A 393,365-nucleotide genomic window follows, 5' to 3' on the forward strand; every position below is an offset into this window, starting at 1 on the left:
CGAAACCTTCGCCTACGACGCCGCCGCCAACCTGCTGGACGGCCCGCAGGCAGGCGCCGGGCTGGTGGCCCACAACAAACTGCTGACCTACCAGGACAAACGCTACCGCTACGACGCCTTCGGCCGCCTGATCGAAAAACGCAGCGCCAAGCACGGCGTGCAACACTTCGCCTACGACACCGAAAGCCGCCTGATCGAAGTGCGCAATGAAAACGGCAGCGTTGTGCGCATGACCTACGACCCGCTGGGCCGACGCATCACCAAGACCGAGCACGACCCCAACGGCTACTCCCTGGGCGAAACCCGCTTCACCTGGGACGGCCTGCGCCTGTTGCAGGAACACCGCCACCAACAGACCAGCCTCTATCTGTACGAAGACCAAGGCTACGAACCCCTGGCCCGCGTCGACGGCAGCGGCGCGCTGCAAAAAGTGCGCTACTACCACAACGACCTCAACGGCCTGCCGGAACAACTCACCGAAGCCGATGGGCACAGCGTTTGGCGGGCGACGTACCGGGTGTGGGGCAACACGCTGCAAGAAGTGCGCGAGCCGTATTACATCGAGGAGCAGAACCTACGGTTCCAGGGGCAATACCTGGACCGGGAGACGGGGCTGCATTTCAATACGTTCAGGTTTTATGATCCGGATGTGGGGCGGTTTATTACGCCGGATCCGATTGGGTTGGCGGGGGGATTTAATCACTACGTCTATGCGCCGAACCCCGCCGGCTATGTTGATCCATTAGGATTAAGCTGCACATCAGCGAAAGGCTTCGCCAGGAAAAACACCATCGCTAAACGATGGGTTGGAAAATTGTCTGGCAAAAAACCCGCCGACGTCGACGGCTACCTGACGGCCCGAGGCTGGGCAAAAACCTATCCTCAGGCCGGCAGACCGGATGCAATCCAACACGTTCAATATGTGCGCACTACAAAATCCGGAGCCACCTACAAGCTTGACTACCATCCTGGGGGTAGCTCTACCCAGCCCAACATTCACGGCAATGATTATTGGAAAGTGTATAAAACCAACAAAGCCGGCGAGGATGTTGTATTTGGAAGAATCGGCCACGGCGACTTTAAAAATTATGACCTTATCAAAGACTCGCCAGTGTATGTGAACGGCACACTCATGAATGGATTATAAAATGATTGATTTTTCAGCAGAGATAAAATCAAAACACTCCGCCGCCAATATACTACTGGGCGAAAATATTTCGACCTATGTCAACGCCCTGTATACAGAACACAAGGTCGAAGTAAAGATTTACACCTTGCCGGATAACGAAACAAGGACCGCCTACGTGGTCGATAAAACTATCACCGTCTCGACACTTGCCGACGGAACAATTTTCTCTATAGGTTGCAACACGCGCTACAAAGGACGATACAAAGATACCCTTTCCACAGGTATGGCATTTGCTCAGATAAAAAAACTCACCGCACGCCAACGCATCTTCAACGGTTCACTGATCATTGACGAGGATTTTGGTTTTTCCTACGTACTCCCCTCTCCCTATGACGAAATTGCAGACAGCATTGAAGACATACCACCCGATTTGAAGCTTAATGAAATTTACATCGCAGACTTTTCTTCATGGATCAGTCCACGGACTAATATCAGATAAAAATGGACCTATCCGAGCATCTTTCCTACAAACTTGAAAACTTCTTGAACGCCCGCCCCTACCCCAAGGCGCTAGGCGCCATTTTTTACGAAGAGGACGAGCCCTTACTGCTTCGTGTCGTGGCTAGAAAGCATAACGGCTGCCCCTTCAGCGTGAGCCGCTGGCACGATCTTTTTTCCAACAGTGCCTTTGAAAGGATCATGGCAAAAAGCGGCTTCACGGAGTCGGATTGTTACGCCGTCATCCTGCTCCTGTCGCGTTTTGGCTACCTGCTTGAAATCGACAACCGTCAGCGAACCAACAAGGACTATTTCATTTTTTTCTATTTGGTCCAGTTGCTCAGCCTGAAGAACAGCCCGCTCGACGCAGATGCGCAACTGAGAAACCACATGCTCAGGTTCCTCCTCTTCGAATTGAGCATCGATGACGAGGCCTATCGTCGGTTCAGCATCGAAGACCATCAGTTGATGATGGCGACCGACGCGTTGGGGCCAGTGGATTTTCTGAGCGTTATAGACTTGATCTATACAGCGATCAGGGCCAACAGCAGGAAAGAAAAGGTGCTGCTGGCCACGCTGAAAGACTATCAAGAGAGCATCGTCAGGTTATTAGTCGAACCCGACAATACCCACCACCGTTTTCCGCTCAACGATCATCACAGTGAACTGATGTATCCCGACGTATTCCTGAACGCCTATGCCCAAGACAAGCGGCAGGTGCTCAACGCGTTGCTCGATACGATCAATCCGCTTCAGTCAACGGAGAACCTGTTTGTCTCGAAACGGGCCATGACCTGTCTTTGATAAAGGACGAACAGACCTCGTTCTACAACATTTTGTACAGCCTGTAACTGTACAACCAGACAACTCCGCTGGAATGGCCAAGGGGCTTGCTGTTCCCAACCACTTCGCCGAAATAAACATTATCAATATAACCTCGGCACTTTCTGGCCTCCGGAAGTGCCTCTCGATAAAGTCACCCCGGTAACACGACAACTCAGCCCCCTCAACTATTCATAGAAAAGGATTTCCATGAAGAACTCGATCCACCTGAGACTTTTATCAGCCTTATTACTTTGCTGCTGCGTACCGGTCACCCATTCGTTTGCTGCCGATGTTCCCCCCGAACACATCGTATTCGCCGCAAGCCCGAAGTACCCCTCCAGTGAAAAGTCCGAAAACGGCGAACCGGAATCCAGGGCGGACACAGAGTCCCGCTCCCGATGGCTGATCGAGGCCCAGTACGCCAGCATCGCAGAGTTTCGTGAGCAGTCGGGTGGGCCGGGTGCCGTCCCGGTCATGATTAACGGCAACCTGACTCGATCAGGCCACTCCAGCGAGCGTGGCTATATCAAGACAGTCCTGCAGAACAAACTGAACAATCTTTACGACTATGGCCTGGGTAATCATGACTACGACTTCAATGTCGAAAGTTGCGCCAGTTGCGCCGCCGCAAGCGTCGATGATCTGAAAACGCGATACTGGGGAAAAGTGCCGAACATGGACTTGTCGGCCAGGGCCTCGGGCCTGACGAAAACCTGGTACGGGAGCCTGGCCTATTCCAAGGATTTTGGCGATGTGCATCTGGTTCAGTTGCACAACCAACCGGTCTACTCGGTGAATTTCTCTACGCAGGCCGTCTTCAATACAACCGCCTATGAAATCACGTCGTCCCTCGACTGGTTGGAGCGTGATCTGCAAAAGGCTCGCTCAAAAGGGAAAATCATTCTGTTGAACCTGCATCAGCCATTCCACTGGCCCGTCAGAGAGACGGAGATCAATCGTTTCACCAAGCTGATCGATGACTACGGCGTCACTGCTGTGTTTTCCCACACCACGGACAAGAAGCACGGGCATTACCCGTCCAACTACATCTACGGCGACGTGCCGCTGTTCATGAGTGGCTCGGCCGCAAGCAAGGCCTGGCTATATGTAAAGATCGCTGACGACAGGAAACGACTGATCGTCAATGTCGTTGCCGACAACGACTGGCGCAACCCTGTCGCCCGCCACACCATCGACGTTCGATAAGACTCAATGCGACGTCGATGGAAATCCCATCGACGTCATCTGCTGCGGCGGGACAGCTATACTCGACAAGTCAATTGATCTGGATCATGACTTGTTACATCCGCTACACCATTCGCCCCTTGCGCCCAACGCGACCAAAGGTCGCACCCTTGAGCTAGAGCGACAGGCGTATCATTGCGCCACTGCAACATCCTTCTGACCGTGGTCGGCACGTACTGGCCTCGGCACTTTTCCACTGCCGTGGGATGCAATTGATGAGCAACCAGATTCCGGTACATGACGTTACCCCGCCTGCCAAAGATGCGAACAAAAGCATCGACCTGTACGCCTCTCGGGAAAAGATCTACACCCGCGCTTTCACCGGCCTGTTTCGCAACCTGCGGATGGTCGGCGGTGCGGTATTGTTCCTGCTGTATTTCGGTACGGTCTGGTTGAACTGGGGCGGCCACCAGGCCGTCTGGTGGAACCTGCCGGAACGCAAATTCTTTATTTTCGGCGCGACCTTCTGGCCCCAGGACTTCATCCTGCTGTCCGGATTGCTGATCATTGCGGCCTTCGGCCTGTTTTTCATTACGGTCTATGCCGGGCGCGTCTGGTGTGGCTACACCTGCCCGCAAAGCGTGTGGACCTGGATTTTCATGTGGTGCGAAAAAGTCACCGAAGGCGACCGCAACCAGCGCATCAAACTCGACAAGGCGCCCATGGGCGCCAACAAGTTTTTGCGCAAGCTGGCCAAGCACAGCCTGTGGCTGTTGATCGGCTTCGTCACCGGCATGACCTTCGTCGGTTACTTCACACCGATCCGCGAACTGGTGTTCGAGTTCTTCACCGGCCAGGCCGATGGCTGGTCGTATTTCTGGGTCGGTTTCTTCACCCTGGCTACGTATGGCAACGCCGGTTGGCTGCGTGAGCAAGTGTGCATCTACATGTGTCCGTACGCACGCTTCCAGAGCGTGATGTTCGACAAGGACACGCTGATCGTGTCTTACGACCCGCGCCGCGGAGAAAGCCGCGGCCCACGCAAGAAAGGCATTGACTACAAGGCCCTGGGCCTGGGCGATTGCATCGACTGCACCATGTGCGTCCAGGTCTGCCCGACCGGCATCGACATCCGCGACGGCCTGCAGATCGAATGCATCGGCTGCGCGGCCTGCATCGACGCCTGCGACAACATCATGGACAAGATGGATTACCCACGCGGCCTGATCAGCTACACCACCGAACACAACCTGTCGGGGCAGAAAACCCATAAACTGCGCCCGCGCCTGATCGGTTATGCCCTGGTCTTGCTGGCGATGATCAGCCTGCTGGTGGCGGCGTTCTTCATGCGTTCGCTGGTGGGTTTCGACGTCAGCAAGGACCGCGTGCTGTACCGCGAAAACGCCGAAGGCCGGATCGAGAACGTCTACAGCCTGAAGATCATGAACAAGGACCAGCGCGACCACACCTACATCCTGGAAGCCACCGGGCTGCCCGATCTCAAGCTGCAGGGCCGGCGAGAGATCAAGGTCGCGGCCGGCGAGATCTTCAGCCAGCCGGTAGAACTGTCCAGCGCGCCGGAACAATTGCCATCGAGCACCAACGAGGTGACCTTCATCCTCAAGGATGCCGATGACGAAAGCGTCCATGTCCAAGCCAAGAGCCGGTTCATCGGCCCACAGACCCGTTGAGAGAAATGCCCATGCCTGCAGCAACTGCCACCAGCCCTTGGTACAAGCACCTCTGGCCGTGGATCATCATCGGGATCCTGGCCTGCTCGGTCACCCTGAGCCTGACGATGGTGACCATTGCGGTGAAAAACCCGGACAACCTGGTCAACGACAACTACTACGAAGCCGGCAAGGGCATCAACCGTTCGCTGGAGCGTGAACTGCTGGCCCAGACCCTGCAACTGCATGCCAACGTGCAACTGGACGATGTCACCGGCGAGGTGAACCTGCGCCTGAGCGGCAACAGCCGGCCCCAGACCCTGGAACTGAGCCTGATCTCCCCGACCCAACCGGAGAAGGATCGCAAGATCGTCCTGACCCGCAACGACAGCGAGCCGGGGCGCTACGTGGGCCAACTGACGGACAAGATCGAAGGCCGGCGATTTGTCGAATTGCTGGGGGCGCAGAACGACAAGACCTGGCGTCTGTTCGAGGAAGAGCAGATCAATCATGATCAGGCCATCTTGCTCGGCGATGAACCGCTGCAAGGGGCCGAAGACCTGAAAAAGTAAACCGCTTCCCTGTGGCGAGGGAGCTTGCTCCCGCTGGGCCGCAAAGCGGCCCTGTTTTTGTCTTTCATCCATTGGCCGGACGACTGCTTCGCAGCCGAGCGGGAGCAAGCTCCCTCGCCACGGACAATGTTCACAAACAGCAAGCTCTTCAGCCACAAAGGCCTTCATGCGACACCCATGAACAGTCCCCTGCCCTGCTACCACTGCGCCCTGCCCGTCCCACCCGGCAGTCACTTCACCGCCGTTATCCTCGGTGAAACCCGTCAGCTGTGCTGCCCGGGCTGCCAGGCGGTGGCCGAGGCCATTGTCGCGGGCGGCCTGGAGAGTTACTACCAGCATCGCAGTGAAGCCTCGGCCAACCCTGAAACCCTGCCGATCCAGCTGACCGACGAACTGGCGCTGTACGATCGACCCGACGTGCAGCAATCGTTCGTGCGTCATGAAGGCGAGTTGGCCGAAACCACCCTGTTGATGGAAGGCATCAGTTGCGCCGCCTGCGGCTGGCTGATCGAAAAACAATTGCGCAGCCTGCCGGCCGTCGCCGAAGCACGCTTGAATCTGTCCAACCATCGGCTGCATGTGCGTTGGGCCGATGCGCAGTTGCCGCTGAGCACGCTGCTCGCCGAGCTGCGCCAGATCGGATACGTCGCCCACCCGTACCAGGCCGACCAGGCCAGCGAACAGCTCGCCGCGCAGAACCGCCTGGCCCTGCGCCAGTTGGGCGTGGCCGGGCTGCTGTGGTTCCAGGCGATGATGGCGACCATGGCCACCTGGCCGGAATTCAACATCGACCTGAGCCCGGAGATGCATACCATCCTGCGCTGGGTGGCCCTGTTTCTCACCACGCCCATCGTGTTCTATAGCTGCGCGCCGTTCTTCAAGGGCGCGATGCGTGATCTGCGTACGCGCCACCTGACCATGGACGTTTCGGTGTCCCTGGCAATCGGCAGCGCCTACATCGCCGGGATCTGGACCTCGATTACAGGCGCTGGCGAGCTGTATTTCGACGCTGTTGGCATGTTCGCCCTGTTCCTGTTGGCGGGCCGCTACCTGGAGCGCCGGGCCCGGGAACGTACCGCTGCCGCCACTGCGCAACTGGTCAACCTGCTGCCGGCCTCATGCCTGCGCCTGGAAGAAAACGGCCAGAGCGAACGCATCCTGCTGAGCGAGTTGCGCACCGGCGACCGCGTGCTGGTGCATCCGGGGGCCGTGCTGCCGGCCGATGGCAAGATCCTCGACGGTCAATCCAGCATCGACGAATCGTTGCTGACCGGCGAATACCTGCCCCAACCTCGCCGGGTGGGCGACGCGGTCACTGCCGGCACGCTCAATGTCGAAGGCGCCTTGACGGTCGAGGTGCTGGCGCTTGGGCAAGAAACCCGGTTGTCGGCCATCGTGCGCCTGCTCGAACGCGCCCAGGCCGAGAAGCCGCGACTGGCGGAAATCGCCGATCGCGCCGCCCAGTGGTTTCTGCTGTTCTCGCTGGCGGCCGCTGCAGCCATCGGTCTGTTGTGGTGGCAACTGGACGCCCCCCGCGCCTTCTGGATCGTCCTGGCGATGCTGGTCGCCACCTGCCCTTGCGCGCTGTCCCTCGCCACGCCGACCGCGCTCACCGCCGCCACCGGCACCTTGCACAAGCTCGGGTTGCTGCTGACGCGCGGTCATGTGCTGGAGGGCTTGAACCAGATCGACACGGTGATCTTCGACAAGACCGGCACCCTCACCGAAGGCCGCCTGGCACTGCGCGCCGTTCGACCGTTGGCGACCCTCGACAGCGATCAGTGCCTGGGATTGGCGGCGGCCCTGGAAAACCGCTCCGAACACCCTATCGCCCGCGCCTTCGGCCGTGCGCCGCTGGCCGCCGAACAGGTCCACAGCACGCCGGGGCTTGGGCTCGAAGGCCTGGTGGGCGAACAGCGCCTGCGCATCGGCCAGCCCGGCTTCGTCTGTCAGTTGAGTGGCGTCGCGCAACCTGTCATGCCCGACGAGCCTGGGCAATGGTTGTTGCTGGGCGATGAAATCGCTCCCCTGGCCTGGTTCGTCCTCGATGATCGCCTGCGCGCCGATGCCCCGGCGTTGTTGGCAGCCTGCAAGGCCCGGGGTTGGCATACGCTGCTGCTGTCAGGCGACAGCTCGCCGATGGTCGCCGGCGTCGCCGCCGAACTGGGCATCGACGAGGCCCGGGGCGGCTTGCGTCCGGACGATAAACTGGCGGTGCTGCAACAGCTGCACCAGCAAGGATGCAAGGTGTTGATGCTCGGTGACGGGGTGAATGATGTGCCAGTGCTCGCGGCTGCCGACATCAGCGTCGCCATGGGCTCGGCCACCGACCTTGCCAAGACCAGCGCCGACGCCGTGCTGCTGTCCAACCGCCTCGACGCCCTGGTCCATGCTTTCAGCCTGGCCCGACGCACCCGACGGGTAATCATCGAGAACCTGGTGTGGGCGGGCCTGTACAATGGCCTCATGTTGCCGTTCGCCGCCCTCGGCTGGATTACCCCAGTGTGGGCGGCGGTCGGCATGTCCATCAGTTCGTTGACCGTGGTGCTGAATGCGCTGAGGCTGACCCGTCAGCCCAAGGCAATAGTATTCGACGCCACGCCCGATACCCGCCCGCTGCCGGCCTGAGCCACGCGGGCCTGGAGTTCCGAGATGCCTGCTCTTTACGTGATGATCCCGGCGGCGCTGCTGATCGTCGCCATCGCCGTGTACATTTTCTTCTGGGCCGTGGACAGCGGACAGTACGATGATCTCGACGGTCCGGCCCATAGCATTCTGTTCGACGATCAGGACCCGAACCACAAGGCGGCGGTGGATGAAGCCGACGGCCAGCCCCGCGAACCGGACGACAAGGCCCCGCCCCATGCTTGATCTGGCGCCACTGCTGGTCTCGGCGATCATCCTCGGCCTGCTGGGCGGCGGGCATTGCCTGGGAATGTGTGGCGGGCTGATGGGTGCCCTGACCCTGGCGATTCCCAAGGAGCAGCGCAGCCGGCGCTTGCAGCTGTTGCTGGCGTACAACCTGGGGCGGATCCTCAGCTACGCCGGCGCCGGGTTGCTGATCGGCCTGGCCGGCTGGGCCGTCGCCAACAGCCCGGCGGCGATGTTCATGCGGGTGCTGGCCGGCGTGTTGTTGATTGTCATGGGCCTGTACCTGGCCGGTTGGTGGAGCGGCCTGACCCGCATCGAAAGCGTCGGTCGTGGCTTGTGGCGGCACATCCAGCCCATCGCCAACCGCTTGCTGCCGGTATCGAGCCTGCCCCGCGCATTGCTGCTCGGCGCGCTCTGGGGCTGGCTGCCGTGCGGCCTGGTCTACAGCACCCTGCTATGGGCCGCCAGCCAGGGTAATGCGCTGGACAGCGCGTTGCTGATGCTTGCCTTCGGCCTCGGCACCTGGCCGGTGCTGCTCGCCACGGGCCTTGCGGCCGAACGCGTCACCGCCCTGCTGCGTAAACGCAGCGTGCGCATGGCCGGTGGCTTGCTGGTGATCATATTCGGCGTCTGGACCCTGCCGGGGCCGCATCAGCATTGGCTGATGGGGCATTGACCGAGTCGCCTGCCATCGCGAGCAGGCTCGCTCCCACAGGGAATCGGTGGCGAACACCGAATTTGTGTCCACCCTGATCAATTGTGGGAGCGGGCTTGCCCGCGAAGGCGCCGGGCCAGCTTGCATCAATATCGAATGCCGGACCGCTTTCGCGAGCAAGCCCGCTCCCACAAGATATCTGCCCAGCCCCTGCCCCGTTGATGCAAATCAACACGCCATCACGCCGGTGCCCCTAGACTCGCGACCATGCCAGCCTATCCGGGGAATGCCCGCATGCTCGACGCCCTTCGTTGGGACTCTGACCTGATCCGCCGCTACGACCTGGCGGGACCACGCTATACCTCGTACCCGACCGCGGCGCAGTTCGGTAGCCAGGTCGGTACCTTCGACCTGCTTCATGCCCTGCGCGAGAGCCGCAAGGCCCAGCGCTCGCTGTCGCTGTACGTGCACGTGCCATTCTGCGCGAACATTTGTTACTACTGCGCTTGCAACAAAGTCATCACCAAGGACCGTGGTCGTGCCCACGCCTACCTGCAACGCCTGGAACAGGAGATCCAACTGATCGGCTGCCACCTGGACCCGGCCCAGCGCGTGGAGCAATTGCACCTGGGCGGCGGAACCCCGACCTTCCTCAGCCACGACGAACTGCGCCAGCTGATGGCAAAGCTGCGCCAGTATCTGAACCTGCTGGACGATGACTCCGGCGACTACGGCATCGAAATCGATCCTCGCGAGGCCGACTGGTCGACCATGGGCCTGTTGCGCGAACTGGGCTTCAATCGGGTCAGCATCGGCGTGCAAGACCTTGACCCGGCCGTGCAACGTGCGGTCAATCGCCTGCAAAGCCTGGACGAAACCCGCGCGGTCATCGAAGCTGCCCGAACGCTGCAATTTCGCTCGATCAACATCGACCTGATCTACGGCCTGCCCAAGCAAACCCCCGAAAACTTTGCCCGCACGGTTGAAGAGGTCATCAGCCTGCAACCGGATCGGCTCTCGGTCTTCAACTACGCGCACCTGCCGGAGCGTTTCATGCCCCAGCGGCGGATCAACAGCCAGGACCTGCCCAATCCAGTGCAGAAGCTGGCGATGTTGCAGGGCACCATCGAGCAGCTGACCGCCGCCGGTTACCGCTACATCGGCATGGACCACTTCGCCCTCCCCGATGACGACTTGGCGATTGCCCAGGAAGAAGGCACCCTGCAACGCAACTTCCAGGGCTACACCACCCACGGCCATTGCGACCTGATTGGCCTGGGGGTCTCGGCCATCAGCCAGATCGGCGATCTGTACTGCCAGAACAGCAGTGACCTGAGCCACTACCAGAACACCCTGGCCGATGGTCAGCTGGCGACCGCCCGCGGTTTGTTTTGCACGCCTGACGACCGATTGCGCCGTGCGGTGATCCAGCAGTTGATCTGCCACTTTCACCTGCCCTTCGCCGAGATCGAACGCCGTTTCAGCATTGATTTTTGCGAATACTTCGCCAGCCTGTGGCCGCAGTTGCAGGCCATGGCCGAGGATGGACTGATCGAGCTGGACCGCAGCCACATCACCGTATTGCCCGCCGGGCGACTGCTGGTGCGCTCGGTGTGCATGGCGTTCGACGCCTATCTGGAGCAGCATAATCGGCAGCGATTCTCCCGAGTCATCTGAGCGCGACAATTTGACGAGAACACCGCACTGGTCGGAGATCCTTTGCTGGGTTACCCTTACGGCTTATGTGTGTTTTTCCCACAAGGATTTAAGAAATGTCCGAGCCAGTCAAACAGCGCGCTCATAGCCAGGCCCATTGCAAGGACTGCAGTCTGGCCCCCCTCTGCCTGCCACTTTCTCTGAATCTAGAGGACATGGACGCGCTGGATGAAATCGTCAAACGGGGCCGTCCGTTGAAGAAAGGCGAGTTTCTGTTTCGCCAGGGCGACGCCTTTGATTCCGTCTATGCGGTACGCTCGGGCGCCTTGAAGACTTTCAACCTGAGCGACGGTGGCGAGGAGCAGCTCACCGGCTTCCACCTGCCCAGCGAGCTGGTGGGCCTGTCCGGCATGGACACCGAGACCCATCCGGTCTCGGCCCAGGCGCTGGAAACCACGTCGGTGTGCGAAATTCCCTTCGAACGTCTCGACGAGCTGGCGCTGCAACTGCCGCAGCTGCGCCGCCAGCTGATGCGCGTGATGAGCCGGGAAATCCGTGACGATCAGCAAATGATGCTGCTGCTTTCGAAGAAAACCGCCGACGAACGCATCGCCACCTTCCTGGTCAACCTCTCGGCACGCTTCCGCGCCCGCGGGTTCTCGGCCAACCAGTTCCGCCTGAGCATGTCCCGCAATGAAATCGGCAACTACCTGGGCCTGGCGGTGGAAACCGTGTCCCGGGTGTTTACCCGCTTCCAGCAGAATGAGTTGATCGCCGCCGAAGGCAAGGAAATCCATATCCTCGACCCGATCCAGCTCTGCGCCCTGGCCGGCGGTTCGCTCGACGGCTGATTCACCAGCGCGGCCGAAGGACACTGAGCGATCGTCCCGGCCGCGCTATACTGCCGCGTTTGTAGCACTGCCAGGACACCTGAACGATGGTCTTCGACTCCTTCGACATCAAATCCCTGATCCGCCCCGTGATTGACTTCCCCAAGCCGGGCGTGATCTTTCGCGACATTACCCCGCTGTTTCAATCCCCGACCGCCCTGCGGCTGGTGATGGACAGTTTCGCCCACCGTTATGTCGAGGCCGAATTCACCCACATCGGCGCGATGGATGCGCGGGGTTTCCTGATCGGCTCGATCCTGGCCTATCAACTGAACAAGCCGCTGGTGCTGTTCCGCAAGCAAGGCAAACTGCCGGCGGACGTGCTAGCCGAGGGTTACCAGACCGAGTACGGCGAAGCCTTCCTCGAAGTGCATGCCGACAGCCTGTGCGAGGGCGACTCGGTGGTGATGTTCGATGACCTGATTGCCACCGGTGGCACGCTGATCGCCGCTGCCAACCTGATCCGCCGCATGGGCGCCAAGGTCCACGAGGCGGCAGCGATCATTGACCTGCCGGAACTGCTGGGCTCGCAGCGCCTGGAAGACATGGGCATCCCGACGTTCTGCCTGACGCAGTTTTCGCTGAGCGAACGATAACCCGCCGATGACACCCACCCCTGTGGTAGCTCGCTCCCACAGGGATATTGGGTGTCTGTCAGAGAGTAATCGGCTTACGCCCGGCAAACGAGTGCGCCAGCGTCCCGCCGTCCACCAGCTCCAGCTCGCCCCCCAGCGGCACGCCATGGGCGATACGCGAAGCGACCAGCCCCTTGTTGCTCAGCAACTGGGCGATGTAGTGGGCCGTGGCTTCGCCTTCCACCGTAGGGTTGGTCGCCAGAATGACTTCAGTGAAAGTCCCTGCCTCTTCGATACGCGCCATCAGTTCCGGGATGCCAATGGCTTCCGGCCCAAGGCCATCCAAAGGCGACAAATGGCCCTTGAGCACGAAATAACGACCGCGGAAACCGGTCTGCTCCACTGCATACACGTCCATCGGCCCTTCGACGACGCATAGCAGGGTGTCGTCCCGCCGTGGATCGGCGCATTGCGGGCAGAGGTCGTCCTCGGTGAGGGTGCGGCATAAACGGCAGTGCCCCACACCCTCCATGGCCTGGCTCAACGCCTGGGCCAGACGCGAACCACCGCTGCGATCGCGCTCCAGCAACTGCAAGGCCATGCGCTGGGCAGTTTTCTGACCTACACCCGGCAAGGTTCGCAGGGCGTCGATCAGTTGGCGAATCAAAGGGCTGAAGCTCATGGAGGAAATGTCCGACATAACAACGAGACGCGGTTTATACCCGCGCCTCCGATTAGCGTCAAATACTCAATCCTGCGCCACCCGCACCACCAACTTACCGAAGTTGCGCCCTTCCAGCAGACCGATAAAGGCCTGTGGCGCATTCTCGAGGCCATCGACCACATCTTCACGGAACTTGACCTTGCCGTCGCGCACCCACGGTGCCATGGCGCTGATGAATTCCGGCTGACGGTCACCGTAGTCGTCGAACACGATGAAGCCCTGGATCCGCACGCGCTTGGTCAGCAAGGTGCGCTGTAAGGCCGGCAAGCGATCCGGGCCGCTCGGCGCCTGATGTTCGTTGTAGGACGCGATCAGGCCACACAGCGGGATCCGTGCCTTGGCGTTGAGCAACGGGACAACGGCATCGAAGACCTTGCCGCCGACGTTTTCATAATAGATATCGATGCCCTTGTCACAAGCCTGGGCCAGTTCTTCTGCAAAACGCTCGCTTTTGTGATCGATACAGGCGTCGAACCCCAGTTCGTCGACCACGTACTTGCATTTCTCGCTGCCACCCGCCACGCCGACCACCCGCAGCCCCTTGATCTTTGCCACCTGGCCGACCACCGAGCCCACGGCGCCTGAGGCCGCCGCGACCACCAGGGTTTCGCCGGCCTTGGGTTGACCGATGTCCATCAGTCCCATATACGCCGTCATGCCAGGCATGCCCAGCACGCCCAGGGCCATTGAAGGGCTCGGGAGCCCTGATGGAATCGGGATCACGTTGCGCCCGTCGCTGATGCTGTGGCTCTGCCAACCCGTGGCGCCCACCACCAGGTCACCTTCCTGGAATTTCGGGTGCATCGAACGCTCCACGCGACTGACAGCGCCACCGGTCATTACCTGGTCGATTTCTACCGGAGCGGCGTAGGACGGTGCGTCACTCATGCGACCACGCATGTACGGGTCCAAGGACAGGAACAGCGTCTTGAGCAGGATCTGTCCTTGCGCCAGGTCCGGCAGCGTCACCTGCTCCAGACGGAAATTGTCCGGGGTGGGTGCGCCTTTGGGGCGAGAGGCGAGGACGATGCGCTGGCTGGGGGTCGATGCCTGAGACATGGGGCGTTCTCCTTGATCGTTGGATGGGCTATAGGGAGCAGACCTTATTGGAGGGGCAGTGTTCGATGTTCTTGCCGTTGGGTGGTGGTGCCTTCATCGCGAGCAGACTCGCTCTCACAGGAAACTGTGGCGGACGCGGACATCAGGGCATTCGATCCATTGTGGGAGCGGGCCTGCTCGCGATGGCGATGTCACTGCCGCCACCTTATCTGGAGCAGAAACAAAAATGCCAGGCGCGATGCCTGGCATTGGGTGTAGCCCATCCCGACCGGGATGGCGAATCAGAACGGCAGTTTCATGCCCGGTGGCAGTTGCATGCCGGCGGTCATGCCGGACATCTTGTCCTGGCTGTTGGCTTCGATCTTGCGCACCGCATCGTTGACAGCGGCGGCGAACAAGGCTTCGAGCATCTCCTTGTCGTCTTCGCTCAGGCCTTCGACCACGCTCGGGTCGATGCTGACGCGCTTGATGTCATGACGACCGGTCATGACCACGGTCACCATGTCGCCGCCGGACTTGCCGGTGACTTCGGCGTTGGCCAGTTCTTCCTGCATCTTGGCCATTTTTTCCTGCATCTGCTGCGCCTGTTTCATCAGGCCGGCCATGCCACCTTTCATCATGGGAATCACCTCGAAAGTACGTGGATAAACACCGCGCCCGGCCCATATGGCCCGGCGCTTTCAGTTATGAGCCCTGGGTGACCGGGGCCTCGACAGGTTCGATAGTATCGTGGCGGACCACCGCACCGAACTGCTGCATCATCTGCTGGATGAACGGATCACTGTGGATCGACTCCTCGGCCTCGCGCTGGCGGTCGGCACGACGCCGGGAGGCCGCCTGGGCCGGGGTCTCCTGCTCAGGCTTGATCAACTCGATGCTCAGCGTCAGGGTGCGCTGATGGTACTGGTTCAGCGCGTCGTTGAGACGCCGCTGTTGGGTCGCGTTGAACAGCGCGCTGTGGGCCGGGTCCAGGTGCAACAGCCAATGGTCGCCTTCTACCGAGATCAGCGTGCAGTTGGCGGCAATGCTGCCGGTCATGCCGGTGATCGGCAGCTTCGGGAACAATTCCAGCCATTGCAGGGCCAACCCGGTGGCCGGCATCGCCGCCGGTTCCGGCTCGGGCTCCGGCGCTGGCTCGGCGGCGTGCTCACTGGCGAGGTCGTCGAGATAGCTGTACGCCGAATCCATGTCTGGCTCAATGTAGTCCTCGTCCAGCGGCGGCTCGTCGTCCAGGTCCATGCCCGGCGTGGCATGCTCGACCTCGGCCACCGTCGGCTCGGGCACGGGTGCGGCAACCCACTCCGGCGCATCGGGCACCACGCTGTCAGGCGTCGGCAGCGGCATCGGCGGCAACTCTGGCTGCTCGGCAATGGTTTCCAATACAGGCTCTACCGCCGGTTGCTGGATAACCTCGGGCTCGACCGGGTCGTTCCAGGGCAGATCGATGACCTCCGCCACGACAGGCTCGGATACTGTGTCAACGCAAGGCTCGGGCTCGGGCTCAAGGCCGGGCTCCGGCTCAGGCGCAACAACAGCCGCCGGCGCTACCGGGGCCGTAGCCACTGCCGGCGCAACCACGGGCGCGGCAGCCACTGGCCTGGCGGAATCAGCTGTGGCCTGGCTGATCCCCACTGGCTTTAGCGCCTGCCTCGGCGCGTCCGCCGTATCGGCCGGTCGGAACGCCAGCATGCGCAGCAGGACCATTTCGAAGCCGCCCCGCGGATCCGGAGCCAGCGGCAGGTCGCGACGGCCGATCAGGCCCATCTGGTAGTAGAATTGCACATCCTCGGCTGGCAGCGCCCGGGCCAGGGCCAATACCCGGTCGCGATCACCGTGGCCGTTGTCGACACCCTCCGGCAAGGCCTGGGCGATGGCGACCCGGTGCAGCACGTTGAGAATCTCCGAGAGCACGCCATTCCAGTCCGGGCCCTGTTCGGCCAGGTGCCGCACGGCTTCGAGCAACGCCTTGGCGTCGCCTTCGATCAGCGCGTGCAGGACGTCATAGACCTGGCCGTGGTCCAGGGTACCGAGCATCGCCCGTACATCAGCGGCCATGACCTTGCCTTCGCCGAAGGCAATGGCCTGGTCGGTCAGGCTCATGGCGTCGCGCATCGAACCATCGGCGGCGCGGCCCAGCAGCCACAGCGCGTCGTCTTCGAACGGGACATTCTCGACGCCCAGCACATGGGTCAAATGCTCGACGACCCGCTCCGGCGTCATGTTCTTCAGGGAGAATTGCAGGCAGCGCGACAAAATCGTTGCCGGAAGTTTCTGCGGATCGGTGGTCGCCAGGATGAACTTGACGTAGGGCGGCGGTTCTTCGAGGGTCTTGAGCAGCGCATTGAAGGAGTGGCTGGAAAGCATGTGCACTTCGTCGATCAGGTAGACCTTGAAGCGCCCACGGCTCGGCGCGTACTGCACGTTATCGAGCAATTCGCGGGTATCTTCGACCTTGGTGCGGCTGGCGGCGTCGATCTCGATCAGGTCGACGAAGCGCCCTTCATCGATTTCCCGGCAGACCGAACACTCACCGCACGGCGACGAAGTGATACCGGTTTCACAGTTCAGGCATTTGGCAATGATGCGCGCAATGGTGGTCTTGCCCACGCCACGAGTACCGGTGAACAAATACGCATGGTGCAGCCGCTGGCTGTCCAAGGCATTGATCAGAGCCTTGAGCACATGGGTCTGGCCGACCATTTCGCGGAACGAGCGCGGGCGCCATTTACGTGCAAGAACCTGATAACTCATCGAAAACCGTCGCCACTGGAAAGCAGAAGCGGCTAATGCTAGCGGAGCAGGGGCGAAATTGCATCCGGTGTGCTCGTCTAATCTGACTAAGATGGGTTCAGCAATTGGGTTGTCGACAGGGTTTTGCACAGTCAGGAGAGTGTATGCGTTCGGCGATGGGGGCATTGTTATTACTGGGGACAGGTTGTTTTGCCGAATGTTTTGCCGAAGAAATGCCGTTGCGAATCGCCGTGACCGATGGCTGGGCCATGCCCATGGTGCAGATCGAACGGGGCCGGCCGACCCAGGGCATCATTCCCGATCTCCTCGTCAGCCTGGCGACTCAGGTCGGGATGCCGGCCCAGTTCCATGTCCTGTCCCGCGCCCGGCTGGACGGGGCGATGAAACACGGGGAAGTCGACATGCGCTGCTATGTCAGCCCGGCCTGGGTGAGTGACCGGGATGATTATCTGTGGAGCGGCCCGCTGTTCTTCCAGCGCGACCTGCTGGTCGGCGCGCCAGGCACGCCGTCGAAAGTAGTGCCTGCGATGCTGGGGCAACAACCCATCGGCACCGTGCTCGGCTATAGCTACCCGACATTGCAGTCCCTGTTCGATAACGGCCAACTGCGTCGCGACGATGCCCGCAGCCAGGAGCAGGTGCTGGCAAAATTGCTGGCCGGCCGCTATCGCTATGGCGTGTCCAATCAATGGGCACTGGACTGGTTCAACCAACGGCATAGCGCCGACCAGCAACTGCATCCAGTGGCCGTTCTGCAAGAACAGGAGCTGAGCTGCTATATACGCAACGACCCGAACATTCCGGCGCAGCGCATATTGCAAACCTTGTCCGACATGAAGGCATCGGGGGAAATCGACGCGATCATCCAGCTCTACACCGGCCGCGATACCGAGTCCGGGGCTGGCGCCCGCTCGCCCTGAACAACAGCGCGTTGCTGCCATTGCGGCGGCGCAACGTACCCGGTGGCCCAACCAGGCACTTGCTCGGCAGGCATCGGGCGAGCGATGAAATAACCTTGGGCGATCTCGCATCCCAGGCGCAGCAGCAGTTGGCCATGCTCCAGGCTGTCCAGGCCCTCGGCTACCACTGCGCGGCCAAACGCCCGTGCCAGGCCAATGACAGCTTCGGTCAGGGCCAGGTCATCCTGATCCTTGAGAATATCGCGGACAAAGGTCTTGTCGATCTTGATGGTTTGCGTACGCAGGTGCTTGAGGTCATTGAGGGAACAGTGGCCGGTGCCGAAGCCACCCAGTGAAAATCCCACGCCCAAGGCCTGGCACGCTTGCAGGCAGGCGCTGACATGCGCGAGATTTTCCACGGCGACGGATTCGACGATCTGCAGATCCAGCATGCGCGGCGACACGCTCGGGTGGCGTTCCAGCACCTGCTGCAACCGCTCGACAAAGTCGGTGCGCTGAAAATGGCGGGCCGAAATGTTGATACTTACCGGCCAGCCCTGCCCCGCCTGTTGCCAGCGCTGCAACTGGGTCATGACCTGCTCCATGACCCACTCGCCGATCTCGACGATCAGGTCGGTCTGCTCCACCAACGGAAGGAATTCCCGTGGCGGTACCAGGCCACGCTGCGGATGACGCCAGCGCAGCAACGCCTCGAGACCGACCACGCTGCCGTTGCGCATATTCACCTTGGGCTGGAAATGCAGCCGCAACTCGTCATCGGCCAATGCCTGGCGGACCCGTTCGACGGACTGGTACGTGGCCCGCACCTCTTTGTCCCGAGACACATCGAACACATGGAAGCGGTTGCGACCACTCTGCTTGGCCACGTACATCGCCTGGTCGGCGTGACGCAACAGAGTCTCGGCATCCTCGTTGTCCCAGGGATGCAGCGTGACGCCGATGCTGGCGAAGACCTTGATGGTTTTACCGTCGATGGCATAGGGCATCGAGACAGCAATCAACACACGGTTCAACGCGCCGTGCAATTCCTCCTGCCCCCGCACATGGCGCAACACCAGCACGAACTCATCCCCCGCCAGCCGCGCCACCACATCCTCGCCTCGCACAATACTGCGCAGGCGCCGGGCGACTTCAATCAGCAGTCGATCACCGGTAGCGTGACCATGACTGTCGTTCACGGCTTTGAAACCGTCGAGGTCGAGCATGCACACCGCCAGGGGAAAGTTTTCCACCCGGGAAAACTCCAGGGCCTGATCCAGAAGCTCCGACAGATAAGTGCGATTTGGCAAGCCGGTCAGCATGTCGTGCCCGACCTGCCATTGCAGTGAATGCAGCAACCGGCGCTTTTCGCTGACATCGAAGCGAATCGCCAGGTAACGCTCGATGAGCCCGGTGACATCATCGATGACCGGTACCAATGTCGTATCGACCCAATGCAGCGTCCCGTCCTTGGCTCGATTGCAGATCTCGCCTTTCCAGATCTGTCCCAGGGTAATGGTGCGCCACATGGCGCTGAAGAACTCTGAAGGGTGCTGCCCTGAATTGAGCAGGCGATGGTTACCCCCCAGCAGCTCGTCGCGCCGGTAGCCGAAAAGCTGACAGAACTGGTCGTTGACGTAAGTGATCCGCCCGTCCAGGTCGGTTTCCGAGAAAATCGCGGCGGCGTCAACGGCTCTGCGGTACTTCTTATCCATCGAAGCGGTCATCCATGAGTCAGGCCCATTTGTCGCACGCGGTTGCTATCTCCCGAGAGAGACGAAATCAACAGGGCTCAGACACTTGAAACGTGTAAGACACGGATCCGACCGGTTTAATCAGCAGGCCAGGCTGGGGCCGGGTGTCTTTCATTCATGACAGACCCAACCTTTTCATCTTTCTGGCGTCTGAAATACGTCACCAAACACCCGTGCCAAAGGCCGATTCTACGAAACGCATCACATTTTGCAAAGCAAGGTGATGGAACATGCGGTTGCCTAATGCAAAAATCTATCGTTAAGTTCTTGATTCTAAATGGGAATTGAGCGATGCAAATTTCAAGCTTGGGTACAGCCATCAGACGCTACCGTAAAGTAGCCGGGCTGACTCAGGCTGAACTTGGCGAAAAAACCGGTTTTGACCCCAAAACCATCAGCCGCTTCGAAACCGGCGCCTACATCCCCAGCATCGAAGCCTTGTGCCTCCTTGCCAAGGTGCTGGATGTGCAGATGAAAGCCTTTTTCGCCGACATGAGCGATGAAGACGAACAGCGAGCGTACCTGTTCAACGTCATCCATAAAGCCATGCCGAAGGACCTGGGGAAGCTGATCGCGGCGGTAGACCAAGCACTTTCCAAGTCTTGAGATCGATAAAAGACCGGTGGAGCGAGCCTGCTCCGGGCGGCGATCCGACGATAGCGGCATGCCAACCGACGTGACTTCCAGCTGAAGTACTGCGACGCGGACAGTCAGCGCTCCCCTTTCGCCCGATCCACCGCAATCACCACCAGCGACACTACCACGAACCCCACCAGCACCATCAAGGCGTTGACCAGTACTTGCGAATAACCCAGCCCGTTCACGTCTATGAAAGGATAGGGATAGGAGTCGACCAGGTAACCGCGTACCAGCGCATAGATGAAATAAGCCAGCGGATAAAGCAACCACGGCCAGACATTACTCCAGCGCAGCCCCTTGGGCACGCAGAACCACCAATAAACGACGAACACGATGGGCATCACGTCGTGCAGCAACTCGTCGGCCAGCCACTGCAGGCCCTGGGGATCCCACACATCGCGCAACAGCAGGTTGTAGGCCAGCCCGACCAGGACGATGGCAGCGGCCACGCCGCCTTGGGTCGAGATCCGCAGGAAAAAGCGCCGCAACGCCGAATCCCCCGTCGTCGCTGCATAGGTCAGCACCACTGCCACCAGGATGTTGGTCAGCACCGTGAAGTAACTGAAAAAGATATCCAACCCGCCCAGCAGACTCTTCTCGCCGTGCCAGCGCGACATCAGGATCAGGTAGAGCTGGAGCAGCAAGGCAAACCAACCCAGCGCCGCCGCGATCTTTACAGCCGAGCCACCCCTGCCTTGCGTTAACACCATGTCGTCGCTCATCACGCTGCCCTCCGGCTACGTGGCAGCTGCGACTGCGAAGTGCCAAAGATTGGCACTCATGAAACAGGCTGCCTGTCGAGCAGACCGTAGGAGGGATCGATATTGAGATCTACTGTCAGAAATGACAGAGCCGATCAACGGTCGTGATCATGCGTTCCGACCGACAGGTTTCTATCGCTCGGGCTGACATTTCAAGAATTTTTTTGAGAGATACCCATCGAGGACCGATGAGTCAGCGTTATGGAGGCAACCCCACCAGCCACACCCCGGCACACAATGTTCCCGCTGTGGCTGCTTCCTTCCGGATCTGACCAGGTTCACGGGTAATCGTTGCGGGGGGACCGATGGGGTCACCATAACGACGCACGCCTGACGGCGAGCCGCGCCATTGTACCTATCTGACAAGAAGTTACAACCGTTCGCGGCGGATTAAAAAACCGAAGATGTTCAAGCACTTGTCATGGGAGCAGGACGAATCGAGCAGGGACGGGGCTAACCGCGCCCCTGCTCCCACAGCGAACAAAATGATGCGGCCCGGTTACGTCGCGAGCATTACCGACCCGTCAAGACGAAGTACTACAAACGACTACCGGACAGAACGGACCATAGGCGCCAGTGGTTGCCTGGGTCCGGACCTGGACATTGAAAGAAACCGGTCGAACGCTGCCACTGACGCTTATCTCATGGCGATACCAACCACGACTGTCCGGTCGCACCCTCGTTGCAGGGACAGATTGCACCTGCCCCGTCGCCACTGCCGATACCCGGAACGTGTGAGCGGCAACCTGGTCGGGCCGAACGTTATCCGGGATCTGCCAGGCCAATATGATTGTGTAACGAGTTTGTCCAGCCTGGGAAAGGCGGCGCGGGGCATTGGGAACTACTGACGTCTTATCAAGCTCTTCGTGTTTCATAACATCTTCCTTAATGAATTGGCCATCATCCATGGCGGCCTCATGGTAACGGAGAAGCTCAAACACGAAACGCCATCAAACAAACGGAATCAATTTTCACTGAGAAGCCAGTAGTGGGAACACCGACTACGGGACCGACGACTCAGACATTCTCCGCCGGAAAAATCACAACAACACCTCATCCGCCCGTCCCCCCTCTTCCTGAATCACCAAGTGAATGAAATGCAGCTTGGTAATCACCGCCGCCGGCAGGACAAAAGGATAAAAATCCGGCTGGCCCATGCTGCGGGACAGTTCGTTGAGCATGCCAGCCAGTTCGATCCAGGCGTTGACGAAGGACAGGAATGCAGCGCCGCCGACGTGTTCCGGGTCGAACAGGGTCTGGGGAGGAAACGGCTGGTAGTCGAAATCCAATTCCCGGGCGCTCATGCCAAAACCCAGGGCGGTATCCACCGCATCCATCATGTGCAGGTAGTGCGCCCAGGTTTCGGCCCAGTCTTCCCAAGGGTGCATGGTGGCGTAGGCGCTGACGTATCGGGTTTGCCAATCCTGCGGGGCGCCTTGCTGGTAGTGCCGCTGCAAGGCCTCGGAATAACTGGCGCGCTCGTCGCCGAACAAGCCGCGAAACGCGTCGAGCCAGTGGCTGTTGGCGATCAGCCGATCCCAATAATAGTGCCCAACCTCATGCCGAAAATGCCCGAGCAAGGTGCGATACGGCTCGCGCATCTGCTGGCGCACATGTTCGCGGTGGGCATCGTCGGCCTCCTGGATGTCCAGGGTAATCAGGCCGCTGGCATGGCCCGTGGTCGGCGGTTTGCCGTCGGGGTCGGCCCCGATGAAATCGAACGCCAGGCCGGTGTCTTCATCGACGGTTTTCGGAATGACCGGCAACCCCAGGGTAATCAATTGCGCCACCAGCCGGCGTTTGGCGGTTTCGACCTTGCGCCAGCGTTCAGGGTTTTCCGGGATCGACAGGTCGGGAATGGTGCGGTTCAGGCGACAGGCGATGCACAAGGTCTCGTGCTCGTTGGCCGGCAGCAGCCAGTTGCACGCCGCCGGCATGTCGAGGTTGGCGCAGCGGCGAAACAGCCCGGCCTCGGGGTCGACGTCCAATGTCCAGGTGCCAGGCTGGTTGCCCGGTTGCAGGGACGACAAGCGACTTTCCTGCGGCTGATAGCCCAGCATCGCCAGACAGGCCAGGCACTGGCTGTTGCGGAAGAACAGGGACTGACCGCAACGACACGGCCAGACCTTGCTGTTACGCGAACGATCCCCCAGGAAAGGGGCGGCAATGCGCGAACTCAGTTGTTCGAAGAACCGGTACATGGCGATCTCTCCCTGGAGTCTGCAAGACTAGATCGTTGCCACTTCTCGTTCGTTCCCAAAACCGGCACTGCAAACAACCGTGGCGAGGGAGCTTGCTCCCGCTCGGCGGCGCAGCCGTCGTAAAACCGGTTGGCGCGGTATGCCTGGATATATGTGCGGTCCCGATTGGGGCGGCTGCGCCGCCCAGCGGGAGCAAGCTCCCTCGCCACAAGAGGCCTGGGCAATGCCAGGGAATGTCCCGCGCCTAGACCGTTATGCCATGCCCGCCCAAAAACGCGACAAAGGCTTCTTCATCCAACACCTTGACGCCCAGCTCGTTAGCCTTGGTCAGCTTCGAGCCCGCGCCCGGCCCGGCCACCACGCAGTGGGTCTTCGCCGACACGGAACCGGCCACCTTGGCCCCGAGACTCTCCAGCTTGTCCTTGGCGACGTCGCGACTCATCAGTTCCAGCGAACCGGTCAGCACCCAGGTGTGCCCGGCCTCGGGCAGGCCTTCGACGACTTTCTTTTCGCTCTGCCAGTGCATGCCGAAATCGCGTAGCTGTTGCTCCGCGGCCTCGGCCTGCTGGCGATTGGCTTCGACGGCGAAGAACTCGCGAACAGCGTTGGCCTGTTTCTCCGGCAGCGCCTGACGCATGTCCAGCCAGTCAGCACTCATGACTGCTTCGAGTGAGCCGAACTTGTCCGCCAGCTTCTGCGCCCCACCCGGTCCGACCGAAGGAATATTCAGTTTGTCGAGGAAACCGCCCAGAGTGGTGCTGGCGGAGAACTCGGCGCCCAACTCGCCCTGGTCCTGGATCTCCAGGCCATGGCGCAGCAGGTCCTTGATCACCTGACGGTTATGCGGGTCCTCAAAGAAACTGTGGATCTCGTGAGCCACTTCCAGGCCGACGTCCGGCAAGTAGGTGAGCACTTGCGGCAACGCCGCCTGCACCCGTTCCAGCGACCCCAGGGAGCGAGCCAGGACCTTGGCGGTTTCCTCACCGACGTCCGGGATGCCCAGGGCGTAGATGAAGCGCGCCAGGCTCGGCTGCTTGCTGTCGACGATGGCCGCCAGCAGATTCCTGCTCGACAGTTCGGCAAACCCCTCCAGGTCTACCACCTGCTCGAAAGTCAGGGCGTACAAGTCGGCAGGCGAGCCCACCAGGCCCTCATCGACCAACTGCTCGACGCTCTTCTCGCCCAAACCTTCGATGTCCATGGCCCGGCGCGAGACGAAATGAATGATCGCCTGCTTGAGTTGCGCACCGCAGGCCAGGCGCCCGACGCAGCGGTACACCGCGCCTTCGCTGACCGTCTCGCGGCCCTTGCTGCGCTTGATCAACTGCGTGCGTTCCACATGGGAGCCACAGACCGGGCACTGCTGTGGCACGTGCACGACGCGAGCGTTTTGCGGACGGCGTTCGGTGACCACTTGTACCACTTGCGGGATCACATCCCCGGCACGGCGGATGATTACCGTGTCGCCGATCATCAGGCCCAGACGCGCCACTTCGTCCATGTTGTGCAGCGTGGCGTTAGCCACGGTCACCCCGGCGACTTTCACTGGCTTCAGGCGCGCCACGGGCGTGACCGCGCCGGTACGACCGACTTGGAACTCGACATCGAGCAATTCGGTGAGCTCTTCGCTGGCCGGGAATTTATGAGCGATCGCCCAGCGCGGCTCCCGGGCGCGGAAGCCCAGTTCGCGCTGGGAGGCGATGCTGTTGACCTTGAACACGACGCCATCGATTTCATAGGGCAGCGCGTTGCGCCGCTCGCCGATGTCGCGGTAATAATCCAGGCACTCATCGATGCCGTGGGCCAGCTTCAGTTCGCGGCTGATGGGCATGCCCCAGGCCTTGAGCTGCTTGAGGTTGCCGATGTGCGTATCGGCGATGTCCGCCGTGACCTGACCGATGCCGTAGCAGCAGAATTCCAACGGTCGGTTGGCGGTGATCCGCGAGTCCAGCTGGCGCAGGCTGCCGGCGGCCGCGTTGCGCGGGTTGGCGAAGGTCTTGCCGCCCGCCTCCAGCTGCGTGGCGTTGAGACGCTCGAAACCGGCCTTGGACATGTACACCTCGCCGCGCACCTCCAACAGCGGCGGCCAGCCGCTGCCCTGGAGCTTGAGGGGGATGTTGCGCACGGTGCGCACGTTGACACTGATGTCTTCGCCGGTGGTGCCGTCACCACGGGTCGCACCGCGCACCAGCAGACCGTCCTGGTACAACAGGCTCACCGCCAGGCCGTCGAGTTTCGGCTCGCAGCTGTACTCCACCGCCGCGCCACCGCCCAGCAAGTCGCCCAGCGGCAGGTCGAGGCCTTCGGTCACCCGGCGGTCGAATTCGCGCATCGTGGTTTCGTCGAAAGCGTTACCCAGGCTGAGCATCGGAATCTCATGGCGCACCTGACTGAACGCCGACAGTGCCATGCTACCGACCCGCTGGGTCGGCGAATCGCTGGTCACCAGTTCCGGATGCTGCTCTTCCAGCGCCTTGAGTTCGTGGAACAGGCGGTCGTACTCGGCGTCCGGGATACTCGGTTCGTCGAGAACGTGATAGCGGTAGTTGTGCTGATCCAGCTCGGTGCGCAGCTCTAGGATGCGGGTTTCGACGGCATTCATAGGTGTTCTCTCATAAAGCAAAAGAGCAGCCGAGGCTGCTCAATTTCTAATCTCATCGGCAAGTCGAACCTGGACCGGCCGAATGCAGAACCTGTGGCGAGGGAGCTTGCTCCCGCTGGGTCGCGGAGCGACCCTGATTCCGATCTCAACATCCGATCTCAACTATGGCATGAAACCGTCAGGGGCTGCTGCGCAGCCCAGCGGGAGCAAGCTCCCTCGCCACAAAAAAGCTCCTCGCCTGTTGGCAGCCTCAGCGCTTCTGGGTCAGTGCCCGGCGCTCGAACTCGACGATGCGCTGGCGATAATGCTCGATGGTCTGGGCGGTCAGAACGCTGCGCTGGTCATCCTTCAGTTCGCCGTTGAGCTCCTGGGACAGCTTGCGCGCCGCGGCCACCATCACGTCAAAGGCCTGCTTGGGATGACGCGGGCCAGGCAAACCGAGGAAGAAGCTCACCGCCGGAGTGCTGAAATGATCGATGTCGTCCAGGTCGAACACGCCAGGCTTGACCGCGTTGGCCATGGAAAACAGCACCTCGCCATTACCCGCCATGCTTTCGTGACGATGGAAAATATCCATCTCGCCGAAACGAAGGCCGCTTTCCAGGATGTTCTGCAGCAGCGCCGGGCCCTTGAAGCCGGCCGGATCGCGGCAGATCACGCTGATGACCAGCACTTCTTCAGCCTGGGCCTGGTCTCTGTCGGCGCTCGAAGTTTTATTCTCATCCGGGAAGTCGTCGCGACTGCTGAAGCTCGGGCCGCCGTCCAGGTCCAGGTTCAGGTTGAGGTCGCCCTGAGACGGCTCGCTGCCGCGCTTGCCGCGTTTGGAGCCGGACTCGCGCGGCTCGCGCACCGGCGCGCTCACCGACGGCAAGTCGTGCTCATCCAGCTGCGGCTCCTTGTGGGTTTCCAGCACGCGGGGCGGGCCCAGCAGTTCGGCATTGCCATCGTCATCGGGCAGGTTCGACAGGCTGCGATCCAGGCGAAACTTGAGTTTGCCCTTGCCGCCGCGCATGCGACGCCAGCCATCGAAAAGAATACCGGCAATGACAATGATGCCGATGACGATCAGCCACTCGCGCAGACCGATTTCCATGTAATCCCGTGCCTCTATAAAAATGCTGAAAAATAAGGGGTTTAGCTAATTGCAAACCGCTTTAAAACGTGGCGCCAACTCTATGTTCTGAATGGCCTTTTGCCCACGCACAGAAAAAAATTGTTCTTAAACTAGCATGACCGACAGCCACAAGCTACAAGCGGCAAGCCACCGGATCGAAACTAGGTCGCCTTGAAGTCGCCACCGGCGTCAGGCGTCCACCATCGCCATGGCCTCCTCCACATCCACCGCCACCAGTCGTGAGCAACCCGGTTCATGCATGGTCACGCCCATCAGCTGATCAGCCATTTCCATGGCAATCTTGTTGTGGGTGATATAGATGAATTGCACCGTTTCAGACATTTCCTTCACCAGCCGCGCGTAACGGCCTACGTTAGCGTCGTCCAAAGGTGCGTCGACTTCGTCGAGCATGCAGAACGGCGCCGGGTTCAGCTTGAAGATGGCGAACACCAGGGCCAGGGCCGTCAGTGCCTTCTCGCCACCGGAAAGCAAATGAATAGTGCTGTTTTTCTTTCCAGGAGGACGCGCCATGATTGTCACCCCTGTATCGAGTAGATCTTCGCCCGTCAGTTCCAAGTAAGCGCTACCACCTCCGAAAACTTTCGGGAAAAGTGCCTGCAAACCGCCGTTGATCTGATCAAAGGTATCCTTGAAGCGGTTGCGGGTTTCCTTGTCGATCTTGCGGATAACGTTTTCCAGAGTCTCCAGGGCCTCCACCAGATCGTCATTCTGGGCGTCCAGATAACGCTTGCGCTCGGATTGCTGCTGGTACTCATCGATGGCGGCCAGGTTGATGGCACCCAGGCGCTGAATGCGCTGGGCAATGCGTTCGAGCTCGTCCTCGGCGTCTTTTTCATTCGCTCCGGCCACCAAAGTAGCCAGCACGCCATTGAGGTCGTAGCCGTCTTCCTGTAACTGGTCCTGCAAGGCCTTGCGGCGTACCGTCAGTGCCTGCCATTCCATGCGTTGCTGTTCCATCTGGCCGCGAATCAGTTGCGATTGCTGCTCGGCCTGGCTGCGGCGCTTCTCGGCGTCGCGCAGTTCGCGATCAGCGTCTTCCAGGGCAATTTGCGCGGTCTTGAGTTCCTCATCGACGCTCATGCGTTTATCGAGCAGTTCTTCGAGCTTGAGGCGCAATTCCTCCAGCGGTGCCTCGCCCTCCTCCAGATTGAGGCTTAACTGTTCGCGCTTTTCGGTCAGGCGCTCGGACTGCATTTCCAGTCGTTCCAGCGCTTGGCGCGTGGAGTCGTACTGCGCCTTGAGCGAGCCCAGGCGCACCGCCAACTGGTGGGCATGATCCTTGTGTTGCCGGGCTTCCTGACGCACCCGGTCGAGGCGCTCACGCAGGCTGTCGCGCTGGGCCAGCAGCAGCTCACGCTGCTCGGTGTCCAGCGCCATCGCGTCGAGAGCTTCCTGCAATTGCAGGCGCGCCTCGCCGATCTGTTCGTGCTCCAGCGCCCGCTGTTCGCCCAACTCGGCGATTTCTTCATCGAGGCGCGTACGGCGCAGCGCCAGTTGTTCGACCTTGGCCTTGCCGGCCGATAACTGCGCCTTGAGTTCGCCTTGCTGGCGCGCTTCGTCCTGCAACAGCCGACGCAAATGCTCGCGACCATTCTCCTGTTGACGCTGTTGCGCCCGCAGGTTCTGCAATTCGGATTCGAGGGCTTCGACGCTGGCCTCGCGTTCTTCGCGTTCTTCGCCCAGGCGCTGGATCTCCTGACCACGGGCGAGCATGCCGCTCTCGGCCTCGCTGGCCCGGCGCACGCGCAGGAAATGCCGGCCGAGCCAATAACCGTCACGGCTGATCAGGCTTTCACCCACCGCCAGTTGCCCGCGCAAGGCCAGCGCCTGTTCGAGACTTTCCACTGGTTTGACCTGCCCCAGCCAGGGCGACAGATCGACCTGAGCCTCGACCTTGTCCAGCAGGCTGCCCGGCACTCGCACGCCGTCGCCCGCCGGACTGAGCAGACGCAGGTCGCCCTGGGTGAAACCCGACAGGTCGAAGCCCGCGAAATCGTCCACCAGCACCGCTTGCAGGTCGGCGCCCAGCACGGTTTCCACCGCCAGCTCCCAGCCGGCATCGACTTTCAGGCCTTCGGCCAGCCGCGGACGTTCGGCCAGATGCTGGTCCCGCAGCCATTCGGCAGTGCCAGTGCCGGGGTCCAGCGCCGCCTGTTGCAAGGCTTCCAGCGAAGCCAGACGCCCATTGAGCCGCTGCAACTCGCCCTGGGCCTGCTGCTGGTTGTGCAAAGCCGCTTGCAAGGCCTGGCGCAACTGCTCCAGGCGTTCGACCTGGGCGTCCTCACTGGCCTGCAAGTCTTCGAGCGTGGCCTCGCTCGCCGCCAATTGCTCACTCAAGTCCAGAATCGCCGCATCTTCCGGGTCCGCTGCCAGCAGCGCACGCTCCTCGGCCAGGCGACGCTGACGTTCGGCCAGGCGCTCCATGCTGGTTTCCAACTGCTGGATGCGTGACTGCTGGACTTCAGCCTGACGCCGCGGCTCGGCCGAGGTCAGGTTGAAACTGTCCCATTGCTCCTGCCAGCCGTGCATGGTCAGCTCGGCCTCTTCCAGGGCTGCGGCGGCCTCCTCGGCGGCGGCACTGGTGATTTCCTGTTCCGGCGTGAGCCGCTCCAGCTCTTCACCCAGGGTCAACAACAACGTGCGATCGTGGCCTAGGTGGGATTCGGTTTCCAGACGCGCCCGCTCGGCTTCCTTTAGATCATCCTGCAACTGGCGCAAGCGTTGTTGGCCGTGCTGGATGCTCTGCTCGACCCGGGCAATGTCGCCCCCCACCGAATAGAAGCGCCCCTGCACCAGATTGAAGCGTTCGGACAGGTCATGGTGCCCATCGCGCAGGCGCTCGATGGCGGCGTCCGCATTGCGCTGTTCGGCGACCAAGGCTTCGAAACTGACCTCCTGGTTGCCGATGATCGCCTCGCGCTGGCCGACCTGCTCGTTCAGCGCCTGCCAACGCAAGGCCGAGAGCTGGGCCTTGAGCTGGCGCTCCTCGGCCTTGTATTCCTGATACTTCTTCGCGGACTCAGCCTGGCGGTGCAGGCGCTCAAGCTGGCGCTCGAGTTCTTCGCGCAGGTCGGTCAGGCGCGCCAGGTTCTCGTGGGTGCGGCGGATACGGTTTTCCGTTTCCCGGCGCCGTTCCTTGTATTTGGAAATGCCCGCGGCTTCTTCGATGAAGTTGCGCAGGTCCTCGGGCTTGGCTTCGATCAGCTTGGAGATCATGCCCTGCTCGATAATCGAGTAGCTGCGTGGGCCGAGGCCGGTGCCGAGGAAAATATCGGTGATGTCGCGGCGCCGGCATTTGGCGCCGTTAAGGAAATAACTGTTCTGGCTGTCGCGGGTGACTTTACGACGGATGGAAATTTCCGCGTAGGCCGCGTATTCGCCGACCAGGGTGCTGTCGGAGTTATCGAACACCAGTTCGATGCTGGCCTGGCTCACCGGCTTGCGGCTGGTGGAACCGTTGAAGATGACGTCGGTCATCGACTCGCCGCGCAGGTTCTTCGCCGAACTCTCGCCCATGACCCAGCGCACGGCGTCGATGATGTTCGACTTGCCGCAACCGTTGGGCCCGACCACGGCCGCCATGTTACTGGGGAAGTTCACCGTCGTCGGGTCGACGAAGGACTTGAACCCCGCCAGCTTGATGCACTTGAGTCGCACGTCAGGCCTTCTTCAGGGCAGAAACCACCAGATCGCAACTGCGCTGGGCATAGGCCGTCAGCACGCTGCGGATCTGCGGAAAATCACGGGCCAGCACGGCGGCGAGCAGGCGCTGGAACAACTCCAGGTACTCGTTCATTTCCGCCTTGCGCTGCTCCAGGGCCAGGAAGTAAGCGCGGCTCATGGCCGGCTGCAGGTTCTCGACGGTCTCCTGCAAGTACGGGTTATTGGCAAACGGATAGGCGGCGCGCATCACGCTGAAGCTTTCATCGACGAAGGTACGGATGTCCTGGCGTGCGTAGGCGTCCTTGAGGCGCTGCTGGATCGCCACGAACGGCGCCATGTCGGCGGTATCGCGCCAGCCCTGGGCGACGGCGTTGCCCAACAGGATGTACAGCTCGCTCATCAGCGTGCACAGGCTGCGCACGTTGTGTTCGGTGAGTTCGGTGACGTGGGCGCCACGGCGCGGCAGGATCGCGATCAGGTGGCGTCGTTCCAGGATCAGCAGGGCCTCGCGGACCGAACCGCGGCTGACGTTGAGCGCCAGGGTGACCTTCTGCTCCTGGATGCGCTCGCCCGGCTTCATCTCGCCGCGAATGATGCGCTCGGCCAGGTAATGGGCGATTTGCTCGGCGAGGCTGTCCGGGGCCTTGAACGTCATGGATTTCCTTCAAACTCTTCGATTTGCACAAGCGGCGCAGTGTAGCGCACTCGATACGTCATGGCGCAGGGCCTGCACTGGGTTTTTGGCACGATATAAGCAAAAAAGCCCTCGTCCTGAACCGAAAACCTGTGGGAGCGAGCCTGCTCGCGATAGCGGTATGCCAGCCACCTCTGTATCGACAGACCGTCCGCTATCGCGAGCAGGCTCGCTCCCACAGAGAGTACATACTGACTAAATGAACACGCCAGTTGATCGACAAACCAAAATTTCCTGACCTTTAAGTCAGAAATTCATTGACCGAAAAGTCAGACCTGATAAATTCGGTCCACGTCGAACAACAATAATGAGTCTGCGAGGCCTTCCGTGATCCAGTTTTTACTTAACCAGGAACTCCGTAGCGAGCACGCCCTGGACCCGAACCTGACCGTACTCGATTATTTGCGCGAGCACGTGGGTAAATCCGGTACCAAAGAAGGTTGCGCCAGCGGCGACTGCGGTGCCTGCACGGTGGTGGTGGGTGAACTGCATGCCGACCATAATGGCCGCGAGAGGATCCGCTATCGCAGCCTCAATTCGTGTCTGACCTTCGTTTCGTCCCTGCACGGCAAGCAACTGATCACAGTCGAAGACCTCAGGCACCAGGGCCAGCTGCATAGCGTCCAGCAGGCGATGGTCGATTGCCACGGCTCGCAATGCGGCTTCTGCACACCCGGTTTTGTCATGTCGCTGTTCGCCCTGCAAAAGAACAGCGAGCACGCCGACGCCCACAAGGCCCACGAAGCCCTCGCCGGCAACCTGTGCCGCTGCACCGGCTACCGGCCGATCCTGGCCGCCGCCGAGCAGGCCTGCTGCGGCAAACAGCCCGACCAGTTCGACGCCCGCGAAGCCGAGACCATTGTCCGCCTCAAGGCCATCGCCCCGACCGAAACCGGTGAACTCAACAGCGGCGACAAACGCTGCCTGGTGCCGCTGACCGTGGCCGACCTGGCCGACCTCTACGACGCTTATCCGCAAGCGCGGCTACTGGCCGGCGGCACCGACCTGGCGCTGGAAGTCACTCAGTTGCACCGCACCCTGCCGGTGATGATCTATGTGGGCAATGTCGCCGAGCTCAAGCGCATCGAGCGTTTCGACGATCGCCTGGAAATCGGCGCCGCCACTGCGCTCTCCGATTGCTACGAAGCCCTGAAAGCCGAGTACCCGGACTTCGGCGAACTGTTGCAGCGCTTCGCTTCGTTGCAGATCCGCAACCAGGGCACCCTCGGCGGCAACATCGGCAACGCCTCGCCGATCGGCGACTCCCCGCCCCTGCTGATCGCCCTCGGCGCACAGATCGTGCTGTGCAAGGGCCAGACCCGGCGCATCCTCGCCCTGGAAGACTATTTCATCGACTACCGGATCACTGCCCGCCAGGAAAGCGAATTCATCGAGAAGATCATCGTGCCCCGGGCCAGCGCCGAGCAGGCGTTCCGCGCGTACAAGGTGTCCAAGCGCTTGGACGATGATATTTCTGCGGTGTGCGCGGCATTCAACTTGCGGATCGACAACGGCGTAGTCCGCGATGCCCGCGTGGCCTTTGGCGGCATGGCCGCGACGCCCAAGCGTGCCAAGCATTGTGAGGCGGTATTGATTGGCGCGCAGTGGAACGACAGCACGCTGGAACGCGCCTGCGTCGCACTGGCGGACGACTTCACCCCGCTGTCGGACTTTCGCGCCAGCAAGGAGTACCGCCTGCTCAGCGCCCGCAACCTGCTGCGCAAATACTTCATCGAACTGCAAACGCCGTACATCGAGACTCGGGTGACCGCTTATGTCTAACCATCACGCCGTAGAAAAGAGCCAAGCCGAACTGGCCGAGCTGTTCGCCCGCGACCTGACCACCGGCGTGGGCCGCAGCGTCAAGCATGACAGCGCCGCCAAGCATGTATCCGGCGAAGCGCAGTACATCGATGACCGCCTGGAATTTCCCAATCAGTTGCACGTCTATGCCCGGCTGTCGGACCGCGCCCATGCCCGGATCCTGCGCATCGATACCGCGCCGTGCTACGCCTTCGAAGGCGTGCGCATCGCCATTACTCATGAAGATATTCCAGGCCTCAAGGACATCGGGCCGTTGTTGCCGGGTGATCCATTGCTGGCAATCGATGATGTGCAGTTCGTCGGTCAACCGGTGCTGGCGGTCGCTGCCAAGGACCTGGAAACCGCACGCAAGGCGGCAATGGCGGCCATCGTCGAATATGAAGACCTGGAACCGGTGCTGGATGTGGTCGAAGCCCTGCGCAAGCGGCACTTCGTGCTCGACAGCCACACCCATCAACGCGGTGATTCGGCCGCAGCACTGGCAAGCGCCGAGCATCGAATCCAGGGCTCGCTGCACATCGGCGGCCAGGAGCATTTTTACCTGGAAACCCAGATTTCCTCGGTGATGCCCACCGAAGATGGCGGCATGCTGGTCTTTTGCTCGACCCAGAACCCCACCGAAGTGCAGAAGCTGGTGGCCGAGGTGCTGGGCGTATCCATGAACAAGGTCGTGGTGGACATGCGGCGCATGGGCGGCGGCTTCGGCGGCAAGGAAACCCAGGCCGCCAGCCCGGCGTGCCTGTGCGCGGTGATCGCGCACCTCACCGGCCAGCCGACCAAAATGCGCCTGCCCCGGGTCGAAGACATGCTGATGACCGGCAAGCGCCACCCGTTCTACATCGAGTACGACGTCGGTTTCGACAGCACCGGCCGCTTGCACGGCATCGCCCTGGAATTGGCCGGCAACTGTGGTTGTTCGCCGGACCTGTCGGCCTCGATCGTCGACCGGGCGATGTTCCACGCCGACAACGCTTATTACCTGGGCGACGCGACCATCAACGGTCACCGCTGCAAGACCAACACCGCGTCGAACACCGCCTACCGTGGTTTCGGCGGCCCCCAGGGCATGGTCGCCATCGAAGAGGTGATGGACGCCATCGCCCGGCACCTGGGGCTCGATCCACTGGCCGTGCGCAAAGCCAACTACTACGGCAAGACCGAGCGCAACGTCACCCATTACTACCAGACCGTCGAGCACAACATGCTCGAAGAGATGACCGCCGAACTGGAGGCCAGCAGCCAATACGCCGAGCGCCGCGAAGCGATTCGTCGCTACAACGCAGGCAGCCCGATCCTGAAAAAGGGCCTGGCCCTGACGCCGGTGAAGTTCGGCATTTCGTTCACCGCCAGCTTCCTGAATCAGGCCGGTGCGTTGATCCACATCTATACCGACGGCAGCATCCACCTGAACCACGGCGGCACCGAGATGGGCCAGGGCCTCAACACCAAGGTCGCGCAAGTGGTTGCCGAAGTGTTCCAAGTGGAAATGGATCGGGTGCAGATCACCGCGACCAACACCGACAAAGTGCCGAACACTTCGCCGACCGCGGCCTCCAGCGGCGCCGACCTGAATGGCAAGGCCGCGCAGAATGCTGCCGAAACCATCAAGCGGCGCCTGGTGGAATTCGCCGCTCGCCAGTACAAGGTCAGCGAAGAAGACGTGGAATTCCACAACGGCCATGTGCGGGTGCGCGATCACATTCTGACCTTCGAGGCGCTGGTGCAACAGGCGTATTTCGCCCAGGTCTCGCTGTCGAGCACCGGCTTCTACAAGACCCCGAAAATCTACTACGACCGCAGCCAGGCCCGTGGCCGGCCGTTCTACTACTACGCCTTTGGCGCCGCGTGCGCCGAGGTCATCGTCGACACCCTCACCGGCGAGTACAAGATGCTGCGCACCGACATCCTCCATGACGTCGGCGCCTCGCTGAACCCGGCCATCGACATCGGCCAGGTCGAAGGCGGCTTTATCCAGGGCATGGGCTGGCTGACCATGGAAGAGCTGGTGTGGAACGACAAGGGCAAGCTGATGACCAATGGCCCGGCCAGCTACAAGATCCCGGCCGTGGCCGACATGCCGCTGGACCTGCGGGTCCGGCTGGTGGAAAACCGCAAGAACCCGGAAGACACGGTGTTCCACTCCAAGGCCGTGGGCGAACCGCCGTTCATGCTCGGCATCGCCGCGTGGTGCGCCATCAAGGACGCCGTGGCGAGTCTGGGGGATTACCGACACCAGCCGAAGATCGATGCTCCGGCGACACCGGAGCGGGTGTTGTGGGGGTGTGAGCAGATGCGTGGGTTGAAGGCGGTCAAGGCTGAGGAAGCTGAAGTCGAAGTGACTTCGCTCTAGACCGCGGCGCGGCCGATCGCGAGCAAGCTCGCTCCCACAGGGTATTTGGAACACCGATCCAATGTGGGAGCGAGCCTGCTCGCGATGAGGCCGGAACAGACAAAAGAGATGTCGAGGTGAACATGTACAACTGGATCAGCGCCCTCGCCGACCTGCAAACCCGCGGCGAACCCTGCGTGCTGGTGACAATCATCGAAGAGCTCGGCTCCACCCCACGCAATGCCGGTTCGAAAATGGTCATCAGCGCCAGCCAGACCTTCGACACCATCGGTGGCGGACATCTGGAATACAAGGCCATGGAGATCGCCCGGCAAATGCTCGCCAGCGGCCAGCAGAACACCCATCTGGAGCGCTTCAGCCTCGGCGCCAGCCTGGGCCAGTGCTGCGGCGGCGTCACAGTGCTGCTGTTCGAACCGATGGGCCAGGTGCAAGCACAAATTGCCGTGTTTGGCGCCGGCCATGTCGGCCGGGCGCTGGTGCCACTGTTGGCGAGCCTGCCGTGTCGCGTGCGCTGGATCGACTCGCGGGAAAGCGAGTTTCCCGAACAGATGCCCCACGGCGTGCACAAGATCATCAGCGAAGAACCGCTGGATGAGGTCGATGAGTTGCCTGCGGGCAGTCACTGCATCGTCATGACCCACAACCATCAGCTGGACCTGGAACTGAGCGCGGCGATCCTCAAGCGCAACGATTTCGCCTACTTCGGCCTGATCGGTTCCAGGACCAAACGGGTCAAGTTCGAACACCGCCTGCGCGATCGTGGTTTCGACAGCGCCACCTTGCAACGCATGCGTTGCCCGATGGGCATCGGCGAAGTCAAAGGCAAGCTGCCTGTGGAAATCGCCATCTCTATCGCCGGCGAAATCATCGCCACCTATAACGCAGATTTCGGCCAGCACAGCTCACGCGCCGAACCCATTGCCAAGCTGCTGCCGGCTTCACGCCGCAGCCAGCGTTGACACTTCAATCGAGACAAGCTCATGCCCCTGACACGCAAAGCCTACCGCGCCGCCCTGCTCCACAGCCTCGCCGACCCGGCCGAGGTTGGCCTCGAAGCGTCCTATGAATATTTCGAGGACGGTTTGCTGGTGGTGGAAAACGGCCAGATCAGCGCCATTGGCCATGCCCAGGACCTGCTGCCGACCCTGGCGGCGGACATCGAAGTCGCTCATTACCCGGACGCGCTGATCACCCCCGGTTTCATCGACACGCACATTCACCTGCCCCAGACCGGCATGGTCGGCGCCTATGGCGAGCAATTGCTGGACTGGCTCGACACCTACACCTTCCCCTGCGAAAGCCAGTTCGCCGACCAGGCTCACGCCGACGCCGTGGCCGATATTTTCGTCAAGGAATTGCTGCGCAACGGCACCACCACCGCCCTGGTGTTCGGCAGCGTGCACCCGCAATCGGTGAACGCGTTTTTCGAGGTGGCCCGCAAGCTCGACCTGCGGATGATCGCCGGCAAAGTGATGATGGACCGCAACGCCCCGGACTACCTGACCGACACCGCGGAATCCAGCTACACCGAAAGCAAGGCGCTGATCGAGCGCTGGCACGGCAAGGGGCGTCTGCACTATGCCGTGACCCCGCGCTTCGCGCCAACCAGTACCCCCGAGCAACTGACCCTGGCCGGCCAGTTGTTGAATGAATACCCGGACCTGTACATGCAGACCCACATCAGTGAAAACCTGCAAGAAGTGCAGTGGGTCAAGGAATTGTTTCCCGAGCGCAAGGGCTATCTGGACGTCTACGACCATTACCGACTGCTGGGCGAACGCTCGGTGTTCGCCCATGGCGTGCACCTGTGTGACGAGGAATGCGCGCGCCTGGCCGAGACCGGCTCGGCCATCGCCTTCTGCCCGACCTCGAACTTTTTCCTCGGCAGCGGCCTGTTCAACCTGCCGATGGCCGAGAAGCACAAGGTAAACGTGGGTTTAGGCACCGACGTGGGCGGCGGCACCAGTTTTTCGCTGCTGCAGACCCTGAACGAAGCCTACAAGGTCATGCAACTGCAAGGCGCACGGCTAAGTCCGTTCAAGTCGCTGTACCTGGCGACTCTCGGCGGCGCCCGGGCCTTGCGCCTGGAGGACAGGATCGGCACCTTGCAACCGGGCACCGACGCGGATTTCCTGGTGCTGGACTACAACGCCACGCCGCTGCTGAGCTATCGCCTCAAGCAGGCACGGGACATTGCCGAGCGGTTGTTCGTGTTGATGACGCTGGGGGATGACCGGACGGTGGCGCAGACCTATGCGGCTGGGCGGTTGGTGCATCAGCGGTAGACTGTTGTTGCCGGGAAGATTGCTATCGCGAGCGGGCTCGCTCCCACAGGGGTTATGTAAACACCACAAACCCACTGTGGGAGCGAGCCTGCTCGCGATGAAGACAACACGGTCTCACTGATCCAATCAAAGCTTGGCCGTCGACCGCCCCGGCTTCTTGCTCTGCAACAAATGCGAGAACACCGCATGCAAATCATCCGACGCGCTTTCTTCGTCGAGGTTGAGCTTGCTGTCGATGTGGTCCATGTGATGCATCATCAGGTCCACGGCCAGCGTGGCGTCCCGGGCTTCGATGGCGTCGATCAGCTGGGTGTGTTCGTCGTAGGAGCAGTGCGAGCGGTTGCCGCTTTCGTACTGGGCGATGATCAGCGAGGTCTGGGACACCAGGCTGCGCTGGAAGCTGATCAGCGGTGCATTCTTCGCCGCTTCGGCCAGCTTGAGGTGGAATTCCCCCGACAAACGGATACCGGCGCCTCGGTCGCCACGGGAGAAGCTGTCGCGTTCGTCGTTGACCATCTGCCGCAGCTCGGCGAGCTGCTCGGCGGTGGCATGTTGCACCGCCAATTCCGTGATCGCCCGCTCCACCAGACGCCGGGCCATGAATACCTGGCGGGCCTCTTCGACGCTCGGGCTGGCGACGACGGCGCCGCGATTGGGCCGCAGCAATACCACGCCTTCGTGGGCCAGGCGTGACAGCGCACGGCGGATGATCGTGCGGCTGACTCCGAAAATCTCCCCCAGTGCCTCTTCGCTCAATTTTGTACCGGGCGCCAGGCGTTGTTCGAGAATGGCCTCGAAGATATGCGCGTAGACAATATCGTCCTGGGTTCCACTGCGGCCGGCTTTACCTGCGCGCGGTTGTTTCTTGAGGGGTTGCAACTGTTCGTTCATGGGCACTCGAGTCGGAAAACTGCGGCGAATTGACCGTGACTGTAATACGGCACAGCAGGTCGCTGGCAAGTATCGGGTAAAAAACACCTGGATTGTACACAACCTCTGATGGCAACACGACTGTACGGCTGTTTGCGGACATGGCTGTATCGCAATCGGGCAGTGGGTTGAGTTTAGGCTTAAACCGCAACTCTGTGGCGAGGGAGCTTGCTACGCTCGGCCGGGCTGGCGCTCCAGTGCTTAGCAGCCGCACGAGGGCCTGCTGCGCAGTCCAGCGGGAGCAAGCTCCCTCGCCACAGGGTTACCCCAGGCCTTACCAATTTATAACAAGGACCACCTCCCACCATGACCGAAGTCACGACCATGCCACTTCGCCCGCTCGCCGACACGTCGCCCTCGGCCATCGTCGCCGGGTTCATTGCGATGATGACCGGCTACACCAGCTCCCTGGTTTTGATGTTCCAGGCCGGGCAGGCGGCGGGGTTGAGCAACGGGCAGATTTCCTCGTGGATCTGGGCGATCTCCATCGGCATGGCGGTGTGCTCCATCGGCCTGTCATTGCGCTATCGCACGCCGATTACCATCGCCTGGTCGACACCCGGCGCGGCGCTGCTGATCACCAGCCTGGGAGGCGTGAGTTATGGCGAGGCGATTGGCGCCTATATCACCTGCGCGGTACTGGTGACCATTTGTGGCCTGACCGGCAGTTTCGAGCGCCTGGTCAAGCGTATCCCGGCCTCGTTGGCGGCGGCGTTGCTGGCTGGAATCCTGTTCAAGATCGGCAGCGAGATTTTTGTCGCAGCCCAGCATCGCACGGGCCTGGTGCTGGGAATGTTTTTCACGTACCTGATCGTCAAGCGCCTGTCACCGCGTTACGCAGTGCTGGCCGCGCTATTGGTGGGCACGGCGCTGTCGGGCCTGCTGGGGCTGCTGGACTTCAGCGGCTTTGCCCTGGAAGTCGCCACACCGGTCTGGACCACGCCACATTTCTCGCTGGCGGCGACCATCAGCATCGGCATCCCGCTGTTCGTGGTGGCGATGACGTCGCAAAACATGCCCGGTATCGCCGTGCTGCGGGCCGATGGCTACAACGTTCCAGCCTCACCGCTGATCACCAGCACCGGCATTGCTTCGCTGTTGCTGGCGCCGTTCGGCTCCCACGGGATCAACCTGGCGGCCATCAGCGCGGCGATCTGCACCGGGCCCCACGCCCATGAAGACCGCAACAAACGCTACACGGCGGCGCTCTGGTGTGGCGTTTTCTATGGGATCGCCGGGGTATTTGGCGCGACGCTGGCCGCGTTGTTCGCGGCGCTGCCCAAGGAGTTGGTGCTGTCCATCGCAGCACTGGCACTGTTCGGGTCGATCATCAACGGCTTGAGCATCGCCATGAGCGAAGCCCGGGAGCGGGAAGCGGCGCTGATCACCTTCATGGTCACGGCGTCGGGGCTGACGCTGTTTTCCATCGGGTCGGCGTTCTGGGGGATCGTGGCGGGGGTGCTGACCTTGCTGATCCTGAACTGGCGTAGCGCTTGAGAGCATCGCGAGCGGGCTCGCTACCACAGAGATTATGTGAATGCCATAAATCCCCTGTGGTAGCGAGCCTGCTCGCGATGACGACCTGGAGGACGACAGAAATCCGACAGCCAGACACAATAAAGCCGGCGCCCAGACGGGCCGCCGGCTCTGACCATCAAGCAATCACGCCTTGGCGTTGATCGGCTTTTCCGGATACCACACATCCATCAGCGGGCTGACTTCAACGCTGGTCAGCTCAGGTCGCGCCTTGAGCCAGGCTTCAACGGCAGCACGCTGCTCTTCGGTCACCGAGCCGCGCTTCTGCAGGCAGACCAGACCGTAGTCATCGCCGCCGACATAGCCCAGGCCATTGGCTTCCATGGCTTCTTTGAGGAAAGCGTCGAGGAAAGCGTCAATAGCCTCGTCGGCCAGATCTTCTTTGAAATCCAGGTTGAGTTCGAAACCCAGCTCTTGAAATTCATCCACGCACAGCTTTTTGCGCAGACGCCGGGAACGGTTAGTCGCCATTGAAACAATCCTCATAAGTAATAACGGCCGGCACTTTACCAGTTTGGCGCATCGATTGCCCGACTGATCGGGGGCTTGGGGCTACCGTCGGTAAAAAATAGCGCATGAACAGTCCCGGCACGGCCCAAGCCGTTGCAGCTTGGGGCATAATGCCGACACTTTCATGACCGTTGAGGACGTTCATTTTCATGTCCTCGTCTTTTCCCCCTCGCCCGTAGGGTTTTATTTCACATGATCAAATCTTTGCGTCCATTGCTTCTGGCCAGTCTTCTTCTTCCCCTGGCCCTGCCCATCTCCACCCACGCCGCCACGATCAATACCGCCCTGTCGCCCAATGTGCAAAAAGCCCTCAAGGCCAGCAAGCTGCAAGACAACGCCCTGTCCCTGGTGTTGGTGCCGCTCGACGGCCCCGGCACCCCGACACTGTACAACGCTGACGTCTCGGTAAACCCGGCGTCCACCATGAAACTGGTGACCACCTACGCGGCCCTGGAAATGCTCGGCCCCAATCACCAGTGGAAAACCGAGTTCTACACTGACGGCACCCTCAGCGGCGGGATACTCAACGGCAACCTGTACCTCAAGGGCGGCGGTGACCCCAAGCTGAACATGGAAAAACTCTGGCTGCTGATGCGGGACCTGCGCGCCAACGGCGTCCAGCAGATCACCGGCGACCTGGTGCTGGACCGTACCTTCTTCATCCAGCCGCAATTGCCCGAGTTCAATGACGACGGTAATGACGAGAACAAACCGTTCCTGGTCAAGCCCGATTCGCTGCTGGTCAACCTCAAGGCCCTGCGTTTCGTTGCCCGCAATGACGGCGGCCGGGTGCTGGTGTCGGTGGAGCCGCCGATTGCCAGTGTCCGCATCGACAACCAGGTCAAGGCGGTCAATTCCAAGCAATGCGCCGGCGGCGTGCGCTACAACCCGGTGCCCCAGGCGGACGGCAGCGTGACCGTGACGGTCGGTGGGCAACTGGGGGACGGTTGCAGCTCCCAGACCTATCTGTCGCTGCTGGACCATGCCACCTACACCGCCGGTGCGGTGCGGGCGATCTGGAAGGAATTGGGCGGCAGCATCCAGGGCAAGGACCGCCTCGCGCCGACCCCGAGCAACGCCAAGGTGCTGGCCCGGGCCTTTTCGCCGGACCTGGCGGAGATCATCCGCGACATCAACAAATACAGTAACAACACCATGGCCCAGCAGCTGTTCCTGAGCCTGGGCGCGCAGTTCCGCAACGAAGCCGACGGCGACGACGCCAAGGCCGCGCAACGGGTCGTGCGCCAATGGCTGGCCAAGAAAGGTATCACCGCACCGCACCTGGTGATGGAGAACGGTTCCGGCCTGTCTCGCGCCGAGCGGGTCAGCGCCCGGGAAATGGCCGCGATGCTGCAAGCCGCCTGGCGTAGCCCGTATGCCGCTGAGTACATCAGTTCAATGCCAATTGCCGGCACCGACGGCACCATGCGCAAACGCCTCAAGACCACCGCAATGGCCGGCGAAGCCCACATCAAGACCGGAACGCTGAACACCGTCCGCGCCATCGCCGGCTACAGCCGCGACATCAACGGCAACACGTGGGCAGTCGTGGCGATCCTTAACGATCCGAAACCTTGGGGCGCTTCATCAGTGCTGGACCAGGTGCTGCTGGACCTCTACCGCCAGCCGAAACTGCCGCAGACGGCTTCAGTGCTCTGACCCGACACAACGCCATGTGAGAGCCAGCCTGCTCGCGATAGCTTGAACACTCAGCCTCTTTGTAGACTGAACCACCGCTATCGCGAGCAAGCTCGCTCCCACAGGGTCAACTGCCAGCCGCAAGACCCGCATATATCCCACACTCTTTCGTACTACCCCAACTGCGTCTCGACCCGGTCCCGCCCGGCCTGCTTGGCGGCGTAGACCCCGGAGTCGGCCCTGAGCAGCAAGGCATCCGCGCCCTCCCCGGCACGCCAGCTGGCAATTCCGAAGCTCGCAGTGATCGTACCCACGCCTTCGATGGGCGTGGCCCGCAGGTTGGCCCATAGCCCCAGGGCCAGGGAGTAAGCACTGTCGCTGTCGGTGTCCGGGCATAGCACCACGAACTCTTCCCCGCCCAGTCGGCAAAAGACATCGGTACGGCGCAACCGCTGGATGACCCGCTGGCAGACCGCTTGCAACACCCGGTCGCCCACGGCATGACCGTGCTGGTCGTTGATGCGCTTGAAGTGATCGATATCGAGCATGATGACCGCCAGATCCCCTGGGCCACGCTCGATACGGGCCATCTCCGACGTCAGCCGTTCCTGGAAATAACGACGGTTACGGATTCCGGTCAACGCGTCGGTCACCGACAGGGCGCGCAGCTCTTCCTCCACGCGCTTGAGATCGGAAATATCCGAGATATAGCCGTGCCACAACACTCCACCGCCGGGCAGCTCCTCTGGCGTGGCCTCACCACGGACCCAGCGCAGGCCGCGTTGCGGCAGTTGTAAGCGATATTCCTCGCGCCAAGGGCTCAGGGTGTCTGCCGACGCGCGAATCGAGGAGCGCACCCTGGCAGCGTCCAGGCAATGAATACGCGAGAAAATCGCCTCGGCGTTGCGCACCAGTACTTCAGGTTCCAGCTCATAGATGTCGCGAATCCCGTCGCTGGCATAGATCACGCTGAAGCGGCCGTTGAAATCCATCTTGATCTGATAGATGCCGCCAGGCACATGGGCACTGAGTTTTTTCAGCAACAAGTCTCGGGCCGCCAGCGCTTCATGGACGCGCTTGCGCTCGGTGATGTCGATACAGATCGCCAGGTGCCCGATCCACAGGCCCTGATCGTCGAGCATCGGAGTGGCCAGCATATTCACGGTCAGATGACTGCCGTCGCGGCGCACCAGGGTCCATTCGCGGGCTTGTTGTCCTCCCTGCTCGCCGCCCTCGAGCAGCATCGCATGGCAAGTAGGGATGGGCTTGCCGAACCGTGCGCCGAGCTGGGCAGCCCGGGCCTGGAGTTCCCGTGGCACGTGCAGGCTTTCCAGCGTCATGCTTTGCAGGACTTCGCAGCTCTGATAGCCGAGCATCTGCTCGGCGCCGGCATTGAAGGTGGTAATAACCCCGCGCAGGTCGGTGGCGATGATCGCCACTTGAGTCGCGGCATCCAGCACGCCGCGCAGTTGACCATGGGTGCCGCGCAATTCCTGCTCCCGGGCACGCAGCTCATGGGTGCGTTGCTCCACCAGCTTCAACGCCCGCTGCCGCTGGCTGACCAGTACATAAAGCAAGGCGCTGAGCAGCACGCTGAGCAGACCGCCGAGCACCACCAGGCTCGACACGGAAGAATGATTGGTCGCCAGAAACATCCGGCTGGGGCGCAACTCGACCCGGTAATGGTGATCGGCCAGGCGCAACAGGCGAGTCGCCGCCAGCTCACTGTGGCCTGCCGGGGTGGGGGATTCGAACAACACTTCCTCACGGTCGCTGGTGGACAAATCCAGGACACGCATCGCCAGATTGTCATGACCGGCCGCCGGCAAGCCATCCCCTGCCAACTGGCGCATGCTAATCGCCGCCGCCACATAGCCGAACGGCTCTCTTGATGGCTCGCGGGTCACCGGGGCCACCAGCAGCACCCCACGGGTGTACGCCGGGTCGACGCCGACCAGGTCCAGCGGTTGCGAAACCGCCAGCCCGCCAAGCTGACGAGCTCGCTCAAGGGTCGCGCGGCGCAGGGGATCGGAAAGCAGGTCCAGTCCCAGTGGCGATCCGTAGGAAGCCTGGCTCTGGACATGGAGTAACGGTACGTATTCATCCCGTACGCCAGCCTGTCGAAGGCCACCGCTGCCGTCCGCTTCACGGATGATGAAATTGGCCGAACCTTCAGCCTGCACCTGCTGTTCGAACGCTTGCCGTTCGTCCCTTCGCACCCTGGGGGCCCAGGCGAGGGCCCGGGTGCGCCGCAACAACGCGCCGGCGTAGCCGCGAAACTCGCTGTTGGACACCCCCTCGGAGTTGGCAAAGAACCGCCTGAGGCCGTCCAGGCGTTGCTCCTGCTCCTGGAAGCGCTCCTCGATCCGGCTGAAACGTTCCTCGGCTTGCAGCTCGAAGCGCTGGCGCAGTTGCTGGTTGAACAGATTCAACATCGCCCAGGTCAGCAAACCGGTCATGAGCATACCGACCAGCAACACCAGCGAAGCCACCAGCCAGGCCGATACATCTTCGCTGATAAAGCCCAGGATCCTGGGACGCACCTGATGCAATGCCATAAACACGACTCAGAAAGGACCGGCACTGGAACAGCGCTGGCCACTGGCTAAGTTATAGCTATTAGCCATCATTTTGACCAGCCCCAAAACGAGGCTGGAGGCCTTGAATTACAAGGCCTGCGTGGATCCAATCAGCGCGCCATGATTTTCCAGGCACGGTGAATCTTGACGTTGCGGGCAAAATCCGGATCGATGGTCTTGGCCGTGATCTCTTCCACCGCGTAGCGCTCGGCGAGGTTGTCTTCGAGCTGGAACTTACGGAAGTTATTGGAGAAGTACAGCACGCCGCCCGGCGCCAACCGCGCCATGGCCAGGTCCAGTAACTGGACGTGGTCACGCTGCACGTCGAATACGCCTTCCATGCGCTTGGAATTGGAGAAAGTCGGTGGGTCGATGAAGATCAGGTCATACTCATCGCGACTGGTTTCGAGCCAAGCCATCACATCGCCCTGCTCCAGACGGTTCTTGTCTGAGAAGCCGTTGAGCGACAGGTTGCGCCGCGCCCAGTCCAGGTAGGTTTTCGACAGATCGACGCTGGTGGTACTGCGCGCCCCGCCCTTGGCGGCATGAACGCTGGCGGTGGCGGTGTAGCAGAACAAGTTGAGGAAGCGCTTGCCCGCCGCCTCTTTCTGGATCCGCAGTCGCATGGGCCGATGGTCGAGAAACAGCCCGGTGTCCAGGTAGTCGGTGAGGTTGACCAGCAACTTCACGCCACCTTCGTTGACCTCGGTGAACTTGCCCTGGGCGCTCTGGCGCTCGTACTGTCTGGTGCCGCTCTGGCGCTCGCGACGCTTGATCACCACGCGGCTCTTGTCGATGTTCAGTGCCTGGGGGATCGCTGCCAGCGCATCGAACAGCCGGGCCGAGGCTTTTTCCGGATCGATGGATTTGGGCGCGGCGTATTCCTGGACGTGGACCCAATCGTGGTACAGGTCGATGGCCATGGCGTATTCCGGCATGTCGGCATCGTAGACCCGGTAGCATTCCACGCCTTCGCGTTTGGCCCATTTACCCAACTGCTTGAGGTTCTTTTGCAGGCGATTGGCGAACATCTGCCCGCCTTCGCTCAACCGAGCCTGCTCGACCACGGGCGCCGGCGCCGGCGTTGGCTTGATCGGGTTACCATTCTTGTTGTACTTGCGCTCCTGTGGCGCTTGCTCTTGCGACTCCTCCAGGAGTGCCTGCTCACGCTCGACCTGGCGCTGCTCCGGGGTACGGCGTTCCCCCGTGACGAACTGGTCCGGCAGGACCTTGATCAGCAGCAGCTTGCACGGCAAGGCGCCGTTCCAGAACGAATACTGCTTGTGGCTGCGAATGCCCATGCGCTTGCCCAGGTCGGGCGCGCCGGTGAACACCGCCGCTTCCCAGTTCAGGCAGGCCTGGCGCAGACGCTCGCCGAGGTTCTGGTAGAGGTAAAGCAGGCTGGCTTCGTCGCCGAGGCGCTCGCCGTACGGCGGGTTGCAGATCACCAGGCCTTTCTGGTTCTGGTCCGGGCGCGGCTCGAAGGTCGCGACTTCGCCCTGATAGATCTTGATCCACTCGGTCAAGCCGGCGCGTTCGACGTTGTTGCGACCGGGCTGGATCAGCCGTGGATCGGCCTCATAGCCGCGAATCCACAGCGGCGGCTTGGCCAGACCGGCGGCGGCGCGTTCGCTGGCTTCCTGATGGAGTTTTTTCCACAGCGCCGGCACATGGCCGAGCCAGGCGGTGAAGCCCCACTGCTGGCGGCGCAGGTTCGGCGCCATGTCGGTGGCGATCATCCCGGCTTCTACCAGGAACGTACCGACGCCGCACATCGGGTCGGCCAGCGCCCCACCTTCAGCGGCAATGCGCGGCCAGCCGGCGCGGATCAGGATGGCGGCGGCGAGGTTTTCCTTCAACGGTGCGGCGCCCTGCTGCAAGCGGTAGCCGCGTTGATGCAGGCTATGGCCGGAAAGGTCCAGGGAGAGGATCGCTTCGCCACGGTCCAGGCGCAGATGAATGCGCAGGTCCGGGTTGAGCTTGTCGATGGACGGTCGCTCGCCCGACGGGGTGCGCAGTTTGTCGACGATGGCGTCCTTGACCTTCAAGGCGCCGAAATGGGTGTTGTCGATACCCGAGCCATGGCCGCTGAATTCTACCGCCAGGGTGCCGTCAGGCAACATGTGGTCTTGCCAGTCCACGTCCAGGACCCCCTGGTACAGGTCGTCGGCGTTCTTCATCGGGAAGCGCTTGAGCACCAGCAACACACGGTTTGCCAGGCGCGACCACAGGCACAGCCGGTAAGCCGTCTCCATGTCGGCGCTGCCGCGCACGGCCGAGGTATGCTCGCGCGCGTCTTCAAGGCCAAGCCCGACGGCTTCCTCGATCAGCAGGCCTTCGAGGCCCTTGGGGCAAGTGAGGAAGAGTTCGAAACGATCAGACATGGGATTTCCAGCGCCTTTGGCTAAGTGGCCCGGGCAACGCATTGCCGGACCGGGTTCAATCAGGTGCTTTTCTCAAGAGCACCCGCGTGGCACGAACGTGTGCCGTCCCGCCCCCGCTCAGGTCAAAAGAGCTTAGATGAGGGGGCAGGTAAAAAATTCTCTGCAACAAATTATGAAAACTCGCCCCTTTCGTCGAATAGTACCCGAGTGCAACAGGGGGACATTCTCATTCGAGCAGAGGCCGCGCCTTTCAGCGCAGGGCCGATCATACAGGGGTCTTGCTCAAAAGCGGTCAATGAACATCAAGTTACTTATCGCCCTAACAGCTTTATTGTGACGTGCTTATGACAAAACGATCATTCCATCCATGTGACGCTTTGGTTAGAACTCAACACAGGTTGACGCCAAGACGGCGCCAACACCTTGGCTCGTCACGCCGGCAACGAGCCACCAACGGCAGAATGATTCTGCCCCGGCCTCGCTAGAGGTCGACGCTAAGCAACAGTCAACAAGTGAGGGCAACACCCTATGAGAAGACTTAAGCGTGATCCGTTGGAAAGAGCATTTTTACGCGGTTACCAATATGGCGTTGGTGGTAAATCCCGTGAGCTTTGCCCCTTTACTCTACCGTCAGTGCGCCAAGCCTGGATCAATGGCTGGCGAGAAGGACGCGGCGACAACTGGGACGGTATGACCGGCACTGCGGGTATCCACAGACTCAACGAACTTCACGCCGTCGGCTGACACAGGGCTTATTACTCAACAAATCGACAATCTGATCCCACCATCGATTTAACCACGCGCGTCCCATCCGGACGGCGGGCTACGGCCCAGGGGGCTCCTTCGAGGAGCCCTTTTTAATGGGTTTGCTTTATGTAAGTGCCTGAGTTGCAAACACCGTTGTGGCGAGGGAGCTTGCTCCCGCTGGGCCGGTCCGACGCCTCGGGCGCAGCGGACCCAAGACCCATTGCACGGTGAACCAGGCAAATGGCATAAGCTGGTTTCAGGACTGCTGCGCAGTCCAGCGGGAGCAAGCTCCCTCGCCACAGGGGGGACTGCTCAGCCTTCAAGGCGCAGCGATCAACCCAACGCCGCAATGGCATCCACTGACTCACGGATCAACGCCGGCCCTTTATAGATAAAGCCCGAATAAATCTGCACCAGGCTCGCCCCGGCGGTGATTTTCTCGGCAGCATGGCGGCCTTCGGTGATCCCACCCGCGGCGATGATCGGCAAGCGCCCCGCCAGCTCGGCGGCCAGCACCGTCACGGTGTGGGTGCTCTTGTCCCGCACCGGCGCGCCCGACAAGCCGCCCGCCTCGTCGCCATGCTCCAGCCCCTCGACACCTTCACGACCCAACGTGGTATTGGTGGCGATCACCGCGTCCATACCGGTCTCGATCAGGGCCTGGGCGACCTGGCTGGTTTCCTCATCGCTCATGTCCGGGGCGATCTTGATCGCCAGCGGCACGTGCCGGCCATGGGTCAGTGCCAGTTCTGCGCGACGCCGCGCCAGGTCGGCCAGCAGTTGCTTGAGGGAATCACCGAATTGCAGGCTGCGCAGCCCCGGGGTGTTCGGCGAGCTGACGTTCACCGTGACGTAGCTGGCGTGGGCGTAGACCTTTTCCAGGCAGATCAGGTAATCGTCGACGGCACGCTCCACCGGCGTGTCGAAGTTCTTGCCGATGTTGATCCCCAGCACGCCCTGGTACTTGGCCGCCGCGACGCGGGCCAGCAGGTTGTCCACACCCAGGTTATTGAAGCCCATGCGGTTGATGATGGCCTCGGCTTGCGGCAGGCGAAACAGCCGTGGCTTGGGATTGCCCGGCTGCGGTCGCGGGGTGACGGTGCCGATTTCCACAAAGCCGAAACCCAACTGGGCGAACCCGTCGATGGCCGCGCCGTTCTTGTCCAGCCCTGCCGCCAGCCCCACGGGATTCGGGAATTGCAGCCCCATGACCGTCACCGGCAATTTCGCCGGGGCCTTGCACAGCATACCGTTGAGGCCCAAACGTCCGCCCGCGCCGATCAGGTCCAGGGACAGGTCGTGGGAAGTTTCCGGGGAAAGTTTGAACAGCAGCTCACGGGCCAGGGTGTACATGGGTGGGTGACTCTGGGCAATAAAAAGTGAGGCGGAGTATACCGGCCAGGACGGCTAGCGGCGAGAACCCTGACGATCGCGGGCTACATCTTGGCCTCGCTGCACCGCAATGCGTAAGAGAGCGTTATTTGATAGTGGCGGGCGCAAAAAGCCTTCAAAAGATCAATGCAACTGCGATTGCAGTTTTCAGCCACGCTCCACCACGCAGGATCAGAAAATGAAGATCGCCGACACAGCCCGACCGGCCACTCAATCCATTAACACTATTCACTCTCATGAACCGCACACGGTTATCGATATTGACTCACTTGAAGAAGCCCTGCGCAGGATCGATCAGGAGATCCCTACCGAACAAAGGGCACCACTTTCACCGCAAGACATGGAGTTTGCCTTGAGCAGTGTGGAGGGTGCGATCCGTATGATCATCGAAGAGCGAAACGACACTGAGCGCACCATTCCTCTTCTGGACCACATAGCGCTACTGATAGAGGACCCTGGCAGCTACGCACCGAATACCACGTCCGGGCTGGAAAGGGGCCTTCTGGCATGCCTCGAGGATTTGAAAGGCTCCCTGGAGCCCGACCGATTCCTATCCCGTGCTCAACAAGTCCTGGCCTACCTCAGCGAACAGTTGGGCAAACTGGCCCGTAACGAGTTCGAAGGCGATTTTGGACGCTGGGCCGGCAACGTGACGCACTCCGTCTTACGCACTGGTCTTGTCACCGCTATCCTCACGGTGGTCAGGCAACTGATCGGATTCGCCCTGGAAAAACTCCTCCAATCCAATGCTGCCTCCCCGCTGACGCGCAACGTCATTGGCTCGATCGTCCAGATGATCGGCCCACTGTTGAACGTCCTGGGCGCGGTCAGAGACGAATGCAATGGCACGGCAAACCGGGAAACGCGCCTGGCCCGTCTACTTACACTCGTCATATCGGGCTTAGCCTTCGCCGCTGCCGCAACCGTGCCATCGGCGCTGCCGGCCTTGGCTTCCTTCGGCTCGCAAATGGCCTTCTACACATTTGCCCAGGATCTGGTGAGCCTGTTCTGCCCTGCCGGCGACAACGCAAAAGCCAACCTCGGCGGTACGGCAGTCGCAGGCCTGATCAACGGTATACTCCAGTTCCTGTCGTTCACCGCAATGAACTACACCGCCCCCCGTTCCGGTCCCGGGTATGTCATGGGACAAGGTAACAAGCCTTCATCATCTGAAGGGGAAGGCCTGGCGTCTCAACTTATGGCCTGGATGGCACAACAGGAGGCAAACGCGTCTGATGTAGATCTGGCACCTGAGGCCCGCGTCAGCCAGATGCTTGAGTCCCTGGATCCACTGCTGCAACACGATTTGTCGCGAGGAGCCTATAACAGCGGCGCTGACGTCCTCGGCCAATTATTCATGGGCGAAGCGATGCATGCCCTCCAGGCAAATCCCTCTGAAAAGGGCTATCGGGTCAACCCCGTCACTGTTCGACTGCCCACTGCCGAGCAAATAGGTAATCAATTGCTGTCCACGAATGCGATACGAACCTCCGTAGGGCAAGTCATCATGGCCGTGGTCATCTCGGCTTCGCGGTACTTTTCGGAGCTGGTCGATAAACGTACGGCTGACCATATCGCCAATTTTCTCGTCGCCGCCGTGGTGTTCGCCTTACGTCCCAGCAGCACCTACATCAACGAGCGCAATCCCAAGACCGTATAAATGTTCTGAAGAGGTATGCGCCTTGTCTCGTTACCAAGGCGCCTCCTCACCACTCACTCTTCTCCCACGCCTCATCCCCCATCGGCTGAAAGACATCGCGCATCCACCCCGCGACAAAAACCTCCATCGCAAATGCCAGCCCATTAGCGCCGCTGACTTCCTTATAGAGCGACGACTTGTCGAGCCCTTCATCCTTCAACCGAAACAGGACCTGTAGCGTGATCGTCTTCAACGCGCTCGCGGTCGGGTACGCCGCTGCTTCCCCGTCAGCCCCGCGCAACCCGCGTAAAAAGTCATAAATGGCCTTCTCCCCCTGACCTTCCATCGCCAGCAGCAATTGATACAGATGCTCGAACTCAGGATCCGGGCGTTTGCCCTGGCTCGCCTCCTGACGGGCCGCCAACAGGCGCGCCTCCAGGGTCTGCACCGCTGGCACCGCGCTGCGATCGATAGAAATTGGAGCGGTCGTGGATTCAATCTTCATGGTCATGTATCGCGTCGGCTGCCTGCTCGGCGAAGCTTGAGCACAACGCTTCAAGCGCCCGAAGCGCACCTTGGTCCAGGGCGCGAACCGACGCCGGCAACTGCTCGATGCCGGCCAACAGCCGGGGCTCCAGCCGTTGTCGGGTGGCTTCAACGTCGAACTCCAGCAACTGATCGCCAAGTCGCAGCACGTAGCGGTTCTGGAGGTGGTACTGCACGAGCAGGTCTCCGGCCCAAAATGTACGCAGGCGCTCGCGCCACTCATCACCTCGTTCTCGGCAATGCGCTGGCAACAGCAATTGCAATACCGCACCCGTCTCGCCCGGTTGCGCAACCAGCCAACGCTGGAGCATTTCGTTCAGCCACTGGGGCTGCTCCAGGGCCTGGGCGAGCAAATCCCGAGCGGCCTCGGCCAGCGCGTTACGTAATTGCAGGCCTAGCGATTGCGACCTCGACAACCCCTCCGCCAGATGCCCGACCGCCCGCAGGACGCCCTCGGCATAGCCTTGCCTGAATGCCTCGGCATGCACCGCTTCGGCCTCGCGCCGTGCCTGTTCGACACATTCGCGGGCCCTGCGTTGGGCTTCCAGTTGCAGGCGTCGACGACGGCGGGCGGCGGCAATGTCTTCGCGGGCCAGGTGCGCGTCTTCGCCGTCGGGCAGGTCAGTCAGTGATCGGATCGAGTCGAGCATGTTGCACCGCCAGGAAGAAGAGCGTCGGGTCCGGCTCAGGGACCGGCCACTGCCGATGCAAGCCCACGACCGATTCGGAAAACTGTAAGGCCAGGCATTCCAGCAGCCACGGGGGAACCTGGCGGTGCCACCCCCACAGCGCATTGAGGCCGGCCGCTTCGACGTGCGCCATTGAAACCGGTAGTGCCTCGACGGGCAGGCCGCCGCGTGCGCCCAGGCGACAGCCGGCGAACCGCAGCACCGACGCCGGTAGGCCACGCCACGCCGCGCCCCGCGCCAACATAGGCAACAGCCGATTGGCGCCCATCAGCAACGCGACAGAGGGCAGTTGCCGCCAGTGACGAACCCACTGTTTCACCACGCCGCCCAGCGCTGTCGCAGGCAACGTCACAGGCAGCGCCAGCCCGTCGCGCAGCATGCCATTGAGCAGGCGACGCGCCTCGTCGCCCTCGAACGCAGGGGGAATCACCAGGCGCTGCGGGTGCAGGTAAGCCAACGGCTCGGCGAGAATGCGCCGCAGGCATTCAACGTCCGACATCACGTCGCCTCACCCCGGCAAAGTGATAGAGCCAGGCAGCCCCACCGGCCACCAGCAATCCGCTCATCACCCCCAGCAGCCACGGCCAGGGCGAATACCCCTGGGCCGCGAGCCGCGACGGCGCAACGTGCTGGGTCGGCGAACGCCGGGACAGCACCACCGAGATGTTCTCGTAGTCCACCGCAGCGAAACTGTTCTTGAGAAAACGCTTGATGTCGTTGATCAGCAATTGCCCCTCGACATCGCGTTCATGCAGTACCACCGCCGCAAGGTGGACAGGCGCAGCCTTGCGCCCGCCCTCGCCGGCGTCCAGGTCATAGCTGATGTGGACCCGCGCCGACACCACGCCTTCAAGCACACCCAGCGACTGCTCGACACGCTGTTCCAACGCCGAATACAACCGGGCCTTTTCCGCGCGGGGCGACGCCACCAGCGCGTCGGCGGGAAACATCTGGGCAACTTGCAGGCGCGGCCTGGAGGGCAACGCGTAGAGATTGAGCAGGTCGACGGCAGCGGCAAAATCCAGCGGATCGATCTTCACCGCGTAACCGGTCTTGCCCGTGTCGACCTTCACCGCAGCAATATTGTTGCGCTGCAGCACCGACAACACTTCGTTGGCCTGTTGCTGGTCCAGCCCCTCCAGCAGGCTCGGCTGGCGGCACCCCGCCAGGACCAGGCACAGCAACACGCAACAAAGGCCCGTTCTCATGACGCACGCAACAGGGTTTCTGCGGTGCCTACGGCCTTGCGCACCATCACGTTGAGCAAGTTGATGTCGACGTTGTACTGTCCGGTCAGCTCCTGCAGCCGGGCCAGCACGTCAGGGTCGGTGATGTCGGGGCGGCGCAGCAACTCGCCAATCGCAGTGACGTCCTGCCCGCTGTCCACGGCTGACCGGGCGTAGCTGTCGATCAGTCGCGACTCCAGCGAAACGATCGGCCCCTCCTGGGGGCCATGCAATTCAACGACGGCCAACGGCTCGATGGCCGACGGATAAAGACCTTGCAAAGGCATACGGTGCCCTCCTGAAAGGGCCATCGTCACGAGCGATGGCCAGCCGAAAGAGAAAGCGTCAGCGCGCTGCCTGGATGATCGCCATGTCGATGTCTTTGAAGCCCTTGATCGTGTTGGTCTGGGCGTTGCGAAAGACCGTGTACGAGGAAAATGCCGTCTGGTAGGCCGCCAGCAGACCGGGGTCGGACGCATCGTTTTTCAGCTTCTCCAGCGCTTCGTCCAAGGCTTCCTTGAGTTTCTTCGCACCCTCTTCGAATGCCGCGGCCTGCTCACCGAGAAAGTCATCGGGGAATGTGATGGGGAGTCCGATACCAGCCATGCGTCACCTACTCTGTCTGATTTAGAAAATGCCAGGACGAAGACCCCGTCTTGACGTAGCCCTGCGGGCCGGTTTGAAACGACTTGCCCTTGAGCGCGTCGTCTTTGAGCTCGACGGTGAAGTGCACGTAGCGATCCCCCCACTGCCGGTAAAAATCGTCGACGTACTGGCGCGCCGCAGCCAGCTCGGCATCCTGCAAGTTGCCCTGGACGGCAAACGTGACGCTGTCGCGATGCTCGACCCGGCTGAAGGCCAGCGAAAGGCGTTGCAGACCGCCCTGGGCCAGGTCGGCCAGAACCCGGTCATCCTGCATCTGCACCACGACATCGCGGGCATAAGGCGCCGCCGCGAGCAGCGCTTCGAGCAGCCGTGCCTGGCTGTCGGGCGTGAGCAGGTTGCGTTGTGCACTGAGCGACAGACGTGGCAGAGACGGGTCCTTGAGGTCCAGAACATGCCAGGCCAGTTGCGGGTCATAGTCAGTCAGCATCTGCTCCAGCCGACGTCGCTCCTGGTCCATCACCAGCACCGTGCCATTCAGGCCGGGATGGCGCGTCAGCACCTGACGGCTCCAGCCGGCATCGCGTTCGTTGGAGACAAGCACATACACCGCCTCGTCGCGCCCACCCAACACCTGTACCTGGGCACTGGCGCCGGCGATCAGGGCACGGACGGCGGTCTCAGGCGTCGGCCCCGGTCGCACTCCCACGCCGAGCGCAACCGCCAGCGTCGCCAGCACCAGGCCGCAGGCGACCCAAAGCGTGCGCGGGCTGCGCCACGCCAGGGGTGCGGCAGCGTGGCCGGGCGCAGCGGGTGCTCGATGGAAAAGCTCCGGCGCCCAGGCCTGCCCCTCTGGACGCAACGCGATATGCAAGCCACCGACCTGAACCCTGGCCTGGAACGCCGCGTGACGAACCTCGACCGATTCGCCAAGCACCCGCAATGGCACGCCTTGTGGCGTAGCCTGGTCGGCCAGCACCTCGAAGTTACTGCCACCGGTCTCCAGCGGAATAAAAATGGCCTCGGCAGGCACACTGGCTGAAAGCGCGCCCTCTCCCAACAGCTCCGCCGCGCCGACGACGAACACCGTGCTGCCTTCGCCAAGCGCGAACTCGCAACCCTGCAACGGACCATTGAGTATCCGCAAGACGCAGGGCTGTAGCGTGGAGGCCGTCGGGACTGTCACCAGCCAAACTCCAGAGCAGTCAAATGAGCCGCCATGGTAGAAAGCCCGAAGTCAGCCTTCCTGATCGAAATCTGCCGATAGTGCACAACGAACGATCAGAATCCCGAGCCGACCTTTTCATGACATGACATGGGCGTGCGACAGGCACCTCGTGGCGAGGGAGCTTGCTCCCGTCAGGCTGCGCAGCAGCCCCCTCCAAAAACTCGACAGGCTGTCAAACCGCGTCACCAGGTTCTTGGGCCGCTTCGCGCCCCAGCGGGAGCCAGCTCCCTCGCCACAGGATGCTATCCACCCCCTGCATCGGTCGCAGGTCGCCCTGGCTGGCCCTGGATAAGCACCTGATAACGCTGCCAGACCTTGCGCGCATAGCGCAGACGCGCAGCCTGGCGATGGGGTGAATTGCCGGCGTTGTAGGCGCCGACCGCCGTCCAGTTGTAGCCGTAACGGGCGATGAATCCGGCCAGCACCGATGCCCCGACTTCCACTGACAGGCACGGTTCCTCCAACAATCGCCGCTCGGTAATTCCTTGGCGCTTCAAGCGCGGCAGATGGCTGCTGTTGACCTGCATCAGGCCGATGTCGCGGGTGCCGTTGCGGTTGTGGTTGATGGCGCCCGGCTGCTGCCCCGATTCGACTTCGGCGATCGCTTGCAGCAACTCGGGCTCGATGCCATGCAACCGTCCGGCCTCGCTCCAGCACCAGGCATGGGCCTGCGTCACCCCCAGGCCCAGGCATAGGCATACCGGCCAGCACAGCCAGGCATTGCGTTGTCCCTTCATGCCAGGCGCCGCTCGCCGGCCCAGGTCAGTTGCTCGTCAATACGCACCTGCAGCAACTGGGCCCGGACACAGCCGGAATCGTGCGCCAAGCACTGTTCGATGATGCGCGCCGCCAGCGCATTACGGCGCCAGCACCAATGATGCCAGGCGTGAAAGTACAGCACGTCCGCCTGGTCGGCCGACAACAGGCAGCGTCGGAACAACACCTCGGCCGCCTGTTCGCAACCGCGCAGACTGGTGAGCAAGGCCAATCGCGTCAACGCCGGCAGGCTACCGGGATCCAGCGCCAAGGCATTGGAAACCGCCACATGGGCCTCTTCGATCGCCCGTTCCTGCTCCACTACCTCCAGCATCGCCTGTCCCAGCCAGACATCCGCCATGCCGCACCAGGGCGGCGCGTACCCGGCGTCGAGTTTCAAGCATTGCCTGAACAGCACCGCGGCATCGCGCAGACTCTGGGCGGTGTGTCGTTGCACGCTGCACAGCCCGTTGAGGTACGCCACCGCCACCGGGTAGGAACCACAACGATCTCCCACCGGGCGCAAGCCGGGCACGCGCTGTGCCACCAGACACGTCAACGCGCCCAACGCCTCGCCGGCATCGCTGGCGTCCAGCGTCTGCCCATGGAGCAACGACTGGTCGGCGCCACGCATCAGCTCGACCGACCAAAGCGGCGCCCCACCCGAACCGCTGAAACGTCCGCTCAGGCAGTAATCCACCGACAACCGCCCGACCCACGAGCGCACATCCTGCACGGCCCCACAGGCCGCGATCATGCCCGAGGGAATAACCCGCAACGCCTCGCCGAACGCCACGCTCAACTGACGGATCATTACATCCTGCAGATCCAGCGCCGCCGTCTCATCCAGATTGCGAAACGGCAGCACGGCCAACGAAGGCGCCGTAGCCCTCGCCTGGCTCGGCCCATCGAGCGCCACCACCGGGCAGGTGAATCTATACCCCTGGCCGTACACCGTCGCGATGAAATCCTTGTTGTCCTTGAGCAACTTACGCAGGGCATAGATACAGCGGGTCAACGACTCCTCGGCCGTGTCCGTGCGGGGCCAGACCTGGTCCAGCAGGTGGTCCTTGCCGACCACCGAACCTGCCGAACCCAGCAACAGGCGCAGCACGTGCAATTCTTTAGGGGGAACATGGACACCTTGTCCGTCTCGCATCAGCGTTCCATCGCTTTGCAATAGCCAGTGGTCAAAAACGAATGACTGGTCCGGCGTTTGATCAGTTGTACTGTCCATACTCTGAGACTTCTCTATAGAAAGTGACTGAAGCGCGATTGAGCCTGCCGGCAGGCAGGCTCAGGATGACGAGCTGCGTGACTATAGGAAGATGCGTGGGTGGATTCCGTAGGACTTTAACTTTATGGCAGTAAGAATTTACGACAAAAGCCGTAGGGTTTCTATCCTCAGGCCATACAACGAACTTAATGACCACCTTAAATTTCAAACATGTAAAGTCATGAGCTTTTTTTACAAGCAGATATCTCAAAGGAGATTTTATCGTAACCATTCCTTTCCCAAGTAACCAATACCCATGACCATTACAAGCATCGCTTCTAATTTTTCAGCTCGTCCTACAACAAGCGAAACCACCTCTACCACCGAGCCCAACAAATCGGCCTCCAACAATCAAGAAAAAGAAAAAACCTATCAAAAAGTATTCTCAATGATCAGCGATCGCTACGAACACTTTCGTCCAGAAACCGAGTCCGGCTTTCAACAAAGCCCTGGAGTAACCGCGGACATCGAGCCCATTTCAAAAAAGGACCTCATAGACATTCTGGAACATATCAAATCCAACGATGACTTATTAGCAAACTGCAAGCAGAACTCCGCTAAAGCGCCGTTCTTTAGTAAATTTTATTTAATGTCCAACCCCGAACAGGGTTGGAATCTGCGTCTCCATTCTTTCAACGTCAGAGGTAGCGGCTTGGGCGAAGAAGATAGCCCTCACTATCATCGCTGGACATTAGCATCAAAAGTTCTGGCGGGAGGATATATAAACGTTGAATACAAAGAAGGTCCAAAAACAGACTCAACCTCACAAAAAAATGCTTTTTCCAAATACGAGTTAGCCTCATCAAAATCCCAATCGAGCAATGAGGCACGTACGGCAAAATATATATCAGAGGCAGAAATGAAACCTACAGGGAGGACCTTGTACGCAGAAGGTGATTTGAATCACTTCCCTATAATTAAACCGCACAGCGTGGAAACGCATGCGGCCGTCATGGGTACGACGATGACCTTGGCCCATACAAGCAAGGCCGCCTCCGACATATCGATTTCCTTCAAAAAAAACAATGACATCAAAGCACTTCCAGAAATAAAAATAGAAAGCAAAGAAGCGTTCATCAGCATGCTTCAAGATCAGATAACTCACTTACAAGTGCTTGTCATTAGCGACAAGCTGAACACGTTGCTGCTCGCAAAATTCGAAGCTGGCGCCCCACTTACGATCGGCGAAGAAAAGCATATGACCGATTACAAGGAACCAAACTACATAGAAACCTCTTTTCTTCCGGCGCTTGCCGTTTATCAAATGGAAGCCCACAACGGAGTCGAGCATCGTGAATTCTCCGAGGACGTTGCAGCGCTCATCGATGACGAATTAATCGAAATAAATAGCGAAGCGCTAGAGAAACTGATCTCGAACAACCAACAAGATTTATTCGACAAACAGCTGACCATTGAAATCCATGATGAAGAGCTATCCAGCTTATTGAACGAACGCAAAAAAACAAACTAAATCAACTCTTGCAAGAAGAGACCACCTGTCGACGGTCTCTGTCTAAAACGTTTACAGAGAGGCAGTAAAAATATTTAACTGCCTCAACCCCGCCATCTCGACTGGCACAAACAACCCCCTTACTTAGCTTCTAGCTCATTCTTGAAGCGCCCTTCATAAAAACCAACAAGCCTAGCACCTTTTCAAAATTTTCGGACTATACAACTCTCCACCGAGCTGCATATCTCTCGCACCGTCCTCCACTCGGCAACCTCCCCCTCGAAAATCTCAATACCGAACCGTTCATTCAACTCCAATACCATCTCAATCAACACAATGGAGTCCACATACAAATCCTCGACCAACTGCGAATCAGGGCCTATCAACCGATCACTCTGCATAAGGCTCCCCGACAGTATTTCTATTATCTCCCGCTCAACTTCCATCCGTTCCAATGAACTCGCCATCGCATCCCTCCTCCAAAAAAAATCCGGCAAGCCAAATAATTCGCTGGCCGTACCGGATTAAAAAATAATGCTTTGAATTTTTTCAGAAATTCAACATTGCCTTTAACATATCCGCAAACTGATTCAAATGCGCCGACAGCGTCTTGTTGAAGTTGTCGTGATAGGCATTGGCATTCGAATACTTCTGGGTCAACGACTGCAGCAGGTTCTTCATACGTTCTTCCTGGGCGTTGAAGCCGGTCTGCCACTGGTTGTACTTGGCGGTGTCCCAGGTCACGGTGCCGCCGCTGGCAGGTAGGCCGCTCTTCATGAGGTTGAGCGGGTCGAGGTCGATGACCACGCACCAGGTGCCGTCACCGTTTGGCTTGAGACACCTGCCGGGCAGGCCCAGGGCCTTGAGCCATTTCTCGGCTTCGTCCTTGCTGGCGCCGCCTTCCCCGGGTTTCGGGAACAGCACGGAGGCCGGGTTGGGATGGCTGTATTTGTCGATCAGCCGGGTCAGGGCGGCGCGCAGGGCACCGGCATCGAGCTTGACGTCCTTGCCGTCGTTCGCGCCCTCGATCCAGTCCTTCATCTGCGCGGTGATCTCGGCGTTGAAGTCGGCGAAGAAGTCCGAATAGGCGGCGATGATGTGTTCGTAGCCAGCGAGATAGCCGTTCTTGATCAGGTCGATCAGCTCCAGCAGTTTCTCGAAGAAGTCATTGGAGGAATTGATCCCGACATCCAGGGCCTCCGCTATTTCGAGAGGTTTATCCCGCTCCAAGGCTTGCTTGAGGCTGCGCAGTATTTCGCCTTGTTCATCGTTGAGCTGACGCATTCGACTTTCGTCCAGAAGCGTGGACTTCATGCCGTGGCTCATCACCGCACAACACTGGTGGGCTCGCTGGGCCCACATTTGCGCCCGATCGCGCTTGGCGTGGATCTGCTCGAGAAGCTCCGGGATAAACCGTTGCGCCACGGACTCGGTGGTCATGCCTTCCAGCGACTTGGCGTTGAATGGGCTCTTGAGCATATTGGCGAGACTGCGATTCATTGCATTCATGGACCGATCAAGAAGTTGCGTCAGTGAGCTGACCGTTTGAATCTCAGCGGGTATTTCCGACAGCAACGGCGCATCGACCATAGCGTCTACGTTGGGCAGCAATACGACTGGCGTCGGTATGAATTTCGTGATTTCCATATTTCTCTCCTGCTCAAGCCGTCACAGCGCGAATAACGTCACTGCGCGATTGGAAAAGCTGCATCACCATGTCCATCAGCTTCTGCAACAACGCCGCTTCGGCCGCGTCTTTCTGCGCGACTTCATCGGCCAGGCTCTTCTGGCTGTTCTGCGCGCTCTGCTGCAGTACTTCCCGCTCCCGTGCGGCGTGCTCGGCGAGGCGCACCACGTTGGCCACCACTTGGCTTAAGTTCATCGACATGGCGCCGAGGGCGCGGCCGATTTCCAGTTTCTTCTCGATGCCTTTGCTGCCCATCTGGCTCAGCCAATCGGAGGTCTGGCCGACCTTCTGGGCCTTGAGGATTTCGCCCTCGAACCAGGCCTGTTCCTGGGCCGTCAGGGTGGCGCCCTTGGGTTTGAAATCGACGGTTGTCGGACGGGCGAAATCATCCAGGGTGTTGATCTTGTAGGTGGTCTTCGGGTCCCAGTCATCCCGGTGGCGCTGCAGTTTGAGGTCGCGTTCGAGGTTGCCGGCATCCAAGGCGTTGCGCCTGTGCAGGCCGATGTCGGCGTGTTTCAAGGCCTGCCCGTGAAGCGTCTTGACCATGGAAAAACCGGCGACGGCGCCGGACACCACGGCTGCGGTGATGGCACTGTGCAGCGCCGCCTGGCCGGATTCGACGATGGCCCTGCCCTGCGCCTTGGCCGCGTCGGATGCCATGACGGTGAAATGACCGCGCAATTGCGCATTGGCGACGCGTGCGATGTTCAGCGCGATGATCGCGGCCACCAGGACGTTGGCGTGTTTTTCCCAGGCGCCGGGGTCGAAGATCAGTTCGTTGCGCACTTCGTCGCTGAGCATCATCGAGGCCGCCAGGAAGTCTTGCCCATCCGCTTCGGTGAGCTGATAGGCGTTGATTCTGCGTTCGAGCTCAGTCGCCGCGATGAAGCTGTCGCGTTTGAGTACCTGACTGGCGGTGGCCGCGTCGAACACCGCGGAATCGGAGCGATAGGTTTTGGACGGGTGCTCTGGGTTGGCATCGACCCGTACAGGGGCGATCCCGGTCGTAGCGTAAGGATTGATCATCTCGGATACCTGGGGTCAGTGATTGATTTCAAACATGCCGAACCATGCTCAGGCTCACGGCATGGCTGCGTTGCAGGTCGGCGAAGACCTGTTCGATCTGTCGGGTTCTGTCGCGCATCGCTTGCCCGTAGTCCTCGACCACCTGGGTCAGGTACCGGCTGATTTCCTCGCTGATCGCCATGCGCACCCGCACGTCCGCCAGGTGCACGGCGGCCTGGGCCTGGTGCTTGCCGCTCTGGATCTGCAAACCGCCCTGCACTACCACGTTGCCGAATTCGGTCAGGGCCTGGGCGATCTCCAGGTTCGCGGCATAACGGGCCAGCGTCACCGGGTCGGCGCCGTGGGTGATGAACCCGCGGAGCTGGGTGAGCGCTTGCGTCAGGGTGTTACCGACGGACGACGCCATCTGCTTCATGGCCTGCATCGCGGCGGGCGCCGCCTGGGAGGCCACCGAGGCGAGTTTCGAGGCGACGGCATTCACCACTGGCCCGATCACCTGCACGCCGACAATGGCAACCAGGGCCAGCGCCGCCAGGGTCGAGATCACGCCTTGGATCATGCCGGCGATCTGCGCGATATCCCGGGCCTTCTCGGGATCGACGCCGAAATCGATCAAGAGTTGGGTGTAGAGCTCGGTGAAGCGCTTGATGGCTTCCTGCATCGCGTCGGTCAACGGTTTCATGGCCTCGGCCATGAACGACTTGCCGGTTTTTGCCTCTACCACCACATCGGCAAACATCACAACCATGCCAACCACCCCGACCACGATCAACGGCAAGTTGCCGGTCATGACCCCGGCAACGATAGTGACAGTGGCCACTATCGCCCCGACGATCTTGCCGATGCAGCCCATGGTTTTCTGCAGTGCCTCGGCCTTGCGGACTTCCTCCAGGTATCTATCCGACTCACGCTTCATGTGCTCCTGAAGCTTGACCTGCAATTCCTGGAACAGCTCCTGGCTGAGTTCCTCTTTGTTCTGCGCCGCCTCGCCCAGCAACTCGATGATCTTCAGGCGATTGAGCAATGCCAATGCACTGCTGCTGAGGGCTTTCTCATCGGTGTCCTGGGTGGCGGGGCCACTGATGCCGGACGCCACCACCCGGTTGACCACGCCGCTCAGGGCGTTGGCAAAGGCATTGGCGATCCCGATCAGTTTCAGATGGGCTTCGGTCGCCGCATTAAAAGCCTGGGTGTGGCCGGCCAGCTCGCCCTTGAGCTGGTCGCGACGGGCAAGCTCCAAGGCGTACTCGGCGGACTCAGGGTCCAACTGCGCCAGACGGGCTTCGCTTTCGGCCAGCAAGCCCTGCATAAGCACGACCCGCTCATGCAATTGCTCAAGGTGTTGCTGACTGCTGCCGACCTGTCCTTCGGCTGCCGCCCAGGCCTGCAGGGCTGCGGCGTAATCGGCCGACAGGTTTTCCAGCCCCTGCTGTCGGGCGCTGGCCATGCTCTGGAGCATCGCCAGGCGGTTCTTCAGTTTGTTGACGTCCACTTCACCGATCAGCTCACTGATCATCGCCATCAACAGCGTGAACAGGTCGCCATTGGTTTGGTGCTGGTTGCCATCGGCCCGTGGCGGCGGCGCGTGCAGCACCGGCCGGCCACTGCCGACGGGAGACGAACCGGCACGGCCTTCGTATTTCACTGACATCAAGTCCGCCAGGGCTTTGCGGCCGGCTTCCTGATAATCCGCGGTCCTGGCGGCCTTGCTGGCAGCAGGTCCGTATTTTTCAAAAGCCTCGGTGCGGCTCATTCCACCCGGGAACAGGGGGCTACGGGTAATGCCTATGTCAGTCATGTTCAGTCCTCCGAACAATGCGGTTCCATGTTGGCCAAGGTGTCGAGATACGCCTTGGCCTGCTCGCGCAGATCGTCTTGCGCGGCCTGTTCGAGCACGTATTCGAAACACAGCCGGGCCTTGCCGATCTTGCCCAGGGCCAGATGGCACTGGCCGGTGTAGAACATCGGCCGGTAGTCGTTCTTGCCTTGGGCAAACGCGATCGCATACAGGTCGATGGCCTTCTGGTGGTTCTGCTTGAGCTGGTGCACCGCCGCCAGTCCCATCCAGTAATGGCTGTTGTAGAAGTCGTAGATGCACAGGAAGTGGAAGAACTTCTCCGCATCGTCCAGCCGTCCCTGTTCGTAGAACTGAAAGGCGAAGGCATACAGGCCGTCCATGTGCTCATCACTGAGACCCTGCACGTCTTTCAACGCCGCGCCACCCAGCACGGCGTCCACGACCTCCAGTGCCACCTGCTCGTCTTGTTTGTTGTTGCGACTCATCGGCCACACTCCTGAAAAAACGCCAGCGTCGCTGACCTGTGCATTGAGCCAAGAATGCAGCCAGCCACGCTGCCAAATAGCGCTCATTCGCCTTGGCACCAGCCCACTGTCGAACACTGCTCCTGTGGCGAGGGAGCTTGCTCCCGCTGGGCTGCGCTGCAGCCCCTCTTGAGGCTCACTCGATCAACCTGCCCCACCGCGCCGCCAGCTTTCAGGGCCGCTGCGCGCCCCAGCGGGAGCAAGCTCCCTCGCCACGGGTCGGGGCAAGCTCCAGTTTGTGCTGTGCATTCTTCGGCCTCACGCCTGCTCCACCTGCTCCAACCAGATCAACAGACGCAGCACCTCTTCGATCTCCTGCACCTGAAGGAAGCTGTAGCGCTGGTGGGTCTTGAAGATGCGCCGGGCCAGGGCCACGTCGTTGACCACCGGCACCCCGACCTCCTTGGCATACGCCCGCACGGCCAGGGCGCGCTGGTTGGTTTCCATCAGAGAAATGAACGGCAGCAAAGTGATTTCCGGACGGAAATACACGCCGATGGCGATGTGGGTCGGGTTGGCGATGATCATGCGCGAGCTGCGCACGTCGGACTTGACCTGTTCCGACAACAGCTCCATGTGCAGGTCGCGGCGGCGACCCTTGATCTGCGGGTTGCCATCCTGCTCCTTGTGTTCACGCTTGACCGAGTCCTTGTCCATCATCTGGTCTTTCATGAACAACCAGTATTCGCTGAGCGCATCGAGCACGACGATCAGCAGGACACACGCGAGGAAGGCCAGCACCAACACCAGCAACAAATGCCCCCAGATCTGGAACAGCGCCGCGGGCTGGGCGAACAGTTGGCCGAACAGCAATTGCCGCTGGGTAACCCAGACGATCCACAGCGCCATGGCAAAACTGCCCAGGTACAACAACGCCTTGAACGTGTCCTTGACCGTGCGCAGGCTGAACAGCTTTTTGAAGCCGTTGATCGGGTTCAATGCGCCGAAATTCAGCTTCAACGCTTCGCTGGCCAATGCAAAACCGCTTTGCAACAGCGCCGGCAGCGCACTGGTCAAGACGCACACCAGCAGCAAAGGCAGCAACGCCTTGAGCCCGACCAGCACCAGCATCGCCGAGTAGGCTTGCAGGTCAGCGTCAAAATCGCTGGCGATGATCCGCCGGTAAACCTGCATGACGTCACCCAGCGAACTGTTGAACACCATGTAGCTGATGCCACACAGGGTCAGGCAGGTGATCACCAGGTCCTTGGCCTTGAACGTCTGGCCTTTGCGTGCGGCATCCCTGAGCCGCTTGGCGGTGGGCTTTTCAGTCTTCGAGGCGCTGGACGACATGCCCACCCTCCGCCCCGCTCAGATAATCTGCCAACGCCTTGGAGGTCGTGCCCATGCGCAGGACTTCATCCGGCAGGTGCACGCCGAAATACAGCATCAACACCACCAGCGCCACCAGGCTCTTGACCGTCAGCGACACCGAGAAGGCGTTCATCTGTGGCGCATAGCGCGAGAGCAGACCGAGCAAGGCTTCGCTGATCAGCAACGCAGCCACCACCGGTGCGCTGATTACCAGGGTCTTGCTCACCAGCCCATCGAGCGCCCCGTGCAGGGCGGACAAATGTAGCTCGCAGCCGTGGGCCGGCGAACAGACCTGGTAACTGCGGGCAACGGTTTCGAGCATCAACAGCATGCCGCCGCCTTCGAGATAAACCGCCGCCGCGAACAACTGGAGGAAGTTCGCCAGCTCCGAAGTGTCGACGCCGTTGGCCGGATCCACCGTACTGCTGAGCATGGCCCCGCGCTGGTTGTCGATCAGGTTGCCCATGGCATGCAACACCCAGAACGGCCAGCACAACAGCACCCCCAGCACCACGCCGATACTCGCCTCGCGCACGATGAGGCCGAGCAGACCCACGCTGTCGACTGCCAGGGACGGCCCATCGACGTAGGCCCAGAACCCCAGCGCGACCAACACCATCACCGCCTGGCGTGCGACACCGGTCAGCACGCTGCTGTTGAGGAACGGCAGCATGAAGAAGATCGGCGCCAGTCGCGCCACACCCAGCACGGCTGCGGCGAACCAGGCATACAGGTCGAAAAACAATGTCACCGACATCGCCTAGCCCAGCGCCAGGCGGATGACTTCACGACTGAAATCCAGCAGGGTTTCGCCGTACCAGCCCGAGAGCAAAAACAGGCACGCGGCCACCGCCACCAGCTTGAAACCAAACGGCAGCGTCTGTTCCTGCAACTGGGTCACGGTCTGGATCAACCCGACCACCAGGCCGACCACCGTGGCGACAATAATCGGCCACGCCACCATCAGCAAAATCAAATACAGGGTCTTGTTGCCGGCATAGACCAGTTCGTTCATCGCCTGCGCCTATGCCAGCAAGGTCAGGTATTGCTTGACCAGACCGGTGGACAACAGCGCCCAGCCATCCAGCGCGACAAACAGCACCAGCTTGATCGGCACCGAGATGATCACCGGACTCATCATCATCATGCCCAGCGCCAGCAGGATGCTGGAGATCACCAGATCGACGATTACAAAAGGCAGGTACAGGTAGAAACCGATCTTGAAGGCGCTCTTGATTTCACTTAAGGCATAAGCCGGCAGCAGCGCAAACAATGACGGCGACAGCTGTTCATCCTCGGGCAAGCCGACGTCGTCTTCGCCCTGGAGCGCCTGGGCCCGCTCGAAGAACAGCGCCAGCTCCGGGTCGGTGTACTTGCGCAAATAATCCTTGTAGCTGCCCAGGCCGTTCTCGGCGAAATCCACCACCGACTCGATATCGGTAAAGCTCACCGCCTCGGTCTTGTAGTAGTCATGGCCCTGCTTGACCACTGGCGTCATGACAAACACCGCGAGCATCAGTGCAATCGCATTGAGCGCCATGTTCGAAGGCACCTGTTGCAAGCCCAACGCATTGCGCACGATGACAAACACAATGGAAAACTTGAGGTAGCAAGTACCCGCCGCCACCAGGAACGGCAGCAGCGAAGCGAACGCCAGCAGCGCGATCAACGAGACGTCATTCATCGGTGCTGTTCCGATAGACCTTCAGCAACTCGACGCCCAGCTGTCCGTCCAGCTGCACCAGTTCGCCCTGGGCGACAGGCTTGCCATTGGCCCTGACTTCGATGTGTTGCGCCGCATCCTCCGCCAACGGGATCAACTGCCCGGCGATGATCTGCGCGAGGGTGGCGAGATCGACCTGATGAGTCGCAAGCACGAACTCCAGGCGCACCGGCAGCGTGCCCAGGTCGACATCGACCGTCGGCGGCTCCACCCCTTCAGGACTGGCATCGCTCGGTTGCATGTGTAGACCCTCATGAGTAAAGGTGAAGACGCCGAGGCATCGCTCGGCCAACAGACAGTGGCGGGTTTGCTGCTGGATACGCAGGACATCGCCCTCGGCCAAGCGCATCCGATCCGCACCGCTGAGCTGGCTGGTGCCCAGGGCCAGCACCAGGTGCATCGGCAGGCTGTTCAGCCACGGATCGAGTCGCAGGGGCGCCTGCGTCGCGTCCGGGATCGGTAACCGGGTCAGCCAGAGCCTGCCCTGGGGCGTTTCGAGCCAGGGCAACTGCCTGACCGGCAATTGCGCCGGGGCCACCGGCTCGATGTCCGACAGCCTGCTGTAACGCAACTCGTCCACGGGCAATGGCAACGGTCTTGCCACCGCGCGGAACAGCTCGACGATGCTTGGCAATGGGCATTCATGCAGCAGCAACGAACGCAGCGTCGGCAGCGACCGATGCAGCCAATCCCGAGCCATGACCAACCCATGCCAGCACCCGCTATCAACCTGGGCGCAAAACCGCAAGTAACCGGGTCGCACCGGCAGCGTTCCCATACCGGCGTCACTGCCGGCATGCCGCCAGCGCTGGATGGCCTGGGCATGCGTGTGGGCCAAAGGATCGACCCGTCGCAGCTGCAATCCACTCATGGGAAAGATCCGGCCTGTTCATCCAGGTCCTCATCCAGTGGCTGACGCTCGCCCTGGCGCGACTGCTCGCCGTCACGCTCCACCAGGCGCCAGGCGGACTCGCGGGCCTGGGCGAAAGGCTCCCTGAGTTGTTCCAGGACCTGGGCATTGCCGGGGCTGAGGGTCAGGTTCCGAATGGGCTCCTCGACGGCCCGACTGATCGTCACCTGGCCGCTGGCGACTCCATTGTTGAACGGTACTTGCAGCCATCCGCGCTCTGACGCGGGCAACGTCTCGGCCGTGGGTTCGAGCGGTTGCGCCGGTGACGCCACGGGGGACGTGGCAACTGTGGGTGCAACCGGCTGCGCAGAGCGCACGCCCGGAAAGTTCGCCAACGCTTGGGGTAAGAGCTCATCGACGCCGGGCCACAACCGCAACGGGGTATCGCTCGACAAATCCAACGGTGTTGGTTCAGACAGCACCGAAGATGGCGTTGTTTTTTCACCGATGGACAAGGCAAGGTCCAAGCGTTGCGGCACCAACGGATGCATCCGCTGATCGACCGGCAAGCGTGCTGACGGAACAGGGATAAGCTTCACGCCCCAAGCACTCGGTCGCGCCCCATCGGGCGCGGCGTTCTCCGTCCCCTGGGCACTGCGCGTCGAAGGCCAGGCGAGCGCAGAAGCGGTTTGCAGCGCGGCCCGATGCGGTCGAATCAGCGTAACCACCAAGTCCAATACGCCTTGTGGCAATTGATCCTCCTGCACCGGGACCAGCTTGTCGTGCAACTCATCCATCGGCTCATCACCGACCGGATCCAGGGCCTGGACCGGTCGAGCCGGCAGCAGGGACAACTCGTTCATCGCCACACACTCATCATCTCTTCCAATTCCCGTTCTTCCCGGCGAACCGCCTCGAGTCGTTGCAAGCGCAACGCCTGCCGGACAGCGTGCTCGTACTTGTCGTGTCTTCGCAGCAACCCGCGCAGTTGCTCGTGCAGCTGCTGCAAGTGTTGTTCTAGCACCCGATATTGCTGATCCACCCGATCACGTTCGACACGCAACAGGTCGATCCGCCGGCGAATGACCGCCTGGGTCCGCAGCAGCGTCAGCAACTGTCCGTGGTCCAGCACGCAATCGTTGGCCCGGTGGCTTGCCAGTAAACGTTGCAGCGCCGCGTCCTGCTCCTCCAAGCCACAGCGCTCCAGCAGCAGTGGCTGCAACTGCTGTCGGGCACGCAACACCGCCTGCTCGCCACGCTGGCGGCGCAATTGACTGAACGCCAACAGGCGCCGCCGCTCAGCCAACGAGTTCATGCAGCCTGCGCAAGGTTTCGTCCGGCTCACAACGTTCACCCGTGGGCTGGCGCAACCATTGCTCAAGCGCCTCTCGACGCTGCATCGCCTGGTCGTTGGCCGCGTCTACACCTGGGCTGTACTCGCCCATGTCGAGAAAAACCTGCAGCTGTTCCAGACGCGCCAATAGCGCTCGGGTCGACGCCGCCAGTTGCTGGACCTGGGGCGTGGTGACCTGCATTGCCACGCGGCTGACGCTGCGCAAGACATCGATGGCCGGGTAATGCCCCTTGGCCGCCAGGGCTCGACTGAGGTAGATGTGGCCGTCGAGAATCGAGCGGATCTCCTCGGCAATCGGATCCGGCTCATCGTCACTTTCCAACAGGACGGTGTACCAGGCCGTGATACTCCCTGAAGCCGTCACCCCAGGTCGCTCCAACAAGCGCGGCAAGGCATCGAACACCGAGGCCGGATAGCCACGCCGCGCCGGCGCTTCACCGGCCGCCAGGGCCAGGTCGCGGCGGGCGCGGGCGTAGCGGGTCAAAGAATCAAGGAGCAACACCACGCGCCGCCCCTGATCGCGAAAATATTCGGCGATGGTGGTGGCTTTCAGCGCCGCGTTGCAGCGATCCACCGAGGAAAAATCCGCAGTGGCGTACACCACCACGCAGCGCGCACGCTTGGGCGACTGACGCAGGTGTGCGATGAATTCGGTCACCTCACGCCCGCGCTCGCCGATCAGGCCGATCACGAACACCTCGGCGTCGGTGTGCTCGATCAGCATGTCGATCAAGGTGGTCTTGCCGGAACCGGCAGCGGCGAAAATGCCGATGCGCTGGCCAATGCCGCAGGTCAGCAAGCCGTCGATGACCCGGATGCCGGTGGGCAAAGCCTCGGCCACCGGGCGCCGCTGCTGGTACGACGGTGGATCGGCATCCACCGGACAGTCCCGCTGCGCGACCGCCGTCGACGGCGCCAGGCGCTCGACCACCCTGCCCTGAGGATCAACCACGCTGCCGAGCAAGGCATCGCTGCAAGTTAGCTGCAGGGTCGCGCCAGTGGGCACGATCATCGACTCCCGAGACAAGCCCTTGGCATCGCCCAGCAGGCTGAGCACGACCGACCCGGGCTTGAAACCGATCACCTGGGCCCTGGCTGTCACCTGGGGCGAACGCCAGTGGCGGCGTACTTCACAGACCTCACCGACCACCACCGCCTCCAGCGCCGCCTCGATCAACGGGCCGCTCAGGCGCAAGGGGTGCGCGGCGTGTCGTTCCAGGCGCAGGTTCATCGACGCAGGATTTCCAACAGGGTTTCAATGGCCAGCACGAAGGCGTCCAACGCTTGAGCAAAATGCCCGGCATCGCTCAGGGCAAAGTTATTGGCCATCAAGCGCAACTCCAACAGCCCTTCGACCTCGCACAAGTGCAATTGCCCGGTGCGGGAAAAAGCATTGCCTTCCAGCAAGAACTGCATCAGTTCAAAGGCGCTATAGTTGAACACCTGTGGGGTCGCGTCGGCGACTGCAGCCCAGATCCATACATCGCCATTCACCATCGCGACATTGATATCAGGCAGGTTTTTCATCTGCATTTCTATCGTGCTGTGGCTGTCGAAATGGCCGATCTGATTGTCCACGCAACCGCTGTGACACAGCGCCTGGCGTAACAGACCGGCAAGATTCGTCGAGATCATGTTCAGTTTTCCCTAAAGCGTCTTGATGACATTGACCGAAACCGTCTCGCTGATTTCGCCGAACGACATCACGTCCAGCTCGCGGAAACGGCCCTCGATCAGCTTCTTGATGTAGCGCCGCACGTCCACCGAACACAGCAGCACCAAGTCCTTGTGGGCGATGTGCACGCTGTCCAGGCCGACGCTGAGGCGGTCCATCAGTTCCTCCGATTCGGCCGGTTCCAGGTTGAGGAAGCTGCCGCCGGAGGTCTGGCGAATACCCCGGCGCACCACCTCTTCGAACTCCGGCGACAACAGCAGCACGCGCAGGTCGTTGCCTTGGGCGAACTTGTTGCTGATGTAGCGGGCCATGGCGCCGCGCACGTGCTCGACCAGTGCCAGCACGTCCTTTTCCCGGGAGGCCCAGTGGGCCAGCGATTCGAGGATGAGCTTCATGTTGCGCACGGAGATGCGCTCGCCGATCAGGCGCTGCAGTACTTCGGCGATCTTCTGCACCGTGACGTGGCGATACACTTCCTTGAGCAGGTCGGGGTAGCGGCTTTCCATTTCATCGAGCAATTGTTTGGTTTCCTGCACGCCGAAAAACTCGCGGATGTTGCGCGCCAGCAGCGTGACCAGGCAGCGATAGCACTCCTCGTCCGCCGGACGCAGGTGATAACCCAGTTGCTGCACCCGCTCACGGTCGGCCGCGCCAACCCAGACGCCGCCCTGGCGATTGCTGTCGGTGCCGCGCACCAGGGTGAACCCCAGGGGCTCAAGCTCGGGCGAATAGTCCAGCAGGCGCCAGTGGTCGAAGTGGATGTCGAACTGTTCGGCGCGCACTTCATTGATCAGCACCGCCACTTGATGCGCCGGCAGCGCCTCGCTGGCCCGCAACCGGGGTTCGGGAATGCGCAACCCGTAGTCGACGAAGAACTGGCTGCGAAAGCGCGCAGCCCAACGTTGTTTTTCCAGCGCCGGCAGGCGTGCCGCAGGCACCAGAAGCATCAGTGCGACGGTCTCCGTGGCGATGTTGTCGACGTCTTCGAGCAGGCCTGACTCGGCCTGCGGCGCGTCCTGGCCAGAGGGTTCGACGCGCTGTTCGGCCGAGCCCTGGCGCCAGGCGCTGCGCTGGCGCACGAACACCACCAGCCCGAGCACGCTGGCAATGGCCAGGAAGGTCAGCAATGGAAAGCCCGGCAACAGACCGACACCGACCGCCAGCAGCGCGGTAACGCCGAGGACGAACGGGTTGCCGAGCATCTGGCTGAGCATATTACGGCCCAGGTTGCTGTCGTCGCCGTTGACCCGGGTGACGATGAACCCGGCGCCGATGGCGATCAACAGCGCGGGAATCTGCGCCACCAGGCCATCGCCGATGGTCAACAGGGTGTAGGTCGACAAGGCCGTGGACATGTCCATGCCCAGTTGACCGACACCGATGGCCATGCCGCCGATGAAGTTGACGAAAATAATGATGATGCCGGCGATGGCGTCGCCCTTGATGAACTTCATCGCGCCGTCGAAGGAGCCGTACAACTGGCTTTCGCGCTCCAGCACGCTGCGTTTTTCCCGGGCCTGGGCCGCATCGATGGCGCCGGCCTTGAGGTCACCGTCGATGCTCATCTGCTTGCCCGGCATGCCGTCCAGGGAGAAGCGCGCGGCCACTTCGGCGACACGCTCGGAGCCCTTGGTGATGACGATGAACTGGACAATGGTGACGATGGAGAAAATCACGAAGCCCACCACCAGGCTTTCGCCGATCACGAAGTCACCGAACGAGGCGATGATTTCACCGGCGTCGGCCTGGCTCAGGATCAGCCGGCTGGTGCTGATCGACAATGCCAGGCGGAACAACGTCGTCAGCAACAGCAACGCCGGGAACGTCGAGTAGCTGAGGATGCGCTCGATGTAGAACGAGCCCATGAACACCAGCAGCGAAATGACGATGTTCAGACCGATCAGCGCGTCCACCAGTACCGTGGGCAAGGGGATGATCAGCATGGCGATGATCATCACCATCAGGCTCAGGATCAGCAGTTCCGGACGTGCGCTGACATTGCGCAAGAACCCATTGAACATTCAGGTCAGGCTCCGGGGTGGCATCACGGACAACCGCCGCCGCGGCGCTGCTCGATGCATTCATGGGCATAGGCGACATCGGCCAGGCGGGTGAACCGTTGCGCCAGGCGCTCCGGCGCGTCTTCATCGACGAACAACGCCGGCGGCAGGCGCAGGCTGAGCCGGCGCACGGTTTGTAACAGCGCCGAACGGTCACGGTGAGAACTGAGCAGCACCGGCTCGCCCAAGGCACCGAGCAGCCACTGGTCAAGGTCATCGGGGTAGGCCAGCACACCGAACAGAAACACCAGCCAGTCAGCCTCATCGGCGTTATGCCGGCAGACGAGCGCATCGCCCAGCAGCGTGTCGATGAACAACACATCGGCCGAGCGCAGGTGCTTGAGGTCGGTCAGCCGCCCCAGCAGTTGGCCGAACTCGGCGTGGGAGCAACTGGGGTCCTGGGCACTGATGTCGGTGAGCAACGCGGCTTCGATGAAGGCCAGCACGTTCATGCGCTGCGACGGCCCATACAGGGCGATCCAATCCTGGTAGGCATCGAGCGGGCCTTCGTCAGATTCGAGAAAGTCGCGGTAGGTCTCGCGCAACAAGCCGGCCCGCACCGCCATGCTCGCGCCGAACAACCGCGCCTTGAGCGCCGCGTTGATCCCGGCGTTCATGCGCTTGGGCGAGCCTTGGGCAACTACTGTCTGCAATAGTGTTTCGAGGCGCTGGCGGGTGAGGCTTTCCAGTTTGCGCCGGCGCAACAGCGCCCGCAGCACCAGGGCCAGGTCGCTGTCGTCGGGGAACAGCTGCCGCGCCATCTCCAGCAACCACGCCACTGGTTTGTCCGCCAGCCGCGCCAGGCTCAGCACCTGCCGCGCCTTGGGTACGGTGTCGTCCTCCAGCACGCGCTCGAAAGTATCGGCTGGCGTTTCGGACTTGAGCTCGAACAAGCGTCGGCCGCGGAACTGGGTGAGCGCTGCCGACAGCTCGTCGCTGATCTGCACGATACGCTGCGCGACCGCGGTCGTGGCGCTGTCCTCCTCGTTCGCCTGCGCGTCGATCTGCGGCTGTGGATGCTCAGCGGCCTTCTCGCTGTTCAGGCGGGCCTGGGCGGCGCGTCCACCCAGGGAAACCGGCGGCAGGATCATGGTGACGACAGCCGGAAATAAGAACGACGCAAGCGCTCATGCTGCTCCGGGGTCAGCAACGGGCCGCCCGGTTCGAACGTAGCGGGCTCAAGGGCCTGGCGAATTTCCTGGGGTTGAATCAGGAACACTCGCACGGTGTTGGCCGAGCGGCTCTGGCGATAGCTGAACAACCGGCCGACCCAGGGGATCGAGCCCAGCACCGGGACCCGGCCGATCTGCTCGCCCTGGTCGTCACGGGTAAACCCGCCGACCAACAGACTCTTGCCCTGGGGCACCCGCGCCACGGTGCTGATGCGGGTGCGGCCCACCGTCGGCAACGCGCCCTGGCGCTCGTCCTGGGCCGGGCGCTCGACTTCGTTGCCGTCCTCGATGTTGAGCGACATTTCGATCTCGTCCGCCTGGGCGAAGCGCGGCAGCACGCTGACCAGGGTGCCGTAGGTCACGTGCTGCAGGTCGACGCTGCGCTCGCCCACCAGCGGCGCATAGAAGGTGCGGTTATTGTCGAAGATCGCCGGCACGTTTTCCTGGGTCAGGATCACCGGACGCGACACGACATTGGCCCGCTGGGTGCGCTCCAGCGCCAGCACGCGGGTGACGAACGACGCACCGTCCAGGGTGGTCGCCGAACCGGCGTTGAGCGAGGCGCTGAACGTACCGCCGGACTTCACCGCGCCTTGCCAGTTGATGCCCAGCTGATTGAGTTCGTCCTTGTGCAGGTCGATGATCCACAGCGACAGTTCAACGTGGCGTTTGGGCGTGTCCAGCGCATTCACCAGGTTCTCGATAAAGCGCACCTGCTCCGGCAGGCCCTTGACCAGCAGGCTGTTGGTGTCCGGGTAGGCCACCACGCGGATATTGCCGGCGGCTACGTCGCGGGCGAGGATGCGCGGCGCAGTGGGGTCGTGTTCCGAGGCTGTGTTCGCCAGGCCTTCAAGGGGAAATATCGGCATCATCGTCCGTGGTTGCGACCCTGGCGCCTGAGCGACCGTGGGCTCGACCGGCTGCTGCTCGCCGCGCAGCAACGCCTCGATCACGCTGGCCAACCCCGGCAGCGTGACCTTGTCATCGCGCAACTCGTACTGCCGATCACTGACGAAGGTATTGCGCACCTGGATCACGCCGATCTGCTGCTTGCCTAGCAGCAGTTCCGAGCGTTGGTTGTCCATCAACTGGGCGGCCTGCAACACCAGGTCGACGTAGATCGGCGGCCCGGACACATGAAAGGTGCGCAGGCCGTCATTGCGCAATGGGTAGCGTGGGTCGTGCAGCCCGGATTGTTTGAGGAATGCCAGCAGCCTGACCACCGTCAACGTCTGCAACGCGGCCATCGAGCTTTTGATTTCCGAGCCGTCGTACAGGTAAATCGCCTGGCCGTCGCTGTACCAGATCAGGCCCATCTGCGCGCTGATGCGCTCGAACGTCTGCTGTGGCGTGCGCAAGTCAAAGGTGCCGCCGACCCGCTTGGCCGCCGCCACCTTACTGACGATGACGGGCTTGCCGAGCACGCCGGACAGCTCGCTGAAGAACGTTCGCGCACTCTGCTCGCGGGCCTCGAAGCTGTAGACATCGGCCCGGGCCGCGAGGGGTGCAAGCAGCAGGAGCAAGGACAGGGACAACACGCGACGGCTCATCGGCTCATTTGCCCGGCAGGTAGGTGATGTCGGCCAGGCTGCTGGGGGCGAACCCAACCAGCTCGCGCACTTCCTTGGAAAAATGCGAGGAAGAGGCAAAGCCGAACGCCAGGGCCACGTCGGTCAGCGAACCGTTACCCAGGCTCATGTCCAACAACGCCTGGGCCGTGCGCCATCCGCGCAGGGCCGGCTTGGCCGCGCTGCCCAGGGCTTGTCGGCAGAGCCGACGAAAATGCGAGACCGACACGCCGTAGCGTTGTGCGAGGGTGTTGAGCTTTTCGCTGCGGGTGCCTTGCTCCAACAGAAAACGCACCAAGCCGTAGCTCTCATGCTGGCGCAACAACGGAACAACGGCGCGATAGCCCGGGGTGCCGCCCAGCGCCTGTTCGATGAACCAGCGTTCGAGCCGCGCCTGGGTCCGCACGACGTCATCCGCCACCGGCAACAGGGCCCACGGCGCGGCCTCGGTTCTTTTCGTGGCAAAGGCATCGCTCATGTCGAAGAACGCCTGCAGTTTCACCAGCGGCGCCGGGCAAACGGGCATTACCTGCCACTCGCCGCCGGAACACCTCAACGCGTCGCCCAGCACCACCAGGCCCTGCCAACCGCTCGGCAGGGCCTGGCAATGACTGCTGCATGCGCTGTCCAGCGCTACCGTGCCCTGGACGACTCGCAGGTGCACCATCCGCTCGCGCAGTTCAGTCAGTGCCGTGGAGCGAAATGATGTGTCTTGCACCGGTGTCTCCTCTGCAACGTGGCCAATGGAAGGAGCGACAGGATGGAAGGCGCGGCGCCTGAAATCTTGATGGAAAGCTGATGAGCACTGGGCTGGCATATGCCTTGCACCTTTATCGCTCATCGGTGCCCGTGCCGTTGCCGGGACGGGCGCCATATGGATTCAAGGACAAGGGCGCCGTCATCCCGGTGGTTGGCGGCGCTTTTATGTGGAAGGTGATGCGCGATGAATGAAGTTCCAGCCAACCCCCTGGCCTGGGTCCACGGCAGCGATGCCCCGGAAAAGAGCGCGGTCAATCTGGGCTTCATGGCCCTGAGCGACTGCGCCCCGTTGGTGGTGGCCGCGACCCAGGGTTTTGCCCAGCCCTACGGCCTGACCCTGAACCTCATACGCCAGAGTTCCTGGGCCAACCTGCGGGACAAGCTGGTCAGCGGTGAAATCGATGCCGCCCACAGCCTGTACGGCCTGGTCTACGCCGTACACCTGGGCATCGGCGGCGTCGCACCGACCGAGATGGCGGTGCTGATGGGGCTGAACCAGAACGGCCAGAGCATCAACCTGTCCCACGGCTTGCAGGCCCAGGGTGTGACCAGTCCTGAGGCACTGGAACGGCACGTGCACCAAACTCGCTCGAAACTGACCTTCGCCCAGACCTTCCCCACCGGCACCCATGCCATGTGGCTTTATTACTGGCTGGCGGCCCAGGGCATCCATCCCTTGTCCGACGTCGACAGTGTGGTGGTGCCGCCACCGCAGATGATCGCGCACTTGCAGGCGGGTCGGATCGATGGCTTCTGCGTCGGCGAGCCGTGGTGCGCCAGCGCGGTCAAACAGAACCTCGGCTTTACCCTGGCGACCACCCAGACCATCTGGCCCGATCACCCGGAAAAAGTCCTGGGCTGCACCCGCGCTTTTGTCGAGCAGTACCCCAATACCGCCCGGGCGTTGGTGATGGCGATCCTCGAAGCCAGTCGTTTCATCGAACAGAGCACCGAGAACCGCCGCAGCACCGCGCAGCTGTTGAGTGCCCCCGAGTATCTCGATGCACCGTTGGACTGCATCGAACCGCGGTTGCTGGGGATTTACGCCGATGGCCTGGGCAACAGCTGGCACGATCCCCACGCCCTGCGCTTCCATGGCGGCGGCGAGGTGAACCTGCCATACCTGTCCGACGGCATGTGGTTCATGACCCAGTTCCGGCGCTGGGGCTTGCTGCGTGAAGATCCGGATTACCTGGCCGTGGCACGGGACGTCCAGCAGCTCAAGCTCTACCGCCAAGCGTGCGCGGCGCTGGACATCGCGTCGCCATCCAGGGACATGCGCAGCAGCCAGTTGATCGACGGCACCACCTGGGACGGCTCGGATCCGGCCGCTTACGCCAAGAGCTTCAAACTGCACGCCTTGAGCGATGCGCCCGCCCTTTGCGCCAGTCGCTGACAGGAGCCCGATCATGCTGCGTATCCTGCTGATCAACGACACCGCGAAGAAAGTCGGGCGACTGAAGGCGGCCCTGATCGAGGCCGGGTTCGAGGTCATCGATGAGTCCGGCCTGACCATCGACCTGCCGTCGCGCGTCGAAACCGTGCGTCCGGACGTGATCCTGATCGATACCGAGTCACCCGGGCGTGATGTGATGGAACAGGTGGTGCTGGTCAGCCGCGACCAGCCGCGACCGATCGTCATGTTTACCGATGAGCACGACCCGGGGGTGATGCGCCAGGCGATCAAGTCGGGCGTCAGCGCCTACATCGTCGAAGGCATCCATGCCGCACGCCTGCAACCGATCCTCGACGTCGCCATGGCCCGCTTCGAAAGCGACCAGGCCCTGCGTGCCCAACTGTTGGCCCGCGACCAGCAACTGGCCGAACGCAAACGCATCGAACTGGCTAAAGGCATGCTGATGAAAATGAAAGACTGCAATGAAGAACAGGCCTACACCCTGATGCGCCGCCAGGCCATGAGCCGCCAGCAGAAGCTGATCCAGGTGGCGGAGCAGATCATTGCCATGAATGAGCTGTTGGGCTGAAGGCCCCGCAGCGCCTGGGCTGGCGCCATCGCGAGCAAGCTCGCTCCCACAGAGGCCGGCGGTGACCGCAGCCCTTGTGTACACCACAAATCCACTGTGGGAGCGAGCCTGCTCGCGATAGGCATCACTCCGACTCCGCTGTTGGCACAAATCTCGCTTAATCACCCCCACAGGTAACCAACGGCGGTTGCCCCACCTACGACAAAGACGTCGCATACCCTTTTTGCCTGGCTTGGCGACTCGGGTTGCGGCGTTTTTTTGCTTTGGCCCCAACGTCCGGGGTCGGTGGGGTCGCCCGAGTGGCGCACCACTTCGAAGCACTGACTCATTTCTCGAGACTTTTACTGAGGTGCGCGATGAATTCAAGCTTTTGGAAATCCGGCCACACCCCGACTCTGTTCGCAGCCTTCCTCTATTTCGACCTGAGTTTCATGGTCTGGTACCTGCTTGGCCCGCTGGCGGTGCAGATCTCTGCCGACTTGCACCTGACCACCCAGCAACGCGGCCTGATGGTCGCCACGCCGATCCTCGCCGGTGCGGTGCTGCGCTTGTTCATGGGCCTATTGGCCGACCGGATTTCGCCCAAGACCGCCGGCTTGGTGGGACAGGTGATCGTGATCAGCGCGCTGTTCTGCGCCTGGAAACTGGGGATCCACAGCTACGAACAAGCCCTGCTGCTGGGCCTGTTTCTGGGTGTGGCCGGGGCTTCGTTCGCCGTGGCCCTGCCGTTGGCCTCACAGTGGTATCCGCCTCAGCACCAAGGCAAGGCGATGGGCATCGCCGGTGCCGGTAACTCGGGCACGGTGCTCGCCGCGTTGATCGCGCCGATCATGGCCGTGACGTTCGGTTGGACCAACGTGTTCGGTTTCGCCCTGATCCCACTGGTACTGACGTTGGTGCTCTTCGCCTGGCTGGCGAAGAACGCTCCCGAGCGGCCGAAAGCCAAATCCATGGCCGACTATCTCAAGGCCCTGGGCGACCGTGACAGCTGGTGGTTCATGTTCTTCTACAGCGTGACCTTCGGCGGCTTCATCGGCCTGGCGAGCGCCCTGCCCGGCTACTTCAACGACCAGTACGGCCTGAGTCCGGTCACCGCCGGCTACTACACCGCCGCCTGCGTCTTCGGCGGCAGCCTGATGCGCCCGTTGGGCGGCGCCCTGGCGGATCGCTTCGGCGGCATTCGCACCTTGCTGGCCATGTACACCGTCGCGGCCGTCTGCATCGCCGCCGTGGGCTTCAACCTGCCAAGCTCCTACGCAGCCCTGGCCCTGTTCGTCTGCACGATGCTCGGTTTAGGTGCGGGCAACGGCGCGGTGTTCCAATTGGTGCCACAACGCTTCCGCCGCGAGATCGGCGTGATGACCGGGTTGATCGGCATGGCCGGCGGCATCGGTGGCTTCGCCCTGGCGGCGGGCATGGGCGCGATCAAACAGAGCACCGGCAGCTATCAACTGGCGCTGTGGTTGTTCGCCAGCCTCGGTGTCCTGGCCTGGTTCGGCTTGTACGGTGTCAAGCGTCGCTGGAGAACCACCTGGGGTTCGGCTGCCGTCACCGCCGCCCGGGTATAAAGAGCGACCATGAGCCTGCAATTGAGTTTTGCCGAAGCCAGCGCCATCGGCCCACGGGAAGAAAACCAGGACGCGTTGCGCCTGGTCACCCCCGCCCCGGCCCTGGCCGCCAGCAAGGGCTACCTGTTCGCCATCGCCGACGGTGTGAGCCAGTGCGCCGATGGCGGGCTGGCCGCCCGTTCGACCTTACAGGCCTTGGCCCTTGACTACTATTCCACGCCACAGACCTGGGGCGTGGCCCAGGCACTGGACCGGCTGTTGCTGGCGCAGAACCGCTGGCTCCAGGCCAACGGTGGAGGGCAGCCCCTGCTCACCACCGTCAGCGCCCTGGTATTGCGCGGACGACGCTTCACCTTGGCCCACGTCGGCGATTGCCGGGTCTACCGCTGGCACGCCGATCAGCTGCAACGGGTCAGCGAAGACCACGTCTGGGAACAACCGGGCATGCAGCATGTGCTCAAGCGTGCCCTGGGGCTTGATCAACACCTGATCCTGGACTTCCTCGACGGCGAGCTGCGCGCCGACGAAACCTTCGTCCTGCTCAGCGACGGTGTTTGGGCGGTACTGGGGGACACCGCCATCGCCGGCATCCTGCGCGACCAACCGGACCTCAATATCGCGGCCCAGACCCTGGTCAACGCCGCCCACCTGGCCGGTAGCCAGGACAACGCCAGCGCGTTGCTGGTGCGGGTCGACGCCGTGGGCGAAGCGAGCATCGGGGATGCGCTGATCCAGCTACAGCAATGGCCCCTGCCGCCAACGCTCAAATCCGGTCAGCTGTTCGAAGGCTGGCAGATCGAAGGCATGCTCGGCCAGAGCCAGCAGTCGCTGCTCTATCGGGTGCGTGACAGCCAAGGCCAGCCCTGGCTGCTGAAAACCCTGCCAGGGCACCTGCGGGACGACACCCGGGCCGGGCAAGCGCTGCTGTCGGAAGAATGGTTTCTCAAGCGGGTCGCGGGCCGGCAGTTTCCCGAAATCCACGGTGTACCGCAGCGCCAGCATCTGTACTACGTGATGCGCGAATATTCGGGCCAGACCCTGGCTGAGCTGTTCGACCAAGGCGGCCCGCTGCCCCTGGCTCAATGGCTGGACCTGGCGCAACGGCTGGTGCGGGCCGTAGGCCTGTTGCATCGCCGGCAGATCTACCACCGCGACATCAAGCCGGAAAACCTGCACTTGGGGGACGACGGCGAACTGCGCCTGCTGGACTTCGGGCTGGCGTACTGCCCGGGGCTGTCGGAGGACCAGGCCAATGTCTTGCCGGGCACGCCCAGCTATATCGCCCCGGAAGCCTTCGCCGGAGATGCACCGACTGCACGACAGGACCTGTATGCCGTCGGCGTGACCTTGTATTTCCTACTGACCGGGCATTATCCCTACGGCGAGATCGAAGCCTTCCAACGCCCGCGCTTCGGCGTGCCGGTCAGCGCCAACCGCTATCGCCCGGACCTGGCCGAATGGCTCGGGCAAAGCCTGGAGCGCACGGTCGCGGCGGATCCGGCGCAGCGCTTTGAAACGGCCGAGGAATGGCTGTTGCTGCTGGAACAGGGCGAACGCCGCAGCTTGAGCGTACGGCCCCGGCCGCTGCTGGAGAGGGAACCGCTGAAGGTCTGGCGAGTATTGGCGCTGGTGTCGTTGGTGGGGAATCTGGTGCTGCTGTTTCTGGTGTTTCATAGCTGAGCCCCGGTCGCGCCCATCGCGAGCAGGCTCGCTCCCACAGGGTTCGGTGCGACCGCAACCCTTGTGTACACCGCAAATCCACTGTGGGAGCGAGCCTGCTCGCGATGGGGCCTGACGGCCATGCACGCTCCATTACCGGGCAACACGCTTTGATTCAGTGCAATAAATTCCCCTCCAGCGCATTCAGCCGCCGACATCCCCAATAAAACCGCATCCCAAAGCCACTTGGCACAACCGCTGCATAGTCTCTCTCACCATACATAAAGCAACGCCTCCAACGATGAAGGCGGTGCTTCCCGAGAGAACGGGACCAGGACAAAGGCGTCCTCGCTAGATCACTAGCGGGACGCCTTTTTTTGTTTTCGTAGAAATTGCCGAGCCAGTCCGATTCGCCGTGATGAAACGGGCCTGAGTTCGCGGAGAAGCCTGATGAAAAAACTCAAACTGGTGATGATCGGCAACGGCATGGCCGGCGTGCGGACCCTTGAAGAGTTGCTCAAGCTGAGTAACGAGCTGTACGACATCACGGTGTTCGGCGCCGAGCCCCATGCCAACTACAACCGCATCCTGCTCTCCCCCGTGCTGGCCGGTGAACAGACGTTCGAAGAGATCGTGCTTAATGATCTGAGCTGGTACCAGGACCACAACATCAACTTGCTGCTCAACCGCAAGGTGGTGCAGATCGACCGGGTCAAGCGCAGGGTCATTGCCGAAGACGGCAGCGAAGCCGAATACGATCGCCTGCTGATCGCCACCGGTTCGACGCCTTTCATCCTGCCGATTCCGGGCCACACCCTGGAAGGCGTGATCGGCTACCGCGATATCGCCGATACCCAGATGATGATCGACACCGCCAAGACCCACAAACACGCCGTGGTCATCGGTGGCGGCCTGCTGGGCCTGGAAGCGGCCAACGGCCTGAAGCTGCGGGGCATGGACGTGACCGTGGTGCACCTGGGCGAATGGCTGCTGGAGCGGCAACTGGACAAGACCAGCGGGCAACTGCTGCAAACCGCCCTGGAAAGTCGTGGCCTGAAATTCCGTCTGTGCGAACAGACCCAGGCCCTGCACGACGCCGGCGACGGCCGGGTCGGCTCGGTGCAGTTCAAGAACGGCGACATCATTCCCGCCGACCTGGTGGTGATGGCCGCCGGCATCCGGCCCAATACCGAACTCGCGGAAAAATCCGGCATCCCGTGCAGTCGCGGGATCCTGGTCAACGACACGATGCAGACCTATGACCCGCGCATCTACGCCATCGGAGAATGCGCCAGCCACCGTGGCACCGCCTATGGCCTGGTGGCCCCGTTATTCGAACAGGCCAAGGTCTGCGCCAACCACCTCGCGCAACTGGGCTTTGCAACCTACAAGGGTTCGGTGACCTCGACCAAACTCAAAGTCACCGGCATCGACCTGTTCTCCGCCGGCGACTTCATGGGCGGCGAAGGCACCGAGACCATCACCCTTTCCGACCCGATTGGCGGCGTCTACAAAAAACTGGTGATCAAGGATGACGTGCTGGTCGGCGCCTGCCTGTACGGCGATACCGCAGACGGCGGTTGGTATTTCCGGCAGATCCGTGAGAACGCCGCCATCGGCGAGATTCGCGACCACCTGATGTTCGGTGAAAACGCCCTGGGCGACGTCGGACACCAGGGCCAGGACAAAGCCATGAGCATGGCCGACAGCGCTGAAGTCTGTGGCTGCAACGGCGTGTGCAAGGGCACCATTGTCAAGGCCATCCAGGAGCATGGGCTGTTCAGCGTCGACGACGTGAAAAAACACACCAAGGCCGCCAGTTCCTGCGGCTCCTGCGCCGGCCTGGTGGAACAGATCCTGATCAATACCGTGGGCGGCGCGGCGGACGTCAAGCCGAAAAGCGAGAAAGCCATCTGTGGGTGCAGCGACCTGAATCACGGGCAGATCCGCCAGGCGATTCGTGACCAGCACCTGCTGACCATCGCCGGGACCATCAGCTACCTGAACTGGCGCACCCCGAACGGCTGCGCCACCTGCCGTCCGGCGCTGAACTATTACTTGATTTCCACCTGGCCCGGCGAAGCCCACGATGACCCGCAATCGCGCCTGATCAACGAGCGCGCCCACGCCAACATCCAGAAAGACGGCACCTACTCGGTGGTCCCGCGGATGTGGGGCGGGGTCACCACGCCTTCGGAGCTGCGGCGCATCGCCGATGTGGCCGACAAATACAGCGTGCCGATGGTCAAGGTCACGGGCGGGCAACGCATCGACTTGCTGGGCATCAGCAAACAGGACCTGCCCGGTGTCTGGAAAGACCTCGACATGCCCTCCGGCCACGCCTACGGCAAGTCCATCCGCACCGTGAAGACCTGCGTGGGCAGCGAGTTCTGCCGCTTCGGCACGCAGAACTCCACCCAGCTGGGCATCGAGCTGGAGCACGACCTGTTCAACATGTGGTCGCCCCACAAGGTCAAGCTGGCCGTCTCCGGCTGCCCGCGCAACTGCTCGGAGGCCGGCATCAAGGACGTCGGCATCATCGGCGTGGATTCCGGCTGGGAGATGTACATCGGCGGCAACGGCGGGATCAAGACCGAGGTCGCCGAGTTCTTCGTCAAGCTCAAGACCGCCGAAGAAGTGCGCGAATACAACGGCGCCTTCCTGCAGTTGTACCGCGAGGAAGCGTTCTACCTCGAACGCACCGTGCATTACATGCAGCGGGTCGGCATGGAGCACATCAAGAAGACCGTGCTCGAAGACCCGGCGCGGCGCAAAGCCCTGCATGAACGCCTGAAGCTTTCCCTGTCGCTGGAACAGGACCCGTGGAAGCAGCGCCTGGAACAACCCCAGCTCAGGAAAGAGTTTGAAGTCATCCCCGTGAAAAACCTGGAGGTGCCGGCATGAACTGGCTGGATATCTGTGCGCTGGAAGAAATCAACGCCCTGGGCTCGCGCATCATCAATGGGCCGAAAGGCGATATCGCGATTTTTCGCACCAGCGATGACGAGGTTTTCGCGCTGGATGACCGCTGCCCCCACAAGGGCGGCCCGTTGTCCCAGGGTCTGATCTACGGCAAGCGCGTGGCATGCCCGCTGCACAACTGGCAGATCGACCTGGAAACCGGCCAGGCCCAGGCCCCGGACGTAGGGTGCGCCCATCACCATTCGGCGCGGGTCGAGAACGGCCGGGTGCTGCTGGCCCTGCGGGAAGCAAGCTGATGAGCCGCCAGAGCACTGCCTCGACCTGTTGTTACTGCGGGGTCGGGTGTGGCGTGTTGATCGAGCATGACGAGGAGCGCATCCTCGGCGTCAGCGGCGATCCCACCCACCCGGCCAACTTCGGCAAACTGTGCAGCAAGGGCTCGACCCTGCACCTGACCGGCGATCTCGCCGCCCGCGCCCTGTACCCGGAACTGCGCCTGGGCAAGGGCCTGGCCCGGGCCCGCAGCGACTGGGACAGCGCCCTGGACCACGCCGCCAGTGTCTTCGCCGAGACCATCGCCGAGCACGGCCCGGACAGCGTGGCGTTCTACATCTCCGGCCAGTTGCTGACCGAGGATTACTACGCCTTTAACAAACTCGCCCGGGCGCTGGTGGGCACCAACAACATCGACAGTAATTCACGGCTCTGCATGTCCTCGGCGGTCGTGGGCTACAAACGCAGCCTCGGCGCCGATGCCCCGCCTTGCAGCTATGAAGACCTGGAACTGAGCGACTGCGTGATGATCGTCGGCAGCAACATGGCCTATGCCCACCCGATCCTGTTTCGCCGCCTCGAAGAAGCCAAAGCCCGCCGGCCACAGATGAAAATCATCGTCATCGACCCCCGGCGCACCGACACCTGCGACCTGGCGGACCTGCACCTGGCAATCCTGCCGGGCACCGATGTCGCCTTGTTCCATGGGATTTTGCACCTGCTGCTGTGGGAAGACTGGGTCGACCGCACGTTCATCAAGGCCCATACCGAAGGCCTGGCGGACCTGAAGAACCTGGTGCGCGACTACACGCCGGCCACGGTCGCCCAACTCTGCGGCATCAGCGTCGAGCAACTGCACCAGTGCGCGCAATGGGTCGGCACTTCGCCGAGTTTCCTGTCGCTGTGGTGCATGGGCCTGAACCAGTCCACCGCCGGCAGCGCGAAGAACAGCGCGCTGATCAACCTGCACCTGGCCACCGGGCAGATCGGCCGTCCGGGCGCGGGTCCGTTCTCGCTGACCGGCCAGCCCAACGCCATGGGCGGACGGGAGACCGGCAGCCTGTCGAACCTGCTGCCGGGCCACCGGGAGGCCGCGAACCCGGAGCATCGCGCTGAAGTTGCCCGCTACTGGGGCGTCGAACAGTTGCCCGCCAACGCAGGCCTGAGCGCCATCGAGCTGTTCGAGCAGGTTCGCAACGGCAAGATCAAGGCCTTGTGGATCGCCTGCACCAACCCGGCCCAATCGATGCCGGACCAGACCGCCGTGCGCGAGGCCCTGCAAGCCTGCCCATTCGTGGTATTGCAGGAAGCCTTCCACACCACCGAGACCGCCGCCTATGCCGACCTGCTGCTGCCGGCGGCCAGTTGGGGCGAGAAAGAAGGCTCGGTGACCAACTCCGAACGGCGCATTTCCCACGTGCGGCGGGCCATTGGCGCACCGGGCGAGGCGCGCCCGGACTGGGCCATCACTGTGGATTTCGCCCAACGCCTGGAGAAACGCCTGCGCCCGGGCCAGCCCAGCCTGTTCGCCTTCGAGACCCCGGCCCAATTGTTCGATGAGTATAAACAGCTGACCTGCGGCCGCGACCTGGACCTGTCGGGCATCAGCCATGCCTTGATCGACCGACTCGGCCCGCAGCAATGGCCCTTCCCGGCCGGCGCCACGGTCGGCACCGCACGCCTGTATATGGATGGGATCTTTCCTACCGATAGTGGCCGCGCACGGTTTATCGCCGACCCATATCGCGCCGCCCAGGAACTGCGTGACGCCCGCTACCCATTGACCCTGAACACTGGCCGCCTGCGCGACCAATGGCACGGCATGAGCCGTACCGGGACCGCTGCGCAGTTGTTCGGCCATGTGAACGAAGCCGTATTGAGCCTGCATCCCGATGAACTGGTGCGCCACCGTCTGCGAGCCGGCGACCTGGTCAGCCTCAGGAGTCGTCGTGGCGCGGTGATCGTGGCGGTGGACAGCGATGAGAGCGTCCGCCCCGGCCAGGCGTTCCTGCCCATGCACTGGGGCGACCGGTTCCTCAAGGGCGGCGTGAATACCCTGACCCAACCGGCATTCGACCCCTTGTCGAAACAGCCGGAGCTCAAGCACAGCGGCGTACGTCTGGAACCGGTGAACCTACCCTGGCAACTTTTCGCCTTGATCGAGGACGATGTCCAACAGCATTTGGAGACATTACGCCCGCTGTGCGAAGCATTTTCCTACGTCAGCCTGAGCCTCACCGGGCGTGAACGCCCGGCGTTGCTGATTCGCGCCGCCAGCGCTGGCGCGCCCGAACCACAGGTACTTCAGGCGATCGACGAACAACTGGGGCTGGTGGACGGACCGGTGCTGGCCTATGACGATCCGCGCCGTGCCATCGGTAAACGGGTGCGGATCGTAAACGGCCGCATCACCGCGATTCGCCTGGCCGGTGAAACCCTGGCTCGGCACTGGTTGCAGAACCTTTGGTCGGAAGGTCGCGCCGATGAGCAACTGCGCCGTTGGTTGCTGGCACCGTTGAGCGCACCACCGGGCAACGTCGGCGCCCCCCTGGGCGCCGGCAAGACCCTGTGCAACTGCATGAACGTCAGCCAGCGTGCGGTCTGCGCCGGCATCGAGCGTGGCCTGGATTTGCAGGGGCTGAAACAGGAACTGGGCTGCGGCACGCAATGCGGTTCCTGTGTACCGGAAATCAAACGCTTGCTGGTTGCCACCGCGCAACCGGCGGCCGCTGTCTCGTGAGGAAAACACTATGAACGCAAAAGTCTGGCTGGTGGGCGCAGGTCCCGGTGACCCTGAATTACTGACCCTCAAAGCCGTGCGCGCCTTGGGCGAGGCGGACGTGGTGCTGATCGACGACCTGGTCAACGACGCCGTGCTGGAGCATTGCCCCGGCGCCCGCATCATTGCCGTGGGCAAGCGCGGCGGCTGCCGCTCCACGCCACAGGCGTTCATTCATCGGTTGATGCTGCGTTATGCCCGCCAGGGCAAATGCGTGGTACGCCTCAAGGGCGGTGACCCGTGCATCTTTGGCCGTGGCGGTGAAGAGGCACATTGGCTGCGCGAGCATGGGGTCGAGGTGGAGTTGGTCAATGGCATCACCGCCGGTCTTGCGGGAGCGACGCAATGCGATATTCCGCTGACCCTACGCGGGATCGCCCGGGGCGTGACGCTGGTCACGGCGCACACCCAGGACGGCAGCAGCCTGAACTGGCAGGCCCTGGCTCAGGGCGGGACCACCCTGGTGGTGTACATGGGCGTGGCGAAACTGAGCGAGATCCGTGAGCAACTGCTGGCCGGCGGCCTAGCGGCGGACACACCGGTCGCCATGATCGAAAACGCCTCCCTGCCCCATCAGCGCGATTGCCGCAGCGACCTGGCCTCGATGGAAGCCGATGCCGGCGCGTTCGGGCTCAAGAGCCCGGCGATCCTGGTGATTGGTGCGGTGGCAGCGAGCGCACCAATTGCCCAGACCCAGCGGGCCTGGGTCCAAGCGCAAGGGCTGTAACCTACAAGCGCTCCCACACTTGATCACTGGTGCTTTAAAAAATTGAAGTCTTTATATAAATCCCAGGCAAAGAAAAGCCCGGCCTAGGCCGGGCTTTTCCAAAGCTGTGGGCTAATTACTTAGCTTGGGCTTCAACCTGCGCTTCTACGCGACGGTTAACTGCACGACCAGCGTCAGTAGCGTTGTCGGCAACTGGGCGGGATTCGCCGTAGCCAACAGAGTTAACGCGGGACGATTCAACACCGTACTGGTTGGTCAGAACTTGCTTGACGGCGTTTGCACGACGCTCGGACAGTTTCTGGTTGTAAGCGTCAGGACCGACGGAGTCAGTGTGACCTTCAACAGTAGTGGTGGTGGATGGGTACTGCTTCATGAAGTCAGCCAGGTTCTTGATGTCGCCGTAGCTGTTGTCTTTAACGACCGACTTGTCGAAGTCGAACTTCACGTCCAGCTCAACACGTACGACTTCAGCGACAGCTGGGCAGCCGTCAGCGTCAACAGTGACGTTGGCTGGGGTGTCAGGGCACTTGTCGACGTTGTCGCACACGCCATCGTTGTCGCTGTCGGAGCAGACTTCAGCCGGAGCTGGAACTGGAGCAGCGGCAGGCTTGGAACCGCCACCGAAGTTCACACCGATACCAACGCTAGGCGCCCACTCGGTGTCGCCCTGGTCGATGTTGTACTGAGCTTCAACGCCGGCACGGGCGTAGAAGTTTTCGGTGAAGTACAGCTTGGCGCCGCCGCCTACGTTGGCGAAGGTAGAACGGTTACGACCGTTGCTGCCATTCTGGTCGATGCTCTGGTCGGAGAAACCGGCCGAGACGTAAGGACGCAGCATGTCGCCTGGGTTGTTGAAGTGGTACAGGGCGTCCAGAGCGGTGTTGGCACCCTTAACGTTCTTGCCGTCGTCGGCACGTACGTTGTGCACTTCGTCGTAGGCCAGACGCAGTTCAACGTCGTCGGTCAGGAAGTAACCAATCGAACCGCCGAACAGGTTGCCGTTGTTCTTGAAGTTACGAGCGCTGTCGAATTGTTCTTTCTTGGCGAAGCCTTCGATTTCAACTGCGCCTTGGCCTTGTGCCAGAGCGCCGAACGAAGTGGCAGCAATCAAAGAACCAATGGCAAAGCCCAAGGTGTTTTTCAGTTTCATCCGTTAAATCCCCATCTGGTGATTGTGAAGCAGTCCCGCAAACCGGGGGACAACTCGGCGGCAAGTCTATCAGAACTTGCCTACACGTAAGAGATATTTGCGCCGAACTAAGTTTCGGCAATGCCTGCAAATTTCTCACGCAATTTGTCAAGAGCACGCTTGTAACGCATTTTTGTCGCGCTCAAACCCATGTGCATGATGTCTGCGATCTCCTGGAACTCCAGCTCTGCGACAAATCGTAGCACCAGAATTTCCCGATCGATCGGGTTTACATAAACCAGCCAGCGATCAAGCCCGCCCTTCTCCTCAGGTTTAGGCGCCTTTTCGTCAGACGCTTCTTCAAGAGGGTCAAGGCTCAGCGCGTCCATCAAGCGACGCTTTCGCCGTTCCTTGCGGTACTGCGTGATGCATTCGTTGTAGGTGATGCTATAGAGCCATGTCTTGAACTTCGATTTCCCCTCGAAGTTCTTCAGGCCATACAGCACCTTCAACATCACCTCCTGACAGACATCGTCAGCATCCCGATCGTTCCCGAGATATCGCGCACAAACGTTAAATAATGTCCTCTGGTAACGGCGCATCAACTCTTCGTAAGCACGGGTGACGTGGAACAGCTCCGTATGTGCGCGCGCGACCAACTCCTCATCGGAGAGATCACGGGGGTCATAGCGCGTGGATGGCGATTGGGGTTTGTTCAAAACAAGTCGGGCCGACAGTCTAGGTCAATGTGCGCCGCAGCCTGGGGCTACCCGGCATTTTGCGGCGGCATACATTAGCAGGGTTTGCCGGGTTAGCGGCTACTCACATGCTGTTCCAGCAGGATCCGATTGGAGAGCGACACCAATTCCCCCTCATCGGTCAGCAATGTGGTTTTCACCGTGCCGATCTCCTCGATCTGGCCTTCGACCTCGCCAACACGCACTTGTTGCCCAACCTCGTACAACTCACGCACATAGATTCCCGCAAGAATCTGACCGGCAATTTCCCGGCTTCCCAATCCCATGGCCAGCGCGACGGCCAGACCAACGGTAATCAGAACGATTACGATCACATGGTTGAGCAGGTCAGTCTTGACCTCCAACTGGCTGATCGCAACCGAAATACTGATGATGATTACCAGGCCCTGGGCAATTCGCCCGACGCCTGCGGCGTAATCCAGCCCCACGCCCTCGGCCGCGCCGCGCACCAGCCCGTTGGCCAGTTGCGCCAGGAGCACGCCGACCAGCAGCACCAGCGCTGCACCAAAAACCTTCGGCAAATACAACGCGAGCATGTCCAGCGTAGCTGAAACTCGCTCAAGGCCAAGGGACTCAGCGGCAGAAACCAGGAAAATCAGCAACACGAACCAATAGACGATCTTGCCGACCAGGGTCGAGATCGGCACCTGGATGCCGCCTCGTGACAGCAATTTGGTCAGGCCGGTGCCGCCCATCAGGCGGTCGAGACCGAGCTTGGCGAGCAGTTTGGACAGCAGCGTATCCAACAGCTTGGCCACTACGAAGCCGAGCAACAGCACCACCAGCGCGCCGAAGAGGTTCGGGATGAAGTTAGCCACCTTGGTCCACAACGCGGTCATCGCCGTGACGAGGCTCTGGGTCCAGAGATCAAGTTCCATATTCAATCAGCCTTATCAGCGGTGCGAGTAACAGGTTTACGACGGGAAACCGGCGAAACGTGGGCCGACCCGTTATTCACGGCGATCATCAGCGCGGGCAACCAGCGGCCCAGCAGGCTGAACAGATCGCCGGCGCCGACCTGGCGGTTGGCGGTTTTCAGTACACGTCCCAGGCATGCGTCGTCGTCCCGGCTGGACGGCGAAGCCTTGAGCATGTCGCGCAAAGACTGTTCGAACGGATCGTGCATACGCACCTCTCGTGATGTCTGTGGAAGACGCGATCAAATTTCGTCGGGTCACATGAAGCCTCATCAGACCCAGCGCAAACGGCGGAACAACCACCATTGCCCCAGCGCCACGCAGACCATCAGCAGGCAGGCGACCATGAAACCGTAGGGGCTGTCGGACAATGGAATGCCGCCGACGTTGATGCCCAGAAGGCCGGTGAGGAAACTCATCGGCAGGAAGATGCCGGTAATGATGCCGAAGCGGTACATGGTGCGGTTCATGCGCACCGACAAACGCCGGTCCTCGGCCTCCAGCACAAGCCCCACGCGCTCTCGGGTCAATTCCAGCTCTTCGAGGTAACGGGTCAGGCTGTTGTTCAATTCGTTCCAGTAGTCACCGTCATCCTCGACGAACCACGGCAACTTGAGCCGGCTCATCTGTCCGAAGATGTCCCGCTGTGGCGCCAGGAAGCGCTTCAGCCCGGCCGCCCGGCGACGGATATGTAAAATGGCGTCGTGCTCGGGGGTGTACCGTTCGTCGGTATCGAGTTGTTCTTCTTCGGTGTCGACGATTTCCGACAGGCAGGTCACCAGGTCCTGCACCTTGTTGGTCAGGTACTGCGCCATATAGAGGATGAGCTCCGAGGCGGTCTTGGGTCCCTTGCCTTCGGCCAGTTGCACCAGCAGCTCATCGGTGGCGCGCAACGGCCGCAGGCGCAGGGAGATGACTCGCTGGGCAGACGCAAAGATGCGTACCGAGACCATGTCTTCCGGCTCGGCGCCCGGATTGAGGTTGATCCCCCTGAGGAACAGCAGCAGCTCGGCGTTGGGCAAGGGCAACAGCCGCGGGCGGGTGTTCTCTTCCAGCAGCAGGTCGCAATTGAATTCACTCAGGCCGCTGGATTTGCGCAGCCAGGTGTGGGTCTGAGGATGGCTTCGATCCCAGTGCAGCCACAGGCTTTCGTGGCCTTGCAACTGCAAATCGTCGAGTTCGGTCCTGGCGATGGAACGTGCGCCGCCTTTACCGTCCAGCACCAGGGCATGCACCAGTCCCCACTGGGCGTTTTCTTCCTCGAACATCCTCATCCCTTATGGCGGTGGCGTGTCATTCAGGCATTTTCAGCGGACTTGGCGAGACGATCACGCCGTTGTTATCCGCATAGACATACTCGCCCGGACGGAACGTCACGCCGGCAAAGGTCACCGGCACGTTGAGGTCACCGATGCCGCGCTTATCGGTTTTCATCGGGTGACTGGCCAGGGCCTGGACACCGAGGTCGGTCTGGGCGATGACATCGACGTCGCGGATGCAACCGTAGATCACCAGCCCTTCCCAGCCATTCTTCGCGGCCTTTTCCGCCAGCATGTCACCCAGCAGCGCCCGGCGCAGAGAGCCGCCACCGTCCACCACTAACACCTTGCCAGCGCCCGGCTGCTCGACCTGCTCCTTGACCAGCGAGTTGTCTTCGAAGCATTTGATGGTCACGATTTCGCCACCGAACGAATCGCGGCCGCCGAAATTGCTGAACATCGGCTCCAGCACCTGGACCAGGTCCGGGTAGGCATCGCACAGGTCAGGCGTGAGGTAATGGTTCATCGAATAACTCCTGTAAGGCTGGGACTTCAGACTGAATGAGCAACCGTTTGTGACCGAAACCGCGTGAAGCGTCATATCTTAGCCGCAAGCCGACCAGAGCGAAATGCCCTTGTCAGAGCCTTCGCCTCAGACCGCCTCGGCCAGACGGGGCGTCTCCCCCTGCAATGGCGCAGCCTGATCGTCCAGCCAACGCGCGACCAGCGGCCAGACTTCAACCTGCGCGGCTTTGCTGACCAGCATCTCGACATGGCCGAAATCATCGTTGAAACCCTGCTCGCGGCCCAGGCACACGAACCGCTTGTGCTCGGAGCCGATCTGCTCGAACAGCTTGCGGCAAGCCCAGGTGGGGTCCTGCTGATCGCCCACTGCGCTCACTGCCAGCACCGGTACGCAGACATCGGCCAGGCCGGCCCACCAATTTTTCTCGGCATCGCCGAAGCGTCCGAACAATCCGTACCAGCGCATGCTCTCCAGGGCCAGGCCGATGGGCTCGTCCTCGGGACCGCGCTTGAGCCGTGAGCCGGACAATTGGGCAAAACGCTTGAGGATAAAGCGGCCGCTCCATTCCACAGGCGGAATTTTCAGCGGCCAGTAGGTGCGGCTGACCTGGGTGCCGAAAAAAGCTGCCGAGGCCACGGCAGGCTCGCCCAGGTAATGCCCGCCCAGCGCCGCCGCCAGGGTGATGCCGCCCAGGGAATGGCCGATCCAGTGCGGCACCTGAGCGCTCTGCTCGCGCACGAAGGCACCGATGGCCGGCAAGTCGTAGCGGGCGTAGTCGGCCACGCGGTTGTTGCGGTAATCCTGGTTACGCTGGGACAGGCCATGGCCGCGCATTTCGGGAATCCAGACATCGAAGCCCAGGCGAGCCAGATGCGCCCCCAGCCCGAGGCCCTTGGGGGAATACCAGAAACGCCTGTTGGAGAAACTACCATGCAACAGGATCACGGGGACGCCCCGGGTCGGGCCGGCATCGGCCATGCCCAGCCGGGTTACGGCCAGTTCGACGCTGTAGTCCGGGCTGTTGCCGGGTTTCAAACGATAGACGTCTTCGCTCAGATCACCGCGCCGCTCGGCGCTGATCAGAGCGACAGGAAATAGGTCGCTGCTGCTTTGCATAATGCTCTTGCACAAAAAAGGGCGGCATCCCTCAGGAGCCCGCCCTGTTTCAATCAAAAGGGACCGTTCGAGCACAGCACTGCTCAATTCAGACAGGTGAAATACCGTGGCGAGGGAGCTTGCTCCCGCTGGGCTGCGCAGCAGACCCATTTTTTTGAGTGCTTCGCACTCAAGCGGGAGCAAGCTCCCTCGCCACAATGAACTCCTGCCTTAAAACAGCGATGCCATGATCGGCCCCTTACTCAATCAGACCGCGCCCTGCCCCTCAGCCAGGAAGAACCAGGTCTCCAGCACCGAGTCCGGGTTCAGCGAAACGCTTTCAATACCCTGTTCCATCAGCCATTTGGCCAGGTCCGGGTGGTCCGAAGGGCCTTGGCCGCAGATACCGATGTATTTGCCGGCCTTGTTGCAGGCAGCGATGGCGTTGGCCAGCAGCTTCTTGACCGCCGGGTTCCGCTCGTCGAACAGGTGCGCGATGATCCCGGAGTCACGGTCCAGGCCCAGGGTCAGCTGGGTCAGGTCGTTGGAGCCGATGGAGAAACCGTCGAAGAATTCGAGGAACTCTTCGGCCAGGATCGCGTTGGACGGCAACTCGCACATCATGATGACGCGCAGGCCGTTGTCGCCGCGTGCCAGACCGTTTTCCGCCAGCAGGTCGACCACCTGGCTCGCTTCGCCGAGGGTACGCACGAACGGCACCATGATCTCGACGTTGGTAAGGCCCATGTCGTTGCGCACGCGCTTGAGGGCGCGGCACTCGAGCTCGAAGCAGTCGCGGAACGATTCGCTGATGTAGCGCGAGGCGCCGCGGAAGCCCAGCATCGGGTTTTCTTCTTCAGGCTCGTAGAGCTTGCCGCCGATCAGGTTGGCGTACTCGTTGGACTTGAAGTCCGACAGGCGCACGATGACCTTTTTCGGGTAGAAGGCGGCAGCCAGGGTGCTGATGCCTTCCACCAGTTTCTCGACGTAGAAACCGACCGGATCGTCGTAGCCGGCGATGCGCTTGTCGACGCTGTCCTTGATCTCGGGCGGCAGGCCGTCATAGTTCAGCAGCGCCTTGGGGTGCACGCCGATCATGCGATTGATGATGAACTCCAGGCGGGCCAGGCCCACGCCGGCGTTCGGCAACTGCGCGAAGTCAAAGGCGCGGTCCGGGTTGCCGACGTTCATCATGATCTTGAACGGCAGCTCCGGCATGGCGTCCACGGAGTTCTTCTTGATATCGAAGCCCAGCTCGCCTTCGAAGATGTAGCCGGTATCACCCTCGGCGCAGGATACGGTCACGCCCTGGCCATCCTTGAGCAGTTGTGTGGCGTTGCCGCAACCGACCACCGCCGGGATGCCCAGCTCACGGGCGATGATCGCCGCGTGGCAGGTCCGCCCGCCGCGGTTGGTGACGATGGCGCTGGCGCGCTTCATCACCGGTTCCCAGTCCGGGTCGGTCATGTCGGACACCAGCACGTCGCCGGCCTGGACCTTGTCCATCTCCGAGACGTCGTTGATGATCCGCACCTTGCCGGCGCCGATACGCTGGCCGATGGCGCGGCCTTCCACCAGTACGGTGCCGGTTTCCTTGAGCAGGTAGCGCTCCATGACGTTGGCCTGGGTGCGGCTCTTCACGGTTTCCGGACGGGCCTGCACGATGTACAGCTTGCCGTCGTCACCGTCCTTGGCCCACTCGATGTCCATCGGGCACTTGTAGTGTTTCTCGATGATCATCGCCTGCTTCGCCAGCTCGCTGACTTCCGCATCGGTCAGGCAGAAACGAGCGCGCTCGGCCTTGTCCACATCGACGGTTTTCACCGAACGACCGGCCTTGGCTTCGTCGCCGTAGATCATCTTGATGGCCTTGCTGCCCAGGTTACGCCGCAGGATCGCCGGGCGGCCGGCCTGGAGCGTGCCTTTATGGACATAGAACTCATCCGGGTTCACCGCGCCCTGCACGACGGTTTCACCCAGGCCGTAGGCGCCGGTGATGAACACCACGTCACGGAAGCCCGACTCGGTGTCGAGGGTGAACATCACGCCGGCGGTACCGGTTTCGGAGCGGACCATGCGCTGCACACCTGCCGACAGGGCCACCAGCTTGTGGTCGAAGCCCTGGTGTACGCGGTAGGAAATGGCACGGTCGTTGAAAAGGGAGGCGAAGACTTCCTTGGCGGCGCGGATGACGTTGTCCACGCCGCGGATGTTCAGGAAGGTTTCCTGCTGGCCGGCAAAGGAAGCGTCCGGCAGGTCTTCGGCGGTGGCCGAAGAGCGTACGGCGACGGCAATGTCGGGATTGCCTTCGGACAGCTTGGCGAAGGCGGTGCGGATCTCGGCGTTCAGTCGCTCGGGGAACTCGGCTTCCATGATCCACTGGCGGATCTGGGCACCGGTCTTGGCCAGGGCATTGACGTCATCCACGTCCAGGGCGTCGAGCGCTTCATGGATCTGTTGGTTCAGGCCACTCAGTTCCAGGAAATCACGATAAGCCTGAGCGGTCGTGGCGAAGCCACCTGGTACCGATACGCCGGCACCGGCGAGGTTACTGATCATCTCGCCCAGGGATGCGTTCTTGCCCCCCACATGCTCCACATCATGGACGCCGAGCTTATCGAGGGAAACTACGTACTCTACCAAGGTGATCTCTCCACTAACTGTGTTGGAAAAGCTCAAGGCACCGGACAGCTCCAGGGGAGCGAATGCCGGCGATATGGCCTGGACCTGGAAAATAAGTGAGAATGCGGGCCATTGGCGGCCGGCAAATCGCGCCTATCATATCCAAGAATCGTCACTAGCTCACTAGGGCCCAAGGCGCAAATGAAACGATCTGCTTTCTTTATCTCCGACGGCACCGGCATCACGGCCGAAACGCTAGGTCAAAGCCTGTTGGCGCAATTCGAAAACATTACCTTCACCAAGTTGACACGCCCCTACATCGACAGCGTCGACAAGGCGCGGGCGATGGTACAGCAAATCAATAAAGCCGCCGAAACCGACGGTTTTCGCCCGATCATCTTCGACACCATCGTCAATCAGGACATCCGTGAGATTCTCGCAACGTCCAATGGTTTCATGATCGACATTTTTTCCACCTTCCTCGCGCCCCTGGAGCAGGAACTGAGCGAGCACTCCTCGTACTCGGTCGGCAAGTCCCATTCCATCGGGCACAACTCCAACTACATGGAGCGGATCGAGGCGGTCAACTTCGCGCTGGACAACGATGACGGCGCACGCACGCATTATTACGACAAGGCCGACCTGATCCTAGTGGGTGTGTCGCGCTGTGGTAAGACGCCGACGTGCCTGTACATGGCGATGCAGTTCGGCATCCGCGCGGCCAACTACCCGCTGACCGAAGAGGACATGGAGCGCCTGCAACTGCCCAGCGCCCTGCGCGCCCACCAGCACAAGCTGTTCGGCCTGACCATCGACCCGGACCGCCTTACCGCGATCCGCAACGAGCGCAAGCCCAACAGCCGTTATTCGAGCTACGCCCAGTGCGAATTCGAAGTGCGCGAGGTGGAGAACCTGTTCCGGCGGGAGAACATTCCCCATATCAATTCCACGCATTTTTCGGTGGAAGAGATATCGGCGAAGATCCTGGTGGAGAAAGGGGTGGAGCGGCGGTTCAAATAAACCCGCACCAACACAAGACCTTGTGGGAGCGAGCTCGCTCGCGGTTGCGGAGTGTCAGCCAGCACAAATTCTGCTGACCCACCGCTATCGTCGGATCGCCGCCCGGAGCAGGCTCGCTCCCACAAGGGGATCAGGGCTTACTCTGAGTTCAGTGACTCAACCGCCCAACCAACTCCTGCCCCACCGCCAGCGCCGAGGCCGGATTCTGGCCGGTGATCAATTCCCGATCCTTCACCACATGGGCGGTCCACGGCGCGGTGTTACTGCTGTACTGCCCGCCAGCCTGCTGCAACGCGGTCTGTGGGTAGAATTTCATACTTCCACCGCCCAGCAGCCCCTTGGCCAGTTCCTCTTCCTGATTGCTGATCACGGTCATTTTGTACCCGGCGTAGATCCAGTCCGACGGGGCCGAGGCCTGGCCTTTGGCGGCCAGCTGGCCGACGAAGCCCTGGGCGCCGGGCAATGTCGACAGCAGGGCAATCGGCCCGTGGCAGACCAGCGCGGTGGTTTTGCCCTTGTCATGAAAATGCGTCAGCACCCGGCCCAAAGGCGCACTGGTGAGCAAATCCTGCATGGGCGCGTGGCCGCCCGGAATGTACAAGGCATCGAAACGGTCCAGGCCCTGCTGTTCGACGCGGGCCAGGCTGACCACGGGCGACTCTGCGGCCGAGGTGATTTTCAGTTGGGCCAGCAGCGCCCGGTAGCGCTCCAGCTCCGCCGCATCGTTGTTGAAGTACATTTTGTCCACTGACGAACGATCGAGGGTCGGAGCCTTGCCTTCGGGGGTGGCAAAGGTCACCTGATGGCCGGCGTCCAGCAACAGCTTGACCGGTTGCAGCAGTTCGTTGAGGTAGAAACCGGTGGAAAAGACCTTACCATCGCGCAGATCCAGGTGATCGGCATCCGACAGGACCACCAGCACGTTATCGGCATGGGCCGCGACGCTGGAGGCCGCCAACGCGGCGGCGATTGCCAGGGGGGTGAGCTTTTTCATGATGACTCCAGAAGGCTTGGGAGGAAGGTGTACCCACTGTATTGATGCCCCGACCGGCGATAAACTCGGCGACGCGAACATCACTTGGCCCCTGGAGGCAATAATGGCCCGTCGATTCGATCACCTGGCCGACGTGGAAGCCTTCGTCACGGTCGTGGAAAAAGGCACCCTCAGCGCCGGCGCCGTGGCTCTGGGCACCACGCCCTCCGTGCTGAGCCGGGCCATCTCGCGCCTCGAAGCGCGACTGGGGGTGCAATTGTTGCGGCGCACCACCCGACGGCTGAACCTGACCGATGCCGGTGCCCTGTATCTGGAGCAGTCACGCTCCGCCTTTGCTTTGATCGACGATGCCGAACGGCGGATCCAGGGCCAGGACGGGGTCTTGACCGGTCGCGTGCGCCTGAGCGTGCCAACCACCTATGGCCATTACCGCCTGCCGTCGCTGCTGGCGCGCTTCGCCATGGCCTGTCCGCAGGTGCGGGTCGAGCTGAGCATCACCAACCGCAATGTCGACCTGGTGGCCGAAGGGTATGACCTGGCGATCCGCCTTGGGCAGTTGCCAGACAGCGCACTGGTCGGACGTAAACTCGAAGACGCCCGCCTGTGCCTGGTGGCCGCCCCGCAATACCTGGTGCGTGCCGGTACGCCCCAGCACATAGACGATTTAGCTGCCCACGCTTGCCTGCCTTTCGTGATGCCTAGCAGCGGGCGCGTCGCGCCGTGGCTGTTTCGCCAGCGTCAGGAGGACCGGGAATGGTTGCCGGTGGGGCATGTGCAGGTGACCGACGATGTGCTGGGCAGCGTGTCCCTGGCCTTGGCAGGAATGGGGATTTGCCAGACCTATGACTTCATCGTCCGCGAGCGCATCGAGCGCGGTGAACTGGTGGAAGTACTGAAAGCATTTGCCGGGCGCAGCCGGCCGTTCTCGGTGATCTACCCGCCCCACCGGCAACTCCCGGCGGCGGCACGGGCATTGATTGAGTTTCTGGTGGCGGAGGGCTGAACCACAAACCTGTGGGAGCGAGCTTGCTCGCGAAAGCAGTGTGTCAGTCGACGCATCAGGTGGATGACATACCGCATTCGCGAGCAAGCCCGCTCTCACAAAAAGCAGCGGCGCCGCCTTGAATCAATGCACCGCAGCCGCCTGCTCTTCCATTTTCTTGCGCAGGCTCAAGGGGCGCATGTCGGTCCAGACCTCTTCGATGTAGGCCAGGCACTCTTTCTTGAACCCGCTTTTGCCGACGGTACGCCAGCCTTCAGGGATGGCCTTGTAGTCGGGCCAGATCGAATATTGCTCTTCGTGGTTGACCACGACCTGAAAGACGATGTCCTCGCGGTCGAATACTGAAGTCATGGGTGTTTCTCCATCTTTGCTCGAGGTTCGCTGCGGCGCATGCGCAGCCGGGATATGTAAGGAACGTACCAGGCCGGTGGAAAATTAGGTATCGGCAACCGCGGCCTTCAACGCCCGGCCGAAAATTTCCGCGACCCGGTCGATTTCCGCCGCCGTGATGATCAACGGCGGCAGGAAACGCACCACGGCGCCTTGACGACCGCCCAGCTCCAGGATGAGCCCGCGCTTGAGGCATTCGCGCTGCAGCCGCGGCGCCAGGCGGGCATCTACCGGTGGATGGCCGAGGGCGTCCGGCTTACCCTGTGGGTCCACCAGTTCGACGCCGAGCATCAGTCCGCGACCACGAATGTCCCCCAGTTGCGGGAATTCACGCTGCAGGATCCGCAGATGCTCGCTCAAGCGCTCGCCCATGGCGGCGGCATGGGCCGGCAGGTTGTGTTCCACCAGGTAACGCATCACGGCGGAACCGGCGGCCATGGCCATCTGGTTGCCACGGAAGGTCCCGGCATGGGCGCCCGGCAACCAGGTGTCGAGCCAGTCGCGATACACCACCACCGCCAGCGGCAGGCTGCCGCCGATGGCCTTGGACAGCACCACCACGTCGGGGATGATCCCGGCGTGCTCGAAGGCGAACATTTTGCCGGTGCGGCCGAAACCGCTCTGGATTTCGTCGACGATCAGCGCCACGCCCGCCTGTTCGGTGATTCGCCGCAAGCCGCGCAACCAATCGAGGTCGGCGGGAATCACCCCGCCCTCGCCCTGCACCACCTCGACAATCACCGCCGCCGGCAACTGCACCCCGGCCTCGGGATCGTTCAGCAGGTTTTCCAGATAATGCAGATTGGCCCTGACGCCTTCGTTGCCACCCAGCCCGAACGGGCAACGGTAGTCGTAGGGGAACGGCATGAACTGCACGCCATTGCCAAGCAAGGCGCCCAGGGGTTTCTTCGGCCCCAGGCTGCCCATCAGGCTCAACGCCCCCTGGCTCATGCCGTGATAACCGCCCTGGAACGACAGCACCGTAGAGCGTGCGGTGGCGGTGCGCACCAGTTTCAACGCGGCTTCCACTGCGTCGGTGCCTGTGGGGCCGCAGAACTGGATCTTCGCCTCGCCAGCCAGCGCCGGCGGCAACAGGCCGAACAGGTCCTGGACGAAGCGGTCTTTGACCGGGGTGGTCAGGTCCAGGGTGTGCAGCGGTAGTTCGTCGTCCAGCGCCTGCCGGATCGCCTCGATCACCACCGGATGGTTGTGCCCCAAGGCCAGAGTCCCGGCACCAGCCAGGCAATCGATGAAAGTACGCCCTTCAACGTCCTCGACATGTATCCCCCGGGCCCGCTTGAGCGCCAACGGGATACGCCGAGGATAACTGCGGGCGTTGGACTCCTGGCGACTCTGGCGGGCCAGCAGCGGCGTTTCGTTGAACTGGTACAGCGTCTCGGCCGGCGCAGGGTTGACCCGCGCCGGCTGTGCTTCGATAAGGCTGTTGGCGACTGACATTTCTCGACCTCGCTGGGCACACATGTGCAGGTTTCCTGTTGGGGAAACGCACCAGCGAAGAAGGGATTTACCCCAGGATCGAACTTTGCCGGGCATGGCTTCTCAAGGTGCAGGGCACCCGCTCCGGATAGGAACACGGAGCATATATCGGCATTACCCGGATCCCGTGGCGAGGGAGCTTGCTCCCGCTGGACCGCGCAGCGGGCCCAAACCAGCGACCCCGATGGGTCAGACCTACCGTGCTCCCTGGCAGGGGGCCGCTGCGCAGCCCAGCGGGAGCAAGCTCCCTCGCCACCTTTGATCGCTGCCAATCGGGACTCCGGTATTAGCCGGGCAGCGACTGCACCGGCACCGTCAACTCCACTCGCAAACCATCCGGGCGGCTGTCGAAATGCAGCCCGCAACCGCAACGCTGGACGATGGCCTGGACAATGGCCAACCCCAGTCCGCAACCGGTGCTCTGGCCGCTGCGCCAGAAGCGCTGGGTCAGGTGCTGGAGATCGTCGGCGGCGATGCCCGGCCCATGGTCGCGAACCTGGAAACGCACACGCTGGCCGATCATTTCCAGGCTCAACTGCACCTCGGTATCGCCGGGGGTGTGGCGCAGGGCGTTATCCAGCAGGTTACGCACCGCGGCGATGGCGAGCACCGCCGGCATCTGCACCGGTGCGTCGGACAATCCTGGCGACACATGCAAGCTGATCCGCCGCGAATCGCCGCTGGCCGCGTCCTGGACCGCCAACCGCGCGACCTGCTCGGCGTTGCACTGCACGCCATCGTCGAACGACAGGCTGCCTTCGACTCGCGCCAACAACAGCAACTGCTCAAGGGTACGGTGCAGACGGTCGGCGCCCTCCTCGGCCCGGGCCAGGGACTGGTCGCGGGCGGCGCCCTCGGTCATGCGCGCCACCTGCAGGTGCGTCTTGATCGCCGTCAACGGGCTGCGCAGTTCGTGGGCGGCATCACCGGTCAGGCGCCGTTCGCGTTCGATGGTCTTGCCTATGCGTTGGAACAACTGATTCTGGGTTTCCAGCAACGGCCGCAATTCACTGGGCAGCGGATGAATCTGCAAAGGTTCGAGAGAGTCGGCATTGCGCCGCATCAATGCATCGCGCATCCGATTGAGCGGCGCCAGGCCCTGACCGATGCCCAGCCACAACAGACAAAGGCAGCCCAGCAGTGCCACGCCCACCGGCACCGAAGCCGCCAGCAGCACTGAGAGGTTCAAGGCTTCGCGCTCGATCTGCCGGTCGGCAGTGGTAATGCGCAAATCGCCCCGGACCAGGGTGAAACTGCGCCAGGGCGCGCCATCGATCATCTGGTCACGAAAGCCGATTTTCTCGGCTTCCAGCGGTTGCTCCGGGGTGCCATGGCTGCGGGCGAGGATTTCGCCACGCAAGGAACTGACCTGGCAGGCCATGCCGCCGGGAATACTCAGCTGTTCAGCGCTGAAGTGCGTGCCATCGCCCTTGCTCGGCAGTGGCGGCATTTGCTCAAGCAGCCCGGCGACCATCCGCGCCGAAGCCACCAGACGCTGGTCGAGGGAAAACATCATCTGGTTGCGCAGGTCGCTGAGCATCCACGCCGCGGCCAGGGCCCAGATCAGGGCGAAGGCCGCGCCGAGCGTCAGGCTCAGGCGCAGTCGCAGGCTCATCACTTGGACGATTCCCCACCGTCGGCCGGCCCCAGGCGATAACCCAGGCCACGCACGGTCTCGACAATGCCATTGCCCAGCTTGCGCCGCAGATGATGGATGTGCACGTTCAGGGCGTTGCTTTCCAGTTCATCGTTGAACCCGTAGACGCTGTCTTTGAGCTGTTCGGTAGACAGTACCCGACCGCGGCTGTGTAACAAGGCCTGTAACAGCGACTGTTCGCGTCGGGACAGGTCCACCGGCTGGCCGTCCAGGGTGGTTTCGCGGCTGCTGGGGTCGTAGGTCAGGCGACCGTGCTCGATCAGATTGACGCTGCGCCCGGCCACACGCCGCAGCAAGGTGTGCAGGCGTGCCGCCAGTTCCCGCAGGTCGAAGGGCTTGAGCAGATAGTCGTCGGCGCCGGCCTGCAAGCCGTCGACCCGGTCGGTCACTGAATCCCTGGCGGTGAGGATCAATACGGGGATCTCCAGGCCTTGCTGGCGCAGTTGCCGGAGCAGCTTGAGGCCGTCTTCGTCGGGCAGGCCCAGGTCCAGGACCATGACGTCGAACTCGGCCACGCCGACCATGGCCCGCGCCGCCGAGGCCGTGGCGACGTGCTCGACGGTCAGGCCCTGGGCCGTCAGCCCGGCGACGATCCCGCTGGCAATCAACTCATCGTCTTCGCAGACCAGTACACGCATGGTAAGCCCCGTGGAAAAAGGTACATTAGGCCGCCGGCCGATTAAGCCGACATTATGCGACGAGTACGGCCAATAGGGGCGATCATTGCTGCCTTGGCGGTTGCCGCCGGGGTCAACCGGCGGTTAATCGACGGTTAATCGCCAGCCGCCATCGTGCGTTCCACTTGCTTCGTTCTAAGGCTTTATCCATGCGTCGATTGTTTTTGCTGTGGCTGCTGTTGCTGTCGGGCCTGGCCCAGGCTGCGAATCCCTTCGAGACCAAACCCGAATTCCTGCCGGTGGAAAAGGCTTTCGTGTTCACCTCCGAACGCCTGAACTCCGGCGAAACCCAGTTGTTCTGGCAGATTGCCGATGGTTACTACCTGTATCAGCAGCGACTCAAGTTCGACGGCCTCGCCGATGGGCAGAAACCGATGTTGCCGGAGGGTGAGGCCCACAGCGACGAGTTTTTCGGCGACCAGCAAGTCTATCGCCAGGCCCTGGAGTTGAAGATTCCCGCCGGTGCGACCGGCAAGATCAAGGTCGGCTTCCAGGGCTGTGCCGACGCTGGCCTGTGTTATCCGCCCCAGACCCAAGTGGTCGACCTCGGTGGAAATGCGCCAGTCGTTGCCGACGGCGAAGCGCCGGACCAGGCCCTGGCCAGCGGTCTGCAACAACGGGCCCTGGGTTGGAGCCTGCTGGTGTTCTTCGGCCTCGGCCTGCTGCTGGCGTTCACCCCCTGCTCCCTGCCCATGCTGCCGATCCTGGCCGGGTTGGTGGTGGGCAGCGGCGCCGGGCCCCGGCGGGGCCTGGCGCTGGCCGGCAGCTACGTGATCAGCATGGCCTTGGTGTATGCCGCCCTGGGCGTACTTGCCGCGCTGCTGGGGGCCAACTTGCAGGCGCTGCTGCAACAACCCTGGCTGCTGGGCGCGTTCGCAGCAGTGTTCGTGGTGTTGGCCCTGCCCATGTTCGGTTTCTTCGAATTGCAATTGCCGGCCGCCCTTCGCGACCGCCTGGAGAACGCCGGTCGCCAGCGGCGCGGCGGCAGTCTGTTGGGCGCGGGGATTCTCGGCGCGCTGTCCGGGCTGTTGGTAGGCCCGTGCATGACCGCGCCGCTGGCCGGCGCGCTGTTGTACATCGCCCAGAGCGGCAACGCGCTGCATGGCGGGCTGATCCTGTTTGCCATGGGCGTCGGCATCGGCCTGCCGCTGTTGCTGCTGGTCACCGTGGGCAACCGTTTCCTGCCCAAGCCCGGCGCCTGGATGGACCTGGTCAAGGGCGTGTTCGGCTTTTTGTTCCTGGGCACCGCACTGTTGATGATTCGCCCGGTGATCGACGGCTCGCTGTGGGTCGGGCTGTGGGGCGTGCTGTTGCTGATTGCTGCCTACAGCGCCTGGCGCCAGACCGAAGGATTCGGGCGCATGGCCTATGCCTGCGGCAGTGCGTCACTGCTGTTCGGCCTGTGGGGCAGCGTGCTGGTAGTGGGCGCCGCCGGTGGCAGTGACGATCTGTTCCAACCGCTGAAGGTCTACACCGGCGGCCCGGGCAACGCGACCGTCAGCGTGCACGACGCCTTCGTCACGATCAGCGAGCCCGCCGCGCTGCAACGGGAACTGGACGCGGCCAAGGCCCAGGGCCAGTGGGTGCTGGTGGATTACTACGCCGACTGGTGCGTGTCCTGCAAAATCATGGAGAAACAGGTATTCGGTCGCGCCGACGTGCTGGACGCCCTCAAAGGCGTGCGCCTGCTGCGCCTGGACGTGACCGCCGACAACCCCGCCAGCCGTGAATTGCTCAGCCGCTACCAGGTGCCCGGGCCGCCCAGCCTGTTATGGATCGGTGCCGACGGCCAGGAGCGTCGCAATCAGCGGATCACCGGCGAGATCAACGCCGGGGATTTTCTTGAACGCTGGAATCGCACCCGGGACGCGCGCTGATGCTGACCCTGACCCTGGGCACTTTTGCCATCGCGCTTAACCATTTGCTGCTGATCAGCGCCCTGGCGCTGGCGACCCTGGTTGGCTGGCGGGTGGCCAGGCGCGGTGGCGAAAATCCCGAGTCGGTGCTGTTCGTGCTGTTCCTGTTGGGGCTCCTGGCCGCGCGAGTCGGGTTTGTCGCGGCCTACTGGCGGCATTACCAGGACGACCTGTGGCAGATCGTCGATCTGCGCGATGGCGGCTTCCTCGCCTGGCCGGGCATCGTTGTGCTGGTGCTTGCGGCGTTGCTGTGGGCCCGACGCCGGCCAGCCCTGCGCCGGCCAATGGGTTTCGGGGTCGGCAGCGGCTTGCTGTTCTGGCTGCTGGCGACGCTGTCGTTGACGATCTACGAGCAAGGCACGCGGCTACCGGAGATCAACCTGCGCAACGCCGACGGCGCGACGGTGAAACTCACCGATTATCAAGGCGGGCCCCTGGTGATCAATCTCTGGGCCACCTGGTGCCCACCCTGCCGGCGGGAAATGCCGGTGCTGGAAGCCGCGCAACAGCAACGGCCGGACCTGACGTTCCTGTTCGTCAACCAGGCCGAAAGCATGCAAAGCGTCAGTACCTTCCTGGCCACCCAAGGCTTGAGCCTGACCAACGTGCTGTTCGACGGCAGCGGTCGCCTCGGCCAGGCGGTCGGTTCCATGGCCTTGCCGACCACCCTGTTCTATAGCGCCGATGGCCGCCTGCTGGGCAGCCACCTGGGCGAACTGTCAGAGGCGAGCCTGGCCCGCGCCCTGGAAAACTTCGACACGCCGGGTTCGACCACGGCACCCCACTCCACCATAAGGAAATCCCCATGCCCCGCCTCCGCCACCTGCTGACCCTGGCCGTTATCGCCGCACTGGCGCAGGCTCCGCTGCTCCAGGCCGAAGAGCTGCCCGCGGCCATCAAGAAGATCGAAGCCAAGGGCGCGAAAATCATTGGCAGTTTCGAGGCACCGGGCGGCTTGCGCGGTTATGCGGCGCAGTACCAGAACCGTGGCATGACCCTGTACCTGACGGCGGACGGGCAACACGTCCTGCTGGGCAATCTGTACGACGCCGACGGCAAGGACTTGAGCGCCGAGCCACTGCAAAAACTGGTGTATGCCCCGATGGCGAAGGAAATCTGGGCGAAGATGGAGCGCAGCAACTGGATCGCCGATGGCAACAAGGACGCACCACGCACGGTGTACCTGTTCAGTGATCCGAACTGCCCCTACTGCAATATGTTCTGGGAACAGGCACGGCCCTGGGTCAAGGCCGGCAAGGTCCAGCTGCGGCACATCATGGTGGGCATCATCCGCGAAGACAGCCCGGGCAAATCTGCCGCGTTGCTTGCGGCAAAAGAGCCGGAGAAAGCCCTGGAAACCCATGAAAAGGCCGGCAAGGGCAGCGCCTTGAAACCGCTCAAGGACATCCCGCCGGCGATCCAGGCGAAACTCGATGCCAACCAACAGTTGATGGACGAACTGGAACTGTCCGCCACCCCGGCGATTTTCTACCTGGATGACAAAGGTGAACTGCAGCAACAGCAAGGCGCGCCGTCGCCGGACAAACTGGTGAAGATTCTCGGGCCGAAGTAACACTGAGCTTGCTCGCGAATACGGCGGCACATCCAAAATCTATCCAGACTGATCCACCGCTTTCGCGAGCAAGCCCGCTCCCACAGGTAATGCTGTTCACTAAAGATTTATCACCTGTCGTGGCGAGGGAGCTTGCTCCCGCTGGAGCGCGCAGCGGTCCCAAGCTTTTGGGGCTGCTACGCAGCCCAGCGGGAGCAAGCTCCCTCGCCACGGGGCGGTGACGTCCTTAAGTGACCGGTATTGCGCTCCCACAGGGGATTTGCGGCCCCCCCCGAAACCTGAGCCACAGGTGTAAATGTGGGAGCGAGCCTGCTCCGGGCGGCGATCCGACGATGCGGTGGGTCAGCTACGCAAAACCTTCAGCAATGCCTCGGTCACGAACTCCGGATTCTCCAGGTTGGAAATATGCCCCGCGTCCGGGACCAGCACATGCAAACAGCCAATCATTTCGGCCATTTCCAGCGCCTCGGACGGCGGTCGGGGTTTGTCCTGGTCGCCGCACATCACCAGGGTACGCTGGGCGTTGAGCTCATGCAGGCGCATCCGCATGTCGTCGCGGCCGAAAATGATCCGCCCCAGCGGCACGACGCTGTTGATCAGGCGATCCGCCGGCAGCGCGGCCAGGGTGGCGCGGAACTGCTGGTACAGCGCCGACTGTGGATCGATGCCTGGCCGGAAGAAGATCGGCACGATAATGTCCAGCAGTGGCTCAGGGATGCTGCCATTGGCTTCGATTTTTTCGAACAGCGAAAAGTAGTACTGACGGGTCTGCTCCGGCTCGACACCCACGTAAGTGTCCATCAGCACCAGCGACTGGATCCGCGTAGGCGCCGCCAGCGCCAGCCGCGTGCCCCACATCCCGCCGACCGAAAGCCCTACCAGGTGAAAGCGGTCGATGCTCAGATAATCCAGCAGCTCCATCATCTGGCGGGCCAGGTCGTTCAGCGAACTCATGCCCTCAGGCATCGGCCCGGACTGGCCGTGGCCCCATAGGTCCGGAGCGATCACCCGATACTCCCTGGACAGCACCTCGATCTGCGGCGCCCACATGGTGTGGTCCCACAGATAGCTTCCGCCCAGCAACACCACCGGGCCCTGGCCTTGGTCCAGGTAATTAAGGGGTTGTCCGTCAATCATCGCGATGGGCATCAGAGACCTCCTTGTTTGAGAGTAGAAAAAACCCTGGGGAGACTGAGCCGTGCCGGGCCAGACGTCAACCTTGGGCTTTTCAGTGCCTGGGCTGATGCCATCGCGAGCGGGCTCGCTCCACACAGGGCTTGCGTCACCGACCAGTCCCCTGTGGGAGCGAGCCTGCTCGCGATGAGGTCCTTATAGGCACAGTAAAACTACAACCCCTCCAACTCCGCCATCAGATCATTCAACCGATCCACCTTCTCCTCAGTGATTTCACCGGCTGCCAACCCCTCTATGTAGGCCGCCAGTTCCTGCACCGTACTGCACTCGAACATCGCCCGCAGCGGCACGTTGCGTTGCAACACCTTTTGCACCCGTGAGGCGATCTGCGTCGCCAGCAGCGAATGGCCGCCCAGTTCAAAGAAGTTGTCCCGCACGCCCACCCGTTCGACACTCAGCACCTGGGCCCAGATGTCGGCCAGGGTCTGCTCCAGGGCATTGCCGGGGGCCTGGTAGTCCTGGTTTTGCAACTGGCCGATCTCCAGGGCCGGCAGAGCCTTGCGGTCGAGCTTGCCGTTGGCGTTGAGCGGCAAGCGCTCGAGCCACAGCCAATGCAGCGGCACCATGTACTCCGGCAACTCGGCACGCAGGCGTTGCTTGATGCGCTCCAGGCGTTCGGCCGGGCTCAGCGCCGAGTCGGCGGCAACCAGGTAGCCCACCAGATACTTGCCATTGGCGCCCTCCTGTACGCCGACCGCGCCATCGCGCACCTCCGGCTGTTCATGCAACCGCGCTTCGATTTCGCCCAGCTCGATGCGATAGCCGCGAATCTTCACCTGATGGTCGATGCGCCCGACGTATTCCAGCACACCGTCGCGGCGCCGCCGCGCCAGGTCGCCGGTGCGATACAGCCGCTCGCCCGCAGCGCCAAAAGGATTGGGCACGAACACCGGTGCAGTACGCAGCGGATCGCCGACATAACCGCGCCCCACCCCGGTGCCTGCCACGCACAGCTCACCAACGGCGCCCAGCGGCACCAGGTCCAGTGCGTCGTCGAGCAGGTACAAGCGGTTGTTGTCGGTCGGTGTGCCGATCGGCAGATAAGTGCCATGGGTCGAGGCCATGTCGACGCGGAAGAACGCCACGTCATCGGAACATTCGGCCGGGCCGTAGGCGTTCACCAGACCGATATCCGGATAACGCAGCAACCATTGACGCGCCAGTTCCGGCGGCATCGCTTCACCGGTGGGCAGCATCCAGCGCAGGCCATCGAGGCCGATGCGCGCCTGGGCCAGCATGCCCTGGATCAGCGACGGCACGCTTTCCAGCACCGTGATGCCCTGGCGCTGGACGTGTTCGAGCAGCCCTTGCGGGTCGTGCGCGATGGCGTTGGGCACGATGTCCACCCGGGCACCGAACAACGGCGCGGCGAGGAACTGCCACACGGAAATATCAAAACTCTGGGACGCGGTCTGGGCAATCACATCGGCCTCGCTCAGCGCCAGGTACGGCACTTTGCTCAACTGGTTGTTGAGCATGCCACGCTGCTGCACCATCACACCCTTGGGCAGACCCGTGGAGCCGGAGGTATAGATCACGTAGGCCAGATGGTCCGGCCCGCTGTAGATGCCGGGGTTTTGCGACGAAACGTCACTGGCCTGGACGTCTTCCCATACCAACAATCTCGGCCGCCCGGCACAGGCGAATTCATCGAGCAGGGCCAACGCCTGGGCGTGACAGGCCCGGGTGCAGACCAGCAACGGCGTGCGGCTCAACTCGATGATACGGCTCAGGCGCTGAGCTGGCAGGCCCGGGTCCAGCGGCAGGTAGCCGGCACCGGCCTTGAAACTGCCGATGATCATGCCCGGCAACTGCGCATCCCGTTCGGCCAGCAACGCCACCGGTTGATCCAGGCCTACCCCCAGCTCGACCAGGGCGTGGCCGAGGCGGTTGCTGCATTCGTTCAATTGCGCGTAGCTGTAGCTGACGTCCAGGCAGGTGACGGCGGTGCGCTGCGGATAGGCCGTGACATTGGCCTCGAACAGCTCGACGTAGCTGCGATCGAGGGCATAGGCCTGCTCGCTCTGGTTGCAGCCGTCGACGAGGAAGTCCCGCTCCTCGGCACCAATCAACGGCAGCTCGGCCATGTCGCCGTGCAGACCGTCCATCAACGCCAGTAGCAGACGCTTGAACTGCGCCAACAGTCCCTGGACCGTTGGTTCATCGAAGTAACGCTGGTCATAGGAAAGGTGCAGCCCCAGGTCATCCCCCGGATAGCAGACCGCTGTCAACGGGAAGTTGGTGTGGGTGCGCCCTGAGTCAGAGGTCGCGTTGAGACGTTGGGCACGGTCCAGTACCGAAACCTCCACCGGGGCGTTCTCGAACACGAACAGGCTGTCGAACAGCGGCTGGCCCTTGGGTAGCTCGCTGGCCTCCTGGATGTTCACCAGCGGCAGGTACTCGTACTCACGCAACTGCATGTTGCTGTCCAGCAAGCCGCTAAGCCACTGCCGCACGCTGCAAGGCTGATGAGCCTCGGGCATCTGCACCCGCAACGCGACGCTGTTGATGAACAGGCCCACGGTCCGTTGCATCTGCGGAAGTTCCACCGGTCGCCCGGCCACGGTGACGCCGAACAATACGTCCCGATCACCGCTGACCCGGCGCAGCACCAGGGCCCACGCGGCCTGGGCGAAAGTGTTGACCGTCAGTTGATGGGCCTGGGCCAGTTCCCGCAGACGCACACCGTCCCGGGCGTCGAGGCGGGTGTAGCAATCACCGACGATCATGCCACCGCTGTCACCGGCATGTTCGCGCAGGAACGGACGGTCGCTGGGGATCGGCGTGGTCCGCTCGAAACCTTGCAGGTTGCGCTTCCACCATTGCCGGGCCTCGGTCAGGCTCTGGTGTTGCAGCCAGCCGATGTAGTCGCGATAGCGCGGCGGCACGGCCAGTTGCGGCTCACGCTGCTCACCCAGGGCGCTGTAGATCTCGAAGAAGTCATCCATCAGCAGCGAACGGCACCAGGCATCGATGAGAATGTGGTGGTTGCTCATCATGAACCAGTAGCGCGCCGCGCCGACCCGGATCAGTCGCAGGTGGAACGGCGCCTGGTTCAACAGATCGAAGCCGGCTTCGCGCTCGCCCTTGAGCAAGGCTTGCAGGCGGGTTTCCTGCTGGTCTTCGGGCACTTGGCGCCAATCGAGATAATCCAGCGCGGTGCTACCCGGTTTATGGATGATTTGCAGCATGTCTTCGCCAACGTTCCAGCAGAACGAGGCGCGCAGGGCCTCGTGGCGAGCGATGACGGCCTGCCACGCCTGGGCGAAACGCTGCGGGTCCAGTTCGCTGTTGATGCGGTAGCGGTCCTGCATGTAGTACAGGCCGGTGCCCGGTTCCAGCAGGGTGTGCAACAACATGCCCTCCTGCATCGGCGTCAATGGGTAGACGTCTTCGATCTGCCCGGCCGGCACCGGCAGGCTGTCGAGCTGGCCCTGGGTCAGATTCGCCAGGGGGAAGTCCGACGGTGTGAGACCGCCCGCCTCGTCCGTCAGGCAATGGGCGATCAACCGTTGCAATTCTTCGAGGTAAGTGTCGGCGAGGGTCTCGATGGTGTTCCTGGCATGGCGTTCGCGGCTGAAGGTCCAGCGCAGCACCAACTCGCCACCGCTGACCTGACTGTCGACGCTCAGCTCGTTGGGCAGCGGCGCATCGGGGTCATGGATCGCGCCCAGCGGCTCGTTCAATGGCTGGAACAACGCCTCCCGGCCCAGGGTCTGGTCGAGCTGGCCCAGGTAGTTGAACGTGATCGCAGCCTGCGGCAACCCGGCCATGGCGGCGCGCGTCGGCGCGTCACTGAGATAACGCAGCACGCCATAACCCAGGCCTTTGTGCGGCACGGCGCGCAGTTGTTCCTTGATGGCTTTGATCGAGGCGCCAACGTCTTCATCCGCCGGACTCAGACGCACCGGATACGCGCTGGTGAACCAGCCCACGGTGCGGGTCAGGTCGATGTCGTCGAACAGCGCTTCGCGACCATGGCCTTCGAGCTGGACCAGTGCCGAGGCATGCCCGCTCCAGCGGCACACCACGCGGGCCAGTGCAGTCAGCAGCAGGTCGTCGACCTGGGTGCGATAGGCGCTCGGCGCCTGTTGCAGCAGTTGCCGGGTACGCTCGGCGTCCAGGCGCACGCTGACGGTTTCAGCGTGCCGCTCTGCCATGGCGCCGTCAGGTCGCGCACAAGGCAACGCGACCTGCGGGCCGCTCAACTGAGCCTGCCACCAACCCAGTTCCTCGCGCAGGGACTCGCTTGCGGCATAGGCTTGCAAGCGTGCCGCCCAGTCCCGCGACGGGCTGGTCTTGGCCGGTAGTTCGGGCGCTTGGCCGGCGCCGATCTGCCGGTAAACGGTTTGCAAGTCGTCCATCAGCACCCGCCACGACACACCGTCTACCACCAGGTGATGAATGACGATCAGCAACCGTTGCCGGCCATCGGGCAACTGCGCCAGCACGGCTCGCAGCAGCGGCCCGTCGGGCAGATCCAGGCTGCGCTGGGCCTCGGCGAAGCTGCTTTCGCAAGCCTCAGCGGCGTCTGCGCTCAGCTGCTGCAACAGGGTGGCGTCGGTCAACGGCCGGTACTCGGCGCGCCAGTGCCCGGCGACTTCGGCAAAGCCCAGGCGCAAGGCGTCGTGATGCTGGAAGACCGCACGCAGGGCCTGTTCCAGCGCTTGCGGTTCCAGGACACTGGCCGGTTCCAGCAACAGCGCCTGGTTCCAGTGATGCCGATTGGCAATCGGCTGGTCGAAGAACCAATGCTGGATCGGCGTCAGCGCAGACTCACCCGTCAGCAGCCCCTGCTCGGCGCTCACTTGCGGGCTGTGGCTGGCGATGGCAGCCAACGTCTGCACGGTCTGGTGCTGGAACAGATCGCGCGGCGTGAAATGGATGCCCTGCTGCCGCGCACGGCTGACGACCTGGATCGACAGAATCGAATCGCCGCCCAGCTCGAAAAAATTGTCATTGAGGCCGATCTGGCCGACGTTCAGCACTTCGCACCAGATGCTCGCCAGGGTCTGCTCAAGGGCATTGCTGGGCGCCACGTAGTGTTGGCGACTGAGTTCAGGGTCCGGCAACGGCAGCGCCCGGCGGTCGAGTTTGCCGTTGGCGGTCAGTGGCATGCTCGCCAACAGGATCAGGTGGGCCGGCACCATGTAATCCGGTAGCTGTGCCTTGAGGTGCTGTTTCAAGGCTTCGCGCAACATCGCTTGCTGCTCGGTGTCCTGACCAACCTCGGCCACCAGATAGCCGACCAACTGCTTGCCGGTCGGCGTGTCGAGGGCCACCACCACAGCCTCGCGCACCGTGGCGTGCTCCAGCAGGCGGGTTTCGATTTCCCCCAGTTCGATGCGGAAACCACGGATCTTCACTTGATGGTCGATTCGTCCCAGATACTCCACCAGGCCATCGGTGCGCTGGCGCACCAGGTCGCCGGTGCGGTACAGCCGTCCGCCGTCGGCGGCAAACGGGTCGGCGACGAAGCGCTCCGCAGTCAGGCCCGGACGCTGGTGGTAACCCTGGGCCAGGCCCGCTCCGCCGACGTACAGCTCACCGGGCGCGCCCTGGGGCACCACGGCCAGCTCGGCGTCGAGAATATAGGCCCGCCGTGCGCCGATCACGCTGCCGATCGGCACACTGCCCGCGCCCTCCTCCAACTGCTCCGGTGCCAGGCTCGCCAACGGCATGACTACAGTCTCGGTGGGGCCGTAGGCATTGAAGAACAGGCTCGGCGTGAACGCGGCGCGAATCCGCTGCAAGTGTTCGCCAGTCAGCGCTTCACCGCCGGTAATGCACATGCGCACCGGCAGGGTTTGCCCCTGGGTCGCCAGCCACTGCGCCAACTGGCTGCCGTAGCTGGGGGTGAAACCGAGGATGTTGATCCGGTGCTGGCGGATCAACCCGCAGATTTGCTCGGCATCCCACTGCCCCTGGGCCCGCAGCACGACCTGGGCGCCACTGAGCAGCGGCACCAGCAGGCGCTCGGTGGCCGCGTCGAAATTGATGGAATAGAAATGCAGTTCGCAGTCGTGCGGACGCATGCCGAAACGCTGGATCACCGCCCGGCAGTGCATGGCGATTTCACCGTGGGACACCACTACGCCCTTGGGCTTGCCGGTTGAGCCGGACGTGTAGATCAGGTAGGCCTGGTGTTGCGGCAGGTTACCCGGAGCCGGGGCCTGGTCCGGGTATTGCGCCAAGGCCTCGCCATCGTCTTCCAGGCACCAGCGCCCGACGCTGTCCGGCAGCGCTCCCAAGGCCTGGAACATCGCCCGGTCGCTGAGCAACAGACCGATCCCGCTGTCCTCGATCATGTAGTGCAAGCGGTCCAGCGGGTATTCCGGATCCAGTGGCACGTACGCACCACCGGCCTTGAGGATCGCCAGCAGACCGATGACCATTTCCAACGAGCGCTCCAGGGCCAGCCCCACCCGCACCTGCGGCCCGACGCCACGCTCGCGCAGCATCCAGGCCAGGCGATTGGCGCGACGCTCCAGCTCGCCGTAGCTCAGGGTCTGCCCGGCAAAGGTCAGGGCCGGTGCATCCGGCCGGGCCTGCGCCTGCTCGCTGAACAACTCGTGCAGGCACTGATCCAGACGCTGCTCGCCGGGTTCTGCCGCGAGGCTGTCGAGCATCTGCTGCTGTTCGTCGGCCTCCAGCATCGGCAACTCGCTGAGCCGGCGAGCCGGATCGGCCAGCAACGCTTCAAGCAGGTTACGCCAGTGCGCGGCCATGCGAGCGATGCGTGGTTCGTCGAACAGATCGGTGCTGTAGGTCAGGCAGCAGCCCAGGCGTTGGTCCAGTTCGGTGACTTCCAGGTTGAGGTCGAACTTGGTGGCCCGGGCATCGTTGACCAGGTAGTCGACGGTCATGCCGGCCAGCGTGCGGCTCTGCTGGAACTCCCAGCGCTGGACGTTGCACATCACCTGGAACAACGGGTTGTAGGCTGCGCTGCGTGGCGGTTGCAGGGCTTCCACCAGATGGTCGAAGGGCAAGTCCTGATGGGATTGGCCGTCGATCACGGTGTGGCGTACCTGCTCGAACAACTCGCCCACCGACATCTGTCCGTCGAGCTGACAGCGCAGCACCTGGGTGTTGAGGAACGCACCGATCAACCCTTCGCTTTCCGGACGGATACGGTTGGCGACCGGCGCGCCGATGCGCAGGTCAGTCTGGCCGCTGTAGCGATAGAGCAGCACGGCCAGGGCGGCGGTCATGGTCATGAACAGGGTCAGGCCCCGTTGCGCATTGAAAGCCCGCACTCGGGCCGCCAGATCATCACTGAGGTCAAAGCGGAACAGTTCGCCGCGATGGCTTTGTACCGGCGGACGCGGACGGTCGGCCGGCAATTCCAGCAGTGGATGCTCGCGGCCCAGTTGCGCGGTCCAGTAATCGAGTTGGCGCTGGCGCTCACCGGATTCCAGCCACTGGCGCTGCCAGACGCTGTAGTCCAGATACTGCACCGGCAGGGGCTCCAGGGGCGATTCGCGATCATCGATAAAGGCTTCGTACAGCGCGCTCAGCTCCCGGGCAAAAATATCCATCGCCCAGCCCTCGGTGACGATGTGGTGCAAGGTCAGCACCAGGTAGTGCTCGTGTTCGCCAGTCTTGACCAGACAGACGCGCAACAGCGGCCCGGTTTCCAGGTTGAACGGCCGATGGGCTTCGCTGTCGGCCAGCGCCTTTACCCGTTGTTCGCGAACCTCGGCGGCCAGCCTGGAAAAATCCTTCCAGTCCATGCGCAGCCCCGTCTCGGCGTGCACCTGTTGCCGGGCGACGCCGTCGACGCTCGGGAACGTGGTGCGCAGGGTTTCGTGGCGCAGGATCAACGCCTGCAACGCCGCCTCGAAACGCCCGACATCCAATACTCCGCGCAGGCGTGCCATGCCGCCGACGTTGTAGGCCGGGCTGTCCGGTTCCATCTGCCAGAGGAACCACATGCGCTGTTGCGAGTACGACAACGGCACCGGTTGGCTGCGGTCGACTTTCTCGATCGGCGGCTGCCGGTTGGTCTGGCCGCTGGCCTGGATCGAGCGCACGTGCTCGGCAAAGGCGCCCAGTTCACTGGTCTCGAACAGCGCCCGCAAGGGCAGCTCGACGTCGCAGGCCTGGCGGGTGCGAGAGATGATCTGCGTCGCCAGCAACGAATGGCCGCCCAGGGCAAAGAAATCGTCCCGCAGGCCGACACGCGCAAGCCCCAGCACGTCGCGCCAGATGGCGGCGAGCTGCTGCTCCAGGGCGCTGACCGGTTCGACGTGTTCGCGCACTTGCCATTGCGGTTCGGGCAAGGCCCGCCGGTCGAGTTTGCCGCTCGGCCCCAGAGGCATGGCGTCCAGGCGCAGCAACTGCGCGGGCACCATGTAGTCCGGCAGTTGGGCGGCCAACGCCGCCCTGAGCCGGCTGTTCAGCTCGTCGGCGTCTTGCGTGCAATCCGGGGCGGTGTAGTAGCCGATCAGTTGCGGGCCGGCTGCGGTGTCGCGCAACAGGACCGCCGCCTGGGCCACGTCGCCCTGCGCCAGCAGCTGCGCTTCGACCTCCTGCGGCTCGACCCGGAAGCCGCGCAGCTTGAGCTGCTGATCGAGGCGGCCGAGGTATTCGATCACCCCGTCGGCGGTCCAGACCGCCCGGTCGCCGGTCCGGTACAACCGCGCACCGGCCGGACCCAGCGGGTCGGCGACGAAACGCTCGGCGCTCAGGCCTGGCCGACCGATGTAACCCCGGGCCAGGCCCAGGCCACCGATGCACAGCTCGCCCGGCACGCCAGCCGGAACCGGATTGAAGTCGTCGTCGAGGATGTAGCACCGCACGTTGCCCAGCGGCCGACCAATAGGCGAGCGCTCGCCATCGGCCTCGGTGCAGTGCCAGTGGGTGACGTTGATCGCGGTTTCGGTGGGGCCGTAGCGGTTGTGCAGTTGCGTCCCCGGCAGTTGCGCCAGCACGCGGTTGCGCAACTCGGCGGGCAAGGCTTCGCCGCCGGAAAACACCCGGCGCAGACTGGTGCATCGAGCACTCAAGGGTTCGTCGACAAACAGCCTGAGCAGCGGCGGCACAAAGTGCAGCGTGGTCACGCCGAACAGCTCGACCAGTTGGGCGATGCGTTGCGGATCCCGGTGTTCGCCGGGGCCGGCCAGGACCAACTGGCTGCCGGTGATCAGTGGCCAGAAACATTCCCACACCGACACGTCGAAACTGATCGGGGCCTTCTGCATCAGCACGTCGGTTTCATCCAGGCCGTAGGTGGCCTGCATCCATTGCAGACGCTCGGCCAGCGCGCCATGGGTGTTGCCGACGCCTTTGGGCTGGCCGGTGGAGCCGGAAGTGTAAATCACGTAGGCCAGGTGTTCGGCATGCAAGTGCAGGCCCGGCGGGTTGCTCGGCCATTGCTCCAGGTGCAGGGCATCCAGGGCTATCACGGTTACCCCCTCGCAGGCAGGCAAACGCCCGAGCAACTCGGTTTGTGTCAGCAGCAGATCGACGCCGCTGTCACCGAGCATGAAGGCCAGGCGTTCGGCCGGGTAATCGGCATCCAGGGGCACGTAGGCGCCGCCGGCCTTGATGATCGCCAGCACGCCAATGATCAGTTGCGGCGAACGTTCGGCGGCAATCGCCACCCGCACATCCGGACCAACCCCTTTGTCACGCAGGTAATGGGCCAGTCGGTTGGCCTGGGCGTGCAGCTCGGCATACTCCAGGCGACCGCCGTCCCACAGCAGCGCGGTCCGTTGCGGCGTGCGTCGGGCCTGTTCGTTCAACAGTTCCGGCAGCCATTGGCTGGCCGGTGCACAGGGTGACTCGCACCAGTGTTGCTGCTGGACTTGCTCTTGCGCGGTCAGTAACGGCAGATCACCGATGGCTTGCTGCGGATCGGCACACACCGCCCGCAACAGGTTGCAGTAATGCTCGGCCAAGCGGGCGATGGTCGCCGCCTCGAACAATTCATCGGCGTAGTCGAACGACAGGGTCAGCCGACCGTTGCGATCCTCTTCACTGTGTAATTGCAGGTCGAACTTGGCTTCGCGGCTGTGCCACGGCAGCTCATCGGCCAGCAGCCCCGGCAGGCGCCGCAAGGCGCTCAGGTCACGCTGCTGGTGGTTGAACATCACCTGGAACAGGCCCTGCTCCCGCGCCTGGGGAAAGGCTTCGAGCAATTGTTCGAATGGCAGGTCCTGATGAGCCTGGGCTCCGAGCGTCGCTTCCCGGGCCTGGGCCAGCAGAGCGGCGAATGACTGCCGGGCTTCGACCTGCCCGCGCAACACCTGGGTGTTGATGAAAAAGCCGATCAGCCCCTGGATTTCCAGACGCGGGCGGTTGGCGTTGGGCACGCCGATGCGCAGGTCCGACTGACCGGTGTAGCGTTGCAGCAAGGCCTGGAATGCTGCTAATAACAACATGAACGGCGTCGCGTCATGGGCCTGGGCCAGTGCCCGCAACGCGTCACCGAGACCTTTGTCCAGACGCAGGCTGTGACGGCTGGCGCTGCGATGATGCTGTGCGCTGCGCGGATGATCGGTACGCAGCGCCAACGTCGGATGCTCGTCGCCCAATTGTTGCTTCCAGTAGCTCAGCTGACGCTCGGCTTCGCCCTGGGCAAGCCACTGACGTTGCCAACTGCCGTAGTCGGCATAGTGCAACGGCAACGGCGCCAGCTCGGCGCGCTGGCCTTGGCAGGCGGCGGCGTAGAGCCGGGCGAACTCTTCCACCAGCACGTTCATCGACCAGCCGTCGGCGATGATGTGGTGCATCGTCACCCACAACTGATGATCGTCGTCATCGAGGCGCAACAGGGTGACGCGCAGCAGCGGGCCGTTTTCCAGATCGAACGGTTTGCCCGCTTCTTCATCGCGTAGCTGGCGTGCCCGGGCCTGGCGCTGGTCGGTCGGCACGTCGTTGAGTTCGATCACCTGCAAGGTGAATTCGCCGGCCGGGTCGACCTGCTGCAACGCCACCCCGTCGCGCTCCAAAAAGCGTGTGCGCAGGGATTCGTGGCGCTCGATCAATTGCTGGAAACTGCCGCGCAGTGCGTCTTCATCCAATTCGCCGCGCAACTGCAAGGCGCCGGGGATGTTGTAGGCGCAGCTGTCAGGCTCGAGCTGCCAGGTGATCCACAAACGGTTCTGGGCCAGGGATTGCGGCAAGGCTGTGTGGCGTGGCAAGGCGTTGATCGGACCCTGGGCCTGGCTGCCGTCCTGTTGCTGGGCGCCCACCGCCGTCGCAAAAGCTGCCAGCGTCGGGGCTTCGAACAACAGGCGCAGGTTCAGCGTCCGTCCCAGGGTTTCGCCCAATCGCGCAATCACCTGGGTCGCGGCGATGGAATTGCCGCCCAACAGAAAGAAATGATCGTCGGCCTGGACCTGTGGGATCTGCAACACTTCACACCAGACCTGGCCGATCAACGTTTGCAGCGCTGACGACGGGCCGCTCTCACGGACTTGCTCGACCTCGACCGAGGGAAACAGTGCATAACTGTCGAGGCTGCCGTCCGCCAGTCGGGTCCGGCAGGCCGAGCGTTGCAACTTGCCGCTGGAGGTCTTGGGCAAGGCACCGGGGTTGAGCAGCACGACCACGCGCGGAGCTTGCTGGCAGGCTTCGGCGACGACTTCGCGAATGGTCTTGATCAAGGCTTGCGGCGGCAGGATCTTCTGTACGCTGCGACTGATTTCCGCGGCAATGCCGATGCCTTCCTCGCCATCGTCATCGACGGCGAACGCCGCCACCCGGCCCTTGCGCACCACCTCGACTTCGCGCTCGATGGTCTGCTCGATGTCCTGGGGATAGAGGTTGTGGCCGCGCACGATCAACAGGTCCTTCAGGCGTCCGGTGATGAACAGTTCGCCGTCACGCATAAAGCCCAGGTCGCCGGTGCGCAGCCAGGTCAGGCCGTCGCGTTGGACAAAGCTCTTCGCGCTGGCCTCGGGGTTGCGCCAGTAGCCATGGGCGATGCTCGGCCCGCAGGCCCAGACTTCGCCAACCCGGTTGTCAGCCAGCGTCTGTAACGTGTTGGGCTCGACAATCAGCACCGCGTGTCCAGGCTGACTGACACCACAACTCATCACCGCGCTGCCCTGCCCCGGCTCGATGCGATTCTGTGCCAGCGCCCCGTCGTCCACCCGCAGCGAAGGAATGCCCTGGCGCCGCGGCGTGCCGGCGACGAACAAGGTGGCCTCGGCCAGCCCATAGGACGCCATGAAGTTGTCCGGGGTGAAGCCGCACGGGGCGAATTTTTCGGTGAAGCGTTCCACGGTGTCCAGGCGGATCGGCTCGGAGCCCGAATAGGCCACGCGCCAACGACTCAGGTCGAGCCGCTGCAAGGCCGAGTCGCTGACCCGCTCGCTGCACAAGCGATAGGCGAAGTCCGGCCCGCCACTGATGGTGCCGCCGTACTCGCTGATCGCTTCCAGCCAGCGCAGGGGCCGTGCGAGGAAATACGCCGGAGACATCAATACGCAAGGAACACCGCTGAATACCGGCTGCAACAAGCCGCCGATCAGACCCATGTCGTGATACAGCGGCAACCAGCTGACAATCACGTCATCGGGATTGAGGTCGATGCCGAAACCGTGGCGGATCAAGACCTCGTTGGCGACCAGATTGCCGTGGCTGACCTGCACGCCCTTGGGCAAGGCCGTGGAACCGGAGGTGTATTGCAAGAACGCGATGGCATCGTCTCGCAGGCTCGGCGCCAACCATCGTTCGGCGAGTGTCGGGTCAAGGCTGTCGACGCACAGCACCGGTGGCGCCGATTCGATGGCTTGCAACGGCTCACGCAGATCGCTGCTGGTGAGCAGCAGGAGCGGTTCGGCGTCGGCAATGATCGACAACAGCCGCTCCTGGTGATGACGACGAGTGGATTCCGGTGGGTAGGCCGGCACCGCGATGACCCCGGCGTAGAGGCAGCCGAAGAACGCCGCGACGTAGTCCGGACCGCTGGGAAACAGCAGCACCGCACGCTCGCCCACCGCCGCTTCGGCCTGCAAGGCGGCGGCGATGGTCCGGGCGCGCAGGTCCAGATCGCGATAACTCAACACCACGCCCAGCTCCGGGGTGTCGGCAAGGAAGCGCAAAGCCACCCGGTCCGGCGTCAACGCGGCGCGGCGCTGGAGGGCATGAGCCAGGGTGCTGGGGAGTTCGAACGCGTCGGTCATGGGGATTCCTGCCTGAAATTCGGCTTGCAAGTAGTCACCCATGGGAACGGATAACAGCGCCGGATAATTAGTCTGCAAGCCCCTGGACCCGCCCGTGGGCGGTACGGTGCCGCGGCAATGGGTCGCGGACCTCACGCTGGACTTTTACCAGATCAATAATTCTTTTTCTCAATTGACAATAATTATCATTAAGAATAATTTGGCGCTCGATGTGTAGGACGGCTCTGACATCCCCGGTCCTGCTAACTATTTGCAGCAAGGTGAATTCCATGACGGAACAAGTATCCACAAGCAGGTGCAACTCACCGTTACTCCAGGCCTTCGTTGATAACCGGCTGATCCTGGTCAAGATTGCCGCACGCATCACCGGTTGCCGGTCGCGTGCGGAAGATGTGGTGCAGGACGCGTTTTTCCGGCTGCAATCGGCGCCGCAGATCACCTCCTCGTTCAAGGCCCAGCTCAGCTACCTGTTCCAGATCGTGCGCAACCTGGCGATCGACCACTACCGCAAGCAGGCGCTGGAACAGCGATATTCGGGTCCGGAAGAGGAAGGGTTGAACGTGGTGATCCAGGGTGCTTCGCCGGAAACCTCCCACATCAACTTTTCCACCCTGGAGCACATTGCCGACGCGCTGACCGAATTGCCCAGCCGCACTCGCTACGCCTTCGAGATGTACCGCCTGCACGGCGTGCCGCAAAAGGACATCGCCAAGGAACTGGGTGTCTCGCCGACCCTGGTGAACTTCATGATCCGCGACGCGCTGGTACATTGCCGCAAGGTGTCGGGGGTTCGGGGGGATACCTTCGCCCGGCGGTAACTTGCGGTGGTTTTACCGGCTTTATCGCGAGCAGGCTCGCTCCCACAGAGGTCTTCAGCGACCACGAAAACTGTGGGGAGCGAGCTTGCTCCGGGCGGCGATCCGACGATGAGGCCCTAAGACCCTGCCCCCCTCACACCAACCCACACCGATCAAAAAACCGCTCACGCCCCAAAATCATCAGCGCCGCGCGTTTGTGGGGGAAGTCGAATTCCTTTTCACAGTGGAAACACTGATTGTGCAGGTGCCCGATCATCCGGGCGTTGTCGGCCCGGGGCTCGGCCACGATACGCTGGGTGCGCGGGTCATCGAGGAACAGGTAATGCACCAGCGCTGACAGCCAGCTCGCCACTTTATGCGGCCCGCGGTGCTGCTCTTCGCCCACCAGCATGTGAATGCCGCGGTCGTAGTCCCGGGCTTCATAGAACGGCGCGATTCGATCTTCCTTGGCCCAGTAGGCTTCGAAATAGCCAAACGGCTGGTCATCGAAGCAGCCGATCAGGGTCAGGACCCGAGGATCGTGCTGCAGCTTGTTCAAATACTCGCGGTGCTGCTCCAGGCTGCCCTCCTCCTGCCAGAAGGCCGCGACCCGCGGGCTGTTCTGCCAGCGGTTGAATCGCACCAGGTCCTGCTCGATTTCCAGGGTGCGCAAGGACACCCAGGCCCCCAGCCGGGCGTCGAAACGCCGATACACTTCACCGCGCGGTTTCATGGGCCGACGCGGGTGGCGCCGGCCGTCACTGATGATCATCTGCTGCGGGTAGCTGCCGCTGAACGATTCCCCCAGCCAGGGCTGCGGCAGTTGCCAGAACATGGTGCGTTCGCAGACGTATTCGCCGGGACGCCCGGTGGCCGTCAGCAATCCGCTGAGCAAGGCTTCCCCGGGACGCTCGTTGAGGTGCCATAGCAGCCGCTGGCAGTCCGGATCACGGGCAAACAGCCAGTAACAGGCCGCCCACAGCGCCGGGCCCACCGGTCGATCATTGAGTTCCTGCAAATGCAGCCGCAACTCCGGGTCGCGCTCCAGGCGCAACCGGATCAGCGGCGCCCCTTCGAGCATCAGGCTCAGGTGACGTTCGGTTTCATCGGCGCCGAGACGGCGACCGCCCGGCAGCGGTAGCGCCGCCGGATGATTGAGGTTGGACATGGAAGGAGCTCGCGTATTCGTCGGTAGTCAACGTGGGACGTGAGCCAGGATGGGAAATTTAGTCTCAGGTCGAATGGTTGTGCGTGGGTACCAGTTCGATCTGGTAGGGCTTGAAAATCTTCAGCAACTGACCGTTGTCCCGCAATTTCTGCAGCAGCTGTCCGAACGCTTCGCTGGTAATGGGCGCCTGCGGCCGGATCAACGCGTAATGGTGATACAGCTGGTCAATCCGTTCGGACACCAGCAACTGGGGGCCGACTTCAGGGTTGCGCAACACGTAGTCGTTCAGGTACGAACGGGTCACCAGGGCGATGTCCGCACGTCCGCGCAGCACCATCAGCAGGTTGCTGTCGTGGGAGTACGTCAAGGTGGCGTTGAACTGGCCGGCGAGGTACTTGGGGTCGGCGTTGAATTCGGCAAAGGCGTAGTGGTAGCCACTGAACAGGGCAAGGCGCTTGCCTCGCAAGTCGGAAAAGTAGCTTTGCTGGCGATCCGGGTGGCGCTGGGTGACGAAGATTTCCGCATCCTCCAGCCCCATGTCCACGGCGGTATGAGGCACGTCCTGCCAGCCCCAGTCCGGGTTCTCGAAAATCGCCATATCGACCCGACCCTGTTTGAAGTCATTGAAACGGCGCGGAATCGAGGTCGGGACCAGGACGAATTGATAGTCGGTCTGCAACCGGTTCAGATTTTCCACCAACTGGGGAAGCAGACCGGTATCGGCGCCGTTTTCAGGACGCACGGTATAAGGCGGAAAATGTGCCGCGCCGATCCGTACCAGTTGCGCCGCCTGGACCTGCAAGGCCAGGAAGGCGACCAGCGCGGCCAGCAGCACACGCGAGGTCATCCCCATCGGTGAAAACGTCAAGATAACCACTCCCCAAGAGTACCCATCAATACAATCAAGCTAGGCGATCTGCGCCGCTTAGCCACCGTGCGGCCCATTTAGTGCACCGCTTTTTTATTGTTTTTCTTCAAGCACAAGGACCAGCGCCTGCTCGGCCAGCTCATCGAGGCTCAGGTTGCCCTCGGCGCGAAACCAGGTGGTGGTCCAGGACAACGCCCCCGTGAGGAAACGCCGGGTGATGAACACATCGCCGCGAATATACCCGGCCTGCTTGGCCTGGCCCAATACCTCCAGCCACAAGTCTTCATAGATATCGCGCAGAGCCAGCACGTGTTTCTGTCCTTGCTGGGACAGCGAACGCCACTCATAGACCAGCACTGCCATCGCCTCGCCGGTGCCGCCCATGATCGACTGCAATTCGCAACGGATCAGCGCCAGCACCCGTTCACGCACTGTGCCCGCCTCGGCCAGCGCGGCGCGCATCAACGCAGTGTTGTAGCGGATGGTTTCTTCCATCACCGCCCGCAGGATTTCGTCCTTGCTCTTGAAATGATGAAAGATGCTGCCCGACTGGATGCCCACGGCACTTGCCAGGTCGCGCACGGTGGTGCGTTCGAAGCCTTTGTTGCGAAACAGGTGGGCGGCGGTCTGGAGCAGCTTGCCGCGAGCGCTGTCCGGGTCGGTCAGTTGTCCGCTGTCGACCAGCTCGCGCATCACCCTCAAGGCTTTTTGCTCGTCCACCCGTTATCTCCTACAGTCGATCAACCCATGCGCGGCCATTGCCTCTGTGCAGCTGCCTCTGTACAGCAAGGTGGCGCGGGCAATTTAAGCTGAGCGACGCGACCAAGCAAGCGCTCGGCCAGAAGACGGAATCGATGTTTGCGAACCAAGCGCTTGCTTGGTAGTCTCGAGCGACGTTTGTCGGAGGGTGCTCCATGCCAAGAACGATCCGTATCGGTTGCGCCAGCGCCTTCTGGGGCGACACCTGCACCGCAGCGGCGCAGCTGGTCGAAGGCGGGGAACTGGATTACCTGGTGTTCGACTATCTGGCCGAAGTCACGATGTCGATCATGGCCGGGGCCCGTTTGAAGGACCCTCGGGCTGGCTACGCGAGAGACTTCATCGACGTCCTCACGCCCCTGCTCCAGCGCCTGCATGCAGATCGGATCCGCGTGATCAGCAACGCCGGCGGCGTCAATCCCCAGGCTTGCGCCGCAGCGCTGCAAGCGGCTTGCGATACGGCCGGCGTACCGTTGAAGATCGCCGTGCTGCTGGGCGATGACCTGCAACCCCGGCTTCAACAGCTCGCCGGCCAGGACATTCGCGACCTGTCCAGCGGCGAACCACTGCCTTCCACCTGTATTTCCACTAATGCCTACCTCGGTGCCCCCGGCATTGTCGAAGCCTTGCGCCTGGGGGCCGACATCGTGATCACTGGTCGCGTCGTCGACAGCGCGGTGGTCAGCGCCGCCCTGGTGCATGAGTTCGGCTGGGCCTGGCACGACTACGACAAACTGGCCCAGGCCGCCCTGGCCGGACATCTGATCGAATGCGGCGCGCAGTGCACCGGGGGCAACTTCACCGACTGGCGGGACGTCCCGGATTACGAGCACATCGGATTTCCCATCGTCGAGGTCAGCGCCGACGGCCAGTTCATCGTCACCAAGGCCCCAGGCACCGGCGGGTTGGTGACGCCGCTGACCGTCGGTGAGCAGTTGCTCTATGAGATCGGCGACCCGCAAGGCTACCTGCTACCGGACGTGATCTGCGACTTCAGCCAGGTCAGGCTGATCCAGCAAGGCAAGCATGCGGTGCGTGTCCACGGTGCCCGAGGCCTGCCGCCCACTGGTCAATACAAGGTCTGCGCCACCTGGCCGGATGGTTTTCGCTGCACCGCCATGTGCCTGATCGCCGGCATCGACGCGGTGGCGAAGGCCGAACGCGTCAGCCAGGCAATCATCGCCCGAACTTCGCAAATGTTCAGCCAGCGCGGCTGGGAGCCTTTCAGCGAGGTGAGCGCCGAGCTGCTCGGCAGCGAAGCGACCTACGGCCATCACGGCCAACGCCAGGACAGCCGCGAAGTGCTGATCAAGCTGGCGGTACGCCATCCGGACCAACAGGCGCTGGTATTGTTTTCAAAGGAAATAGCCCACGCCGCAACCGGCATGGCGCCGGGCCTGACCGGTCTGGTGGGCGGCCGTCCCACGGTGTCACCGCTGATTCGCCTGTTTTCATGCCTCGTCGATAAGTCCGCCTGTCGGCTGGAAATCGAACTCGACGGCCAGCGCCATCCTTGTCCCCTGCCGGTCCTTGAACCGCTGGCGATCGCCGACCTGCCGATCGCCCCGGACCTGCCCAAGCCTCAGGGTCGGGCCGACGCCAGCGTTGCGCTGGTCAAACTGGCGGTGGCGCGCTCGGGCGACAAGGGTAACCACAGCAACATCGGCGTCATCGCCCGCGAGCCGGACTACCTGCCATGGATCGCCGAGGCGTTGACCCCGGAGGTGATGGTCGACTGGATGAGTCACGTGCTCGACCCGCTGCTGGGCCGTGTCGAGCGCTGGTACCTGCCGGGCACCCACAGTCTGAATTTCCTGCTGGAGCACGCCCTCGGTGGCGGTGGCGCCGCAAGCCTGCGCATCGATCCGCAGGGCAAGGCGTTCGCCCAGCAGTTGCTGGAAATCCAGATACCGGTGCCGCAGAGCATCGTCGACCAACTCGACTGAACGACGGCCATTGAAGAGGCAACCCTCGATGCCAGTGATCGAATCGCAGCTTGACCCGCACAGCGCCGAATTCGTCCGTAATCACGCTGCAATGCTGGCCGGGGTCGAGCAGTTGCAGCGGCTCGAACAGGCTGTGCAGGAGAAAGCCGCCCAGGCCCAGGGCAAGTTCGAGCAGCGCGGGCAACTGTTACCGCGCCAGCGCGTGAACCTGCTGCTGGACCCCGGTGCACCGTTTCTCGAACTGGCGAGCCTGGCCGGCTACAAGCTGCATGACGACAAGGATGGCAGCGGAGCCGGCGCTGGGTTGATTGCCGGGATCGGCTATGTCAGTGGCGTGCGGGTGCTGGTGGTGGCGAACGACAGCGCAATCAAGGGCGGGACCATTTCCCCCAGCGGCCTGCACAAGACCTTGCGCCTGCAACGGATCGCCATGGAAAACCGACTGCCGGTGGTCACCCTTGCCGAAAGCGGCGGTGCCAACCTCAATTATGCCGCACAGATTTTCGTCGAAGGTGCGCGCAGCTTTGCCAACCAGGCGCGGATGTCGGCCATGGGCCTGCCACAGATCACGGTGGTGCATGGCTCGGCCACGGCGGGCGGCGCTTATCAGCCAGGACTGTCGGATTATGTGGTGGTGGTGCGCGACAAGGCGCGGCTGTTCCTCGCCGGGCCTCCGTTGCTCAAGGCTGCCACGGGCGAAATCGCCACCGAAGAAGAACTGGGCGGCGCGCTGATGCACGCCCAGGTGGCCGGCACCGCCGAATACCTGGCCGAAAACGACGCCGACGGCATACGCCTGGCCCGGGAGATTCTCAGCCTGCTGCCATGGGATGCGCACCTGCCGCCAGCGCCCGAGCGGACCTGGACGGAACCGCGCTACCCCGCCGATGAGTTACTGGGGTTGGTGCCGGATGATCCGAGGAAACCCTACGACGTGCGAGAAATCATCGCGCGCATCGCCGACGGTTCGAGTTTCCTGGAATTCAAGAGCGAGTTTGACCCCCAGACGATCTGCGGCCACCTGCACATCCGTGGCCATGCCGTGGGCATGATCGGCAACAACGGACCGATCACGCCCAAGGGCGCCAGCAAGGCCGCGCAGTTCATTCAACTATGTGACCAGAGTCGTACACCGCTGCTGTTCCTGCACAACACCACCGGGTTCATGGTCGGCACCGAAGCCGAACGCCAGGGCGTCATCAAGCACGGCGCCAAGATGATCCAGGCCGTGGCCAACGCCCGGGTGCCCAAGCTGACCGTCGTCGTGGGCGGTTCCTACGGCGCCGGCAACTACGCCATGTGCGGTCGCGGGTTGGACCCTCGGTTCATCTTCGCTTGGCCCAACAGCCGCACCGCCGTGATGGGCGGCGCCCAGGCCGGCAAAGTCCTGCGTATCGTTGCCGAGGCCACACAGATCAGGAACGGCCTGAGCCCCGATTTCAAAGCGCTGGACCTGCTGGAGCAAACCACCGCTCAACAACTCGACAGCCAGTCCACTGCGCTTTATGGCAGCGCCAACCTGTGGGACGACGGCTTGATCGATCCGCGCCAGACCCGCCCGTTGCTGGGCTTGCTGCTGGACATCTGTCACGAAGCCGAACGGCGGACGCTGCAACCCAACAGCTTCGGCGTGGCCCGTTTTTGAACACCTGAAGGACTTCCGAGCGCAGACCAGGGGAACAATAAACATGATCTTCACCCAGGAACACGAAGCGCTGCGGCGCACCGTCCGCCAGTTTGTCGACCACGACATCAACCCCTACGTCGACGAATGGGAGAAAGCCGGACGCTTTCCCATTCATGAGATTTTCCGCAGGGCCGGCGAACTGGGCCTGTTGGGTATCTCCAAGCCGCAACCGTTCGGCGGCATGGGCCTGGACTACAGCTACTCGATTGTTGCCGCCGAGGAATTCGGCACCATTCATTGCGGCGGCGTGCCGATGTCCATCGGCGTGCAGACCGACATGTGCACGCCGGCCCTGGCGCGTTTCGGCTCCGATCAACTGCGTGAAGAGTTCCTGCGCCCGGCGATACGCGGCGAACAGGTGGGTTGCATCGGCGTCTCGGAGGTCGGCGCCGGTTCCGACGTCGCCGGGCTCAAGACCACGGCGCGCAAGGACGGCGGCGACTACATCATCAACGGCAGCAAGATGTGGATCACCAATGCGCCAAGCGCCGACTTCATCTGCCTGCTCGCCAATACCTCGGACGACAAACCCCACGTCAACAAGTCCCTGATCATCGTGCCGATGCACAGCCCCGGCGTCAGCCTCGGCCCGCACCTGGACAAACTGGGCATGCGCAGCTCGGAAACCGCCCAGGTGTTCTTCGACGACGTGCGGGTGCCGCAACGCAACCGCATCGGCCAGGAGGGCGCCGGGTTCATGATGCAGATGATGCAATTCCAGGAAGAACGCCTGTTCGGCGCAGCGAACATGATCAAGGGCCTGGAGCGCTGCGTCGACAGCACCATCGAATACTGCCAGGCGCGCCAGACCTTCGGCGCGGCGCTGATCGACAATCAGGTGATCCACTTTCGCCTGGCGGAACTGGCCAGTGAGATCGAATGCCTGCGGGCGCTGGTCTACCAGGCCACCGAGCAGTACATCGGTGGCCAGGACGTCACGCGACTGGCGTCCATGGCCAAACTCAAGGCCGGCCGCCTCGCCCGGGAAGTCACCGACAGCTGCCTGCAATACTGGGGCGGCATGGGGTTCATGTGGGACAACCCCGTGGCACGGGCCTATCGTGATGTGCGACTGGTGTCCATCGGCGCCGGAGCGGATGAGATCATGCTGGGCATCATCTGCAAGTTGATGGGGATTTTGCCGGGGAAGAAGAAATGAACATCTGCCTGCCAGACCGTCATCGCGAGCAAGCTCGCTCCCACATGGACCGCGAGCATTGCCCATTGTGGGAGCAAGCTTGCTCGCGATGAGGCCCTGAAAGCCACTCCAAAAAGCCAAGGGATGATCACCATGCCCGCCTTCAGCAAAATCCTCATCGCCAACCGCGGCGAAATCGCCTGCCGGATCCAACGCACCGCCCAGGCCTTGGGCTATCGCACGGTGGCGGTGTACAGCGAGGCCGACGCCGACGCGCTGCACGTGCGCATGGCCGATGAAGCGGTGCTGATCGGTCCGGCCCCGGTGCAGCTATCCTACCTCGACCAACCGGCGATTCTCGACGCGGCCCGGCGCACCGGCGCCGACGCGATCCACCCCGGCTACGGCTTCCTTTCGGAAAACGCCGGTTTCGCCAGGGCCTGCGGCGAAGCCGGACTCGTGTTCATCGGTCCGAGCGCCGAGGCCATCGAACTGATGGGCAGCAAACGCCGCTCGAAAATCGCCATGGTCGCCGCCGGCGTACCCTGCATCGCCGGCTATCAGGGCAGCGCCCAGGATGATGATACGTTGCGCCGCGAAGCCGAACGCATCGGCTACCCGTTGATGATCAAGGCCAGCGCCGGCGGTGGCGGCCGTGGCATGCGCCTGGTGCAGCGGCCTGAGGACCTGCCGGACCTATTGCGCATTGCACGCTCCGAAGCACTGCATGGTTTCGGGAACGGCGAGCTGATTCTCGAACAGGCCTTGATCGATCCACGGCACGTCGAGGTGCAGATTTTCGGCGACCACCATGGTCAGTTGATCCATCTGGGCGAACGGGACTGCTCGATCCAACGGCGCCACCAGAAAGTCATCGAAGAAGCGCCCTGCCCGGTCATGACCGCCGAGCTGCGCCAAGCCATGGGCGAGGCCGCGCTCATGGCCGGGCGCGCGGTGAACTACGTCGGTGCCGGCACCGTAGAATTCCTGCTCGCCTCTAACGGCCGGTTCAATTTTTTAGAGATGAACACAAGGCTGCAAGTCGAGCACCCGGTGACCGAGCTGATCACCGGCCTGGACCTGGTGGCCTGGCAACTGGACGTCGCCGCAGGCCTGCCGTTGCCGCTGAGCCAGAGTCAGCTGCAACTGTGCGGACACGCCATGCAAGCCCGGCTTTACGCAGAGGACCCCAGCGCGGATTTCCTGCCCCAGACCGGGCAACTGGTGGGCTGGGAACCGCCCATCCGGGAGGGTGTGCGCACCGATCACGGACTGCTGGAGGGACAGGCCGTCACGCCGTTCTATGACCCGATGCTGGGCAAGCTCATCGCCCATGGCGCGACCCGCGAAGAGGCTCGACGCAAACTGTTACGGGCAGTGGAAGACTGCGTGCTGCTTGGCATGCAAAGTAATCAGCGATTGCTGGTCGGACTACTGGCGCATCCTCGTTTCATCGATGCGGACTTCGGCACTGGCTTCATCGGGCAGCACTTTACCGAGCTCACCGCACTGCGCAGCGCAGAACCCTGCGCCGAACAAGTGGCCATCGCAACGGCGCTGTTCTATCACGCCACGTATGCATTGCACGCTCCGGGCCTGGGCGGGTGGCGCAACAACGCCGGCGCGACACTGCACTATCGAATCGGTGTCGGCGAGCACGACTGGTCGCTGACCCTGACTGCCGAAACCGATGGGACGTTGAACATCCGCTGCGCCGGGCAATCGATCGGGCTGAAGCTGCTCGCCGTCGATCGGCGCCGGGCCACGCTGATCATCAACGGCGTTCGTCAGCACCATGACTGGCGTCTCGACGGCAGCAACCTATGGTTGTCCGCTCGCCCCGGCAGCGTGCGGTTTCAGGACCGCACCCGCGCCGCCGTGGCAGCGAAACCCATCACCGGCGACGGCACGCTGAGGGCACCGATGGACGGGGCCGTAGTCGAGGTACTGATCAGCGAAGGCAGCATCGTGCGTCAGGGCCAACCGTTGATTGTGCTCGAAGCCATGAAAATGGAGCACCCTCTCAAGGCCGGCACCGACGGCGTGGTCAGGCACTTGCAGGTCAACCGGGGCGACCAGGTGAGGAACCGCCAGGTTTTGTTGCAGGTCGAAACAGCCGACTAGGCGGATACGCCGGGTTTGACTACGCTCAACCCCATCTGCGTGCCGATATCGGGAACCTTGCAATGCCTCACTGGCTGGTGATTGATCTGGAGGCCACTACCGATGAAGGTGGCTGGCCGGTAACCGAAATGGAAATTATCGAGATCGGCGCGACGCTGGTGAATCGTGACGGTCGTGAGGTTGACGCTTTCCAGCGCTTCGTGCGGCCCCTGAGGCGACCGCTGCTCACGCCTTTCTGCCGCGAGCTGACCCATATCACCCAGGCCAACATTGACAGCGCCGCGCCGTTGAGCGACGTCTGGCCCGCGTTTGAGCACTGGCTGGCGCCCTACCACGCGAAGTTGCAGAGCTGGGTCAGTTGGGGTGACTACGACCGCAAGCAACTGCTCCAGGAATGGCAGCGCCTGAACCTGCATGGCATCCTCGCCCAAGTCCCGCACATGAATCTCAAACAGCGTTTTGCCAAGGCCCGGCGCCTGGAGCGACCGTTGGGGCTCAATGGCGCACTGCAACTGGCCGGCCTGCAATTTGTGGGTCAGCAGCACCGGGCGCTGGAAGATGCGCGCAATACAGCGCGTCTGTTGCCTCTCGTGCTTCCAGTCTGAACGGCGGGCCGCGACTCGGTGCGGCAGATGACGAAACCTGACGCCTTGTGCATACTGGCCGGCCTTTTTCAGCCCCTTTTTTCGAGGAATCGCCCATGTTCAAAGTCAACGAGTACTTCGACGGCACCGTCAAGTCGATCGCTTTCGGCACCGCTGAAGGCCCTGCGACCATCGGTGTCATGGCACCGGGCGAATACGAATTCGGCACCGCCCAACGGGAAATCATGCACGTCGTCTCCGGCGCCCTGACGGTGAAACTGCCCGAGAGCAGCGACTGGGAAACCTTCGCCGCCGGCAGTCAGTTCAATGTTCCGGCCAACAGCAAGTTCCAGCTGAAAGTCGCCGTCGACACCGCTTACCTGTGCGAATACCGCGGCTGAAACCAACACCAAAACCTGTGGCGAGGGAGCTTGCTCCCGTTGGACGCGTCAGCGTCCCTTCAATGTGACGCGTCAGGTTGGGGGCTGCTTTGCACCCCAGCGGGAGCAAGCTCCCTCGCCACAGAAGCCAATGGATGAATAAAAAATGCCCGTGTCATTGGACACGGGCATTTTTTTAAAGGAGCTTTTTATTCGAGCACTTCTTATTCAAGCACTTCAACCGGCATGCCGACTTCAAGCTGACCGTTGCTGTCGTTGACCAGGTTCTGGCCAAACATCGCCCCGTCCGGGGTCGAACGGTAGTGCTGCAAGGTGGCAAAGGGTTCGCGGTTCGGATCGCGCTCTCCGGTGTGCGGATCTACCGTGGTCATGATGCAGCGCGAGCATGGCTTGACCAGGCGAAATTCCACCTCGCCGATTCGAAGGCGCTTCCAGCCATCCTCGGCGAACGCCTCGCTGCCCTCGACCACCAGGTTGGGGCGAAAACGCAGCATGTCCAACGGGCGGCCGACCCGATTGGACAAATCCCCGAGGGAAGCCTGGCCGATCAGCAGCAAGGGAAAACCGTCGGCAAAGGCGACTTTGTCATCATCCTTGCCATAGCCGGCGGCGGTGGTGCGGGCCAGCTCCACCGGCACGTGCACCAGTCGCGTAGGGTTACCGATAAAATCGCTGACCCAGGCAGCCGCCTCATCGCCCGCGTCCGGCACGCGCAAGGTGTCCCGCCAGATGATCACCCCGCGCCGTTGTTCCTCGACGGTCACCGGTAGCGGCACGTCGATGGCACCGTGGCCCGGCGCGCTGAGCGTAAGGCCGCCGGTCTCGTTCCACAACGCCGAGAGCTGGCTCATCTTCGCCACGGCGCGCTGGGTCAGGAAACGCCCCGTGCCCTCATCCACCAGCATCCAGCGCCGGTCACCGTCCAGCCCAAGCTTGTCCAGGCCAATCCCCTGCAGAGACTGGCCCTTGCCGGACTTCAACGGATAACGGTACAGCGCGCTCAGCCGCAACATGGTCAGCTTCCCTGGTGGCGAAAAAATGCCACCTTATACGAGCCGGCCATTGAAGCAAACCCGCATCAGCGTCAGTCCAACGCCAGCCGCTGGCGCACCACGTCGACCAGTTTGTCCGGCTGGAATTTGGAGAGGAAGTTGTCGCAGCCGACCTTCTTGACCATCGAGTCGTTGAAACTGCCGGACAGCGAGGTGTGCAACACAACATAAAGCCCGCGCAGACGGGGATCGTTGCGGATTTCGGTGGTCAGGCGATAGCCGTCCATCTCCGGCATTTCCGCGTCGGTGAAAATCATCAGCAATTTGTCGGTCATCACCTCGCCGGTGTCGGCCCAGGCCTTGAGCATGTTCAAGGCTTTCAAGCCGTCGCTGGCGATGTGCATCTTCACCCCCAGTTGCCCCAAGGTATCGCGCAATTGCGAGAGCGCGACGTTGGAGTCATCCACCAGCAGCACTTCGCGGCCACGGGCGCGCTCCAGCACCGGGTCTTCGAGCTTGTCCCGGGAGACCTTGGCGTTATAGGGCACGATTTCAGCCAGGACCTTCTCCACGTCGATGATTTCCACCAACTGGTCGTCCACCTTGCTGATGGCCGTCAGGTAATGCTCCCGACCCGCACTGGACGGCGGCGGCAGAATGGCTTCCCAGTTCATGTTGACGATGCGGTCCACGCCGCCCACCAGGAACGCCTGGACCGAACGGTTGTACTCGGTGACGATGATGGTGCTGTTAGGCCCCGGTACCAGTGGACGCATGCCGATGGCCTGGGACAGGTCGATCACCGGCAGCGTCTGGCCGCGCAGGTTGACCACGCCGCAGACGAATGCATGGCGTTGCGGCATCAGGGTCAACTTCGGCAGTTGGAGGACTTCCTGGACCTTGAACACGTTAATGGCGAACAACTGCCGCCCCGCCAGGCGAAACATGAGAATTTCCAGGCGATTCTCACCCACCAGTTGGGTTCGTTGATCTACTGTGTCGAGAATGCCGGCCATCGATGACTCCTGGGCTTGTGCGGATGAATCCAATGAAACAGCTATCGGCTGCCTGCGTAGGATCTTGACCCCTCATAAAATATGAACGCGGGAAGTTGATATCACATTAACATCATGTTCTACTGGCTTCATTGCTTCATCCAGCATTTTTCTGCGCTGCGCGACCTCGGTTTGCGTATAAAGTTCCCTTCGCCTAAGGGATTCCCCTAGGCACAATCAGGTCCAACCTGATATTCCCGTTATTCAATAGCCATTAATGTGACGCCATTCTCATTGCTGAACGGAGTCAGGCCTTTGTGCGCGATCACGGGACATTGGTCCTCCAGCCTTCTGGCCGACCCTGCCAGTGCAATCGTTTGCGAATCTGCCTTCGATGTACACCACGGCGTCGCCGTCCTTGAAAACCAGCCGTTGGCCGTACGCGGTTTCCTTTCGCCTGACATGATGTTGTGGAGATAAGCATGCCGAACGATCACAGGGACTGGAGTCAACGCTTCCCTGAATTCCTGAGCGAGGCGGAAACGCTGCTGGCCAAGTCCGAAGAGTGCCTGAGCCACCTGCAGTTGATCAGCAATGACAAAGACGCCATTGACTGCATGCTCAGCACCTTGCTGAAACTGGCCAAGAAGGCCAATGCCCTGGCACTGGAATCGGTTTCGGAGTTTTCCCTGCATATCCATGGTTTGCTCAGCCATGCGCATAATCATATGGAACTGCATGATCAGGCCCTGGATGCCTTGAAGGATTGCTTTACGCTGATGGCGTGGCAGTTGGAACTGGTGGACCCCACCACCGGCAAGCTCAGCCTGGACAGCAGCGAACAGACTTCACTGATCGAAGCCTTCGCGTACCAGGTCGGACAGAGCCCCTGCCAGGCATCGGCCGTTTCACGCCCAGTGGTTCTGGTGCCCTTCGCTCATAAGCAAGCCTGAGATCAGTGCTTCCCGTCCGGCGGAGGCGGCCAGGCTCATCCCCCACAAGTGTTCATGCCGAGCGCGACCAACCATCCTCGAAGTGGTACTATCTCTCGCGTCAGTTGCTTCAACGGTCCTGCCCCACGCCGACCGAAGCCACCTTCGACCTGATACGTTTACCGACCCGGCCTGTCAGATGCCCTGACCGGCCAGCCCGCAGCGAACCTTCATTGGCTCCATCCGCTATGTACGCCAGCTTCAAATCCTTCATTACCTGGCCTCCCTCCCGAGAAAATGCCCGCCGCTTCACGTTAATGCTGTGCATCTGCTCGAGCGTCGGTTGCCTGCTGGCCTATCTGTTTGCCGATGAAGTGCCGCTGGTCCTGCTGGCGTTGAACGTCGCGGCCACGACCTGTGTCTGGATTCACCACCGCCTGGCCCGTACCTCCATCAAGCTCCAGCCGCAGGAACTGGCCGACCGACTGCTCGAAGTCCAGGAAAACGAACGCCGTCGACTCAGCCGTGAACTGCACGACGACATCGGCCAGTTGCTCACTGCGGCGAAGCTGCAAGGCGAATGGCTGAAGCGCCGGATGCCCGAAGAAATGCAGGGCCAGTGCACCACCCTCTGCGAGACCCTGGACGAAACCCTCGACAAAGTCCGCGATGTATCGGCGGTCCTCAATCCCCGGCAACTGACCAGCCTGGGCCTGGAAGCCAGTTTGCGGGCGCACCTGCTCAAGACACTGGCCAATGCGCCGGTCAAATGGAGCCTCGATTGCCAACAACGCATGACCGGCATCCCTGAAGAAATGTCGGTCGCGATCTTCCGGATTACCCAGGAAGCGGTCACCAACATGTTGCGCCATGCCGGGGCGAGCAATCTGCTGGTACGCCTGCAACGCTTGCCTGACGGCCTCACCTTGCTGATCGTCGATGATGGTCAGGGTTTTGTCCCGGCGCTCCACCCCGCCCATGAAGGCCAGCGTGGCATGGCCGGCATGTCGGAACGGGTCGAACAGCTGGGCGGCACCCTCACCGTCATCAGCGAAGCCGGCAAGGGCACCCACATCGAAGCCCGCCTACCCTGGGCGCCACGTGCCCTGGAACGGGCCAGTAAGAATAAGGTTCTCCATTGACTTGCAACTTACTGCTGGTAGATGACCACTCCCTGATCAGGGCCGGTGTACGCGCCCTGATCAGCGATATTCCGGACTATGCCGTCATCGGTGAAGCCAATGACGGCAAGCAACTGGTGGAATTGGTCGAACGGCTGGCCCCGGATATCGTGCTGCTGGACATTTCCATGAAAGACACCAGCGGCCTGGATGCCTTGCAGCAACTCAAGCGAGTAAGGCCACAAAGCAAAGTGCTGATCCTGTCCATGCACACCGACCCGGCGCTGATCATGCAGGCCCTGGAATCCGGCGCCCATGGCTATCTGCTCAAGGACACCAGCCCCACCGAGCTGGAACACGCCCTGGACGCACTGCGCAACAACGAACGCTACCTGAGCCCGGCCATCGCCCACACGGTGATCAATCAGGCGCTGACCCGTGCCCAGAAACAGCAGTCCGACCCTGCCCAGGCCCATAATCTGACGGCACGCCAGCTGGAAATCCTGCGCCTGATCGTGCGCGGCAAGTCCACCCGGGAAATCGCCAACGGCCTGAGCCTGAGCATCAAGACCGTGGAAACCCATCGAGCGCAGATCATGAAGCGCTTGCAGATCCACGATGTGGCCGGGCTCGTGCTGTTCGCCGTGCGCGAAAAAATCATCAGCCTGGACGATTGAGCGTCCCCGGGCCGCCCAGCAAGGGTGAATCGGACGGCAGGTGCACCCGCAACGCCTTGGGACGCACCGTGAAACGCAACGCGTCGACCTGCAACGGTTCGCCATCCAGATTGATATCCAGGCCCTGAGCAACTTTGATCTCCACCCAGGGCAGACGCGCCCGCACAAACATGTTGTCGATGCCCAGGCCGCCGGCGAGCAAATCTTTCAAAGTCCCCACCACTTCCTGAGGCGCCGGCAGGATGCTGATGTCCAGCAACCCATCATCAGCCAACGCCTGCGGGCACAGGACATGGCCTCCTCCCGCCTGTCGGCCATTGCCGATGCCCAGCGCCAGCAAATCGCCCTGCCAATGGAAATCCGGTCCCTGCAGTTCGCCATAGGCCGCGCTCAGCTCACTGAACCGCGTCAGACCGGTGAACAGATAGGCGGCGCCACCCAGGACTTTCTTCAGATCTTCCGAGGTGTTCGCCGTCACTTGGCTGCCAAACCCTCCGGTAGCCATATTCAGGAAAATCGCGCCGCCGACTTCCCCCACGTCTACGGCCCGCGGGGCAACGTCCAGCAGGCCCAAGGCCTGCTCAGGCTCCAGTGGAACACCGGCCGCCCGGGCAAAATCATTGGCCGTGCCCAACGGCAGGAGCACCAGGCTGGCATCACTGGCCTTGAGGACCATTGCCTCGGCGATATCGCGCAACGTCCCGTCACCGCCTCCGGCGATCAGACGGGTGTAACCGGCGTCCAGCGCCTCATTGACGCATCGCCGGGCATCGCCGGCCTCCCAGGTCAAGCGCACCGCCAGGTCCCAGCCTTGCTTGCGCTTGAGCATTACCGCCGCGCGAACCTCTTCGTTGAGCGCCTGCTTGCCATGCAATATCAACAGCGCCTTGCCCTTGCTCATCGTTCTCTCCGTCATTGGAAGGTTCAGGAAATGGGACCACTCATCCGGCTGAAAAAGCCCTATTGGCGTCAATTCAGTAAAAAATACCGCGCAGCCGTACCGAACCAAGGCCGGCTGAGCCACTCGCCGGACCGATACTTCGGTATTCGAAGAGTTTTCTTACAAGATCTGGCGAATCAGCTCAATTGACCCTCTAGCGGTATTGAGACACCTTGGGATTCTGTTTTGCTGGATCATCGAAAACACTCATCACACAAGGAAATACTGACCCATGGATGGATACAACGCGGCCCTCAGGGGCTGGATCAGAGGTTCGAACAGTGCAGGCCGAAGGGATGGATCGTCCCATGCATAGCCGTGAATACAAGCTGTCGCCACGGCCGCTCGCATCCTTTGGGAGCGAGCGGGCCAATGCTCAGAACGAATGCAAAAGTTGCAACAGTCCCTCCGGAGGAATCGATTTGGAACCGCGCGTCGTTGAACTGGAAACCCACCTTAAATACATCCGCAAAGATATGGATGAGATCCGCACCGACGTAAAGGTGATCCGCCACAGGCTGGCCTATTCGGCCGGCGCTGCGGCGGTGGTGCTTGGCCTGCTGGGCTGGATCGCGAACAGCCGCTTCGACCAGGTGGTCATGCTGTTGACCCGATGACAGCAGCACGGGCAAGGGCCCGGGGATCCGGCTCGGGCCGCAGGATTGTCGCCGCGGCGTCAGCCCAGCACTTCACTCAAGGGAATGAAGCTGACTTCGTCGCCCTCGACCAGCGTTTGCTGCTCGAGCACCTCGACCAGCCCTTCGGCCCAGGCTGCGCTGCGCAGGACACCGGAGCTCTGATTGCGATAGATGATCGCTCGCCCGTTCTCCATTCGACCGCGCAAGTATTCTCGCCGGCTGCCGGCCTTCGACCAGGCGAAACCGGCTGGCACCGTGAACTTGAGCGGCGCGACCGACTGAACGCCCTGGCGTCTGAGCAAATAAGGCCTTGCCAACAGGGCGAAGGTCACCAGGGTAGAAGCCGGGTTCCCGGGCAGGCCGATCACCGGCACGCCACGGTAGTGCCCGAACGTCAATGGTTTACCAGGCTTGATGGCGAGCTTCCAGAGCGCCAGCTCTCCGTCCTCGCGCAAGGCGATGCCCAGGAAGTCCGCTTCGCCCACCGACACGCCGCCGGTGGACAGAATCAGGTCGACGTCCGACAACTGCGCCAGACGCTCGCGGGTAGCCGGCAGATCGTCCGGAAGAATACCTGCGTCGATCACTTCGCAGCCCAGGCCCTGTAGCCAGCCGCAGAGCAGCACCCGGTTACTGTTATAGATCTGACCAGCGCCCAGTGTCTGGCCCGGCTCGACCAGTTCGTCGCCGGTGGACAGGACCGCAACGCGTACCTTGCGCACCACCTCCAGCGATGCACACCCCAATGAGGCCGCCAGCCCCAGCTCGATCGGCCCCAGGCGCGTACCAGCGCTGAGGACTTGTTCCCCGACGGTGGTTTCCTGCCCCTGGGGACGAATGTTCTGCCCAACGACCATGGATTCGGTAAACCGCACCCGCTGGTCGTCTTCGACCACCGTATTTTCCTGCATCTCGACACAATCGGCGCCGGCAGGCACGGGCGCTCCGGTGAAGATCCGCGCACAGGTTCCTGCCGCCAGCGGCTGCGGCGCCTGGCCGGCGAAGACCCGCTGGCTGACCGTCAACGGTTCACCACTCCAGTCGGCCAAGCGCAAGGCATAGCCGTCCATCGCGCTGTTGGGCCACGGCGGTAAATCAAGAGTCGACACCAGATCCTGCGCCAGCACCCGACCGAGCGACTCGGCCAAGGGCAGACGCTCGCGTTCGAGGATCGGTGCCGCTTGCGCCATTTCGAGCAGGCGCTGCAATGCCACCTCTACGGCCATCAAGGCCCCGGCCTTGCCAGGTTTACCCACGGGATTCACAGGGTGCCGCCTGTTTCAGGTGGGCCACGAAGTTACATGGTCGATGCCGCACATCCAGCTGTTCGGCCAGGATCCCGTCCCACCCTGTGCGCACCGCATTGGTCGAACCTGGAAGGCAACATACCAGCGTGCCATTGGCCAGGCCTGCCAGCGCCCGGGACTGCACGGTCGAAGTGCCGATGTCCGCCACCGAGATCTGCCTGAACAACTCGCCGAATCCATCGACCTGCTTGTCCAGCAGGCATGTGACGGCCTCCGGAGTGCTATCGCGACCGGTGAAGCCGGTGCCGCCGGTGATCAGCACCACCTGCACCACCTCTTCGGCAATCCAGGTCGCAACCTGCGCCCGGATTTTGTACAAGTCATCTTTGAGCAATACCCGCGCCGCCAGATTATGACCGGCAGCCGTGAGCCGATCGACGAAGACCTGCCCGGAGGTGTCGGTTTCCAGGGTACGGGTATCGCTGACAGTCAACACCGCGATATTGAGCGGCACGAAAGGTACATCGGCCTTGGCTTTCATAGGCTTGTCCAGTTGTAGTGGAAACAGCCCGGTGTTATATCACAGCGCCTGATTTTTTCGCCTGTGCGGAGACAACGCCATGACCTCGACCACCTCCCTGCCATCATGCTCCATTCTGCTATTGGCGGGTGGTCGTGGACAACGCATGGGTGGCCGGGACAAAGGCCTGCTTGAATGGCAAGGCGAACCGCTGATAGCCCATCTGCACCGCCAGACCCGAGCGATGAGCGATGACCTGATTGTTTCCTGCAACCGCAATCGGGATCGCTATGCAATGTATGCCGATCAGTTGGTGCAAGACGATGAAGGCGACTTTCCCGGCCCATTGGCCGGGATCCGTGCGGGCCTCAAGGTGGCAAGACACCCGTATTTGCTGGTATTGCCGTGCGACGTACCGCAAATCGACGCGAACCTGCTCGACGGTATGCGCAGAACCGCCAGCGAACACCCTGACAGGCCGTTGATGGTCCGGCATGGCGAGCATTGGGAACCGTTGATATGCATCATTCCGCTGGTGTTGGCGGTGACCTTCGAACAGGCCTGGAACGAAGGCGAACGCAGCCCTGGCCGCATTATGCGCTCGCTGCATGCGGTCGCCCTGCAATGCCCGGCTGACGATCCGCGGTTGGCAAACCTGAACACACCTGAATTACTGGCCCGTCATAAAGGCGTGTCAGATTGACACTAGCCAGGAACTTGCGCGCGATGTATACGTCTGAAGGTCAGTAACTTGAAGAATCCCTTTCGGAGAAACACCATGACTCAACGGACCCTCGCCACTTTCATGCTTGCTCTGGGCCTCGCCACTCTTGCCGGGTGCGCATCGCCAACAGTGATCACCTTGAATGACGGTCGCGAAATCCAGGCCGTCGACAAGCCCAAGTACGACGAAGAAAGCGGCTTTTACGAATTCGAGCAACTGGATGGTAAGCAGACTCGTGTGAACAAGGATCAGGTTCGTACGGTCAAGGATTTGTAATTTTCTGCGCTGGACACTGTTATAGAAAAAGCCCGCAACTTTTTGCGGGCTTTTTTTGGGTTTCGCGAAGAGGCCATCTCATTCGACATTGATGCAAGCTGACACACCGCCATCGCGAGCAGGCTCGCCCCCCCCAGAGGTTCGGTGTTTACACAAGATTTATGTCTGCTAAAGAGCAAAAGTGGGGGAGCGAGCCTGCTCGCGATAGCGGTGGTTCAGCCGCGCACAGGCTCTGGCTACCACTCCAACCTGATGCCACTTTCAAACACCCGCCCCTGCCCAGTCACCGGATCCACAAAGCGCAGCCCCTGAGCCAGCAACTTGAGAGGATTGGCGTAGTCATCTTCCGCATCCCGAAGCACATCGGGATAAAACGGATCATTGCAGATGCCGGCCCCCAAGGCATTCATATGCACCCGCAGTTGATGTTTCTTGCCCGTGACCGGATACAAACCGTAACGCCACAATTCACCGTTTTTCTCCAACACCTCGACAGCCGTCTCGGTATTGGGTTCGCCCGGAACTTCCTGCATCCGGAAAAAGGGTTCGCCATCGATCATCCGGCTCTTGTGCACCCGCGGAAAAGTCAGCTCAGGCAGCCCACGGGCGATCGCCTGGTAGCGCTTTTCGATCTGCCGGGTCGGAAACAATGACTGGTACGCCGAGCGCGTATCGGGGTTGGCTGAAAACAACACCAGCCCGGCCGTGTGCCGGTCAATGCGGTGCAAGGGCACCAGGTATGGATTGTCCAGACGCCGGATCAGCCGTCGCAGAAGGGTTTGCTCGACATACTCCCCCGCCGGGGTCACGGGCAGGAAATGTGGTTTGTCCGCTACCACCAAATGCTCATCAGCGTAGAGAATCGCCTCCACCACCGGAATCGGCTTTTCGTCGGGTACTTCGCGAAAGTAATGGATGCGCAGGCCTTCGCGATAGGGCAAGTCGAGATGAATAGGCCTCCCCTCCCCATCCAGCACCCGGCCCCGCGCGATCCGGTCCAGCCACTGCTCACGGCTTACGGCGCTGAAGTGCTCGCACAGGCATTCAAATACTGTCTGCCAGGAGCCGGGGGGCAGATACAACGTACTGGCCTGATGGTGAGCGGCGGAAAATGATGCACCGGACATTGGAGACTCTTACCCATTTCTGCGGGGCGGCATTATCCGACACTCGCGCCAGCCCGCCCAGTAATGATTGCGTCACACCGGGATTGATTCAGGCTTTGCCGCCGCCTCGGTGAACTCTTTCAACCAGCGCAGTACTTGCACCGCCTCCCAGCGTCCCGGGTCGTATAAGGCGTACATAAGCCCTTGGTAGCCCACCACATCCAACTGCTTGTGATAACCGGCACGCTGAAACAGCGCCTCAATCTCAGCGAAGCAGGTATTGAAATGCAACTTATTGAATGGCGTCTTGCCTTCGGTAACCAGCCCATCCAGACGCAATTCCTGGACCGCTTCGCGGACAACGTCTGCGGACATCCTGTTTACGCTGGCTTTGAGTTGTTCGACATTGACCAAGGGGACCTACTCCGGATAACTGTATGCACATACAGTAACCGAAGCGTGCGGTTTTCGCCAATGGCGTGGTTTGCCGGGGAGCGCAAACGGGTCAGCGCAGAAAAGCGGCGACCCGGTCAGGGTCATCGAACGGCCAGTCCAGTTCCGCCCCGGTATCGATCCGGCGCAACACCGGGATACGCAAACCATAGGCTTCGGATAATTCCTCACTCTCGGCGATATCCACCAGTTCCACCAACAACCCATGCTCGACAAAAGGCATCAGCACCGCCTCGGCAACTTCACACAGATGACAACCCAGGGTGCCGTACAACTGGCATTCAGGAGACATGGCAGGTAGACCCGAAAAAGATAGACGGTCATTCTAGGCCCGCCCCACAGAACCGTCGAGCCGCGTTATCGCTTGCGGATGTTTCGGTAAAACGCTGATGCAAATCACTGAACATTAATGCTTTTCCAGCGAGGCTGAGGGTCCTGTTCCCTTCTACGCTTCGAACAGCCATCGTGAAACGGAGTACCCCTTGTTCACCAATCTGCTGATCATTCTCGCTTCGTCCCTGGTGGTCATTGCCTTGTTCCGGCGACTGCGCCTGCCACCGGTGCTGGGCTACCTGTGCGTCGGGCTGGCGGTGGGGCCGACCGCGCTGGACTGGGTGAACGACAGCGAGGAACTGCCGGACCTGGCCGAGCTCGGAGTGGTATTCCTGCTGTTCTCGCTGGGCCTGGAATTCTCCCTGTCGAAAATGCTCGGGCTGCGCCGGGTCGTGTTCGGCCTCGGTAGCTTGCAGGTACTGTGTTCGGGTGCGCTCCTGGCGATGCTGCTGGGGTTTGCCGGTGCGCCGCCGGTCGCGGCATTGTTGCTCGGCGCGGGTCTGGCCCTGTCGTCCACCGCCATCGTCAGCAAGGAGTTGGGCAGCCAGGGAGAGATCTTCAGCAGCCATGGCCAGAACGCCATCGGCGTGTTGCTGTTCCAGGATGTCATCGCGGTCCTGCTGTTGACCCTGGTACCGGTATTCGCCGGTAGCAGCGAGCACCCGTGGTACTGGGCGTTGCCACTCACCCTGGGCAAGACCCTGGTGCTCTTCGCAGGCTTGCTGTTGGCCAGCCGACTGCTGCTGCCCCGGCTGTTCCATGAGGTGGCCGCGTCCCGGTCGGCGGAGCTGTTCGTGCTCTTGGCCCTGGTGATCGTGCTGCTGACGGCATGGCTGACTCATCTGCTTGGCCTGTCGCCGGCCCTGGGAGCATTCCTGGCGGGCATGTTGTTGGGAGAAAGCCATTACCGGCACCAGATCGAGGCCGATATACGCCCGTTCCGCGACATCCTGCTGGGATTGTTTTTCGTCAGCATCGGCATGTTGATCGACCTGCAACTGTTCGTCGATGACGGCTTGTCGATCCTCGGGTTGACCCTTGCCCTGATGCTGATCAAGGGCAGCGTGGTCGCCGCGCTGGTGAAATGGCGCGGCAGCGACGCAGAAACCGCCTGGCGCAGCGGCCTGGCACTGGCCCAGGGCGGGGAGTTCTGTTTCGCCCTGATGGCGCTGATGCAGCAGAACCGTCTCATGCCCGACAACATCAGCGGCCTGCTGCTGGCAGCGACGTTCTGCTCGATGCTCTTGACTCCGCTGTTGCTGCGCGCCGCTCCGCATATTGCCGCGAGGCTGCATCGCAAACCCAACGAAGCGGCACAACTGGACCAGATCAGCGCGCTCAACGCCGGGTTGTCGGGTCACGTGGTCATTTGCGGGTATGGGCGTGTAGGGCAATCCATCGGGCGGTTCCTGCGCCGCGAGGGCCAGGCATTCGTCGCCCTGGATGAAGATCCGGTGATCATCCAGGAAGCCTCCGTCGGGGAGCACTGCGTGCATTATGGCGATTCCCGGCGTGGCGACCTGCTGGCCGCCGTCGGCTTGAGCCGCGCCAGGTTGCTGGTCATCGCGGTCGACAAGACGGACATCGCCATTACCGTGCTCAAGGAGGCGCGACGGCTCAATCCGCAGGTGCCGATCCTGGTGCGCACCCGTGACGACAGCCAACTGGCCGAACTGCAGGCCGCCGGGGCCAGCGAGGTGGTCCCGGAATTACTGGAGTCAAGCCTGATGCTGGCCTCCCATGCGCTGGTCATGCTCGGTCTGCCCGAACAGCAGATCCGTCAACACGTGGACCAGGTCCGTCACGACCGCTATCGCTTGTTGCATGGCTTTTATCCCGGCAATCAGGACAAAGTGCCGTGATGCCTTGTCTAGTCCTGGCTCACCGCCCCGATCTTGTGAATCGACAGGTCGGCGCCGTAATACTCCTGTTCCTGGCTCAGGCGCAGGCCCAACAATGCCCGGATCAGGCCGTAGACCGCGAACCCACCAGCCAGGGCCACGGCGACGCCCAGCGCCGTGCCGATCAGTTGGCTGACCAGGCTGACGCCACCCAGGCCACCCAACGCACCCTGGCCGAAGATGCCGCAAGCGATTCCGCCCCAGACGCCGCACAATCCATGCAGCGGCCAGACACCCAGCACATCGTCGATCTTCCACTTGCCCTGGGCCGCGGTGAAACACCAGACAAACAAGGCACCGGCAATGGCACCTGTGGCCAGCGCTCCCACCGGATGCATCAGGTCGGAGCCGGCACAAACCGCCACCAACCCGGCCAGCGGGCCGTTGTGCAGGAAGCCTGGGTCATTGCGCCCCACGACCAACGCCGCCACGGTGCCGCCCACCATGGCCATCAACGAGTTGACCGCCACCAACCCGCTGACTCCAGGCAGCGTCTGGGCGCTCATTACGTTAAAGCCGAACCAGCCGACGATCAGGATCCACGAGCCCAGGGCCAGGAATGGAATGCTCGACGGCGCGAACGCCACCAGGCGACCGTCTCGATAACGGCCATTGCGTGGGCCGAGCAACAGCACGGCGGCCAGCGCCAGCCAGCCGCCCATGGCATGCACCACCACGGAGCCGGCGAAGTCGTGAAAACTGGCCCCGAAGTTCGCCTGCAGCCAGGTTTGCAGGCCGAAATTGCCGTTCCAGACCAAACCCTCGAAAAACGGATACACAAACGCCACGATCAACACGGTGGCGCACAACTGCGGTGCGAATCGGGCGCGCTCGGCAATACCGCCGGAGATGATCGCAGGGATCGCGGCGGCAAAGGTCAGCAGGAAGAAAAACTTCACCAGGCTGTAGCCGTGATCGGTGCTGAGTACCGCTGCCGGTTGCAGAAACGTCACGCCATAGGAAATCCAATAACCTATGAAGAAATAGGCCAGGGTCGAGACGGCGAAGTCGCTGAGGATTTTCGACAGCGCATTGACTTGGTTCTTTTGCCGGACCGTGCCCACCTCAAGGAAGGCAAACCCGGCGTGCATGGCCAGTACCATGACCGCACCGAGCAGGATGAACAGCGTGTTGGAGCTGTGGACCAGACTGTCCACGGCACTTTGCATATTTTCCATGGTGTTGGCAGACCTGAAAAAGTTGAAAAGGCACCAAACCGGGTCGCACAGCTCGAAAGCGCACCAAGTTGAAACGCCCCTCCACCCGAGGAACGAGCCGCTTTGGTGCAGTAGCATCGGCGAACGACGTCACGCCGGGAGCTGCTTCGCGGGTTTTGATTATTTGGGTTAAGGTTTTACGGGCTGGCGCCCATCTACAGCGCACGGGTGCGGACATACGCACCAGTACATGGCAAATGCCTGAGCAAGAGTTGTACCAGGCACTTTCACTGAACCTTCCGGCAAGGCTCATACTCGAACGCTTCAGACGTCATCTCACGGAGATTCACCCCATGGCCAGAACCCAGGCAAAGACTGCTCAAGAAACCCTGATGGACGATTTCCAGACGCTGGTCAGCGACACCGAACGACTGCTGGACGACACCGCTACCCTGGCGGGTGATCAGGCTGACGTCCTGCGCAGCCAGATCCACGAAACCCTGCTGCGCGCCCGCGAGACCCTCAAACTGACCGAAGACTCCGTGCGCGAACGCGGCCAGGCGGCAGTGATCGCTACCGAAGAATACGTACAGGCCAACCCCTGGCAATCCGTTGGTATTGCCGCAGGCGTGGGCTTCTTGATCGGCCTGCTGGCGACCCGGCGCTGATGATGGGCATCGACGAATCCGGCTCGCCTGAAGCGGGCACCAAACCCACTGCGCGCCGCCTCGGCGCGGCGTTCCTTGGCTTGCTGCACAGTCATGTCGAATTGTTCGGCATGGAGTTGCAGGAACAGAAGGCCCGCACCGTGAGCCTCCTGCTGTTCGCCGGCCTGGCGCTGGTATTCGGCTTGTTGTTACTGGTCGGGCTCTCGGCGCTGGTGATGATCCTGGTCTGGGACACCTATCGCCTGGCGGGGATTCTCGGACTGTGCCTGTTCTACCTGCTGGCGGCATTGTTCTGCGGCCTTCGGCTCAAGGCAGCAATCTACGACGAGTCCTCGCCTTTCCATGCCACCCTTGAAGAACTTGCCAATGACCGGGAGCGCCTGCTGCCATGAGCCTGCCTGATATTCCCCAAGCCCGGACCCGACAGGAAATGCGCAAGGCGCTGGTGCGCCTGCGCATGGAAATGCATCGCCAGGAGATCCGCCAGGAAACGCGTCAGTTGCTGCTGCCTCTGCATCGGGTTCGCGGCATGACGCAAAGCTGGCATGACGGCTTTGGCATCAAGCACGCGCCACTGTGGGGCATGGCTGCGGTTTCATTGCTGGGTTTTATCACCGGCAAGCGGACCCGTAGCGGCCGTACAGGAAGCATCACCGGCCTGGTCAAACTGGCAACCACATTGTTGCCGCTGATCAAACTGGCCAAGAGCATGCGCAAGCCCTGACGAGCCGTCTGGAACAAGAACGAGTGGTCCTGCGGTGAGGGAGTTTGCTCCCGCTTGGCCGGGCTGGCGCTCCCGTGCGGAACGCTCACAACAAGGAGCCTGCTGCGCAGTCCAGCGGGAGCAAGCTCCCTCGCCACGGTATTTCCCATGGGTCTCGGCAAGCATGGGCCTTGCAGCGCGACGCTCGAAACGGGAAGCTAAGGCATCGACATTATCAAACGGAGCAACCGGCCTTGGATTGGCACACCCTGCTGAATCGCGAACGCCTCGGCAAACCCCTGCATAGCCCGCAAGAGCTGGGTCGCAGCCCCTTCCACAAAGACCATGATCGCATCATCTTTTCCGGCGCTTTCCGGCGCCTCGGACGCAAGACGCAGGTCCACCCGGTTTCCAGCAACGACCATATCCACACGCGCCTGACCCATTCGCTGGAAGTCAGTTGCGTCGGGCGCTCCCTGGGCATGCGGGTGGGAGAGACCCTGCGCAATGCCCTACCCGACTGGTGCGAGCCAAGCGACCTGGGCATGGTGGTCCAATCGGCGTGCCTGGCCCACGACATCGGCAACCCGCCATTCGGTCACTCCGGTGAAGACGCCATTCGCTATTGGTTCCAGCAGGCGGCGGGCCGCGGCTGGCTGGACGCCATGAGTGAAGCCGAGCGTAACGACTTCCTGAATTTCGAGGGCAACGCCCAAGGCTTCCGCGTCCTCACGCAGTTGGAATACCACCAGTTCGACGGTGGAACCCGACTGACCTATGCCACCCTGGGCACCTATCTGAAATACCCGTGGACGGCGCGTCACGCCGACTCCCTCGGTTACAAGAAGCACAAGTTCGGTTGTTATCAGAGTGAACTGCCGCTGCTGGAGCAGATTGCCAATAAACTGGGCCTGCCGCAGATCGAGGAACAACGCTGGGCGCGGCATCCGCTGGTGTACCTGATGGAAGCCGCCGATGACATCTGCTACGCCCTGATCGACCTGGAAGACGGCGTCGAGATGGAGCTTCTACAGTACTCGCAGGTGGAATCGCTGCTGCTGGACCTGGTGGGCGACGATATTCCGGATACCTATCGCCAGCTGGGGCCGCTGGACTCCCGGCGCCGCAAGCTGGCGATCCTGCGAGGCAAGGCCATCGAACACCTGACCAACGCCGCCGCGCGGGCTTTCGTCGAGCAGCAGGAGGCCTTGCTTGCCGGCACGCTGCCGGGAGATCTGGTGGAACACATGCATGGCCCGGCAAAGCGCTGCGTATTGAATGCCAAGGACATGGCACGCAGGAAAATATTCCAGGACAAAGGCAAGACCCTACACGAAATCGGCGCCTACACCACCCTGGAAATCCTGCTCAATGGTTTCTGCGGCGCAGCACTCGAACAACACGGCGGTCGCACGCCTTCGTTCAAGAACCGTCGCATCCTCGACCTGCTGGGCAACAACGCGCCCGACCCGAACGGGCCGTTGCATGCTGCCTTCCTGCGCATGATTGACTTCATTGCGGGGATGACCGACAGCTATGCCAGCGAAATGGCCCAGGAAATGACCGGTCGCACCCGGCAATGAATTGGAGCCACATCCCCGGACGTCACCAATTCTGTGGGAGCGAGCCTGCTCGCTCCCACAGAAATTCGGTAACGCATTAGTTGATCCAACACAACAAAGGACGCTTGGCTGGAAATGAAGTATTTCGCCAGCGCAACATTGAATATCGCTTTTCCTAGACGTTTATATAAGCAACAAAACTGCGGAAATTTCCTTTCACAAATGACTGATTCGTCAGTTTTCCTATTCCATTCGCCTACTAAAACCCTTTACACCCGTAATATCTTGCCTCTTTTTTTGTAGGAAACTTCTGAAATTGAAGTTGCATGGCTGTCTGTTCGTACGACCCCGGCTGTAACTGGGCTAAGGTGCGCGCTTTATTAAGCTCGCAGGGAATTTATTCATGAACTCCGTTTTCATTGTCGACGATCATCCGGTCATCCGCCTCGCCGTCCGCATGCTCCTGGAGCATGAGGGTTATAAGGTCGTAGGGGAAACTGACAACGGCGTCGATGCGATGCAAATGGTGCGCGAATGCATGCCGGACCTAGTCATCCTGGATATCAGCATTCCCAAACTCGACGGGCTGGAAATCCTCTCGCGCTTCAACGCTATGACCACTCCCCTCAAGACCCTGGTGCTCACGGCCCAATCGCCCACGCTGTTCGGTATTCGCTGTATGCAATCCGGTGCCTCTGGCTACGTGTGTAAACAGGAAGATCTCAGCGAACTTGTCAGTGCTATCAAGGCGGTATTGTCCGGCTACAACTATTTCCCCAGTCAGGCACTTAATCCGATGCACCCGGATGATCCGCGCAGCATAGAGCTGGATCTTTTCAAGAGCGTCAATGATCGCGAGTTGATGGTGCTGCAACTCTTTGCCCAGGGACGCACCAACAAGGAAATAGCCAAAGGGATGTTCCTGAGCAATAAGACCGTCAGCACCTATAAGAAACGGCTGATGCAGAAACTCAAAGTCAAATCCCTGGTAGACCTGATTGAAATGGCCAAGCGCAACGCGCTGGTGTGAGAAACCGGATGCTCAAATGCATAACGAAATGTCTCCTTCTTTCAGCCGCGGGTTTATATGCCGGTGTCCTCGCGGCGGCCCCCGCCGCGCCCGAGCCGTACACGCTCCTGGGGCGCTCGCCGACGGCCCCTGTCGAGGTTCGGCTGGATGACGTCCACCGGGCCTGGCTGACGGATCGACGGGAACTGGTCCTGGGAACCTCTGCACCGGATTACCCGCCCTTCGACCTCTCCACGAGCGGCCGCGATTACGAAGGCATGACTGCCGATTATGCAGGGCTCATCGCCAGGGCGACCGGCCTGCCCATGCGGGTGCTACGGTTCGATTCCCGCGAGGCCGCCGTGGCCGCTCTCGCACAAGGGCAGATCGACCTGCTGGGCACGGCCAACGGTTTCGAAGCGCGCAATCCAGACCTGGTGTTATCGACCCCCTATGCCGTAGACCAACCGGTTCTCGTCACTCGCACCGACGAGAGCCCATCCCTGGCCGACCATCTCGAAGGGCTGCGGCTGAGCATGGTCTATCACTACCTGCCGTTGCCGGAAATTGAAAAGCTGTACCCCAAGGCGCTCATCACCACTTACCCCTCCTACCAGAATGCCATCAACGCCGTCGCGTTCGGCCAGGCCGATGTCTTCCTCGGCGATACCATTTCCACCCATTACATGATCAGCAAGGGCTACCTGAGCAATATCCGCATGGCCAGCTTCGGCAAGCACGAATCCCACGGGTTCGGTTTTGCGGTGCGACGCAACGATACCCGCCTGCTCGACATCATCAACACCACGCTCAACCAGATCCCGATCGCCGAGCAAGCGGCCATCGCCAAGCGCTGGAGCGCCGGCAGCGACCTGTACCTCACCGACCACAGGATACAACTGACCGACCGCGAGCAACGCTGGCTCGCGGCTCATCCCGTGGTTCGAGTGGCAGTCAACGAAACATCGGCGCCGTTCACTTTCTTCGATGCACAGGGCGATTTGCGCGGGATCAGCGCCGACCTGCTGGAACTGATCAGGCTGCGCACCGGCCTGCGCCTGGATATCCAGCGGCGCCAGAGCGACAGCGAAATGATCGCCTCGGTCCTGCACGATCAGGCCGACATGGTGGCTGCGCTGTTGCCCAGTGGCGAGCGACAACAACAGCTCCGATTCAGCCGACCCTACGTCGACAGTTCGTTCGTCCTGCTGACCCGCAAACATGCAGGCACACCGACGACTCTCGATCAATTCGGTCGTGCAAGCCTGGCCATCGCCAAGGGCAACCCGGTCATCGAATGGCTACGCAGCCAGTACCCCGCTATCACGATCATCGAAACGGACGGCTCCTTGCGCGCGGTGGAAATGCTTGCCGATGGACAGGTCGATGGCAGCGTGCACTCGCTGGTGATGGCCAACTACTTCATCGCCTCCCACAGGCTGCACGACCGGTTGCAGATCAGCAGCACGGTCGGCACCCAGCAAGCCCTGTTCTCCCTGGCCACCGCAAAAAATGCCACCGAGCTCAGCGCGATACTCGACAAGGCGCTGACCAGCATCGACCCCGATGAACTGGGCGTCATCAACAATCGTTGGCGTGGTTACGTCTCGGCATCGGAACACACCTGGCGCACCTATAACCGCTTGTTCTTCCAGATCGTGGCGGGTGTCGGTTTGCTGTTGCTGCTGTCGCTGGCCTGGAACGCCTACATGCAGCGCCAGATCCGGCAACGTCAACGGGCGGAACTGGCCCTCAATGACCAACTGGAGTTCATGCACGCCCTGCTCAACGGCACGCCCCATCCGATTTACGTGAGGGATCGCAACGGCTTGCTGCAAAGCTGCAACGACAGTTACCTGGAGACCTTCGATGCACGGCGCGAGGACATCCTCGGCAAGGATGTGATGTCGGGCTCGATGAGCAACGCCTTCGAAGCGCAGCAATACCAGGCCGATTACCAGCGCGTCATGCGCGAAGGGACTCCCCTGATCATGGACCGGCCCTTGCACATCGGCGACCGGCAACTGACGATCTACCATTGGATCCTCCCCTACCGAAACTCGGCCGCCCAGGTACAAGGCATCATCGGCGGCTGGATCGACATCAGCGAGCGGCGACAACTGTTCGAACAGCTGCGCGCCTCCAAGCAACAGGCCGAAGACGCCAACCGGGCCAAGAGCACGTTCCTGGCGACCATGAGCCACGAAATCCGCACCCCGATGAATGCCGTGATCGGCATGCTGGAACTGGCACTCAAACAGGCCGACAAAGGCCATGTGGATCGTTCGTCCATCGAAGTGGCCTATGAGTCGGCATCCGGGATGCTCGAACTGATCGGCGACATCCTGGACATCGCCCGTATCGAATCGGGCCATCTGAGTCTGGCGCCCGAACGGGTCAATCTCAGGGCCATGCTGCAATCGGTCATACGGGTATTCGAAGGTGTGGCGAGACAGAAGAACGTCGGTTTATCGCTGCAGTTCGATACCACCGAAGGCAGTCCGGACGTCTTGATCGACCCGTTGCGCTTCAAGCAGGTGCTGTCGAACCTGATCAGCAATGCCCTCAAATTCACCGAAAAGGGTCAGGTCCGGGTGAAGGTCCGCTTGTCTCGAACCGCCGAGGACAATGTCCTGCGCCTGCAACTGGAGGTCAGCGACAGCGGCATCGGGATCAGCCCGGCCGATCTGCAACGGCTGTTCGAACCGTTCGCCCAGATCGACAACACCAGTCGAATGGCCCGCAAAGGCGCAGGCCTGGGGCTGGTGATCAGCCGTAACCTGTGCCGGATGATGGGTGGCAGCCTGCACATGAACAGCCAGCCGGGCATCGGTACCCAGGTCCAGGTCTGCCTGCGCTTGACGACCCTGCCACCCGCGACGCCTGGCATATCCCTGGAACCGGCGATCGAAACAGCCGCAACGGCCCTGGACATCCTGGTGGTGGACGACCATCCCGCCAACCGCCTGTTGATGTCGCAGCAACTGGAATACCTGGGCCACCGCTATCAGGTCGCCCACGATGGCGGCCATGGGCTCGAGATGTGGCGCAACGGGCACTTCGACCTGGTCATCGCCGATTGCAACATGCCCATCATGAGCGGCTACGAGCTGGCCCGGTCGATTCGCCGCGATGAGACCGAAAGCCAACGGCCGCCTTGCACCATCCTGGGATTCACCGCCAATGCGCAACCGGAGGAAAAGCAACGCTGTCGGGACGCCGGAATGGACGACTGTCTGTTCAAACCGATCAGCCTGAACGCCCTGAGCCAGTGGATCAAGAACGTCAACGCAACCGTCCGCCCCGAGGTCTTCAGCGTGCAGAGCCTGCAGGCGCTGACCGGTGGCGACCCTTCTTCCACGCGGCGCTTGTTGAGCGAACTGTTCAGTAGCAGTCGAGCAGACCGTCAGGAGTTGCTTCAGGTCGCCCGGCAGGGCAGCCGCCAGGCGCTGACAGAAACGGCGCACAAGATAAAAGGCGTGGCCCGAATCGTCCAGGCAACCGTGCTGATCCAGCGGTGCGAAGCCCTGGAGCAGGCCTGTCGCCAAGAGCAGGCACCTGGACAGATCGACGCGTGTATCCAGGCCCTCGACCACGCCATGACCGAACTTGAGCAGGCCTTGGGCATGGAGATCGCCAAGGCAAAATAATCCGGTGTTTACTATGCTGTTCGCAGCAGTGCGTACCAGGGGTGTTCTCGATCGGTTTCCCCTTCACGCAAGGAACTGATGAGAGCACCCCTTTCACTTGGAGTGACTGCAATGCCCAGCGCACCGCCTCCGGAAAAACGCCGGTTTCCCCTGCACGTCCACATCAGTGTGATGTTCACCTTGCTGCTGTTGCTCACCGGGACTGTGCTGGGCGTTTTCAACTACCAGCAAACCACGCAGATCATCCTGTCCAGCAGTGAAAAACTGTTTAACCGGATTGAACAGGATGTGCGCCTGGACCTGTACGACACCTACGAACCGATCCGCCATTTGCTGGGCTTGCTGGCCGACTATCCGGCGCCCCAAGCACCCGGGACTACCCAGCGCCTGGCCTTGCTCACGCCTTTCAGTCAGGCACTGCGAGACAACCCGGACCTGGCGTCGCTGTACCTGGGCGACAGCGACGGCAACTTCCTGATGGTCCGGCCACTGCGCAGCGAAACCCTGAGGACCGACTTGAAGGCTCCCGCCAACGCGGCCTACCAGGTCTGGACCGTGGAGCAGGCAAACAACGCCGAACCGCTGCATTCCCAGTCGCTGTTCTATGACGACGCCCTGGTCCTCATCAGTCGCCAGGACCTCACCGGCGAGACCTTCGATCCCCGCAGCCGCGGCTGGTTTCGCAGCGCAATGGAAAGTCCCGAGCAAATCACCACCGAACCCTACGTGTTCTTTTCCACCCGTAACATCGGCACCACGCTCGCCCGGCGCAGCGGTGAGCGGGCCGTCATCGGGGCCGACCTGACGCTGGCGGCCCTGTCCGAAACGCTGGCCAAACATAAGGTAACCCCAGGTACCGAAATCGTATTGCTCGACCCCAAGGGCAACGCGGTCGGCTATCCCGACAGCGCCCGGATCGTGGCCGACAGCCAGTCGGCGCGCCTGATCAAGGCCAGGGATCTCAACCCGGCTATCGCCGCCGCACTCGACGCTCCCCACGATGCCCCGCGCCTGGAAGCGGTCGGACGCCGATGGATCGTGTCCCGCAGCCACATGCAGGAAGGCGGGCCGCAAGGCCTGGAACTGGCGCTGCTGGTGCCCGAGGATGAGTTGTTGGACGATGCCTATCGCCTGCGCTGGCAAGGCGCACTCATTACGCTGGCTACCTTGCTGATGTGCCTGCCACTGGGCTGGCTGACCTCACGAATCCTGGTCAAGCCCCTGCGGGCACTGGTGCAGGAAGCCGATGCCATCCGCAGCTTCGATTTCAATTACCCGGTGTCGCGTCGCTCCCCGGTGCTGGAGGTCGATCAGTTGAGCGTGTCGATGGCGCGCATGAAGGAAACCCTGGCGAGTTTCTTTGAAATCACCGCCAGCCTGCGCGCCGAAACCCGTTTCGCCCCGTTGCTGGAGCGGGTGCTGTTCGAGACTGTGAAAATCGGCCAGGCCCAGGCCGGGCTGATCTACCTGCGGGAAAACGACGACAACCGGGTCAAGCCGTATGGGCTGGTGATCGATGGCACCCCACGGGATCTGGACGCGTTCAAACTGCAAGGCTACGAGCTTCAAGGGGACGCCAGCCCGCAATGGCTCCAGCAGCTGGCTGTGGCGGAAAACCTGGTCGCCTCCCTGGGCTTTGAACAGGCTGCCGACTTGCAGAGTGTCCTGCGGGCACTGGACGCGCCGCGCGTGCACCTGATCGGTATCCGCCTGCGCAACCGTCACTACGAAACCATCGGGTTCCTGGTGCTGCTGATCAATGACAGCGGCACCGAAGCGGACCTCGAGAAACTGCAACCGGACCGCATCGCCTTTTTGCAGGCCGTGTCGGGCGCTGCGACGGTGAGCATTGAAGGCCAGCGTCTGCAAGCCAGGCAAAAGCAACTGTTGGACTCGTTCATCCAACTGCTCGCCGGCGCGATTGACGCCAAGAGTCCCTACACCGGTGGCCACTGCCAACGGGTGCCGGCCTTGACACTGATGCTTGCCCAGGCCGCAGCGGCCAGCCAGGCGCCGGCGTTCGACACTTACCGGCCCACTGAAGATGAATGGGAAGCCTTGCACATCGCGGCCTGGCTGCATGATTGCGGCAAGGTCACCACACCGGAATACGTCGTCGACAAGGCCACCAAGCTTGAGACGCTGAACGACCGGATCCACGAAATCCGCACCCGCTTCGAGGTGCTCAAGCGCGACGCCTGGGTCGACTATTGGCAAGCCGTGGCAACGGGCGGCGAACCTTCTGACCTCGCCCGGCGCCGCGACGCGACGTTGGCAGCCCTGGATGACGACTTTGCCTTTGTCGCCCACTGCAACCTGGGCTCGGAGGCCATGGCCGAGGCTGACCTGCAACGCTTGCAAAACATCGCTCGGCGCACCTGGACCCGCACGCTGGATGATCGCCTGGGGGTTTCCTGGGAAGAGAACCGGCGGCAGGAGCGTACATCCAGGCCAACCCTGCCGGTCACCGAAGCATTACTGGCGGACAAGCCGGAGCACCTGCTGGAACGGCACGACGCCGAACTGATTGCACCGGACAACCCCTGGGGCTTCCAGCTCGATGTGCCGCAATGGAAATACAACCGAGGCGAACTCTACAACCTGAGCATCACCCGGGGCACGCTGACCCGCGAAGAACGCTACGTAATCAATCATCACATGGTGCAGACGATCCTGATGCTCAGCCAGTTGCCTTTCCCCAGTCATCTGGACAACGTGGCGGAGATTGCCGGCGGTCATCACGAGAAAATGGACGGCAGCGGTTACCCCAAGCGGCTCAAGCGCGAGCAGATGAGCTTGCCGGCGCGCATGATGGCCATTGCGGATATCTTCGAGGCATTGACCGCCGCTGACCGCCCCTACAAGAAAGCCAAGAAACTGAGCGAAGCGCTGGGGATCATGGCGACCATGTGCCGTGACGCCCACATCGACCCCGAGCTGTTCGGGTTATTCATCGAAGAAAGGATTTATCTGCGTTACGCCGAGCAGTTTCTCGATCCGCACCAGATCGATGAGGTCGATCCACAGCGCCTGCTGGTCATTGCAGGGCTCAAGCCGTGAGCCCTGCCTCAAGGAGCCGCTCAGCAGTCCGTCAGGCGCAGGAATATCCCGGCCAGCTGCTCGATGCCGGCCTGGTCATGCTCGGTAAAGCGCGCCAGTTTCGGGCTGTCCAGGTCGAGCACGCCGATCAGGCGTCCGTCCTTGACCAGCGGCACCACCAACTCGCTGTTCGATGCGCTGTCGCACGCGATGTGTCCGGGGAATGCATGCACGTCTTCGACGCGCTGGGTTTGCAACGTCGCCGCCGCCGTACCACAGACGCCGCGACCGAAGGGAATCCGCACGCAGGCAATCTGGCCCTGGAACGGCCCCAGCACCAATTCTTCGTTGCGATTGAGATAGAAGCCGGCCCAATTCAAGTCTTCCAACTGACTGAACAGGAAGGCCGAGAATTGCGCGGCGTTGGCGATGAAATCACGCTCATCCGCCAGCAGGGATTGCAACTGTGCCGCTAACAGACCGTAGCCATCGAGGCCCTGGCCGGTGCTTTTCAAATCGATCATGCCTTGTGCTCCAGCAACTTGAGGCCTACCCAATACCGGGCAAACTGATAGGCGCAACGTCCGTTGCGGTTGCCGCGTCCGGTGGCCCAGCGCACCGCCTGGATGTCCAGCGCCTCGTCGCGTTGCCAGACCAGTCCGGCCTTGGCCGCCAGTTCGCCGATCCAGTGTTCCACCACGTTGAGGAAATGCTCCTGGGTGAACGGATAAAACGACAGCCACAAGCCGAATCGGTCGGACAAGGCGATCTTGTCCTCCACCGCTTCGCTGGGGTGGAGTTCGCCGTCGACCCGCTTCCAGTTCTCGTTATCGCTTTCCTTTTCCGGCACCAGGTGACGGCGGTTGGAGGTGGCGTACAGCAGCACGTTGTCCGGTGCCTGTTCGAGGGACCCGTCCAGCACGCTTTTGAGCACGCGGTAGTCGCCCTCGCCGGACTCGAACGACAGGTCATCGCAGAACAATACGAAACGCTGGGGCAGTTTCGCCACCTGCTCGACCACCCGAGGCAGGTCGGCCAGGTGATCGCGCTCGATCTCGATCAACCGCAGGCCCTGCCCGGCGTGCTCGGCCAACAGCGCGCGCACCAGCGACGATTTACCGGTGCCACGCGAGCCCCAGAGCAATGCATGGTTGGCCGGCATGCCATCGATGAACTGCCGGGTGTTGCGGCCCAACTGTTCGACCTGGCGGTCGACGCCGATCAGGTCCGACAGACGCATGTCGAGGCTGACCTGCAGCGGCAGCAGGTAGCCGCTGCGTCCGTCTCGTTGCCAACGGGCGGCCAGGGTCTGGGTCCAGTCGATGTCAGGGCGCGGCGCCGGCAACAGAGGCTCGATCCGGGCCAGCACGGCATCGGCGCGCTCAAGAAAAGCATTCAATCGCGAGTCCACTTCTTCTCCTCGGGCACGTTCACAGTAATGATGGCGCTACAGCAACGAAACGCCGTATCCAATGGCGGGTCTACCCCACACACAACACAAACCGGTTGCACCGGTATTCAGAGATGATCAGCTATGCTTGAGCGGCGAAGGGAAACGTAAGTGGTTCAGCACTCAATGGACATCAGATTCACCCAGCGGCTGTCTTACAAGCAGGCACGCCTGACCGTCCTGGTGGGCTTCGTGCTGGGCACCTTGCTCAGCCTGATGCAGATCGGCATCGATTATGCCAGTGAAGACGCCTCGATCAACCGGGAAATCCTGTCGTTGCTGGAAATCAGCCACAACCCGGCCTCGCGCATCGCCTACAACATCGACGCCGAACTTGCCCAGGAGCTGTCCATGGGCTTGTTGCGCTCACCGGCCATCATCGGCGCCGAACTGGTCGACAACAACAAAATCGTACTCGCCAGCGTCAAGCGGCCGGAACTGCAAAGCAGCTATCGGTTCATCAGCGACTTCATGTTCGGCGCCCAGCGTCAGTTCGAGGACCGGCTCTACCTGGACCATCTGCCCAACGAGTCCCTGGGCGTATTGCGCCTGGACGTCGATACCTACGCGTTCGGCGCGCGCTTTCTGCGCCGTGCCGAGGTCACGTTGCTCAACGGCTTCGCCCGCAGCCTGATTCTCACCGGCCTGTTGCTGGCGCTGTTCTATGTGATGCTGACCAAGCCGCTGGTGCGGGTGATCCGCGAGCTGAGCAGCCGCGACCCCGGCAGCAGCGAGCAGAATCGCCTGGAATGTCCGTCCGGTCACCAGTCCGATGAAATCGGCGTACTGGTGTCCGTCGCCAACCAGCAGTTCGAAAACATCGCCACCGAAATCCAGCAGCGACGCACCGCTGAAAATCGCCTGACCGAATACCTGGCCCAACTGGAAAACATCGTCTCGGCCCGCACCGCCGAACTGAAGGCGATCAATGCGCGTCTCAGTCAATCCAACGAGGAGTTGGAGGTGGCCCGGCGCACCGCCCTGGACATGGCCGAGGCTCGCTCCGCTTTCCTCGCCAACATGAGCCATGAAATCCGCACGCCGCTCAATGGCCTGCTGGGGATGATTGCGTTGTCTCTCGATGGCCCGCTGACGGCCGAACAGCAGCAGCAATTGTCGATTGCCCATGACTCGGGCAAGGTCCTGGTGGAGCTGCTTAACGACATCCTCGACCTGTCGAAATTCGACGCAGGCCAGCTGGAGCTCGAACGTATCCCGTTCGACCTCGGCTCCCTGATCGAGGACACCGCCAACCTGCTTTCGCAAAACGCCGCGCCCAGCGTCGAGCTCGCCTGCCTGATCGACCCGCAGTTCCCGGCGCAGGTGCTGGGTGACCCGACCCGGGTGCGCCAGATCGTCAGCAACCTGCTGTCCAACGCGCTGAAGTTCACCCGCTTCGGCCGGGTCGATGTGAAGTTGAGCCATTACGACGGCGGCGTGCGCATCGAGGTCTGCGACACGGGCATCGGTATCCCCAAGGAGGCCCAGGCGCGGATCCTGCAGCCATTCACCCAGGCCGGTGCCGGCATCACTCGTCAGTTCGGCGGTACCGGCCTGGGCCTGGCGCTGACCTACAACCTTTGCGAAGCCATGCAGGGCCGTTTGACCATCAGCTCCGAAGCCGGCTTCGGCAGCCAGTTCTGCGCTGACCTGCCCCTGCCCTGTCACACACCGGCCACGCCGCTCGAGCCGCTGCGGGGCAATGTCGTCGCCATTACCGCCGGCAGCAGCGGCCTGGCCGAGTTGCTGCAGATGCAGCTACCGGGCTGGGGGCTGGACTATGTAAGGCGCTCGGTCGATGACGGGTTGCTGGGTCTCGCGCCCGACGTGCTGATTACAGACTGTCCGGAATGCCTGTTCAACCTGCGACCGACGTTTAGCGCGCCGATCCTGCTGGTCACCGCCTACGGCAGCTTCATGCCCGGCGAAGAAGCCGCCGCCCTCGCACCACTGATCCAGCAGGCCCGGCCCCTGGCGCGCCATGCGCTGCATCAGATTCTGCGGCGCGCCTTGCAAAGCGAGGCGACCACCATCAACGAGGCGCAAATCGAAACCCAGATCCCGTCCCGCCGCGGACGGGTGCTGCTGGTGGAGGACAATCCGGTGAACCAGCTGGTGGCCAAGGGCATGTTGGTGAAACTGGGTTGCGAGGTCACCGTCGCGGCCCACGGCGCCGAAGCCCTGGGCCAGCTTGAGCAGCGGGTTTTCGACCTGGTGCTGATGGATTGCAACATGCCGGTGATGGACGGCTATGAGGCCAGCCGGCAGATCCGCCAGAGCGGGCGTTGGCCGGAGTTGCCTATCGTGGCGTTGACGGCCAATGCCATGCCCGAGGAGCGCGAGCGCTGCCGGGCATCGGGCATGAACGATTACTTGTCCAAGCCGTTTCGTCGCGAAGAACTGGCGGCGGTCCTTGACCAGTGGGTGCCGACTACGTCAGCGCTTTGATTTGTCCCAGCAGGTGATCGAGACCGTCTCGCAACGTGCCGAGGCGGTCCAGGTCAACCCCGCTTTCGCATAACAGGCGCGCCTTTAGTGGAGCAACCTGGTCGCGCAATACCCGGCCTTGCTCCGACAGGCTCAGGTGCACTTCCCGCTCATCCCGGGCCGAACGCTGGCGCTGGATCAGGTCCAGCTGTTGCAGGCGCTTGAGCAACGGCGTCAACGTGCCGGAATCCAGCAGCAGGCGTTCACCCAAGGCCTTGACCGTCGGTTGTTCCGGCGCCGTGTCGTGCCACTCCCACAGCACCAGCATCGCCAGGTACTGCGGATAGGTCAGGCCGAGCTGGTCGAGCATCGGCTTGTAGCCCCGGATCACCGCCCGCGATGCGGCATACAGCTTGAAGCACAACTGGCTGTCGAGCTTCAGGGAATCGGCTGACAGGTCATTCATTTGAGCAGTGCTTCGATCTCGCCGGTGAGATCCTGGGGTTTGGTGGTCGGGGCAAACCGCTTGACCACCTGACCGTCCTTGCCAATCAGGAACTTGGTGAAATTCCACTTGATCCCTTTGGATCCCAACACACCGGGCGCTCGCTGCTTAAGCTGGACGAACAACGGATGGGCGTCGGCACCGTTGACCTCGATTTTCTTGAACAGTGGAAAACTCACGCCGTAGTTCAGCTCGCAGAACTCGCTGATCGCTCCTTCATTGCCCGGTTCCTGCTTGCCGAACTGATTGCAGGGAAAGCCCAGCACCACCAGGCCCCGGTCCTTGTAGGTCTGCCACAACGCCTCCAGTCCCTTGTATTGCGGAGTGAAACCGCACTGGCTGGCAGTGTTGACCACCAACACCGCCTTGCCGGCGAAATCGGCAAGGGTCTTTTGCTCGCCCTTGATGGTGGTGCACGGGATGCTCAGTAAGTTGTCGCTCATGGCACGGCTCCGATTAAAGGTTGAACGCTGAAAATAGCGAGCAATTGAATTGCGTACAATTTAATCATTGAAAGTAATAACTCATCATAAACGTGGCCTCAGGCATTGCCCCCCGTGGCGAGGGAGCTTGCTCCCGCTCGGCTGCGAAGCAGCCGCAAATCGATCACCACGCTCGATCGAACCGTATCAGGTGCTATTGGGGCGGCTGCGCCACCCAGCGGGAGCAAGCTCCCTCGCCGCAGGTAAGCAACTGGCTGGCGCGCAAAATCGGTTGGTACCAGGCCTTCGGTGGTTACTCGCGAGGAACCAGATCCAGGCACACCGAGTTGATGCAATACCGCAGCCCCGTGGGCGGTGGACCGTCCGGGAAGACGTGGCCCAGGTGCGCATCGCATTTGGCACAGACCACTTCGGTGCGGATCATCCCGTGGCTGACATCCCGCACTTCCACCACGGCGCTGCCCTCGATCGGCGCGTAGAAACTCGGCCAGCCACAGCCGGAATCGAACTTGGTCCGTGAATCGAACAGAGGCTCATTGCAGCAGATGCAGTGGTACACGCCGTCGGTCTTGGTAGCGTTGTACTTGCCGGAGAATGGGCGCTCAGTGCCCTTCAGGCGGCAGACGTTGTATTGCTCCGGATCGAGCATGGCGCGCCATTCTTCAAGGGTTTTTTCCAACTTTTCCATCGTCCTACCTCGGCAATTGAAAAAGCCCGATCCGACGCTTTTAAGCAGATCGGGCGGCACGTATGATTGCGCCTCGTCAGGCGCCAGTCTGGCAGTCACGTCACGCGCATTCAAACGGATTGTGACGCCTACGCCGCGTCAGGCCCGGGCACAGACGCAGCAATCCCAGTACGGTAGTTCATACGCCGCCTGGATCGTTCATTTTCGGGAACACATCGCCATGCAGGTCAGCAAATCGAACAAGCTCGCCAACGTCTGCTACGACATTCGCGGCCCGGTGCTCAAGCACGCCAAACGCCTGGAAGAGGAAGGCCATCGCATCCTCAAGCTGAACATTGGCAACCCGGCGCCCTTTGGTTTCGAAGCGCCCGATGAAATCCTCCAGGACGTCATCCGCAACCTGCCGACCGCCCAGGGCTACAGCGACTCCAAAGGCCTGTTCAGCGCACGCAAGGCGGTGATGCAGTACTACCAGCAAAAGCAGGTCGAAGGCATTGGCATCGAAGACATCTACCTGGGTAACGGGGTGTCCGAGCTGATCGTGATGTCGATGCAGGCCCTGCTCAACAACGGTGACGAAGTGCTGGTGCCGGCGCCTGACTATCCGTTGTGGACCGCCGCCGTGAGCTTGTCCGGCGGTAACCCGGTGCATTACCTGTGCGACGAACAGGCCAACTGGTTCCCGGACCTGGCGGACATCAAGGCCAAGATCACCCCGAACACCAAGGCGCTGGTGATCATCAACCCGAACAACCCCACCGGCGCCGTGTATTCCCGGGAAGTGCTGCTGGGCATGCTGGAACTGGCCCGCCAGCACAACCTGGTGGTGTTCTCCGACGAAATCTACGACAAGATCCTCTACGACGATGCCGTGCATGTCTGCACCGCGTCCCTGGCTCCGGACCTGCTGTGCCTGACCTTCAACGGCCTGTCCAAATCCTACCGGGTCGCGGGTTTCCGCTCCGGCTGGATCGCCATCTCCGGGCCCAAGCAGCATGCCCAGAGCTACATCGAAGGCATCGACATGCTCGCCAACATGCGCCTGTGCGCCAACGTGCCGAGCCAACATGCGATCCAGACCGCGCTGGGCGGCTACCAGAGCATCAACGACCTGGTCCTGCCCCAGGGCCGGCTGCTGGAGCAACGCAATCGCACCTGGGAACTGCTCAACGACATCCCTGGCGTCAGCTGCGTCAAGCCAATGGGCGCGCTATATGCCTTCCCGCGGATCGATCCCAAGGTCTGCCCGATCCACAACGATGAAAAATTCGTCCTCGACCTGCTGCTGTCCGAGAAGCTGCTGGTGGTCCAGGGCACGGCATTCAACTGGCCGTGGCCGGATCACTTCCGCGTCGTGACCCTGCCCCGGGTCGATGATCTGGAACAGGCCATTGGCCGGATCGGTCACTTCCTCAAGTCCTATCGTCAGTAGTCCACAAAGCGTGCGGGACGCCTTCGTCTCGCACGCTGTCTGATTCAGCAACATATCCGTTCAGAAGATTCCGGCAAGGCTCCTACACTTGAGACTGGGCAGCCAAGGACGGCCGTGTCCAACGTTCACGGGGCATCCACATAAGATTTCTTTTCCTCGCTCACTTTCAGAAAAGTCTTTCAAACATTTAGGACGCTTGTAGGACATAGTTTGAAATAGTCAGCGAGTTGAATAGCCAGCGGCAGCACCTTATATACCCGCATGACGCTACATCTTTAGCATGAGGAGATTTCCACAACCATGATGCGCATCCTGCTGTTCCTGGCCACTAACCTGGCGGTCGTGCTGATTGCCAGCATCACCCTGAGCCTGTTTGGCTTCAACGGGTTCATGGCGGCCAACGGGATTGATCTCAACCTCAATCAGCTGTTGATCTTCTGTGCGGTGTTCGGCTTCGCCGGCTCCCTGTTCTCGCTGTTCATCTCCAAGTGGATGGCGAAGATGAGCACCGGCACCCAGATCATCAGCCAGCCGCGCACCCGCCATGAACAATGGCTTCTGCAAACCGTCGAGCAACTGTCCCGGGAAGCCGGGATCAAGATGCCGGAAGTCGGGATCTTCCCGGCCTACGAGGCCAACGCCTTCGCCACCGGCTGGAACAAGAACGACGCTTTGGTCGCCGTCAGCCAGGGTCTGCTCGAGCGATTCTCCACCGAGGAAGTCAAGGCCGTGCTGGCCCACGAGATCGGCCACGTTGCCAACGGCGACATGGTGACCCTGGCGCTGGTCCAGGGCGTGGTGAACACCTTCGTAATGTTCTTCGCCCGGATCATCGGCAACTTCGTCGACAAGGTGATCTTCAAGAACGAGGAAGGCCAAGGCATCGCCTACTACGTGGCAACCATTTTCGCCGAGCTGGTACTGGGCTTCCTCGCCAGCGCCATCGTCATGTGGTTCTCGCGCAAACGCGAATTCCGCGCCGACGAAGCCGGTGCACAGCTGGCCGGCACCACTGCCATGATCGGCGCGCTGCAACGCCTTCGCGCCGAACAAGGCCTGCCGGTCCATATGCCCGACACGCTGAATGCCTTCGGCATCAACGGTGGCATCAAGCAGGGCCTGGCTCGGATGTTCATGAGCCATCCGCCGCTGGAAGAGCGTATCGACGCGCTGCGTCGTCGCGGTTGATAGCCAGCGTCTCAGAAGCCCGCAGCGATGCGGGCTTTTTTACGCCTGACTGGCTTCATCGCGAGCAGGCTCGCTCCCACAGGGATTTATAAACGCCATAGATCCAGTGTGGAAGCGAGCCTGCTCGCGATAAAGCCATTGCAGACCACGTCAATAACCGGAAACCCGATAAACCCGCTCATCCAGCCGGGTCACCCCGGCCTGCAAAAACTTCCAGCTTTCCCCTAGCACATCCTGCTCCTGCAAGACCTCCAGCTGCCAATTGCCCCCCAACAACCGCTGCACCTCGGCATCATCCACGGCAAAAGGCGGGCCGGGCATTTCGGCCTGGTCGTAATCCAGGGTAATCAGCAGCCCGACGCAGCCTGGCAGGATCGCCTGCAAATGCGCTGCATACCGCTCACGCATCGGCATGGGCAAGGCGATCAACGCGGCACGGTCATACAGTGCCACGCAGTCGGCCACTTCCTGCGGACTGAGGGCAAAGAAATCTCCGCAACGAATTTCGATGTTTTCGGCGCGAAAGACCTTGAATGCGCCCTCCTCACTGATGCTGGGCTGCAGTTGATGCTCCTGGAAAAAATCCGCAGCGGCTTTTTCCGACAATTCCACGCCAAGCACTGAATACCCCTGCCGGGCCAGCCACAACAGGTCCAGGCTCTTACCACACAACGGCACCAACACCCGACTGCCCTGCGCCAGACCCAGTTGCGGCCAAAACCGTTGCAGATAGGGGTTCACCTCGGGCAAATGAAAGCCGATCTGATTCGATGACCAACGCTTATGCCAAAACTCGGGTTCCATGATTCGCTCCAAAAAATCGATCAAACCGGGCTAAAACATGTATTAGATTTAGATGATTGACCTGACGGAAGATGGCGACATCTTAACGCTCTGGAGTCCTTTCATGCTGCCCAGCCTGTTCATCTCCCACGGCTCACCGATGCTCGCCCTGGAGCCCGGCGCCAGCGGCCCGGCGCTGGCTCGCCTGGCCGCGCAACTGCCCAGGCCCAAGTCTATCGTCATCGTGTCCGCCCACTGGGAAAGTGACGAGCTGTTGGTCAGTGCCAACCCGCGACCCCGCACCTGGCACGACTTCGCAGGTTTTCCACCGGCCCTGTATGCGGTGCAATACCCCGCGCCGGGTGATCCGGACCTGGCCGCGCAAGTGAGCGAGCAGCTCAATGCCGCACGCTTGCCGGCGCGCCTCGACCATCAGCGACCGTCCGACCACGGCGTCTGGGTGCCTTTATCCCTGATGTATCCCGAAGCCGATATCCCGGTGGTCCAGGTGTCGCTGCCCAGTCGCCACGGCCCGGCATTACAGACGCAAGTCGGCCAGGCCCTGGCGAGTCTGCGCGAGCAAGGTATCCTGCTGATCGGCTCCGGCAGCATCACCCACAACCTGCGCGACCTGGACTGGAACGCCGACCCCGAAAGCATCGAGCCCTGGGCCAAGGCTTTTCGCGATTGGATGGTCGAGAAACTGGCGGCGGATGATGGACCGGCACTGCATGACTACCGTCGCCAGGCCCCCAATGCCGTGCGCAGCCATCCCAGCGACGAGCACCTGTTGCCGCTGTATTTCGCCCGTGGGGCCGGCGGGTTATTCAGCGTGGCTCATCAAGGTTTCACGATGGGGGCGTTGGGAATGGACATCTATCGGTTCGATTGAGGGTGGACCGAATCGCCTTGATCGCGAGCAGGCTCGCTCCCACAGGGAATTTGTAAGCGCCATAGATCCGGTGTGGGGCGCGAGCCTGCTCGCGAATGAAACAACGCCGATCACCCTGAAAGCCCGCAAACCAACAGGCAAAAAAAATCCCCGAACCAGTCGGGGATTTTTCATGCTCGATCAATCAGCCCGGAGGCCGATCAGTCTTCGCGATAGCGACGCAGCTTGAGTTGCTTGCCGGCTACGCGGGTGTCCTTGAGCTTGGCCAGCAACTTCTCCAGGCCATCTTCCGGCAGCTCCACGAGGCTGAAGCTGTCACGCACCTGGATGCGACCGATGGCTTCACGCGCCAGGCCACCCTCGTTGAGGATGGCGCCCAGCAGGTTCTTGGCGGCGATACCGTCACGGGCGCCCAGCGCAGTACGGCAGCGAGCCCGACCTTCGGCCAGCGGGATCGGTGCACGACGCTCGCGATCACCACGGTCCGGACGATCACCGCTGCGCTCAGGACGATCGCCACGCGGTGTGCTGTTCGGCACCAGCGGACGCTCTTTCTCGATTGCCGCCAGGTTCAGCGCCTGACCGTTGGTGGCCTTGCGCAGCAGGGCAGCGGCCAGGGCACGTGGGGAGCAGCCGATGTCGGCGGTCAGGCGATCAAGCAGATCACCGTGGGTCGATTCGGCGTCGGCCACCAGCGGCGACAGGCTGTTAGTCAGTTTCTTGATGCGTGCATCCAGAACAGCTTGCGCGTCCGGCAGACGAACTTCGGCGACTCGCTGGCCGGTCACACGTTCGATCACTTGCAGCATGCGACGCTCACGCGGGGTGACCAGCAGCAGGGCACGACCTTCGCGACCGGCGCGGCCGGTACGACCGATACGGTGAACGTAGGATTCCGGATCGTACGGCATGTCCACGTTGAATACGTGGGTGATGCGCGGAACGTCCAGGCCACGGGCCGCGACGTCGGTCGCCACAACGATGTCCAGACGGCCATCCTTGAGGGAGTCGATAACGCGCTCACGCTGGTTCTGGGCGATGTCACCGTTCAACGCAGCGGCCTTGTAGCCTTTGGCTTCCAGGGCGCTGGCCAGGTCCAGGGTCGCTTGCTTGGTGCGCACGAACATGATCAGCGCGTCGAAATCCTCGACTTCCAGCAGGCTCAGTACGGCAGAGGTCTTCTGGTCGGCGTGGACCAGCAGGTGAGCCTGCTCGATCGCAGTGACGGTCTGGGTCTTGCTCTGGATCTTGACGTGTTTCGGGTCTTTCAAGTGACGCTCGGCGATCGCACGGATCGACTGCGGCAAGGTGGCCGAGAACAGTACGGTCTGACGGGTTTCAGGCATGGCCTTGAAGATGACTTCCAGGTCATCCATGAAGCCCAGCTTGAGCATTTCGTCCGCCTCGTCCAGAACCAGGTGGTTCACGGTGGCAAGGACTTTTTCGTCGCGACGCAGGTGGTCGCACAGACGGCCCGGGGTGGCGACAACGATCTGTGCGCCATTACGGATTGCTTTCAGTTGCGGGCCCATCGGCGCGCCGCCGTAGACAGCCACAACAGTCACGCCTGGCATCTGCTTGGCGTAGGTTTCGAAAGCGGTTGCAACTTGCAGCGCCAACTCACGGGTTGGGGCCAGGATCAGAGCTTGCGGCTCGCGCTTGGACGGATCAATGCGGTGCAGGATCGGCAGGGCGAACGCGGCGGTCTTACCCGTACCGGTTTGCGCCTGACCAATCATATCGTGACCGGCGAGAATGATCGGGATCGACTGCTGCTGAATGGCCGAAGGCTCTTCATAGCCGGTAGCGACTACTGCAGCGACAATATTGGGATGAAGTTCAAGAGCGGCGAAGCCGCCGATTTCCTGGGTCATGGGTCTGCCTCTAAGTGCATCCGCAAAGACCCATGCTCCAAAGCTGCGCATGCCGTGTTGAGACTCAAGAGTCGCCCTGGCAGCTTTGTCGGCGGGGATTTGCGAAAACGAATGAATGAAAAAGAACGTCAGGAAGCATCCGTTGTGCGGACATGCAACCGAAGCTGACTTCGGAAATTGCGCTACCTTGACGCGGCCCGGCTAAAGGCCGGCGCGCACTATACCGGAATTCGGTCAAAAAGGGAGCTTTTTTTACAGTGGCTAAATCGGTTCACCCTGGGTAACGAAGGTTCGCCACAGCGTCTCTGTCACACCCGAAACCCGTGGCGAGGGAGCTTGCTCCCGCTTGGCTGCACCGCAGACGTCTTGAACCAGGCTCAGTACCGAAGGGGGACGCTTCGCGCCCCAGCGGGAGCAAGCACCCTCGCCACAAGAGCACAAGAGCATAAGAGCACAAGACAGGACAGTGCCCTCGGGCCTGCATTGTTCACCCAGTCAAGTCGCCGGCCGAATCGCCTTGATCAACGGCAACAACGAATACCCCAGTCGCGGCGCCAGCCCTTCGGCCCGCGTGATCAATCCGTCCATGTCCAGCGCCTGGTCCAGGTCGGACGGCACGATCAGGATCACGTTGCCCTCCTTCACCGGCAGCTCCCAATAGTGCCGGTGATACAAACCGCGCAACAGCGCAGCCCCCAAGGGCTTGCCGTCGTCGGTGGCCCATTGGTTGATGACCAGCCAGCCGCCGGGATTGAGGCGCTTCTGGCAATCTTCAAGGAAACCCCAGGCCAGGTGCCCGACACCTGGGCCGACATCGGTATAGAGGTCGACGAAAATCAGGTCCGCAGGTTCGGCGGTTCTCAGCAGTTCAAGGGCATCGCCGATGCGGATGTACAGTCGCGGATCGTCGTCCAGCCCCAGGTATTCGATGGCCAGGCGCGGCACGTCGGGGCGCAACTCGATGGCTTCGACGTCTTCCAGCGGCAGGAACTTGAGACAGGCCTGGGTCAGCGTCCCGGCGCCGAGCCCGAGGAACAGCGCGCTCTCCGGCTGTTCGTGACACAACGCACCGATCAACATGGCGCGGGTGTAGTCGTATTCAAGCCAGCTCGGATCAGCGGTGAACACGCAGCTCTGCTCGATGGCATCGCCGAACTCAAGAAACCGGTAGTCGGACACTTCGAAGACTCGGATCATGCCGAACTCGTCATGCACCTCGGCGAGCAGATGCTCGACGCGCTCCTCTGTCATTTCAACTCCTGGTGCAGCCGGACGGCTGCGACAACGCGCAGAACCTGGGCAAAAGTGTGATTGTCCGCGAAGCGACGCAAGCAGGTCACGCACTAATTTGCTGCTAACATGGCCGTCCGAGCGTAAACCACCTAGAGATCATGATGAGCCAACCCTGGAGCCCTGACAGCTGGCGCGCCCTGCCGATCCAGCAACAACCTTGCTACCCCGACGCAGCCCACCTGTTGCAGGTGGAGCAAACCCTGGCCAGTTATCCGCCACTGGTGTTTGCCGGTGAAGCGCGGGAGTTGCGCCGTCAGTTCGCCGAGGTGACCCAGGGTCGCGCTTTCCTGCTGCAAGGCGGCGACTGCGCCGAGAGCTTTGCCGAGTTCTCGGCGGCGAAGATCCGGGACACCTTTAAAGTGTTGCTGCAAATGGCGATTGTCATGACCTTCGCCGCCGGCTGCCCGGTGGTCAAGGTCGGGCGCATGGCCGGTCAATTCGCCAAGCCGCGCTCGGCCAACGACGAAACCATCGACGGCGTGACCCTGCCGGCCTATCGGGGCGACATCGTCAACGGCATCGGCTTCGACGAAAAAAGCCGGATACCGGACCCCGAACGGCTGCTGCAGTCGTACCATCAATCCACCGCGACCCTGAACCTGCTGCGTGCGTTCGCCCAGGGCGGGTTTGCCGATCTGCACCAGGTGCACAAGTGGAACCTGGATTTCATCGCCAACTCGGCCCTGGCGGAAAAATACAGCCATCTGGCCGACCGCATCGATGAAACCCTGGCGTTCATGCGTGCCTGCGGCATGGACAGCTCGCCGCAACTGCGTGAAACCAGTTTCTTTACCGCCCACGAAGCGTTGCTGCTCAATTACGAAGAAGCCTTCGTACGCCGCGACAGCCTGACCAACGACTACTACGACTGCTCGGCCCATATGCTCTGGATCGGCGACCGTACCCGCCAGCTGGACGGTGCCCATGTCGAATTCCTGCGCGGGGTGAACAACCCGATCGGCGTCAAGGTCGGGCCTACCATGGACCCTGACGACTTGATCCGCCTGATCGATGTACTCAACCCGGACAACGATCCGGGCCGCCTGAACCTGATTGCGCGGATGGGGGCCAACAAAGTTGCCGAGCACCTGCCACCGCTGTTGCGGGCCGTGCAGCGCGAGGGCAAGCAGGTGCTGTGGAGCTCGGACCCGATGCACGGCAACACCATCAAGGCCAGCAGCGGTTACAAGACACGGGATTTCGCGCAGATCCTCGGCGAGGTGAAGCAGTTCTTCCAGGCCCACGAAGCCGAAGGCACCTACGCGGGCGGTATTCACATCGAAATGACCGGGCAGAACGTCACCGAATGCATCGGCGGCGCCCGGCCGATCACCGAGGACGGACTGTCCGACCGCTACCATACCCACTGTGATCCACGGATGAATGCCGATCAGTCGTTGGAACTGGCGTTTCTGATTGCCGAGACGCTGAAGCAGGTGAGGCGGTGAGTCAGCGGACTTTGTAGCGCCTGTAAAGCCCTCATCGCGAGCAGGCTCGCTCCCACAGTGACCGCGTCGTGCGCAGGTCCTGTGTTCCCAGATCCACTGTGGGAGCAGTCGTGCTCAGGTCTTGCGTTCCCCAGCGATCCACTGTGGGAGCGAGCCTGCTCGCGATGGCGTCAGTTCAGTCACCTCCGATCCGGGCCAACGCCCCAGCCAGCCGGACCCCGCCCTCGCGCCGGCAATTAAGCTGCACCCGCGCCAGCCCCAACCAATCAGCCATGCGCCGCAGGTTCAGCGCCAAGGCCTGCAACCCCTCCTCGTCCAGCCCCGGCGCTTCCTCGTGTACGGCATGTATCGCCAGCCGCCTCTGGGCCCGCTCCGCCCGCACGTCGACGCGTGCCGCGATGCGCTCGTTGTGCAGGAACGGCAGGACGTAATAGCCGTAAACCCGTTTGTGAGCCGGGGTGTAGATCTCCAGGCGATAGCGGAAGTCGAACAACCGCTCGGTGCGGCTGCGCTCCCATACCAGCGAGTCGAATGGCGACAGCAAGGCACTGGCCGCCACCTTGCGCGGGATTTTCACGCCGGGACGGCACCAGGCCGGTTGCTTCCAGCCCTGGACCTCGCAGCGCAGCAATTCACCGGCCTCCTCCAGCTCAGCCAGACGTGCGCGACTGTCAGCCGGTTCGAGGCGAAAATAGTCGCGCAGGTCCTTCTCTGTCCCCACGCCCAAGGCCTCGGCGGCATGAAGCAACAAACCGCGCTGGGCCTGGGCTTCGTCCGGCAGGACTTGTTGCAGGGCAGCGACCGGCAACACCCGTTCCGGCAAGTCGTAGAGCCGCTCGAACCCCCGGCGCCCCGCCACGGTGACTTCACCCGCAGCGAACAGCCATTCGAGGGCATGTTTTTCGGCACTCCAATCCCACCATGGCCCGGCCTTTTCCTGGCGAGTGGACAAGCTGCCCGCCCCCAGCGCACCCTGCTCGCGGACCGCAGCCAGGACCCGATGAATGACATCCTGCCGCTCCTGGCCGAACCGCGCCAATTGCTGGTAGATCCCCTCGCCACGCGACGCACGCTGCATACGCCAGCGCATCAACGGATACATGGACAGGGGCAGCAACGACGCTTCGTGTCCCCAATACTCGAACAGCGTTCGACGTCGCCCCTGGCTCCAGGCCGCTTGATCGAGCAGATCGGGGTTGTAATGACCGAGACGGGAAAACAGCGGGAGGTAATGCGAGCGCACCAGCGCATTGACGGAATCAATCTGCACCACGCCCAGGCGTTCGATCAGGCGATTGACATGCGTCGATTGCACCGAAGCCGGCGGTGACCGCCCATTGAATCCTTGGGAGACCAGCGCCAGACGCCGGGCCTGTTTGAGGGTAAAGGACAGAGTCGCGGGCATGGAGATCTCCTTGTCTGCTCGCAACCTACCTCACCAATAAGGGGTTTGTGTAGGGAAGGATGGCTCATTTGTGCATCGGGTCATCCCAGAATGGCCGAACCACTTCCCGTTCTACGTCGGCACGGCTGACGCCGATATCCTTGAGCGCCTCATCGCTCATTCCGGCCAGCAGTTCACGTTCGTGGTGCAATTCGTACCAGCGGCTAAACTTATGCAGCAGGCCACTGATCGAAAAGCTGTGGGACGAGAGTTTGTCTATCAGTAGATAACCTTTTTGACCTTTCATCGTGATGTCCTCCGTTGGGGATGGCTCAAGTCTCTCGCCAACGTTAAGATCAATCCAACGAATGTTTCTTATGCAATACATCTCGGAGATTGATCAATTGTCGAGTTACCCGAGTATCGATACGGAAGTGCTGCGTACCTTCGTCGCCATCGCCGACCAGGGCGGATTTACTCGGGCCGGCGAACTGGTCAATCGCACCCAGTCGGCTGTCAGCATGCAGATGAAGCGGCTGGAAGAGGATGTATTGCAGCGGCGGCTGTTCGAACGCGACGGGCGTCAGGTCAAGCTCACCGCCGAAGGCCAGGTCTTGCTGGGTTACGCCCGGCGGATCCTCAAGCTGCACAGTGAGGTGTTCAATACCCTGCGCGAGCCGCACATGGTCGGCACGGTGCGCATCGGCACGCCGGACGATTATGTGATGCGTTTTCTACCGGGGATCCTGCAGCGCTTTGCCCAGTTCTACCCCTTGATCGAAATTGAAGTGCACTGCGAATCGTCCAAGCAATTGTTGCTGCGCCAGGATCTTGATCTGTCCATCGTTACCCGCAAACCGGGGGACGAGATCGGCCAGTTGTTGCGCAAGGAGCGCTTTGTATGGGCGGAAGCCGCCTGCTTCAATGTCCATGAACAAACACCGCTGCCGCTGGCGATGTTCAACAGTGATTGCTTCTGCCGGCAATGGGCCTGTAATGCGCTGGATGCCATGGGCCGCGATTATCGCGTGGCATATAACAGCTCCAGCCTGTCGGCGCTGATGGCCGTAGTGGGCGCCGGTCTAGCCATCACCGCACAGCTGGAAAGCCTGCTGACCCCGGACATGCGCGTACTGGGCGAGGCCGAAGACCTGCCGGAACTGCCCGAGGCCAGCATCATGCTGATCCGCAACTTGCACAACCCATCGCCGATCACCGAGTGCCTGGCCGAGCACATCGTTGAAGGCTTCAAACTTTAAGAGCGAGCATCACCGCACACAGCACCAGGAAACCGCAGAACAGCCCACGCAACAGCCTCTCCGGCAACGCATGGGCAACTTTTACCCCCCAGCTGATACTCAGCAGCCCACCGACGGCCAGTGGCAGGCCGATGCTCCAGTCCACTTCATGGTGAAAGGCATAGGTGGCGAGGGTCACGCCGGTGCTGGGCAAGGCCAGCGCCAGGGACAGCCCTTGGGCCACCACTTGTGTGGTGCCGAACAGGCTGGTCAGGATCGGCGTCGCGACCACGGCCCCGCCGACACCGAACAGACCGCCCATGGTTCCCGACGCCGCCCCCAGCACAGCCAGCCATGGCCAGCCATAACGCATCTGCGCCGAAGGTGGCGTGGTGGCGGCGAACATTCGGACCAGGTTGTAGAGCGTCAGCACAATCAGGAACGCCACGAAGCCCAGGCGCATGCTCTGCGCATCGATCCCCACGGCCCAGATCGAGCCAAGCCAGGCGAAGCAGAACCCCATGGAAGCCAGTGGCAGCACATGGCGCATCTCGATGCGATTGCGCTGGTGGTAGCGCCACAACGCGAGCATCACATTGGGCACAACCATGACCAGCGCAGTCCCCTGGGCCATCTGCTGGTCGAGGCCGAACCATACCCCCAACACCGGAATTGCAATCAGCCCCCCGCCGATGCCGAACAATCCCCCCAACGTGCCCAACAAGGCACCAAACGCCACAAACACCAGACTCTCGATCACAGACAATTCCCCTTCACCAAGGCGTCTATCCTACGCATTCCGGGCAATTGGGGAAATGCAACTTCGGTTCGGGACGTCAGAATTATCTGGCGCATTAAAGATTCGCCCGCTAGATTTGTAGTGTTCACTGAATGAAGGTTTTGCCATGAGTACCCAGCGCGACACCCCCGAAGCCTGCGCAGCCCTGCTGCTCGATAACCAGGTCTGCTTCGCCCTGCATTCCACGTCCCTGATGATGACCAAGGTCTACAAGCCGCTGCTACAGGCCCTGGGTCTGACGTATCCGCAATACCTGGCGATGATGGTGTTGTGGGAAACCGACGGTTTGACCGTCGGTGAAATCAGCGCCCGCCTGCTCACCGACCCCGGCTCGTTGACTCCATTGCTCAAGCGCCTGGAGGCCGAGGGCCTGCTCAGCCGCACCCGCAGCCGGGAAGACGAGCGCGTGGTGATTGTCGAACTCACTGCAAAAGGCCGCGCCTTACGCGAAAAGGCCCTCGACATTCCCCAATGCATCCTCGCCGCCAGCGGCCAGACCCTGGAACAGCTGAAAAAACTCCAAGAGGACCTGCAGACACTGCGCGGGCATTTGCAAGAGAGCCTCTGATTGCGCATCCACTGCTATCGTCGGCGATCCAATGTGGGAGCGAGCCTGCTCGCGAGAGGCCGTCACATCCACCGTCTTCATTGACTGACCCACCGCCATCGCGAGCAGGCTCGCTCCCACAGGTACCAAGCCAGCCTGGATCCCGTCAACACGAGTAACCATTGTGGAAGCGAGCCTGCTCGCAATGGCGCCAGTCCGGTCCCAAGAAGCAATCACCAATCCGAAAAATTTTTCCCCTCCAGAACGGCTCTAAATCAAGGGTCACAGCCACGTCGCCTGCATTTTTCTAAAAAAACCCAAAAATTTATCTTGCGCACAAAACATTAGCGCTATACATTCTCTTCACACCTACTTAGCGCGCAAACATTTAGCGCAAAAAACCAACCAGAAACGAGGCTCTCATCATGCAAACTCTCTACACCGCAATCGCAACTTCCACTGGTGGCCGCGACGGTCGTGCGATCTCCAGCGACAACATCCTCGACGTCAAGCTCGCCACGCCCAAGGAACTGGGTGGTGCAGGCGGTGCAGCGACCAACCCTGAGCAACTGTTCGCCGCTGGTTACTCGGCCTGCTTCATCGGTGCGTTGAAATTCGTCGCCGGCCAGAGCAAGCGCAAGATCCCAGACGACGCCTCGATTACTGCCCATGTCGGCATCGGCCAGATCCCTGGCGGCTTCGGCCTCGACATCGATTTGCACATCAGCCTGCCGGGCCTCGAACAGGCCGACGCGCAAAGTCTGGTGGAGGCGGCTCACCAAGTCTGCCCGTACTCCAACGCCACCCGCGGCAATGTCGATGTGCGCCTGCACGTAACCGTCTGAATCAGCGACCCGAATTCGAACTCAAGGAGAAACTCATGAAAAAGCTCAGCAAAGTCCTGACCGGCACCCTTCTGGCCCTCAGCGTCGGCAGCGCCTTCGCCGATAACATCGTGGAACACAATACCCAGGCGTTTCTCGATGCACTGAACGCCGGGACCGGCAAGCCGTTGGAACAGCTCTCGCCCAAGGATGCTCGCGCCGTTCTGGTCGGCGCCCAGGCGGGCGTGAAACTGACCTTGCCCAAGGCCGACGTCAGCGAGAAGACTATCCAGGTCGACGGTCAGCCGATCAGCCTGACGATCGTCCGCCCGGCCGGGGTCAAAGGTGAGCTGCCCGTGTTCATGTTCTTCCACGGCGGTGGCTGGGTACTGGGGGACTTCCCGACCCACGAACGCCTGGTTCGGGATCTGGTGGCAGGCTCCGGCGCCGTCGCGGTATTCGTCAACTACACACCGTCACCCGAGGCGCATTACCCGGTGGCGATCAACCAGGCCTACGCGGCAACGAAATGGGTGGCCGAGCACGGCAAGCAGATCAACGTCGACGGCAAGCGCCTGGCGGTCGTGGGCAATAGTGTCGGCGGCAACATGGCGGCGGTCGTGGCGCTGATGGCCAAGGACAAAGGGACCCCGGCGATCCGTTTCCAGGCCCTGCTGTGGCCGGTAACCGACGCCAGTTTCGAGACGGCGTCCTACAACCAGTTCGCCGAAGGGCACTTCCTCAGCAAGAACATGATGAAGTGGTTCTGGGACAACTACACCACCGATGCCGGGCAACGCAACGAGATCTACGCTTCGCCATTGCGCGCCAGCACCGCCCAGCTCAAGGGCCTGCCGCCTGCGCTGGTACAGACTGCCGAAGCCGATGTGTTGCGTGACGAGGGTGAAGCCTATGCTCGCAAGCTCGACGCCGCCGGGGTTCCGGTCACCGCAGTGCGCTACAACGGCATGATCCACGACTACGGGCTGCTCAACGTGGTCAGCCAAGTACCGGCGGTACGTTCGGCGATGTTGCAGGTGTCCGAAGAGCTTAAACAGCACTTGAAGTGATGGGACCAGCCGCAACCTTCGTGGCGAGGGAGCTTGCTCCCGCTGGGCTGCGCAGCAGACCTAATCCACAGGGTTCACGGCCAATGATCCAGACAGCAGCAATGAAAAAGCCCGACTCAATGGTCGGGCTTTTTCATACACAAGACTTCGCTTATTTAGCGCGGCCTTTGTAGGAACCGCCTTCGCGGGTATCGATTTCGATCATGTCGCCGATTTCGATGAAGTCAGCCACCGACAGCTCGGTGCCGTTCTTCAGTTTGGCAGGTTTCATGACCTTGCCGGAAGTGTCGCCACGAGCAGAACCTTCGGTGTAGTCAACCTGACGCACGATGGTGGTCGGCAGCTCTACGGAAACCAGGCGCTCTTCGAAGAACACGGCTTCGCAGACGTCGGTCATGCCTTCTTCAACGAAAGGCAGAACGCTTTCGATGTCTTCGGCGTTCAGTTCGTACATGGTGTAGTCGGTGGTGTCCATGAACGTGTAGGTGTCGCCGCTGATGAAGGACAGGGTCGCTTCCTTGCGGTCGAGGATCACGTCGTCCAGTTTGTCGTCCGCACCGTAGACGGTTTCGGTCTTGTAGCCGGTCAGCAGGTTTTTCAGCTTGGTCTTCATGATCGCGCTGTTACGACCCGACTTGGTGAATTCAGCTTTCTGAACCAGCCAAGGATCGTTGTCGATACGAATCACTGTACCGGGTTTGAGTTCTTTACCAGTTTTCATTGCGAATATCCGAATTTGGATGGGATTGACAAAAATCTAGGCCGCGTATCATATCCAATTTACATAAAACTTCACCAGCGCCGCGGCAAGATCCGGCCGTGAGGCCTGTTCCAGACACCACGCCCGGGCATGTTCGGCCAGTTCCGGTCCCTGTTGGCGCGCAGCTTTCCAGTGTTCGGTCATGTCCTGCCCGGCATTCCAGGCCCGCCAGAGACCGTTGATCGCTTTTTGCGTTGCGTCCGGAAGCTCTCGGGTGTAGAGCCCGAGAAACGCCTCGAGCTTTTCCAGGTGAACGTCTTCTTCCTGCTGATAAATGTGCCAGAGCATCGGCCGGCCCGCCCATTGAGCCCGTACGAAAGAGTCTTCGCCACGCACCGCGTTGAAATCGCAGCACCACAGCAACTGGTCGTATTGGTCCTGCCGGATGAACGGCAGCACCTGGACCGTGAGACCGCCACGCCGATGCACCGCTCCGGCCTTCAGGTCAGCGACTCCGAGCCAGCGCTCCACGTCCCCCAGCACCCGCCCTTCCGGAACCAGCACGTGAAATTTTTCGCCGTTCGTCGACATCGCGTCGAACCAGCTGGCCAGACCGGCATTTTCATAGGCGAACAGCGAAATCAAGTACGTATCCGACGCTCGCTCAACGTCCAACCCCTGCAGGAAATGTCGCTGCGCCTCGGCATCCTGCTGAAATTCCCTACAGCGCTCAAGAAGCCCAGCCTCACGCAGCAAACCACCCGTCCCTTCCTGGAAGCCCGGGAAAAAAAAGTACTTCTGCACATGTTTGTATTTGACCGAAGGCAAGCCATGACAGCCCACTACCCAGTCCTCGGCGCTCAGATAGTCGAGGTTCATCCACAGTGGCGTCGTCTGGCGTTCAGCCATTGCGTCCATGTAGGCAGCAGGCAGTTGGCAGGCGAACGCGGCAATCACCACATCCGCAGCGTCGGTGGCCGGCCAGGTCTGAGGCCAATGCCGCACCTGCACACCCTGCTGCCATTGCTCCTCAAGACTGACATCGATTTGCGGGCACAGCCGTTCGAAAGCCCGCAGGTCATCCACCCACAGTCGCACCGCGCAATGATGTTCGGCCACCAGCTGCCGGGCCAGGCGCCAGGTGACACCAATGTCGCCATAGTTATCGACGACGGTGCAAAATATATCCCAGCGCACGGTCATTCCTGACTCCTGATGGCAAATGTCCGATTGTCCCGAATAAACCGGTGATGCAGAAGAGCCGACGGCGATTAATCTTCATGCGACAATCAGGCCTGCCCACGAGCCTGCCAGGAAGCAGCCATGCCCGATCACTCACCTGCCCCACGCCTTACCGCCCTGAAGTTGACCCTCAGCATTGCCCTGGGCCTGTGGCTGGGATTCCTCGCCATCGTGCTGAGTGGTTGGCTGCTGTCCAGATTCCTACTCAACGAACAACTGGCCCCGGTAGCCGCCGCCGTCCACCAACTGGCGCAACCCCCCGCAGTGCAACCGCCACCCGAAGCGCCGACACCGATGTTCGAACAATACCAGCAGAACCTGCAGAGGAACGAACAGCACCAGGCTCTCGACCAAGCTCGCAACAACCCGCGCAACCTGTCCAATCCCAAGTGCCAGTTCTGGTTGCAGCAGGACCAGAACGCTCCCAGCGAAAAAAGCCGCGCCAACGTTTTGCAGTTCTGTGAATGAACATGAACAAACAGACCGTCCACCAGTTGATCCTCGACAAGCTCAGGATTGACCTCGATATCGCCGAACGCGCCGCCCAGACCGCGTACGAAACCGCGACCCACGAAGAAAACATCGCCGAGAACAAATATGACACCCTGGGCCTCGAAGCGTCTTACCTGGCCGCCGGCCAGGCCCGGCGGGTTGAAGAAATCCGTCAGGCCCTGGCGCAGTGCCAGAACCTGACGCTGCGGCCTTACGACGCGCAGCGCGGCATCCAGGTCGGCACATTGATCGGTCTGGAGGACGAGAACGGTCGCGAACAATGGTTGTTCCTGGGACCGGACGCGGCGGGACTGAAGGTCTCGCTGGTGGGGCAACCGGTCACCGTCATCACCCCCCGCTCGCCGCTGGGCCGAGGCTTGCTGGGTAAATTCGAGGGGGATGAAGTGGAGATCGTCGTGGCGGGGGCCCGGCAACAGTTCGCTGTCACCGAAGCCATTTAGAAAGGTTTAGTGCACGGGCAGTTCGACACCGTCGAACAGCTCTTCGAGCTCTTGTTTGTTGTGGCACTGGATGGCCTTGGCCATGACATCCCGGGTCAGGTGCGGCGCGAATTTCTCGATGAAATCGCACATGAAGCCGCGCAGGAAAGTACCGCGACGGAAGCCGATCTTGGTCACGCTGGACTCGAACAACTCGCTGGCATCGAGCACCACCAGGTCATTGTCGAGCTTGGTATCGACAGCCATCTTCGCCACGATCCCCACGCCCAGTCCCAGGCGAACATAAGTCTTGATCACGTCGGCGTCGGCGGCGGTGAACACCACTTTCGGCGTCAGGCCACGGTGGCTGAATGCCTCGTCGAGCTTCGAACGACCGGTGAAACCGAATACGTAAGTCACGATCGGGTATTCGGCCAGGGCTTCGAGGGTCAGCTTCGGCAGCTTGGTCAACGGGTGGCCTTGGGGCACCACCACGCAGCGGTTCCAGCGATAGCACGGCATCATCACCAGATCCCCGAACAGCTCCAGGGCCTCGGTGGCGATGGCGAAATCCACCGTGCCGTCGGCTGCCATTTCGGCGATCTGCATCGGTGAGCCCTGATGCATGTGCAGCGCCACGTCCGGATATTGCTTGATGAAATTGCTGATCACCGGAGGCAATGCGTAGCGGGCCTGGGTGTGAGTCGTGGCGATCGACAGGGTGCCTTTCTTCTCGTTGGAGAACTCCTGGGCGATCTGCTTGATGCTTTCGACCTTGCGCAGGATCTCGCCAGCCGTGGTGATGATGCGCTCACCGGCGGGGGTCACGCGGGTCAGGTGCTTGCCACTGCGGGCGAAAACCTCGACGCCCAGCTCATCTTCCAACAGGCGGATCTGCTTGCTGATGCCGGGTTGCGATGTGTAAAGGCTTTGAGCAGTAGCGGAAACGTTGAGGTCGTGGTGCGCCACTTCCCAGATGTAGCGCAGTTGTTGAAGCTTCATATGTATCCCTCAAAGCAGTTGGACGCCACGGCATCAGCGGCGGTATATAACTATATGGAAGGTTCGAGCAAGAAATCTAGAACTTTTTATAGAATGCCATCATTTTGCTTCAAACCTCGCCCTGGCGGCGGCGCTGTACCAGCGGCACCAGGTAGACCGGCACACGGGATAACTGCAATACCCGCGCGGCGGTCCTGCCCAGCGGAGTTTCACCGCTGGCCCCCTGACAATGACTGCCTACGATCAGTAAATCGACGGAGAGTTTCGCAGCCTGTTCCAGAATGACCTGGGACGGATCACCCTGGTACACCCTGACCGACTTGATCAATTGCAGATCCTGCTGCCCTTCCCCCAGCTCTTCGCGAAAGCTGTCGAGCACTCGGTGCTCGATATTGGCCATCACCGTATTCAGACCCTGGCGATGAAATTCGTTCAACGCCTGCTCGTCGAGATAGCTTTGCAACACCGACTCGGCGAACAGCCCCATCGGTTCTACCGCATGCACCACATACAACTCGGCTTTAAACGTCCGTGCCAACGCCAAGGCATGCTGCATCACATACGGGGCGTAGAGCCCCAGGTCTGTGGCGTACAGCATCGAACGAATCATGTGACCTCCTCGCGTGCCAGAATGGCGGAGATTGATTCAGCTTAGCAGCGCCTCGGCGAGCGCGACGTGCGGCTTGAGGTCTCGGACCAAGGGCGGTCAGGGGGTCACTTCGTTGCTGATGCCATGGGGCACGTGACCGGTGGCAACTACCTCGCGGGCCAGTTCACAGTGACCGGTCTGGTCATCGAAAAACACATCGGCGGCGAACGCTTCGAGGAATGCCGATTTGGCCAGGCCGCCGAGAAACAAGGATTCATCCAGGCGAATATCCCACTCACGCAAGGTCCGGATGACCCGCTCGTGGGCCGGCGCCGAACGCGCCGTCACCAGCGCTGTGCGGATGGGGCAGGCGTCTTCGGGAAACTCCCGCTGCAGCGCATTGAGCGCCGCAAGGAAGCCTTTGAACGGCCCGCCTCGCAGCGGCTCGCGTGCGGCCTGACGCTCGTTGGCCTGGAACGCAGCCAGGCCACCCGCCTGGTAGACACGCTCCGACTCATCGGAAAACAGCACTGCATCGCCATCGAAGGCAATGCGCAATTCGTCGCTGGCGGCACGGCTGGCCCCACCCGACAGAATGGTCGCGGCGGCAAACCCGGCGTCCAGGGCGCTGCGCACGTCCTCGGCGTGGGTGGATAAAAACAGATCGCAGCCAAATGCCTTGAGATACGGATACGGGCTGCGACCGCCGACGAACGCGGCCCGCGAGATCGCCAGGCCGTAATGATGGATCGAGTTGAAGACCCGCAGGCCGGTATCGGCGCTGTTGCGCGAAACCAGGATCACCTCGACCCGGGCCCGCCCCAGATGCTCGTTGAGGTTCAAGAGTTTCTGCACCAGGGCAAACGCGTCCCCGGGCGCCAGCACCTCGTCCTCATGCTCGATCTGGTACTGCCGATAGGCCTCGACGCCACTCGATAGATACACCTTGTGGCTTTCGCTCAGGTCGAACAGCGCCCGCGAGGAAATCGCCAGCACCAGTTTGTCGTCAATGTTATTTGCCATGCTTGCTCCTTCACCCGCTTAGCAATTACGTCGATCCAGGAATTGCAACGCCTGATACAGGGCTTCAATTCTCGGCAAGGCACAGCCCGCCGCCCTCGCCGCAGCCAGTGGCCGGCCGTAAATGGCCTCCAGCTCCAGCGCACGCTTGTGGGAATAATCGTGATACATGCTCGGCCAGTAATCCGGCATTTTCTCGGTCATCGTAAACAGATACCCGGCGTAGCCCGGCGCGATGTGATGCCCGCAAGCCTGCGCCCCAAGCACCACCTCCTCCATCAGCGCCTGGATCAATCCACGGCTGTGCTCGTCGGTCATCAATGGGGTGGTGCTGGCACCGAGCAGGACCGACAGGCCGTTGTAGGGCACGTTCCACACCAGCTTCTGCCAGCGGGCCTGTTGCAGGTCGGGCATGGCCTGGGAATCGATGCCGGCACTGCGAAACAGTGACGCCGCTGCCTCGACAATCTCCATGCGCGAGGCTTGATCGTCGCAAGGCCCGCTGTGGTATCCAATGTTGACCGCTCCGAGCGCCTGATGGGTGATGACGCCAGGACCGACCCGATGCACACAGACCAGGCACAAGCCGCCCAGCAGGTGCAGGGAGTCAGGCAGCAACGGCCGCAGTTGCTCCTCGACATCCAGGCCGTTCTGCAGCAACAGGACTTTTGCGCCGTCCGCTGCGGCCTGGATGATGGCTGGCGCAAGATCGGCATTGCTGGTGGTCTTGGCACCGACCAGCAGCCAGCCACAGGGTGGCATGTCCGCCGCCGAACGATAGGCCTGGACCGGCTTGAGGCTCAACGCACCATGGACCGCGCTGTCGACCTGCAAGCCGTTTTCGGCCACGGCGCCGAATTCACTGCGCAACAGAAAGTGCACGTCGAAACCGGCGCGTGCCAGCATCACGCCGTAGAACCCGCCGATGGCCCCGGTTCCGATCATTGCGATCCGCGGTTTTACGTCTGCCTGCATCTTGCCACTCCTCTGGAAAACGACCCGGGCACATCATTACATGGCAGCCTTACGGTCAGGAGATTTAACCCTCTTTGTGGGAGCAAGGCTTGGCCGCGATGCGGACGATGTGGTCCCTCTGGGGACAATGCGACTGTGTCGCGAGCGAGCTTTGCTCCCACGGCTCAGCACAGATAAGCCCCAGGTCACAAAGAACGCAGTGCCTGCCCATTGTCGAGCAACCTCGTAACGCGATAAGGTTCGGCTCCCCGACGCGCTTAAATCCGCTGTGCACCGCCGCGCGGGGATCGCTGGCGGCCGGCACCCGTGACCTGACGAGTAACACGATGGCTGATTTACCGATCAATGACCTTAACGTCGCCTCCAACGAGACCCTCATCACGCCTGACCAGCTCAAGCGCGATATCCCCCTGAGCGACGCTGCCCTGCGCACCGTGACCAAGGGCCGGGAAGTCATCCGCAACATTCTCGACGGCACCGACCACCGCCTGTTCGTGGTCATCGGGCCCTGCTCGATCCATGACATCAAGGCCGCCCACGAGTACGCCGAACGCCTGAAAGTGCTGGCTGCGGAAGTCTCCGACACCCTGTACCTGGTGATGCGAGTGTATTTCGAGAAGCCGCGGACCACCGTCGGCTGGAAAGGCCTGATCAACGACCCTTACCTGGACGACTCCTTCAAGATCCAGGACGGCCTGCACATCGGTCGCCAGCTGCTTCTGGACCTGGCGGAAATGGGCCTGCCCACCGCGACCGAAGCCCTGGACCCGATCTCCCCGCAATACTTGCAGGACCTGATCAGCTGGTCGGCCATCGGCGCGCGCACCACCGAATCCCAGACCCACCGCGAAATGGCCTCCGGCCTGTCGTCGGCAGTGGGCTTCAAGAACGGCACCGATGGTGGCCTCACCGTCGCCATCAACGCCTTGCAGTCGGTGTCCAGCCCTCACCGGTTCCTGGGCATCAACCAGGAAGGCGGCGTGTCGATCGTCACCACCAAGGGCAATGCCTACGGTCACGTCGTATTGCGCGGCGGCAATGGCAAGCCGAACTACGATTCAGTCAGCGTCGCACTGTGCGAGCAAGCGTTGAACAAGGCCAAGATCAAGCCGAACATCATGGTCGATTGCAGCCACGCCAACTCCAACAAGGACCCGGCGCTACAACCATTGGTCATGGAGAACGTGGCCAACCAGATCCTGGAAGGCAACCAGTCGATTATCGGCCTGATGGTCGAAAGCCACCTGAACTGGGGCTGCCAGGCGATCCCGAAAGACCTCGCCGACTTGCAGTACGGCGTGTCCATCACCGATGCCTGCATCGACTGGAGCGCGACCGAGACCACCCTGCGCAGCATGCACGCCAAGCTCAAGGACGTGCTGCCCAAGCGTCAGCGCAGCTGATCGCTTTCTTCGCCGCAAAAAAAAAGCCGGGCTTGTCAGCCCGGCGTTTTTTTGTGGAATCCGTTTTATCAGAGCTTCGCCGCGTGCCGCTGATGGCGTTCCATGTAGCGCTCTACGTAGGAGCAGGACGGGATCACGGTGTAGCCCATCTCTTCGGCGTACTGCAGCGCCCGTTCGGTCAGGGCCGCCGCGATGCCCCTGCCGCGCAAGGCGTTGGGCACGAAGGTACGATAGATATCCAGGGTCTGCTTGCCCAGGTCCATATAGGTCAGATAGGCACGATGACCGTCCACATTGGTCTCGAACTGATGACCAGCCTGGTCATGGTGGATGGACAACGCCTCGCTCATCACTACTCCTCGCGGGTCTTTATACTGACCCCTACCTTACCGATGTTTTTCCGGCGAAGGAACATCTACGCCACCCCGTGCCTTCCTGGTCACCGAGCGCCAAAACCCGAACCGCTCAAACCCGAGCACGTCGTGAATAGTAGGCACCAATGACGCAAATGCTCAAGAGCACGCCTGTCTTCGAGCGGCTGACCTCGTCGGATTTATCGGTCAAGGGCCATCGTCGCGCTGCAAGCGGCCACGGTGCAATAGCTGAACATCGCCAGTTGTTGAGTCTGAGACGAGCAACGGTAGTTAAAGTCACCGCCTACAGCAATAAAAGATGCCTTCAAGGTTGCGCAAAAAACGTACAAAAGTATAGGCAAATCAATAAACAGCGACACTAGCGGGCGATGAAGAGTTCCATTAGGCTGCGGAACTTTTCCGCGTCTGCACGCTCCATTCACGGGCTGCGGCTGTATATTTTTTAAACAACACTAAGAAAAGTTGCTTGAAAAAGAATCACCGCCTACAATTTTTTTGCTTCTTGCGCTACGTCAGTTTACTTACTACAAGTAATGGGTAGTATGTACGCCGGCTAACTCTCCAGTCTGGAGAGACAGTCACTAATAGAAAGTCCTTGAAGGGGAACACGATGAACAACGTTCTGAAATTCTCTGCTCTGGCCCTGGCCGCAGTTCTGGCTACCGGTTGCAGCAGCGCATCGAAAGAAACCGAAGCACGTCTGACTGCTACCGAAGACGCAGCAGCTCGCGCCCAAGCTCGTGCAGACGAAGCCTACCGTAAAGCTGATGAAGCTCTGGCTGCTGCTCAAAAAGCACAACAGACTGCTGACGAAGCTAACGAGCGCGCTCTGCGTATGCTGGACAAAGCTAGCCGCAAGTAATAATCCCTCGGGATTGTTATCGAGCCGACCCATTGCTGGGTCGGCTTTTTATTGCCCGGCTTTCCCCCAGGCAATAAAAAACCCGTCGGCGTCGCGAAACGCCGACGGGTTGTTTGAGACGGTTACTGGGGCAGGTCGACCGACGGCGCGCTCGAGACCATCGGAGCCGAGGTATTCGGAACGGCGACCTCTACCGGCAGGCCGTCTTCGGCAGCCACCACATCCCGCACCACATCCCAGTTCATGCGCAGGTTGCTGGTGATGTCCTCACGCTTGAGCATCGCATTGATCACTGCGGTGTGCTTGTCCACCACCGATGGGTTGCCCTTGTCGTCCACCGGGGTGTGGGCTTCCAGGTAAACCTTGCCACCGCTCAAGCCCAGCTTGTAAGGATCATTGATGATCCGCACCGGCGTCCCCACTGGCACCATGCTGGCCATTTCCAGCACGTTGTTGTTGAACATGCGGAAACAGCCATGGCTGGTGCGCATACCGATGCCGAACTTCTTGTTCGACCCGTGGATGAGATAACCCGGGGTACCCAGGGTGAACTTGAACGGACCCAGCGGGTTATCAGGCCCGGCCGGCACCACGCTCGGCAGAATGTCGCCGTCGGCGGCATGTTCGGCCCGGATTGACGCTGGCGGAGTCCAGGTCGGGTTCGGCGTCTTGGCGATAATACTGGTGCGAGCGATTGGCGACCCCCAGCCTTCACGACCAATCCCCAGCGGGAACGTGTAAACCACGTTTCGCCCCTTGGGGAAATAGTAGAGACGATACTCGGCAAGGTTGATCACGATTCCTTCGCGCGGGCCCGGTGGCAGGATGAAACGGGTCGGCAACACAATCTCCGTGCCGGCGCCCGGCAGCCACGGGTCGACACCCGGGTTGGCGGCGACCATCTCGGTATATCCCAGGTCATAGGTCGTACCCAGGTCGGCGAAAGTGTCTTCGTATTTGGCCTTGATGACCTGCACCTGGCCGACTATGTCTTCACCCGGCGGCGGCAGGGGCAGCTCCAGTGCTGCAACGGGACCCGCCATACACAGGGCGGCTAGAGACAGGCAGCGGGCGACGGCAGGCAAGCGCGGCAACATCCGGGAAATCCTTCGCAGGTCGAACAGAGGTATGAAGACGACGATTGTACACCGCAGCCTGTTATTTCGGGGAGGGCGACGATGGCGTGTCCGATGTGCAGCAACTTTGAACAGCCTGCGCAATGGACCGGGCGCGCCCAGAAGTGGCATCCACCACAAATCCCCCGTGGAAGCACAATGCTGCGCCACTTGAGGCCTGTCGATTCACTGTGGCGAGGGAGCTTGCTCCCGCTGGGCTGCGTAGCAGCCCCCAACGCTTGGGACCGCTGCGCGCTCCAGCGGGAGCAAGCTCCCTCGCCACGGATTTAGTGACATCTTGAGTGAACAGCATTATCTGTGGGAGCGGCTTGGTGATTACAACTCGAACCGCAATTCCGGCCAGATCGGCGAGGTGCCACGTTTCTGGGATTCGAGGATCGCCCGGCACAACGAGCAAAGCCGATGGTCCTGGAAAATCCGTCGATCGACGCTCGACCAACGCGGCTGGGCCGGCAAGAGGCTGCCGCAGAGGGTCCGGTCAGCCGAGCCGCCGAGCTCCAACTGCCGCGTCACCAGGTGTACCCGTACTTCCTGGCAGGCGAACAGATCCAGCTGTTCGTCAGGCTCGATCAGTTGGTAGGCAAACAGGGACCAGGCAGGACGCGGCATCGGGGGCTCCAAATCGGGGGCGCCACATTAGCCGAAAGCCTGCCGCTAGAAAAGCGTCAAAGCAGCGGTTTGAGCGTCGGCCAGACATTTTCCAGCAACTTGCCCTGGGCGGCAACGGACGGGTGCAATCCGTCGCCTTGCATCATCCCCGGAATGCCCCCGACATCCTTGAGGAAAAACGGCACCAACGGCACGTCCTTCTCCTCGGCCAGGGTGCTGTAGACCTTGGCAAACGCATCGGTGTAGCGCCGCCCGTAATTGGGGGGCAACTGCATCCCCAACAGCAATACCTTGGCACCGCTGGCGCGGGAGCTGTCGATCATCGCTGCAAGGTTTTGTTGCAATTGTGTTGGCGGCTGTCCGCGCAAGCCATCGTTGCCTCCCAACTCGAGGATCACCAGGTCCGGCTTATGGGCTGCAAGCAGCGCTGGCAGCCGCGCCTGGCCTCCGGCACTGGTGTCGCCACTGATGGACGCATTGACCACCTTATCGTCAAAACCCTCGGCCTTGAGCCGTTGTTCGAGCAACGACACCCAGCCTTGCCGGGTATCCAGGCCGAAAGCCGCGCTGATACTATCGCCAACGATCAGGACTGTACCCGCCGCTGCGTTCTGGACCATGCACATCAAGGCCAGGCCGGCACTCAAAAACCACACACGCATCGGATTCTCCATGGGCTCAAGCATTCTCACCGCGACGGACCTTAGCAAAGTGGTCTCCAGCGCGGAAGGTGAACTGACCATCCTGCACGAACTCAGCCTGGAACTGAACAAAGGCGACAGCCTGGCGATCGTCGGTGCCTCCGGTTCCGGCAAATCCACCCTGCTGGGCCTGCTGGCCGGCCTGGACCTGCCCAGCAGCGGTGAAGTGACACTGGCCGGCCAGGCCCTCAGCGCGCTGGATGAAGACCAGCGGGCACGTATTCGCGCCGAGCATGTCGGTTTCGTCTTCCAGTCATTCCAGTTGCTCGACAGCCTCAACGCGCTGGAAAACGTCATGCTGCCGCTGGAACTGGACGGGCGCAGCGATGCCCGCGAACGCGCCACCGAACTGCTGCAACGGGTCGGCCTGGGCCAGCGCCTGACCCACTCGCCCCGCCAGCTCTCCGGAGGCGAGCAGCAACGCGTGGCGATTGCCCGCGCCTTTGCCGCCGAGCCCGATGTGCTGTTTGCCGACGAACCCACCGGCAACCTCGACAGCCACACCGGCGAGCGCATCAGCGACCTTCTATTCGAGCTGAACAAAGAAAGCGGCACGACCCTGGTGCTGGTCACCCATGATGAACGCCTGGCCCATCGCTGCCGGCGCCTGATCCGACTTGAAGCCGGCCAGATGGTCGCGCCCCTGGAGCCTTGATGGCACGCTTGCCGCTGTTGCGCCTGTTCAGTCTTGCTGTCCGTCAGTTGCTGCGCGATGCCCGCGCCGGCGAATTACGAGTGCTGTTCTTCGCCCTGCTGGTGGCGGTGGCGGCAAGTACCGCCATTGGTTACTTCGGCGCCCGTCTCAATGGTGCGATGATGATGCGCGCCACCGAATTCCTCGGTGCCGACCTGCTGCTCGAAGGCAGCTCGCCCGCTCGCCCGGAACAGATCCGCAGCGGCACCGAACTGGGCCTGGAACACGCCCGGGTGGTGGAGTTCTCCAGCGTCGTAGCCACCGACAATGGCATCCAGCTTTCCAGCGTCAAGGCGGCCGATGACATCTACCCGTTGCGCGGGAAACTCAAGAGCGCCCCTGCTCCGTTCGCGCCGGAAGAAACCGGCGGACGACCGAATCCTGGTGAGGCCTGGGTTGAAGCCCGGCTATTGACCGCCCTGGATCTGAAGATTGGCGACAGCATCGATGTCGGCAACCAGACCCTGCGCCTGAGCCGAGTGTTGACCTATGAGCCGGATCGCGCCGGCAACTTCTACAGCCTCACGCCACGGGTCCTGATCAACCTCAAGGACCTGGACGCCACTGGCGTGGTGCAACCCGGCAGCCGCGTCAGCTATCGCGACCTCTGGCGCGGCCCGGCGTCGGCCTTGCAAACCTATCGAGACTTGATCAAGCCAGGCCTGGAGCCCAACCAGCGCCTGCAGGATGCCCGAGATGGCAACCGGCAAATCGGCGGGGCCCTGGGCAAGGCCGAGCGCTACCTGAACATGGCCAGCCTGGTGGCGGTATTGCTGTCGGGGGTTGCCGTCGCACTCTCGGCCAACCGTTTCGCCACCCGACGATTCGACGCCAGCGCGCTGCTGCGCTGCCTGGGCCTGTCGCGTCGGGAAGCCATGGAGCTGTTCAGCCTGCAACTGACCGTTCTGGGCCTGTTGGCCAGTATCAGCGGGGCCCTGCTCGGCTGGATCGCCCAGTTGGGCCTGTTCGCGCTGCTGCATGACCTGTTGCCCACCAATGTTCCGCCGGGCGGCCTGCTGCCGGCTGTCGCCGGGATCGGCACCGGCCTGGTGGCGCTGGCCGGGTTTGCCCTGCCACCCTTGGCCGCGCTAGGCCGGGTGCCGCCCTTGCGGGTGCTGCGCCGAGACATGTTGCCGATCCCTTCCAGCACCTGGGTGGTCTACGGTGCTGCGCTGGGTGCGCTCGGCCTGATCATGTGGCGCCTGAGCCTGGACCTGGTCCTCACCTTCGCATTGTTGGGTGGCGGCGTCGTTGCCGCGCTGGTGCTCGGTGGCCTGCTATTGCTGCTGCTTCAAAGCCTGCGCCGGATGCTGGCTCGCGCTTCCCTGCCCTGGCGCCTGGGCCTCGGCCAACTGCTGCGTCACCCGTTGGCGGCCGCCGGCCAAGCCTTGGCGTTCGGTCTGATCCTGTTATCCATGGCGCTGATCGCGCTGCTGCGAGGTGAGTTGCTGGACACCTGGCAAAACCAATTGCCAAAAAACGCGCCGAATTACTTCGCCCTGAACATTCTCCCCAACGACAAGCAGGCCTTCACCGACAAGCTGTTGGCGTTGTCGGCGCAATCGGCGCCGCTCTACCCTGTGGTACCGGGGCGACTGATCAGCATCAACGGCGAGCCGGCCAGCGAATTTGTCACCAAGGATTCGGCGGGAGACCGCGCATTGCAACGGGACCTGAGCCTGACCTGGGCCGCAGACTTGCCGGCGGGCAACGTCGTGACGGCAGGCACCTGGTGGCCGCAGCAACCACCCGACGATATCCCGGGGGTTTCAGTGGAAGGCAAGGTGGCCGAAAATCTCAAGATCAAATTGGGTGACCGGCTGATCTTCAGCGTGGGTGGGGTGAACCGCGAAGCGAAGGTCACCAGCCTGCGAGAGATCAACTGGGACAACTTCCAGCCTAACTTCTTCATGATCTTCCAGCCGGGTACGCTCAAAGATCTACCGGCGACGTACCTGACCAGCTTTTACCTGGCGGCGGGCCACGACCAGCAGATCGTCGAGCTGTCCCGAGCCTTTCCGGCCGTGACGATTCTGCAAGTCGAAGCCCTGCTCGAACAGCTGCGCAGCATCCTGGCCCAGGTCACGCTGGCCGTGGAATACGTGCTGCTGTTTGTGCTGGCGGCGGGGATGGCCGTGCTGTTCTCGGGTCTGCAAGCGACGCTCGACGAGCGGATTCGCCAAGGCGCGCTGCTGCGCGCCCTGGGCGCCGAACGGCCGTTGCTAGTCAGGGCCCGACGCATTGAGTTCGGCCTGCTGGGTGCGGTCAGTGGTTTGCTCGCCGCCCTGGGCTCGGAACTGGTCAGCCTGGTGCTCTACCGCTACGCCTTCGACCTGCCCTGGCACCCGCATCCGTGGCTGCTGGTATTGCCGCTGCTGGGCGCGTTGTTGATCGGCGCAGCCGGGGTGTTCGGAACCCGTCGGGCACTCAATTCCAGCCCGCTGACAGTGCTGCGCGAGGGTTGATAGACTGGCGGCGTCGCTATTACAAGAAGTTGCCATGAGTCGTTATCGCCCACCCCGCACCGCCGGCACCGCGCTGATCACCCCGGAAGGTGAAGCGCGGATGCGCGCCGAATTCCATGAACTGTGGCACGTGCGCCGCCCTCAAGTGACCCAGGCGGTCAGCGAGGCGGCGGCCCAGGGTGATCGTTCGGAAAACGCCGAGTACACCTACGGCAAGAAAATGCTCCGGGAAATCGACAGCCGCGTGCGTTTCCTTACCAAGCGCCTTGAAGCGCTCAAGGTCGTCAGCGAAAAACCCAGCGATCCGAACAAAGTGTACTTCGGCGCCTGGGTCACGGTGGAAGATGAGGACGGCAAGGAGTCGCGCTATCGCATCGTCGGCCCGGACGAACTGGATCTGAAGCAGAACCTGATCAGCATCGATTCGCCCCTGGCTCGGGCGCTGATTGGCAAGGCCCTGGACGCCGAAGTCCGCGTCCAGACGCCAACCGGAGAAAAGCTGGTCTATATCGTGGATATCACGTACCCGTAACTGGCATCCCTTGCGACGGCCAGGCGGCTCAACGGCGGGTGATCAACCCCTGCCGGGCGATACGGGTCAATTGCCGGATCATTTCAGGAGCGTCCGCCGCGCTGGGGCACTGGATGACGGCCAGGTCGAAACTGTCGCTGGCAAAACGTGCCAGGGACTCACCGTCTTCGACAAACTGGATCAGAAAAGCGGCAGGTCCGTGATGGCGGCGCGGCCAGCCGTCGAGGTAGCGCAAGAGTGTTGGCTGGTGAGTACCGCCCAGGAGAATCTTCGGATTGCGTTGCACAAGGTTCGCCGTGATCGGCGCAAGACGTACAAGGGGGCTGGGTGCGTTCATCGTGACGTGTCTCTGCCTCAAAAGTCTGCATGGCAGGTGAGAGGCAACACCGAACCAGCGCTTTAGCGGTATTTCGAAGCCGGCTTCATGGCTTCTATCGGCAACTGTAGGAGTTACCTGGCGCCCCGCAAGTAGCTGTTTAAATCGGCGCATGGGTGGGGATCGTAGAGAAGCCGGGCCGTGGGTGTCAAGAATCGGCTTCTTCAAAAAGAAAACGGCGCTGCCCCTCTCAGGACCCGCGCCGTTTTCTCGACCGATCAAACTCAGCCAGCGATGGCCCGATCCACCGAAAGCTTCCCTGCCCCTTCGATCAGGACCGCGATGCTCCCCGCCAGCAATGCCAAGGCAAACTCATAGCCATTATTGGCCATGAACAATCCGTTACCGATGTGCACCGAAAAAATCGCCACCAGCGACAGAAAAGCCAAGCCCAGCGCCGCAGGACGGGCAAGCAGGCCGATGATCAACGCCAGCCCGGCGAAAAACTCGGTACCGCCGGCCAATGTCGCCATCACATAGCCTGGGGTCAGGCCGATGCTTTCCATCCACTGCGCCGTTCCGGCGAGGCCGTAGCCACCGAACAGGCCGAAGAGTTTCTGCGAGCCGTGGGCGGCGAAAATGACGCCTACGACGATGCGCAGGACGGTCAGGCCATAACCGGCGCGGGTAAACAGTACTTTATTGATCGACGAATTCATGTGTATGCATCCCTGGGTGTGTGGTTGTTGGTCGCCATATTAATCAATCAATCTGGTTATAAAAGCGCGAAATATCTGACATACCAATCGATATATTCGATTATTTACGCAAAGCCACTTTTTGTTCCTGCGGTTCCAGCGTTTCGCGCTCCCGATCGAAGGCCAGGTAGTATTTGTTCACGCTGTTAACGTAGCTGACGGCGCCCATTCCCACTTGCTCCATGGCAATTCGTTCAACCTGAAAGAACCACTGGTTGGGGTTCAATCCGCGACGCCGGGCTTCGGCCCGCATGCCTTGGACGCGCTCAGGCCCCATGTTGTAGGCGGCCAGGACAAAGGCCATGCGTTCGCGCTCGTTGAGCTTGGGGCTGGCGAAGAACTTGCGACGGATCATGGCCAGGTACTTGGCGCCGGCCTGCACATTGGCGTCCAGGTTCTGGATGTTGTCGACGCCCACGCGCTGGGCCGCCGACGGGGTAATTTGCATCAGGCCGGTGGGCCCACCGCCGCCGCGGGCGCTGGGTTGCAACGCCGATTCCTTGAAAGCCAGCGCCGCCAGGTTGAGCCAGTCCATGCCTTGGGCGTCGGCATGTTTCTGCAGCACCGGGCGCAGTTTCTCCAGGCGCTGGCGATCAGCCCGGGCCAGGGGATAGTGAACCTGGTACAAGCGGCGATAAATGCGCAGGAACGCGGCATCCTCGTTAGCCGGTACCTTGTAGGCCGCCAGGAATCGGTCGATGCTTGCCCGCAACATGGCGGCGTCGCGACGCACGAACCAATATTCGTCGCCCGGCTCGCCAATCAGCACCTGACGGTCGAGCCGCAGTTTAGGGAGGATCTTGCTCCACCGTTCAGCGATGGGCTGCTCGACAATGGTCAGGTGAAAAATCCCACCCTGGACCATTTCCAGCACGTCCTCCACAGCCAGGGTCGGGTCGACCCATTCGACCTTCACCGGCGGCAACTTGAGCAACGCCAGTTTCTGGTTGATCTGGCTCACCGCGTCCCCCGCCGCACTGCCATTGGGCAGGGCCAGGGTCTTGCCGGAGAGCTGCTCCACGCGCGTATAGCGTTTCTCGCCCTTGATACCGACCAACAGCAACGGCACGTCGGTGCGGATCGGATCACTGGCACTGACCGCATACCCGGCCTGGGGTTCGAGCAACTCACCGGGCGCCACCAGATCGCCCTCCCCGCGCTGCAACGCGCCGAGCAGTTGATCCTTGGCTTTGGGAATGATCTTGAGGGTGATTTCCTGGCCATCCCGGGCGTGGCCGTTGAGGTACTGTTCGAAAGCCCGCAACCGGTGATATTCGACGCCAATGGGCTGGCCCTGGACTTCACCGGAGCTGTTGCGACTCTGGTTGACCAACACCTTGAGTACCCGACTGCTGCGGATCTGCGCCAGATCGCGCACCGTACCCGGCGCCACTGCCTGTACCGGGCCAGGCAGGCGCGCTTCGGCCGGCATCGGCAACAGCAGCGAACAACACAACAGTAGCAACACCTGGGGACGTGCCATCCACTCTCCGGAAGGAACACTGCTGCCCCTCCTGACAGAAAAAGAATGGGGAGCAACAGAAACAGAGCGCCTTGGGGCGCTGAAAAGTGCGAAAGACTGGCACAGTGATGGCTTTTATACCAACCCGACCTGTCTCGCGGCCTCAACAGACAGCCACAACTCGTTGTAGTTCTTGGCTTTTCTTATAAATCTACAGCTCTGATATGCTTTCCGGCCTTCGGGCCGAGGTAGAACCATGCAACTCATTGATATCGGCGTCAACCTGACCAACCCCAGTTTCGCGGATAAACACCAGGCGGTGCTTGAGCGTGCCCATGAATCCGGGGTCTGCCAACTGGTCCTGACAGGCACCAGCATCGAGGGCAGCGAGCAGGCTCTGGAGCTGTGCCAGCACCTCGATCACACCGGTCAACGGCTGTTTTGCACCGCCGGCATTCATCCTCATAGCGCGAGCGAATGGACCACCGACAGCGCCAGGCACCTCAAGGATCTGCTGACCCAGGACCGGGTCCGAGCGGTGGGTGAATGCGGGTTGGATTTCAATCGCGACTTCTCTCCCAGGCCGCAGCAGGAAAAGGTTCTGGAAGAACATCTTGCCCTGGCAGTCCAATTGCAGCGGCCGGTCTTTCTTCATGAGCGCGACGCCGATCAGCGCCTGCTGGAAATCCTGCGTGATTTTCGCGATCAGTTGCCGGCGGCGGTCGTGCATTGCTTTACCGGGGAAAAAAAGGCGCTGTTCAACTACCTCGACCTGGACCTGCACATCGGCATTACCGGCTGGATCTGCGACGAGCGCCGGGGCACGCATCTACACCCGCTGGTGCGCGAGATCCCCCGCGGTCGGCTGATGCTTGAAAGCGATGCGCCCTACCTGCTGCCACGTACGCTGCGGCCCAAGCCAAAGAACGGCCGGAACGAACCGGCCTACCTGACAGAGGTGCTGCGCGAAGTGGCGTTGCATCGGGGCGAAACCCCGCAAGACCTGGCGGCCCATAGCACCGCATGCGCACGGGCGTTTTTTGGGTTGCCCACCGTATCCTGATCGACGAAAACCGGTGGGAGCGAGCCTGCTCGCGATAGCGGTGGGTCAGTTGCACATATCTCGACTGACACACCGCTATCGCGAACAGGCTCGCTCGCACAGGTGGTTTTGCGGTGTCTGTTGACCCACATCAACACCCCGGCCCATGGCTAGCGGCACAATAATGGCACCTTGCCAAAACTGTTTCCGCTATCAGAGAAGACCTACCATGGGTGCCTGGCTTAGCAATATCTCGCTGAAGTACAAATTCTGGGCGGTCAATGCGGTCGCCTTTGTCACCACCCTGCTGCTGGTGCTCTATGCGGTGCACCTGGAACAACAGGCACGCAACCAGGCGGTCCAGGCGAATGCCCAGGCGCAGGCGCGCCTGCTTCGGAACTGGCCTGCTGGACGGCCCTTGCCCAAGGCCGATGAGCTGCTGATCTATCGGCGCGATCAAATCCCCACCTTCAAAGACCAGCCGTTGCCGTCGCTGGCCCAGGCCGATGGCTGGGTCGTGCTCGATTCCACACTTTTGTTCGGCGTAGATCCACTGCTGGGCGCAGAAGTCATCCGTCGCGACGACAACCAACAGCTCGCGGTGCTAGCCCGTGGTGTCAGCCTGGGCCAGGTATTTGGAGAACGCTTCAGCCAATATGCGGTGGCCGTGTTCGTACTGATGCTGGCGATGCTCGGTGCATCGCAATTGTTGATCCGATTTTTGCTCAGCCAACTCAATACGTTGAAGGATGTGATGCTGCACGTGGAGCAGACCGGCGACCTGGCCGCCCGCGTGCCGCTGGCGTGCAAGGACGAAGTGGGCCAGATGGCAGCGGCATTCAACGCCATGCAGGCCGGTTATCAACGCGTGGTCGACACCGTCGCCAGCACGGCCCGCCAGTTGGACACAGGCGCCGCGCGCCTGGCGTCGAGCATGAGCGAAGTGCGGCACGGCATGCTTGGCCAGCAGAGCGAAACCGACCAGGCCGCCACGGCAATCAATCAGATGTCCGCCACGGTTCATCACATCGCCCAGCACGCCGGCGCTACCCGCGACCTGTCGAAGGCCGCCGACACCTTGGCGGGCAACGGCCATGAAGTGGTCAACCGCGTGCAGCAATCGATTTCCGGGCTGTCATCAGGCGTGCAACAGACCGCCGAGATGATCCAACGCCTGGCCGAAGACAGCCAGAAAATCAACGGCGTGGTCAGTGTGATCCACAGCATCGCCGAGCAGACCAACCTGCTGGCCTTGAACGCGGCCATCGAAGCAGCGCGGGCCGGTGAAATGGGCCGGGGCTTTGCCGTGGTGGCCGATGAGGTGCGCAACCTGGCCAAACGGGTCCAGGCCTCCACCGATGAAATTACCACCATGGTCTCGGCGCTCCAGGCCGGGACCCGGGATGCGGTGGATTTCATGCAGGAAAGTTCGTACAAGGCCGACGACTGCGTGCAACAGGCTCGCGAAGCCGGCGAGGCGTTGGCGCAGATTGCCGGCGCGGTGGCACAGATGCGCGAGAGCAACACGCAGATTGCAGTCGCGGCCGAACAGCAGAGTCACGTCGCCGAGGAAATGAACCGAGCGGTGGTGAGCATTCGCGACGTGACCGAAAACACCGTGCGCCAGACAGTGGACTCGGCGACCACCAGCCATGACCTGGCGACCCTGGCGGGGGAATTGAACAAGGTGATCGGGCAGCTGCGCCTTTAAAATATCTCCCCGTGATAGCGACACAGTTCCTGTGGCGAGGGAGCTTGCTCCCGCTGGGGTGCGAAGCGCCCCCTCTTGGCAGGCGCTCAGCAATCGGACATGCCTGACAGACAGTCAGGTCCGCTGCGCGGCCCAGCGGGAGCAAGCTCCCTCGCCACAAGAGCAATCCGTCATCGTCCAGACTATGGCCACCTATCACCTCGATAGCCAACCGTGATTCGCCGCCTCGTCGGGCCACGCCTATTCTTGGGTCATTCGATTTGATGAACTCAAGGATCCGCATCATGGGCAAACGTCATCCACACCTCCCGGCCTGGCAATGGCGCGTCGCGCCTCACATGTCGCGCCAGTCCAATCACCAGGTTGCTCAGCTGATGGCGGTACCGCTGTTTATCGTCGCGTTGCTGCTCATGGTTTCAGGGGTGTTCAGCCAGAGCCTGGCCGACGTCGCCATCGGTGTGATCGGCATGGCCGCTGCGTTCCGGTTGCAGCGCCATGAGCGTTTTGAACCTTAGGCGAAAATCGTCACTGTCTGGCGGCTCAAGGCAATCAGGCGGCCATCGGCACTCCAGAACTTTGCCGCGACATGGCCATAGCCGTCCTGGGCATGCTCGATCTCGGCGAGGTATTTACACCAATCCAACGTCGTCAGCTCAAGTAGCGGCTGGACAAACTCGATGGTCCAGGTGAGCGTGCTGCCCGGAGCCATTTGCGTAAGGTGCGGCAACAGCGCCGGGGGCCAGGCGTCCACCAATGCCAGGATATGAGGCTCGCTCAACGCCTCTTCCTTCACGTCGCCACGCAGGCGTACCCAGCCGCCCATGCTGCGCGATTTATTGCCTGTGAACGGCAAGCCGCCGATACTCCAGCGCATTGCCAGGTGACGCATGAACTCCGGCGTGGCGCCTTTGATGTAAGGCAGTTCCTGACATTGCTCCACGCTGGTGAATTCAGGCGCAGGATCGGCCTGCACCGCCACCACCGATGCACGCGACGCGCCGAAGCTGCCCTGCACCACAGTCACCACCTGACCGTTCTGCACCGCCCGCCCCAGTACCTGGCTCACCGCTTTGCCTTCACGCAGCACCTCGGCTTGGAAGGAAACAGGAACATCGGGTTCGACCGGGCCGACAAAAGTAATCGCCAACGAACGTATCGGACGATCCGCCGGCACCTTCGCCCGCATTGCCTCGTATTGCAGCGCCGCCACCAACCCGCCAAAACTGGCGCGGCCCTGGCCCCACTCCGGCGCGATAGACACCGCCTCTGGCTGACGGCGCACGGCATCGATCAAATCGGAAAAGCGCATGATGACCTCGAAGACAGGGGGAGATGCGACGATCTTAACCAGCACGGGTCGACGGCACAGCGCTCATTCCGGCCAAAGAGGCGGACAGATAGGCCGCGATTTTTGAAACCACCCGCAATCGCTGCGGGAGCAAGCCCGCTCCCACAGGTACACAGCTGAAGGTTCAGGATTTTTCGAAACAGCTCGCGATCAGCTTGTCCAGCACCCTGTCGGACTCAGCCTCGGCCTTTTGCATGGTGATCTGCCAGACCGGCACGCAGGGGCGCAGGTCGGTTTCCTCCGCAGCCCGGGCGAGCCATTGCCAGCAATCGTGCCAGTCGCCCAGCGCGCCCTGGGCCGACTTGAGCCGAGGCATGGCCGCTTTTGGCAGGCGGTCGAGTTCAGGGTAGGCCTCGATGGCATAGCGCACGCGCTTGATCAGCAGACGCAACCGATGGCGGTCATGGGCTGGATCGCGCAGGGCTTTACCGAGTTTTTTCCATTGTTTGTCCAGGCGCTTTTCAATGCGCTTGCGCAATCCGTCGAGCAGCCCCTCGCGCTGGGCCGCGCGGATGAAGCGTGGGAACGCATCGAGGATCATCAGCAACTGCGCCAGCTCCGGGCTGCCCGCGACGGCAGGATAGGCGTCGGCCATTTGCGCCCGGCGCCGCTGCGCCGCTTCGGTCTTGCCGTGTTGCTCAAGGTAAGCCGCCAATACTTCTCGGTCGCGCAGAGGCGTGGTCAAGGTGCCTACCGCCGAAGCGGCTGTTTCCAGCTGCTCGACGCCGGGTAATCCGCGCAATGGCCGAAGCAGGCTGCGCAGGCGACGAACCGTGGTGCGCAGGTCGTGCAGCGCTTCGCTGTCGGTGTGGGCATTCAAGCGGGCATGGCAGGCCAACAGGCGTACTTCAAGGCCCAATATGCGGGCCACTAGCCGATCGATCATGGGACGTACTCCGTACGCAGCTTCGAGCGTCAAGCTGCAAGCTTCAAGCAGGGAGCGATACGCGGTTACTTGTAGCTCGCAGCCAGTGGCTTGTCGCTGCCGTTATCGTCCTGCGCGAGATTCGCGGATGTAGAAACGCGCTTTCTCGGCTTTTTTGGTGCAGCCTTCAAAGGCTTCGAATTGCTGCTGGGTCTTGGCGCCGGTCAACAGCGACAAGGCCTTGGAGTAACTCACGGTACCGGCAAAACCTTCGGCCTTGGCCAAGTCCAGTTCATGCCAGGCGGCATCGAGTTGGCTGCCGCAACTGTCACGGTAAGCGGTTTTGCCGGCGCAACCGGCCAGGGCCAAAACCATCAGGGATGCCACCAGGGGCAGGCAGATCCGGGCTTTCATCGATTACACCTCAAGTCAGGTAAACAGTCGTGCTGGTAAGACGGTCCCGACGGCAAAAAGTGCCTGGGCCGGCCCGCTTATTCAAGTGTGGGCGAGAATACGCAAATGCCACGCCGACGTGTCAAAAAACGACGCCTGCGCCACAACGATTGAGCCGAGCCGTCGATGCGTGCATTGTTGAAGCCTGTTAGACAAGGGGTCGGGTCATGACAAAACGTGTCGCATTGGTATTGGGTTCGGGCGGCGCCCGGGGCTATGCCCATATCGGGGTGATCGAAGAAATCGAACGACGTGGCTACGACATCGCTTGCATCGCCGGTTGCTCGATGGGCGCCGTGGTGGGTGGGATCTATGCCGCAGGCAAGCTCGAGGACTACCGCAACTGGATCGAAAGCCTCGACTACCTGGACGTCCTGAGGCTGGTGGACGTCAGCTTTCGCCTGGGGGCGATTCGCGGGGAGAAAGTCTTCGGCCAGATCCGCAAGATCGTCGGCGAACTCAATATCGAAGATCTGCGCATTCCCTACACCGCCGTTGCGACCGACCTGACCAACCAACAGGAAATCTGGTTCCAGGAGGGTTGCCTGCACCAGGCGATGCGCGCCTCGGCAGCCATTCCCAGCCTGTTCACGCCGGTGATGCAGGGCAACCGCATGCTGGTAGACGGTGGTTTGCTCAATCCGTTGCCGATCGTGCCGGTGGTCTCAAGCCATTGCGACCTGATCATCGCGGTCAACCTCAACGCCACCAACCAGAAACAATACAGGCTGCCGGTCATCCCGCGCCCCGCCGCGTTCCGGCGCCGCTTCGACACCCTGGTCAGCTCCCTGGGTTCGCGCCTGCCGTTTCGTCGCAAGCAAGCCGAGCAACTGCTGCTGTTGGAACAAGAGGCGTTGAAGGCCGAAGCGGCCGAGATCAATCCGTGGATCGAATCCGCCGAACCTGAAGGCCAGCAACCGGCCGCCGCGCCAGAGGCCGAAGGCGCGCCGAAATCCGCCACCGGCTCGTTCATCATCGACAACGTAGGTCCCGCCTCGTTGCTGGATCTGATCAACCAGAGTTTCGAGGTGATGCAGACCTCGCTGGCCCAGTACAAGATTGCCGGCTACCCACCGGATGTGCTGATCAACGTGCCGAAACGGGTGTGCCGGTTCTTCGAGTTCTACAAGGCCCCGGAGTTGATCGCGTTGGGGAGGGAGATTGCCAGCGATACGTTGGATCGGTATGAGAGTGAGTAGAATCAAGCATGATCACCGAGCCCATGTGGCGAGGGAGCTTGCTCCCGCTGGGGTGCGCAGCGCCCCCAGAACCGAACACCTCGGTGTATCAGGTTCATTGAGTTGGCTGTACGGGGGCTGCTTCGCAGCCCAGCGGGAGCAAGCTCCCTTGCCACAATGGTGCACGACTTGAAGCCTATTGGGGGCTAGATTCCACCCTCCCCCAACAACCGATACCCCACCCCCGCCTCGGTCACGATGAACCGTGGCCGGGTCGGGTCGTCGGCCAGTTTCTGGCGCAGGTGACCGACCACGATCCGCAAATAATGGCTGTCTTCGGTGTGGGTCGGGCCCCAGATGTCCTTGAGCAGTTGCTGCTGGGTGATGACCCGCCCGGGATGCCGGGCCAGTTGCGCCAGCACCGCGTACTCCTTGCGTGTCAGTGCCACCTCGGCACCATCGAGCAAAACCCGTCGGTAGGCCAAATCCACCGTCAGCGGGCCGAATTTCAACGCCGCTTCCTGCGACTCGCCGACCGGAGCCTGGCGCAACAAGGCGCGGATGCGGGCGAGGAACTCCTGAATGCCGAACGGTTTGGTCACGTAATCGTTTGCGCCGTTATCCAGCGCCTCGACCTTCTGCGCTTCACTGGCCCGCACCGAGAGCACCAGCACCGGTACCGCCGACCACTGGCGCAACTCGCGCAGCACCTGCTGGCCGTCCATGTCCGGCAGGCCGAGGTCGAGTATCAGCAAATCAGGCTTGTTCAACGCCGCCTGGGCAAGCCCCTCCGTGCCGGTGCCCGCCTCCAAGACTTTGTAACCCTGGGAGGTCAGGCTGATTCGCAGGAACTTGCGGATCTGCGGTTCGTCATCGATGACCAAAAGGGTCGCGTTCTGGCTCATGGGGTTCGTTCAAGGTAAACAGTGGAAAAGCATAACGCAGCGCCGCTCATGCTTCATCGTCCATACCCGGTTGAGCTTGCAACGGCAGGTGCAAAGTGATGCAGGCGCCGCGTCCGTCGAGGCCATCGGCGACAGTGATTCGCCCACCATGGGCCCCCACCATGCCCTGACAGATCGCCAGCCCCAGGCCCGTGCCCTGCCCGCCCCGATCGCCGCGAGCGGCGGTGTAGAACATGTCGAAGATGCGCTCGCGCTCGGCTTCGGGAATGCCGGGCCCCTCATCGGCCACCGCAAAAAATATTTCGTTGCCCGTCGCCCCGGCGCTCAGTTGCAGGCGCCCGTGGGCCGGCGAGAAGCGCGCAGCGTTTTCCAGCACGTTCACCAGGGCCTGTTCGATCAGCGCCGCATGCACGTACAGCAAAGGCAGTTCGGCGGGCACCTCGACGTCGACCGTTAGTGGCGCCAGTATCGCACGCAGGCGATTCAGCGCACTGCCGACGATATCCGCCGGCGACACCCAGTCCCGCGCCAGCTTCAAGGCACCGTGGCCGAGGCGGGTCATGTCCAGCAGATTCTGGATGTAGCGATCCAGCCGTTCGGCTTCATCGCGGGTGCCTTCGAGCAGTTCGCGGCGATCGGCCAACGGGATTGCCTCACCCAGCGCCAACAGACTGTCGATGCTGCCGCGCATGGCGGTCAGTGGCGTGCGCAAATCATGGGACACCGAAGCCAGCAAAGCGCTGCGCAGTTGCTCGGTTTCGCCGTGCAGGCGTGCCGCCTCCAGGTCCTGGGCCAGTTGCGCCCGGGCCAAGGCCTGGGCCAATGGCTGGCTGAGGGCCGTCAGCAACCGGCGACGCTGGCCACTCAACGGCATGCCCTCCTTGGGGCAGGCGCCGAGCAACGCCAGGGGCTCGCCCTCCGCCGACAGTGGCCACCACCACCAGCGCCCGGACGGCAGCGTCCCGGTGCCGGCGCCGGCTGGTTGATCATGCTGCCAGGACCAGTCGGCCGCAGCGCGTTCGGCCTCGGTGAACGTCAGCGGCTCGGCGGTCTCGACCTTCCAGGTGCCTTGGCGGTCGCGGTTGAGCAGGCACAGTCGCACATCGTGCCAGCCGTTGAGGTGCTGCTCGGCGGCGCTGATCACCGCCTGGCGGTCGGTGGCGGCCGTGAGTTTGCGCGACAGGTCAAGCAACTCGCCGGTTTCCTGCTGGGTGTCGCGCAGTGCCTGCAATTGCCGGCGCTGGCGGGCCGCCAGGTTACCGGTCAGGGCGGCCATGAGCAGGAAGAACACCAAGGTCAGTACGTCTTCCTCGCGCTGGATGGTCAGGGAAAAATTCGGCGGGATGAACAGAAAGTCATAAGCCAGGAACGACAGCGCCGCGCAAGCCAGCGCCGGACCAAGGCTGCTGCGCACCGCCACCAGCAATACCGCCATCAAGAACACCAGGGAAATATTGGGTAGCGCCAGCAGCCCCGAAATGCCCCAGGCCAAGGCGCTGGCGAGCACCGTCGCCAGCAGCGCGAGGACATAGTCGAAACCGGTCCGGACCGCCGTTGAACGTGCCCGGGCTGGCCGGGGCTGTTCGTCGCTGTCCAGCACGTTGATCTCCAGCCCCCGGGCACTGCGCAGCAAGCGCGACGCCAAGCCGCCGCCCCACAACCGACGACGCAGCCGCGGCCGGGACTGCCCCACCAACACCAGCGTGGCGCGCCGTTCGGTGGCATGCTGGATCAGCGTGCGGGCCACTTCACCAGCCCGCAGCAGCACCACTTCCCCACCGAGTCGCTCAGCCAGTTGCTGGGCGTTTTGCAGCCGCTGGCGCGAGGGCTCGTCCCGCGCGCTGCCGTTGTCCACATGCACCAGGGTCCAGGGCAAATGCCGGCGCTGGGCGACGCGGCTGGCGTGGCGCACCAGGCGTTCAGCCTGTTCGTCAGCGTCAACCCCCACCAGCAATCGTCCCCGAACCGCCGGGGCGGCCTGACCCAGTTGGCGATACCCCTGGGCCAGGTCATTGTCGACCTGCGCGGCGGCGGTCTGCATGGCCAGCTCGCGCAAGGCGGTCAGGTTGGTCTGGGTGAAAAAAGCGTCGATTGCCGCACGGGCCTGTTCCGGCACATAAACCTTGCCATCGCGCAGGCGCTCCAGCAGCTCACGCGGCGGCAAGTCAATCAGAAGCAACTCATCGGCCTCCTGCAAGACCCAATCCGGCAACGTCTCGCGGACTTGCACGCCGGTGATGCCACGCACCTGGTCATTGAGGCTTTCCAGGTGCTGGACATTGACGGTGGTGTACACATCAATGCCAGCGGCGAGCAGTTCCTGGATGTCCTGCCAGCGCTTGGCATGACGGCTGCCGGGCGCGTTGCTGTGAGCCAGCTCGTCCACCAGCGCCAGGCTTGGCCGAGCCGCGAGCAGGCCGTCGAGGTCCATCTCCTCGAGCATCACGCCGCGATATTCCGAGCGCACCAATGGCTGCTGCGCCAGGCCCGCAAGCAAGGCTTCGGTTTCGCTGCGGCCGTGGGTCTCTACCACCCCGGCGATGACTTTTACGCCCTGGCGCAGCCGGGTGTGGGCCGCTTGCAGCATGGCGTAGGTCTTGCCGACACCGGGTGCCGCGCCCAGAAAAACTTTGAGCCGGCCACGGTCGCTGCGGGGCAGATTGGCGAGCAGCGCGTCGGCGCGGCTGGAGTCGCTCATGCGTGGATCTCTATATCGGATTGTTGATCGAAGCCCCTGTGGGAGCGAGCCTGCTCGCGATAGCGGTGTATCAGTTGAAATAGGTGCAGCGGGTCCACCGCTATCGCGAGCAGGCTCGCTCCCACAGGTTTTTTACAGTGCCTCCAAGGCCAGGTTCAACGCCAGTACATTCACCACCGGCGGCCCCACCAGCGGTTGCTCGGTATGACGGTCAACCAGTTGCTGCAACGTCGAGACCGGCAAATGACGCGCCGCCGCAACACGCGCCAGTTGATAGGCAATCGCGGCCGGTGGCAAGTGCGGGTCCAGACCACTGCCGGAAGTGGTCAGCAACGCCAGTGGCACTGGCCCCTGGCCGGGGACCTGCAATTTGCCGGCGTCGTCGATCACCCGGGTGGCCAGGGCAGGATTGCTCGGCGACAAGTTGCTGGCGCCACTGGCCACAGTGGCAAAGGCGCCAGCCGAGGGGCGAGGATGGAACCAGGCGTCGCCCTGGAAATCCTGGGCAATCAGGGTTGACCCGCGAACCTTGCCGGCGGCATCGACGACCAGGCTGCCGTTGGCTTGGACAGGAAAAGCGACTTGCGCCACTGCGGTGACCAGCAAGGGGTAGGCGATGCCGGTGAGCAGGGTCATCAGGAGTAACAGGCTCAGGGCCGGGCGTATCAGGGTAGACATGTCAAAATCCTCGAATCGAAACTGATTCATTGGCGAGCGCACATTGTGGCGAGGGAGCTTGCTCCCGCTGGGCTGCGCAGCAGCCCCAAAAGATGAGCACCTTCTTGTCTGGAAAAACGAGTGGAGGCAGGTTTGGGGCTGCTTCGCAGCCCAGCGGGAGCAAGCTCCCTCGCCACAGAACTTCATCGATCGGCGACAAACTCAAACCAGCCCCAACGCCGTCAGCAACACATCAATCGCCTTGATCCCCACGAACGGCACCACGATCCCGCCCAGGCCATAGATCAACAGGTTGCGCCGCAACAGCGCCGCCGCGCTGGCCGCCTGAACCCGCACACCGCGCAAGGCCAAGGGGATCAACACGACGATGATCAACGCGTTGAAAACGATCGCCGAGAGGATCGCGCTTTGCGGGCTGTCCAGGCCCATCACGTTCAGCACCCCGAGTTGCGGATAGATCGAAGCGAACAGCGCCGGCAGGATCGCAAAATACTTGGCGACGTCATTGGCGATTGAAAATGTCGTCAGCGCGCCGCGGGTCACCAGCAGTTCCTTGCCGATCTGCACCACATCCAGCAACTTGGTCGGGTCGCTGTCGAGGTCGACCATGTTCGCCGCCTCCCGGGCGGCCTGGGTGCCGTCGTTCATCGCCATGCCGACATCGGCCTGGGCCAGGGCCGGTGCATCGTTGGCGCCATCGCCACACATGGCCACCAGCCGACCGTCATTCTGCTCATGACGGATCCGCGCCAGTTTCTTCTCGGGGGTGGCTTCGGCCAACACGTCGTCGACGCCCGCCTCTGCGGCAATCGCGGCGGCGGTCAGCGGGTTGTCGCCCGTCACCATCACCGTGCGGATCCCCAACTTGCGCAGCTCGGCGAACCGCTCGCGGATGCCAGGCTTGACCACGTCCTTGAGATGAATGACGCCCAGCAGCTTGCCGTCCACGCACACCAGCAACGGCGTACCACCGCTCTGGGCGATCCTGTCGACCTCACGAGCCAGTGCCGACGGCAACTCGCTGCGTGGCATACCGATGAATTCCAGCAGCGAATCTACGGCGCCTTTACGGTAAAGGCGCCCCTGGTAGTCGACCCCGGACAAGCGCGTTTCAGCGCTGAACGGCACGGCGGTCAGCGATTCGAGACCAGGTTCGGGCAGCGGATGCAGGCCTCGCAGGTACTCCACGATGGACTTGCCTTCGGCCGTATCGTCGGCCAGCGAGGCGAACAACGCACCTTCGGCCAACTCCCTGGCGCTCACCCCAGGTGCGGCGTGCACCGCAGCACAGCGTCGATTGCCAAAGGTGATGGTGCCGGTCTTGTCCAGCATCAGCACATGCACGTCCCCCGCCGCTTCCACCGCACGACCGGATTTGGCAATCACGTTCAGGCGCACCAGCCGGTCCATCCCGGCGATGCCGATGGCCGACAACAACCCGCCGATGGTGGTGGGAATCAACGTCACCAACAGCGCCACCAGGAACACCAGCGGCAAGTTGCCATTGGCGAAATGGGCGAACGGTTGCAATGTCACCACCACCAACAGGAAGATCAGCGTGAGGCCGATCAGCAGGATGTCCAGCGCGACCTCGTTCGGGGTCTTCTGGCGCTTGGCACCTTCCACCAGGGCGATCATGCGGTCCAGGGTCGACTCGCCCGGATTGCTGGTGATCCGCACCAGCAACCAGTCAGAGACCAGGCGCGTGTTGCCGGTAACGGCCGAGCGATCACCGCCGGACTCACGAATGACCGGCGCCGATTCACCGGTAATCGCCGCCTCGTTGACCGCCGCGATGCCCTCGATGACTTCGCCATCGCCAGGGATCATTTCCCCGGCAGCGACGCGCACCACGTCGCCCTTGCGCAAACGCGTGGCGGCGATTATCTCGAAGCCGGTGGCAGTCTGGCGGCGGGCGCTCAGGCCCTCACTGCCGGCCTTGAGACTGTCGGCACGGGCCTTGCCGCGCCCTTCTGCCAGCGCTTCGGCGAAGTTGGCGAACAACACGGTAAACCACAACCACAAAGCGATCTGCGCCGCGACGAGGGTCGGCACTGCGCTGTCGGGAATGAAGCACAACACGGTGGTGTGGATTGCTGTCAGTTCTACCACCAACATCACCGGGGAGCGGTGCAACTGGCGTGGATCGAGCTTGACGAAGGCTTGCACCAACGCCGGTCGCCAGAGGGCCGACAGGTTGGTTTTCGGTTGTTCCGGCGCCTTGGAGACGACGGCTTTGCTCATCGGCATATTCATCATCAACTCCTCAGAAACCCAGGCTCAGGTGTTCGGCAATCGGCCCCAGGGCCAGGGTCGGCAGGAAGGTCAAGCCGCCCACCAGTAGGATGGTCACGGTCAGCAGAGTCACGAACAGCGGACCGTGGGTGGGAAAGCTGTTCTGGCCGATCGGCGCGGTTTTCTTCAGCGCCAGGCTCCCCGCCAATGCCAGCACCGGAAGGATGTAGCCGAACCGACCGATCAACATGCCCAGGCCGAGCATCAGGTTGTGAAACGGCGTGTTTGCACTGAAACCGCCAAATGCCGAGCCGTTATTAGCCCCGGCCGAGGTGTAGGCATAGAGCAACTGGCTGAACCCGTGGGCGCCGGGGTTGCTCACTGCCGCTGCCGGCCCGGGCAGGCTCGCGGCGATAGCGCCCAATACCAGCACGCTCACGGGCATTACCAGCAATGTCATCACCAGCAATTGCACTTCCCTGGCGCCAAGTTTCTTGCCCAGGTATTCCGGGGTACGACCGATCATCAACCCGGCCAGGAACACCGCGATCAACACGTTCAGCAACATCCCGTAGAGACCTGCGCCGACGCCGCCGAAGATCACCTCGCCGACCATCATGTTCATCAGCGCCACCATCCCGCTGAGTGGATTGAGGCTGTCGTGCATGGCATTGACCGAGCCATTGGAAGCGGCCGTGGTAGTGACCGACCACAACACCGTAGCGGTGGTACCGAAGCGCGATTCCTTGCCTTCCAGAGGCGCGGCCTGTTCAACGGCTGGGTTGTCCAATGCCGGATTGGCCTGGAATTCGGCCCACAGCGACGTGGCACCGCCGATCAGGAACAGTGCGAGCATGCAGGCGATGATCGCCCGGCTCTGACGCAAGTCCTTGACGTAATGGCCGAAGGCGAACACCAGCGCGGCAGGAATCAGGATGATGGAGGCGAGTTCGAACAGATTGCTCCAGGCTGTCGGGTTCTCGAACGGATGTGCGGAGTTGACGCCGAAGAAACCACCGCCGTTGGTGCCCAGCTGCTTGATCGCGATCTGGCTGGCCGCCGGGCCCAGGGGAATGACTTGGTCGACACCTTGCATCGTGACCCCATGTACATAGTGCGCAAAGGTCTGCGGCACGCCCTGCCAAACCAGGAACAACGCCAGCAACAGGCACAGCGGTAACAGCCCGTAAAGCGTGGCCCGGGTCACGTCGACCCAGAAGTTACCCAACGTCGCAGCGGACTTGCGTCCGATCCCGCGACACAGCGCCACCAACACGGCCAGGCCGGTGGCGGCACTGACAAAGTTCTGCACGGTCAGGCCGACCATCTGGCTCAGGTAGCTCAGGGACGCTTCACCGCTGTAGGACTGCCAGTTGGTATTGGTCATGAAACTGACCGCGGTGTTGAAGGCCTGGGTCCATTCCATGCCAGGCAGTTGCTCGGTATTGAGCGGTAAATATCCTTGCAGCAGGAGAATCGCGAACAGCAGCGCAAAACCCGCCAGGTTGAATGCGAGTAAGGCCAGAGTGTATTTCTGCCAGCTTTGCTCTGTCTGCGGATCCACACCTGCCATCCGATAGCAGCCTTGCTCCACCGGCCTCAGGATCGGCGAAAGCCAGGTGCGCTGACCCTCCATGACCTTGTAGTAGAACCGTCCGAGAAACGGCGCCGGAACCAGCACCAGCGCGAAAAAGGCGAGGATCAGCCCATAGTCATAACCGTGCATAGCTGCTCCTAGTTCCGATCCGCGCGCAACAGCGCAACCAGTAGATAAATGAACAGCGCCACTGCCAGCAGCAGTGACACTCCGTCCAGCACATTCATGGGGTTTCTCCGTGGTACGGCATCGTGCCGTGGATGGAGTGATTGTCTGCAGGGAGGCTGTAAAGGGGCGAGATCGAGAACGGGCGCGCGGGATAAAGAATCTGTAAAGAATGCGCGCAGGCTTTGGCGTGAGGCTGCCGGTGCGTTCGGTACATGCGTTGGAACAGGCGTAGTATTGAACCACTGCGAACGAACTTCGCTCATACATGGTAAGCGTGGCGGATCGGGTGAAGAACACCCACCGACCCGCCTCAAGGAGAGCCCTATGCCCTGGTATGCCTGGTTGATTCTGATCGTCGCAATCGGCTCGATCGTCGGCGGCCTGATGCTATTGCGCGACACCGCCAACAAGGTCGAACTGACGGACGAACAGCGCAAGCGCGTTGCCGAACGCAATGCAGAGATGGATGCGAAGGAGGCCAAGGATCGCTGATTTTTGGCAGGCCGCAACCGACTCGTGGCGAGGGAGCTTGCTCCCGCTGGGGCGCGAAGCGCCCCCAATCACTCGCGCCGGTCGCGGCTTCACTACTTCTCCCAATCCGCCTTGGCAATCTGTAAACCATGCAGGCCCTTGTAAGCGGCCCGCTCAGGCTGGCTCCAACCCTTGAGCAATGAATCCTCCAACCGATAGATCTCTACCCCGAGCGGACGACAGACGCTGAGCGGATCCTGTGCATCCGGCCCCCACATCGCCAGCGAAAGGTCGCCACCGGGACAGGTGGACAGGGCACAGAGCAAATCAATCTCGGCGAAAAACTCCAGGTAGTCACCCTTCTGCGCCGGACAGGCCTTCATGAAGTACATGTCGTCGTGATTGAGCCCGGTGCATTGGAAAATGTTCAACACATCGTGAACGTCGAACTCCGTCAGGCCGTGGGGCAACACCGCGCGGGTCAGGTTCGAGTGGCAGTGATGGTGGAAGTCTTCGCCGGTCAGCATCTTGTTCACGTAGGGGTCGCAGCGTGTACCCAGCAAGTCGTGCAACCGCCCACCATGCTCGTCGATGCCGTAGCCAGCGAGGCTGTCGTCGGTGATGGTGACCAAGGGTCGCAGAAATGGCAGGTTCGACCACAACCGATCATGGGTGCTGACGTGTGCGCCCTGGAGCTGGCGCGTACGTGCTGCCCACAAGCGCTCCCGCGGATCGTGGGCGTTCCACACGTTGAAATCCCCCACCTGCGGACCCACCGGGGTGGTGACACGAAACACATGACCGGCCGGAACGTGCCAGGCACGACCGGTGCGGATTGGGACCTCGAACTGCTCGATGAGCGTGCGCTTGTCCTGCTGCGTGCGGATACGTTCGTAGAACGGCTTATCCACCCGCAGCGCTGAGCCTTTGCTGGTTTGGTACGCGGCTGGGTAATCTTTGTACATGGCGCAAGTCCTTTGTTCACCGGAGTGGCGGTGGGCAAGCGTTACTAAGAGCTTATCCCGAGGTCGGCTTGGTTATAAAAAAATCCTTCAGATTTCTCCGTCACCACGCAAAGAAGCCGGTCACATTCGAACGACTTCCCTTGGTTCACGGCTCAGTTCACTTCCAGCTTGTCGCGATTCTTGTCCAGCAGCGCCTTGCCAATGCCCTTGACCTCCAGCAATTCATCCACCGATGAAAAGCCTCCATTACTTTCACGATAGGCAACAATCGCCTTGGCCTTGGCTTCACCTATCCCCGACAACTCGCGCTGCAGCGTAGCGGCGTCAGCCCCATTGAGATCGACCTTGTCACTCTGTGGTTTCGCTGACACTTGCGTAGCCTGCGGCGCGACCACCGTATCGAGTTTAACCGCCGGTGCAGCAACGACAGCGATTGAAGCGCTGGTCAGAAGGGCAAAAACCAAAGAGTATAAATAGCCAGTACGCATGAGTGACGCTCCATGACATCAGTAAGAGAGAAGCAGCTTTTCCGAAGCTGCCTCTCAAACTTAGGCGATACTAGACGTCTGTCAAAAACGTGTACGTTACAGTTTATGTAACAATCAGGGCTCCAAACGACGCTGCTGGTAGATCCAGTCGACGATTTCGCCATCCGGTGAGTAACCATTGACTGTCTCGCGCAGGAGCTGGCGCACTCGCCCATAGTCATCACGCTCCACGGCAGCAAGCAGGTCGTTCAACTTAAGCTTCAACAGATCCCAGGGCAGGTGGTCTTCATTGGCTGTCATAATCATTGGATGTTCCGTCGCACTGACGTTGTCTCCGATCAACAGCTCTTCATACAGTTTCTCGCCGGGACGCAGCCCGGTGAATTCGATGGAGATATCGCCCTGGGGGTTACGCTCCGACCGAATACTCAGGCCCGATAAATGAATCATCTTCTCTGCCAGTTCGGCAATTCTGACCGGCTCTCCCATATCCAGCACGAAGACATCCCCCCCCTGCCCCATCGAACCGGCCTGTATCACCAACTGGGCGGCTTCGGGAATAGTCATGAAGTAGCGGGTTATCTTCGGATGAGTAACGGTCAACGGACCGCCGGATTTGATCTGGCTATGGAACAGGGGAATCACCGAGCCAGAAGATCCCAGTACATTGCCGAATCGCACCATGGTAAAACGGGTCTTGTTCACTCGGGAAATATTGGCCTCGTCGCCAAACAATACTGGCGCAACCTCCCGGCTCAGCGCTTGAAGGGTTAATTCTGCCAAGCGCTTGGTGCTGCCCATGACATTAGTCGGTCGGACCGCCTTGTCCGTTGAGATAAGCACGAAATTCGAAACACCCGATTGCAACGCAGCCTGCGCCGTATTAAGCGTCCCGATGACATTATTCAGCACACCCTCGGCAATGTTGTGCTCGACCATTGGCACATGCTTGTACGCTGCCGCGTGGTAAACGGTGTCCACCTTCCACGTCTTCATTACATCCAGCAACTTTTCCGGATGCCGGATCGAGCCAAGGATCGGCAGAAGACGCACAGGCACCGACTTACGAGTACCCCGCTGTTCCAGCTCCGACAAAATGCTGTAAAGGTTGTACTCACTATGTTCGAACAAAATCAGGGTCATCGGTCCCAGTGTGAAAATCTGCCTGCACAATTCCGATCCGATGGAGCCGCCTGCACCGGTGACCATAACGACCTTGCCCTTGATGCAACGCTCCAGCAAATCAGCTTGGGCTGGCACTGGATCGCGTCCGAGCAGGTCTGCGATATCGACTTCCTGGATATCCTCGACCCTGACCCGGCCGCTCGCCAGGTCGGTAAAACTTGGGACGCTACGAACATGAAGTGGAAATCCTTCAAGCAGATTCAGGATCTCTCTGCGCCGCGCACGAGTCGACGACGGAAGCGCCAGCAAGATTTCCTGGGCACCGGTAGCCTCGATCATCTGCTGGATGTGCTTGGGCTTGAACACCTGCAAGCCGGAAATGATCCTGTCGGCAATGTCACTGTCGTCATCGACGAAAGCGACCGGTCTCATCACCCGCCCCATGCGTAACGCAGCGACCAGTTGATTACCCGCTACTCCGGCACCGTAAATCGCCACCTTTGTCAGGGCGTCGTCGCGCTGGGTGAACGGGACGTGCCTTGCGGCAGTGAACCAGTCCCCCATGAAATACTGGCGCATGGCAAGACGCAGACCGCCAACCATTACAAGGCTCAACCACCAGTAGTTGAAAATAATGGAGCGCGGAATTACTTGCTCATGGTTGCTGGACCAATACACGATGAAGGCCAGCATCAGGGAGGACAAGCTGACAGCCTTGATGATGGCAATCAACGCATCATTCCCGAAATAACGCATCACGGCACGATACATGCCAAATCTAATGAACAAAGGTATGGCGACCAGCGGGGCGCTGATAAAAAGCCAAGTATGGACCCGTAAAGGGTTGACAAGCTCTTCGATACCCAGGCGCACGACAAACGCCATCCAGAGTGCAAACGTGACCAGCACGACATCAGCAATCACCTGAAGCGCACGTTTCTGACGTCTCGGCAGGCGAAGCAGCATCACTCTCAGTCCCTCCATACTAGTCAAACTCCTCCGAATCTCTCATATGAACCTCCCGCAAGAGAATCAATGTTGACCTCGATAAACTACGCCTTTGACGTAACGCTGTCGAAGCAGGAAATGGCCTGAAACCGGAAACCAACTCCAGAAATACCAGACCTTAGCACTTGATCGACGCCCCCAATATGAAATTGCCACGTGTATGGCGACCCCAATAGCGTACAAAGGCCACTATCAAACGATCCGTTCCTATTCGCTAACGCACCCAGATGGCTCAACCTTCGGTCAGCAGGTAACCTTCACAAGACTTGGCCGCTCGCCCCTTTGCAAGAGAATATGCCTCGTGCAGCAGCTTATGACGTTCCAGGCGCACATTCGGGTCAGCAGGCGTGCGAAAAAGGGACGTGGTTTTCGGCACATAAGTGAATTGATTACCAAAACCATAGCGCAACCAAAGGTTCCAGTCTTCAAGGTTGCTCATATCTGTCTCGAAACCGCCTCGCTGCAGGTAAAGATCGCGACGGAATAGCAAGGATTGGATCGGGATAAAGTTGTGATCCAGCAAAATATCGTAGTTGTATTCATGCCTGAAATAAGAAGGGGTCTCGTGGCTGACCTCCGTGTAAGTACCGTTTGCGGCCGTGACAGTTCCTACTTCCATTGCTAGCGAATATGCCCCGACCGCTGTCGGATTATTCGCCAACGCAGTCACCAATACCTCGACGTGATCAGAAAACAGCAGATCGTCATCATCCAGGAACATACAGTAGGTACCTCTGGCCATCTCAAGGCCAAAATTCCCGGTCACGGAACGCCCGACTTTATCCATGCCGTAATAACGAATGGACGGACTGTCTTGCCGTTGACATTCGGCCACCAGCTCCTTCATCGTCTCTCCGCCGTCCTCTACGACAATCAGTTCCACGTTAGGGTAGGTCTGATTCAGGACGGATATGATCGCCTGGCGGAGGAACTCGTTACGCTTACGGTAGGTTCGGGTGATAATCGTCACCAAAGGCATCGCCGCCAATGGCTCTCCTACTTTCCAGAATGCACCGTCACGAATCATTTCGTAATCGAAACCACGGAAAGGAAAATACACGTCCTTGCTGGTGCCTTTGCCCAAAAGAAAGTGCGGAGCTTTCCGAATAATTTTTCCCAAGTTGTAAATCAAATCCAACCGCGCGCCCGAATAGACCTGCGGCCTGAACAATAATAAAACTTGAAGCACCAACGCACCAAGCCGGTCGCTGAAACCACCATAACGCAAGCGCAGATAAGTGTTGGCCAGCGTACTACCAGTGAACTGAACCGGCTTCACATGATTTTCGTGCTCGTAAGTGTAATGGTGTACAACAGCCGCCGGGCAGTATTTCAGCAGGTACCCATAAGAGCGAAACCTGTAGGATAATTCGACATCCTCACCATACATGAATATCTCGCGCTCATATCCACCTACATCCGTGTAGGCCGAGCGGCGAATTAAAATACAGGCATGAGAAGACCAATTGGTTTCATGGGTGACTGGATCATAATATTTCGGATGCTCATAAGGTGCCTGACGAAGCTCCCACGACGCAACAGCCCGAACCGTGTCTGAAGCTGCCGCAGCCACTACCTTACTTATCGAATCTTGAGCGAACACGATATCAATGTTACTGACCAGAACGAAATCTGCCTGTCCGGTTTTTATAGCGCGATCATGCCCCCGACCAAAACCGACGTTTTCGCCCTGAATGATCTTGAAGTCGGCCACCTCTTTACCGAGAAGCGTTTTCCAGCGCTGCAATTGCACCACGGTAGTATCGAGGGAACCATTGTCAACGAAACACAGCGCAACGCTTTTAAGAGGATAATTTTGCTTTTCCAATGACTCGAAAAATCCATCGATCCATTTTGCACTGTTGTAGGTCACCACCGACACATCGATCATTGGATGAGCATCGACCTTCAGACTGGTCGGAGCTCGTTCAAAACGACGGCCAGCCATTGCCTGAATAGCCTTGAGATTCTGCTGCGAATTAAAGACCCGCATGAAGCCGGACCGTACGCCTTTCAGACTGTTCCTGCCCTTCATACGCAAGCCAATGAGAAATGGGAGCCGCTGATAGGCCGGTCGCAACAAATAACGCAAATACACGCCCCAGCGCTGGACTCGCCAAATCACAGGAAGCAGACGCCGCCCTCCTCTAAGCGGACGGGTCAACCGCCATGAATTTGAAGACAGGATGCTGGATAGCTGTTCCTTCAAAGATCCGATTTCAGAGCGGAGCGCCTGAACTTCCTCTGCGGCAGCATTACTGTTTATTGAAAGACCATGCTGACTTAAGCTGGACAGTTCTACAGCGAGCTCCCGATTTTTTTCTTCAAGCCAAGCGATATAAGATTGCTGTCGATAGCTCTCAAGATCAGCATCAAAAGGGCTCCGCGACAGATCGGAGGGAACGGTTCTGGCAAGTCGGCCGAGGTGCGATGACGGCTCAATGAAATGAGCCTCGTCAAGAAAATAGTGCGTCAGGGAAAAATCCAGGACTTGCGCCCGAAGTGATCTGGAGCATGGACACACCGCTTTGTGCTTTTGCCACAATACCGCGAGAAGCGCTGGATGGCTAACATCAATAGTCAAGCCGGTAAGCGAATAAGGAGCCTTCCCTAACGTGTAAACAGTCTTACCCGCCAGCGCCGCTTCGAAGCCCGCCGACGAATTGATGGTAAACACCACGTCGGCAGCAGAAATAAGGGCCGCGATACTGTCATCCTTATCAGCAACCAGAACGTAGTCCGGTAAGGTAGGTACTTCGTCTAACGGGTGCGGCTTAACCAGTACTCGAAAACCCGAATCCTTCACCACATCATAGACGTGGTGAACATACTCGGTCATGCTCGCGAACGGAGATCCCATAATGATATTGGAATCGTCCTGCACTTGAAGCAGGATCAGTAACGTGGGAACTTGCGCACCACCGCGAAACCGATACCTGTCTTCCATCTCCTGTAAATGTTCAAACGCAATGTCGGACGGTGGTTCGAGTTGTTTTGCTTGATAATCTGAAAACTCTATGCTGAAACCACTGCGCACGTTGACACCGCGAGTGTCCGAATAATACGCCATTGGATTTGGTGCTCGGAGCATACCCAGTTCGTTGAACAACAAAGGGATCTCTTTAGTTGCGCAGGCGGTTTCAAGACTGCCGTCATGATTCCAGCAGAACACCAGGTCAGGTGATACCGTTTCGATCAGCGATTCAACGAATCGGTCATGAAAAGCCAATGGTTGGTTGTTGAGCAGACACGTCCAATGGCTCATCCACTCGGGATCATTTTTTCCCGGATAGTCAAAGCCCAGTGAAGCAGGGCTGATCCACGTATGGCTAAACTCCGGGTATTCGTCCCTTAGCGCGTCAGAACCAACGAAAATGCATTCCCAGCCATCGCTGGCAAACTTGTTCGCCAGTGGCAAGTATACGTCGACTATGCTACTGAATAACGTTGGTTGCTCTCTCAAAATCAACGGAAGCGTGTAGAAAACGACACGCTTAAACTTCCTTGATGCCACGCGTATTGCTGGGTCACCTGCTGCGATGCTATTCGGAGCGATGTTGAATTTGACTACCGCATTCGCAGCGACGATTGACCCGTTCCCAACAACCGCGCCTGCCAGAACCGATACATTGGTGCCGATCCAGACATCATCTCCAATCGTTACTTCTGCCAACCTCAGACCTTGATCCTTGATCGGAGTCTGCAAATTGTATCGGTGCGTAGACGAAGTAATGGAAACGTTCGGCGCGATCATCACGTTTTCACCGATGGTAACCTTTCCGCTCCCATTCACCCAAGAACCATAATTGATGATCGTCCCCGACGAAACACGCAAATGACCGCCAGCGCCACACTCTATGACGACGTTATCTCTGATTTCAACACCGTCCTCAATGACGCAAACAGCCGTTTCATCTACATGAAATTTAACCGTGTCCGCAATCTTCGCCTTACCGATCTCAAGCATGATTAAGCACTCTTTACAACATTTACTGTTGACGGGCAGTAAGCAACGCCAACGATTTGACGCCCACCAGAAACTACCAACTTCCGCATCGGCCAGCGCTGATCTAGTTCAACCCGCTCTCCGTCCAGGCTGGCCATTCCAATAAACAGGAAATATACCCCGGGTGCCAGATTCAAAGAAAAATTGAAACTTATTCTATAGGCACCCTTTTGGAAAGCTAACTTGCAGCCTGCCAGCAGTGTATTGTCACCTGCCACATCGACACCTTTAGCATCTCGAAGTGAATAGCCAATCACTACGTTATGCAGCTCGGTATTAGACTGTACATAACAATTCATAGTGATATCGTCAGCAGGCTCGAATTGATTACTTAGCGTGCCATCGGCCGTAGAAAAGTCAACAGCATTGATTTTTGCCAGACCAGAACCAAACCGCACTTCTGAAATATCACCTAACTCTTCCCCATAGGAAATGTCGGCGTGATGCGTTTCGTCTCCTCCGGCTAATACCGAGTTGCTGTTACGTACCTTTTTCTCATAATTCTTGGTAGCGGCCAACACATCTGAACTGTACTCAAGGATCTGGCCGTCCTGCATGACAATGACCGCCTGGCAAAACCGGATTACAGACTGTGTATCGTGGGACACAAACAAAATAGTCGTGCCGCGCTCCTGCATGCTCTTCATCTTGAGCATGCATTTAAGCTGGAAACCCGCATCTCCTACGCTTAAAGCCTCGTCGACGATTAATACGTCAGGTTCGACATTGATCGCCACCGAGAATGCGAGACGCGCAAACATTCCACTGCTATACATACGCACGGGCTGATTGACGAAATCACCGATGTCTGCAAACTCCAGAATAGCAGCAATCCGAACCTGCATTTCGGAGTGGGAATACCCCATGAGGGCACCTTGGAAGTAAATATTTTCCACGCCAGTGTAGTCCGGATTGAAACCGGCCCCCAATTCCAACAACGAAGCAACCCGACCGACCACCTCGACCTCACCGCTCGAAGGGGTCAGCACGCCGGTGAGGATTTTCAGCAAGGTGCTTTTGCCGGCTCCGTTCTTACCGAGAATACCGACGGTTTGCCCTTTCTTGACGGTAAAGGAGACATCGGTCAATGCATTGAAATCGTGGTGCCTGTGTTTGCCGAAAAGCGACAGTGCCTCGATCAACCTATCGACGGGTTTGTTATAAAGCCTATATACCTTGCTCACGTTCTGAACGCGGATCGCGAGCTCGTTCAATTCGCTCATCACAAAATATCCGCAAAATGAGGTTTTAATTTTTTGAACGTGCGCCAACCCACCAGCGTCAGGAATACCAGAATTCCCCAGAAGACCAAGGTCTGGGTTGGTCGCTCCCAGAACCATACCTCCCGGATGAGCGAATCTCTGAATCCTTCAACGATATAAGCAAAAGGGTTCAGTCTAAGGTAGGCAGCAGCTTGTCCCTGAACTACATCTATATCCCAAAAAACTGGAGTCAACCAGAAGCCAAACTGCGTGGCCATTGCCACAATTTGGCCCAGGTCAGGAAAGAAAATAACCACCGAACTGGTAATCCAGGCAATCGCCAACAGCAGCATGAACAAACAGGCAATGTAATAGCCTATTTGCAACCAATGGATACTTGGCGCATATCCATAAACCACGAACAACAGGAGAAGTAGCAGTACGAAAAAAAAATGCACAAGGACCGCAGAGCTGAGCTTCACTAACGGCAGCAAAGACACTTTGAATAGTATCTTCTTAACCAGAAAGCTGTTTTCCTTGACCGCTGTACAGCCAGCGTTGAGGGCTTCAACCACAAAGAACCAAGGAACCAGACCGCAGACCAACCATAGGACAAAAGGGAAATCACCGTGGGGAGCGGCCTTGAAACCAAACTGGAACACGAACCACAAAATGATTGTCGTAGCACAGGGCTGGATAAACACCCATAGGAACCCCAAGTAATTAGTCAAATAACGCGCACGCAGATCATTTGCAATCAAACTCACCAGGATCCTGCGATCCGAGAGTATTTCTTCGAGCCAGCTCATCGCCAAGTGCCTTGAATGACCAATATATTCATCACTACCTGCAACCCGTCATCTAAAATCATTAGCCATCCAACTTCATCGTTTCCAAACCACTACCGATCGCCGGGGAAAATGATGTTCTCGATTCGCTAAGGCCCTCAGGGCGTCTGGATTTATCTTTAGGTTTGAATTTCAATGAATGTTTTTCAATAAAATGCCAAGACACGTATCCTAGCAACAGCGTTATCACAACGGTGCTGGCTAGATAAAGAGGGTACGAAATAGTCGGAAATTTCAGCAGCACAAACTGCTGAACAGGGAAGGCATATATGTACACGCCATAAGAACAATCACCTAGTCGATTGATCCAACTTCCCAGCCGGCTGTGGGACAGGCCGTAAGCCAGTACAATGTAGGGCAAGGCTAGCCACAGCAGGAATTTGGAAATCGCAGAATATGGCGCCAACAATATCGTTGCCATGACCAGGACACATACACCCGATAAGCTGAACCCTCGTTCCAATCGCCACTTTGCGTAGCATGCGCCGATCAGGAAATAGATACCGGTCAGGAAAATATTCCGGACATCAGTGCCGTATATGACTGTCGGAGGGGCGCCCGCCCAGCACCAGAAAATCACAACGAGCATGAACGACCCAGTGGCTACAGCGTACACCCAACGCCCACCGCGGAAAAGAATTCCCAACCCCATAACGATCAAGTACATAAAAAATTCGACGGGTAGGCTCCACAAAGAACCATTGACTGCATTTGGCACTCTTGCATGCTCAAGAACTCCGGGCAAATAAAAAACCGGACTCAGAATAATATTCTTTAGATAAGACATGAACTGTGGATGTGCAAAATACTCGCCAATACTCAAGGTTGTAGCAATCGGGCCTAGAACCAGCATACTGATCAGCACGACCACAATTAAAGCAGGAAAAATCCGCAATGAACGCTTGCTTAGGAAATTTATTATTGAAGGCGACGAATCCCAGCTTTTCACTATCAGATAACCACTAATAATGAAAAATATATCTATACCCAGACCACCATAAGGGGTTAGACCGAGAAAAACAGGTGCCGAGCCTCCATAAAAATCAAAAGAGTGCGCATACAGAACCATTAGTGCAGCAATAAGCCGAAGCAAATTTAAATTATTATCTTTATGCAACATGCATAACACTCCAACTTATCTAGCGCACCGAAATTGACCGCTTTTCCTATATAGCAATACGTAGCTAAATATTACTTAGTCCACTCTAACGCCACGCTCGGAAATTCGGCTCGCACAATGGCCGTGAATCATACCATTATTCCGCGACTTCCATCTTTCAACGTCCCTTGAATATTTGACAGGCGACTCAAACAGATGAAAGGGCCTCCCGGGTGCCCGCTTTAAACAACACAGCCAAGCAGAGCAAAGGAGCATAGGCGACAACCAATCCGATAAAACCGGATACATACCCCGACGCCACTGCCACAGCCCAAGGTAGCAACCAGAACACGTTGAGCCCGGCAACTCCCAGCGTCACCGTTTTGTGGCTACCATATCGACGGGACGCGTACTGATAAGCGTGGCTTCGATGAGCCTGATAAATCTTGTCTCCATTGATAAGTCTCCGGCCGAGCGTCCACGTCGAGTCGACAATGAAGACTCCGAGCAAAATAACCCAGCTCCAAAGGAATTCGGATTCCACGGCGCCTGCATGCAGCGACAGAATCCCGAGGGATATACCTAGAAAGCCGCTTCCAGCATCGCCCATAAAGATGCGTGCTGGTGGAAAATTCCAGCACAGGAACCCCGCTACTGCCGCGCCCAGAAGCACCGCCCCCCAAAGCGGCTGGACTTGTCCGGTGATCAGGCAAATAACTGCGCCACCGAAACAGACGATCAATGCCTCTGCACCAGCCAGGCCATCAATACCGTCCATGAAATTGTAGAGATTGAGCATCCATACCAAGTAGATGACGGCCAGTGCGTGGCCGAGCCAGCCCAGATCAATTGACGCACTGATGAATTTCAATGGCGGCAGCCCGCCTAGCCAGTATATGGCCCAGATAGCGGCCGTAAAATGTCCTATCAAGCGCCATCTTGCGGCGATGTGCCCATGGTCATCGGCAAACCCAACTAGAGCAACCAACAGGCCGCTTCCCAGTAAGGCATATATGGCCCCATCGTCCATCCACCCTGAAACACCGAGGACAGGTAGGGTGGCAAGGAAACTGAAGACTATGGCCATCCCCCCCCCGCGAGGCGTTGGCACCGAATGAGAGCTGCGCTCGTTAGGGATGTCCATCAAGCTCTTTGACAAAGCATAACGTCGCAATAACCAGGTAAACCCCCAGGAAGCGACGAGAACGCTTAGGAACACTGCGCCAAACGTCATGTTGCTTGCACCCGTTGGATAAGAGGTAGGTCGCTGACTAAGCATCGGAACCCAGAAAAGGGACAGAACCTCAGGACCGTTGTCCGACACCTGCAACGCGAGTTTGCCATCTCAGATTCCATCGACAAAAGCCGCCAGCAAGAGGCCAAGATTGCCCGCGACAGTCTGCCTATAGACACTTGAACATTTTAACCAATAAAGCCGCTTCACCCCCCTCTGCTGACGTGCCTTCTTAAAACAGTCAAAAATGCGGTGGTTTGCAGGCGTAAGCTTCTCTCCGATCAATGCAAGTGCCGCGATATTTGTCTCGTTCCAGCGACGGAACCGCCCGCGAAACACCATCCGGATCCGCGTGATCCGACTGGCCAAGCTTGAGTTAGAGCCGATGATGTTTCCTCCATGCTGACGGTAAAGCATCGACGGTCGAGCGTCATAACACACTTGCCCACCTACCCCGGAAATCGCCAGATACGCCCACCAATCGTGAGCAACGACTGCATTTTGCCCGGCAGCATTGATCGTCTGGCAACCTACTTGATTGAACACCATCGTATTTCCGCCGGCGATGTTCTGGACCAGCGCGTTGGCGAAGGCGGTCGGATGCCTGAACAGCGGAGAAAAACCTATGGATACGCCTTGTTCATCAATCAACTCGGTGCGGGTGCAGTACAAAGCCGCATGATCTGGCGGCTGCAAGTCGAGCCATGTAATAGCCCGTTCTAACTTATCTTCAAGCCACACGTCATCCTGATCAGCCCAGGCATAGAACTCTGATTGCCCCTCACACTTGGCCGTGAGCGTCATGAAGTTTGCGGCAAAACCCTTCTTAGGGCCTCGCAGTAGCACCAGGCGGCCCTCTCCCCAGCGAGTCCTGTATTGCTCCAGAATATGCAGAGTATCGTCGACCGAGCCGTCATCGGAGACGATCAATCGCCAATCCCCAAACGTTTGTTTTTCAATGGAGTCCAGTTGTTGCTTCAGGAATCGCCCGCCATTAAAGGTACAAAGTAACACCGAAAGCCTGGCGGGTGAAAAAGGTATAAGCTCCTCTTCGCAATGAGACTCGTCGGAATCACTGTCCATGTGTGCAGATTTAAACGAAGCTACCACTGTACCTCCCATCGCGTTGAAAATCCCAAATCCATCCAGCCGCATCAACGCTCACGTTGTTTGAAGCCGATAGCAGTTCTTCGCAAAGCAGAAACCGCATCTATTCTTGGCTTCCAGTTCAAACGCTCACAGGTTTTTGAAATATCCACCTGAAGTGAATTACACAACCGTCCTATCCACGCCTCCTTTCTCAGCACACGACCTATTCCCAGCAACAGCCACCGAGGGATAGGTAGCAGGCGAACCTTCTTGCCCAACCCGATACTTAATTCCCTTAAAAGACGAGCGGTCGATATGTCTTCGTTGTCACTGACCAGAAAGACTTGTCCCGCAGCGCCGGGGTGATCGATACACACAAATATAAGATCGACCAGATTCTCCATCGAGACCAGGCTGCGCAGATTGTTGACCGCGCCAAACGGCAGCGGAATCCCTTTATTCAACCACTTCAACATCGTAAGGAAATTTGCCCTGACGCCGTCTCCGTAGATCAGTGGCGGCCGAATGACTACGATTTCCATCCCCGTTTCCCGCCCGATTTCCATCAAAACAAGTTCGGCCTCGAGCTTCGATATCCCGTAAGGATCCTCAGGCGCCGGCTTGTCATCCGCAGTGAACGGAGCTCCAGGGAACGTCTGCTCGCCGTTCACCTTAATCGAGCTGATAAAAATGAACCGTTTTACCCCACAGCTTGCCGCATGCCTTGCCAGATTGGCCGTCGCTTGAACGTTAATCTGTCGAAAAGAAGTAAGCGGATCCTCTGTCCCTTCGTTCATCACATGCACACGCGCAGCACAATGCACCAGTACTTGGATATCCAATAGCGAAGGCCATGCCTCGGGGCGATTCAAATCTAACATCAAGACTTGGCACAGAGCATTCAATTTGATCGTGCGGCGAGACGTTCCAACAGGGATGAATCTCTCGCTGGCCAAAAGCTTCAGAATCAGCGACTCTCCGACAAAGCCACCCGCCCCGGTTACAAGCACACGTGGCGACGTCATGGGTAATTTCTTCCCAGTAAAACAGCCACCCAACACACAGCAAAAAACAGAAGCTTATCTCTTAACCGTCGTCTGCAATGTGCCGCTTTAAACGAAAGATATATCAACTGCATGCGACCCAGAGAATACCAACTGGAAACGAACGGATCTTTTTCCAGCCCAACGAGCGCAACAATTAATTTAACTTGACTGAACCACCAACCTTGGTAAATACGCCTGTAGCGAGCGATCAAAGGTCGTACGCCTTTGTTCGCTCCCACTTGGTTATTCGAATGTTGCCGATACTCCATCGCGGGTTTCGGATCGATGTACCAGCTATAACCATGGCTCCGGGCGAAGGCATAGCAATACCAATCGTGCAAACTTACTTGTTGAAGCAAATTCCAATTGGCAAGCATCGAGCTTTTCATTGATTCCGCCAGCTCCTGACACAGCACATAAGTGCAGCCAGGGCCAGCTGCCTCAAATATGAAATCCCATTGCGCCTGTGGTTGAGCCTTGTTCAGAAGATGCCTGTCGCCATTGGGCCATAAAGCGGTCACGTTGCTGGAATAAGCGTGAGCCTGCCGCGACTTTATCGCCTGGACCGCTCTCTCAAGCTTGTCAAGATGCCAAATGTCGTCTTGATCCGAAAAAGCAATATAGTCAAAGCCGCTAAAATCAACATCACGAAGCAGGCGAAAAAAATTGCGCGAAGCCCCACCGAAACGGCCCGCAGGGGGCAACAAGACTACATTGTCATAGCGTTGTGTGGCCTCCGCGCACCATTGCTCCGTCCCATCGCAGGACGGGTCAACACTGATATAAACGGTTACATGAACTGTAGACTGACGGAGGATTGAATCCAATTGCTCCCCGATCCAGCGCATTCCATTGTAGGCTGCCAATAAAACTGCGACTTGAGGCTGCGCTATTGGCATATCAGTCCAAACACCGACGGAACGCGAATGCAAAAGAGGCAACACACGCCATTCAACTTGGTGAGTCGAGTAGCTTTTGCAGATACTGACCATAGCCTGTCTTTTTGAGCGCTGCGGCTTGGGCACGCAGCTGCTCTGCAGTAATCCAACCGTTGTGATATGCAATCTCTTCCAGACACGCCACTTTCAGGCCTTGGCGCTGCTCGATGGTATGCACAAAGTGGCTGGCCTCCAGAAGAGAATCATGAGTACCAGTATCCAACCATGCGAACCCGCGACCGAGCATTTCAACGTTCAGTGCTTTTTGATCAAGATATGCCCGGTTGACATCAGTGATCTCCAGCTCTCCCCTTTCGGACGGTTTGATGCTCTTGGCGATCTCTACCACTTGATTATCGTAAAAGTACAGACCGGTTACAGCATAGTTTGACTTCGGCTTATGCGGCTTCTCTTCGATGCTTAGCGCACGACCAGACTTATCGAACTCCACCACGCCAAAACGCTCAGGGTCGGAGACATGGTAGCCGAACACTGTAGCACCTTGCTCCTGACTACACGCTGAATGCAGATTGTCTGAAAAGTGCTGACCGTAGAAAATGTTGTCGCCCAGAATTAGGCAGCAAGGATCCTTGCCAATAAACTCTTCACCAATAATGAAAGCCTGTGCCAGTCCATCGGGGCTGGGCTGCTCCGCATAGGTCAGCTTGATCCCGTACAAGCTACCGTCACCCAGCAGCTTCTGGAAACATGGCAGGTCTTCAGGTGTAGAGATAATCAGGATTTCACGCATACCGGCCAGCATCAATACCGACAGCGGGTAAAAGATCATCGGCTTGTCGTAGATCGGTAACATCTGTTTGGACACGCCGAGGGTCAATGGGTGCAGGCGAGTACCTGAACCACCGGCAAGGATGATGCCTTTACGATTTGTCGTGGTCATTTGCTTAGCACTTCCCTTAGCATTCTGGTTACACCACTTTGCCACTCCGGCAAGTGTAGAGAAAAATTGTCGCGCAGCTTTTGTGTATCTAATCGGGAATTCAGAGGACGAACAGCGGGGGCAGGATACATCGTGGCCCCAATTGGATTGATCGTCTCGACAGCGAGGGACTCATCGTTGGCCCTGGCAAATTCAATCACATGATTGGCATAACCATGCCATGAGACCTCACCAGCCGCTGCCAAGTGATAAAGGCCGCCCAATTCCGGCCGTCTCAAGACCTGCTGGATAGCAAGAGCGGTGACGTCTGCAATTAATTCAGCGCCAGTAGGAGCGCCAATCTGGTCATCAATAACATTTAAGACCTCACGCTCTCTCGCCAGGCGCAACATCGTCTTGGCAAAATTGTTGCCCCGAGCGCTATAAACCCAGCTTGTACGGAAAATCAGATGTTTGCAGCCCGTGGCGATAATCGCACGCTCTCCGGCGAGCTTGCTCTCGCCGTAAAAATTCACTGGAGCGACCGCATCTGTTTCCTTCCAGGGTTCCCGTCCCTCGCCACTAAAGACATAGTCGGTCGAGTAATGAACCAGCCAGGCTCCCAAGCGTACCGCTTCCTCAGCCATAACCTCGCTGGCTTGAGTGTTGACACGACTAGCCAGCTCTCTTTCGGACTCGGCTTTATCGACACCAGTATACGCCGCAGCGTTGACGATAAGGTCAGGTTGGATTTTGCGGATCGTTGCGCGCAGCGCTTCAAGGTCGGAAACGTCCAGATACGGACCATCGACTGAGTGACGAGCCAGCGCGACTAGCTCACCAAGCGGAACGAGTGAACGTTGGAGCTCCCACCCGATCTGCCCATTCTTACCAAGCAAAAGAACTTTCATGTTTTGTTGGAGCGGCCTGCGTAATTTTGGTCGATCCACTGCTGATAGCTACCACTTTTCACGTGGGCCACCCACTCAGCATTGCTCAGGTACCACTCGACTGTTTTTCGAATACCGCTTTCAAAGGTTTCCTCCGGCATCCAGCCCAGCTCGCGCTGGATCTTGCTTGCATCGATAGCATAGCGCTGGTCGTGGCCTGGACGATCCTGAACGTAGGTAATCAGACTCGCATGAGGTCTGTGAGCGGAATCCGGACGCAATTCATCCAACAGTTCACAGAGGGTATACACAACTTCGATGTTCTGCTTTTCATTATGACCACCGATGTTATAGGTCTCACCGACCACGCCTTCCGTCACCACCTTATATAGCGCGCGCGCATGGTCCTCGACATAGAGCCAATCACGTACCTGATCACCTTTGCCATAAACGGGCAGAGGCTTGCCTTCCAGCGCGTTGAGGATCATCAGCGGTATCAGTTTCTCGGGGAAATGGCACGGCCCATAGTTGTTGGAGCAATTGGTGACCAAAGTCGGCAAGCCATAGGTACGAGCCCATGCGCGAACCAAGTGATCGGAACTGGCCTTGCTGGCTGAATATGGCGAGCTTGGTTGATATGGAGTGGTTTCGGTGAACAGGTCTTCCGGCCCCTCGAGATCTCCGTAGACCTCGTCAGTGGAGATATGGTGGAAGCGGAATCGACTTTTACGCTCTTCCTCCAGAGCGGCCCAATAATGACGAGCAGCTTCCAGCAAGGTGTAGGTGCCAATGATGTTGGTCTGGATGAATTCAGACGGACCGGAAATCGAACGGTCCACATGGGATTCTGCGGCCAGGTGCATGACGGCATCGGGCTGATGCTCAGCAAACACGCGATCGATCTGGGTACGATCACAGATATCGACGCGCTCGAACGTATAACGAGAGCTCAGGCTGGCTTTGGCCAAGGACTCCAGATTGCCAGCGTACGTAAGCTTATCGACATTAATGACAGAGTCGGTGGTGTTGGAAATAATGTGACGGATGACTGCCGAACCGATAAACCCGGCACCGCCGGTGACTAGAATTTTCACTCGAAACCATACCCTAGAGTTACTGACAGGCCACCAACAGAGCACTGTCTGATCCATGAACGCCGAAGCCACCTTAATAGGCACGGACTTTCGACGGAAACCACCCAAGCCGACGCAGAGCTACGCCTGATCGGGGAAGGCGACGCATTTTACAGCTTAGTGAAGGATTTACTAATGGATTAGACAATTCGTAACGGAAAATTGACGTAGGCTGTCAATAAAGCTGCCTCAGACCAATCGCTTAGCCGACGCTCTGGGCCTGCGCATGAATAGCCATCCCAGAATCGGCCCGATGACCATACCTACCAACAGCGCTACGAGCATAAGTACCGAGACGGGCAGCTGCGGGCCCGTCCATCCCAGGAACAAAACCGCTACTGATTGTTGATTTTCCAGCACAAACGCCAAAACCATCAAAATCAACAAGAGGCCGGACACGGCGAGAAAAATTCGTTTCAGGCTACGCACGAGCACCTCCCTGATCTGCGATTGCTATCAAAGCCCCTCATCCTCCTCTTCGTTCACGCGATCCCGCAACTCTTTACCGGGCTTGAAATGCGGAACGAATTTGCCATCGAGACTGACGGACTGACCTGTTTTCGGGTTGCGACCTACACGAGGTGCACGATAGTGCAGGGAGAAGCTGCCAAAGCCACGGATCTCGATCCGATCGCCAGTCGCCAGACTTTGCGACATCTGTTCAAGCATAGTCTTGATGGCCAACTCGACATCCTTGGAAGAGAGCAGCCCTTGATGGGTGACAATTCGTTCGATCAACTCCGACTTCGTCATATTTTCCCCTTCTTTTTCAAGCAGCTAGGTAGCGCTTCAGAGGTTTTAGCACGCCAGGATGATTTTGAACAGCTCAAGTCTTGACTAATCTGCCGGTGTATATTTTGTGATACTGGGCATGCGCGTCCTAGAGGACATTCCCTCACGAGCCGAACCACAAAAAGCTCAAGGATGGGGTCCCACTGCATGGAAATGCCCTTTTTTGCCATGACTGCTTTTTACAGCATCTCGATGCTCCTTTCGCCACGATCCAACCTCCCCAACTCCTGCATCAAAGGAGATGCCCGAATGGCCAGCCCCACCGCAATCCTAAGAGCCACGTCGCGTTGCCCGCCAGAATCCTCGCGAGTGATGAACGGGGCACGGGGGCCAGACCACCGCAGCCCTCCGGGCCAGTTTTAGCTAAACAATCCAAAGTTATGGCTTCACGGGTCAGATATGACTATGATTCCTCCCGTGTAGGAAGGATCTGCACACGTAGCTGGAATAGTCCTGCGCTGCCTTAGGAAACTACGTGGTAACAGGTAGTCCCATCGATGCCGTACTAACGAAATCGAGCCCGAGACAGCCTAGGAAGAAAGGTTTTTGACACAAGCGAATGTCTGGTCCCGTGTTCCCTTTACCGCCTCTACGGGCTTGATGGGTATGCGGACATGTAACGTGCCCTTTACCGAAACGAACAATTGTCCATTTCCGCTTATTTGCTGCATGTCTGGCATGGCCCACGCTACCAAGTCTTGTGGCAGATTTGCTGGGGGCGCTCGAACAGGGCCGCCACCGGAAGCACTGACCTTCGCACGTGGAAAGCCTCCTATTGTCCGGAACGAGATAAGGAGATCGCTTTTCGTCCTGCTTGCTTCACCCTGCTTTACCGGCCCAGTGCCACACCAATAGAGCTTGAGCACCAGCGATCTTCGCCGGCTTCCAAGTTATCTATCCAACACTTGCATAAAACCCGATCGGTATGTACAGCGCCTTCAAGCTTTGGCCAAACCTACCTATAAGGATATTCCCATGTCGATTCAGCTGTTCGTTCCAAAATTCCGCATTGATGAATGCCTCGCCGCGATTCGCGAATGTCTCGAAAAAGGCTGGACCGGCCTAGGCTTCAAGACAGCCACCATGGAAGAAGAATGGAAAACCTACACCGGTTTACCACACGCTCACTTCCTGAGCTCCAATACAGTTGGCCTGCACCTGGCCGTTGAGCTGTTCAAGACCAAGTTTGGCTGGGCCAATGATGATGAAGTCATCACCACTCCACTGACATTCATTTCCACCAACCATGCCATTCTGTATGCCGGTATGAAGCCGGTATTTGCTGATGTCGATGAATCGTTGTGCCTGGATCCGGAGAGCGTCGTTGAACGCATCACCTCGAAGACCAAAGCACTGATTTTCGTCGGTATCGGCGGTAACGTTGGGCAATACCAGAAAATAGTGGAGATCTGTAAAGAGCGCGGCATCAAGCTTATTCTCGACGCAGCCCACATGGCGGGCACCCGCGTCAACGGCAAGCATGTCGGCCAGGAAGCAGACAGCGTCGTGTTCAGCTTCCAGGCGGTCAAGAACCTGCCGACTGCCGACTCCGGCATGATCTGCTTCAGGGATCGCGAAGATGACGAGCGCGTTCGCAAACTGACTTGGCTGGGCATCAACAAAGACACCTTTGCACGTACTGCCGCACAAGGTGCCTATAAGTGGATGTATGACGTGGAGGAGCTGGGCTACAAGTATCACGGCAACTCGATCATGGCCGCGATGGGCCTGGTGCAGCTAAAGTATCTGGACCTGGATAACGCTTACCGCCGTCAGCTGGCCTCCTGGTATCGCGAGAACCTGGCTGGTCAGACCAAAATCAGCATTGTCGACGTTACGCCTGGCTGCGAGTCTTCGACTCATTTGCTGCAAGTCCGCGTCAAGGATCGGGACGCAGTCATGCTGGCCCTGAACGAACATCAGATCTATCCTGGCGTGCATTACCGCGACAACACCGAATACGCTATGTACTCGTTCGGCGCAGGAACCTGCCCTAAAGCGGCTAAGGCCAGCCAGGAAATCCTGTCGCTGCCGATGCACCTCGGTCTTACCCGCGCAGACGTCGATACTGTGTGCGAACTCCTGATCCGCTACGCAAAATGAAGCGTTCACTCCCCTCGTTTGGAGACGACGCGTTGCGTCTTCGCTTAATCGAAGAGAGTGACTTACATGAGACCTTGTCCTGGCGTAACCGGGACGAGGCTCGTGTCTGGTTCAAGACTTCGACTCCATTAACCTATGAGCAACATTCCAATTGGTTTCACAAGCATTACCAGCCTAAGGACACTGACTATCTGTTCGTCGTTGAAGCGGAAGGTTCGCTGGTAGGGCAAGCGTCCGTCTACGCAATTGACTGGCAGGCACGCTCGGCCGAAGTTGGTCGGTTCCTGGCTGATCCGGATTGTGCAGGGCGCGGCTATATCAGTCGAGCGTGTGGGATCCTGTTGAGGATCTGTTGGGAAGTACTTGATCTGGAATACGTTTTTCTCGAAGTAATCGAGACTAACGAACGTGCCATCCGCCTATACCTCAAGCATGGCTTTCAGGAAGAGCAGCGTTACGAGGGATTGATTAGAATGGGCGTGCGGAAGAACCAGGCGGGAATTGAATGACGAGTGTCACAAGACTGTTTATCGATAGCGGCCGCGCATTGAAAATGTGGCGTGTTTGGACATATCTGGGCGTTCAGGATATCAAGGCAAGATTTCACCGGTCGTTCATAGGTCCGCTATGGATCGTGCTGACAACCGGTTTCTTTGTCACAGGTGTCGGTCTCATCTACGGACTGTTATTCGGTCAGCCCGTCCACGAGTTCTTGCCCTATCTGGCATGCGGTTTTGCACTGTGGGGGTTCATCGTCGCGTCCATCACTGATGCCAGCGCAACCTTTGTCAGGGCCGAGGGATACATCAAGCAATTTTCTTATCCCAAGCAGATCTATCTGCTGAGAACCCTGATATCAAGCGTTATCGTACTGCTCATCGGTATCGCGGTGGTGATACCGGTGCAGCTGTTTTTTCATGAAGTCAACGCGATGGGCTGGCTATATACCATTCCAGGGCTGTTGCTTCTGATCATGGCGGCCTTCGGACACATCACGATTAGCGCCTACCTCGGCGCCCGATTTCGCGATTTTCCCCACGCAATGGCTGTGATGCTGCAAATGATGTTCTTCGTCACGCCCATCATGTTCCCGATTCAGATGTTGCATGAAAAAGGGCTTGGGTTCATTTATCAGCTCAATCCGCTTTATTATCTTATTGATGTCGTACGACACCCAATCATCCAGGGTGAACTGGCACTACCTGAAAACTACATGTGGGCTGGTGTCTACGTACTGACTTCCTGGCTTCTGTCACTACTCGTGGCCATGAAGCTCGACTCTCGCGTGGTATTCCTTTTATGACTCATGCATCACTTGTCCTGAAGAATGTCGATATTACTTTCGAAGGAGCATTGAGCAGCGAAGAGGGGTTGAAAAGCTGGGTCAGGCGCAAGTTGCTGACACGCAACGCAGCGACTGCCACCAATTATCGCATCGCCGCGCTGCAAGGCATTAACCTGGAGATCAACCATGGAGAACGCGTTGGGCTGATAGGGCTCAATGGTGCGGGCAAGAGCACTTTGCTAAAAGTGATGGCGGATATTTACCCACCGACGTCAGGCACCGTTTCAATCAAGGGCCATGTCTGCCCAATGTTTGAATTCGCTACCGGTTTCGAAATGAACCAGTCGGGCTGGGACAACATTCGTATTCGCGGTCTGTTGCTGGGCATGTCACCGGAGGCGATTGAAGAAAAACTTCCAGAGATCGCCAAGTTCACCGAGCTTGGAGACTTTCTTGATTATCCAGTACGAACATATTCCTCAGGAATGTTCATTCGCCTGGCGTTTGCCGTATCGACTAGTATCAATCCGGAAATTCTCCTGATCGACGAGGTCATGGGAGCCGGCGACATCTCCTTTGCAGAGAAAGCCAAGCGTCGAATGTTTGAATTCATGGAGCAGGGCAAGATTCTGGTATTTACAACTCACAATTTTAGCCTCTTGAATGACTTCTGCAACAGGACAATATGGTTGCACAAGGGCCAGATAGTGGCAGACGGCCCCACTGACGAGATCGTCAAGCGCTACAACGATGCGCATACGAACAGCCTGTAATCAAGTAACAAGCATCCCGTTAGAAGGAAGAATATGATAGGGACATCAACACTCAAGAATATCCAAGCGTTACGCTTGTTCGCCGCAGCGCTGGTATTCTTGCAGCACGCCTACTTTTTCTCGAGTCAAGTCACTGGAGACGCGGCCCTAGACTTTCGAAAATTTAATTTCGGCGGCGTAGGCGTTTACGTCTTCTTTATTATTTCCGGTTTCGTAATAGCTCTTCAAACCGATAAAAAACCCAAACTTTTTGCCAGTCATCGATTGGCGCGGATATACCCGGCCTACTGTATTGCACTGATAACTTCAACCGCAATTTTTTATCTTTTTTCTACTCATCGCCCTGCCTTGAGCAACTGGGCATCACTCCTTTTGTTTCCTTCAGGCTCATTGAACGATTCTTTCCAGGTGCCGTATTGGACACTTATATATGAGATGTTCTTCTACACGTTTATCGTTCTATTAATGCTGCTAACACGAGCACGGGCGCCGCTGATGAACGCCGCCTTATTATTGTGGTTGGCATCGATTCTTGTCGCCGGTCATAACGGTGTATCAATCAGCCTACCCAGCCCGGACTACACTACGATTTTCCTGTCTCCCCTTAATATATTTTTCATTACCGGTTATTTTCTCGCCCGCCTCACTCTTTCACCCCATAAGACCTCAGCCTATATGGGATTTCTCCTCATTGGCGCAGAATCAATTTTCTTTGCAGAATCCAGATATTTGCTAAGTACCTCGCTGGTCGGCGCGATGCTTATCCTGTTCGCCATCCAGCTAAAACCTTTCCCCAAGTTATTAACTATTTTAGGGGACTACTCATACGGTATCTATTTACTGCACTTGCCAATTATTTATTGCCTGTATCTGGCCCTCAAGGCATCAGGTGCCACGTTCCATACCTCCTTGTTGCTGATGACGCTCGTAGCGCTCCCCACCTCTATAGCTTTTGGCAAGTTTGAGTACTGGCTATATCAACAGAAGATACGGCCAATGGTTGATCGCCTGCTCTCTCATCACACCACGCCCCAACTAAAACAGCCCTTGGAACAGCCATGAAATTTAGCGACTTTTCTACTGACCTTAAGGTCTACGCCAGTAGCAAGGCTCCGTCGGCCCCTAAAGTCACCGTGATCCTGCCTACTTACTCTCGCGGACATGGCCCGCTCCAGGAATCCATCGACAGTGTGCTGGCCCAGAGCTACGAAGATTTCGAGCTGATCATTGTGGATGATGGCTCTCGGGACGGGTCCGCGGCGGTGTTGCAGGAATACCTGAAGAAAGATCCACGCATCATCGTCCACTCCTACCATAAAAACAGTGGACTGCCGGCCCTGCGGGTCAATCAAGCCGCGCTCCTAGCGAAAGGCAAGTACATCGCTTATCAGTTCGACGATGATTTATGGACGCAACACAGCCTGCAGGTACGTGTAGAGCAGCTTGATAAATGCAGCAAATCTGCAGTTGTCTATGGAAATGCCAGTGTCGACATTGCACTTGCTGACGGAACGACAACCTCCCGGAAGCTGGGCGGTCCCTTCAATTACGGTTTGTTGATGAACGCTAACTACATAGCGAACAATACCGTAATGCATCACAAAGCGCTGTACGATATCGCCGGCATGTACGACTCGCACGTCATGATGCGGCGTTTTTCGGATTACGATCTGTGGCTAAGATTTGCCAAACATGCCGATTTTATTTGGGTGGATGAGGTAACGTCGCATGTGCGCGCTAACCTGGCCGACTCGCTGGGCAAGGAAATTCCTCTGTTCTTCACCCGGTACCGCAAGAGTCTGTCCATACCACGGGACCAGTTGCTGACGCCCGCGGCCATCGGCAACTATGACGTTGTCGATCTCGCGCAGTTTTCCGGCTCGTTCACCGATGCGGAGATCAACGAATACCGGCGAATGGAAGCTATTCCCTTCCTGACGAAGTTTAATGATTACTGCAGCGATAGCGAAATGGCTGTGGCAGCGGGCGCCCGCGGTCGCAAATTGCATTTGTTGACCGTCAAGCCGGACTACTCCACTTCGGTCGATGTCACGATCAATAATTTCACGACGCTGCCGGAGCAACGTGCGGTCAATAGCACTTTCGTCAAGGAAAACGAGCTGCTGACCGTCGATTTGACCGGTATCGACGTGGCAGTGCTCTACCGCACCGTTGGCGCTGCCGCCAGTCATTTCATCAATATCCAAAAGGGCAAGACGCCCATGGCATATTTGATGGATGACAACATGCTGCACTTCCATTCGGTTGGACCGCAGCACAGCTTCCTGGCGCCAGGCACGCCGGCGTACCAGGAGATTGTCCATCAGATCAAGAATGTGGATTGCTGCATCGGGTACAGCGATGCGATCAATGAGGATCTGGGCGAACTCAACAGCAAGACAGCCCGACTCCATACCAATATCCATGCCCGATTCGTTCAGAAGCGCACATATCGTCGCGACAAGCGTCTGAAGTTCGCCATTATGTCCGGGGCTGTGCGCGAAGATATCTTGCGCGAGCTATGGCCGGCGCTATCAAGTTTCGTCAGTAAGAATTCGAACTCCGTGGAGTTTCATTTCTGGGGATTGGACCCGGATAAATTCGGCCCCTTGGATTGCCCGGTGTATTTCAAGCCGTTCACCCATGTCTATGAAAGTTACGTGCGGGATTTGAGCATGTGCAGCTTTGACGTGGCACTGGTCCCTCTCGACTTCAGTACACGGGCAGCGCGCAGCAAAAGCCCCGTCAAGCTTTTGGAATCAGTCGCTGCGGGGGCGGTCTGCATCTTCACTGACGCAGTCCCTTATTCCGATATCCCGGACGCCTGTTGCATCAAGGTCGAGAACACTGTCGAAGCGTGGGAAAGTGCTTTGGCCAAAGCGTACTCGATGAGCCAGCAGGAACGGACCGAGATGCTTGAAAATGCTCGTGACCTGGTTCTGTCGCGGTATACCACCGAATCACAGTTCTACGACTTCCTGGCTACTTTCGAATCCGTTCGCCTGCACTCGAGGCTCGGCGACAAGACTATCGCCTATAGTTTCCACGAAGCAGCGCTGGGCGGCGCCACGCTTCATCTGATCAGGCATGCGAGCCTCGTTGCGTCCCTTGGCTTCCGTGTCCTGGGGCTCGTTCCCAAAGATGCTGTCTATAGCAGCGCATTCAAATCGCGTTGGGATGCGGCCACTGGCGGAGCTGATTTGATAGAAGAAAGTTGGCCGTCGGGCTACACGGAACCCCCTCAGCCCCAGCGCCCATTCCAACCGCAGGATGAGTTGGCTGCAAATATTCTCGCCCGCCGTCTGGCGAACAATAATATCGGCCTGCTGCACTTTACAACCTGGTCACCCACCATGAGCTTGCTGGCCAAACGGCTGGGCATTCCATGTACAGCAAGTGTCCATCAATACTACGAAGGCGCCGATAAGTTTGTTGTTCGCTTTGCCGACTCGATCCATTGCTCTTCGCTTACTCACGGATTTAAATGGGCGAGCCTGTCGAAAAGCCCGGCCAGACGCATCGTCTGCCCAGTTGCTGACGATTACTTCAAGGCGTTTGGTGAAAATCGTAAGCGTGTGGCAAACACCCAGAACGCACTTCGCATTCTCGTCTCGGGCACACTCCAGCCCAGGAAAAACCAGTTGGGTGCAATCCAGGCCGCAATATTGCTGAACGAAGCCGGATTTGATGTCTCTGTGGACCTGATTGGCTATGACGTATTCAACGACGTGTATGTCCAACAATGCACTTCATTGATCAAAAACAGCGGTTTCCCAGACAAATTCACGCTGCATGGCTTTATTGATGATCCGAAGCCCTTCTATGACCAAGCGGATCTGCTACTGATTTCTGCCACTGACGAATCGATGCCGCAAACCATGCTGCAAGCCATGGCGATGGGTATCCCGGTGGTTTCGACGAACGTAGGTGGCGTGGGCGAGATTATCAAACACCGCTACAGTGGCTTCCTTTCCAAGAACGATAGCCCTGAAGCGATGGCCGCCGCGATTTCGGAATATATGCGCCTTTCACCTGAACAGCGCCTGGAAATTGTGGACCGTGCTCAGAGATCCATGCAGTTCCTCGCCCGGCCTACGTACGTTCGATCCGAACTGGTGGATTTGTACAACCAGGCGTTTGATGAGTTCTCCAAACATCAAGTCCCGGTACAGTCCGCATCAGTAGCGGAAAAGAGACCGTCGATACCTTCAAATGAAGATATGCTGCTCGAAACTCTTTTTACAACGCGCAGTCAGATCAGCCAAATGTGCAGAGCCCTGGATAAATGAAACCTGAAAACGAACCAGTAAGGATCGACCTCGGCTGCGGTAAACGCAAGCAAGAAGGGTTCATCGGAATTGATCGCTTTCCTATGCCGGAAGTCGATATTCTGGCCGATATTGATGCAGTTCTACCGTTAGAAGATGATTCGGTTGATCTGCTGTTTTCATCACATGCCTTGGAACACACCAAGGACTTGATGTTCACAATGCGCGAAATTTATCGTGTGTGTAAGCACGGCGCTCAGGTATGCATCATCGCGCCTTATTACGAACAGAAACTGAACGTCGCAAACCCCTACCACCTCACCGTATTCAATGAGCACACGCCTCGTTTCTGGACGGACCATCCCGAGACGCCAGTAGACCCGCTTGATTATCCTGACCCGGTACAACGTCCATGGGGACTTTCAAAGTCGGACAACTCCAACCCGGGCCTTGATATTCGATTGATCAACGTTGAGTTTTTCTATTTCCCCGAATACAGCCACCTTCCTCTTGAACAAAAGAGAAAGTTTCGTAACGAACGGTTCAACGTATGTGAACAGATCATGTACCAGCTTATCGTTTGGAAAGGTGATGAACGCTCGCCTGACGCCAGCTTCTCCGATTATGTCGACGCGTTCGTACCCTATGAACCTTATTACATCAGGCACCTTAAGATGCACGAGCAAGAACAGATCATTCAAAAATTCACCCAAAGTGAAGCGGCGCTTCGTCAGCGTATCGAAGAACTGAAACTTGAGCTCGCTAACAGAACACCATTGGCTCAGGCCCCAGATGTGGCTGTCGAGCGGCGCATCAATGAGCTGACCGAAGATCGAGCGCAATCTGAACGCCTGCTCCATGAGACAAGAACTGAAAACCATCACCTGCGCTTGCAGGTAATGGGGCTGTTTGAAAAGACCGAACTGCTGAATAATCAGCTTCATGAAAGCAACATCAAACTGATGAAGTCCGAGCTGCAGCATCAATTGCTGAATGATAAAGCGCTGAGCCTCAACGAACAAAATATGCAACTTCAGGATAAAGCCGCACAATCATCTGCACGGCTTGACGAGCTCATGCAGAGCCTGAGTGATGCCCAGTCTGCTGCCACGCAAGCCAATCACGAAGTCCTGGCCCTGGTACGGACAAACCAGGAATTGCGTGACAAACTGGAAAGCCTGGCAACTATTGAGGCGAGAGTAGCCTTGCTCAAGGCCGAGCTGCTTACGGCCAACGGCATCATCGATTGGTACCGTGCCAAGGAAGGTTCCTGGAAAAGCGAGCACAGCCGGCTCAACGAGGAATTGACCTCGGCGCGGCAAGCTTCCCAAATCCAGTCGCCACTGGCGCAAGAGGTGAAACATCTGAAACTGGCGCTCAGCAATGCACAGCAGCATGCCGATCATTCGCGCCATGAGGCGCTCCAGGTAATCGACAATCTCCAGACAGAAGTAAGCGGCTATCGAGCCTCTCGCTCCGTGCAACTGGTCTCGCTGTACAAGAGCAAAGGCTCACTGTGGGACTCGATCTCACCGGCATTTTCTTCCCTCAGGAATTTCACGGAAAAACACCTTCTCAACACTTCCCGCCCGATGCTGGCCTTGGGGGATGACTTGAGAAATGTTCCGTATCGGGAGTACCTCATGCCGATCAAACAAGACAATCTTCGCCGTATAACCCTGGCTATCCGACCATTAATGCGCGGAAACCAAGGGCTGGTGGGTATCGAAATTGTCTCCAGCGACAAGGAGGTCGTTGCACAGGTCGCCCTGCCGCTGGCCGTCGTCAATCCTGATGCGCCGACGCATTTCGAGCTTCCGGCAGCGACGACATTGGAGAAGAACTGGTATTTGCGCATTTTTGTCAAAGACTCCGACGTTCCCGTTGGTCTTTATGAAGTCAGCGAGTATTCGCTGATCAGAAAGCGCTACAAATACTTCCCTTTTGCCGCACTACAGTAATGGCTGAAGGTCGCAGCTTGATAAAGCCAAACATAGATATCCTGCTGGTCATCGAAGGGGAGATCGCCACGACCCATTTGATCGAGCATATGCTATCTGCCTGTGAGCCTTACGGAATCGTTTACCGTAAGGTCTTCCTGGCTGCGCTGAAACCTTCGGATATTCGAAAAACCACCATTCCGTTTTTTGTCCGCAGCGGCGATCCGTCGCTGCGGCTCTGGATTGACAGGCTACACAACGCCCACCACCCGTTCATCTATTACATAGATGATAACTTCTGGAAAATCGAGGGCGACTCCCCTATTGCCCTTTACTACCAGCACCCACTTATCCGTCACACGTTGGAGGCCGCCGTTTCCGGGGCCTACCGCGTATTGACCAACTCTGACCTGCTGGCGGATTTCCTGTATCAGTTCAATGAAAAAATCGAAATATTGCCATCATTTTTCGATTTTTCATTATTAAGGGCTGCACAACCCTTGACGCACGGGGAGTTGCGTATCGGGTTTGCAGGAAGCCCATCCAGAGTCGATGATCTGGAGATCATCAAACCGGTGATTCGGCCGATATTGGACGCGTATCCGCAGGTAGTATTCGAATTCATAGGCGCTACGCCGTCTGACCTGGGGTCTGATAGTCGCATACGTACCTTTCCCCACAATGGCGACTATGAAGGTTTTATACATTTCAAACAGGAGCGACAGTGGTCGATCGGACTAGCACCACTGATCGATAATTACTCTAATCGCTGCAAAACCAACAACAAATACCGAGAGTATTCAGCGTGCGGCATAGCCGGAATTTATTCGAATATGCCACCCTATCAACGTTCAGTCGTCGATGGTGAAACCGGGCTGCTGACCGAACATACGACTCAAGCGTGGATTTCAGCCATAAGCCGGTTGATTTCCGATCCCGCCCTGCGAGCCAGAATTGCGAGCAACGCCTATGAAGACGTTCTTGAAAAGCATAGCGTTGAACGGGTAGCAATGATCTGGTCCAATCACTTTACTCAGGTTCAGCGGCACATGAAGCGCACCAGGATCAAACCGCTGCGTATCAATAAGCTGAAATCTTATCTTCTCGCGCACTTCCTGCGATTCGAGTCGCTATGGGTGCGGGCTTCTACCGTCTACGCTGAAGGGGGATTGCGCCTAGTCGCCGAGAAGCTCATTAATCGCATTAAATTTGTCTTGCTACGCGACAAAGCTCTTTGAAAAGCCTCTCGATAGTGGCTCCCCTTATTTATCAGGATCGTAAATTATGAGAGTTACAGTATTCGGCACTGGCTACGTTGGTCTTGTCACCGGCGCCTGTCTTGCGGATGCCGGCCATGAAGTGATGTGCGTCGATATCGACAAAGAAAAAATCGAGGGTCTCAAGCGCGGTATCGTCCCGATCTACGAGCCGGGGCTGGATGCGCTGCTCGAACAGAATCAGCAACAGGGCCGGCTGCACTTCACGACGAATCCGAATGAAGGCGTCGACTTCGGCGAGTTGCAAATGATTGCCGTAGGAACCCCCCCCAATGAGGATGGTTCTGCCGATTTACAACATGTATTGGCTGTCGCCCGGACCATCGGTCAGCATATGAGCAGCCGAAAAATCATCGTTAACAAGTCCACCGTTCCGGTGGGAACCGCCGACAAGGTTACCCACACGATCACCGAAACATTGAAAGCTAGGCAAATCGAGCTGGAATTCGCTGTCTGCTCCAATCCAGAGTTCCTTAAGGAAGGTTCTGCAATAGAGGACTTCTCCAAGGCTGCGCGCATCATCGTCGGAACCAACTGCGAAGAAGTCAGGGCGGCTATGCGTGAATGTTATGCCCCCTACAGTCGCAACCGCGATAAGTTAATCTTCATGGATGTGCGCTCTGCCGAACTCACCAAATACGCGGCCAATGCAATGCTTGCGACAAAAATCAGCTTCATGAACGAGATTGCGCAGATGGCAGAGCGTCTCGGGGCAGATATCGAGCAAGTCAGACTGGGCATTGGCTCGGACCCGAGGATCGGCTTTCAATTCATCTACCCTGGTTGCGGTTATGGCGGTTCGTGCTTCCCGAAAGACGTTCAAGCGCTGGCGCGCACTGCACACGAAATCGGTTACGAAGCTGAATTGCTCAATGCTGTGGAGTCGGTCAACAATCGTCAGAAGAATGTGCTGTTCGATAAGCTCCTGCATGCCTTCGACTCTGATCTAGCGGATAAAACCATCGCGGTCTGGGGCCTTTCATTCAAGCCGAACACTGACGATATGCGTGCTGCGCCAAGCCGCAATCTGATGGAAGCAATCTGGGCCGCAGGCGGAAAAGTTCAGGCATTTGACCCTGCTGCGATGGATGAAACCTCCCGCATTTATGGTCCACGCAGCGACCTGCAGTTGGTGCAGAACCGGGAGCAAGCGTTGGCAGGCGCCGATGCCTTGGTCATCTGTACCGAATGGAAACAGTTTCGTACCGTAGATTTCAAATGGCTCAAGCGTTGCCTGAATTTCCCGGTTCTGGTTGACGGACGTAACCTGTTCGATCCGATTTCCGCCAAAGAGGCTGGATTCATGTATTACGCAATAGGTCGCGGCGACGTCCAACATCAGCAAGGAATCCCACAGTGAAGGTACTCGTGACGGGAGCAGCCGGCTTTATCGGCTTCCATGTCAGCCAGGCGCTGCTAGCCCGTGGCGATGAGGTCGTGGGCATCGATAATCTGAATGACTATTATGAGGTCTCGCTCAAAGAAGCCCGACTCGCACTTCTGATTCCGCTCCAGGGCTTTCGCTTCATACGGATGGACATTGGCGATCGGGCATCAATGGCTGCTCTTTTTGCCAAAGAAGGTTTCGATAAGGTCGTTCATCTTGCCGCACAGGCGGGGGTTCGTTACTCATTGGAAAACCCACATGCCTATGCAGAGAGCAATCTGGTCGGCTTCCTGAACGTGCTTGAAGGCTGTCGCCAAGGTAGAGTCAAGCACTTGGTCTATGCCTCATCCAGCTCGGTTTACGGCGCAAACGAGAGCATGCCGTTCGCCGTACACGACAACGTAGACCATCCTGTGTCACTTTACGCGGCAACTAAAAAAGCCAATGAATTGATGGCCCATTCCTATAGTCATCTTTATGGACTGCCGACAACTGGCCTACGCTTCTTCACGGTCTATGGCCCGTGGGGACGGCCTGATATGTCGCCATTCCTGTTTGTCAGGGCGATATTGGAAGGCAAACCCTTAAAGATTTTCAACTATGGAAAACACCGTCGCGACTTTACTTATATCGACGATATCGTTAAAGGTGTAGTACAGGTTCTCGATCATATAGCGGCCCCAAACCCCGAATGGTCTGGACTGGCACCCGATCCAGCTTCCAGCCGTGCGCCATGGAAAATCTATAATATTGGAAACAGCCAACCTGTTGAATTGCTTACCTACATCAGCCATATCGAAGATGCATTGGGCAAAACCACACAGAAAGAGCTTCTCCCCTTACAGCCAGGGGACGTTGAGCATACATTCGCGGATGTCGAGCAATTAAGGATTGATACTGGCTACGCTCCCAGCACGTCAATAGAGAGCGGCATCGGCCAATTCGTGGATTGGTACAAGAAATTCTACGTCGTCGGGTGACTCCCAGCCCCTTCGCAGATCCTGAACAGGTTAATGCCCTGTTCAGGACTCCCGATCAAATGAAGCGTTGAAGCTATCGACACATGACCAACATTGTACGAGTCAGATAACCTGCCGGATTGAAACCGAAGGGGTACTGGTCCTCATCTTTGGCCTCGTCAGAACGGGTAATGACTTTATAGCCTGCTCCCTTGCACTCCTTCGCAGCCCGCTTGTTGCACTTCTCCCAGCCAGAGCCGAGTCCTGAGCAGTCGATCTCGATGCCGCTGACGCCGCGCACAGCATGAGTCTTTGCGCTTGTGGAGCAACCTGCCAGCGTCAATACAGCCAGCACAAGAAAAAGCCTGTTCATCGAATCCCTCTAGTGGGCCAATAGGCTAACTCAAGCCTAACTGGTTATACGCACCATCTGCTTAATCAAAGACAGCTTGGACGAGGTGTTGGTTCATGGCGAGCGCTCAAGGCAGCGATTCAGACAAATCACGCCCACAAAAAAGGGCGACCGAAGTCGCCCTTTTCTATGGCCCAACAGAACTCAGTTCTGCTTTTCCATTTGTGCACGCAGCAGGTCGCCCAGAGTGGTAGGACCAGCAGCGACGCTGTCCGAAGCTGGCTTGTCGCGCAGGCTTTGGATAGCTTCTTTCTCGTCTTCAACGTCTTTCGACTTGATCGAGAGCTGGATTACACGGCTCTTGCGGTCAACGCTGATGATCTTGGCTTCTACTTCTTCGCCTTCTTTCAGGACGTTGCGCGCGTCTTCAACGCGGTCACGGCTGATTTCGGAGGCTTTCAGAGTCGCTTCGATATCGTCGGCCAGGGTGATGATGGCGCCTTTGGCGTCAACTTCTTTCACGATGCCCTTAACGATTGCGCCTTTGTCGTTCTCTTGAACGTACTCGGAGAACGGATCGCTTTCCAGTTGCTTGATACCCAGGGAGATGCGCTCGCGCTCTGGGTCAACCGACAGGATAACGGTGTCCAGCTCGTCGCCCTTCTTGAAACGACGTACGGCTTCTTCGCCCACTTCGTTCCAGGAGATGTCGGACAGGTGAACCAGGCCGTCGATGCCGCCATCCAGACCAATGAAGATACCGAAATCGGTGATCGACTTGATGGTGCCGGAGATCTTGTCGCCCTTGTTGAACTGGCCAGAGAAGTCTTCCCATGGGTTGGACTTGCACTGCTTGATGCCCAGGGAGATACGACGACGCTCTTCGTCGATGTCCAGAACCATGACTTCCACTTCGTCGCCGACTTGTACGACTTTCGAAGGGTGGATGTTCTTGTTGGTCCAGTCCATTTCGGAAACGTGCACCAGGCCTTCAACGCCTTCTTCCAGCTCAGCGAAGCAGCCGTAGTCGGTGAGGTTGGTCACACGAGCGGTGACGCGAGTGCCTTCTGGGTAACGGGCTTTGATAGCAACCCATGGGTCTTCGCCCAGTTGCTTGAGACCCAGGGAAACACGGTTGCGCTCGCGATCGTACTTCAGAACCTTGACATCGATCTCGTCGCCAACGTTGACGATTTCCGAAGGATGCTTGATACGCTTCCAGGCCATGTCGGTGATGTGCAGCAGGCCATCGACGCCACCCAGATCGACGAATGCGCCGTAATCGGTGAGGTTCTTGACGATACCCTTGACCTGTTGGCCTTCCTGCAGCGATTCCAGCAGAGCTTCGCGCTCGGCGGAGTTCTCGGCTTCCAGGACACTGCGACGGGAAACGACAACGTTGTTGCGCTTCTGGTCCAGCTTGATGACCTTGAATTCCAGCTCTTTGCCTTCCAGGTGCGTGGTGTCGCGCACTGGACGGACGTCAACCAGGGAACCTGGCAGGAACGCACGGATGCCGTTAACGTCGACAGTGAAGCCGCCTTTAACCTTACCGTTGATAACGCCCTTGACCACTTCCTCGGCTGCGAAGGCTGCTTCCAGAACGATCCAGCATTCAGCGCGCTTGGCTTTTTCACGGGACAGCTTGGTTTCACCGAAGCCATCTTCAACCGAGTCCAGCGCAACGTGAACTTCGTCACCCACGTTGATGTTCAGTTCGCCAGCATCGTTGTAGAACTGCTCAAGCGGGATCAGTGCTTCAGACTTCAGACCAGCGTGAACGGTTACCCAGCCAGACTGGTAATCGATATCAACGATAACGCCGGTGATGATGGAGCCTGCCTGAAGGTTCAGGGTTTTCAAGCTTTCTTCAAAGAGTTCCGCAAAGCTTTCGCTCATTTTAATTCCTGTTGATTGGGGCGAAGAATACGCCCGGCTCCATACCCCAGACGGTATGGGTTAGTTTCATATAAAAGAAGCACCGCAGGACTATGACTGGTCCCCTGCGGAGCTTCCTGGTCACCCGGCGATATCGCGAATGGCGATCTCGCTCATGATGCGTTGCAACACCTGGTCGATGGACAACTCCGTGGAATCCAGCTGTATCGCATCGGCCGCCGGCTTTAGCGGGGCTACTGCGCGCTGGGTATCACGCTCGTCGCGTGCACGTATCTCATCTAGCAGACTCGACAGACTAACATCCTCGCCTTTGCCCTTCAACTGCAAATAGCGGCGACGCGCCCGCTCTTCCGCGCTGGCGGTAAGGAAAATCTTCAATGGCGCATCGGGAAATACCACGGTGCCCATGTCGCGACCGTCGGCAACCAGCCCTGGCGGCTCCTGGAATGCGCGCTGGCGTTGCAGCAGCGCTTCGCGCACCGCCGGTAGCGCAGCCACCTGGGAAGCACCGGCACCCACGCTTTCGGTACGAATGACATCGCTGACTTCGTCGCCTTCCAGGATAATGCGCTGCAACTGGCCGTCAGTGGCTGCGATGAACTGGACATCCAGATGCGCGGCCAATGCCTTGAGCAACTCTTCGTTGGTCAGGTCGACGCCGTGGTTCGCGGCAGCGAATGCCAACAGACGATACAAGGCACCCGAATCGAGCAGGTTCCAGCCCAGCTGCCTGGCGAGGATACCAGCGACGGTGCCCTTGCCCGAACCACTTGGGCCATCGATGGTGATGACCGGTGCCTTGATGTTCACGACTGTGCCTCTTGTGCTACTCGGATACCGACCTGCGCGCACAACGCCAGGAAGTTCGGGAACGACGTTGCGACGTTGGCGCAGTCATGGATGCGAATCGGCGCACTGGCGCGCAAGGACGCAACACTGAAGGCCATGGCAATGCGATGGTCGCCATGACCATGAACTTCGCCGCCGCCGATCTGGCCGCCGTCGATAATGATGCCATCCGGTGTGGGCTGGCACTTCACGCCCAGGGCCAGCAAGCCGTCTGCCATCACCTGGATGCGATCCGACTCCTTGACCCGCAGCTCCTCGGCACCGGTCAATACAGTGCGCCCTTCTGCACAAGCCGCCGCGACGAACAGCACCGGGAATTCATCGATGGCCAACGGAACCAGCGCCTCGGGAATCTCGATACCCTTGAGTCTAGCTGCTCGTACGTGCAGGTCGGCCACCGGTTCGCCACCCACTTCACGCGGATTCTCCAAGGTGATGTCGGCACCCATCAGGCGCAGAATGTCGATCACGCCGGTACGGGTCGGGTTGATACCAACGTGTTCGAGCACCAAGTCAGAGCCTTCGGCAATCGAAGCGGCTACCAGGAAGAACGCCGACGAGGAAATATCGCCCGGCACTTCGATATGCGTCGCAGTCAGCTTGCTGCCGGACTCGACCGAGGCAGTCGCACCATCGACTGTCACCGGGTAGCCAAAACCACGCAACATCCGCTCGGTATGGTCGCGGGTCGGCGCCGGCTCGGTGACGGTGGTCTTGCCTTCGGCGTAAAGACCTGCCAGCAGCAGGCAGGATTTCACCTGGGCACTGGCCATCGGCATGGTGTAGGTCAGGCCCTTGAGCTTGTTGCCGCCGCGAATGGTCATCGGCGGACGCCCCTCGGCCGCAGTCTCGATGACCGCGCCCATCTCGCGCAACGGATTGGCGACGCGATTCATCGGGCGCTTGGACAGCGAGGCATCGCCAGTCAGGGTGCTGTCGAAGTCCTGCGCAGCCAGCAGGCCGGAAAGCAGACGCATCGAGGTCCCGGAGTTTCCCAGGTAGATCGGCCCCGGGGCCGGCTTCAGGCCGTGCAGGCCGACACCATGGATAGTCACGCGGCCGTGGTGTGGCCCTTCGATGACCACCCCCATGTCGCGAAACGCTTGCAACGTCGCCAGGGCATCTTCGCCTTCGAGAAAGCCTTCAACCTCGGTCACGCCTTCAGCCAGCGAGCCAAGCATGATCGAGCGGTGGGAAATCGATTTATCGCCCGGTACACGAATACGCCCACTCAGGGAGCCACCAGGTTGTGCCAGGAAAATCAGATCGTTGGAATTCATAGCGTCCACATAGGCCCGACGGGCCAGGATTTTACTGAAATGCTCGCGGGCCACCCTGGCGCGTGTGAAAACGCCCAGCAATTGGTGCCCGTCCCCTGCATCGACCGCGTCGCGCAAGGCGTCGAGGTCGCTGCGAAATGTATCGAGTGTGCGCAGGACAGCTTCGCGGTTGGCGAGAAAGATGTCGTGCCACATGACCGGGTCGCTCCCGGCGATTCTCGTGAAATCGCGGAAACCGCCGGCAGCGTAACGGAAGATCTCAAGATTTTCATTGCGTTTGGCCAATGAATCCACCAGACCGAACGCCAGCAGGTGCGGCAAATGGCTGGTGGCGGCCAATACTTCGTCGTGACGCTCGACCTGCATGTGCTCGACATCGGCTCCCAGCTCGCGCCACAGGCGGTCCACTACCGCCAGCGCAGCCGGATCGGTCTGTTCCAACGGTGTCAGTATCACTTTGTGGCGACGAAACAGTTCGGCGTTGGAGGCCTCTACCCCACTCTGCTCGGAACCGGCAATCGGATGACCGGGTACGAAACGCGCCGGCATCGCGCCGAAAGCCTCGGCAGCCGCGCGCACGACATTGCCCTTGGCGCTGCCGACATCCGTCAGGATGGTGCGCTCCAGATCCAGGGTCGCCAGCCGTGCCAGCAGCTTTTCCATAGCCAGGATCGGCACCGCCAGTTGGATCACGTCCGCACCCTGGCAAGCGACCGCCAGATCGTCCTCGCAACGATCCACTACCCCCAGCTCCACCGCCAGCTTACGCGACTGCGGATCCAGGTCGACACCGACCACCTCACGACACAGGCCGCTTTCACGCAGCCCCTTGGCAAACGAACCGCCGATCAACCCCAGGCCGACCACCACCAGGCGACCGATCATAGGCACAGCAGGCTGCAGTGAAGTGACATCAACCACGTGCCAGGACCTTGCTCAACGCCCCAAGGAAACGGCTGTTTTCCGCCGGCAAGCCAATGGTGATGCGCAGGTGATTCGGCATGCCGTAGTTGGCCACCGGACGCACGATCACCCCTTCACGCAGCAAGCCCTGGAAAACCGGTGCCGCGACACGGCCGAGGTCGACGCAGATGAAATTGCCTTTGGATGGAATCCAACCCAGGCCCAGCTCACGGAATCCGGCTTCCAGTTGCTGCATGCCCGCCTCGTTCAAGCGCCGGCTTTCGGCCAGGTAGGCGTCATCCTGCAACGCGGCACAGGCTGCGGCCAGGGCCAGGCTGTTGACGTTGAATGGCTGACGTACGCGGTTCAGCACGTCAGCCACCACCGGCGTGGACAGGCCGTAGCCGACCCGCAGCGACGCCAGGCCATAGGCCTTGGAGAAGGTGCGCGAGACCAGCAGGTTCGGATAGGCCGCGAGGAAATCCAGACCGTCAGGCAAGTCGCTGCCCTCGGCGTACTCGATATAGGCCTCGTCCAACACCACCAGCACGTGCTCGGGCACATCCTGCAGGAAGTCGTCCAGAGCCTGGGCGTCGAACCAGGTGCCGGTCGGGTTGTTCGGGTTGGCGATGAACACCACACGGGTGTTGGCATCGATGGCGGCGAGCATGGCCGGCAGATCATGTCCCCAGTCCCTGGCCGGGACTACATGGGCGTCGGCGCCGACGGCCTGAGTGGCGATCGGATAGACCGCGAACGCATGCTCGCTGAACACGGCGTTGAGACCCGGCGCCAGGTAGGCACGCGCCACCAGCTCAAGGATATCGTTGGAGCCATTGCCCAACGTCACCTGGTTCAACTCGACACCACAGCGCTCGGCCAGCAGGCTTTTCAAGGCAAAGCCGTTGCCGTCGGGATAGCGGGTCAGCTCGGCCACGGCATCGCGAATCGCTTCCAGCGCCTTGGGGCTCGCGCCCAATGGGTTTTCGTTGCTCGCCAGCTTGACGATGCTCGCCGGGTCCAGGTCCAGTTCTCGTGCCAGTTCGTCCACCGGCTTGCCCGGAACGTAGGGCGAGAGTTGTTGTACGCCTGGCTGTGCCAGGGCGAGGAAATTGCCACTCATTTGCTATCCGCCCTTAAAGAACTGCCTTGGGGTAGGAACCCAGCACCTTGAGTGCCACGGCTTCCTGACTGATTTTCTCCAACACCCCCTTGACCAGCGGATCGCGGTGGTGGCCGACGAAATCGATGAAGAACACGTAGGTCCACTTACCGCTGCGCGACGGACGCGTCTCGATCCGGGTCAGGTCGATACCGTTGTCGTGAAACGGCACCAGCAATTCATGCAGCGCGCCAGGCTTGTTGCTCATGGAAACGATGATCGAGGTCTTGTCGTCGCCGGTCGGCGGCACTTCCTGGTTGCCGATCATCAGGAACCGCGTGGAATTGTCCGGACGGTCCTCGATTTTTTCGGCCAGGCGCGTCAGTCCGTAGAGACCGGCCGCCATGTCGCCGGCAATCGCGGCCGAGTTCCACTCGCCCTTGACCCGCTTGGCCGCCTCGGCGTTGCTCGATACCGCCACGCGCTCGACATTCGGGTAATGCGCGTCCAGCCACTTGCGGCACTGGGCCAGGGACTGGGCATGGGAATAGATCCGGCTGATGCTGTCGGTCTTGGTGTTTTCGCCCACGAGCAGGTGATGGTGGATCCGCAGCTCGACTTCGCCACAGATCACCATGTCGTGCTCGAGGAAGCTGTCCAACGTGTGGTTGACCGCGCCTTCGGTGGAGTTTTCCACCGGCACGACGCCAAAATTCACCGCGCCTGCCGCCACTTCGCGGAAGACTTCGTCGATGGCCGCCATCGGCTTACTGATCACGGCGTGACCGAAGTGCTTCATGGCGGCAGCCTGGGTAAAGGTACCCTCGGGCCCCAGGTAAGCGACTTTCAGTGGCTGCTCAAGGGCCAGGCACGAGGACATGACCTCGCGGAACAACCGCGCCATCTCTTCGTTGCTCAGCGGGCCCTTGTTGCGCTCCATGACGCGTTTGAGCACCTGCGCCTCGCGCTCGGGACGATAGAAGACCGGCACTTCGCCCTCGGCCAGGGAGGCCATCTTCACCCGCGCAACTTCCTGGGCGCAGCGCGCGCGCTCGCTGATCAGTTCCAGAACCTTTTCGTCCAGGGCGTCGATGCGCAGGCGCAGCGCCTTGAGTTCTTGCTCAGACATCAGCCATGTTCCTTCTCGAACTCTGCCATGTAGGCAATCAGCGCGTTGACCGCATTGATGTCCACGGCATTGTAGATGGAGGCGCGCATGCCGCCGACCGAACGGTGGCCCTTGAGGTTCAGCAGCCCGCGCTCGTCAGCACCGGCCAGGAATGGCTTGTCCAGACGGTCGTCGGCCAGGCGGAACGGTACGTTCATCCAGGAACGGTCGGCCTTGTTGATCGGGTTGCTGTAGAGGCCGCTGGCATCGATGAAGTCATACAGCGTGCGCTGCTTCACTTCGTTGAGCTTGCCGATGGCCTCGACGCCGCCTTGCTCCTTGAGCCATTCGAACACCAGGCCCGACAGGTACCAGGCCAGAGTCGGCGGGGTGTTGTACATCGAGCCGTTATCGGCCGCGACCTTGTAGTTGAGCATGGTCGGGCACAGCGAACGGGCACGCCCCAGCAGGTCTTCACGGATGATGCTGACCAGGATGCCGCTCGGGCCGATGTTCTTCTGTGCACCGGCATAGATCATGCCGAAACGGGAGATATCCACAGGGCGCGAGAGAATGTCCGAGGACATGTCGGCCACCAGCGGTACGTCGCCGGTTTCCGGGATCCAGTTGAATTCCAGGCCGCCGATGGTTTCGTTCGGTGCGTAGTGAACGTAGGCCGCGTCCTTGGACAGGTTCCATTCGTTCTGGCCGGGAATGGCGAAATAGTCATAGGGCTTGGCAGTGCCGGCCACATTGACGCGACCGTAGCGCGAGGCTTCCTCGATGGCTTTCTGCGACCAGATGCCGGTGTCGATGTAGTCGGCGTGGCCGTTTTCCGGCAGCAGGTTCAGCGGAACCTGGGCAAACTGCTGGCTGGCGCCGCCCTGCAGGAACAGCACCTTGTAGTCGGACGGGATGTTCAGCAGATCACGCAGGTCCTGCTCGGCCTTGGTGGCGATGGACACGAACTCGTCGCTGCGATGGCTCATTTCCATCACGGACAGGCCCTTGCCCTGCCAGTCGAGAAGTTCACCCTGGGCACGCTTCAAGACCGCTTCAGGAAGCGCCGCCGGGCCGGCACAGAAGTTATAGGCTCTCTTGCTCACATCCAATCTCGCTCTGATCTGGTGGTCACATAAATCTTCATTCAACACCACTGCCCCAAGGGAAGAACTGAATCCGTGGCGAGGGAGCTTGCTCCCGCTTGAGTGCGAAGCGCTCACAAAAGGCTGCTACACAGCCCAGCGGGAGCAAGCTCCCTCGCCACAATGATTCAGCCCCCCTCAGATGAGCAGTATTGGCTCCCACATAAGGGAAGGTGCAGTGTCGCAAATTTTCAAAAGGGACAAACAACAAGGGGGCGAATCTTCATCCGCCCCCCTGCGTGTCCGCTTACGCCTGCGGTTCTTCTTCGTCTGCGGCAGCGTCGAGCGAAGGCTCGTCGCCGGCTAGGTCGTCCGCACCGGCACCGAGGGTACCGTCGAATGCCTCCCCTTCTTCGCCCTCCAGCTCCCCGCCTTCGACTTCCGACGGTTCCTGGACCCGCTCCAGCCCTACCAGCGTTTCATCGCTGGCCAGCTTGATCAGCGTCACACCCTGGGTGTTACGGCCCAGGCTCGACACCTCGTCGACCCGCGTACGCACCAGTGTGCCCTGATCGGAAATCAGCATGATCTCCTCGCCATCAAGCACCTGAACGGCGCCAACCAGACGGCCGTTACGCTCGTTGCTGACCATGGCGATCACGCCCTGGCCGCCACGCTTGTACTCCGGGAACTCACTGATGGCGGTGCGCTTACCGTAGCCACGCTCGGATGCGGTAAGGATCTGGCTGCCTTCTTCGGGGATCAGCATGGAAATCAGCTTCTGCCCTTCTGGCAGGCGCATGCCACGCACACCGCGAGCGGTACGGCCCATGGCGCGAACGTCGGATTCCTTGAAGCGAGTCACCTTGCCACCGTCGGAGAACAGCATGACTTCACGCTCGCCGTCGGTGATGGCAGCGGAAATCAGCACGTCGCCTTCGTCCAGCTCCAGGGCGATCAGGCCCACGCTGCGCTGGCGGCTGAAGGATTCCAGCGGGGTTTTCTTCACGGTGCCGTTGGCGGTGGCCATGAAGATGTAGTGACCTTCGGTGTATTCCTCCACCGGCAACATGGTAGTGATGTACTCACCGTCGTCCAGCGGCAGCAGGTTGACCAGCGGACGACCACGGGCAGCACGGGACGCCTCGGGGATCTCGTAGGTCTTGAGCCAGTACACCTTGCCCTTGCTGGAGAACAGCAACAGCGTGGTATGGCTGTTGGCGACCAGCAAGTGGGCGATGTAGTCCTCGTCCTTGACGCCGGTCGCCGACTTGCCCTTGCCGCCGCGACGCTGGGCCTGGTAGGCGGCAAGCGGCTGGGTCTTGGCGTAGCCGCCGTGGGAAATGGTCACCACGCGGTCTTCTTCCGGGATCATGTCACCCAGGGTCAGGTCCAGGCGCGCATCGAGGATCTCGGTGCGACGCACGTCGCCATACTCGGCGCGGATCACTTCCAGCTCTTCGCGGATCACTTCCATCAAGCGAGTGGCGCTGTTGAGGATACGGATCAGCTCGCCGATCTGGTTGAGGATCTCCTGGTACTCGGCCAGCAGCTTCTCGTGCTCCAGGCCGGTCAGGCGGTGCAGGCGCAGTTCCAGGATGGCCTGGGCCTGTTCCGGGGACAGGAAATACTTGCCATCACGCAGCCCGTATTGTGGATCGAGGTTCTCAGGACGGCACGAGTCGGCGCCGGCGCGCTCGACCATGGTCATCACCGCACTGGACTCCCAAGGCGTGCTGACCAGTGCTTCCTTGGCTTCCGACGGGGTTGGCGAGGCCTTGATCAGGGCAATCACCGGGTCGATGTTCGACAGGGCAACGGCCTGGCCTTCGAGGATATGACCCCGCTCACGGGCCTTGCGCAGCTCGAACACGGTGCGGCGAGTGACGACTTCGCGACGGTGACGAACGAAGGCTTCCAGCAGGTCCTTGAGGTTCAGGATCCGCGGACGACCGTCGATCAACGCCACGATGTTGATGCCGAACACGCTTTGCAGCTGGGTCTGGGCATAGAGGTTGTTGAGGATCACCTCAGGCACCTCGCCACGACGCAGCTCGATCACCACGCGCATGCCGTCCTTGTCGGACTCGTCGCGCAGTTCGGTGATGCCTTCGAGCTTCTTCTCTTTTACCAGCTCGGCGATCTTTTCGATCAGACGAGCCTTGTTCAACTGGTAAGGGAGTTCGGTGATGACGATCTGCTGGCGACCACCGACTTTGTCGATGTCTTCCACGGTCGAACGCGCACGCATGTAAATGCGGCCACGGCCGGTGCGGTAGGCTTCGATGATGCCGGCGCGACCGTTGATGATCGCGGCGGTCGGGAAGTCCGGGCCGGGGATGTACTGCATCAGCTCATCGACGGTCAGCTCGGGATTGTCGATGAGGGCCAGGCAACCGTCGATGACTTCACCGAGGTTGTGCGGCGGGATGTTGGTCGCCATGCCGACGGCGATACCGCTGGAACCGTTGACCAGCAGATTGGGAATACGGGTCGGCATGACCGCCGGGATCATTTCGGTGCCGTCGTAGTTCGGCACCCAGTCCACGGTTTCCTTGTGCAGGTCGGCCAGCAACTCGTGGGCCAGCTTGGTCATGCGCACTTCGGTGTATCGCATGGCCGCGGCGTTGTCGCCGTCTACCGAACCGAAGTTGCCCTGGCCGTCTACCAGCAGGTAGCGCAGCGAGAACGGCTGCGCCATCCGAACGATGGTGTCGTACACGGCAGTGTCGCCGTGGGGGTGATACTTACCGATCACGTCACCGACGACACGGGCGGATTTCTTGTACGGCTTGTTGAAGTCGTTGCCCAGCTCGCTCATCGCGAACAGCACGCGCCGGTGCACGGGCTTCAAGCCATCGCGCGCATCGGGCAGCGCTCGCCCGACGATCACGCTCATCGCGTAGTCGAGGTAGGACTGTTTCAGCTCGTCTTCGATATTGACCGGGAGGATTTCTTTGGCCAGTTCGCCCATGAGAAGCCTGATTCCTTTTTCTGGTGAAACCTCGCACATCCAGACAGGACGAACGAAGCTCGCCGCTGCAGGACAGGTGCCGTGCAGCGACTTACGACAAATCAACGAGTTATGCCATGGATCTGCGCAGTAAAGGCCACCTCGCGAGGCAGCCCTGGAAACCGCCGGATGTTATCACAAGAGCCGCCACGCACCTATCCCCCAGATGCGCATGGTGCGTAGTTAGTTGACCGGTGACAGGCTGATATGCGGTCAGAGGGGCTTAGAGGGGTTGCGGGTGCAGAATCCGGGGGTAAATTCCGGTGATTTGTTGCCTGTAAGGGCCTCATCGCGAGCAGGCACGCTTCCACAGCGCGCTGCATGTGCGTGAAATTTCGTGCGCACCATCGCCCGATGTGGGAGCGAGCCTGCTCGCGATTGCGATATATCTGACGCCAGCTGCCTCAATGCAGCCGCTTGCGGCACATCAATTGAGCAATCTTCGCCGTATCAGGACGCTCGATGATGCCCTTCTCGGTGACGATGACATCGATCAGGTCCGCCGGGGTGACGTCGAACACCGGATCGAAGGCCTCTACGTCCGCGTCCAGGGACTGGCCGCCCACCTTGAGCAGTTCGCGCCCGTCGCGCTCCGTGATTGCCAGGTCTTCGCCGCTGGCCAGGTCCAGGTCGAAGGTGGCACTCGGCGCCACGACCATGAAGCGCACGCCGTGGTGCATGGCACAGACCGCCAGTTGATACGTACCGATCCGGTTGACCACGTCGCCGTTGGCCGCAATGCGATCAGCACCGACGATAACCCAGGTCACCCCCTTGGTTTTCATGATGTGGGCCGCCGCAGCGTCAGCGTTGAGGGTCACTGGAATGCCCTCGCCGGCGAGCTCCCACGCAGTCAGGCGCGAGCCTTGCAGTCCCGGTCGGGTTTCGTCGGCATAGACGCGCTCGACCATGCCTTCGCTGAACGCACCGCGAATGACCCCCAGGGCCGTACCGAAGCCACCGGTGACCAGCGCGCCGGTGTTGCCGTGGGTCAGGATGGCCTGGGCGTTGCCCTGATGCTTGCGGATCAGGTCGACGCCGAGCTGGGCCATGGTCAGGTTGGCTTCGCGATCGCTTTCATGGATCGCGATGGCTTCGGCTTCAAGCACTGTCAGCGGCTCGACATGTTCTTTCAAGCGCCCGATGCGGTCGCGCATCCGCTCCAGTACCCAGGCCAGGTTCGCAGCCGTCGGCCGGGCGTCGGCCAATAGCGTAAAGTCGGCTTCCAGCGCCGTTTGCCAGTCATCGCCCTGTGCGGCTCGGGCGCGCGCCGCCAGCACCACGGCATAGGCCGCACTGATGCCCACGGCCGGCGCGCCGCGCACTGCCCGGGAGCGAATCGCCTCGGCCACATCGGCCGCGCTGGTGCAGGCGATCCAGTTCTGCTCGAACGGCAACACGCGCCGATCCAGCAGGTACAGGGTGCCGTCCCGCCAATCGATGGCTTTCACTTTCTCCGCAGCCAACAGTCGGTCGCGCATCCTTCACTCCGCACTCATGAACAAAAGCCGCCGATTATAGCGAGCCCTCCGGGAAGACGCTCGGGTATACTTCGCCATCCTTTATACCCCATGGAACCCTTCCACGATGCCCAAGCCTGCCGTTGCGCTCGACTTATTATTGCTGCCGACCTGGTTGGTGCCTGTCGAACCCGCCGGTGTCGTGCTCAAGGATCATGGCCTGGGCGTCCGTGACGGTTGCATCGTGTTCATCGGCCCACGGGCCGAAGCCCTCAAGTGTGACGCAGCCCAGGTCCGCGAACTGCCCGGCATGCTGCTCAGCCCGGGCCTGGTCAACGCCCATGGGCATGCTGCAATGACCCTGTTCCGCGGGCTGGCCGACGACCTGCCCTTGATGACCTGGCTCGAACAGCACATCTGGCCGGCCGAGGCCAAATGGGTCGACGAGACATTCGTGCGCGACGGCACCGACCTGGCGATCGCCGAGCAGATCAAGGGCGGCATCACCTGTTTTTCTGACATGTATTTCTTCCCCAAGGTCGCCAGCGAATGCGTCCACGACAGCGGTATACGCGCGCAGATCGCGATCCCGATCCTCGACTTTCCGATCCCAGGTGCAGCCAACGCTGACGAAGCCATTCGTCAGGGCATCGAGTTGTTCGGCGACCTCAAGCATCATCCACGGATCAAAGTCGCATTCGGCCCGCATGCGCCGTACACCGTGGACGATGGCAACCTGGAGAAAATCCGCGTGATCGCCGAGGAGCTGGACGCCCCGATTCACATGCATGTCCACGAAACCGCCTTCGAAGTGCAGCAGGCCGTGGACCAGACCGGTGAGCGACCGATGGCGCGCCTGGGCCGACTGGGCTTGCTGGGGCCGCGCTTCCAGGCGGTGCACATGACGCAAATCAGTGATGAAGACCAGGCCTTGCTGGTAGAAAGCAACTGCAGTGTGATCCATTGCCCGGAATCGAACCTCAAGCTGGCCAGCGGTTTCTGTCCGGTGGAGCGTCTATGGCAGGCCGGGGTCAATGTGGCGATCGGCACCGACGGCGCGGCGAGCAACAACGACCTCGACCTGCTGGGTGAAACCCGCACCGCCGCCCTACTGGCCAAGGCTGTGGCGGGATCGGCCTCGGCCCTGGACGCTCATCGGGCGCTGCGCATGGCCACGCTCAATGGCGCCCGAGCCCTGGGTATCGAAGCCACGGTCGGCTCGCTGGAAGTCGGCAAAGCCGCCGACCTGGTGGCCTTCGATCTGTCGGGGCTGGCGCAGCAGCCGGTCTACGACCCGGTGTCACAGCTGATTTACGCCAGCGGCCGCGACTGCGTGAAACACCTTTGGGTAGGCGGCAAGCCGTTGCTCGAGGATGGCCGGCTGACACGCCAGGACGAAACGCAATTGACCGCCACGGCCCAGGCCTGGGGCCGCCGTATCAGCGGCCGCAACGAATAACCCGCCCCTCGAGCCACGGCTCGGGGCAACTGAATTTCCAAGTTTTTCGAGGATCTGCACATGAGCAACGTCGACCACGCCGAAATCGCCAAGTTCGAAGCCCTGGCCCACCGCTGGTGGGACCGGGAAAGCGAGTTCAAGCCACTGCATGACATCAACCCGCTGCGGGTCAACTGGATTGACGAGCGTGTCAACCTGGCCGGCAAGAAAGTGCTCGACGTCGGCTGCGGCGGCGGCATTCTCAGCGAAGCCATGGCCTTGCGCGGCGCGACAGTGATGGGCATCGACATGGGCGAAGCGCCATTGGCCGTTGCGCAATTGCACCAACTGGAATCGGGTGTCAGCGTGGAGTACCGCCAGATCACCGCCGAAGCCCTGGCCGAAGAAATGCCCGGCCAGTTCGACGTGGTCACCTGCCTGGAAATGCTCGAACACGTGCCGGACCCGTCGTCGGTCATCCGCGCCTGCTTCCGCATGGTCAAGCCGGGCGGCCAGGTGTTTTTCTCCACCATCAACCGCAACCCCAAGGCGTACCTGTTCGCGATCATCGGCGCCGAATACATCATGAAGCTGTTGCCCCGCGGCACCCACGATTTCAAGAAATTCATCCGGCCTTCGGAGCTGGGCGCCTGGAGCCGTATGGCCGGGCTGACCGTCAAGGACATCATCGGCCTGACCTACAACCCGCTGACCAAGCATTACAAGCTGGCCGCCGATGTCGACGTCAACTACATGATCCAGACCCTTCGCGAGGAGTAAGTCGATGCGTCTCAAAGCAGTTCTTTTCGACATGGACGGCACGCTGCTGGACACCGCGCCGGACTTCATCGCCATCTGCCAGGCCATGCGTGCCGATCGTGGCCTGCCGCCCATGAACACGCAGCACATTCGCGACGAGATTTCGGGCGGCGCCCGAGCGATGGTCGCGGTGACGTTTTCCATGGACCCGGAATCGCCCGGCTTCGAGGAACTGCGCCAGGAGTTTCTCGGCCGTTACCTCAAGGGCTGCGCGGTCCATAGCCATCTGTTCGATGGCATGGCCGAGGTGCTGGCGGACATCGAGGCGTCCAATCTGATCTGGGGGGTGGTCACCAACAAGCCGGTGCGCTTCGCCGAACCGATCATGCAGCAGTTGGGCCTGGCCGAACGCTCGAAAGTGCTGATCTGCCCGGACCACGTGAAAAACAGCAAGCCGGACCCCGAACCCCTGACCCTGGCCTGCAAGATGCTCGACCTGGACCCGGCCAGCGTGCTGTTCGTGGGCGACGACCTGCGGGACATCGAATCCGGCCGCAGCGCCGGGACCAAGACCTGCGCCGTGACCTACGGCTATATCCACCCGGACGACAACCCCCGGCATTGGGGCGCGGATGTGGTGATCGATCATCCATCGGCACTGCGCGAAGCGCTGGATAACGCATTGTGCAGTTGCTGAGCTGAGGAACGTGCGACTGCTGTTGTGGCGAGAGAGCTTGCTTCCGCTGGACCGCGAAGCGGGCCCTTTTTTGCGATTGCTGCGCAATCGAGCGGGAGCAAGCTCCCTCGCCACAAAAGCTAGCGCCACCGTCACAGCAATCCATCACCGCTCTAGCCATCGCTACCGTGCGCTTTAACTGTTGAGGTTTTCTATGTTTGATTATTCCGCCCGCCCCGATCTGCTCAACGGCCGGGTGATCCTGGTCACCGGTGCCGGTCGCGGTATCGGCGCCGCTGCCGCCAAGACCTATGCCGCCCATGGCGCTACCGTGCTGCTGCTGGGCAAGACCGAAGCCAACCTGACCCAGGTCTACGATGAAATCGAAGCGGCTGGCCATCCACAACCGGTGGTGATTCCGTTCAACCTGGAAACCGCCCTGCCCCATCAGTACGATGAACTGGCGGCCATGATCGAAACCGAATTCGGTCATCTGGACGGCCTGCTGCACAACGCCTCGATCATCGGCCCGCGCACGCCGTTGGAGCAATTGTCCGGTGAGAACTTCATGCGGGTAATGCACGTGAACGTCAATGCCACGTTCATGCTCACCAGCACTTTGCTGCCGCTGCTCAAGTTGTCCAGCGACGCATCCGTGGTGTTCACCTCCAGCAGCGTCGGACGTAAGGGCCGAGCTTATTGGGGCGCTTATGGCGTGTCCAAGTTTGCCACCGAAGGGCTCATGCAGACTCTGGCAGACGAAGTCGACAGCGTTGCCCGCGTGCGCGCCAACAGCATCAATCCCGGCGCGACGCGCACCAGCATGCGTGCCCAGGCCTACCCAGGGGAAAACCCGCTCAACAATCCGACCCCTGAAGAAATCATGCCGGTCTACCTGTATCTCATGGGGCCGGACAGCGCCGACGTCAACGGCCAGGCGCTCAACGCGCAGTAACGGCATCGGGCTGTGCGCGACATTTTACCGTCGCGCCAGCGCCCCCTGTTCGGGGTGCCCAGCCAGACGAACCGCCAAGACACTGGCACGCAAGGTGCCCGGTTTTTAACTCAACCGTTTGATTAGCCGGCAGTTTCTGTCCAACTGAACCGAATGGCACGACTTTCGCTCTAACCTTCCTCAAACACGCCATGTTCGGCGGGAAATGGACGGTGAGACGAGCACTTACGCCTGCAAAGAAGCGGACTAAACTCAATCATTGTCCTAAGGGACTGAAGGACCAGTAAGACGCGCAGCCCAAAGCCGCGACACCCTGCCTGTCGGGACAGATTCAGCTTAGGGGCTTACGCCATATGAAAACGCCCACCCAGTTCAACGCGATCGACTTCGACAGCGCCAAGTTGCAGCGCCTGGGCTTTGGCCAGGCCTCGCCGCTCGTCGCGCGGCCGATCAGTCTGTCGCAGCTGCGCCAGCAACTTAACCAACAGTTACAGACCAGCCTGGAGCCACAACGCATCCTGGGTCTGTTTTTCCGTGAGGTTCAGCGCCTGGTGCCCCTGGATGCGTTGGCTTACCAGCACAAAACCAGTGATCTGCGCCTGGAATTCGGGCAACGCGGGCATCACACTCTCTGCTACAACCTGCGCCATGAAGGCGAAGACTTGGGTGAACTGGTGTTCCGCCGCAACCAGCGCTTTGCCGAATCGGAGCAGAGCGACCTCGAAGCCGCCATGTCAGCGTTGTTGTATCCGCTGCGCAACGCCCTGCTCTACCGCGCCGCCACGCAAAGCGCCCTGCGTGATCCGCTGACCGGCACCGGTAACCGAGTTGCCATGGACCAGACCCTGGCACGAGAGATCGACATGGCCCGGCGTCATTCGCAGCCCTTGTCACTGCTGATGCTCGACATCGATCATTTCAAACGGATCAACGACAGCCATGGGCATGGCGCCGGCGACGAGGTGCTCAGGGCGGTAGCCGAGTCGATCAAGACTGAGCTGCGCAACGTGGACATGGTGTTCCGGTTCGGCGGTGAAGAGTTCCTGATCCTGCTTGCCAACACCAGTCGGGAAGCCGCCGCCCTGATCGGCGAACGCCTGCGCTACGCCGCCCAAATCCAGGATTACTTTGCCGCGGGCACGAGGATTGAACTGACCGTCAGCCTGGGGTGTGCAACGCTGCTGCCGGGTGAGTCGGCGGAAAGCCTGTTGCGTCGGGCCGACAGTGCACTGTACGTAGCCAAGCGCGAAGGCCGCAATCGGTTGGCAATGGCGGGCTGAGGGATATTCTCAAAAAGCCCGCCTACGGCTATCGCGAGCAGGCTCGCCCCCACAGGGGGCGTGGGGCGCTGAGCAAATCAGTGTCTATCGCAGGCCCAATGTGGGAGCGGGCTTGCCCGCGAAGGCGGCGGCACATCCGGCACCTTTGCAAGCAGCCCCACCGTTTTCGCGAGCAAGCCCGCTCCAACAGGAGTTGGGTGGCCGAACATATCTCTCGAAACAACTGTGGGAGCGAGCCTGCTCGCGATGAGGGCCTGGCGGTCAACCTCCCCGTTGACTGCACAACCCCCTCGCAAGCTGACTCACTCCCACAGCAGATTACTTATTCCAAGCGTACCGAATCAGCTCCCGGCCAGCGCCAGGCGCTCGCGGTTGGCGGTGGTCTTGCCCACCGACTCCGCTTGTTCCAACTGCATGCACCGCTCCAGGAACAGATACATGTAGTCATAGCTCTTGCACACGGCCTGGCGCAGCTCGGTTTGCAGGGCCTTGCTCGGATTCATGCCACCCAGGGTGCAGATGATCTCCAGGGCTTCCCACGGATGAGCATCGTCGTATTGGGCATGCATCTTCAGCCATTTCATGGCCCGCTTGCGCTCTTCCTCAGGGAAGGCCGCCGCGTAGACGCCAGTAGAGCACACCAACGCCGACCACTCCCCGGTCGCGCCCTCGATGGCGTAGTTGGTCGCGGCGATGGCCACGATCAGCGAATCCGACGAGCTGGTGTGCCAACACCAGTGGCTCAAGGCATGAAGCTCGGGCGGCACCTGCTGGGCTTGCAGCTCCTCCAGGGTCACGCCGTGGGCGGCGCTCCAATTGACCCAGTAGTCGGCATGGTTGAGTTCGACACGGATGTTGCGCATCAGCCAGCGACGCGCCATGTCCTCGCCAGGATGGCGGGCAAAGCGGGTCTTGGTGAGGTTCTGTGCCATGTATAAAGCGAACTGTTCTACGACCGGCCATCCCCCAATGAGGTAATGACGCATGGTCTTGGCGCTGAGCTTGTTATCGCGCATGCGCTGATACAGCTCGTGTTCGACAACCCGGCGCTTGCTCTCGCTGCAATCGGCAATGAGCTGTTGGGCCCATTTCGGATAGCTTGTGGCGTCCATGAGCGGGCCTGTTCGGTTGAATGTGTCGATCACTGTCGGGCTCCTTTTGATTGTGATTTTTTCCGGACCAACAAGAGTTTCAGCGGAACGTGCCGGGGGCCTTGAATAACAGCGGCTGGGGCCGGGCCGGCCTGCATGACAATGTGTCACAGGTAAACAATTGCGGACGCTCGATCACATACCCTTGGGCATAATCCACCCCGATCTCCAGCAATGCCTGCTCGATCTGGGTGGTTTCAACAAACTCGGCAATCGTACGCTTACCCATGACGTGGCCGATGTGATTGATCACCTCGACCATTGCACGGTTAATCGGGTCGTCCAGCATATCCTTTACGAAACTCCCATCGATCTTCAGGAAGTCTACAGGTAAATGTTTCAGGTAAGCGAATGAAGACATTCCGGCGCAAAAGTCGTCCAGCGAGAAGTAACAGCCCAAGCTCTTGAGTTCATTGATAAAGCGGATCGCACTGCCCAAATTCGCGATAGCGCTGGTTTCGGTAATTTCAAAACAAATCATTTCCGGCGGAATCGAATACGCCGCGAACTGTTTACGCAGGAAGTCGAGGAACGCCTGATCTCCGATAGTCGTGCCTGACAGATTGATCGCACACATCGCCATCGGTCCTTGGGGCGAATCATCCAGGCACTGGCGGATGATCCTGAATACATTTTCCACCACCCAACGATCGAGCGATGTCATCAGGCCATAGCGTTCCGCCGCGGGAATGAAGCTGTCCGGCAAGATCATCCGCCCGGCTTCATCGTGCAGGCGCAGCAGGATCTCGATATGCCCGCCGCCATGGTCACCCGGGCCCAAGGCAGCGATTTCCTGGGCATAAAGACAGAAGCGGTTTTCTTCCAGGGCCATGTGCAAACGCTGCACCCAGGCCATCTCGCCAAAACGCAGCGACAGTTCCGAATCGTCGGCATGGTAGACCTGGACCCGGTTGCGGCCTTTCTCCTTGGCCATATAGCAGGCCATGTCGGCGGCACGCAGGGAGGCCTCCAGAGTGGTCGGCGCGTGGGCGATGTGCACCAGGCCGATACTCACTGTGGTCACGAATGGCCGGCCTTTCCAGACAAAGTGCAGGTTCTGCACGGTCTGGCGCAGTCCCTCGGCGATTTTTTCCGCCGCCTCGGGCGAACAGTTCTCCAGCAAGATACCGAACTCATCCCCGCCCAGCCGGGCCAGGGTGTCGTTTTCCCGCAGCCCCGACTGCAACAAGGCGCAGATATGACGCAACAGCTCATCGCCCGCCGCATGACCACAGGTGTCGTTGACTAACTTGAACTGGTCCAGGTCGAGGAACATCAAGGCATGCCGACCGGCCTGGCGCGAGAGATTATGCAAGGCCTGCTCGAGGCGATACTCGAACTCCCGGCGGTTGGCCAGGCCCGTCAAGGCATCATGGGTGGCCTGCCATGACAGGTTGGCGATGTACTGGCGCTCCTGGGTCATGTCGTGCAGCACCAGGACCGCGCCACTGACCTTGCCGGCATGACGGATCGGCGCCCCCACCAACGTCACCGACACGGTGCTGCCGTCCAGGCGCTGGATCAGCTTGGAATGCTCGCTGGCACCACTGAGGCGGCCGCTGAGGATGTGCTCGATCAGGGTCAGACCTTCGGCCTGTGCGTTGTCATCGAGCAGATTGAACAGCGCCCCCAGGGGCAACCCCGTGGCGTGTTCGGCCTTCCAATGGGTCATCGCCTCGGCGGCGGGGTTCATGTAGGCGATAGCGCCTTCGACGTCGGTGGTAATCACCCCATCGCCGATGGATTGCAAGGTAATCTGCGCCCGCTCTTTCTCCAACTGCAGCGCATTGGCGAATACCTGGCGCTGAGCCAGTAATTTGTGCGTGCGCAACAACGCCAGGACGATCAGACCCAGGGCGGTGGCAAAGTTGGTCACCAGCAGCAGCCGCAAGATGAAGCGCGACCCCTCCCCCAGTGCATCACTGAACGCCTTGGCCGCCGGGGTGACGGAGTCGTTGATGGCAAAGATCCGCGCTTTCCAGCCGCGGACGTCGGTTTGAGAAGCCGAGCCAGCGGTAATACTGCGGTGCATCTCCTGGGCGACATTATCCAGTTCGATCAGGTAACCGTCCCCCACCGTCCAAAGATCGATGGCTTCTTCCAGGTAACTGAAATGACGAAAGTTCAGGTACAGCCAGATCAGGCTGGCGACGTCGTCCGGGTGATTGCCACCCTTGAGGATGCCGGCCCTGGCCGCTTCCAGGTCCGGCGGCTCGCGGTCCAGCGCTACCCGCAGTTCATGACCGCCCTCGGGCACGGCGATGGCTTGCTGATACTTGCGAAAGATTACCTCGTCGCGACTGTCCGCATAGAGGTTGAGGTAATAGATGGCGTCTTTCTGGCCCTTGGACCAGAGACTTTCCCCCGCTACATAGCCGCGAACCGCAGACAACACATAAAGGCTGACGCCTCCCAACAGCGCCTGAAACAGGACGACGGCGATAAAAGGCCACACGATGCCCAACAACCGGGGGGTTCCGAGAGTCCGCGCTTGATTCATGAGTTCCCTGTATAGGCTCGTCGACCAGCCATCAGACCGATCATTCCAGCAAGACTAGGAGTAGCAGCAGTTCCCCGCAAGAGGTCATACAGGATTTAGCGTTGGGCCTGCCCGAATGCCTGAATCACCACCGGTGGCTGACAGTGAAAACCGCCAGAAAGGTTACAACCTGCCGCAAGTCCATACATATCTACCGCCCCTGATTCTCCTGGACTGATCGAATAAGAGCCCTCTGCGCTCCTCGCCATTTTTAGCGACTGGAGCTTCGTTAGTTATCAGGGACGTCACTATGCAGTCTTTACCCACTACTGATCTTTCATTACTTGACCAACGGCCATCCCATGTCCAGGTTCACCAAGGTCTGCTGGATGAATACGACGCGCTGTTGGCATTGATGCGAAACAATGAAACATCCCCAGACAGATTCGTCGACAAGCTGGTTACACCCAAGCCTCACTCACCCATGGCCCTGGAAAATGAAATCGGGCAGCGTGCATTACAGGCGCTGATCGAAGACAAGGCATACCAGGCACTGTGCGGCACGCTCAATGCGTTACACGACACACTGACGGTCACGCTGAAAGAGGGCAGAGTCTTTTACTCGGCACGCCAGAAGAACGGTCCGGACATTGTCCAGCTTGAACTCGACAAGAAGCCTGCTTTAAGTGAGTTACTGAAAGGCATTGAAAAATCCGTCCTGAGACTGGCGGGAAAGATCCGCTTCGACGGCCGGTTCTCACTGATCAGAATGACCCGATTCTATGGGATCGCCCCTTGGGATCCGCAAGACGCCGCACAACGCCAAGCCACGATCGATGCATTGGAGGAGCAACGTGCTCGCCATTCGCTGGGACTGTGGCATGGCGTAAATTTCGACGAACCGAGCCAAGAGCCAACGGCCGCGCAGGCCTTGGTCGACAGTCAGATCATCGGTACGGTGGGCCAATTGCTCCCCCCATCGCAGACGTCCTTGCTGGCTTACCTCGACTCCGTCGATATCGGCAACCTGTCAGCGACAACGGTCCGCGCGAAACCGTCGATGTACCTCGAAACGATCCTGCAATCTGCAAAAGCCCAGGCGTTGGCAAACAAACTGCTGCAAGCTCTGGGTTGGTACGGCGGCCAGGCCGGCGAAGAAACCGCTCCGCAAATACGCTACCAGTTGCTGATCAAGACCCTTCGCCTGTGGATCACCTCGACAGGAACCGACAACCCGGACGGCATCGCCGGCTACCGTTGGCAAAAGTCGTCCAATTGGGGGAAAAGCTACCAGCAGATCCTGACCGCGTTCGAAGCCCACCTGGTCACGACAAAACGCGCCGCGTCCGCGAATGAATCCGTTCTGATTGCAGGCCTTTTCCTACCATTGTTCCCGGCAGAGTTCCAGGTTCGCGATATACCGCCGCAATTGCCCTACCGAAGCTCCACCGTTTGGGTGAATTTTGTCCATGGGGTCCATCTCGCCAAGGCCATTGATCCGCTGTTGCTGCAACGACTGAATTTCCAACAATTGGTCGATCTCCCTATCAGGCAGGCCGCAGAAGCAACGACTGAAGATTTGAAGCTGATCACGCTGACCCGACTGAAACCGATGCAGGAATGGGCGGTGACAAATGGCGTGCTTGCCTACAACGCCGACGCCAACTATACGACGCAAGACATGCAGGACGCCGCGCAGAAGCTCGACGCTGTAATCGACAGCCTGAACAGCGCCATCCGCTGGCTCGATAGTCCCCCGCCCGAAAGACTGAACATTGCCAAACTCAGAATGGCTCGGCTTTTTGGTGAAGGCCGTTTCGTGTCGGACGGTATAAAGCTGATCAAGGAAGCCGATGCTGCATACACCGGTACACAGTTACGCCTCATGGCCCCCATTGGTAAACGTGTGCCTGACGCCTATTCGTTTGTGGATGTCTATGCCTCCGGGCAGCTCTATGAAAGGAAATGGTTCTTTACTGGCCCGGATGGAAAATCTCCAACCGATCTCTGGTTGAAAATCGACGGTGATCGAACCGTACAGACGAATCTGTCGTGGCCGGAGCTATTTGCTATCCCTCCTGAGCGCAGAACATTGCCAGATATCGAGCAGACGTTCACGACTCACTTCAAGATCCACATCAATTGGATCAGGAGCGCCTATAGAACGCTGATCACTCATCTACTCGCTTCCCTTCCCTTGGCTGGTCGCCACCGCTTGGAATATGGGTCGGTCAAGATCTATACGTTAAGAAAAGCAACTACGGGTATTGAGGCGGCGAACGAAACACAAGACGACACGCTTTCCCTGCGGGCGCGTAATGGTTTCATCCTCTCAGCGACCCGGGACAATGAAACGTCCTACTTTGAACTCCTGCCCAAGGCGGGAATCATTCGATGCCGAACAGATGTCACTCCCCAGCATATTGGCGCAGAACCAAAGACAGAAAGGTGGAGAATCAGTCACGGTTCGTCCGTGACCGTGACCGTGGCAGGTCATAAAAGCCTCCCGTTCGACTGGGATGCCCATGAGAAAGGAACCGCTCCGCGCGCTGACGCAGAATGCCTCGCCATCATGGATCAACTGGGCGACACACTTGAACCGGTTGATAGCAACGATATCAACGCCCTGCCGTATACATTGGAATCGAAGACCACCCAAAGAATCACGCGGCACATCGCCCAGCACCTGCTGTTCCTGGATGAGAAAGCACTGCGCGATAGCTGTTATGGGGAGACCGAATTCGATCGTGAAGAAGCCAATCGCAAGAAAGTCCTCGAAGTGGCGAAGACGGTCGTGCCTTTCTGGAGCAGCATCGAAGACCTGAGTTCAGGAAGTCGTGAGCGACTGGCCAGGGGTGCGTTTGGTCTTTTCATTGATTTGGCCTCCTTCGTCCTTCCCATCGGAAAGTTCGCCTCAGGCTCATTGAAGCTGGTCAACACAGTAGGCAAATGGACCATCCGCGAAACACTTCCCGCCTTCGCGAAACTCACGGGCACCTTGCTCAATGCCACTCTGAACCCCCTCGATGGCATTCCAGGCTTGCTGCGTGCCGGTAGCCAAAGCGCGTACCGGCTCGGTAAGAGCGGTTATCTGAATCTCAAGACCTTGACCGGCAGAGCGGGACACTATGACTTTGTAAAGGGCACGAGCCAGGTCACTGATCCAGGACGATGGCGGCCTCTGCTGCCAAATGACCAACTCAGTACAGTACGAGGGGTTGATGATGTTCCGGTACGCAATATCGGCTCCTCGGATAGAACCGACTACCGCCTGATCGACCCGCTATCGTCCAGACCCTACGGCCCATCATTGACCGACGACTCGGACGAATTGTCGTTAGGACGCTCCTACTACAACTCGCGGGCCACGACCGACACCGAAGTCATCGTCGAAGTACCTGAAACAACGCGCGTGCGCGAACGGCTGGAAGTCGATGGCAACCGCACGCTTTATCTGGATGATGTTCCTTACCGGTTGAACAAGGGAGTCCTGCGCCGCGCCAGCCACCTGGATGCCAGTGAAATACTCCAGAAGCGCCCATGCCGGGTACGCCGCGCACCCGGTGAGGTGTGCAAGACAAAATATGTATTGCCAGGCAAGCCGGCCGAACGACCGCCTGCCGGGGAGTTTGAAACCGAACTGAGCTGGGCCCCCTGGTTTGGCGATACGACGCTCTATCCTTCCGTGCCGAAAACTGCCGACGAGCGTGCCCTGTTGGCGTTTGAAGGAAAGATCTATGAGCTCAAGGACGGTAAGCTCAACACCTACAAAGGACGACCCGAATGGATTGGCCTGAAGAGCAAAATTCCCATCCCCAGGGAAACGATCTGCGCGACAGTGGAGTTCCAGACCGGTCTGTATGGAGGAATCAAAGTCACCGGCACAGCAGAAAAAATCGACGATATACACGAGACGGGCGCGCTTATCATCCGCTCCATCGATGAAAAATATACGTACGTTTTCACGCGATTGAATTTCGACGACTACTACATGACGAAACTGTCCTCTACGGACAGCATCGAGTCCCCGCTTACTCTGAAGAAACTGGGGCCCGACGACCTGGTGCCAGGCTCTGTGGGTGAGGAACTGCATCGGGTGTACATCGGCTCACTGAATGCAAACAACGCCGCGAGGATTTACGGAAGAGAGCAGGTCGAACTGGCGCTGGACAAGATTGATGAAATTTCAATCCCTATCGGCGCACCGGACCACCCGCCTTCGAACATGAAGTGGGTGAAGGTCAATACCTACCCCGCAGAAGCCGTGTTGTTTGATCGCAGAACCCGCATGATTGTCTCTGACTTGCCCAACGGCGCCGCCGTATGGAAGCCCTCCAGGCAGGCGCCCGAAGCACTGCAAACGTCAACAGCGGACATTTTCAATGCGCTCTTTACAACTCCTTCCGGCGGCGCTTCCGCGCAATCGACCGTTCGAACAGTCACTATCCATGACGCCATGCTGGAGCTGCAAAAGATCCTCCCGACCCAGAATCAGAAGAACATTGCGTTCGCCAGCGTTACCACCACGTCGGGGCACAAGGAAATTTATGTCAGTGTCTCCGGCATCGAGGACTACACCCGGCATCTGCCACTGTTCAAGTCCAATAGCGGACTGACCGAGATCACAGTGGGTGATGTCACTTACTTCAATGTCGATGGGCTCAGGAACCCTATCGACCCGGCCGCCCTTAGCCTGAGTCCCGACGGCAAACTGCTGGCTATCCCCCACCTCATGGATGCTCCTGGCAGCTCGGACAGATTGAGTCGGATCACTTCCGGGGACAGTGAAAGCAAGTTGATTGGCTACCTCAGTGAAAAATATCCGGGCCCCGAAGACATTAAGTCAATCACCGTGGCGACCACCTTGCCGCCCTGCGAATCCTGTTCGATTGTCATGAAGGAGTTCGGCCATGAGCGCGGGGCCGATGCGCTGAACGTCATCTGGGGACAACGACGCAAGCGTCCGGCCGAAGAGATGAGCACCTCTACCGACTCGGACTGAACCTGCGTCATCAATGCTGTTGCAGGTGCCCATAGAGCCTGGCATAGAGGCCGCCATCAGCGATCAGCTGCTGGTGGCCGCCGTCCTCGGCGATCCGACCACCATCGAAGACCAGCACTCGGTCAGCCTGTTTTACGGCCGACAACCGATGAGCGATAACCAACGTGGTGCGGTTGCTCAGGAACCGGGCCAGCGCCTGGTGCAGGTTATATTCGGTGGCGGAGTCCAAGGCGGATGTCGCCTCGTCGAGAATGACGACTTTGGGCTCGGCCAACACCATGCGTGCAATCGCCAGGCGCTGGCGCTGCCCGCCCGACAGGCGCACCCCGGAACGCCCCACCACACTGTCCAGTCCCTGAGGCAAAGCGCGTACCGTGGAATCGAGCTGGGCGATTTCCAGCGCTCGCCAACAAGCGTCGTCGCCACACTCGCGGCCCATGGCAAGGTTGGCGCGTACCGTGTCGTTGAACAGCGCCGGGTGTTGCAGCACCACCGCGACGTTCTCCCGGATGGTGTCCAGGCCGATCTCTTGCTGCGTGGCCCCGCCAAAACGAATATTGCCTGACTGCGGCGTGTACAGCCCCAGCAACAGTTGCACCAGGGTGCTCTTGCCCCCGCCGCTGGCGCCAACGATGGCCACCTTCTCCCCCGGCGCGATGGACAGGTTCAGTTGGTTGAGCACCGGTTCCTCGCCGTAGCCGAAACTCAGGCCGTGGATGTCGATACCCACGGTGTCGCGCCCCTTGAACGGATCGATGCCACCGGCGTACTGAGGCTCGTCGGCTCGGGCCAGCAGCTCATTGATCCGGCTCAACGCACCGCCAGCCGCATAAAACGCGTATTGCAGATTCAGCAGCTGCTCGACGGGGCCGATCATGAACCAGAGGTAACTGAACACCGCCAGCATCTGGCCGATGGACAGGTCGGAAAACACCACGGTGAGCATGGCCGCGGCGCGAAAAATGTCGATACCGAACTGGAACAGCAGGCCACTGGCGCGGTTCGAGGCGTCGGTTTTCCACTGCGAGTTCACCGCATAGTCACGCACTTCACGGGCGCGCGCGCCCAACCGACCGAGAAAGTAGCCCTGGCGGTTGCCGGCGCGCACTTCCTGGATGGCGTCCAGGGTTTCGGTCAGGGCCTGGGTAAACCGCGAGGTGCTGTCGTTTTCCAGTTTCTTGAGGTGCTTGACGCGCTTGCCCAATTGCACCGTGGCGTAGATCACCAGCGGATTGAACAACAGGATCAGCAGTGCCAGCTTCCAATGCATCCACACAAGGATGCCGGCAGTGCCCACCAGCGTCAGCATCGCCACCAGAAAACGACTGAGGGTCTCGCCGATGAATTTGTCGAGAGTCTCCAGGTCGGTGACCAGGTGGGCCGCCACCGTGCCGCTGCCCAGGCTTTCGTATTCGCCCAGGGAGATACGCTTGAGACGCTCGATCAAGCGCACGCGAATGCGATAAACGATGTCCTTGGCCAGGCTGGCGAATAACCGCGCCTGCAGCACGTTGAAGAGCAAGGCAGCGCAGCGCAGCGCCAGGGTCACCAGCAGCATCAACCCGATGTAGCCGGCAGCCCGTTGCCAGCCGGTCGGCAACGCCAGGTCCATGATCTTCAAGGCTGCATCGCCGCGCCCCAGCAGCACTTCGTCCACCAACAGCGGCAGCAGCAATGGAATGGGTACGCTGCACAGCGTCGCCAGCACGGCCACGCCGTTGGCGATCCACAAGGCTTTTTTATGTTTGAAGGCCAGGCGACGGATTTGCGCCCAGCTCAATCGATCGATGTGCTGCGGGGCGGACGCGCCCTCGGGTCGGTCAGGCACAGGCGGCGCGCTCCAGCCAGCGCCCGAGCAAGGGCGACAACTGGCTCAGCGGCTGATAGCCGTTGGTGAGCAGGGCCAGTTGGCCGTCACGCTCGGCCAGCAGCGTCGGGAACCCGGCGATGCCCAAGTCCTGTACCCAGGTGAAATCCGCCGCGGTGGCCGCGTGTTGATCGGCGCGGTCGAACGCGGCGGCGAATTCGATGCGCGGCAAGCCGGCCTGTTCGGCCAGCTCCACCAGGACGCTGGCGTGAGTGACGTCGCGGCCTTGCACATAAAAAGCCTGCTGAATCAGTTTCACCAGGCCCCAGGCCAGGTCCGGCGCCAGGCTGCGAGCGGTGACCACCGCCCGGCACGCCGGTTCGGTGTCGTAGACAAAACCGTCCGGCAAGGCGCCTTCGAATTTGAAAGGCTGGCCGGTGGCCTGAGTCACGGCCTGCCAGTGTTCAAGAATGTAGCGCCGGGTCGTCGGCTCCAGCGCCGAACCACTGCCAGTGCGCAAACCGCCCACCACCAGATGCAGTTCGACGCCAGCGGCGTGCGCCTGCTCGACCAATGCGTCAGCCACTGGCGCGAAGCCCCAGCACCAGGAACACATCGGGTCCATCACATAGAGCAGGCGTGACGCCATGGGTTCAAGCCTCGGAAGATTGCTGCTTGTAGTTGTAGCCGATCGGGTGCGGCATGTTGCGAGCCTTGGCCAGCTCGATCTGCTTCTGCCGGTCGATAGCACTGCGTCGGGTTTTCTCACTCAGCTTGTCCCAGCAATGGGGGCAACTGATGCCGGGCACGTAGTGCTCGGAGGCACGGTCTTCGACACTGACGGGCGTGCGACAGGCGTGACATTGATCATAGTCGCCCTCGCTGAGGTCGTGGCGAACCGTCACGCGGTTGTCGAACACGAAGCAGTCACCGCGCCACTTGGTTTGTTCCTGGGGCACCTCTTCGAGGTATTTCAGGATACCGCCCTTGAGGTGATAGACCTCGTCAAAGCCCTGACTGAGCATGTAGCTGGAGGCTTTTTCACAGCGAATGCCACCGGTGCAGAACATCGCCACTTTCTTATGTTTGGCCGGATCGAAATTGGCCTTGATGTAATCGGGAAACTCGCGAAAGCTGGTGGTCTTCGGGTCGATGGCGCCTTCGAAGGTGCCGATGGACACTTCGTAATCATTGCGAGTGTCGATCAACAGCACCTGCGGATCGCTGATCAGCGCGTTCCAGTCCTGCGGCTCGACATAGGTGCCGACCTGCTTGTTCGGGTCCACGCCTTCGACGCCCAGGGTGACGATTTCTTTCTTGAGCTTGACCTTGGTGCGATAGAACGGCTGTTCGTCGCAGTACGATTCCTTGTGGTCGATGTCGACCATGCGCGGATCGTTGCGCAGCCAGGCCAGCAGGCCGTCGATGCCCTCGCGGGTACCGGACACCGTGCCGTTGATGCCTTCATGGGCAATCAGCAAGGTGCCTTTGATGCCATTGTCGAGCATGGCCTGAAGCAAAGGCTCACGCAGCTCGACGTAATCTTCAAGGGTGACGAACTTATACAGTGCCGCCACGACAATGGGTTGTGTCATGGGTGTTTCTCCAGGTGGCTACCCTCGCAAAGGGTGAACCGGATGCGAAAAAAAACGCGCCGGGTCAGCGGCGCGTTGCGGATTCTAACAAATACACGGTGGCTTTAGGAGCACACCTGTGGCGAGGAGAGCTTGCTGTGGCGAGGGAGCTTGCTCCCGCTCGGCGGCGAAGCCGTCGCCTGCGTCATTTCAGGGGGACCGCTTCGCGGTCCAGCGGGAGCAAGCCCCCTCACCACGCAAAGCGCTTCACCACTGCACGCTCCCTGCCACAGCGCCTGAATCAGTGCTTACTGCCACCGGCACAAGTCGGCGAGGCCGGGGCCGCATCGACCTGGGCCCATTCTTCGGGGGTGTAGGTGTGCAGCGCCAACGCATGGAACTCGCCCATCAGCTCGCCCAGCGTGCCGTAGACCTTCTGGTGGCGCTTGACGCGATTGAGCCCCTCGAACTGCCGGCTGACCACCACGGCCTTGAAGTGGGTCTGTAGCCCACGGCTGTGCATGTGGCTTTCATCCAGCACTTGCAGATGCTCGGGCTGCAACAGCCCGAGGGTCGATTCGATGCGTTGTTGCATGCTCATACCGGGCTCCGCTTACGGCTTTTTCTTGGCTGGGGCGGCGGCTTTTGGCTCAAGCTCGGCGGTCATGTCGGCCAGCAGCTTGTTGACCACCGGCACCGCGCTTTCAAGCTTGGCCTGGGTCAGTTGGGCGGATTGCTGGGTCAGCTGCGGCATCTTCTCCAGCACCTTCTTGCCCAGTGGCGACTGGTAGAACGCTACCAGGTCCTTGAGCTCCGATTCGCTGAAGTTGCTGGTGTAGAGCTTGACCATGTCCGGCTTGAGCTTGTTCCAGCCGATGGCCTGGTCCAGGGCGGCATTGGCCTTGGCCTGGTAGGTTTCCAGGGTGGCTTTCTTCGATTCGGGGGCCTTGGTCTGTTCAAAGCGCTGGGCAAACATCTGTTGCACCTGCATGTATACCGGGGTGCCCAGCTTGTCGGCGTGCGCCAGGGTCAGGAACGCTTCGGCGCTGGCGTTGTGGCTGGCGGTATCGGCGAAAACAGGGCCGCTGGCACACACCAGAGCAACTGCGGTACAGATGGCACGAAGACGGGTCATCGAGTTTCCTTTCATAACAGGCGAGGTAAAACCCCAAGGGCGACCATTCTGCGCCTAAAAAACGCCGGGGCTCAACCCTCAGGCTTGCCGGGCCCGATTGACGGGCCCGACCCACCACTCCTAAATTGAAGGACGATTGAAGGAACCGGCGCAGCCCGTCAGGGCCTAAACTGCGCATTCAGCCCTTGAAGGAGTTTGACCCGATGAGCCGTATCGAAACCGACAGCCTTGGCCAGGTTGAAGTCCCGGAGCAGGCCTACTGGGGCGCCCAGACCCAGCGCTCGATGATCAACTTTGCCATCGGCGAGGAGCGTATGCCGCTGTCGGTGCTGCATGCCCTGGCTCTGGTCAAGAAGGCCGCCGCCCGCGTCAATGACCGCAATGGCGACCTGCCCGCCGACATCGCCCGCCTGATCGAACAGGCCGCCGACGAAGTGCTGGCGGGCCAGCATGACGACCAGTTCCCGCTGGTGGTCTGGCAGACCGGCAGCGGCACCCAGAGCAACATGAACGTCAACGAAGTCATCGCCGGCCGTGCCAACGAGCTGGCCGGCAACCCTCGTGGAGGCAAGAGCCCGGTGCACCCCAACGATCATGTCAACCGCTCCCAAAGCTCCAATGACTGCTTCCCGACCGCCATGCACATCGCGGCGGTCCAGGCGGTCTATCAGCAGCTGCTACCGGCCATCGCCGAATTGTCCGGTGGCCTGGCGGAACTGGCGGCGCGCCACATGAAACTGGTCAAGACCGGCCGCACCCACATGATGGACGCCACGCCGATCACCTTTGGCCAGGAACTGTCGGCGTTCATTGCCCAGCTCGACTATGCCGAACGGACCATCCGCGCGGCGCTGCCGGCGGTCTGCGAGCTGGCCCAGGGCGGTACGGCGGTGGGCACCGGGCTCAATTCGCCCCATGGCTTTGGCGAAGCGATTGCCGCCGAGCTAGCAGCGCTGTCGGGCCTGCCGTTTGTCACCGCGCCGAACAAGTTTGCCGCACTGGCCGGCCACGAACCCCTGACTGCTCTGTCCGGCGCGCTGAAAACCCTGGCCGTGACCCTAATGAAAATCGCCAACGACCTGCGCCTACTGGGCTCGGGTCCACGCGCGGGGTTCGCCGAGGTGAAATTGCCGGCCAACGAGCCGGGCAGTTCGATCATGCCGGGCAAGGTCAACCCGACCCAGTGCGAAGCCTTGTCGATGCTCGCCTGCCAGGTCCTGGGCAACGACGTGACCATCGGGTTCGCCGCCAGCCAGGGCCATCTGCAATTGAACGTGTTCAAGCCGGTGATCATCCACAACCTGCTGCAATCGATCCGTCTGCTGGCCGACGGCTGCAGCAACTTCCAACAACATTGCATTGCCGGGCTCGAGCCGGATGCCGAGCAGATGGCCGCGCACCTGGAGCGCGGATTGATGCTGGTGACCGCGCTGAACCCGCATATCGGCTACGACAAATCGGCCGAGATTGCCAAGAAAGCCTACAGCGAGGGCCTGACCCTGCGCGAAGCGGCCTTGCAGCTAGGCTATCTGACCGATGAAGAATTCGATGCCTGGGTAAGGCCGGAGAATATGCTGGAGGCGGGTAGCCAGGGCTGAGTGTGGCGTGACTGACGGGCCCTCATCGCGAGCAGGCTCGCTCCCACAGGAGATCCCGCTCGGACACAAAATATGTGCGCGCTGAAGATCCAAATGTGGGAGCGAGCCTGCTCGCGATGGGGCCAGTGGGTTCGACATCTTCTGCGCCTGCCATGGCGCCATCGCGAGCAAGCCCGCTCCCACAGGGGAACTGTGCCCCCTATCGCTCTACAACCATCCGCTGCCGTCGGGCCCTGAGTCCGGCGATCAGCGACGGCCCCAGCGCGACCAGGGCCGACCCCAGCACCACCAACACCGCCCCGCCATACCCCAACAGGTTGATCTGCTCGGCATGGACGTAGTCGGGCCACCACCAGGCCGCGATGGCTACGGCGGCGAAGGTCACCAACGGGGTGATCGCCAGCGTTGCGCTGACCCGCGAGGCTTCCCAATGGGCCAAGGCCTCGGCAAACGCGCCGTAGGCAATCAGGGTGTTGAGGCAACAAGCGAGTAACAGCCAACCTTGCAACGGGCTCAGTTGCAGGGCCTCAAGCGGATGTACCCAAGGGGTGAGCAACAAAGCGCAGAACAGGTAGATCACCATCATCACCTGCAATGAATTCCACACCGTCAGCAATTGCTTCTGGCCCAGGGCGTAGAAGGTCCAGACCGTCGACGCCAGCAACACCAGCAGCACCCCGGCGGTGTACTCGCTCAGGGACGTCAGCAATTCAACGAGACGCTGGTTGAAAAACAGCGCGAAACCGATCAGCAACACCGCCAGGCCGATGCCCTGCCCGACGCTGAAGCGCTCCTTGAACACGAACAGGCTGGCGACCAGCAACATGATCGGGCCCATCTGCACCACCAGTTGCGCCGTGCCGGGACTGAGGCGGTTGAGTCCCATCAGGTACAACACGTAGTTTCCCACCAGCCCGAGCACTGCCATCATCACCAGCCAGCCACCACGAGGCCCCAGCACCTTGCGACTGGGCAAGCGCCGGGTGGCCGCCAGGTAAATGAACAGCATGCCGCCCGACACCAGTAGGCGAAACCAGGTCACGGTCACTGGATCCATCACTTGCAGCACTTGCTTGAGCTTGATCGGCAGAATGCCCCACAACAAAGCGGTCAACAGGGCGAGAAACAGGCCGTAGACCCAGCGACCGGACGAAATGTGCATGCAATCCTCGAAGCTCAAGACATGAGCGCCCATTCTAGGCATGGATCCGCAGGCACCACAGACACAGTTGGCGATTAAATTCGGAACGACGATGGCACTTTGCCGCCTATCGGCTGGATAAGCAGCAATCGATGCCAGCGTCTACACTCCCATTCAGCCGACTCAGCCGCTTTTTCTGGAGCCCCTTCATGCTTGGCAAACGTGCCCAGGACCCCGCCTCCGCGATGGTCTTCCCCAGTGACCGAATTTGCCGGATAAATGGCGAGTTCTACTTCAGTACCCGCGAAGGCACCCAGGAAGGCCCGTTCGTCAGTCGCGAGGCTGCCTTGCTCGAAGTCGAGGCGTACATCAAGCGGATGCTGCAGGTCGATAAGGTCGCCAGCTAGCCCCATTCGAAGGAACAACCCGTATCCCGTGGCGAAGGAGCTTGCTCCCGCTGGACCGCGAAGCGGTCCTCCTCACCTCCGACACTGCACCAATCCGGCGGACGACTGCTTCGCAGCCGAGCGGGAGCAAGCTCCCTCGCCACGATGACCATAGCCTCAGCAATCAGCGGCTATGGCAATCCCCAGCCACAAAAAGCCAATCGGCTCGCCGTTACCTCACCGACTCGAACAACCCCGTCGCCCCCATCCCGCCGCCCACGCACATGGTCACGATGCCATAGCGCAGGTTGCGTCGCTGCAGTTCGCGCACCAGATGCCCGACCTGCCGCGAGCCGGTCATGCCGAACGGGTGGCCGATGGAGATCGAGCCGCCGTTGACGTTGTACTTCTCAGGATCGATCTCCAGCCGATCGCGGCTGTACAGGCACTGGGACGCGAACGCCTCGTTGAGCTCCCACAGGTCGATATCGGCGATCTGCAGCCCCTTGGCCTTGAGCAGTTTCGGCACCGAGAACACCGGGCCGATACCCATCTCGTCCGGCGCGCAACCGGCCACGGTAAAGCCACGGAAGAATGCCTTGGGCTTGAGCCCCAGCGCCTGGGCTTTTTCCAGGCTCATCACCAGGGTCATCGAAGCCCCGTCGGACAATTGCGAAGAGTTACCCGCCGTCACCGAACCGTCTTCGGCAAACACAGGCTTGAGGCCAGCGAGGCTTTCATAGGTGGTGTCCGGACGGTTGCAGTCATCGCGGTCCACTACGCCATCGAGAATCTGCACCGCGCCAGTGTCCTTGTCCTCGACCTTGTACTTGACCGTCATCGGGATGATTTCGTCATTGAACAGGCCAGCCGCCTGGGCTTTGGCGGTGCGTTGCTGGCTCTGCAGAGCGTAGCGGTCCTGCGCCTCGCGACTGACCTGATAACGGCGGGCGACGATTTCGGCGGTCTGGCCCATGGGGAAATAGATCCCCGGCACCTGCTCCTTGAGCAGCGGGTTGATCAGGTTGTCGGTGTTGACGCTTTTAAGCGTCAGGCTGATGGATTCCACGCCACCGGCGACGATGATGTCACTGCAACCGGAGGCGATCTGGTTGGCCGCGATGGCGATGGCTTGCAGGCCCGAGGAACAGAAGCGGTTGAGGGTCATGCCGGCGGTGCCGATACCCAGTTGCGAGAGCACCGCCACGTTGCGACCGATGTTATAGCCCTGGGCGCCCTCGTTGGACCCGGCACCGACAATACAATCCTCGACGCTGGCCGGGCTGATGTCATGGCGCGCCAGCAGCGCGTTGACACAATGCGCCGCCATGTCGTCCGGACGGGTGATGTTGAACTTGCCGCGAAAAGACTTGGCCAGGCCGGTTCGCACGCTGTCGACGATTACCACTTCACGCATGGCTGTTCCTCATTGTTGGGTCGGTTAAGTGGAACCGAGCATAGGTCCACTGCATAACCGACCGCGACAATCATTCACCCCGCGTATGCGTCCCCATCGTCTCAGTGCTTGCCTTTTCCTTTACGGGCCTGTTTATCGCTGCGTTCAAAAGCCGCCTCCAGCGCCTGGTTGAGGGTGCGCAACACCTTGACCCGGGCCCAACGCTTGTCGTTAGCCTCCACCAGCGTCCACGGGGAAATCTCGGTGCTGGTGCGATCGACCATGTCGCAGACCGCCGACCGGTAGGCGTCCCACTTGTCGCGGTTGCGCCAGTCGTCTTCAGTGATCTTGAAGCGTTTGAACGGGACCTCCTCGCGCTCCTGGAATCGCTCCAGCTGAGTCTGCTTATCGATCGCCAGCCAGAACTTGACCACCACCACGCCGGCATCGGCAATCTGCTCCTCGAAATCATTGATCTCGCCGTACGCCCGCTGCCAGTCGGCCCGACTGCAAAAGCCTTCGACCCGCTCCACCAGCACCCGGCCATACCAGGAACGATCGAATACGGTGAACTTGCCCCGCGCCGGAATGTGCCGCCAGAACCGCCACATATAGGGATGGGCGCGCTCCTCTTCAGTGGGCGCGGCAATCGGCACGATGCTGTACTGGCGCGGGTCGAGGGCCGCCGCGACCCGCCGGATCGCCCCGCCCTTGCCCGCCGCATCGTTGCCTTCGAACACCGCTACCAGGGCGTGCCGGCGCATGCGTTTGTCCCGCAACAGACCGGCGAACCGCGCCTGCTCGGTGATCAGCTGCTCTTCGTAATCGTCCTTGTCCAGGCGCAAGGTCATGTCCAGGCTGTCGAGCAGCGTGACCTGGTCATCCAGCGGCGGCAGCGGTGCCACGCTGGTCTTCTGCGGCTTGATCTTCGCCCGGTCCAACGCCTGGCGCAGGCCTTCGACCAGGATCCGCCCGACGGTAAGGCTGCGATAGCAACTGTCCACGCCTTCGATCACATGCCATGGCGCGTAGTCGCGACTGGTGCGGCGCAATACCCGTTCGCCGTATTTGACGAACTTGTCGTAGGTCTGGGACTGCTGCCAGTCCAACGGGCTGATGCGCCAACTGTGCAACGGGTCATCCTTGAGGCTCTTGAGCCGGGCCTTCATCTGCTTCTTGGACAGATGGAACCAGAACTTGAAGATCAGCGCGCCTTCATCGCAGAGCATTTTTTCCAGGCGCTCCGCCGCGTTGATCGCCTGGTCGAGGCGCGGGTCCTTGAACTCGCCATGCACCCGCCCCTGCAACATCTGGCTGTACCAGTTACCGAAGAAAATCCCCATGCGCCCCTTCGCCGGGAGCATCCGCCAATAGCGCCACGCCGGTGGCCGCGCCAGTTCTTCGTCGGTCTGCTGGTCGAATGTACGCACTTCGATCAGCCGCGGGTCCATCCACTCATTGAGCAACTTCACCGTCTCGCCCTTGCCCGCGCCTTCGATACCGTTGATCAATACAATCACCGGAAACCGGCCCTGCTGCTGCAATTCGAACTGGGCCTCGAGCAGCGCTTCACGCAACGCCGGAACCTCGGCCTCGTACGTATCTTTATCAATGAAATGACCGATTTCAGCGGATTCGAACATGGACAGCTCCTTCCAGGGAATGGGGCAAGACTAGCGGATTGGACGCGGCGCAGTGCAGCAGATTCCATACGGATCGACGCGCCCTTGCCTTGGATCAGGCAAGCGCAGACCGATCGGCTAGAATGGCCCTCCCGTTCGCACCGAGCCCACCATGCCACCCATCCAGCACCACGCCCAGCTCGACTGGGACGAACACGGTCGCCCGCGCTCGCGGGTATTCGACGATGTGTATTTTTCCGACCAGTCAGGGCTGGAAGAAACCCGCTACGTGTTCCTCGAACAGAACAATCTGGCCGAGCGCTTCGCGGCGCTGCCGGAGAACGGACGGTTGGTGATCGGCGAAACCGGGTTCGGCACCGGCTTGAATTTCCTCTGCGCCTGGCAGCTGTTCGAACAATGCGCACCGGCCGGCGCGCGGCTGCACTTTGTCAGCGTCGAGAAGTATCCCCTGAGTCGGCAAGACCTGCAGCGGGCCCTGGCATTGTGGCCGGGACTCAAGCTGCAAGCCGACCAATTGCTCGCACAGTACATAGCGATCCACCCGGGATTCCAGCGCCTGACCTTGGCCGATGGCCGAGTGACGCTGACCTTGTTGATCGGCGATGCGCTGGAGCAATTGCCGCAGCTGGACGGGCAGATCGACGCGTGGTTCCTCGACGGCTTCGCCCCGGCCAGGAATCCTGAAATGTGGACCTCCGAGCTGTTCGCCGAACTGGCCCGGCTGGCGGCCCCCGGCGCGACTCTCAGCACCTTCACCAGTACGGGCTGGGTGCGCCGCTTGCTGAACGCGGCAGGCTTCAAGATGAAGCGGACGCCGGGCATCGGCCATAAATGGGAGATCCTGCGCGGTGTGTTTCTCGGCTGGCCGGAGCAGACCCCGGCGCCGGTTTCGGCGAAGCCCTGGTACGCCCGCCCCACTGCGCCGAGCGGCGAGCGCCGGGCATTGGTGATCGGCGGCGGACTGGCCGGTTGCGCCAGTGCGGCGAGTCTCGCGGCCCGGGGTTGGCAGGTCACCCTGCTGGAGCGCCACGCCGCGCTGGCGCAAGAAGCCTCCGGCAATCCCCAGGGCGTGCTGTACCTGAAGCTGTCCGCCCACGGCACAGCGTTGTCGCAGATGATCCTCAGCGGCTTCGGCTATACGCGACGCCTGCTCGAGCACCTGCAACGGGGTATCGACTGGGACGGCTGCGGGGTGTTGCAGCTGGCCTTCAACCAGAAGGAGGCCGAGCGCCAGGCGCAACTGGCCGCGGCATTTCCAGCCGACCTGTTGCACGGCCTGGATCAACCCGAAGCCCAGGCCCGATCCGGAATCGGCCTGACGTGTGGCGGACTGTTTTATCCCGAAGGCGGCTGGGTCCATCCGCCAGCGTTGTGTGCCTGGCAAGCCTCGGGTTCGGCGATTGAAGTGCTTCCCCACCACGAAGCCCTGGAACTGCGCCGCGTGGATGGCCAGTGGCAGGCCTGGGATAACGAACGCTGCCTCGCCAGCGCCCCTGTGGTCATCCTCGCCAGCGCCGCAGAAATCAAACGCTTCGAGCCGGCCGCCGAGCTGCCGCTCAAGCGCATTCGCGGGCAAATCACCCGCCTGCCGCAAACCGCTCGCAGCCAGGGCCTGGCGACGGTGGTCTGCGCCGAAGGCTACGTGGCTCCGCCGCGTCTGGGCGAACATACACTGGGCGCGAGCTTCGATTTCCACAGTGACGACCTGACACCCACCGCCGCCGAACACGCCGGCAACCTGCAAATGCTTGAAGAAATATCAATGGACCTGGTACAGCGCCTGGACGCCGATGCCCTGGACCCGAAACGCTTGGAAGGCCGGGCGGCATTTCGCTGCACCAGCCCCGACTACCTGCCGATCGTCGGGCCCTTGGCCGACCGCCAGGCCTTTACAGAGGTCTACTCGGCCTTGAGCAAGGACGCCCGCCAGGTTCCAGACCAGCCCTGCCCCTGGCTCGATGGCTTGTACGTCAACAGCGGCCACGGCTCGCGCGGCCTGATTACCGCGCCATTGTCCGGCGAGCTGATCGCCGCCTGGCTCGACAACGAGCCCCTGCCGTTGCCCCGCAGCGTGGCCGAGGCCTGCCACCCGAACCGGTTTGCGTTGCGGGCGCTGGTCCGCGGCAAGTCCTGAGCCCGATTGCCGACACGCCACGAACCCTGTGGGAGCGAGCTTGCTCGCGATAGCGATGTGTCAGGTAACCAAGATGCAGCTGATCTACCGCTATCGCGAGCAAGCTCGCTCCCACAAGGAAGCCCGGCTGGACACGCGCGATAGCGGGATTTCAGCCAACCAAGATGCAAGCTGACCCACCGCCATCGCGAGCAGGCTCGCTCCCACAAGGGTAGTGCTGTTCTTTTGGTTCGTACTGCGGAGCAGACAGCCCCACCCGTCGGCTTATAACGCATCGATATAAAACTCGCGGCAATCCCCCCGGTCAGTTTCAGAGTACCCGTCATTTCGGCGCGGTGTCTGACCCCTCCCCAACGGAAAAACCGGTAAGGACTTATGTGCGGATTAGCTGGAGAGTTACGTTTCGATCAACAACCTGCGGACCTTGCGGCCGTAGAGCGAATCACCCATCACCTGGCCCCTCGCGGCCCTGACGCCTGGGGTTTTCATAGCCAGGGGCCGATTGCCCTCGGTCATCGCCGCCTCAAGATCATGGATTTGTCCGACGGCTCGGCGCAGCCGATGATCGACAATCAACTGGGCCTGTCCCTGGCCTTCAATGGCGCGATCTACAACTACCCGGAACTGCGGGCCGAACTCGAAGCCCTGGGCTACACCTTCTATTCCGGTGGTGACACCGAAGTCTTGCTCAAGGGCTACCACGCCTGGGGCGAAGCGCTGCTGCCCAAACTCAACGGCATGTTCGCCTTCGCCATCTGGGAGCGCGACGCCAAGCGATTGTTCATCGCCCGTGACCGCCTCGGTGTCAAACCGCTGTACCTGTCGCGCACCGGCCAGCGGTTGCGCTTTGCCTCCGCGTTGCCGGCGCTGCTCAAGGGCGGTGACATCAGCCCGATGCTCGACCCGGTCGCGCTCAATCACTACCTCAATTTCCATGCGGTGGTCCCGGCGCCGCGCACGTTGCTGGCAGGCGTTGAAAAACTGCCGCCGGCGACCTGGATGCGGATCGAAGCCGATGGCACCACCGAGCAGAAAACCTGGTGGACCCTGCCCTACGGCCCCCACGCCGACGAACAGAACCTGAACCTGGAAGACTGGATCGACCGCGTGCTGGACAGCACCCGCGAAGCCGTCGCTATTCGCCAGCGCGCCGCCGTGGATGTCGGCGTGCTGCTGTCTGGTGGGGTCGATTCGAGCATGCTGGTAGGCCTGCTGCGCGAAGTCGGTGTCGAAGACCTGTCGACGTTTTCCATCGGTTTCCAGGATGCCGGCGGGGAGCGCGGCGACGAGTTCCAGTATTCGGACCTGATCGCCAGACACTACGGCACCCGTCACCATCAGTTGCGCATCGACGAAAAAGAGATCATCGAACAACTGCCGGCAGCGTTCCGCGCCATGAGCGAACCGATGGTCAGCCACGACTGTATCGCCTTCTACCTGCTGTCGCGGGAAGTGGCCAAGCACTGCAAAGTGGTGCAAAGCGGCCAAGGCGCCGACGAACTGTTCGCCGGTTATCACTGGTACCCGCAGGTGGATGGCGCCAGCGCCCCCTACGCGGCCTACCGCGCGGCATTCTTCGACCGCAGCTATGAAGAATATGCCGCCACCGTGCAGCCCCAGTGGTTGATCGACCATGATGCCGCGGGCGACTTCGTCAAAGAACATTTCGCCCAACCGGGCGCCGATGCGGCGGTGGACAAGGCCCTGCGCCTGGACAGCAGCGTGATGCTGGTGGACGACCCGGTCAAGCGGGTCGACAACATGACCATGGCCTGGGGCCTGGAAGCGCGCACGCCGTTCCTGGACTACCGATTGGTGGAACTCTCGGCCCGGGTCCCGGCGAAGTTCAAGCTGCCCGACGGCGGCAAGCAGGTGCTCAAGGAAGCCGCACGCCGGGTGATTCCTGGCGAAGTGATCGACCGCAAGAAGGGCTACTTCCCAGTGCCGGGCCTCAAGCATCTGGAAGGCGACACGCTGGCCTGGGTCCGTGAACTGCTGCTGGATCCGAGCCAGGATCGCGGCCTGTTCAACCCGGCCATGCTCGACCGCCTGTTGTCGGACCCCAACGGCCAACTCACGCCATTGCGCGGCTCACGGCTGTGGCAACTGGCGGCGCTGAACCTGTGGCTCAGCGAGCAAGGAATCTGATTGATGAAACCTCACCCAACCGTTCACAACCAACGGCTGCTGCGCGGCCAGGCGCCGTCATACGAGCGCTTACAGGCACGCCTGGCCGAAGACGGCAGCGAACTGGGCACCGACCCGATCGTGGTGCATTGCGGCTGGGGCCGACTGCTGGTCGGCCACACCTTCCCCGACCCGGCGACCCTGGCCGGGGAATTGCTCAACGAACAGCCTGGCGAACGCGACATCGCTTTGTACGTGGCCGCCCCCCAACAAGTGCTGGGGCTGGAGCCGATGCATCTGTTCCTCGACCCTTCCGACACCCTGCGCCTGTGGTTCAGCGACTATCGCCAGGCCACGCGGGTGTTTCGCGGATTCCGGATCCGCCGGGCCCAGAACGAAGTCGACTGGCAGGCCATCAATCATCTGTACCAGGCTCGTGGCATGTTGCCCATCGACCCGCAGCGACTGACCCCACGCCATGAAGGCGGTCCGGTGTACTGGCTGGCCGAAGACGAAGACACCGGTGCGGTGATCGGCAGCGTGATGGGCCTCAATCATCGCAAGGCCTTCAACGATCCGGAAAACGGCAGCAGCCTGTGGTGCCTGGCCGTCGATCCGCAATGCTCACGGCCCGGCGTGGGTGAGGTGCTGGTGCGGCACCTGATCGAGCACTTCATGAGCCGTGGCTTGAGCTACCTGGACCTGTCGGTGTTGCACAACAACCGCCAGGCGAAAAACCTCTACGCCAAGCTCGGCTTCCGTAACCTCTCGACCTTCGCCATCAAACGCAAGAACGGCATCAACCAGCCGTTGTTCCTGGGGCCAGGCCCCGAGGCGCAGTTCAACCCCTATGCGCGCATCATCGTCGAGGAAGCGCACCGCCGGGGCATTGAAGTGCAGGTGGACGACGCCGAGGCGGGCCTGTTCACCTTGATCCACGGCAGCCGCCGGGTGCGATGCCGGGAATCCTTGAGTGACCTGACCAGCGCCATCAGCATGACCCTGTGCCAGGACAAAAGCCTGACGCACAAGGTGCTGAAGAACGCCGGGCTGAAGCTGCCGGTCCAGCAAATGGCAGGTAACGCCGACGACAACTTGGCATTTCTCGATGAGCACGAGCGGGTGGTAGTCAAGCCGCTGGACGGTGAGCAGGGTCAAGGCGTGGCGGTGGACCTGCGCACCATCGAGGAAGTCCAGAGCGCCATCGAGACCGCCCGGCGCTTCGACAGCCGGGTACTACTGGAAAGCTTCCACGAAGGGCTGGACCTGCGGATCCTGGTAATCGGCTTTGAAGTGGTGGCGGCAGCGATCCGGCGCCCGGCGGAGGTGATCGGCGACGGCCAGCATACCGTCGGCCAATTGATCGAAGCCCAGAGTCGTCGACGCCAGGCCGCTACCGGAGGCGAAAGCAAGATCCCGATGGATGCCGAGACCGAACGCACCCTGAGCGCGGCGGGCTACAGCTACGACAGTGTGTTGCCGGCCGGCGAACACCTGTTCGTCCGGCGCACCGCGAACCTGCATACCGGCGGCGTGCTGGAAGATGTCACCGGTATCCTGCACCCAACCCTGGCCGATGCGGCAGTGCGCGCCGCCCGGGCGCTGGACATTCCCATGGTCGGGCTCGACCTGCTGGTGCCCGCTGCCGATCAACCGGAATACGTGTTTATCGAAGCCAACGAACGCGCAGGCTTGGCCAACCACGAACCGCAACCCACCGCTGAACGCTTTGTGGATCTATTGTTTCCCCATAGCCAGGCGGTGGCCTGAACACCATTTACCTGTGGCGAGGGAGCTTGCTCCCGCTGGGTCGCACAGCGGCCCCATTGGATGCGAGTTGTCCCGGATTATTCAGGGCAAGCGCTGCGACCGCTTCGCGCTCGAGCGGGAGCAAGCTCCCTCGCCACAAGGCTCTTATGCTTAACCCTATCGTCCGAGAGGAGTTTCCATGATCAGCAAAATTCCCGAACCGGATCTCGAATACCTGCAGAAAGTCCTGCTGGAAATGCTCGCCATTCCCAGTCCGACCGGCTTCACCGACACCATCGTGCGGTATGTCGCCGAGCGGCTGGAAGAGTTGGCTATTCCCTTTGAAATGACCCGTCGCGGCACGATCCGCGCTACGCTCAAGGGGCGCAAGAACAGCCCCGACCGGGCCGTGTCGGCCCACCTGGATACCATCGGCGCTTCGGTGCGGGCCATCAAGGACAACGGCCGCCTGACCCTGGCCCCGGTGGGCTGCTGGTCCAGTCGGTTTGCCGAAGGCAGCCGGGTCAGCCTGTTCACCGAGACCGGCGTGATCCGTGGCAGCGTCCTGCCGTTGATGGCATCCGGGCACGCATTCAATACCGCCGTAGACGAGATGCCCATCAGCTGGGACCACGTCGAACTGCGCCTGGATGCCTACTGCGCCACCCGTGCCGATTGCGAGACCCTGGGCGTGGGCATCGGCGACTATGTAGCCTTCGATCCGTTGCCGGAGTTCACCGAAAGCGGGCATATCAGCGCCCGTCACCTGGACGACAAGGCTGGCGTCGCGGCGCTGCTGGCGGCGCTCAAGGCAATTGTCGACAGTGGCGAAGAACTGCTGATCGATTGTCACCCGCTGTTTACCATCACCGAGGAAACCGGCAGCGGCGCGGCGGCCGCCCTGCCCTGGGACGTCAGCGAATTCGTCGGCATCGACATCGCGCCGGTCGCCCCCGGTCAGCACTCGAGCGAGCACGCGGTCAGCGTGGCGATGCAGGACTCTGGCGGCCCTTACGACTACCACCTGTCCCGGCATCTGTTGAAGCTGGCCAAGGAGAACGAATTGCCGGCGCGCCGCGACCTGTTCCGCTACTACTTCAGCGATGCCCACTCGGCCATCACCGCCGGCCATGACATCCGCACCGCCCTGCTCGCCTTCGGCTGCGACGCCACCCATGGCTACGAACGCACCCACATCGACAGCCTTGCCGCCCTCAGCCGCCTGCTCGGCGCCTACATCCTCAGCCCGCCGGTGTTCGCCAGCGACGCACAACCGGCCCAAGGCTCCCTTGACCGTTTCAGTCACCAGATCGAACACGACGCGCAGATGGAAAGCGACACCCGCGTGCCGTCGGTGGACAGTCTGATAGGGCAGCGTTCGGAGAGCTGAACCTGCCCGTATCCCTTGTGGGAGCGAGCTTGCTCGCGAAGGCGGTCTGACATTCAAAATTGATGTTGACTGATCTACCGCTATCGCGAGCAAGCTCGGCTCCCACAAGAATCCGGGAGCCAAACAGGCTAGCCGCCAACCCCCAATCGCCGTAGCATCGCGACACTGCCTAACCCGAGATGCCCCATGCTGATTCCCCACGACCAACTCGAAGTCGACACGCTCACCCGCCTGATCGAGGACTTCGTGACCCGCGACGGCACCGACAACGGCGACGACACGCCCCTGGAAACCCGCGTATTGCGGGTCAGGCAGGCCTTGACCAAAGGCCAGGCACTGATCGTCTTCGACCCTGAAAGCGAACAGTGCCAGCTAATGCTCAAGCACGACGTGCCCAAGCATCTATTCGACTGAACACGCCGCCTTGCGAGCGACATTGGCCTTTTTCCTCTGGATCTTTTCGTAGATTTCGGAGCGGTGAACATCGACGTGCCGTGGTGCTTCCACACCAAAGCGCACGGTGCCGCCGGTAATCGACAGCACGCGGACGGAAATATCGTCACCGATGGAAATCAGTTCACCCACAGCGCGGCTAAGTACGAGCATGGTTCTTGTCCTTAAGAATGTCTGGACCTTGACCATGCCCGGCCTGCCCACAGTTCTCAAGAGAGCCGCGAGAATTCAGTAAGGCCCTACAAGCAAAGCTCTGACGGCTGACGGAAATGTCCTGCAAAATCCACCCAAACCGCAATGCCGTTCACTTAAGGAACGTCATCGCCCCGTGACGAGGGAGCTTGCTCCCGCTGGGCCGGTCCGACGCCTCGGCGTAGCGGTCCCAAGCTTCTGGGGCTGCTATGCAGCCCAGCGGGAGCAAGCTCCCTCGCCACGACATGTGATAAACCTTAAGTGAACAGCATTGCGCCCGAACCGGGCCGTTTCATGAGGCCGAAAAGCGCGGACCGAACAGGATCACACTCGCGCCCAGCACACAGAGCGCCACGCCGATCCAGTCCGAACCCAGTGGCCGCACCCGCTCGACCACCGCCAGCCAGCTGATCGAAGCGATGATATAGATGCCCCCGTAGGCGGCGTAGGCGCGTCCGGCATAGGTGGCTTCGATGCGGGTCAGCAACAGGGCGAAGAGCGTCAGGCTCAGCAGCGCAGGGATGATCCACCAGGCACTCTTGCCCTGGCGCAACCACATCCAGAAGGCGTAGCAGCCGGCGATCTCAAACAGCGCGGCGAGAAAGAACCATACGTAATTGAGCATCCAGGTGTCCGTCAGGAGGGCCGAAAGGCGCCATCCTGAGGGCACGGGCCATGCAGGTCAACTTCGCGGGTCAGGCCGGATTCTGCCGGGCCTTGGCGCGCATCTTGTCGGCCATGGCGGTCATTTCGTTGTACAGCAACTGCGGATTCTTCTGCTTCATGGCCCAGGCCATACGGCCCTGTTCATGAGGCAGGATCATGAATTGGCCTTCGCCAACCTGTTGGTAGATGTAGTCGGCGATATCGGCGGCGGTGATCGGCGAGCTTTCCAGCAACTTGCCGACCTGGGCTTTCATCGCCGGCGTCGGGCCACGGAATGAATCGAGCAGATTGGTCTGGAAGAACGACGGGCAGACCACATGCACGCCGATCTCCTGCTGCGCCAGTTCCACCAGCAGGCTCTCGGACAACGCCACCACACCCGCCTTGGCAACGTTGTAGTTGCTCATGGCCGGGCCTTGCATCAGCGCCGCCATGGAGGCGATGTTGATGATCTTGCCGCGGCTTTTTTCCAGCAACGGCAGGAACGCCTTGCAGCCCTTGACCACGCCCATCAGGTTGATCGCGATCTGCCAGTCCCAGTCTTCCAGGGAAAGTTCGCTGAAGAACCCGCCCGAAGCCACGCCGGCATTGTTGACGATGATATCGATACCGCCGAGCTTCTCTTCGCAGGCCTGGGCGAATGCGGTCAACTGGCTGTAGTCGCGTACATCGCAACGCTGGATGAAACCGTCACCGCCGGCCTCGCGCACCAGCCTGAGGGTTTCCACCAGGCCAGGTTCGGCGACATCCGACAAGGCCAGTCGCCAGCCTTCGCGGGCCCAGCGCAGCGCGATTTCGCGCCCCAAGCCAGAGCCGGCACCAGTGATCATCATGCGATTTTGCATAGCAGACAGCCTTGTTGTTCCGGGAGAGATGGGCGAAGTGTAGCGAAGGCCCCTGGCCGACCCACGCTCCATCAGATTGCTGAATGGCGGGGGCAAACCGCGACAACCTTTGATACCTGGGCTGGTTCTCGTGGCGAGGGAGCTTGCTCCCGCTCGGTTGCGCAGCGACCGCAAAAAGCTTGCGAGCGCTGCGCACTCGAGCGGGAGCAAGCTCCCTCGCCACAAGGTATCGCCGGGCACCTGCACTTCCTAGACCAATAAAAAACATTGAATTTTTTACAGGACGTTACGGTCGGACTTATTAAGCCGCCCGGATTCAATGCATGCGCGCTGGCAGTTAAAAGTTGCATCAACCCAGAACTGACCAATAAGGAAATCTACCCATGGGCACAATTCTCATCATTATTCTGATCCTTCTGCTGATCGGTGGCCTGCCGGTCTTCCCGCACTCCAGAAGTTGGGGTTACGGCCCGTCCGGTATCATCGGTGTAGTGTTGGTGGTGCTGCTGGTCCTGTTGTTACTGGGCAAGATATAAACCACTGAGCAAAAAAAAGAGGCCTTTATAAGGCCTCTTTTTTTATGCTCGCCAACTGTCAGTCCGGCTTGCCATCAACAACGCCAGCGGTGTTGTCCAGCAGGCTCTTGGTCGCCGTTTGCAGGAATGATTCGAGCTGGAGCTTCATCTGCGCGGTGTCCGGTGCATCGGGAATGACTTCGGCACGTGGATGGGCCCCCAATTCATAGCGGTACATCTTGGGCGGCATGTCCTTTTCCTTCTGCAGGACCAGGATGCGGTCGTCGCGCAGGATGGCGGTGGTCTGGTCACTGCCCGACGGCTTGATCACACCAAAACCGGTATCACCTTGCGGCAGGTTCAACAGGTCACGCCCCCAGCATTGGTGACGCACTTGCCCGCCGATGCGGCCCATGATGGTCGGTACGATATCGACCTGGGTGCCGACAGTATGGTTACGCTGGCCGAATTTTTCCTGCACGCCCGGGCCAATCAGCAGCAGGGGTACGTTGAAGCGGCCCAGGTCCATGCCGGTAATCTGCCGCTCGTTGCCGAAACCATGGTCGCCGACCACCACGAACAAGGTTTCCTTGAAGTAAGGCTCCTTGCGCGCCTTCTCGAAGAACTGGCCCAACGCCCAGTCGGCGTAACGCATGGCGGTCAGGTGTTCGTTGAGGTTGCCGCGATCAGTGACCCGCTCCACCGGCAATGGCGTCGGCAGGGCATAAGGCGTGTGGTTGGACAGGGTTTGCAGCAAGGCATAGAACGGCTTGCCGTTTTCCCGCGCCTTGAGCTCGATCAGGCCCCGGTCGAACATGTCCTGGTCGGACACGCCCCAGGTCGGGTCGGAGAACACCGGGTTCACGAAGTCGTTACGCCCGATGAAGTTGGTCATGCCCTGGCTGCTGAAGAAGCCTGACTGGTTGTCCCAGGCAAAATCGCCGTTGTAGACATACACGTCATCGTAGTCGCGGGCACTGAGCAGTTGCGGCAGGCCGGACAGCTTGTGGCTGCCTTCCGGCGTCTGCATCAGGTATTCGAAACCCGGCAGGTTCGGGAAGCACGCCATGGTGGCGAACATGCCTTGGTGGGTGTGAGTGCCGTTGGAGAAGAAACGGTCAAACAACAGGCCTTCCTTGGATAACTTGTCCAGGTAGGGCGTGATGTTGCCCGGTGCGCCCAACGCGCCGACCGAATGGCCGGCCATGCTCTCCATGAGGATCACCACCACGTTCTTGATCGGCAGTGTCTTTGCGGCAGGCGGCGTATAGTCGCGACGCACTGCGGCGGTACCGGTGTCGACGAGCTTGTCGTCGGGCAACACCAGCATGTCGCGCACGGTCTGCTGGGCCAGCGGCTGCTCTAGAGTCGCCTTCCAGATGTTGTCACGGTCCTCGGACATCCGGCTCTTGGCCGCTGCCACCAGCGACAGCGTACCGTTGAGGCCCAGCTGGTTGGCGAAGTTCGAGTCGGTGGTGTAGACGTCACCCCAACGCAGCGGAGGGCCCTGGCGCAGGGTGCCACGGGCGGCCACCACGGCCACCAGCAGGCAGACGATGAATACCGCGACGCGTCCATACCACGGCGCGACCTGGCGGGTGCCGATGCTGCCGCCGCTGAACGGGCCGCGCGGACGGGTCGCCCGGTCGGCGCCCTTGAACGCCAGGCTCAGGATGAGAGTGCCGCCGGCCCAGGCCAGCAGGTAGCGGACCACGGGGAAACCGTACCAGAGCATGCTCATCACGGTTTTCGGATCTTCCTTTACGTATTGGAAGACCAGGCCGTTGAGGCGCTGGTGGAACTCGCGGTAGAAGTCCATCTCCATCAAGCCGAGGAACAGCGCGATGCTGGAAGTGACGGTCAGCCAGAAACGAAAGAACCCGCGTGCCGCCATGGCCCGGGCGCTGAACAATGCCAGCAGCAGCGGGATGCTGAGATAGACCACCAGCCGCAGGTCGAAACGCAGGCCGTTGGCGAATGCCTCAACGAAGGTCGAGGCCGGCGTGTCGAGGATCATCTCGCGGTTATAGACCAGCAGCGCCAGGCGCAGCAGGCTGAACATGACCATCATCACCAAGGCACAAAGCAACGTGTAGGCCAGGTGCGATTTGACGGTCGGTTGCAGCAGGCGATGCGTAGTGCGCTGCTGACTCAGGGCGTCCGGGATTGCCATGTCGTTTTAGGACCTATTGGAGTTTGAGTGACAAAAAAAGAAACAGCGGCGCACCCTCTATCGACCCATGCCAGGTCCGGGGCTTGCGCGAAAGCGCAAATGTTGCACGAACGGCCACGGCATTGCCATTAAATAACCGGCTGCAACTAAAGCGCGGGGATTGTCCGCAAGATTTTGTGAAAATTTTGTTCAATGAATATTCGGAAACACAAAAAGCTGGGGATGCACTTTGGCAAGTGAAACGAACTTCATTGTGGCGAGGGAGCTTGCTCCCGCTCGACTGCGCAGCAGTCGCAAACAGACTCATGAGGCATGCCTGATCGAACGCGATAACCGGATTGGGGCTGCTCGCCCTAGGCGTCGGACCGGCCCAGCGGGAGCAAGCTCCCTCGCCACAGAAAGCGCCTTCACCACAGCAGCTCTTCTGCCACAGCAGTTCGGCGTACTCAGTGAAACTGACGCCCCAGCCCCGCCGGCACGCCTTCGATGGTGGTGTCTTCCCACGGCCCGTTGGGGCTGACGGAGCGGCTCCAGCCGTTGTTCCAGCGGTAATAGGTGCGCTGGCGATAGAAGGTGTTGGTCTGGTTATCCAGCACATAGACCCCAAGCTTGGCGTCCCAATGGCTGTTGCCACCCGGTGGCGGAGCGAAGCTGGCGGAGGTGCGCGGCACCGGCTTGGCCGGTTTGTTCGGGGTGACGGGCTTGCCCGGCGGCGTGGACGGCCCCGGCTTGGTGGTCGGAGTCGAAGGCGGGATCGGTGGCAGCGGCGCCGAAGGCTCGGGCGGACGCTGGACCGCACAAGCGCTCAGGCCCAGGACGAGCGTGAGCAAGGTGATACGAGCGATGGCGGTCATGGTGCGGGCTTCCTGTTATTGGTCCGGGCTGTCGATGGTCAGTTGCTGCGGCGCGGTGGTGCTGCTCGCCAGGGGTTGGCTGCGGCCGATCCACTCACCGGCGGTCGGCTGGCCGGCCCGGGAGATGCGCGCCACCAGTTGGACTTCGGGGAAGTTCGACAGTTTCAGTTGCGGCATCATTGCGTCAGCGTCGCCCAGCTCGACCGTCACCGGCAGATCGGCCACCGTCAGGCGTTTGGCCGCCAACGGCGCCGGCGGGCCGGAAGCGGCGCGGGCGAAGACGAACACGCTGTCACCCGGCTGGACCTTGGCCTTGAGGGCCGGCGCCAGGTCGACACGGACCTTTAGCAGTGCTGCGGCCTTGGCCGCTGGCGCCTGGGCAACCTTGCCGCCGCTGGCCTCAAGCTTCTCGGTGGCGCGAGTGATGCCACCCTGCAACGCCTCGCGGGATTTGTCACCCTCCGGCAGTTGCGCCAGCAGGCGGCTCCAGTAATCGATTGCCTCCTGATAACGCTCGCCTTCGAATGCAGCGATGCCCAGCAGGCCGAGGCTGGTGACTTCCTTGGGATCGAGCTTCAGCGCTTCGTCCGTCAGCGCCTGGACTTTGTCCGACCATTTCTTGCCATCGGCGAAATATTGCGCCTGGGCCCATTGCCCCAGCAGCTCGGGTTGGCGCCCGGCCACCGCCACGGTACGCTCGAAAATTCTCGCCGCATCCGCAGGCCGGTCCTGGGCCATGTAGGTACGGCCCAGGAAGTACAAGCCCTCGGCGGAGTCCGGCTGCGCCGCCACCGCACGCTCCAGGCGCCGGGTCATGTCTTGCATCGATTGTGGCGCCTGTGCAAATTCGCGGGTCAGTTCGACCTTGTCGCTGGCACCGAAATGCAGGTACAGCGCCACGCCCAACACCGGTACCAACACCGCAGCGAGCAGCGGCAACGGCTTGCCCAAGCGGGATTCACGCGGCGCCTCGGCGCCTTCGGTGTCGGCCAACAGCTCACGGGCCGCTTCGGCGCGACCGGTGTCCAGTTGCGCGGCATTGAGCACGCCCTCCTCCCGCTCGGCCTGCAATTGGGCGATTCGCTCCTGGTACAACGCCACGTTGAGGGCGGTGCGATCCTCCTCCAACTGAGCGCGGCGACCGCGCAGTACCGGGATCAATAGAAAACTCAGGGCAACCAGGAGAAGCAGACCTGCGGCGAGCCAGAAATCAATCATGCTTGGTTTTATCCAACAGTTGGTCGAGGCGCTGGCGCTCTTCGACAGAAAGCGTGTCCGGGGCAGCCGTGCGCTGGACCCGGCGCCGGCGCACGATCAGCGCAATGGCCACGAAACCACCGAGCAACAGCCCGGCCGGGCCGAACCACAGCAGTGCGGTCTTGGAAGACAAGGCGGGGTTGTAGCGCACGAACTCACCGTAGCGATCCACCATGAAATCGATGATCTGCTGGTTGTCCTTGCCCTCGCCCAGCATGCGGAAAATTTCCTTGCGCAGGTCGGCGGCAATCGGTGCATTGGAATCGGCGATGTCCTGGTTCTGGCACTTGGGGCAGCGCAGTTCCTTGGTCAGCTCGCGAAACCGTTCGCGCTCGCCGTCGTTGGCGAATTCGTAAGTGTCGATGGCGGCATGGGCCACACCGACCATGCTCAAGCCCAGGACAGCAGCCGCTAGCCAGCGCTTCATGGCTTGGCCTCGTCCACCAGCGCCTGGTACTTGGCGGCGAGTTTCTCGCGCCAGACCTGTTCGTCGATCACCCCGACGAATTTGTCACGGATGATGCCCTTGGCATCGATGAAGAAGGTTTCCGGCGCGCCGTAGACGCCCAGGTTCAGGCCCAGGGAGCCGTCTTCGTCGCGGATGTCCAGCTGATAGGGATTGTGGAATTCGGCAAGCCACTTCAAGGCATCGGCATTGACGTCCTTGTAGTTGACGCCATAGATCACCACGCCATTCTGCGCCAGTTTGTTCAACACCGGATGCTCGACCCGGCAAGAGATGCACCAAGTGCCCCAGACGTTGACCAACGCCGGCTTGCCCAGCAGATCGGCGCGGGTGAGGGTCTTGTCGCCCTGCACCGAGGGCAGGGAAAACTCGGGAAATGGCTTGCCGATCATCGCCGAAGGCAAATCGGACGGGTTCAGGTACAGGCCGCGGTACAGAAAGACCGCCATCACCAGGAACAGCGCCAGCGGCAACAACATCAACCAACGTTTCATGCAGTGGCTCCCGTCACGCCCAGGGCTTCACGCACCCGGGTTTTCACTTTGACTCGGTAACGTCGGTCCAGCGCGGCCAACGCGCCGCCCAGGCCGGTGAGCAGGCCGCCAAACCAGATCCAGCGTACGAACGGCTTGACGTGTACCCGCACCGCCCACGCGCCGTCGCCCAGGGATTCACCCAGCGCCACGTAGAGATCGCGGGTGAAACCAGCGTCGATCCCGGCTTCGGTCATCACCGAGTTCTGCACGGTGTAGAGGCGTTTCTCCGGGTGCAATACCGTGATTTCCCGGCCGTCACGAATCACCCGCACGGTGCCTTTGTCGGAGGTGAAGTTAGGACCTTCAAAATGCCTGGCGCCCTCGAACACGAACTGATAACCGGCCAGGTCCATGGATTCGCCCGGCGCCAGGCGCAGGTCGCGTTCGGCGCTGTTCTGGCTGGACAGCACCACGCCCAAGGCGCAGACGGCGATGCCCAGGTGGGCGATCTGCATGCCCCAATAGCTGCGGGTCAGGGTTGGCAGGCCTTTGATCAGGCCTTTGTGCCGAGTCTTGTCGAAGATGTCCCGCACGCCCGCCAGCAACACCCAGGCCGCCAACATGAACGTCGCCAGCACCGCCCAGTTGAAATCGCCATAGGCCACGCCGGCCACCACGGCCAGCGCTGCGGTGCCCAGCAACACCGGGGTGAGCATGCCCATCAGCCACTTGAGCGGGGTGTCTTGCCAGCGCACCAGCACGCCCACGGCCATGACCACCATCAGGATCGCCATCAACGGAATGAACAGCGCGTTGAAGTACGGCGGGCCGACCGACAGCTTGGCCCCGGACAAGGCGTCGAGCACCAGCGGATACAAGGTTCCCAACAGGATCATCGACGCGGCCACCACCAGCACCAGGTTGTTGCCCAGCAGCAGGGTTTCCCGCGACCAGAGGTTGAAGCCGACCTGGCTCTTCACCACCGGTGCGCGTACGGCGAACAACGTCAGCGAACCTCCGACCACGAACAGCAGGAAAATCAGGATGAACACGCCGCGCTCGGGGTCAGAGGCGAAGGCATGCACCGACGTCAACACCCCGGAACGCACCAGGAACGTTCCCAGCAGGCTCAGGGAAAACGCGGCGATGGCCAGCAGCACGGTCCAGCTCTTGAACACGCCACGCTTTTCCGTGACCGCCAGGGAGTGAATCAGCGCGGTGCCCACCAGCCAGGGCATGAACGAGGCGTTTTCCACCGGGTCCCAGAACCACCAGCCGCCCCAGCCGAGTTCGTAATAGGCCCACCACGAGCCCAGGGTGATACCGATGCCGAGGAATGCCCAGGCGACGATGGTCCACGGACGGGACCAGCGCGCCCACGCGGCGTCGAGACGCCCACCCAGCAATGCCGCAATCGCAAAGGCGAACGCCACCGAGAAACCGACATACCCCATGTAAAGCATCGGCGGGTGAACGATCAGGCCAATGTCCTGCAGCAACGGGTTGAGGTCGCGACCGTCCACCGGTATCTGGGGCAGGATGCGTTCGAACGGGTTGGAGGTGACAATCAGAAACAGCAGGAAACCGGTGCTGATCAGGCCCATCACCGCCAGTACCCGGGCCAGCATCACCTGGGGCAGTTGCCGGGAAAACACCGAGACCGCGAAGGTCCAGCCAGCAAGGATCAAGGCCCAGAGCAGCAGCGAACCTTCGTGGGCGCCCCACACCGCGCTGAACTTGTAGTACCAGGGCAAGGCGCTGTTGGAGTTGCTGGCCACATAGGCCACTGAGAAATCATCGACCATAAAGGCATAGGTCAGGCAGCCGAAGGCGAACAGCATGAACGCGAACTGCCCCCACGCCGCCGGCTGGGCCAGGCTCATCCACAGGCGGTCGCCGCGCCAGGCGCCCAACAGGGGCACCACCGCCTGCACCAGGGCAAAGCACAGGGCCAGGATCATCGCCAGATGACCCAACTCAGGAATAAAGATGCCGGCAGTCATCGATCAACCCTCCTTCACGGGAGCGGGCGCCGACTGGCCGCTGTCTTTCAAGGCCTTGGTCACTTCCGGCGGCATGTATTTTTCATCGTGCTTGGCCAGTACTTCGTCGGCCACCACCACGCCGTCGGCATTGAGTCTGCCCAGGGCGACGATACCCTGCCCCTCGCGGAACAGGTCCGGCAGGATGCCGCGATAGGTGATGGTCACGCTCTTGTTGAAGTCGGTGACATTGAACTTCACGTCCAGGGAATCCCCGGAGCGCACCAGCGAGCCTTCCTCCACCATGCCGCCGGCGCGAATACGCGTGTCCTTAGGCGCTTCGCCGTTGGCGATCTGTGTCGGGGTGTAAAACAGATTGATGTTCTGCTGCAAGGCGCTCAGGGCCAGGCCGACGGCGGCGCCAACACCCACCAGGATCGCCAGAATGATGACAAGACGTTTTTTGCGCAGCGGATTCACTGGCCATTCTCCCGGCGCAGACGACGCGCCTCTTGTTGCAGATACCGCTTGCGGGCCAGGATCGGCGCCGCCACGTTGAGGGCCAGCACCGCCAGGCAGATGCCGTAGGCTGACCAGACATACAGGCCATGATGGCCCATGGCGAGGAAATCGCCGAATGAAGCGAAACTCATCGAGCGGCCTCCAGACTGTTCTGCACTTCGGCCTTCACCCAACTGGCCCGGGACTCACGCTTGAGTACTTCCAGGCGCATGCGCAGCAACAGCACGGCACCGAAGAAGCAGTAGAAACCCAATGCAGTGAGCAGCAGCGGCAGCCACATCTCGACGGGCATCGCCGGTTTCTCGGTCAGTTTGAACGTGGCGCCCTGGTGCAGGGTGTTCCACCACTCCACGGAGTATTTGATGATCGGGATGTTGATCACCCCGACAATCGCCAGCACCGCGCAGGCCTTGGCGGCGCTGTCACGATTGCTGATGGCGTTGCCCAGCGCAATAAGACCGAAGTACAGGAACAGCAGGATCAGCATCGACGTCAGTCGGGCATCCCAGACCCACCACGAACCCCAGGTCGGCTTGCCCCAGATGGCCCCGGTGACCAGCGCCACGGCGGTCATCCAGGCGCCGATGGGCGCGGCGCATTGCAGGGCGACGTCGGCCAGTTTCATCTTCCACACCAGCCCGACCACGCCGCACACCGCCAGCATCACATAGACGGACTGGGCCAGCATGGCGGTGGGTACATGGATATAGATGATGCGAAAGCTGTTGCCTTGCTGGTAGTCCGGCGGCGCGAAGGCCAGACCCCAGACGACGCCGCAGCCAATCAGCAGCACCGCGGCGATGCTCAACCAGGGCAACAGCTTGCCGCTGATGCCGTAGAACCACTTGGGTGAGCCGAGCTTATGAAACCAGGTCCAGTTCATTGCTGTTTCCATCACGGTCGCGGCTCGCCATCACGAGCCGCCGGGTCTGCCTTTACTTCCTGGGAAGTGGTCAATTTTTGACCAGGCCTCGTTATTATTCGCCGACGCTGATCTTCAGGCCAGCGCCTATTGCAAAGGGTGTCAGGGTTATCGCCAGGGCGGTCAGGCTCCCAAGCCAAAGCAGATAACCGGTTGCCGGCATACCTTGCAATGCGGCTTGCAAGGCACCACTGCCGAGGATCAATACCGGGATATACAGCGGCAGGATCAACAGGGCCAGCAGCAGGCCGCCACGCTTGAGCCCCACCGTCAAAGCCGCGCCCACCGCGCCGAGCAGGCTGAGCACCGGCGTGCCCAGCAACAGCGACAGCAGCAGCACCGGCATGCACGCGGCGGGCAGTCCCAGCATCATCGCCAGCAGGGGCGAGAGCAGCACCAGCGCCAATCCCGAAAACACCCAGTGTGCCAGCACCTTGGCCAAAACCAGAAGGGCCAGGGGGTGCGGCGAAAGGACCCACTGTTCCAGGGAACCGTCTTCGAAATCACTGCGGAAAAGCCCGTCCAGCGAGAGCAGGACCGATAAAAGTGCCGCCACCCAGACCAGTCCCGGCGACAAGGTTTGCAACAATTGAGTCTCCGGGCCGACCGCCAGGGGGAACAGCGCAATGACGATCGCGAAGAACACCAACGGATTGGCCAGCTCGGCCGGACGCCGGAACAACAGGCGCGCCTCGCGAGCCAGCAACAAACCGAACACACTCATACGGCCCAGTTCCCCAGATCAACGTTGCGATAACCGGACGGCATCCGCGCCAGGGTGTGGTGGGTGGTCAACAACACCATGCCGCCGCTTTCGCAATGCCGGGCCAGATGCTCCTCAAGCTGCGCCACACCTTGCTTGTCGAGGGCGGTGAAGGGTTCGTCGAGGATCCACAGCGGCGGGCTGTCCAGATACAGCCGGGCCAGGGCCACGCGACGTTGCTGGCCGGCCGACAGGGTGTGGCACGGCACATCTTCGAAGCCACGCAGACCTACCGTGGCCAACGCCTGCCAGATCGCCTCGCGCCCGACCGGTCGGTGCAGCGCACAGAGCCAGCTGAGGTTTTCTTCGGGGGTCAGCAGATCCTTGATTCCGGCGGCGTGGCCGATCCAGAGCAGGTTGCGCGCCAGTTCGCTGCGTTGCGCCTGCAAGGGCCGGCCATTGAGCAACACCTGGCCCGCAGTCGGTTGCATCAGCCCAGCCAACAGGCGCAACAGGCTGGTCTTGCCACTGCCGTTGGGACCGCTGATCTGCACCATATCGCCCGCCGAGAGTCTCAATTCGAGATGCTCGAAAAGCAGTCGCAAGTCTCGCTCACAGGCGAGGCCGACGGTTTGCAAGAGAGGACTGGTCAAGGGATCGCGGGCCTTATACGGTTCAAGTCGGCGGTGCAGCGGCCGTTAAAGTGGTGCAGCATAGATGCATTGACAGCCTGCTTTACAGAGCTGCGTCAAACAATTGCTAGGCTATGTACGAAATAGCTTGAAACTTGGTTATGCGGCGTTAAAAACCGGCTCGGAATGCTCATTGACAACCAGTCAACTCCGCTTCCTCGCCGGTTTTTGCCTTGCCTAACCAGCGTTTCAAACTATTTCGTACACAGCCTAGGTTTTTCGCCACTCCCTGAAAGACGGGCCGCATTATACATGTCGGCCCCAGGTCTAAAGAGAGCTTATTTTTCTCCAAGGTAAGACCGCAGATGACAGGCGACATCAACATCCTGCCGATCACCCCGCCCACGGCGGCGCCCCGTACGCCGGTGATCAGTGGCGAGCTGCTCAAACTGCTGGCCCCCGCCGAGGGCCTGATAGGTTCCGGCCAGACCGCCCAGGCCGAAGTGCTGTCGCTCAAACAGGCCGACCAGACTTTCCAGCTGTTGCTCAAGGTCACCCTGGACAGCGGCCGCCAGACCACGGTGCAGGCTACCAGCACCCAACCGTTGCCCCAAGGCACCAGCCTGGCCGTGACCCAGCCGTCACCGAGCAACCTGGCGATTGCCGTGCAACAGGTCGTTGCCTCCACGGTTGCGACCCTGACTCGGATCGATACCGCGCAATTGCCCGTCGGCACCCTGCTGCAAGGCAAGGTACTGACCAGCCAGGCACTGCCGCAAGTGCCTGGGCAGCCGGTTGTTTATCGGTCGTTGGTGAGCTTGCTCAACACCGCCCAAGTTGGCGCCACGCTGGATATCGACAGCCCCCAGCCGCTGCGTATCGGCACGCTGTTGAGCGCCCAGGTGCAAGATGCCCAGACACTGAAGTTCGTACCGCTGAGCAATCATCAGGAACAACTGGCGGTGAGCCAGCAATTGGTGACCCAGGTGAGTCGCCAGGGCTCGCTGGACAGCCTGCTCGCCATGCTGCAGAACCTGCCGGCCACCGACGATACCGGCACTGAACTGCGTGCGGCAGTGACCCGCCTGCTGGCCGGCCTGCCGGACGTGCAGCAACTGAGCTCGCCCAAGGGGTTGGCCCAGGCCATCGCCGCCAGCGGAGTGTTCCTGGAAAGCAAACTGCTCGCCGGACAGCCCATTGGCCAGGCGCCGGACATGAAGAGCGACCTGCTGAAGCTGATTGCCCAACTGACTCCAGCCCTGCCCGCCTCCACCAGTCTTGGTGCGGTGATCGCGGCCAATACACTTGCCCAGGCCATGCCCAACTTCGTACGCAGTGCCCTGGGCATGCTCGGCCAGGTCAGCGCCAAGCCACAACCCACCAGCTTTCCGTTACCCTCGCGCCTGCTGAAAGAGCAGGACCAGGAAGGCGATCTGGAGCACCTACTGCGCCTGGCCGCCGCGGCCGTGTCGCGACTGCAAAGTCATCAGTTGTCGAGCCTGGAACAGACCGGCCTGACCGACGATGGCCGGTTGATGAGCACCTGGCAATTGGAAGTCCCGATGCGCAACCTGCAGGACATCGTACCGCTGCAGCTCAAGTTCCAGCGCGAGGAAACCACTCCCCGGGATCACCCTCAGCAGCGCCGCGAAGAGCGTGAAACGAAACAGCAACTGTGGCGGGTCGAGATGGCCTTCGACATGGCGCCGCTGGGGCCGTTGCAGGTTCAGGTACAACTGCTCAGCGGCACGCTGTCGAGTCAGCTATGGGCGCAACGGCCATACACCGCGAGCCTGATCGAAAGCCACCTGTCGGCGCTGCGTGAGCGCCTGGTGACCTGCGGCCTGAACGTCGGCGAACTGAACTGCCATCTCGGTACCCCGCCACAGGGTCCTAAGACTCGCCTCGAACAACGCTGGGTGGACGAAACCGCATGACAACCCACACCGAACCCCGCCAGGCCATCGCGCTCAAATACGACGGCCAGCATGCCCCGACCCTCACCGCCAAGGGCGACGAAGCCCTGGCGGAGGAAATCCTGCGGATCGCTCGGGACAGCGAAGTGCCGATCTACGAAAACGCCGAGCTGGTGAAGCTCCTGGCACGGCTGGAACTGGGCGACAGCATCCCCCAAGAGCTGTACCGCACGATTGCCGAAATCATCGCATTCGCCTGGAACCTCAAGGGAAAATTTCCCCAGGGCCATGATCCTGACGCGCCGAGTGTCGAGAAAGACGTGACCGAGCGCGGCGACGATTATTGAGCGGTACCGGTGTTGCGCTGAACATCGGTATGCACCCAACTGTGGCGAGGGAGCTTGCTCCCGCTCGGGTGCGCAGCAGCCGCAAGATCTTAGGGCCGCTGCGCAGCCCAGCGGGAGCGAGCTCCCTCGCCACGGGGATTGCGGTTCACTGAAGATCGGGGCGACTTCGGTCCTTGTGGCGAACGCCAGAAAAACCTGTGGGAGCGAGCCTGCTCGCGATGGCGGCCGGACGTTCAACATCGCTACTGACTGTCACACCGCTGTCGCGAGCAGGCTCGCTCCCACATGGATTCCGGGCGAAGGCGGTCAGCCGCCTCTGTGCAATTTGCTCATCAACTCCGCTTCGGCCTGGGTCAGACCGCAGGCCTGGGTCAGTTCGTCGACGCTGGCGCCCATGCCGACCAGGCGGGCGGCCTGGGCGAAGGACAGGCTGGAGGGGTCGCGCTGTTCCAGTTGGGCGAGTTTGTCCGGCAATGGCGCGAGCACGGCACGCAGCTCATGGATGGCTTCACCCATGCGCACGGTGCCGTTCTGGTAATCGTCGACGCGCTTGGCCAGGTCCTTGATGCGCTGGTCGCGCAGCGCATCGCCCTGGGCCTGCTGAGCGGCGATCTGCCGCTGGCCACGTATGTACGCCAGGAACATCGCCAGCGTGCCTGCCCAGAAAAGGAACAGGACAATGACTGCTACCTCAAGAATCAAATCAGATACTCTCCAGTTCCGACCACTCTTCTTCGCTCATCATTTTTTCCAGTTCGACCAGGATCAGCAACTCGTTGTTCTTGTTGCAGACACCTTGGATGAACTTGGCCGACTCTTCGTTACCGACGTTAGGCGCGGTTTCGATTTCCGACTGACGCAAGTAAACCACTTCGGCGACGCTGTCGACCAGGATACCGACCACTTGCTTGTCCGCCTCGATGATCACGATGCGGGTGTTGTCATTGACCTCGGTGGAGCTCAGGCCGAAACGCTGGCGGGTGTCGATCACCGTGACCACGTTACCCCGCAGGTTGATGATGCCCAACACATAGCTTGGCGCACCCGGTACCGGAGCGATCTCGGTATAGCGCAGCACTTCCTGGACGCGCATCACGTTGATACCGTAGGTTTCGTTGTCGAGCTTGAAGGTCACCCATTGCAAGATCGGATCTTCGGAACCCTTGAGAGACGACGCCTTATCATTCATACCCTGACCCCTCGAAAAACCGCCTGTGGCGGTGTGTTCTGTCCCATGACGCGGTGCGTCACGGTTGTGTTATTTCGGTTTCTGGACCGGCTTGCCGCCGCCCAGGTGTTTTGCTCCGCCACTGGCGATCAACTCTGCCAGCTCGGAAACGTCCAGCAAGGCGCACATGTGTTCGATCACCGTACCGGCCAGCCATGGCCGTTGCCCTCGGTGGCTGCGCCACTTGATCTCGTTCGGGTCCAGGCGCAGCGAGCGACTGACCTGATGCACCGCCAATCCCCACTCATACCCTTGCACCGAAATCACATACTGCAAGCCCTGGCGAAAATCATCGCGATAACGGTCCGGCATGACCCAACGTGCCGTATCCAGCACTTTCAGGTTGCCGGCCTGGCTCGGCAGGATCCCGAGGAACCAGTCCGGCTGGCCGAACAACGGCGTCAACTCCTGCCCGGCCAGGGAATAAATCGAGCCCAGGCACACCAGCGGCACCGCGAGCGTCAGGCCCGCCACATCGAACAACAGGCACTCGAACGGCTCGCCAGCCCAGGCCGGACGGTCGTCCTCCTGCACCGGTGGCGGCGTGTTGCTCGGTGGCATGTGGACTTCCACCACCGGGGCCACCAGGCCTTGCAGCAACGGCGCAACGGTCGACACCGGCGCCAGGATCGGCGCGGGGGCGTCGATCACTGCCACTTTCGGCTTGATGAACGGTGCCTCTATCGCCGCGGCCTTCACCGCGTTCCGTGCATCGCGGGCCTGCTCTTCGAGCACGGCCGCCTGAAAATCATCCAGCTCACCCCTGGCTTGGACGGGGTCGGGCAACGCCTCGACCACGCTCGGCTGCGGTGGCAATTCTTCGGTCGCTTCCTGCAACAGCCCGTCCAGATAGGACTGCAAGGCCAGTTGCGGGCGCGAGGTCGTCTTTATCGGGCGGCTCATGGCAACAGTACGCCGCATGTAGAGGTTATCGGCATGATTGCCACGAGACTTGAGGCTGCAACACGGTCGAGCGCCCAATGGGCAGGCGCCGCCGAAGGGTGTAATAAAAGAGCGTTCAATCAAGCCACCTGCTGGGAAACGAGTTGCTGGGCCAGCAGATGCTTGAGCAGCGCGCGGTAGGCCAGCACGCCACGGCTCTTGCCATCGAACTGCGAAGGCGTGACGCCTGCGCGGCTGGCATCGCGCAATCGGGTATCGACAGGGATGTAGCCTTGCCAGATGTCATCCGGGTACATGTCCCGCAATACGCGTAATGTGCCAAGGGACGCCTGGGTCCGACGGTCGAACAGGGTCGGGACGATGTTGAAGGCCAGCGATTGCTTGCGCGAGCGGTTGACCATCTCCAGCGTATTGACCATGCGTTCCAGCCCTTTGACGGCCAGGTGTTCGGTTTGCACCGGGATGACCAGTTGCTGGCTGGCGGCCAAGGCATTGACCATCAGCAGCCCCAGCAGCGGCGGGCTGTCGATGATCGCGTAATCGAAGTCCTGCCACAGCTGCGCCAGAGTCTTGGCGATCACCAGTCCCAGGCCACCCTGCCCTGGTGACTGACGCTCCAGGGTTGCCAGGGCGGTACTCGACGGCAACAGGGAAATCCGCTCGTCGCTGGTGGACAGCAGCAATTGACCCGGCAATCCTTCGGGCACCGTGCCCTTGTGCAGGAACAGGTCGTAGTTGCTGTGCTCCAGGCTATCGGGGTCGTAGCCGAAGTAGCTGGTCATCGAGCCGTGCGGGTCCAGGTCGACGATGACCACGCGCTTGCCCGCCTCGGCCAGCAACCCGGCTAAAGCGATGGAAGATGTGGTTTTGCCCACACCACCTTTTTGATTGGCGACTGCCCAGACTCTCATTCGGATCGTTCCTCCCGGCCGAAACAGGCTCGACCGAGACATGGCTCGTTATAAAGCGGGTGACGGAGAATTGACGGCACTCTGTCTTCCCGGCGACTTGACCGGGGGCGGTGCAGTTTGTGTGCCAGCGCGCTTCAACGCCGCGTCCGGCGTCGCGTTGGCCGTCCCGGTACCGGTCAGGCTGCGCCGTACGTCAAGATTACGCGACACGACCAGTACGACACGCCGGTTACGCGCCCGTCCCTCGGCGGTGGCGTTATTGGCCACCGGTTGGAATTCACCGTAGCCCACCGAGGCCAGGCGACCGGGATTGACACCCTGCATCGCCAGCATCCGCACGATGCTCGCCGAACGGGCGGAAGACAGTTCCCAGTTGGTGGGGTATTGCGCCGTCCGGATCGGCTGGTCGTCGGTAAATCCTTCGACATGAATCGGGTTGTCGAACGGCTTAAGGATCGCCGCCACCTTGTCGATGATATTGAAAGCCATGTCACTGGGCATCGCATCGCCGCTGCCGAACAGCAGGCTGGAATTGAGCTCGATCTCGACCCACAGCTCGTTGCCGCGCACGGTCATCTGGTTGGAGCTGATCAGGTCACCGAAGGCCGCGCTGATGTCATCGGCGATGCTTTTCAACGGATCGCTGCCGCCGGCGATGCCCGCGTCGACCTGCTCGGAGTCCTTGACCAACGGCTTGGCCGGTGTGGTGGTCTTGGGCCGTTCGTCGCCGATGGGAATCGGCTTGAGGGCGCGATCCGAATCGGTGAAGACCCCGATCAGCGCCTCGGAAATGACCTTGTACTTGCCTTCGTTGACCGACGAGATCGAATACATGACCACGAAAAAGGCGAACAGCAGCGTGATGAAGTCGGCGTAGGAAACCAGCCAGCGTTCATGGTTGACGTGTTCTTCAGTGTGCCTGCGACGAGCCATGGTCCATTCTCCCCATCAATCCATGAAGCCTTGGAGCTTCAATTCAATGGAGCGCGGATTCTCGCCTTCGGCAATCGACAGGATCCCTTCCAGCAGCATTTCGCGATAGCGCGACTGGCGCAACGCGATGGACTTGAGCTTGGCCGCGATCGGCAGTAACACCAGGTTGGCACTCGCCACACCGTAAATCGTGGCGACGAAAGCCACGGCGATGCCGCTGCCCAGTTGCGACGGATCGGCCAGGTTGCCCATGACGTGAATCAGACCCATCACCGCGCCGATGATACCGATGGTCGGCGCATAGCCGCCCATGCTTTCGAACACCTTGGCGGCCTCGATGTCGCGGCTTTCCTGGGTGTAGAAATCCACTTCCAGAATGCTGCGGATGGCCTCAGGCTCGGCACCGTCGACCAACAATTGCAAGCCCTTGCGCGAGTAGCTGTCGGGTTCGGCATCGGCCACCCCTTCCAGGCCCAGCAAGCCTTCCTTGCGCGCGGTCAGGCTCCAGTTCACCACGCGGTCGATACCGCCGGCCAGGTCGACCCGGGGTGGGAACAGGATCCAGACCAGCACCTGCATGGCGCGCTTGAATGCGCTCATGGGCGACTGCAACAATGCCGCGCCAATGGTGCCACCGAGCACGATCAACGCCGCCGGGCCATTGGCCAGGGCGCCCAGGTGTCCGCCTTCCAGGTAGTTGCCGCCAATGATGGCGACGAACGCCATGATGATGCCGATCAGGCTGAGCACATCCATTACAGGCATGCCTCGGTCAGATGCCGGCCGATGTCATCCAGGCTGTAAACCGCATCGGCGAGGTCTGCCTTGACGATCGCCATCGGCATGCCGTAGATCACGCAACTGGCTTCGTCCTGGGCCCAGATCGCACTGCCACCCTGCTTGAGCAGGCGGGCGCCTTCGCGACCATCGGCGCCCATGCCGGTAAGGACCACCGCCAGAACTTTGTCACCGTAGGATTTCGCCGCAGAGCCGAACGTGATGTCCACGCACGGCTTGTAATTCAGACGCTCATCTCCCGGCAGGATTTTCACCGCGCCACGGCCATCGACCATCATTTGCTTGCCACCCGGCGCGAGCAGCGCCAGGCCCGGACGCAGGATGTCGCCATCCTCGGCTTCCTTGACGCTGATGTTGCACAGCTTGTCCAGGCGCTCGGCGAAGGCCTTGGTGAAGGCTGCCGGCATATGCTGGATCAGCACGATCGGCGCCGGGAAACTGGCCGGCAACTGGGTCAGGACCCGTTGCAGGGCCACCGGACCGCCGGTGGACGTGCCGATGGCGACCAGCTTGTAGGCTTTGCGCTTGGGCGATGGCGACGAGGCACTGGCAGGCGCCGGGCGAGCAGGTGCCGGTGCCGGAGCACTGCGCACCGGTGCCGGATTGAAGCTACTCGATGACGAAGCCGGTGCTGGCGCGGGGCTTGGTGCCGCTGCCGGTGCCGGCGCGCTGTAGGCGCTGACACGGCGATTGCTGCGGGAAATACTGTGGACCTTCTCGCACAGCAACTGCCGGACCTTGTCAGGGTTGCGCGAGATGTCTTCGAAATTCTTCGGCAGGAAGTCCACCGCCCCGGCGTCCAGCGCATCGAGGGTCACCCGGGCGCCTTCGTGGGTCAGGGAAGAGAACATCAAAACCGGGGTCGGGCAGCGCTGCATGATATGCCGCACCGCCGTGATGCCATCCATCATCGGCATCTCGTAGTCCATGGTGATCACGTCCGGCTTGAGCGCCAGCGCCTGATCGATTGCCTCTTTACCGTTGGTTGCGGTGCCCACGACTTGAATCGTCGTGTCCGCCGAAAGAATTTCCGAGACGCGGCGGCGGAAAAACCCCGAATCGTCCACCACCAGGACTTTAACGACCATAAACACTCCGTTAGACGAGGCGCGGCTCGAGGCCACGCCCCTCCAGAATCAAATACGCCGTGCGGCGTAACGCTTGAGCATGCTAGGCACATCGAGAATCAACGCGATGCGGCCGTCGCCGGTGATGGTAGCGCCGGACATGCCCGGGGTGCCCTGGAGCATCTTGCCCAACGGCTTGATGACCACTTCTTCCTGGCCCACGAGCTGATCGACGACAAAGCCGATCCGCTGGGTGCCCACCGAAAGGATCACCACATGGCCCTCGCCCTGCTCCACATGGGCTGCGGAGCTGACCAACCAGCGCTTGAGGTAGAACAGTGGCAGCGCCTTGTCCCGCACGATCACCACTTCCTGGCCGTCCACCACGTTGGTGCGCGACAGGTCGAGGTGGAAGATCTCGTTGACGTTGACCAGTGGGAAAGCGAACGCCTGGTTGCCCAGCATCACCATCAGGGTCGGCATGATCGCCAGGGTCAGCGGGACCTTGATGAGGATCTTCGAACCCGAGCCCTTGACCGAGTGGATGTTGATCGAACCGTTGAGCTGGGAAATCTTGGTCTTCACCACGTCCATGCCCACGCCGCGGCCCGACACGTCGGAAATCTCGGTCTTGGTGGAGAAGCCCGGGGCGAAGATCAGGTTGTAGCACTCGGTGTCGCTCAGGCGATCGGCGGCATCCTTGTCCATCACCCCGCGTTTCACCGCGATGGCACGCAACACTTCCGGGTCCATGCCCTTGCCGTCGTCGGAGATCGACAACAGGATGTGATCGCCTTCCTGCTCGGCGGCCAGGATAACCTTGCCGCTGCGGACCTTGCCTGCGGCTTCACGCTCTTCCGGCGACTCGATACCGTGGTCGACCGCGTTGCGCACCAAGTGGACCAGCGGGTCGGCCAGGGCCTCGACAAGGTTCTTGTCGAGGTCGGTCTCTTCACCCACCAGTTCCAGGTTGATTTCTTTCTTGAGCTGGCGAGCCAGGTCGCGAACCAGGCGTGGGAAACGCCCGAAGACTTTCTTGATCGGTTGCATCCGGGTCTTCATGACCGCGGTCTGCAAGTCAGCCGTGACCACGTCGAGGTTCGACACGGCCTTGGACATGGCTTCGTCCTGGCTGTTGAGGCCCAGGCGCACCAGGCGGTTACGCACCAGCACCAGTTCGCCGACCATGTTCATGATCTCGTCCAGGCGTGCGGTGTCGACCCGCACAGTGGTCTCGGCTTCGCTGGCCGGTTTTTCCGGTGGCGGCGCGGCGGCGGCGCGGGCTGGCGCCGGGGCGGCGGCCGCGGCAGGCTTGGGCGCCTCGGTTTTTGGTTCCGGCGCCTTGGCGGCGGGCTTTGGCGCAGCCTTGGCCACCGGCGTAGCCGTGGTGGCAGCAGCAGGCGCAGCGGAGGTCGTAGCGACTTCGCTGAACTTGCCTTTGCCGTGCAATTCGTCGAGCAGCGATTCGAATTCCTGGTCAGTGATCAGATCACTACCAGCCACAGCGGCGGCGGGCTGGGCCGGCGCCGGCGCCGAAGCGATGGCCGAGTCCAGCGCGTCGACGGCAAAGGTACCCTTGCCATGCAACTGATCGAGCAAGGCTTCGAATTCGTCGTCGGTGATGTCCGAGTTGTCGCCCGCCGCTTTCGGCGCAGCGGCAGCCGCTGTGGGAGCCGCAGGAGGAACGACGGCATCGACGGCGAACTGGCCCTTGCCATGGAGCTGGTCGAGCAGCGACTCGAACTCGGCGTCGGTGATTTCATCGCTGGCAGCGGCATCGGCCGCAGGCGTTGCGGGCGCAGCAGGCGCCGCCGGAGCCTCGGCCTCGGCCTTGACGGCGTTCAGCGAGTCCAGCAGTTGTTCGAATTCATTATCGGTGATATCGCCCGACTCTTCGGCGACCGGCTCCTCGACCACCGCCTCGACGGCCGGCGCAGCTTCCGGCGCGGCTTCGTCAGCCGATTGCGGCTCGGCCAGGCGCGACAGCGCGGCGAGCAGCTCAGGTGTAGCGGGGGTAATCGGCGAGCGCTCGCGCACTTCGCTGAACATGCTGTTGACCGCATCCAGCGCTTCAAGCACCACGTCCATCAACTCTGCGTCAACGCGACGCTCACCCTTGCGCAGGATGTCGAACACGTTCTCGGCAATGTGACAGCACTCCACCAGCTCGTTGAGCTGGAGGAAGCCGGCGCCTCCTTTTACAGTGTGGAAACCGCGAAAAATTGCATTGAGCAGGTCCGCATCATCCGGTCGGCTTTCCAGCTCGACCAGTTGCTCGGAAAGTTGCTCTAGAATCTCGCCGGCCTCAACCAGGAAATCCTGAAGGATCTCTTCATCGGCGCCGAAGCTCATTAATGGCTGCTCCTAAAACAGGTAGGTCGTGATGACGGTTAATGCCGGATAGCGTTGGAGCTTTGAGCGTGCCAGGCAAGGCGCGAGACGCGGGTAAGGGTTGTTTCCTTACCAAGTTTCGCAACGCGGCATGGCGCGCTCACAGCTCCAACCCTCCGGGCCGCGCCCCACAAGGCGCAAGCCGTCGTTACTCGTCGTTCATTTGGAAAACCAAACCGCACTCCTCGTGCCTAGTCTTGCGCCTTGTGGGGCACGGCGCGACCGGCATTAACCGTCATCACGACCTACAAACTCAGAATCCAAGGCTGGACAGCAAATCGTCCACATCGTCCTGACCGGACACAACGTCTTCTCTTTTATCGGCATGAATCTGCGGACCTTCACCCTGAGAGAGATGTTTTTGTGGATCTTTTTCTGCAAGTATCGCTGCACGGTCGTGTTCGATGCCTGCAAAGCGGTCAACCTGGCTGGCCATCAGCACCAGCTTGAGCAGATTGCTTTCCACTTCGGTGACCAGTTGGGTCACCCGCTTGATGACCTGGCCGGTCAGGTCCTGATAGTCCTGGGCCAGCAAGATATCGTTGAGGTTGCTTGCAACGGCGCGGCCTTCGGTGCTGCTGCGCGTCAGAAAAGCGTCAACCCGACGGGCCAGTTCCCGGAACTCTTCAGCCCCGACTTCGCGCCGCATGAAACGCCCCCAGTCGGTGCTCAAGGCCTGGGCTTCTTCGCTCAGGCCATTGACCAGCGGCGTGGCATTTTCCACCAGGTCCATGGTGCGGTTGGCCGCAGCCTCGGTCAGCTTGACCACATAACCCAGACGCTCGGTGGCGTCGGTGATCTGCGAGACTTCCTCGGCCTGCGGCATGTGCGGGTCGATCTGGAAATTGACAATCGCGCTGTGCAATTCACGCGTGAGCTTGCCCACTTCCTGATACAGACCGCGGTCACGGGTCTGGTTGAGCTCATGGATCATTTGAACCGCATCGCCAAAACGACCTTTTTCAAGGCTCTCGACCAGTTCGCGGGCATGTTTTTTCAGGGTCGATTCGAAATCGCCCATAGAAGATTCGTTATCCATAGCTCCCCCGTGGCGCCGTTAACCGATGCGTTCGAAGATTTTTTCGATCTTCTCTTTCAACGCCTGGGCCGTGAAGGGTTTGACCACATAGCCATTCACACCGGCCTGGGCCGCTTCGATGATCTGCTCGCGCTTGGCTTCGGCAGTCACCATCAGCACCGGCAGGTGCTTGAGCTTTTCATCGGCACGCACCTGGCGCAGCAGGTCGATGCCGGTCATGCCTGGCATGTTCCAGTCGGTGACCAGGAAATCGAAGTTACCGCTGTGCAACATCGGGAGCGCGGTGGTCCCGTCATCTGCTTCGGCCGTGTTGGTGAACCCGAGGTCACGCAACAGGTTTTTAATGATCCGCCGCATCGTTGAAAAATCATCAACGATGAGGATTTTCATGTTCTTGTCCAATTCGACCTCCAAGCAGTCTTAAACGCGTCCAGCACCTGAACGCGCCATTTCAATCAATTCCGGCACAACACTCGACAACGGTCTGGAGCGCTGCACGTGGCTGGCGCATGACTGGCCAATCTCGTTCGCAATCGCTCCACACGCCTGTCAGCGCGCTCGCCACTCCCCCAAACGCCCCCGCAAGCGGGCCGCGCACTGGCTGTGTAACTGGCTGACCCGCGATTCGCTGACCCCCAGGACCTCACCGATCTCCTTGAGGTTCAGCTCTTCGTCGTAGTACAGCGCCAAGACCAGCCGCTCACGCTCCGGCAAATTGGCAATCGCTTCGGCCAGCGCGCTCTGGAACCGTTCATCTTCCAGGTCACGCGCAGGCTCCATGTGAGTACTTGCGCCATCCTCATGCAGCCCTTCATGTTCGCCGTCCTGCAACAGGTCGTCGAAACTGAACAGGCGGCTGCCCAAGGTATCGTTCAAAATCCCGTAGTAATCATCGAGACTCAACTGGAGTTCGGCCGCAACCTCGTGATCTTTAGCGTCGCGCCCGGTTTTAGCTTCAATTGCCCGGATCGCGTCGCTGACCATGCGCGTATTACGGTGCACCGAGCGCGGCGCCCAATCGCCCTTGCGGACCTCATCGAGCATTGCCCCGCGAATGCGGATCCCGGCATACGTCTCGAAGCTGGCGCCTTTGCTCGCGTCGTATTTGTTCGCCACCTCGAGCAGGCCGATCATGCCGGCCTGGATCAGGTCTTCGACCTGAACACTGGCCGGCAGGCGCGCCAGCAAGTGGTACGCGATACGCTTGACCAGGGGCGCATAACGCTCGATCAGTTCGTATTGGGCGTCCCGTGCCGATTTTTTGTAGAGATGGTTGTAACCGCTTGCAGTCATAGCACGGGCCCTGCTGTTTGTTGCACGAGACGCTCGACGAAAAATTCCAGATGACCGCGCGGATTGGCCGGCAAGGGCCAGCTATCGACCTTCTGGGCGATTGCCTTGAATGCCAGCGCGCATTTGGAACGTGGAAAAGCTTCATAAACGGCACGTTGCTTCTGAACTGCCTTACGCACGCTTTCGTCGTAAGGCACCGCACCCACGTATTGTAGGGCGACATCCAGGAAGCGATCCGTGACCTTGGTCAGCTTGGCGAACAGGTTGCGCCCCTCCTGCGGGCTCTGGGCCATGTTGGCCAGGACGCGGAAGCGGTTCATGCCGTAGTCGCGATTCAATAACTTGATCAGGGCATAGGCGTCGGTGATGGACGTGGGTTCGTCGCAGACCACCAGCAGCACTTCCTGGGCGGCGCGTACGAAACTGACGACGGAGTCGCCGATACCTGCGGCGGTGTCGATCACCAGCACATCAAGGTTGTCACCGATATCGCTGAACGCCTGGATCAGGCCGGCGTGCTGGGCCGGAGTCAGGTGGACCATGCTCTGGGTGCCGGAAGCGGCCGGCACGATGCGAATCCCGCCCGGCCCCTGCAACAGCACGTCGCGCAGTTCACAACGGCCTTCGATGACGTCCGCCAGGGTGCGCTTGGGGGTAAGCCCCAGCAATACGTCGACGTTCGCCAGGCCCAGGTCGGCGTCCAGCAGCATGACCCGTCGGCCAAGCTCTGCCAGAGCCAGGGACAAGTTCACTGACACGTTAGTCTTCCCGACGCCACCTTTGCCGCCGGTCACCGCGATCACCTGTACGGGATGCATGCTGCCCATGTTCGTTCTTTACCTTGTCTTACGTAGACGGAGGCCACATTACTGGCTGCGCGTTCACACACGGAACAATGCATGGCAGACCATCGATGTAGGTACAAAAAATACTCATGATAACCTCAGCCGACCTGCTTGGTCGGGCTGTGGTAGATATCAGCGAACATGTCAGCCATGGCTTCTTCGCTGGGTTCTTCCTGCATTTGCACACTCACGGCACGGCTGACCAGTTGGTGACGGCGCGGCAGATGCAAATCATCCGGGATCCGCGGCCCGTCGGTCAGGTATGCCACCGGCAGATCGTGTCCGATCGCCAGGCTCAGTACCTCGCCCAGGCTTGCCGTTTCGTCCAGCTTAGTCAGGATGCAGCCGGCCAGCCCGCAGCGCTTGTAGCTGTGGTATGCGGCGGTTAGAACCTGCTTCTGGCTGGTGGTTGCCAACACGAGATAATTTTTTGACTTGATGCCGCGCCCGGCCAGGCTTTCGAGCTGCATGCGCAGGGCCGGATCGCTGGCCTGCAGGCCGGCGGTGTCGATCAGCACGACGCGCTTGCGCAGCAACGGCTCCAACGCCTGGGCCAGGGATTGACCCGGATCCACCTGGGTCACCGACACATTGAGGATCCGTCCCAGGGTCTTGAGTTGCTCCTGGGCACCGATACGGAAACTGTCCATGCTCACCAGTGCAATGCTCTGGGCACCATATTTAAGTACATAACGGGCCGCGAGCTTGGCCAGGGTGGTGGTCTTGCCCATGCCGGCCGGACCGACCATGGCGATCACACCGCCCTCTTCCAATGGCTCGACTTCCGGCGTGGCAATCATCCGCGCCAGGTGCGCCAGCAACATGCGCCAGGCCTGGCGCGGCTCTTCGATACCGTTGATCAGCGCCAGCAGGTCGCGGGACAACGGACCGGACAGGCCGATGCGCTGCAGGCGACGCCACAGGTTGGCCTGGGCTGGACGGCTGCCTTGCAGCTGGTTCCAGGCCAGGGAGCCGAGCTGGACTTCCATCAGCTCGCGCAGACTGTTGAGTTCCGAACGCATCGAGTCAAGGGCTCGCGGGTCGACGCCACGGGCAGGCGCTGCCGGGGCCGGCTCGGCACGGCGCGGTTCGGCCGGGGTCGGCTCGATCAGCGGCTCGGCTGCGGTCAATGGCAGGCCCGCGGTCAATGGCTGACCGGCGAACAATTGACGATTGGTGCCCGCCGCAGCCTCGCCTTCGTGGCTGCGCAGGCTCAGTTCAGCCTGGGCGCTGGCGATGCGCGATTGGGTCTTGCGCAGCTCATCCTCGAGTTCCATGTTCGGAACGCGTGGGGCCAGCGCCGACAGTTTGTAGTCCAGGGCCGCCGTCAGTTCCACACCGCCAGCGATCCGGCGATTGCCGATGATGGCTGCTTCAGCGCCCAGCTCGTCACGAACCAGTTTCATGGCCTGACGCATGTCGGCGGCGAAAAAACGCTTCACTTGCATAAACCACTACCTCAGCCGTTGGGCCCTACTGTCGCAACGATGGTCACTTGCTTGTTGTCCGGTATTTCCTGGTACGCCAGCACATGCAGCCCCGGGACCGCGAGGCGTCCGAACCGCGAGAGCATCGCGCGAATCGGACCGGCCACCAGCAGGATCACCGGCTGGCCTTGCATCTCTTGCCGCTGGGCTGCGTCGATCAACGAACGTTGCAGCTTCTCGGCCATGCTTGGCTCCAGCAGAACACCCTCTTCCGAGCCTTGTCCTGCCTTCTGCAGACTATTGAGCAATATCTGTTCCAACCTTGGCTCCAACGTGATCACAGGCAGCTCAGACTCAGTGCCTACAATGCTTTGGACGATTGCACGGGATACGCCGACCCGCACCGCAGCCACCATCGCGGCGGTATCTTGACTCTTCGAAGCGTTGTTGGCGATCGCTTCGGCAATACTGCGTATGTCACGCACCGGCACCTGTTCGGCCAGCAGCGCCTGGAGAATCTTGAGCAGCTGCGACAGCGAAAGCACCCCCGGCACCAGTTCTTCGGCCAGCTTCGGCGACCCCTTGGCCAGCACTTGCAGCAGTTGCTGGACTTCCTCGTGACCGATCAACTCGCTGGAGTGCTTGTAGAGAATCTGGTTCAAGTGCGTCGCCACCACGGTGCTGGCGTCCACCACGGTATAACCGAGGGACTGGGCCTGGGCCCGCTGGCTGACTTCGATCCACACCGCTTCCAGGCCGAAAGCCGGATCTTTGGCGGTGATGCCGTTGAGACTGCCGTAGACTTGTCCGGGATTGATCGCCAGCTCGCGGTCCGGGTAGATCTCGGCCTCGGCCAGGATCACGCCCATCAGGGTCAGGCGATAGGCGCTCGGCGCCAGGTCGAGGTTGTCGCGGATATGCACGGTGGGCATCAGGAAGCCCAGGTCCTGGGACAGCTTCTTGCGCACGCCCTTGATCCGCGCCAGCAACTGACCACCCTGGTTACGGTCGACCAACGGAATCAGGCGATAGCCGACTTCCAGGCCGATCATGTCGATTGGGGTCACATCGTCCCAGCCCAGTTCCTTGGTTTCCAGCGCACGAGCAGGCGATGGCAGCAGCTCCTGCTGACGCTTGACCTCTTCAAGGGCCAGCACCTTCTGCGCGTTGTCCTTCTTCCAGAACAGGTAGGCACCACCAGCCGCCACGGCCGCCATGCTCAGGAAGGAAAAGTGCGGCATGCCCGGCACCAGGCCCATCACCGCCATCAAGCCGGCAGACACGGCCAGGGCCTTGGGTGACGCGAACATCTGACGACGAATCTGCTTGCCCATGTCTTCGGAGCCCGAGGCACGGGTCACCATGATCGCCGCAGCGGTGGACAGCAACAGTGATGGCAATTGCGCCACCAAACCGTCACCGATGGTCAACAAGGCGTAGACCTTGCCGGCATCGCCGAAGCTCATGTTGTGCTGGAAGATACCGACGGCCATGCCGCCGATGAGGTTGATGAACAGGATCAACAGGCCGGCGATGGCGTCACCGCGCACGAACTTGCTGGCACCGTCCATCGAACCGTAGAACTCGGCCTCTTGGGCCACTTCCAGACGGCGGGCCTTGGCCTGGTTCTGATCGATCAGGCCGGCGTTGAGGTCGGCGTCGATCGCCATTTGCTTGCCCGGCATCGCATCGAGGGTGAAGCGAGCGCTCACCTCGGAAATCCGCCCGGCACCCTTGGTCACCACCACGAAGTTGATGATCATCAGGATGGCGAAGACCACGATACCGACGACGTAGTTACCGCCGATCACCACCTCACCGAAGGCCTGGATCACCTTACCGGCGGCGGCGTGGCCCTCCTGGCCGTGGAGCATGACCACCCGCGTCGATGCCACGTTCAATGCCAGACGCAACAGCGTGGCCACCAGCAGGATGGTCGGGAACACCGCGAAATCCAGCGGCCGCAGGGCGTAAACGCATACCAGCAGCACCACGATCGACAGCGCGATGTTGAACGTGAAGAACACGTCCAGCAGGAACGGCGGGACCGGCAGCATCATCATGGCGAGCATGACCATGAGCAACAGCGGCACGCCCAGATTGCCCTGGCTGAGGCCTACGACGTTGCTGCGCGCAGTGCTGAGTAACTGAGAGCGATCCACCAATAATCCCCGTTCCAGTGAAGCAAACTTTTGACGCCCGAAACGGGCGCAGGCGGGGTATTGCAAGAAGCTGTCCAACTTTCATCATGGAGCGCAATAGAGGCTTGGAAACGGCGGTGGCGAGGCTGCTCGCGAACAGGGTCTGTTGGCCGACATCAGGTGGTTCGATCCGACGCCATCCCGAGCAGGCTCGCTCCCACCAATGGATCTGCATATGTCGTCAAGGAGTGGGCTTGCTCGCGAAAAGCGATGGCTGCTGACAGCTGCCCACTACGCTGCCTCAGGAATCACGCCGCAAATCCGGCGGGATCGGCAAATCCTTCAGCGGCTCCGGACGCTTGCCCTTGCCCGCGCGGTGCTGGCGGATCTGGTAGACGTAGGCCAATACCTGGGCCACGGCCAGGTACAGGCCTCCAGGGATCTCCTGGTCGAGTTCGGTGGAGTAGTAAATCGATCGCGCCAGCGCCGGGGACTCGAGCAGCATCACCTCATTGGCCACGGCGATCTCACGGATCTTCAGCGCCAGGAAGTCATTGCCCTTGGCCAGCAACACGGGCGCATTGCCTTTTTCGGGGTCGTACTTGAGGGCGACGGCGTAGTGAGTCGGGTTGGTGATGACCACATCGGCATCGGGGATGGCCGCCATCATCCGCCGCTGGGAAACCTCGCGCTGCAATTGACGGATACGCTGCTTGACCTCCGGCTTGCCCTCCGCGTCCTTGTGCTCGTCGCGAACCTCCTGCTTGGTCATCATCAACTTCTGCTTGCTCTGATAAAGCTGGATCGGCACGTCGATGGCGGCGATCAGGATCAGGCCGCAGGCCATCCACAACGTACTCCAACCCACCAATTGCACGCTGTGGATGATCGCCTTCTCCAACGGCTCATGGGCAATACGCACTATGTCATCAATGTCCGATTGCAACACCGTCAGCGCCACAAACAGGATGATCAGGAATTTCCCAAAAGCCTTGAGCAACTCCATCAGTGCTGATGTCGAGAACATGCGCTTGAGGCCGGCGGCCGGATTCATCCGACTGAATTTCGGGGCCAGGCTCCCGCCGGCAAATAACCAGCCACCCAGGGAAATCGGACCGACAAAGGCTGCCACCAGCAAAAAAATCAGAATGGGCTGCACCGCCGCGATTGCAATTTTCCCGGAGTGCAGCAGATGCTGCGTCATGGCGCCCGGGGTGAGCAACACTTCACGTGGCAGGGAGAAATTCAGCCGCATGATTTCCAGCAGGTCCAGGGCCAGCCCGCCACCATAGATCAGCAAGCCACCGGAGCCGGCCAGCATCACCGCCAGGGTGTTGAGTTCCTTGGAGCGGGCAATCTCGCCTTTTTCCCGGGACTCGCGCTGGCGCTTCTCCGTGGGGTCTTCTGTCTTGTCCTGACCACTCTCGCTTTCGGCCATGGTTCAGCGCGCCTGTGCCATGTCGCGTAGCAGCTGCAAGGCCTCGGTGGCCAGCGGTTGATACTGGTTGAGAATATCCCCCAGGCTGATCCAGAAAATCACCATGCCCAACACCAGGGTCAGCGGGAAGCCAATGGCGAAAATGTTCAGTTGCGGCGCCGCCCGGGTCATCACGCCAAACGCGATGTTGACCACCAGCAGGGCAGTCACCGCGGGCAGTACCAACACCATCGCCGAGCCCAGCACCCAACCTAGCTTGCCGGCGACGTCCCAGAAATGATTGACCAGCATCGCACTGCCCACCGGCATGGTAGTGAAGCTCTCGGTCAGCACCTCGAACACTACCAGGTGCCCGTTCATGGCGAGAAACAGCAAGGTCACAAGCATCGTCAGGAACTGCCCGATCACCGCGGTGTTCACGCCGTTGGTGGGATCGATCATCGAGGCAAAGGCCATGCCCATCTGGATCGAAATGATTTGCCCGGCCACTACGAATGCCTGGAAAAACAGCTGCAAAGAAAACCCCATCAAGGCGCCGATGAGAATCTGCTCGGCCACCAGCATCAACGCACTGAGGTCCAAGGCATGAACCGGCGGCATCGGTGGCAACCCGGGCGCGATGACCACAGTGATCGCCAAGGCGAAGTACAGGCGAATGCGCCTGGGCAGCAGGGTCGTGCCGAAGACCGGCATGCTCATCAGTACGGCCGTGACACGAAACAGCGGCAGGATGAACGCCGCCACCCAGGAACTGATCTGGGTGTCTGTCAGCGCAAGCATCGACATCGGGTCAGCCGATCAACTGTGGAATACTGCCGTACAAACGCAGGATGTATTCCATGAAAGTCTGCACCAGCCACGGACCGGCGACGATCAGCGTCACCAGCATCACCAGCAGGCGCGGCAGGAAGCTCAGGGTCTGCTCGTTGATCTGCGTCGCTGCCTGGAACATGGCCACCACCAGACCCACCAGCAGACTGGGAATCACCAGGATGGCGACCATAATCGTGGTCAGCCAGAGCGCTTCTCGAAACAGGTCCAGCGCGACTTCAGGCGTCATATCTTGCTACCTGCACAAAAGGGCTAAACACCGCCGAAACTGCCCGCCAGCGTGCCGATGATCAGCGCCCAGCCATCCACCAGCACGAACAGCATGATCTTGAACGGCAGAGAAATGATCAGCGGTGAGAGCATCATCATACCCATCGCCATCAGTACGCTGGCGACGACCAGGTCGATGATCAGGAACGGGATGAAGATCATGAAACCGATCTGGAACGCAGTCTTGAGTTCGGAGGTCACGAAGGCCGGCACCAGGATCGTCAACGGCGCCTGGTCGGGACTGGCGATGTCGGTACGCTTCGACAGGCGCATGAATAATTCCAGGTCGCTGCTGCGCGTCTGGGCCAGCATGAAGTCCTTGATCGGCACCTGGGCCTTGGCCACCGCGTCCTGTGCGCTGAGTTTTTCCGCCAGATAAGGTTGCAGCGCGTCCTGGTTCACCCGGTCGAACACCGGAGCCATGATGAACATCGTCAAAAACAGCGCCATGCCGGTGAGGATCTGGTTCGACGGCGTCTGCTGCAAACCCAGGGCCTGGCGCAGGATCGAAAAGACAATGATGATCCGCGTGAAACTGGTCATCAGCATGACGAACGCCGGGATGAAGCTCAGCGCGGTCATGATCAGCAGGATCTGCAGGCTGACCGAGTACTCCTGCGCCCCGTCGGCGTTGGTGCCCAAGGTAATCGCCGGTATCGACAGCGGGTCGGCGGCAGATACCAACGGCGCGGCCAGCATCAGGGCCAGCGCCAATAGAATGCGCAGCGGCATTACTTTTTATCCTTCTGGTCTTTCCCCAACAGCTCCATGAGACGCTGGGCGAACTCGGGGGAGGCCTGTTCGGTAGAGGGCACCTGTACCGGCTCCTTGAGGACATGCAAAGCGGTGATCGAGCCTGGACTCAAACCCAGCAGAATCTGCTCGTTACCGACCTGCACCAGCACCAGCCGATCACGTGGTCCCAGCGCGCGAGAGCCGACGATGTCGATGACCTGCCCTTTGCCCGCCGGCCCTGCCTGTTGCACGCGGCGCAGCAGCCAGGCGAGGAAGAAGATTAATCCCAGCACCAGCAACAGGCCGAGCACCAACTGCGCCAATTGCCCGGCCACGCCGCTGCCCACCGCTGGTGCAGCGACCGCGGTAGCCGCAGTGGCCGCCGGCTCGGCAGCCAGCACGCTGAACGGCAGCATCATCGCTGCGGCGAATAGCGTTTTCACTCAGCGCAACTTCTTGATGCGTTCGCTCGGGCTGATCACGTCCGTCAGGCGAATGCCGAACTTCTCGTTGACCACCACCACTTCACCGTGGGCGATGAGCGTACCGTTGACCAGTACGTCCAGCGGCTCGCCCGCCAGGCGATCCAGCTCGATCACCGAGCCCTGGTTGAGTTGCAGCAGGTTGCGGATGTTGATGTCGGTGCTGCCCACTTCCATCGAGATGGACACCGGGATATCCAGGATCACATCCAGATTCGGACCGTCCAGGGTGACCTGGTCATTGCTTCTCGGCACGCTGCCGAACTCTTCCATGGGCAGGCGATTGGAAGCCTGGGCACCCGTGTCGGCGGCCAGCAAGGCGTCGATGTCGGCCTGTCCGCCATCGCCCGCCTCCTCAAGGGCCGCAGCCCACTCATCGGCCAGCGCCTGGTCATCCGGGGTGTTCATATCGTTAGCCATCATTTGTCCTCGGCGGGCAAAAATCAGTAGAAAACCTAAAATCCGTTACAAACTTAAAGGGTACGACACCGCTCAGCGGCGTTCGATCGGCTCGATCACCTGCAACGCCAGGTTGCCTTTATGAGAGCCCATCTTGACCTTGAAGGCCGGCACGCCGTTGGCGCGCATGATCATGTCTTCGGGCATTTCCACGGGAATGATGTCCCCTGGCTGCATGTGCAGAATGTCCCGCAGGCGCAGCTGACGCCGGGCAACCGTCGCACCGATTGGCACGTCGACATCCAGCACGTCCTGGCGCAACGCATTGATCCAGCGCTCGTCCTGGTCGTCGAGATCCGACTGGAAACCGGCGTCGAGCATTTCGCGCACCGGCTCGATCATCGAGTACGGCATGGTCACATGCAGGTCACCGCCACCGCCATCGAGCTCGATGTGGAAAGTCGAGACCACGATGGCTTCGCTCGGGCCGACGATATTCGCCATGGCCGGGTTCACTTCGGAGTTGATGTACTCGAAGTTCACTTCCATGATCGCCTGCCAGGCTTCCTTCAAGTCGACGAAGGCCTGTTCCAGCACCATGCGCACGACGCGCAGTTCGGTCGGGGTGAATTCACGCCCCTCGATCTTGGCATGACGCCCATCGCCACCGAAGAAGTTGTCCACCAGCTTGAACACCAGCTTGGCGTCAAGGATGAACAACGCAGTGCCGCGCAACGGCTTGATCTTCACCAGGTTGAGGCTGGTGGGCACGTACAGCGAGTGCACGTACTCACCGAACTTCATCACCTGCACACCACCAACGGCCACGTCCGCCGAACGGCGCAGCATGTTGAACATACTGATGCGGGTGTACCGGGCGAAACGCTCGTTGATCATTTCCAGGGTCGGCATGCGTCCGCGAACGATGCGGTCCTGGCTGGTCAGGTCATAACTTTTGACGCTGCCCGGTTCAGCTACGTTTTCGGTCTGGACCAGGCCGTCGTCGACACCGTGTAGCAGCGCGTCGATTTCGTCCTGGGACAACAGGTCCTGCACGGCCATGTCGTGTTCCTACTGCAATACGAAGTTAGTGAAGAGCAACTGTTCGATCACCACTTTGCCCAGCTCTTTCTGAGCCACTTCCTGCACGCTGGCCGTGGCTTTCTGACGGAGCATTTCCTGGCCGACGGGCGTCGCCAGGGTGTCGAAGTTCTGTCCGGAAAACAGCATCACCAGGTTATTGCGGATCAGCGGCATGTGCACCCGCAGTGCTTCCAGGTCGGCCTGGTTGCGACCCAGCAGGGTGATGCTGACCTGCATGTAGCGCTGGCGTCCGTTCTGGGTGTAGTTGGCCACGAAGGCCGGGGCCATCGATTCGAAAATCGCCGGCTGTTTGCCGACCGGTGCGGCCTCGGCCGCTGGGGCTGGCTTGCTTTGAGCGCCGTGCATGAAATACCAGGTCGCTCCTACGGACACACCGATCGCCAGGAGCAGGCCGACGACGATCAGGATGATCATCTTGAGCTTGCCTTTGGTTGCGGGGTCTTTTACAGCTGCTGCGTCGCTCTTCGCCATGCCAATAATCCGTCACTAATCGGGGTTTTCACTGTTGCGTGGCTAGGGTGGAGCAAGTGTTATGCCAGAAGTGTCCGGCTCGCCCAGCGACTCCCCCAAACTATTGTGGGAGCGAGCCTGCTCGCGATAGCGGTGTGTCAGTCACCTCATTGATGACTGATCCACCGCTATCGCGAGAGGCTCGCTCCCACAGATTCTGATTGTTATCAATCAGGCGTAGTAGTCGACCGCGCTGGTGCCGATCACGCTGGTGGTGGAAGTTGCCACTTCAGCAATGCTGGCTGGCGATTGCTCATCGGGCGAATCGATACGCTCGCCAGACGAACGGGTTCGTCCTGCCTGGGCCTGCTGTTGCGCCTGTTGTCCCGGGTCCTGCGAGCCTCGGGATTGGTCGGACACATTGACGTCGACCTGCCCCATGCCCTGCTGGGCAAAACTGTCGCGCAAGCGATGCAGCTGGCCTTCGAGCGCCTCGCGAACGCCTGAGTGAGCGCTCATGAAGGTGACCTGGGTCTGCTGGTCCGGCACCATGTTCACACGGATGTCCAGACGCCCGAGCTCGGCCGGTTGCAGCTGGATATCAGCCGCCTTGAGATTGGCGCTGGACAGGTACATGACGCGATTGACCACTTCTTCGGTCCAGCCATTCTGGTTCATGGCAATGGGCTGGTTGACCGGCACCGCGTTGGCGGTCTTCGGCGTCGCAGCCTGGGTCAGTGCCGCCAGACGGTTGGCAAAATCATCGACCCGCGTATCGCTGGAAGCGGCGGTCAGGTCCTTGAGGCCTTCGCTGATCAGGCCACCGAATGCCTTGTCACCGCCCTGGCTGCCGGGACCGGTGCTGTCCTGGTCGGCTTGCACGGTCAGCATGCTCGCCATACCGGCGGCAAACGTCTGGGCCGAAGTCTGGTCGGCCTCGAGCGAAGCAGGAGCAGCCACTTTGGGTTGCGCCTGGCTGGAGGCGGAAACATGGCCACTTTGTTCCATCGCCAAGCGCAAAGCCGGCAACGCGTCGAGTGGGTCGGCTTGCGGGTCGAAAGCCGGATCGACAACCGGGTCTTCGACCGGGCCCGGCGAGACCAACTGAGCGGCCGGCGGAGCCACGGCAGCAGCGGCCTGGACTTGAGCGGCGACCACCACCGGTGGTGGTTCCGGCGCGGTGGCCACGACGGGTACGCTCATGTCCGGCAGCTGTGCCGGATCGAGTGTCGGATCCGCCACGGGAGCCTGTGCCACCGTATCGTCAGTCGAATCGGCTGCGTCATCACTGGCCGTCTCGTCGTCGGCGCTGGACGGTTGCTTGTCTACAGGCAAGGGCTTGCCGCTATCGGCAACCTTGGGTTCCTCAGCGGCAGCGGTTTCGTTTCCGGCCTCCTTTTTGACGGGGACATCGGAAGTCTTGTCGCGCGCGGCCTTAACAGCAGGCCCCGAGGAGTCGGAGGATGCCTGACGGGCAAAGACTTTAGCGAAGCTGGAGCCTTTATCCCCGTTGTCCGGGGCTGCTGCCAGTGAATTGACGGCAGCCTGAGGCTTGGCCTGGGCAGCGGCCTGAAGCAGTGAATTGGGGGTAACCGGCATAAAAAAGTCTCCGCTGCACTGGAATCATAGGTACAGTCGGGACAAACAATGCAAGGGGCGGGCCAATCTACGATTGCCCGAGAATGCTCAGCAGTGGAAGCCTTCGCGCTCTTCCCGGCACAGCGAGCGCACGTGAGCGAATTCGCTGTCGATTTCGCTGACCAGCTTCTCGATACCGCCCAACGACGGCTGCTTGGCACGCTGCTCCAGTTCGCCACAGAGCTCGGCGAGACGGATGGCGCCCATGTTGCTGCTACTGCCCTTGAAGCTATGGGCGGTGGCGCTCAGTTTTTCAGCGTCCCGCGCCTCATGCAGCACCCGCAGGCGAGCTTCGGAATCGTTAAGGAAGGTATCCAGCAACTCCAGATACCCTTCTTCCATGACTTCCTTCAACGTGCTCAGCACGTCACGGTCCAGATGAATCTCACTCACTTGTTCGCTCCCTGATCAAGAATGACCCTGATTATGCCAGAGCCTCCCAGAAAAACTCCACGCGCACACTACGACCATCGTCTGACCACGAGGCATGATGGCTAAGTTGACGCACCAGGCTCACGCCGCGCCCGGATAACCGATCACTGTTCACGGGTTGCGCCAGCACCCGGGCCACGTCGAAACCCTGGCCGCTGTCCTCGACCTCGATGACCAGGCGACCACCCTCTTCGTTCGGCGTGACGTGCAGGTGCACCCGCACATGGCCATCGCTCAGCCCATCCAGGCGTTCGTTACGTTCCCGGTAATACCGGGCAAACCCCGACGCGTCACGCTTGAGGCTCGAATCGAGCCCCAATACGCCGTGGTCCAGGGCATTGGAATAAAGCTCCGACAGGACGCTGTAAAGAGCCCCACTCTGAGCCCTGAGTCCATGAACCTCAAGCAACAACTGCAACAGATAAGGCATCGGGTTGAAGCGCTTGAGCGTCTGTGCCCGGAACTCGAAGCTCACCGACCAGTCCAGCGGGCTGGATTGGCCGCTATCGGAGTAGACCGGTTGCGGCGGATTGAGTTGCGAAGGCGCGACGAGCCGCACCTCGACCATGCTGAAGTCATCCCGCGATTCTCCGCCAAAGTCCCGCAAGGCCTGTTGGATATCATCGAACAGCAGGTCGGGCTCACGGTTGGCGGCGAACACCTGTTGCAGCCCCTCGACACCAAACGGCCGGTCCTGTTCGTCACTGGTCTCGATTACGCCGTCAGACAACAGGAAGACCCTGTCACCCAAGGACATGGGGTGGACTTCGGTGCGGTCATCGAATAGTTGAGGCGACAGCACTCCCAGTGGCAGGTGCCGCGCCGGCAATGGCGTGCGTCTGCCGCTGAGGCCGTCGTGCAGATAGCCGTCGGGCATGCCGCCGTTCCAGACCTCTACCGTGCAACGCTGGAAACTCAGGCACAGCAGGGTTGCGCAGCAAAACATGTCCACCGGCAGGATCCGCTTGAGCTTGGCGTTCATCTCCCGCAGGATCTGCGCCAGGCCATAGCCCTTGGCCGTCATGCCGTAGAAAACTTCCGCCAACGGCATCGCGCCCACCGCCGCCGGCAAACCATGCCCGGTGAAATCGCCCAGCAGGATATGCATGTCCCCGGCCGGATTGAACGCGGCCAGCAGCAAATCGCCGTTGAACAAGGCATAAGGTGATTGCAGATAACGGATATTCGGCGCGCTCAAGCAGCCGGAGTGGGCAATTTTGTCGAAGACCGCCTTGGCGACCCGCTGCTCGTTGAGCAGGTAGCCATTGTGCCGGGCGATCTGGTCACGCTGCTCCACCACCGTAGCCTGCAACCGACGCAAGCGGTCCATGGCCTTGATCTTGGCAGCCAGGATCACCTGGTTGTAAGGCTTTGCGAGAAAATCATCGCCGCCGGCCTCCAGACAGCGAGCCAGGCCTTCGCTCTCGGTCAGCGATGTCAGGAAAATGATCGGGACCAACTGGTCGCCGGCCAGCTGCTTTATCTTCTGCGCGGCCTCGAAGCCATCCATCACCGGCATCATCGCGTCCATCAGCACCAGATGCGGACGCTGCCCCCGATACACCTCGACCGCCTCGGCGCCATCCGCCGCAGTCAGTACATGATGACCCTGGCGACGGACGATGGTGGACAACAACAGTCGATCAGCGGCGCTGTCCTCGGCGATCAGGACCGTCAACGGTTCCAGGTCGGACAACATGATGGGCAGTCAGGCTTCGCCTGAATGACGCTTGTCGTGGTGGTTGCCTGTGCGGTCGTGCTCTGCCGACCGGTCGTCTTTGGGGTAGATATCGAACAGTTTGTCGAAATTGGAAATCGCCAGGATTTTCTTGACGTCACTGTTGCTGTTGACGATCCGAATGTCCGAATCGTCGCCGCCGGCAAAATCGCGCAGCAGCAGGAGCATGCCCAGGGCAGAGCTGTCCAGATAGGTGGCTTCTTTCAAATCCACGACGACGGACCCTGGCAGTGGATCGAGCCGCTCATACGCCTCACGAAACTCTTGATGCCGACCGAAATCGAATCGACCCTTGATCGAAATCGTCAACTTCTGCCTATCGGGGGATACTTCGGTAACGACTGACATGATCGGCTTCCTTGTCATGGACATACGTGTACAAGGTTTAGCATCTGGTGAAGGTCTGAGCAAGGTTTCGGATCATTCACCTGACGAAATCCTGTTGAGTGGTCAATATGGGTTCTGGCGCGGCAGGCGCTGGGACAGCTCATCCAGCAACTTCTGTTCGCGTTTATCCTCCAGCTGTCGCGCCTCATCGATATAGCGCTGCACCAGTTTGCGCAGCCCTTCCACGCGGGCGAAAGCCTCCTGCCAGCCCTGCCGGGCTTTTTCCAGATTGTTCTGATGCCAGACCAGGCTCTGGCGCTGCTGGTCGATGGCGGTCCCCAACTGCGCCAGGAACCCCTGGTAGCCCAGCAGCCATTGTCCGGAAACCCCATGGCGGCCACGGGCAACCCACTGCTCCTGGTATTCGAGGCGGAAATTCTCCAGGTCAGCCAATTTGCTTTCGGCGACCGCCACCTGCCCTTGGAAATAAGCCAGCCGCTGCACGGCGGCTTTCTCGGCTTTTTCCGCCATTTCCACCACCGGCGCCAGGCGCGCCGCACGACTCGTGGCCATGGTCGGTTACCCGCCGGCGACGGGGGTGAAAATACTCTGCAGGTGCGCTTCGCTGGCCCCCATGCCAATGTTGTCGTTCAGGCTCTGGCGCAAATACACGGACATGGCCGGGTACAGATTGATCGCGGTGTCCGTCTCGCGGTCACCGCCGGGTACGTAGGCGCCGACGCTGATCAGGTCACGGCTTTGTTGATAACGCGACCAGTACTGCTTGAATTGCTGGGCACGCTTCATGTGCTCAGGGCTGACCACCGACGGCATGACCCGACTGATGGACGCCTCGATGTCGATGGCCGGGTAATGTCCTTCCTCGGCCAGGCGCCGGGACAGCACGATGTGACCGTCGAGCACGCCCCGGGCCGAGTCGGCGATCGGGTCCTGCTGGTCGTCACCTTCGGAAAGCACGGTGTAGAACGCAGTGATCGAACCGCCGCCCTTCTCCGCATTACCGGCGCGTTCCACCAGTTTCGGCAACTTCGCGAACACCGACGGTGGGTAGCCCTTGGTCGCCGGCGGTTCACCGATGGCCAGGGCGATCTCCCGCTGGGCCTGGGCGAAACGGGTCAACGAATCCATCAGCAACAGGACGTTCTTGCCTTTGTCGCGGAAATACTCGGCGATGCGCGTGCAATACATGGCTGCCCGCAGACGCATCAACGGCGCGTCATCCGCCGGCGAAGCCACGACAACCGAGCGCTTGAGGCCTTCCTCGCCGAGAATGTGCTCGATGAACTCCTTCACCTCGCGGCCCCGCTCGCCGATCAGCCCCACCACAATGATGTCGGCCTCGGTGAAGCGGGTCATCATGCCCAGCAGCACACTCTTGCCCACACCCGTACCGGCGAACAGGCCCAGACGCTGGCCGCGCCCGACCGTCAATACACCGTTGATGCAGCGTATGCCCACGTCCAGCGGCACGCTGATGGGGTCGCGCTTGAGGGGGTTGATCGTCGGGCCGTCCATCGGCACCCAGTCTTCGGCCTTCATGCCGCCTTTGCCGTCCAAGGCGCGCCCGGCACCGTCCAGTACGCGACCGAGCATGCTCATGCCCATGGGCAGGCGACCGGTATCGGCCAGGGGCACCACGCGCGCGCCGGGGGCGATCCCGGCGACGCTGCCCACCGGCATCAGAAATACTTTACTGCCGGAGAAACCCATGACCTCGGCTTCCACCTGCTCCGGGTGATAGCTGTCGTCGTTGATGACCAGGCAACGGCTGCCCATGGCAGCACGCAGGCCCTCGGCTTCGAGCGTCAGCCCGACCATGCGCAACAGGCGTCCTTCCAGGATCGGCTGGCCCGCCAGCTCGGTGGCCTCGGCGTAGCTGCCCAGGCGCTTGGCGAAGCTGGTTCGCTCAAGGCGCATCGCGGCTGTCCGGTTCGGTGGCAATCAATGACGCACCGTCAGGTTCGGCGTCAGCCCTGAGCTCGTCCGGCAGTTCCAGGCTCAGGTCGGCCGGTGCCGGGTGCAGGGCTTGCTCGTGCAGTTGGTCCAGCAACTTGGCCATGACCTGCTCGATGCGGGTCTCGACAGTTGCGTCGATGCGGCTGTGTTCGGTTTCCACGCGACAGCCGCCAGGCAACAGCGAGGCGTCCTCGACGATGCGCCAGGTTTCCTCGTGGCGCTCGCGCAAGGCCTTGACCAGTTCGAAATCCTGCGGATTGATGTACAGCCGCACGTTGCCCACGCCCAATGGCAGGAGCTTGAGGGCTTCGCGCATCACGTGTTCGATCTGGCTCGAATCGATGGCCAGTTCGCGCTGGATGACCTGGCGGGTGATGTGCTGCACCAGTCCCACCAGGGATTTCTCGATCTGCGTATCCTGCTCGGCAATCGGTTCGAACAGGTTGACCATCAGTGACTCCAATGCCCGCAGCTTGGCCGTCAGGGCCACTTCGGCCTCCTGACGGACCTTGAGCGTGGTGCTGTGAAAGCCCTCTTTCTCGCCCACGGCGAAACCTTCGTTGTAGGCTTCCTGGCGTATGCTTTCGACTTCTTCGAGGGTCAGCGGCTGGACCTCCTCCAGCGGTACTTCCTCGATTTCCGGCAGCTCCTCCACCGGCTCGGGCTCAGGCTCCGGCACATGGGGGTCGAAGCTGGGCAGCGACCAGACGTCGAAACCACCGACGTCGCGGGCGCGGATCAGGTCGCTGGGTGCATCATCACTCTTGACGGACATAACGACCTTAGATCATCTCTTCGCCGCCCTTGCCACCGAGAACGATCTCTCCGGCTTCGGCCATGCGGCGGGCGATGGTGAGGATTTCCTTCTGTGCGGTTTCCACGTCGCTGACGCGCACCGGGCCCTTGGCCTCCAGGTCGTCGCGCAACAGTTCGGCCGCCCGCTTGGACATGTTCTTGAAGATCTTCTCCTTGACGCCTTCGTCCGACCCCTTGAGGGCCAGGACCAGTACGTCGGAGGACACCTCGCGCAACAGCGCCTGGATGCCGCGGTCGTCGACATCGGCCAGGTTGTTGAACACGAACATGAGGTCTTCGATCTGACCGGACAGGTCTTCGTCGAACTCGCGGATCGAGTCCATCAGCTGACCTTCGATCGAGCTGTCGAGGAAGTTCATGATGTCCGCCGCGCGCTTGATGCCACCCAAGGTGGTGCGCGAGGCATTGGAGTTGCCCGAGAACTGCTTCTCGAGGATCTGGTTCAATTCCTTCAGGGCCGCCGGCTGCACGGTGTTGAGCGACGAGACCCGCAGGATGATGTCCAGGCGCACTTTGTGGTCAAAGTTGCCCAGGACTTCACCCGCCTGGTCCGGATCGAGATACGCCACCACGATCGCCTGGATCTGCGGGTGCTCGTAACGGATCACGTCGGCGACCGCCCGCGGCTCCATCCACTTGAGGCTGTCCAGGCCACTGGTGTTGCCGCCCAGCAGAATGCGGTCGATCAGGCCGTTGGCCTTGTCCTCACCCAACGCCTGGGTGAGCATTTTGCGCACATAGTCATCGGAACCAACACCCAGGCTGGTCTGATCGCCGACGATGTCGACGAATTCGCTCATTACCTGCTCGACCTGCTCACGGTGCACGTTACCCATCTGCGCCATGGCCACGCCCACTCGCTGGACCTCCTTGGGCCCCATGTGGCGCAGCACTTGGGCGGCGTCGGTCGAACCCAGGGACAGCAGCAGAATCGCGGCTTTGTCGACCCGGGACAATTTGGCAACAGCGGCTCGATTATCACTCATCTGCGTTGATCCACTCTTTCACGACCTGAGCCACACGACCCGGATCTTCTGCCACCAGACTCTTGATGGCGTTCAACTGGGCGTCATAACCTTCGCTCGGGCTTGGCAGCAGAATGCTCTGCGGCCCGCCGAGGCTGACGCGATCATTGGCCAATTCGCCATCCAGGCCGCCCATGCCTCCCAGCTCTACGTCACCCAGGCTTGCCAACTGCTTGTTCTTGCCGCCATTGGTGATGTTGTTCAGCACCGGACGCAGCACACCGAATACCAGGATCAGGATGAACAGCACGCCCAGTACTTGCTTGACCACATCCCAGAACCAGGGTTGCGAATAAAACGGAATATCGGCGATCACTTCACCGCGCTCGGAGGAGAACGGCACGTTGATCACGCTGACGCTGTCGCCACGGCTGGCATCGAATCCGACGGCGTCCTGGACCAGGCGAGTGAAGCGCGCCAATTCGTCGGCGCTCCATGGCGCACGAGTGGTTTCGCCGTTGGCCGGGTTGACCTTGACCTGGTCGTCCACCACCACCGCGACCGAAAGACGCGTCAAACGACCTTGCTGTTGCTTGGTGTGGCTGATGGAACGGTCGAGCTCGAAATTCCTGGTCGACTGCTGACGCTTGTCCGCCGGGTATGGCGCCAGCATCGGCTGGCCGGTGGCCGGGTCCATGATCTGCTGGCCGTTGGCGTCCACCAGCGGCTGACCTGGCTGCACCATGCTGGCCGACCCAGCGGCACCACCGGTGGTTTGCGGCGCGCTGGCCGGAGCCGGCGGCTGGTTGCTCAACGCACCGGGAACGCCCTGCGGACCATTGCTGGCGGTGCGCTGCTCATTGACCGACTGCTCACTGCGCAACGCTGGCTGATCAGGATTGAACTGCTCGGAAGTCGACTCGACCGCACTGAAGTCCACATCGGCCGAAACTTCCGCCTTATAGCGATCATTACCCAAGACCGGTTGCAGGATGTTGTGCACCCGCTGGGTCAGCATGCCTTCCATCCGACGGCTGTAATCGAATTGCTTGCCGGCCATGGTCAGTTCGGAGTTTTCCGCCTGATCGGACAGCAGCGTGCCCTTCTGGTCGACGACGGTGATCTGCGACTTGCTCAGCTCAGGTACGCTGGTCGCCACCAGGTTGACGATGGCCATGACCTGGCCCGGCTCCAGGGAGCGGCCCGGATACAGTTCCACCAGTACCGATGCGCTGGGCTTGCGCTCATCACGCACGAATACCGAGCTTTTCGGAATTGCCAGGTGCACCCGTGCGCCCTTGACGTTGTTCAGGCTGGAAATGGTCCGTGCCAGTTCGCCTTCCAGGCCGCGACGATAACGGGTCGCTTCCATGAACTGGCTGGTACCCAGGCCCTGGTCCTTGTCGAGGATCTCGAAGCCGAGGTTGCCATCTTTCGGCGTCACGCCAGCCGCGGCGAGCTTGAGGCGCGCACGGGCAACATCGTCGGCCTTGACCAGCAAGGCGCCGGAATTGGGTTCGACGGTATAGGAAATGTCGGCAGCCGCCAGGGTCTCCATCACTTGCTTGGCGTCCATACCCTCCAGGCTACCGTAGAGGGGACGGTAGTCCGGCTGCTGGGACCACAACACCACGGCAAAACCAATCGCCACGCTCGCAGCCAGGCCCACCAACAGGCCGACCTGACGCAACATGGTCATTTCGGAGAGATTTTCCAGGAAGGACAAGCCAAACAGCGGCGGTTTGCCGTCTGGTGGAGTGGCCTTGGCCGGAACGTTATCTACGGCTGCTTCTGCCATGACTCAATAGTTTCCTTAAACCGGCATCTGCATGATGTCTTGGTAGGCTTGAACCAGCTTGTTGCGAACCTGGGTCAAGGCCTGGAACGAGACACTGGCTTTTTGCGAGGAGATCATCACGTCAGTCAGGTCGACGCCACTTTTACCAATTTCAAACGCACTTGCTAATTGGTTCGACGCCTGCTGGGTATCGTTCACTTTATTGACGGCCTGACCGAGCATATCGGAAAAGCTGCTGCCACCCACCTCGGGGACGGCGACCGATTTCGGCTGGGCCATGGCGTCCATTTGCATGGCCCGCATGTCCAACATCAATCGATTAAATTCAATACCTTGGCTCATGGTCTATTCTCTCTGGCGGCCCGCGTTTTTTTGACACTTGCTCAGCGGATATCTGGGTAGTAGCAACAAGGGTGCCAGCTCAAGGCCGGCGATAAACAAATCCCCATACACATCTGTGGGAGCGAGCCCGCTCGCGATAGCGCCATGACAGTCACATCGGCATCGCCAGGACCACCGCTATCGCGAGCAGGCTCGCTCCCACAGGGGATAAACAGTATTAGCTGGCGAAGAGGTACGCCTCCACGTCCATCCCGGCATCGCGCATCTGCGCCAACTTGTAGCGCAAGGTCCGCGGACTTATGCCCAGGCGTTCGGCCGCTTCCTTGCGACGCCCGCGCTCGGCGCGCAAGGTGTCGATGATCATCTGGAATTCCCGGCGACGCAGGTCGTCGCCCAACGCACCGGCCGATTCGCTATCCGCTTGCGGGGCAGGTACGAACGTCGCACTCGGCGCTGATGCAGGCAAAGGCGCGCAGGCTACCGGGCCGGCCAGACAGAAGTCCTGCGGCTGGATCAGACCGCCCTGCTGCAGGATCAACGCTCGCTGAATCGCGTTATCCAATTCCCGGACGTTGCCAGGCCAGGGGTAAGCGACCAGACAAGCCCGGGCCTCGGCTGAAAGCCTGGCCGGTGCATGCTTCATTTTATTGACGTGCCTGGCCAACAGACGCTCGGCCAGCGGCAGGATATCGGCGGTACGTTCGCGAAGTGGACGCCAGGCCAGGGGAAATACCGACAAGCGGTAATAAAGGTCTTCCCGGAACCGTCCCGCCGCCACTTCACCGGCGAGGTCGCGGTTGGTGGTCGCCACCACCCGGATATCCAGGCTGATGGGCTTGCGCGCCCCCACCCGCTCGACTTCACGCTCTTGCAACACGCGTAGCAGCTTGGCTTGCAGGCCCAAGGGCATTTCGGAAATTTCATCGAGCAGGATCGTGCCGCCATCAGCCTGTTCGAACTTGCCGGCCTGGGCGGCGATGGCGCCGGTGAACGAGCCTTTCTCGTGGCCGAACAACGTCGCCTCGAGCATGTTGTCGGGAATCGCCGCACAGTTGATGGCAATGAACGGCTCGTTGGCCCGCCGGGATTGTTGATGAATGTAGCGCGCCAGCACCTCCTTGCCTGTGCCGGATTCACCGGATATCAACACAGTCGAATCGCTGCGAGCCACCCGCGCAGCCAGTTCCAGCAACTGCGCGCTGGCCGGCTCGATGGCAACCGGGCCTTCGCCCTCCACCGCCAAGCTGCCCAAGGCGTGGCGAGCCACCAGCTCCAGCAGCGCCTTGGGTTCGAACGGCTTGACCAGATAATCCGCCGCGCCCTGACGCATCGCCTCAACCGCTCGCTCGACAGCGCCGTGGGCGGTCATCAACAATACCGGCAATTGAGGCTGGCTCGCACGTAACAGGCCGAGCAATTGGTGACCGTCCATTCCCGGCATGTTGACGTCACTGATCACCAGGCTGAACGCTTCCCGGTCCGCGGCCAGCAATGCTTCCTCGGCCGAGCCCACCGCAGCGTAGTCATGCCCGGCCAATATCAACGTATCGACCAGTGCTTCGCGCAGGGCGCGGTCATCTTCAACCAGCAACACCTTGATCGCCATTGCCTTCACTCCATCTCGGGTACGCTGGAAAACAGCGGCAGGCACACCGTCGCACAGGTGCCACGCCCCAGCCGTGAGCGCAGTTGCAATGCTCCCTGATGAGCCCGGGCCACAGCCTTGACCACGGTCAGGCCCAGGCCGGTTCCGGTGGTCTTGGTGGTAAAGAACGGCTCGCCCAGGCGCGCCAGCACCGCCGGCTCGATACCGCTGCCGCTGTCGCTGACGCACAGGCGCAGGACGTTGTCGCGGGTATAAAGGTGGACCTTGAGCCGGACGTCGTCGCCACTGGCCTGGATCGCGTTCTCGATGAGGTTCAACACCGCGCCCACCAGGGTGTCGCGGTTACACAACACCTCTCCGTAGTGACTGTCGCATTGCCAGCGGATCGGCAGGTCCTGGACATGAGCCGAGGCGGCCGCCTGCAGCGCCTGCAGCAGCGCCTTGGGATTGACGCGATCGGTCAACGGCAGCTCCCCACGGGCGAAAACCAGCATGTCGCGCACTTGATGCTCCAACTCGTGCAGGCGTTCTTTCAGCCGCCCGGCGAAACGTTGCTGGGTATCCACCGGCAATTGTTGTTCAGTCAAATGGCTGGCGTAGAGCAGCGCGGCGGAAAGTGGTGTGCGGATCTGATGGGCCAGCGAAGCGACCATTCGGCCCAGGGAGGACAGCCGCTCATGACGCGCCAGTTGATCTTGCAGGTGACGGGTTTCAGTCAGGTCGTTGAGCAGGACCAACTGCCCGGGCTCGGCGTCCAGCGAACGGGTCGAGATGGACAAACGGCGGCCATCCTTGAGGGAGACCTCGTGTCCATCGTCATCACGCGGCGCGAAGCAACGGGCAATGACCTGGCGCCACAGCTCCCCTTCCAGCGGCAGGCCAAGCAACTGGCAAGCAGCCGGGTTGGCTTCGCGCACGCGACCGTGAGCATCTATGACGATCACACCCCCGGGCAACAGGTCCAGAAGGTTTTGCAGGCGATTGGCCAGGCGTTCTTTTTCCGCCAGTTCCTGCATGCGCTGAGCACTGACCACCGCCAGTTCACCCTTGAGTTCAGTGACCCGGGCTTCCAACAGGCTGTAGGAATCGCTCAGCTGACTGGACACCTGATTGAACAGCGAAAATGCCTGTTCGAGGCCAAGCCGGCTTGCCTGCTCGGAGGACGGCAGGTGTCCCGGCTCGGGAACAGGAGACATCTGGGCGGCGTGGGTCATCTTGCTCTCTCGCGTGGCTGACCGTCAGTTAAACGGACGTTGCGAGAGGCAGTAGCAATAGGCGTGCCGGAAGGATAGTCAAACCTGTGGCGAGGGAGCTTGCTCCCGCTGGACTGCGCTGCTGCCCCACGAATAGGGCCGCTTCGCGCTGGTGCGCCAGCCCGGCCCAGCGGGAGCAAGCTCCCTCGCCACAGGGGAGCATACTCACCATGAATCAGCGGTGAATGGTAAAGCAGGCGTCAATCATCCGCCTGTTCATCGCCCTCGCGACGGCTCATGCCGTACTTGCGCATCTTCTCGACCAACGTGGTACGCCGGATGCGCAGGCGCTCGGCGGCCCGTGCGACGATACCGTTGGCGTCGTCCAGGGCCTGCTGGATCAGCCCCTGCTCCAGGCCTCCCAGATAATCCTTGAGATCCAGGCCTTCCGGCGGCAGCAAGGCATTGGCGGTGAAATCGGGCGTATGACCGTTGATTGCCACCCGCTCTTCCAGATCGCTGCGCAGGCTGTCGACCATTTGCTCGTCTTCATCATCGACGTAGCGGAATTTCTTCGGCAGCTCGTTCACACCGATCACGCCATAGGGATGCATGATGGCCATGCGCTCCACCAGATTCGCCAGCTCGCGGACGTTGCCCGGCCAGCCATGACGGCACAGGGACATGATTGCCGCCGAGTTGAAACGGATCGAGCCGCGCTTTTCATGCTCCATGCGTGAAATCAGCTCGTTCATCAACAGAGGAATGTCTTCGACCCGCTCACGCAGCGGCGCCATCTCGATCGGGAAGACGTTCAGGCGATAGTAAAGGTCTTCGCGGAAACCGCCGGTCTCGATCATGCTCTCGAGATTCTTATGGGTCGCGGCAATGATTCGTACATCGACGCTCTGAGTCTTGTTGCTCCCCACGCGCTCGAAGGTGCGCTCCTGCAAGACCCGCAGCAGCTTGACCTGCATCGGCAACGGCATGTCGCCGATTTCATCCAGGAACAGCGTGCCGCCGTTCGCCAGCTCAAAACGCCCGGCGCGACTGGTGATCGCGCCGGTAAAAGCGCCCTTCTCATGACCGAACAATTCGCTTTCCAGCAACTCGGCCGGAATCGCGCCGCAGTTGACCGGCACGAATGGCGCTTCGCGACGCTTGGAATGATAGTGCAGGTTGCGTGCAACCACTTCCTTGCCGGTACCCGACTCGCCGAGGATCAAGACGCTGGCGTCGGTGTCGGCAACCTGCTGCATCATCTGACGAACATGCTGAATCGCCCGGCTGGTGCCGACAAGACTGCGGAACAAGTTGGGCTCACGATGACGGCCGCGCTCGCGGGCCTGGTCATACATCTCGCGATAGACCTGCGCCCGGTGCAGCGAATCGAGCAGCTTGCTGTAGCTGGGCGGCATCTCAAGGGTCGAAAGCACCCGACGACGCTGGTCTTCCGGCAAGTCAAGAGAAGAATTTTCGCCCATTAGTAAAACAGGAAGGAACTCATCCCAGGTTGAGAGTGTCTTTAGCAAGCCCAAAAGCGTGGTGGGAGCACTTATCGTTCCGATGAGAACGCAAATGACCTCACGACTGGAGGACAAAGAATCGACAGCCTGCTGCCAGTCATGACTTGCACAGGGTAAATTTTCTTCGCCGAGAAAATTTAAGATCACCGCCAGATCACGGCGGCGGACGCTATCGTCATCGATCAGGAGAATTTTGGTTTCACGCCACATGCAATAGCAACTTCCCTAGTCAACCCAATGCCCGGAATTAGGGGGCAAGCTAGACGCTTGCAGACTTGTTACGCCTGTAGACGCCTGAAATCTGAAAACAGTTACTAGTTAAGTCAAAAAACCGTGCACAGTCAAATTTATGGCGCAACGGATTCGGATTAACTGAGTATTAACCGAACAGATGGTAAACCTTTGCTGCGTTCTGTGCTTGATGGATCTGCGACATCTCGTCGACGATTGCCTGGCGCTCCCCTGTCGCCGCCTCGAGCAACTGCTTGTACACCCCCAGCAATTGCTCAAGATTGTTACGCAACGTCGCCTCGTCCACCCCGGACTCGCTCAGGACATCTTCCATGCACGAACGGCACGTCAAGTCCAACTGACCGATTGCCTCCCAATTACGCTCGGCCAGTGCGTCGACCAGCGCATCACGGGTGTGTTCTATTCGTTGCAGGACAAGACTCATGAGAGTGCTCCTCAGAATTGCGGGCCAGGGGTGGCGATGGCATCCCAACCTTCCTTGACCGTGCGAAGCAGATCGGCGACTTCGTCGAGGATCTTCGGATCGGTCTTGATGTTGGCCTCGGTCAAACGTTTCATCATGTAGTCGTAGAGCGCATCCAATTCGGCAACCGACTCGGCCCGATTTTCCAGATCCAAGCCTTCACGCAGGCCGCCGACGATACCGATGGCCTTACTGATAAATATGCCCTTGCTGGCGATATCCTTGCGTTCCATGGCACCTTTGGCCTGCGCGATGCGATCCAGGCCGCCTTCCATGAGCATTTGAACAAGACGATGGGGACTCGCTTCGGAGGTTTGCGCCTGGGCGCCAATCTTCTGGTATTGGCGAAGGGCCAACAGCGGATTCATGTGCTACCTCATCAAAATCTTCAGTTCGTATAAACAGCGTATCGACGCCGCGTCAAAAAACTTTAGACCGAAAAGCCGAAAGCCCGGAACGTTGTCAAAACGTTGCCGGGCTTTTTTACATCGGTCGAAATCACCTGTTTCTCTGTTGCGCCGTCAGGGCCTCGAACATAGAAGTGATGTTACTGGCCGTGGCCTTCAGCTTGCCGACCAGGGTATCCATGTCGTTGTACTTCTTGGTCAACGAAGCGGTCAACGTCTCGACCCGGCGATCCAGGGCCGCCTGATCGCTCTTGAGCCGGGTCTGGGTCTTGGTCAGCGCAGAGGTCCGCTGGTCGAGGATGCCACCGGTCTGGGTGAAGGGTTCGATCGCCTTGCCCATGCGCTCCAGCAAGCCATTGGTACCAGTGAACATCGTCTGGACTTCACCGCTGAGCTTCTTGTCATTCATGGCGGCGTTGAACTTGGTGCTATCGAAATTCAATGCACCCGTCTTCTGGTCGGTGGTAATACCCAGCTGGGCCAACACCGTGAGCTTGTCACCAGCACCTGTCTGGGACAACGGTTCGCGGATCGTCGCCAGGAGCGAGCGAGGCAAAGAGTCACCAGTCAGTTTGGCCGGTATCGTCGGGTTGCCATCATCATCCAGAGACGGCTTTGTCAGCGCAGTGATGCTGTTGGCGACCGCGTTGTAGGCATCGACGAACTTCTGGATCGAGGCTTTCAGACCATCGTTGTTCGGTGCGACGGTGACGGTGGATGTGCCGTCACCGGGTACGCCGACCAGATTCAACGTTAATCCAGAAATCGCCGTGCTCACCGTATTGCTTGCGCTCGTCAGCTTCATGCCATCGACGGAAAACACGGCGTCCTGGGCCAAGGCACCGATAGCACCCGCCGAAGTGGCCGTCAGTGCAGTATTGCTGGCGCCCACGACGTTCGTCCCGTCGATCTCCAGGCCGGCAATACCGCTGACCGAGATATCGGAACCTGCGCCGGTGGTGGTGGAGCCCAGCACCAGCCGCGAACCGAAGGAGTCGGTCACGATGTTGGCACTCAAACCGGCGGCCTTCATGGACGAGTCGGCGTTGATCGCGTCACGCACCGATTGCAAGGTCGAACCGTCCGGCACAGTGAGGTTGTAGTTGACCCCCTTCTGCGCGATGGTTAGCGTGCCGGAAGGGATAGCACTGGTCGTACCACCGGCGAAAGCCGCCGAAGTGACCTTGGACGCCGTGGCGAGGTTGGTGACCTTGATGGCATAAGTGCCGTTGACCGCTGAGTTGCTGGCGGTAGCCGTGAGCACACCAGGGACGGAAGAGGTTGCGGCAAAACCCGCGAATTGCGGGTTCTTGGTGTTGCCCAAGTCCTTCATGGCGGTATTGAAGGCTGCCAGCAAAGACTTCAGGGTGCCGACCCCGGAGATACTGTTGCTGGTTGTGTTGGTAGCTCGGGTGATCTGACCTTGCTTGGCAGCCTTGTCGGAATCGACCAGTGCCTTAACGATCTCAGTCGTGTTAAGACCAGAACCCAGCCCCAGGCCAGGTAGAATCGGACTTGCCATGAGGAACTCCCTTCAGTGTGTCGCCGGCCTTTTGACCCCTACAACGCCCAAAAGTACATAGCAACGAAATTCGTGCCGATTGTCAGGCTTCAGCGCTGAACAACAAGCTGTTTGCATCATTCAAACTGTTCGCCAGTTTCAGAACTTCTTCGTTCGGGATCTGGCGAATCACTTCACCGGAACCGCTGGCGATGACTTTGACCACTACTTTGCCTGAAGGCTCATCGATAGAGAACTCCAGATTACGCTTGACCGACTGGACGAACTTCTCGATTTCCTGAACGGCCTTCTTGAGTTTGTCTTGCTCGGCAGCAGCGTCCTTGGGAGTTTCCTTGACCGGTGCCACGGAAACAACATCGGCTTGAGGCTTCTCCACTGGCTTGTCGGCCACTGTAGGCGTCGGCTTCGCCGCTGGATAAGACAAGTTCAGCTTCACGCTCATATCCATGTCCATCACCTCTTGAACGTAAAAAGCGAGAGAGCACGCATGCGCACTCCCCCGCTAAAACTCATCCGGCTATTACTGAAGCAGCTTCAGTACAGCGGATGGCAGTTGGTTGGCCTGGGCCAGAACCGAAGTCGACGCTTGCTGCAGGGTCTGCTGCTTGGTCAGTTGTGCAGTTTCAGCAGCGAAGTCGGTATCTTGTACGCGACCCAGTGCAGCACTGGCGTTTTCGTTGATGTTCTGCAGGTTGGAGATGGTGCTGGCGAAACGGTTCTGAGCAGCACCGAGGTCGGCACGAGCACTGTTGATGGTGTCGATCGCGCTGGTGATTGCGTCCATTGCGGCCGAGAAGTTGGTTTCAGCAGTAGCGCTGTCGGAACCAACGATGGTGATGGCCGAGTCAACACCCAGGGCCGCGGCGTCGAAGCTGGCGCTCAGGGTCAGGGAGATCTGGTTGTCGGCACCGGTGTTCGAACCAACCTGGAAGGTCATGGTGCTAGCAGTACCGTCGAGCAGGTTCTTGCCGTTCAGGTTGGTGCTGTTGGCGATACGGGTCAGTTCGTCGCTCATCTGCGAGAACTCTTTGTTCAGAGCGATACGGTCATCTGCGCTGTTGCTATCGTTACGGGACTGGATGGCCAGTTCACGCATACGCTGCAGAATGTTGGTTTGCTCTTGCATCGCGCCTTCAGCGGTCTGCGCCATGGAGATACCGTCGTTGGCGTTTTTGATTGCCATGGTCTGACCGCGGATTTGCGAGGTCATACGGGTAGCGATCTGCAGGCCGGCGGCGTCGTCTTTAGCGCTGTTGATTTTCAGGCCGGAAGACAGACGGGTCATCGAAGTGGAGAGAGCGTCGGAAGCACGGTTCAAGTTCTTCTGAACGTTCAGCGAAGTAGTGTTGGTGTTTACTGTTAAAGCCATGACGAATTCCTCGTTGGTTGGGTACTGCGGCTTCCGGCCCTTGGCAACCGCCGGGGTGTGGCCTAGAGAACCTTCGTAATAGTTATCGTCGGGTTAGGAACTTGCTTGAGGGCTTTTTTCAAAAATTTTGCTAGCAGACTGCCACTCCTTGATAAACAAGGGCTTAGCGTGGAGCGAAGCGCTGAAAAATGGCGTCAAAAACCTGCTTCATGAAATCGCAGGCAAAAAAAGTGGGAGCGGGCTTGCTCGCGAAAGCGGTGAATCAGCTTTGTATCTGTGCTGAAGTACCGACGCCTTCGCGGGCACGCCCGCTCCCACCTTTATGTTCAGTTGTGAATCAGTCGCGATAGAGAATCGCCGATCCCCACGACAAGCCCACGCCGAAACCGCTGATTGCAACGCGCTTCCAGTCAGCATCCAGCACGTGCCTTTCCAGCAGCAGCGGAATACTCGACGATACGGTATTGCCGGTCTCGACCATGTCCTTGATGAATTTCTCGGGCTCACCCTCGAAACGGCGCGCCACGGCATCGACAATCGCCGCACTGCCCTGGTGGATGCAAAAGGCATCGATGTCGCTGGCTTGCAGCGAAGACTCATTGAGCAACTCGTGCAGATGAGCCGGGACTTTCAGCAAGGCAAAATTGAACACCTGGCGGCCGTTCATGAAAAACACGCCGTCGCTGACCTTCAGGTGCGGCGCGCCGGACCCGTCGGTACCGAACTTGGACTTGCCCAACTGCCAGCTGGCTCCTTCGGCCATCCAAGTGGCCGTGGCGGCATCGCCGAACAGCATGGTGGTATTGCGGTCTTCAGGGTCGACGATCTTCGAGTAAGGGTCAGCCGTCACCAACAGACCGTTCTTCAGCCCAGCGGCCTCCATAAAGCCTTTGAGAGCGTAGATACCGTAGACGTAGCCTGAGCAGCCCAGCGAAATATCAAACGCCGCCACATGGGTTGGCAGGCCCAGTTTGTCCTGCACGATGGCAGCGGTATGCGGCAATCCCTCTTCGTCACCGTTCTGGGTGACCACGATAAGCGCGTCGATGGATTCGCGTGACAGCTGCGGGTTGTTGGCGAACAGGGCGTTCACGGCTTCGACACACAGGTCCGAGGTTTCCTGGTCAGCGTCTTTGCGCGGCAGGAACGCTGAACCGATCTTGCCAAGGATGAACTCCTCATCCTTCTCGAATTTGGCACCCTGAGCGTAGTTATCCACGCCAGCGGTCGGCACGTAACTCGCTATGCTTTTTATGCCAATCATCATGGCTTCCCGATCATAAACTGCGACTAGGTTCCACCCCCAAAGCTCAGGGGCGCTTCAAAATGGTTGATTTCCAAGGGCGCAGGCCATGCCAGGCAAACGAATGGGCCTCCACTCCGCGGAATACAATACAGTGAAGATGCACTTTATGACCTATGCGTCACGCCGTTTTATGCCACAGAGGCATTTTTTCATGACAAACGAAGCGCTGTCATTGTCCACGTCCGTAGGAGACTGCGGGTAGGCATCGGGTGATGGGCGGGGTATTTCGGCAAGCGCGCCGGCAGGTTCGCCCTGCCGGCGCCGAGCAGCCAGATCAGGCGGCAGGTTTGTCCAACAGGTCAGTCCACGGTACGTTGCGCACAGGTCCTAGAGCGAAACCCGCACCTTGCAGCGCCAGGTTGGCGTTGTAGAAGCGATCCTGGGCGAACGCCTCGGACCATTTTCCACGCAGCGCCGCAAGCGCTTCAGGCGTACTGGCCAGCACACCGGACTGGATTACCTGCACATGGGGCGTCCAGACCGTCAGGTAACCCGCCTGGCCCACCCTGAGGCACAGGTCGACATCCCCTAGGGCCTCGTCGAAAAGTCCGCTGTCGATACCGTCGGCCGCGTTGAACAGCTGCCTGGAAATCATCAAACAGGCGAACGACACCGCCGAACAGTTCTGCTCGACGACCAGCCTGTTCATATAGCCCTTGCCGGACTTCGACTCGCCGATGAAAGGCGAGCCCACTTCGTCATTCAAGCCCAGGATCAAGCCAGCCTGGTTGATGCTCCCATCGCGCTCGATCAACTTGGCGCCGACCACACCGACTTCCGGACGCAAGGCCTGGTTGAGCAGCGACTCGATCCAGTTGACGTTGAGCACCTCGCTGTCGGCCGCCAGGGTCACCAGATAGTCACCCTTGGCCTCCTGGCTGACGGCGTTGACCAACGACCCGGTCGCGACGCCCGTTTCGATCTCCAGCAACCGCACACGACTGGCCTGATGCCCCTGGCCGCCGAGCCAGGTGCGCAGCGTCGCGTGCTCGGCCGCCACGAGCGGGACCAACACCTCGTAGCGCTGATAGCGAGTGCGTTGCAGCACGCTGAGCAAGCAACGCTGCAACGCCGCCAGTTCGGTGACGCCATGGACGATGATCGACACCATGGGGCGATCGGCAAAACGATAGTCGATCTTGTGCGTGCCCCTCACCGCCGTGCTCACGTCGGCCTGATACCCCCTTACTGCCAAGTGACGCAGCAGCGTCTTGCGCTCATCGATGTTGTCTTCCACCGGTGGCGCCTGACTGATCAGCAGCGGCTCGTCCAAGTGGGCAAGGCCCTCCAGGCCGTCCTGCTCGATCAAGCGCAACAGCAGGTCGAACTCCATCGCTTGCTTGAACTCGCGGGAATAGCCGCCGAGCCTGACCAACGTCTCGCGGCGTACCAGCCAATGACGGGCCATCAAGGCTGGGGCGTTCAACAACAAGTCGAGGTTGAACCCTGGCCGGAATACATCGGCCAGCGTCCCGTCGGGCTGACGTTGGAACTCATCCATTGCCACAGCCTGGCACTGTGGAGCGCCAAGTAATTCAACACCCGCGCGGAACAGGCCGGCCGGCGTCAGCTCGTCACCTGCCTCGGCCATGACCATCCAATCGCAATCGCTCTGGCCGACCACCTGATTGATCTTGTCGACGTAGTTGCTTTCGTTGACTTTGACAAAATGCAGGACATTCTTTGACGTCGTCTCGGCCGGCAGATCGCCGGTGGTAAACACAACAATCTTGAACGCCCGGCAGTAGCCATTGATGACGCTGTCGAACGTTGCCTGCATCTTGAAGATGTCGGCGTCCAGATCCAGGATCAAAATGCCGAACGTCGGGCCACCGTTGCGGTCGGCCAGGTATTTGGAGACTTTCCGGGCGTCACTGGCGCTCGGTTCACGCGCTTCGAGCCAGGCCAGCAATTGGCCGGAGCGCGTGGTGTCGAACAACCTCGCGGTATTTTCAAACGCCGCCGCTTTGAGCCGTTGATTCCAAGCCTGGAGCATTTGCACGTAGCGCTTGTCACCCTTAGCCTTCATGAGATCGAGCAGCTGCTCATTCAGGTCTTGGTTGAAGGCATAGCTCAGGAAAGCCCTCGCCAGTTGCTCATCAAGCGGCTCGGCGCTGGCGTTGCGCTGGGGGCGAGACAGCTCTTTCTGCTTGAGCATGACCGCTTCCAGTTCCCTCAACTGCACCTGCCCGCTTGGCGCCGCATGAAGCAGGAATTCCAGGTTGGTGAGCTCGTCGAAGAACGCCCGATTGTAGAAAGGCATTTCAACGTATTGCGTCGGTTCGAACCGGCGAACCGGTTCGCCGCGCCGCGAATCCCAGGAGGACTCCAACAGCTTGCTGGACTGCGGCACCGAGCGCTCGGCCAGTTTCTTCACGATGATTTTGAGGTGCTCGCGCGTCGAGGCTCCCGAGCCCAATGTGCTGGCCAACGTCGTGGCCAGGCGTTCCTGTTCGGCGGCCGCACGCAAATCCTGGGAACCAGGCACTGCGGAAGGGCTCGGCGGCGGCGCCACGCGACCGCGCTCACGTACACCGTATGGAATGTCCAGCAAGCACACCGAGGCTTCGCTCACCAAAGCACAGGAATGGCCGGCTTCGTGCAACCGCGAATCAAAACCGGTGGGCAACGACGCGTAGCTGCGCCGCAGGGTTTCAGTGCGCACGAGGGCATTGGCCAGCGACGGACAATCTTCGGCAAAGGCGGCCAGCCGCGCTTCAGCCGATGCATCTCGGTAGTCGTCACTGCCCTTGCGATCGAGCAGGTAGTAGTCGACGCGATCGGCGTGGGCCTCGAACGCCAGGCTATAACCCTGGCAGGCACCGTAGTCGGGGTGCGCCTCAAGAAACTGCAAGGCCTGCTCGAGCGCCTGGGGCAGCAGGAAATCCTCGGCATCGACCACTGTCAGGTAAGGCGTGGCGACGCGCTCGACAGCCTGGCGAACCTTGTCGCCGAAACCTGAGGCCGTGGGTGCGTGCAGGTATTGCACGACGGGAAACGCTGCCATGATGTCGCCGTCGGGTTGGCTGGACGAGTCGATGACCAGCACGGCGAATGAACTGTCGCGGTAATGGCGCAACGCCCGTCGCAGGGCAGTCGACTGGTCGTGAGCGAGCAGCACCAGGGTCAACCGTTCATTCAACGGCGCAGACGATCCTGTTGGGACATTGCTTTGCATATTCATTCCTTAATGAGTGGATGACCGCATCAGCGACACCGGGAGTTTCAAGGTTGAAACCCATCAATCCGGCAGCCAGCCGTTGGCCCAGTACTGCAGGTTATCGCCGCGCAAAATAAAGTCGCGCAACACCACTTCACGTAATTCGTCGCCCATCCGGTAGCTGGCAATCGGGTCTGCCAGGTGCATGCGGATCGCCTCCAGCCATTCTTCGCTGCTGTTGGTGAGGATCCGGGTGCAAGGCAAATGCCCCCGGTAAGCTTCGGTATCCGAACAAATGACCGGGTAGCCGCACGCACCGTACTCCAGCAGACGAAGGTTGCTCTTGCAGTCATTGAAAACATGAAACTCAAGCGGCGCCAGGGCCAGGTCAAGATTCAGGCTGGCAAGTTTCGCCGGATACGCCGCCAGGCTCACGCCAGGATGAAACTCATGAACATAGGGCCTGAGCAGATCCGGGCACATGCCGAAGAAAACCCATTCGACTTCGTCAGCCAGTTCACGCACGACATCTGCAATAAGCTCCAAGTCGCCGCGGTGACTGGTGCCGCCGCCCCAACCGATACGCGGCTTGCCGGAGGTGGCCCGCTGGCTTCTGAGCTGCTGCCACAGGCCGGCCGCCAACATGTTCGGCACCACGCGGATATCGTGGTGCATGCTGGACAAGACGTCCGCCAGCGGATGGGTGGAGACCACCACCCGATCACACTGGGCGATTCCCCGGCGCAGCAAGTCTTCGAGGTTGTCCGGCATATTGCGGCGGTGTTCGTTTTTTTCCGGGACATTGGCGATGTAGTCATCCAGTTCGTAGATGCGCATGGCCTTGGAGTAATTTTTGACCTGGGCGATGTCCTTGAACTTACCCACGTTATAGCGACCTTGAAGCACGATCACATCGGGTGACTGACGCTCGATATCGATAATCGAGGGGGTATCGTAGGCAACACGGCCCACGATTCGCCCTGCCGCTTCCAGTTCGAATAACGGTTGGCTGACCCGGTAGTGCCCCACCGCCGAGGTATTGACCGCCATCCCCAGGATCGAAGGCACGTTGCGGGTAATCAACGGATTCCAGCCGGTGCGGGGTCCGGGTTCGAGGCTGAAGCTTTTCCCGGTCAGGGTCAGGTTACGGTTGTAGGCGGGATCATTGGCGATTCTGGGCAACCAGCGCTGATAGAACGCCTCCTGTTCGAGCTCCAACCGCTGCTTCCAGGAAGCATCGCGACTGGCTTCCACGCCAGACGCCAGCACCACGTCACTGTAAGGGGTGGTAACGATCAGGTAACCGTTTTTTCCGACCTGCTGGCACAGCTCCAGGGCGTTGATGCGCTGCGTCGTGATCGACTCATCGAACCCACCGGTCTCCTCCAGCACCTGCTTGCGCACCAACAGACAGTGATCACCGACAGCGCTCCAGTTCTGCACTGTCTGCAAGCGTTGCATGTAGCCGCCTGAGGTGACCGATTCGTTGACAAAGGCTCTGCCCGCCAGGCCACCGAGCCCCATGATCATGCCGGAGTCGATGACCCGCCCTTGCTGGTTCAGCGTACGAGGCCCCACGATGCCGACCTCGGGGCGCTGACCATGATTGAGTAACTCGTCCAGCCAGGCGGCCTCGAACACCATGCAATGGGGGTTGAGCAACAACAGGTATTCACCGCGAGCCTGTTGCGCGGCGAAGTTGCGGATCACCGCTTCGCTATCGCTTCCCTGGTGGAAGAATATTCGCAGTGTGTCGCTGCCCAATTCGGCCATTGCCCGCAACCAATGTTGCAGCTCGGAGTTCTCGCTGGCGTTATCGACGATGATGATTTCGTAGTGCGGATACGCGGTCGTGCTGATCAGGCTGTTGACGCAACGCTCCAGCGCGCCCAGGTCATCCTTGACGCTGATGATGATCGACACCAGCGGCCGCTCGTCGAAAAGATATTCGATGCGTGGGATCAACGTCAGAAGCGGCCCCGGATGCAGCCGGTGCGGCACGCCGATTCGCTGGAGATGAGCGCCGACCAACCGGGCGTTTTGCTCGATGACCTCGGGCAGCGACAGCCATTGGGCGAATGAGAACATCGACTCGACCTGGACCTCGGGAATATGACCAATGACTTGCGGCCCGTCTGTTTCCACAAGTCGCCAGACCAGGTCATGGGGCGCCAATTCCCCCAGGCTCGGTTCGAATCCGCCCGAGTCCAGGAATCGCTCGCGCTCGAACGCCAGTGTCCGCCCGACATAGGGATAACCGCGCATGAGGTCGACGTTGAAGTCAGGCTTGAAGATCGGCTCAACCGACTTTTCATCCACCAGCGCGCCTTCATCGCTGTAGAGACAGACCGCACCCGGCGAGCCGACTATTCGGTCGGCCATTATCAGCAGCGCCGATTCGGTCAGGCGATCGCCGGCCCGCAGCAGGTAGAACCAGTCGGCACCGTCCAACTGGGGCAGTAAGCCACTGAGCTGCTGCGCCCAATCGGCTTGCAGGCTAAGGCGCAGGACATGGTTGTCCAGTGACTGGCGACCATTGGACAACACCAGCACCGATTCGCAGGCATAGGCCTGCGCAGCAATGCTCTGCAGGGTAATCCCAAGCGCATAGGCATCGTCCTGCGCGTCGATGATGACGGGGACGATCCTCGGACGATAGGCCCAGCGGGCGATCTGGCGAGACAGGACCTGCTTGCGCAATGGGCTGAAATGCCGGCACTCCAGCCACTGCACGTAGAGGTCTGCGTAGCTTTCGATGTCCGTACCGACTTGCGAACCGATAACGCCCTGCCGGGTCGCAATGATCGAGTAGACGTTGATCTCCTCCCACTCCGGTGCCCCCGGCTCCTTGGGCTGCCCCAGTGTCTGGTAACGCACCCAGCCACTGGCGGGCGCCGGCTCGCCACTGCGCTGGGCGAGCATTTCCTTGAGCCATGTCAGTTCCACCGTGGCCGCATCGAGCATCTTGGGCTGACGCCCCAGGCGATCCGGATGCAACCGCTGGCCGCTGCCCTCGACATAAAGCTGGACCAGATTGCCCCGGCGCAATAGGCAAATGAACAAGGCAAAATCGAGCACCGCCTCGAAGCCTTCACCGGCCCGCGCCAACGCGGGCAGCAAGGCCTCAGCATCGGTGCGGCGCATCAATGCACTACTGAAACCGCCGAGAATATTGCGGGTGGTCTTTTCAAAATACGCCAGCATGTCAGTGCCGTTGAACAGCGCATCGAACTGTGTGATGCCGGTATTTTCCAAGCGGATCGGCAAGGCATAATTGTCGGCATCGATCAGGTGATGCTTGCTGACCACCAAGGACACCTGCGTATGCTCCTGTAGGATCGCCGCCTGCTGGCTGACGCAGAGCGGCAACAACTGGTCGTCATCACACAGGAACTTGATGAATTCGCCCCGGGACTCTTCAAGGCAGCGCAACAGATTCTGCTGGAATCCGAGCCGATCCTGGTTATGCAAGTAGCGCACCTCGACCTTTGCCCCCTCGCCAAGGGTCTGGACAATCTGCTCGATCTCATCGGTGCGACAGTCGTCGCAGATGACAATCTCCAGGTTCTCGTAGGTCTGGTCGAGCGCGCTTTGCAAAGCGAGAGTGAAAAAGCGTGGGTTGAACGCGGGGATGGCAATACTGACAAGAGGAGCTGATTTCACACGCATGGCTCTCAACCGGCGGGCGCCAACTCAGGCGAGAGCAGGACGTCCTGAATCGTATAAGGAGCGGGTCAGGGACCGCGTTGGCGTCACGGTCCCTATCCCGGATCAGACTTTGTTGAACAGACCCAATTGAGCGATCTTGCTGAACGCTAACTGCGATGCTTGCAGCATAGTCTGCTGTAAGGTCAGGCGCGTCATCACCTCGGCCGGGTCGGAATCACGAATCGCCGACTGGGTCTGGGAGTTGGCCAAAACAAAGCTTTGGTTGGTGTCGCTCTGGGTGTCGAGAGACTGTCCGCGACCACCGACCGAACTCAACGCGCTGGTCAACTGATCAGTACCGCTGGCCAGGTTACCCATGGCCGAAGCCAGTGCCGCGTTCAGTTTCTGACCAGCGATGTTATTGCCATCGACTGGCGTTTCCAATGCCGAGCGCAACTGGTTCACGGTATCCAGAATGTTCTGCGTCTCGTGGGTGTTGACCGCGATGTTGAATTGATCGTTGGTGGCCGGGGCACCGTTGAGCGTAAAGCTCACGCCGGAGGCGGTCGCAACGTTGCCTGCCAGGGTGCCGCTGGACACCGGCTTGCTGTCTGCGGTCAGTGGCGCAGCGTACAGGTCGAAATCCGTGGCACTGGTGAATTTCATCACTGCCGATCCCGACGGAAAACTGGCGTGGTAGGCCACCGGGTCGGTGATGGCACTGCCGGTGATTTGGGTCGCCGTGGTGTTGCCCGGGCTCCGGGCCGGCGTGAAGCTGTCAGGCTTGGCCGCCAGGGTAAAGGTGTGGCCAGGCAGCACCGTGCCGGCCGCGTCGCCCGTATGAAGGTTGACGTTCAAGGTCAGGTCGACACCGCGAAAGCTCACAGTCTGCCCGGCTTGGGTGTCGGGGTTGATGACGCCGCCCTTACTGGCTTCGGCAGTTACGTCGTTGCCGCTCGAATCGGTGATTTTCAACTGGGTGCCGCTGGCGAACTCCACGGTGTACGGTTCGCCGCTGCGGAACTGACTGTTGTAGGTCACAGCGGACGAGACCTGGCCGTTGGTCAACACCACACGCCCATCATCCACCGCCGGCGCGGTCATGGTGACCTGACTGCGGCTGGTGTTGACGGCTTGCTGGAACGCTTCCCAGCCGGTGCTATTGGTGGCCATGGACATGGTGTCGCCGATCGGCAGGTCCAGGGTGACCTGGTCGCCGTTGTAGCTGTAGCTGCCGTCGTCGTTGCGGGTAAATGGCACGATGTCGCCTTTGGATCCGGCAAAGATGTACTTGCCGTTCTCATCCTTGGTGTTCATCAGGCTCAGCAGCTGCTCTTCGATCGAACCCAATTCCGAGGCCACCGCCTTGCGGTCGGAGTCGGTGTAGGCGGCATTGCCGGCGCTGACGGCCAATTCCTTGGCGCGTTGCAGCACGTTGCCGATGCTGGTCATGACCGCTTCGGTGGTGCCCAAGGTCGCCTTGATCGTGGTGACGTTCGTTTCATATTGCTTAAGCATCGACGCCTGGTTGCCCAACTGCAGCAAACGCGAAGCGCCCACCGGATCATCGGCCGCGGTGTTCACCCGCACCAGGCTGCTGGCCTCTTCGCTGGTCTTGACCACCTTGGCGAAGTTCTTCTGGTAGTTCGCAGCCGTGCTTTCGTAGAACTGAGAGGTAGAAATGCGCATGGGCTACGGCTCCTTAAAGACTGTTGATCAATGTGCTGAAGATTTGTTGCGCAGCCTTGATGATCTGCGAAGACGCGGTGTAGTACTGCTGGAACTTGACCAGGTTGCCGGTTTCTTCATCCAGGTCCACGCCCGACAGTGAGTCGCGGGCAGTCTTGGCGTTGTTCAGGATGGCGCCGGTGGCGGCGCTGTCCAGCTTGCCCTGGGCAGCCTTGGCCCCTACCCCTTCCACCAGCTTGCCGTAGGCATCGTTCAGGGAAATGCCTTTGCTGCCGGAGTTGGTGTCGACGGTCTTGGCGGTCTGCAAGCCGGCCAGGACGGTGCCGTTACGGTTGTCCAGGCTACCGGCCTGGCTGAGGCTGATATTGATGCCAGCCCCCTGGGACGGCGCACCGGCGATGGACATGTCGAACGAGACGGTGCGCTGCACCGGCGGTACGGACGAATCCATGATCGGGTTGCCGCTGGCGTCCTTGAGCGGAACGCTCAGGCTCAGGGTGTTGCTCTGGCCAGGCTTGATCGTGCCGCTGCTGATCGTGCCACCCTTGGCATCGAGCAATTGGTAACCCTGGCTGGTGCCGTCGGCGGAGGTCGCGCCGAACACCACCTTGACCGGCATCGAGTTCTGGATGCCGTTCTGGATGATACTGGTGGTGGCTTCGTCGTAGATGTCCAGCTTGGTGGTCATCGCCGGCTGGCCGCTGGCCGGAATGGTCAGCGTGCCGCTGCCGCCCGGCGCGATAGCGGCGCCGAGCGGCGCGGCAATCGCCAGCCGCTTGGAGTCGGTCATCTCGGTCTTGATGCTGCCCGCCGCGTTGCGGGTCGGGGTGATCTTGAACGAGTCCCCGGCGGCCGCGGTGCCGTTGGCGAAGGTCAGCGAGAAACCGTCGACTACCGGTGGCGGCGTGGTCGCGGTGTTGAACGCGCCCATCGAGGTGCCATCGGGCAGGCGCTGGACGGTGTAGTCGCTACCGCTGGTGAAGGTGATTTTGTAGTCGTTGGTGGTCAACTTGCCGGTGTCTTCGATGGACACGTTGAAGTTGCCGGCGCCCGCACTGTTGTTCAGGGCGGCGACGCTGCGCTGGCTGATTTGCGCGGCGCTGTTGATGTTGCTGAACAGATTGGACCCGAAGGCACCGTTCTTATCGATACCGGAGGCCTGAATGCTGTTCATCTGGTCGGCGACGACCAGCGCCACGCGGCCCAGCTCGTTCATGGCCGGGTCCAGCACGGTGCTGCGGTAGCGCATCAGACCGCCGATCTCACCGCCGGTGAGCACCTGGCTGAGGTCCATGGAACTGGAGCCACTGTTGAGCTGGATACCCATGCGCCCCGGATCGTTCTTGTCCGGCACCGCTTGAAGGGTGTTGGTGATGTTGCCCATCACCAACGGCTGTCCGGAGCCCAGATAGATGTCCAGGCTGCTGCCGTTCTCCACCACCTGAGTACCGGTGAAGGTGGAGAGCTGGCGAATGGCTTCGCCACGGGAATCCAACAGGTCGTTAGGCGCACCGCCCGCGTTAGAGACTTCGGCGATTTTCTTGTTCAACTGCGCAATGGTGGAAGCCAGGTTGTTGACCTGCTCGACCATATTCGACAAGTTGCCGTTGATGTTCTCGTTCTGTGCCGTCAATTGGCTGGCAACCGAGTTGAAACGGTTGCTCAGGGCTTGGGCATCGCTGAGCAGCAACTGGCGGGACGCATCGTCGCCCGGCTTGGCATTGACGTTCTGCACCGAAGCGAAAAACTTGGTCAGCGCGCCGTTCAGGCCGGTGCCGCTGTCGGACAGCAGGGAGTCGAGCGGCGTAATCTGCCCCTGATAGGCCGCCGCATCGCTGTTGAGCGAGGTGGTGGTCTTGAGCTGCGCTTCGAGATAGGAGTTGTACACCCGGCGCACGTCGGCCAGGGTCGTGCCGGAACCGATGAACACGTTGCCGTATTGATTCGACGCCTTGGTGGTCTGCACGGTCTGTTGACGTGAATAACCGGCGGTATCGACGTTGGCGATATTGTTACCCGTGGTCACCAACGCGGTCTGGCTTGTGGACAGACCCGACATCCCTATATTGAGCAAACTCATGGTTCAGACCTTATAAAGTCGTGGTGGCGCCTGCAGACGCGTAGTTCTGGTAACTCGTCATCTGCCGGGCTATGTTCGAAATCTTGCGGGCGTAGTTCGGGTCGGTGGCGTAACCGGCCTTCTGCAGCTCGCGTACAAATTGTTCCGGGTTATCGGCCGACTTCAGCACATCTTGATAGCGGCTGTTGCTCTGCAACAGATTGACCAAGTCGTGGAAGCTGTCGCGATAGGACGCGTAGGAACGGAACTCGGCCGTCTCCTTGACCATCTGGCCATTGCGGAACTCGCTGGTGATCGCTCGCGCCGAATCGCCCTTCCAGTTCTGGCTCGCCTTGATACCGAACAGGTTGTGGCTGCTGCTGCCGTCAGGCTGGCGCATGACCGATTTGCCCCAACCGGTTTCCAGCGCGGCCTGGGCCACCAAGTAGCGTGGATCCACGCCGATGCGGGCCGCCGCTTCCTTGGCCATCGGCAGCATCGCGTTGACGAATTCGTCGGCATCGCGGAAGGCTTTGCGGGCCGGAGCCAGCGGCGGCTGCGCGACGGCACGGCCGTAGACCTGCATGTCCGGTTTCGCGTCGGCGGCCTTGAGCGCGGCCAGCCAGTCGCCGTTGGCGAGTTCGCCGGTGGCCGGCTTGACCGCAGCGACGGCGCGATCCGGCAGCAGGTTTTGCGCAGGCACCTCGGCATTGACCGCCGCCGAAGGCACCAGCCCGGCGAGCAGCCGGTCCGCCAGTTTCGGTGGCAGGGCCAGGCGCCGCTGGTTGAGCAGTTCCATATCGTTACGATGAGCACCTTCTGTCCCCTGCGGCGCGCTCACGGCTCGCGACGCCCACAGCGGACGCTGGCCACTGGTGCGAGACAAGGGACCGTCGGTCGGCAGGGTTCCGGCAGCGACCGGGGTCGGCACCGCTGCCTTGGTGACCTTGTCCAGCGCCTCTTGCTGCTTGGCGGCCGACAACGTCGCCGCCTCGCCGGGGGCCAACGGCTTGTTCTTCGACATCTGGCGCAGCAGCACGTCAGCCAGGCCGATACCACCGCCTTCACGGGACATGGAAACAGCCAGCTGCTGGTCGTACATTTCCTGGTACTGCTTGGCCTCGGGCGTGTTCATGGGATTGTCCTTGCCCAACGCCTCGGTGGCCGAACGCATAGACTTGAGCATCTCGCCCAGGAACAGCGATTCGAATTCCTGCGCGACTTTACGCAGGTTGCCTTCGCTGTTCTTGTCGCCGACCTTGAGTTGGTTCAAGCGGTTCAGGTCCGAATAGGACGCTGAATCCCCGCTGATCAAAGCGCCCTTGCGCATATCCATGGCCAGTCCCTCAAATCACGATCAGGTCGGCTTGCAACGCGCCGGCCTGCTTCAGGGCTTCGAGGATCGCCATCAAGTCGCCTGGGGCCGCGCCGACCTGGTTCACTGCCCGGACAATTTCATCCAAGGTAGTGCCCGGCCCGAACTTGAACATCGGCTTGGCTTCCTGTTCGGCATTGACCCGCGAACGCGGCACGACCGCGGTCTGGCCGTTGGACAGCGGGCCCGGCTGGCTGACGATCGGGTCTTCGGTGATGGTCACCGTCAGGCTGCCGTGAGTCACGGCGGCCGGCGAAACCTTGACGTTCTGGCCGATGACAATGGTGCCGGTACGCGAGTTGATGATGACCTTCGCCACCGCCTGGCCCGGATCGACCTCGAGGTTTTCCAGGATCGACAGGTAGTCGACTCGTTGGCTCGGGTCCATCGGCGCGGTGACACGAATCGAACCGCCGTCGATGGCCTGGGCCACGCCTGGGCCGAGCATGTCGTTGATCTTGTCGACGATGCGCTTGGCCGTGGTGAAGTCGGAACGGTTGAGGTTCAGCGTCAGGCTGTTGCCCTGGTTGAAGCCGCTCGGCACCGCACGCTCCACCGTCGCACCGCCAGGGATGCGACCGGCCGACGGAACGTTGACGGTGATTCTCGAACCGTCCGCACCCGAGGCATCGAAACCGCCAACGACCAGGTTGCCCTGGGCGACGGCGTAGACGTTGCCGTCGATCCCCTTGAGCGGTGTGAGCAGCAGCGTGCCGCCACGCAGGCTCTTGGAGTTACCGATGGACGAGACGGTAATGTCTACCTGCTGGCCTGGCTTGGCGAACGCCGGCAGGTCGGCACTGATCGACACCGCCGCGACGTTTTTCAGCTGCACGTTGCCCGAACCAGGCGGTACCTTGATGCCGAACTGCGACAACATGTTGTTGAAGGTCTGCAAGGTGAACGGCGTCTGGGTGGTCTGGTCGCCCGTACCGTTCAGGCCCACGACCAGGCCGTAGCCGATCAACTGGTTGGAACGCACGCCGGAAATGCTGGCGATGTCCTTCAGACGCTCGGCTTGAGCACTGAAGGCTGCCGACATCATCAACGCACCCATCAACAGCTGCTTAAGATTCAACTTGACCACCTAGAAAGGGAACTTCGGGCTGAGGAAGAAACGGTCGAACCAGCCCGGCTGGCTCGCATCGGCAAAGGCACCGGTGCCCGAGTAAGTGATGCGCGCATCAGCCACACGAGTCGACGACACGGTGTTGTCGGTTGCTATATCGTCAGCACGAACCATGCCAGCGATTCGCACCAGTTCATCACCGGTGTTGAGGGTCAGCCATTTCTCGCCACGCACGACGATGATGCCGTTGGGCAGCACGTCGGCGACGGTCACGGTGATCGAACCGGTCAGGCTGTTGCTCTGCCCGGATTTACTGTCGCCCTTGGTGGCGCGGTCGGAGCCGTAACCGGCGTTGAGGCTCAGGTCGTTGCTGCCGATCGGGTTGTTGGTGGTCAGGCTCGAGCCGAACAGCGACGTCAGGCCGACGCTGGTCTCGCTGGTCTTGTCGATCTGCGAGTTGGCGTTCTTGCTGGCCTGGGTCCGCTCGTTCAGGGTGATGGTGATGATGTCACCGACCCGGAAGGCCTTGCGGTCGCTGTACAGGTTCTGCTCGAAACCGGCCTGGTAGATCGAGCCGTTGTTGGCGGCGGCCGGCAACGGTGTGCGCGGCAACACCGGAGCGTAATACGGGTCATTGGGCCTTGGCGTAGGCGCGACACAGCCGGCGAGCGCGGTGATCCCACTCAGTGCCAGAACAGATACAAAGCGTTTCATGACCCTACCTCTCGGTGTTGCAAGGCGACCTGCGGCCGCCTCATAAATGTAATTACAGGTTCTGCGTGACGAACGAGAGCATCTGATCCGCGGTGGAGATCACCTTGGAGTTCATTTCGTAAGCGCGCTGGGTGGTGATCATGTTGACCATCTCCTCAACGGTGCTCACGTTGGAGGTTTCCAGGGTGTTCTGCAGCGTGGTGCCGAAACCGTTCAGGCCCGGAGTGCCGACTTGCGGCGCACCACTGGCGGCGGTCTCCAGGAACAGGTTGTTGCCCACCGCTTGCAGGCCCGCCGGGTTGATGAAGTCGGCGGTCTGCAGGTTGCCGATCACCTGTGCGGCAGGGTTGCCCGCCACGGTGATGGACACCGTGCCGTCACGGCCCACGGTAAAGGTCTGGGCATCGTTCGGGATGATGATGGCCGGTTCCAGGGCGAAACCGCTGGCGTTGACGATCTGGCCATTGGAGTCGAGGTGGAAGGTACCGTCACGGGTGTAGGACGTGGTGCCGTCCGGCTGCAGGATCTGAAAGAAACCGCGACCGTCGATGGCCATGTCCAGCGGCTGCTCGGTGGTTTGCAGGCTGCCGGCGTTGAAGTTTTTCTGGGTGCCGACAATGCGCACACCCGTACCCACTTGCAGGCCCGACGGCAGTTCGCTGTCCTGGGTCGACTGGGCACCGGGCTGGCGCTTGACCTGGTACAGCAGGTCCTGGAACTCGGCCCGATCACGTTTGAAGCCTGTGGTCGAGACGTTCGCCAGGTTGTTGGAAATGGTAGACAAGTTGGTGTCCTGGGCGGACAGACCTGTTTTGGCAACCCAAAGAGCCGGAAGCATTCGTTTCTCCTCGTACGCCTGTTTTTCGGCGCGACGCTGTCAGTAATAGTTAGATTTGCAAGACCCGAGCCATGGCTTCATCGCCTTCTTTGGCCGTGTTCATCATTTTCACGTGGAGCTCGAACTGCTTGGCCAGGGCCAGCACCGAAGTCATTTCATCCACTGCGTTGACGTTGCTCGCTTCCTGGAAGCCCGACACCAGTTGCACATTGGCATCGATGGGCGCCGGCTGGCCGTCCTTGGTGCGGATCGAGCCGTCCAGGCTTTTGGTCATGTTCTTGAGGTCCGGATTGACCAGTTTGATGCGGTCCACCTCAGCCATCACGCGCGGGCCTTCGCCCATGGCGCGGATGCTGATGGTGCCGTCCTGGCCAATCTCGATTTTCTGCTCTGGCGGCACGGCGATCGGACCACCGTTGCCCATGACCGGCATGCCGTTGCCGGCCCGCAGCACACCCAGAGCGTCAACGTTCAGGCTGCCGGTGCGCACATAACTTTCACCGCCATCGGGGTTCTGCACGGCCATCCAGCCCGGCCCGCTGACTGCCACATCGAGGTCACGACCGGTCTCAACCAACGCACCCGGGGTGAAGTCAGTGGCGGGACGCTCGGACATGGCAAATGCCCGCGCCGGAAAGCTGTCGCCGAATACCGGCATCGAACGCGCCTGCTCCAGGTCTTTCTGAAAACCATTGGTGGAGATGTTCGCCAGGTTGTTGGCATGGGCCCGCTGCGCCAGTGCGTTCTGGCTGGCGCCGGTCATTGCCACATAAAGGTACTTGTCCACTGTCGTTCCTCTGCATGCCGGACGGTTGCCGTCCACTGCTGTACGGCAGAGCCTTAAGCAATTTACAGACCAACTTTTTTCTGGCGGCCCGAGCCCGGTAAACAAAGGGCCTGAGGGGATTACAGAGGATAGGTCGAGGGTGTCAAAGTCGAAAAACCGGCGGTGTTATGCCGCCAGGTGGCAAGGCCTGGCACCTGGCCCGATGCCAGGCCACCTCATCGGCTGAGGAAAGTCAGGCCTTTGCCAAGGCATCGCCCAGCACACCCACCACCTGCTCCTGGTGCTCATGGGTCAAGCCGAGCCACATGGGCAAACGCAACAGGCGCTCGGAATAGCCGTCAGTCACCTCCATCGAACCCTGCACGCGTCCATAACGCAGGCCACCGGGCGATGAATGCAGCGGCACGTAATGGAACACCGCGTAGATGGCATGCCGCTTGAGCTCTTCCAGGACGGCCTGGCGCTCCACGTCAGGGGCGAGGATCACGTAGTACATGTGCGCGTTGTGCTGGCAGTTTTCAGGCACTATCGGACGCCGCAGCGCCCCTTGCCGCTCAAGCGTCGCCAGCGCCGCATGGTAATTGTCCCAGAGGGCCAGGCGGCAGTTGGTGATGGCTTGCGCTTCTTCCAACTGGGCCCAGAGGAACGCGGCGGTCATTTCCCCCGGCAGGAACGAGGAACCCACCTCCTGCCACGTGTACTTGTCTACTTCACCCCGGAAGAACCGACTGCGATCGGTGCCTTTTTCCCGGATGATCTCGGCCCGCAACGCCAGCGCGGGATCATTGACCAGCAAGGCCCCGCCCTCCCCCGAAATCACGTTCTTGGTTTCGTGAAAGCTGAAGGCCCCCATGTCACCGATACTGCCCAGCGCCCGCCCCTTGTAGGTCGACATCACACCTTGCGCGGCGTCTTCCACCACGGCCAGTCCATGCTTGCGGGCAATGGCCAGGATCTCGTCCATCTCGCAGGCCACACCAGCGTAGTGCACAGGTACGATGGCCTTGGTCCGTGGCGTGATCGCCGCCTCGATCAGGCGCTCGTCCAGGTTCAGGGTATCGGGCCGCACATCGACGAAGACCGGCACCGCGCCGCGCAACACGAAGGCATTGGCGGTGGAAACGAACGTATACGACGGCAGGATGACTTCGTCGCCAGGCTGGATATCCAGCAGCAACGCCGTCATTTCCAGGGCCGCGGTGCATGAATGGGTCAGCAGGGCCTTGTTGCTGCCCGTTTGCGCCTCCAGCCAGCGATGACACCGTTTGGTGAAGGGACCATCGCCGGCGAGCATGTTGCCGAACTTGGCCTGGGCGATGTAATCCAGTTCCTTGCCGGTCATGTAAGGGCGGTTGAAGAAGATCGTTTCTTTGCTCATTGCAAACTTCCCTGGATGGGCATGGTCATGGATGGCGCGCAGGACAAAACCTCAAACCGCACTGACCCGTCCACCTATCTGGCTGCCTGTATCAAGATTCTCATAGAAGTACGGGGTGAATCCGGCCCGCTTCATCGCCTGCTGGGTTTCACCGATGTCGTATTCAACCCGATGCAGCTCGAACGCCTCACCGTCCCAGGTGGCGAAACCGGCCCGAGCGTCACCATCACGGGGCTGACCAACTGAACCAGGGTTGCAGTAGACCTTGCCTTCGCCGCTCCACAGGTACTGGACATGAGTATGGCCCGAGGCGAAGTAGCGGCCAGGCAAGGGCGAAAAATACGCCTGCGAAGGTCGCACATACTCATCCAGCGGATCGTTCCAGCCACCGTGGACGATGCTCACCCCCTGTTGGTTCGAGCGCTGCGCAAGCGAGCCCAGCCAGGCCAGGTTCTGCGCCGTGACGACGCCTTGCTGGTAGTCCAGGCAGGCATTAGCGCTGTTGGAACGAGGGCATCGCTCATGCTTGGCCAGGTACCAGTCGTGGTTGCCCATCACCGAGAAGACGTCCCGCTCGCGCAGAGCGTCGCAGCATTCGTTGACCTGGCTGTAGTAACCGGCGGTGTCGCCCAGGCAGATGATCTGCGTAACGCCCAGTTCGTCGAGCTTGGCCAGCACTGTCCGAAGGGCGCTGTAATTGCCATGTACGTCAGAAATGATCCCGATCATAGACAATGAAGTCCTCTATATAACGAACAGCGAAACCACTGCGCAGCGTAGGCCTGGCCAGCTTCTTGCCGTGCAGGTAATAGTCCAGGCACATGGCCGCCTCGTTGTAGCCGAATGCGCGGCGTATCGAACTGGTCGAGGAAATCCGCGGATTGATCTCCAGCAGGCTCCAGGAACCGTCGCCGCCACGCCGGAACTGCAAGTTGGTCGGCCCCTCAGGCTTGAAGGCACGGCATAACCTGACCACAACCTGTTCCAGCGAATCGTCCTGATACACCCAAGCCTTGGCGGTGGAGCCATCCGAGGCCAGGCGGCGCTGGAAAGCGATGATCGGCCCGGTGTCGCCGCGACCGTCGCCAAACGCCGCCACGGTGAACTCGTCGGCCGCACTGCCAATGATCGGCTGGGCCATGAGGTACTCACCCAGCAACGGCGCATGAGGCGTGAAGTCGCGCTCCTCGCGAACCCAGACCAGCCCTTTGGAAGCGTAGCTCCTGCGTGGCTTGAGCAGGAACGGCAGGCCCAGCGCGGCCGTGAGCGAATGAAAGTCCCCGGACAGCAGGCTGGGAATACGGCATGCATCCCCCAGCGCCACCAGCGCCTGGTCCATGGCCCATTTATCCCGGGAAAGGTCGATCAGGTGCGAATTGTTGAGCACCACCTGGCAGTCAAGCGTGGCCAACAACGCGCGGTTGTCCGACAGCCAATGGAGGTCCTGTTCGATCCCCGGAATCAGCAGGTCAACCTTGTGCCGGGCGAGGGTGTCGCCCAGCCACTGACCATATCCCGGGTCAGCGGTCAGCGGGGCTTGCTCGAATGCATCGCTCCAAGCGCGCCCGACAGCGTCGTCGTAGATATCGGTGCCGATCAGGCGCACGGCAGGGTCCGCCGCACGTAAGGACTTGAGCAGGCCATAGCCCATGATGGCCCCTACGCCAGTCACCATGACGGTCTTCATGTCAGGGTCTCCCGGTGCGCTCGCATCAACTCGAATCCCTGGCGAATGTCGATTCGCGGGGTGAAACCCGTTTGCTCGTGGAGCGCCTGCAAATCGTCGAAGGGCGGCAGGTCGGGGATGTCGTTTTTTTCCGCCAGGAAGCGGACGTCCAGCGGCTTGCCAAATGCTTCGAACGCGGCCTGGGCGATCTCGGAAAGACGCGGGGATTGCGAATGGCCGCAGTTGAACAGCCCTGTAATGCCCTGGGTCGCTACCCGTGCGCAGAGCTCGGCAAGGTCGTTGAGGTGCAGGTAGTTGCGCCTGGCGTCGTTGCGGCCATACAGCTCGACGGCCTGCCCGGCTTGCGCCTTGTCCGCGATGGCGTACAACAGCGGTTGATGGGAGCGGCACTGCTCGTCACTGCCGTAGACCTGGCTGATGCGCAGGATGCTCAACCCCATGCCGCGCTCCCGGCAGTACAGGCTTGCCACTTCCTCGGCATGGCGCTTGGACAGCGAGTAGATGCCAAAGTAGGGATCCGTCACCTGGTCACAGGCCGAACGCGACGACAGCAAGATGAAATGGCGGGCCCCGCATTGTTCCGCCAGGCGACAGGCCGCCAGCGTACCCACGCTGTTGACCAGCTCGGCGCGAACCAGCTCATTCGGCTGGCGCCCGCCGAAATCGGCAGCGGCCAACACGACAACGTCGAAGCGCTCATCGCAGGCGACGGGGACCTGGGCACTCAAGTCGAAGGCGATGTCGGCATTGCGGCGCCCCGCCAACCTGACCTGGCCATGGCGCGACAAGCTGCGAGCGACCGCCTGGCCAATGACCGAGGTACTTCCGATGACCAGGCTCCTCATGACGCGGCAACTGTCGCTTCGAGCATGAGCGCGCAACTGAGCTCCGGGTAGTCGATGCCCACGGTGCACATGGCCTGGACGATGTCTGCCCCCAGGTTCAATTCCTTCAGTTGACCGGTGGTGAAAGGCTTGAGAAACACGCCCTCCTTGCGCACCACCTCAAACCCTGCAGCTTGCAGCTCAGCCGTCAGGGACTGTAGCGAATAGCTGCGCACATGGCCCAGTTCCAGATCGCCACGGCCCAGCGCCATCATGTCGTCAAGCAACCCGGCAGCATGGCCGAAGCGCCGATGCAGGGACTCGCCATTGGGTACCAGCACGAAGCAACGACCACCCGGCGCCAGGAAACGCTTGAACCGTTGCAGCACGACCTGCGGGTCATCGACATGCTCAAGCACGAAGCCCATCACGATGAGATCGAAACGCTGGTCGGTGTCGAAGGTCTCGAAATAACTTTCGACAATCTCGGCCGGGCTGTCCGGGTACTGGCCCTTGAACTGGGCGATCACCGAGGCGGAGCCATCGATGACCGTGTGTTTGCTGAAGAACTTCGAGAAGCGATGGGTACTGAAACCATGGCCCACGCCGAGCTCCAGCAGGCTTTGCGCCTGGGTGCACAGCGCCATGATGCGTTGGGGATACCAATTGAGAATGATGTTGTTGTCATACGCATAGCCAAAGCTATCGCTGTAGGCGGCGATGAAGGTATCAAGATCGTTGCTCATGTCACTGCACTCCGCTGGGCGGCCAAATAGTCATCGGTACGGTTCAATCAGCCAGCCAAGCCTGTCGCCAGGCCTCCAGGCGCTCACCTTCGAGCAGCCACTGGGCACGCACGGCCGACTGCAGGGCGTCTCCCAGGGTCGCCGAGGCCTGGCGATCCTCCAGATGCAGGCGAATCGTGCGGATCCAGTCTTGCGCCTCGTTGCTTACGCGCGACAGCGGCAATATCTCGCCACCGACAAACCCCGGCACCCGGCTGCATATGACCGGATGCCCACAAGCGGCATGCTGCAGGACCCGCAGGTCGGCCGAGCAGGCATTGCCCAGGGTTTCGGCCATCGGTACCAAGGCAAGATCAAGGTTCAATGCCGCCAGGGCGCCCGCCAACTGCTGCTGCCCGACGCTCGGGTGCAGTTCTGCCACGAAAGGCCGCATGGCCGCCGGACAATCGCCCAGCACCACCCAGTCCACTTCGCCGGCCAACGCTGGCAGCACATCGGCCAACAGCTCGGCGTCCTTGCCACCCAGCCAGCCCAGGCGCGGCCTGACGCCTACGGCGCGCTTGCTCTGCAGGCGCCCCCAGGCGGCCGGCAGCAGGGTTTCCACCACGCGAATATCATCGTGCTGGCCCTGCAACAGTTCGGCCAGCGTCGGTGAAGAGACCAATACCCGATCAGCCTGTAGCAGCCCGAACCGCAGGCGCTCCAACAGTTCATCGGCAGAGTAATCGCCTTTCAATTCCATGTGTGGCAAGTAACCGTCCAGGTCGTAGACCGTGAACGCTTTGGAAAACGCCCTCAGACGGCTCAGGGCCAACAGCCCCGCGTCATCCAGAGGCCGCTGCAACACTACGGTAGCCGGCGCCAGGCGCTCGATCTCCACCGCCGACAACACCGTTGAAACCGCCGTACCCTCGACCTCCCCGGCTTCCAGCATGGCCCGCAATGGCTGGATCAGCCGCGAGTGCCCCGTCGCCTGCGGGTCAGTGATGCAAACCAGCAGCCTCGGCACGCTGCCTTGCAGCGGATACCAGCTCAGGTCGTTGTTTTCCAGGGTAAAGCCCTCACCGGCACGCAGCGAGAAATTGGCGTTGTAGCCAGGGTCGCGGGCCAACTGCGGCATCCAGCGGGCGAACAACGCGTCCTCCTGCTCGCGGCTCGCACGAGGAGCCGGCAGCGGGTCGACCAACAGGCGTGCGAAAGGCGTCCAGACGTTCAGGTAACCCGCCTGATGCAACTTCAGGCATAGGTCGACAGGGGCCCAGGGCGCCAACAACGGATCGGTGTCGAAGCCGCCCGCCTCGATGAACAACGCCCGACGCAGCATCAGGCACTCACCGTCCACCGCGCAGCAGCTCTGCTCAAGCCCCAGCCGCCCCATGTAGCCCGCCACCTGGGATGACACACCCTCGAAAGCCCGACCCACCGTTCCTCCCAACCCCAACACCAGGCTCGCCTGGCGAATGCGCCCCTGGTTGTCCTGGGACTTGCCGCCCACGGCGCCGACTTCCGGGCGCTGGGCCTGGTTGAGCAACGCGTGCAACCAGCCGGGCTCCAGCACGGCGGCATGGGCATCAAGCCACAACAGGTACTCGCCACGCGCTTCCTGCGCTGCCGCATTGCACATGGCCGCACGGGATTGTCCCGGCATGAAACGCAACACCTGGAAACGGCCTTCGCCCATTTCCTCGACCAGCGCCAGCCACTCCAGCAAGGCAGGGTCGTCGCCGCCCGGCTCGACCAGCAAGACTTCGAAGTCAACGGCGCTGGTCTGGATCAGCAGGCTTTCCAGGCAGCGCTGGAAATTGACCAGTTGCCCTTCGAGGTAGATCACAATGCTGACCGAGGCCTGGCGCTCATGGCCGTAGTCGATGCGGTAACCGCCGGGCTGCATGTCCAGGGCGATCGCCTGCCCTTGAACGTAGCCACGCGCCTGCAGATGCGCCTCGATGACCGCACGCTCATCGGCGCAGTCCGACGGCCTCGGCTCGTTGGCGATCAGCAGGGGCTCGCTGACATGCCCCACGCTCTGCCCACCTTGCTCGCTGATCAGGCGCAACTGATAGGCCAGCTCGAAGGCTCCGCCGCAGGCCTCGTCGAAACCGCACAACTGCACCAGCGCTTCGCGACGGTACATCCAGTGACGGGAAAAACTGGCCGGATTGGCCAATAGCAAGTCCAGGTTCAGGTCGGGGCGCAGCGCGACATTGACCACGCCAGCCATGCGCAGCGCCTCGTCGGCGTACACCGCCAGGCAATTGTCGGGGGCGTCGAGCAGGTTCAGCGCCGTCACCTGCAAGCCTGCGGCCACGAACTCCTCCCCCGCCTCGACCATCATCACCCAGTCGCTCTGGATGCCGGCGAGCAAGCCATTGATCGCAGTCACCGGCTGCCTCGGATCACAGGCCAACCACTGGACGTTGGCGCGCGCCGGATCGACGACGCCCATCACGCACACATGGATACGCTGGTACAACTGTCGATCCAGGCTGTCGAGGGTATGAGCCAACGCCAGTGGGTTGCCGTCATCGCGGACCAGGACCGTGAAGCTGGGCGCCGTCGAGCTCGCCAAGCGCTCGTTGACCAAGCGCAACTGCTGGGCCGTCGGGTAGCGCTGGCGCAACCAGTCGAGCGCCCCCAGGCGGTTGCCGACAGCTTCCCGGGCGGCGGTCGCCTGGGTCCTGGCAATGAACACATCCAATTGCTGCCAGAAAGACGCGGTGCGCTCAACGTAACGCTGCAAGGCGTCGCCGAGGCTGGCCCGTGCATGTTCCAGCGGGTTCGGCTGGTCGAGCATGGCAAAGCCGACGCTGCCGAAGAAACTGGTGTCGAGCAGGGGCTGGTCGACGCCATGCCCCGGAATGAAAATCACCGGGCAGCCGCACAGCACCGCCATCACGCAGGTCATCGACCACTCGTAGGAATACATCACCTCGGCCTTGCGCAACACCTTGGCCAGTTCTGGCAGGGTCAGGGGATTGGCCATGCTCAGCAAACGAATGTCGGCGGGCAGTTGCGCGTAGTCGATCTTTTCCAGCGGGTGGCGGTTCTGATAGAGATAGCTACCCTCGCGCACAGCATCGGTGCCCACGCTGGAGAACAGTTCGATGTCGATGGTCGGCAGGCACAGCAGGTCGCCGTCAGGGTCGCCCCGGTGCTCGGCGAGCCGGGCTGCGTAATAGAAAAACAAGTCGGTGGGCGCCGCGTCCATGCCGTTTCCGGTCAGGAAGCCCTCGAAGTTCAAGAGAAAACGCGCCACGACCGAACAGTTCAGCGGATTGCCAGGGAACACCTCGGGATACACCGCGATCGGCACTTTGCCGGCGGCCTTGTGGCGCTGTTTGATCGCAGAGGTAATCACCGGTGTCTTGAGGTCTGGATTGACTACCTCGGTGCCGCAGATGTAAGCCTCGCGTCCGCTGAGGTTAAGCATATGGCAGAGGTAGTGCAGCGAGACCACGCCCGACGACGATTCACGGTAGGCAGGCGCGGCGAAATAGTAGGGATGCTCGGGTTTGGCGTACATCAGCCGCAAACGCGCCAACGCCTGTTCAAGCGAATGAGCGTCCAACTGCGCGGGGTTCGACATCGGGTGCATCTCCACGATCAAATCAAACAGGGTGTGACTGGCGAGCTCGCTCAGACAGCCCCTCGGGTTATGAAAGCCGATGCGTCCGCGCCGGTATTGAACAACAGATCAATGATGCTGACTGCGTGCTGGAAGTCGCCGTACACCTGCGGGTATTCGGGGTAGCCGGTGTAACTCATGTAGGACACCTTGATCCCATTAGCGGCGAACGCCGCCTCGTCGAGGTAATGACTGGCCGCCGGTCCAGAGAGGTATTCGTCGGCACCGAGCGTCTGGCACAGGTGGATCAGCCGCTCATTCTTGCCCTCCGTGCGCCCTAGATCCTCGGAACGGTAAAGCGGCGTATGAATACCCAGCAACGGGCATAGACCGCAGATGAACAGATGATTGATCTGGCTCAGGTGGGTCAGGTCGGCGGCCTGCTCGTACAGCGCCCGGATCGGCGCATGCATCTGGGAAAAACCCGGAGCGCGTCGGTAGCTTTGCTCGATGGTTTTCCAGTGCGCGGCGGCCCAACCAGGGTCACTGACCTGAACCTCATTGATCAATTGGCCGAGACGACTTTTCTTCTTGACCGCAATACTCAGCCAATACTCGCCTTGGGCAGTCTTGATCTTGTTACGGTTGCGCCAATCGCTGCGGGTGTACTGGACATCGTCATACAGAACGAAGGCATCGACGCTACGCATCATGTCGAAATAGCCCTTCCAGGGAATGTAATTCGACTGCACCACTGCAATTTTCTTAGGCATTGTGAATCTCACGTTCGCAGCGGAAGGGGGACGGTGCCCTGTCAAAAAATCGCCGCCGAATCTGAATAGCGGGGAACCGTATTCGGTCGAGCAAATCCCATACCAACTATTTCAGCCGCCGCTCCGTCAGGACTCCGCCTTGCCCACCTCGTACGCCCGCAACTTATTGGCAATGGTGGTATGCGAAACCCCCAACCGCTTGCCCAACTGCCGGCTGCTGGGATGCTCGGAATACAGGCGCTCCAACACCGCTTTTTCGAAGCGCCCGACGATCTCGTCGAGGTCACCTTCCAGGGAAAAATCGCCAAGCGGCTGGCGCACGCCGTAGTCCGGCAGGCGGATGTGCTCGACCTTGACGGTTGCGCCGTCGCACAGGGATACGGCCTGGAACAAAACGTTTTCCAACTGGCGGACATTGCCTGGCCAATGGTAACGACTGAGACGGTCCATTGCCGCCGGGGCCAATTTTGGCAGCGCACAACCGATCTGCCGGCTGGCCTGGTCGAGAAAATGCTCCACCAGCGGCGCCAGGCCATCGAGGCATTCGCGCAGGGGTGGAATGTGCAGCGACAGGACATTCAAACGGTGGTACAGATCCTGACGGAATTCCCCTCGGGCGCACAGCTCGGACAGATCCACCTGAGTCGCGCAGATCACCCGCACATCCAGGTACACCTCTTCATCGCTGCCGACACGACGGAAGCAGCCGTCCTGTAAAAAGCGCAGCAACTTCACTTGCAAGCGCGGGCTCATCTCCCCTACCCCGTCGAGAAACAGCGTGCCGCCCGCCGTCAGTTCCAACAATCCGAGCTTGCCCTCGGCTCGAGCCCCTTCGAACGCCCCCGGACCATAGCCGAACAACTCGGTCTCGGCCATGGACTCCGGCAGGCCGGCGCAATTGAGGGCCATCAGCGGCGACTGGCCTCGCGGGCTTGCCAGGTGGCAGGCACGAGCGAGCAGTTCCTTGCCGGTGCCGGTTTCACCTTCTATCAATAGCGGGGCATCCAGCGGCGCCATGCGCCGGGCCTCACGGACCACCGCCGCCATGACCTTGGAGCTCTGGAAAATACTGTCGAAACCGCGCAGTTCCTGCTTGCGCACGTTATAGATACGCTCACCCACCCGGTCGGCCCGATGCAGGGTCAGCACCGCGCCGGCCATAGCCTCGCTGTCGTCGTGCTCCGATTGCAGAGGCGCGATGTCGGCCAGGAATACGTCGCCCTTGACCTTGACCCGCAGCCCATTGATCCGCGACTGGTTGGCCCGCACCAGTTCCGGCAGGTCGAAATCCTCGGCGTAGCGCGACAGCGGAATGCCCGGCACCTCATCCACCCGCACCCCGAGCAACTGCGCCGCCGCCCGGTTGGCCGCCACGATGGAACCGCCCATGTCGATGGACAGCACCGGAAACTCCAGGGCACCGAGCAAGGCGTTGAGCTCCATGTGTCGACGCTCGCTGGGCATCAGTCCCACGCGCTTGACGCCGAACACTCCGGCGATATTTTCGAACTTCGGGCGCAACGCCTGGAACTGAATGTTGATCAGGTTCGGGCAATGCAGATAGATCGCGTTGCCGTGCTCACCGCCGACTTCACCACGAGCGACGTTGATGCCGTATTCCACCAGCAGGTTGAGGATGTCCCGCAGGATGCCGATGCGGTTCTGGCAATGGACTTTGATGCGCATGGAAGGACTCGGATGTGTAGGAGACAAGGCGCCATTGAAGCCACCCACATCCCGTGGCGAGGGAGCTTGCTCCCGCTGGAGCGCGCAGCGGCCCCTGATTTTAGGGCTACTGCGTAGCCCAGCGGGAGCAAGCTACCTCGCCACGGGATTGAGCAGGGCGTTTTTCATTGCGTAGCGCAAATAGTTGTCAAGATTATGTGACAGCTGTAGACCAAATCCTAGCCTGATATCTCGACAACTGCGCCCACTCAAGCCAATCCGTAACGAAAAATTTACGAATAGCCCTGCTGCCCCGCCGAATCCGCCCACGACCCTCTGCTGCAAATCCCTCTGCCCTGGGTTATCTCTAATGCATCGCTGGACATAACAACAAATAGTCTTTCCCGGTTTCAAAGCCTGGGAAACAGCAGGAGAACAGCATGAAGCAGACGCACTACGTGGCCCGCGAGCCCGATGCGCAAGGTTTTATTCACTACACCGCCGAAGAACACGCGGTGTGGAATACGCTGATCACCCGCCAGCTGAAAGTCATCGAAGGCCGTGCGTGCCAGGAGTACCTGGACGGCATCGACAAGCTCGGCTTGCCCCACGACCGCATTCCCCAACTGGACGAAATCAACAAGGTGCTGGGTGAAACCACCGGCTGGCAAGTCGCCCGGGTGCCGGCGCTGATCCCCTTCCAGACCTTCTTCGAATTGCTCGCCAGCAAGCAGTTTCCGGTTGCCACCTTCATACGCACCCGTGAAGAACTGGATTACCTGCAAGAGCCGGATATTTTCCACGAGATCTTCGGCCACTGCCCGTTGCTGACCAACCCCTGGTTCGCTGAATTCACCCACACCTACGGCAAACTCGGCCTACAGGCGTCCAAGGAAGAACGCGTGTATCTGGCGCGCCTGTATTGGATGACCATCGAGTTCGGCCTGGTGGATACCCCCCAGGGCCGGCGCATCTACGGTGGAGGCATCCTCTCGTCGCCCAAGGAAACCGTGTACTGCCTGTCGGACGAGCCGGAGCATCAGCCGTTCGATCCGTTGGAAGCCATGCGCACGCCGTATCGTATCGACATCCTGCAACCGTTGTACTTTGTCCTGCCTGAGCTCAAGCGCCTGTTCGATCTGGCCCATGAAGACATCATGGGCATGGTCCAGCGTGGCCGGGAGCTGGGCCTGCACGCACCGAAATTTCCGCCGAAAGCCGCCTGAATGGCGTTTTTTACGCTCAAGTGAGTCTGTTGCGACCCGCGGCTTTGCTTTAGCGTGGGTGGCATCGACATTTTTCAAATATTCGCTCCAGGAAACACACCATGAACGCTCTGAACCAAGCCCATTGCGAAGCCTGCCGTGCCGACGCCCCGCAAGTCAGCGACGAAGAACTGCCGGTCCTGATCAAGCAGATCCCGGATTGGAACATCGAAGTGCGCGACAGCGTGATGCAATTGGAGAAGGTTTTCCTGTTCAAGAATTTCAAGCACGCACTGGCCTTCACCAACGCCGTCGGTGAAATCTCCGAGGCCGAAGGTCACCATCCCGGCCTGCTGACCGAGTGGGGCAAAGTCACCGTGACCTGGTGGAGCCACTCCATCAAGGGCCTGCATCGTAATGACTTCATCATGGCCGCGCGCACCGATGAAGTCGCCAAGACCGCCGAGGGCCGCAAGTAATGCACTTCGATGCCATCGGCCGCGTACCCGGCGATCCGATCCTCGGACTGATGGAGGCCTACGGGGCCGACAGCAACCCGAGCAAGTTCGACCTGGGGGTGGGCGTCTATAAGGACGCCCAAGGCCTGACGCCGATTCTCGGATCGGTGAAGCAGGCTGAACAGCGTCTGGTGGATCGCCAGACCACCAAGACCTACATCGGTGGCCATGGCGATGCCGATTTCGGTCGGTTGATCAACGAACTGGTGCTGGGTGCCGGCTCGGAGTTGATCGCGCAAAAACGCGCCGGCGCCACCCAGACTCCGGGCGGCACGGGGGCCCTGCGCCTGAGTGCCGACTTCATCGCCCAATGCCTGCCGGGTCGTGGCGTCTGGCTGAGCAACCCGACCTGGCCGATCCACGAAACCCTCTTCGCTGCGGCCGGGGTCAAGGCCAGCCATTACCCTTACGTGGGCGCCGACAACCGCTTGGACTTCACAGCGATGCTGGCGACCCTGAACCAGGTACCTTCGGGTGATGTGGTGCTGTTGCACGCCTGCTGCCACAACCCCACCGGCTTCGACCTGTCCCAGGACCAGTGGCGCCAGGTGTTGGAGGTGGTGCGCAGCCGCAGCCTGCTGCCGTTGATCGACTTCGCCTACCAGGGCTTTGGCGATGGTCTGGAGCAGGACGCCTGGGCGGTCCGGCTGTTTGCCGAGACATTGCCGGAGATGTTGATCACCAGTTCCTGTTCGAAGAACTTCGGCCTGTACCGCGACCGCATCGGCGCACTGATCGTCTGCGCCAGGGATACCGACAAGTTGCTGGATATCCGCAGCCAGTTGGCCCACGTCGCCCGTAACCTCTGGTCGACGCCGCCGGATCATGGCGCAGCGGTCGTGGCGACGATCCTTGGCGATGCCCGACTCAAGAGCCAGTGGGCCGAAGAAGTGGAAAGCATGCGCCTGCGCATCGCCCAGTTACGCAGCGGTCTGCTGGATGCCCTCGAACCCCACGGGTTGCGCGAGCGCTTTGCCCATATCGGTGTGCAACGCGGGATGTTCTCCTACACCGGCCTGGCGCCGGAACAGGTCCGGCAGCTGCGCGAGCGGCACAGTGTGTACATGGTTGGCACCGGCCGGGCCAATGTGGCAGGCATCGACGCCACGCGCCTGAGCCTACTGGCCGAGGCGATTGCGGACGTTTGCAGATAATAGAGACGGCTCAAACACGTGGCGAGGGAGCTTGCCCCCGCTGGGCTGCGCAGCAGACCCCTTTTTTGCGGTTGCTTCGCACCCGAGCGGGAGCAAGCTCCCTCGCCACGGTAATCATGAATGCCTGAGATGGGACGTTATCCTCCGGATCTACGCCCCCGTCCACTCACTGACGAATTCAGCCGTATCTTCCTTCGGCGCGACCCGGGCTTCTTTCTGCGGGGTGCCCAGGTACAGGAAACCGATCACCTCTTCGCCGTCCGCCAGGCCGAACCCTTCGGCGACGTGGGGCGAGTAGGCCAGTTCCCCCGTGCGCCATACGCCGCCAATACCCTGAGCATACGCGGCCAGCAGGATCCCGTGGGCCGCGCAGCCGGCCGCCAGCAGCTGCTCGGATTTGGGTATTTTGAAATGGTCCTGCAAACGAGCGATCACCACCACGACCAGCGGTGCACGCAGCGGGCCGTTGAGTGCCTTCTCCACTACGGCCTCAGGCACCAGCGGATCATTGAAGCGTGCCGCTTCGGCCAGTAGTTCGCCCATGCGATAGCGCGCCTGCCCTTCGACTGTCAGAAAACGCCAGGGCCGCAACTGGCCGTGGTCCGGCGCGCGCATGGCAGCGGCGAACATGATCTCGCGCTGTTCGGGGGTGGGTGCCGGGTCCACCAGGCGCGGGACGGAAACACGGTTGAGCAAAGCGTCGAGAGCCTGCATCGGCCATCTCCCTGATAAAAATGTCCGGCTATTCTAGTGGCTGCGGGAGAAGTCCGTCAGCGCAAATTCGTCTTGCACTGCCCACGCCTGCCGCACCGAGCCCGCCGGCGGTTGGTTTACATGCTTCTTGCCACGGGTAGAATGGCGCCCTTCCCTTTTTCAGCCCGAGCGGACTTCATGGCGTTGCCGACCCTGCGAATCATTGGTTTCATCATCGGCATCTTCCTGATCACCCTGGCGATCTTCATGGTCGTGCCGATGGCCACCCTGGTGGTCTTCGAGCGCACCCGCGACCTGCCATCGTTCCTCTGGTCGAGCATGATCACCTTCCTTGCCGGCCTGGCCCTGGTGCTGCCCGGACGCCCGGAACACGTACACCTGCGCCCCCGAGACATGTACCTGCTGACCGTCAGCAGCTGGCTGGTGGTGTGTATCTTCGCGGCGCTGCCGTTCTTGCTGACCCAGCACATCAGCTACACCGATTCGTTCTTCGAAAGCATGTCAGGCATCACCGCCACGGGCGCCACGGTCCTCAGCGGCCTGGATAACATGTCTCCAGGCATCCTGATGTGGCGCTCGCTGTTGCACTGGCTCGGCGGGATCGGCTTCATCGGCATGGCGGTGGCGATCCTGCCGCTGCTGCGCATCGGTGGCATGCGGCTGTTCCAGACCGAGTCGTCGGACCGTTCGGAAAAAGTCATGCCCCGCTCGCACATGGTGGCCAGGCTGATCGTGTCGTCCTACGTGGGCATCACGATCCTCGGCACGCTGGCGCTCTGGTGGGCCGGGATGAGCCTGTTCGACGCCATCAACCATTCCATGTCTGCCATCTCCACCGGCGGTTTTTCCACATCGGACCTGTCCCTGGCCAAATGGACCCAACCGGCGGTGCACTGGGTCGCCATCGTCATCATGATCCTCGGCAGCCTGCCCTTCGCCCTGTATGTCGCCATGCTGCGCGGCCATCGCCGGGCGCTGATCAAGGACCAGCAGGTCCAGGGCCTGATCGGCGTACTGCTGGTGACCTGGCTGGTGCTCGGCACCTGGTACTGGGCGACCACCGACCTGCACTGGCTGGATGCCTTGCGGCACGTGGCGCTGAACGTGACGTCGATTGTCACCACCACCGGTTTCGCCCTGGGCGACTACAGCCTGTGGGGCAACTTCTCGCTGATGCTGTTCTTCTACCTGGGATTCGTCGGCGGTTGCTCCGGCTCGACCGCCGGCGGAATCAAGATCTTCCGCTTTCAGGTCGCCTACATCCTACTGCGGGCCAACCTCATGCAACTGATCCACCCGCGGGCGGTGATCAAGCAGAAGTACAACGGTCACCGCCTCGACGAAGAAATCGTCCGTTCGATCCTGACGTTCTCGTTCTTCTTTGCCATCACCATCTGCGTGATCGCCCTCTTGCTGTCGCTGTTGGGCGTGGAATGGATGACCGCGCTGACCGGGGCCGCCAGTACCGTGTCCGGCGTCGGTCCGGGGCTGGGGGAAACCATCGGTCCGGCCGGCAACTTCGCACCGCTGCCGGATGCCGCGAAATGGATCCTGTCAGCGGGGATGTTGCTGGGACGCCTGGAGATCATCACGGTGTTCGTGCTGTGTATCCCGGCGTTCTGGCGCCACTGACCGGCGCTACCACGCTCGCCAGCCGTGTCCGGTATTCGCCGGGCGTGGTGTCGAACCAACGACGAAAGGCCCGGAAAAAGTTACTCGGGTCAGCAAACCCCAGCAGATAAGCGATCTCCAGCAACGTCATGGCCGGTTGTGCCAGGTATTGCTCGGCCAGTTCCCGGCGGGTGTCGTCGAGCAAGCTCTGGAAGCTGGTGCCCTCTTCCTGCAAACGCCGCTGCAAGGTGCGCTGGGACAAGTGCAGCGTCTGCGCCACCACGTCACGCTTGGGCTCGCCCTGCGGCAACAGTCGACACAGCACCTGCCGCGCCTTGTGGGTCACGCGACTTTCCGAAAACCGCGCCAGGTACTCCCCGGCGAACCGATCATGGAGCAGGGCCATGGCTTCGTTGGCCGTAGGCAGGGGAGCTTCCAGGTCGGCCCGTTCGAAGATCAGAGCATCATGGGGCGCGCCGAATACCAGCGGTGCGGGAAAGGCCTGCTGGTAAGGCGTCAGGTCCAAGGGTTCGGGGCCTTGAAACAATACCTTCACCGGACGCAGGGCGCGGCCGGTCAACCAGTTGCACAGCGCCAGCGCGCAGGCCAGGGACGCTTCGGCACTCTGACGGGTGGGTGGCACGTGATCGCCGTGTACCGTCAGGATCAGCCCATAGCCCTCCCCCAACTGGCGAAAACTCAACTCGGCACTTTCGGCGATGATCCGTTGGTAACGCACCAGGCGCTGGAAACCTTCCAGCAGCGTGCGGCTGGACATCAGGGCGTAGCCCACCACATGGAACGACGCCGGGCGCGCCACCTTGCCCATGTTCAAGCCGATGGCCGGGTTGCCGGACACCTCCACCGCCCGTTGCCAGAGCCGGGTCATCGAGTCCTGGGGGAAACGCGCATCCGGGTCGTCCAGCGCATCGAAGTCCAGCCCCAGTTGCTTGAACAGCGCTCGGCAGTCGAGGCCGTCCATTTCCAGCGCCTTGACAATCCCCATCGCCCAGCTTGAAGAAGTCGTTCGTTCGTGCATGACGGTCTACTTGCATGACGAGCCGCAGGGTACGGCCGGATTTGCGAAGGATACTAAAGTGGCGCCCATTGTCACTGGCCGTTGTGAATGATCGCTCTAGACTTCCATAAGCAAGCTCAATGCACTCGTCTCGAAAACAACAACCACAGAGCCCGCAGTCGTGGAAAACGCCAGACAATTCAAGACGTTCGCCGAGTTCTACCCGTATTACCTCAGCGAGCATGGCAACAGCACCTGCCGACGACTGCATTTCGTCGGTACCTCCCTGGTCATCCTGATTTTCACCCTGGCGCTGGTTGTCGGAAGCGGTTGGTGGTTGCTTGCCCTCCCGGTCGCTGGCTATGGCTTCGCCTGGGTCGGGCATTTCTTCTTTGAAAAGAATCGTCCCGCCACCTTCCAGCATCCGTTCTACAGCCTGCTCGGTGATTTCGTCATGTACCGCGACATGCTGCTGGGCAAGGTTGCGTTCTAACCTCACAAAGGATTTGTCAATGAGCGCTCACGCAGGCTTTACGCATATGCAGGACGGCACTGAGGAAGACTGGGCGCTCATCGCAGCCGACTTCAGCGCCTATGCCCGTCAGTTGCCGGGCCGGATCCTGGCCCACCTGAAGTTGCTGGACGGAGACTTCGGCGGTTTCCCGGTGGACCGCCTGACCCACTCCCTGCAAACCGCCACTCGCGCGTATCGGGATGGTCGGGATGAGGAATATGTCGCCTGCGCGCTGCTCCATGATATCGGCGATACGCTGGGCTCGTACAACCACCCGGATATCGCGGCGGCGATCCTCAAGCCGTTCGTCAGTGCAGAGAATCTGTGGATGGTGGAAAAACACGGGATCTTCCAGGGTTACTACTTCTTCCATCACCTGGGCATGGACCGACACCTGCGCGAGCAATTTCGCGATCACCCGCAATACCAGGCAACCATCGATTTCTGCGCCCTTTACGACGCCGCAGCGTTCGATCCCGCCTACGACACCCTGCCGTTGGGCTTCTTCGAGCCGATGCTGCATAGGATTTTCGCGGCGCCGAGGCAGTCGATCTACAAGGCGGCAATGGCGCAACAACCTGCCTGACAACACGACTCTGTGGCTTGCCTGATACACACCCCTATAGCCTGCTTGACACAAAACCCGTGGCGAGGGAGCTTGCTCCCGCTGGGCGCGGAGCGCCCCCTCGTTTGGGCTGCTGCGCAGCCAGCGGGAGCAAGCTCCCTCGCCACGGGTTTTGTGTTTTGTCTTGGGAGAGGCGTCAGGCCGGTCCAGGGATTTTCAATGCCTTCAACTGCGCTTCCCGCGCCTGGGCATCGGCCAACCGATACAGCTCGATCGACCCGTCCCAGTGCTCGATCAGCGCCGTGCACGACTCGACCCAATCGCCACAATTGAGGTACTCCACCTCGCCCACCTGGCGGATCTCGGCATGGTGGATGTGCCCGCAGACCACGCCATCGAGCTCGCGCTTGACGCATTCGTGGGCGATGGCTTCTTCGAAATCACTGATGAAGCTGACAGCCGTCTTGACCTTGTGCTTGAGGTACGCCGAGAGCGACCAGTAACCGTAGCCATAACGAGCGCGCCAGTGGTTGAGCCAGCGATTGAGCGTGAGGGTGAATTCGTAGGCCGAGTCGCCGAGGAACGCCAGCCATCGGTGGTAACGGGTAATGACGTCGAACTGGTCGCCGTGGATCACCAGCAGTTGCCGGCCATCGGCGGTCACGTGTACCGCTTCGTCTACCAGCTGGATGTTGCCCAGGATCAGCTTCGAATAGCGCCGCAGGAATTCGTCGTGGTTGCCCGTGACGTAGATCACCTCGGTGCCGCGCTTGCTCATGGTCAGCAAGCGGCGGATGACGTTGGTGTGGGCTTGGGGCCAATACATGCCACCGCGCAGTTTCCAGCCGTCGATGATGTCGCCCACCAGATAGATCCTGTCGGCGTGATAGCCCTTGAGAAATTGCGACAAGTGCTCGGCCTGGCAGTCACGGGTGCCAAGGTGCACGTCGGATATCCACAGGGTGCGGACACGCTGCTTGCGGCTGGGTCTGGCGAGCTCGGCGCTGGTCATGGGCAACCCCCTCTGATCGTTTTTTCCACTGTGCGCCTGCGCGGTTAATAGCCCATGACAAACACAAGTCCGTTACATGACAGTCCGGTACATCGCGCTGGCGGTGTATGCTGGCGGCCTGACACGGGAGACCGCGATGAGCCCTATCCTCACGCTACGCCATTACAGCCACGACCTGATCGTCCACAGCCATGACCATGCCCAGTTGGTGTTCGGGTTGTCCGGTGCGCTGGACTTCGAGGTCGACGGGCTCGGCAGCCAGGTGGTGCAGCAGAGTTTCGTGGTCGTGCCGGCGGGCGCTCATCATGCCTGCGGCAGCCCCAATGGCAGTCGTTGCCTGGTACTGGACGTGCCTGGCGACGACTGGATCGGGCAATGCCTGGGGGAGCATGCCGATGCCAGCCGGCGCCTGCTGGACAACAGTGCTCGCCTGCCCCTGGATGCCGGTCAGAGCCAGTTGGTCAGTTGGCTGGCGAGCAGTCCGGTGGAGGATCCGCTCATCGCGCATCAGGGCGCCGTGCTGCTGTTGGCCACGCTCAACGGTGTTCGTCAGGAGTCGGTCGGCGGGCGGCGCCTGCCTTACGCCGCGCTCAACGCGCACATCGACCAATACGCGGCCTACCCGCTGCAAGTCGCCGATCTGGCACAGGTCGCGGGCCTCTCCAGCGCCCGCCTGCATGCGCGCTTCGTCGCCGAATGCGGGCAAACGCCCATGGACTACATTCGTAGCCGGCGCTTGCACAAGGCCGTGGGAATGCTGCGCGATTCGGATTTGCCCATCGGTGAGATCGCCCAGCGCGTCGGCTACAGCTCCCAGAGCGCCTTCGCCGCTGCGGTGCTGCGCGAATTCGGCGCCTCGCCGGGCAGATTGCGGCGCCAGCGCTAGCCTGGCGCTAAAAATCGCCAGGATCGCGACAGACAGGGCTCTGTACGCAAGACCAAAATACCCTGTGGGAGCGAGCCTGCTCGCGATGCGGTGTATCAGCTTGCAGGGATGTTGGATGTGCTGCCGTCATCGCGAGCAGGCTCGCTCCCACCGTTAGATATCAGTGTCCCAGCCTGATCGGTTTCGGCTTACCTGTAGAAAAGGACTGCAATGACTCCCCGCACTGCCCTCGGCGCCTTGCATATCGGCGCACTCATGTTCGGCCTGACCGGTGTGTTCGGCAAACTGGCTGCTGCCTCCCCTGCGATCATCGTGTTTGGCCGCGCGGTATTCGCGGTGCTGGCCCTGGCGATGTTCGCCCGGTTCGCCAGCCACACCCGCTGGCAGAAACTCCGGCCTGCGGATGCTCGGCGCTTGCTGCTGGGCGGGTTGTTGCTGGCGGGGCACTGGGTGAGTTTCTTCATTGCGGTCAAGGTCGCCGGGGTGGCGATCGCCACGCTGGGGTTCGCCAGTTTTCCGGCCTTCACGGTGCTGCTCGAAGGACTGATATTCCGCGAGCGAATTCGCACCAATGAAATCCTGCTGGTGGTGCTGGTGAGTATCGGCCTGGTGCTGGTCACGCCAGACTTCGACCTGGCCAGCGGCGCGACCACCGGCCTGCTGTGGGCGGTAACGTCGGGCTTGCTGTTTTCACTGCTGTCATTGACCAACCGCGCCGGATCCGCCCACGTACCGCCGGTGCAGGCGGCACTGTGTCAGAACGTGGTGGTCGGGTTGTGCCTGCTGCCGATGGCCGCGCCGCAATTAAGTGATGTACGGCCCATCGATTGGCTGTGGATCGCGCTGCTCGGGGTCTTCTGCACCGGCCTGGCCCACAGCCTGTTCGTCGCTAGCCTGGCGGTGATCAAGGCCCGTACGGCGGCGGTGGTCTTCGCCATGGAACCGGTCTACGGCATCGCCATGGCCTGGCTGCTGTTCGATGAGAGCCCGACACTGCGCATGCTGCTGGGAGGCGTGCTGATCATCGTTGCCATCGTGGTATCGAGCCAACTGGGCGGCGCGAAGAAACCGGATGTGGGCGCCGAAGTGGCGTCTCACTGAACCCGGTCGTTATGACCCAGGTCGCGCTCCGGGTCGATCCGGTCGCGGACCCGCTGCTTGAGCACCTTGGCTTCGGGAAAACCGCCATCGGCCTTGCGCTCCCAGATCTGCTGGCCGTCGCAACTGATCTGGAATATCCCACCGGTTCCCGGCACCAGGGACACCTTCCCCAAATCGTCGCCAAAGGTGCTGAGCAGCTCCTGGGCCAACCAGGCGGCGCGCAGCAGCCATTGGCACTGGGTGCAGTAAGTGATGACGACTTCCGGTTTAGCTGCGGTCATGGCGGGAATTCCTGGGGGAAGGCCTGCCATGATACCCATCGCCAAATGCCTTGTGGGAGCGGGTTTGCTCGCGATGGCGAGGGCACATTCAACAACTTCGTAAGCTGACCCACCGCCATCGCGAGCAGGCTCGCTCCCACAGGGAATTTGCAGTGCCCCTCTGTGTGAGCGCCCCAGGCTCCTGTGGAGCGGGCTTGCTCCGGGCGATCCGACGAATAGGCCAGTAGTCACGGCACAGGCCCCAGGAACTCAGCGAATCCCGGCCAGCAGTATCCGGGCGGTCTGCTTGAGCGGTTCATCGCCTTCCTGGAGCAGTTCTTCGAGCAGCGTCACGGCGGTCTTCAGGTCGCCATCATCGATGCAGTTCTGTGCCTGTTCCAGTTTGGCCGCATGTTCCGGGGCTTGGGGCTCCAGCGAGAGGGATTGGAGAGGTTCGGACTCGAACGGCAGTGATTCCAGCTCCAGCGACTGTTCTTCGTCGGCAAAACTATCGAGGAAGGCGTCATCCAATGACTCGGTTTCCAGTGGCGCCTCCCATTGCAATTCAGGCTCATCGAAGCCTGAAAGCGACAGGCCATTGGGAGTGTCCACGGGCACAGGTGGTACGACAGCGGTTTTCCCGGCAGGGGCTGGCTGGGTGTCTGCAAGGTCCCAGCTACTGTCCATGGACAGCGCATCCAGGTTCAGCTCGAATTCGTCACTGGGCGGGGCGGGAGCCGGTGCAGGGGCAGCGACGGGCTCAAGCTCGGGAAGCGGAGCCTGAAGCTCCGGTGGCGGCACTACCGGCGTGGCGATCGCCGCGACCTTGGGGTAGCGCTCGCGAACGGCTTGCAGCGTTCCGGCGTCGATGCCCTGCGCCAGCAAGTGATGCTCCTGCGCCTGGAAACCAATGACATCACCCTGCTTGCCCAGGACTTCGAGCAACTTCAGGCCCAGGTCGGTGCGTTCAGGTTCCGCCAGCAGCGCCGCACGTAGCAGCCCGGCGGCTTCGGTAAAACGCCCATAGGTCAGGTAAATCCCAACGCCCTCCAACACGTCGCCCAGTGGTGCATCACCGTTATGGAATGACGCGGCAGTCTCCGGCTGCTCTTTGTCGGGAAGCGGCGCATAGATGTCGGCTTGGTCTTCAAGCTCCGGCCCAGGACGCTCGGGCATGGGCGCCGGGTCCGCCGTCCCCCGCTGTTGCCGGCGACGAACGAACAGCAACAGCGCGAGCAACGCCAGCAGCCCTACCAGTCCTGTTATCCACAGCCAATCGATACCTTCCGGCTCGGCGACCGGCTCTACGGCCGCAGTAGTATCCGCGGCCGGTGCAGGTGCCGGTGCGGGGGTTGGTGCAGGGCTCGGTTCAGGCACCGAATCGGCGGGCTCGGGCGGCTGCGACGCAACCGGGGCTTCTGGTACTGCTTCGGCCAATCGGGCCTGCAATTCGCCGATCTGTTTGCGCTGGGCGGCGATTTCCTCGTCCTGGGCCTGGAGCCTGGCCTGCAACTGGTCGATGGTGGACTGTTGCTGCTGGCTCTGCAGCACGCTGGCCGCCAATTGCTCGTCGGGAGCAGCCGGGGCGGGGGCCGCAGCGGCAGCATCAGCATCAGCAGCCGGAAGTACTGCCGAATCTGGCAACAACAGGCGCTGGCCGATGGAGAGCCGGTCGCTGCCGGGATTCAGCGCCTGGATTCCCTGCATCAGTTCATTGACCGAGGCGTTGCTGCCTGCGTCATGCAAGCGCTTGGCGATGCCCCAGGGATTGTCCCCCTGGACGACGGTGTAGCGCTTGCCCAAAGTCGCCGGAGGCGGCTTGATGGCAGGCGCCTGGTCTGCCCTCATTGACGGAGAATCGCCTGCAGGTTCGTCACGAGCCGGAACAATACCGGGTGTGCCCGGCGGATCGATCAGCACGGTGAATTCGCGTAGCAACCGACCGTTGGGTTGATTGACCTGTACCAGGAAGTTGAGGAACGGCTCCTCCACCGGTTTGCTGGACGTCACCCGAATGAAGCTGCGGTCGCCACGCAACACCGGCGTGAAACGCAGGTTGCTCAGAAAGAACACCCGCTCTACGCCGGCCCGATTGAAATCGTCAGGGCTGGCCAGGCTGGCCGAGAGATCGCCCTCGCTGAGACCGGCCACATCCACCAGGGCGATATCGGCGCGCAATGGCTGGTTCAGGGCCGAATGGAGGGTGATCTCCCCCAGCCCCAGCGCAGACGCCAACGCCGAATATCCCAGGGCACCCACGACGACCAACACGCTGACCCGACGGCGCAACGTGAACTGCAGACTTCCAAGCATGGGCATCCCTTTCGATTACCAGACTGAGCGTAAACGCTTCCAATACGAACGCTTAGTACTGGTTATAGTTCGCTAATCGCCGAATCTCAAAAGTTGAATGCCGGGGATATGCCTCAGGATTTTTCCAGATTGGCCAGGATGGTTTCATGGACACGCATACACAGGCTGATGTCCGCCTCGTCGATGCCTTCGAAGACTTCCCGGCGCAGCTGCGTGGCGATGGTTTCGATCTGTTCGATCAGCGGCCGGGCCGGAGCGCACAGCACGATCTTCTTCGCTCGACGGTCCTCGGCCACGGCCTGACGCTGCACCAGGCCCTGTGTTTCCAGGCTGTCGAGGAGCCGGGCCAGGGTCGGCCCCTCGACCGCGACGCTCTGGGCCAGCTCACGCTGAGTCGGCGCCTGTTCGAAACGGGCCAGGTGCAACAGCACCAGCCAGCGCGCCTGAGACAGGCCCAGCCCGGCCAGGCGACGATCCAGCTCGGCTCGCCAGCCACGGGAAATCTGCGCCAGTTGCATGCCAAATCGGTGTTCATCGGTTAAAGACATAAAAAACTCATCGGATCTGAAATAGAGAAATACTAATTATTAGTCAGCTAAGCATGAGCTTCGGATTCAAGCAAGGTTTGCACCTTGATGAATCGTTAAAGGCGTTTAACTCATTGATCAGACTTCGAATTCCGATTGCAATGCAGCCCTGACGCAATACAGCACGCCTTCCGGAACCCGTCCCGCGAACAGCTCGGCGACCTCCGACACGGACGGCAATTCGCCTTCGCCGTCCAGGAACGCGTCCTGTACCTCGCCCATCAGCTCTTCCGGCAGATCAAGAGCCTGCTCCAGGGACAACTGCTGTTCGCCAATGGCCTCGGCCAGCATGGCGTAGACATTTTTCTCGGAGCATTGCAACTGCCCGGCAATCTGCAACGGGGTCATGCCGGCCCGCGCCAGCGTAATGAGTTCGTGGCGGACGTCGGCCACTGCTTTCGGCGTCTCGGCCTCGCCACCCAGCACCTGGAGGAAGGCCTCGCCATAGCGCTCCAGCTTGCGTGCGCCCACGCCACTGACCCGAGCCATTTCCGCCAGCGACGTCGGTTGGCTGCGAAGCATTTCCAACAGGGTCGAATCCGGGAAGATGACGTAGGGTGGCACGCCATGTTCCTCGGCGAGCTTGCGGCGCAGGGCACGCAAGGCCTCCCACTGGTCACGCTCTTCGCCGCGCACCAGTTGGCTGGCCTGGCTCTTGCTGCTCTTGACCGCCGTGGCCGGCTTGAGATCACGCCGCAGTTCCAGGGTGACTTCGCCCTTGAGCAATGGCCTGCAGCTCTCGGTCAGGCGCAGGCCGCCGTAGCCTTCCAGGTCGATGTCCGCCAACCCGCGTGCGACCAATTGGCGGAACAATGACCGCCACTCGCCCTCGGTACGGGCCTTGCCCACGCCGAAAACCGAAAGATGCTGGTGGCCGAAGTTACGGACCTTTTCGTTGTCCTTGCCCAGCAATACGTCCACCAGATGCCCGACACCGTAGCGCTGGCCGGTGCGGAAGATCGCCGACAGTGCCTGGCGGGCCGGCTCGGTGGCGTCCCAGGTCTGCACGCCGTCGACGCAGTTGTCGCAATGCCCGCATGGCTGGGGCATGTCTTCGTCGAAATAGGCCAGCAGGGTCTGGCGTCGGCAGCGGGTTTCCTCGCAGAGTGAGAGCATGGCGTCGAGCTTGTGCTGCTCCAGGCGCTTGTGGCGCTCATCGCCTTCGGAGTTCTGCAGCATCTGCTTGAGCATCACCACATCTTGCAGGCCGTAGGCCATCCAGGCGTCGGCCGGCAAGCCATCGCGACCGGCTCGCCCGGTTTCTTGATAGTACGCCTCGAGGGATTTGGGCAGGTCCAGGTGCGCGACGAAGCGTACGTTGGGCTTGTCGATGCCCATGCCGAACGCCACGGTGGCAACCATGATCAGCCCTTCCTCGTTGAGGAAGCGCTTCTGGTGGTAGGCCCGCAGCTCATTGGGCAGGCCGGCGTGGTACGGCAGTGCCGGGAAACCTTGCTCGCAAAGAAACGCCGACACTTCGTCGACCTTTTTACGCGACAGGCAATACACGATGCCGGCATCGCTGCGGCGCTCGGCCAGGAACGCCAGCAACTGCTTGCGCGGCTGCTCCTTGGGCACGATGCGGTAGAAAATGTTGGGGCGGTCGAAGCTTGAAAGGAACCGCTCGGCGTCCTGCAAGTGCAGGCGCGAGACGATTTCCTCGCGGGTTCGTTTGTCCGCCGTGGCGGTCAGGGCGATGCGGGGTACGTCGGGGAACAGTTCTGCCAGTTGCCCCAGTTGCAGGTACTCGCGCCGGAAATCGTGGCCCCATTGGGATACACAGTGAGCTTCGTCGATAGCGAACAGGGCGATTTCCAGGCTCTGCAGGAACGCCAGCATGCGCGGCTGTACCAGGCGCTCCGGTGCCAGGTACAACATCTTCACTTCGCCCCGCCTGATGCGCGCCGCCAGCTCCCGCTGTTGGTCGGCGCTCAGGGTGGAGTTCAGCGAAGCGGCCGCGACGCCCAGCTCTTCAAGGGTCGCGACCTGGTCATCCATCAGCGCGATCAGTGGGGAAACCACCACCGCCAGGCCATTGCGCAACAGCGCCGGTACCTGGTAGCACAGGGACTTGCCACCACCGGTGGGCATGAGCACCAGGGCATCGCCACCGCTGGCCACGCGCTCAATAATGGCACCCTGACGACCACGAAAACTGTCGTAGCCGAAGATGTCCTTGAGGACGCGCTGAGCCTGTTCGAGCATAGAAACTCCAAAAATCACCGAAACATCCCTGCAAGGCTGGTTCAGAATTGCAAACGCTGCACCGGCAAATCGTAAGGGCGCGTTTCGAACCGGCGAGACGCCGCAGGGCATCGCAAAACGCGGCAGTATACCCGAGGCCTTCGTTGCAGAGGGCGCCGCTGACAAGAGGCATTGAAGCCATTGAACCCGTGGCGAGGGAGCTTGCTCCCGCTGGGCGCGCAGCGGCCCTGTTTCGGGGGCGGCTTCGCCACGCAGCGGGAGCAAGCTCCCTCGCCACGGGGGATGCAGGCCCGGCCATTGGGGCAACCCAGCCGCCATGGGAAAGGCAAATATGCCATGCGGCTGGCCTGGGCGCTCAAGAAGGCCTAGAATTCCCGCATTGTTTATTCCCCAAGGTAGCCCGTAATGTCCTTCGCTGAGCAACTGACCCGCCTGCAAGTCTTCCTCGACGCCGATGAGCTGCACGAGGAAGCGCTGGACTACGTGGCCGCTCATGGCTATCTGACCGCCCTGTCGATCTGCTCCGAGCCGGTGCCGGATCGTGAATGGATCGACGCACTGTTCGCCGAGGAGCCGCATTACAGCGACGAAGCCCAGCGCATCGAAATCGAAGCCACGCTGGTGGGTCTCAAGGCACACATCGCCCGTCAGCTGGCTTCCGACGAAGAATTCGAACTGCCCTGCGAGCTGGACCTGGGCGATGACCCGGACGATTCGGAACTGCGTGGCTGGTGCATCGGTTTCATGGAAGGGGTTTTCCTGCGCGAAGCGGCCTGGTTCGAAACCGCCGAAGAGGAAGTCAGCGAAATGCTGCTGCCGATCATGGTCGGTTCCGGCCTGTTCGACGAGCAACCGGAGTTCTCAGACATCGCTGCCGACGCCAACCTGATGGACGACATGATCGTGCAGATCCCGGAGGCCCTCACCGCCCTGTACCTGCTGTGCAACGCACCGGATGAGAAACCGGCGATCCTCAAGCCTCGTCACCACTGAGTGCCTGGGTGTCCGCGCCCATTGGCAATCGCCCGCTGATCCTGCGTTACGCTCTGCTGGCCATCGGCTGGTTGAGCGTGGTGCTGGGGGTCATCGGTATCTTCGTTCCCGTCCTCCCTACGACTCCCTTCCTGCTGCTGGCGGCTGCCTGTTTTGCCCGTAGCTCTCCGCGTTTCTACCAGTGGCTGGTAGACCACCCTCGCCTCGGCCCGTGGATCCGTGACTACCTCAGCGGCAATGGCATCCCGCTCAAGGGCAAGGTCTACGCCATCGGGCTGATGTGGGCGAGCATCCTGTTTTCCTGCTACCTCGTCCCCCTGCCATGGGCTCGCGGCTTCATGCTCACCAGCGCGGTGCTGGTGACGGTCTACATCCTCAGGCAGAAGACCCTGCGTAAACCGTAGGAGCCGACCACCCGTCAGCCCCCTGTTCGACCTGTCAGATCTGACAGTAGGCAGCGAACCGGTTCCACTTCATTAATCGCTCCATCCCCCCTGACGCGACCGGAGCATCCGAGCCATGCTGACTCGATCGAAAACAATCCTGGCACCGCTGGCATTTGCCGGGCTGGTACTGGGTGCTGGGGCGGCGGTCGCTGCCGTGCTGCCTGCGCCTCCCCTCCCGATCACTCCAGGTCAGATCATCGGCGAGAGTCAGCTCGAGAAGGCTCGGTGCGTGCAGGCGTCGGACCCGGCAAAGTACCAGCGCTCCCGCGCGGTCGGCAGGATTGACACCGGGCGCAGCTATGGAACTGCATGGCGGGTAGGGCCTGGAAACCTTGTGCTCACAAACCTGCACGTCGTGGGTGAAAATCCGGATCTGGCTCGGACGGTGGTGGAGTTCGATTACGAGGAACCCAGCTGCGACTCGGATGCTGTGCGGCCTGCCGTCCGGGTGCCGGTGGAGCGGCTCCTGGCCTCCGATGGGTCGGCCGATTATGCGCTATTGGCTTTGGATCAGGAGACGGTCGACAGCGGTGTACTGGACTCCTTCGGCTACCTGGGCCTGGATACCCGCCTCTCGGAGGTTGGCGATCCGGTCTACGTTGCTGGACATCCCCTGGCGGGGCCGAAACGGATCTCGCGCCTTCACGATGACGGACGTCCCTGCTCGGTAACCGAGATTCGCAACAACGGTCGCACGGATTTCGCCAAATACAACTGCGACACCGACTCAGGGTCTTCCGGATCGCCAGTGATCGATGCAAGAACCCATGCGGTGATCGCGCTGAATTTCGGTTTCAGTTCGGGGTACAACGCTGGCGCGCAGATGAGCAGCATCTGGCCCGATATCGCCGGGTATTTCGGTGGGAAGTTGCCGGAGGGCAGTATCCCGGTGGACCAGCCGACCGTGCCGATGGCCAAGCCGGGCGCGGTTGGCGTACAGGTTCCGGTGCGAGTGACCCAGGTGGACGGCCAATCCCCGGTGGCAGGGACATCCGGAGAACAGCTGTATTACCAGGCCCCTACACACACCGCGATCACTGACGTGTCCTGCCAGAGCGGCAGCACCCAATGGATCGCCGAGGACGGCAAAGCCGCGTCATGCACCCTATCAGGCGCAGCCAACTGGGGCATCGCACAAGTGGCGACGCTGCGCGTGGATAACACAGCCCCCGACGGCCAGGTCATCGATGGCCGGGTACGACTTTTGTCCGAGACAGGACAGATCCGCGGAGCAAACCACCTCGCTCTGAACGTGATGTCGCGCGGGCCAGGCGAGGTTCAGTCACTCAGCGCGCAGGCGGGGAATCTTCAGGCCGCCCCCGTGGACAGCCGGTTTTCGAAACCATTGACCGCACGGGCGAAAGACCCGCTTGACGCGGCTGTGGTGGGCGCGGATGTCACCTTCGCAGTCACTGATGATGGTGGGACCGGGACACGGTTCGAGGGGGATGACCAGACGCCGACCGTGCGAACGAACACCGAAGGTGATGCAACGTCGCCAGCCCTGTTGACCGACGCCAGGACGGGGACGTTGCAGGTCACCGCCCTGTCCAGCGGCAAGACGGCCACGTTCCACTTGCGAGTGGTGTCACAGGAGGGCGACCCGACCGAGGATGTGGAGCATCTGTCCGTGATCGCGGGGCAAGGTCAGATCGCGCCCGAGGGGACCGAGTTTCCCCTCCCCCTCACGGCACGGACATTGAATCAGGACCGCAATCCGGTAGAAGGCGCCTGGGTCACCTACACGATCATCGATGACAGGGAAACCGGAACCCGATTCGTCGGCGACGAACAGACGCCGACAGTGACGAGCGACAGTCAGGGTGACGCCGTGTCGCCGAAGCTGATCGCCGGCAACAGATTCGGTTTCGTGACGGTCACCGCGACCTCCAACGGCAAGTCGGTGACGTTCATCATCGTTGTGGGCACGATTTGAGCGCGGGTGCCAACACCCGAAATCGCCGTTGGCCGTCCTCATATCCCTGTGGGAGCCAAACTTGCTCCCACAGGGATCTGGCAGGTGCAGTACGAAAAACCCGCCATTGCCGCCCAACAAATGACGGGGTCTGTCATTTCAGCTCACCTCAGACCGTATCCACCTTCAACGAATGATCATTCAACATCCCATTGATGATGGTGGCCGTATCCGCACCGGCAATCATCCCACCTGCGCCCGGCGTGACGCCGTAGTGGCTGGCGAGGTTGACGCCGGCCAGGTCGATGGTCTGGTTCGGTGTGGCGCCTGCGGTGGCGCCGACATCGATACTGGTCATCACCGATGCGCCGCTGCCGGTGACGGTGAAGTGCAGGTAGTCGTCCAGTGACGCCGTGCTGCCATTTTCGCCCTGCAACAGTTGCGACAAGTCCAGCTTGTCGACGCCTGGGGTGAAGTCGGTAATCACGTCATGGCCGCTATTGCCCGCGTGCCATTGGAAGGTATCGGCGCCGCTGCCGCCGGTCAGGGTATTGTTGCCCAGCCCACCGATCAGCAGGTCATCGCCGCCACCACCATTGAGCAGATCATGACCCAGCCCGCCGTCGATGCGGTTATTGCCACCGTCGCCGGTGAGAATGTCGTTGAAGTTCGAGCCGACCAGGTTCTCGATACCACCTAAGGTGTCGATGCCGGCGCCCAGAGTGTTTTGCGCCGCCAGCAGCCCCAGGTTCACCGTGACCGCCGCCGTGGCGTGGGCGTAGCTGGCGGTGTCGGTGCCTGTACCGCCGTCCAGCAGGTCATTGCCTGCGCCGCTGTAAAGCAAGTCGTTGCCGGCTCCGCCGTGCAGGGTGTTGTTGCCCGAGCCGGCACTGAGGATGTCGTTGCCGTCACCTGCGTTGAGCACGTTGTCACCCGTGCCGGCAAGCAGCACATCGTCCCCACCGGTGCCCGTCAGGGTGTGTCCGGCCTGATAACTGATGCCCACCGCCGCGCTGTCGCTGCCGCCATGGTTGTCGCTGGCGGCGTAGGTGCCGTGGTAGTCAGGCGTGATGTCCTGGGCCCCGGCGTAGTTGACGGTCATGGTCAGTTGATAGTTTTCCGCGGCGTTGGAATTTCCGTTGCCGGGATTGGCGATGTTGGTGACGTGGATCTGGTAGTTGCCATCTGCCGCCGCAGTAAACGAGGCACCGTCGGCGATAGCGATGAAAGGCCCGCCGTTGAGGGAATATTCCAGGGTGACATGGCCGGCCGCCAGGTTGTGATCCAGGGTCAGGGTTTCGCCTTGCTTGAGGCTGATGTTGAGTCGGTCCTCATCATTGGCATTGTTATTGGACACTGCCCCCAGCGCGCCACTGACCACCAGCACCGCCGTCATGGTCGCGGTGTTGGCGACAAAGGCGCTGCGGCTGAGGTTTATCGACTGCACTTGGTTACCCGTGAAACTCACTGTACCAGTGGTGCCGGTGAAGTCCGCGCCTCTGGCGACCCAGCCGGTATTGAAACCGGTGGGCGACGCGGTGAGCGGATCGCCGTTGGCGTCGCTGTCGTTGCCCAGCAGCAGCTCACCGGGGACGACGATATTGCCCGACAGCACGTTGGTGATGATGTTGTCAGCGACGGCCACTGGCGGGCTGTTGGGGACAACCTTGATCACCAGGTTCGAGCTTGCCAGGTCGCCGTCGTTGTCGCTGACGGTATAGCCGATGGTCTCGGTAATCAGCGTACTGGTGGCGGTCTGGGAGGTGTAGTTGAACGCGCCGGTGTCGAGGTTGACCACCAGCGTGCCGTCATGGGCGGTGGCGATGCTCAACGTGTTGCCGACCGTATTGAAGGTCCCGTGATTGGCACCGCCACTGACGGTCAGCCCACCTTGGCCGCCATTGGCAGTCGGGTTGTAGCTGTAGGTGGTGCCATCGACCACCAGGCTTTTCACAAACCCGCCGTCGGCGCCGAACGAACCGCCCTCGCCCAGCAGGTTGCCGGTGACCGGCGCGCCTTGCACGGTACCGGAGAGCACCGAGTTGAGCTGGTTCAGGTCGGTGACCACCACTGCGTTGGTGTTGGTGTGGCTGCTGCCGTCGTAGGCCAGTGGATCGAGATTGACGTTTCTGGCGCCGCTGCCCAGGCCGACGGCGTAATTCTTGATGCCGTTGGCATCGAGAAAGGCTTTCCACGCGACCTCGTCCGCCGAGCCGATCTCGCCCAAGGTCGGCTTGCCGTCGGAGAAGAAATAACCAATGTTCTGCGCGCCGGTCAGTTGTCCGGGGGTTGCGAACGCAGTCTTGGCCATCGCCACGGCCGCATCGTAATTGGTGTCACCGTGCGCGTTCAGCGCGGCGATCAGCGTCTTGGCCGTTGCCACGTCCACCCATACGGCACTCTGGTCGGTGGCGCTGCCGCTGAAGGTCACCAGCTGGACTCTGACGTCGCCCATGTCGTCGTATTTGTCGAGCAAGGCGCTGATCGCCTGCTTGGCCAGATCCATACGCGAGAGCCCCGGCACGCCGGAATCGTCTTTCATGCTGCCGGAGACGTCGAGCACGATCAGCAAGTTCGAATCAATCTCCACCGCCGTCACCGAACGTTCGGACGCGACGGCCTTGAGCACGTCGTCGACAATGCTGACCACCAGGCTGCCGGTGACGCTGTTGCCCAGCGAGTCTGTGGCCTTGTAGGTGAAGCTTTCGTTCAGCACATTCGGACCGTCGTTGGCGCCGGGCGTCGTCGTGGCAGGTGAAGTCAGGGTGTAGGTGTAGGAGCCATCAGGATTGAGTAGCAGTTGACCGTAGGCGCCCGTGGCATTGCCCACCAGGGTGAAGGTTACGGCGCCCGTGGCGCCGGTCACTGAACCGACCAGGCTGCCGGTCGCGGTTTCGCTGGCGGCGCTCGGGTCGCTGCCGATGACCGTGCCGGGGGCCAGATCCTGGCCGTCCTGGTTCAGGTCGAGGGCTTTCTCGTAGACCGTGATGTCCTGGTCGGTGTGCGCGACCAGGCAACTGTTGTGCACGTCGATGGTGATGGTGGTGGTGCTCTCGTCGCCATCGGCATCGCGCACGGTGTAGGTGAACACGTCGGTGGCGCCCGGTGCGCCAACGCTGTTCGGATTGCTGTGGTAGACCCCGTTGCCGTTGGCGTCCAGGGTCAGGTAGCCGTAGGCGCCGTTGATCTGGGTGTTGAGGCCGCCAGTGGCCGGGGACGACGTGTCATTGCCGGCACGGATGCCGATGACCTCACCACCGTCGGCGCCGAGCACGTCATTGACCAACACGTTGCCATTGACCGTGCCGCCTTCCACCACTGACGCGAAGTCGGCATGGGCGGTGGGAACGTCGTCGACGATGTTGATGACAATGGTGCTGGTGACGGTATTGCCCAGGGAGTCCGTGGCCTGGTAGGTGAAGCTTTCGCTCAAGACGTTCGGGCCATCGTTGGCGTGGGGCGTCGTGGTAGTGGGTGAAGTCAACGTGTAGGTGTAGGAACCGTCGGTGTGAAGCAGTAGCTGGCCGTAGGCACCGGTGGCACTGCCCACCAGGGCAAACGTCACGGCACCGATGGCACCGGACACCGAGCTGGCAAGGTTGCCGCTGGCGGTTTCGCTGGTGGCGCTCGGGTCGCTGCCGGTGATCGTGCCGGGCGCCAGGTCCTGGCCATCCTGGTTCAGGTCGAGGGCTTTTTCGTAGACGCTGATTTCCTGGTCGGTGTGCGCGACCAGGCAACTGTTGTGCACGTCGATGGTGATGGTCGTGGTGCTTTCATCGCCATCGGCATCGCGCACAGTGTAGGTGAACACGTCGGTGGCACCCGGTGCGCTGACGGTGTTCGGATGGCTGTGGTAGACGGCGTTGCCGTTGGCGTCCAGGGTCAGGTAGCCATAAGTGCCGTTGATCTGGGTGTTGAGGCCGCCATTTGCCGGGGATGAGGTATCGTCGCCGGCCCGAACACCGATCACCGCACCGCTCAAGGCCGGGCCGTCGGCGCCACCCACATCGTTGTCCAACACGTTGCCGCTGACCGTCCCGCCCTCATCCACCGAGGCTGAATCGGCATGAGCGGTAGGCAGGTCGTCGACGATGTTGACGTCCAAGGTGCCGTTGGCGGTGGTGCCGTTATCGTCGGTCGCGACGACGGCAAACTGTTCGCTCAGGCTGTTGGCGCCAT

333 protein-coding genes, 1 other RNA gene and 2 pseudogenes are annotated in these 393,365 nt (G+C 60.9%); 116 read left to right on the forward strand and 220 right to left on the reverse strand.

Annotated features, from left to right (window positions below; genetic code table 11):
* From ACLEJR_RS01745 to ACLEJR_RS01800, 12 genes are all read left to right on the forward strand, one after another.
* On the forward strand, positions 1-1,147 hold a 1,147-nt coding region (locus tag ACLEJR_RS01745; protein ID WP_440811800.1), incomplete at its 5' end, for an RHS repeat-associated core domain-containing protein.
* Position 1,148: 1 nt separating this feature from the next.
* Positions 1,149-1,628, forward strand: coding sequence for a hypothetical protein (locus ACLEJR_RS01750; RefSeq protein WP_440811802.1), 480 nt, complete (start codon positions 1,149-1,151; stop codon positions 1,626-1,628).
* Between the two features lie 2 nt (positions 1,629-1,630).
* On the forward strand, positions 1,631-2,431 hold the full coding sequence (locus ACLEJR_RS01755) for a hypothetical protein (protein ID WP_440811804.1): 801 nt from the start codon (positions 1,631-1,633) through the stop codon (positions 2,429-2,431).
* A 228-nt stretch (positions 2,432-2,659) separates the two neighbouring features.
* Entirely contained in the window at positions 2,660-3,658 is a 999-nt protein-coding gene (locus ACLEJR_RS01760; RefSeq protein ID WP_440811807.1) for a metallophosphoesterase family protein, read from the forward strand.
* Positions 3,659-3,912: 254 nt separating this feature from the next.
* The gene (gene ccoG / locus ACLEJR_RS01765; protein WP_440799228.1) at positions 3,913-5,328 is read left to right on the forward strand and encodes a cytochrome c oxidase accessory protein CcoG; all 1,416 of its coding nucleotides are present in this window, start codon (positions 3,913-3,915) and stop codon (positions 5,326-5,328) included.
* Positions 5,329-5,339: 11 nt separating this feature from the next.
* On the forward strand, positions 5,340-5,879 hold the full coding sequence (locus ACLEJR_RS01770; RefSeq protein ID WP_440799230.1) for a FixH family protein: 540 nt from the start codon (positions 5,340-5,342) through the stop codon (positions 5,877-5,879).
* Between the two features lie 177 nt (positions 5,880-6,056).
* The gene (locus ACLEJR_RS01775) at positions 6,057-8,507 is read left to right on the forward strand and encodes a heavy metal translocating P-type ATPase (RefSeq protein ID WP_440811811.1); all 2,451 of its coding nucleotides are present in this window, start codon (positions 6,057-6,059) and stop codon (positions 8,505-8,507) included.
* A 24-nt stretch (positions 8,508-8,531) separates the two neighbouring features.
* Entirely contained in the window at positions 8,532-8,750 is a 219-nt protein-coding gene (ccoS, locus tag ACLEJR_RS01780) for a cbb3-type cytochrome oxidase assembly protein CcoS (protein ID WP_053158784.1), read from the forward strand.
* The gene (locus tag ACLEJR_RS01785; protein ID WP_440811813.1) at positions 8,743-9,426 is read left to right on the forward strand and encodes a sulfite exporter TauE/SafE family protein; all 684 of its coding nucleotides are present in this window, start codon (positions 8,743-8,745) and stop codon (positions 9,424-9,426) included. Before ccoS ends, ACLEJR_RS01785 begins: the two co-directional genes overlap by 8 nt.
* Before the next feature lie 273 nt (positions 9,427-9,699).
* A complete protein-coding gene (hemN, locus tag ACLEJR_RS01790; RefSeq protein WP_440811815.1) occupies positions 9,700-11,082 on the forward strand; it encodes an oxygen-independent coproporphyrinogen III oxidase in 1,383 nt (460 codons plus the stop codon).
* Between the two features lie 95 nt (positions 11,083-11,177).
* Positions 11,178-11,912 (forward strand): fumarate/nitrate reduction transcriptional regulator Fnr, encoded by a 735-nt coding sequence (gene fnr, locus ACLEJR_RS01795; RefSeq protein WP_440799238.1) that lies wholly within the window; start codon positions 11,178-11,180, stop codon positions 11,910-11,912.
* 86 nt (positions 11,913-11,998) lie between these two features.
* Positions 11,999-12,547, forward strand: coding sequence for an adenine phosphoribosyltransferase (locus tag ACLEJR_RS01800; protein WP_041020481.1), 549 nt, complete (start codon positions 11,999-12,001; stop codon positions 12,545-12,547).
* Between the two features lie 58 nt (positions 12,548-12,605).
* On the opposite strand, the gene recR is transcribed toward ACLEJR_RS01800, so the two are convergent.
* From recR to dnaX, 4 genes are all read right to left on the reverse strand, one after another.
* A complete protein-coding gene (recR, locus tag ACLEJR_RS01805) occupies positions 12,606-13,208 on the reverse strand; it encodes a recombination mediator RecR (protein WP_440799240.1) in 603 nt (200 codons plus the stop codon).
* Positions 13,209-13,274: 66 nt separating this feature from the next.
* Positions 13,275-14,309, reverse strand: coding sequence for an NADP-dependent oxidoreductase (locus tag ACLEJR_RS01810; RefSeq protein ID WP_440811818.1), 1,035 nt, complete (start codon positions 14,307-14,309; stop codon positions 13,275-13,277).
* Between the two features lie 281 nt (positions 14,310-14,590).
* On the reverse strand, positions 14,591-14,929 hold the full coding sequence (locus tag ACLEJR_RS01815) for a YbaB/EbfC family nucleoid-associated protein (protein WP_003183512.1): 339 nt from the start codon (positions 14,927-14,929) through the stop codon (positions 14,591-14,593).
* A 64-nt stretch (positions 14,930-14,993) separates the two neighbouring features.
* Positions 14,994-17,060, reverse strand: a complete 2,067-nt coding sequence (dnaX, locus tag ACLEJR_RS01820) for a DNA polymerase III subunit gamma/tau (RefSeq protein WP_440811820.1) — start codon at positions 17,058-17,060, stop codon at positions 14,994-14,996.
* Between the two features lie 143 nt (positions 17,061-17,203).
* On the opposite strand from dnaX, the gene ACLEJR_RS01825 reads away from it, so the two are divergent.
* A complete protein-coding gene (locus ACLEJR_RS01825; protein WP_440799246.1) occupies positions 17,204-17,980 on the forward strand; it encodes a substrate-binding periplasmic protein in 777 nt (258 codons plus the stop codon).
* Here ACLEJR_RS01825 and ACLEJR_RS01830 read toward each other — a convergent pair.
* Positions 17,932-19,674: a putative bifunctional diguanylate cyclase/phosphodiesterase gene (locus tag ACLEJR_RS01830; RefSeq protein ID WP_440811822.1), complete on the reverse strand. Its 1,743-nt coding sequence runs from the start codon at positions 19,672-19,674 to the stop codon at positions 17,932-17,934. The two genes, ACLEJR_RS01825 and ACLEJR_RS01830, sit on opposite strands and share 49 nt — an antisense overlap.
* A 330-nt stretch (positions 19,675-20,004) precedes the next feature.
* Between ACLEJR_RS01830 and ACLEJR_RS01835 the strand changes: the two genes are divergently transcribed.
* The gene (locus ACLEJR_RS01835) at positions 20,005-20,319 is read left to right on the forward strand and encodes a helix-turn-helix domain-containing protein (protein ID WP_440799250.1); all 315 of its coding nucleotides are present in this window, start codon (positions 20,005-20,007) and stop codon (positions 20,317-20,319) included.
* 104 nt (positions 20,320-20,423) lie between these two features.
* Here ACLEJR_RS01835 and ACLEJR_RS01840 read toward each other — a convergent pair whose 3' ends face one another.
* The 7 genes from ACLEJR_RS01840 to ACLEJR_RS01870 form a co-directional block, all read right to left on the reverse strand.
* The gene (locus ACLEJR_RS01840) at positions 20,424-21,074 is read right to left on the reverse strand and encodes a Pr6Pr family membrane protein (RefSeq protein WP_440811824.1); all 651 of its coding nucleotides are present in this window, start codon (positions 21,072-21,074) and stop codon (positions 20,424-20,426) included.
* A gap of 250 nt (positions 21,075-21,324) precedes the next feature.
* Positions 21,325-21,421: signal recognition particle sRNA small type (gene ffs, locus ACLEJR_RS01845), an RNA gene on the reverse strand.
* A gap of 732 nt (positions 21,422-22,153) precedes the next feature.
* Positions 22,154-23,314, reverse strand: a complete 1,161-nt coding sequence (locus ACLEJR_RS01850) for a zinc-binding metallopeptidase family protein (RefSeq protein WP_440799254.1) — start codon at positions 23,312-23,314, stop codon at positions 22,154-22,156.
* Between the two features lie 244 nt (positions 23,315-23,558).
* Positions 23,559-25,916 carry an NAD-dependent DNA ligase LigA gene (ligA, locus tag ACLEJR_RS01855; protein WP_440799256.1) on the reverse strand — a complete coding sequence of 786 codons (2,358 nt, stop codon included), beginning with the start codon at positions 25,914-25,916 and terminating at the stop codon, positions 23,559-23,561.
* Between the two features lie 250 nt (positions 25,917-26,166).
* Positions 26,167-27,009 carry a cell division protein ZipA gene (zipA, locus tag ACLEJR_RS01860; protein ID WP_440799258.1) on the reverse strand — a complete coding sequence of 281 codons (843 nt, stop codon included), beginning with the start codon at positions 27,007-27,009 and terminating at the stop codon, positions 26,167-26,169.
* A gap of 210 nt (positions 27,010-27,219) precedes the next feature.
* Positions 27,220-30,708 carry a chromosome segregation protein SMC gene (gene smc, locus ACLEJR_RS01865; RefSeq protein ID WP_440811827.1) on the reverse strand — a complete coding sequence of 1,163 codons (3,489 nt, stop codon included), beginning with the start codon at positions 30,706-30,708 and terminating at the stop codon, positions 27,220-27,222.
* A 1-nt stretch (position 30,709) separates the two neighbouring features.
* On the reverse strand, positions 30,710-31,369 hold the full coding sequence (locus tag ACLEJR_RS01870) for a GntR family transcriptional regulator (RefSeq protein WP_440811828.1): 660 nt from the start codon (positions 31,367-31,369) through the stop codon (positions 30,710-30,712).
* Between the two features lie 366 nt (positions 31,370-31,735).
* Here ACLEJR_RS01870 and xdhA point away from each other — a divergent pair, with 366 nt between their 5' ends.
* The 4 genes from xdhA (at position 31,736) to guaD (ending at position 37,867) form a co-directional block, all read left to right on the forward strand.
* Positions 31,736-33,190, forward strand: a complete 1,455-nt coding sequence (gene xdhA, locus ACLEJR_RS01875; protein WP_440811831.1) for a xanthine dehydrogenase small subunit — start codon at positions 31,736-31,738, stop codon at positions 33,188-33,190.
* Complete coding sequence (gene xdhB, locus ACLEJR_RS01880; RefSeq protein ID WP_440811833.1) at positions 33,183-35,582, forward strand: xanthine dehydrogenase molybdopterin binding subunit; 2,400 nt, start codon at positions 33,183-33,185, stop codon at positions 35,580-35,582. The genes xdhA and xdhB overlap by 8 nt, the downstream gene beginning before the upstream one ends.
* A 122-nt stretch (positions 35,583-35,704) precedes the next feature.
* On the forward strand, positions 35,705-36,541 hold the full coding sequence (gene xdhC / locus ACLEJR_RS01885; RefSeq protein ID WP_440811835.1) for a xanthine dehydrogenase accessory protein XdhC: 837 nt from the start codon (positions 35,705-35,707) through the stop codon (positions 36,539-36,541).
* Positions 36,542-36,562: 21 nt separating this feature from the next.
* The gene (gene guaD, locus ACLEJR_RS01890) at positions 36,563-37,867 is read left to right on the forward strand and encodes a guanine deaminase (RefSeq protein WP_440811837.1); all 1,305 of its coding nucleotides are present in this window, start codon (positions 36,563-36,565) and stop codon (positions 37,865-37,867) included.
* Positions 37,868-37,993: 126 nt separating this feature from the next.
* Here the strand turns inward: guaD and ACLEJR_RS01895 are convergent, their stop codons facing one another.
* The gene (locus tag ACLEJR_RS01895; RefSeq protein WP_042728046.1) at positions 37,994-38,758 is read right to left on the reverse strand and encodes a GntR family transcriptional regulator; all 765 of its coding nucleotides are present in this window, start codon (positions 38,756-38,758) and stop codon (positions 37,994-37,996) included.
* A gap of 345 nt (positions 38,759-39,103) precedes the next feature.
* On the opposite strand from ACLEJR_RS01895, the gene ACLEJR_RS01900 reads away from it, so the two are divergent.
* Positions 39,104-40,294 carry a benzoate/H(+) symporter BenE family transporter gene (locus ACLEJR_RS01900; protein WP_440799273.1) on the forward strand — a complete coding sequence of 397 codons (1,191 nt, stop codon included), beginning with the start codon at positions 39,104-39,106 and terminating at the stop codon, positions 40,292-40,294.
* A 165-nt stretch (positions 40,295-40,459) separates the two neighbouring features.
* Here the strand turns inward: ACLEJR_RS01900 and ACLEJR_RS01905 are convergent, their stop codons facing one another.
* Together ACLEJR_RS01905 and ACLEJR_RS01910 are read right to left on the reverse strand one after the other, a co-directional pair.
* Positions 40,460-40,804, reverse strand: a complete 345-nt coding sequence (locus ACLEJR_RS01905) for a YggL family protein (protein WP_440799274.1) — start codon at positions 40,802-40,804, stop codon at positions 40,460-40,462.
* Entirely contained in the window at positions 40,794-40,994 is a 201-nt protein-coding gene (locus ACLEJR_RS01910) for a hypothetical protein (RefSeq protein ID WP_440799276.1), read from the reverse strand. The genes ACLEJR_RS01905 and ACLEJR_RS01910 overlap by 11 nt, the downstream gene beginning before the upstream one ends.
* A gap of 41 nt (positions 40,995-41,035) precedes the next feature.
* Here ACLEJR_RS01910 and dacB point away from each other — a divergent pair, with 41 nt between their 5' ends.
* Positions 41,036-42,502: a D-alanyl-D-alanine carboxypeptidase/D-alanyl-D-alanine endopeptidase gene (gene dacB, locus ACLEJR_RS01915; protein WP_440811840.1), complete on the forward strand. Its 1,467-nt coding sequence runs from the start codon at positions 41,036-41,038 to the stop codon at positions 42,500-42,502.
* 152 nt (positions 42,503-42,654) lie between these two features.
* Here the strand turns inward: dacB and ACLEJR_RS01920 are convergent, their stop codons facing one another.
* Both ACLEJR_RS01920 and rlmKL read right to left on the reverse strand, forming a co-directional pair.
* Positions 42,655-45,039 (reverse strand): sensor domain-containing diguanylate cyclase, encoded by a 2,385-nt coding sequence (locus ACLEJR_RS01920; protein ID WP_440811841.1) that lies wholly within the window; start codon positions 45,037-45,039, stop codon positions 42,655-42,657.
* Positions 45,040-45,170: 131 nt separating this feature from the next.
* Entirely contained in the window at positions 45,171-47,444 is a 2,274-nt protein-coding gene (gene rlmKL / locus ACLEJR_RS01925; protein ID WP_440811844.1) for a bifunctional 23S rRNA (guanine(2069)-N(7))-methyltransferase RlmK/23S rRNA (guanine(2445)-N(2))-methyltransferase RlmL, read from the reverse strand.
* A gap of 528 nt (positions 47,445-47,972) precedes the next feature.
* Between rlmKL and rmf the strand changes: the two genes are divergently transcribed.
* Positions 47,973-48,188, forward strand: coding sequence for a ribosome modulation factor (gene rmf / locus ACLEJR_RS01930; protein ID WP_003223300.1), 216 nt, complete (start codon positions 47,973-47,975; stop codon positions 48,186-48,188).
* Between the two features lie 336 nt (positions 48,189-48,524).
* Here rmf and ACLEJR_RS01935 read toward each other — a convergent pair whose 3' ends face one another.
* Positions 48,525-49,544 carry a quinone-dependent dihydroorotate dehydrogenase gene (locus ACLEJR_RS01935; RefSeq protein ID WP_440811847.1) on the reverse strand — a complete coding sequence of 340 codons (1,020 nt, stop codon included), beginning with the start codon at positions 49,542-49,544 and terminating at the stop codon, positions 48,525-48,527.
* A 217-nt stretch (positions 49,545-49,761) separates the two neighbouring features.
* On the opposite strand from ACLEJR_RS01935, the gene ACLEJR_RS01940 reads away from it, so the two are divergent.
* Entirely contained in the window at positions 49,762-51,243 is a 1,482-nt protein-coding gene (locus tag ACLEJR_RS01940; RefSeq protein ID WP_440811849.1) for a hypothetical protein, read from the forward strand.
* A gap of 46 nt (positions 51,244-51,289) precedes the next feature.
* Here the strand turns inward: ACLEJR_RS01940 and ACLEJR_RS01945 are convergent, their stop codons facing one another.
* From ACLEJR_RS01945 to ACLEJR_RS01985, 9 genes are all read right to left on the reverse strand, one after another.
* On the reverse strand, positions 51,290-51,733 hold the full coding sequence (locus ACLEJR_RS01945) for a hypothetical protein (protein WP_440811851.1): 444 nt from the start codon (positions 51,731-51,733) through the stop codon (positions 51,290-51,292).
* Positions 51,717-52,418 carry an oxygen-regulated invasion protein OrgB gene (locus ACLEJR_RS01950; RefSeq protein ID WP_440811853.1) on the reverse strand — a complete coding sequence of 234 codons (702 nt, stop codon included), beginning with the start codon at positions 52,416-52,418 and terminating at the stop codon, positions 51,717-51,719. Before ACLEJR_RS01950 ends, ACLEJR_RS01945 begins: the two co-directional genes overlap by 17 nt.
* Entirely contained in the window at positions 52,390-52,956 is a 567-nt protein-coding gene (locus ACLEJR_RS01955) for a secretion system protein (protein ID WP_440811856.1), read from the reverse strand. Before ACLEJR_RS01955 ends, ACLEJR_RS01950 begins: the two co-directional genes overlap by 29 nt.
* Entirely contained in the window at positions 52,943-53,665 is a 723-nt protein-coding gene (locus ACLEJR_RS01960) for an EscJ/YscJ/HrcJ family type III secretion inner membrane ring protein (RefSeq protein WP_440797284.1), read from the reverse strand. Before ACLEJR_RS01960 ends, ACLEJR_RS01955 begins: the two co-directional genes overlap by 14 nt.
* Positions 53,662-53,970, reverse strand: a complete 309-nt coding sequence (gene sctI / locus ACLEJR_RS01965; protein WP_440797282.1) for a type III secretion system inner rod subunit SctI — start codon at positions 53,968-53,970, stop codon at positions 53,662-53,664. The genes ACLEJR_RS01960 and sctI overlap by 4 nt, the downstream gene beginning before the upstream one ends.
* Positions 53,971-54,028: 58 nt before the next feature.
* Positions 54,029-54,289, reverse strand: coding sequence for a type III secretion system needle filament subunit SctF (gene sctF, locus ACLEJR_RS01970; protein WP_042730845.1), 261 nt, complete (start codon positions 54,287-54,289; stop codon positions 54,029-54,031).
* Between the two features lie 7 nt (positions 54,290-54,296).
* The gene (locus tag ACLEJR_RS01975) at positions 54,297-55,472 is read right to left on the reverse strand and encodes a PrgH/EprH family type III secretion apparatus protein (protein ID WP_440811858.1); all 1,176 of its coding nucleotides are present in this window, start codon (positions 55,470-55,472) and stop codon (positions 54,297-54,299) included.
* A gap of 284 nt (positions 55,473-55,756) precedes the next feature.
* Positions 55,757-56,251, reverse strand: coding sequence for a transglycosylase SLT domain-containing protein (locus ACLEJR_RS01980; RefSeq protein WP_440811860.1), 495 nt, complete (start codon positions 56,249-56,251; stop codon positions 55,757-55,759).
* The gene (locus ACLEJR_RS01985; RefSeq protein ID WP_440811861.1) at positions 56,248-57,429 is read right to left on the reverse strand and encodes a winged helix-turn-helix domain-containing protein; all 1,182 of its coding nucleotides are present in this window, start codon (positions 57,427-57,429) and stop codon (positions 56,248-56,250) included. Before ACLEJR_RS01985 ends, ACLEJR_RS01980 begins: the two co-directional genes overlap by 4 nt.
* Before the next feature lie 373 nt (positions 57,430-57,802).
* On the opposite strand from ACLEJR_RS01985, the gene ACLEJR_RS01990 reads away from it, so the two are divergent.
* Positions 57,803-59,017 (forward strand): hypothetical protein, encoded by a 1,215-nt coding sequence (locus tag ACLEJR_RS01990; protein ID WP_440811864.1) that lies wholly within the window; start codon positions 57,803-57,805, stop codon positions 59,015-59,017.
* Positions 59,018-59,199: 182 nt separating this feature from the next.
* Here ACLEJR_RS01990 and ACLEJR_RS01995 read toward each other — a convergent pair whose 3' ends face one another.
* The 18 genes from ACLEJR_RS01995 to ACLEJR_RS02080 all read right to left on the reverse strand — a co-directional run bounded on the left by ACLEJR_RS01995 (position 59,200) and on the right by ACLEJR_RS02080 (position 76,465).
* Entirely contained in the window at positions 59,200-59,463 is a 264-nt protein-coding gene (locus ACLEJR_RS01995; protein ID WP_440811867.1) for a phosphopantetheine-binding protein, read from the reverse strand.
* A gap of 82 nt (positions 59,464-59,545) precedes the next feature.
* Positions 59,546-60,643, reverse strand: coding sequence for an IpaD/SipD/SspD family type III secretion system needle tip protein (locus ACLEJR_RS02000; RefSeq protein WP_440811869.1), 1,098 nt, complete (start codon positions 60,641-60,643; stop codon positions 59,546-59,548).
* Between the two features lie 13 nt (positions 60,644-60,656).
* Positions 60,657-61,709, reverse strand: coding sequence for an IpaC/SipC family type III secretion system effector (locus ACLEJR_RS02005; protein WP_440797267.1), 1,053 nt, complete (start codon positions 61,707-61,709; stop codon positions 60,657-60,659).
* Between the two features lie 28 nt (positions 61,710-61,737).
* Complete coding sequence (gene sctE / locus ACLEJR_RS02010) at positions 61,738-63,507, reverse strand: type III secretion system translocon subunit SctE (RefSeq protein ID WP_440811872.1); 1,770 nt, start codon at positions 63,505-63,507, stop codon at positions 61,738-61,740.
* Between the two features lie 2 nt (positions 63,508-63,509).
* Positions 63,510-63,992, reverse strand: a complete 483-nt coding sequence (sicA, locus tag ACLEJR_RS02015) for a type III secretion system translocator chaperone SicA (protein WP_440797264.1) — start codon at positions 63,990-63,992, stop codon at positions 63,510-63,512.
* 297 nt (positions 63,993-64,289) lie between these two features.
* Positions 64,290-65,324: an EscU/YscU/HrcU family type III secretion system export apparatus switch protein gene (locus ACLEJR_RS02020; protein WP_440797262.1), complete on the reverse strand. Its 1,035-nt coding sequence runs from the start codon at positions 65,322-65,324 to the stop codon at positions 64,290-64,292.
* On the reverse strand, positions 65,299-66,102 hold the full coding sequence (gene sctT / locus ACLEJR_RS02025; RefSeq protein ID WP_440797260.1) for a type III secretion system export apparatus subunit SctT: 804 nt from the start codon (positions 66,100-66,102) through the stop codon (positions 65,299-65,301). The genes ACLEJR_RS02020 and sctT overlap by 26 nt, the downstream gene beginning before the upstream one ends.
* Positions 66,103-66,105: 3 nt before the next feature.
* The gene (locus tag ACLEJR_RS02030; RefSeq protein WP_109751523.1) at positions 66,106-66,360 is read right to left on the reverse strand and encodes an EscS/YscS/HrcS family type III secretion system export apparatus protein; all 255 of its coding nucleotides are present in this window, start codon (positions 66,358-66,360) and stop codon (positions 66,106-66,108) included.
* Between the two features lie 9 nt (positions 66,361-66,369).
* Entirely contained in the window at positions 66,370-67,029 is a 660-nt protein-coding gene (locus ACLEJR_RS02035; protein WP_440797258.1) for an EscR/YscR/HrcR family type III secretion system export apparatus protein, read from the reverse strand.
* Positions 67,022-67,939, reverse strand: coding sequence for a FliM/FliN family flagellar motor switch protein (locus ACLEJR_RS02040; RefSeq protein WP_440811875.1), 918 nt, complete (start codon positions 67,937-67,939; stop codon positions 67,022-67,024). The genes ACLEJR_RS02035 and ACLEJR_RS02040 overlap by 8 nt, the downstream gene beginning before the upstream one ends.
* Positions 67,936-68,781: a SpaN/EivJ family type III secretion system needle length determinant gene (locus ACLEJR_RS02045; RefSeq protein WP_440811878.1), complete on the reverse strand. Its 846-nt coding sequence runs from the start codon at positions 68,779-68,781 to the stop codon at positions 67,936-67,938. The genes ACLEJR_RS02040 and ACLEJR_RS02045 overlap by 4 nt, the downstream gene beginning before the upstream one ends.
* Positions 68,778-69,233 carry a type III secretion protein gene (locus tag ACLEJR_RS02050; RefSeq protein ID WP_440797252.1) on the reverse strand — a complete coding sequence of 152 codons (456 nt, stop codon included), beginning with the start codon at positions 69,231-69,233 and terminating at the stop codon, positions 68,778-68,780. Before ACLEJR_RS02050 ends, ACLEJR_RS02045 begins: the two co-directional genes overlap by 4 nt.
* Positions 69,217-70,503 (reverse strand): type III secretion system ATPase SctN, encoded by a 1,287-nt coding sequence (sctN, locus tag ACLEJR_RS02055; RefSeq protein WP_440797250.1) that lies wholly within the window; start codon positions 70,501-70,503, stop codon positions 69,217-69,219. Before sctN ends, ACLEJR_RS02050 begins: the two co-directional genes overlap by 17 nt.
* Positions 70,500-70,907 carry an Invasion protein B family gene (locus tag ACLEJR_RS02060; RefSeq protein WP_440797248.1) on the reverse strand — a complete coding sequence of 136 codons (408 nt, stop codon included), beginning with the start codon at positions 70,905-70,907 and terminating at the stop codon, positions 70,500-70,502. Before ACLEJR_RS02060 ends, sctN begins: the two co-directional genes overlap by 4 nt.
* A 12-nt stretch (positions 70,908-70,919) precedes the next feature.
* Complete coding sequence (locus ACLEJR_RS02065; protein ID WP_440797247.1) at positions 70,920-72,968, reverse strand: EscV/YscV/HrcV family type III secretion system export apparatus protein; 2,049 nt, start codon at positions 72,966-72,968, stop codon at positions 70,920-70,922.
* Between the two features lie 23 nt (positions 72,969-72,991).
* Positions 72,992-74,098, reverse strand: a complete 1,107-nt coding sequence (gene sctW / locus ACLEJR_RS02070) for a type III secretion system gatekeeper subunit SctW (protein WP_440797245.1) — start codon at positions 74,096-74,098, stop codon at positions 72,992-72,994.
* Positions 74,095-75,729 carry a type III secretion system outer membrane ring subunit SctC gene (sctC, locus tag ACLEJR_RS02075; protein WP_440797243.1) on the reverse strand — a complete coding sequence of 545 codons (1,635 nt, stop codon included), beginning with the start codon at positions 75,727-75,729 and terminating at the stop codon, positions 74,095-74,097. The genes sctW and sctC overlap by 4 nt, the downstream gene beginning before the upstream one ends.
* Positions 75,730-75,733: 4 nt before the next feature.
* Positions 75,734-76,465, reverse strand: coding sequence for a helix-turn-helix domain-containing protein (locus ACLEJR_RS02080; protein WP_440797241.1), 732 nt, complete (start codon positions 76,463-76,465; stop codon positions 75,734-75,736).
* 80 nt (positions 76,466-76,545) lie between these two features.
* On the opposite strand from ACLEJR_RS02080, the gene ACLEJR_RS02085 reads away from it, so the two are divergent.
* From ACLEJR_RS02085 to cobA, 9 genes are all read left to right on the forward strand, one after another.
* Positions 76,546-76,698 (forward strand): hypothetical protein, encoded by a 153-nt coding sequence (locus ACLEJR_RS02085; RefSeq protein WP_440797239.1) that lies wholly within the window; start codon positions 76,546-76,548, stop codon positions 76,696-76,698.
* Positions 76,691-77,902, forward strand: coding sequence for a CmpA/NrtA family ABC transporter substrate-binding protein (locus ACLEJR_RS02090; protein ID WP_440797237.1), 1,212 nt, complete (start codon positions 76,691-76,693; stop codon positions 77,900-77,902). Before ACLEJR_RS02085 ends, ACLEJR_RS02090 begins: the two co-directional genes overlap by 8 nt.
* Before the next feature lie 13 nt (positions 77,903-77,915).
* Entirely contained in the window at positions 77,916-78,491 is a 576-nt protein-coding gene (locus ACLEJR_RS02095; RefSeq protein WP_440797235.1) for an ANTAR domain-containing response regulator, read from the forward strand.
* A 356-nt stretch (positions 78,492-78,847) separates the two neighbouring features.
* Complete coding sequence (locus ACLEJR_RS02100; RefSeq protein WP_440797233.1) at positions 78,848-80,059, forward strand: nitrate/nitrite transporter; 1,212 nt, start codon at positions 78,848-78,850, stop codon at positions 80,057-80,059.
* A 9-nt stretch (positions 80,060-80,068) separates the two neighbouring features.
* On the forward strand, positions 80,069-81,739 hold the full coding sequence (locus tag ACLEJR_RS02105) for a protein kinase domain-containing protein (protein ID WP_440797231.1): 1,671 nt from the start codon (positions 80,069-80,071) through the stop codon (positions 81,737-81,739).
* Between the two features lie 429 nt (positions 81,740-82,168).
* Entirely contained in the window at positions 82,169-84,622 is a 2,454-nt protein-coding gene (nirB, locus tag ACLEJR_RS02110) for a nitrite reductase large subunit NirB (protein ID WP_440811880.1), read from the forward strand.
* Positions 84,619-84,936, forward strand: coding sequence for a nitrite reductase small subunit NirD (gene nirD / locus ACLEJR_RS02115; protein WP_440797227.1), 318 nt, complete (start codon positions 84,619-84,621; stop codon positions 84,934-84,936). Before nirB ends, nirD begins: the two co-directional genes overlap by 4 nt.
* Positions 84,936-87,653, forward strand: coding sequence for a nitrate reductase (locus ACLEJR_RS02120; RefSeq protein WP_440811883.1), 2,718 nt, complete (start codon positions 84,936-84,938; stop codon positions 87,651-87,653). The genes nirD and ACLEJR_RS02120 overlap by 1 nt, the downstream gene beginning before the upstream one ends.
* A gap of 10 nt (positions 87,654-87,663) precedes the next feature.
* The gene (gene cobA / locus ACLEJR_RS02125) at positions 87,664-88,419 is read left to right on the forward strand and encodes a uroporphyrinogen-III C-methyltransferase (RefSeq protein WP_440797223.1); all 756 of its coding nucleotides are present in this window, start codon (positions 87,664-87,666) and stop codon (positions 88,417-88,419) included.
* A 115-nt stretch (positions 88,420-88,534) separates the two neighbouring features.
* Here the strand turns inward: cobA and ACLEJR_RS02130 are convergent, their stop codons facing one another.
* The 8 genes from ACLEJR_RS02130 to ppsA all read right to left on the reverse strand — a co-directional run bounded on the left by ACLEJR_RS02130 (position 88,535) and on the right by ppsA (position 96,746).
* Positions 88,535-89,569 (reverse strand): OmpA family protein, encoded by a 1,035-nt coding sequence (locus tag ACLEJR_RS02130; protein WP_440811885.1) that lies wholly within the window; start codon positions 89,567-89,569, stop codon positions 88,535-88,537.
* A gap of 107 nt (positions 89,570-89,676) precedes the next feature.
* Positions 89,677-90,267 carry an RNA polymerase sigma factor SigX gene (sigX, locus tag ACLEJR_RS02135; RefSeq protein WP_440797219.1) on the reverse strand — a complete coding sequence of 197 codons (591 nt, stop codon included), beginning with the start codon at positions 90,265-90,267 and terminating at the stop codon, positions 89,677-89,679.
* Between the two features lie 92 nt (positions 90,268-90,359).
* Positions 90,360-91,184: a mechanosensitive ion channel family protein gene (locus ACLEJR_RS02140; RefSeq protein WP_003183617.1), complete on the reverse strand. Its 825-nt coding sequence runs from the start codon at positions 91,182-91,184 to the stop codon at positions 90,360-90,362.
* Positions 91,185-91,186: 2 nt separating this feature from the next.
* Entirely contained in the window at positions 91,187-91,432 is a 246-nt protein-coding gene (locus ACLEJR_RS02145) for a CrfX protein (RefSeq protein WP_245140630.1), read from the reverse strand.
* 63 nt (positions 91,433-91,495) lie between these two features.
* Positions 91,496-92,491 carry a zinc transporter ZntB gene (locus ACLEJR_RS02150; RefSeq protein ID WP_440797217.1) on the reverse strand — a complete coding sequence of 332 codons (996 nt, stop codon included), beginning with the start codon at positions 92,489-92,491 and terminating at the stop codon, positions 91,496-91,498.
* Positions 92,492-92,516: 25 nt separating this feature from the next.
* Positions 92,517-93,008, reverse strand: coding sequence for a ribonuclease E activity regulator RraA (rraA, locus tag ACLEJR_RS02155; protein WP_440797215.1), 492 nt, complete (start codon positions 93,006-93,008; stop codon positions 92,517-92,519).
* Between the two features lie 126 nt (positions 93,009-93,134).
* Positions 93,135-94,124, reverse strand: a complete 990-nt coding sequence (locus ACLEJR_RS02160) for an alpha/beta fold hydrolase (RefSeq protein ID WP_440811886.1) — start codon at positions 94,122-94,124, stop codon at positions 93,135-93,137.
* Positions 94,125-94,370: 246 nt separating this feature from the next.
* Positions 94,371-96,746, reverse strand: coding sequence for a phosphoenolpyruvate synthase (gene ppsA, locus ACLEJR_RS02165; protein ID WP_440811889.1), 2,376 nt, complete (start codon positions 96,744-96,746; stop codon positions 94,371-94,373).
* A gap of 180 nt (positions 96,747-96,926) precedes the next feature.
* Between ppsA and ppsR the strand changes: the two genes are divergently transcribed.
* Complete coding sequence (gene ppsR / locus ACLEJR_RS02170; protein ID WP_042732259.1) at positions 96,927-97,745, forward strand: posphoenolpyruvate synthetase regulatory kinase/phosphorylase PpsR; 819 nt, start codon at positions 96,927-96,929, stop codon at positions 97,743-97,745.
* 148 nt (positions 97,746-97,893) lie between these two features.
* Here the strand turns inward: ppsR and ACLEJR_RS02175 are convergent, their stop codons facing one another.
* Positions 97,894-98,739, reverse strand: coding sequence for a type 1 glutamine amidotransferase domain-containing protein (locus tag ACLEJR_RS02175; RefSeq protein ID WP_440811891.1), 846 nt, complete (start codon positions 98,737-98,739; stop codon positions 97,894-97,896).
* A gap of 103 nt (positions 98,740-98,842) precedes the next feature.
* Here ACLEJR_RS02175 and ACLEJR_RS02180 point away from each other — a divergent pair, with 103 nt between their 5' ends.
* Positions 98,843-99,742, forward strand: coding sequence for a LysR family transcriptional regulator (locus ACLEJR_RS02180; RefSeq protein ID WP_440811894.1), 900 nt, complete (start codon positions 98,843-98,845; stop codon positions 99,740-99,742).
* A 123-nt stretch (positions 99,743-99,865) separates the two neighbouring features.
* Here ACLEJR_RS02180 and ACLEJR_RS02185 read toward each other — a convergent pair whose 3' ends face one another.
* From ACLEJR_RS02185 to ACLEJR_RS02200, 4 genes are all read right to left on the reverse strand, one after another.
* Positions 99,866-100,093 (reverse strand): MbtH family protein, encoded by a 228-nt coding sequence (locus ACLEJR_RS02185; protein ID WP_238963712.1) that lies wholly within the window; start codon positions 100,091-100,093, stop codon positions 99,866-99,868.
* A gap of 84 nt (positions 100,094-100,177) precedes the next feature.
* Positions 100,178-101,590, reverse strand: a complete 1,413-nt coding sequence (locus ACLEJR_RS02190) for an aspartate aminotransferase family protein (protein WP_440811896.1) — start codon at positions 101,588-101,590, stop codon at positions 100,178-100,180.
* A 325-nt stretch (positions 101,591-101,915) separates the two neighbouring features.
* Positions 101,916-103,247, reverse strand: coding sequence for an ATP-binding protein (locus ACLEJR_RS02195; protein WP_440811898.1), 1,332 nt, complete (start codon positions 103,245-103,247; stop codon positions 101,916-101,918).
* Positions 103,244-103,924, reverse strand: a complete 681-nt coding sequence (locus ACLEJR_RS02200; RefSeq protein ID WP_440797201.1) for a response regulator — start codon at positions 103,922-103,924, stop codon at positions 103,244-103,246. The genes ACLEJR_RS02195 and ACLEJR_RS02200 overlap by 4 nt, the downstream gene beginning before the upstream one ends.
* 188 nt (positions 103,925-104,112) lie before the next feature.
* On the opposite strand from ACLEJR_RS02200, the gene dsbD reads away from it, so the two are divergent.
* Genes dsbD through dsbG form a run of 3 tightly spaced genes read left to right on the forward strand, consistent with a single transcriptional unit; the run spans position 104,113 to position 107,452 of the window.
* Positions 104,113-105,840 (forward strand): protein-disulfide reductase DsbD, encoded by a 1,728-nt coding sequence (gene dsbD, locus ACLEJR_RS02205; RefSeq protein WP_440811900.1) that lies wholly within the window; start codon positions 104,113-104,115, stop codon positions 105,838-105,840.
* The gene (locus ACLEJR_RS02210) at positions 105,840-106,709 is read left to right on the forward strand and encodes a prolipoprotein diacylglyceryl transferase family protein (RefSeq protein ID WP_440797197.1); all 870 of its coding nucleotides are present in this window, start codon (positions 105,840-105,842) and stop codon (positions 106,707-106,709) included. The genes dsbD and ACLEJR_RS02210 overlap by 1 nt, the downstream gene beginning before the upstream one ends.
* Complete coding sequence (gene dsbG / locus ACLEJR_RS02215) at positions 106,685-107,452, forward strand: thiol:disulfide interchange protein DsbG (protein WP_440797195.1); 768 nt, start codon at positions 106,685-106,687, stop codon at positions 107,450-107,452. Before ACLEJR_RS02210 ends, dsbG begins: the two co-directional genes overlap by 25 nt.
* Positions 107,453-107,794: 342 nt before the next feature.
* Here the strand turns inward: dsbG and ACLEJR_RS02220 are convergent, their stop codons facing one another.
* Positions 107,795-108,601, reverse strand: coding sequence for an alpha/beta fold hydrolase (locus tag ACLEJR_RS02220; protein ID WP_440811902.1), 807 nt, complete (start codon positions 108,599-108,601; stop codon positions 107,795-107,797).
* 197 nt (positions 108,602-108,798) lie between these two features.
* A complete protein-coding gene (locus tag ACLEJR_RS02225; RefSeq protein ID WP_440811904.1) occupies positions 108,799-121,782 on the reverse strand; it encodes a non-ribosomal peptide synthetase in 12,984 nt (4,327 codons plus the stop codon).
* Between the two features lie 269 nt (positions 121,783-122,051).
* On the opposite strand from ACLEJR_RS02225, the gene ACLEJR_RS02230 reads away from it, so the two are divergent.
* Positions 122,052-122,600 carry an RNA polymerase factor sigma-70 gene (locus ACLEJR_RS02230; RefSeq protein WP_245144341.1) on the forward strand — a complete coding sequence of 183 codons (549 nt, stop codon included), beginning with the start codon at positions 122,052-122,054 and terminating at the stop codon, positions 122,598-122,600.
* Between the two features lie 133 nt (positions 122,601-122,733).
* On the opposite strand, the gene ACLEJR_RS02235 is transcribed toward ACLEJR_RS02230, so the two are convergent.
* The 3 genes from ACLEJR_RS02235 to ACLEJR_RS02245 form a co-directional block, all read right to left on the reverse strand.
* Positions 122,734-123,747 carry a GNAT family N-acetyltransferase gene (locus ACLEJR_RS02235; RefSeq protein WP_440811906.1) on the reverse strand — a complete coding sequence of 338 codons (1,014 nt, stop codon included), beginning with the start codon at positions 123,745-123,747 and terminating at the stop codon, positions 122,734-122,736.
* Positions 123,748-123,811: 64 nt separating this feature from the next.
* Entirely contained in the window at positions 123,812-124,594 is a 783-nt protein-coding gene (locus tag ACLEJR_RS02240) for a substrate-binding periplasmic protein (protein ID WP_440797305.1), read from the reverse strand.
* A 114-nt stretch (positions 124,595-124,708) separates the two neighbouring features.
* Positions 124,709-125,335 carry a TetR/AcrR family transcriptional regulator gene (locus ACLEJR_RS02245; protein WP_440797187.1) on the reverse strand — a complete coding sequence of 209 codons (627 nt, stop codon included), beginning with the start codon at positions 125,333-125,335 and terminating at the stop codon, positions 124,709-124,711.
* Between the two features lie 194 nt (positions 125,336-125,529).
* Between ACLEJR_RS02245 and ACLEJR_RS02250 the strand changes: the two genes are divergently transcribed.
* The 6 genes from ACLEJR_RS02250 (at position 125,530) to ACLEJR_RS02275 (ending at position 133,254) form a co-directional block, all read left to right on the forward strand.
* Positions 125,530-127,320: an acyclic terpene utilization AtuA family protein gene (locus tag ACLEJR_RS02250; RefSeq protein WP_440811908.1), complete on the forward strand. Its 1,791-nt coding sequence runs from the start codon at positions 125,530-125,532 to the stop codon at positions 127,318-127,320.
* 28 nt (positions 127,321-127,348) lie between these two features.
* The gene (locus ACLEJR_RS02255; protein WP_440811910.1) at positions 127,349-128,965 is read left to right on the forward strand and encodes an acyl-CoA carboxylase subunit beta; all 1,617 of its coding nucleotides are present in this window, start codon (positions 127,349-127,351) and stop codon (positions 128,963-128,965) included.
* Between the two features lie 43 nt (positions 128,966-129,008).
* Complete coding sequence (gene atuD / locus ACLEJR_RS02260; protein WP_440811911.1) at positions 129,009-130,166, forward strand: citronellyl-CoA dehydrogenase; 1,158 nt, start codon at positions 129,009-129,011, stop codon at positions 130,164-130,166.
* Between the two features lie 132 nt (positions 130,167-130,298).
* Positions 130,299-132,269 carry an acetyl/propionyl/methylcrotonyl-CoA carboxylase subunit alpha gene (locus ACLEJR_RS02265; RefSeq protein ID WP_440811914.1) on the forward strand — a complete coding sequence of 657 codons (1,971 nt, stop codon included), beginning with the start codon at positions 130,299-130,301 and terminating at the stop codon, positions 132,267-132,269.
* A gap of 62 nt (positions 132,270-132,331) precedes the next feature.
* Positions 132,332-132,874 (forward strand): exonuclease domain-containing protein, encoded by a 543-nt coding sequence (locus tag ACLEJR_RS02270; RefSeq protein ID WP_440797177.1) that lies wholly within the window; start codon positions 132,332-132,334, stop codon positions 132,872-132,874.
* Positions 132,875-132,969: 95 nt separating this feature from the next.
* Positions 132,970-133,254, forward strand: coding sequence for a pyrimidine/purine nucleoside phosphorylase (locus tag ACLEJR_RS02275; RefSeq protein WP_245144359.1), 285 nt, complete (start codon positions 132,970-132,972; stop codon positions 133,252-133,254).
* Positions 133,255-133,457: 203 nt separating this feature from the next.
* Here the strand turns inward: ACLEJR_RS02275 and ACLEJR_RS02280 are convergent, their stop codons facing one another.
* Positions 133,458-134,267, reverse strand: a complete 810-nt coding sequence (locus ACLEJR_RS02280) for an MOSC domain-containing protein (protein WP_440811916.1) — start codon at positions 134,265-134,267, stop codon at positions 133,458-133,460.
* Between the two features lie 71 nt (positions 134,268-134,338).
* The gene (locus tag ACLEJR_RS02285; RefSeq protein WP_440797173.1) at positions 134,339-135,262 is read right to left on the reverse strand and encodes a chemotaxis protein CheV; all 924 of its coding nucleotides are present in this window, start codon (positions 135,260-135,262) and stop codon (positions 134,339-134,341) included.
* Positions 135,263-135,723: 461 nt separating this feature from the next.
* Between ACLEJR_RS02285 and ACLEJR_RS02290 the strand changes: the two genes are divergently transcribed.
* From ACLEJR_RS02290 to ACLEJR_RS02300, 3 genes are all read left to right on the forward strand, one after another.
* Positions 135,724-136,194: a hypothetical protein gene (locus ACLEJR_RS02290; RefSeq protein ID WP_440797171.1), complete on the forward strand. Its 471-nt coding sequence runs from the start codon at positions 135,724-135,726 to the stop codon at positions 136,192-136,194.
* Positions 136,195-136,421: 227 nt separating this feature from the next.
* On the forward strand, positions 136,422-137,315 hold the full coding sequence (locus ACLEJR_RS02295; protein ID WP_440797304.1) for a sensor histidine kinase: 894 nt from the start codon (positions 136,422-136,424) through the stop codon (positions 137,313-137,315).
* Positions 137,312-137,971 carry a response regulator gene (locus ACLEJR_RS02300; protein ID WP_440797169.1) on the forward strand — a complete coding sequence of 220 codons (660 nt, stop codon included), beginning with the start codon at positions 137,312-137,314 and terminating at the stop codon, positions 137,969-137,971. Before ACLEJR_RS02295 ends, ACLEJR_RS02300 begins: the two co-directional genes overlap by 4 nt.
* Here the strand turns inward: ACLEJR_RS02300 and yegS are convergent.
* Positions 137,955-138,872 carry a lipid kinase YegS gene (gene yegS, locus ACLEJR_RS02305; protein ID WP_440797167.1) on the reverse strand — a complete coding sequence of 306 codons (918 nt, stop codon included), beginning with the start codon at positions 138,870-138,872 and terminating at the stop codon, positions 137,955-137,957. The genes ACLEJR_RS02300 and yegS overlap by 17 nt on opposite strands.
* A gap of 347 nt (positions 138,873-139,219) precedes the next feature.
* On the opposite strand from yegS, the gene ACLEJR_RS02310 reads away from it, so the two are divergent.
* A complete protein-coding gene (locus ACLEJR_RS02310; protein WP_440797165.1) occupies positions 139,220-139,528 on the forward strand; it encodes a hypothetical protein in 309 nt (102 codons plus the stop codon).
* Between the two features lie 59 nt (positions 139,529-139,587).
* Here the strand turns inward: ACLEJR_RS02310 and ACLEJR_RS02315 are convergent, their stop codons facing one another.
* Together ACLEJR_RS02315 and moaB are read right to left on the reverse strand one after the other, a co-directional pair.
* Entirely contained in the window at positions 139,588-140,775 is a 1,188-nt protein-coding gene (locus tag ACLEJR_RS02315) for a molybdopterin molybdotransferase MoeA (RefSeq protein ID WP_440812116.1), read from the reverse strand.
* Positions 140,776-140,797: 22 nt separating this feature from the next.
* A complete protein-coding gene (gene moaB / locus ACLEJR_RS02320) occupies positions 140,798-141,337 on the reverse strand; it encodes a molybdenum cofactor biosynthesis protein B (protein ID WP_245144373.1) in 540 nt (179 codons plus the stop codon).
* 79 nt (positions 141,338-141,416) lie between these two features.
* On the opposite strand from moaB, the gene mobA reads away from it, so the two are divergent.
* Together mobA and ACLEJR_RS02330 are read left to right on the forward strand one after the other, a co-directional pair.
* On the forward strand, positions 141,417-142,019 hold the full coding sequence (mobA, locus tag ACLEJR_RS02325) for a molybdenum cofactor guanylyltransferase MobA (RefSeq protein WP_440811919.1): 603 nt from the start codon (positions 141,417-141,419) through the stop codon (positions 142,017-142,019).
* 75 nt (positions 142,020-142,094) lie between these two features.
* The gene (locus ACLEJR_RS02330) at positions 142,095-142,316 is read left to right on the forward strand and encodes a YgdI/YgdR family lipoprotein (RefSeq protein WP_440811921.1); all 222 of its coding nucleotides are present in this window, start codon (positions 142,095-142,097) and stop codon (positions 142,314-142,316) included.
* A 236-nt stretch (positions 142,317-142,552) separates the two neighbouring features.
* Here ACLEJR_RS02330 and ACLEJR_RS02335 read toward each other — a convergent pair whose 3' ends face one another.
* From ACLEJR_RS02335 to ACLEJR_RS02345, 3 genes are all read right to left on the reverse strand, one after another.
* Complete coding sequence (locus ACLEJR_RS02335; protein ID WP_440811924.1) at positions 142,553-143,443, reverse strand: pseudouridine synthase; 891 nt, start codon at positions 143,441-143,443, stop codon at positions 142,553-142,555.
* 72 nt (positions 143,444-143,515) lie between these two features.
* Entirely contained in the window at positions 143,516-143,836 is a 321-nt protein-coding gene (locus ACLEJR_RS02340; RefSeq protein WP_440797159.1) for a transcriptional regulator, read from the reverse strand.
* A 91-nt stretch (positions 143,837-143,927) separates the two neighbouring features.
* A complete protein-coding gene (locus ACLEJR_RS02345; RefSeq protein WP_440811926.1) occupies positions 143,928-144,167 on the reverse strand; it encodes a glutaredoxin family protein in 240 nt (79 codons plus the stop codon).
* Positions 144,168-144,357: 190 nt separating this feature from the next.
* Between ACLEJR_RS02345 and ACLEJR_RS02350 the strand changes: the two genes are divergently transcribed.
* A complete protein-coding gene (locus ACLEJR_RS02350; RefSeq protein ID WP_440797155.1) occupies positions 144,358-146,070 on the forward strand; it encodes a cation:proton antiporter in 1,713 nt (570 codons plus the stop codon).
* A gap of 8 nt (positions 146,071-146,078) precedes the next feature.
* Here the strand turns inward: ACLEJR_RS02350 and ACLEJR_RS02355 are convergent, their stop codons facing one another.
* Positions 146,079-147,287, reverse strand: coding sequence for an ammonium transporter (locus tag ACLEJR_RS02355; protein ID WP_440797153.1), 1,209 nt, complete (start codon positions 147,285-147,287; stop codon positions 146,079-146,081).
* 332 nt (positions 147,288-147,619) lie between these two features.
* Between ACLEJR_RS02355 and ACLEJR_RS02360 the strand changes: the two genes are divergently transcribed.
* The 7 genes from ACLEJR_RS02360 to ACLEJR_RS02390 all read left to right on the forward strand — a co-directional run bounded on the left by ACLEJR_RS02360 (position 147,620) and on the right by ACLEJR_RS02390 (position 157,918).
* The gene (locus tag ACLEJR_RS02360; protein ID WP_440811929.1) at positions 147,620-147,934 is read left to right on the forward strand and encodes a DUF883 family protein; all 315 of its coding nucleotides are present in this window, start codon (positions 147,620-147,622) and stop codon (positions 147,932-147,934) included.
* A gap of 2 nt (positions 147,935-147,936) precedes the next feature.
* Entirely contained in the window at positions 147,937-148,326 is a 390-nt protein-coding gene (locus tag ACLEJR_RS02365; protein WP_245144481.1) for a phage holin family protein, read from the forward strand.
* Complete coding sequence (locus ACLEJR_RS02370; RefSeq protein WP_440797149.1) at positions 148,323-148,658, forward strand: hypothetical protein; 336 nt, start codon at positions 148,323-148,325, stop codon at positions 148,656-148,658. Before ACLEJR_RS02365 ends, ACLEJR_RS02370 begins: the two co-directional genes overlap by 4 nt.
* Positions 148,659-148,891: 233 nt before the next feature.
* Positions 148,892-150,220 (forward strand): deoxyguanosinetriphosphate triphosphohydrolase, encoded by a 1,329-nt coding sequence (locus tag ACLEJR_RS02375; protein WP_440811931.1) that lies wholly within the window; start codon positions 148,892-148,894, stop codon positions 150,218-150,220.
* A 382-nt stretch (positions 150,221-150,602) separates the two neighbouring features.
* Complete coding sequence (locus tag ACLEJR_RS02380) at positions 150,603-151,229, forward strand: response regulator (RefSeq protein ID WP_440797145.1); 627 nt, start codon at positions 150,603-150,605, stop codon at positions 151,227-151,229.
* Positions 151,230-151,237: 8 nt separating this feature from the next.
* On the forward strand, positions 151,238-154,858 hold the full coding sequence (locus tag ACLEJR_RS02385) for a transporter substrate-binding domain-containing protein (protein WP_440811932.1): 3,621 nt from the start codon (positions 151,238-151,240) through the stop codon (positions 154,856-154,858).
* 111 nt (positions 154,859-154,969) lie between these two features.
* Entirely contained in the window at positions 154,970-157,918 is a 2,949-nt protein-coding gene (locus tag ACLEJR_RS02390; protein WP_440811934.1) for an HD domain-containing phosphohydrolase, read from the forward strand.
* A 20-nt stretch (positions 157,919-157,938) separates the two neighbouring features.
* On the opposite strand, the gene ACLEJR_RS02395 is transcribed toward ACLEJR_RS02390, so the two are convergent.
* Both ACLEJR_RS02395 and ACLEJR_RS02400 read right to left on the reverse strand, forming a co-directional pair.
* Complete coding sequence (locus ACLEJR_RS02395; RefSeq protein ID WP_440797139.1) at positions 157,939-158,421, reverse strand: GAF domain-containing protein; 483 nt, start codon at positions 158,419-158,421, stop codon at positions 157,939-157,941.
* Positions 158,418-159,308 carry an ATP-binding protein gene (locus ACLEJR_RS02400; RefSeq protein WP_440811936.1) on the reverse strand — a complete coding sequence of 297 codons (891 nt, stop codon included), beginning with the start codon at positions 159,306-159,308 and terminating at the stop codon, positions 158,418-158,420. The genes ACLEJR_RS02395 and ACLEJR_RS02400 overlap by 4 nt, the downstream gene beginning before the upstream one ends.
* 165 nt (positions 159,309-159,473) lie before the next feature.
* Here ACLEJR_RS02400 and ACLEJR_RS02405 point away from each other — a divergent pair, with 165 nt between their 5' ends.
* Positions 159,474-161,795 carry a response regulator gene (locus tag ACLEJR_RS02405; RefSeq protein WP_440811938.1) on the forward strand — a complete coding sequence of 774 codons (2,322 nt, stop codon included), beginning with the start codon at positions 159,474-159,476 and terminating at the stop codon, positions 161,793-161,795.
* On the opposite strand, the gene ACLEJR_RS02410 is transcribed toward ACLEJR_RS02405, so the two are convergent.
* From ACLEJR_RS02410 to msrB, 3 genes are all read right to left on the reverse strand, one after another.
* Entirely contained in the window at positions 161,779-162,240 is a 462-nt protein-coding gene (locus ACLEJR_RS02410) for a MarR family winged helix-turn-helix transcriptional regulator (RefSeq protein ID WP_440811939.1), read from the reverse strand. The two genes, ACLEJR_RS02405 and ACLEJR_RS02410, sit on opposite strands and share 17 nt — an antisense overlap.
* Complete coding sequence (locus tag ACLEJR_RS02415) at positions 162,237-162,722, reverse strand: glutathione peroxidase (RefSeq protein ID WP_440797131.1); 486 nt, start codon at positions 162,720-162,722, stop codon at positions 162,237-162,239. The genes ACLEJR_RS02410 and ACLEJR_RS02415 overlap by 4 nt, the downstream gene beginning before the upstream one ends.
* Before the next feature lie 292 nt (positions 162,723-163,014).
* Positions 163,015-163,410 (reverse strand): peptide-methionine (R)-S-oxide reductase MsrB, encoded by a 396-nt coding sequence (gene msrB / locus ACLEJR_RS02420; protein ID WP_440797129.1) that lies wholly within the window; start codon positions 163,408-163,410, stop codon positions 163,015-163,017.
* 220 nt (positions 163,411-163,630) lie between these two features.
* Between msrB and ACLEJR_RS02425 the strand changes: the two genes are divergently transcribed.
* Entirely contained in the window at positions 163,631-164,842 is a 1,212-nt protein-coding gene (locus ACLEJR_RS02425; protein WP_440797127.1) for a pyridoxal phosphate-dependent aminotransferase, read from the forward strand.
* A gap of 300 nt (positions 164,843-165,142) precedes the next feature.
* Positions 165,143-166,030: a protease HtpX gene (gene htpX / locus ACLEJR_RS02430; protein WP_440811940.1), complete on the forward strand. Its 888-nt coding sequence runs from the start codon at positions 165,143-165,145 to the stop codon at positions 166,028-166,030.
* A gap of 150 nt (positions 166,031-166,180) precedes the next feature.
* On the opposite strand, the gene ACLEJR_RS02435 is transcribed toward htpX, so the two are convergent.
* The gene (locus tag ACLEJR_RS02435; RefSeq protein WP_440811942.1) at positions 166,181-166,834 is read right to left on the reverse strand and encodes a thiopurine S-methyltransferase; all 654 of its coding nucleotides are present in this window, start codon (positions 166,832-166,834) and stop codon (positions 166,181-166,183) included.
* Positions 166,835-166,937: 103 nt separating this feature from the next.
* Between ACLEJR_RS02435 and ACLEJR_RS02440 the strand changes: the two genes are divergently transcribed.
* A complete protein-coding gene (locus ACLEJR_RS02440; RefSeq protein ID WP_440811945.1) occupies positions 166,938-167,705 on the forward strand; it encodes a DODA-type extradiol aromatic ring-opening family dioxygenase in 768 nt (255 codons plus the stop codon).
* A 200-nt stretch (positions 167,706-167,905) separates the two neighbouring features.
* Here the strand turns inward: ACLEJR_RS02440 and ACLEJR_RS02445 are convergent, their stop codons facing one another.
* Both ACLEJR_RS02445 and ACLEJR_RS02450 read right to left on the reverse strand, forming a co-directional pair.
* Positions 167,906-169,579, reverse strand: coding sequence for a DEAD/DEAH box helicase (locus tag ACLEJR_RS02445; protein WP_440797119.1), 1,674 nt, complete (start codon positions 169,577-169,579; stop codon positions 167,906-167,908).
* 495 nt (positions 169,580-170,074) lie between these two features.
* Positions 170,075-170,830 (reverse strand): spermidine synthase, encoded by a 756-nt coding sequence (locus ACLEJR_RS02450; protein ID WP_440811947.1) that lies wholly within the window; start codon positions 170,828-170,830, stop codon positions 170,075-170,077.
* Between the two features lie 143 nt (positions 170,831-170,973).
* Between ACLEJR_RS02450 and ACLEJR_RS02455 the strand changes: the two genes are divergently transcribed.
* Positions 170,974-172,320 carry a class II 3-deoxy-7-phosphoheptulonate synthase gene (locus tag ACLEJR_RS02455; protein WP_440797115.1) on the forward strand — a complete coding sequence of 449 codons (1,347 nt, stop codon included), beginning with the start codon at positions 170,974-170,976 and terminating at the stop codon, positions 172,318-172,320.
* Between the two features lie 175 nt (positions 172,321-172,495).
* On the opposite strand, the gene ACLEJR_RS02460 is transcribed toward ACLEJR_RS02455, so the two are convergent.
* Entirely contained in the window at positions 172,496-173,725 is a 1,230-nt protein-coding gene (locus ACLEJR_RS02460) for a winged helix-turn-helix domain-containing protein (RefSeq protein ID WP_440811949.1), read from the reverse strand.
* Between the two features lie 64 nt (positions 173,726-173,789).
* The gene (locus ACLEJR_RS02465; RefSeq protein ID WP_440797111.1) at positions 173,790-174,011 is read right to left on the reverse strand and encodes a DUF1127 domain-containing protein; all 222 of its coding nucleotides are present in this window, start codon (positions 174,009-174,011) and stop codon (positions 173,790-173,792) included.
* 97 nt (positions 174,012-174,108) lie between these two features.
* Here ACLEJR_RS02465 and ACLEJR_RS02470 point away from each other — a divergent pair, with 97 nt between their 5' ends.
* Entirely contained in the window at positions 174,109-174,963 is an 855-nt protein-coding gene (locus tag ACLEJR_RS02470) for a LysR substrate-binding domain-containing protein (protein ID WP_027912697.1), read from the forward strand.
* On the opposite strand, the gene ACLEJR_RS02475 is transcribed toward ACLEJR_RS02470, so the two are convergent.
* A complete protein-coding gene (locus ACLEJR_RS02475) occupies positions 174,953-175,687 on the reverse strand; it encodes a sulfite exporter TauE/SafE family protein (RefSeq protein ID WP_440797300.1) in 735 nt (244 codons plus the stop codon). The genes ACLEJR_RS02470 and ACLEJR_RS02475 overlap by 11 nt on opposite strands.
* 160 nt (positions 175,688-175,847) lie before the next feature.
* Here ACLEJR_RS02475 and ACLEJR_RS02480 point away from each other — a divergent pair, with 160 nt between their 5' ends.
* The 3 genes from ACLEJR_RS02480 to ACLEJR_RS02490 all read left to right on the forward strand — a co-directional run bounded on the left by ACLEJR_RS02480 (position 175,848) and on the right by ACLEJR_RS02490 (position 178,182).
* Positions 175,848-176,309, forward strand: a complete 462-nt coding sequence (locus ACLEJR_RS02480) for a MarR family winged helix-turn-helix transcriptional regulator (RefSeq protein ID WP_440797109.1) — start codon at positions 175,848-175,850, stop codon at positions 176,307-176,309.
* Between the two features lie 404 nt (positions 176,310-176,713).
* Complete coding sequence (locus ACLEJR_RS02485) at positions 176,714-177,133, forward strand: organic hydroperoxide resistance protein (protein ID WP_440811951.1); 420 nt, start codon at positions 176,714-176,716, stop codon at positions 177,131-177,133.
* Between the two features lie 35 nt (positions 177,134-177,168).
* Positions 177,169-178,182: an alpha/beta hydrolase gene (locus ACLEJR_RS02490; RefSeq protein ID WP_440811954.1), complete on the forward strand. Its 1,014-nt coding sequence runs from the start codon at positions 177,169-177,171 to the stop codon at positions 178,180-178,182.
* Between the two features lie 151 nt (positions 178,183-178,333).
* On the opposite strand, the gene ACLEJR_RS02495 is transcribed toward ACLEJR_RS02490, so the two are convergent.
* Together ACLEJR_RS02495 and earP are read right to left on the reverse strand one after the other, a co-directional pair.
* On the reverse strand, positions 178,334-178,903 hold the full coding sequence (locus tag ACLEJR_RS02495; RefSeq protein WP_003226785.1) for an elongation factor P: 570 nt from the start codon (positions 178,901-178,903) through the stop codon (positions 178,334-178,336).
* Positions 178,904-178,951: 48 nt separating this feature from the next.
* A complete protein-coding gene (earP, locus tag ACLEJR_RS02500) occupies positions 178,952-180,085 on the reverse strand; it encodes an elongation factor P maturation arginine rhamnosyltransferase EarP (protein WP_440811956.1) in 1,134 nt (377 codons plus the stop codon).
* A gap of 120 nt (positions 180,086-180,205) precedes the next feature.
* Between earP and ACLEJR_RS02505 the strand changes: the two genes are divergently transcribed.
* Both ACLEJR_RS02505 and ACLEJR_RS02510 read left to right on the forward strand, forming a co-directional pair.
* Positions 180,206-180,592 (forward strand): hypothetical protein, encoded by a 387-nt coding sequence (locus ACLEJR_RS02505; protein WP_440811958.1) that lies wholly within the window; start codon positions 180,206-180,208, stop codon positions 180,590-180,592.
* Between the two features lie 2 nt (positions 180,593-180,594).
* On the forward strand, positions 180,595-181,077 hold the full coding sequence (locus ACLEJR_RS02510) for a GreA/GreB family elongation factor (RefSeq protein WP_440811961.1): 483 nt from the start codon (positions 180,595-180,597) through the stop codon (positions 181,075-181,077).
* Between the two features lie 6 nt (positions 181,078-181,083).
* Here ACLEJR_RS02510 and cysB read toward each other — a convergent pair whose 3' ends face one another.
* From cysB to ACLEJR_RS02530, 4 genes are all read right to left on the reverse strand, one after another.
* Positions 181,084-182,058, reverse strand: a complete 975-nt coding sequence (gene cysB / locus ACLEJR_RS02515) for an HTH-type transcriptional regulator CysB (protein WP_440797100.1) — start codon at positions 182,056-182,058, stop codon at positions 181,084-181,086.
* A 109-nt stretch (positions 182,059-182,167) separates the two neighbouring features.
* On the reverse strand, positions 182,168-182,668 hold the full coding sequence (locus ACLEJR_RS02520) for a universal stress protein (protein WP_245144436.1): 501 nt from the start codon (positions 182,666-182,668) through the stop codon (positions 182,168-182,170).
* A 96-nt stretch (positions 182,669-182,764) separates the two neighbouring features.
* Entirely contained in the window at positions 182,765-183,670 is a 906-nt protein-coding gene (locus ACLEJR_RS02525) for a 5'-nucleotidase (RefSeq protein ID WP_440797098.1), read from the reverse strand.
* 18 nt (positions 183,671-183,688) lie between these two features.
* Positions 183,689-184,642 carry a putative 2-dehydropantoate 2-reductase gene (locus ACLEJR_RS02530; RefSeq protein WP_440811963.1) on the reverse strand — a complete coding sequence of 318 codons (954 nt, stop codon included), beginning with the start codon at positions 184,640-184,642 and terminating at the stop codon, positions 183,689-183,691.
* Between the two features lie 326 nt (positions 184,643-184,968).
* Here ACLEJR_RS02530 and ACLEJR_RS02535 point away from each other — a divergent pair, with 326 nt between their 5' ends.
* Positions 184,969-186,045: a 3-deoxy-7-phosphoheptulonate synthase gene (locus ACLEJR_RS02535; RefSeq protein ID WP_440797094.1), complete on the forward strand. Its 1,077-nt coding sequence runs from the start codon at positions 184,969-184,971 to the stop codon at positions 186,043-186,045.
* 68 nt (positions 186,046-186,113) lie between these two features.
* On the opposite strand, the gene ACLEJR_RS02540 is transcribed toward ACLEJR_RS02535, so the two are convergent.
* Complete coding sequence (locus ACLEJR_RS02540) at positions 186,114-186,395, reverse strand: GNAT family N-acetyltransferase (RefSeq protein ID WP_003183779.1); 282 nt, start codon at positions 186,393-186,395, stop codon at positions 186,114-186,116.
* A gap of 634 nt (positions 186,396-187,029) precedes the next feature.
* Between ACLEJR_RS02540 and oprI the strand changes: the two genes are divergently transcribed.
* The gene (gene oprI / locus ACLEJR_RS02545) at positions 187,030-187,281 is read left to right on the forward strand and encodes an outer membrane lipoprotei OprI (RefSeq protein WP_025113130.1); all 252 of its coding nucleotides are present in this window, start codon (positions 187,030-187,032) and stop codon (positions 187,279-187,281) included.
* 122 nt (positions 187,282-187,403) lie between these two features.
* On the opposite strand, the gene ACLEJR_RS02550 is transcribed toward oprI, so the two are convergent.
* The 3 genes from ACLEJR_RS02550 to ACLEJR_RS02560 form a co-directional block, all read right to left on the reverse strand.
* Positions 187,404-188,378 (reverse strand): L,D-transpeptidase family protein, encoded by a 975-nt coding sequence (locus ACLEJR_RS02550; RefSeq protein WP_440795549.1) that lies wholly within the window; start codon positions 188,376-188,378, stop codon positions 187,404-187,406.
* 354 nt (positions 188,379-188,732) lie between these two features.
* Positions 188,733-189,026, reverse strand: coding sequence for a hypothetical protein (locus ACLEJR_RS02555; RefSeq protein WP_042728326.1), 294 nt, complete (start codon positions 189,024-189,026; stop codon positions 188,733-188,735).
* A gap of 56 nt (positions 189,027-189,082) precedes the next feature.
* On the reverse strand, positions 189,083-189,688 hold the full coding sequence (locus ACLEJR_RS02560) for an arylesterase (RefSeq protein ID WP_440795551.1): 606 nt from the start codon (positions 189,686-189,688) through the stop codon (positions 189,083-189,085).
* A gap of 10 nt (positions 189,689-189,698) precedes the next feature.
* Between ACLEJR_RS02560 and ACLEJR_RS02565 the strand changes: the two genes are divergently transcribed.
* Genes ACLEJR_RS02565 through greB form a run of 3 tightly spaced genes read left to right on the forward strand, consistent with a single transcriptional unit; the run spans position 189,699 to position 193,418 of the window.
* On the forward strand, positions 189,699-190,382 hold the full coding sequence (locus tag ACLEJR_RS02565; RefSeq protein ID WP_440795553.1) for an ABC transporter ATP-binding protein: 684 nt from the start codon (positions 189,699-189,701) through the stop codon (positions 190,380-190,382).
* The gene (locus tag ACLEJR_RS02570; protein WP_440811965.1) at positions 190,382-192,886 is read left to right on the forward strand and encodes an ABC transporter permease; all 2,505 of its coding nucleotides are present in this window, start codon (positions 190,382-190,384) and stop codon (positions 192,884-192,886) included. Before ACLEJR_RS02565 ends, ACLEJR_RS02570 begins: the two co-directional genes overlap by 1 nt.
* Before the next feature lie 34 nt (positions 192,887-192,920).
* Positions 192,921-193,418 (forward strand): transcription elongation factor GreB, encoded by a 498-nt coding sequence (greB, locus tag ACLEJR_RS02575; protein WP_440795556.1) that lies wholly within the window; start codon positions 192,921-192,923, stop codon positions 193,416-193,418.
* A 28-nt stretch (positions 193,419-193,446) separates the two neighbouring features.
* Here the strand turns inward: greB and ACLEJR_RS02580 are convergent, their stop codons facing one another.
* The 3 genes from ACLEJR_RS02580 to ACLEJR_RS02590 all read right to left on the reverse strand — a co-directional run bounded on the left by ACLEJR_RS02580 (position 193,447) and on the right by ACLEJR_RS02590 (position 195,975).
* The gene (locus tag ACLEJR_RS02580; RefSeq protein ID WP_440795558.1) at positions 193,447-193,755 is read right to left on the reverse strand and encodes a class I SAM-dependent methyltransferase; all 309 of its coding nucleotides are present in this window, start codon (positions 193,753-193,755) and stop codon (positions 193,447-193,449) included.
* Between the two features lie 263 nt (positions 193,756-194,018).
* Entirely contained in the window at positions 194,019-194,453 is a 435-nt protein-coding gene (locus tag ACLEJR_RS02585) for a DoxX family protein (RefSeq protein ID WP_440795560.1), read from the reverse strand.
* Positions 194,454-194,553: 100 nt separating this feature from the next.
* Positions 194,554-195,975: a transglycosylase SLT domain-containing protein gene (locus ACLEJR_RS02590; protein WP_440795562.1), complete on the reverse strand. Its 1,422-nt coding sequence runs from the start codon at positions 195,973-195,975 to the stop codon at positions 194,554-194,556.
* Between the two features lie 235 nt (positions 195,976-196,210).
* Between ACLEJR_RS02590 and ACLEJR_RS02595 the strand changes: the two genes are divergently transcribed.
* The 3 genes and pseudogenes from ACLEJR_RS02595 to ACLEJR_RS02605 all read left to right on the forward strand — a co-directional run.
* Positions 196,211-197,017, forward strand: coding sequence for a TatD family hydrolase (locus ACLEJR_RS02595; protein WP_440811967.1), 807 nt, complete (start codon positions 196,211-196,213; stop codon positions 197,015-197,017).
* 208 nt (positions 197,018-197,225) lie between these two features.
* Complete coding sequence (locus tag ACLEJR_RS02600; RefSeq protein WP_440811969.1) at positions 197,226-198,707, forward strand: methyl-accepting chemotaxis protein; 1,482 nt, start codon at positions 197,226-197,228, stop codon at positions 198,705-198,707.
* Positions 198,708-198,991: 284 nt separating this feature from the next.
* Positions 198,992-199,204, forward strand: a pseudogene (locus ACLEJR_RS02605) (terminase); the annotation flags it as partial.
* Between the two features lie 14 nt (positions 199,205-199,218).
* Here ACLEJR_RS02605 and ACLEJR_RS02610 read toward each other — a convergent pair.
* From ACLEJR_RS02610 to ACLEJR_RS02620, 3 genes are all read right to left on the reverse strand, one after another.
* Positions 199,219-200,016, reverse strand: a complete 798-nt coding sequence (locus ACLEJR_RS02610) for an acyl-CoA thioesterase (protein WP_440811971.1) — start codon at positions 200,014-200,016, stop codon at positions 199,219-199,221.
* A 163-nt stretch (positions 200,017-200,179) separates the two neighbouring features.
* Positions 200,180-200,941, reverse strand: coding sequence for a CHAD domain-containing protein (locus ACLEJR_RS02615; protein WP_440811973.1), 762 nt, complete (start codon positions 200,939-200,941; stop codon positions 200,180-200,182).
* Positions 200,942-201,043: 102 nt separating this feature from the next.
* A complete protein-coding gene (locus ACLEJR_RS02620) occupies positions 201,044-201,334 on the reverse strand; it encodes a hypothetical protein (protein WP_440795572.1) in 291 nt (96 codons plus the stop codon).
* 206 nt (positions 201,335-201,540) lie between these two features.
* Between ACLEJR_RS02620 and ACLEJR_RS02625 the strand changes: the two genes are divergently transcribed.
* Positions 201,541-202,572, forward strand: coding sequence for a patatin-like phospholipase family protein (locus tag ACLEJR_RS02625; RefSeq protein ID WP_440795574.1), 1,032 nt, complete (start codon positions 201,541-201,543; stop codon positions 202,570-202,572).
* A 185-nt stretch (positions 202,573-202,757) separates the two neighbouring features.
* Here ACLEJR_RS02625 and ACLEJR_RS02630 read toward each other — a convergent pair whose 3' ends face one another.
* From ACLEJR_RS02630 to kdpF, 6 genes are all read right to left on the reverse strand, one after another.
* Positions 202,758-203,456 carry a response regulator gene (locus ACLEJR_RS02630; protein WP_440795576.1) on the reverse strand — a complete coding sequence of 233 codons (699 nt, stop codon included), beginning with the start codon at positions 203,454-203,456 and terminating at the stop codon, positions 202,758-202,760.
* Positions 203,457-203,502: 46 nt separating this feature from the next.
* On the reverse strand, positions 203,503-206,154 hold the full coding sequence (locus ACLEJR_RS02635; RefSeq protein WP_440811975.1) for a DUF4118 domain-containing protein: 2,652 nt from the start codon (positions 206,152-206,154) through the stop codon (positions 203,503-203,505).
* A gap of 132 nt (positions 206,155-206,286) precedes the next feature.
* Positions 206,287-206,832 (reverse strand): potassium-transporting ATPase subunit KdpC, encoded by a 546-nt coding sequence (kdpC, locus tag ACLEJR_RS02640; RefSeq protein ID WP_440811978.1) that lies wholly within the window; start codon positions 206,830-206,832, stop codon positions 206,287-206,289.
* Between the two features lie 201 nt (positions 206,833-207,033).
* Entirely contained in the window at positions 207,034-209,088 is a 2,055-nt protein-coding gene (gene kdpB / locus ACLEJR_RS02645) for a potassium-transporting ATPase subunit KdpB (RefSeq protein ID WP_440811980.1), read from the reverse strand.
* A 10-nt stretch (positions 209,089-209,098) separates the two neighbouring features.
* Positions 209,099-210,793, reverse strand: a complete 1,695-nt coding sequence (gene kdpA, locus ACLEJR_RS02650; protein WP_440811982.1) for a potassium-transporting ATPase subunit KdpA — start codon at positions 210,791-210,793, stop codon at positions 209,099-209,101.
* Between the two features lie 8 nt (positions 210,794-210,801).
* A complete protein-coding gene (kdpF, locus tag ACLEJR_RS02655) occupies positions 210,802-210,891 on the reverse strand; it encodes a K(+)-transporting ATPase subunit F (RefSeq protein ID WP_033033323.1) in 90 nt (29 codons plus the stop codon).
* Positions 210,892-211,156: 265 nt separating this feature from the next.
* Between kdpF and ACLEJR_RS02660 the strand changes: the two genes are divergently transcribed.
* Positions 211,157-211,324 (forward strand): DUF2897 family protein, encoded by a 168-nt coding sequence (locus ACLEJR_RS02660; RefSeq protein WP_080942495.1) that lies wholly within the window; start codon positions 211,157-211,159, stop codon positions 211,322-211,324.
* Positions 211,325-211,416: 92 nt separating this feature from the next.
* Here ACLEJR_RS02660 and ACLEJR_RS02665 read toward each other — a convergent pair whose 3' ends face one another.
* From ACLEJR_RS02665 to ihfB, 16 genes are all read right to left on the reverse strand, one after another.
* Entirely contained in the window at positions 211,417-212,268 is an 852-nt protein-coding gene (locus ACLEJR_RS02665) for an urea carboxylase-associated family protein (protein ID WP_440811985.1), read from the reverse strand.
* Positions 212,269-212,420: 152 nt separating this feature from the next.
* Positions 212,421-212,756, reverse strand: a complete 336-nt coding sequence (locus tag ACLEJR_RS02670) for a ComEA family DNA-binding protein (RefSeq protein ID WP_440795589.1) — start codon at positions 212,754-212,756, stop codon at positions 212,421-212,423.
* Between the two features lie 114 nt (positions 212,757-212,870).
* Complete coding sequence (locus tag ACLEJR_RS02675) at positions 212,871-214,865, reverse strand: polysaccharide biosynthesis protein (RefSeq protein ID WP_440811987.1); 1,995 nt, start codon at positions 214,863-214,865, stop codon at positions 212,871-212,873.
* A gap of 256 nt (positions 214,866-215,121) precedes the next feature.
* Positions 215,122-218,856, reverse strand: coding sequence for a glycosyltransferase (locus tag ACLEJR_RS02680; RefSeq protein ID WP_440811989.1), 3,735 nt, complete (start codon positions 218,854-218,856; stop codon positions 215,122-215,124).
* A gap of 2 nt (positions 218,857-218,858) precedes the next feature.
* On the reverse strand, positions 218,859-220,118 hold the full coding sequence (locus tag ACLEJR_RS02685) for an ABC transporter ATP-binding protein (RefSeq protein WP_440811991.1): 1,260 nt from the start codon (positions 220,116-220,118) through the stop codon (positions 218,859-218,861).
* On the reverse strand, positions 220,118-220,906 hold the full coding sequence (locus ACLEJR_RS02690) for an ABC transporter permease (protein ID WP_440811993.1): 789 nt from the start codon (positions 220,904-220,906) through the stop codon (positions 220,118-220,120). The genes ACLEJR_RS02685 and ACLEJR_RS02690 overlap by 1 nt, the downstream gene beginning before the upstream one ends.
* A 61-nt stretch (positions 220,907-220,967) precedes the next feature.
* Positions 220,968-222,065, reverse strand: a complete 1,098-nt coding sequence (locus ACLEJR_RS02695) for an acyltransferase family protein (protein ID WP_440811995.1) — start codon at positions 222,063-222,065, stop codon at positions 220,968-220,970.
* A 187-nt stretch (positions 222,066-222,252) separates the two neighbouring features.
* Positions 222,253-223,278: an MraY family glycosyltransferase gene (locus ACLEJR_RS02700; RefSeq protein ID WP_440811998.1), complete on the reverse strand. Its 1,026-nt coding sequence runs from the start codon at positions 223,276-223,278 to the stop codon at positions 222,253-222,255.
* A gap of 111 nt (positions 223,279-223,389) precedes the next feature.
* A complete protein-coding gene (locus ACLEJR_RS02705; RefSeq protein ID WP_440812001.1) occupies positions 223,390-224,433 on the reverse strand; it encodes a glycosyltransferase family 2 protein in 1,044 nt (347 codons plus the stop codon).
* On the reverse strand, positions 224,433-225,392 hold the full coding sequence (locus tag ACLEJR_RS02710; protein ID WP_440795604.1) for a UDP-glucose 4-epimerase family protein: 960 nt from the start codon (positions 225,390-225,392) through the stop codon (positions 224,433-224,435). The genes ACLEJR_RS02705 and ACLEJR_RS02710 overlap by 1 nt, the downstream gene beginning before the upstream one ends.
* Positions 225,389-226,312 carry a glycosyltransferase gene (locus ACLEJR_RS02715; RefSeq protein ID WP_440812118.1) on the reverse strand — a complete coding sequence of 308 codons (924 nt, stop codon included), beginning with the start codon at positions 226,310-226,312 and terminating at the stop codon, positions 225,389-225,391. The genes ACLEJR_RS02710 and ACLEJR_RS02715 overlap by 4 nt, the downstream gene beginning before the upstream one ends.
* A gap of 52 nt (positions 226,313-226,364) precedes the next feature.
* Positions 226,365-227,252 carry a glucose-1-phosphate thymidylyltransferase RfbA gene (rfbA, locus tag ACLEJR_RS02720; protein ID WP_440795606.1) on the reverse strand — a complete coding sequence of 296 codons (888 nt, stop codon included), beginning with the start codon at positions 227,250-227,252 and terminating at the stop codon, positions 226,365-226,367.
* Positions 227,249-228,142, reverse strand: coding sequence for a dTDP-4-dehydrorhamnose reductase (gene rfbD / locus ACLEJR_RS02725; RefSeq protein WP_440795608.1), 894 nt, complete (start codon positions 228,140-228,142; stop codon positions 227,249-227,251). Before rfbD ends, rfbA begins: the two co-directional genes overlap by 4 nt.
* Positions 228,139-229,215: a dTDP-glucose 4,6-dehydratase gene (rfbB, locus tag ACLEJR_RS02730; protein WP_440795609.1), complete on the reverse strand. Its 1,077-nt coding sequence runs from the start codon at positions 229,213-229,215 to the stop codon at positions 228,139-228,141. The genes rfbD and rfbB overlap by 4 nt, the downstream gene beginning before the upstream one ends.
* A 228-nt stretch (positions 229,216-229,443) precedes the next feature.
* Entirely contained in the window at positions 229,444-229,683 is a 240-nt protein-coding gene (locus tag ACLEJR_RS02735; protein WP_440812004.1) for a lipopolysaccharide assembly protein LapA domain-containing protein, read from the reverse strand.
* Between the two features lie 27 nt (positions 229,684-229,710).
* Complete coding sequence (gene ihfB, locus ACLEJR_RS02740; protein WP_440795612.1) at positions 229,711-230,007, reverse strand: integration host factor subunit beta; 297 nt, start codon at positions 230,005-230,007, stop codon at positions 229,711-229,713.
* A 1,014-nt stretch (positions 230,008-231,021) separates the two neighbouring features.
* On the opposite strand from ihfB, the gene ACLEJR_RS02745 reads away from it, so the two are divergent.
* The 10 genes from ACLEJR_RS02745 to ACLEJR_RS02790 are packed head-to-tail and all read left to right on the forward strand — an operon-like array spanning position 231,022 to position 244,059.
* Positions 231,022-232,149 carry a DegT/DnrJ/EryC1/StrS family aminotransferase gene (locus tag ACLEJR_RS02745; protein ID WP_440795614.1) on the forward strand — a complete coding sequence of 376 codons (1,128 nt, stop codon included), beginning with the start codon at positions 231,022-231,024 and terminating at the stop codon, positions 232,147-232,149.
* Positions 232,146-232,658 carry a GNAT family N-acetyltransferase gene (locus ACLEJR_RS02750; protein WP_440812007.1) on the forward strand — a complete coding sequence of 171 codons (513 nt, stop codon included), beginning with the start codon at positions 232,146-232,148 and terminating at the stop codon, positions 232,656-232,658. The genes ACLEJR_RS02745 and ACLEJR_RS02750 overlap by 4 nt, the downstream gene beginning before the upstream one ends.
* Positions 232,655-233,452: an ABC transporter permease gene (locus ACLEJR_RS02755; RefSeq protein WP_440812009.1), complete on the forward strand. Its 798-nt coding sequence runs from the start codon at positions 232,655-232,657 to the stop codon at positions 233,450-233,452. The genes ACLEJR_RS02750 and ACLEJR_RS02755 overlap by 4 nt, the downstream gene beginning before the upstream one ends.
* Positions 233,449-234,207, forward strand: coding sequence for an ABC transporter ATP-binding protein (locus ACLEJR_RS02760; RefSeq protein WP_440812012.1), 759 nt, complete (start codon positions 233,449-233,451; stop codon positions 234,205-234,207). The genes ACLEJR_RS02755 and ACLEJR_RS02760 overlap by 4 nt, the downstream gene beginning before the upstream one ends.
* A 33-nt stretch (positions 234,208-234,240) precedes the next feature.
* Complete coding sequence (locus ACLEJR_RS02765; protein WP_440812014.1) at positions 234,241-235,269, forward strand: acyltransferase family protein; 1,029 nt, start codon at positions 234,241-234,243, stop codon at positions 235,267-235,269.
* The gene (locus ACLEJR_RS02770; protein WP_440812016.1) at positions 235,266-238,496 is read left to right on the forward strand and encodes a glycosyltransferase; all 3,231 of its coding nucleotides are present in this window, start codon (positions 235,266-235,268) and stop codon (positions 238,494-238,496) included. Before ACLEJR_RS02765 ends, ACLEJR_RS02770 begins: the two co-directional genes overlap by 4 nt.
* Positions 238,493-240,436, forward strand: a complete 1,944-nt coding sequence (locus ACLEJR_RS02775; RefSeq protein WP_440812018.1) for a methyltransferase domain-containing protein — start codon at positions 238,493-238,495, stop codon at positions 240,434-240,436. Before ACLEJR_RS02770 ends, ACLEJR_RS02775 begins: the two co-directional genes overlap by 4 nt.
* Positions 240,436-241,653 carry a glycosyltransferase gene (locus ACLEJR_RS02780; RefSeq protein WP_440812021.1) on the forward strand — a complete coding sequence of 406 codons (1,218 nt, stop codon included), beginning with the start codon at positions 240,436-240,438 and terminating at the stop codon, positions 241,651-241,653. Before ACLEJR_RS02775 ends, ACLEJR_RS02780 begins: the two co-directional genes overlap by 1 nt.
* A 46-nt stretch (positions 241,654-241,699) precedes the next feature.
* On the forward strand, positions 241,700-243,052 hold the full coding sequence (locus tag ACLEJR_RS02785) for a UDP-glucose dehydrogenase family protein (RefSeq protein WP_440812023.1): 1,353 nt from the start codon (positions 241,700-241,702) through the stop codon (positions 243,050-243,052).
* Positions 243,049-244,059 (forward strand): NAD-dependent epimerase, encoded by a 1,011-nt coding sequence (locus tag ACLEJR_RS02790; protein WP_440812025.1) that lies wholly within the window; start codon positions 243,049-243,051, stop codon positions 244,057-244,059. The genes ACLEJR_RS02785 and ACLEJR_RS02790 overlap by 4 nt, the downstream gene beginning before the upstream one ends.
* 73 nt (positions 244,060-244,132) lie before the next feature.
* On the opposite strand, the gene ACLEJR_RS02795 is transcribed toward ACLEJR_RS02790, so the two are convergent.
* The 9 genes from ACLEJR_RS02795 to mtnA form a co-directional block, all read right to left on the reverse strand.
* Positions 244,133-244,411 carry a hypothetical protein gene (locus tag ACLEJR_RS02795; RefSeq protein WP_440795634.1) on the reverse strand — a complete coding sequence of 93 codons (279 nt, stop codon included), beginning with the start codon at positions 244,409-244,411 and terminating at the stop codon, positions 244,133-244,135.
* A gap of 183 nt (positions 244,412-244,594) precedes the next feature.
* Positions 244,595-246,289: a 30S ribosomal protein S1 gene (gene rpsA, locus ACLEJR_RS02800; protein WP_440795636.1), complete on the reverse strand. Its 1,695-nt coding sequence runs from the start codon at positions 246,287-246,289 to the stop codon at positions 244,595-244,597.
* 120 nt (positions 246,290-246,409) lie between these two features.
* Positions 246,410-247,099 carry a (d)CMP kinase gene (cmk, locus tag ACLEJR_RS02805; protein WP_014337227.1) on the reverse strand — a complete coding sequence of 230 codons (690 nt, stop codon included), beginning with the start codon at positions 247,097-247,099 and terminating at the stop codon, positions 246,410-246,412.
* Entirely contained in the window at positions 247,096-249,303 is a 2,208-nt protein-coding gene (locus ACLEJR_RS02810; protein ID WP_440812120.1) for a bifunctional prephenate dehydrogenase/3-phosphoshikimate 1-carboxyvinyltransferase, read from the reverse strand. The genes cmk and ACLEJR_RS02810 overlap by 4 nt, the downstream gene beginning before the upstream one ends.
* 28 nt (positions 249,304-249,331) lie before the next feature.
* The gene (gene hisC, locus ACLEJR_RS02815) at positions 249,332-250,444 is read right to left on the reverse strand and encodes a histidinol-phosphate transaminase (protein WP_440812028.1); all 1,113 of its coding nucleotides are present in this window, start codon (positions 250,442-250,444) and stop codon (positions 249,332-249,334) included.
* 13 nt (positions 250,445-250,457) lie between these two features.
* On the reverse strand, positions 250,458-251,552 hold the full coding sequence (gene pheA, locus ACLEJR_RS02820) for a prephenate dehydratase (RefSeq protein ID WP_024778725.1): 1,095 nt from the start codon (positions 251,550-251,552) through the stop codon (positions 250,458-250,460).
* Positions 251,552-252,637 carry a 3-phosphoserine/phosphohydroxythreonine transaminase gene (gene serC / locus ACLEJR_RS02825; RefSeq protein ID WP_440795641.1) on the reverse strand — a complete coding sequence of 362 codons (1,086 nt, stop codon included), beginning with the start codon at positions 252,635-252,637 and terminating at the stop codon, positions 251,552-251,554. Before serC ends, pheA begins: the two co-directional genes overlap by 1 nt.
* A gap of 286 nt (positions 252,638-252,923) precedes the next feature.
* Positions 252,924-255,590 carry a DNA gyrase subunit A gene (gyrA, locus tag ACLEJR_RS02830; RefSeq protein ID WP_440812031.1) on the reverse strand — a complete coding sequence of 889 codons (2,667 nt, stop codon included), beginning with the start codon at positions 255,588-255,590 and terminating at the stop codon, positions 252,924-252,926.
* A gap of 443 nt (positions 255,591-256,033) precedes the next feature.
* Positions 256,034-257,110: an S-methyl-5-thioribose-1-phosphate isomerase gene (gene mtnA, locus ACLEJR_RS02835; protein ID WP_440795644.1), complete on the reverse strand. Its 1,077-nt coding sequence runs from the start codon at positions 257,108-257,110 to the stop codon at positions 256,034-256,036.
* A gap of 106 nt (positions 257,111-257,216) precedes the next feature.
* On the opposite strand from mtnA, the gene ACLEJR_RS02840 reads away from it, so the two are divergent.
* The 5 genes from ACLEJR_RS02840 to ACLEJR_RS02860 all read left to right on the forward strand — a co-directional run bounded on the left by ACLEJR_RS02840 (position 257,217) and on the right by ACLEJR_RS02860 (position 262,197).
* Positions 257,217-258,548, forward strand: a complete 1,332-nt coding sequence (locus ACLEJR_RS02840) for a TRZ/ATZ family hydrolase (protein WP_440795646.1) — start codon at positions 257,217-257,219, stop codon at positions 258,546-258,548.
* A gap of 60 nt (positions 258,549-258,608) precedes the next feature.
* Positions 258,609-259,307: a bifunctional 2-polyprenyl-6-hydroxyphenol methylase/3-demethylubiquinol 3-O-methyltransferase UbiG gene (gene ubiG, locus ACLEJR_RS02845; protein ID WP_440795648.1), complete on the forward strand. Its 699-nt coding sequence runs from the start codon at positions 258,609-258,611 to the stop codon at positions 259,305-259,307.
* Positions 259,308-259,311: 4 nt separating this feature from the next.
* Positions 259,312-259,983 (forward strand): N-acetylmuramic acid 6-phosphate phosphatase MupP, encoded by a 672-nt coding sequence (mupP, locus tag ACLEJR_RS02850; RefSeq protein WP_440795650.1) that lies wholly within the window; start codon positions 259,312-259,314, stop codon positions 259,981-259,983.
* 193 nt (positions 259,984-260,176) lie between these two features.
* Positions 260,177-260,917: a YciK family oxidoreductase gene (locus ACLEJR_RS02855; protein ID WP_440795652.1), complete on the forward strand. Its 741-nt coding sequence runs from the start codon at positions 260,177-260,179 to the stop codon at positions 260,915-260,917.
* A 353-nt stretch (positions 260,918-261,270) separates the two neighbouring features.
* On the forward strand, positions 261,271-262,197 hold the full coding sequence (locus ACLEJR_RS02860; protein ID WP_440795654.1) for a GGDEF domain-containing protein: 927 nt from the start codon (positions 261,271-261,273) through the stop codon (positions 262,195-262,197).
* A 341-nt stretch (positions 262,198-262,538) separates the two neighbouring features.
* Here ACLEJR_RS02860 and ACLEJR_RS02865 read toward each other — a convergent pair whose 3' ends face one another.
* Positions 262,539-263,309, reverse strand: coding sequence for a TenA family transcriptional regulator (locus ACLEJR_RS02865; RefSeq protein ID WP_440795656.1), 771 nt, complete (start codon positions 263,307-263,309; stop codon positions 262,539-262,541).
* A gap of 79 nt (positions 263,310-263,388) precedes the next feature.
* On the reverse strand, positions 263,389-265,848 hold the full coding sequence (locus ACLEJR_RS02870; protein WP_440795658.1) for an EAL domain-containing protein: 2,460 nt from the start codon (positions 265,846-265,848) through the stop codon (positions 263,389-263,391).
* Positions 265,849-266,137: 289 nt separating this feature from the next.
* Here ACLEJR_RS02870 and ACLEJR_RS02875 point away from each other — a divergent pair, with 289 nt between their 5' ends.
* Positions 266,138-270,829, forward strand: a complete 4,692-nt coding sequence (locus tag ACLEJR_RS02875; RefSeq protein ID WP_440795659.1) for a hypothetical protein — start codon at positions 266,138-266,140, stop codon at positions 270,827-270,829.
* Positions 270,830-270,839: 10 nt separating this feature from the next.
* On the opposite strand, the gene ACLEJR_RS02880 is transcribed toward ACLEJR_RS02875, so the two are convergent.
* The 5 genes from ACLEJR_RS02880 to ACLEJR_RS02900 all read right to left on the reverse strand — a co-directional run bounded on the left by ACLEJR_RS02880 (position 270,840) and on the right by ACLEJR_RS02900 (position 275,345).
* Complete coding sequence (locus ACLEJR_RS02880; protein WP_440795839.1) at positions 270,840-272,618, reverse strand: ABC transporter ATP-binding protein; 1,779 nt, start codon at positions 272,616-272,618, stop codon at positions 270,840-270,842.
* A 31-nt stretch (positions 272,619-272,649) separates the two neighbouring features.
* On the reverse strand, positions 272,650-273,252 hold the full coding sequence (locus ACLEJR_RS02885; RefSeq protein WP_245138361.1) for a DsbA family protein: 603 nt from the start codon (positions 273,250-273,252) through the stop codon (positions 272,650-272,652).
* Between the two features lie 37 nt (positions 273,253-273,289).
* Positions 273,290-274,231, reverse strand: coding sequence for an oxygen-dependent tRNA uridine(34) hydroxylase TrhO (gene trhO, locus ACLEJR_RS02890; protein WP_440795661.1), 942 nt, complete (start codon positions 274,229-274,231; stop codon positions 273,290-273,292).
* A 280-nt stretch (positions 274,232-274,511) separates the two neighbouring features.
* On the reverse strand, positions 274,512-274,811 hold the full coding sequence (locus ACLEJR_RS02895) for a BolA family protein (protein ID WP_440795663.1): 300 nt from the start codon (positions 274,809-274,811) through the stop codon (positions 274,512-274,514).
* A 12-nt stretch (positions 274,812-274,823) separates the two neighbouring features.
* Positions 274,824-275,345 carry a DUF2059 domain-containing protein gene (locus ACLEJR_RS02900; protein ID WP_042732949.1) on the reverse strand — a complete coding sequence of 174 codons (522 nt, stop codon included), beginning with the start codon at positions 275,343-275,345 and terminating at the stop codon, positions 274,824-274,826.
* A 203-nt stretch (positions 275,346-275,548) separates the two neighbouring features.
* Between ACLEJR_RS02900 and ACLEJR_RS02905 the strand changes: the two genes are divergently transcribed.
* A complete protein-coding gene (locus tag ACLEJR_RS02905; RefSeq protein WP_440812033.1) occupies positions 275,549-276,943 on the forward strand; it encodes a class II fumarate hydratase in 1,395 nt (464 codons plus the stop codon).
* Positions 276,944-277,142: 199 nt separating this feature from the next.
* Here ACLEJR_RS02905 and ACLEJR_RS02910 read toward each other — a convergent pair whose 3' ends face one another.
* Positions 277,143-278,105, reverse strand: a complete 963-nt coding sequence (locus ACLEJR_RS02910; protein WP_440795667.1) for a DMT family transporter — start codon at positions 278,103-278,105, stop codon at positions 277,143-277,145.
* 188 nt (positions 278,106-278,293) lie between these two features.
* Between ACLEJR_RS02910 and ACLEJR_RS02915 the strand changes: the two genes are divergently transcribed.
* Positions 278,294-278,491, forward strand: coding sequence for a DUF6316 family protein (locus ACLEJR_RS02915; protein WP_440795669.1), 198 nt, complete (start codon positions 278,294-278,296; stop codon positions 278,489-278,491).
* A gap of 211 nt (positions 278,492-278,702) precedes the next feature.
* Here ACLEJR_RS02915 and ACLEJR_RS02920 read toward each other — a convergent pair whose 3' ends face one another.
* Positions 278,703-279,887, reverse strand: a complete 1,185-nt coding sequence (locus tag ACLEJR_RS02920; RefSeq protein WP_440812034.1) for a thiolase family protein — start codon at positions 279,885-279,887, stop codon at positions 278,703-278,705.
* A 101-nt stretch (positions 279,888-279,988) separates the two neighbouring features.
* Entirely contained in the window at positions 279,989-281,509 is a 1,521-nt protein-coding gene (gene pap / locus ACLEJR_RS02925) for a polyphosphate:AMP phosphotransferase (protein WP_440795673.1), read from the reverse strand.
* A gap of 151 nt (positions 281,510-281,660) precedes the next feature.
* Here pap and mnmC point away from each other — a divergent pair, with 151 nt between their 5' ends.
* The 5 genes from mnmC (at position 281,661) to ACLEJR_RS02950 (ending at position 289,323) form a co-directional block, all read left to right on the forward strand.
* Positions 281,661-283,643: a bifunctional tRNA (5-methylaminomethyl-2-thiouridine)(34)-methyltransferase MnmD/FAD-dependent 5-carboxymethylaminomethyl-2-thiouridine(34) oxidoreductase MnmC gene (gene mnmC, locus ACLEJR_RS02930; RefSeq protein ID WP_440812036.1), complete on the forward strand. Its 1,983-nt coding sequence runs from the start codon at positions 281,661-281,663 to the stop codon at positions 283,641-283,643.
* A gap of 375 nt (positions 283,644-284,018) precedes the next feature.
* Positions 284,019-285,791 carry an N-acetylglutaminylglutamine amidotransferase gene (locus ACLEJR_RS02935; RefSeq protein WP_440812038.1) on the forward strand — a complete coding sequence of 591 codons (1,773 nt, stop codon included), beginning with the start codon at positions 284,019-284,021 and terminating at the stop codon, positions 285,789-285,791.
* A 3-nt stretch (positions 285,792-285,794) separates the two neighbouring features.
* Complete coding sequence (gene ngg / locus ACLEJR_RS02940) at positions 285,795-287,540, forward strand: N-acetylglutaminylglutamine synthetase (RefSeq protein ID WP_440812040.1); 1,746 nt, start codon at positions 285,795-285,797, stop codon at positions 287,538-287,540.
* 178 nt (positions 287,541-287,718) lie between these two features.
* Positions 287,719-288,909 (forward strand): osmoprotectant NAGGN system M42 family peptidase, encoded by a 1,191-nt coding sequence (locus ACLEJR_RS02945; protein ID WP_440812042.1) that lies wholly within the window; start codon positions 287,719-287,721, stop codon positions 288,907-288,909.
* A 186-nt stretch (positions 288,910-289,095) separates the two neighbouring features.
* Complete coding sequence (locus ACLEJR_RS02950; protein WP_003199186.1) at positions 289,096-289,323, forward strand: YheU family protein; 228 nt, start codon at positions 289,096-289,098, stop codon at positions 289,321-289,323.
* Here ACLEJR_RS02950 and csrA read toward each other — a convergent pair.
* The 3 genes from csrA to ACLEJR_RS02965 all read right to left on the reverse strand — a co-directional run bounded on the left by csrA (position 289,312) and on the right by ACLEJR_RS02965 (position 291,065).
* Positions 289,312-289,515 carry a carbon storage regulator CsrA gene (gene csrA / locus ACLEJR_RS02955; protein ID WP_245138722.1) on the reverse strand — a complete coding sequence of 68 codons (204 nt, stop codon included), beginning with the start codon at positions 289,513-289,515 and terminating at the stop codon, positions 289,312-289,314. The two genes, ACLEJR_RS02950 and csrA, sit on opposite strands and share 12 nt — an antisense overlap.
* A gap of 331 nt (positions 289,516-289,846) precedes the next feature.
* Positions 289,847-290,179 (reverse strand): YnfA family protein, encoded by a 333-nt coding sequence (locus tag ACLEJR_RS02960; protein ID WP_440795684.1) that lies wholly within the window; start codon positions 290,177-290,179, stop codon positions 289,847-289,849.
* Positions 290,180-290,249: 70 nt separating this feature from the next.
* The gene (locus tag ACLEJR_RS02965) at positions 290,250-291,065 is read right to left on the reverse strand and encodes an SDR family oxidoreductase (protein ID WP_440795686.1); all 816 of its coding nucleotides are present in this window, start codon (positions 291,063-291,065) and stop codon (positions 290,250-290,252) included.
* Between the two features lie 383 nt (positions 291,066-291,448).
* Here ACLEJR_RS02965 and ACLEJR_RS02970 point away from each other — a divergent pair, with 383 nt between their 5' ends.
* A complete protein-coding gene (locus ACLEJR_RS02970) occupies positions 291,449-291,601 on the forward strand; it encodes a DUF3309 family protein (RefSeq protein WP_003183939.1) in 153 nt (50 codons plus the stop codon).
* Between the two features lie 58 nt (positions 291,602-291,659).
* Here ACLEJR_RS02970 and ACLEJR_RS02975 read toward each other — a convergent pair whose 3' ends face one another.
* The 11 genes from ACLEJR_RS02975 to ccmA form a co-directional block, all read right to left on the reverse strand.
* Positions 291,660-293,753, reverse strand: coding sequence for an LTA synthase family protein (locus tag ACLEJR_RS02975; protein WP_440812043.1), 2,094 nt, complete (start codon positions 293,751-293,753; stop codon positions 291,660-291,662).
* A gap of 446 nt (positions 293,754-294,199) precedes the next feature.
* Positions 294,200-294,607: a hypothetical protein gene (locus ACLEJR_RS02980; RefSeq protein ID WP_440795690.1), complete on the reverse strand. Its 408-nt coding sequence runs from the start codon at positions 294,605-294,607 to the stop codon at positions 294,200-294,202.
* Positions 294,608-294,622: 15 nt separating this feature from the next.
* Positions 294,623-295,825: a c-type cytochrome biogenesis protein CcmI gene (gene ccmI, locus ACLEJR_RS02985; protein ID WP_440795692.1), complete on the reverse strand. Its 1,203-nt coding sequence runs from the start codon at positions 295,823-295,825 to the stop codon at positions 294,623-294,625.
* Positions 295,818-296,291: a cytochrome c-type biogenesis protein gene (locus ACLEJR_RS02990; protein ID WP_440795694.1), complete on the reverse strand. Its 474-nt coding sequence runs from the start codon at positions 296,289-296,291 to the stop codon at positions 295,818-295,820. The genes ccmI and ACLEJR_RS02990 overlap by 8 nt, the downstream gene beginning before the upstream one ends.
* Entirely contained in the window at positions 296,288-296,824 is a 537-nt protein-coding gene (locus tag ACLEJR_RS02995) for a DsbE family thiol:disulfide interchange protein (RefSeq protein WP_440795696.1), read from the reverse strand. The genes ACLEJR_RS02990 and ACLEJR_RS02995 overlap by 4 nt, the downstream gene beginning before the upstream one ends.
* Positions 296,821-298,809 (reverse strand): heme lyase CcmF/NrfE family subunit, encoded by a 1,989-nt coding sequence (locus ACLEJR_RS03000; RefSeq protein WP_440795698.1) that lies wholly within the window; start codon positions 298,807-298,809, stop codon positions 296,821-296,823. The genes ACLEJR_RS02995 and ACLEJR_RS03000 overlap by 4 nt, the downstream gene beginning before the upstream one ends.
* A gap of 3 nt (positions 298,810-298,812) precedes the next feature.
* Positions 298,813-299,268 carry a cytochrome c maturation protein CcmE gene (gene ccmE, locus ACLEJR_RS03005; RefSeq protein WP_440795700.1) on the reverse strand — a complete coding sequence of 152 codons (456 nt, stop codon included), beginning with the start codon at positions 299,266-299,268 and terminating at the stop codon, positions 298,813-298,815.
* Positions 299,265-299,441, reverse strand: a complete 177-nt coding sequence (gene ccmD / locus ACLEJR_RS03010) for a heme exporter protein CcmD (protein WP_007939192.1) — start codon at positions 299,439-299,441, stop codon at positions 299,265-299,267. Before ccmD ends, ccmE begins: the two co-directional genes overlap by 4 nt.
* Positions 299,438-300,193 carry a heme ABC transporter permease gene (locus tag ACLEJR_RS03015; protein WP_440795704.1) on the reverse strand — a complete coding sequence of 252 codons (756 nt, stop codon included), beginning with the start codon at positions 300,191-300,193 and terminating at the stop codon, positions 299,438-299,440. Before ACLEJR_RS03015 ends, ccmD begins: the two co-directional genes overlap by 4 nt.
* A gap of 94 nt (positions 300,194-300,287) precedes the next feature.
* On the reverse strand, positions 300,288-300,956 hold the full coding sequence (ccmB, locus tag ACLEJR_RS03020; protein WP_440812045.1) for a heme exporter protein CcmB: 669 nt from the start codon (positions 300,954-300,956) through the stop codon (positions 300,288-300,290).
* A complete protein-coding gene (gene ccmA, locus ACLEJR_RS03025) occupies positions 300,953-301,588 on the reverse strand; it encodes a cytochrome c biogenesis heme-transporting ATPase CcmA (protein ID WP_440795708.1) in 636 nt (211 codons plus the stop codon). The genes ccmB and ccmA overlap by 4 nt, the downstream gene beginning before the upstream one ends.
* A 344-nt stretch (positions 301,589-301,932) precedes the next feature.
* On the opposite strand from ccmA, the gene fliK reads away from it, so the two are divergent.
* Positions 301,933-303,504 (forward strand): flagellar hook-length control protein FliK, encoded by a 1,572-nt coding sequence (gene fliK / locus ACLEJR_RS03030; RefSeq protein WP_440795710.1) that lies wholly within the window; start codon positions 301,933-301,935, stop codon positions 303,502-303,504.
* The gene (locus ACLEJR_RS03035) at positions 303,501-303,830 is read left to right on the forward strand and encodes an EscU/YscU/HrcU family type III secretion system export apparatus switch protein (RefSeq protein ID WP_440812048.1); all 330 of its coding nucleotides are present in this window, start codon (positions 303,501-303,503) and stop codon (positions 303,828-303,830) included. The genes fliK and ACLEJR_RS03035 overlap by 4 nt, the downstream gene beginning before the upstream one ends.
* Before the next feature lie 306 nt (positions 303,831-304,136).
* Here ACLEJR_RS03035 and ACLEJR_RS03040 read toward each other — a convergent pair whose 3' ends face one another.
* From ACLEJR_RS03040 to ACLEJR_RS03325, 58 genes and pseudogenes are all read right to left on the reverse strand, one after another.
* Positions 304,137-304,532, reverse strand: coding sequence for a DUF2802 domain-containing protein (locus ACLEJR_RS03040; protein WP_053154987.1), 396 nt, complete (start codon positions 304,530-304,532; stop codon positions 304,137-304,139).
* A 1-nt stretch (position 304,533) separates the two neighbouring features.
* Entirely contained in the window at positions 304,534-305,019 is a 486-nt protein-coding gene (locus ACLEJR_RS03045) for a chemotaxis protein CheW (RefSeq protein WP_003183968.1), read from the reverse strand.
* A gap of 69 nt (positions 305,020-305,088) precedes the next feature.
* Positions 305,089-305,961 carry a chemotaxis protein CheW gene (locus ACLEJR_RS03050; RefSeq protein WP_440812050.1) on the reverse strand — a complete coding sequence of 291 codons (873 nt, stop codon included), beginning with the start codon at positions 305,959-305,961 and terminating at the stop codon, positions 305,089-305,091.
* Between the two features lie 119 nt (positions 305,962-306,080).
* Positions 306,081-306,872 (reverse strand): ParA family protein, encoded by a 792-nt coding sequence (locus ACLEJR_RS03055; protein WP_440795716.1) that lies wholly within the window; start codon positions 306,870-306,872, stop codon positions 306,081-306,083.
* 48 nt (positions 306,873-306,920) lie between these two features.
* A complete protein-coding gene (gene motD / locus ACLEJR_RS03060) occupies positions 306,921-307,805 on the reverse strand; it encodes a flagellar motor protein MotD (protein WP_440795718.1) in 885 nt (294 codons plus the stop codon).
* A 15-nt stretch (positions 307,806-307,820) separates the two neighbouring features.
* Entirely contained in the window at positions 307,821-308,561 is a 741-nt protein-coding gene (locus ACLEJR_RS03065) for a flagellar motor protein (RefSeq protein ID WP_039593074.1), read from the reverse strand.
* The gene (locus ACLEJR_RS03070; protein ID WP_440795722.1) at positions 308,561-309,691 is read right to left on the reverse strand and encodes a protein-glutamate methylesterase/protein-glutamine glutaminase; all 1,131 of its coding nucleotides are present in this window, start codon (positions 309,689-309,691) and stop codon (positions 308,561-308,563) included. The genes ACLEJR_RS03065 and ACLEJR_RS03070 overlap by 1 nt, the downstream gene beginning before the upstream one ends.
* A gap of 48 nt (positions 309,692-309,739) precedes the next feature.
* Positions 309,740-312,022: a chemotaxis protein CheA gene (locus ACLEJR_RS03075; protein WP_440812053.1), complete on the reverse strand. Its 2,283-nt coding sequence runs from the start codon at positions 312,020-312,022 to the stop codon at positions 309,740-309,742.
* A 292-nt stretch (positions 312,023-312,314) separates the two neighbouring features.
* Positions 312,315-313,100: a protein phosphatase CheZ gene (locus ACLEJR_RS03080; protein ID WP_440795726.1), complete on the reverse strand. Its 786-nt coding sequence runs from the start codon at positions 313,098-313,100 to the stop codon at positions 312,315-312,317.
* Between the two features lie 18 nt (positions 313,101-313,118).
* Complete coding sequence (locus tag ACLEJR_RS03085) at positions 313,119-313,490, reverse strand: chemotaxis response regulator CheY (RefSeq protein WP_003199125.1); 372 nt, start codon at positions 313,488-313,490, stop codon at positions 313,119-313,121.
* Between the two features lie 159 nt (positions 313,491-313,649).
* Positions 313,650-314,393, reverse strand: coding sequence for an RNA polymerase sigma factor FliA (gene fliA, locus ACLEJR_RS03090; RefSeq protein WP_245139490.1), 744 nt, complete (start codon positions 314,391-314,393; stop codon positions 313,650-313,652).
* Positions 314,390-315,220: a flagellar synthesis regulator FleN gene (fleN, locus tag ACLEJR_RS03095; RefSeq protein WP_042729120.1), complete on the reverse strand. Its 831-nt coding sequence runs from the start codon at positions 315,218-315,220 to the stop codon at positions 314,390-314,392. The genes fliA and fleN overlap by 4 nt, the downstream gene beginning before the upstream one ends.
* 116 nt (positions 315,221-315,336) lie before the next feature.
* Positions 315,337-316,686, reverse strand: coding sequence for a flagellar biosynthesis protein FlhF (gene flhF / locus ACLEJR_RS03100; protein ID WP_440795729.1), 1,350 nt, complete (start codon positions 316,684-316,686; stop codon positions 315,337-315,339).
* Between the two features lie 11 nt (positions 316,687-316,697).
* The gene (gene flhA / locus ACLEJR_RS03105; RefSeq protein WP_440795731.1) at positions 316,698-318,827 is read right to left on the reverse strand and encodes a flagellar biosynthesis protein FlhA; all 2,130 of its coding nucleotides are present in this window, start codon (positions 318,825-318,827) and stop codon (positions 316,698-316,700) included.
* 280 nt (positions 318,828-319,107) lie between these two features.
* Positions 319,108-320,244 (reverse strand): flagellar biosynthesis protein FlhB, encoded by a 1,137-nt coding sequence (flhB, locus tag ACLEJR_RS03110; RefSeq protein ID WP_440812056.1) that lies wholly within the window; start codon positions 320,242-320,244, stop codon positions 319,108-319,110.
* 3 nt (positions 320,245-320,247) lie between these two features.
* Positions 320,248-321,030 (reverse strand): flagellar biosynthetic protein FliR, encoded by a 783-nt coding sequence (fliR, locus tag ACLEJR_RS03115; protein ID WP_440795735.1) that lies wholly within the window; start codon positions 321,028-321,030, stop codon positions 320,248-320,250.
* A gap of 4 nt (positions 321,031-321,034) precedes the next feature.
* The gene (fliQ, locus tag ACLEJR_RS03120) at positions 321,035-321,304 is read right to left on the reverse strand and encodes a flagellar biosynthesis protein FliQ (protein ID WP_440795737.1); all 270 of its coding nucleotides are present in this window, start codon (positions 321,302-321,304) and stop codon (positions 321,035-321,037) included.
* Positions 321,305-321,327: 23 nt separating this feature from the next.
* Positions 321,328-322,077: a flagellar type III secretion system pore protein FliP gene (fliP, locus tag ACLEJR_RS03125; RefSeq protein ID WP_440795739.1), complete on the reverse strand. Its 750-nt coding sequence runs from the start codon at positions 322,075-322,077 to the stop codon at positions 321,328-321,330.
* On the reverse strand, positions 322,077-322,499 hold the full coding sequence (gene fliO / locus ACLEJR_RS03130; protein WP_440795841.1) for a flagellar biosynthetic protein FliO: 423 nt from the start codon (positions 322,497-322,499) through the stop codon (positions 322,077-322,079). Before fliO ends, fliP begins: the two co-directional genes overlap by 1 nt.
* A gap of 24 nt (positions 322,500-322,523) precedes the next feature.
* Complete coding sequence (fliN, locus tag ACLEJR_RS03135) at positions 322,524-322,982, reverse strand: flagellar motor switch protein FliN (protein WP_440795843.1); 459 nt, start codon at positions 322,980-322,982, stop codon at positions 322,524-322,526.
* 72 nt (positions 322,983-323,054) lie between these two features.
* Positions 323,055-324,023: a flagellar motor switch protein FliM gene (gene fliM / locus ACLEJR_RS03140; RefSeq protein WP_440795741.1), complete on the reverse strand. Its 969-nt coding sequence runs from the start codon at positions 324,021-324,023 to the stop codon at positions 323,055-323,057.
* A 9-nt stretch (positions 324,024-324,032) separates the two neighbouring features.
* Complete coding sequence (gene fliL, locus ACLEJR_RS03145) at positions 324,033-324,536, reverse strand: flagellar basal body-associated protein FliL (protein WP_440795743.1); 504 nt, start codon at positions 324,534-324,536, stop codon at positions 324,033-324,035.
* A 210-nt stretch (positions 324,537-324,746) separates the two neighbouring features.
* On the reverse strand, positions 324,747-326,114 hold the full coding sequence (locus ACLEJR_RS03150) for a flagellar hook-length control protein FliK (RefSeq protein ID WP_440812059.1): 1,368 nt from the start codon (positions 326,112-326,114) through the stop codon (positions 324,747-324,749).
* A gap of 87 nt (positions 326,115-326,201) precedes the next feature.
* Complete coding sequence (locus ACLEJR_RS03155) at positions 326,202-326,546, reverse strand: Hpt domain-containing protein (protein WP_245138383.1); 345 nt, start codon at positions 326,544-326,546, stop codon at positions 326,202-326,204.
* 31 nt (positions 326,547-326,577) lie between these two features.
* Positions 326,578-328,284 carry an ATP-binding SpoIIE family protein phosphatase gene (locus tag ACLEJR_RS03160; protein ID WP_440812061.1) on the reverse strand — a complete coding sequence of 569 codons (1,707 nt, stop codon included), beginning with the start codon at positions 328,282-328,284 and terminating at the stop codon, positions 326,578-326,580.
* An 87-nt stretch (positions 328,285-328,371) separates the two neighbouring features.
* Positions 328,372-328,671: pseudogene (locus ACLEJR_RS03165) on the reverse strand (STAS domain-containing protein); the annotation flags it as partial.
* 102 nt (positions 328,672-328,773) lie between these two features.
* Positions 328,774-329,223 (reverse strand): flagellar export protein FliJ, encoded by a 450-nt coding sequence (gene fliJ / locus ACLEJR_RS03170; protein ID WP_245138382.1) that lies wholly within the window; start codon positions 329,221-329,223, stop codon positions 328,774-328,776.
* Positions 329,224-329,229: 6 nt separating this feature from the next.
* On the reverse strand, positions 329,230-330,588 hold the full coding sequence (gene fliI, locus ACLEJR_RS03175; protein WP_440795750.1) for a flagellar protein export ATPase FliI: 1,359 nt from the start codon (positions 330,586-330,588) through the stop codon (positions 329,230-329,232).
* Positions 330,578-331,402 carry a flagellar assembly protein FliH gene (gene fliH, locus ACLEJR_RS03180; protein WP_440812062.1) on the reverse strand — a complete coding sequence of 275 codons (825 nt, stop codon included), beginning with the start codon at positions 331,400-331,402 and terminating at the stop codon, positions 330,578-330,580. Before fliH ends, fliI begins: the two co-directional genes overlap by 11 nt.
* A gap of 7 nt (positions 331,403-331,409) precedes the next feature.
* The gene (gene fliG, locus ACLEJR_RS03185) at positions 331,410-332,429 is read right to left on the reverse strand and encodes a flagellar motor switch protein FliG (RefSeq protein ID WP_024778656.1); all 1,020 of its coding nucleotides are present in this window, start codon (positions 332,427-332,429) and stop codon (positions 331,410-331,412) included.
* A complete protein-coding gene (gene fliF, locus ACLEJR_RS03190; RefSeq protein WP_440812065.1) occupies positions 332,422-334,206 on the reverse strand; it encodes a flagellar basal-body MS-ring/collar protein FliF in 1,785 nt (594 codons plus the stop codon). The genes fliG and fliF overlap by 8 nt, the downstream gene beginning before the upstream one ends.
* Before the next feature lie 15 nt (positions 334,207-334,221).
* A complete protein-coding gene (gene fliE, locus ACLEJR_RS03195) occupies positions 334,222-334,548 on the reverse strand; it encodes a flagellar hook-basal body complex protein FliE (RefSeq protein WP_440812068.1) in 327 nt (108 codons plus the stop codon).
* A 217-nt stretch (positions 334,549-334,765) separates the two neighbouring features.
* Positions 334,766-336,154 carry a sigma-54-dependent response regulator transcription factor FleR gene (gene fleR / locus ACLEJR_RS03200; protein ID WP_440812071.1) on the reverse strand — a complete coding sequence of 463 codons (1,389 nt, stop codon included), beginning with the start codon at positions 336,152-336,154 and terminating at the stop codon, positions 334,766-334,768.
* Positions 336,155-336,159: 5 nt separating this feature from the next.
* Positions 336,160-337,368, reverse strand: a complete 1,209-nt coding sequence (locus ACLEJR_RS03205; RefSeq protein WP_440812074.1) for a sensor histidine kinase — start codon at positions 337,366-337,368, stop codon at positions 336,160-336,162.
* 239 nt (positions 337,369-337,607) lie between these two features.
* Positions 337,608-339,083, reverse strand: a complete 1,476-nt coding sequence (locus ACLEJR_RS03210) for a sigma-54 dependent transcriptional regulator (protein ID WP_440795760.1) — start codon at positions 339,081-339,083, stop codon at positions 337,608-337,610.
* Between the two features lie 169 nt (positions 339,084-339,252).
* Positions 339,253-339,549, reverse strand: a complete 297-nt coding sequence (locus tag ACLEJR_RS03215; RefSeq protein ID WP_440795762.1) for a flagellar protein FliT — start codon at positions 339,547-339,549, stop codon at positions 339,253-339,255.
* 11 nt (positions 339,550-339,560) lie between these two features.
* On the reverse strand, positions 339,561-339,956 hold the full coding sequence (gene fliS, locus ACLEJR_RS03220) for a flagellar export chaperone FliS (RefSeq protein WP_440795764.1): 396 nt from the start codon (positions 339,954-339,956) through the stop codon (positions 339,561-339,563).
* A 130-nt stretch (positions 339,957-340,086) separates the two neighbouring features.
* On the reverse strand, positions 340,087-341,517 hold the full coding sequence (gene fliD / locus ACLEJR_RS03225) for a flagellar filament capping protein FliD (protein WP_440795766.1): 1,431 nt from the start codon (positions 341,515-341,517) through the stop codon (positions 340,087-340,089).
* 82 nt (positions 341,518-341,599) lie between these two features.
* On the reverse strand, positions 341,600-341,965 hold the full coding sequence (locus tag ACLEJR_RS03230) for a flagellar protein FlaG (RefSeq protein WP_047737641.1): 366 nt from the start codon (positions 341,963-341,965) through the stop codon (positions 341,600-341,602).
* 72 nt (positions 341,966-342,037) lie between these two features.
* Positions 342,038-342,886, reverse strand: coding sequence for a flagellin domain-containing protein (locus tag ACLEJR_RS03235; protein WP_440795768.1), 849 nt, complete (start codon positions 342,884-342,886; stop codon positions 342,038-342,040).
* 337 nt (positions 342,887-343,223) lie between these two features.
* Positions 343,224-344,150, reverse strand: coding sequence for a ketoacyl-ACP synthase III (locus tag ACLEJR_RS03240; RefSeq protein ID WP_440795770.1), 927 nt, complete (start codon positions 344,148-344,150; stop codon positions 343,224-343,226).
* A gap of 316 nt (positions 344,151-344,466) precedes the next feature.
* Positions 344,467-347,370: a TIGR00180 family glycosyltransferase gene (locus ACLEJR_RS03245; protein ID WP_440812077.1), complete on the reverse strand. Its 2,904-nt coding sequence runs from the start codon at positions 347,368-347,370 to the stop codon at positions 344,467-344,469.
* Between the two features lie 63 nt (positions 347,371-347,433).
* Positions 347,434-351,015, reverse strand: coding sequence for a glycosyltransferase (locus tag ACLEJR_RS03250; RefSeq protein ID WP_440812122.1), 3,582 nt, complete (start codon positions 351,013-351,015; stop codon positions 347,434-347,436).
* Between the two features lie 108 nt (positions 351,016-351,123).
* A complete protein-coding gene (locus ACLEJR_RS03255) occupies positions 351,124-352,689 on the reverse strand; it encodes a flagellar hook-associated protein 3 (RefSeq protein WP_440795774.1) in 1,566 nt (521 codons plus the stop codon).
* A 13-nt stretch (positions 352,690-352,702) separates the two neighbouring features.
* The gene (flgK, locus tag ACLEJR_RS03260; RefSeq protein WP_440812080.1) at positions 352,703-354,769 is read right to left on the reverse strand and encodes a flagellar hook-associated protein FlgK; all 2,067 of its coding nucleotides are present in this window, start codon (positions 354,767-354,769) and stop codon (positions 352,703-352,705) included.
* Between the two features lie 10 nt (positions 354,770-354,779).
* Entirely contained in the window at positions 354,780-356,084 is a 1,305-nt protein-coding gene (flgJ, locus tag ACLEJR_RS03265; protein WP_440812083.1) for a flagellar assembly peptidoglycan hydrolase FlgJ, read from the reverse strand.
* A 10-nt stretch (positions 356,085-356,094) separates the two neighbouring features.
* Entirely contained in the window at positions 356,095-357,180 is a 1,086-nt protein-coding gene (locus tag ACLEJR_RS03270) for a flagellar basal body P-ring protein FlgI (protein WP_440812125.1), read from the reverse strand.
* Between the two features lie 30 nt (positions 357,181-357,210).
* Positions 357,211-357,906: a flagellar basal body L-ring protein FlgH gene (gene flgH / locus ACLEJR_RS03275; RefSeq protein ID WP_440795780.1), complete on the reverse strand. Its 696-nt coding sequence runs from the start codon at positions 357,904-357,906 to the stop codon at positions 357,211-357,213.
* A gap of 52 nt (positions 357,907-357,958) precedes the next feature.
* Positions 357,959-358,744 (reverse strand): flagellar basal-body rod protein FlgG, encoded by a 786-nt coding sequence (flgG, locus tag ACLEJR_RS03280; protein WP_053154880.1) that lies wholly within the window; start codon positions 358,742-358,744, stop codon positions 357,959-357,961.
* A 49-nt stretch (positions 358,745-358,793) separates the two neighbouring features.
* A complete protein-coding gene (locus ACLEJR_RS03285) occupies positions 358,794-359,531 on the reverse strand; it encodes a flagellar basal body rod protein FlgF (protein ID WP_440795782.1) in 738 nt (245 codons plus the stop codon).
* A gap of 232 nt (positions 359,532-359,763) precedes the next feature.
* Complete coding sequence (gene rffA, locus ACLEJR_RS03290; RefSeq protein ID WP_440812086.1) at positions 359,764-360,909, reverse strand: dTDP-4-amino-4,6-dideoxygalactose transaminase; 1,146 nt, start codon at positions 360,907-360,909, stop codon at positions 359,764-359,766.
* Between the two features lie 51 nt (positions 360,910-360,960).
* Positions 360,961-361,638, reverse strand: coding sequence for a metallophosphoesterase family protein (locus tag ACLEJR_RS03295; protein ID WP_440795784.1), 678 nt, complete (start codon positions 361,636-361,638; stop codon positions 360,961-360,963).
* Complete coding sequence (locus ACLEJR_RS03300; RefSeq protein WP_440812089.1) at positions 361,619-362,596, reverse strand: ATP-grasp domain-containing protein; 978 nt, start codon at positions 362,594-362,596, stop codon at positions 361,619-361,621. Before ACLEJR_RS03300 ends, ACLEJR_RS03295 begins: the two co-directional genes overlap by 20 nt.
* Positions 362,593-363,441 (reverse strand): NAD-dependent epimerase/dehydratase family protein, encoded by an 849-nt coding sequence (locus ACLEJR_RS03305; RefSeq protein ID WP_440812091.1) that lies wholly within the window; start codon positions 363,439-363,441, stop codon positions 362,593-362,595. The genes ACLEJR_RS03300 and ACLEJR_RS03305 overlap by 4 nt, the downstream gene beginning before the upstream one ends.
* Entirely contained in the window at positions 363,438-364,166 is a 729-nt protein-coding gene (locus ACLEJR_RS03310; RefSeq protein WP_440795789.1) for a class I SAM-dependent methyltransferase, read from the reverse strand. Before ACLEJR_RS03310 ends, ACLEJR_RS03305 begins: the two co-directional genes overlap by 4 nt.
* A 43-nt stretch (positions 364,167-364,209) precedes the next feature.
* Positions 364,210-367,752 carry a glycosyltransferase family 2 protein gene (locus ACLEJR_RS03315; protein ID WP_440812094.1) on the reverse strand — a complete coding sequence of 1,181 codons (3,543 nt, stop codon included), beginning with the start codon at positions 367,750-367,752 and terminating at the stop codon, positions 364,210-364,212.
* Positions 367,753-367,802: 50 nt separating this feature from the next.
* On the reverse strand, positions 367,803-368,504 hold the full coding sequence (locus ACLEJR_RS03320; protein WP_440812097.1) for a WbqC family protein: 702 nt from the start codon (positions 368,502-368,504) through the stop codon (positions 367,803-367,805).
* A gap of 126 nt (positions 368,505-368,630) precedes the next feature.
* Positions 368,631-370,190, reverse strand: coding sequence for a sigma-54-dependent transcriptional regulator (locus ACLEJR_RS03325; RefSeq protein ID WP_440795795.1), 1,560 nt, complete (start codon positions 370,188-370,190; stop codon positions 368,631-368,633).
* 419 nt (positions 370,191-370,609) lie between these two features.
* Between ACLEJR_RS03325 and phhA the strand changes: the two genes are divergently transcribed.
* From phhA to ACLEJR_RS03340, 3 genes are all read left to right on the forward strand, one after another.
* Positions 370,610-371,395 carry a phenylalanine 4-monooxygenase gene (gene phhA, locus ACLEJR_RS03330; protein ID WP_440812098.1) on the forward strand — a complete coding sequence of 262 codons (786 nt, stop codon included), beginning with the start codon at positions 370,610-370,612 and terminating at the stop codon, positions 371,393-371,395.
* A 101-nt stretch (positions 371,396-371,496) separates the two neighbouring features.
* Positions 371,497-371,853: a 4a-hydroxytetrahydrobiopterin dehydratase gene (locus ACLEJR_RS03335; RefSeq protein ID WP_440795799.1), complete on the forward strand. Its 357-nt coding sequence runs from the start codon at positions 371,497-371,499 to the stop codon at positions 371,851-371,853.
* A complete protein-coding gene (locus ACLEJR_RS03340; RefSeq protein ID WP_440795801.1) occupies positions 371,853-373,046 on the forward strand; it encodes an amino acid aminotransferase in 1,194 nt (397 codons plus the stop codon). Before ACLEJR_RS03335 ends, ACLEJR_RS03340 begins: the two co-directional genes overlap by 1 nt.
* 150 nt (positions 373,047-373,196) lie before the next feature.
* Here ACLEJR_RS03340 and ACLEJR_RS03345 read toward each other — a convergent pair whose 3' ends face one another.
* Positions 373,197-373,760, reverse strand: coding sequence for an NAD(P)H nitroreductase (locus tag ACLEJR_RS03345; protein ID WP_440812099.1), 564 nt, complete (start codon positions 373,758-373,760; stop codon positions 373,197-373,199).
* 177 nt (positions 373,761-373,937) lie between these two features.
* On the opposite strand from ACLEJR_RS03345, the gene ACLEJR_RS03350 reads away from it, so the two are divergent.
* Positions 373,938-375,392 (forward strand): TrkH family potassium uptake protein, encoded by a 1,455-nt coding sequence (locus ACLEJR_RS03350; protein ID WP_440795805.1) that lies wholly within the window; start codon positions 373,938-373,940, stop codon positions 375,390-375,392.
* On the opposite strand, the gene ACLEJR_RS03355 is transcribed toward ACLEJR_RS03350, so the two are convergent.
* Positions 375,349-376,410 (reverse strand): AraC family transcriptional regulator, encoded by a 1,062-nt coding sequence (locus tag ACLEJR_RS03355; RefSeq protein ID WP_440812101.1) that lies wholly within the window; start codon positions 376,408-376,410, stop codon positions 375,349-375,351. The genes ACLEJR_RS03350 and ACLEJR_RS03355 overlap by 44 nt on opposite strands.
* A gap of 160 nt (positions 376,411-376,570) precedes the next feature.
* Here ACLEJR_RS03355 and ACLEJR_RS03360 point away from each other — a divergent pair, with 160 nt between their 5' ends.
* Together ACLEJR_RS03360 and ACLEJR_RS03365 are read left to right on the forward strand one after the other, a co-directional pair.
* Entirely contained in the window at positions 376,571-376,882 is a 312-nt protein-coding gene (locus ACLEJR_RS03360; RefSeq protein WP_440795809.1) for an Mpo1-like protein, read from the forward strand.
* Positions 376,883-376,901: 19 nt separating this feature from the next.
* A complete protein-coding gene (locus tag ACLEJR_RS03365) occupies positions 376,902-377,489 on the forward strand; it encodes an HD domain-containing protein (RefSeq protein WP_440812103.1) in 588 nt (195 codons plus the stop codon).
* Between the two features lie 175 nt (positions 377,490-377,664).
* On the opposite strand, the gene ACLEJR_RS03370 is transcribed toward ACLEJR_RS03365, so the two are convergent.
* The gene (locus ACLEJR_RS03370) at positions 377,665-378,480 is read right to left on the reverse strand and encodes a UDP-2,3-diacylglucosamine diphosphatase (RefSeq protein WP_440812106.1); all 816 of its coding nucleotides are present in this window, start codon (positions 378,478-378,480) and stop codon (positions 377,665-377,667) included.
* A 136-nt stretch (positions 378,481-378,616) separates the two neighbouring features.
* Between ACLEJR_RS03370 and ACLEJR_RS03375 the strand changes: the two genes are divergently transcribed.
* Together ACLEJR_RS03375 and ACLEJR_RS03380 are read left to right on the forward strand one after the other, a co-directional pair.
* Entirely contained in the window at positions 378,617-379,366 is a 750-nt protein-coding gene (locus tag ACLEJR_RS03375) for an AraC family transcriptional regulator (protein WP_440795815.1), read from the forward strand.
* A gap of 210 nt (positions 379,367-379,576) precedes the next feature.
* Positions 379,577-380,467 carry a DMT family transporter gene (locus tag ACLEJR_RS03380; RefSeq protein WP_440812108.1) on the forward strand — a complete coding sequence of 297 codons (891 nt, stop codon included), beginning with the start codon at positions 379,577-379,579 and terminating at the stop codon, positions 380,465-380,467.
* Here the strand turns inward: ACLEJR_RS03380 and ACLEJR_RS03385 are convergent.
* The 4 genes from ACLEJR_RS03385 to recQ form a co-directional block, all read right to left on the reverse strand.
* Complete coding sequence (locus tag ACLEJR_RS03385; RefSeq protein WP_440795819.1) at positions 380,461-380,748, reverse strand: SelT/SelW/SelH family protein; 288 nt, start codon at positions 380,746-380,748, stop codon at positions 380,461-380,463. The genes ACLEJR_RS03380 and ACLEJR_RS03385 overlap by 7 nt on opposite strands.
* 249 nt (positions 380,749-380,997) lie before the next feature.
* Positions 380,998-383,040, reverse strand: a complete 2,043-nt coding sequence (locus ACLEJR_RS03390; RefSeq protein WP_440812110.1) for a FimV/HubP family polar landmark protein — start codon at positions 383,038-383,040, stop codon at positions 380,998-381,000.
* Between the two features lie 113 nt (positions 383,041-383,153).
* Positions 383,154-383,588: a MarR family transcriptional regulator gene (locus ACLEJR_RS03395; protein ID WP_440795823.1), complete on the reverse strand. Its 435-nt coding sequence runs from the start codon at positions 383,586-383,588 to the stop codon at positions 383,154-383,156.
* A gap of 117 nt (positions 383,589-383,705) precedes the next feature.
* On the reverse strand, positions 383,706-385,832 hold the full coding sequence (recQ, locus tag ACLEJR_RS03400; protein ID WP_440795825.1) for a DNA helicase RecQ: 2,127 nt from the start codon (positions 385,830-385,832) through the stop codon (positions 383,706-383,708).
* A 405-nt stretch (positions 385,833-386,237) separates the two neighbouring features.
* On the opposite strand from recQ, the gene ACLEJR_RS03405 reads away from it, so the two are divergent.
* The 3 genes from ACLEJR_RS03405 to ACLEJR_RS03415 all read left to right on the forward strand — a co-directional run bounded on the left by ACLEJR_RS03405 (position 386,238) and on the right by ACLEJR_RS03415 (position 389,207).
* Entirely contained in the window at positions 386,238-386,825 is a 588-nt protein-coding gene (locus tag ACLEJR_RS03405; protein ID WP_440795827.1) for a UPF0149 family protein, read from the forward strand.
* 8 nt (positions 386,826-386,833) lie between these two features.
* A complete protein-coding gene (locus ACLEJR_RS03410) occupies positions 386,834-387,229 on the forward strand; it encodes a YbaN family protein (protein WP_440795829.1) in 396 nt (131 codons plus the stop codon).
* A gap of 115 nt (positions 387,230-387,344) precedes the next feature.
* A complete protein-coding gene (locus tag ACLEJR_RS03415) occupies positions 387,345-389,207 on the forward strand; it encodes a trypsin-like peptidase domain-containing protein (RefSeq protein WP_440812111.1) in 1,863 nt (620 codons plus the stop codon).
* A gap of 148 nt (positions 389,208-389,355) precedes the next feature.
* On the opposite strand, the gene ACLEJR_RS03420 is transcribed toward ACLEJR_RS03415, so the two are convergent.
* Positions 389,356-393,365 (reverse strand): beta strand repeat-containing protein (locus tag ACLEJR_RS03420; RefSeq protein WP_440812114.1); only part of this gene is annotated, 4,010 nt, incomplete at its 5' end.

This window comes from Pseudomonas sp. SMN5 (assembly GCF_052041925.1).
Taxonomy (GTDB): domain Bacteria; phylum Pseudomonadota; class Gammaproteobacteria; order Pseudomonadales; family Pseudomonadaceae; genus Aquipseudomonas.

Bases quoted from the DNA above. Each gene is read 5' to 3' on its own strand.
- ACLEJR_RS01750 (WP_440811802.1), top strand. From the start codon at position 1,149: ATGATTGATTTTTCAGCAGAGATAAAATCAAAACACTCCGCCGCCAAT.
- ACLEJR_RS01755 (WP_440811804.1), top strand. From the start codon at position 1,631: ATGGACCTATCCGAGCATCTTTCCTACAAACTTGAAAACTTCTTGAAC.
- ACLEJR_RS01760 (WP_440811807.1), top strand. From the start codon at position 2,660: ATGAAGAACTCGATCCACCTGAGACTTTTATCAGCCTTATTACTTTGC.
- ccoG (WP_440799228.1), top strand. From the start codon at position 3,913: ATGAGCAACCAGATTCCGGTACATGACGTTACCCCGCCTGCCAAAGAT.
- ACLEJR_RS01770 (WP_440799230.1), top strand. From the start codon at position 5,340: ATGCCTGCAGCAACTGCCACCAGCCCTTGGTACAAGCACCTCTGGCCG.
- ACLEJR_RS01775 (WP_440811811.1), top strand. From the start codon at position 6,057: ATGAACAGTCCCCTGCCCTGCTACCACTGCGCCCTGCCCGTCCCACCC.
- ccoS (WP_053158784.1), top strand. From the start codon at position 8,532: ATGCCTGCTCTTTACGTGATGATCCCGGCGGCGCTGCTGATCGTCGCC.
- ACLEJR_RS01785 (WP_440811813.1), top strand. From the start codon at position 8,743: ATGCTTGATCTGGCGCCACTGCTGGTCTCGGCGATCATCCTCGGCCTG.
- hemN (WP_440811815.1), top strand. From the start codon at position 9,700: ATGCTCGACGCCCTTCGTTGGGACTCTGACCTGATCCGCCGCTACGAC.
- fnr (WP_440799238.1), top strand. From the start codon at position 11,178: ATGTCCGAGCCAGTCAAACAGCGCGCTCATAGCCAGGCCCATTGCAAG.
- ACLEJR_RS01800 (WP_041020481.1), top strand. From the start codon at position 11,999: ATGGTCTTCGACTCCTTCGACATCAAATCCCTGATCCGCCCCGTGATT.
- recR (WP_440799240.1), bottom strand. From the start codon at position 13,208: ATGAGCTTCAGCCCTTTGATTCGCCAACTGATCGACGCCCTGCGAACC.
- ACLEJR_RS01810 (WP_440811818.1), bottom strand. From the start codon at position 14,309: ATGTCTCAGGCATCGACCCCCAGCCAGCGCATCGTCCTCGCCTCTCGC.
- ACLEJR_RS01815 (WP_003183512.1), bottom strand. From the start codon at position 14,929: ATGATGAAAGGTGGCATGGCCGGCCTGATGAAACAGGCGCAGCAGATG.
- dnaX (WP_440811820.1), bottom strand. From the start codon at position 17,060: ATGAGTTATCAGGTTCTTGCACGTAAATGGCGCCCGCGCTCGTTCCGC.
- ACLEJR_RS01825 (WP_440799246.1), top strand. From the start codon at position 17,204: ATGCGTTCGGCGATGGGGGCATTGTTATTACTGGGGACAGGTTGTTTT.
- ACLEJR_RS01830 (WP_440811822.1), bottom strand. From the start codon at position 19,674: ATGGATAAGAAGTACCGCAGAGCCGTTGACGCCGCCGCGATTTTCTCG.
- ACLEJR_RS01835 (WP_440799250.1), top strand. From the start codon at position 20,005: ATGCAAATTTCAAGCTTGGGTACAGCCATCAGACGCTACCGTAAAGTA.
- ACLEJR_RS01840 (WP_440811824.1), bottom strand. From the start codon at position 21,074: ATGAGCGACGACATGGTGTTAACGCAAGGCAGGGGTGGCTCGGCTGTA.
- ACLEJR_RS01850 (WP_440799254.1), bottom strand. From the start codon at position 23,314: ATGTACCGGTTCTTCGAACAACTGAGTTCGCGCATTGCCGCCCCTTTC.
- ligA (WP_440799256.1), bottom strand. From the start codon at position 25,916: ATGAATGCCGTCGAAACCCGCATCCTAGAGCTGCGCACCGAGCTGGAT.
- zipA (WP_440799258.1), bottom strand. From the start codon at position 27,009: ATGGAAATCGGTCTGCGCGAGTGGCTGATCGTCATCGGCATCATTGTC.
- ACLEJR_RS01870 (WP_440811828.1), bottom strand. From the start codon at position 31,369: ATGACGTTCAAGGCCCCGGACAGCCTCGCCGAGCAAATCGCCCATTAC.
- xdhB (WP_440811833.1), top strand. From the start codon at position 33,183: ATGTCTAACCATCACGCCGTAGAAAAGAGCCAAGCCGAACTGGCCGAG.
- xdhC (WP_440811835.1), top strand. From the start codon at position 35,705: ATGTACAACTGGATCAGCGCCCTCGCCGACCTGCAAACCCGCGGCGAA.
- guaD (WP_440811837.1), top strand. From the start codon at position 36,563: ATGCCCCTGACACGCAAAGCCTACCGCGCCGCCCTGCTCCACAGCCTC.
- ACLEJR_RS01895 (WP_042728046.1), bottom strand. From the start codon at position 38,758: ATGAACGAACAGTTGCAACCCCTCAAGAAACAACCGCGCGCAGGTAAA.
- ACLEJR_RS01900 (WP_440799273.1), top strand. From the start codon at position 39,104: ATGACCGAAGTCACGACCATGCCACTTCGCCCGCTCGCCGACACGTCG.
- ACLEJR_RS01905 (WP_440799274.1), bottom strand. From the start codon at position 40,804: ATGGCGACTAACCGTTCCCGGCGTCTGCGCAAAAAGCTGTGCGTGGAT.
- ACLEJR_RS01910 (WP_440799276.1), bottom strand. From the start codon at position 40,994: ATGAAAATGAACGTCCTCAACGGTCATGAAAGTGTCGGCATTATGCCC.
- dacB (WP_440811840.1), top strand. From the start codon at position 41,036: ATGATCAAATCTTTGCGTCCATTGCTTCTGGCCAGTCTTCTTCTTCCC.
- ACLEJR_RS01920 (WP_440811841.1), bottom strand. From the start codon at position 45,039: ATGGCATTGCATCAGGTGCGTCCCAGGATCCTGGGCTTTATCAGCGAA.
- rlmKL (WP_440811844.1), bottom strand. From the start codon at position 47,444: ATGTCTGATCGTTTCGAACTCTTCCTCACTTGCCCCAAGGGCCTCGAA.
- rmf (WP_003223300.1), top strand. From the start codon at position 47,973: ATGAGAAGACTTAAGCGTGATCCGTTGGAAAGAGCATTTTTACGCGGT.
- ACLEJR_RS01935 (WP_440811847.1), bottom strand. From the start codon at position 49,544: ATGTACACCCTGGCCCGTGAGCTGCTGTTCAAACTTTCCCCGGAAACT.
- ACLEJR_RS01940 (WP_440811849.1), top strand. From the start codon at position 49,762: ATGAAGATCGCCGACACAGCCCGACCGGCCACTCAATCCATTAACACT.
- ACLEJR_RS01945 (WP_440811851.1), bottom strand. From the start codon at position 51,733: ATGACCATGAAGATTGAATCCACGACCGCTCCAATTTCTATCGATCGC.
- ACLEJR_RS01950 (WP_440811853.1), bottom strand. From the start codon at position 52,418: ATGCTCGACTCGATCCGATCACTGACTGACCTGCCCGACGGCGAAGAC.
- ACLEJR_RS01955 (WP_440811856.1), bottom strand. From the start codon at position 52,956: ATGTCGGACGTTGAATGCCTGCGGCGCATTCTCGCCGAGCCGTTGGCT.
- ACLEJR_RS01960 (WP_440797284.1), bottom strand. From the start codon at position 53,665: ATGAGAACGGGCCTTTGTTGCGTGTTGCTGTGCCTGGTCCTGGCGGGG.
- sctI (WP_440797282.1), bottom strand. From the start codon at position 53,970: ATGCCTTTGCAAGGTCTTTATCCGTCGGCCATCGAGCCGTTGGCCGTC.
- sctF (WP_042730845.1), bottom strand. From the start codon at position 54,289: ATGGCTGGTATCGGACTCCCCATCACATTCCCCGATGACTTTCTCGGT.
- ACLEJR_RS01980 (WP_440811860.1), bottom strand. From the start codon at position 56,251: ATGAAGGGACAACGCAATGCCTGGCTGTGCTGGCCGGTATGCCTATGC.
- ACLEJR_RS01985 (WP_440811861.1), bottom strand. From the start codon at position 57,429: ATGCGAGACGGACAAGGTGTCCATGTTCCCCCTAAAGAATTGCACGTG.
- ACLEJR_RS01990 (WP_440811864.1), top strand. From the start codon at position 57,803: ATGACCATTACAAGCATCGCTTCTAATTTTTCAGCTCGTCCTACAACA.
- ACLEJR_RS01995 (WP_440811867.1), bottom strand. From the start codon at position 59,463: ATGGCGAGTTCATTGGAACGGATGGAAGTTGAGCGGGAGATAATAGAA.
- ACLEJR_RS02000 (WP_440811869.1), bottom strand. From the start codon at position 60,643: ATGGAAATCACGAAATTCATACCGACGCCAGTCGTATTGCTGCCCAAC.
- ACLEJR_RS02005 (WP_440797267.1), bottom strand. From the start codon at position 61,709: ATGATCAATCCTTACGCTACGACCGGGATCGCCCCTGTACGGGTCGAT.
- sctE (WP_440811872.1), bottom strand. From the start codon at position 63,507: ATGACTGACATAGGCATTACCCGTAGCCCCCTGTTCCCGGGTGGAATG.
- sicA (WP_440797264.1), bottom strand. From the start codon at position 63,992: ATGAGTCGCAACAACAAACAAGACGAGCAGGTGGCACTGGAGGTCGTG.
- ACLEJR_RS02020 (WP_440797262.1), bottom strand. From the start codon at position 65,324: ATGTCGTCCAGCGCCTCGAAGACTGAAAAGCCCACCGCCAAGCGGCTC.
- sctT (WP_440797260.1), bottom strand. From the start codon at position 66,102: ATGTCGGTGACATTGTTTTTCGACCTGTATGCCTGGTTCGCCGCAGCC.
- ACLEJR_RS02030 (WP_109751523.1), bottom strand. From the start codon at position 66,360: ATGAACGAACTGGTCTATGCCGGCAACAAGACCCTGTATTTGATTTTG.
- ACLEJR_RS02035 (WP_440797258.1), bottom strand. From the start codon at position 67,029: ATGAATGACGTCTCGTTGATCGCGCTGCTGGCGTTCGCTTCGCTGCTG.
- ACLEJR_RS02040 (WP_440811875.1), bottom strand. From the start codon at position 67,939: ATGAGTGGATTGCAGCTGCGACGGGTCGATCCTTTGGCCCACACGCAT.
- ACLEJR_RS02045 (WP_440811878.1), bottom strand. From the start codon at position 68,781: ATGAACGAGTTGTCCCTGCTGCCGGCTCGACCGGTCCAGGCCCTGGAT.
- ACLEJR_RS02050 (WP_440797252.1), bottom strand. From the start codon at position 69,233: ATGAACTCGTTGGCTGAGCGGCGGCGCCTGTTGGCGTTCAGTCAATTG.
- sctN (WP_440797250.1), bottom strand. From the start codon at position 70,503: ATGAACCTGCGCCTGGAACGACACGCCGCGCACCCCTTGCGCCTGAGC.
- ACLEJR_RS02060 (WP_440797248.1), bottom strand. From the start codon at position 70,907: ATGATCTCGACGAATCTTGCCGGTCTGTTACGCCAGGCGCTGTGTCAC.
- ACLEJR_RS02065 (WP_440797247.1), bottom strand. From the start codon at position 72,968: ATGTTCAATGGGTTCTTGCGCAATGTCAGCGCACGTCCGGAACTGCTG.
- sctW (WP_440797245.1), bottom strand. From the start codon at position 74,098: ATGATCCTGCCGCCGGTTTCCCTGGGTGGACGCGCCGCCCAGGCCCGC.
- sctC (WP_440797243.1), bottom strand. From the start codon at position 75,729: ATGAGCCGTCGCGTGTTGTCCCTGTCCTTGCTCCTGCTGCTTGCACCC.
- ACLEJR_RS02085 (WP_440797239.1), top strand. From the start codon at position 76,546: ATGAGCACTGGGCTGGCATATGCCTTGCACCTTTATCGCTCATCGGTG.
- ACLEJR_RS02090 (WP_440797237.1), top strand. From the start codon at position 76,691: ATGAATGAAGTTCCAGCCAACCCCCTGGCCTGGGTCCACGGCAGCGAT.
- ACLEJR_RS02095 (WP_440797235.1), top strand. From the start codon at position 77,916: ATGCTGCGTATCCTGCTGATCAACGACACCGCGAAGAAAGTCGGGCGA.
- ACLEJR_RS02100 (WP_440797233.1), top strand. From the start codon at position 78,848: ATGAATTCAAGCTTTTGGAAATCCGGCCACACCCCGACTCTGTTCGCA.
- ACLEJR_RS02105 (WP_440797231.1), top strand. From the start codon at position 80,069: ATGAGCCTGCAATTGAGTTTTGCCGAAGCCAGCGCCATCGGCCCACGG.
- nirB (WP_440811880.1), top strand. From the start codon at position 82,169: ATGAAAAAACTCAAACTGGTGATGATCGGCAACGGCATGGCCGGCGTG.
- nirD (WP_440797227.1), top strand. From the start codon at position 84,619: ATGAACTGGCTGGATATCTGTGCGCTGGAAGAAATCAACGCCCTGGGC.
- ACLEJR_RS02120 (WP_440811883.1), top strand. From the start codon at position 84,936: ATGAGCCGCCAGAGCACTGCCTCGACCTGTTGTTACTGCGGGGTCGGG.
- cobA (WP_440797223.1), top strand. From the start codon at position 87,664: ATGAACGCAAAAGTCTGGCTGGTGGGCGCAGGTCCCGGTGACCCTGAA.
- ACLEJR_RS02130 (WP_440811885.1), bottom strand. From the start codon at position 89,569: ATGAAACTGAAAAACACCTTGGGCTTTGCCATTGGTTCTTTGATTGCT.
- ACLEJR_RS02140 (WP_003183617.1), bottom strand. From the start codon at position 91,184: ATGGAACTTGATCTCTGGACCCAGAGCCTCGTCACGGCGATGACCGCG.
- ACLEJR_RS02145 (WP_245140630.1), bottom strand. From the start codon at position 91,432: ATGCACGATCCGTTCGAACAGTCTTTGCGCGACATGCTCAAGGCTTCG.
- ACLEJR_RS02150 (WP_440797217.1), bottom strand. From the start codon at position 92,491: ATGTTCGAGGAAGAAAACGCCCAGTGGGGACTGGTGCATGCCCTGGTG.
- rraA (WP_440797215.1), bottom strand. From the start codon at position 93,008: ATGAACCATTACCTCACGCCTGACCTGTGCGATGCCTACCCGGACCTG.
- ACLEJR_RS02160 (WP_440811886.1), bottom strand. From the start codon at position 94,124: ATGCAAAGCAGCAGCGACCTATTTCCTGTCGCTCTGATCAGCGCCGAG.
- ppsR (WP_042732259.1), top strand. From the start codon at position 96,927: ATGAAACGATCTGCTTTCTTTATCTCCGACGGCACCGGCATCACGGCC.
- ACLEJR_RS02175 (WP_440811891.1), bottom strand. From the start codon at position 98,739: ATGAAAAAGCTCACCCCCCTGGCAATCGCCGCCGCGTTGGCGGCCTCC.
- ACLEJR_RS02180 (WP_440811894.1), top strand. From the start codon at position 98,843: ATGGCCCGTCGATTCGATCACCTGGCCGACGTGGAAGCCTTCGTCACG.
- ACLEJR_RS02185 (WP_238963712.1), bottom strand. From the start codon at position 100,093: ATGACTTCAGTATTCGACCGCGAGGACATCGTCTTTCAGGTCGTGGTC.
- ACLEJR_RS02190 (WP_440811896.1), bottom strand. From the start codon at position 101,590: ATGTCAGTCGCCAACAGCCTTATCGAAGCACAGCCGGCGCGGGTCAAC.
- ACLEJR_RS02200 (WP_440797201.1), bottom strand. From the start codon at position 103,924: ATGCGTGTACTGGTCTGCGAAGACGATGAGTTGATTGCCAGCGGGATC.
- dsbD (WP_440811900.1), top strand. From the start codon at position 104,113: ATGCGTCGATTGTTTTTGCTGTGGCTGCTGTTGCTGTCGGGCCTGGCC.
- ACLEJR_RS02210 (WP_440797197.1), top strand. From the start codon at position 105,840: ATGCTGACCCTGACCCTGGGCACTTTTGCCATCGCGCTTAACCATTTG.
- dsbG (WP_440797195.1), top strand. From the start codon at position 106,685: ATGCCCCGCCTCCGCCACCTGCTGACCCTGGCCGTTATCGCCGCACTG.
- ACLEJR_RS02220 (WP_440811902.1), bottom strand. From the start codon at position 108,601: ATGCCCATCGCGATGATTGACGGACAACCCCTTAATTACCTGGACCAA.
- ACLEJR_RS02225 (WP_440811904.1), bottom strand. From the start codon at position 121,782: ATGACCGACGCGTTCGAACTCCCCAGCACCCTGGCTCATGCCCTCCAG.
- ACLEJR_RS02230 (WP_245144341.1), top strand. From the start codon at position 122,052: ATGACGGAACAAGTATCCACAAGCAGGTGCAACTCACCGTTACTCCAG.
- ACLEJR_RS02235 (WP_440811906.1), bottom strand. From the start codon at position 123,747: ATGTCCAACCTCAATCATCCGGCGGCGCTACCGCTGCCGGGCGGTCGC.
- ACLEJR_RS02240 (WP_440797305.1), bottom strand. From the start codon at position 124,594: ATGACCTCGCGTGTGCTGCTGGCCGCGCTGGTCGCCTTCCTGGCCTTG.
- ACLEJR_RS02250 (WP_440811908.1), top strand. From the start codon at position 125,530: ATGCCAAGAACGATCCGTATCGGTTGCGCCAGCGCCTTCTGGGGCGAC.
- ACLEJR_RS02255 (WP_440811910.1), top strand. From the start codon at position 127,349: ATGCCAGTGATCGAATCGCAGCTTGACCCGCACAGCGCCGAATTCGTC.
- atuD (WP_440811911.1), top strand. From the start codon at position 129,009: ATGATCTTCACCCAGGAACACGAAGCGCTGCGGCGCACCGTCCGCCAG.
- ACLEJR_RS02265 (WP_440811914.1), top strand. From the start codon at position 130,299: ATGCCCGCCTTCAGCAAAATCCTCATCGCCAACCGCGGCGAAATCGCC.
- ACLEJR_RS02270 (WP_440797177.1), top strand. From the start codon at position 132,332: ATGCCTCACTGGCTGGTGATTGATCTGGAGGCCACTACCGATGAAGGT.
- ACLEJR_RS02275 (WP_245144359.1), top strand. From the start codon at position 132,970: ATGTTCAAAGTCAACGAGTACTTCGACGGCACCGTCAAGTCGATCGCT.
- ACLEJR_RS02280 (WP_440811916.1), bottom strand. From the start codon at position 134,267: ATGTTGCGGCTGAGCGCGCTGTACCGTTATCCGTTGAAGTCCGGCAAG.
- ACLEJR_RS02285 (WP_440797173.1), bottom strand. From the start codon at position 135,262: ATGGCCGGCATTCTCGACACAGTAGATCAACGAACCCAACTGGTGGGT.
- ACLEJR_RS02290 (WP_440797171.1), top strand. From the start codon at position 135,724: ATGCCGAACGATCACAGGGACTGGAGTCAACGCTTCCCTGAATTCCTG.
- ACLEJR_RS02295 (WP_440797304.1), top strand. From the start codon at position 136,422: ATGTACGCCAGCTTCAAATCCTTCATTACCTGGCCTCCCTCCCGAGAA.
- yegS (WP_440797167.1), bottom strand. From the start codon at position 138,872: ATGAGCAAGGGCAAGGCGCTGTTGATATTGCATGGCAAGCAGGCGCTC.
- ACLEJR_RS02310 (WP_440797165.1), top strand. From the start codon at position 139,220: ATGCATAGCCGTGAATACAAGCTGTCGCCACGGCCGCTCGCATCCTTT.
- ACLEJR_RS02315 (WP_440812116.1), bottom strand. From the start codon at position 140,775: ATGGCCGTAGAGGTGGCATTGCAGCGCCTGCTCGAAATGGCGCAAGCG.
- moaB (WP_245144373.1), bottom strand. From the start codon at position 141,337: ATGAAAGCCAAGGCCGATGTACCTTTCGTGCCGCTCAATATCGCGGTG.
- mobA (WP_440811919.1), top strand. From the start codon at position 141,417: ATGACCTCGACCACCTCCCTGCCATCATGCTCCATTCTGCTATTGGCG.
- ACLEJR_RS02330 (WP_440811921.1), top strand. From the start codon at position 142,095: ATGACTCAACGGACCCTCGCCACTTTCATGCTTGCTCTGGGCCTCGCC.
- ACLEJR_RS02335 (WP_440811924.1), bottom strand. From the start codon at position 143,443: ATGTCCGGTGCATCATTTTCCGCCGCTCACCATCAGGCCAGTACGTTG.
- ACLEJR_RS02345 (WP_440811926.1), bottom strand. From the start codon at position 144,167: ATGTCTCCTGAATGCCAGTTGTACGGCACCCTGGGTTGTCATCTGTGT.
- ACLEJR_RS02355 (WP_440797153.1), bottom strand. From the start codon at position 147,287: ATGGAAAATATGCAAAGTGCCGTGGACAGTCTGGTCCACAGCTCCAAC.
- ACLEJR_RS02360 (WP_440811929.1), top strand. From the start codon at position 147,620: ATGGCCAGAACCCAGGCAAAGACTGCTCAAGAAACCCTGATGGACGAT.
- ACLEJR_RS02365 (WP_245144481.1), top strand. From the start codon at position 147,937: ATGGGCATCGACGAATCCGGCTCGCCTGAAGCGGGCACCAAACCCACT.
- ACLEJR_RS02370 (WP_440797149.1), top strand. From the start codon at position 148,323: ATGAGCCTGCCTGATATTCCCCAAGCCCGGACCCGACAGGAAATGCGC.
- ACLEJR_RS02380 (WP_440797145.1), top strand. From the start codon at position 150,603: ATGAACTCCGTTTTCATTGTCGACGATCATCCGGTCATCCGCCTCGCC.
- ACLEJR_RS02385 (WP_440811932.1), top strand. From the start codon at position 151,238: ATGCTCAAATGCATAACGAAATGTCTCCTTCTTTCAGCCGCGGGTTTA.
- ACLEJR_RS02390 (WP_440811934.1), top strand. From the start codon at position 154,970: ATGCCCAGCGCACCGCCTCCGGAAAAACGCCGGTTTCCCCTGCACGTC.
- ACLEJR_RS02395 (WP_440797139.1), bottom strand. From the start codon at position 158,421: ATGATCGATTTGAAAAGCACCGGCCAGGGCCTCGATGGCTACGGTCTG.
- ACLEJR_RS02405 (WP_440811938.1), top strand. From the start codon at position 159,474: ATGGACATCAGATTCACCCAGCGGCTGTCTTACAAGCAGGCACGCCTG.
- ACLEJR_RS02410 (WP_440811939.1), bottom strand. From the start codon at position 162,240: ATGAATGACCTGTCAGCCGATTCCCTGAAGCTCGACAGCCAGTTGTGC.
- ACLEJR_RS02415 (WP_440797131.1), bottom strand. From the start codon at position 162,722: ATGAGCGACAACTTACTGAGCATCCCGTGCACCACCATCAAGGGCGAG.
- msrB (WP_440797129.1), bottom strand. From the start codon at position 163,410: ATGGAAAAGTTGGAAAAAACCCTTGAAGAATGGCGCGCCATGCTCGAT.
- ACLEJR_RS02425 (WP_440797127.1), top strand. From the start codon at position 163,631: ATGCAGGTCAGCAAATCGAACAAGCTCGCCAACGTCTGCTACGACATT.
- htpX (WP_440811940.1), top strand. From the start codon at position 165,143: ATGATGCGCATCCTGCTGTTCCTGGCCACTAACCTGGCGGTCGTGCTG.
- ACLEJR_RS02435 (WP_440811942.1), bottom strand. From the start codon at position 166,834: ATGGAACCCGAGTTTTGGCATAAGCGTTGGTCATCGAATCAGATCGGC.
- ACLEJR_RS02440 (WP_440811945.1), top strand. From the start codon at position 166,938: ATGCTGCCCAGCCTGTTCATCTCCCACGGCTCACCGATGCTCGCCCTG.
- ACLEJR_RS02445 (WP_440797119.1), bottom strand. From the start codon at position 169,579: ATGACCCAGGAAATCGGCGGCTTCGCCGCTCTTGAACTTCATCCCAAT.
- ACLEJR_RS02450 (WP_440811947.1), bottom strand. From the start codon at position 170,830: ATGACAGAGGAGCGCGTCGAGCATCTGCTCGCCGAGGTGCATGACGAG.
- ACLEJR_RS02455 (WP_440797115.1), top strand. From the start codon at position 170,974: ATGAGCCAACCCTGGAGCCCTGACAGCTGGCGCGCCCTGCCGATCCAG.
- ACLEJR_RS02460 (WP_440811949.1), bottom strand. From the start codon at position 173,725: ATGCCCGCGACTCTGTCCTTTACCCTCAAACAGGCCCGGCGTCTGGCG.
- ACLEJR_RS02465 (WP_440797111.1), bottom strand. From the start codon at position 174,011: ATGAAAGGTCAAAAAGGTTATCTACTGATAGACAAACTCTCGTCCCAC.
- ACLEJR_RS02480 (WP_440797109.1), top strand. From the start codon at position 175,848: ATGAGTACCCAGCGCGACACCCCCGAAGCCTGCGCAGCCCTGCTGCTC.
- ACLEJR_RS02485 (WP_440811951.1), top strand. From the start codon at position 176,714: ATGCAAACTCTCTACACCGCAATCGCAACTTCCACTGGTGGCCGCGAC.
- ACLEJR_RS02490 (WP_440811954.1), top strand. From the start codon at position 177,169: ATGAAAAAGCTCAGCAAAGTCCTGACCGGCACCCTTCTGGCCCTCAGC.
- ACLEJR_RS02495 (WP_003226785.1), bottom strand. From the start codon at position 178,903: ATGAAAACTGGTAAAGAACTCAAACCCGGTACAGTGATTCGTATCGAC.
- earP (WP_440811956.1), bottom strand. From the start codon at position 180,085: ATGACCGTGCGCTGGGATATATTTTGCACCGTCGTCGATAACTATGGC.
- ACLEJR_RS02505 (WP_440811958.1), top strand. From the start codon at position 180,206: ATGCCCGATCACTCACCTGCCCCACGCCTTACCGCCCTGAAGTTGACC.
- ACLEJR_RS02510 (WP_440811961.1), top strand. From the start codon at position 180,595: ATGAACAAACAGACCGTCCACCAGTTGATCCTCGACAAGCTCAGGATT.
- cysB (WP_440797100.1), bottom strand. From the start codon at position 182,058: ATGAAGCTTCAACAACTGCGCTACATCTGGGAAGTGGCGCACCACGAC.
- ACLEJR_RS02520 (WP_245144436.1), bottom strand. From the start codon at position 182,668: ATGATTCGTTCGATGCTGTACGCCACAGACCTGGGGCTCTACGCCCCG.
- ACLEJR_RS02525 (WP_440797098.1), bottom strand. From the start codon at position 183,670: ATGGCAAATAACATTGACGACAAACTGGTGCTGGCGATTTCCTCGCGG.
- ACLEJR_RS02530 (WP_440811963.1), bottom strand. From the start codon at position 184,642: ATGCAGGCAGACGTAAAACCGCGGATCGCAATGATCGGAACCGGGGCC.
- ACLEJR_RS02535 (WP_440797094.1), top strand. From the start codon at position 184,969: ATGGCTGATTTACCGATCAATGACCTTAACGTCGCCTCCAACGAGACC.
- ACLEJR_RS02540 (WP_003183779.1), bottom strand. From the start codon at position 186,395: ATGAGCGAGGCGTTGTCCATCCACCATGACCAGGCTGGTCATCAGTTC.
- oprI (WP_025113130.1), top strand. From the start codon at position 187,030: ATGAACAACGTTCTGAAATTCTCTGCTCTGGCCCTGGCCGCAGTTCTG.
- ACLEJR_RS02550 (WP_440795549.1), bottom strand. From the start codon at position 188,378: ATGTTGCCGCGCTTGCCTGCCGTCGCCCGCTGCCTGTCTCTAGCCGCC.
- ACLEJR_RS02555 (WP_042728326.1), bottom strand. From the start codon at position 189,026: ATGCCGCGTCCTGCCTGGTCCCTGTTTGCCTACCAACTGATCGAGCCT.
- ACLEJR_RS02560 (WP_440795551.1), bottom strand. From the start codon at position 189,688: ATGCGTGTGTGGTTTTTGAGTGCCGGCCTGGCCTTGATGTGCATGGTC.
- ACLEJR_RS02565 (WP_440795553.1), top strand. From the start codon at position 189,699: ATGGGCTCAAGCATTCTCACCGCGACGGACCTTAGCAAAGTGGTCTCC.
- ACLEJR_RS02570 (WP_440811965.1), top strand. From the start codon at position 190,382: ATGGCACGCTTGCCGCTGTTGCGCCTGTTCAGTCTTGCTGTCCGTCAG.
- greB (WP_440795556.1), top strand. From the start codon at position 192,921: ATGAGTCGTTATCGCCCACCCCGCACCGCCGGCACCGCGCTGATCACC.
- ACLEJR_RS02580 (WP_440795558.1), bottom strand. From the start codon at position 193,755: ATGAACGCACCCAGCCCCCTTGTACGTCTTGCGCCGATCACGGCGAAC.
- ACLEJR_RS02585 (WP_440795560.1), bottom strand. From the start codon at position 194,453: ATGAATTCGTCGATCAATAAAGTACTGTTTACCCGCGCCGGTTATGGC.
- ACLEJR_RS02590 (WP_440795562.1), bottom strand. From the start codon at position 195,975: ATGGCACGTCCCCAGGTGTTGCTACTGTTGTGTTGTTCGCTGCTGTTG.
- ACLEJR_RS02595 (WP_440811967.1), top strand. From the start codon at position 196,211: ATGCAACTCATTGATATCGGCGTCAACCTGACCAACCCCAGTTTCGCG.
- ACLEJR_RS02600 (WP_440811969.1), top strand. From the start codon at position 197,226: ATGGGTGCCTGGCTTAGCAATATCTCGCTGAAGTACAAATTCTGGGCG.
- ACLEJR_RS02610 (WP_440811971.1), bottom strand. From the start codon at position 200,016: ATGCGCTTTTCCGATTTGATCGATGCCGTGCGCCGTCAGCCAGAGGCG.
- ACLEJR_RS02615 (WP_440811973.1), bottom strand. From the start codon at position 200,941: ATGATCGATCGGCTAGTGGCCCGCATATTGGGCCTTGAAGTACGCCTG.
- ACLEJR_RS02620 (WP_440795572.1), bottom strand. From the start codon at position 201,334: ATGAAAGCCCGGATCTGCCTGCCCCTGGTGGCATCCCTGATGGTTTTG.
- ACLEJR_RS02625 (WP_440795574.1), top strand. From the start codon at position 201,541: ATGACAAAACGTGTCGCATTGGTATTGGGTTCGGGCGGCGCCCGGGGC.
- ACLEJR_RS02630 (WP_440795576.1), bottom strand. From the start codon at position 203,456: ATGAGCCAGAACGCGACCCTTTTGGTCATCGATGACGAACCGCAGATC.
- ACLEJR_RS02635 (WP_440811975.1), bottom strand. From the start codon at position 206,154: ATGAGCGACTCCAGCCGCGCCGACGCGCTGCTCGCCAATCTGCCCCGC.
- kdpC (WP_440811978.1), bottom strand. From the start codon at position 206,832: ATGTCTACCCTGATACGCCCGGCCCTGAGCCTGTTACTCCTGATGACC.
- kdpB (WP_440811980.1), bottom strand. From the start codon at position 209,088: ATGAATATGCCGATGAGCAAAGCCGTCGTCTCCAAGGCGCCGGAACAA.
- kdpA (WP_440811982.1), bottom strand. From the start codon at position 210,793: ATGCACGGTTATGACTATGGGCTGATCCTCGCCTTTTTCGCGCTGGTG.
- kdpF (WP_033033323.1), bottom strand. From the start codon at position 210,891: ATGAATGTGCTGGACGGAGTGTCACTGCTGCTGGCAGTGGCGCTGTTC.
- ACLEJR_RS02660 (WP_080942495.1), top strand. From the start codon at position 211,157: ATGCCCTGGTATGCCTGGTTGATTCTGATCGTCGCAATCGGCTCGATC.
- ACLEJR_RS02665 (WP_440811985.1), bottom strand. From the start codon at position 212,268: ATGTACAAAGATTACCCAGCCGCGTACCAAACCAGCAAAGGCTCAGCG.
- ACLEJR_RS02670 (WP_440795589.1), bottom strand. From the start codon at position 212,756: ATGCGTACTGGCTATTTATACTCTTTGGTTTTTGCCCTTCTGACCAGC.
- ACLEJR_RS02675 (WP_440811987.1), bottom strand. From the start codon at position 214,865: ATGGAGGGACTGAGAGTGATGCTGCTTCGCCTGCCGAGACGTCAGAAA.
- ACLEJR_RS02680 (WP_440811989.1), bottom strand. From the start codon at position 218,856: ATGCTTGAGATCGGTAAGGCGAAGATTGCGGACACGGTTAAATTTCAT.
- ACLEJR_RS02685 (WP_440811991.1), bottom strand. From the start codon at position 220,118: ATGAGCGAATTGAACGAGCTCGCGATCCGCGTTCAGAACGTGAGCAAG.
- ACLEJR_RS02690 (WP_440811993.1), bottom strand. From the start codon at position 220,906: ATGAGCTGGCTCGAAGAAATACTCTCGGATCGCAGGATCCTGGTGAGT.
- ACLEJR_RS02695 (WP_440811995.1), bottom strand. From the start codon at position 222,065: ATGTTGCATAAAGATAATAATTTAAATTTGCTTCGGCTTATTGCTGCA.
- ACLEJR_RS02700 (WP_440811998.1), bottom strand. From the start codon at position 223,278: ATGACGTTTGGCGCAGTGTTCCTAAGCGTTCTCGTCGCTTCCTGGGGG.
- ACLEJR_RS02705 (WP_440812001.1), bottom strand. From the start codon at position 224,433: ATGCGGCTGGATGGATTTGGGATTTTCAACGCGATGGGAGGTACAGTG.
- ACLEJR_RS02710 (WP_440795604.1), bottom strand. From the start codon at position 225,392: ATGACGTCGCCACGTGTGCTTGTAACCGGGGCGGGTGGCTTTGTCGGA.
- ACLEJR_RS02715 (WP_440812118.1), bottom strand. From the start codon at position 226,312: ATGCCAATAGCGCAGCCTCAAGTCGCAGTTTTATTGGCAGCCTACAAT.
- rfbA (WP_440795606.1), bottom strand. From the start codon at position 227,252: ATGACCACGACAAATCGTAAAGGCATCATCCTTGCCGGTGGTTCAGGT.
- rfbD (WP_440795608.1), bottom strand. From the start codon at position 228,142: ATGAAAGTTCTTTTGCTTGGTAAGAATGGGCAGATCGGGTGGGAGCTC.
- ihfB (WP_440795612.1), bottom strand. From the start codon at position 230,007: ATGACGAAGTCGGAGTTGATCGAACGAATTGTCACCCATCAAGGGCTG.
- ACLEJR_RS02745 (WP_440795614.1), top strand. From the start codon at position 231,022: ATGTCGATTCAGCTGTTCGTTCCAAAATTCCGCATTGATGAATGCCTC.
- ACLEJR_RS02750 (WP_440812007.1), top strand. From the start codon at position 232,146: ATGAAGCGTTCACTCCCCTCGTTTGGAGACGACGCGTTGCGTCTTCGC.
- ACLEJR_RS02755 (WP_440812009.1), top strand. From the start codon at position 232,655: ATGACGAGTGTCACAAGACTGTTTATCGATAGCGGCCGCGCATTGAAA.
- ACLEJR_RS02760 (WP_440812012.1), top strand. From the start codon at position 233,449: ATGACTCATGCATCACTTGTCCTGAAGAATGTCGATATTACTTTCGAA.
- ACLEJR_RS02765 (WP_440812014.1), top strand. From the start codon at position 234,241: ATGATAGGGACATCAACACTCAAGAATATCCAAGCGTTACGCTTGTTC.
- ACLEJR_RS02770 (WP_440812016.1), top strand. From the start codon at position 235,266: ATGAAATTTAGCGACTTTTCTACTGACCTTAAGGTCTACGCCAGTAGC.
- ACLEJR_RS02775 (WP_440812018.1), top strand. From the start codon at position 238,493: ATGAAACCTGAAAACGAACCAGTAAGGATCGACCTCGGCTGCGGTAAA.
- ACLEJR_RS02780 (WP_440812021.1), top strand. From the start codon at position 240,436: ATGGCTGAAGGTCGCAGCTTGATAAAGCCAAACATAGATATCCTGCTG.
- ACLEJR_RS02785 (WP_440812023.1), top strand. From the start codon at position 241,700: ATGAGAGTTACAGTATTCGGCACTGGCTACGTTGGTCTTGTCACCGGC.
- ACLEJR_RS02795 (WP_440795634.1), bottom strand. From the start codon at position 244,411: ATGAACAGGCTTTTTCTTGTGCTGGCTGTATTGACGCTGGCAGGTTGC.
- rpsA (WP_440795636.1), bottom strand. From the start codon at position 246,289: ATGAGCGAAAGCTTTGCGGAACTCTTTGAAGAAAGCTTGAAAACCCTG.
- ACLEJR_RS02810 (WP_440812120.1), bottom strand. From the start codon at position 249,303: ATGATCGGTCGCCTGGTGGTGGTCGGCCTGGGGTTGATCGGCGGTTCG.
- hisC (WP_440812028.1), bottom strand. From the start codon at position 250,444: ATGAGTGGCAATTTCCTCGCCCTGGCACAGCCAGGCGTACAACAACTC.
- pheA (WP_024778725.1), bottom strand. From the start codon at position 251,552: ATGTCTGAGCAAGAACTCAAGGCGCTGCGCCTGCGCATCGACGCCCTG.
- gyrA (WP_440812031.1), bottom strand. From the start codon at position 255,590: ATGGGCGAACTGGCCAAAGAAATCCTCCCGGTCAATATCGAAGACGAG.
- mtnA (WP_440795644.1), bottom strand. From the start codon at position 257,110: ATGCGCGACCGACTGTTGGCTGCGGAGAAAGTGAAAGCCATCGATTGG.
- ACLEJR_RS02840 (WP_440795646.1), top strand. From the start codon at position 257,217: ATGCCCAAGCCTGCCGTTGCGCTCGACTTATTATTGCTGCCGACCTGG.
- ubiG (WP_440795648.1), top strand. From the start codon at position 258,609: ATGAGCAACGTCGACCACGCCGAAATCGCCAAGTTCGAAGCCCTGGCC.
- mupP (WP_440795650.1), top strand. From the start codon at position 259,312: ATGCGTCTCAAAGCAGTTCTTTTCGACATGGACGGCACGCTGCTGGAC.
- ACLEJR_RS02855 (WP_440795652.1), top strand. From the start codon at position 260,177: ATGTTTGATTATTCCGCCCGCCCCGATCTGCTCAACGGCCGGGTGATC.
- ACLEJR_RS02860 (WP_440795654.1), top strand. From the start codon at position 261,271: ATGAAAACGCCCACCCAGTTCAACGCGATCGACTTCGACAGCGCCAAG.
- ACLEJR_RS02865 (WP_440795656.1), bottom strand. From the start codon at position 263,309: ATGGACGCCACAAGCTATCCGAAATGGGCCCAACAGCTCATTGCCGAT.
- ACLEJR_RS02870 (WP_440795658.1), bottom strand. From the start codon at position 265,848: ATGAATCAAGCGCGGACTCTCGGAACCCCCCGGTTGTTGGGCATCGTG.
- ACLEJR_RS02875 (WP_440795659.1), top strand. From the start codon at position 266,138: ATGCAGTCTTTACCCACTACTGATCTTTCATTACTTGACCAACGGCCA.
- ACLEJR_RS02885 (WP_245138361.1), bottom strand. From the start codon at position 273,252: ATGTGTTCCTGGTGCTGGGGCTTCGCGCCAGTGGCTGACGCATTGGTC.
- trhO (WP_440795661.1), bottom strand. From the start codon at position 274,231: ATGACACAACCCATTGTCGTGGCGGCACTGTATAAGTTCGTCACCCTT.
- ACLEJR_RS02895 (WP_440795663.1), bottom strand. From the start codon at position 274,811: ATGAGCATGCAACAACGCATCGAATCGACCCTCGGGCTGTTGCAGCCC.
- ACLEJR_RS02900 (WP_042732949.1), bottom strand. From the start codon at position 275,345: ATGACCCGTCTTCGTGCCATCTGTACCGCAGTTGCTCTGGTGTGTGCC.
- ACLEJR_RS02905 (WP_440812033.1), top strand. From the start codon at position 275,549: ATGAGCCGTATCGAAACCGACAGCCTTGGCCAGGTTGAAGTCCCGGAG.
- ACLEJR_RS02910 (WP_440795667.1), bottom strand. From the start codon at position 278,105: ATGCACATTTCGTCCGGTCGCTGGGTCTACGGCCTGTTTCTCGCCCTG.
- ACLEJR_RS02915 (WP_440795669.1), top strand. From the start codon at position 278,294: ATGCTTGGCAAACGTGCCCAGGACCCCGCCTCCGCGATGGTCTTCCCC.
- ACLEJR_RS02920 (WP_440812034.1), bottom strand. From the start codon at position 279,887: ATGCGTGAAGTGGTAATCGTCGACAGCGTGCGAACCGGCCTGGCCAAG.
- pap (WP_440795673.1), bottom strand. From the start codon at position 281,509: ATGTTCGAATCCGCTGAAATCGGTCATTTCATTGATAAAGATACGTAC.
- mnmC (WP_440812036.1), top strand. From the start codon at position 281,661: ATGCCACCCATCCAGCACCACGCCCAGCTCGACTGGGACGAACACGGT.
- ACLEJR_RS02935 (WP_440812038.1), top strand. From the start codon at position 284,019: ATGTGCGGATTAGCTGGAGAGTTACGTTTCGATCAACAACCTGCGGAC.
- ngg (WP_440812040.1), top strand. From the start codon at position 285,795: ATGAAACCTCACCCAACCGTTCACAACCAACGGCTGCTGCGCGGCCAG.
- ACLEJR_RS02945 (WP_440812042.1), top strand. From the start codon at position 287,719: ATGATCAGCAAAATTCCCGAACCGGATCTCGAATACCTGCAGAAAGTC.
- ACLEJR_RS02950 (WP_003199186.1), top strand. From the start codon at position 289,096: ATGCTGATTCCCCACGACCAACTCGAAGTCGACACGCTCACCCGCCTG.
- csrA (WP_245138722.1), bottom strand. From the start codon at position 289,515: ATGCTCGTACTTAGCCGCGCTGTGGGTGAACTGATTTCCATCGGTGAC.
- ACLEJR_RS02960 (WP_440795684.1), bottom strand. From the start codon at position 290,179: ATGCTCAATTACGTATGGTTCTTTCTCGCCGCGCTGTTTGAGATCGCC.
- ACLEJR_RS02965 (WP_440795686.1), bottom strand. From the start codon at position 291,065: ATGCAAAATCGCATGATGATCACTGGTGCCGGCTCTGGCTTGGGGCGC.
- ACLEJR_RS02970 (WP_003183939.1), top strand. From the start codon at position 291,449: ATGGGCACAATTCTCATCATTATTCTGATCCTTCTGCTGATCGGTGGC.
- ACLEJR_RS02975 (WP_440812043.1), bottom strand. From the start codon at position 293,753: ATGGCAATCCCGGACGCCCTGAGTCAGCAGCGCACTACGCATCGCCTG.
- ACLEJR_RS02980 (WP_440795690.1), bottom strand. From the start codon at position 294,607: ATGACCGCCATCGCTCGTATCACCTTGCTCACGCTCGTCCTGGGCCTG.
- ccmI (WP_440795692.1), bottom strand. From the start codon at position 295,825: ATGATTGATTTCTGGCTCGCCGCAGGTCTGCTTCTCCTGGTTGCCCTG.
- ACLEJR_RS02990 (WP_440795694.1), bottom strand. From the start codon at position 296,291: ATGAAGCGCTGGCTAGCGGCTGCTGTCCTGGGCTTGAGCATGGTCGGT.
- ACLEJR_RS02995 (WP_440795696.1), bottom strand. From the start codon at position 296,824: ATGAAACGTTGGTTGATGTTGTTGCCGCTGGCGCTGTTCCTGGTGATG.
- ACLEJR_RS03000 (WP_440795698.1), bottom strand. From the start codon at position 298,809: ATGACTGCCGGCATCTTTATTCCTGAGTTGGGTCATCTGGCGATGATC.
- ccmD (WP_007939192.1), bottom strand. From the start codon at position 299,441: ATGAGTTTCGCTTCATTCGGCGATTTCCTCGCCATGGGCCATCATGGC.
- ACLEJR_RS03015 (WP_440795704.1), bottom strand. From the start codon at position 300,193: ATGAACTGGACCTGGTTTCATAAGCTCGGCTCACCCAAGTGGTTCTAC.
- ccmB (WP_440812045.1), bottom strand. From the start codon at position 300,956: ATGAGTGTGTTCGGTTTGTTGCTGGCTCGCGAGGCGCGCCTGTTGTTC.
- fliK (WP_440795710.1), top strand. From the start codon at position 301,933: ATGACAGGCGACATCAACATCCTGCCGATCACCCCGCCCACGGCGGCG.
- ACLEJR_RS03035 (WP_440812048.1), top strand. From the start codon at position 303,501: ATGACAACCCACACCGAACCCCGCCAGGCCATCGCGCTCAAATACGAC.
- ACLEJR_RS03045 (WP_003183968.1), bottom strand. From the start codon at position 305,019: ATGAATGATAAGGCGTCGTCTCTCAAGGGTTCCGAAGATCCGATCTTG.
- ACLEJR_RS03050 (WP_440812050.1), bottom strand. From the start codon at position 305,961: ATGAGCCGCCCGATAAAGACGACCTCGCGCCCGCAACTGGCCTTGCAG.
- ACLEJR_RS03055 (WP_440795716.1), bottom strand. From the start codon at position 306,872: ATGAGAGTCTGGGCAGTCGCCAATCAAAAAGGTGGTGTGGGCAAAACC.
- motD (WP_440795718.1), bottom strand. From the start codon at position 307,805: ATGGCTCGTCGCAGGCACACTGAAGAACACGTCAACCATGAACGCTGG.
- ACLEJR_RS03065 (WP_039593074.1), bottom strand. From the start codon at position 308,561: ATGGATGTGCTCAGCCTGATCGGCATCATCATGGCGTTCGTCGCCATC.
- ACLEJR_RS03070 (WP_440795722.1), bottom strand. From the start codon at position 309,691: ATGGTCGTTAAAGTCCTGGTGGTGGACGATTCGGGGTTTTTCCGCCGC.
- ACLEJR_RS03075 (WP_440812053.1), bottom strand. From the start codon at position 312,022: ATGAGCTTCGGCGCCGATGAAGAGATCCTTCAGGATTTCCTGGTTGAG.
- ACLEJR_RS03080 (WP_440795726.1), bottom strand. From the start codon at position 313,100: ATGGATAACGAATCTTCTATGGGCGATTTCGAATCGACCCTGAAAAAA.
- ACLEJR_RS03085 (WP_003199125.1), bottom strand. From the start codon at position 313,490: ATGAAAATCCTCATCGTTGATGATTTTTCAACGATGCGGCGGATCATT.
- fliA (WP_245139490.1), bottom strand. From the start codon at position 314,393: ATGACTGCAAGCGGTTACAACCATCTCTACAAAAAATCGGCACGGGAC.
- fleN (WP_042729120.1), bottom strand. From the start codon at position 315,220: ATGGGCAGCATGCATCCCGTACAGGTGATCGCGGTGACCGGCGGCAAA.
- flhF (WP_440795729.1), bottom strand. From the start codon at position 316,686: ATGCAAGTGAAGCGTTTTTTCGCCGCCGACATGCGTCAGGCCATGAAA.
- flhB (WP_440812056.1), bottom strand. From the start codon at position 320,244: ATGGCCGAAAGCGAGAGTGGTCAGGACAAGACAGAAGACCCCACGGAG.
- fliR (WP_440795735.1), bottom strand. From the start codon at position 321,030: ATGTCGATGCTTGCGCTGACAGACACCCAGATCAGTTCCTGGGTGGCG.
- fliQ (WP_440795737.1), bottom strand. From the start codon at position 321,304: ATGACGCCTGAAGTCGCGCTGGACCTGTTTCGAGAAGCGCTCTGGCTG.
- fliP (WP_440795739.1), bottom strand. From the start codon at position 322,077: ATGCCGCTGCGCATTCTATTGGCGCTGGCCCTGATGCTGGCCGCGCCG.
- fliO (WP_440795841.1), bottom strand. From the start codon at position 322,499: ATGATGCTGCCGTTCAGCGTGCTGGCTGCCGAGCCGGCGGCCACTGCG.
- fliN (WP_440795843.1), bottom strand. From the start codon at position 322,982: ATGGCTAACGATATGAACACCCCGGATGACCAGGCGCTGGCCGATGAG.
- fliM (WP_440795741.1), bottom strand. From the start codon at position 324,023: ATGGCCGTGCAGGACCTGTTGTCCCAGGACGAAATCGACGCGCTGCTA.
- fliL (WP_440795743.1), bottom strand. From the start codon at position 324,536: ATGGCGAAGAGCGACGCAGCAGCTGTAAAAGACCCCGCAACCAAAGGC.
- ACLEJR_RS03150 (WP_440812059.1), bottom strand. From the start codon at position 326,114: ATGCCGGTTACCCCCAATTCACTGCTTCAGGCCGCTGCCCAGGCCAAG.
- ACLEJR_RS03160 (WP_440812061.1), bottom strand. From the start codon at position 328,284: ATGTTGTCCGACCTGGAACCGTTGACGGTCCTGATCGCCGAGGACAGC.
- fliJ (WP_245138382.1), bottom strand. From the start codon at position 329,223: ATGGCCACGAGTCGTGCGGCGCGCCTGGCGCCGGTGGTGGAAATGGCG.
- fliI (WP_440795750.1), bottom strand. From the start codon at position 330,588: ATGCGCCTTGAGCGAACCAGCTTCGCCAAGCGCCTGGGCAGCTACGCC.
- fliH (WP_440812062.1), bottom strand. From the start codon at position 331,402: ATGTCCGTCAAGAGTGATGATGCACCCAGCGACCTGATCCGCGCCCGC.
- fliG (WP_024778656.1), bottom strand. From the start codon at position 332,429: ATGAGTGATAATCGAGCCGCTGTTGCCAAATTGTCCCGGGTCGACAAA.
- fliF (WP_440812065.1), bottom strand. From the start codon at position 334,206: ATGGCAGAAGCAGCCGTAGATAACGTTCCGGCCAAGGCCACTCCACCA.
- fliE (WP_440812068.1), bottom strand. From the start codon at position 334,548: ATGAGCCAAGGTATTGAATTTAATCGATTGATGTTGGACATGCGGGCC.
- fleR (WP_440812071.1), bottom strand. From the start codon at position 336,154: ATGGCGATCAAGGTGTTGCTGGTTGAAGATGACCGCGCCCTGCGCGAA.
- ACLEJR_RS03205 (WP_440812074.1), bottom strand. From the start codon at position 337,368: ATGACCCACGCCGCCCAGATGTCTCCTGTTCCCGAGCCGGGACACCTG.
- ACLEJR_RS03210 (WP_440795760.1), bottom strand. From the start codon at position 339,083: ATGTGGCGTGAAACCAAAATTCTCCTGATCGATGACGATAGCGTCCGC.
- ACLEJR_RS03215 (WP_440795762.1), bottom strand. From the start codon at position 339,549: ATGAGTCTTGTCCTGCAACGAATAGAACACACCCGTGATGCGCTGGTC.
- fliS (WP_440795764.1), bottom strand. From the start codon at position 339,956: ATGAATCCGCTGTTGGCCCTTCGCCAATACCAGAAGATTGGCGCCCAG.
- fliD (WP_440795766.1), bottom strand. From the start codon at position 341,517: ATGGCAAGTCCGATTCTACCTGGCCTGGGGCTGGGTTCTGGTCTTAAC.
- ACLEJR_RS03230 (WP_047737641.1), bottom strand. From the start codon at position 341,965: ATGGATATGAGCGTGAAGCTGAACTTGTCTTATCCAGCGGCGAAGCCG.
- ACLEJR_RS03235 (WP_440795768.1), bottom strand. From the start codon at position 342,886: ATGGCTTTAACAGTAAACACCAACACTACTTCGCTGAACGTTCAGAAG.
- ACLEJR_RS03240 (WP_440795770.1), bottom strand. From the start codon at position 344,150: ATGATTGGCATAAAAAGCATAGCGAGTTACGTGCCGACCGCTGGCGTG.
- ACLEJR_RS03245 (WP_440812077.1), bottom strand. From the start codon at position 347,370: ATGCAAAGCAATGTCCCAACAGGATCGTCTGCGCCGTTGAATGAACGG.
- ACLEJR_RS03255 (WP_440795774.1), bottom strand. From the start codon at position 352,689: ATGCGCATTTCTACCTCTCAGTTCTACGAAAGCACGGCTGCGAACTAC.
- flgK (WP_440812080.1), bottom strand. From the start codon at position 354,769: ATGAGTTTGCTCAATATAGGGATGTCGGGTCTGTCCACAAGCCAGACC.
- flgJ (WP_440812083.1), bottom strand. From the start codon at position 356,084: ATGGATATGCGCAAGGGCGCTTTGATCAGCGGGGATTCAGCGTCCTAT.
- ACLEJR_RS03270 (WP_440812125.1), bottom strand. From the start codon at position 357,180: ATGGGTGCGTTGATGATGTCGGCAGCCTTCAGTGCTCAAGCCGAGCGT.
- flgH (WP_440795780.1), bottom strand. From the start codon at position 357,906: ATGAAACGCTTTGTATCTGTTCTGGCACTGAGTGGGATCACCGCGCTC.
- flgG (WP_053154880.1), bottom strand. From the start codon at position 358,744: ATGCTTCCGGCTCTTTGGGTTGCCAAAACAGGTCTGTCCGCCCAGGAC.
- rffA (WP_440812086.1), bottom strand. From the start codon at position 360,909: ATGAGCAAAGAAACGATCTTCTTCAACCGCCCTTACATGACCGGCAAG.
- ACLEJR_RS03295 (WP_440795784.1), bottom strand. From the start codon at position 361,638: ATGATCGGGATCATTTCTGACGTACATGGCAATTACAGCGCCCTTCGG.
- ACLEJR_RS03300 (WP_440812089.1), bottom strand. From the start codon at position 362,596: ATGAAGACCGTCATGGTGACTGGCGTAGGGGCCATCATGGGCTATGGC.
- ACLEJR_RS03305 (WP_440812091.1), bottom strand. From the start codon at position 363,441: ATGAGGAGCCTGGTCATCGGAAGTACCTCGGTCATTGGCCAGGCGGTC.
- ACLEJR_RS03310 (WP_440795789.1), bottom strand. From the start codon at position 364,166: ATGAGCAACGATCTTGATACCTTCATCGCCGCCTACAGCGATAGCTTT.
- ACLEJR_RS03315 (WP_440812094.1), bottom strand. From the start codon at position 367,752: ATGTCGAACCCCGCGCAGTTGGACGCTCATTCGCTTGAACAGGCGTTG.
- ACLEJR_RS03320 (WP_440812097.1), bottom strand. From the start codon at position 368,504: ATGCCTAAGAAAATTGCAGTGGTGCAGTCGAATTACATTCCCTGGAAG.
- ACLEJR_RS03325 (WP_440795795.1), bottom strand. From the start codon at position 370,190: ATGCGCATCAAAGTCCATTGCCAGAACCGCATCGGCATCCTGCGGGAC.
- phhA (WP_440812098.1), top strand. From the start codon at position 370,610: ATGAAGCAGACGCACTACGTGGCCCGCGAGCCCGATGCGCAAGGTTTT.
- ACLEJR_RS03335 (WP_440795799.1), top strand. From the start codon at position 371,497: ATGAACGCTCTGAACCAAGCCCATTGCGAAGCCTGCCGTGCCGACGCC.
- ACLEJR_RS03340 (WP_440795801.1), top strand. From the start codon at position 371,853: ATGCACTTCGATGCCATCGGCCGCGTACCCGGCGATCCGATCCTCGGA.
- ACLEJR_RS03345 (WP_440812099.1), bottom strand. From the start codon at position 373,760: ATGCAGGCTCTCGACGCTTTGCTCAACCGTGTTTCCGTCCCGCGCCTG.
- ACLEJR_RS03350 (WP_440795805.1), top strand. From the start codon at position 373,938: ATGGCGTTGCCGACCCTGCGAATCATTGGTTTCATCATCGGCATCTTC.
- ACLEJR_RS03355 (WP_440812101.1), bottom strand. From the start codon at position 376,410: ATGCACGAACGAACGACTTCTTCAAGCTGGGCGATGGGGATTGTCAAG.
- ACLEJR_RS03365 (WP_440812103.1), top strand. From the start codon at position 376,902: ATGAGCGCTCACGCAGGCTTTACGCATATGCAGGACGGCACTGAGGAA.
- ACLEJR_RS03370 (WP_440812106.1), bottom strand. From the start codon at position 378,480: ATGACCAGCGCCGAGCTCGCCAGACCCAGCCGCAAGCAGCGTGTCCGC.
- ACLEJR_RS03375 (WP_440795815.1), top strand. From the start codon at position 378,617: ATGAGCCCTATCCTCACGCTACGCCATTACAGCCACGACCTGATCGTC.
- ACLEJR_RS03380 (WP_440812108.1), top strand. From the start codon at position 379,577: ATGACTCCCCGCACTGCCCTCGGCGCCTTGCATATCGGCGCACTCATG.
- ACLEJR_RS03385 (WP_440795819.1), bottom strand. From the start codon at position 380,748: ATGACCGCAGCTAAACCGGAAGTCGTCATCACTTACTGCACCCAGTGC.
- ACLEJR_RS03390 (WP_440812110.1), bottom strand. From the start codon at position 383,040: ATGCTTGGAAGTCTGCAGTTCACGTTGCGCCGTCGGGTCAGCGTGTTG.
- ACLEJR_RS03395 (WP_440795823.1), bottom strand. From the start codon at position 383,588: ATGTCTTTAACCGATGAACACCGATTTGGCATGCAACTGGCGCAGATT.
- recQ (WP_440795825.1), bottom strand. From the start codon at position 385,832: ATGCTCGAACAGGCTCAGCGCGTCCTCAAGGACATCTTCGGCTACGAC.
- ACLEJR_RS03405 (WP_440795827.1), top strand. From the start codon at position 386,238: ATGTCCTTCGCTGAGCAACTGACCCGCCTGCAAGTCTTCCTCGACGCC.
- ACLEJR_RS03415 (WP_440812111.1), top strand. From the start codon at position 387,345: ATGCTGACTCGATCGAAAACAATCCTGGCACCGCTGGCATTTGCCGGG.